The organism is Aeromonas sp. 25-AL00135 (assembly GCF_054052385.1).
Genome location: NZ_JBSTYQ010000001.1, coordinates 1 through 326,828 on the forward strand (window position 1 = coordinate 1; position 326,828 = coordinate 326,828).

General features: G+C 59.4%; 295 protein-coding genes, 13 tRNA genes, 3 pseudogenes and 1 riboswitch. Of the genes and pseudogenes, 167 read left to right on the plus strand and 144 right to left on the minus strand.

Annotated elements, in window-relative coordinates; genetic code table 11:
* Positions 1 to 205: 205 nt before the first annotated feature.
* On the minus strand, positions 206 to 2,398 hold the full coding sequence (locus ACW5XC_RS00005; RefSeq protein WP_042054768.1) for an ExeM/NucH family extracellular endonuclease: 2,193 nt from the start codon (positions 2,396 to 2,398) through the stop codon (positions 206 to 208).
* Positions 2,399 to 2,691: 293 nt separating this feature from the next.
* Positions 2,692 to 2,774, plus strand: a riboswitch (cyclic di-GMP riboswitch).
* A gap of 115 nt (positions 2,775 to 2,889) precedes the next feature.
* Here ACW5XC_RS00005 and ACW5XC_RS00010 point away from each other — a divergent pair.
* Entirely contained in the window at positions 2,890 to 5,919 is a 3,030-nt protein-coding gene (locus ACW5XC_RS00010) for a glycosyl hydrolase family 18 protein (protein ID WP_052451224.1), read from the plus strand.
* 139 nt (positions 5,920 to 6,058) lie between these two features.
* Positions 6,059 to 7,003, plus strand: coding sequence for a chemotaxis protein CheV (locus ACW5XC_RS00015; RefSeq protein WP_042054767.1), 945 nt, complete (start codon positions 6,059 to 6,061; stop codon positions 7,001 to 7,003).
* 182 nt (positions 7,004 to 7,185) lie between these two features.
* Here the strand turns inward: ACW5XC_RS00015 and ACW5XC_RS00020 are convergent, their stop codons facing one another.
* Positions 7,186 to 7,797 carry an arylesterase gene (locus tag ACW5XC_RS00020; protein WP_042054766.1) on the minus strand — a complete coding sequence of 204 codons (612 nt, stop codon included), beginning with the start codon at positions 7,795 to 7,797 and terminating at the stop codon, positions 7,186 to 7,188.
* A gap of 56 nt (positions 7,798 to 7,853) precedes the next feature.
* Between ACW5XC_RS00020 and ACW5XC_RS00025 the strand changes: the two genes are divergently transcribed.
* On the plus strand, positions 7,854 to 8,549 hold the full coding sequence (locus tag ACW5XC_RS00025) for an ABC transporter ATP-binding protein (RefSeq protein ID WP_042054765.1): 696 nt from the start codon (positions 7,854 to 7,856) through the stop codon (positions 8,547 to 8,549).
* 36 nt (positions 8,550 to 8,585) lie between these two features.
* Positions 8,586 to 11,033 carry an ABC transporter permease gene (locus ACW5XC_RS00030; protein ID WP_042054774.1) on the plus strand — a complete coding sequence of 816 codons (2,448 nt, stop codon included), beginning with the start codon at positions 8,586 to 8,588 and terminating at the stop codon, positions 11,031 to 11,033.
* A 127-nt stretch (positions 11,034 to 11,160) separates the two neighbouring features.
* Here ACW5XC_RS00030 and ACW5XC_RS00035 read toward each other — a convergent pair whose 3' ends face one another.
* The gene (locus tag ACW5XC_RS00035; RefSeq protein ID WP_042054764.1) at positions 11,161 to 12,066 is read right to left on the minus strand and encodes a TIGR01777 family oxidoreductase; all 906 of its coding nucleotides are present in this window, start codon (positions 12,064 to 12,066) and stop codon (positions 11,161 to 11,163) included.
* Positions 12,067 to 12,319: 253 nt separating this feature from the next.
* Between ACW5XC_RS00035 and ACW5XC_RS00040 the strand changes: the two genes are divergently transcribed.
* Positions 12,320 to 13,849 carry an EAL domain-containing protein gene (locus ACW5XC_RS00040; protein ID WP_042054773.1) on the plus strand — a complete coding sequence of 510 codons (1,530 nt, stop codon included), beginning with the start codon at positions 12,320 to 12,322 and terminating at the stop codon, positions 13,847 to 13,849.
* A 73-nt stretch (positions 13,850 to 13,922) separates the two neighbouring features.
* Here ACW5XC_RS00040 and ACW5XC_RS00045 read toward each other — a convergent pair whose 3' ends face one another.
* Positions 13,923 to 15,104, minus strand: a complete 1,182-nt coding sequence (locus ACW5XC_RS00045; RefSeq protein ID WP_042054762.1) for an aminotransferase-like domain-containing protein — start codon at positions 15,102 to 15,104, stop codon at positions 13,923 to 13,925.
* 349 nt (positions 15,105 to 15,453) lie between these two features.
* On the opposite strand from ACW5XC_RS00045, the gene trmB reads away from it, so the two are divergent.
* The 6 genes from trmB (at position 15,454) to ACW5XC_RS00075 (ending at position 19,898) form a co-directional block, all read left to right on the plus strand.
* Positions 15,454 to 16,167 carry a tRNA (guanosine(46)-N7)-methyltransferase TrmB gene (trmB, locus tag ACW5XC_RS00050; protein ID WP_042054761.1) on the plus strand — a complete coding sequence of 238 codons (714 nt, stop codon included), beginning with the start codon at positions 15,454 to 15,456 and terminating at the stop codon, positions 16,165 to 16,167.
* Between the two features lie 48 nt (positions 16,168 to 16,215).
* Complete coding sequence (locus ACW5XC_RS00055; RefSeq protein ID WP_005348158.1) at positions 16,216 to 16,548, plus strand: YggL family protein; 333 nt, start codon at positions 16,216 to 16,218, stop codon at positions 16,546 to 16,548.
* A gap of 122 nt (positions 16,549 to 16,670) precedes the next feature.
* Positions 16,671 to 17,591, plus strand: a complete 921-nt coding sequence (gene glsB / locus ACW5XC_RS00060; RefSeq protein ID WP_005348151.1) for a glutaminase B — start codon at positions 16,671 to 16,673, stop codon at positions 17,589 to 17,591.
* Positions 17,592 to 17,620: 29 nt separating this feature from the next.
* Positions 17,621 to 18,916: a sulfurtransferase gene (locus tag ACW5XC_RS00065; RefSeq protein WP_042054759.1), complete on the plus strand. Its 1,296-nt coding sequence runs from the start codon at positions 17,621 to 17,623 to the stop codon at positions 18,914 to 18,916.
* 203 nt (positions 18,917 to 19,119) lie between these two features.
* On the plus strand, positions 19,120 to 19,329 hold the full coding sequence (locus ACW5XC_RS00070) for a YgdI/YgdR family lipoprotein (protein WP_005335219.1): 210 nt from the start codon (positions 19,120 to 19,122) through the stop codon (positions 19,327 to 19,329).
* A gap of 167 nt (positions 19,330 to 19,496) precedes the next feature.
* Positions 19,497 to 19,898: a DUF2541 family protein gene (locus tag ACW5XC_RS00075; protein ID WP_005348146.1), complete on the plus strand. Its 402-nt coding sequence runs from the start codon at positions 19,497 to 19,499 to the stop codon at positions 19,896 to 19,898.
* A gap of 83 nt (positions 19,899 to 19,981) precedes the next feature.
* Here ACW5XC_RS00075 and mog read toward each other — a convergent pair whose 3' ends face one another.
* Positions 19,982 to 20,512 carry a molybdopterin adenylyltransferase gene (gene mog, locus ACW5XC_RS00080; protein ID WP_042054758.1) on the minus strand — a complete coding sequence of 177 codons (531 nt, stop codon included), beginning with the start codon at positions 20,510 to 20,512 and terminating at the stop codon, positions 19,982 to 19,984.
* A gap of 393 nt (positions 20,513 to 20,905) precedes the next feature.
* Between mog and ACW5XC_RS00085 the strand changes: the two genes are divergently transcribed.
* The 4 genes from ACW5XC_RS00085 (at position 20,906) to folA (ending at position 23,248) form a co-directional block, all read left to right on the plus strand.
* Positions 20,906 to 21,241, plus strand: coding sequence for a DUF3135 domain-containing protein (locus tag ACW5XC_RS00085; protein ID WP_042054757.1), 336 nt, complete (start codon positions 20,906 to 20,908; stop codon positions 21,239 to 21,241).
* 235 nt (positions 21,242 to 21,476) lie between these two features.
* Positions 21,477 to 22,274: a threonine/serine exporter family protein gene (locus ACW5XC_RS00090; protein WP_042054756.1), complete on the plus strand. Its 798-nt coding sequence runs from the start codon at positions 21,477 to 21,479 to the stop codon at positions 22,272 to 22,274.
* Complete coding sequence (locus ACW5XC_RS00095; RefSeq protein ID WP_042054755.1) at positions 22,271 to 22,738, plus strand: threonine/serine exporter family protein; 468 nt, start codon at positions 22,271 to 22,273, stop codon at positions 22,736 to 22,738. The genes ACW5XC_RS00090 and ACW5XC_RS00095 overlap by 4 nt, the downstream gene beginning before the upstream one ends.
* A gap of 18 nt (positions 22,739 to 22,756) precedes the next feature.
* A complete protein-coding gene (gene folA / locus ACW5XC_RS00100) occupies positions 22,757 to 23,248 on the plus strand; it encodes a type 3 dihydrofolate reductase (protein WP_042054753.1) in 492 nt (163 codons plus the stop codon).
* 79 nt (positions 23,249 to 23,327) lie between these two features.
* On the opposite strand, the gene ACW5XC_RS00105 is transcribed toward folA, so the two are convergent.
* From ACW5XC_RS00105 to prfB, 5 genes are all read right to left on the minus strand, one after another.
* Positions 23,328 to 24,122 (minus strand): phosphoadenylyl-sulfate reductase, encoded by a 795-nt coding sequence (locus ACW5XC_RS00105; RefSeq protein ID WP_042054752.1) that lies wholly within the window; start codon positions 24,120 to 24,122, stop codon positions 23,328 to 23,330.
* A complete protein-coding gene (gene cysI, locus ACW5XC_RS00110; RefSeq protein WP_042054751.1) occupies positions 24,112 to 25,836 on the minus strand; it encodes an assimilatory sulfite reductase (NADPH) hemoprotein subunit in 1,725 nt (574 codons plus the stop codon). Before cysI ends, ACW5XC_RS00105 begins: the two co-directional genes overlap by 11 nt.
* Complete coding sequence (locus tag ACW5XC_RS00115) at positions 25,836 to 27,629, minus strand: assimilatory sulfite reductase (NADPH) flavoprotein subunit (protein WP_042054750.1); 1,794 nt, start codon at positions 27,627 to 27,629, stop codon at positions 25,836 to 25,838. The genes cysI and ACW5XC_RS00115 overlap by 1 nt, the downstream gene beginning before the upstream one ends.
* 197 nt (positions 27,630 to 27,826) lie before the next feature.
* The gene (lysS, locus tag ACW5XC_RS00120; RefSeq protein ID WP_042054749.1) at positions 27,827 to 29,362 is read right to left on the minus strand and encodes a lysine--tRNA ligase; all 1,536 of its coding nucleotides are present in this window, start codon (positions 29,360 to 29,362) and stop codon (positions 27,827 to 27,829) included.
* 16 nt (positions 29,363 to 29,378) lie between these two features.
* Positions 29,379 to 30,477, minus strand: a protein-coding gene (gene prfB, locus ACW5XC_RS00125) for a peptide chain release factor 2 (protein WP_100645262.1) whose coding sequence is annotated in 2 segments (ribosomal slippage) — positions 29,379 to 30,401 and positions 30,403 to 30,477 — 1,098 coding nt in all. Because the reading frame shifts where the segments join, the coding sequence is not laid out codon by codon here.
* A gap of 256 nt (positions 30,478 to 30,733) precedes the next feature.
* Here prfB and ACW5XC_RS00130 point away from each other — a divergent pair.
* Positions 30,734 to 32,605: a methyl-accepting chemotaxis protein gene (locus ACW5XC_RS00130; protein ID WP_042054748.1), complete on the plus strand. Its 1,872-nt coding sequence runs from the start codon at positions 30,734 to 30,736 to the stop codon at positions 32,603 to 32,605.
* A 240-nt stretch (positions 32,606 to 32,845) separates the two neighbouring features.
* Here ACW5XC_RS00130 and gltS read toward each other — a convergent pair whose 3' ends face one another.
* A complete protein-coding gene (gene gltS / locus ACW5XC_RS00135; RefSeq protein ID WP_005348115.1) occupies positions 32,846 to 34,045 on the minus strand; it encodes a sodium/glutamate symporter in 1,200 nt (399 codons plus the stop codon).
* A 446-nt stretch (positions 34,046 to 34,491) separates the two neighbouring features.
* Between gltS and ansA the strand changes: the two genes are divergently transcribed.
* On the plus strand, positions 34,492 to 35,499 hold the full coding sequence (ansA, locus tag ACW5XC_RS00140) for an asparaginase (protein ID WP_042054747.1): 1,008 nt from the start codon (positions 34,492 to 34,494) through the stop codon (positions 35,497 to 35,499).
* 235 nt (positions 35,500 to 35,734) lie between these two features.
* Here the strand turns inward: ansA and ACW5XC_RS00145 are convergent, their stop codons facing one another.
* A complete protein-coding gene (locus ACW5XC_RS00145) occupies positions 35,735 to 36,028 on the minus strand; it encodes a YeaC family protein (RefSeq protein ID WP_011707127.1) in 294 nt (97 codons plus the stop codon).
* Positions 36,029 to 36,091: 63 nt separating this feature from the next.
* Positions 36,092 to 37,525: a glyceraldehyde-3-phosphate dehydrogenase gene (locus ACW5XC_RS00150; protein ID WP_042054745.1), complete on the minus strand. Its 1,434-nt coding sequence runs from the start codon at positions 37,523 to 37,525 to the stop codon at positions 36,092 to 36,094.
* 211 nt (positions 37,526 to 37,736) lie between these two features.
* Between ACW5XC_RS00150 and ACW5XC_RS00155 the strand changes: the two genes are divergently transcribed.
* Positions 37,737 to 38,537, plus strand: a complete 801-nt coding sequence (locus ACW5XC_RS00155) for a DUF2989 domain-containing protein (protein ID WP_042054744.1) — start codon at positions 37,737 to 37,739, stop codon at positions 38,535 to 38,537.
* A 7-nt stretch (positions 38,538 to 38,544) separates the two neighbouring features.
* Complete coding sequence (locus tag ACW5XC_RS00160) at positions 38,545 to 39,105, plus strand: NUDIX domain-containing protein (RefSeq protein WP_042054743.1); 561 nt, start codon at positions 38,545 to 38,547, stop codon at positions 39,103 to 39,105.
* Between the two features lie 107 nt (positions 39,106 to 39,212).
* Here the strand turns inward: ACW5XC_RS00160 and lipA are convergent, their stop codons facing one another.
* The 14 genes from lipA to leuS all read right to left on the minus strand — a co-directional run bounded on the left by lipA (position 39,213) and on the right by leuS (position 53,681).
* Positions 39,213 to 40,178: a lipoyl synthase gene (gene lipA / locus ACW5XC_RS00165; RefSeq protein ID WP_005335190.1), complete on the minus strand. Its 966-nt coding sequence runs from the start codon at positions 40,176 to 40,178 to the stop codon at positions 39,213 to 39,215.
* A complete protein-coding gene (gene lipB, locus ACW5XC_RS00170) occupies positions 40,175 to 40,852 on the minus strand; it encodes a lipoyl(octanoyl) transferase LipB (protein WP_040066806.1) in 678 nt (225 codons plus the stop codon). The genes lipA and lipB overlap by 4 nt, the downstream gene beginning before the upstream one ends.
* A gap of 62 nt (positions 40,853 to 40,914) precedes the next feature.
* A complete protein-coding gene (gene ybeD, locus ACW5XC_RS00175; RefSeq protein ID WP_005335178.1) occupies positions 40,915 to 41,178 on the minus strand; it encodes a DUF493 family protein YbeD in 264 nt (87 codons plus the stop codon).
* Positions 41,179 to 41,470: 292 nt separating this feature from the next.
* Positions 41,471 to 42,667: a D-alanyl-D-alanine carboxypeptidase family protein gene (locus ACW5XC_RS00180; RefSeq protein WP_005335176.1), complete on the minus strand. Its 1,197-nt coding sequence runs from the start codon at positions 42,665 to 42,667 to the stop codon at positions 41,471 to 41,473.
* A 186-nt stretch (positions 42,668 to 42,853) separates the two neighbouring features.
* On the minus strand, positions 42,854 to 43,834 hold the full coding sequence (locus ACW5XC_RS00185; RefSeq protein WP_042054742.1) for a septal ring lytic transglycosylase RlpA family protein: 981 nt from the start codon (positions 43,832 to 43,834) through the stop codon (positions 42,854 to 42,856).
* On the minus strand, positions 43,776 to 44,774 hold the full coding sequence (gene mltB, locus ACW5XC_RS00190) for a lytic murein transglycosylase B (RefSeq protein WP_042054740.1): 999 nt from the start codon (positions 44,772 to 44,774) through the stop codon (positions 43,776 to 43,778). The genes ACW5XC_RS00185 and mltB overlap by 59 nt, the downstream gene beginning before the upstream one ends.
* Positions 44,774 to 45,877, minus strand: coding sequence for a rod shape-determining protein RodA (gene rodA / locus ACW5XC_RS00195; protein ID WP_005335170.1), 1,104 nt, complete (start codon positions 45,875 to 45,877; stop codon positions 44,774 to 44,776). Before rodA ends, mltB begins: the two co-directional genes overlap by 1 nt.
* A complete protein-coding gene (mrdA, locus tag ACW5XC_RS00200) occupies positions 45,870 to 47,792 on the minus strand; it encodes a penicillin-binding protein 2 (protein WP_042054739.1) in 1,923 nt (640 codons plus the stop codon). Before mrdA ends, rodA begins: the two co-directional genes overlap by 8 nt.
* A gap of 103 nt (positions 47,793 to 47,895) precedes the next feature.
* A complete protein-coding gene (gene rlmH / locus ACW5XC_RS00205) occupies positions 47,896 to 48,363 on the minus strand; it encodes a 23S rRNA (pseudouridine(1915)-N(3))-methyltransferase RlmH (RefSeq protein WP_005335166.1) in 468 nt (155 codons plus the stop codon).
* 19 nt (positions 48,364 to 48,382) lie between these two features.
* Positions 48,383 to 48,724, minus strand: a complete 342-nt coding sequence (rsfS, locus tag ACW5XC_RS00210) for a ribosome silencing factor (RefSeq protein ID WP_005335165.1) — start codon at positions 48,722 to 48,724, stop codon at positions 48,383 to 48,385.
* Between the two features lie 103 nt (positions 48,725 to 48,827).
* A complete protein-coding gene (gene nadD, locus ACW5XC_RS00215; protein ID WP_042054738.1) occupies positions 48,828 to 49,478 on the minus strand; it encodes a nicotinate-nucleotide adenylyltransferase in 651 nt (216 codons plus the stop codon).
* Entirely contained in the window at positions 49,472 to 50,509 is a 1,038-nt protein-coding gene (holA, locus tag ACW5XC_RS00220) for a DNA polymerase III subunit delta (RefSeq protein WP_042054737.1), read from the minus strand. The genes nadD and holA overlap by 7 nt, the downstream gene beginning before the upstream one ends.
* Positions 50,509 to 50,991: an LPS-assembly lipoprotein LptE gene (locus ACW5XC_RS00225; protein WP_005335160.1), complete on the minus strand. Its 483-nt coding sequence runs from the start codon at positions 50,989 to 50,991 to the stop codon at positions 50,509 to 50,511. The genes holA and ACW5XC_RS00225 overlap by 1 nt, the downstream gene beginning before the upstream one ends.
* Before the next feature lie 113 nt (positions 50,992 to 51,104).
* Positions 51,105 to 53,681: a leucine--tRNA ligase gene (leuS, locus tag ACW5XC_RS00230; protein WP_042054736.1), complete on the minus strand. Its 2,577-nt coding sequence runs from the start codon at positions 53,679 to 53,681 to the stop codon at positions 51,105 to 51,107.
* Between the two features lie 145 nt (positions 53,682 to 53,826).
* On the opposite strand from leuS, the gene ACW5XC_RS00235 reads away from it, so the two are divergent.
* Positions 53,827 to 54,321, plus strand: coding sequence for a zinc ribbon-containing protein (locus ACW5XC_RS00235; RefSeq protein WP_005348075.1), 495 nt, complete (start codon positions 53,827 to 53,829; stop codon positions 54,319 to 54,321).
* Positions 54,322 to 54,405: 84 nt separating this feature from the next.
* On the opposite strand, the gene ACW5XC_RS00240 is transcribed toward ACW5XC_RS00235, so the two are convergent.
* From ACW5XC_RS00240 to fldB, 3 genes are all read right to left on the minus strand, one after another.
* Positions 54,406 to 55,746 carry a TldD/PmbA family protein gene (locus tag ACW5XC_RS00240; RefSeq protein WP_042054735.1) on the minus strand — a complete coding sequence of 447 codons (1,341 nt, stop codon included), beginning with the start codon at positions 55,744 to 55,746 and terminating at the stop codon, positions 54,406 to 54,408.
* The gene (locus ACW5XC_RS00245) at positions 55,746 to 57,146 is read right to left on the minus strand and encodes a TldD/PmbA family protein (RefSeq protein WP_042054733.1); all 1,401 of its coding nucleotides are present in this window, start codon (positions 57,144 to 57,146) and stop codon (positions 55,746 to 55,748) included. The genes ACW5XC_RS00240 and ACW5XC_RS00245 overlap by 1 nt, the downstream gene beginning before the upstream one ends.
* A 202-nt stretch (positions 57,147 to 57,348) precedes the next feature.
* Complete coding sequence (fldB, locus tag ACW5XC_RS00250) at positions 57,349 to 57,867, minus strand: flavodoxin FldB (RefSeq protein WP_042054732.1); 519 nt, start codon at positions 57,865 to 57,867, stop codon at positions 57,349 to 57,351.
* A gap of 250 nt (positions 57,868 to 58,117) precedes the next feature.
* On the opposite strand from fldB, the gene xerD reads away from it, so the two are divergent.
* Entirely contained in the window at positions 58,118 to 59,017 is a 900-nt protein-coding gene (gene xerD, locus ACW5XC_RS00255; RefSeq protein WP_042054771.1) for a site-specific tyrosine recombinase XerD, read from the plus strand.
* Between the two features lie 72 nt (positions 59,018 to 59,089).
* Here the strand turns inward: xerD and mscL are convergent, their stop codons facing one another.
* Entirely contained in the window at positions 59,090 to 59,500 is a 411-nt protein-coding gene (gene mscL, locus ACW5XC_RS00260; protein ID WP_042054731.1) for a large-conductance mechanosensitive channel protein MscL, read from the minus strand.
* A 316-nt stretch (positions 59,501 to 59,816) separates the two neighbouring features.
* Here mscL and ACW5XC_RS00265 point away from each other — a divergent pair, with 316 nt between their 5' ends.
* From ACW5XC_RS00265 to ACW5XC_RS00275, 3 genes are all read left to right on the plus strand, one after another.
* Positions 59,817 to 60,464, plus strand: a complete 648-nt coding sequence (locus ACW5XC_RS00265; protein ID WP_005335146.1) for a disulfide isomerase DsbC N-terminal domain-containing protein — start codon at positions 59,817 to 59,819, stop codon at positions 60,462 to 60,464.
* A complete protein-coding gene (gene recJ, locus ACW5XC_RS00270; RefSeq protein ID WP_042054730.1) occupies positions 60,430 to 62,160 on the plus strand; it encodes a single-stranded-DNA-specific exonuclease RecJ in 1,731 nt (576 codons plus the stop codon). The genes ACW5XC_RS00265 and recJ overlap by 35 nt, the downstream gene beginning before the upstream one ends.
* A gap of 157 nt (positions 62,161 to 62,317) precedes the next feature.
* Entirely contained in the window at positions 62,318 to 63,502 is a 1,185-nt protein-coding gene (locus ACW5XC_RS00275; RefSeq protein WP_042054729.1) for a MerR family transcriptional regulator, read from the plus strand.
* Positions 63,503 to 63,568: 66 nt separating this feature from the next.
* On the opposite strand, the gene lnt is transcribed toward ACW5XC_RS00275, so the two are convergent.
* The 5 genes from lnt to miaB form a co-directional block, all read right to left on the minus strand.
* The gene (lnt, locus tag ACW5XC_RS00280; RefSeq protein ID WP_042054728.1) at positions 63,569 to 65,113 is read right to left on the minus strand and encodes an apolipoprotein N-acyltransferase; all 1,545 of its coding nucleotides are present in this window, start codon (positions 65,111 to 65,113) and stop codon (positions 63,569 to 63,571) included.
* A 148-nt stretch (positions 65,114 to 65,261) separates the two neighbouring features.
* Entirely contained in the window at positions 65,262 to 66,146 is an 885-nt protein-coding gene (corC, locus tag ACW5XC_RS00285) for a CNNM family magnesium/cobalt transport protein CorC (protein WP_005354092.1), read from the minus strand.
* Between the two features lie 95 nt (positions 66,147 to 66,241).
* The gene (gene ybeY, locus ACW5XC_RS00290; protein ID WP_042054726.1) at positions 66,242 to 66,706 is read right to left on the minus strand and encodes an rRNA maturation RNase YbeY; all 465 of its coding nucleotides are present in this window, start codon (positions 66,704 to 66,706) and stop codon (positions 66,242 to 66,244) included.
* Entirely contained in the window at positions 66,703 to 67,752 is a 1,050-nt protein-coding gene (locus ACW5XC_RS00295) for a PhoH family protein (RefSeq protein ID WP_005362369.1), read from the minus strand. Before ACW5XC_RS00295 ends, ybeY begins: the two co-directional genes overlap by 4 nt.
* Positions 67,753 to 67,806: 54 nt before the next feature.
* A complete protein-coding gene (miaB, locus tag ACW5XC_RS00300; RefSeq protein ID WP_042054725.1) occupies positions 67,807 to 69,240 on the minus strand; it encodes a tRNA (N6-isopentenyl adenosine(37)-C2)-methylthiotransferase MiaB in 1,434 nt (477 codons plus the stop codon).
* Positions 69,241 to 69,505: 265 nt separating this feature from the next.
* Between miaB and ACW5XC_RS00305 the strand changes: the two genes are divergently transcribed.
* The 4 genes from ACW5XC_RS00305 to ACW5XC_RS00320 all read left to right on the plus strand — a co-directional run bounded on the left by ACW5XC_RS00305 (position 69,506) and on the right by ACW5XC_RS00320 (position 73,212).
* A complete protein-coding gene (locus tag ACW5XC_RS00305; protein WP_042054724.1) occupies positions 69,506 to 70,669 on the plus strand; it encodes an FAD-dependent oxidoreductase in 1,164 nt (387 codons plus the stop codon).
* Positions 70,670 to 70,718: 49 nt separating this feature from the next.
* Entirely contained in the window at positions 70,719 to 71,285 is a 567-nt protein-coding gene (locus ACW5XC_RS00310) for a cysteine hydrolase family protein (protein ID WP_042054723.1), read from the plus strand.
* 132 nt (positions 71,286 to 71,417) lie between these two features.
* Positions 71,418 to 72,074 (plus strand): excalibur calcium-binding domain-containing protein, encoded by a 657-nt coding sequence (locus ACW5XC_RS00315; protein WP_042054722.1) that lies wholly within the window; start codon positions 71,418 to 71,420, stop codon positions 72,072 to 72,074.
* 199 nt (positions 72,075 to 72,273) lie between these two features.
* Entirely contained in the window at positions 72,274 to 73,212 is a 939-nt protein-coding gene (locus ACW5XC_RS00320; RefSeq protein WP_042054721.1) for a sensor domain-containing diguanylate cyclase, read from the plus strand.
* 92 nt (positions 73,213 to 73,304) lie between these two features.
* Here ACW5XC_RS00320 and ACW5XC_RS00325 read toward each other — a convergent pair whose 3' ends face one another.
* A complete protein-coding gene (locus ACW5XC_RS00325) occupies positions 73,305 to 74,213 on the minus strand; it encodes a LysR family transcriptional regulator (protein ID WP_042054720.1) in 909 nt (302 codons plus the stop codon).
* 116 nt (positions 74,214 to 74,329) lie between these two features.
* Between ACW5XC_RS00325 and ACW5XC_RS00330 the strand changes: the two genes are divergently transcribed.
* Both ACW5XC_RS00330 and ACW5XC_RS00335 read left to right on the plus strand, forming a co-directional pair.
* Positions 74,330 to 74,575, plus strand: a complete 246-nt coding sequence (locus ACW5XC_RS00330) for a hypothetical protein (RefSeq protein ID WP_042054719.1) — start codon at positions 74,330 to 74,332, stop codon at positions 74,573 to 74,575.
* A gap of 8 nt (positions 74,576 to 74,583) precedes the next feature.
* Entirely contained in the window at positions 74,584 to 75,231 is a 648-nt protein-coding gene (locus ACW5XC_RS00335) for an HAD-IA family hydrolase (RefSeq protein WP_042054718.1), read from the plus strand.
* Between the two features lie 114 nt (positions 75,232 to 75,345).
* On the opposite strand, the gene ACW5XC_RS00340 is transcribed toward ACW5XC_RS00335, so the two are convergent.
* Positions 75,346 to 75,948, minus strand: coding sequence for a nitroreductase family protein (locus tag ACW5XC_RS00340; RefSeq protein ID WP_042054716.1), 603 nt, complete (start codon positions 75,946 to 75,948; stop codon positions 75,346 to 75,348).
* Positions 75,949 to 76,435: 487 nt separating this feature from the next.
* On the opposite strand from ACW5XC_RS00340, the gene ACW5XC_RS00345 reads away from it, so the two are divergent.
* The gene (locus tag ACW5XC_RS00345; protein ID WP_042054715.1) at positions 76,436 to 76,918 is read left to right on the plus strand and encodes a YMGG-like glycine zipper-containing protein; all 483 of its coding nucleotides are present in this window, start codon (positions 76,436 to 76,438) and stop codon (positions 76,916 to 76,918) included.
* 80 nt (positions 76,919 to 76,998) lie between these two features.
* Here the strand turns inward: ACW5XC_RS00345 and ACW5XC_RS00350 are convergent, their stop codons facing one another.
* From ACW5XC_RS00350 to ACW5XC_RS00370, 5 genes are all read right to left on the minus strand, one after another.
* On the minus strand, positions 76,999 to 77,955 hold the full coding sequence (locus ACW5XC_RS00350) for a D-2-hydroxyacid dehydrogenase (protein ID WP_042054714.1): 957 nt from the start codon (positions 77,953 to 77,955) through the stop codon (positions 76,999 to 77,001).
* 143 nt (positions 77,956 to 78,098) lie between these two features.
* Entirely contained in the window at positions 78,099 to 78,863 is a 765-nt protein-coding gene (locus tag ACW5XC_RS00355) for a DUF3530 family protein (protein ID WP_005335102.1), read from the minus strand.
* Between the two features lie 134 nt (positions 78,864 to 78,997).
* Positions 78,998 to 79,564 carry an elongation factor P gene (efp, locus tag ACW5XC_RS00360; RefSeq protein WP_005362323.1) on the minus strand — a complete coding sequence of 189 codons (567 nt, stop codon included), beginning with the start codon at positions 79,562 to 79,564 and terminating at the stop codon, positions 78,998 to 79,000.
* Positions 79,565 to 79,609: 45 nt separating this feature from the next.
* Positions 79,610 to 80,806, minus strand: coding sequence for an elongation factor P maturation arginine rhamnosyltransferase EarP (earP, locus tag ACW5XC_RS00365; RefSeq protein WP_042054713.1), 1,197 nt, complete (start codon positions 80,804 to 80,806; stop codon positions 79,610 to 79,612).
* Between the two features lie 96 nt (positions 80,807 to 80,902).
* On the minus strand, positions 80,903 to 81,946 hold the full coding sequence (locus ACW5XC_RS00370) for a GMP reductase (RefSeq protein WP_005348017.1): 1,044 nt from the start codon (positions 81,944 to 81,946) through the stop codon (positions 80,903 to 80,905).
* Between the two features lie 381 nt (positions 81,947 to 82,327).
* Between ACW5XC_RS00370 and rloA3 the strand changes: the two genes are divergently transcribed.
* From rloA3 to ACW5XC_RS00385, 3 genes are all read left to right on the plus strand, one after another.
* A complete protein-coding gene (rloA3, locus tag ACW5XC_RS00375; protein WP_080771400.1) occupies positions 82,328 to 82,822 on the plus strand; it encodes a retropepsin-like aspartic peptidase RloA3 in 495 nt (164 codons plus the stop codon).
* A gap of 138 nt (positions 82,823 to 82,960) precedes the next feature.
* Entirely contained in the window at positions 82,961 to 83,437 is a 477-nt protein-coding gene (locus tag ACW5XC_RS00380) for a CesT family type III secretion system chaperone (protein WP_236727581.1), read from the plus strand.
* A 33-nt stretch (positions 83,438 to 83,470) separates the two neighbouring features.
* The gene (locus ACW5XC_RS00385) at positions 83,471 to 84,763 is read left to right on the plus strand and encodes a phospholipase (protein WP_042054712.1); all 1,293 of its coding nucleotides are present in this window, start codon (positions 83,471 to 83,473) and stop codon (positions 84,761 to 84,763) included.
* Between the two features lie 95 nt (positions 84,764 to 84,858).
* Here ACW5XC_RS00385 and ACW5XC_RS00390 read toward each other — a convergent pair whose 3' ends face one another.
* From ACW5XC_RS00390 to ACW5XC_RS00420, 7 genes are all read right to left on the minus strand, one after another.
* Positions 84,859 to 86,301 carry an ATP-binding protein gene (locus ACW5XC_RS00390; protein ID WP_042054711.1) on the minus strand — a complete coding sequence of 481 codons (1,443 nt, stop codon included), beginning with the start codon at positions 86,299 to 86,301 and terminating at the stop codon, positions 84,859 to 84,861.
* Positions 86,298 to 86,984 (minus strand): response regulator, encoded by a 687-nt coding sequence (locus ACW5XC_RS00395; RefSeq protein WP_005335091.1) that lies wholly within the window; start codon positions 86,982 to 86,984, stop codon positions 86,298 to 86,300. The genes ACW5XC_RS00390 and ACW5XC_RS00395 overlap by 4 nt, the downstream gene beginning before the upstream one ends.
* Before the next feature lie 130 nt (positions 86,985 to 87,114).
* On the minus strand, positions 87,115 to 87,747 hold the full coding sequence (locus ACW5XC_RS00400) for a tetratricopeptide repeat protein (RefSeq protein ID WP_074042594.1): 633 nt from the start codon (positions 87,745 to 87,747) through the stop codon (positions 87,115 to 87,117).
* Between the two features lies 1 nt (position 87,748).
* Positions 87,749 to 88,618 carry an SDR family oxidoreductase gene (locus tag ACW5XC_RS00405; protein WP_074042595.1) on the minus strand — a complete coding sequence of 290 codons (870 nt, stop codon included), beginning with the start codon at positions 88,616 to 88,618 and terminating at the stop codon, positions 87,749 to 87,751.
* Between the two features lie 42 nt (positions 88,619 to 88,660).
* A complete protein-coding gene (locus tag ACW5XC_RS00410; RefSeq protein WP_042054598.1) occupies positions 88,661 to 89,314 on the minus strand; it encodes a TenA family transcriptional regulator in 654 nt (217 codons plus the stop codon).
* Entirely contained in the window at positions 89,311 to 90,807 is a 1,497-nt protein-coding gene (locus tag ACW5XC_RS00415; RefSeq protein ID WP_042054597.1) for an AMP-dependent synthetase/ligase, read from the minus strand. The genes ACW5XC_RS00410 and ACW5XC_RS00415 overlap by 4 nt, the downstream gene beginning before the upstream one ends.
* Positions 90,804 to 91,478 (minus strand): thermostable hemolysin, encoded by a 675-nt coding sequence (locus tag ACW5XC_RS00420; RefSeq protein ID WP_042054595.1) that lies wholly within the window; start codon positions 91,476 to 91,478, stop codon positions 90,804 to 90,806. The genes ACW5XC_RS00415 and ACW5XC_RS00420 overlap by 4 nt, the downstream gene beginning before the upstream one ends.
* Before the next feature lie 144 nt (positions 91,479 to 91,622).
* Between ACW5XC_RS00420 and ACW5XC_RS00425 the strand changes: the two genes are divergently transcribed.
* Positions 91,623 to 92,270, plus strand: a complete 648-nt coding sequence (locus tag ACW5XC_RS00425) for a class I SAM-dependent methyltransferase (protein WP_042054594.1) — start codon at positions 91,623 to 91,625, stop codon at positions 92,268 to 92,270.
* 39 nt (positions 92,271 to 92,309) lie between these two features.
* Here the strand turns inward: ACW5XC_RS00425 and ACW5XC_RS00430 are convergent, their stop codons facing one another.
* Both ACW5XC_RS00430 and ACW5XC_RS00435 read right to left on the minus strand, forming a co-directional pair.
* Complete coding sequence (locus tag ACW5XC_RS00430; protein ID WP_042054592.1) at positions 92,310 to 93,698, minus strand: NAD(P)/FAD-dependent oxidoreductase; 1,389 nt, start codon at positions 93,696 to 93,698, stop codon at positions 92,310 to 92,312.
* A gap of 28 nt (positions 93,699 to 93,726) precedes the next feature.
* Positions 93,727 to 94,650 carry an ABC transporter six-transmembrane domain-containing protein gene (locus ACW5XC_RS00435; RefSeq protein WP_042054590.1) on the minus strand — a complete coding sequence of 308 codons (924 nt, stop codon included), beginning with the start codon at positions 94,648 to 94,650 and terminating at the stop codon, positions 93,727 to 93,729.
* Between the two features lie 107 nt (positions 94,651 to 94,757).
* Here ACW5XC_RS00435 and ACW5XC_RS00440 point away from each other — a divergent pair, with 107 nt between their 5' ends.
* From ACW5XC_RS00440 to ACW5XC_RS00450, 3 genes are all read left to right on the plus strand, one after another.
* Positions 94,758 to 95,351, plus strand: coding sequence for a TetR/AcrR family transcriptional regulator (locus ACW5XC_RS00440; protein ID WP_042054589.1), 594 nt, complete (start codon positions 94,758 to 94,760; stop codon positions 95,349 to 95,351).
* A 107-nt stretch (positions 95,352 to 95,458) separates the two neighbouring features.
* Entirely contained in the window at positions 95,459 to 96,685 is a 1,227-nt protein-coding gene (locus tag ACW5XC_RS00445; RefSeq protein WP_042054588.1) for a winged helix-turn-helix domain-containing protein, read from the plus strand.
* Positions 96,686 to 96,740: 55 nt separating this feature from the next.
* Positions 96,741 to 97,526 (plus strand): substrate-binding periplasmic protein, encoded by a 786-nt coding sequence (locus ACW5XC_RS00450; protein WP_042054586.1) that lies wholly within the window; start codon positions 96,741 to 96,743, stop codon positions 97,524 to 97,526.
* 87 nt (positions 97,527 to 97,613) lie between these two features.
* Here the strand turns inward: ACW5XC_RS00450 and ACW5XC_RS00455 are convergent, their stop codons facing one another.
* The 10 genes from ACW5XC_RS00455 to mscM all read right to left on the minus strand — a co-directional run bounded on the left by ACW5XC_RS00455 (position 97,614) and on the right by mscM (position 110,035).
* Complete coding sequence (locus ACW5XC_RS00455; RefSeq protein ID WP_042054585.1) at positions 97,614 to 98,738, minus strand: M20 family metallopeptidase; 1,125 nt, start codon at positions 98,736 to 98,738, stop codon at positions 97,614 to 97,616.
* Between the two features lie 25 nt (positions 98,739 to 98,763).
* A complete protein-coding gene (locus ACW5XC_RS00460; protein ID WP_005335063.1) occupies positions 98,764 to 99,231 on the minus strand; it encodes a YjiG family protein in 468 nt (155 codons plus the stop codon).
* A complete protein-coding gene (locus ACW5XC_RS00465; protein WP_042054583.1) occupies positions 99,228 to 99,956 on the minus strand; it encodes a nucleoside recognition domain-containing protein in 729 nt (242 codons plus the stop codon). Before ACW5XC_RS00465 ends, ACW5XC_RS00460 begins: the two co-directional genes overlap by 4 nt.
* 251 nt (positions 99,957 to 100,207) lie before the next feature.
* Entirely contained in the window at positions 100,208 to 100,564 is a 357-nt protein-coding gene (gene frdD, locus ACW5XC_RS00470; protein ID WP_005335059.1) for a fumarate reductase subunit FrdD, read from the minus strand.
* Between the two features lie 10 nt (positions 100,565 to 100,574).
* Entirely contained in the window at positions 100,575 to 100,973 is a 399-nt protein-coding gene (locus ACW5XC_RS00475) for a hypothetical protein (RefSeq protein WP_005335058.1), read from the minus strand.
* 16 nt (positions 100,974 to 100,989) lie between these two features.
* Positions 100,990 to 101,724, minus strand: coding sequence for a succinate dehydrogenase/fumarate reductase iron-sulfur subunit (locus ACW5XC_RS00480; RefSeq protein ID WP_005335057.1), 735 nt, complete (start codon positions 101,722 to 101,724; stop codon positions 100,990 to 100,992).
* Entirely contained in the window at positions 101,717 to 103,501 is a 1,785-nt protein-coding gene (frdA, locus tag ACW5XC_RS00485; protein WP_005362288.1) for a fumarate reductase (quinol) flavoprotein subunit, read from the minus strand. The genes ACW5XC_RS00480 and frdA overlap by 8 nt, the downstream gene beginning before the upstream one ends.
* A 509-nt stretch (positions 103,502 to 104,010) precedes the next feature.
* Positions 104,011 to 105,888, minus strand: a complete 1,878-nt coding sequence (locus tag ACW5XC_RS00490; protein ID WP_021229777.1) for a methyl-accepting chemotaxis protein — start codon at positions 105,886 to 105,888, stop codon at positions 104,011 to 104,013.
* 157 nt (positions 105,889 to 106,045) lie between these two features.
* Entirely contained in the window at positions 106,046 to 106,729 is a 684-nt protein-coding gene (locus tag ACW5XC_RS00495) for a glycerophosphodiester phosphodiesterase (RefSeq protein ID WP_042054582.1), read from the minus strand.
* A 24-nt stretch (positions 106,730 to 106,753) separates the two neighbouring features.
* On the minus strand, positions 106,754 to 110,035 hold the full coding sequence (mscM, locus tag ACW5XC_RS00500; protein WP_042054580.1) for a miniconductance mechanosensitive channel MscM: 3,282 nt from the start codon (positions 110,033 to 110,035) through the stop codon (positions 106,754 to 106,756).
* Positions 110,036 to 110,190: 155 nt separating this feature from the next.
* Between mscM and ACW5XC_RS00505 the strand changes: the two genes are divergently transcribed.
* Positions 110,191 to 111,528, plus strand: a complete 1,338-nt coding sequence (locus ACW5XC_RS00505) for an MATE family efflux transporter (RefSeq protein ID WP_042054610.1) — start codon at positions 110,191 to 110,193, stop codon at positions 111,526 to 111,528.
* A gap of 88 nt (positions 111,529 to 111,616) precedes the next feature.
* On the opposite strand, the gene ACW5XC_RS00510 is transcribed toward ACW5XC_RS00505, so the two are convergent.
* Positions 111,617 to 112,438 (minus strand): peptidoglycan DD-metalloendopeptidase family protein, encoded by an 822-nt coding sequence (locus ACW5XC_RS00510; RefSeq protein ID WP_042054578.1) that lies wholly within the window; start codon positions 112,436 to 112,438, stop codon positions 111,617 to 111,619.
* A 302-nt stretch (positions 112,439 to 112,740) separates the two neighbouring features.
* Between ACW5XC_RS00510 and ACW5XC_RS00515 the strand changes: the two genes are divergently transcribed.
* The gene (locus tag ACW5XC_RS00515; protein WP_042054576.1) at positions 112,741 to 113,520 is read left to right on the plus strand and encodes a BPSS1780 family membrane protein; all 780 of its coding nucleotides are present in this window, start codon (positions 112,741 to 112,743) and stop codon (positions 113,518 to 113,520) included.
* Positions 113,521 to 113,586: 66 nt separating this feature from the next.
* Here the strand turns inward: ACW5XC_RS00515 and ACW5XC_RS00520 are convergent, their stop codons facing one another.
* Positions 113,587 to 114,486 carry a LysR family transcriptional regulator gene (locus tag ACW5XC_RS00520; protein ID WP_005362277.1) on the minus strand — a complete coding sequence of 300 codons (900 nt, stop codon included), beginning with the start codon at positions 114,484 to 114,486 and terminating at the stop codon, positions 113,587 to 113,589.
* A gap of 126 nt (positions 114,487 to 114,612) precedes the next feature.
* On the opposite strand from ACW5XC_RS00520, the gene ACW5XC_RS00525 reads away from it, so the two are divergent.
* The 4 genes from ACW5XC_RS00525 to oxyR all read left to right on the plus strand — a co-directional run bounded on the left by ACW5XC_RS00525 (position 114,613) and on the right by oxyR (position 119,061).
* Positions 114,613 to 115,473: a Vmh family MBL fold metallo-hydrolase gene (locus ACW5XC_RS00525; protein ID WP_042054609.1), complete on the plus strand. Its 861-nt coding sequence runs from the start codon at positions 114,613 to 114,615 to the stop codon at positions 115,471 to 115,473.
* Between the two features lie 74 nt (positions 115,474 to 115,547).
* On the plus strand, positions 115,548 to 116,192 hold the full coding sequence (locus tag ACW5XC_RS00530) for a DsbA family protein (RefSeq protein ID WP_042054574.1): 645 nt from the start codon (positions 115,548 to 115,550) through the stop codon (positions 116,190 to 116,192).
* 172 nt (positions 116,193 to 116,364) lie between these two features.
* Positions 116,365 to 118,005, plus strand: a complete 1,641-nt coding sequence (locus ACW5XC_RS00535; RefSeq protein WP_019446348.1) for a methyl-accepting chemotaxis protein — start codon at positions 116,365 to 116,367, stop codon at positions 118,003 to 118,005.
* A gap of 156 nt (positions 118,006 to 118,161) precedes the next feature.
* Entirely contained in the window at positions 118,162 to 119,061 is a 900-nt protein-coding gene (oxyR, locus tag ACW5XC_RS00540) for a DNA-binding transcriptional regulator OxyR (RefSeq protein WP_005354003.1), read from the plus strand.
* 49 nt (positions 119,062 to 119,110) lie between these two features.
* On the opposite strand, the gene ACW5XC_RS00545 is transcribed toward oxyR, so the two are convergent.
* Entirely contained in the window at positions 119,111 to 121,582 is a 2,472-nt protein-coding gene (locus ACW5XC_RS00545) for a penicillin-binding protein 1A (protein WP_042054572.1), read from the minus strand.
* Between the two features lie 300 nt (positions 121,583 to 121,882).
* Between ACW5XC_RS00545 and tapM the strand changes: the two genes are divergently transcribed.
* The 19 genes and pseudogenes from tapM (at position 121,883) to ACW5XC_RS00640 (ending at position 140,422) form a co-directional block, all read left to right on the plus strand.
* Positions 121,883 to 122,944 carry a PilM family type IVa pilus assembly protein TapM gene (tapM, locus tag ACW5XC_RS00550; RefSeq protein ID WP_040066887.1) on the plus strand — a complete coding sequence of 354 codons (1,062 nt, stop codon included), beginning with the start codon at positions 121,883 to 121,885 and terminating at the stop codon, positions 122,942 to 122,944.
* Positions 122,932 to 123,510: pseudogene (gene tapN, locus ACW5XC_RS00555) on the plus strand (PilN family type IV pilus biogenesis protein TapN). The gene tapM and the pseudogene tapN overlap by 13 nt, the downstream one beginning before the upstream one ends.
* Positions 123,507 to 124,106, plus strand: a complete 600-nt coding sequence (gene tapO / locus ACW5XC_RS00560) for a PilO family type IV pilus biogenesis protein TapO (RefSeq protein ID WP_019446350.1) — start codon at positions 123,507 to 123,509, stop codon at positions 124,104 to 124,106. Before tapN ends, tapO begins: the two are co-directional and overlap by 4 nt.
* Positions 124,103 to 124,636, plus strand: a complete 534-nt coding sequence (locus ACW5XC_RS00565; protein WP_005335020.1) for a pilus assembly protein PilP — start codon at positions 124,103 to 124,105, stop codon at positions 124,634 to 124,636. Before tapO ends, ACW5XC_RS00565 begins: the two co-directional genes overlap by 4 nt.
* A 16-nt stretch (positions 124,637 to 124,652) precedes the next feature.
* On the plus strand, positions 124,653 to 126,878 hold the full coding sequence (pilQ, locus tag ACW5XC_RS00570; protein WP_005353994.1) for a type IV pilus secretin PilQ family protein: 2,226 nt from the start codon (positions 124,653 to 124,655) through the stop codon (positions 126,876 to 126,878).
* 191 nt (positions 126,879 to 127,069) lie between these two features.
* On the plus strand, positions 127,070 to 127,588 hold the full coding sequence (aroK, locus tag ACW5XC_RS00575) for a shikimate kinase AroK (protein ID WP_005335014.1): 519 nt from the start codon (positions 127,070 to 127,072) through the stop codon (positions 127,586 to 127,588).
* 14 nt (positions 127,589 to 127,602) lie between these two features.
* Positions 127,603 to 128,685 (plus strand): 3-dehydroquinate synthase, encoded by a 1,083-nt coding sequence (aroB, locus tag ACW5XC_RS00580; protein ID WP_019446352.1) that lies wholly within the window; start codon positions 127,603 to 127,605, stop codon positions 128,683 to 128,685.
* Positions 128,675 to 130,255 carry an SPOR domain-containing protein gene (locus tag ACW5XC_RS00585; protein WP_042054566.1) on the plus strand — a complete coding sequence of 527 codons (1,581 nt, stop codon included), beginning with the start codon at positions 128,675 to 128,677 and terminating at the stop codon, positions 130,253 to 130,255. Before aroB ends, ACW5XC_RS00585 begins: the two co-directional genes overlap by 11 nt.
* A gap of 70 nt (positions 130,256 to 130,325) precedes the next feature.
* Positions 130,326 to 131,198 (plus strand): Dam family site-specific DNA-(adenine-N6)-methyltransferase, encoded by an 873-nt coding sequence (locus ACW5XC_RS00590; protein ID WP_005335008.1) that lies wholly within the window; start codon positions 130,326 to 130,328, stop codon positions 131,196 to 131,198.
* A gap of 189 nt (positions 131,199 to 131,387) precedes the next feature.
* Positions 131,388 to 132,062: a ribulose-phosphate 3-epimerase gene (gene rpe, locus ACW5XC_RS00595; RefSeq protein WP_042054564.1), complete on the plus strand. Its 675-nt coding sequence runs from the start codon at positions 131,388 to 131,390 to the stop codon at positions 132,060 to 132,062.
* On the plus strand, positions 132,049 to 132,717 hold the full coding sequence (locus ACW5XC_RS00600; protein WP_042054563.1) for a phosphoglycolate phosphatase: 669 nt from the start codon (positions 132,049 to 132,051) through the stop codon (positions 132,715 to 132,717). Before rpe ends, ACW5XC_RS00600 begins: the two co-directional genes overlap by 14 nt.
* 42 nt (positions 132,718 to 132,759) lie before the next feature.
* A complete protein-coding gene (gene trpS, locus ACW5XC_RS00605) occupies positions 132,760 to 133,764 on the plus strand; it encodes a tryptophan--tRNA ligase (protein WP_005362251.1) in 1,005 nt (334 codons plus the stop codon).
* A gap of 118 nt (positions 133,765 to 133,882) precedes the next feature.
* On the plus strand, positions 133,883 to 134,098 hold the full coding sequence (locus ACW5XC_RS00610; RefSeq protein ID WP_005334997.1) for a hypothetical protein: 216 nt from the start codon (positions 133,883 to 133,885) through the stop codon (positions 134,096 to 134,098).
* A gap of 21 nt (positions 134,099 to 134,119) precedes the next feature.
* Positions 134,120 to 134,701: an aminodeoxychorismate synthase component II gene (locus ACW5XC_RS00615; RefSeq protein WP_042054560.1), complete on the plus strand. Its 582-nt coding sequence runs from the start codon at positions 134,120 to 134,122 to the stop codon at positions 134,699 to 134,701.
* Between the two features lie 276 nt (positions 134,702 to 134,977).
* Positions 134,978 to 136,195 (plus strand): aspartate aminotransferase family protein, encoded by a 1,218-nt coding sequence (locus tag ACW5XC_RS00620; RefSeq protein WP_042054559.1) that lies wholly within the window; start codon positions 134,978 to 134,980, stop codon positions 136,193 to 136,195.
* 76 nt (positions 136,196 to 136,271) lie between these two features.
* Positions 136,272 to 137,291, plus strand: coding sequence for an arginine N-succinyltransferase (astA, locus tag ACW5XC_RS00625; RefSeq protein WP_005334994.1), 1,020 nt, complete (start codon positions 136,272 to 136,274; stop codon positions 137,289 to 137,291).
* Positions 137,292 to 137,467: 176 nt separating this feature from the next.
* On the plus strand, positions 137,468 to 138,937 hold the full coding sequence (gene astD / locus ACW5XC_RS00630; RefSeq protein WP_042054558.1) for a succinylglutamate-semialdehyde dehydrogenase: 1,470 nt from the start codon (positions 137,468 to 137,470) through the stop codon (positions 138,935 to 138,937).
* A gap of 191 nt (positions 138,938 to 139,128) precedes the next feature.
* Positions 139,129 to 139,926 (plus strand): DUF1338 domain-containing protein, encoded by a 798-nt coding sequence (locus ACW5XC_RS00635; protein WP_005347890.1) that lies wholly within the window; start codon positions 139,129 to 139,131, stop codon positions 139,924 to 139,926.
* 235 nt (positions 139,927 to 140,161) lie between these two features.
* Positions 140,162 to 140,422, plus strand: coding sequence for a hypothetical protein (locus ACW5XC_RS00640; RefSeq protein WP_005353961.1), 261 nt, complete (start codon positions 140,162 to 140,164; stop codon positions 140,420 to 140,422).
* Between the two features lie 85 nt (positions 140,423 to 140,507).
* Here the strand turns inward: ACW5XC_RS00640 and ACW5XC_RS00645 are convergent, their stop codons facing one another.
* Positions 140,508 to 141,110 (minus strand): HAD family hydrolase, encoded by a 603-nt coding sequence (locus ACW5XC_RS00645; protein WP_042054556.1) that lies wholly within the window; start codon positions 141,108 to 141,110, stop codon positions 140,508 to 140,510.
* Positions 141,111 to 141,295: 185 nt separating this feature from the next.
* Between ACW5XC_RS00645 and ACW5XC_RS00650 the strand changes: the two genes are divergently transcribed.
* Complete coding sequence (locus ACW5XC_RS00650) at positions 141,296 to 142,660, plus strand: MDR family MFS transporter (RefSeq protein WP_042054553.1); 1,365 nt, start codon at positions 141,296 to 141,298, stop codon at positions 142,658 to 142,660.
* A gap of 111 nt (positions 142,661 to 142,771) precedes the next feature.
* Here ACW5XC_RS00650 and nifJ read toward each other — a convergent pair whose 3' ends face one another.
* From nifJ to pnuC, 7 genes are all read right to left on the minus strand, one after another.
* Positions 142,772 to 146,317 carry a pyruvate:ferredoxin (flavodoxin) oxidoreductase gene (gene nifJ / locus ACW5XC_RS00655; protein WP_042054551.1) on the minus strand — a complete coding sequence of 1,182 codons (3,546 nt, stop codon included), beginning with the start codon at positions 146,315 to 146,317 and terminating at the stop codon, positions 142,772 to 142,774.
* Between the two features lie 228 nt (positions 146,318 to 146,545).
* Positions 146,546 to 148,186 carry an alpha-glucosidase gene (locus ACW5XC_RS00660; protein ID WP_042054550.1) on the minus strand — a complete coding sequence of 547 codons (1,641 nt, stop codon included), beginning with the start codon at positions 148,184 to 148,186 and terminating at the stop codon, positions 146,546 to 146,548.
* Between the two features lie 200 nt (positions 148,187 to 148,386).
* Positions 148,387 to 148,788, minus strand: a complete 402-nt coding sequence (locus ACW5XC_RS00665) for a DUF1622 domain-containing protein (RefSeq protein ID WP_042054549.1) — start codon at positions 148,786 to 148,788, stop codon at positions 148,387 to 148,389.
* 67 nt (positions 148,789 to 148,855) lie between these two features.
* Positions 148,856 to 149,179 (minus strand): N(4)-acetylcytidine aminohydrolase, encoded by a 324-nt coding sequence (gene yqfB / locus ACW5XC_RS00670; protein ID WP_042054547.1) that lies wholly within the window; start codon positions 149,177 to 149,179, stop codon positions 148,856 to 148,858.
* Positions 149,180 to 149,221: 42 nt separating this feature from the next.
* A complete protein-coding gene (locus ACW5XC_RS00675) occupies positions 149,222 to 149,893 on the minus strand; it encodes a Crp/Fnr family transcriptional regulator (RefSeq protein WP_042054546.1) in 672 nt (223 codons plus the stop codon).
* 105 nt (positions 149,894 to 149,998) lie between these two features.
* The gene (locus ACW5XC_RS00680; protein WP_042054545.1) at positions 149,999 to 150,724 is read right to left on the minus strand and encodes a nucleoside phosphorylase; all 726 of its coding nucleotides are present in this window, start codon (positions 150,722 to 150,724) and stop codon (positions 149,999 to 150,001) included.
* 3 nt (positions 150,725 to 150,727) lie between these two features.
* The gene (pnuC, locus tag ACW5XC_RS00685; protein WP_042054544.1) at positions 150,728 to 151,444 is read right to left on the minus strand and encodes a nicotinamide riboside transporter PnuC; all 717 of its coding nucleotides are present in this window, start codon (positions 151,442 to 151,444) and stop codon (positions 150,728 to 150,730) included.
* 263 nt (positions 151,445 to 151,707) lie between these two features.
* On the opposite strand from pnuC, the gene ACW5XC_RS00690 reads away from it, so the two are divergent.
* The gene (locus ACW5XC_RS00690; RefSeq protein ID WP_042054543.1) at positions 151,708 to 153,540 is read left to right on the plus strand and encodes an SLC13 family permease; all 1,833 of its coding nucleotides are present in this window, start codon (positions 151,708 to 151,710) and stop codon (positions 153,538 to 153,540) included.
* 218 nt (positions 153,541 to 153,758) lie between these two features.
* Here ACW5XC_RS00690 and ACW5XC_RS00695 read toward each other — a convergent pair.
* From ACW5XC_RS00695 to lolB, 14 genes and pseudogenes are all read right to left on the minus strand, one after another.
* Positions 153,759 to 153,842: transfer RNA gene (locus tag ACW5XC_RS00695), tRNA-Leu, on the minus strand.
* A gap of 8 nt (positions 153,843 to 153,850) precedes the next feature.
* Positions 153,851 to 153,927, minus strand: a tRNA-Met gene (locus ACW5XC_RS00700).
* Between the two features lie 39 nt (positions 153,928 to 153,966).
* Positions 153,967 to 154,041 (minus strand) — tRNA-Gln (locus ACW5XC_RS00705).
* A gap of 10 nt (positions 154,042 to 154,051) precedes the next feature.
* Positions 154,052 to 154,128 (minus strand) — tRNA-Met (locus ACW5XC_RS00710).
* A 39-nt stretch (positions 154,129 to 154,167) separates the two neighbouring features.
* Positions 154,168 to 154,242: transfer RNA gene (locus tag ACW5XC_RS00715), tRNA-Gln, on the minus strand.
* Positions 154,243 to 154,288: 46 nt separating this feature from the next.
* A tRNA-Gln gene (locus ACW5XC_RS00720) sits at positions 154,289 to 154,363 on the minus strand.
* Between the two features lie 8 nt (positions 154,364 to 154,371).
* A tRNA-Met gene (locus ACW5XC_RS00725) sits at positions 154,372 to 154,448 on the minus strand.
* A gap of 234 nt (positions 154,449 to 154,682) precedes the next feature.
* Positions 154,683 to 155,774: a redox-regulated ATPase YchF gene (gene ychF, locus ACW5XC_RS00730; RefSeq protein ID WP_005334961.1), complete on the minus strand. Its 1,092-nt coding sequence runs from the start codon at positions 155,772 to 155,774 to the stop codon at positions 154,683 to 154,685.
* A 116-nt stretch (positions 155,775 to 155,890) separates the two neighbouring features.
* Positions 155,891 to 156,487 (minus strand): aminoacyl-tRNA hydrolase, encoded by a 597-nt coding sequence (pth, locus tag ACW5XC_RS00735; protein ID WP_005334960.1) that lies wholly within the window; start codon positions 156,485 to 156,487, stop codon positions 155,891 to 155,893.
* A gap of 218 nt (positions 156,488 to 156,705) precedes the next feature.
* Positions 156,706 to 158,694 (minus strand): bifunctional metallophosphatase/5'-nucleotidase, encoded by a 1,989-nt coding sequence (locus ACW5XC_RS00740; RefSeq protein ID WP_042054541.1) that lies wholly within the window; start codon positions 158,692 to 158,694, stop codon positions 156,706 to 156,708.
* Positions 158,695 to 158,810: 116 nt separating this feature from the next.
* The gene (locus ACW5XC_RS00745) at positions 158,811 to 159,758 is read right to left on the minus strand and encodes a ribose-phosphate pyrophosphokinase (protein WP_005343846.1); all 948 of its coding nucleotides are present in this window, start codon (positions 159,756 to 159,758) and stop codon (positions 158,811 to 158,813) included.
* A 195-nt stretch (positions 159,759 to 159,953) separates the two neighbouring features.
* Positions 159,954 to 160,028 (minus strand) — tRNA-Gln (locus ACW5XC_RS00750).
* Positions 160,008 to 160,878 (minus strand): annotated as a pseudogene (ispE, locus tag ACW5XC_RS00755) (4-(cytidine 5'-diphospho)-2-C-methyl-D-erythritol kinase). Before ispE ends, ACW5XC_RS00750 begins: the two are co-directional and overlap by 21 nt.
* Positions 160,878 to 161,456: a lipoprotein insertase outer membrane protein LolB gene (lolB, locus tag ACW5XC_RS00760; protein WP_042054539.1), complete on the minus strand. Its 579-nt coding sequence runs from the start codon at positions 161,454 to 161,456 to the stop codon at positions 160,878 to 160,880. Before lolB ends, ispE begins: the two are co-directional and overlap by 1 nt.
* A gap of 126 nt (positions 161,457 to 161,582) precedes the next feature.
* Between lolB and hemA the strand changes: the two genes are divergently transcribed.
* The 6 genes from hemA (at position 161,583) to kdsA (ending at position 167,186) form a co-directional block, all read left to right on the plus strand.
* A complete protein-coding gene (gene hemA / locus ACW5XC_RS00765; protein ID WP_042054538.1) occupies positions 161,583 to 162,839 on the plus strand; it encodes a glutamyl-tRNA reductase in 1,257 nt (418 codons plus the stop codon).
* A 55-nt stretch (positions 162,840 to 162,894) separates the two neighbouring features.
* On the plus strand, positions 162,895 to 163,983 hold the full coding sequence (prfA, locus tag ACW5XC_RS00770) for a peptide chain release factor 1 (protein ID WP_042054536.1): 1,089 nt from the start codon (positions 162,895 to 162,897) through the stop codon (positions 163,981 to 163,983).
* Positions 163,984 to 164,044: 61 nt separating this feature from the next.
* Positions 164,045 to 164,896 carry a peptide chain release factor N(5)-glutamine methyltransferase gene (gene prmC, locus ACW5XC_RS00775; RefSeq protein WP_042054535.1) on the plus strand — a complete coding sequence of 284 codons (852 nt, stop codon included), beginning with the start codon at positions 164,045 to 164,047 and terminating at the stop codon, positions 164,894 to 164,896.
* Positions 164,897 to 164,952: 56 nt separating this feature from the next.
* Positions 164,953 to 165,336 (plus strand): SirB2 family protein, encoded by a 384-nt coding sequence (locus tag ACW5XC_RS00780; protein WP_005334939.1) that lies wholly within the window; start codon positions 164,953 to 164,955, stop codon positions 165,334 to 165,336.
* 12 nt (positions 165,337 to 165,348) lie between these two features.
* Positions 165,349 to 166,149, plus strand: a complete 801-nt coding sequence (locus ACW5XC_RS00785) for a SirB1 family protein (protein ID WP_005362204.1) — start codon at positions 165,349 to 165,351, stop codon at positions 166,147 to 166,149.
* Between the two features lie 182 nt (positions 166,150 to 166,331).
* Positions 166,332 to 167,186, plus strand: coding sequence for a 3-deoxy-8-phosphooctulonate synthase (kdsA, locus tag ACW5XC_RS00790; protein WP_005334937.1), 855 nt, complete (start codon positions 166,332 to 166,334; stop codon positions 167,184 to 167,186).
* A gap of 150 nt (positions 167,187 to 167,336) precedes the next feature.
* Here the strand turns inward: kdsA and grcA are convergent, their stop codons facing one another.
* Positions 167,337 to 167,717, minus strand: coding sequence for an autonomous glycyl radical cofactor GrcA (grcA, locus tag ACW5XC_RS00795; protein WP_005334936.1), 381 nt, complete (start codon positions 167,715 to 167,717; stop codon positions 167,337 to 167,339).
* 367 nt (positions 167,718 to 168,084) lie between these two features.
* Here grcA and ACW5XC_RS00800 point away from each other — a divergent pair, with 367 nt between their 5' ends.
* From ACW5XC_RS00800 to ACW5XC_RS00810, 3 genes are all read left to right on the plus strand, one after another.
* Complete coding sequence (locus ACW5XC_RS00800) at positions 168,085 to 168,825, plus strand: substrate-binding periplasmic protein (protein WP_042054533.1); 741 nt, start codon at positions 168,085 to 168,087, stop codon at positions 168,823 to 168,825.
* Between the two features lie 69 nt (positions 168,826 to 168,894).
* Positions 168,895 to 169,572: a uracil-DNA glycosylase gene (ung, locus tag ACW5XC_RS00805; RefSeq protein ID WP_005353881.1), complete on the plus strand. Its 678-nt coding sequence runs from the start codon at positions 168,895 to 168,897 to the stop codon at positions 169,570 to 169,572.
* A 70-nt stretch (positions 169,573 to 169,642) separates the two neighbouring features.
* On the plus strand, positions 169,643 to 170,194 hold the full coding sequence (locus ACW5XC_RS00810) for a hemerythrin domain-containing protein (protein ID WP_005362195.1): 552 nt from the start codon (positions 169,643 to 169,645) through the stop codon (positions 170,192 to 170,194).
* A gap of 100 nt (positions 170,195 to 170,294) precedes the next feature.
* On the opposite strand, the gene ygjK is transcribed toward ACW5XC_RS00810, so the two are convergent.
* The 4 genes from ygjK to ACW5XC_RS00830 form a co-directional block, all read right to left on the minus strand.
* Positions 170,295 to 172,775, minus strand: coding sequence for an alpha-glucosidase (gene ygjK, locus ACW5XC_RS00815; RefSeq protein ID WP_042054531.1), 2,481 nt, complete (start codon positions 172,773 to 172,775; stop codon positions 170,295 to 170,297).
* A 195-nt stretch (positions 172,776 to 172,970) separates the two neighbouring features.
* On the minus strand, positions 172,971 to 173,771 hold the full coding sequence (locus tag ACW5XC_RS00820; RefSeq protein ID WP_042054529.1) for a helix-turn-helix transcriptional regulator: 801 nt from the start codon (positions 173,769 to 173,771) through the stop codon (positions 172,971 to 172,973).
* A gap of 11 nt (positions 173,772 to 173,782) precedes the next feature.
* The gene (locus tag ACW5XC_RS00825) at positions 173,783 to 174,319 is read right to left on the minus strand and encodes a YbhB/YbcL family Raf kinase inhibitor-like protein (RefSeq protein ID WP_005347798.1); all 537 of its coding nucleotides are present in this window, start codon (positions 174,317 to 174,319) and stop codon (positions 173,783 to 173,785) included.
* A gap of 196 nt (positions 174,320 to 174,515) precedes the next feature.
* The gene (locus ACW5XC_RS00830) at positions 174,516 to 175,772 is read right to left on the minus strand and encodes an adenylosuccinate synthetase (RefSeq protein WP_005362191.1); all 1,257 of its coding nucleotides are present in this window, start codon (positions 175,770 to 175,772) and stop codon (positions 174,516 to 174,518) included.
* 170 nt (positions 175,773 to 175,942) lie between these two features.
* Between ACW5XC_RS00830 and ACW5XC_RS00835 the strand changes: the two genes are divergently transcribed.
* Entirely contained in the window at positions 175,943 to 176,857 is a 915-nt protein-coding gene (locus ACW5XC_RS00835) for a LysR family transcriptional regulator (RefSeq protein WP_005353868.1), read from the plus strand.
* 122 nt (positions 176,858 to 176,979) lie between these two features.
* Here the strand turns inward: ACW5XC_RS00835 and ACW5XC_RS00840 are convergent, their stop codons facing one another.
* Both ACW5XC_RS00840 and ACW5XC_RS00845 read right to left on the minus strand, forming a co-directional pair.
* Positions 176,980 to 178,404, minus strand: a complete 1,425-nt coding sequence (locus tag ACW5XC_RS00840; RefSeq protein ID WP_042054527.1) for a TAXI family TRAP transporter solute-binding subunit — start codon at positions 178,402 to 178,404, stop codon at positions 176,980 to 176,982.
* An 81-nt stretch (positions 178,405 to 178,485) separates the two neighbouring features.
* On the minus strand, positions 178,486 to 179,628 hold the full coding sequence (locus ACW5XC_RS00845; RefSeq protein WP_042054526.1) for a MalY/PatB family protein: 1,143 nt from the start codon (positions 179,626 to 179,628) through the stop codon (positions 178,486 to 178,488).
* A 182-nt stretch (positions 179,629 to 179,810) separates the two neighbouring features.
* On the opposite strand from ACW5XC_RS00845, the gene ACW5XC_RS00850 reads away from it, so the two are divergent.
* Positions 179,811 to 180,983: an MFS transporter gene (locus ACW5XC_RS00850; protein ID WP_042054525.1), complete on the plus strand. Its 1,173-nt coding sequence runs from the start codon at positions 179,811 to 179,813 to the stop codon at positions 180,981 to 180,983.
* A 14-nt stretch (positions 180,984 to 180,997) separates the two neighbouring features.
* Here the strand turns inward: ACW5XC_RS00850 and ACW5XC_RS00855 are convergent, their stop codons facing one another.
* Positions 180,998 to 181,912 (minus strand): LysR family transcriptional regulator, encoded by a 915-nt coding sequence (locus ACW5XC_RS00855; RefSeq protein ID WP_042054524.1) that lies wholly within the window; start codon positions 181,910 to 181,912, stop codon positions 180,998 to 181,000.
* A gap of 127 nt (positions 181,913 to 182,039) precedes the next feature.
* Complete coding sequence (locus ACW5XC_RS00860; RefSeq protein ID WP_005334909.1) at positions 182,040 to 182,795, minus strand: YciK family oxidoreductase; 756 nt, start codon at positions 182,793 to 182,795, stop codon at positions 182,040 to 182,042.
* Positions 182,796 to 183,017: 222 nt separating this feature from the next.
* Here ACW5XC_RS00860 and sohB point away from each other — a divergent pair, with 222 nt between their 5' ends.
* On the plus strand, positions 183,018 to 184,025 hold the full coding sequence (gene sohB, locus ACW5XC_RS00865) for a protease SohB (RefSeq protein WP_042054522.1): 1,008 nt from the start codon (positions 183,018 to 183,020) through the stop codon (positions 184,023 to 184,025).
* 200 nt (positions 184,026 to 184,225) lie between these two features.
* Positions 184,226 to 185,449 (plus strand): MFS transporter, encoded by a 1,224-nt coding sequence (locus ACW5XC_RS00870; RefSeq protein WP_042054521.1) that lies wholly within the window; start codon positions 184,226 to 184,228, stop codon positions 185,447 to 185,449.
* Between the two features lie 36 nt (positions 185,450 to 185,485).
* On the opposite strand, the gene ACW5XC_RS00875 is transcribed toward ACW5XC_RS00870, so the two are convergent.
* Entirely contained in the window at positions 185,486 to 185,839 is a 354-nt protein-coding gene (locus ACW5XC_RS00875) for a DsrE/DsrF/TusD sulfur relay family protein (RefSeq protein ID WP_042054520.1), read from the minus strand.
* A gap of 158 nt (positions 185,840 to 185,997) precedes the next feature.
* Here ACW5XC_RS00875 and ACW5XC_RS00880 point away from each other — a divergent pair, with 158 nt between their 5' ends.
* Complete coding sequence (locus tag ACW5XC_RS00880) at positions 185,998 to 186,390, plus strand: DUF1090 domain-containing protein (RefSeq protein WP_042054519.1); 393 nt, start codon at positions 185,998 to 186,000, stop codon at positions 186,388 to 186,390.
* A gap of 56 nt (positions 186,391 to 186,446) precedes the next feature.
* On the opposite strand, the gene ACW5XC_RS00885 is transcribed toward ACW5XC_RS00880, so the two are convergent.
* From ACW5XC_RS00885 to astB, 7 genes are all read right to left on the minus strand, one after another.
* Entirely contained in the window at positions 186,447 to 186,695 is a 249-nt protein-coding gene (locus tag ACW5XC_RS00885) for a YfhL family 4Fe-4S dicluster ferredoxin (protein WP_005334896.1), read from the minus strand.
* Position 186,696: 1 nt separating this feature from the next.
* Complete coding sequence (trhP, locus tag ACW5XC_RS00890; protein ID WP_042054518.1) at positions 186,697 to 188,061, minus strand: prephenate-dependent tRNA uridine(34) hydroxylase TrhP; 1,365 nt, start codon at positions 188,059 to 188,061, stop codon at positions 186,697 to 186,699.
* Between the two features lie 277 nt (positions 188,062 to 188,338).
* Positions 188,339 to 188,629 (minus strand): hypothetical protein, encoded by a 291-nt coding sequence (locus ACW5XC_RS00895; protein WP_042054517.1) that lies wholly within the window; start codon positions 188,627 to 188,629, stop codon positions 188,339 to 188,341.
* 142 nt (positions 188,630 to 188,771) lie between these two features.
* Positions 188,772 to 188,856 (minus strand) — tRNA-Tyr (locus tag ACW5XC_RS00900).
* Positions 188,857 to 188,900: 44 nt separating this feature from the next.
* A tRNA-Tyr gene (locus tag ACW5XC_RS00905) sits at positions 188,901 to 188,985 on the minus strand.
* 38 nt (positions 188,986 to 189,023) lie between these two features.
* A tRNA-Tyr gene (locus ACW5XC_RS00910) sits at positions 189,024 to 189,108 on the minus strand.
* Positions 189,109 to 189,349: 241 nt separating this feature from the next.
* Entirely contained in the window at positions 189,350 to 190,687 is a 1,338-nt protein-coding gene (gene astB / locus ACW5XC_RS00915) for an N-succinylarginine dihydrolase (protein ID WP_042054516.1), read from the minus strand.
* A gap of 355 nt (positions 190,688 to 191,042) precedes the next feature.
* Here astB and topA point away from each other — a divergent pair, with 355 nt between their 5' ends.
* Together topA and ACW5XC_RS00925 are read left to right on the plus strand one after the other, a co-directional pair.
* The gene (gene topA, locus ACW5XC_RS00920) at positions 191,043 to 193,664 is read left to right on the plus strand and encodes a type I DNA topoisomerase (protein ID WP_042054514.1); all 2,622 of its coding nucleotides are present in this window, start codon (positions 191,043 to 191,045) and stop codon (positions 193,662 to 193,664) included.
* A gap of 108 nt (positions 193,665 to 193,772) precedes the next feature.
* Positions 193,773 to 193,937, plus strand: coding sequence for a hypothetical protein (locus ACW5XC_RS00925; RefSeq protein ID WP_178378358.1), 165 nt, complete (start codon positions 193,773 to 193,775; stop codon positions 193,935 to 193,937).
* A gap of 16 nt (positions 193,938 to 193,953) precedes the next feature.
* On the opposite strand, the gene ACW5XC_RS00930 is transcribed toward ACW5XC_RS00925, so the two are convergent.
* The 11 genes from ACW5XC_RS00930 to ACW5XC_RS00980 form a co-directional block, all read right to left on the minus strand.
* The gene (locus ACW5XC_RS00930; RefSeq protein ID WP_042054513.1) at positions 193,954 to 194,310 is read right to left on the minus strand and encodes an MGMT family protein; all 357 of its coding nucleotides are present in this window, start codon (positions 194,308 to 194,310) and stop codon (positions 193,954 to 193,956) included.
* 66 nt (positions 194,311 to 194,376) lie between these two features.
* Positions 194,377 to 195,930, minus strand: a complete 1,554-nt coding sequence (locus ACW5XC_RS00935; RefSeq protein WP_042054510.1) for a methyl-accepting chemotaxis protein — start codon at positions 195,928 to 195,930, stop codon at positions 194,377 to 194,379.
* 212 nt (positions 195,931 to 196,142) lie between these two features.
* Entirely contained in the window at positions 196,143 to 198,008 is a 1,866-nt protein-coding gene (locus tag ACW5XC_RS00940) for a beta-N-acetylhexosaminidase (protein ID WP_042054508.1), read from the minus strand.
* Complete coding sequence (locus tag ACW5XC_RS00945; RefSeq protein WP_005347722.1) at positions 197,993 to 198,865, minus strand: BadF/BadG/BcrA/BcrD ATPase family protein; 873 nt, start codon at positions 198,863 to 198,865, stop codon at positions 197,993 to 197,995. Before ACW5XC_RS00945 ends, ACW5XC_RS00940 begins: the two co-directional genes overlap by 16 nt.
* Entirely contained in the window at positions 198,858 to 200,573 is a 1,716-nt protein-coding gene (locus tag ACW5XC_RS00950; RefSeq protein WP_042054506.1) for a glycoside hydrolase family 9 protein, read from the minus strand. The genes ACW5XC_RS00945 and ACW5XC_RS00950 overlap by 8 nt, the downstream gene beginning before the upstream one ends.
* A 114-nt stretch (positions 200,574 to 200,687) precedes the next feature.
* A complete protein-coding gene (locus ACW5XC_RS00955; protein ID WP_042054505.1) occupies positions 200,688 to 201,680 on the minus strand; it encodes an ABC transporter ATP-binding protein in 993 nt (330 codons plus the stop codon).
* An 11-nt stretch (positions 201,681 to 201,691) separates the two neighbouring features.
* The gene (locus tag ACW5XC_RS00960) at positions 201,692 to 202,711 is read right to left on the minus strand and encodes an ABC transporter ATP-binding protein (RefSeq protein WP_042054504.1); all 1,020 of its coding nucleotides are present in this window, start codon (positions 202,709 to 202,711) and stop codon (positions 201,692 to 201,694) included.
* Entirely contained in the window at positions 202,708 to 203,628 is a 921-nt protein-coding gene (locus ACW5XC_RS00965; protein WP_042054503.1) for an ABC transporter permease, read from the minus strand. Before ACW5XC_RS00965 ends, ACW5XC_RS00960 begins: the two co-directional genes overlap by 4 nt.
* Position 203,629: 1 nt before the next feature.
* Complete coding sequence (locus tag ACW5XC_RS00970; RefSeq protein WP_005334871.1) at positions 203,630 to 204,613, minus strand: ABC transporter permease; 984 nt, start codon at positions 204,611 to 204,613, stop codon at positions 203,630 to 203,632.
* A gap of 118 nt (positions 204,614 to 204,731) precedes the next feature.
* Positions 204,732 to 206,417, minus strand: coding sequence for an ABC transporter substrate-binding protein (locus ACW5XC_RS00975; RefSeq protein ID WP_005353816.1), 1,686 nt, complete (start codon positions 206,415 to 206,417; stop codon positions 204,732 to 204,734).
* A gap of 415 nt (positions 206,418 to 206,832) precedes the next feature.
* Positions 206,833 to 210,270, minus strand: coding sequence for an ATP-binding protein (locus ACW5XC_RS00980; protein ID WP_042054502.1), 3,438 nt, complete (start codon positions 210,268 to 210,270; stop codon positions 206,833 to 206,835).
* A gap of 249 nt (positions 210,271 to 210,519) precedes the next feature.
* On the opposite strand from ACW5XC_RS00980, the gene ACW5XC_RS00985 reads away from it, so the two are divergent.
* Together ACW5XC_RS00985 and ACW5XC_RS00990 are read left to right on the plus strand one after the other, a co-directional pair.
* Positions 210,520 to 210,595 (plus strand) — tRNA-Gly (locus ACW5XC_RS00985).
* A 57-nt stretch (positions 210,596 to 210,652) separates the two neighbouring features.
* A tRNA-Cys gene (locus ACW5XC_RS00990) sits at positions 210,653 to 210,726 on the plus strand.
* 48 nt (positions 210,727 to 210,774) lie between these two features.
* On the opposite strand, the gene ACW5XC_RS00995 is transcribed toward ACW5XC_RS00990, so the two are convergent.
* Complete coding sequence (locus tag ACW5XC_RS00995; protein ID WP_005347702.1) at positions 210,775 to 211,068, minus strand: hypothetical protein; 294 nt, start codon at positions 211,066 to 211,068, stop codon at positions 210,775 to 210,777.
* A gap of 212 nt (positions 211,069 to 211,280) precedes the next feature.
* Between ACW5XC_RS00995 and ACW5XC_RS01000 the strand changes: the two genes are divergently transcribed.
* From ACW5XC_RS01000 to ACW5XC_RS01040, 9 genes are all read left to right on the plus strand, one after another.
* Positions 211,281 to 211,481, plus strand: a complete 201-nt coding sequence (locus ACW5XC_RS01000) for a YbfA family protein (protein WP_005334863.1) — start codon at positions 211,281 to 211,283, stop codon at positions 211,479 to 211,481.
* Between the two features lie 434 nt (positions 211,482 to 211,915).
* On the plus strand, positions 211,916 to 212,179 hold the full coding sequence (locus ACW5XC_RS01005; RefSeq protein WP_005334862.1) for a BufA1 family periplasmic bufferin-type metallophore: 264 nt from the start codon (positions 211,916 to 211,918) through the stop codon (positions 212,177 to 212,179).
* Positions 212,180 to 212,250: 71 nt separating this feature from the next.
* The gene (gene bufB, locus ACW5XC_RS01010; protein WP_042054500.1) at positions 212,251 to 213,099 is read left to right on the plus strand and encodes an MNIO family bufferin maturase; all 849 of its coding nucleotides are present in this window, start codon (positions 212,251 to 212,253) and stop codon (positions 213,097 to 213,099) included.
* A complete protein-coding gene (locus ACW5XC_RS01015) occupies positions 213,092 to 213,844 on the plus strand; it encodes an HvfC/BufC N-terminal domain-containing protein (RefSeq protein WP_042054499.1) in 753 nt (250 codons plus the stop codon). Before bufB ends, ACW5XC_RS01015 begins: the two co-directional genes overlap by 8 nt.
* Positions 213,841 to 214,284, plus strand: coding sequence for a DoxX family protein (locus tag ACW5XC_RS01020; RefSeq protein ID WP_042054498.1), 444 nt, complete (start codon positions 213,841 to 213,843; stop codon positions 214,282 to 214,284). Before ACW5XC_RS01015 ends, ACW5XC_RS01020 begins: the two co-directional genes overlap by 4 nt.
* Before the next feature lie 97 nt (positions 214,285 to 214,381).
* On the plus strand, positions 214,382 to 214,861 hold the full coding sequence (locus tag ACW5XC_RS01025; RefSeq protein ID WP_042054497.1) for a GNAT family N-acetyltransferase: 480 nt from the start codon (positions 214,382 to 214,384) through the stop codon (positions 214,859 to 214,861).
* Between the two features lie 91 nt (positions 214,862 to 214,952).
* Complete coding sequence (locus ACW5XC_RS01030; protein WP_042054495.1) at positions 214,953 to 216,254, plus strand: methyl-accepting chemotaxis protein; 1,302 nt, start codon at positions 214,953 to 214,955, stop codon at positions 216,252 to 216,254.
* A 180-nt stretch (positions 216,255 to 216,434) separates the two neighbouring features.
* Positions 216,435 to 216,989 (plus strand): DUF3332 domain-containing protein, encoded by a 555-nt coding sequence (locus ACW5XC_RS01035; protein WP_042054494.1) that lies wholly within the window; start codon positions 216,435 to 216,437, stop codon positions 216,987 to 216,989.
* 87 nt (positions 216,990 to 217,076) lie between these two features.
* Positions 217,077 to 218,450 (plus strand): HD-GYP domain-containing protein, encoded by a 1,374-nt coding sequence (locus ACW5XC_RS01040; RefSeq protein WP_042054493.1) that lies wholly within the window; start codon positions 217,077 to 217,079, stop codon positions 218,448 to 218,450.
* Positions 218,451 to 218,527: 77 nt separating this feature from the next.
* Here ACW5XC_RS01040 and ACW5XC_RS01045 read toward each other — a convergent pair whose 3' ends face one another.
* The 6 genes from ACW5XC_RS01045 to ACW5XC_RS01070 form a co-directional block, all read right to left on the minus strand.
* Entirely contained in the window at positions 218,528 to 219,586 is a 1,059-nt protein-coding gene (locus tag ACW5XC_RS01045) for an FUSC family protein (protein WP_042054492.1), read from the minus strand.
* 62 nt (positions 219,587 to 219,648) lie between these two features.
* Positions 219,649 to 221,394: a bifunctional molybdopterin-guanine dinucleotide biosynthesis adaptor protein MobB/molybdopterin molybdotransferase MoeA gene (locus tag ACW5XC_RS01050; RefSeq protein WP_042054491.1), complete on the minus strand. Its 1,746-nt coding sequence runs from the start codon at positions 221,392 to 221,394 to the stop codon at positions 219,649 to 219,651.
* Positions 221,391 to 222,035, minus strand: coding sequence for a molybdenum cofactor guanylyltransferase MobA (mobA, locus tag ACW5XC_RS01055; protein ID WP_042054489.1), 645 nt, complete (start codon positions 222,033 to 222,035; stop codon positions 221,391 to 221,393). The genes ACW5XC_RS01050 and mobA overlap by 4 nt, the downstream gene beginning before the upstream one ends.
* Complete coding sequence (locus ACW5XC_RS01060) at positions 222,007 to 222,702, minus strand: energy-coupling factor ABC transporter ATP-binding protein (protein ID WP_005362120.1); 696 nt, start codon at positions 222,700 to 222,702, stop codon at positions 222,007 to 222,009. The genes mobA and ACW5XC_RS01060 overlap by 29 nt, the downstream gene beginning before the upstream one ends.
* A 34-nt stretch (positions 222,703 to 222,736) precedes the next feature.
* Positions 222,737 to 223,438 (minus strand): ABC transporter permease, encoded by a 702-nt coding sequence (locus ACW5XC_RS01065; RefSeq protein WP_042054488.1) that lies wholly within the window; start codon positions 223,436 to 223,438, stop codon positions 222,737 to 222,739.
* Positions 223,439 to 223,502: 64 nt separating this feature from the next.
* A complete protein-coding gene (locus tag ACW5XC_RS01070; protein ID WP_042054487.1) occupies positions 223,503 to 224,345 on the minus strand; it encodes a substrate-binding domain-containing protein in 843 nt (280 codons plus the stop codon).
* A gap of 253 nt (positions 224,346 to 224,598) precedes the next feature.
* Here ACW5XC_RS01070 and ACW5XC_RS01075 point away from each other — a divergent pair, with 253 nt between their 5' ends.
* Together ACW5XC_RS01075 and ACW5XC_RS01080 are read left to right on the plus strand one after the other, a co-directional pair.
* A complete protein-coding gene (locus tag ACW5XC_RS01075; protein WP_042054486.1) occupies positions 224,599 to 225,954 on the plus strand; it encodes a sigma-54-dependent transcriptional regulator in 1,356 nt (451 codons plus the stop codon).
* Positions 225,955 to 225,979: 25 nt separating this feature from the next.
* Complete coding sequence (locus ACW5XC_RS01080) at positions 225,980 to 228,082, plus strand: sensor histidine kinase (RefSeq protein WP_080771399.1); 2,103 nt, start codon at positions 225,980 to 225,982, stop codon at positions 228,080 to 228,082.
* Between the two features lie 80 nt (positions 228,083 to 228,162).
* On the opposite strand, the gene ACW5XC_RS01085 is transcribed toward ACW5XC_RS01080, so the two are convergent.
* From ACW5XC_RS01085 to ACW5XC_RS01095, 3 genes are all read right to left on the minus strand, one after another.
* Positions 228,163 to 229,029, minus strand: a complete 867-nt coding sequence (locus ACW5XC_RS01085; protein ID WP_013723539.1) for a helix-turn-helix transcriptional regulator — start codon at positions 229,027 to 229,029, stop codon at positions 228,163 to 228,165.
* 15 nt (positions 229,030 to 229,044) lie between these two features.
* On the minus strand, positions 229,045 to 229,902 hold the full coding sequence (locus ACW5XC_RS01090; RefSeq protein ID WP_042054485.1) for a formate dehydrogenase accessory sulfurtransferase FdhD: 858 nt from the start codon (positions 229,900 to 229,902) through the stop codon (positions 229,045 to 229,047).
* Between the two features lie 427 nt (positions 229,903 to 230,329).
* Complete coding sequence (locus tag ACW5XC_RS01095) at positions 230,330 to 230,884, minus strand: hypothetical protein (protein WP_074042598.1); 555 nt, start codon at positions 230,882 to 230,884, stop codon at positions 230,330 to 230,332.
* 504 nt (positions 230,885 to 231,388) lie between these two features.
* Between ACW5XC_RS01095 and ACW5XC_RS01100 the strand changes: the two genes are divergently transcribed.
* The 9 genes from ACW5XC_RS01100 to ACW5XC_RS01140 all read left to right on the plus strand — a co-directional run bounded on the left by ACW5XC_RS01100 (position 231,389) and on the right by ACW5XC_RS01140 (position 240,422).
* Entirely contained in the window at positions 231,389 to 231,967 is a 579-nt protein-coding gene (locus ACW5XC_RS01100) for a DUF3305 domain-containing protein (RefSeq protein ID WP_042054484.1), read from the plus strand.
* On the plus strand, positions 231,960 to 232,553 hold the full coding sequence (locus ACW5XC_RS01105) for a DUF3306 domain-containing protein (protein WP_042054483.1): 594 nt from the start codon (positions 231,960 to 231,962) through the stop codon (positions 232,551 to 232,553). Before ACW5XC_RS01100 ends, ACW5XC_RS01105 begins: the two co-directional genes overlap by 8 nt.
* Positions 232,554 to 232,656: 103 nt before the next feature.
* On the plus strand, positions 232,657 to 234,408 hold the full coding sequence (locus ACW5XC_RS01110; RefSeq protein ID WP_143182502.1) for a 4Fe-4S dicluster domain-containing protein: 1,752 nt from the start codon (positions 232,657 to 232,659) through the stop codon (positions 234,406 to 234,408).
* A 10-nt stretch (positions 234,409 to 234,418) separates the two neighbouring features.
* A complete protein-coding gene (locus ACW5XC_RS01115; protein WP_042054480.1) occupies positions 234,419 to 235,036 on the plus strand; it encodes a TorD/DmsD family molecular chaperone in 618 nt (205 codons plus the stop codon).
* A gap of 113 nt (positions 235,037 to 235,149) precedes the next feature.
* Positions 235,150 to 235,353, plus strand: coding sequence for a transcriptional initiation protein Tat (locus ACW5XC_RS01120; protein ID WP_042054479.1), 204 nt, complete (start codon positions 235,150 to 235,152; stop codon positions 235,351 to 235,353).
* Between the two features lie 23 nt (positions 235,354 to 235,376).
* The gene (locus tag ACW5XC_RS01125; protein ID WP_042054478.1) at positions 235,377 to 238,253 is read left to right on the plus strand and encodes a formate dehydrogenase subunit alpha; all 2,877 of its coding nucleotides are present in this window, start codon (positions 235,377 to 235,379) and stop codon (positions 238,251 to 238,253) included.
* A gap of 4 nt (positions 238,254 to 238,257) precedes the next feature.
* On the plus strand, positions 238,258 to 238,884 hold the full coding sequence (gene fdh3B, locus ACW5XC_RS01130) for a formate dehydrogenase FDH3 subunit beta (RefSeq protein ID WP_042054477.1): 627 nt from the start codon (positions 238,258 to 238,260) through the stop codon (positions 238,882 to 238,884).
* Positions 238,881 to 239,852 (plus strand): formate dehydrogenase subunit gamma, encoded by a 972-nt coding sequence (locus ACW5XC_RS01135; protein WP_005334792.1) that lies wholly within the window; start codon positions 238,881 to 238,883, stop codon positions 239,850 to 239,852. The genes fdh3B and ACW5XC_RS01135 overlap by 4 nt, the downstream gene beginning before the upstream one ends.
* 159 nt (positions 239,853 to 240,011) lie before the next feature.
* Positions 240,012 to 240,422 (plus strand): DNA breaking-rejoining protein, encoded by a 411-nt coding sequence (locus tag ACW5XC_RS01140; RefSeq protein ID WP_236396759.1) that lies wholly within the window; start codon positions 240,012 to 240,014, stop codon positions 240,420 to 240,422.
* Positions 240,423 to 240,509: 87 nt separating this feature from the next.
* On the opposite strand, the gene ACW5XC_RS01145 is transcribed toward ACW5XC_RS01140, so the two are convergent.
* Positions 240,510 to 241,274, minus strand: coding sequence for a substrate-binding periplasmic protein (locus ACW5XC_RS01145; RefSeq protein ID WP_042054476.1), 765 nt, complete (start codon positions 241,272 to 241,274; stop codon positions 240,510 to 240,512).
* 274 nt (positions 241,275 to 241,548) lie between these two features.
* Here ACW5XC_RS01145 and ACW5XC_RS01150 point away from each other — a divergent pair, with 274 nt between their 5' ends.
* Positions 241,549 to 243,264: an NAD-dependent malic enzyme gene (locus ACW5XC_RS01150; protein ID WP_042054475.1), complete on the plus strand. Its 1,716-nt coding sequence runs from the start codon at positions 241,549 to 241,551 to the stop codon at positions 243,262 to 243,264.
* 87 nt (positions 243,265 to 243,351) lie between these two features.
* Here the strand turns inward: ACW5XC_RS01150 and ACW5XC_RS01155 are convergent, their stop codons facing one another.
* Both ACW5XC_RS01155 and ACW5XC_RS01160 read right to left on the minus strand, forming a co-directional pair.
* Positions 243,352 to 243,693 (minus strand): RT0821/Lpp0805 family surface protein, encoded by a 342-nt coding sequence (locus tag ACW5XC_RS01155; protein WP_040065365.1) that lies wholly within the window; start codon positions 243,691 to 243,693, stop codon positions 243,352 to 243,354.
* Entirely contained in the window at positions 243,690 to 245,177 is a 1,488-nt protein-coding gene (locus ACW5XC_RS01160) for a hypothetical protein (RefSeq protein ID WP_042054474.1), read from the minus strand. The genes ACW5XC_RS01155 and ACW5XC_RS01160 overlap by 4 nt, the downstream gene beginning before the upstream one ends.
* A 305-nt stretch (positions 245,178 to 245,482) precedes the next feature.
* Here ACW5XC_RS01160 and ACW5XC_RS01165 point away from each other — a divergent pair, with 305 nt between their 5' ends.
* The 5 genes from ACW5XC_RS01165 to ACW5XC_RS01185 all read left to right on the plus strand — a co-directional run bounded on the left by ACW5XC_RS01165 (position 245,483) and on the right by ACW5XC_RS01185 (position 251,292).
* Positions 245,483 to 246,721, plus strand: a complete 1,239-nt coding sequence (locus ACW5XC_RS01165) for a uracil-xanthine permease family protein (RefSeq protein WP_005334784.1) — start codon at positions 245,483 to 245,485, stop codon at positions 246,719 to 246,721.
* A gap of 551 nt (positions 246,722 to 247,272) precedes the next feature.
* Entirely contained in the window at positions 247,273 to 248,004 is a 732-nt protein-coding gene (locus tag ACW5XC_RS01170; protein ID WP_005334783.1) for a substrate-binding periplasmic protein, read from the plus strand.
* Between the two features lie 64 nt (positions 248,005 to 248,068).
* A complete protein-coding gene (locus ACW5XC_RS01175; protein WP_042054473.1) occupies positions 248,069 to 249,595 on the plus strand; it encodes a methyl-accepting chemotaxis protein in 1,527 nt (508 codons plus the stop codon).
* Between the two features lie 376 nt (positions 249,596 to 249,971).
* Positions 249,972 to 250,763: a winged helix-turn-helix domain-containing protein gene (locus tag ACW5XC_RS01180; protein ID WP_042054472.1), complete on the plus strand. Its 792-nt coding sequence runs from the start codon at positions 249,972 to 249,974 to the stop codon at positions 250,761 to 250,763.
* 10 nt (positions 250,764 to 250,773) lie between these two features.
* Positions 250,774 to 251,292: a hypothetical protein gene (locus ACW5XC_RS01185; RefSeq protein ID WP_005353702.1), complete on the plus strand. Its 519-nt coding sequence runs from the start codon at positions 250,774 to 250,776 to the stop codon at positions 251,290 to 251,292.
* Here the strand turns inward: ACW5XC_RS01185 and ACW5XC_RS01190 are convergent.
* Positions 251,282 to 251,701: a GNAT family N-acetyltransferase gene (locus tag ACW5XC_RS01190; protein WP_040065353.1), complete on the minus strand. Its 420-nt coding sequence runs from the start codon at positions 251,699 to 251,701 to the stop codon at positions 251,282 to 251,284. The genes ACW5XC_RS01185 and ACW5XC_RS01190 overlap by 11 nt on opposite strands.
* A gap of 160 nt (positions 251,702 to 251,861) precedes the next feature.
* Here ACW5XC_RS01190 and ACW5XC_RS01195 point away from each other — a divergent pair, with 160 nt between their 5' ends.
* Positions 251,862 to 252,362, plus strand: a complete 501-nt coding sequence (locus ACW5XC_RS01195) for an SRPBCC family protein (protein ID WP_042054471.1) — start codon at positions 251,862 to 251,864, stop codon at positions 252,360 to 252,362.
* A 205-nt stretch (positions 252,363 to 252,567) separates the two neighbouring features.
* Here the strand turns inward: ACW5XC_RS01195 and glk are convergent.
* A pseudogene (gene glk / locus ACW5XC_RS01200) lies at positions 252,568 to 253,539 on the minus strand (glucokinase); the annotation flags it as partial.
* Between the two features lie 347 nt (positions 253,540 to 253,886).
* On the opposite strand from glk, the gene ACW5XC_RS01205 reads away from it, so the two are divergent.
* From ACW5XC_RS01205 to befA, 3 genes are all read left to right on the plus strand, one after another.
* Positions 253,887 to 254,741 (plus strand): MurR/RpiR family transcriptional regulator, encoded by an 855-nt coding sequence (locus tag ACW5XC_RS01205; protein ID WP_005334759.1) that lies wholly within the window; start codon positions 253,887 to 253,889, stop codon positions 254,739 to 254,741.
* A 164-nt stretch (positions 254,742 to 254,905) separates the two neighbouring features.
* Complete coding sequence (gene pyk, locus ACW5XC_RS01210) at positions 254,906 to 256,345, plus strand: pyruvate kinase (RefSeq protein WP_005362071.1); 1,440 nt, start codon at positions 254,906 to 254,908, stop codon at positions 256,343 to 256,345.
* Between the two features lie 213 nt (positions 256,346 to 256,558).
* Positions 256,559 to 257,344, plus strand: a complete 786-nt coding sequence (gene befA, locus ACW5XC_RS01215) for a beta cell expansion factor BefA (protein WP_042054469.1) — start codon at positions 256,559 to 256,561, stop codon at positions 257,342 to 257,344.
* A 91-nt stretch (positions 257,345 to 257,435) separates the two neighbouring features.
* On the opposite strand, the gene ACW5XC_RS01220 is transcribed toward befA, so the two are convergent.
* A complete protein-coding gene (locus tag ACW5XC_RS01220) occupies positions 257,436 to 259,187 on the minus strand; it encodes an amidohydrolase (RefSeq protein ID WP_042054468.1) in 1,752 nt (583 codons plus the stop codon).
* 66 nt (positions 259,188 to 259,253) lie between these two features.
* A complete protein-coding gene (locus ACW5XC_RS01225) occupies positions 259,254 to 260,165 on the minus strand; it encodes an AraC family transcriptional regulator (RefSeq protein WP_178378359.1) in 912 nt (303 codons plus the stop codon).
* 154 nt (positions 260,166 to 260,319) lie between these two features.
* On the opposite strand from ACW5XC_RS01225, the gene fliE reads away from it, so the two are divergent.
* From fliE to ACW5XC_RS01420, 39 genes are all read left to right on the plus strand, one after another.
* A complete protein-coding gene (gene fliE, locus ACW5XC_RS01230) occupies positions 260,320 to 260,637 on the plus strand; it encodes a flagellar hook-basal body complex protein FliE (RefSeq protein ID WP_005362062.1) in 318 nt (105 codons plus the stop codon).
* Positions 260,638 to 260,699: 62 nt separating this feature from the next.
* Complete coding sequence (gene fliF / locus ACW5XC_RS01235; RefSeq protein WP_042054467.1) at positions 260,700 to 262,409, plus strand: flagellar basal-body MS-ring/collar protein FliF; 1,710 nt, start codon at positions 260,700 to 260,702, stop codon at positions 262,407 to 262,409.
* The gene (gene fliG, locus ACW5XC_RS01240; RefSeq protein WP_005334749.1) at positions 262,402 to 263,463 is read left to right on the plus strand and encodes a flagellar motor switch protein FliG; all 1,062 of its coding nucleotides are present in this window, start codon (positions 262,402 to 262,404) and stop codon (positions 263,461 to 263,463) included. The genes fliF and fliG overlap by 8 nt, the downstream gene beginning before the upstream one ends.
* Before the next feature lie 68 nt (positions 263,464 to 263,531).
* A complete protein-coding gene (fliH, locus tag ACW5XC_RS01245; protein WP_042054466.1) occupies positions 263,532 to 264,356 on the plus strand; it encodes a flagellar assembly protein FliH in 825 nt (274 codons plus the stop codon).
* Between the two features lie 52 nt (positions 264,357 to 264,408).
* A complete protein-coding gene (gene fliI / locus ACW5XC_RS01250) occupies positions 264,409 to 265,740 on the plus strand; it encodes a flagellar protein export ATPase FliI (RefSeq protein WP_042054465.1) in 1,332 nt (443 codons plus the stop codon).
* Positions 265,741 to 265,767: 27 nt separating this feature from the next.
* Entirely contained in the window at positions 265,768 to 266,208 is a 441-nt protein-coding gene (fliJ, locus tag ACW5XC_RS01255) for a flagellar export protein FliJ (RefSeq protein WP_005334746.1), read from the plus strand.
* A 67-nt stretch (positions 266,209 to 266,275) separates the two neighbouring features.
* Positions 266,276 to 268,204, plus strand: coding sequence for a flagellar hook-length control protein FliK (locus tag ACW5XC_RS01260; RefSeq protein WP_042054464.1), 1,929 nt, complete (start codon positions 266,276 to 266,278; stop codon positions 268,202 to 268,204).
* 57 nt (positions 268,205 to 268,261) lie between these two features.
* A complete protein-coding gene (gene fliL, locus ACW5XC_RS01265) occupies positions 268,262 to 268,777 on the plus strand; it encodes a flagellar basal body-associated protein FliL (RefSeq protein WP_042054463.1) in 516 nt (171 codons plus the stop codon).
* Positions 268,778 to 268,784: 7 nt separating this feature from the next.
* The gene (gene fliM, locus ACW5XC_RS01270) at positions 268,785 to 269,855 is read left to right on the plus strand and encodes a flagellar motor switch protein FliM (protein ID WP_005334736.1); all 1,071 of its coding nucleotides are present in this window, start codon (positions 268,785 to 268,787) and stop codon (positions 269,853 to 269,855) included.
* Between the two features lie 49 nt (positions 269,856 to 269,904).
* Complete coding sequence (gene fliN, locus ACW5XC_RS01275) at positions 269,905 to 270,297, plus strand: flagellar motor switch protein FliN (RefSeq protein WP_005298791.1); 393 nt, start codon at positions 269,905 to 269,907, stop codon at positions 270,295 to 270,297.
* Positions 270,294 to 270,674 (plus strand): flagellar biosynthetic protein FliO, encoded by a 381-nt coding sequence (gene fliO / locus ACW5XC_RS01280; protein WP_005362049.1) that lies wholly within the window; start codon positions 270,294 to 270,296, stop codon positions 270,672 to 270,674. Before fliN ends, fliO begins: the two co-directional genes overlap by 4 nt.
* Positions 270,661 to 271,434 (plus strand): flagellar type III secretion system pore protein FliP, encoded by a 774-nt coding sequence (gene fliP / locus ACW5XC_RS01285; RefSeq protein WP_042054462.1) that lies wholly within the window; start codon positions 270,661 to 270,663, stop codon positions 271,432 to 271,434. Before fliO ends, fliP begins: the two co-directional genes overlap by 14 nt.
* A 25-nt stretch (positions 271,435 to 271,459) precedes the next feature.
* Entirely contained in the window at positions 271,460 to 271,729 is a 270-nt protein-coding gene (fliQ, locus tag ACW5XC_RS01290; RefSeq protein ID WP_005334727.1) for a flagellar biosynthesis protein FliQ, read from the plus strand.
* Positions 271,726 to 272,523, plus strand: coding sequence for a flagellar biosynthetic protein FliR (fliR, locus tag ACW5XC_RS01295; protein WP_042054461.1), 798 nt, complete (start codon positions 271,726 to 271,728; stop codon positions 272,521 to 272,523). Before fliQ ends, fliR begins: the two co-directional genes overlap by 4 nt.
* Complete coding sequence (gene flhB / locus ACW5XC_RS01300) at positions 272,516 to 273,646, plus strand: flagellar biosynthesis protein FlhB (RefSeq protein WP_019444721.1); 1,131 nt, start codon at positions 272,516 to 272,518, stop codon at positions 273,644 to 273,646. Before fliR ends, flhB begins: the two co-directional genes overlap by 8 nt.
* Positions 273,647 to 273,753: 107 nt before the next feature.
* Entirely contained in the window at positions 273,754 to 275,856 is a 2,103-nt protein-coding gene (gene flhA, locus ACW5XC_RS01305) for a flagellar biosynthesis protein FlhA (protein WP_005353675.1), read from the plus strand.
* A 16-nt stretch (positions 275,857 to 275,872) separates the two neighbouring features.
* Positions 275,873 to 277,297: a flagellar biosynthesis protein FlhF gene (gene flhF / locus ACW5XC_RS01310; RefSeq protein ID WP_042054460.1), complete on the plus strand. Its 1,425-nt coding sequence runs from the start codon at positions 275,873 to 275,875 to the stop codon at positions 277,295 to 277,297.
* Between the two features lies 1 nt (position 277,298).
* Entirely contained in the window at positions 277,299 to 278,174 is an 876-nt protein-coding gene (locus ACW5XC_RS01315) for a MinD/ParA family protein (RefSeq protein ID WP_042054459.1), read from the plus strand.
* Positions 278,167 to 278,886 carry an RNA polymerase sigma factor FliA gene (locus ACW5XC_RS01320; RefSeq protein ID WP_042054458.1) on the plus strand — a complete coding sequence of 240 codons (720 nt, stop codon included), beginning with the start codon at positions 278,167 to 278,169 and terminating at the stop codon, positions 278,884 to 278,886. The genes ACW5XC_RS01315 and ACW5XC_RS01320 overlap by 8 nt, the downstream gene beginning before the upstream one ends.
* A 123-nt stretch (positions 278,887 to 279,009) precedes the next feature.
* Positions 279,010 to 279,381, plus strand: a complete 372-nt coding sequence (cheY, locus tag ACW5XC_RS01325; protein ID WP_005334709.1) for a chemotaxis response regulator CheY — start codon at positions 279,010 to 279,012, stop codon at positions 279,379 to 279,381.
* A 12-nt stretch (positions 279,382 to 279,393) separates the two neighbouring features.
* On the plus strand, positions 279,394 to 280,134 hold the full coding sequence (locus ACW5XC_RS01330) for a protein phosphatase CheZ (protein ID WP_042054457.1): 741 nt from the start codon (positions 279,394 to 279,396) through the stop codon (positions 280,132 to 280,134).
* Positions 280,135 to 280,145: 11 nt separating this feature from the next.
* On the plus strand, positions 280,146 to 282,347 hold the full coding sequence (locus ACW5XC_RS01335) for a chemotaxis protein CheA (RefSeq protein ID WP_042054456.1): 2,202 nt from the start codon (positions 280,146 to 280,148) through the stop codon (positions 282,345 to 282,347).
* Between the two features lie 32 nt (positions 282,348 to 282,379).
* Positions 282,380 to 283,495: a protein-glutamate methylesterase/protein-glutamine glutaminase gene (locus tag ACW5XC_RS01340; protein WP_042054455.1), complete on the plus strand. Its 1,116-nt coding sequence runs from the start codon at positions 282,380 to 282,382 to the stop codon at positions 283,493 to 283,495.
* Between the two features lie 2 nt (positions 283,496 to 283,497).
* Entirely contained in the window at positions 283,498 to 284,235 is a 738-nt protein-coding gene (locus ACW5XC_RS01345; RefSeq protein WP_042054454.1) for a flagellar motor protein, read from the plus strand.
* A gap of 2 nt (positions 284,236 to 284,237) precedes the next feature.
* Positions 284,238 to 285,158: a flagellar motor protein MotB gene (locus tag ACW5XC_RS01350; protein WP_042054453.1), complete on the plus strand. Its 921-nt coding sequence runs from the start codon at positions 284,238 to 284,240 to the stop codon at positions 285,156 to 285,158.
* A gap of 4 nt (positions 285,159 to 285,162) precedes the next feature.
* Positions 285,163 to 285,957, plus strand: coding sequence for a ParA family protein (locus tag ACW5XC_RS01355; RefSeq protein ID WP_005334696.1), 795 nt, complete (start codon positions 285,163 to 285,165; stop codon positions 285,955 to 285,957).
* On the plus strand, positions 285,954 to 286,826 hold the full coding sequence (locus tag ACW5XC_RS01360; RefSeq protein ID WP_042054452.1) for a chemotaxis protein CheW: 873 nt from the start codon (positions 285,954 to 285,956) through the stop codon (positions 286,824 to 286,826). The genes ACW5XC_RS01355 and ACW5XC_RS01360 overlap by 4 nt, the downstream gene beginning before the upstream one ends.
* 69 nt (positions 286,827 to 286,895) lie before the next feature.
* Positions 286,896 to 287,384: a chemotaxis protein CheW gene (locus tag ACW5XC_RS01365; protein ID WP_005298836.1), complete on the plus strand. Its 489-nt coding sequence runs from the start codon at positions 286,896 to 286,898 to the stop codon at positions 287,382 to 287,384.
* A 28-nt stretch (positions 287,385 to 287,412) separates the two neighbouring features.
* Positions 287,413 to 287,790: a DUF2802 domain-containing protein gene (locus tag ACW5XC_RS01370; RefSeq protein ID WP_005353661.1), complete on the plus strand. Its 378-nt coding sequence runs from the start codon at positions 287,413 to 287,415 to the stop codon at positions 287,788 to 287,790.
* Positions 287,791 to 287,988: 198 nt separating this feature from the next.
* Complete coding sequence (gene ccmA / locus ACW5XC_RS01375) at positions 287,989 to 288,633, plus strand: cytochrome c biogenesis heme-transporting ATPase CcmA (protein ID WP_005362034.1); 645 nt, start codon at positions 287,989 to 287,991, stop codon at positions 288,631 to 288,633.
* A gap of 4 nt (positions 288,634 to 288,637) precedes the next feature.
* The gene (gene ccmB, locus ACW5XC_RS01380) at positions 288,638 to 289,306 is read left to right on the plus strand and encodes a heme exporter protein CcmB (protein ID WP_005353658.1); all 669 of its coding nucleotides are present in this window, start codon (positions 288,638 to 288,640) and stop codon (positions 289,304 to 289,306) included.
* Positions 289,307 to 289,476: 170 nt separating this feature from the next.
* Positions 289,477 to 290,217: a heme ABC transporter permease gene (locus ACW5XC_RS01385; RefSeq protein WP_042054451.1), complete on the plus strand. Its 741-nt coding sequence runs from the start codon at positions 289,477 to 289,479 to the stop codon at positions 290,215 to 290,217.
* 2 nt (positions 290,218 to 290,219) lie between these two features.
* Entirely contained in the window at positions 290,220 to 290,426 is a 207-nt protein-coding gene (gene ccmD / locus ACW5XC_RS01390; RefSeq protein ID WP_019444732.1) for a heme exporter protein CcmD, read from the plus strand.
* A complete protein-coding gene (gene ccmE, locus ACW5XC_RS01395) occupies positions 290,423 to 290,914 on the plus strand; it encodes a cytochrome c maturation protein CcmE (RefSeq protein ID WP_005334685.1) in 492 nt (163 codons plus the stop codon). Before ccmD ends, ccmE begins: the two co-directional genes overlap by 4 nt.
* A gap of 82 nt (positions 290,915 to 290,996) precedes the next feature.
* Entirely contained in the window at positions 290,997 to 292,952 is a 1,956-nt protein-coding gene (locus ACW5XC_RS01400) for a heme lyase CcmF/NrfE family subunit (RefSeq protein ID WP_042054450.1), read from the plus strand.
* Complete coding sequence (locus tag ACW5XC_RS01405) at positions 292,949 to 293,479, plus strand: DsbE family thiol:disulfide interchange protein (RefSeq protein WP_042054449.1); 531 nt, start codon at positions 292,949 to 292,951, stop codon at positions 293,477 to 293,479. The genes ACW5XC_RS01400 and ACW5XC_RS01405 overlap by 4 nt, the downstream gene beginning before the upstream one ends.
* An 11-nt stretch (positions 293,480 to 293,490) precedes the next feature.
* Positions 293,491 to 293,970, plus strand: coding sequence for a cytochrome c-type biogenesis protein (locus ACW5XC_RS01410; protein ID WP_042054448.1), 480 nt, complete (start codon positions 293,491 to 293,493; stop codon positions 293,968 to 293,970).
* On the plus strand, positions 293,967 to 295,235 hold the full coding sequence (gene ccmI, locus ACW5XC_RS01415) for a c-type cytochrome biogenesis protein CcmI (protein ID WP_019444735.1): 1,269 nt from the start codon (positions 293,967 to 293,969) through the stop codon (positions 295,233 to 295,235). Before ACW5XC_RS01410 ends, ccmI begins: the two co-directional genes overlap by 4 nt.
* An 85-nt stretch (positions 295,236 to 295,320) precedes the next feature.
* Complete coding sequence (locus tag ACW5XC_RS01420; RefSeq protein ID WP_042054447.1) at positions 295,321 to 296,133, plus strand: MlaA family lipoprotein; 813 nt, start codon at positions 295,321 to 295,323, stop codon at positions 296,131 to 296,133.
* Positions 296,134 to 296,245: 112 nt separating this feature from the next.
* Here the strand turns inward: ACW5XC_RS01420 and sodB are convergent, their stop codons facing one another.
* Positions 296,246 to 296,830: a superoxide dismutase [Fe] gene (gene sodB / locus ACW5XC_RS01425; RefSeq protein ID WP_005334664.1), complete on the minus strand. Its 585-nt coding sequence runs from the start codon at positions 296,828 to 296,830 to the stop codon at positions 296,246 to 296,248.
* Positions 296,831 to 297,118: 288 nt separating this feature from the next.
* Between sodB and ACW5XC_RS01430 the strand changes: the two genes are divergently transcribed.
* From ACW5XC_RS01430 to ACW5XC_RS01455, 6 genes are all read left to right on the plus strand, one after another.
* Positions 297,119 to 297,463, plus strand: a complete 345-nt coding sequence (locus tag ACW5XC_RS01430) for a Grx4 family monothiol glutaredoxin (protein ID WP_005353650.1) — start codon at positions 297,119 to 297,121, stop codon at positions 297,461 to 297,463.
* A gap of 359 nt (positions 297,464 to 297,822) precedes the next feature.
* On the plus strand, positions 297,823 to 298,827 hold the full coding sequence (tdcB, locus tag ACW5XC_RS01435; RefSeq protein WP_042054446.1) for a bifunctional threonine ammonia-lyase/L-serine ammonia-lyase TdcB: 1,005 nt from the start codon (positions 297,823 to 297,825) through the stop codon (positions 298,825 to 298,827).
* Positions 298,828 to 298,838: 11 nt separating this feature from the next.
* The gene (gene tdcC / locus ACW5XC_RS01440; protein ID WP_042054445.1) at positions 298,839 to 300,170 is read left to right on the plus strand and encodes a threonine/serine transporter TdcC; all 1,332 of its coding nucleotides are present in this window, start codon (positions 298,839 to 298,841) and stop codon (positions 300,168 to 300,170) included.
* Positions 300,171 to 300,369: 199 nt separating this feature from the next.
* Positions 300,370 to 301,578 carry a propionate kinase gene (tdcD, locus tag ACW5XC_RS01445; RefSeq protein WP_042054444.1) on the plus strand — a complete coding sequence of 403 codons (1,209 nt, stop codon included), beginning with the start codon at positions 300,370 to 300,372 and terminating at the stop codon, positions 301,576 to 301,578.
* 44 nt (positions 301,579 to 301,622) lie between these two features.
* Entirely contained in the window at positions 301,623 to 303,917 is a 2,295-nt protein-coding gene (gene pflB, locus ACW5XC_RS01450) for a formate C-acetyltransferase (protein WP_042054443.1), read from the plus strand.
* A gap of 69 nt (positions 303,918 to 303,986) precedes the next feature.
* Positions 303,987 to 304,376, plus strand: a complete 390-nt coding sequence (locus tag ACW5XC_RS01455) for a RidA family protein (RefSeq protein ID WP_033114426.1) — start codon at positions 303,987 to 303,989, stop codon at positions 304,374 to 304,376.
* Positions 304,377 to 304,482: 106 nt separating this feature from the next.
* Here ACW5XC_RS01455 and ACW5XC_RS01460 read toward each other — a convergent pair whose 3' ends face one another.
* On the minus strand, positions 304,483 to 305,694 hold the full coding sequence (locus ACW5XC_RS01460) for an RsmB/NOP family class I SAM-dependent RNA methyltransferase (RefSeq protein WP_042054441.1): 1,212 nt from the start codon (positions 305,692 to 305,694) through the stop codon (positions 304,483 to 304,485).
* 215 nt (positions 305,695 to 305,909) lie between these two features.
* On the opposite strand from ACW5XC_RS01460, the gene ACW5XC_RS01465 reads away from it, so the two are divergent.
* The 9 genes from ACW5XC_RS01465 to ACW5XC_RS01505 all read left to right on the plus strand — a co-directional run bounded on the left by ACW5XC_RS01465 (position 305,910) and on the right by ACW5XC_RS01505 (position 316,827).
* Positions 305,910 to 307,886 carry a reprolysin-like metallopeptidase gene (locus tag ACW5XC_RS01465; RefSeq protein ID WP_042054440.1) on the plus strand — a complete coding sequence of 659 codons (1,977 nt, stop codon included), beginning with the start codon at positions 305,910 to 305,912 and terminating at the stop codon, positions 307,884 to 307,886.
* Positions 307,883 to 308,212, plus strand: coding sequence for a hypothetical protein (locus ACW5XC_RS01470; RefSeq protein WP_042054439.1), 330 nt, complete (start codon positions 307,883 to 307,885; stop codon positions 308,210 to 308,212). Before ACW5XC_RS01465 ends, ACW5XC_RS01470 begins: the two co-directional genes overlap by 4 nt.
* 252 nt (positions 308,213 to 308,464) lie before the next feature.
* A complete protein-coding gene (locus ACW5XC_RS01475; RefSeq protein WP_042054438.1) occupies positions 308,465 to 310,426 on the plus strand; it encodes a reprolysin-like metallopeptidase in 1,962 nt (653 codons plus the stop codon).
* Entirely contained in the window at positions 310,405 to 310,743 is a 339-nt protein-coding gene (locus ACW5XC_RS01480; protein WP_080768659.1) for a hypothetical protein, read from the plus strand. The genes ACW5XC_RS01475 and ACW5XC_RS01480 overlap by 22 nt, the downstream gene beginning before the upstream one ends.
* A 304-nt stretch (positions 310,744 to 311,047) precedes the next feature.
* Positions 311,048 to 313,174, plus strand: coding sequence for a reprolysin-like metallopeptidase (locus ACW5XC_RS01485; RefSeq protein ID WP_052451221.1), 2,127 nt, complete (start codon positions 311,048 to 311,050; stop codon positions 313,172 to 313,174).
* 177 nt (positions 313,175 to 313,351) lie between these two features.
* On the plus strand, positions 313,352 to 313,990 hold the full coding sequence (gene pdxH / locus ACW5XC_RS01490; protein ID WP_019444749.1) for a pyridoxamine 5'-phosphate oxidase: 639 nt from the start codon (positions 313,352 to 313,354) through the stop codon (positions 313,988 to 313,990).
* Between the two features lie 36 nt (positions 313,991 to 314,026).
* Positions 314,027 to 314,641 carry a glutathione S-transferase family protein gene (locus tag ACW5XC_RS01495; RefSeq protein ID WP_042054436.1) on the plus strand — a complete coding sequence of 205 codons (615 nt, stop codon included), beginning with the start codon at positions 314,027 to 314,029 and terminating at the stop codon, positions 314,639 to 314,641.
* A complete protein-coding gene (locus tag ACW5XC_RS01500) occupies positions 314,641 to 316,281 on the plus strand; it encodes a GNAT family N-acetyltransferase (protein ID WP_042054435.1) in 1,641 nt (546 codons plus the stop codon). Before ACW5XC_RS01495 ends, ACW5XC_RS01500 begins: the two co-directional genes overlap by 1 nt.
* Before the next feature lie 6 nt (positions 316,282 to 316,287).
* Positions 316,288 to 316,827 carry a GNAT family N-acetyltransferase gene (locus tag ACW5XC_RS01505; RefSeq protein WP_042054434.1) on the plus strand — a complete coding sequence of 180 codons (540 nt, stop codon included), beginning with the start codon at positions 316,288 to 316,290 and terminating at the stop codon, positions 316,825 to 316,827.
* Positions 316,828 to 316,923: 96 nt separating this feature from the next.
* Here the strand turns inward: ACW5XC_RS01505 and ACW5XC_RS01510 are convergent, their stop codons facing one another.
* From ACW5XC_RS01510 to uhpT, 10 genes are all read right to left on the minus strand, one after another.
* Positions 316,924 to 317,337 (minus strand): hypothetical protein, encoded by a 414-nt coding sequence (locus ACW5XC_RS01510; RefSeq protein ID WP_042054433.1) that lies wholly within the window; start codon positions 317,335 to 317,337, stop codon positions 316,924 to 316,926.
* A gap of 183 nt (positions 317,338 to 317,520) precedes the next feature.
* Positions 317,521 to 318,651: a ribosomal protein uL16 3-hydroxylase gene (locus ACW5XC_RS01515; RefSeq protein WP_042054432.1), complete on the minus strand. Its 1,131-nt coding sequence runs from the start codon at positions 318,649 to 318,651 to the stop codon at positions 317,521 to 317,523.
* A gap of 165 nt (positions 318,652 to 318,816) precedes the next feature.
* Entirely contained in the window at positions 318,817 to 320,187 is a 1,371-nt protein-coding gene (purB, locus tag ACW5XC_RS01520) for an adenylosuccinate lyase (RefSeq protein WP_005334624.1), read from the minus strand.
* Positions 320,188 to 320,317: 130 nt separating this feature from the next.
* Entirely contained in the window at positions 320,318 to 320,932 is a 615-nt protein-coding gene (gene hflD, locus ACW5XC_RS01525; RefSeq protein ID WP_005334622.1) for a high frequency lysogenization protein HflD, read from the minus strand.
* Positions 320,933 to 320,955: 23 nt separating this feature from the next.
* Positions 320,956 to 322,062, minus strand: coding sequence for a tRNA 2-thiouridine(34) synthase MnmA (gene mnmA, locus ACW5XC_RS01530; protein ID WP_005353619.1), 1,107 nt, complete (start codon positions 322,060 to 322,062; stop codon positions 320,956 to 320,958).
* Positions 322,063 to 322,219: 157 nt separating this feature from the next.
* Complete coding sequence (locus ACW5XC_RS01535; protein WP_042054431.1) at positions 322,220 to 322,711, minus strand: NUDIX hydrolase; 492 nt, start codon at positions 322,709 to 322,711, stop codon at positions 322,220 to 322,222.
* Positions 322,711 to 323,634 carry a 23S rRNA pseudouridine(2457) synthase RluE gene (rluE, locus tag ACW5XC_RS01540; protein ID WP_074042602.1) on the minus strand — a complete coding sequence of 308 codons (924 nt, stop codon included), beginning with the start codon at positions 323,632 to 323,634 and terminating at the stop codon, positions 322,711 to 322,713. Before rluE ends, ACW5XC_RS01535 begins: the two co-directional genes overlap by 1 nt.
* A 104-nt stretch (positions 323,635 to 323,738) precedes the next feature.
* Complete coding sequence (locus ACW5XC_RS01545; protein WP_042053237.1) at positions 323,739 to 324,506, minus strand: PTS sugar transporter subunit IIA; 768 nt, start codon at positions 324,504 to 324,506, stop codon at positions 323,739 to 323,741.
* On the minus strand, positions 324,506 to 324,811 hold the full coding sequence (locus tag ACW5XC_RS01550) for a PTS fructose transporter subunit IIB (protein WP_005334611.1): 306 nt from the start codon (positions 324,809 to 324,811) through the stop codon (positions 324,506 to 324,508). The genes ACW5XC_RS01545 and ACW5XC_RS01550 overlap by 1 nt, the downstream gene beginning before the upstream one ends.
* A 219-nt stretch (positions 324,812 to 325,030) precedes the next feature.
* Positions 325,031 to 326,437 (minus strand): hexose-6-phosphate:phosphate antiporter, encoded by a 1,407-nt coding sequence (uhpT, locus tag ACW5XC_RS01555; protein WP_005353611.1) that lies wholly within the window; start codon positions 326,435 to 326,437, stop codon positions 325,031 to 325,033.
* Positions 326,438 to 326,828: the final 391 nt, after the last annotated feature.

Below are 326,828 nucleotides of genomic sequence, written 5' to 3' on the forward strand. Positions count from 1 at the left end.
TGAAATACAGAACCCCCGATGCGGTACATAGGGGGTTCTGAGTAGAGAAATGCTAGTTGAAAATGTGTAAACCTATTTCAGGACTAGACATCCATCATTTATTTTCTCCATACGTCCGCGCCTTTCATTTGTAAATCCAATGACCTGAATGAAAAAGCCCGCGAGAGTCGCGGGCTTTGCTTGCACTATTCAGATACGCCAGTGGTTAACGGCGACGTCGCCAAGCCAGCGGCAACAGGGCCAGCAGGCCGAGTCCCAGAGCACCACCGCCTGAGGAGGTGTCCGGTTTGGTGGCATCGCTCTCCAGTCTCAGGTCGACGATGATGGGGTCATGGTCGGAGGCACTGAAGGGGTTGTCAGACTTGAGCAATGTGCCGGTGTACTGGCTGCCGTATTCGAACAGGGAGCTCTCGAAGGAGTTGATGTGCCAGTCGGCGACACCAGCCACCTTGCTGGCCAGCGCCGGGTTGGCGAGGGCGTAGTCCAGGGTGCCCAGCTCCCCGTCGTAGCTGTAGGAGATGGCTTTCTCCTTGTTGAATTTGACGTTGAGATCGATCAGGCCGTAGCTGCGAGTCACTTCGCGACCGAGCTGTTCATAGGACTGCTCACCGATAAAAGTGTGGGAGGCCGATACGATCTTCCGCTCGCTGGTGGCCGGGTTGTAGTCGGTCAGTACCCGGATTGGATCTTCCTTGGCGTAGGAGTTGAAGTCGCCAACCAGCAGCACCTGGCCCGGCAGTTTGCTGACCGCTTCACCCAGCACCTTGGCCGCGCTCACGCGGAACTCGGTACACTTGCCCTGCAGGTCGGCCGGTTCTGTCTTGCCATCGCCATTTTCGTAGCAGCCTGACCCCTTGGATTTGAGGTGGTTGACCACCAGCGTCAGCGGCTCCTTGCTCTTGGCGAGGGTGAAGGTCTGAACCAGAGAATCGCGCTGACCAGCTGTCTTGGCTACACCACCAGTGGTGTAGCGCTGCTCCGGCAGCTTGATGACGCTGGCATCTCCGCTGGGGGTGAGCAGGGCAGGGCGGTAGATCATCGCCACCATGATGGCGTCGCCGCCGAAGAACTTGCCATCGGTAAGTGCAGTGACCGGCAGACGCACATAGGCGTAGTGTTTGCTCGCATCCTTCTGCTGTTCGTTGAGGCGGGTCACCAGATTGTGGAGGGCCGAGTTATCCTCGAAGCCGTTGTTCTCCATCTCCATCAGGCCGAGCAGATCGGCATCCATTGCGGTAATGGCATTGACGATCTTGGTGCGCTGCTTCTCGAACTCGGGCTGGCTCTTGGCTCCCCGGTTGCAACCTTTGGCGTTGTCGGCATCCGCCTGATCCTTGCACAGGATATTGAGTGCACCGCCAATGCTGGAGTGGCTGGTGAAGTAGTTGAGCACGTTGAAGCTGCCGATCCGCAGATCGCTGCCAGCGAGGCGAGCCGGCGCGTCTTGACGATCCTCTTCAGGGCTGCGCAGCAGAGCACCGGCAGTCAGGGTGACATTGCTCGGTACTACCAGACGGAAGGCATCTTTGTTATAGACGATTACCCCCTCCAGCCCGGTCAGTTGATCACCGATGCGCAGATATCCCTGATCGGCATCCCAGCTCGGGAACCAGGGCAGTACGCCATCCGGTACTTTGTTGTTATCGGACTCTACCACCAGACGGTTGCTGCCATTTTTGGTGGCCAGTGCGACAGCGTCCGCACTGTTGGCAACATGAAGTTGGGTCGGTTTGATCAGCGGGGTTTTGTGGGCCAACTCTACGTTGTTGCGATAGACCTTGTAGTCGAAGCCGTAGTTGCGGGTCAGGTGCAGGTCACTGCTGCTGTCAAGACGTACCCGCATCCCTTCGTGGCGATTGAGCGCTTGCGCCAGCGTCTCCCCTTCATTGACCTGCAGTACGCTGGTCGGCACATTCAGCCCTTGTGCGGTGACTTGCAAGTGGGCTTTTTTGGTGGCCTTGTCGACTAACGGGGTCAGCTGGGTGCCGCCGTAAAATTCTTGCACCTGTGCTTCCAGACAGACTTCGCTCCCCGGTTTGACGTCTTTATATTTGGTCGCGAAGTCCTTGTCGTTCAGATAGACAAAGATGCCATCAGAGGTGGCCGCATTGCCATCGCCCACCGGGTCGGTCAGATAGAAACCCTTGGTCAGGCTTTGGCCCAGCGTCGTCACGATACCGCGAACGTTGAAGGTGCCCGTGCTGATTTTACCGGTCACATTGCCGTTCTTGTCGGTCACGGTCTGGGTGGCCAGCGCGCTGGCGGAGCCTGTGCCCTGAATGGTCGGGATGGGGGTGAGTTGAGCCGGATCGGACGGGCAGACAAATGCCGCATGGGCGCCTGAGGATGCAAGTGCCAGCCCCACGGCCAGCGACAGCAGGGTACGAGTACCTTTCATAGGTGTTCCTTTTTTATTTTTGCCAGTGATTCCATAGCCTTGGCTCGTTGACCAAGGGCGCGCATTGTCACATTTCTGGCATGTCATACCAGTGAGCCAACGCACATTAAATGAATCTGGGAAGGTGTGGGAAAGCGTTTTTATGATCCCAATAACGATATGATTTTTTTGATAATTCAATCAATTTTAACCCTGTGATCATGACGCTTTCGTGGCAGGGGATAATTCTCTTTGAGAATAAAGATTGAGGGGATCTTGTCGCCTTCCTATACTGGGTTCGTTCCTCACGGAACCCAGGTAAAGGGCAAACCGGCAGTGATGCCGGGGCGCAATGCTTCCGGTCTCGATCGTGGATCCAGATAGCGGGGTTTCCCTGGGTGAGGGGTGGTTTTTGTGGCAGGTCCATTGCCAGTTGTCTGCGCCCATCATGCAGGTTGCGATTGTTCTTTGCCTTGGTGACCAAGCCAAGACAAAACAAGGAAGATAACAATATGCAACAGCTTTTCAGACCCAGCAGGCTTGCCATGCTGGTCGCCCTTGCGGCTGCGCCCGCCTGGGCTCAGGCCGCTTATCCCGCCTATAAATCCGGTACTGCCTACAAGGCTGGCGATATCGTCAGCAACGTCGGTGCCCTCTACGAGTGCAAAGAATTTCCCTATTCAGGCTGGTGCGGGGCATCCCCCTATCACTATGAGCCGGGGGTAGGTGTGGTTTGGGCAGATGCCTGGAAGCCCTATGGTGGCGAGGTGCCCCCTCCTGCACTCGGCGTAGCCGTCAGCTCGCCAGCTGCTGGTGCCAGTTTCAACGAAGGAGCCAGCGTGGCGCTGGCGGTGAGCCTGAGCGGCCCGGTAACGGCCTTGGCCCGGGTGGAATATCTTGTCGACGGCAAGCTGGTTGCCACGGCAAGCGCCTCGCCCTGGAGTGCCAGCTGGAGCGCCGCCGGAGTGGGGGGGCATACCCTCAAAGCTCGCGCGCTGGATAAAGATGGCAAGGTGCTGAGCGAAGCGGATTCGAGCTTCAACGTCGCCGCCGTGGTGGCGCCAGAGGCGCCCAAGGCGAGCATCAGCAGCCCGGCCAATGGCGCCAAGGTGACGCTGGGTCGCAGTGTGGCGGTGAGTGGCAACGTTACCGATGCCAACAACGATGTGGCCAAAGTCGAGCTCTATGTCGACGGCAAGAAGGTGGGCGAAGATACCACTGCCCCCTGGCAGGTGAACTGGACACCGGATGCCAAAGGCAGTGCTGCCCTCAAGCTGGTGGCCACTGACAAGACCAACCTGAGCGGCGAGTCGGCGGCGGTGACCGTCAATGTCGAGGAGGCCGCGCTGCCGCCCACCGGTGGCAACCTCTCTTGTGACATTCGCCAGATCTATCGCCCGGATGGTTACGAGTGCATGGGGGATGACCATGCCCGCCGGGTCATCGGCTACTTCACCTCCTGGCGCACCGGCAAGAACGGCCTGCCCGCCTATCTGGTGAGCGACATCCCCTGGAACAAGATCACCCACATCAACTACGCCTTCGCGGCGGTGGATGAGCAGAGCCACACCATCAAGGTGGACGATGCAGCCACCAAGATGACCTGGGATGGCGTGCCGGGTGCCGAGATGGATCCTGAATTCGCCTACAAGGGCCACTTCAACCTGCTGTCGAAGTACAAGAAGCAGTATCCGGACGTGAAGACCCTCATCTCGGTCGGGGGCTGGGCCGATACCCGCGGTTTCTACACTGCCACTACCAAGGGTGACTGCTCGGTCAATACTGCCGGTATCAACACCCTGGCTGACTCGGCGGTGAGCTTTATCCGCCAGTACGGTTTTGACGGGGTCGATATCGACTACGAATACCCCACCTCGATGAAGGATGCGGGCAATCCCAACGACTTCCCGCTCTCCAACCAGTGCCGGGCCAAGCTGTTTGCCAACTACGAGGTGCTGATGAAGACCTTGCGGGCGCGGCTCGACAACGCCGGTAACGAAGATGGCCGCAAGTATATGCTGACCATCGCCTCACCGGCCTCGGCCTATCTGCTGCGCGGGATGGAGAACTTCCAGGTCACCCGGTACCTCGACTACGTCAACCTGATGACCTATGACTTCCACGGTGCCTGGAACCACTTTGTCGGTCACAACGCGGCCCTGTTCGACAACAATGCCGACCCCGAGCTCTCCCACTGGGGCGTCTATACCCAGACCCAGTTTGGCGGTATCGGTTACCTCAACGCGGCCTGGTCTGCCCACTACTTCCGCGGTGCGCTGGCGGCTGGCAAGATCAACGTTGGCGTGCCCTATTACACCCGCGGTTGGCAGGGGGTGAGCGGTGGCAGTCATGGGTTGGGTGGCAAGGCAGCCCTGCCGAGCCAGAACGAGTGCCAGCCGGGCACAGGTGGCAGTACCATTCCGTGCGGTAACGGGGCGGTCGGCATCGACAACATCTGGCATGATCTGGACAAGAACGGCAAAGAGATCGGCGGTGGCGCCGTGCCCATGTGGCATGCCAAAAACCTGGAGCATGCAGCCAGCCTCGGCATCACCACGCTGCCGAGTTATGGCACTGCCTGGGGTCTGGATCCCAACAATCCGGCTCACGTGATGCAGGGCAAGTATGTGCGTTACTACGATGACAAGGCACACGCGCCCTGGTTGTGGAATGAAGAGAAGAAGGTGTTCCTCTCAACCGAAGATGAAGAGTCCATGGGCCACAAGCTCGACTACATCATCAAGCGCGGTCTGGGTGGCGTGATGTTCTGGGAGATGGCGGGTGATTACGCCTTCGATCCGGCCAAGAACGAGTACGGCATGGGCAGTACCCTGACCACCCTGGCTTATGAGAAGTTTGCCAAGGCAACTCCGTACAACACCAAGCAAAACGATCTGGCCGCGCCGAGCGCCCAGCTCGATATCCAGGTCAGCCTCTCCGGCTTCAAGGAAGGGGACTCCAACTACCCGATCAACCCGAAACTCAAGCTGATCAACAAGTCGACCCAGACCATTCCGGGCGGCGCGCGCATCGAGTTTCTGGTACCCACCTCCACCTCTGACACCATCACGGATCAGAGTGGCATGGGGCTGAAAGTGGTGGAGAGCGGTGGCAACGACAACTCGGAAGGCATTGCCAACGAGAAGGACTTCCACAAGGTCGCCATGAACCTGCCGGGCTGGCAGACTCTGGCGCCAGGGGCCGAGATTGAAGTCGCCATGACCTACTACCTGCCCGCCGCTGGCGTGCCAAGCGGCATGCGCATCATCAGCGGCAGCCAGACCATTGGTCTCAAGGCCGAGTTCCCGACCCTGCCGGAGGCCGTGCTGGGCTCGGGTGGCGGCGAGAACCCGGGTACCAGCTGCAGCAGCCAGAACGTCAATCCGGCGGCCTACAAGGCCTATCCGAGCTGGCCGCAGGGGGATCATGCCAATGGCGGCGATCGCATTACCCATAACAAGGTAGTGTGGCAAGCAAACTGGTGGACCAGCAGCGAGCCCAAGGCAACCGATGGCAGCTGGAAGTCTGTCTGTAGCTATTGATTTTAAAATCAATGAGATAAGTGAGGCTTCGGCCTCACTTTTTTTGTCTGGTTGGTCGCTCTGGTTGAAAATGCGCCTGCCTTTCCTGGCGGGCAGCCTCTATAATAGAGTCGATTAATAATCAGATGGATATCAGCGTATGGCGAGTATATTGGATTCCGTTGATCAACGAACTCAACTGGTGGGTGAAAACCGCCTCGAGTTGTTGATGTTTCGTCTCGGCACCCGTCAGATGTTCGCCATCAACGTCTTCAAGGTACGGGAAGTGGTCAAGTTGCCCCATCTGAGCAAGATGCCGGGCTCCCACCATAACATCAGCGGGGTGGCTAATATCCGCGGTACCTCGATCCCGGTGATCAACCTGCGCAGCGCCATCGGTATGCGCCCCATGCCCATCGATAGTGAATCCAACCTCATTATCACCGAATATAACCGTTCCATTCAGGGCTTTCTGGTGGGGCAGGTGGCCAATATTGTCAATATGACCTGGAAGGACATCCTGCCGCCGCCGCGCTCCGCTGGGCGCGCCAACTACCTCACTGCCATCACCCGCATTCCCGAAGATGGAGTGGAGCAGATCGTCGAGATTATCGATGTGGAGAAGGTGCTGGCGGAGATCATCACCTATGACATCCGCATCTCCGAGGAGGTGCTGGACCGGGAGATCCTGCCCGAGATGCATGGCCGCAAAGTGCTGATCGTCGATGACTCCAGCACCGCCCGCAATCTGGTGCGCGAGACCCTGGGTCAGCTTGGGCTCGAGGTGATCGAGTGTCAGGATGGTTTGCAGGCGCTGACCCTGCTCAAGGGATGGTGCGATGCTGGCAAGAAGGTGACCGACGAGATCCTGCTGATGATCACCGATGCCGAGATGCCGGAGATGGACGGCTACCGCCTGACCCACGAGGTGCGCAGCGATCCGCGCATGTCCGATCTCTTTATCACCCTCAACACCTCCCTGAGCGGCAACTTCAACGAAGCCATGGTCAAGAAGGTGGGGTGCGACCGCTTTATCTCCAAATTCCAGCCCGACTTGTTGGTCGGCGTGGCCCAGGAGCGGCTGCGCCAGGTGCTGGAAAGCTGAGAAGCTGTCTGCCGGTTATGCTAAATCAATAACAACACATCCCGCTTCGGCGGGATGTGTTGTTATTGGGTATTGGCGATGGATAGGTTGAAGCAAGGTGCCACGCAGAGATCGTCGACCATTCAAAACATCCGATTTTGGCGGGATATTTTGTTATGGGATATTGGTGATAGACGGCGGGCTTATTGGCTAAGCAGCGGCTCCATAAAGCGGGCGACTTTATCGCGGATTTGTGGCTGGGCCGCCGGGGTGGGATGAATACCATCGTTCATCATAAGTTCAGGGCGCAGCGCAATATCATCCATAAAGAAGGGCAGCAAGGGCAGATCGTTAGCCTGGGCCAACTCGGGAAAGATCTGTTCGAACTGGCGCAGATAGCGGGCACCGTAGTTGCGGGGCAGCTGGATTTGGGTCAACACCACAAGGGTCTGCTGCTCCTTGGCGAGCGCGATCATGCTGGCCAGATTTTGGCGGGTAATGGTCGGTGCGAAGCCGCGCAGGCCGTCGTTGCCTCCCAGTTCGATCAGCAGCCAGTCTGGCTTGTGCTCCTTCAGCAGAGCGGGCAGACGGGCCAGCGCCCCTTGGGTCGTTTCACCACTGATGCTGGCATTGAGCAGAGTGTGTTTGCCACCCTCCTCCTGCCATTTCTGGTTGAGCAGGGCGGGCCAGCTCTGCTCAACCTGCATTTGATAGCCGGCGCTCAGGCTGTCTCCCAGCACCAGCAGGGTTTGGGCCTGAGCCGACGAGAGCAGGCTGCCGAGGCCAACGAACAAGGCAAACAGAATACGCACCATCAATTCAACTCCCGCTATGGATTGTCATCAAGGGATTGGAACAAAGGATACAGAGCATGAGTTCAACCCCCATTATTGTCGTCAAGGGCCTCGGCAAATCGGTTCGCCTCGGCCAGGAAAGCCTCTCCATCCTTGAAGGGATCGATCTGCAAGTCAATAGCGGCGAGACGGTGGCACTGGTCGGCGCCTCCGGCTCCGGCAAGTCCACCCTGCTGGGGCTGCTGGCCGGGCTCGATCTGCCGAGTCAGGGGGATATCGAAATCCTCGGCAAATCCCTTGGCGAGCTGGATGAAGAGGGGAGGGCCAGATTGCGTGCCGAGCAGATCGGCTTTGTGTTCCAGTCGTTCCTGCTGCTCCCGACCATGACGGCGCTGGAGAATGTGATGCTGCCCGCCGAGCTGCGCGGCGAGCGTGATTGCGAACCAAGAGCTCGCGAGCTGTTGGCCGCGGTCGGGCTTGGCGAGCGGTTGCACCATCTGCCGCCACGGCTCTCAGGCGGTGAGCAGCAGCGGGTGGCCATCGCCCGCGCCTTTATGACCCGTCCAAGCCTGCTGCTGGCGGACGAGCCGACCGGCAACCTCGACAGCAAGACCGGCGAGAAGGTGATCGAGCTGCTGTTTGAACTCAATCGCAAGCACGGCACCACGCTGGTGGTGGTAACCCATGACCATCAGCTGGCCGAACGCTGCCAGCGGCAAGTGGTCATGACGGCGGGTCGGCTGGAGCGCGAGGTGCCCCATGATGTGGTGTAACGGGGTGAGCTGCGGGTCAGGTGGGAGATGCAAGGGATGATGCAGTGGCGATTGGGATGGCGACTGCTTCGCCGGGAAGGTTTCAGCGGCGAACTGCGCTGGTTTGTGCTGGCGCTAGCGCTTAGCGTGGCGTGCGTCTTGAGTGTGGCGCTGGTAGCGGATCGGCTCGATGCCGGACTCAAGGCGTCGGGCCGCGACTTTATCGGAGCGGATCGGGTGTTGCGCACTGCCGCTGCGCTGCCGGATGGCTGGCTGGCCCGAGCGAAACAGGATGGCTTGGCGGTGCAGACCACCGTCAGCTTCAACAGCATGCTGTTTCACGGTGATGCGTTGCAGCTTGCCTCCATTCGGGCGGTGCCCGACGGTTTCCCTTTCTACGGCAAGCTCACTCTGGAACCTGCCCGCGCCCCGGCTCCCGGCGAGATCTGGCTCTCCGCCCGGGTGATGCAGCTGCTTAAGGCTAAAACGGGGGATGAGCTGGAGGTGGGTAATACGGTGCTCAAGGTGGCAGGCCTGCTTGGCGAGGAGCCGGATCAGGGCTTCAGCCCCTTCCTGCTGGCGCCGCGGGCGCTGATCCACAGTGCCGATATCGAGGCGACCGGCGCCCTGCTTCCCGGCAGCCGCCAGCAGTGGCGCTATCTGTTCAAGGGGCCGCGAGAGTCGCTGGCCCGTTACGAGCAATGGTTGTTGCCGCAATTGCAGGCCGGACAGAAGTGGATCAAACCGGATGACAGCGAATCCCAAGTGGGCCGTTCGCTGGCCAATGCCGAACGTTTCTTCCGGCTTGCCTCGTTAAGCGGGGTGTTGCTAGGGGCGTTGGCGATGGGGATTGCGGTGCGCCACTTTGCCGAGCGCCAGACCAATATGGTGGCGCTGCTCAAGACCCTGGGGGCATCCCGTCGCTCGCTCTGGCAACTGATGGGAACCCTGCTGCTGTCGCTGACGCTGATCGGTGCGTTGCTGGGTCTGGTGGCGGGCACAGCCATGCAGTGGATCACCTTGCAACTGCTGGGGGACCTGCTGCCGCCGGATCTGCCACCCCCCTCCTGGCGACCCTTTGCGCTGGGAGTGGCGGTGGCGCTCTTTATCACCCTGCTGCTCGCTTTTGTGCCCTTCTTGCGGCTGCTGAAAGTGCCGCCGCTGCGGGTATTGCGCCGGGAGCTGGAGGCGGGGATTCCCCCCTGGCTGGCCCTGCCGGTCGGCCTGTTCGGGCTGTTTGCGCTGGTCTGGGGCTTTACCGCCGATGTACGGCTGGCGCTGGGTCTGGTGGGGGGCATGGGCTTGCTGATGGGGCTGCTGGCCCTGCTGGCGGCGCTGATGTTGCGGCTGGGAGCGAGAGTGAGCGGGCCTCATGCCTTGCGGTTGGCGCTGGCCCACCTGTCGCGCGAGCGCAGCAGTGGCCTGTTTCAGCTGGCGGGCTTTGCGTTGGCGCTGATGCTGTTTGGCTTGCTCTGGGTGGCCCGGGTCGATCTGCTGGATGAGTTTTCGGCACGTCTCCCCGTCGATGCGCCCAACCGTTTTCTGGTCAATGTGGCCGAGAACGAGCGGGAGGGGATCCTGAGCGAGCTGGCGGCAGCCGGGGCCACCACTTCCGATTTCTATCCCATGGTGCGTGGCAGGCTGACCCATATCGCCGGTGAGGCGGTGGGCGAGGGGGCCAGCAGTGGCCGCGAGGGGGTCGATCGGGAGCTCAACTTCACTACCACAACAACCCTGCCAATCGACAACAAGCTGGTGGCCGGGAAATGGCTTGCCGGACCCGGCGAGGTGTCGGTGGATAGCGAGCTGGCCAAGCGGCTCGATATCAAGCTGGGGGACATGCTCGCCTTTACCATCGAGGGGCGCAGCTTTGGCGCCAGGGTCACCAGTCTGCGCAGCATCAAGTGGGACAATATGCGTCCCAACTTCTACATGATCTTCTCCGAGGATCTGCTGGCACCCTTCTCCCGTACCTGGCTTGGTAGTTACCGATTGCCCGATGCGGGGCGCACTGCCGAGGTGGAGTTGATCCGCCGTCACCCCACGGTGAGCCTTATCGATGTGGATGACCTGATTGCGCGGCTTACTCAGGTATCGGAGCAGGTGAGCCGGGCGCTGGCGCTGATGCTGGGGCTGGTGACAGTGGCCGCGCTGCTGGTGCTGCTGACCCAGACCCAGGCCAGCATGGCCCAGCGTCGGCGCGAGCTGCTGTTGATGCGCACCTTGGGGGCCAGTAGCGAACTACTGAAAAAGATGCTGCGCTGGGAGTTGGTGGCCAGTGGTGCGCTGGCGGGGCTCTGTGCCGCCATGGTGGTGGAGCTCTGCTCCTTTGGCCTGCAGTGGTGGTGGTTCGAGGGGCAGTGGCAGTTCCACTGGGCCATCTGGCTCGGCCTGCCGACGCTGGGGGCCTTGCTGGTGACGCTGGCGGGGCAGGGGATGCAGCGCCAGCTGCTGGCTGGCACCCTGAGCGATCGGCTGCGAGGGCTGGGTCAGGGACTGTTGTAATCCCGCCAGCGCGAGCCGATGCACACAAGGTGCAATAGCGCAGCCACCATAAACAAGCAGCCCAGCCATTGGCCGGGCTGCTTGTTATGCGAGGTGCTGACGAGCAGACGCCGCGAGCGGGTGTGAGTTAGCGGGGCTCACGCAGCAGATTGGTGAGGGCGCTCGGCAGCTCGGGATAGCTGAAGTGAAAACCGGCCTGTTTCAGCCGTGCTGGTATCACCTTTTGTCCGGTCAGCAGCAGATCTGCCGCCTCCCCCATCACCAGTTGCAACAGCGGAGCCGGGACGAAGAAGAGGTGTGGACGGTGCAGCGTGGTGGCAAGGGTCTGGCTAAACTCCCGGTTGCTGACCGGATGGGGCGCAGTGCCGTTGAAAATGCCGCTGCACTCTTCGTGATCCAGCAAGAACAGCATGGCGCGCACCAGATCCTGCACATGGATCCAGCTCATCATCTGGCTGCCCGATCCCATGGGGCCGCCGAGTCCGAGTCGGTAGGGGGGGAGCATTTTGGGCAGGGCGCCGCCATCCATGCCAAGCACCAGCCCGATCCGCACGATACAGACCCGGGTTTGGCGGCTCTGGGCCTCCTGCGCCAGGGTTTCCCACTGCTGGCAGAGCTGGTGGGTAAACTCGTCGTTGGGAGAGCGGCACTGCTCATCGAGGGTTTCGGTGCCCTGTCTGCCATACCAGCCGATGGCGGAGGCGTTGATCAGCACCTTGGGCGGCGTGCTGGATAGCTTGATGAGATCCACCAGCTGCTCGGTCAACAGCCAGCGGCTATCGCAGAGCAGCTGTTTGCGCGACTCGCTCCAGCGTCCGGCGGCGATGGGTTCGCCGGCCAGATTGATCACCGCGTCCACGTCATTGAGGTCATCGAGCCGGTCGAGGTTATCCAATACCTTGATATCGTGACCGAGCAGGGAGTAGGCGCGGCTCCCCTGCCTGCTCAAGACCACGACCTCGTGATTGACCTTGAGATGGGCAACCAGCTTGCGGCCGATAAAGCCGGTTCCTCCGGTAATAAGAATCTTCATCGCTGCACGCTCCTGCTGCCGTTTGCTCTACTCTAATGGCGTCGTCCTCCTGCAACAAGTGGACGAGCTTGGCATGTGTTGTTCACTAGACTGGTTTTAACTCTATCTTTTTCTTACCAGATATTGTTCAACAATAGTTTGAATTGATTGATTTTTGTTGGGTGGAGATTTGTTGAACAATCGCTATTATGGCGACCCTTTTCGCCTGTCCAACGAGGCTGTCACCCATCATCCGAGCATCAAAGAGGCCGCTATGCCATTTCGTCGTTTGAAACTTCGTCAGCTTTACTCGAGGATTCTGCTGGCGCTGCTGATGGGGGGCGGAATCCTGCTGCTGGGGGTTATTGCCGTTATCTGGCAGACGGTGACGGAGACAGAGCGTGATGCCGATTCACGGTTGCAGCATGCCCGTGTGATGTTTGAGCGCTCCATCGGCCATGCCCAGCAGGCGGCCATCAATGTGGAGGGGATGCTTGGTCACTCCTGCAAGGAGGCGGCACAACTGCTGCGCGAACAGGTGGCCACGGTGCCTTATGTCCGTTCCGCCAATCTGGCTGTAGGCAGCCACATCTATTGCACCTCGCTCTATGGTGACTACGATGGCCCCTTCAATCCCGACCGCTATGTGGATGGCAGGTTGCAACTGCTGCCTGGCAATGAGGTCACACCGGATCGCCCCTTGATCGTGCTGCGTCATGAAACGGACAAGGGGAGTGTGCTGATCGGTGTAGATGGCTACTACCTGCGCAATACCCTGGAGATCTCCAGCAAGAACTCCCTGATGGCTCTCGTGGTGGGGCAGAGGGCTCTGTTTGGCTCAGGTCAGGTCGGGGCGGCGCCCTCTCCGACAGAAGAGGGTTATATTGCCCTCGCTTCGGCCGATTTCCCCTATCAGGTCGTCACCCGGGTCACGGTGCATGACTACTGGAGTCACGCATGGCGCTACTCCAGATATACCTTGTTCCTCTCTCCGCTGCTGGCGCTGCTGATTGGATTCGGCACCTTCAGGCTGATGGGGCGTAGCAGCTCACCAGCGGAGGAGCTCAAGCGGGCGTTGATCGAAGAGGAGTTTATCCCCTACCTGCAGCCGGTGGTCTCAGGTGAGGATGAGCAGTGGCGTGGCTGTGAGGTGCTGATGCGCTGGCAGCATCCCAAGCAGGGGATGATCTCGCCGGATCGCTTTATTCCGCTGGCGGAAGATAGCGGGCTGATCGTGCCCATGACCAGCCTGTTGATGGCGCAGGTGCGCGACCACTTCTCCCCTTATGCCCGCAAGCTGCCGGCCAAGTTCCATTTTTGCTTCAATATCAGCGCCAAGCACTTTCAGGATCTCGACCTGTTGGCTGACTGCAAGGCGTTTCTCGACGCGTTTAAGGACAATCCCGTTGATTTGGGGCTGGAGCTGACTGAGCGTGAACTGCTGGTGGCTGATGAGACAACGGCTCAGATGTTTGCCGAATTGCGCAAACTGGGCGTGTTGATCTCTATCGATGATTTTGGCACCGGTCACTCCAGTCTCACCTATCTGCAACAGTTTCAGGTCGATGCAATCAAGATTGACCGGAGCTTTGTAGAGATGATCGGCACGGATGCACTCTCCAGCCATATCGTTGAAAACGTGATTGATCTGGCGAAGCGACTTGAATTGATCCTGATCGCTGAGGGGGTCGAGAAGCAGTCGCAGGCGGACTACCTGCGGGCGCGCCACGTTGACTATCTGCAAGGGTATCGTTACAGCCGTCCCATTCCGATGAAGCAGTTTTGCAAGACCCTATTTGGCTGAACGGTTTAATGGGGAGCATAAAAAACCAGCGATCGCTCGCTGGTTTTTTGTTGATACGGTTTGGCTTGGGCGATCAGAGCATGCGCTGGAGGGCGCGGGCCAAGCGTTTGACCCCCTCTTCAATGGTCGCTTCATCGACGCAGGAGAAGCTCAGGCGCAGGGTGTTCTTGATCTCGGGGCGCACGTAGAAGGGGGCGCCGGGTACGAAGGCCACCTTCTCCTTGATCGCCTCGTCAAACAGCGCCATGGCACTGATGTGGGCTGGCAGAGTCAGCCAGAGGAACATGCCCCCTTCCGGTCGGGTGTAGCTGACGCTGGGCGGGCAGTGACGGGCCAAAGCGGCCTCCATGGCAGCGCGCTGGCGGCCATAGACCTCCTTGATCTTCTCCAAGTGAGCGTCGAGGGAGTTGTCGGTCAGGAAGCGGTGCAGCACCTGCTGGCTGAAGGCGTTGCTGTGCAGATCGGTCGCCTGCTTGGCGATGGTCACCTTCTTGCGCAGCCAGTCCGGCATCACCATCCAGCCCAGACGGAAGGCGGGCACTACGGTCTTGGAGAAGGAGCCGAGCAGCACGGTATTGTTTGGCGCCAGTTTGGCGATGGGGGGCAGATGCTCCCCTTCGAAGCGCAGCTCGCCGTAGGGATCATCTTCCACCATCAACAGCTCGTGGCGCACCAGTCGCTCGGCCAGTGCCTCGCGGTTGGCACGGCTGTAGGAGACACCGCTCGGGTTCTGGAAGTTGGGCACGCCGTAGAGCAGCTTGGCACTGGATCCGCTTGCCAGCAGCGCATCCAGCGCCGCCAGGTCCAGACCCTCTTCTTCAAGGGTGATCGGCTTGAAGGTGGGCTGGTAGACAGAAAAGGCCTGAATAGCGCCAAGGTAACCCGGCTCTTCGATGATGAGATCCTGACCCTCGTCGATCAGCACCTTGCCCAGCAGATCCAGCGCCTGCTGGGAGCCGCTGGTGATGAGGATGTTGTCCGGATTGACCTGCATGCCGTGGCGGGCCAGATAGCGGTCGGCAATATACTGGCGCAGCGGGGCGAAGCCCTCGGTCGCCGCATATTGCAGGGCAGCAGCCCCCTGTTCGCGCAGTACATCCTGACAGGCCTGGTCGATCGCCTTGACCGGAAACAGGTGAGGATTGGGCAGACCACCGGCGAAGGAGATGATCTCCGGATTGGCGGCAACTTTGAGGATTTCACGGATAAAGGAAGGCTCGACCTTCTCGAAGCGCTGGGCAAAAAACGGCTGCATAGACAATTCTCTCGGCATGTGGGCGGTCGCTCCATTCGACCGCCAGGTTATCCGTTTGTATCAGATTTCAGAAATGAGGCAATGATTGTCACAAAAATCGCCAAAAAAGGGCTGGAACGACTCTACTGCGGATTATATTGGACGGTTAGTCGGTGTGGTGATGCCAGTGAGGGAGCAGGGAAGTGGATGGCCGGAATATTTGTTGCGCGAAACACTTGCGCCTTGGGCCTATCTTGGGATAATTCGCTCCCCTGTTTTCGCGGGTCGATGAAATGATGAGCCGCGAGCGGTCCCGCTCGGGATCGGACACAAGATGTATTACCCGGATTGATGAAATAACGAGACCATTATGCCTGTGACCCAAGATGTATTTAACGAAGACGGCAAGTTCATGCGCAAGATCCGCAGCTTTGTCCGTCGCGAAGGCCGCCTGACCAAAGGGCAGGAGAAGGCCCTGGAAGAGCTCTGGCCGGTCATGGGTATCGATTTCGAGCCAAAGCCGCTCGATCTGGTCGCACTGTTTGGCCGCGAGGCACCTGTGGTGCTGGAGATCGGCTTTGGTATGGGCGCCTCTTTGGTGGAGATGGCCAAGAATGCCCCCGAGAAGAACTTCATCGGCATTGAAGTACACTCCCCGGGCGTGGGTGCCTGTCTGGGCAGCGCTCAGGAAGCGGGCGTCACCAATCTGAAGGTGATCTGCCACGATGCGGTCGAGGTGCTGGAGCACATGATCCCGAACGGCTCACTCTCCTGCCTGCAGCTCTTCTTCCCGGATCCCTGGCACAAGAGCCGTCACCACAAGCGTCGCATCGTACAGCCTGCATTTGCCCAGGACATTCGCCAGAAGCTGGCCATCGGTGGCGTGTTCCACATGGCGACCGACTGGGAAAACTATGCCGAGCACATGCTGGAAGTGATGAGCGCCGCCGAGGGTTACGAGAATACCTCTGCCACCGGCAACTGGGTGCCCCGTCCGGACTGGCGTCCGCTGACCAAATTTGAACAACGTGGCCACCGTCTTGGCCACGGGGTTTGGGATCTGATTTTCAAGCGTGTCAGCTAAGCTGGCACGTCAACACACCTAGCGTATCAACTAACTTGAGGAGCTATCATGGCCAATCGTAGCCGCCGCCTGCGCAAGAAACTGCGCGTCGATGAATTCCAGGAAATGGGTTTCGACATCAGTTTCAACTTCCCGGTCGGCACTGCCGAAGAGACCATCGATGCGGTAGTCGATGCGATGATCGATGAGGTTGTTGAACCCCGCAAACTGGCATTTGCCGGCTCCGGTCACCTGGCCTGGGAAGGGATGATCTGCACCCAGCAACTGGGCAAGTGTACCGAAGAAGACCGCGCTGCCGTCAAATCCTGGCTGGAAGGCAAGGGGATGGAAGCCGTGGTCGTTACCGAGCTGTTCGACCTCTGGTACGGTGAACCGGCCTGATACAAGGCTGCCGCATCTGGCGCCTTGTTGTGGGTAACTGAAAAATCCCGCCGCTGGCGGGATTTTTGTTAGTGGGGATGGGATCTCCACCGCTGTTTTAGTCATGGAATCGCTTATTGCTTATGGTGTTGTCATCCGAATTACTGGCCAGCATCCTTGAAGAGGTGCGCCCGTTGCTGGGACAAGGCAAGGTGGCCGACTACATTCCGGCACTGGCTCAGGTACCGGCCGATCGGCTGGGTATCGCAGTCTGTACCGTCGAGGGGGAGCTGTTCACCGCCGGTGACGCTTTTGAACCCTTCTCCATCCAGAGTATCTCCAAGGCCCTGAGCCTGACCCTGGCACTCACTCTCTATCAGGAGGAGGAGATCTGGGCCCGGGTTGGCAAGGAGCCCTCCGGCCAGCCCTTCAACTCGCTGGTGCAGCTCGAGTTCGAGCAGGGAATTCCCCGCAACCCCTTTATCAATGCCGGAGCGCTGGTGGTGAGCGACCTGCTGGAGACCCGCCTCACTGCGCCGCGGCAACGTACCCTTGAGCTGGTGCGTCGCCTTTCCGGCAATCCGGCCATCATGGCGGATCAGGTGGTCGCCCGCTCCGAATATCAGCACTCTGCCCGTAACGCCGCCATCGCCTATCTGATGAAGGCCTACGGCAACTTCGAAAACGAAGTGGACAAGGTGCTGCAAAGCTACTTCAATGCCTGTGCCATCCGCATGAGCTGCGTCGATCTGGCGCGGGCATTCATCTATCTGGCCAACCGTGGTGTGCCACTGGGCGAGAGCGTGCCGCTGCTGCCCGCCCGCACCACCAAGCAGGTCAACGCCCTGCTCGCCACCTGCGGTCTCTATGATGAGGCGGGCGATTTTGCCTATCGTGTCGGCATGCCGGGCAAATCGGGTGTCGGCGGCGGTATCATCGCCCTGATCCCAGGCGAGCTCTGCGTCTGTGTCTGGTCGCCCGAGCTCAACAAAGCCGGTAACTCGCTGGCGGGCACGGCGGCGCTGGAGCTGCTGGCCGAGCGGCTGGGTCGCTCCATTTTTTAACCTTGTTCACTATGAATCGAGAAATCACCATGAAACGACATCTTCGCTTCCTGCAGGCCGCGCTGGCGACCTTACTGCTCTGGTGTGCCCTGCCCGCCGTGGCAGGGGAGTTGCCACCGCTCTCGCTGGCCGATGCCAAGGCCAAACAGGCTGTCATCTTGGATACCCGCGCCAGCTACTTCTATCAGGGGTGGCCGATGGAAGGGGAGAAGCAGGGCGGTCATGTGGCGGGCGCCGAGAACCTCTCTGCCGAGTGGAAATACAGCGATGAAGAGTGGCCAAAGGCGCTCGAGATCAAGGGGCTGAAGGCCGATCGTCCGGTTGCCCTCTACGGTGCGTCCCGCGAAGTGGCCGAGGTGGCCCGTCTGCTGCGCAAGCAGGGGATCAAGCAGCTGTTCGAGCTGCAAGGATGGCAAGCCGCACCGCGCGAGTCGCTGGCACGCTGGCAGCAGCTGGTCTATCCGCGCTGGTTGGCGGACCTGCAAGAGGGCAAGCCGGTTGCCGCGGCGCCCAAGGGTGACTGGAAGCTGTTTGAAGTGGATTGGGGTTCACCCAAGGCCTACCTCATCAGCCACATCCCGGGGGCCGGTTATATCGATACCAACAGCCTCGAAGAGGAGCCGCTGTGGAACAAGGTCTCTGACGAAGCGCTCAAGAAGCTGCTGCTGGATAACGGCATTCGTCACGACACCACCGTCATCCTCTATGGTCGCAACACCATGGCGGCTGCCCGTGCCGCGCACCTGATGATGTATGCGGGGGTGAAAGATGTACGCCTGCTGGACGGTGGTCTGGATGCCTGGTTTATCCAGCACCTGCGTACCGAAACCGGTCTGCCCAACAAATATGAGCCGGTGAAGGAGTTTGGCGTGGCCATTCCCGCTCACCCCGAGTACTACACCACGTTAAGTCAGGCAAAAGAGCTGCTCAAGCAGCCCGATAGCGCACTGGTCAGTGTGCGTACCTGGGACGAGTTTGTCGGCAACACCTCAGGTTACAGCTACATCAAGCCGAAGGGCGATATCCCGGGGGCCAAGTGGGGTCACGGCGGGGTGGATGCCAACAGCATGAGCGACTTCCACAACCCGGACGGCACCATGAAGCCGGCCCGTGAGATCCTAGCCATGTGGGAGCAGTGGAATATCGAGCCAACCCAGCAGGCGGCGTTCTACTGCGGTACCGGCTGGCGCGCCTCCGAGGCCTTCTTCTACGCCTGGCTGATGGACTGGAAACAGATCAGCGTCTACGACGGCGGTTGGTACGAGTGGAGTTCCGATCCCAAGAACCCGACCGTGATCGGTGAGCGCCAGCCTGCCAAGTCATGATTGCGCATTTGCGCTTGAAAGAAGAGGCCGGACAGAGATGTCCGGCCTTTTTCATTGCGCTCGCCACCCGGCCAGATAACTAGGCTAAGTCGCTGATTATTGACGGCGATCCCGCTTTGCTCATCGCACCATCCCGTGCCGTGCGATTGAACTAGGCTTCAAGAAACATCCTCGTGGTGAGGATGATCGCAGAAGAGGCCGCAATGAAAAAACTGATGATGATCCTGGTGTGTGCCCTGGGGCTGGTGGCATGCAGCTCCCAATACATCATGAGCACCAAGGATGGCAAGATGATCACCACAGAGAGCAAACCCAAGCTGGACGAGAGCACCGGCATGTATCGCTATTACGATCATGAAGGGCGCGAGGTAATGATCAAGAAAGATGACGTGACCCAAATCATGGAGCGCTAAGCGCTCTCTTGCCGCAAGGGCCGCTATCTGCGGCTCTTCTCTTTTTGCCGAAAAGTCGCGCTGTTTTCTCTGTTGATCCCCGCACATTCGCAGCAAATTCAGCCGTGATACAGCTTCCGTTATGGTTTAACCCTTATCATCACACTCCATTTTTTATTGGAGGTGTTATGTCCTTGATGTCTATCTGGAATTCCCGTTTTTCTGCACGCAGCTTGCTGGGTGGTGTCTTGCTGGTGGTGGCGTCAGCCAGCCATGCCGGTGACGATCAGTTCACGCTGGGGCGGACTATTTTGCTGGGAGCCGGTGATCATGGTGCGACAATTCCTTTGGTGATTTGCCGTCAGACCAAATATATCAAGGTGAAGGCAGAGCGTGATTTGACCCTGGATCGGGTGGTGGTGACCTATGGCGGTGATCGTACCAAGACCATTCGTTTCGATCGGGAAATGAGCAGTGATAAAGAGACCGAGTGGAAATCACTGGGCTCGCGCCGTTGTGTGAAAAAAATCGAAGTTTACGGTAATTCAGAGCGCAGCAAAGCGGGTGTAAAAGTATTCGGCCGCAAATAAGTGATGCGGTTTTTCTGCGCAGACAGATGAGTTAAAAATAATGGCGAGCCGTGGCTCGCCATTATTTTTTATGGTCGGGTTCGCTATTTTTTCGGCCGAAACGGCTTGATGACGCTTTCGTCGCACTCGAGATACGGCCCTTCCATCAAATCGATGCAGTAGGGGATGGCGGGGAATACTGCATCCAGACATTCGCGGATTGATTTGGGCTTGCCCGGCAGATTGACGATCAGGGTATCGTCGCGCAGTCCGGCTGTCTGGCGCGACAGAATAGCGGTCGGCACAAACTTGAGGGATTCGGCCCGCATCAGCTCGCCAAAGCCCGGCATCATGCGATCACATACCGCTTCGGTCGCTTCCGGCGTGACATCCCGCTTGGCCGGGCCGGTGCCGCCAGTGGTGACGATGAGGCAACACTGCTCCTCATCCGCCAGCCGGATCAGGGTCGCTTCAATCTGCTCCTGCTCATCGGGGATCACCTGATAGACAGGTTCCCACTCCGAGGTCAGATAGGCGTTCAGGGTGTCGATGATGGCCTTGCCGGAGAGGTCTTCATAGATACCCGCGCTGGCGCGATCGCTGACGGTGACGATACCGATTTTTGCCTTGCTCATGGTCTGCTCTTGAATGTCCGATAAAAGTGGCAATTAAAATAACATAATCAGTGAGATATGTTAAACCGTCAGGAGATGACGCGGGTCGGTGAGGGAAGAATAAAGTGTCGAATGAAGCAAAATAAGGCCACCCGGATTTTTATTTGCAATAAAAAACAGAAAATCACAACCTAAAATGTATAAGTGTTTTATCTCGCCTGAATTAAAAACAATCGCTTGTTTCCAAACACAATTAAAATAGATAGACACCCTCGTAGTGACCATTGTCCGGTTTGGTCCCCAGTGGATGGATTGAACCCTTTTTAGCCGCGTCGTATATACAGATTTATATGGCTGGGACGTGATGGTGTGGTACCGCAGTGTGTTGCCAGCAATAGTCGCCAAGGAGGGCATATGGAGTTGCCTGATTTTGACACCCTGAAGGAGTTGGCTGCGAGTGAGCCCTCCCGGCTGGATGCGATTCTGGAGCAGCAGATCGACCAGTTGATGGCCCGAGCGAGCCCCGATCAGCAGCGCCGTCTGCGCGGGTTGCAGTTCAAGATTGATGGTCAGCGCCGTCTGGCGAAAAACAATCTTGATAGCTGTATCCGGATTACCAACATGATGCGGGAATCCTTTTATGTGATGCGCAGCGAAATGAGCCAGTTCAGAGAAGAGGGGGACCCTCCGCCTGAAAGCGATGGCAGTGGTAAAATAATCCGTCTGGCGGACTATCGACGTCGTAAATAATCTGCAATAACCCCCTTGAATGATATTTCAGCCAAATCGGTGAGGTCATAATAAAGGGAATTTCTGACGGCCTGATTGTTATGGTTTTTAATGTTAGTCGTAATGTATTTGTGATGTAATTTCTTTTCTCCTTCTTGTAATAACTTATTAGTCAGGTTGTGATAGGGGTGGATGAATAACAGTAAAAGTTAGGCTAATATGGCCGAAATTTTTATTGCTACGACTCGAAGGGATTATGAGAAGTATCACACCAAGACGGGTGTTGTCGCGGGAGCAACAGACAGAGATCACCCGCATTATCGTCAAGGTGGGTCAGATGTTGGCCCAGTTCGGGGCGGAGAGCCGGATCATCGAGCAGACCACGGTGCGGCTGGGGATGGCGCTGGGGCTGGAGAGTGTCGAGATGGCCATCTCTTCCAGTGCCATCGTGCTCACCAGTCTCTATCAGGGGGGTTGCGTCACCACTACCCGGCGGGTGCGCGAACATGGCATCAATATGCAGGTGGTGTGCGAGATCCAGCGGATCTGCATCATGGCGGAGAAAGAGCTGATCGGTGCCCGTGAAGTGCGCCAGCGGCTCGAGGCCATCGTCCCCTTTCACTATCACCCCTGGCTAGTGGTCCCCATGGTGGGGCTCTCCTGTGGCGCCTTTAGCCTGCTGTTTGGCGGTGACTGGCCCATCTTCCTGGTGACCTGCTTCTCGTCTGCCGTGGCGATGCGGGTGCGCCAGCTGATGGCCCGCCATCACCACAGCCCGCTCATCAACTTTGCCGCCACCGGCTTTATCGCCACCTTGCTCTCTTCCTGCGCCACCTTCTTCAACTGGGGTGACCAGCCCTATCTCGCCATGGCGGCCAGCGTGCTGTTGCTGGTGCCGGGCTTTCCGCTGATCAATGCGGTCTCAGACATGGTGAAGGGCTACTTCAACATGGGGCTGGCCCGCTGGGGGACCGCGACCCTGCTGACCATCAGCGCCGCCATAGGTATCATTTTGGCCATGTCGGTCACGGGGATCTGGGGGTGGAAAGTATGATGGATTTGCTCTGGCTACTGACCAAGGATGCCTTCTGGTCCTCCATTCCGGCGGTGGGGTTTGCCATGCTGTTCAACGTGCCGCCACGGATGCTGAAATATTGCGCCATGGGCGGCGCGCTGGCCCACAGCCTGCGTACCCTGCTGATCCACTATGGTATGCCCATCGAGTGGGCGACGTTGGCGGCGGCGACCACGGTCGGCTTTGTCTGCGTCTACTGGTCGCGCCGTCTGCTGGCGCCGCGTCCGGTGTTCAGCGTTGCTTCCATCATTCCGATGATCCCGGGCAGTTATGCGTTCAAGACCATGATTGCTGTGGTGGAGCTCAACATCAACGGCGTGACCATGGAGTTGATCCAGAGTGCGGTGGAGAACGGCCTCAAGGCGCTCTTTATCGTCGGTGCCCTCAGTTTCGGTTTGGCGATCCCCTCTCTGGTCGTGTACCGTAACCGCCCCATAATCTGACAGACGGTGAGAGGCCCCATGAAGATTTCCATGATTGCCGCCATGGCCCACGACAGGGTGATCGGCAAGGACAACCAGATGCCCTGGCATCTGCCTGCCGATCTGGCTCACTTCAAGCGTGTCACCCTCGGTAAACCGGTATTGATGGGGCGCAAAACCTTCGAATCCATCGGTCGACCGCTGCCCGGACGGCGCAATCTGGTGATCAGCCGCAATCCCGACTATCAGGCTGAGGGCATTGAGGTGGTGGGCTCCGTCGAGGCGGCGCTGGCGCTGTTGGCAGGCAGCTCGGTGGAGGAGTTGATGGTGATCGGTGGTGGTCATCTCTATGCCGAGATGTTGCCGAGCGCGGATTGTCTCTACCTGACCCGCATCGATCTGGCGGTGGAGGGGGATACCCGCTTCCCTGCTTTTGACGATGGCCACTGGCAACGCGTTGATTGCGAGAGCCACCCTGCCGATGAAAAGAACCCGCACCCCTATAGCTTCGAGACCTGGCAGCGCCGCTGACGGACGAATGCTAATGGGCAAAGAACAACAAGGGCATCTTCGGATGCCCTTGTTGTTCTGTTGGGTTTTCAAGACGGGATTAGATGCCTGAGCCGTCGTTCTCGCCATTTTCCTCGTGCAAACCGCACTCGCGCTTGAGGCCGAAGAAGCGGGTCTGCTCCTCGCTCATGCCCGGCTCCCACTTGGCGGTGGTGTGGACATCGCCCACCGAGAGATAACCCTGCTCCCACAGCGGGTGGTAGGGGAGGTCGAACTCCTTGAAGTAGTAGAAGACATCCTTGTTGCTCCAGTCGATCACCGGCAGGAACTTGAAGCGGCCGCGCTGGATGCCCAGCACCGGCAACTTGCCACGGCTGCCGGACTGCTCCCGGCGCAGGCCGGAGAACCAAGTCTGGGCCCCCAGCTCGCGCAGGGCGCGGTCCATCGGCTCCACCTTGTTGAGCTGGTTGTAGCGGGTGATCCCCTCCACCCCCTGCTCCCACAGGAGGCCAAATCGCGCCTCCTGCCAGGCCGGGCTGAGCTCGGCCCGATAGATCTTGAGATTTAGCGCGAGGCGCTCGGTCAGCTCGTCGATAAAGCGGTAGGTCTCCGGGAACAGATAACCGGTATCGGTCAGCACTACGGGCACGTCGGCCCGCTCGCGGCTTACCAGATGGAGCATCAGCGCCGCCTGAATGCCGAAACTGGATGAGAGCACATGCTCCCCCGGCAGATTGGCCAGGGCCCAGCGCACCCGCTCGGTGGCACTCATGGTATCCAGCTCGCGGTTGAGGGGCGCGAGTGCCTCGACTTGCTCCTCACGGCCGAGGGCCAGCAGCGCCTGCAGGTCAAGGCGGCCATCTTCAGTGACATTAAGCGGCAGATTAAGCTGCATAGAAGTCCCTCGCAGAATCGATAACGGGTGCAATCACCCCAACCCGGATCACGAAGTCGCCAAAGCATTCGCCCTGATTGCGCTCGGTGGCCCAGCGGCCGATCAGTCGATCCAGCTCGGCCAGGATCTGCGGCTCAGTGATGTTCTCGAGGTGCAGGCGCGGAATGCGGGTGCCCTCCAGGTTGCCACCCAGATGGAGGTTGTAGCGGCCGGGCGCCTTGCCCACCAGACCCACTTCCGCCAGCATGGCGCGGCCGCAGCCGTTGGGGCAACCGGTGACCCGGAAGATGATGGCGTCATCCGCCAGCCCATGTTTGGTCAGCAGCCCTTCGATATCGGTGACAAACGCCGGCAGCATGCGCTCGGCCTCGGCCATCGCCAGCGGGCAGGTGGGCAGGGCCACACAAGCCATGGACTGCTTGCGCTGCTCGCTCACGCCGTCATCCAGCAGGCCGTATTGGCGTGCCAGCCCTTCGATGCGGGCCTTCTCGCTGGCAGGCACGCCCGCGATGATCAGGTTTTGGTTGGCGGTCAGGCGAAAATCCCCCTGATGCACCTTGGCGATCTCCAACATGCCGGTTTTGAGCGGCTTGCCCGGGAAGTCAAGCAGGCGGCCATTCTCGATAAACAGGGTGAGGTGGTGCTTGCCGTCGATCCCCTCGACCCAACCGAAGCGATCGCCACGGCTGGTGAACTCATAGGGGCGCACTTCGCCAAACTGGATGCCGGCACGGCTCTCCACCTCGGCCTTGAAGGCTTCGACGCCGACGCGTTCAAGGGTGTACTTGGTCTTGGCGTTCTTGCGATTGACCCGGTTGCCCCAGTCGCGCTGGGTGCTGACTACGGCCGCCGCCACCTCCAGCACGTGGGAGAGTGGGATGAAGCCAAAGTCGCTCGCCTTGCGCGGATAGGTGCTGGTGTCGCCGTGGGTCATGGCCAGCCCGCCGCCCACCAGCACGTTGAAGCCAACCAGCTTGCCACCTTCGGCAATCGCCACGAAGTTGAGATCGTTGGCATGGATATCCACGTCGTTGTGAGGCGGGATCACCACAGTGGTCTTGAATTTGCGCGGCAGGTAGTTGGAACCCAGGATCGGCTCCTCATCCTGCCCCAATTTTTCACCGTCCAGCCAGATCTCCACGTAGGCGCGGGTCTTGGGCAGCAAGTGTTCGGATATCTTCTTGGCCCACTCGTAGGCCTCCTGATGCAGCTCGGATTCCACCGGGTTGCTGGTGCAGAGCACGTTGCGGTTCACGTCGCCGGCGGTGGCTATGCTGTCGATGCCGGTGCTGCTCAGGGTCTTATGCATCAGCTTGATGTCGCGCTTCAATACCCCGTGGAACTGGAAGGTCTGACGGGTGGTCAGGCGGATGCTGCCGTAGAGGCTGTGCTCTTCGGCGAACTTGTCGATGATCTGCCACTGGGCCGGGGTGATGATCCCACCCGGCAGGCGGGCACGCAGCATGACGTTGTGCAGCGGCTCCAGCTTCTGGGCGGCGCGCTCCGGGCGGATGTCGCGGTCATCCTGCTGGTACATGCCGTGAAAGCGGATCAGCTGGAAGTTGTCGCCGTTGAAGCCACCGGTGAGTGGATCCTGCAGATCCTGCTCAATGGTGCCGCGCAGGAAGTTGCTCTCGCGCTTGAGGCGCTCGTTGTCGGCCAGCGGCCCTTCGACCGGTCCCGCTTTTGGGTGAGAAAGAGGTTGTTTGCTCATCAATAGACATCCCTTTGATAACGTTTGGCACGACGCAATTCGCTCAAATACTCTTCTGCTTCCTCACGGCTCTTGTGACCGTGTTTGGCAATTACATCCAGCAGGGCCTCCTGTACATCCTTGGCCATCTTGTTGGCGTCGCCACACACATAGAAGTGAGCGCCTGCTTCCAGCCACTGGTAGAGCTCAAGCCCTGCCTCGCGCAGGCGGTCCTGCACATAAATCTTGTTGGCTTGATCCCGGCTGAAGGCCAGGGAGATCTTCGACAGCAGCCCAGATTTCACATAACGCTGCCACTCCACCTGATAGAGGAAATCCTGGGTAAAATGGGGGTTGCCGAAGAAGAGCCAGTTCTTGCCCTCGGCACCTTGGGCTTCCCGCTCCTGCATAAAGGCGCGGAACGGGGCGATGCCGGTGCCCGGGCCCACCATGATGACGGGGGTGTCGGGGTTTTGCGGCAGGCGGAAGTTGTCGTTGTGCTCCACAAACACCCGCACTTCGCCATCCTCAATGAGCCGATCCGCCAGATAGGAGGAGGCGGCGCCAGAGCGCACTGTGCCATCTTCCTGCGGGTAGCGCACCACGCCGACGGTCAGGTGCACCTCCTCTTCCACCTCGCTCTGGGCGGAGGCGATGGAGTAGAGGCGTGGGGTGAGGGGGCGCAGCAGGCCAACCAGCTGCTCGGCCGTGAGGGCGGTCGGGAAGCGTTTCAGCACATCTACCACCTGAGCAGAGGCCACCAGTGCATTGACCTGGGCCTTGTCACCGGCCAAGTCTTTCAGCGCCGCGTTGTTCGATATATCAGCGAGTCCTGTGATAAAGCCGCCGTGCAGCCGGGTCAGTTCGAAGTGACCGGTCAGTGCGGCGTGCAAGGTGCCGTGAGTCGTGGCTTCATCGCCAGAGAGGCCGGTCAGGGCCAGCACTTCCCCCACCAGGTCGGCGTCGTTGTCGAACCAGACCCCGAGGGCATCACCCGGTTGATAGGTGAGGCCGGAGTCGGCCAGATTGATCTCGATATGGCGGATATCCTTGGTGGAATCCCGGCCGGTGATCTTCTGATTGACCGACAGGCGGGCAGGGAAGGGGTTCTCCTTGCTGTACTGGCTGTGGCCAACCGCCTGCTGCACCGCGCTGGCTACGCTGCTGCTGGCCGCTCCGGTAGAGAGGGTCGCGGCAATGGCGTTGAGTGCCTGTTCGCCCCACGCCTTGGCGGCATCCTGATAATCCACATCGAGGCTGGCGAGTTCATAAATGCGCTCGGCCCCTGCGCTGGCGAGGAAGTTGTCAAAATCTTTGCCGGTCTGGCAGAAAAATTCGTAGGAGCTGTCACCCAGCCCCAGCACCGCGAACTTGAGGCCGTCCAGCTTGCCGATCTTGCCTTTTTTAAGCTGCTCGAACAGATCGACGGCGCTCTCCGGCGGTTCACCCTCCCCGTAAGTGCTCACTACCACCAGCAGATGGCTCTCTTTCTTGAGTTGCTTGGGTTTGTAGTCGGCCATCGACGCGAGGGTGGCCGGTAGACCACGGGCTTCGGCCTGCGCCTTGATGGCAGTAGCGACACCTTTGGCGTTGCCGGTCTGGGAGCCGTAGAGAATAGTTAGGCTACCGCTGGGAGCCACGACTTCTGCGCCTGCGGTCGCAACGGGCTGGATGCCCACCTGGGAGAGGCCGTAGAGATATCCGCTCACCCAAGCCAGTTGCTGGGTATTGAGGGTCGAGAGTACCTGACCCAGCTGACGTTGCTGCTCGTCAGAGAGGGGGGAGAGGTTGAATGGGGAATCCTTCAATTGCATCACACGCGTCTTCCATGGTCTGATTTTTGGCCAGATTAAAGGGCGTGTTGGCTAACAACAAAGAATAAAAATATCTTCTTTATTCCATTATTGAATTTTGAAAGTGATTTTGCGGTAAAGGAGATAGAAAAACGCCCCGCTGTTGCGGGGCGTTTTCAAGCTATCGCGCTCGGGATGGATCCCGGCGGGCATGAACCTTACTTCTGCGGACGCAGGGCCGGGAACAGAATGACGTCACGGATGGTGTGGCTGTTGGTAAACAGCATGACCAGACGGTCGATACCGATACCCTGACCGGCAGTCGGCGGCAGGCCGTGTTCCAGCGCGGTGACGAAGTCGGCGTCGTAGAACATGGCTTCGTCGTCGCCAGCTTCTTTCTGATCAACCTGATCCTGGAAGCGCTTGGCCTGATCTTCTGCATCGTTCAGCTCGGAGAAGCCGTTGGCCAGCTCGCGGCCACCGATGAAGAATTCGAAGCGGTCGGTTACGTCCGGGTTCACGTCGTTGCGGCGAGCCAGCGGAGAAACGGCAGCCGGGTACTCGGTGATGAAGGTCGGTTGCAGCAGCATGTGCTCCACGGTCTCTTCGAAGATCGCGGTGATCACGTGGCCCAGCTCCCATCCCTTCATCAGCTCGATGTGCAGACGCTTGGCAACGGCCTTGGCGCTCTCCAGGGTAGCCAGATCGTCCAGAGTTACGTCCGGGTTGAACTTCAGGATGGACTCGACCATGGTGAGGCGCTGGAACGGCTGACCGAAATCGATGGTCAGGCCCTCTTCGTCCTCTTTGGCGTAACGGATCTTGGTGTTGCCCAGAATGTCTTGCGCCAGGGTGCGCAGCAGCTCTTCGGTCAGGTCCATCAGATCGATGTAGTCGGCGTAGGCCATGTAGAACTCGATCATGGTGAACTCGGGGTTGTGACGAACCGAGATACCTTCGTTACGGAAGTTGCGGTTGATCTCGTAGACACGCTCGAAACCACCGACCACCAGACGCTTCAGATAGAGCTCCGGAGCGATACGCAGGTACATGTCGATGTCCAGCGCATTGTGGTGAGTGACGAACGGACGCGCGGAGGCACCACCAGGGATGACTTGCATCATCGGGGTTTCCACTTCCATGAAGCGCTTTTCGTTGAAGAACTTGCGGATACCGGCAACCACCTGGGTGCGGATCATGAAGGTCTTGCGGGACTCTTCGTTGGCGATCAGATCCAGGTAGCGCTGGCGGCAGCGAGCTTCCTGGTCGGTCAGGCCTTTGTGCTTCTCGGGCAGCGGACGCAGTGCCTTGGTCAGCAGGCGGATATCGGAAACGTGAACGGAGAGCTCACCGGTCTGGGTCTTGAACAGGGTACCTTCGACACCCACGATGTCGCCCAGATCCCACTTCTTGAACTGCTCGTTGTAGAAACCTTCCGGCAGGTCGTCACGGGTGACGTAGACCTGGATCTTGCCGGCCATGTCCTGCAGGGTGGCGAAAGAAGCCTTGCCCATGATCCGGCGGGTCATGATGCGACCGGCAATCTTCACCCGTTTACCCAGGCTCGTCAGCTCCTCGGCGCTTTTGTCGTCGAACTCTGCGTGCAGATCGCCAGAGAGGCTGTCGCGACGGAAGTCGTTGGGGAAAGGATTACCCTGGGCGCGCAGGGCGGCCAGCTTGGAACGACGCTCGGTCATCTCGTTGTTGAGTTCGAGAGTTTGGTCGACTTCCGGAGTGATGGTTTGTTCAGACATGGTGATTCCTGCTTGTTTACAGACCTGATTTCAGGCTGGCTTCGATAAACTTGTCCAAGTCACCGTCGAGCACCGATTGGGTATTACGGGTTTCGACGCCGGTGCGCAGATCCTTGATACGGGAGTCATCCAGCACATAGGAACGGATCTGGCTGCCCCAACCGATATCAGACTTGGTCTCTTCCAGGGCTTGTTTCTCAGCGTTCTGCTTCTGAATTTCCAGCTCGTAGAGCTTGGCTTTCAGCTGCTTCATACACTGGTCTTTGTTTTTGTGCTGGGAACGGTCGTTCTGGCACTGTACCACGACACCGGTCGGAACGTGGGTAATACGCACCGCGGATTCGGTCCGGTTAACGTGCTGACCACCGGCACCAGAGGCGCGGTAGACGTCGATCCGCAGATCCGCCGGATTGATCTCGATATCGATATCGTCGTCGATCTCGGGGTAGACGAACACAGAACAGAAGGAGGTGTGACGACGGCCACCGGAATCGAACGGGGACTTGCGAACCAGACGGTGCACGCCGGTTTCAGTACGCAGCCAGCCGAAGGCATATTCGCCGGTGAACTTGATGGTGGCGGACTTGATGCCGGCCACGTCGCCTTCGGAGCATTCAATCAGCTCGGGCTTGTAGCCGTGGGCGTCGCCCCAGCGCAGGTACATGCGCAGTACCATGTTGGCCCAATCCTGTGCTTCGGTACCACCGGAGCCGGATTGAATATCGATATAGCAGTCAGAGCCGTCGTGCTGGCCGGAGAACATGCGGCGGAACTCGAGGTCCACCAGCTTGGCTTCCAGTTGCTCGGATTCGGCGATAGCTTCGTTGAAGGTCTCTTCGTCTTCTCCTTCCACGGCCAGGCTCACCAGCATCTCGACGTCATCCACGCCCTGGGTCAGGGTGTCGATGGTGCCGACCACGTTTTCCAGCGCGACGCGCTCTTTGCCCAGCGCCTGTGCGCGCTCGGGTTCATTCCATACGTCCGGCTGTTCCAGCTCGGCGTTGACCTCTTCTAGACGCTCTTTCTTGGCGTCATAGTCAAAGGTACCCCCTAAGAAGCTCGGTCCGCTCAGACAGCTCCTTAAGTTTATTTAATACGGGATTAACTTCGAACATCGTGAAAACTCTCAGGGTCGATGTGATTTAAAAACGGGATATTCTAGCCAATTGTGGAAGGAATAAACAGGGTTGCCTTGGCTTGTGCGGCTCATGTCGTCAATTTCTGGTGCACTTTTCTCCACCTCGGTAGAAAATATCGCCCGCCGACCCATTTTCAGGTTCAGTTTTGGCCATTCGGGTCGCTAATGACTACGTGTAGTGTTGTGCAATTTAGGGAAAAACCCGCTCCTCACCTCAATAAGAAGAACACATGATGAAAAACCTGTCACTCAAGCAGAAGATACTGTTGTCAGTGGTGATCGCCCTTTCGTTGGTGATTTTGTTGCTCTCCTGGCAGAGCTATAGCAGCCAGAAATCCCTGTTGCTGCAAGGCAGCCAGGAGCAGTTGCAACGGTTGGGTACCCAGCAGGCCGAGCGTGTCAGCGACTGGCTCGCAGCCCGTCGCGACGTGATCCAGGCGCTCGGCAACAAGGCCGGTGCCGAACCCCTCAATGCCTTGCAACAGGCACAAGTTTCCGGCCGTTTCCAGCTCACCTATTTCGGTGAGAGCAGCGGCAAGATGAATGACTCCGATCCCTCCATCAACCGCGATGGCTACGACCCGCGCTCCCGTGGCTGGTATCAGGAGGCGATGAGCAAAGGTGGCCTGATTGTCACCAAACCCTATCTCGACGTGGCTTACAACATCATGGTGGTGACCCTGGCCCAGCCGGTTTCTGGCGGGGTAGTCGGTGGTGACCTCTCCATCGCCTCGCTGGTGGAAGACGTGACCAAGATGCAGCTGCCTGCCGACGGTTTCGCCATCATGATGCACAAGGATGGCACCATCATCGCCTACAAGGATGCTGCCAAGGCGATGAAACCGGCCAGCGAGATCGACAACGATCTGACCAACGCGCTGATCGAGCAGAGCAAGTCGAGCAAGGAGCTGGTGCCGGCCTACTTCGACAACGAAGGTCGCGACAAGCTGCTGTGGGCGGCTGATATCCCTGACACGGATTGGGAGCTGGTGCTGGTGCTGGACAAGGCCGCGCTGGAAGCGCCGCTCTCCTCTCTGCTGATGACCCAGCTGGGTATGGCGCTGCTGGTGCTGGTGGGCAGTATTCTCGCCATCTCCTGGTTGGTCAGCATGCTGCTTGGCCCGCTCAGCAAGGTCTCCCAGGCCCTGGCCCGCATAGCCGATGGTAACGGCGATCTGACCCAGCGCATCAAGATCGATGCCAACGACGAAGTGGGCCAGCTGGCCAACAGCTTCAACCGCTTCGTCGGCAGCCAGCACCAGCTGATCGCCAATATCCGCCAGCTGGCCAACGAGTTGAACGCCGATGCCGAGCGCAGTCTGGTGACCAACCAGGCCGCCGTGGACGAGCTGCAGCGTCAGCAGCAGGAGGTGACCATGGTCGCCACTGCGGTCACCGAGATGGCGAGCGCCACCATGGAGATCGCTGGCAATGCCGAGAATACCGCCGCCGCTGCCCAGCAATCTGCCCAGAGCAGTGAACAGGGCAAGATGCTGGTCAACAAGACCCGCCAGTCCATCAATGGTCTGGCTGAAGAAGTGGGACAGGCGACCGAAGTGATCGGCGAGCTGAGCCGCCACGCGCAGGCCATCACCAGCATCCTCTCCACCATTCAGGGGATTGCCGAGCAGACCAACCTGCTGGCACTGAACGCGGCCATCGAAGCGGCTCGTGCCGGTGAGCAGGGCCGTGGTTTTGCGGTGGTGGCTGACGAGGTGCGGGTGCTGTCGCGCCGTACCCAGGACTCCACCCAGCAGATCCAGTCCACCATCGAGACCCTGCAGCAGACCACCGCCCGTGCGGTGAGCCTGATGCAGACTAGTCAGAGTTTGGCAGATAACAGTGTGCAGGATGCCGATGCCGCCGCTGCCGCGCTGGAGGAGATCACCCAGGCAGTGTCGCTCATCTCCGACATGGCGGGCCAGATCGCCACCGCCGCCGAGGAGCAGACCCAGGTGACCGGCGAGATCACCCAGAACACCACCGCCATCAAGGATGTGAGTGACGAGATCACCGCATCCGCCATGCGCGACCTGGATCAGGCCCACAGCCTCAAAGGGCGTGCTGCTGACCTGAACCAGCAGGTGTCGACCTTTATCCTGTAACGTGCAACTCTCGGCCTGTTCCGGCTGAGATAAACAAGCCCCGCCCTCTGTCGAGTGCGGGGCTTTTTGTTGTTCGGGGGAGTGCGGGACGTTGGGATTCCGGGTTGTCTGGGTTGCTCGCGGGTCACCCTGGTGGCGGATACGAGCCCCGGCTCTGCCTGCGTCAGCTGGCGAGTAGAGAGCAAGCAAAGAGCCCACCGAAAGGTGGGCTCTGATCATATACGTCTGACGGAAAGGGAATTACAGGAATGGCATCGCCATAAACAGCTTGATCACCATGGCGTTGATGATGTCGATAAAGAAAGCGCCCACCATGGGCACCACCAGAAACGCCAGGTGGGAGGGACCGAAGCGCTGGGTAATGGCCTGCATGTTGGCGATGGCTGTCGGGGTGGCCCCCAGGCCAAAGCCGCAGTGACCTGCCGCCAGTACGGCCGCATCGTAATTTTTGCCCATCACCCGGAAGGTGACGAAGATGGCGTAGAGCGCCATCGCCACTGTCTGGGCGGCCAGCAGAATGAAGATGGGCAGGGCCAGGCTGGCCAGATCCCACAATTTCAGGCTCATCAGTGCCATGGCGAGGAACAGTGACAGGCTGACGTTGCCCAGCAGGGAGACTTCTCGATCGCTCACCTCATGCCAGTTCAGCAGGGTCAGGACGTTGCGCAGCAGCACGCCGACAAACAGCACGCAGACAAAGATCGGCAGCTCGAAGGCGCCCCCTTTGAGCGATGCCGAGAGCAGCTCGCCTCCCTTGAGGCTGATGGCGATCAGCGCCAGCGTCTCGATGACGCTGAAAGTGGTGAGGGGGCGCTCCATGTCGGGCATTTCGAAGCCCTGGGGGGCCTCATCCTGATTGTGCTCCTCACCGGGCACCTGCACTTTCTTTACCAGATAGCGAGCCACCGGGCCGCCAATCAGGCCGCCCAGCACCAGACCGAAGGTGGCACAGGCGATGGCGAGTTCGGCAGCGGATTGCACCCCGTACTTCTCGGAGAAGGTGGCGCTCCAGGCCGCACCGGTGCCGTGGCCGCCGGAGAGTGTGATGGAGCCGGCCAGCAGCCCCATGTGGGGATCCAGACCGAGCAGGGTCGCCAGACCGACACCCAGACTGTTCTGCACCAGCAGCAGGCCGGTGACCACCATCAGGAAGGTAACCACCGCCTTGCCGCCGCGTTTCAGGCTGGCGAGATCGGCGGAAAGACCGATGGAGGCGAAGAAGGCCAGCATCAGCGGGGTTTGCAGACTGGTATCAAATTGCAGCTCCATTTGCAGGGTGGAGCGCAGCAGCAGCAGTACCAGCGCGACCACCAGGCCGCCGGCTACCGGTTTGGGGATGTTGAAGGTACGCAGCAGCCCGACTCGGGTAACCAACACCCGGCCAAGCAGCAATACCAGAGTGGCAGCGACCAGCGTTGCGTAGGAATCAAGTTGTAACATTCAGTACTCCCATGTTGATTGGCTGTGTCTTTCATAGCAAAAGACTTACAGATTCAGCCGGGATGAAAACAGTGTGGCTTATGTGCCAGCAAAGAAGGGGAAACATCTCCCCGCCCCAGGAAAGATGGGGCTTGTGCGGGCCTGAAATGCTCAGGCATCCAGATGAGATTTTAGTAAAATCCGGCGGATTGTAGCAAAAAGCATCGTTTAATTCCATCTTTGTCGTATTAATGCTCGTTTTAGTGGTTTATTGTGACATTTAACACTATGTGGGTAGAGGGCAGAAAAGCCGAAAAGGGTGCATGGAACGGCTGTCATTTGGGGCGCCAGTCTCTATAATTCGCCGGTTTCCGCTGCACGCAGAGGCGCTGGCGGGCGTTGACATTGTGGTTCACTCCGACATGGTTCATGTTCCGGCGGTGTTCACTTCATCAAGAGGAGAGGGTGTGAAGAAGTCTATCTACATTGCCTACACAGGCGGCACCATAGGGATGCAGCGTTCCGATCACGGCTACGTGCCGATGGCGGGCTTTATGGAAGACTGTCTGGCGCGGATGCCCGAGTTCCATCGCCCCGAGATGCCGGATTACCATATCCACGAATATGCCCCTCTCATCGACTCCTCCGACATGACCCCGGCGGATTGGCAGCGCATCGCCGAAGACATTCGCGACAACTACGAGAAATACGATGGCTTCGTGATCCTGCATGGCACCGACACCATGTCGTTCACCGCCTCGGCGCTCTCTTTCATGCTGGAAGATCTGCACAAGCCGGTCATCATCACCGGTTCCCAGATCCCGCTGGCCGAGCTGCGCTCCGACGGCCAGCAGAATCTGCTCAACGCCCTCTACATCGCGGCCAACTACCCGATCCACGAGGTGACGCTGTTCTTCAACAATCAGCTCTATCGCGGTAACCGTAGCAAGAAGGTGCACGCCGACGGCTTCCACGCCTTCGACTCCCCCAACTATCCGCCGCTGCTCAACGCCGGGATCGCCATCTCGCTGGAAGCGGGTGAGCTGGGCGTGCCCTCTGCGCGGCCGCTGGTGCTGCACGATATCACCCCCCAGCCCATCGGCGTGGTGACCCTCTATCCGGGGATCTCCAGCGAGGTGATCGCCAATATCCTGCAACAGCCGGTGAAGGCGCTGATCCTGCTGTCGTTCGGGGTTGGCAATGCGCCGCAGAACCCGGCCATGCTGGCGCTGCTTTCCGAGGCTTCGGCCCGCGGCGTCATCATCGTCAACCTGAGCCAGTGCCTGCACGGCAAGGTCAATATGGGGGGCTATGCCACTGGCAATGCCCTGTCGCGGGCCGGGGTTATCTCGGGCTTTGACATGACCGCCGAAGCGGCGCTCACCAAGCTCCACTTCCTGCTGAGTCAGGACTTGCCATCCCACCGCATTCGCGAGTTGATGCAACAATCCCTGCGCGGGGAGCTGACTCCCTGAGAAACTGTCCGCGACCTTACTGCGAAGGCGTGATCAAGGCTCATGTGCTGCTCGGAATCCTCACGTATATCTATACGCTCCGGTTCCTGCGCTGCTCTTCACCTTGCTGACGTCTTCTCGCTACAGGTCGTGAACAGCTTCTGACCTCCCCACCATGGGGAGAGTGGAAAAAGAGGGGAGCCATAATGGCTCCCCTCTTTGCTGTGGCCGCCGCGAGCGGCCTGCCGAGTCAGGTTCAATGGTTAAGGTCGACCCGCACTATCTCTTCCTCGTCGCGATACTGACGCTTGAGCTCGCTCTTGCTCTTCATCACGATCTCGCCGTCACGACCTATGTTCATGTGCTCGGGGTTGTCGAGATGCATCGCCTGCCAGGCCATTACGGCTTGCAGGGAGGTGGCCTTCTGCTCGTCGGTGAGGGGCTTGCCATCGGGCCACTTGCCCAGCTCGACTGCGGTTTTGAGCCGCTCGTACACCTCTGCGGGCATCTGCCTGATTGCTTGCAAAAACTCACCCTGTTGAAACGACATCCGGCCTTCTCCTTGAACTATTGAGCCATAAACTTCGGGGTCAACCCGGCAGATCCTGACGGGCTATGCAGGTAGATCCTGGCGGACTACGCCAGCCATCTGTTCCATCACCCGCACTACCTGACAACTGTACCCGAACTCGTTGTCATACCATACGTAGAGCACACAATGATCCCCTTCGGCGATGGTCGCCTGGGAGTCGACGATGCCCGCATAACGGGAACCTACCATGTCGGAGGAGACCAGCTCGGTACTAGCGCTGAAGTCGATCTGGCGATGGAGGGCCGAGCTTAGCGCCATCTGCTGCAGATAGGCGTTGAGGCTCTCCCGATCGGTGGCCTGCTCCAGCGACAGATTGATAATCGCCAGCGAGACGTTGGGGGTCGGTACCCGGATGGCGTTGCCGGTCAGCTTGCCCTTCAGTTCCGGCAGCGCCTTGGCCACCGCCTTGGCGGCGCCGGTGCTGGTCATCACCATATTGAGGGCCGCGCTGCGACCGCGGCGCTCGCCTTTGTGGTAGTTGTCGATGAGGTTCTGATCGTTGGTGTAGGAGTGGACCGTCTCCACGTGGCCGTGGCGAATGCCGTACCGCTCCTGCATCACCTTGAGCACCGGAGTGATGGCGTTGGTGGTACAGGAGGCGGCGGAGATGATCCTGTCACCCGGGCCTATCACCTCATGGTTGACCCCGAACACCACGTTTTTCATCTCCCCCTTGCCGGGGGCGGTCAGCAGCACCTTGCCAGCACCGCGTGCTTTCAGGTGTTCGGAGAGGCCTGCCTCGTCACGCCAGACGCCGGTGTTGTCGACGATCAGCGCATCGTGAATGCCGTAGGCGGTGTAGTCGATGTCGGCCGGGCTGTTGGCGTAGATCACCTGAATGAAGGTGCCGTTGGCGATGATGGCGCTGCGCTCCACATCCACCTCGATGGAGCCGTTGAAGGGGCCGTGCACCGAGTCGCGGCGCAGCAGGCTGGCGCGTTTCTCCAGATCCCCGTCGCGACCACCGCGTACCACGATGGCGCGCAGCCGCAGCGGATTGGCGGCGCCGGTACGCTCGATCAGCAGGCGGGCCAGCAGGCGGCCGATACGGCCAAAGCCGTAGAGCACCACGTCGGTCGGCTGCGGCATCTGGTTGCGGCCAAGGGCCGGTGCCAGTCGCGCTTGCAGATAGTCCTCGATCCCCGCTTCATCCTGATGATCCTGCCAGTAGCCGACTGCCAGCTTGCCAAGGTCAACCTCGGCGGCGGTGGGTTTGAGGGCAACGATGGCCTGAAGCAGGGGGAAGCTTTGCTGGATGGGGAGGGGGGCGCCCTGGTGGCGGCGGACGACCCGGTGGGCCTTGAGGATATCGATGGTGGAGGCGTTTTGCAGCGGGCGGCCGTAGAGGGTGATCTCGACTCCTTGTTGTCGGTAGAGGCGACCAATCAAGGGCTGCATGGCTTCGGCGAGCTCCTGGCTCTCCTGCCACGCTTGCAAGTAGTGCTCGTGGGTCATTGACCAGATCCTTTATTTCACGTTGTTGGTGTAAATAGAAAATTCGTCGAATGCAGATCAGTGTAGGGGTGTATATTTCGTTATATTATTCTGCAATCGCGGCCTTATATGGCGCGCGCATTGTAATGGATATGTAACCGGTTTGCTAGCCGGAGGTGGCCCGTAAAGGCGCCAGTTGTTACCAACCCGCGTTACCAACAAGATGTGAACCATGGCCAATTTCCCCCTGCGACAGACCTTCATCATGCTTTCAGTCGGCCTTGCCGTGGCTGGCTGCAATGACGACCGGATCCACAACATCTGTGGCAATCATCCCGAGCTCTGCCAGGATCTGGTGGACGATGGCTGGTGTCGCTACGAGCGTACCGATGTGATCCGCAGTCGCTTCTATCTCAAGGAAGAGGGGACGGATCGGCGCAAGTACGAGCTGATGCGTAACCTTGAGCGCTATCTCAAATGTGCCGAGCGTTCCACGAGCATTGAATACAAGAATGCCCGCGAGCAGAAGAGTCCACGGGTCGAGGGCATGCTGGCGGCCGGGGATCAGTTGGCTCAGCTCGATGCGGCGACCCGCAATTCGCAAGATCCCTACCTGCTGCTCTGGCACTGGACCAACAACACCAACGAGCTGGCTCGTCAGCAGTTTATGGCGCTGGAAGGCACCAAGGCGCTGGATGAACCCGAGCTGCAACTGGCGCTCGGCGGTATCTACGCCAAGAGCGACCCGGAAAAGGCCATCGCCACCCTGCAGCACGGGCTATCCCTCTATCAGGAGGGGGACAAGGTGAACAGCCGCATATTCACCTCCCTCAGCACCCTCTATATGGGCCAGAAACAGTATGGGCTGGCCTATCTGTGGGGCAAGGTGAGCGAATCGTTTCAGGATAGCCCCGAGGTCTCAGCCAAGCGTTTTGGCATCTACCACACCCTGAGCAAGACAGAGCAGGATGGTTACGATGTGCGGGCTGCCGAAATTGTCGAGCAGCTCCAGCACGGCAACTACCGGCCCTGAGGCAGTGATGACGACGTTTTCTCCGGCCAGCTGCTGGCCCAATCCGTTCGATCTCTCTTTCGTTCATGGTGAGGTACGTACCGATGGCCGTACTCTGGAGCGCCTCACGGTGCGCGCCGTGGTGCCCCGTGGCGACGAGCTGCTGCTGGTCCACTCCCGGGTCAACGGCGATCTGATGTTCCCCGGGGGCGGCATTGAAGCGGGGGAGAGCCACCATGTGGCGCTCGCTCGCGAGCTGCTGGAGGAGTGTGGTGCCGAGCTGCGGGAAGTGGGGGGCCTGCTTGGCGAGACCCGTGAATATCGCGCCGCCCGCGAGCCGGGGTTCGATGCCTACTGCATCCGCTCGCTCTACTACTTGTGCCGGATTGGCGATCAGCTGGTGGCCCCGCAGCCACAGCCCTACGAGATCCGCCTTGGCTTCGTACCCGGCTGGTTTGCCCTCGACGAAGCGCTGCAGACCAACAAAACCCAGCTGGCGGGGCCCTGTCCCCAGTGGACGGCGCGAGAGACCCGGGTGCTGGCCCAGTTGCAACGCTGGCATCAGCAGGGGATCTTCGACCACGGCTGATGAGTACATCAAGCTGCAACTGTCAGTGATACCAATAAAAAGAGCGCCAATAGGCGCTCTTTTTCATTGCGAGGGTGGCGGTTATTTGGCCTCCCTGTCGTACGAGATCATTTGACCTCTTCTCCCTTGGCTTGCAGATCAGCATGGTAGGAAGAGCGAACGAAAGGACCGCAGGCGGCGTGGGTAAAGCCCAGCTCCATGGCGACATCTTTCAGCTCGTCAAACTCTGCTGGCGGCACGTAGCGCTTGACCGGCAGGTGGTGGCGGCTCGGCTGCAGATACTGACCCAGGGTCAGCATGTTGACGCCGTGGGCGCGCAGATCCTTGAGCACCTCGACGATCTCTTCGTTGGTCTCGCCAAGGCCCATCATCAGACCGGATTTGGTCGGTACGTGAGGGTGCATCTCCTTGATGCGGCGCAGCAGCTCCAGCGACCACTTGTAGTCGGCACCCGGGCGGGCGACGCGATACATGCGCGGCGCGGTTTCCAGGTTGTGGTTGAAGACGTCCGGCGGGGTCTCGCGGAACACCTCCAGCGCTTGCTCCATCCGGCCACGGAAGTCCGGAGTCAGGATCTCGATGCGGGTCTGCGGGCTGTGCTCGCGGATCTCGCGGATGCAGTCGGCGAAGTGCTGGGCACCGCCGTCGCGCAGATCGTCGCGGTCCACCGAGGTGATCACCACATACTTGAGGTTCATCTCCTTGATGGTCAGCGCCAGCTTCTTCGGCTCTTCCGGATCGAGTGCCAGCGGGCGGCCGTGGGCCACGTCGCAGAAGGGGCAGCGACGGGTGCAGATGGCGCCCATGATCATGAAGGTGGCGGTGCCGTGGTTGAAGCACTCCGCCAGATTGGGGCAGGAGGCCTCTTCACAGACCGAGTGCAGCTTGTTCTTGCGCAGGGTGCTCTTGATGTGTTCGATCTTCTGGCTGGAGGGGGGCAGCTTGATCCGCATCCAGTCCGGCTTGCGAAGGAGTTCTTCGTTGGGATCCGGCATGAATTTCACCGGGATCAGGGCCATCTTGTCGCCATCGCGCAGCTTGACGCCCGGCTCCATACGAACGGGTTTGCTCATGATTCACTCTCGGTGTTTGTTATTGTTTGATAGCCAATCAGGCGGGCCAGCTCGGCCACCAGAATGGATTGCGCCTCGGCCACGCTTTGCGGGCCGCCCAGGGCGCTGGTCTGGGTCATGGCCATGCCCGCATAGCCGCACGGATTGATGTGCAGGAAGGGGGTCATGTCCATGTTGATGTTGAGGGCCAGCCCGTGGAACGAGCACCCCTTGCGGATGCGCAGACCCAGCGAGGCCAGTTTTGCCTCCATGCCAAGGTCATTTTTCACATAGACCCCGGGGGCATCGGCCTTGGCATAGGCCTGGATATCGCTTTTGGCGAGGGTGTTGATGATGGCTGTCTCCAGCGCGGTCACCAGCTCGCGAACCGAGAATTTGCAGCGGCGGACATCCACCAGTACGTAGAGCACCAGCTGGCCCGGGCCGTGATAGGTCACCTGACCGCCGCGATCGCTCTGCACCACCGGGATATTGCCCGGATTGAGCAGGTGTTCGGCCTTGCCGGCCTGACCCTGGGTGTAGACGGGATCGTGCTCGACCACCCAGAACTCGTCCGGGGTGTCGCTGGTGCGGTTGTCGGTGAAGGCTTTCATGGCGTCCCATACCGGCTGGTAGGGGCGGCGACCCAGCTGCCTGACAATCAGGCTGGACTGGGCGGGGATCTGGGATGACATGGCGTCCTCGCGGCGTGCTGCGGCCAAAAACAGTCGCCCCGCAGAACGGGGCGAGAGAGAAATTACAGTACGTATTTCACCAGCTCGATCTTGCCAAGGGCGTGGTACATCGCTTCGATGTGCTCCTTGCTCTGGGCCGTCACGGTCACGCGGACCGAGTGGTAGTTGCCCTTGGAGCTGGGCTGGACTGTCGGGCTGTAAGTGCCGGGGGCGTGCTGCTGCAGCACTTCAACCACCATTTCCGGCAGTGCCGGGTCGGCAACGCCGAGTACCTTGAACGGGAATTTGCAGGGAAACTCCAGCAGTTCATCAAACTTGGTATTCATTTACTCACCTTTTGCGTCATCACCGGGATGACTTCATCTTGGATGGCTAGTGGCCGATGGCCCGTGGAGGCCGCCATTTCAAGTCTATATGGGCACGGCTCATAACTATATGGGCGCTGCCCGGACCGGGATCAAGGCCAGGATCGGTCAGACAAGGATGGAAGTGCTGCTTTTTACCACAAATCAGGGTAAGGCGGAACCTGCAGTTTACAGGGTTATTCACTGCTTTTGTCCGTCACAGACAGCAGCGGCGCCTGTTGGCGCCGCTGTTTGGTGAGGATTGTGCGTTGGATTACTTGAACCAGCTGGTGACCAGCAGTACCAGGTAGTCCCACAGACGGCTCATCAAGCCACCTTCCTGCACCTCTTCCAGGGCGACCAGCGGCACCTGCTTGATCTCTTTGTCGCCCTGCTTCAGGAACACGGTACCGACGCGCTGACCCTTGGCCAGCGGCGCTTTCAGCTCGCTGTCGAGCTGGAAATCAGCCTTCAGGTTGTTACCCTGACCGCGGGTGACCAGCACGGAGACATCTTTGTCGACGCCCAGTTTCACTTCCGGTTTGTCGCCCATCCAGATCTTCTGGGTGACCAGCTCGGTGCCTGCCTTGTACGGGGTCAGGCTCTGGAAGAAGCGAAAGCCATAGGTGAGCAGTTTTTTGCTCTCGGCGGCGCGGGAGGCTTCGCTGCTGGCGCCCAGTACCACGGCGATCAGGCGCATGCCTTCGTTGTTGGTGGCAGAGGAGACCAGGTTATAGCCGACCTGGCTGACGTGGCCGGTCTTGATGCCATCCACTTGCAGGGATTGATCCCATAGCAGGCGGTTGCGGTTGTGCTGGGTGATGCCGTTGAACACGAAGGATTTCTGGGAGTAGATCTTGTACTCCTCCGGCAGGTCGCGGATCAGCGCCTGACCCAGACGGGCCATGTCGTGAGCGGTACTGTAGTGACCTTCCGCATCCAGACCGTGCGGGTTCATGAAGTGGCTGTCATTCATGCCAAGCTTGGCGGCCCAGCTGTTCATCAGGCTGGCGAAGGAGTCGGTGCTGCCCGCCAGGAATTCGGCCATGGCGACACAGGCGTCGTTGCCGGACTGGATGATGATGCCCTTGTTGAGATCATCGACGGAGACCTGCTTGCCCACCTCGATAAACATCTTGGAAGAGTCGGAGTAGTTCTTGGACCAAGCGTTCTGGCTGATGGTCACCATGTCGGTGCGCTTGATGTTCCCCTTCAGCAGCTCCTGGCCGATGATGTAGGAGGTCATCATCTTGGTCAGACTGGCGGGCGGCAGACGCTCTTCGGCATTCTGCTCGGCCAGCACCTGACCGGAGTAGTAATCGATCAGAATATGGGCCTTGGCGGAGATCTCCGGCGCGGCGGGAACCACCATGGGCATGGCATTCGGGGTCGGTGTCGGCACCGGCGTATTGGCCTGGGCGGTTACGCTGATCAGTGAGGCCAGAAGAACTGAACGGGCAAATTTGGACATCTTGAAATTCCTGCGAGCCAGATGGGGATAAAATGCGGGCCTAACTATACCAGATGCGCCCGCAGGTTATAGCCCGAGATGGCGATCAGAACTGGTTTTTTATCCATCACTCCCTGTCATCACGCCATAAAACGACGTGATGACAGTGAGTAAGCGGTTAGTCACATCCGCGGCAAAAGGGGACGATCAGGGCACGATAAAGGCCTGTTCCAGCCCGCCCTGACGTACTTTTTCCAGCACACTTGCCTGCTGGTCGGCGGCGACCGGGCCAATCAGCACCCGGAAAATGGCGCCATGGGCATCGATCCGGTAGGGCACGCCGTAACGCTGGGTCATCACCTTGCCCATCGCCTCGGCCCGATCCCGGGAGCCGCTGGCCAGTACCTGGATCATCTTGCCATCACCACTGCTGGCAGGCGCTGCGGCCTTGGCTGGCGCTGGCTTGACAGGTGCCGCTTTGGCGGGCTTGGCGGCGGGTGCCTTGACGGGAGCTGGTTCGGCAGCGGGAGTGGCCATCGCCAGTGCGGTTGGTTCACCCAAGAAGCCATCTTGCGACAGCGTGTTGGAGGCCGCAGCCGGAGTGGTCGGAGTCATTTCGATGGGCTTCATTGGCTCCATGATCACCATCTGATCCGGAGTGTCGCTGATCAGCTCCAGCCGAACTCGGGCCTCACCGCTATCGACCATCTCCAGCTGCTTGGCCGCTGCGTAGGAGAGGTCGATCAGGCGCGGGCTGTTGAACGGGCCGCGGTCATTGACCCGCACTATGGTTTCCAGCCCGTTGTCCAGATTGGTGACCCGCACATAGCTCGGGATGGGCAGGTTGCGGTGGGCGGCACTGAACAGCTTGCTGTCCAGCACATCGCCGTTGGCGGTCTTCTGGCCGTCCAGATCCGGCGATAGCCAGCTGGCGGTGCCCTCTTCGCTGTAGTGTTTGATGTCGCGCCACACCTCGTGCTTCTGCTTGCCGATCCAGTAGTCCCGGTTGCCGCTGGCACTCAGGGGCTCGGGGCGCGGAATGGCGCCGGTGGCTTGCGGGATCTCGATAACGGGTGGCTTGCTGACCGGTGCTTGCGGCTCGATGGGGGCGCTCTGTTCCGGCTGGCTGCTACAGGCGGCCAGCAACAAGCTCAGGCTGAGCGGGAGGAGTTTGTGACGAAGATGCATACGCTTCCTGAATGGCTTGGCTAAGTTGATACACCGCCATCGCATAGAGTGGGCTGCGATTGTAACGGGTGATCACATAAAAGTTATGCCGTGCGACCCAGTATTCCGGTCCATCGGCTTGGGCAAACGCCAGCAACTTGACCGGCGTCTGTGGGGCCAGCGGCGTGGCGAGCTCAATCCCTGCCGCCGCCAGTTCTGACCACTGTTGTGTTAACTCGGGCTCAGGCCTGAGCAGAGGTTCGACTGCCATCAACCCGATCTGGGCCGGTTCCACCACGGATTCGCCCCAGCGCCACTGGTGGCTGGCAAAATAGTTGGCCACGCTGCCGATGGCATCGACCGGGTTGGCAAACAGATCCCGCTTGCCATCCCCGTCAAAGTCGACGGCGTAGTGGCGATAGCTGGAGGGCATGAACTGCCCCATTCCCATGGCCCCGGCATAGGAGCCCTTGAGGGTATCGAGTTGCCACCCTTCCTCTTTGGCCAGCACCACAAGCTGGGCAAACTCCTTGGCAAAGAAGTCGCTGCGCGCCGGGTAGTGGAACCCCAGGGTGTAGAGGCTATCGAGCACCGGATGACGGCCCATCTGGCGACCATAGAAGGTTTCTACCCCTATGATGGCCACGATGAGCGAGGCGGGCACCCGATAGATCTGTTCCGCGCGGGCTAGCGTCTTGGCATGTTGTTGCCAGAACTGCTGGCCGTCACGGATGCGATCCGGGGTAACGAACAGCGGCCGGTAGCGATGCCAGGGCTTGGCTTCCCACGGCTTGCTGATGGTGTCGAGCACCTCCTGCCGTAACTGGGCGCGGGCGACGGCGGTCTGCAGCTCCGCCAGCGGCACCTGCTGCTGGTCGGCGAGCAGGGCCAACCGATCCGGCGCCACGGCGGCGGTCGCCATCGTGGTGGCGAGCGAGAGCAGCAATCCAACCCGTCTCATCAGGCGAGCAGTCTTCTATGAGTCTGGATGGACATCAGGATACCAAAGCCGGCCATCAGGGTCACCATGGAGGTGCCGCCATAACTCACCAGCGGCAGGGGCACCCCTACCACCGGCAAGATGCCGCTCACCATGCCCATGTTGACGAACACATAGACGAAGAAGGTGAGGGTGATGGCGCCACCCAGCAGTCGCTCGAAGCTGTTCTGGGCCTGCATCGAGATAAACAGGCAGCGGCTGATGACGTAGAGGTAGAGCACCAGCAGCAGGGCAACCCCTACCAGACCGAACTCCTCGCTGAATACTGCGAAGATAAAGTCGGTATGGCGCTCGGGCAGGAACTCCAGCTGGGACTGGGTCCCTTGCAGCCACCCCTTGCCGAAGACGCCGCCGGAGCCGATGGCAATCTTGGACTGGATGATGTGGTAGCCGCGCCCGAGCGGGTCTTTCTCAGGATCGAGCAGCATCAGCACCCGCTGGCGCTGGTAGTCGTGCATCAGGAAGAACCAGAGCACTGGCATAAAGGCCAGCATCAGCAGGACCGCCAAGCCGATCAGCCACCAGCTGAGCCCCGCCAGGAAGATGACGAAGAAGCCGGAGGCGGCCACCAGAATGGAGGTGCCAAGGTCAGGCTGGGCGGCGATCAGCAGGGTGGGCAGCAGCACCATGATGAGGGCGATCACCACATGGCTGAACTTGGGGGGCAGCGAGTGGCGACTGAGCCAGGCGGCCACCATGATCGGCATGGAGAGCTTCATCACCTCGGAGGGCTGGAACTTCATAAAGCCCAGATCGAGCCAGCGCTGGGCCCCCTTGCCGATGTGGCCGAACACGTCCACCGCAATCAGCATCAGCACCACCACGGCGAACAGCGGCACCGACCAGCGGGCGTAGAGGGAGGGGGGCAGTTGGGCCAGGCCGATCATCAGAGCAAAGGCGAGACCGCCGCGCACCAGCTGGCGCACGATGGAGTCCATATCCTGACCGGAGGCGGAGTAGAGCACCACCATGGAGAGGGTCATCACGGCCAGCAGACCGAGCAGCAGGGGCAAGTCGATATGCAGCTTGTACCATATGCTCTGCTGGCGGGCAGAATTACTCATTGGGAGCGACCTCACTCGGTTGGGACGGCTTTTCCGGTGCCGGTGGCAGTTGCGGATCAGGGGGCAGCAGATAGGCATCCAGCATCTGGCGAGCAATGGGCGATGCAGCTCGACCACCACCACCTCCGATGGAGTTTTCCAGTACCAGAGCTACCACCGCTTTGGGTGCCTCGAAGGGGGCATAAGCAACGAACAAAGCGTTATCGCGATGCTCCGCCTTGACCGTCTTGATGTTGTAAACCTGATTTTCCTTCAAACCGACTACCTGGGCTGTGCCCGATTTACCGCCTGAGGAGTAAGGCGCCTTGGCAAACGAGTGACGGCCACTGCCTTCACTGCCATGGTTGACTCGCCACATCCCATCCTGCGCCACTTTCCAGAAGCTGTCGTTCTTGAGCTTGAGGGCGATATTGGGGTTGATGGGGGCATCGACCACCCCCGCCTGGGAGGCGGTGCTCTTGAGCAGGTGCGGGGTGACGTCGTGACCATTCTGGGTCAGGATGCTGATCGCTTTGGCCAGTTGGAGCGGGGTGGCGCTCCAGTAGCCCTGACCGATACCGACAGAGATGGTGTCACCCTGATACCAGGGCTGGCGCCAGCGGGCCATCTTCCAGTCACGGGACGGCATGACACCCTTGGTCTCTTCATAGAGATCGACCCCTGTGTACTGACCGAAGCCAAACTTGGTCATGTAGCTGTGGATCTTGTCGATGCCGACCCGATAGGCGAGATCGTAGAAATAGGTATCTGCCGAGACCTCGATGGCGCGATAGACGTCGAGCCAGCCATGACCCCAGCGGCGCCAGTCGCGAAACTTCTTGGTGGTACCGGGAATGGAGAAGCTCGGGCCGCCGAAATAGCGGTAGCCCGGGGTAATGGCCCCCTCGTTGAGACCCATGATGGACATCATGGGCTTGACGGTGGAGGCAGGGGCATAAATGCCCTGAGTGGTGCGATTCACCAGTGGCCGCGCCGGATCGTTGAGCAGCGCCGAGTAGTTGGCGCTGGAGATACCGGTCACGAACAGGTTGGGGTCATAGCTCGGGCTCGACTCCAGGGCCAGGATGGCGCCGGTTTTCGGGTCCATCATCACGATGGCGCCGCGCTGGCCGGCCAGCAGTTGCTGGGCCTTGAGCTGCATCCGGACGTCGATATTGAGGTAGATATCCTTGCCGGGAATAGGCGGCTGGAACTTGAGGGTACGGACAATCCGGCCGCGGTTGTTCACCTCGACCTCCTGATAGCCCGCCACACCGTGCAGCTCATCCTCGTAATACTTCTCCACCCCCTGCTTGCCGATATCCTTGGTGGCCGCATAGTTGGCGAGTTTTTCTTCCTTCTCGAGGCGCTCCACGTCACGGGTATTGATCTTGGCCACATAGCCCAAAGCGTGGGTGAGGGTGTCACCAAACGGGTAGTAGCGCTTGAGGTAGGCCTCGATGCTGGCGCCCGGGTAGTTGTGCTGATTGACCGAGAAGAGGGCTACCTGATATTCGGTCAGTTTCTCGTAGAGGGGGACCGGCTTGAAGCGGCGCTGGCGCTTCACTTCGGCGAGGAACTTCTCCTTGGTGCCCTCTGGCAGACCCAGCAGGGTGATCAGCTGGTCGGCGGTTTTTTCGAGATCCCTGGTCTCTTCCGGCACAATTTCCAGACTGTAGACCGGGCGGTTTTCCGCCAGCAGCACGCCGTTGGCGTCATAGATGAGGCCCCGTGGCGGCGCCACCGGCACCACGCGGATGCGGTTGGAGTTGGAGCGAGTCTGGTAGGTGTCGTAGGACTCGACCTGCAGATAATAGAGATTGCCCAGCAGCACCAGCATCAGCACGACGATGCCGATGTAGGCTACCAGGGTGCGCCGGAAGAACAGATTGCCCTCGGCACTGTGATCGCGCATTTCGATGCGTTGTTTCAGCATGCCTTTACCTCAAGACCCTTGGGGGCAATAAGAGCAGGAACTGCATTGTTCACTCTCTGTGATAGGGGTGAATATGAGAGGTGAGACTCCAGAGACGCATGGCTCACTCTCTATGATACGGATGATTGGTGGTGATGCTCCAGGCCCGATAAAGGCTCTCTGCCACCAGCACCCGTACCAGCGGATGGGGCAGGGTGAGCGGTGACAGTGACCAGCTCTGTTCAGCGGCAGCCTTGCACTCGGGGGACAAGCCTTCCGGCCCGCCTACCAGCAGGGCTACATCGCGGCCATCGAGTTTCCACGCCTCCAGCTGGGTAGCCAGCTGCTCCGTGGTCCAGGGCTTGCCCGGAATGTCGAGGGTGACGATGCGCGAACGCCCCGCAGCCGCCAGCATGGCTTCCCCTTCCTTCTGCAGGATGCGGGGAATGTCGGCATTTTTGCCCCGTTTGCCAGCGCCGATCTCGACGAGTTCAAACGGCATGTCTTTGGGGAAGCGGCGACGATACTCTTCGAAGCCATGCTCTACCCAGGCGGGCATCTTGGTGCCCACCGCAATCAACTGGATCTTCATGGTCGTTACACTTGTGCTCTTATTGCGTATTCATTTGAGCGGCACCGCTCCACAGCTTTTCCAGTTGGTAGAAGTCACGATGTTCATCCTGCATCACATGCACGATCACCGAGCCCATATCTACCAGCACCCATTCACCGCTCAGTTGTCCTTCCACGCTCAGCAGATCCAGACCCGCGTGGCGGGCCTCGCTGGCCAGATGGTGGGCAATGGCGCTGACGTGACGACTGGAGTTGCCGGAACAGATGATCATGGTGTCAGTAATGCTGGATTTGCCGCGTACATCGAGGGTGATGATGTCGCGGCCTTTCATATCATCGATCTTGTCGATGATAAAGGCATGCAATTCTTGGCCTTGCAATGAGTCTCTCCTGTATTCCGGCGCGCAGCGTTTGCGTCAGGGCGGCGGATTATATCATGGTCACTCCCGTTTCCCATCGGGTGGGGCGGGATTACGACAGGGGCTAGCGGCGGTTGGCGCGGTAGAGCCCCTGTTGATCAATATAGTGCGCAACCGACTCGGGCAAGAGGTAGCGGGTGTCTTGCCCCCCATCCAGCAAGGCCCGCAGTCGGGTGGCTGACAGTTCGATGGGCTGGTTGTCCGCCAGCCAGATATGACCGGCCAGACGCTGATGCAGCGCGTTGGCATCCGTGGTGTGATGGCGCGTCAGCAGCTGCGCGACCTCGGCCGGATAATCCGGTTGCCAGCCCGGCCGCACGCTCACCACCAGATGGGCATAGTCGAGCAGCTCCCGCCAGCGGTGCCAGCTTGGCAGGCTCAGCAGGGAATCCATCCCCATCAGAAAACAGAGCGGCGTATCGGGCAGTTCATGACGCAGCTCGATCAGGGTATCGATGGTGTAAGAGGGCTTGTCCCGTCTCAGCTCCCGCTCATCCACCACAAAGTGGTGGTTCTCTGCCGCCGCCAGTTTGACCATGGCGAGACGCTGTTCGCTGGAGCAGAACGGATTGGCACGGTGGGGCGGGATATGGTTCGGGATCAGCCGCATCTCGGCCAGCCCGAGGGCATCGCGCGCCTCGATGGCCGGGCGCAGATGGCCGATATGGATAGGATCGAACGTGCCCCCCAGCAGGCCAATGGGCGCCTTCAGCACGGGCTGCTCTCCATCACCAGCGGCAGCGGGGTGCCATCACGAAAGCCGAGGGCAATGGTCTGCAGCATCAGCCACGCCTGTTCGGTATCGAAGCGGCGCTGGGCATCGTCCAGCTGGGCCATCAGTTGCCACAGTTGCTGCAACTTGGCAAACGGCAGGCGGGTCAGTGCTTGCTGAATGAGCTGCTGGCGGCTCTGCCAGATACGCAGGCGGCTGAAGTGCTCCCCCAGCGGCTGGCCGTTTCGCATCGCCAGCGACAGCTCGGTCAGCTGCTCCAGCTCGCGGCAAAGGGTCCAGGCCAGCATCCCCGGCTCGGTGCCTTCGGCCCGCAGGGCGGCCAGAATGCGCTGGGCCCGGTTCACCTTGCCCTCCAGCAGGGTATCGACCAGCTGGAACGGGGTGAAGTGGGCGTGGCGGATAATGGTCTCTTGCAGATAGGTGACGCTGATGGGCTGGGGCGGCGAGAGCAGGGTCAGCTTCTCGATCTCCTGACTGGCGGCCAGCAGGTTGCCCTCGTAGGAGTGGCACATGAAGTTGATGGCATCCGGCAGCGCCTTGAGGCCGAAACGTGCAAAACGGGCGCTCATCCAGCGCGGGAAAAACTTGGGCTCCGGATGGTTGACCGGCACATAGGTGCCAATCTGGTAGAGCTTGTCGAACCAGGCTGCCTTCATCTGGGTCTGGTTGAGGCGACCGCCACTCAGCACCAGCAGCAGGTCGGGATGAAGCTGTTTGCCAATTTCGCTGATGCGGGCGGCCAGATCCTTGTCCACCTTGGCGGGCAGCTCCAGCTCGATGATCTGGCGGGCGGAGAAGAGGCTCATGGCCTGACAGGCATCGTAGACCTGATTCCAGTCCAGCCCCTGCTCCACCACGAAGGTGTGGCGCTCATCGAAACCCTGCTTGCGGGCGACCTGACGGATGGCATCGATGGCCTCCAGCCGCAACAGGGGCTCGTCGCCAAAAACGAGATAGCAGGGCCGAAGCCCTGCTTTGAGGTGGTCACCAAATTGTTCCGGGTAAATCCGCATCAGAAGCTGACCTGACTCAACTGCCGGATGACCTGATTGGCCGCCTGCTCCTGCATCTCGCGGTTGAGCTGCTCCTGCTCACGGGAGGAGGCGAGCGCTGCATCCGGCTTGTTGAGGAAGCTGCGGTTGAAGTTGATGGGGAATACCTGAGTCGGCTTGCCCGGCACCGAGATGGTGAACTGGGTACCAAAGCCCAGCACATATTCGGTGTCCGTCCCCAGCGCGTTGACCGAGGCGACCTGACTGGTGCTGCCTACGCCGCCCAGAGTGAGCACCGGAATGCCCTCCTTGTCGGCCAGCGTCACGCCAGAGGCCTTCAGACGGGTGGTAACCATCCGGTAGAAGTCGCTCTTGTTGTCGCCCACGACCTTCATGGTCATCAGCTCGCTCGGAATGCCGTTGCCGCGCATGTGAAAGCCGCAGCCTTGCAGCAGCAGACCAGCCAGCACGATGGCCATCCAGCGGGTGAAGATGGTGCCCATAGAAAATCCTCTTTGCATTAAGGGAAAGCGGCGGGCGCAGGGCCCGCCGTTATCATCCGTTTGCTGTTACAGATTGGCAATGATCAGTTGGTAACCAATCAGTTGGCAGCCAATTAGTTAGCGACAATATTGAGCAGCTTGCCAGGTACATAGATCACCTTGCGCACGGTCAGCCCGTCGGTGAACTTCTGTACCGAGGCATCGGCCATCGCCAGCTTCTCGACGTCGGCCTGGCTGATCTCGGCCGGAACGGTCAGCTTGCCGCGCATCTTGCCGTTGATCTGCACCACCACCAGCTTCTCGGTCTCGACCATGGCCGCTTCATCGGCCACCGGCCAGGCTGCGTGATCGATGTCGTCGCCCTTGCCCAGCATCTTCCACAGCTCGAAGCCGATGTGCGGGGTGATGGGGTAGAGCATGACTACCACAGCTTCCAGCGCTTCCTGCATCAGGGCGCGGTCCTGCTCGTCGTTGCCCAGCTTGGAGAGATTGTTCATCAGCTCCATGATGGCGGCGATGGCGGTGTTGAAGGTCTGACGGCGACCCACGTCATCGCTTACCTTGGCGATGGTCTTGTGCAGTTCACGGCGTACCGCTTTCTGCTCGTTGGTGAGAGCAGCTACATCCAGTGCGGCAACGGCGCCACCGGAAACGTGTTCGAAGGTGACGCGCCACAGGCGACGCAGGAAGCGCTGGGCACCCTCTACGCCGGAGTCGGACCACTCCAGGGTCATCTCGGCCGGAGAGGCGAACATCATGAACAGACGGACGGTATCGGCGCCGTAACGCTCGACCATCAGCTGCGGGTCGATGCCGTTGTTCTTGGACTTGGACATCTTGGTCATGCCGGAGTGCATTACCTCACGACCTTCGTTGTCGATGGCCTTGGTGATGCGACCCTTCTCGTCACGCTCTACCTTGACGTCGGTCGGGCTGACCCAGACGTTACCGCCTTTTTCGTCCTTGTAGTAGAAGGCGTCAGCCAGCACCATGCCCTGGCAGAGCAGACGCTTGAACGGCTCGTCGCTGTTGACCAGACCTGCGTCACGCAGCAGCTTGTGGAAGAAGCGGGCATAGAGCAGGTGCATACAGGCGTGCTCGATACCGCCGATGTACTGATCCACCGGCAGCCAGTGGTTGGCAGCAGCCGGATCCAGCATGCCCTTGTCGTAGTCCGGGGAGCAGTAGCGCGCGTAGTACCAGGAGGACTCCATAAAGGTGTCGAAGGTATCGGTTTCGCGGAACGCTTCCTGACCGTTGTAAGTGGTCTTGGCCCACTCGGCGTCAGCCTTGATTGGGCTCTGGATACCATCCATCACCACATCTTCCGGCAGCAGTACCGGCAGTTGATCTTCCGGCGTCGGCACTACGGTACCGTCAGCCAGGGTCAGCATCGGGATGGGGGCACCCCAGTAACGCTGACGGGAGACGCCCCAGTCACGCAGACGGTAGTTGACGGTGCGCTTGCCCTTGCCGAGCCCTTCCAGCTTGCTGGCGATGGCATCGAAGGCGCCCTGGAAGTCGAGACCGTCAAACTCGCCGGAGCTGAACAGCACGCCCTTCTCGGTATAAGCGGCGTCGCTCACGTCGACGTCGCCATCAACCGGCTTGATCACCGCCTTGATGTCGAGGCCATATTTGGTGGCGAATTCGAAGTCACGCTGGTCGTGGGCCGGAACCGCCATCACGGCGCCGGTGCCGTAGTTCATCAGCACGAAGTTGGCGACCCAGACCGGTACCTTGCGGCCATCCAGCGGGTGAATGGCGTATAGGCCGGTGGCCATGCCCTTCTTCTCCATGGTGGCCAGTTCTGCTTCGGCTACCTTGGTGTTCTTGCACTCTTCGATGAAGGCGGCCAGCTCCGGATTGTTCTGGGCTGCCTGCAGGGCCAGCGGGTGACCGGCGGCGATACCGACATAGGTGACGCCCATGAAGGTGTCCGGACGGGTGGTGTAGACCTCCAGATGTTCAGTCTGCCCCTCGATAGCGAAGCTGATGTTGACCCCTTCGGAGCGGCCAATCCAGTTGCGCTGCATGGTCTTGACCATCTCCGGCCAGCCTTCGAGGTTGTCGATGTCGTTCAGCAGCTCTTCGGCGTAGTCGGTGATCTTGATGAACCACTGGGGGATCTCTTTCTGCTCCACCGGGGTGTCACAGCGCCAGCAGCAGTTGTCGACAACCTGCTCGTTGGCCAGCACTGTCATGTCGTTCGGGCACCAGTTGACGGAGGAGGTCTTCTTGTAGACCAGACCCTTCTCGTAGAGCTTGGTGAAGAACCACTGTTCCCAGCGGTAGTAATCCGGTTTGCAAGTGGCGACTTCACGATCCCAGTCATAACCCAGACCCAGCATCTTCAGCTGGTTCTTCATGTATTCGATGTTTTCGTAGGTCCAGGGCGCCGGCGCGGTATTGTTTTTGATCGCGGCGTTCTCGGCCGGCAGACCGAATGCATCCCAACCTATGGGTTGCAGCACGTTCTTGCCATTGAGGCGTTGATAACGGGAGATCACATCACCTATGGTGTAGTTACGAACGTGCCCCATGTGTAGTCGACCAGACGGATAGGGGAACATGGACAGGCAGTAGAACTTCTCCTTGTCTACCTTCTCCACGGCCTTGAAGGTTTTCTTGGCATCCCAGTGCTTTTGCACTGCTGGTTCGATTGATTGGGGAACGTATTGCTCTTGCATTGGTGACATCCGGATCTGTGAAATGAATAGATAAATCAGCTGGGAAATCGCAATAGAATACCCATATCCTGCGGCGGCAACAACCGCCAGCGTCCCTTGGGCCTTAAGCCGGGCCAGATCAGGGTTTAGTAGAGGAGTTAGAGCCATGGACAAACGTCAAAAAGGGTACGAAGCCTTCATTGCCGAGCTGCAAAAACAGTGGCAAGAGACTGAAGAGTTCCAGGGGGAGCGCCTCAACCGGATGATTGCCAAGGTGCAGGCCTATCTGGAGGCAGCAAGTGACCTCACTCAGGACGAACTGGCGCTCATCGCCGAGTACGTGAAGCGGGATCTGGGCAACTATGACGAGGGGCGCCATGACGATAGTGCGCAGGTGGAAGAGTCTGCCTTTATGTTGGCCCTCAAAGACACCGCCTGGTCCTGGCTGGCTGATGTGACCGACCGCGCCCAGGTGGAGTGGCGCGAGCTGGCCGACGAGCTGGAGCACAAGGGGGTTTACGAAGCGGGTGACTGGGTAGGGCTCGGGGTCATGGTGTGCGACCAGTGTGGCTGGCGCCATACCGTGCTGCACCCCGAGCAGCTCGATACCTGCCCCGAGTGTGGCTGCGCCGAGTATCACCGCGAGCCGCTTTCGCCCTGAGTCATGCCATCAATGTGGACGAGATAACGAGCAAAAAGGCGCCATCAGGCGCCTTTTTCTTGCTTGCAGGTTTCGTCGGGACGTTTACTTGCCCGCGACGGAGAGGCCACCAAAACGGATAAGCGGGGCGTAGAAGCCCTTGCTGTCGTTGTGGTGCAGGGTATCGCCGACCGCTTCCAGCTCGCCCAGCAGGCGGTAGAAGTTGCCTGCTACCGTGATGCCGCGCACCGGCTGCAGTCGCACCCCATCGCGGCAGAGGAACCCTGATGCGCCAAAGGAGAAGTCGCCGCTCACCGCATCGGCACCCGAATGCAGGCCATCCAGCTTGACCAGCTCCAGATAGTCACCGCTCTGCACCTCCGCTTCACAGTGAGGGCCCGCGCCAAACACCAGGTGGCGAGTGGTCACATCGAGGGCGCTGCGGGCACCGCGAGCGGCCGAGCCGTTGCTGGCGACGCCAAAGTGGTGGGCGGTGGCGCTGTTGTGGAGCAGGGTTTTCAGCTCCCCTTCGCCAATCAGCAGCAGATCCGAGCTGGCCGCCCCCTCGCCATCAAACGCCTTGATGTTCATGCCGCCAGGCATATAGACCCGGCTCTCCAGAGTAAGCCAGCGTGACGCCACGCTCTGGCCGACCTTGCTGCGCCAGGGGTTGATCCCCTGCTGGGCCCATTTGCCCGATAGCACCCCCTGAAAGCAGCCAAACAGGCTGGCAAAGCAGTTGGTACTGAAGATGACGCTGTAGCGACCGCTCGGCACCGCTTCACCGGGCAGCAGGCCATCGGCGATGGCGTAGATCTGCTCGATCAGGGCCTGGCTATCCAGCTCGTCGAAGCGACGGCCATACTGGCCCTGCGAGTGCATCGACTGGCGGCCATCCCGTTCCACCAGCGCCGAGGTGTAGCAACCGACGCTGAACTCGCCGTGCTGGCAGAGGGTGCCCTGACTGTTGGCAAGCCAGAGCTGGCTCTCACCTTCGAAGAAGCTGTTGTAGGGAGCGCCGCTCACATCGGGCATGGCCAGCATGTCTGATTCGAGGCGCAGGGCCAGAGCGATCTTCTCCTCAACCGGCGTGGTATCGGGCTGGTTGATCTCGGCGCAATCTGTGGTGATCCGGCTATTGGCCACCGAGATGCGCTGGTCCGGATCCACCTTGGCAAAGCGGCTGGTATCGAGCGCATCCTGCAGCATGGCATCCAGCGCCAGCTCATCGAGGGATTCCGAGTAGGCGATGCCGACCCGACCCTCTTTTATCAGGCGAATACCGAGTTGCTGGCTGCTGGTGACCTTGTATTCCCCCAGCTCGCCCTTGTCTGCCTTGAGGGAGAAGGCCTTCTCCTGATTGGCGATGATGTCTGCCTCGGCGTTGAGGTCGGCCACCTTGTCGAGCAGGCGGGTGAGCAGTTGGTTCATGTCGAGCTGGCTCATCAGGCGTTCCCTCCCACCAGAATATTGTCCACTTTGAGGGCCGGCTGGCCCACCGAGGTGGGGACCGAGCCAGAGACCGAGCCGCACATGCCGGCGGCCAGTGCCAGATTGCGGCCCACCATGGAGATCTCTTTCAGCACCTGCGGGCCGGTGCCGATCAGGGTGGCTGACTTGAGCGGTTTGGTGATCTTGCCGTGCTCGATGAGGTAGGCCTCCTGCACATTGAAGTTGAACTCGCCGGTGCCGGGCTGTACAGAGCCGCCCCCCATCTTCTTGGCGTAGATGCCGTGCTCCACCGTGGCCAGCATATCGTCGAGGCTGTGGTTGCCTGGTTCGATATAGGTGTTGCGCATGCGCGAGGTGGGGGCGTACTTGTAGGATTCGCGCCGCCCGGAGCCGGTGCGGGCGTAACCGGTCTTGAGGGCGCCCATTCTGTCCACCAGAAAGCCGGTCAGTACCCCGTCCTTGATGAGCTGGGTATGCTGGGTCGCCATCCCCTCGTCATCGACGTTGATGGAGCCCCAGGCGTTGCCTTGCAGTCCCTCGTCCACCGCATTGACCACCGGATTGGCGATAAGCTGGCCCATCTTGTCGTGGAATACAGACGCCTTCTTGGCCACCGAGGTGGTCTCCAGCAGGTGGCCGCACGCCTCGTGGAAGATGACGCCGCCAAAGCCGTTCTCCATGATGACCGGCAGGGTGCCGCTCGGGCAGGGAGCCGCGCCCAGTTTCACCAGTGCCTGACGGGTGGCGGTGAGGGCCAGCTCGCGCGGGTCGATGCGATCGGCATGCTCCCACCCCATCAGGGCGCCGGGGGCCTCGTAACCGACGCTCTGCTCGCTCCCTTCCATGGCGATGGTCTGGGCCATGATGCGGTTGTAGTGGCGGCGATCGGCGACTTGCACCCCTTCGCTGTTGAAGATCTCCACCTCCTGCTCCCAGCCCAGCACGTTGCCGGAGAACTGACTCACCTTGTCGCTCTCGGCGCGGGCCACCGCATCCATGGCGTGCAGGTAGGCAATCTTCTGCTCCAGCAGCTTGTCGGCCGACAGGGGCAGCGCGACCGGGTTGCGATCGCTCAGGCGGGTGAAATCGAAGGCGGTGGCGGTCACCACGGGGTCGCGGCGGTCTTTGGCCGCCAGCAGGGTGACGATGCGCAGCAGCTCGTCGCGGCTGGCCAGATTGGTGTAGCCGTAGAGCACCTTGTGGCCGTAACAGAGGCGCACACCGATGCCGAAATCGAGGCCACCGCTGATGTTCTCTATCTGGCTGGAGAGCAGGCTGAGCTGGCTGCGGCGCTTGCGCTCGACAAACAGCTCGGCAAAATCGGCACCCAGCGCCAGCGCGTGATCGAGCACGTCACGGGCGATGGCGGGGGCCAACAGGGAGAATGGGGTCATAGAATATCCTTTTCTGGTCTGTCCGTTTGCTTCCGACATCCGGCTCTGATTGTTATGGGATGTCGAGTCCATTGTTGCAGACCAGCACAAAAAAGTCGCTATAGCGTCATGCGATGATACCGATTGAGAAAATCGGTGCGATAACTGCGCCCGGCGGCCAGGGCCAGGCGCTCAGGGTCGTTTTGCCAAAACGTGGGAAAGATCAGAGCAGGGCGTGGATTTCGCTCAGGATCTGTTCGACCCACTGTTCGATGCGCGGATCGGTCTGGTCATACTGATTGGCATCGTCCAGCGCCAGCCCAACGAAGTGACGGCCATCGTCGATCAGTGCCTTGGAGGCATCGAATTCGTACCCTTCGTTGGGCCAGTAGCCCACCAGCTTGACCCCTTTTGGCACCAGCTGATCGTGCAGCATGCCGAGGGCGTCCTGGAACCATTCGCCATAACCGAGCTGATCGCCGAGGCCAAACAGGGCGACGATGCGTCCCTCCAGATGGATGTCAGCGATATCTTCCCAGCGGGACTCCCAGTCCTCCTGCAGTTCGCCAAAATCCCAGGTGGAGATGCCGAGGATCAGGATCTCGTAATCCTCCATCCGGCGCAGGGAGACATCCTTGATATTGTGAATATCCACCAGCTCGGGGCCGATGAGGGCGCGGATCTTCTCGGCAGCCATCTCGGTGTAGCAGGTGGTGGAACCGTAAAACAGACCAATCTTCATCGCTCTTCTCTCTGTTGGCGCTTTCTCGCTTGCTTTTGGCGCGTTCTCGCATGCTCGTGTGGGCTGCGCCATGTTGGCAACACGATGGGTAACGTAAGGGGAGGGCGCCAGTCTAGCAGATTGCCATTCGACCTTCACCGCCCGGCAAGGGGTGTGGCAAACGTGCCTTATCTTTCCAATGAAAGTGCCTTGTCTTTCCAAGGAGTTGGCGCGTTACAATGGGCCATCGATCCCCTGATTGCAGCGCACCATGAGCAAGCCTGACCCACATTCCCTGATTGAACCCTTCCTCGACGCCCTCTGGCTGGAGCGGGGATTGTCTGACAACACGGTCAGCTCCTATCGCAGCGATCTGGAGAAGTTCTCCCTCTGGCTCGACGAGCAGGGGAGCTCGCTGCTGCTGGCGGGGATGGACGAGATCCAGCACTACCTCGCCTGGCGGGTCGATCACCAGTTTGCGGCCAGCAGCACCGCCCGTTTTCTGTCAGCGCTGCGCCGTTTTTACCAGTATCTCAACCGCGAGAAGCTGCGCAGCGATGATCCGACCGTGCTGCTTGAGGGGCCCAAGCTGCCGAAAAAACTCCCTTCTGATTTAAGCGAAGCGGAAGTGGAAGCACTCTTGAGCGCGCCGCTGGTGGATGACCCGCTGGAGTTGCGGGACAAGGCAATGCTGGAGCTGCTCTACGCTACCGGCTTGCGGGTTTCCGAGCTGGTGGGGCTCACTGCTGAGCATGTCAGTTTGCGTCAGGGCTTGGTGCGCGTAGTGGGCAAGGGCAACAAGGAGCGGTTGGTGCCGATGGGCGAGGAGGCGATGCACTGGCTGGAGCGTTACTACCGGGAGGCCCGCACCCTGCTGCTGGGTGGCACCAGCTCGGATGTGGTGTTTCCCTCCAAGCAGGCCCGTATGATGACCCGCCAGACCTTCTGGCATCGCATCAAGCTCTATGCCCTGCGGGCCGGGATTAACGGCGAGCTATCCCCCCATACCTTGCGCCACGCCTTCGCCACCCATCTGCTCAACCACGGCGCCGACCTGCGGGTTGTGCAGATGCTGCTGGGTCACGCAGATCTTTCCACCACCCAGATCTACACCCATGTGGCCAACGAGCGACTCAAGGCGCTGCACGGGGAGCATCACCCCAGAGCTTGAGTGGCTGGCCTCCCAAAAACAAAAAACCGCCAGCAGGCGGTTTTTTTATCTCTACACGACAGGAGATGGCGCTTATTTCCCTTGCTGGGATTTCAGCAGATCACGGATCTCGGTCAGCAGCTCCTGATCCTTGGTCGGGCCTGCCGGGGCGGCGGCTTCCTCTTCCTGCTTTTTCTTCAGGGTGTTGATGGCCTTTAGTCCCATGAAGATGGCGAAGGAGATGATCAGAAAGTCGATGATGGTCTGGATGAACTTGCCATAGGCGATGACCACGGCGGGTGTTGTACCTTCTGCGGCCTTCAGGGTGACCGCCAGGTCGCTGAAGTCCACGCCGCCCAGGATCAGGCCGATGGGCGGCATGATCACGTCACCGACAAAAGAGGAGACAATTTTGCCGAAGGCGGCACCAATGATGATACCGACCGCCATATCGATGACGTTGCCGCGGGCGGCAAAGGCTTTGAACTCTTGAATCAGACTCATTATTTCCTCCGAAATTAAACAAGATAGCGCGTTGATTACCCTTGCCAAAGGGCGAACTCTTGTCAGGAAAAACAGAGGCTAAGCCGCGTTGTTCCTGTCGTCCTGACTAGCTTGCGGGCGTTATGAGTCCTTGGCAATCGGGGGGAACCATTTTTTTGGTACAAAGTGATATTAATTTTTTGGTAAGTAGCTGGTTGAATGATGAGCTGTGCTGCTGTAGTTTGCTGGGTCGATTCATTCATACCACGTGAGTAAACAAGTGAAGTATTTACTACTGGGAATGATGCTTTTGTGCACATTTGCTGCCAGAGCGGGGATGGATACCCAAGCCTTGAAACAGACCATCACGGCCCGGCTGGGGGTCCCCGTCTATCTGGTTGAACCGACCCCGATCGCGGGGTTGTATATGCTGGGCACCTCACAGGGGGTGCTCTACAGCGATGCCAAAGGGGATTATGTGGTGCAGGGGGTCATGCTGGATATGACCCGCGACATGAAGAACCTGACCATTTCGGGTATGCGCGAGCAGCGCCGACTTGGCTTGGCACAGGTGGCCCATGCTCCCATCGTGCTCAAGGCCCGGGATGAGCGTCACCGGGTTGCGCTGTTTCTCGGCGAGCAGGACGCAAAGCGCCGTCAGCTCTCCGGCACCTTGCAACACCTGCAGGCATCTGGGGTGAGCGTGGCTCTCTATCCGGTGATTGATCACGCCGAACGGGCCGCCGACTGGTGCAGCGATCCCCTGCTGCAAAATGATCCGTTAAAAGCCTATTTGCCTCAAACGGCATGTAGTGAGACCCTTATCCAAAATATTGGCCTGAGCCAATGGTTGGGGGTCAAGGTACTGCCGGCCTGGGTCTCCTCCGACGGGGATCTGGTGCGCGGATATCAGAGCCCCGAACAGCTGCTCAAGATACTGGATCATATTGATGTCCCTGCAAATCCGTCGTCGTCCGCGAGTTGATGATTCCCATCTGCCCGCCAACCTGCATCCGCTGCTTCGCCAAATCTTCGCCAGCCGTGGCGTAGAAGATCCTGCCCTGCTGGAGCGTAGCGCCAGCCAGCTGTTGCCGCCCCAGCGCCTCTATGGCATGGAGCAGGCGGTGCCGCTGCTGGCCGACGCGCTGGCCGCCCAGAAACGGATCCTCATCGTCGGTGACTTCGACTGCGACGGCGCCACCAGCTCGGCGCTGTGCGTGCTGGCCCTGCGCGCCATGGGTGGCCGTCACATCGATTTTCTGGTGCCCAACCGCTTCGAGTTCGGATACGGCCTTACCCCCGAGATCGTCGAGCTGGCGGTGGCCCGCGGCGCCGAGTTCCTGATCACGGTGGATAACGGCATCTCCAGCATCGCCGGGGTGGCGGCAGCCAAGGCGGCTGGCATGCAGGTACTGGTTACCGATCACCATTTGCCGGGTCAGGAGTTGCCTGACGCCGATGCCATCGTCAATCCCAACCAGCATGGTTGCGACTTCCCCTCCAAGTCGCTGGCCGGGGTCGGGGTCGCCTTCTACCTGATGGCGGCGCTCAACACTCACCTCAAGCACTCCGGCTGGTATGAGCGGCTCGGCATCGTGGCTCCCAATGTGGCGGATTACCTCGATCTGGTGGCCCTCGGCACCGTAGCTGACGTGGTGGCGCTCGACGGCAACAACCGCATTCTGGTCCATCAGGGCCTGCAACGGATCCGGGCGGGCCGCTGCCGCCCCGGCATCCAGGCGCTGGTGGACGTGTCGGGTCGCGACGGTCGTCGCCTGTGCGCCGCCGATCTCGGCTTTGCGCTGGGGCCGCGCCTCAACGCGGTGGGCCGGCTCGACGACATGTCGCTCGGGGTCGCCTGCCTGCTGAGCGAGGACATCAACCTGGCACGCCAGCTCGCCTCCGAGATGGACAGCCTCAACCAAGAGCGCAAGGAGATCGAGCAGGGGATGCAGCAGGAGGCGCTCGCCACCCTGGAGCAGATCCGTTTTCGTGACGGCGAGGTACCGTCGGGTATCGTGCTGCACCGGGACGAGTGGCATCAGGGGGTGGTGGGGCTGGTGGCCTCCAAGGTGAAGGAGAAGTACTACCGCCCGGTCATCGCGTTTGCCGAGAGCAGCGAGACCGAGCTCAAGGGCTCTGGGCGCTCCATCCCGGGGGTGCACCTGCGCGATGCGCTGGAACTGCTCGACACCCGCCACCCCGGCTTGATGGGCAAGTTTGGCGGCCACGCCATGGCGGCCGGGTTGACCCTGCCCAAGGCCAATATCGAGGCCTTCGGCCGGGCCTTCGAGACGGTCATCGGCGAGCTGGTGACGCCTGAGCTGTTGACCGGGGTGCTGCTCACCGATGGTGAGCTGCTGCCCGATGAGCTGAGTCTGGAGCTGGCCGAGCTGATCCGCGCCTCCGGTCCCTGGGGTCAGGCCTTCCCCGAGCCGCTGTTCGACGGAGAATTCGTGCTGGTGCAGCAGCGGTTGGTGGGGGAGAAGCACCTCAAGATGATGCTGACCACGGATTCCGGTCACGCAGTGGATGCCATCGCCTTTGGCGTCGATCTCAAGCGCTGGCCCGATGCCTCGGTCAAGCGGGTGCGGCTTGTCTACCGGCTCGATGTCAACGAGTGGCGCGGCAACCGCAGCGTGCAGCTGCTGGTGGAACATCTGGAGGCTGCCGGTCTTTGAGTCAAGAGCATCGCAGCCCTATCGCTGACAACGGCCACCCTCGGGTGGCCGTTTTTGTTGGCGGATCTCTGGAAAAGGGCGTTGACCCGTCTATAGCTTCACAGTTTAAGCTCGTCTCTATCGGGTCACCTGATGGCCCGCACCGTGAGTGATTGCTATGAAAATATCCGAACTGGCCCGCCGCTGCGGCCTCGCCCGCTCCACCCTGCTCTATTACGAGAAGCTGGGGGTGATTGCCGGCACCCGGGCCGCCAACGGCTATCGCCACTATGACGAGGGGGATCTGCAGCGACTGCAGATGGTGCAGGCCCTGCAGGCAGGTGGTCTCAGCCTCAAGCAGTGCCTCGCCTGTCTGGCTGGCGAGATAGATCAAGCGTCATTGCAGGCCCGGGTCAGGGAGCTCGATGAGGAGCTGGCGCGGATGCAGCGCGCCCGGGATCTGTTGGCGGATCTGGCAGGGCTGCGCCCGCGCTCCGGTGAGGAATTCAAGGCCTGGCAGCTGCAACTGCAGCGCGAGGCACCGGAGGCCTACTTCGCGTGGGTGATGAAACAGGGTTTTAGCGAGAAAGATCGCTACCACTTGCAATGGTTGAGCAAAGACATGAATGAACATGAGCGTTACATCAAAAACTTTATCCAGCTGCTGGATGGCATGAGTTACTGGGGGCCGGGGGATCGCGCCTTCACCCAGCAGCAGTTTGCCGCCTTGCCCATCCGGCCGCGCCGGATCCTCGACATGGGTTGCGGGCGCGGTGCCTCGACCATGGCGCTGGCTCAGGTGACCGATGCCGACATTGTGGCCATCGATCTGGAAGAGGAGGCGCTGGCCGCCGTGGCGCACTCCGCCGGTGCAGCGGGCTTTGAGCATGTCTCCACCCTCTGCGCCAACATGGCGGCACTGCCGGACGATCTGGCCCGGGCAGACCTCATCTGGGCGGAGGGGAGTGCCTACGTGATGGGTGTTGCCAATGCGCTGAAAGCGTGGCGTCCGCTGCTTTCAAGCCCGCAGGCTTGCATCGTGCTGAGCGATGCGGTCTGGCTGACCGATAACCCGCCCGAGGAGGCGTTGGCGTTCTGGCAGCAGGATTATCCTGCCATGCAGACGCTGGCGGGCCTGCTTGAGACGGTACAAGCGGCAGGCTATCGCTGCCTGTCACACACTCCCTTGCCGATGAGCGCCTGGAACAACTATCTGGACCCTATCGAGGTCAATCTGGTGCGCTATCGAGACGAGCTGGGGGAGAGTGCTGCCTGGCAGGACTTGAGCCGGGAAGTAGCCATCCACCGCCAATATCTTGGCAGTTACGGCTATGTGATCTGCTGCCTGCAAAAAGATGCGTGATAAGTTGTCGTAAAAAATGAGGCGCCTGCGGGCGCCTCTTTGTTTATCGGGGATTGCGGGTGGTCATTACAGCTCGCGGGCCCAGGGATGAGCCTTGGGGCGCAGGGCCAGCGCCAGACCCAGCAGCAGCACGGTCAGGCCGTAGAGGGGCCAGCTGCCAAAGCGCATGTAGGGGGTCTCGCCGTGGGCGGGACGCACCTCGCTGCGCAGCACACCCGCTTCAAACTGCGGGATCTGGCCGATGATGCTGCCATCGATCTCGGTCACGATAGTGATACCGGTGTTGGTGTCCCGCAGCAGCGGACGAGCTAGCTCCAGCGCGCGCATCCGGGCGATCTCCATATGTTGCCACGGGCCGATGCTGGTGCCGAACCAGGCGTCGTTGGAGACGGTCAGCAGGAAGTCGGTATCGGCATTGACGTTGCGGCGCACCTCTTCCGGGAAGATGATCTCGTAGCAGATGGCGGCGGCAAACTTGAGCCCCTTGGCGATCAGGTTTGTCTGTACTTCGTCACCCCGGCTGAAAGAGGACATCGGCAGGTTGAAGAAGGGGGCGATGGGGCGCAACAGATCTTCAAACGGCACGAACTCGCCGATGGGCAGCAGGTGGTACTTGTTGTAGCGGTTGGAGTGGTTGTAGAAGTAGGACTCCTTGCCATCCGCATCCTGCACCCCCATGCCGAGCACTGTATTGTAGAAGCGCTGTTGCTGCTCGTCGTAGTGAATGATCCCCGCCAGCAGGCCGGTATCGTTCACCTTCATCGCCTTGTCCAGATTCTCCAGATAGGGGCCCATCGCCTTCTCGATTGCGGGGATCGCCGACTCCGGCCAGACGATGATGTCGGCATCCTGATTCTCGCGGCTCAAGTCCTGATAGGTGCGCACCGTGGGGGCCAGCGCCTCCGGATCCCATTTGAGGGATTGGGCGATATTGCCCTGCACCAGTGCCACCTTGACCGGTTCGCCACGGGTCACCCAGTTGAGCTGCATCAGACCGTGGGCACCGGCCACCAGCAGGGCGGGCACCGCCAGCCAGAGCGGGGAGCGGGACTTCCACACCAGCCAGATAGCGGAGGCGGACAGCAACAGGGCGAGGGTGATGCCCTGCACCCCGAGAATGGGGGCAAAGCCCTTGAGCGGGCCGTCGATCTGGCTGTAGCCAAACCAGAGCCAGGGGAAGCCGGTCATCACCCAGCCGCGCAGCCAGTCAGCCACCAACCACAGGGCTGGGAAGGCGAGCAGCCAGCGGCTCCAGTGACGGCCGCCAAAGAAGCGGGCAAAGACCCAGCAGGCGAGCGTCGGGTAGAGTGCCAGATAGGCGGAGAGCCCGGCCAGCAGCACAAAGGCGACCGGCAGCGGGATGCCGCCAAACTCGGTCATGCTGACGTGGATCCACCACAGCCCCGGCAAAAAGAGTCCCATGGCGTAGCCAAAACCGCGCCAGGCGGCCTGTTTCGGCGTGGCTTTGTCCAGCAGGGCGTAGAGGCCGAGCAGGGAGGGGATCACCAGCGGCCAGTAGCCGAAGGGGGAGAAGGCCAGCACGGCGATGGCACCAGAGGCCAATGCACTGAGGCTTAACAGAATTTTGGAAGTAACAGGGGATAATCTCACGGGCGATGGTGCTCGTCTTGGTGTGCAACTGGGGTCGAATGGCCGGTATCTTAACCTGTAAGCGGGGCAACGGCGAGCCTCGATGCCGGTGGCAGAGAGCACAACGCCCCGAGGTCGGGGCGTTGTTTCACACATCGAGCGAATCTGCCTATTGCGGCTCAGATTGCGCCGCCGCGTGGTGCTCGGGGATCTTCACCTGCAGTTGCTGCAGACGGCGCCGGTCGGCATGCATCACCTTGAACAGGTAGCCGTCCAGCTCGATCTCCTCGCCCTTCTTGGGCAGGTGGCTGAAGGCGTGCATTACCAGACCACCCACCGTATCCACCTCTTCATCGCTGAATTTGGTGCCGAAGAAGTCGTTGAAATCCTCGATCTCGGTCAGGGCGCTGATGGAGAAGACCCGCTTGCTGAGGCGGCGGATCTCGTCCGGCTCATCCTCGATGTCGTCAAACTCGTCGTCGATCTCGCCAACGATCAGTTCCAGTATGTCTTCGATGGTCACCAGACCGGAGACGCCACCAAATTCGTCGACCACGATGGCCATGTGGTAGCGCTCTTCACGGAACTCCTTGAGCAGACGGTCAACCCGTTTGCTTTCCGGCACGATCACCGTGGGGCGCAAGATTTTTTCGAGCTGCAGCGGCTCGCTGGCGTGATGGCCGCCAAACCCGAAGGGGAGCAGATCCTTGGCGAGCAGAATGCCCTCCACATGATCCTTGTCCTCGTTGATCACCGGGAAGCGGGAGTGGCCGGACTCGATGATCACCGGCAGGATTGCATCTACCGGTTGGGACTTCTCGATGGTCACCATCTGGGAGCGGGGGATCATGATATCGCGCACGCGAAGATCGGCGATCTCCAGCACCCCCTCGATCATGTCCTTGGTGTCCTGATCGATGAGGTCGCGCTCTTCGGCATCGGCTATCACGTCTACCAAATCATTGCGGTCTTTTGGCTCGCCCTGGAAGAGTTGGCTGAGTTTGTCGAGCCAGGTTTTCTTCGGCGAGCCGGTACTAGGGTGATCGTCGGTCATTTTCTCTCTTGGTTACTCGTATGAACACACTTGAAATAGTTCGGGTTATATAAGGATGGCCATCTGCTGTTTCAAGACGATGACCATCCGGTTCTTTACTCTTCGTCGTTCAGATAAGGATCGGCAAAACCGAGCTCCTGCATGATGTCGCGCTCAAGCGCTTCCATCTCTTCGGCTTCCTCATCCTCGATATGGTCATAACCTAGCAGATGCAGACTGCCGTGCACAACCATGTGGGCCCAGTGGGCCATGAGGGGCTTGCCCTGCTCCTCGGCCTCGCGCTCTACCACCTGACGGCAGATCACCAGATCGCCGAGCAGCGGCAGCTCCAGACCGGGTGGCGCCTCGAACGGGAAGGAGAGCACGTTGGTGGGCTTGTCCTTGCCGCGATAGGTGAGGTTGAGCTCGTTGCTCTCCGCCTCGTCGACGATACGCACCGTCACTTCAGCCTCCCGCTGGAAGCCGAGAATGGTGCCATCGAGCCAGCCTTGCAGCTGGGCTTCGGTGGGCAGGCCGTCGGTGCTGGCACTGGCCAGTTGCAGATCCAGGGTTACGCTCATTGCTCGCTCTCTTTGCTGGCGTTTGTTTGGCCGGCCACCTTCTCGGCTGCCTGTTTGGCATCGAATGCCTCGTAAGCCTGCACGATACGGGCCACCACCGGGTGGCGCACCACGTCTTTGGACTCGAAGAAGTTGAATGACAGACCATCGACCCCTGGCAGCACTTCCAGCGCGTGGCGCAGGCCGGATTTGGCGTTGCGCGGCAGGTCTACCTGGGTGATGTCACCGGTGACCACAGCCTTGGAGTTGAAGCCGATCCGGGTCAGGAACATCTTCATCTGCTCGGTGGTGGTGTTCTGGGCCTCATCGAGAATGATAAAGGCGTCATTGAGGGTTCTTCCGCGCATATAGGCGAGCGGCGCCACTTCGATGATGTTGCGCTCCATCAGCTTCTCGACCCGCTCAAAGCCCAGCATCTCGAACAGGGCGTCGTAGAGCGGGCGTAGGTAAGGATCCACCTTCTGGGAGAGATCCCCGGGCAGGAAGCCGAGCTTCTCCCCCGCTTCCACCGCCGGGCGGGTCAGCAGAATGCGGCGAATTTCCTGACGCTCCAGCGCATCCACTGCTGCCGCGACCGCCAGATAGGTCTTGCCGGTACCGGCCGGGCCTATGCCGAAGCAGATGTCGTGGCGCACGATATTGGCGATGTATTGGGCCTGATTGGGGCTGCGTGGTTTGATGAGACCGCGCTTGGTCTTGACCGTCACCTCCTTGCCATAGGGGATGCTCGGCGCCGGTTCATCATCCTGCTCCAGCACCCGCGACTCCTGAATGGCCAGATGGACCATGTCGGGGGTGATGTCGGTCACCTTGCCACCCTTGAGGGGCTGGGTTTCCACATAGAGGTGCTTGAGGATGACGGCGGCGGCATCCAGCTGGGCCGGTTTGCCCACCAACTGGAAGTGGCTGTCACGGTAGCTGATCTCGACGCCGAGGCGGCGCTCCAGCTGCTTGATGTTGTCATCGAAGGGGCCGCACAAGCTGGCAAGGCGCTGGTTGTCGGCGGGCTCCAGATGCAGATTCAGGGTCGAGATGTGTCGGCTCAAAATATCCTCGTCTCAAGGCGCTCCCCATCCGCCGGGCGAATGGGGAGGAGGGGATTAATGGGGAGTGAAGGCGGCAACGCCCAGCTCGTCCGGTACGTTATCCGGGCGACGGGCCAGGATTTCGCTCGGGGCGGTGGCGATCCGCAGGTTCATCTCGCTCTCGCCGCGGATGAACTTGCCGCGCAGGGAGTTGGGACGCACCTCGGTGATCTCCACGTCGGCAAAGCCGCCGATCAGGGTGTGCAGGCCTTCGAAGTTGACCACCCGGTTGTTCTCGGTGCGGCCACACAGCTGCATCGGGTCGAGCTTGGAGGGCCCTTCCACCAGGATGCGCTGGGTGGTGCCGAGCATGGCGCGGCCAATCTGCATCGCCTGGTTGTTGATGACGTGCTGCAGGCGGGCCAGACGGGCTTTCTTCACTTCCATATCGACATCGTCGGGCATGTCGGCGGCCGGGGTGCCCGGGCGCGGGCTGAAGATGAAGCTGAAGCTCATGTCGAAACCCACATCCTCGATCAACTTCATGGTCGCTTCAAAGTCTTCGTCCGTTTCATTCGGGAAGCCAACGATGAAGTCGGAGCTGATGGTGATGTCGGGACGGGCGGCACGCAGGCGACGGATCTTGGATTTGTACTCCAGGATGGTGTGCGGGCGCTTCATCATGGTCAGAATACGGTCGGAGCCGCTCTGCACCGGCAGGTGCAGGAAGCTGACCACTTCCGGAGTGTCTTTGTAGACTTCGATGATGTCGTCGGTGAACTCGATCGGGTGGCTGGTGGTGTAGCGAATGCGATCGATACCGTCGATGGCGGCCACCAGACGCAGCAGCTCGGCGAAGGTGCAGATACCGCCATCAAAGGTCGGACCGCGGTAGGCGTTGACGTTCTGGCCGAGCAGGTTCACTTCGCGCACGCCCTGCTGGGCGAGCTGGGCGATTTCGTAGAGCACGTCGTCCAGCGGACGGCTCACCTCTTCACCGCGGGTGTAGGGCACCACGCAGTAAGTACAGTATTTGGAGCAGCCTTCCATGATGGAGACGAACGCGGTGGCCCCTTCGGCGCGCGGTTCGGGCAGGCTGTCGAATTTTTCGATCTCGGGGAAGGCGATATCAACCTGGGCACCACGGCCCTCTTGCACTTCCTTGATCATGGCGGGCAGGCGATGCAGGGTCTGCGGGCCGAACACGATATCCACATAGGGAGCGCGCTGGCGGATGGCATCGCCCTCCTGAGAGGCAACGCAGCCACCCACGCCGATCACCAGACCGGGCTTGTTGGCCTTGAGCTTTTTCCAGCGTCCCAGCTGGTGGAACACCTTCTCCTGCGCCTTTTCGCGGATGGAGCAGGTATTCAGCAGCAAGACATCTGCCTCTTCGGGCTCTTCGGTAAGGGTGTAGCCATTGCTGGCATCCAACAGGTCGGCCATTTTGGACGAGTCATACTCGTTCATCTGGCAACCCCAGGTTTTAATGTGAAGTTTCTTGCTCATTGCTTCTCTTGACTTGTTTTGAAATCGGCATGGTCAAAGGACCGCGCATTTTACTCCGCAATCTGGATACTGCCTAGCTAATATCCAGCTGGCAATGGTGCTCACCCGATACCTGTTGCCAGCAAGCTCAATAAGCTTTCTCCTTGATTTGACGCAGCAATTCCCCGTTTGTCTCACTGTTTATCAGCCGCCCTTGCGCTATCATGCTGCCATCCGGTTCACGTCCGAGCGCTGTCGCCGGACGCACCCTTTCAGGAATAAATGTATGGAACAGTGTGATATCGCCATCGTCGGCGCCGGCATGGTGGGCGCCGCCACTGCCTGTCTGCTGGCGGCTCAGGGTCTCTCGGTGCGGGTCATCGAGACCCAACTGCCGGAGCATTACGCGCCGGAGCAGCCGCTGGATCTGCGGGTCTCCGCCATCAGTCAGGCCTCGGTGGCGCTGCTGGAGCAGGCCGGTGCCTGGCACCATCTGCAGCAGATGCGGCTCTGCCCCTACCGCCGGCTGGAGACCTGGGAGCTGGACGGTTTTGCCACCCGCTTCAATGCCGCCGATCTCGGTCTGCCCCAGCTCGGCTACATCATCGAAAACCGGCTGGTGCAGCTCGCCCTGCTCAAACGGATGGAGGATTTCCCCACCATCCAGACCCACACCCCGGCGGCGGTGACCAGCCTACGCCAGAGTGCAGATGAAGCTGTGCTGACTCTGGACGATGACACCGAGCTGGCGGCCCGCTGGGTGCTGGCCTGCGATGGCGCCGAATCCCACACCCGCAAGCTGGCGGGTATCGGCGTATCGCGCTTCGAGTACCGCCAGCACTGCATGCTGATCAATATCGACACCGACTTTGCGCAGGAAGATATCACCTGGCAGCAGTTCACCCCGAGTGGCCCGCGCGCCTTCCTGCCGCTGCCCGGTCAGCACGGCTCCCTGGTGTGGTATGACAACCCGGCCCGTATCCGGGCGCTCACTGCAATGAGCAACGAAGGGCTTGCCGCCGAAGTGCGCCGCCACTTCCCGAGTCGGCTCGGCGGGTTCACCGTCACCGGCAAGGGGAGCTTCCCACTGGTGCGCCGCCACGCCAACGACTATTACGCCGGTCGGGTGGTGTTGCTTGGCGATGCTGCCCACACCATCAACCCGCTGGCGGGGCAGGGGGTCAACCTCGGCTTCAAGGATGTGGCCTGCTGGGCTGATCTGCTGCAAGGAGCTGGCGCCGACTGGCATCAACTGGCGTTGGCCGAGCGTTACGAGCGGCGCCGTCGTCCTGACAACCTGCTGATGCAGTCGGGGATGGATCTCTTCTACGGGGTGTTCAGCAACGAGATTGGCCCCCTCAAGCTGGCCCGCAATCTGGCCCTCAATCTGGCGGACAAGGCAGGCCCATTGAAGGAGATGGCGCTGCGCTATGCACTGGGGCTGGTTTGACAGGTCGGAACCAGATAACACGGGCAGAATGCGCGAAGGAGCAAAGGTGATGAACAAGGCACTGCTGGTGATCGATTTTATCAACGACATCGCCCATCCCGACGGGCGCATTGCCGCCTCTGCAGCCCATGTGCTGGAGCAGGATGCTGTTGCGCATGCCAATCAGGCGCTGGCCCATGCCCGCGCCAACGGCTGGCTGGTGGTGCTGATCAAGGTGGGTTTTGACGGCGGCTATCAGCTGCAACCCAAGGGGTCTCCCATGTTTGGTCGCGCTCACCAGTTGGGGGCGCTCTCCTTGGCTGACAGCGGCACCGACTTTCACGCCGACCTCGATGTGCAGCCCGGCGATCTGGTGCTGACCAAGCCCAGAGTGAGCTCCTTCTATGGCACGGCGCTGGAGCCTGCGCTGCGGGCCAACCACATCGACCACCTCTATCTGTGCGGGGTGAGCACCAGCTGGGCCATTCAGGCGGCGGCGCGGGATGGTCACGATCGCGACTACGCCATCACCATTCTGGAGGATGCCTGCGCCGCCGCAGATGCCACCGAGCATCACACCTCGCTGCGCATGCTGGGTCGCATCGCCGAGATCATCAAGGTGTCCCAGCTGGCTTGATCCTTAACGCAGGCTGCGCCCGATCACCGTGTTGAGATTGACTCTGTGGCCTCCTGTCGGGCCGCAGTGCTTTTGGGCTACATGATTGTCAGGCAAGATAGTGCTCACATGGATAACAACAAGGATGGACAGATGCGTTATCAGGGACGGATCGCGAGCTGGAACGAGGCGCGCGGCTTTGGATTTATTACGCCGGAGCAAGATGGCGCCGAGCAGGCAACCAATGGATCACGCAGTGCAGGGCTGTTTGTGCATGTTACGGCGCTGCAATCAGATGGCCGAGTGCCAGAGCCGGGGGAGCGTGTCACCTATCTGATCGGCAGTGGCCAGGATGGCAAGCCAAGGGCGTTACAGGTCTTTTTCCCCGATCGCCCGCTCACGTTGGCGGATGCCGTGCCGTCGGCCGCATCATCGGCGGCGCCATCGTTTCGGGCGGCAAGTCAGCCGCCACGACCCACCTCGACCAGAGAGCGAAGTAACCCCTATCGACGTCGCAAGAGCAGCTGGAGTGGCAAACTGATCCCCCTGCTGGTGCTCGTCGGCCTCTTTTCCATCTATTCCCGTTTCTCGGCCGAGTCGATGGCGCCATTGCCGGTCTCCTCTTTCAATCAGGAGGAGGTCAGCACGCCACAGGCAACGACCTTTATTCGCCAGTGTGATGGTCGGCAGCATTGTTCCCAGATGACTTCCTGCGAGGAGGCAACCTGGTTTTTGCAACATTGCCCGAACACTAAAATGGACGGAGAGGGCGATGGCATCCCCTGCGAAAATCAGTGGTGTGGTCATTAAATGTCACTTATCAGATACATATGCTCATGATGTGCTCTTGATATCCGGAACAGGGAAACTGGCCTGAAACCTTGCCGGATGGTGTTCGATGGTGAAATTTGGTCTCAGTTGGCTAAGTGGGAACGGGGTGCTTTACTCTATCTGCTGACTTAATTGTTAATAGATGGCGGTATGCCACTTTTGCCACAGGATGGCCACCATGGCGGATGATATACAGAAGCGGCAGAGTCACTTCGCCGAGCGAGCCCATCATCTGGCTGCGCTGCTGGATTCGCTGGAAGACCAGATATCGGTGATAGATCGGGATGGCGTGATCCATTACACCAATCTCGCCTGGGATCTGTTTGCTGAGCAAAACGGCATGCCCAAGGGATATAACTGGATTGGGGTCAATTACATGGGGGCTTGTGACGCTGAATCCGAGCCCTCTGGATTGGCTGCCGTGGAGGGGATCCTCCGGGTTATCCGTCATCAGCAGGAGAAGTTCTATCTGGAATACCCCTGCCACAGCCCCGACACCCAGCGCTGGTTTATGATGCGAGTAGCGCCGGTACCCGGGCTTGACGCCGAGTTTTTTTCCATCGCCCATATCAATATCACCGAGCGCAAGCTGCTGGAGCTGGAAGTTGCCAGCCTCTCCCAACATGATCCCTTGACCGGACTGGCCAATCGGCGGCTGTTCAACAGCTTTTTGCATAACGAGTGGCGGCGCAGCATGCGTGAACATACCCCACTCTCCCTCATCATGCTGGATCTGGATAACTTCAAGGCGTGCAATGACCATCTTGGTCATCAGATGGGGGATGGCTCCCTCCAGCTGGTGGGCCATCTTCTGCAATCCTTCTGCCAGCGTCCTGCGGATCTGCCCTGCCGTTTTGGTGGTGACGAATTTGCCCTGATCCTCGGCAATACCGACCAAAATACGGCCCAGCGGATTGGAGAGGAGATCCGCCAGGCCATCAACGATCTCGACATCGTGGTGGCAAATAATATTCAGCTTAGCGCCAGCATTGGCATTGCTACCTACACGGCAGAGCAACTGCTGGAGGGGGAAGGGGCGTTGCTGGCTGCGGCCGATGCGGCGCTTTATTGCGCCAAGGGGGCGGGTAAAAACCGTAGCCACTGCGCCAGCTGTTGAACCGCATTGCCGCTTTTGTTCTGCATGCGCCCCCTTGATGGGGGCGCACTGTTTTGACGTGGCACGATGTTAGCTAACAGCGAGCGTTGATTTCAGCGCTCGGGCGTGGCCGACACCGGCAGGGGATGGCTGGCGATCACCTGCCTGACGAAGTGATCCCGGATGGGGTCGGCAAAGTCCGGATTCCATACCATGCTGACTTCCCACTCGGAGCTGGGACCAGAGAGAGGATAGAGGGTGACATCGGGTCCTGCGATAAAGCTGACGCTGCGCGGCAGGATGGCATTGCCGATGCCCGCCGCGACCAGCGCCACCAGCGTCTGGATATCTTCGGCCTCCTGAACCATGCCGGTCAGCCGATTGGCGCCGAGAAAACCGGCGATCTGCTGGCTGAGACCGGGGCAGCGGTGGCCCACCATCTGCAACAGGGGTTGACTGGTCAGTGCCTGCTGGACGTCGAATGCGGCCGGGTCTGGTTCGGTCATTCGTGTCGGCACCGCCAGCACCAGCCGGTCGATCAGCAGTCTGTGCTCCTGTAACTGCGGCACCTGAGGTCTGCGCATAAAGCCAAGCTGCAACTGGCCGGAGAGCAGCTGCTCCTGCTGGATGGCTGAGGGCATATCCTGCAGATGGACCATCACGTCCGTGACCTGCTGTTTGAAGCGGGCCACCAGCGCAGGGGCCAGTGCGAAACTCGACAGACCGAAGCCAATTTTGAGTCGACCGGCCACGCCGCTCGCCACCGCCAGCGCATGGCTTTCGAACTCCCGACCGTGCTCGACCAGCGCACTCGCCTGAGTGAGCAGCTGGGCGCCGAGCGCCGTCAGCTCGGCACCGTGGCGGCCCCGTTTGAACAGGGTGCAGCCCAGCGTCTGCTCCAGCCCCTGGATCTGCTTGGTGAGGGCCGGCTGGGTGATAAAGAGGCGGCTGGCCGCTTCCCGGTAGTTGGCGGTGTCGGCCAGCGTCACAAACGCCTGCAGTTGCCTCAAGTCGAATTTCATTCCAATTGGTTATCTAAAGTGGCGATTTATTGATTATAAATTATCTAATCGCCTTGTTCTAATGGCTCGGTAAGGGGGAAATCGCCCTCCTCTGAACCGGAACAAGGAGCCATATTATGTCCACTCAACGTTATCTTTTTTTGATCAAGGGCAAGCTGGTGCTGGCCCAGCCATTGGCGGCCCCGGAGACGGGGGAGCTGCTCGCCAGCCTGTTGCAACAGGGGTTTGTGGTCGGCCCCTTGCAAGTGTGGGCAGGCAGTACCGAGCAGGCACTCGCCTGTTATGAGCGTGCCGCCCAGCAGCAGGCCTTTACCGATGCACTCTCTGGCTCTCTGCCCGAGCTGGCTGGGGTGCCTGTATGAGTGCTGGCATGAACACGATCACCCTGTCGGTATCCGCCCTGCTGCTCGATATGGATGGCACTCTGGTCTGCTCGACCGGCGATGTGGAGAAGGTGTGGCGGCTCTGGTGTCAGCATCATCAGCTTGCCCCTGAGCCGGTACTGACTATGTGCCACGGTATGCGCTCACGTGAGGTGATCCGGGCGTTGGCCCCGCAGCTGGATGTGGAGCGGGAAGCGGCGCGGCTCGACGAGCTGGAGATGCAGCATACCGGCGGCGACGCCATCGCAGGGGCTGGCGAGTTGCTGCGCCACTTGCCGCCAGAGCTTTGGGCCATCGTGACCTCCGCCAGTGAGCAGGTTGCCCGTCACCGCCTGAGTTGTGCCGGTTTGCCGCTGCCCCATGTACTGGTGGGGGCCGAAGCTGTGATCAATGGCAAGCCCGATCCCGAGCCCTATCTGCTGGGGGCTGAACGGCTTGGCATCTCGCCCGATTGTTGTCTGGTGTTCGAGGATGCACCAGCCGGTATCGAGAGTGCCCTGCGTGCAGGTTGCACCGTGGTGCAGGTAGGAGGCGATGCGCCGCTCAATCCGGCGGTGGTGGCGGTGATCCGCGACTGGCGCGAGGTGAAGGTGGAGCCGGGGGAGGCGTCCCTGTTGGTGACGCTGCTCACCTGAGCGGTGGATAGAGCGTATTACGACCGCAGATTGCGGTATGAACCATCGCCATCAACACTGCATGCCGCAATAAAAACGCCCCCGAGATGCGGGGGCGTTTTGCTTTCTCAACGGTTATTTGAAAACGCGGAAACGGGTAGCGTCGTCGATAAAGGTTTTGTCGCCGGCCGGTTGCTTGATACTGCCAAAGGGCATCTGGGCACGCAGCAGCCAGCTGGCGGGCAGGTTCCACTCCTTGCGCACCGCCTCGTCGATCAGCGGGTTGTAGTGCTGCAGGGAGGCGCCGACTTTCTCCTGTGCCAGCGTCGTCCAGACCGCAAACTGGGCGATGCCAGTGGCATGTTCCGACCAGATGGGGAAGTTGTCTGCGTAGAGGGCGAATTTTTGCTGCAGATCCTTGATGACGTCGGTGTCTTCGAAGAACAGAACGGTACCGAAGCCTGCGCGGAAGCTGCCATCTACCTTGGCCTCACTCTGGGCGTAGGCTTCCGGCGGCACAATCTTTTTCAGCTCGGCTTTGACGATATCCCACAGCTTGTGGTGCTGGGCGCCAAACAGGATGACAGCACGGGAGCTCTGGGAGTTGAAGGAGGAGGGGCTGTGTCTGATGGCATCCTGGATCAGGGCCGTCAGCTGCTCCGGTGTATGGGAGACCTGGTCACCCAGGGCATAGATGGTACGACGTACTTTGATCTGTTCGATAAACGGACTGCTCATAACATCTCCTTTGCTTGATAGTCACCGGGCGCCAGCCTTGTGGCCAGCCATCCCCTGTTGTTCAAGCTATAGACTATACCACCCGATTATCTTCTGGGCGTTTACATGCAGTGGTGACACTTTCAACTGAGGGTTAACACCCCGCACATAGGCGATCCTGTTGCTCCCCAGTGAACGGGGTTGAGGCGCGCTGAACTGCCAGCCCAGCTGAGATTGCGCCACCCAACCCTGCGCAGGTGACAGGAGCTGTCCGATCGCCAGTAGTTGGGGTGGGGCTGCGACAGCCTCCCGCCCCTGCCGAGGGACACGCCATATCTGTGAAATAAAAAATTTCTTGTGGTTATTCAAGAGATTGAATTCTGGCTTGCCGGTGACGCCTATTGCAGGGTTTCAAGTGAAAATCTACTTGCCGCTAGTCACCCACTGGTTTGCTGCCTGCCGGTTTGTATAGTGCAGAGGAAATTAATCAGATTTGACAGGAGTACCCATGGAGATGAATTCGCGTGCTCTTCGCGCACTGGCACTGCTGGGCGCCTTGCTGGCTGGCAGCACGACCGTGCACGCCTCCGAGACCCTCAATACCATTTTGGGTGGCGGCGCAGGTGGTGTGGCGGGCACCATGATCGGCAAGGAGCTGGGTGGCGATACCGGTGCGCTGGTGGGGGCTGCATTGGGCGGTGCTGCCGGTGGGGCTGCGACGGCCAACAAGGGCAACAAGAATGAAGCGGCCCTTGGCGGCGCGGTGGGGGCGCTGGGTGGTGCCGCCATCGGCAAGAGTGTCGGTGGTGATACCGGCCAGCTGATCGGCGCTGGCGTTGGCGGGGCGAGCGGCTCGGCCATCGGTGCCAAGACTGGCGATGGCCACCAGAGTCAGGATCGCTATTACGATGATGACGACGATCATCACCATCACAAGCACCACAAGAAGTACAAAAAGCATAAAAAGCACAGATGGCACGACGACGATTGATGTGCGTGCAGTGAGTGCGGAAGATGCAAAACGGGGCCTGTTGGCCCCGTTGTGCATTGTGTGGTGACTCGATCGTGCAGTCACACCAGCCGGTGCTGGCGGCGACCGGCGGCAAAGGCGTTGATGTTGTCGATCAGTTGATCGGCGAGACGCTGCATCGACTCCTCGCTGGCCCAGGCCACATGGGGGGTCAGAATGAAGTGTGGGTATTGCAGCGCCTTCATCAAGGGGTGGTCGGGGGGCGGGGGTTCGACGCTCGCCACATCGAAACCGGCACCACCGAGGCGGCCATTGGCCAGCGCTTGCAGCAGCGCCTCCTCATCCACCAGCCCACCGCGGCCGACGTTGATCAGCAGGGCGCCCGGTTTCATCAGATCCAGCTCCCGCTTGCCAATGAGGTTGCGGGTGTAGGGGGTGAGCGGGCAGTGCAGGCTGATCACATCCGAACTTTGCAGCAACTCGTCGAGGGGTAGGCGATCCTCGTCGTGACTGGTGCCGACCTGGCTCTGGGCGTAACGCACTGTCATCCCCATCCCTTTGGCTCGCTCGCCGAGCGCCTGACCGAGTGTCCCTTTGCCGATGATGCCAAGCTGCTTGCCGTGCAGATCCATGATGTTGTGGTCGAAGAAGCAGAACTGGCCGCTCTGTTGCCAGCGCCCCTCCAGCAGCGACTGGCGCCAGCAGAAGAGGTTGCGCGACAGGGCCAGCATCAGCGCCATGGCGTGCTCCGGCACCGAGGGGCCCGAGTAGTTGCGGATATTGCACACCCCGACGTTGGCGGCGCGGCACGCTTCCAGATCCACGTTGTCGCTGCCGGTGGCGGCCAGGGCGATGAGTTTGAGCTCAGGCAGCTGGGCCAGTTCGGCGGCGCCGATCCGTACCTTGTTGATGATGGCGATGCTGGCATCTTTGAGCCGTTCCACCACCTGTTCCGGGGTAGTACTTGGATAGCTCTGCCAGTGGTGGGGGAAGTCGGGGTGATGCAGGGTGATGCCCGCATCCAGGGTATCGCTGTCGAGAAACACAATCTGCTGCATGGGCCTTCCTGCCATTGTTCAGGTTCGAGAGGCCATGATGCCAAAGAGGATGCAGTCAGGGCCAGCCTGCCGCTGTGTCATGGCTGGGCTTTATCCGGCAGATGTGAGCTTGCGCGCTTTATTGCGCCACGATAGCGGCCGGTTTAGAGCCAGCCCAGATGGTTGAGCCAGCCCTGAATGCGGGTGGGGGTCTCCTCCAGCTCCATCAGGGCGTAGGGGCGATAGTTGAGCTTGTTGCTGCGCCGGCTCTCGCTTTTGCGGGCCTCGGCGGCCAGCAGGGGCCAGCGACCGCCATCCTCCTGATAGAGGTCCAAGGTGGGGATGGCCGCCTGAGCCACCTGTTTGGCCAGGGTCTGATTGCTCTGCTGATTGGGGAAGAAGCCATCGAGCAGCACCAGCGCATCGGGGGCGGGCAACTGTTCGCTGGCGATGAGGTTGGTGGTCCAGGCGGCGCCGGTACCTTGCGCCAGGATCAGCTTGAAGCCCCCCTCCTGCAGCTTGGCATCGGCCAGCTTGCTGATCCGCTCGGCAAACTGCTTGCGAAATGCATCGCTGTTTTTCGCTTTTTTCTCGGCGGCTGGGTCCAGTTCGGTCTGCTGGGGGGAGGGCAGCAGCAGCAGGGTATCAAAGCCCAGTCGGCCGAGGGCGCGAGTCAGTTGCCACAGCTGGCCGCTGCGCTGCCAGTCGGGCAGTAAAATGGCGAGCCCCAGATAGTTTTCACTGTCGTGTTTGGCGAACAGCACCGTCTGCTTGTCGATCTGGGTGGCATCGGGTAGCCCTTTCCAGTCGCTGGCTTGCCAGTGGTCGAGGGGCATTGGCTCGGCAACGGGGGGCGCGACCTCGCTCGCCTCTGCCCCATGGCCAGCCAGCAAGGTCAATAACAGCAGTGATAAGGATAATCTGGCCATAGTGTGCTCCCCCGGTTATCTGGGTTAGCGGCGGCGGCGGGATTTTCTGAAGGCGGGCGGTGTGATGGCAACCCGGAGGCAATAAAAAAGCGAGCCGTTGGCTCGCTTTTTTGTAATCAATTCAAAGCGGTCAATTAGTTGACGCGACGCTTGAATTCACCGGTGCGGGTATCGATTTCGATCTTGTCACCGATCTCTACGAAAGCGGCAACAGCCAGCTCGTAGGTAGTGCCTTTCAGACGGGCAGGCTTGGTCACTTTACCGGAGGTGTCGCCACGGGCAGCCGGCTCGGTGTACTCAACTTCGCGCACGATGGTGGTCGGCAGTTCTACGGAGATGGCTTTCTCGTTGTAGAAAGTCACTTCGCAGATGTCTTCCATGCCGTCTACCAGGTAGTTCAGCACGTCACCCAGGTTGTCTTTCTCTACGTCGTACTGGTTGTACTCGGTGTCCATAAAGACATACAGGGGATCGGAGAAGTAGGAGTAGGTGCACTCTTTACGTTCCAGCTGAACTACGTCCAGCTTGTCGTCGGCCTTGAAGACGGTCTCGGTAGCGCTGCCGTTCAGCAGGCCCTTCAGCTTCATTTTGACCACGGCGGAGTTACGGCCGGATTTGTTGAATTCAGCCTTCTGAACCACCATCGGCTCGGTGCCGATCATGACTACGTTACCAGCGCGGATTTCCTGTGCGGTTTTCATGTAAAAAATTCCTGTTCGTGAAACGGACGGATAAAAACTGCCAGATTATATACGGCTTTCTAAAAATTTCACCAACCTCGTGACGAGATCCCCGTCCCGGAGCAACTTCTGTGACCAGCTTCGCCCATGTTGCTGCCAAATGGCGCTATATCGGGGCCATTGGGCCCAAAGTTCGCCGCAATCTTCGCCACGGTTGAGAGCCAGATTAAAGCGGCGCAGCCATTGGGCGCAATCGGCAGGCAGATCGGCAAGATAGTGGTCAAGGAACTGCTCCAGCTTGATCAGATGGGCCTCCTCCTCCTGTTGGTAGATGTGCCAGAGGAAAGGACGGGCGGCCCACTGGGCCCGCACGAAGGAGTCCTCCCCGCGCACCAGATTGAGATCGCAGCTCCACAGCAGTCGATCGTAACCGGCCTGATCGGTCATCGGCAGCAGCTTGATGGTGAGGTTGCCCGAGTGGAGCAGCTCCCCCGCCTTGGCGGTGGTGATGGCATCTTCAAGGCTTGCGCCGCGCAGCACATCGTTGAGAGAACGTCCCAGCGGCAGCAGCAGGGTGACGGGCGTGGTGCTCTGGCACCAGCTCTCGACCAGGCTTTGCAGCGCATCGCTCTCGTAGGTAAAGAGGCTGACCCGCAGCTCGTTCTCTTGTCTGGGCGGTAAACCGAGGCTGGCCCAGTAGGCGGTAAGTCCCGCATCATCTTGCTGCCACTGCTCCCGTTCGGCGATGAGGTCGTTCTCGCACAACAGGCCGCCGGTTTTAGCGGTAAAGCCCGGGAAGAAGAAGTATTTGTTGAGGCTCTGGTTGCCAACTCGCTGTGGCGAGGCGAGGCCGTGGCAATCCTCGACCCAGCTCTCCGCCGAGAGGTACTCCAGATTGATCCAGCAGGGGGGCTTGGGTTGGCTCGCCATCAGCTCTATGAAGGGGGCGGGCAGTTCGCAGGCAAAGGCCTCGATCACCACCTTGGCCGGTGTCATGACGCTCGGCAGGGTCTCATGCCAGTGCTGGATATAGATGCCATCGACCCACTGGCCATCCTGTGCCGGGTCGAGCTTGGGGCAGATGCGGGCGAAACTTGCCAGATCGTCCACCCAGAGCCGCACCTGAACCTCATTGCTAGGTGCCGCAATATTCCCCTCCCGTTTTAGCTGGCGGGCGAGTCGCCAGGTGACGCCGATGTCACCGAAGTTGTCGACGACGCAGCAGAAGATGTCCCAGTCAAACGGGGGCAGGGGAGTTGTCATGGCTCGGGATCCCAGATGCAAAAAAACCGGTGCGCAGGGTAGCACACCGGTTGACTGGCTTCTAACCGTCAGCGTGTGACGGCGGTCTGTGGCAGGTTACTCCTTGCCGTAGACGTTGTTCTCTTGCTCGCGTACCCGGATAAAGGTGGTGCGCTTGGTGAGCTCTTTCAGCTGGCTGGCACCCACGTAGGTACAGGTGGAGCGCACGCCGCCCAGAATGTCGCGCACGGCATTCTCGACCGGGCCGCGGTAGGGCAGCAGTACGGTTTTACCCTCGGAGGCACGGTACTCGGCGACGCCACCGGCGTGCTTGTCCATGGCGCTGGAGGAGCTCATGCCGTAGAACTTCATGAAGGGCTCACCGTCTACATCGACGATCTCGCCACCGCACTCTTCGTGGGCTGCCAGCATGCCGCCCAGCATCACGAAGTCGGCACCGCCGCCGAAGGCTTTGGCGACGTCGCCCGGGCAGGTACAGCCGCCGTCACCGACGATCTGGCCGCCGAGGCCGTGGGCCGCATCGGCACACTCGATGATGGCGGAGAGTTGCGGATAACCGACACCGGTCTTGACGCGAGTGGTGCAGACCGAGCCCGGGCCGATGCCGACCTTGACGATGTCGGCGCCGGAGAGGATCAGCTCTTCGACCATCTCGCCGGTCACCACGTTGCCCGCCAGAATGACGTGGTTGGGGCAGGCTTCACGAATCTTGCGTACGAACTCAACGAAGTGTTCGGAGTAGCCGTTGGCCACATCGACACAGATGAAGCGCAGCGCTTCGGACATGGCGAGGATTTGGCGGGTCTTGGCGAAATCTTCAGCCGAGGTGCCGGTGGAGACCATCACATGGCCCAGCAGCGCCGGGTCGGTCTCGTTGACGAAAGCTTGCCACTGCTCAAGGCTGTAGTGCTTGTGTACCGCGGTCATCATCTCGAAACCGGCCAGCGTGCGCGCCATGGCGAAGCTGCCGACGGTATCCATGTTGGCGGCGATGACGGGTACGCCTTGCCATTGGGTCTGAGTGTGTTTGAAGGTGAACTGACGGGTCAGGCTTACTTGGGAACGGCTCTTGAGAGTAGAGCGCTTGGGGCGGAACAGGACATCCTTGAAACCGAGCTTCAAGTCTTCTTCGATACGCATTACAAATTCCTTATTGAGCCTTGTTGAAAGTCACTTTTGCAGTGGCAAATTTTCGGCAGGCGCAAAAAAACCGGTGGTTTTCAGGCCCTCCGGTTTACAACAGTGTAGGCAAAAATCCCTTCAGAACAAGACTGATAATTTGTAAATCCTTGTGGTAGCCTTTGGCGTCACAACCTGAGGTTAACCACCAGCTTCATCCAGCACCGTTCGGTGCCTTGCTCTCCTACGATATTCCCGCCCGCTTGGGCCGCCGTTCGGCCACTCTTTGTCGTCTCTCTCCTGACCCGCCAGATATTATCCAAGTAGCTGAAATAAATCGTATTGACCCACAATGGGACTGTGGTAGATCTGGCCGCAGGATTGACAAGGCAGGGCAGTAAAATGGGCAAGATGATGGTGGGGATCACCCTGATGCTGGCACTGTGTGGCAGTGCGCTGGCTGAGACCCCGACCAGCTATGGCTGGATCGAGAAGGGACTTATTTTGCCCACCGGCGTGGCGGTAAAGATGAAACTCGACACCGGGGCGCTCACCTCTTCCCTCGATGCACGCGCCATCACCAGATTCAAACGGGGCGGCAAGCACTGGGTGCGCTTCATGCTGGTGGTGACCGATGCCGACAGCGGCAAACTGGTCAAACAACAGTTCGAACGGCGGGTCGAGCGCAGCGTGACGGTGCGTGGTGCGGGCGGCATGGAGCAGCGGCCAACGGTGACCATGTCCATCTGTCTGGGGGACAAGGTGTATGAGGAGTGGTTCACCCTGCGGGATCGCAGCAAGATGATCTATCCGGTGCTGCTGGGCCGACGTCTGCTGGCGGAGCTGGGCCCGGTGGATTCCAGTCGAACCTTTACCGTGCAGCCCGCCTGCCGTTAGGGGCAATTTCGGCGTGAATCTAAAAAACGCCGTTTCACAGCTAAATCCCCGCACCTCTGCCAGAGGTAGCATCTCCACCATACCCTGAAGCGTGCGAGCTCGTTCGCCAGCAAGGGCTTGAGCGTGGAGTGCATCATAGTGAAACCCTATCAACAAATCGTATCTGAATGGCTATTGCTCGCGGGCGAACAGCAGGGCGTAGCCTTGAGTCTGGGCAGCGATGGCCACTGTCGTGTGCCATTCGGTCTGGATGGCGAGTGCCTGGTCGAAGTGCCCGATAACGATGATCTGCAGGCATGCTACCTCTATATCCCCTTGCTGCGTCTGCCTGACGATGCGGTAAGTCAGTTGCAGCTGACCCGCTCGGCCCTTGAGCTGAACATGTTTGGTTTGACCACGGGGGGAAGCCAGATCAGTCTGGACAGTCGCAGCAACCATCTGGTGCTGACCTTTTCCTCTCTTATCGAAATGCTCGATAAAACTCTGTTTATGCAGACCTTGGGCGAATTTCTTGATCTCGGCGTCACCTTGCAGACGCAATTGCAGGCGTTGCACGCCCGGCAGGAGACAGCTGCCATTCCCTCCCCGTTATCTGGCGTCATGATCCCGTGTTGATGGATCGTCATTGGTATTAATCAGGAGTAGAAGATGTCTATTCAAAGCATTGGACAACCCCAGCGTGCTAGCGCTGTGGCCTCTCATGAGCATGGGGAGGTGCAATCCTCATCGCGCCAGCACTCGGTTCATCACAATCTGGCCTCTCACTATACCAGCCTCGGCTTCGGCTCCCGGGTTCAGCCGGGCAAGGTCTTGAACACCTCGCTCAAGTGGTTGACCCTCAGTGCCCCGGCTCGCAAGATTGGCATCGCCATCCAGGGCGGCCATGATTCCCATGCCCAGAGTGCCAAGGGCAAAGCCCGTTACTGGACGGGCGCCATCATCAAAGGGCTGGCCAATATCACCGGTGGTGTCAGCAGCGTGGCCAGCGGTGCGGTGACGGCCGGGGTGGCCGGGGTGAAAAACCTTGGCGAGTCAGCGGCGCGTCTGGTGGCCTCCTCCTCTCTGGGGTTGGCGGGTAGCGTGATGAAGGGGGCCTCCCATCTACCGCTCGGTATGTCAGAGCGGTTGCAACAGGGCTCACAGCAGGCCTTGAGTACCGCCAAGGGGATCATCAAACCGGCCTTCGTGGCGAAGGCGCAGCAGGAACCACTGACTGCCGAGGGGGCGAGAGCGGTGATGGATGCGGCCCAGCTGGCGCGGGTCAGCTGCTCCAGCAGTTATCGGGAGATGCCGGCAGGCTACAGTCACGCCACGCTGGCAGATATTCCCCCTTCGATATTGGCCCGCCGTGAAGATAGTTCCGGTGGCACCGGGAGTGCCCTGACACTTCATGTCACCCCGGGCAAGAACGAGAATGACCCCTTTATCCTGACAGGTGATGCCTGGTCTGCGCTCAAGGTCGCCGTTTACAAGCGTGGCGATACCATGGTGCTCTCGTTTGTGGGCACTCAGCCTGCCAAACGCCCCGGCACCCTGAAGAGCGATGCTGGCGCGGCCCTTGGCATCAAGGACAGCGCGTTTCAAGATGCCGACCGGCTGGTTAAGGCCTTTGCCCAGCAGTATGGCGGCAAGGTCGAGGTGCTAGGCCACTCATTGGGGGGCGGTCTGGCGCAATATGCCGGCATCAAGCACGGGCTCAAGGTCACGGCGTTCAACAGCATGGGGCTGCATGTCGGATTGCGTGATCGCCTCGCTCACAAGCTGGACGATGCCAATGTCACCCACGTCAACACCAGCGGGGATCCGCTGAGCCAGAAGGTGGAGCACGGTGTGTTCGGGCTGGATGCCTCTTCCCAGGTGGGCAAGCGTTATGTGATTGAACACTCTGGCGGGCATCGCATGGAGGCGGTGACGGCAGGTCTGGATGCACTGCTTGCCTGATCTACGGGTGATGGCGCCGCAACAAGTCGTGTAGCGTCAGTGTGCGAACTATCCATGAACAACGCCTCCCTTGGGGAGACGTTGTCATTTTCGGATCAGGGCTGGGAGTGGGTGTGGGTCGGTAGCCAGACGCTCACCTCCAGCCCCCCTTCCGGCCGGTTGTGGACATCGAGGTCGGCGCCGTGTAGCTGGGCGATACGCGAGACGATGGCCATGCCGAGACCCACGCCATCCCCCTGCTGGGGATTGACCCGAAAGAAGCGTTCATACAGCCGGGGCAAGGCGCTGGCGGGAATGCCGGGGCCGTTGTCGCTCACATCCACCCTCACCCGGTTGCCCTCTCGCAGTACCCGTACCCTGATCTCGCCCTCTGGCTGGGTGTAGCGCAGCGCATTGTCGATCAGGTTGCTGAACAGCAGCTCGAGCAGGGTGGCCTGCCCCATCACCAGCTGCGGCAATTCACATTCCAGCGACAGCTGCTGATCCTTCTTGAGCGCGATGGGTGCCAGGGTCGCCAGGGTGCCTTGCAGCAGGTGGCCTATCTCCAGCTCGGTCAGTACCAGTCCCTGCTGGTTGTCGATACGGGCCTGGGTCAGCAGTTGGCGGATCAGCCGATCGCTGCGATCGAGGGCCTGCAACATCTTGTGCAGGGATTGCTGGCGGCTGGCGTCATCATCGGCCGCAAGGGCATTTTCACTGTGGATCCGCAGCACCGCCAGCGGGGTGCGCAGCTCGTGGGCCGCCTCGTTGGTGAACTGTTTCTCCCGCTCTATGGTCTCCGCCAGCGCCTGCATCAGCCGGTTGATCTCGTTGGTGAGGGGGGTCAGCTCCTGAGCGCTTATCTTGAGGCTGAGGGGGCTCAGGTTGGCGGGGTGACGTTCGCTGATGGCCTGGGCCAGCTGGCGCAGGGGGGCCAGCCCGCGGGTGATGAGCCACCAGAGCAGGGCCAGCAGGAAGGGGAGAGTGATCAGCAGCGGCAGCATGGTGAGGGTGGCCATCTTGCTGGCCAGTTCGCTGCGCTCGTCGTCCCGCTCGGCTACCACCAGCCAGGTCTGCTCCTGCTGGTTGTAGAGAGTGAAGGTGCGCCACTGGTGATTATCTTTTTCGACCGTGTCGAAGCCGATAGCCAGGGTGACCAGCGGCTGATCCGGGGCGCTGGGGGCGCGCAGCAGCAAGCCGCCCTTTTCATCGAGCAGCTGGAAGTAGAGATTGCGTTCGAACTCGTGGCCGTAGGGGGTGATCTCCCGATCCTCGCCGGTCAGGTTGAGGCTGGGGTCTTTTTGCCACTCATCGGGATTTTGCGCCTCCCACTCCTGATAGACGGTGCCGTTGGCGGGCAGTTGCCCCTGCTGGGCCATGTAGCGAGCCAGCAGCTGATTGGTGATGCGGGCCGACTGGGCGAGGCGGGCATCAAACAGCTCCTCCATTTCGTGGCTCGCCTCCATGTAGCCGATAAAGGCGCTGATGGTAAGGCTCAGGCTCACCAGCGTCAGGATACCGGTGAGCAGAAAGCGGCGAATGGAGCGGGGACGTTTCATCGTGCGGGTGTCCGGCTTGGCTGTTCGAGCTGGGGAATGATGTAGCCGACCCCGCGAATATTGCGGATGAGGTCGCTGTAGAACTTCTTGCGCAGATGGTGGATATGCACCTCTACCGCGTTGCTCTCGGCCCCTTCATCCCAGCCGTAGAGGCTCTGTTGCAGCTGATCCTTGCTCAGCACCCGGCCGCTCTGGCTGATCAGCTCCTGCAGCAACTTGTATTCGTGGGGGGTGAGTTTGACCGCCTCCCCCTGATAGGTGACCTGCTGGGATTCGGGATAGATAAGGATATCGCCATACTCCAGCACCGCCTGAGCCTGCCCCTTGCTGCGGCGAACGAGGGCGCGCAGGCGGGCGTTGAGCTCCTGCAGGGCGAAGGGCTTGACCATGTAGTCGTCGGAGCCGGCATCAAGGCCGACCACCCGATCGTCCAGCGCATCGCGGGCGGTGAGGATCAGCACCGGCAACTGGTGGCCTTCACGCCGCAACTTGCGCAGCAGGCTGAGGCCATCGATGTCGGGCAGGTTGAGATCGAGGATCAGGGCGGCGAACTCGTCGCTCTTGAGGGCTGCCAGAGCGGGCAACCCCTGTTGCAGCCAGTCCACCGTATAGCCGCTATGGCGCAGTGCATCCTGCATACCATCCCCCAGCATCACATCATCTTCCACCAGCAGGATCCGCATTCTTTTCTCCCTGTTTGTTGGGTGTGGCGATCTGGCTCAGCGCCAGGGCGTGCCGTGGCATAAACAACCCTGCCCACCAGTATGCAAGCTGGTGGGCAGAGTTTAAATAGTTCTTTGATCCATCAGGGTTTTATAGCTTGGCCAGTCGATCGCGGATCTCCATTCTGCGCCCTTCGTCGGCCACTTCGCGACCTGGGCGGGCCGGGGCTGCCAGCGCCTTGTCGAGGTAGGTTTTGGCCTCGGCCTTGCGACCCTGATCCAGCAGGAAGTCGCCATAGAAGAAGTTGGGGTCGATGCCATCGGGATTGATGGCCAGAGCCTGCTTGAGCAGTTGCTCTGCCTTCTCGTCATCGCCAAAGCCGACCGGCCAGCCGGGCACCTGATAGTAGAGGGAGCCCAGACTGGTGTAGGCGGAGCCGTCCAGCGCCTTGGGATCCTGTTTGAGTGCCAGCTCCAGCTTGGCTTTGGCCTCTTTCACCAGACCCAGTGCCCCCAGCCCCCCTTTGGCCCCCGCCCATGTGCTCTTGACGATGGCCGACCAGATCAGCAGATCGGCGCGAAAAGGCTCCTTGGCGCTGGCCGCTTCGGCCTGGGTGCTCAGGGTTTCGAGGCAGCTCTCTTTCGCCTTGCCGGTCTGTTGATACTGGCAGACGGCCCACTGTTGCTGGATGGGGACGAGGGCATCATCCGCGGCCATGACCGAGGAGGACCCCAGCAGGATGGCGATGGCACAAGAGGTCACTGATTGACGGAAAAAGTTCATATTAATGCTCCTTCTTGGTCGGGATCGGGCGGGACAAGTCTGGTTGTGGCGCACTGTTTGCGCCGGCATCAGCCGTCCCTGGCTGAAGATGACGGGCATAACGTTTGATGATTGGCAACTGTCTGGCCAGCGCCTTGTCGACAATGCCGGGCAGCAGGGCATTGAGCCGCACGAACAGTTTTTCCGGCCAGCCGAGCCAGCTGCGGCGGGTTTCGTTGCACAGGGCGATGACCGCCTCTTCGGCCACTTCCTGCGGGCTGTCGGTCTGGGTGCCGAGCGCTGCATTCATCTCGTAAGCGGCCTCGGAGTTGAGCTTGGTGCGGGTGGCGCGGGGGGCAAAGTGCAGCACCTTGATGCCGCTCCCCTCCAGCTCTCGTCCCAGCGCTTCGCTAAAGCCGCGCAGGGCAAATTTGCTGGCGCAGTAGACGCTGTAACCGGGGTAGCCGATGCTGCCCAGGCTCGAGCCCATGTTCATGATGATCCCCGGCTTGCGCATGGTTGGCAGCAGGGCACGGGTGAGCTGGATGGGCGCCTCGATATTGAGCAGCAGCTGGCGTTCCACCTGCTCAAAGCTCTGATCTTCCAGCCATGCAAACTGGTTGCAGCCAGCGTTGTTGATCAGGATGTCGATCCCGTCCTCCAGCGCAGGGTGTTGCAACAGCTTGGCCCGCTCCTGTGCAGAGCCGAGGTCGGTGAGCACCACCTGATGGCGCTCGGGGTGGGGCAGTGACTTGCACAGCCGCTCCAGTGCGGGGCCGCGACGTCCGTGCAGCAGCAGGTGTGCCCCCTGGGCCGCCAGCTCCTGCGCCAGCTCTTCACCTATGCCACCGCTGGCGCCGGTGAGCAGCACGAGTTTCCCTTCAAGGTTCATGGTATGGATTCCCTTTTTGCTGTCTGCTGATCCGCTGCCGACTTACGGTGTGGCGGTGAGGTTGTAGAGCATCTCGCCATAAAGGCGGTAGACCACCTTGGCCCCGTGGATGATGGCGGCCTGATCCGCCGGACTCTCGACCCGATCCATCAGGGATTCAAAGAACTTGAGGTGCTCCTGATCCAGGGCGCCGTGGGAGCTCAGGTAACTCATCGCATGCGGTGGCAGGCCGAGTCCCTTTTTCAGCTGGTCGGCGACGGTGAGGGCGATGGCGACGCTGGTACCTTCCAGTACCTGCACCATGCCGAAGAAGCCCATGGGGTTGCCGCGCTGGATCTGGTCGTAGAGGAAAGCGACCATCAGCTCGATGGGCAGCCCCGGCTGGCCGTGGCGCACCGCCTCGGCATCACCGCCACAGGCGCGGATATCGCTTAAGATCCACTCCTGATGGCCATACTCCTCGTCGATGTACTCGGCAATGGCGCCGCGCACCCACTCGTACTCCTGACCCAGCTTGCCGCCGGTTGCCATCAGCAGTGGAACTGTGTGGCGCACGTGGTAGTAAGCCTGCGCCAGAAAGGCGAGATAGGTGTCACGGCTGATATCGCCACGGCGACAGGCTTCGATGATGGGGGCGTTGAACAGATGCTCACGCTCACTGGCAGTGGCTTGTTGCAGAGTCTGATAGAAGCTCATGACGATTCTCCTGTAAGGCATTGGCTGATTTGCCGGGAAAAGTGTTGGTAAATCTCGTTGCGACGTGGGCGCCCGTTGGCGGTCAGCAGGCCGGGATGTTGATCCAGCGCCACCGGCAACCAGTAGTGCAGGCGGGCGTAGTCGGGGAGACGACGATTCAATACTTCGATCTGTTGTGGCAGATCCGCCTCTTTGCCCGGCAAGGGCTGGATCAGCGCCACGTTGGCGGGCTGACCATCGCCAAACACCACGATGCGGGCGATGGCGGGGCAGAGCTGGGCCTCGGCCTCCACCCACTCGGGGGAGAAGTTGCGGCCAAAGGCGGTGATCTGGACATTCTTCTTGCGCCCGGTGATATGGAGGTAGCCTTCTTCATCGAGGTGGCCCAGATCGCCTGTGGCGATCTGCATGGCAGAAGGTTCGCCAGTGGCAATCTGTTCGGGAGTCGGTTCGTTGTTGCCGAGATAGCCCAGCATGGCACTGCCGCTCACCATAATTTCGCCGTCGCTGGCGATGGTGACCTGACAGTGGGGCAGGGGGCGGCCGACGCTGCCGGGCTTGTCAGCATCCGGGCTGTTGAGCGCCACCACGGAGCCACACTCCGAGAGGCCATAACCTTCGTATACCGGCAGTCCGAGCTGGCGGGCATGTTTGATCAGGTCGGGGGCCACCTTGCCGCCACCGACGGCAATAAAGCGCAGGCTCTTGAGCTGCTGGGCCAGCGTCGGTGTGCTGGTGCAGAGCGCCAGCAGCAGGCGCAGCAGTTCGGGCACCAGCACCAGACTGTGGGTCGACCAGCGCAGCAGCGCCTCCCCCAGCATGGCTGGATTGAGCGAACTGGATCCGGTGAAACCGAGCTCCCCGAGGGACGGAATGCGGCTGCAGGCGCCGGTCAGCAGCGGCACATAGAGGCCGGTGATGTTCTCAAGCAGGGTGGCCAGCGGCAGCAGGGTCAGGTGTTTTTCCACCTTGGCTGGCGCGACTCGCTCGGTCAGCGCATGGCTCACCGCCATCATTTGGGTCAGTGACAGGCAGACGCCCTTGGGCTGGCCTGTGGTGCCGGAGGTGTAGGTGATCTTGGCGGTGCCCTTGGGCAGCGCCTGTCGATTGGCTGGTGCGTGGCGCCAGAGCGGCAGCTCTCCGGTGATCAGCGAGAGCGGCTCGGCGGCATGCCACCCCTGATGATATGGCCCCACCAGCGCATCGGCGCCGCTGCTCTCCAGCAACCAGGCCTGCTGGGCCTGACTGAAGAAGTGGGGCACCGGAATGACCACGATACCGGCTCGGGTGCAGGCGAGATCCAGCAGCGCCCAGGGCAGGCCGTTGTCCAGTTGCAGCGCCAGACGGCTGATGTCGAGCTGTTGCAGCTGACTGGCCAGACGCTGGATCTGTTGCCACAGGGTCTGGTAATCGAGACGCTGCTGGCTGCTCAGCAGCGCAGGGGATTGCGGAGCCTCGTGGGCATGTTTGGCGATGGCGTCGAACAGGCTCATTGGGCGCACCTTTTTTGATGGGTCTGGTTATCACTGCTCTTGCCGGCATCGTCAAACAGGGTTGGCATGGGGGCCAGCAGATTGAGCAGCAGGCTGCTCTGGGCCAGCACCTCGCGCCCCTGATTGATGTCACCCACCATCACCTTGGGTTGGCAACGGTAGTACTCACCCCAGGCATCGGCGTCGGCTCCCACCTGATGGGCCTGTGCGGGGGCCAGCTCCACCGGGTTGAGTTGCAGGCGGGCAAAGCTGTTGCGCAGCTTGGCGGTGCCGGTAAAGACCACGTAGTCGAGGGCGTTTTCACACAGCAGGCGACACAGGGCCGCGAACATCAGGCGGGCATTGCCCGGTTCGCTGCAGGCCAGATTGCCCACTTCGATAATCCGATTGCGTGCCGGGTAGACCCCGAGGCGTGTGTTGATGGCGGCCTCGATGGGTTGCTCCAGATACTGTTCCAGATAGAGAGGCCCCTCACTGGCATGATTGAGACCACAGGCACCGACCAGCGTCCCGTCCGCCCGATATAGCCCCAGCAGACAGGGGAGAAAATGGGGGATGCGGGCGTTGAACTCGAGGGTGTAGGCGGCCTGGATATAGGTTTGCAGCGCCATGACCTGCTGCGGGGACTTGGCTAGCAGCAATCGGTAGGGGGCCTGGATCTCGATGGTCATGGGTGACTCCTTCTCTTGCGATGGTTTGAGAGTAAAAGGGCAAACTTAAGAAACCCTTAAGGAGCAAAAAAAGTTGTCAGCGAGGCTGCGGGCAGGCAATCTGCGCCGCTGTTATCCAACAGGAAGCCCCCAAGAGGAACCGCCATGTCATCCACCGTCAGCTGCCCCCTGTGTGCCAGCCATCGCAGTTATCCTCTGCCGGTGGCAGGCAAGCGCTATCATCGCTGCCTCGCGTGCGAGCTGGTCTGGCTGGATGAGGCGGATCATCTGGATGAGGAGGCGGAGAAGGCGGTCTATGACGGTCACGACAACCGGGTGGATGATCCCCGTTATCGCACTTTTTTGATGCGGGCTTTTGGCGAAGTGCTGGCGCGGGTGCCGCTACCTGCCAGTGGTCTCGATTTTGGCTGCGGTCCCGGCCCTGCGCTGGTGGCGATGGGACGCGAGGCAGGTTACGACATGGTTGGGTATGACAAGTTCTATGCCGACTTTCCCGAGTTGCTGACGCGTCAGTATGACTTCATCACCAGTACCGAGGTGATCGAGCATATTGCCGAGCCGCGCACGGTGCTGGCGCAGTTGTGGGATTGCCTCAAGCCTGGCGGCCTGCTGGTGCTGCAGACCCAGCGGGTGCTCAGTGACGTGCGCTTTAAAAACTGGCGCTATCGCCACGACCCGACCCACATCGTCTTCTTTGCCGAGGCATCGTTTCAGGTGCTGGCCGCCAGCTGGCAGGCCGAGCTCAGCTTCCCCCACGCCGATGTGGCGGTATTGCAAAAAGGCACGCCCTGAGGCGTGCCTTCGTCTGTTACTCGTCGGGTTCGCCCGGCGCTACTCCTTGTAGCCCTTGTCCTGCCACTGGTAGTACATCAGGGCAGATTTGACGCCGATTGACTTGAACGGCTCTGGCGGCAGCCACATCGGCAGACTCTGCTCCGCGTGGTTGAACCAGGGGTGCTCCTTGCCTTGATAGAGGCTGGCCACGATGTCGCCAAACAGGAAGGAGAGGTTGATGCCGTGGCCGTTGTAGCCGAGGGCGTAGTAGATGTTCTTGTGCTCCCCCATTACCCCCACCGCTTCGGTGCTGTCGCCGGTCATGCCGAGAACCCCGTCCCACACCTGCTCAAATTTGATCCCCTTGAGGGCCGGATAGAGGGTCACCAGCTCGGTCATCATCATCTCGCTGACCCGGTTAAGATCGCCTTTGTAGTTGAGGCCGTCGTTGAAGACGTACTCGGCATTGCCGCCACCGATGACGATACGGTTATCCGGGGTCAATACCAGATTGAACAGGATGTTGCGGGTGTCGTAGTAGGGCACCCGACTCTGCCACTGGATGGCGGCCAGCTGCTTTTTGGTGAGCGGCTCGGTGACGGCGCTCTGGGCGTGCACCGGAAAGACCCGTCCACTGAAGTAGCCAAGCTTGGAGGTGTAGCCGTTGGTTGCCAGCACTATGCTGTCGGCGGTCACCTTGTACTTGTCGGCCACATTGAGCTCGATCTGCTTGCCCTCCTTGATCCCCAGCACCGTGCTCTGCTCATAGATGGTGACGCCCGCCTGCTCCACCGCCTTGCGCAGGGCATTGACCAGTTTCATGGCGTGTACCTGACCGCCATTGGGATCGTAGACCGCCCCCACGTAGCGGTCGGTGCCGAGCTTCTCTTCGGTGGTATCGGCGTTCCAGTACTGGAGCGGGATGCCGAGGCGATTGGCGGTTTTCACATAGTCGCGGTACTCGGCGATATCCTCCTCATCGAGGATCGCCTCCACATAGCCATCGAGCTTGAGGTCGGCCTCGACGCCGGTTGAGGCGACCAACGCCTGCAGCTTGCGCATGCTGGCGACGGTGAGGTCGTAGTGGCGCTTGCTCGCCTCCCCCTCTTCGTAGAGATCCATCACCTCGGAGCCCGGCAATACCATGCCGCCGTTGCGGCCTGAGGCACCACTGCCCACCTGCTTGGCTTCGAAGATGGCGATCTTGAGCGATGGGTTGGCCTTGGCCAGATGCCAGGCGCTGGAGAGGCCGCTGTAGCCGCCGCCGACGATGGCGATATCCACCTTCATGTCTTGCGCTAGCGGGGCGCTCTCCTCTGCCGGTTTCTCCTTGAACCAGTAGCTGGTGTTGAGCTCAAAGTCGCTCATCTTGGGGCCGCAGGCGGCGAGGAAAAAACAGCTGATGCACATGGTCAACGCTCGTTGGCAAAGGGTGGTCGGATTCATCTTCTACTCCGGTTACAGATACAAAATGTCAAATCATTTCATCGGGTTGGGCGGTATTGACCCGGCGACCTATGTCTCGCAGCCGTGCCAGCTGATCGGCAAGACCGGGCCCCTCATCCAGGCTGGTGACAAAGTTCCAGAGGTAGGTCATCACAGCATAGACATGGCCTGCCGAGACCTGGGGCTGGGCCATCAGCATGGTGATGGCCAGCAGGAACAGCAGGGAGGCGCTGATGCCGACCGCCAGAAAAGCGAGTGCCTCCCGATCCGAAATCCGGATGCGGATCCAGGCCAGCGCGCGGTAGTGGCGGGCGAGGCTGGTTGACTTGGCATGGGTGACCAGTTTGACCTCGTGTTCCAGCCGATCGTTGAGCCGCTCGTGCAGCAGCTGGTTCTTGCGCGAAAAGCCGGGCAGCAGCAGGCCGAACAGCAGCAATACCCCCATGCAGGCGATGCCGACCCAGAACTCGATCACCATCAGCATCACGGCCGCCCCGACGATGGAGATCAGGCTGGTGGCCAGGATCGGGATATGTTTCTCGAAGAAGTCGACAAACTCCCGCGCCAGGGTGACCCGCGCCACTATGGTGGATTGCCCCTCCTGCTGCTGGCGCTGGGTCAGGATCACCGGCACCGCCAGTGCCGCATAGATATGGGTAAAGGTGCGGGTGTCGACCGCTCGGCGCAGGGCGCCGATGAGCCAGAACAGCAGCACGATGAGGGCGTAGCTTGAAGCCTGCCACCACTGGCCCTTGACGATGGCGTCGATGGCAAAGCCGGCAAACAGGGGATAGACCACCAGCAGGATGTTTTCGAGGGCCACCAGCGAGAAGGTGCCCGCCAGCTTGAGGGGATTGGCCCGCGCAATCGCCCCCAGCGAACGACCGGCCGAGTGTTGCAACGGCGTGGCCTGCTCGTCGCAACTGGCTGCCGAAGTGGTTGGTGTTGTCATGGGTTATCTCCTAAGATGTCGGAAACGCTAAGTTTGAGCGAGTGCTCAAAGTTTGTTTGAGCGACCGCTCAAAGTCAAGCAGATCGATTGATATCGCAGGAGGTCAGATGGCACGCCCATCAGCAGAACAGCGCAAAGAGATGATCATCGAGGCCGTACTAGCCCTGTTTCGAGAGAAGGGGATGGCGGCATCGTCAACCCGTGATATTGCCGAACGCACCGGTCTGGCGCGCAGCCACGTCTACCACTACTTCAAGGATTGGAAGGAGCTTTGCCTCTGCGCTGTGGAGCGTTTCACCTATCAGGAGATCGCCGAGCAGCGGGAGTGGCTGTTGCCGCTGCCAGCCCGCGAAGCGTTGCCGCTCTTTGTGCGGGACAACCTGCCGACCAGTCAGGATGCCTCCTGGGCCATCTATTTGGATGCCTGGAACGAGTCACTGCGCGACCCTGTGTTTGCCGAGAGCTACCGCAAAATCATTCTGGCGTGGCGCGAGGTGCTGGAGCAGATCCTGCAAAAGGGGATCGACAGCGGCGAGTTTGTGGCGGGCGATGCCCGGCGACTGGCGCGCCAGATCACCTCGCTCATCAACGGCTATGCCGATGACCTTATTCTGGAGCCGACCCCCGAGACGGTAGAGACCACTTATCAAGAGATCATGCTGGTGGTCAATCAGCTGGTCTTGCCCCCGGCTCACTCATAGCGGCGCAGGCACACAAGGGAGGGGAGGCATGTCAGCGTGGGGCCTCCCCCGGTTTTGTTGGCTATCCGCCGGGCGCGCGATAGCCAGATACCAGGGAGCGGTTGTTGATGTCGATTACCCATTTGTCACTGCAAGATGCCCGTCATCTGCAACTGGCGGCGCAGGGGCTGCTTGCCCCCCGTCGCTGCAAGGCGACCCCGGCCGATCTGTTGGCCACCATTCGCCGCATGGCGCTGCTGCAGATCGATACTATTTCGGTGGTGGCCCGCAGCCCCTATCTGGTGCTCTTTAGCCGGCTTGGCCAGTATGAACCGCGTTGGCTGGAGCAACTGCTAGCCAACGGCGAGATCTTCGAATATTGGGCCCACGAGGCCTGCTTTGTGCCCCGCGAGGATTACCGGTTGCTGCGCCACCGGATGCTCGACCCCGCCGCCATGGGGTGGAAGTTTTCGGCCAACTGGCTCGCTACCCATCAGCAGGAGATTGGCCAGCTGATCGAGCGTATTCGCCAGCATGGTCCGGTGCGGGCGGCCGACTTTGAACGCACAACCGGCAAGGGGAACGGCTGGTGGGACTGGAAACCGGAGAAACGTCATCTCGAGGTATTGTTTACCAGCGGTCAGCTGATGGTGCGGGAGCGACGCAACTTTCAACGGGTCTATGACTTGGCCGATCGGGTCATCCCCGAGTGGAGCGACCAGCGGGATCTGCCGAGCGTCGAGCAGGCGCAGCGGGATATGGTGCGCGCTAGTTGCCGGGCATTGGGGCTGGTCAAAACTGGCTGGGTCGCTGACTACTATCGGCTGCGGCGCGGCAAATATGACGCCTTGCTCCATCAGCTAGCGGACGAGGGGGAGCTGTTGCCGGTACGAGTGGAGGGGTGGCAGCACGGCGCTTTTGTGCACGCCTCGCTGGCCGATGAACTGGCAAGGGTGCAGGCGGGCACCCTCAAGGCAACCCATACCACAGCCTTGTCGCCGTTTGACCCGCTGGTGTGGGATCGCAAACGTGCCAGTGAGCTGTTCAACTTCGACTATCGCATCGAATGCTATACCCCGGCCCCCAAGCGCCAGTATGGCTACTTCGTGTTGCCCTTGCTCCATCGCGGCAAGCTGGTGGGCAGGATGGATGCCAAGGCCCATCGCCAGCAGGGGATCTTCGAGATCAAGAGTCTCTATCTGGAAGCCGGGGTGAGAGTGACCCGCACCCTTGCACAGGATCTGGCGAAAGCCCTGCAAAAGCTGGCTGACTGGCACCAGACGCCGCAGCTCCGTTATGGTGCCATTCCGGCCAATTTGCTGGCGTTGTGGCATGAAAGCGCCCCTGCAAAGTGAGCACTATCCCTTCTGGGCTAAGCTGCAAGAGGGATAAACAGTCCGGGAGCGGGAGATGAGACGAGCGGCAACATGGTGGGCGGGATGGGCGATGGCCATCTTGTCCACCGCGCTATGGGGGCAAGAGCCACCAGTTAAGATCTGTCTGGGGGAGGGCAACGAGTGGGCCCCCTTTACCTACTGGGAGCGCAAGGACGGGGTGCCCGATACCAGCCGCCTGACCGGTTCGGCGACAACGCTGGTGCTCGATGCCCTGCAACAGAGCGGGCTCTCGCACCAGACCCGCTATCTGCCCTGGGCGCGGGTGCAGCAGGAGCTGGCGGATTATCGCCAGAATGGTCTGTGCGAGCTGACCTGGGATGCCAGCTACAAGCCGGAGCGTGCCGAGTTTGCCTTCTACAGCGTGCCGCTCTACTACACCCACCTCGGTTTCTTCTATCTCAAGCGCCGCTACCCTGAACCGCCGGATCTGCAGACGGTCAATCGCTCCCGGGTGTGTGGGGTGATTGGCTACAACTACACACCCTACGGGCTTGCGCAGGAGCCACGCCGGGTCAAGCAGTTGCAGCAGGCGCTCGATATGCTGGAGCGGGATCGCTGCGACTTTCTGCCGAGCGAAATCGAACCTCTGGTGGCTGGCATCAGCCTTGGCATCTACCGCAGCGAGAGCGGGTTGCTCAATCTCGCCCTGCCCAGCCGCAAGGGATTCTATCTGCTGGTGAGCAAGGGCTCCCCCCGCGGCCACGAGCTGGTGAATATCCTCAATCAGTCGCTGGTGGCATTTCAGGAAGGGGGGCATACGGATGAGGTGATGCGCCGCTTCTTGCCGCCAATGGAGTAATAGCGAAGGGTTGCTGTCATTCTGGGGAGCAGATAAACAGCGGGCCCGCCGGGGCAACCGGGCTGGCCCTTTTTACGTGAGAGCTTGTCAGGCTGCCAGACGGGTCAGTACTTTCACCAGCAGCTCGATGCGCGGGGCAATGCTGGCCAGATCCAGATACTCCTCGTCACTGTGGAAACCGGCGCCGATGGGGCCCAGACCATCCAGAGTGGGGATACCGAGGGCGGCGGTCAGGTTGGCATCGGAGCCGCCCCCCACCTCTTGCCAGCTGATCGGCAGCCCCAGTTCGGCGCCACACTCCTCCACCAGTTGCATCAGTGCCTGGGTGCCCTCTGACGGCACCATGGCCGGTTTGTGGGCCTCGCGGGTCAGCTGGATGGTGACGCCGTCCAGATGCGGCCGCTCGGCCAGGGTCAGCAGATGATCGTCGATCTGGTGGTACTCCTGATTGTCCCAGAAACGGACGTCTACCACGGCGCTGGCATGGGCCGGCACTATGTTGGCGCCATTGCCCCCCTCGACAATGCCGATGTTGAGGGTGGTGCCGCTATCGAAGTTGGTCAGGGCGTTGATGGCCAGGATCCAGTGGCCCAGCTCGGTGATGGCGCTGCGCCCCTTCTGCGGTTCGTTGCCCGCGTGGGCTGCCTTGCCGGTGAAGTCGATGCGATAACGGGCCATCCCCTTGCGCGCCTTGACCAGCGAGCCATCGGCGCGGGCAGCTTCGGCCACCAGCACCTGTTTCGCCTGTTTGGCCACCGTTGCCAGCCAGTCGCTGGAGTGCAGGGAGCCAATCTCCTCATCCGGGTTCATGCAGACGCAGATGCTCAGGCGATCGCGCACCTCGCGGGGCACTTCACGCAGGGCATAGACGATGTTGAGCAGCCCCGATTTCATGTCGGAGACACCGGGGCCATAAGCGCGCTCACCATCGATGCTCATCGGGCGGGCGGCGGCGGTGCCGAGGGGGAAGACGGTATCCATATGGCCGATCAGCATTACATCGATCTGTGCCGCATCAGGCTGGTTGCGGATCTCCAGTCCCACCCCGGCGGCGCCACAGTCGACCCGCTTGATCTGCCAGCCGCCCATCGCCTCATATTTGGCCGCCATCAGGTCGGCCACTGCCGCAATGCCCGGTTGGTGCAGGGATCCGCAATCCAGATTGATCAGCGGGACCAGTTCGGTCAGGTATTGATCCAGAGAAAAAGTCATTGCTTGCTCCACTATCAGGTTCGGGTCAGAGAAGGATGTTCATCACCAGCATGGCGCCGAAGGCGTTGAGTACCGAGATGGCGACCATGATGGGGATATAACGCCCTTCGGTGCCGATACAGCCGAGGATGCGGCCCATGTACTGCACCTGGGAGCCCATCAGGTAGATGGCTGGCGCCAGAATGGCGATGTGGGTGCCGTTGAGGATCCCCTGATCGAACAGGGTGATGACCACACCGACCGCACCGCCCATCGACATCCAGGCGCCGATCAGCACGGCTGCCGCCTCACCGGGCAACCCGAAGATGGCCATGACAGGGGAGAAGATGGCGCCCATGGCATCCAGCGCGCCGGTGATCTGCAGCGCCTTGATGATGACGAAGGCCATCAGTACGTTGGGCACGGTGGAGGTGGTCGCGATAACCCAGCCCTTCTTGGCCCCTTCGACGAAGATATCGGTGACGATGGGTTTCTTGATGTTGGCCTGGCTCATTTGGCTTGCTCCTGAGTGTTGAGGGTCTGCTGAGTGTTGTTATCGGTCTGCTTGCCTTCGCTCATATTGAGGTAGACCCGGAACAGGTTGGCCCCGACAAATTTGAAGGCGAACATCACGATGACAGCCAGACCGATGGAGGAGCTGACCGCCGGGCTGCCATCCGCCAGCGTCAGGGTGAACAGCACGGCGCCGGAGGAGAAGAAGTTGACGATGGTGGCACCAGCGGAGAACTGGAACATGGTGAATACGTCGGTTTCACGCTTGGTGATGAGCCCTTCATCCTTGAGCTGACGAGTCATGGCGGCACCGGCATCGGTACTCTGCAGGGAGGCAATAAGGGCGAGGCCGGTGTTGCCCGGGATCCCCATCAGCGGGCGCAGCAGCGGGGTCAGCAACTTGCGGGCCGCTTCCAGCGCGCCGTAGTGTTCCAGCACATTGATCATGCCAAGGGCAAACATCACGGTGGGGATCAGGGTCAGGGCAAACAAGAAGCCATCGCGAGCACCGTTGCCCCCCTTGCCGCGCATGTCGGTCATAGCGGTCTTGATGCCGCCACCATTCTCGCTGACGCTCTGGACCATGGTACCGAACGAACCGTTCAGCGTGGTGAAATCGAATACCCCGTACCACTCGCCGGATTGCAACAGTCCGGAGAAGAAGACCACGGCGAAGGCCAGTGCCAGGTAACTGCCTATGCTCACCGAGCGTGTTTTGTCTGTCATTAGCTAGCTCCATATGAATAATTATTTAATCTGAATAATTATAATTGATATGGATGTCACTAAATTGATGGTGGTCAAAATGGTTTGCTGCAAATGACGAATGTATTGGGGTTATGTGACTGTGATCGCCATATACTTGGACGATAATCTGGTTTTTATCGAATTGTTTGAGTGAATAAAAAGCAGGGGTGGGATAGCGGGGCAAAAAAAACCGGGCACGAGGCCCGGTTTGGTCAATCAGTCAGATGTGATTACTGGAGTACCAGTACCATCAGCAGGCCGACACTAATGGCAGATACCAGGAAGGCAAAGCCATAGAACACATAGTGGTGCAGCTTGGTGGTGTGGATCCCCAGATCGTGCAGACCGTGGTAGATACGGTGCATGCCGTGCCAGACTGGCAGGGCGATGATCACCAGCAGGATGCAGGCACCCCACCAGGAGCTGGCGAACGCGTGCACGCGGTCATAGCTCATGGTTTCCACGTCCATGATGCCCATGGGCACCAGCAGACCGGTGATGAGGACAATGACCGGCAGCAGCATGGCAACGACCATGCCACCCGCACCAAACAGACCCCAGTAAATTGGTTCGTCAGAACGTCTCATTGTTTTCTCCTCAGGCCACGATGATCAGGACAAGCAGGGACACCACCGCCAGCGCCACATACTGGGCGAGAACGATCGGTTTCTCCGGTACCAGGTCTTCACCACGGAAGATACGCATGGCTTTCGGCGCCAGGGCGAACCAGGTTTTGGCATGGAACAGGCACGCCGCCAGAGCGACGACATGGAACAGGATAGCGATCGGGCTTTGCAGGGATTCCAGCCAGCCGTTGAACGCTTCCTGACCCTGAACCAGGCGCATCAGGCCCCACATCAGCACAACGGCGTAGATGGAGACGAAGATACTGGTGCCTTCACGGATCATGTAACCGGTGTAGAAGGCGTTCTTCAGCCACCAGTCTTTCTTCATTTCGCGGACGTAAGGTTTACGTTTGCTATCAGTGTTGTTCATGGTCTCAATCCTGCTCTCAATCTGGCTTGAACATGGCGATCATGTAGTCCTTGGCGCTTTCGACCTTGCCAAGCTGGATGGCCGCTGCCGGATCGACGCCCTTCGGGCACACTTCGGAGCAGTAGCCCACGAAGGTACAGCCCCAGACGCCTTCGTCCTGGCTGATGATGCGCATACGCTCTTTGGCGCCGGCATCACGGTTGTCGACGTTGTAACGATAGGCCAGAGCCAGTGCCGCCGGGCCGGTGAACTTCTTGTTGATGCCGTACTGCGGGCAGGCCGCGTAGCAGAGACCACAGTTGATGCACTGGGAGAACTGCTTGTACTGCGCCATCTGGGCCGGAGTCTGGATGTACTCGCCATCACACAGGCTGCGCGGCTCGCTCGGGATGATGTACGGCTTGATGCTCTCCAGCTTCTCGATGAAGTCGGACATGTCGACCACCAGATCGCGCTCGATCGGGAAATTGTTGAGCGGCTCGACGGTCATCTTGCCCGGCAGATAGTCGCGCAGGAACGCCTTGCAACCCAGCTTGGGCACACCGTTGACCATCATGCCGCAAGAGCCGCAGATCGCCATTCGGCAGGACCAGCGGAAGCTCAGGGTAGAGTCCAGGTGATCCTTGATGTACTGCAGGGCGTCCAGCAGAGACATCTCTCTCTGGTATGGCACCTGGAAGGTTTGCATCCAGGGCTCGTTATCCTGTTCCGGACGGTAGCGCAGGATCTCAATTTCAATCATCTCAGCCATTCTTCTTAGCCTCGTCTTGTTTCTCACCCTCGGAGCCGTACACGCGTTTTGCCGGCTGGGACTTAGTGATCTTCACATCGGAGTAATCGATGGAGGGCGTTTCGCCATTTTGGTAGAACGAGAGCGTGTGCTTGAGGAAGTTCACGTCATCGCGCTCTTCGTAACCATCCAGACGCTGGTGGGAACCGCGGGACTCTTTACGATTGATGGCGGAGTGCGCCATGGCTTCAGCCACGTCCAGCATGTAACCCAGTTCGATGGCGTACAGCAGATCGGTGTTGAAGACAGAGGACTTGTCGTTGATCTTGACCTTCTTGTAACGGGCTTTCAGCTCGTTGATCTTGTCGATGGTGCCCTGCATCAGCTCTTCGGTACGGTAGATACCGACGCCGGCTTCCATGGACATGCCCAGCTCGTTGCGGATATCAGCCGGGTTTTCGGTACCGTCTACGTCCATCAGGGAGAGGTGCTGCTTGATGAGCGCCTCGGCCTTGGCGGCCAGGGCTTCGGTGTTGCCATGCTTCTGAGTCTTGGCAAATTCACCTGCCTGCTCACCGGCCAGCTTGCCGAATACCACGATCTCGGACAGGGAGTTGGAACCCAGACGGTTGGCACCGTGCAGACCGACGGAGGCACATTCGCCCGCGGCGTAGAGGCCGGGCAGACGGGTGGCACACTTGTTGTCAGTCTCGATACCACCCATGGTGTAGTGGGCAGTCGGACGTACCGGGATAGGCTCTTTGGCCGGATCCACGTTGACGTAGGCTTTGGCCAGTTCGCAGATGAACGGCAGACGCTCTTTCAGGTACTTCTCGCCAAGGTGACGCAGGTCGAGGTGAACCACATCGCCCATCGGGCCCTGAATGACGCGACCTTTCTGCTGCTCTTGCCAGAATGCCTGGGAAACACGGTCGCGCGGACCCAGCTCCATGTATTTGCTCTTCGGCTGGCCGATCGGGGTTTCCGGGCCCAAGCCGTAGTCTTGCAGGTAGCGGTAGCCATCCTTGTTCAGCAGGACGCCACCCTCACCACGACAACCTTCGGTCATCAGGATGCCGGTGCCCGGCAGACCGGTCGGGTGATACTGGACGAATTCCATATCACGCAGCGGTACGCCGTGACGGTAGGCGAGTGCCATGCCGTCGCCGGTGACGATGCCACCGTTGGTGTTGTAGCGATAGACACGGCCAGCACCGCCGGTTGCCACGATCACGGATTTGGCCTGGATGAAGCGGGTGATACCGTTCTGGATGTCGAAGGTCAGTACGCCCTGGACACGGCCGTCGTCCACGATCAGATCAAGGCAGAAATGCTCGTCGAAGCGCTTGATGCTCGGGTATTTGACGGAGGTCTGGAACAGGGTGTGCAGAATATGGAAACCGGACTTGTCTGCGGCGAACCAGGTACGCGGAACCTTCATGCCACCAAACGGACGCACGTTGGCTTTACCATCCGGCTTGCGGCTCCAGGGGCAACCCCAGTGCTCCAGCTGGATCATCTCTTTGGTCGCGTTGTTGACGAAGTATTCCACTACGTCCTGCTCGCACAGCCAGTCACCACCGGAGACGGTGTCGTTGAAGTGGTTTTCGAGGGAGTCGTCATCACGGACGACACCGGCGGCGCCGCCTTCGGCAGCAACCGTGTGGCTGCGCATCGGGTAAACCTTGGAAATCAGGGCGATGTCCAGGTCTGGCTGTGATTCGGCTATAGCGATAGCGGCGCGTAAGCCGGTACCGCCAGCACCGATGATGGCCACATCGGTCTTGATAATATCCACATCTGCCTCCTTAGGGATAGATTTGCTGGGCACGATTTTGCTCTATGAAAAAAATTCAGGCTTGATGCAAGTCAAACTGCTAGGTTTTATTCCCTTTTTATTGGTTATTTTTCTATAAAACACCCAAATCCCTGGATGAAAATGTCGTTATTATCGTCATTTTTTGGTGTTACTGAGCAGTTGAACACCTAGCTACGAGCACTTTAACTTCTGGATTGTACGTAGTTTTCTTTCAATAAAATGCGAATCACCTCTCTTTTTAGGTACTCGCGAAAAAAATTTTAAGTTTTTTATTGTAATTTTTTAATGAGAATTATTGGCATTCATCTATTCGGATAGAAATAGGTAATCCGAAGTGCGGCGGTGACCACGGCGGTGTTCTGATAATTCCAGACGAATTACAAGGGTTTCAAGGCGGGGGATTTGGCGGGTAATGTGAGATTACTCACTGAAAATTAAGCGCTATTTAGAAAAATAAAAGGGGCCTGTACGGCCCCTTTTGCTCATGCTTAAATGCGGAACATGCCGACCTGATTGCTCAGTTCACCCGAAATATTTTTAAGTTGTTCAGAGAGATGGCGTGAGCTGTCTGCATCCACTGCCAGTTCGTCCGAGACATCTTTCACTGCCTGAATGTTGCGACTTACCTCATCGGTGACGGCCCGCTGCTCTTCAGCCGCGCTGGAGATCTGGGTCGCCATGTCGGAGATCTGGTTGATCGAGGTGGTGATCTGCTCCAGCGCATGGGTGGCGTTGTTGGCGTCATCCACGCTGTTCTGGGCCAGCAGCTGCCCTTCGTGCATGGTGCTGACCGCTCCCTGGGTATTGCGTTGCAGGGTTTCGATCATATTGCGGATCTCGACGGTGGAGCTGTGGGTACGCTGTGACAGGACGCGCACCTCGTCGGCTACCACCGCAAAGCCGCGACCCTGCTCACCGGCACGTGCCGCTTCGATGGCGGCGTTCAGTGCCAGCAGGTTGGTCTGCTCGGCGATGCCCTGAATGGTGGAGAGGATGGTGTTGATCTCCTGAGCGTTTTTCTCCAGTTCCTGAATGATGTTGGAGGCCTGTTCCACCTGGGTGGCCAGATCAGTGATGGAACGCTGGTTGCGGGCGATCACCTGCTTGCCATGCTCGCAACTGCTGGAGGAGCTGCGGGCCGCCTCGGCGGTCTGCTCGGCGTTGCTGGCGACCTCGACCGCGGTGGCCGACATCTCGTGTACCGCAGTGGCGATCTGGGAGATCTCGTTTTGCTGGCGTGCCAGCCCCTGATTGGCCTTCTCCGCCATGCTGTGGGAGGACTTGGCCTGCTGGTTGAGTTGGCCGGAGGAGTTGGAGATATCCTGCACCATCACATGGATCCGCTCGATGAAGGTGTTGACGTGTTTGGCAACCGCGCCTACTTCATCCTCACGTTCAATCTTGATCCGGCGGGTCAGATCGCCATTGCCACGGGAGAGATCTGCAATCGCTTCGCCCAAGGTTTTCAGAGGGGCCAGCGAGCCGTTGATGGCGACATAGGAGAAGCCTGCCACGATCAGTATGGTGATAAGCCCCTGAATGAGGGAGGAGGTAACCATGCGGCGTACCGACTGGTAGGCGATCTCTTCATCCACCATCATGCCGTAATACCAGTTGGTATTGGGAATGGCATTAAAGTCGTAGACCTCTTTCTTGCCGCTGATCACCAGCTCGTTGATCATGCCGTCATGGGCGACCTGATTGATGTAGGCCGCAGTCAGCTCCGGTGCCAGAGCGGTAGCGGATTTGAGGCTCAGGGAGGCATCGGGGTGCGCGATGATGGTGCCATTGCTGTCCACCAGCATGGCGTAGGTTCCCTCGGTGGTGACCGCAAGAATGTCCGAAATCAGTGAGCTGATGGAGACGTCACCGGCGATGACCCCCTGGGTATTACCGCGCTGGAACGGTTCGGCAATGGTAACAATCAGCTGGCCGGTGGAGATGTCGGCATAGGGGGCTGTGATGACCAGCTTGCCTGCTGCGGCCGCGTCCTTGTACCAGGGGCGTTGACGGGGGTCATAACCGGCGGGCAAGTCGGTTGGTTTGCTCTGGATCATCTTGCCGTCTGCGGTACCGGCATAGACCAGGTCGAAGCCACCGGCATTCATGGACTGTGCCAGATGACTGATGGGCTCATCTTCTTTGGCGAATGCTTCCTTGGTGGTGCTGACCATGCTGATCCGGGAGTCGACCCAGCGGGAGATCCCCTTGACGTTGGCCATGGAGCTTTCGTCGATGATGTTCCAGACCAGTCGCTGGGTCTCGCTGCGCAGTTGCGAGGTGTTGTACCAGACCTGCAGGCAGGTGATCACCAGAATGATGACCCCGATAGCCAGGACAAGCTTGTTTTTAATGGATAAGTTCATAGTTACATCCTTGTGAGCGTCAGTCTGAAGTGTGTGTGGAATCTAGTTATTGTTATGAGCCTCTGTTTATCGGCTGAAGTTGAACTCTTTGTATCCCGGTCAGCTATTTAAAGTTAGTGCCTAAATCAGTGGTTATCCATGCGCGTATCCCCCCCCCTTACTGCGCCAGAAAACGATCTGGTCGATTGGTGAAGATTGCATCGACCCCCATGCTAGAGAGCGTTTCATAATCTTCTGGATAATCAACGGTATAAACCAGAACTTTGAGCCCCCGGCGATGTGCATCATCGACCAGCGCGGCGTCGATGAAATCAACATCGCAATTGATGGACCAGGCCCCCAGCTCGTCGGCAAACTGCGCCAGGTTGAGCGGTAGGTTGGCGGTCAGGGCACCGAGCCGGATATCGGGCCGCAAGGCGGCAAATCGGGCCAGCTCCGGGTGATGGAAGGAGGAGACCACCCACTGGCCGGGAGTAAAGCCCAGCTCGGCCTCTGCCCGTCGGGTCAGAGTTGCCACCGCATCGGCGGTATGGGCGCCCTTGAGCTCGATATGCAGCTCGCAGCGTCCGGCGATGATCTCCATCACCTGCCACAGGGTCGGGATCACCTCTCCCTCACCGGCATCGAGCTGCTCCAGATAGGAGCGCGATTGCTCGGTCAACACCCCCTTGCCGTTGGTGCAGCGCTCCAGCCGCCTGTCATGGAAGACCCACAACTCGCCATCGGCCGCCTGCACGTCGATCTCGATGGCTGACGCTCCCAATTCTAACGCTTTGGCCATCGCCTTGAGGGTGTTTTCCGGTGCCAGACCGCTGGCGCCACGATGGGCAATAATCTGCATGTTCTGCTCCTTCTACCTCGCGGATCAGCCGCGGCTCAGGTGAATGTCGATCTGTTGATGGGGCAGGGTAAGTCCCTGCTGCTGCATCTTCTCCAGCACCAGCGAGTGAACCTCGTGGGTGATGGGCATCCGGTGATCCATGTTGTTGACGTAGAGGCGGATCTCGTAGATCAGTGCCGAGTCGGTGAATTCGATCAGGAAGACCTCTGGCGTCGGCGTCTCCAATACCAGGGTCGATGCCTGGATGGACTCTTCCAGAATGCGCTGCACCAGTTTCGGATCCCGGGTCAGGCCGATCCGGATCCGCAGTTTGACCCGGGTGATGGCATCTGAGAGCGACCAGTTGATGAACTGCTCGGTGATGAAGGCCTTGTTGGGCACGATGATCTCCTTGCGATCCCAATCCACTATGGTGGTTGCCCGGGTCTTGATCTTGGTGACGGTGCCGGTGAGATCGCGAATGGTGACGGTGTCACCGAGCCGGATCGGTTTCTCGAACAGAATGATGAGGCCGGAGACAAAGTTGGCGAAGATCTCTTGCAGACCGAAACCCAGCCCCACCGAGAGGGCGGCGACCAGCCACTGGGTCTTCGACCAGTCGATGCCCAGCATGGAGAAGCCGGTGAGGGCGCCGATCAGGATCACCAGATACTTGCTGGTGGTCGTGAGGGCAAAGCCGGTACCCGGGGAGAGGCTGAGGTGCTGCAACAGGGTCAGCTCCATCAGCCCCGGCAGGTTGCGGGCTGTCACCACGGTCAGAATGAAGACGAAGGCGGTCAGCATCAGATCCTGCAAGGTGATGGCCGAGAGCTGCTCGATGCCGCCAATCTTGCTGCTCACCTGCCACACCTCGATATTGCTGAGGAAGCTGAAGGCGGAGTTGAGATCCGACCATTGCACCACCACCAGCATGGTGAAGCCCAGCATCAGCAGGGTGCGCACCAGCCCCAGCGACTGTGCGCTGATGGTATCGAGATCCAGCTCAGTCTCTTCCACCACGTCCGGGGTCTCGGAGCTGAGCTCGTCATGCCCCTCTTCCCGGCCGCGCTGGGCCAGGATCTCGGCCCGCTTGCTCTTGGCGCGCTCGAAGGCGAGGCGGCGGCGCTGGATCAGCATCCAGCGTCTGGCCAGATAGTAGACCAGCAGGCAACCCAGCCCCATCAGCAGGCTAAGCTCCAGCTGGCGCAGCAGGGTGCGCGAGGTATAGAAGTAGCCAAACAGGGCGCCAATCACCGCCAGCAGCGGCGCCAGCATCAGGCTGTTCCAGATGAAGTGGTGCAGCAGATGGGGCTTGGTCATGTCGGTCTGGCCCCAGGTGAGTGGCAGCCGCTCCCGGTTGAGGCGGGCAAAGAAGAGCAGCAGCCAGAGTGCACCGATCATGAAGGCCATCCGGCCGAGGGAGTCGTAGAAGGCGTGTTCCTGATAGCTGTTGGCCATCCCCTGCACGAAGAAACTCGGGATCAGCACCAGCAGCAGGGTGCGAAACTGCCCCCATACCTTTTGCACCTGTTCCCGGGGCCAGCGAAAGTGGTGGATCAAAATCCCCCGCTCCAGCGTCAGGTGGCGGGCCATCACCAGTGCCAGCAGCAGAAACCAGATCTCGCCAAGGCCGCGTGCTACCGCCACCGCAAACGGGTATTGCCAGGCCCCTTCGAGCAGGCCGCGCACCATCAGCACCATGGCGGGCAAGGGGAGGGCGGCAAGCAGGGAGCGCAGCAGCAAGCGGCTGGTGAGGCTGAATTTGTCCTGGGTCACCTTGCCGATCCGCGGCGCAATATGGTCGCAATAGAGGCTCAGATGACGGGCCAGTTTGAACCAGCTCCAGGCCAGCACCAGCAGACCAATACCGGCCAGCGTGAGGCTCAGCGGGCTGTTCTCGGCGATGGCGTAGGGCAGTTGCAGCCAGTTGTCCGGGTTGAAGGCCAGGGTCAGCGCGGCAGGAATGCCGAGCATGACTTGTGGGGTAAAGGGGCGCACATCCGGCATCCAGAACAGGTGGCTTGCGCTGATCTCACGGATCTCGTCGATCTTGCTGTTCTGGCGGCTGTAGAGCAGCTTGAGACGAGTCTGCTCCTGAATGAGGGTGTCGGAGGCGTCGTTGAGCCGGGTCAGCAGTTGGCGCCGGGCCTTGAGCAGGTTGTCGAGCACCGCTTGCTGCGGCCGATCCAGCGTCACCTCCTCTTCGGCCATCAGCTTGTCGCGCAGCTGACGGGTATCCTTGAGCCCATCCTGCTCACTCTCGTACTGGTACTTGGCCATGCGGGCGCTGACGATGGCGGACTCCAGCTTGTCGAGGGGGAACTGGGGGGGCAGATCGGAGAGTTTGCTGCGCAGGTTCTCGCCGTAGGCATTACTGATCTGCAGCCACTCCAGCTGTTCGCGTACCGAGTTGACCCGCTCATTCAGTTCAAACAGATTCTTGTCGACACTGCGCTGCTCGTCCTGCACCCGCTCAATCTGATCTTCCAGTGTGCCGAGCTGGATGGAGAGCGCCTGATTCTGCTGTTGCTGCTCCAGCAGCAGCGGCATGTCGGTGGTGAGCTGTTTGCGCAGCCGCTCGCTCTCCTCCAGCGCCTGCTCGGTCTTCTCCCGCCGCAGCTGGTTCTGCTGGGTCAGCAGGCTGGCTTGCCACTCATCCTCGTCGGCGATGGCCAGATTGAGCTCCTGCAGTTTCAGCTTGCCGAGATCGTTGCGCTGCTGGGCCGAAAGCTGCTCCAGCTCCAGCATCTGGATCCGGTCGGAGAGGCTCTGCTCCTTCATTCTGGTCAGCAGCAGCTGTGCCTCCTGCTGGCGATCCGATTCGCTGCTGAAGCTCAGTCGCTCCAGCTGGCTGCGGGTCAGTTGCAGCTGTTTGCGCAGATCGTCCACCCGCAGGTGATACTCCTGCCCGGTGCTCTCCAGCTGGTTGAGGCTGTCCATCACCCCCTGCCGCTCCTTGCGCAGGTTGAGCTGGCGGTTGCTGCTCAGGCCAATGGCCTGGCGCAGCGCCTCCTCCTTAAGGCTCGCCAGCGGCGGGCGAGCGGCGGGCTGATAGTTGTGCAGGCTCTCCTTGAGGCGCGCCGACTCCTTGGGGTAATCGATAAGGATCTGCTGATAGGCTTTACTCTGCTCCCGGTAGCGCTCGGCCTCTCTGGCAAATTGCAGCGCCTGCTGGTAGCTCTCCCGCAGCTTCTGGTTTTCCGGGGTATCGCTCTTGGGCACGCTCTGCAACAGGGATTCGGCCTGGGCAATGGCATCGTCGGCGCGCACGGCTGGCGGCAACAAGATAAGGGAGAGCAGCAAGAGGGTGAGCAGGCGTTGCAACATGAGGCTCGTTTCCGTTCAGAAGAGGTGGCCCTAGCCTAAAACAGGGCAGGGAGGCGGGTAAAGCAGTCTATATTAATGATTCATAACACAAATAACAGGAAGTCGTGCTGCCGTTTCGCTATGATCCCGGCCGCTTTCTCTCCACCGAGTCGAATATGTCAGCTGTTGATCTGGGCACAGCCCCGCTATCTCGCCTTTTCTGGCGTTACGTAACCCCGACCGTTGCGGCCATGCTGATCACCGGCATCTATGTCACCATCGATGGCATCTTCGTTGGCCATGTGCTGGGTCAAGATGGGATGGCCGGTCTGATGCTGGCTTATCCCATCTGCGCCGTGCTCTATGCGGTGGGGGCGCTGATCGGCATGGGGGCCTCATCGCTGGTCTCCTTCTATCTGGGGCAGGGCAATCCGGCCAAAGCCCGCCATATCGTCGGCAATGCGCTGGTGATGGTGTTGCTTGCCTCGGCACTGCTCAGTTTTATCGGGATCCGTTATGGCGAGCCCATGCTGGCCTGGATGGGGGCGGAGGGGGAGATCTTCACCGCCGGGCTCTCCTACCTGCAGGCCTACGCCTGGCTGGGTGTCTTTGCGGTGCTGTCGATGGCGTTCAGCTCCCTGCTGCGCAACGATGGCCGCCCCGGCTTTGTCACCCTCATCATGGTAGTCGGGGGCCTGCTCAACGTGCTGCTCGACTATCTGCTGATGGTAGTGTTTCCGTTCGGACTGGCCGGGGTGGCGACGGCCACCATGCTCTCCCAGGCAGTGACGGGCCTCGCTTGCCTGTGGCAATTCTTCACACCGCGTAGCCAGTTGCGGATAAGCTGGGACACCTTGCGCCCCGATCTACGGCTGATGGGCGAGACGGTGCGCCTCGGGGTCTCCAGTTTTCTGATGTACCTCTATCTCTCGGTAGTGCTGGCGCTGCACAACAAGGCGTTGCTGGCGGTTGGCACTTCGCTGCATGTGGCGACCTACGGGGTGATCAGTTACACCGAGGCCTTCTTCTATCTGGTGTTCGAGGGGATCGCCATGGGTATCCAGCCCATCGCCAGCTTCAACGCGGGAGCCGGTCATTGGCGGCGGGTGCTGAGGATCCGCAATCTGGCACTCGGAGTGACGTTGGGGATCGCCCTGTGCGCCATGTTCCCGCTCTATCTGTGGCCGGAGGCGGCGGTCTATCTGTTTGCAGGGGACAACGCCACCTTACTGCCGGTGGCGAGCCTCGGGATCTGGCTCTACTTCTGGGGGTTGCCGATGGAGGGCTTGCTGCTGGTGGGGGCTACCTACTTCCAGGCCATCAACCGGGCCCGCATCGCCTCCCTGCTCACCGGTGGCAAGCTGGTGCTGATCGGCGGTTTCTTGTGGGGCTTCTCGACCCTGTGGGGCGTGCCCGGGGTCTGGCTGGCATTGCCAACGTGCAGCTCATTGCTGGTGTTGGTGATGTGGCGGGCGATGCGTCGGGAGTCCGGTGCCCACGCGCTGGCCGGATAGGTAATCAGGTTCGACGTGCAGATAGCAGACAGGCAGCCATGGGCTGCCTGTTTTGTTAGAGGATGTTTTGTTAACGGGCTCTGCCGATTCAGGGCTTGAAGGCGCCGATAAAGATGGCGGGATCGACCCGGGTATCGTTGAGGCTGACGTTCCAGTGCATATGGGGGCCGGTAGCGCGGCCGGTCGAACCGACTCGCCCGACGATGCCGCCACGCTGTAGGCTCTGGCCGAGCTTCACATCGATCTTTGACATGTGGCAGAACATGCTGATGAGCCCCTGACCGTGGTCGACAAAGACGGTATTGCCATTGAAGAAGTAGTTGCCGATCAGGATCACCTTGCCGGCGGCGGGGGACTTGATCGGGGTGCCGGCGCCCACTGCGAAGTCGAGGCCGGAGTGGGGATTGCGCTCCTCGCCATTGAAGAAACGACGCAGGCCAAACGGGCTGGAGAGGGGGCCGTTGACCGGCTTGTCGAACATCAGGTTGCTCGGCTGGTTGGGGCTGAAGGTCTGGTAAGCCCGGGTCTGCTCCGCCAGCTCGCGGTTGATACGGGTCATATCTTCGGCGAGCGGATTGACCTGACGGCTGTTCTTGAGCTTGATGTGCTGCTCGCGGTAGTGCTTGGGGGTGACGGTGAAGCCGAGAGTACGGCCATCACCTGTGGTCAGCTGCTGGGCCCCAAGCGGGTTTTTGAGAGAGATGCCGACGATGGCGATCCACTGGTTGTCTTCGCGCACCACCAGCACAGGTTTGTCGTGATAGCGGGCCGTGGGGGCAGTGGGTGACGCGCCAAGAGGGATCACCGCAACGCCACCCGGCACCGGATGGTTGAGCTGGCGACTGATAAAACCCTCGGCCAGGGCTGACTGGCTGGCCAGCAACAACAACAGACAACACACAACTCTCATGACGATACCACTCGATGTTAAAGCGCCCGGGATGGCGGGATGACAACCCCCTGTCCGGCATTCGTCGATCACTAAAGGATGATCACGGCACGCTGGCCACGACAGGCGCGGCTGGGGAAGGGGGCAGATTGTGCCTCGTTATGGTCGGGGCAGCCAGAGGCGGGGCGTGGCTGACGCCCCTTTTGTGCATAGCTGCGTCAGGTTTTATGTCGTGGTCGGGCCGCTTCGCCATTGAGTCGCCCCCGCCCTGGCTCTAGAATCGGCTTCCGGCACTGATGCCACCGACACTCCGAGGAGACGATATGAACGGATTACCCCCTTTGCGCACCACACCGGCCCGGTACACGACAGGTCGTGGCTGGCTCTGGGTTCGCAGCGGGTTCGATATCTTCAACAAGGGGATGGGGATCAGCGTAGCCATGGTGCTGGTCTGGTTTATGGTGGGTATGCTGCTGGAGCAACTGCCGGCGGGTGGCCTTATCTCCCAGCTGCTCTACATGGTGTGGGGCGCGGGTTGGGTGGCGGTCGCCGCTCGGGGTTATCGGGGGGAGCCGCTGCAGTTTGCCGATCTCTTCGCCGGTTTTCGCCACAAGTTGACCCCGCTGATGCTAGGCGGTCTGCTGGTGTTGCTGCTGTTCAGCCTGGTGGGCCTCGTCTGTCTCGGTCTGCTCTCCATGTGGGGGCTGCTCCCGCTGCTGACGCAGGATCCCGAGAGCATGGTGGTCTCAGCCAGCCAGTTGCAACAACTGCTGCTGGTATTGCTGGTGGGGATGCTGCTCATCATTCCCGTGCTGATGGGGGTCACCTTTGCTCCGGCGCTGATCTACCACCACGATATCGGCATCATCCAGGCGGTACGGCTGAGCTTCTTCGGCTGCTGGCGCAATATTTTTCCCTTCTTCTGGTGGGGGCTGCTCTCAGCCATTTTGTTGCTGTTTGGCGCTGTGCTGTTGCTGGTAGGTCTGCTGGTGGTGATCCCGGCGCTCAACTACTCCATCTATGTGGCTTATCGGGATATTTTCCTGGACGAGAGTGCGCAGCCGGAAGCGCCGCACTCAGAACCATTCGGATTTGAAGCCTGATCAAGGGATCAGAGTGAAGAAGGGGCCCGCAGCGGCCCCTTCGTTATGTTTGGGTGTGCGGAGTGCTTACTCCTGCCAGATGGGATCCGCCGCCATGCGGGCCAGCAGAAAATCGAGGAAGCTGCGCAGTAGCGGCGACATCTGCTTGCGGGTGGCATACACCCCGTATACGCCGAGCCGCTTGGGCTGCCAGTCGGTCAGCAGGGGCACCAGTTCCCCGCGCTCCAGATAGGGTTGTGCCGAGTAGCGGGGTTGCAGGCTGATCCCTGCGCCTTCCAGCGTTGCTTCCAGCAGCAGGTTGGAGATATTGGCGCTCAGGTTACCGCTGACCGGCACTGACTCGGGGCCGTCCGGTCCATTGAACTCCCACAGGCTCTTGCCGAAGTAGGTGTAGGTGAGGCAGTTGTGCAGCGCCAAATCCTGCACCTTGTGTGGCATCGGATGACGGGCCAGATAGGCCGGGCTGGCACAGACTACCGAGTGGCAGGTGCCGAGACGGCGCGCCACCAGATTGGGGTCGAGGTCGTTGGTGATGCGCACCGCCAGATCTATCCGCTCCTCTACCAGATTGACGGTTCTGTCGAGCAGCAGAATGTCGATGGCCGTCCCCGGGTATTGCGCCAGATAGTCGTTGGCAGCCCCGACCAGCAGCGCTTCTGACAGGGAGTAGCTGCTGGTGATCCGCAGTTGTCCTTTGGGGGCGTCATCTCCCTTCACCGCGATCTGCTCCATCTCTTCACCGAGTGCCAGCATGGCGCGGGCCCGGTTCAGCGCTTCCTCTCCCGGCCCGGTCAGGCTCAGACGACGGGTGGTGCGGTGCAGCAGGCGGGCGCCCATCCAGCTCTCCAGCTCGGCGAGATAGCGCGACACCATGGCGCGCGACATATCCAGTTTCTCTCCGGCGCCGCTCAGGCTCCCCTGTTCGACTACGCTGACAAAGACCCGCAAGGCGGTCAGTCGATCCATGTACGGCTCTCTATATGTTCGATATGTGCAACAGTGATGCGCTTTTTATGCTGTATTTGCACCTTAAGTGATCCAATACACTGTGTCCATCAAATGAACCCCCGAATACTTAATGAGGAATAGATGATGAACAACACCCTGATCCGCAACCTGACTCTGGCTACTACCCTGTTGAGTGGCGCCGTACTGGCCGCCCCCCTGAGCGTGACCGTCTACAACCCTGGCGAGAAGGCGATCTTCCCGGTCTCCTCCTCACTGGTGACCGGTGACAAAGAGGCCATCCTGATCGATGCCCAATTCGATGTGCAAAATGGTCAGGCGCTGGTCGACATGATCAAGAAGAGTGGCAAGAAGCTGACCACTGTCTATATCAGTGCCGGTGACCCCGACTTCTACTTCGGTCTGGAGCCGGTCATGGCTGCGTTCCCGGATGTCAAAGTGCTGGCCGATCAGCATGTGGTTGACCATATCAACCAGACCAAGGATGCCAAGCTGAGCTACTGGAGCCCGATCCTCGGCAAGGGCGCACCGAAGAGCCTGACCGTACCGCAAGTGATGACCGCCAGTCACCTGACGCTGGATGGCGAGAAGATTGAAATCAAAGAGATGAATACCCCGAATGCCTACCTCTGGGCCCCTTCCATCAAGACTGCTTTTGGTGGTGTGCCGGTCTACCACGGGGTGCATGTCTGGATGGCCGACAGCCAGACCAAAGCGGCTCGCAGCAACTGGGTCAAGGCGCTGGATAACCTGCTGGCCCTGAAACCCGAGCGTGTGGTACCGGGCCACTTCCTGGGGACTGCTCCCAAAGGCACTGCTGCTGTGACCTTTACCCGTGACTATGTAGAGCGTTTCGAACAGGAGCTGGCCAAGGCGAAAAACTCCGGTGAGCTGATTGAGGCTCTGAAGAAAGCCTATCCAGCACTGCCGGTTGACGATGGTCTGGCCATCGGTGCCAAGGTCAATACCGGCGAGATGAAGTGGTAAGCCACTGAGCCTGCTTTCCCTGTGTTTTTTACCGGGCCTAAGGGCCCGGTTTTTTATCCGAGATTGAAGTGAGAATGAAGATGAGCGAACAACAAACCACCCTCCATTATGTCTATGACCCGCTCTGTGGCTGGTGCTACGGTGCCGCCCCCCTGTTGCAGGCGGCAGCCACCATTGCCGGACTCAAGATCGAGCTGCATGCGGGCGGTCTCTGGATGGGTAGTCGCCGTCAGCCGATGGGCGAGGCATTGCGTGATTATGTGCGCCCCCATGATCAGCGGATCGAAGCGCTGACCGGCCAGCATTTTGGCGAACGCTACTTTAACGAACTGCTGCTGCGGGAGGGCTGTCTGCTGGACTCCGAGCCGCCGATCCGTGCGGTTTTGGCCGTCACGGCGTTGGGGGGCGATGGGCTGGTCATGTTGCACCGGATCCAGCAATCCCACTATCGGGACGGGATCTGGATTGGTGAGCCGGCATTTCTAGCCACGCTGGCGGCAGAGCAGGGGATTGCAGCCGAGGCATTCCAGCAATCCTATCTGCAGGCGCCCTTGCTGCAACATCTGGCAGATAGCCTGGGCTGGATGAAACGGCTGGGCGGTCAGGGTTATCCCACCCTTGGGTTGATGCACAACGGTAAGGTGAGTACTGTGCGAGTGGCTGACTTTTTGGGCGATCCTGCCGGGTTGCGTCAGCATCTTCTTGAGTTGATGGAATAGTTATTAGAATGTGGACGGACAAGGTCTCTTTAGAAGTGGAGTGAACGGGCCGATATTCCTGTATGCAGAAGCGATATGAAAGCCTTCGACTTTCTGCTTGCAGACTATGCTCTATGTGACCATTCCCGGCGGATGTTGCGGGAGTGCAGACTCATTTCAAGGAAGCCCCCATATGTTCAAAAACATGTCTATCGGCCAGAAACTGAGTGCCGGATTTGCCATCCTGGCACTGCTGGTACTGGGCTTGGCCTGGTTTTCCATCAGCCAGTTGGCAAAGCTCTATGGTGATACCGAAACCATCACTGACAACCTGCTGCCGTCAACCCGCTATGCCAGCCAGATGCATGTTGCCATTCTGGATGCGCGCCGCTCAGAGCTGGCCCAGGTCATCGGTGGTCTGAACAAGGATGATCAAGAGGTAAGCGATCGCACCCTGACCTTCAATAAGGCCAGGCAGGAATTTGAGCAAGCAGCCCAAAAATACGGTGCTTTAGCTTTCACTACAGGTGAAGAGAAACAGGTTTATGAGCAGGTGGTTGCGGCGGGGGCCAAGTATTTTGCGGTGCATGACCAACTGTTGAGCGCCTTCGCTGCTGGCGATCTGGAGCGAGTCAGAAGTCTGCGCAAAAACGAAACCCGGGTCGCGCTGGAGGAGGTGGGAGCAAAATCCTTCCGCCTGCGGGAAATCAATAACGAGATTGCGGCCCAGATGACAAAAGATGTGGAGGCGCTATACAGCAGTGCCAGAACCATGAGCGTCATTGTCAGTCTGGTGACGCTGGGTTTTGTTGTGGCAATTGCCTGGCTGCTGACCGGTCAGATCCGCAATCCGGTGATGGCGTTGCTGGAACAGACCCGGCGGGTCTCCTCTGGTGATCTCACCTCCCGTATCGATATGCAGCAGTTCAACAATGATGAACTGGGAACCCTTGCCAAAGGGTTTGGTGAGATGCAGACCAATCTGCGCACTCTGGTGAGTGAAGTGTCGGGCTCTGTGGTGCAACTGAGTTCCGCTGCGGAGGAGATCAGCTCTGTTGCCAGCCAGTCAGCCAACAATATGAATGCTCAGCAACATGAGCTGAACCAGCTGGCGACGGCGATGAACGAGATGCAAGCCACGGTGCAGGAGGTCTCTCGCAATACCAGCGATGCGGCCAGTGCCGCCACCTCGGCCAGTGAGACGGCCGAACTTGGTGCGCAAACGGTGAATGACTCCATTCAACGTATTGAACGGGTCGCCGGTGCCATCGAGAGTACCGCGGTGGTGATCCGCCAACTGGGCGATGACAGTCGCAATATCGGCATGGTGCTGGAGGTGATCCGCGGCATTGCCGAACAGACCAACCTGCTGGCATTGAACGCAGCCATTGAAGCGGCCCGTGCCGGTGAGCAGGGGCGGGGGTTTGCGGTGGTGGCCGATGAGGTGCGTACTCTGGCCAAGCGCACTCAGGACTCCACCTCCCAGATCAACACCATCATTGCCGAGTTGCAGCAGCGTGCCGAACAGGCGGGCAGTACTATGCAACAGAGTCAGGAGCTGATGAATACCACGGTTGCTACCGCGCGGGAAGCTGGCGAGTCCATCTCCCAGATCAGTGGCTCGGTCAGCAGCATCTCCCACATGAACATCCAGATTGCAACGGCCACGGAAGAGCAGGGCGCGGTGAGCGAGGAGCTCAACCGTAACGTGGTCAATATCAGTCATGCTTCCGAAGAGGTGGCCGCCGGTGCCACCCAGATGGCTCAGGCGTGCAACGAGTTGAACCACCTGGCTACCCAACTGCAGGATATGGTGCGCCGTTTCAGGGTGTAATCCATCGGCGAGTCAAACAGCCCGATTACCGCAAGGTGGTCGGGCTTTTCTGTTTTGGAGGGGCAGCCAGAGAGGTTCACCGCGAGCGGATGACTTGTCCCGCCGGACGATATTGTGCATGCTGATGGCCCATTTTCCAGGCAGGACTCTTGCTGTATGAATCTTCGCGATCTCGAATATCTGGTGGCGCTGGATGAGGAAAAACATTTTCGCAAAGCTGCTGAACGCTGCTTTGTCAGTCAACCCACCCTGAGCGGCCAGCTGCGCAAGCTGGAAGATGAACTCGGGGTCATTCTGATCGAACGTACCTCGCGCAAGGTGCTGTTTACTCCGGCTGGCGATGCCATGGCCCATCAGGCGCGTCGGGTGCTCAAGGAGGTGCGCGAGCTCAAGAGCATCGGTCAGCACTTCTCCGAGCCGATGTCCGGGGAGATCCATATCGGTTTTATTCCGACCGTGGGCCCCTACCTGTTGCCCCGCATTATCCAGACCCTGCGTGAGCGTTTTCCCCAGCTGGAGTTTTACCTTTATGAGGAGCAGACTCAAACCCTGCTCAAACGGCTGGAAGAGGGGGAGCTGGATTGCGTCATTCTGGCCGAGATGCCGGGGATGGAAGGGTTTGGTTCAATCCAGCTCTACCACGAGCCGATGTGGTTGGCGGTGCCTTGCCATCACCCCGAAGCACAGGCCAGACAGGTGCCGCTTGGCAATCTCAAGGGCAAGAAATTACTGATGCTGGCCGATGGTCACTGTTTGCGGGATCAGGCGATGGGCTTCTGTTTCGCCGGCGGGATAGGTGAGGATCAACGCTTCAAGGGGACCAGTCTCGAGACCCTGCGCAACATGGTGGCCGCCGGTAGCGGCATGACCCTGGTGCCAAAGTTGGCCGTACCTGCCGATCATGATGAGGGCGGGGTGAGCTATCGACCTGTGGTTGACCCTGTGCCGGGGCGTACTATCTCGCTGCTCTATCGCCACTACTCGGTGCGTCGCCCCTGCTTCAATGAGTTGGCCGCCTCGATCGCCACGCTGATGAGCAAGCAGTTGGCCCAATAAAAAAACCGGCAGCCAAGGCTGCCGGTTTTGCTTCTGCCGCGATAACGACTTAGAAGATATCGTCGGTAGAGACAGGCCCTTCTACATCGGGGTTGTCACCGCCGTAGACCTGATTGCCATCCGAGCTCGGTGCTGCGTAGCGGGTCGGTTCGGTCCCTTCCTTGAAGTATTCGTCGGTGCCGCCACTGGTCGCCAGCAGGCCGGTTTCGCTATCAATCTTCACCGTCATGATCCCCTCGGGAACCGGCATCTTGTGCTCCGGCAGCTTTTTGAGGGCGACTTTCATGAAGTCGATCCAGATAGGCTGCGCGGCGCCACCGCCAAATTCGGCACGGCCAAGACCACGCTGGTGGTTGTCAAAACCGATCCAGGAAGTAGCAACGATGTCCGGGGTGTAGCCGGAGAACCAGGCATCCCGCGATTCGTTGGTGGTACCGGTTTTACCGGAGATGTCGTGACGTTTCAGGTCGCGGGCTGCACGCCAGCCGGTACCACGCCAGCCGTTGCCACCCCAGATGGCTGTGCTCAGGGTGTCGGTGATCAGGAACGCACTCTGGGCACTGATGGTATGCGGGGCGATGGTTGGCGCGAGAGGGGTCTGCGTGCCATCTTGTGCGGCTCCATCAACAGTTGGCTCCGGCAGTGTGCTCTGCTCGGGCGCAGCCTGCTGTTCACAGGTGGTGCAAGCAATTGCAGGATTGGCCTGATAGAGGGTGTTCTCCAGACTGTCGGTCACTTTGTCGATGAAGTATGGGGTCACCAGGAAGCCACCGTTGGCCAGAACCGAGTAACCACGCACTACCTCGAGGGGGGTGAATTCGGCAGCCCCCAGTGCCAGCGACTCATGGGGAGAGATGAAGTCACGGGGGAAGCCAAAGCGGGTCAGACCGTCGATATAGGTATCCAGACCGATGGCGCGCATCAGTCGAACCGACATCACGTTCTTGGACTTGGCCAGTCCCAGACGCAGCGGGGTGGGGCCATCATAAACGGCCGGGGAGTTCTTGGGCTGCCACATGGGCCCTTTTGACGGATCCCACTGGTTGATCGGCGCATCATTGATGAGCGACGCCAGGGTATAGCCATGCTCCAGCGCGGTCGCATAGAGGAAAGGCTTGATATTGGAACCGATCTGGCGACGCGCCTGATCGACCCGGTTGAATTTGGAGAGTTCGAAGCTGAAACCACCGACCAGTGCTTCCAGTGCGCCATTTTTCGGGTTCATGGCAACCAGCGCGGCGTTGACGTCCGGGATTTGGGCCAGCAGCAACTCTTCGCCCTCTTCCCGTACCCAGATCTGAGCGCCGACTTTCAGCACATCGCGCGCCGATTTCGGGGCATAGCTCTGACGGTCGTCGGTAATAAAGGAGCGGGCCCATTTAATGCCGTTCCAGCCGAGCTCTGCTTCCTTGCCATTTTTCAGTACCAGCGTGGCGCTGCGATCACCAAGCTTGGTCACGACCGCCGCCATCAGCGGGTCGTAAGTGGGCTGTTTGCCAAGGTGAGCGACGATCTGCTCGTAATCCCAGGCTGTCTCGCCAGCCTTCCACAACTGAGCCGTCGGGCCGCGATAGCCGTGGCGCATGTCATAGGCAAAAACGCCATCCAGCAGTGCCTGTCTTGCCGCCCGCTGACGTTCGGCAGAGACGGTAGTGTAGACGTGCAGGCCCATGGTGTAGGCATCTTCACCGAACTGCTCGACCATCTTCTGGCGCACCATTTCACCGAGATAAGGGGCGTGCAGGGTCACTTCGGCGCCGTGAAAACGGGCCTTGATCGGCATTTTGGACGCTTCGTCAAACTGGGCCTGGGTTATCTTGCCGGTTTCCAGCATCCGGCCCAGCACAACGTTGCGGCGCGCAAAGGCGCGTTCGGGGGAGCGGATGGGGTTGAGCATGGAGGGAGCTTTCGGCAGACCGGCAATGATGGCGATCTCGTCCAGTCCCAGATCCTTGACCTCTTTACCAAAGTAAACCTGTGCCGCAGCACCGATCCCGAAGGAGCGATAACCGAGGGGGATCTTGTTGAGGTACAGTTCGAGGATCTCATCTTTTGAGAGATTCTGCTCGATCCGCCAGGCCAGGAAGACCTCCTTGATCTTGCGGATGATGGTCTTCTCATTGCTCAGGAAGAAGTTGCGGGCAACCTGCTGGGTGATGGTACTGGCACCCTGACGGGCATGGCCGGAGACAGCCCAGACGGATGCAGCTCGAATGATACCAATCGGGTCAATGCCCGGGTGCTCATAGAAACGTGCATCTTCGGTCGCCAGTACGGCATCGATCATGGGTTGCGGAATTTCGTCCAGACGCAGCGGAATGCGACGAATTTCGCCATATTGGGCGATCAACTCCCCATCCCGGCTGTAAACCCGCATCGGGGTTGCCAGCTTGACGTCACGCAGTGCGGTGACATCGGGCAGTTGGGGTTTGATATAGAAGTAGATACCGATGAGGCTGGCAACACCCAGCACAGCACCCAGCATCATGACAATAAACAGGCGAACGAGCCATTTCAGCATGGAAGAACTACCAATCGTCTTAAAATTAGCCAACGGGCGCAGAGTATAGCCCTTTTGCCATCGGGAATTCGAGGTTTTCCTGTGGCGAGCCACCCACCTCAAAAGGATGCGAGAGGTTAGCACTACGGGGAGCAATAACCAAGGAGGGCCACTTGCCATGAAGAAAGCGAGATGGGTCACTTTTCGGCATAAACTTTATGACATTGATAGTTAGAGCATTTAGGATGAGTGAAGCACTCCTCTGATCGGGTGTCCTACACTCTGTTCAGGAATAAAACCAAATAACGCATGGATGTGTATATGTTTGGGCTTTTTAACAAGGGATCCCTCCTCCCTCTGGTGGGCATTGATTTTGGCAGCCAGACCATCAAGGCCGTTACCCTCAGTGGCCGACCCGGCAAGCTTCATCTCGAATCTGTCGCCGATATTGCCACCCCGAAAGGGACGCTGGTTGACTATCAATTGCAGGATATCGAGCGCGTCAGCCAATCTCTCAAGACTCTCAAGCGTCTTATTCCAACTCACAGCGACTATGCCGCCACTGCGGTGACCGGCTCCAACGTGATAACCAAAGTGATCCAGATTGATGCCCGCCTCAGCGACAAGGAGCTGGAGAGTCAGGTGCAGCTGGAGGCCGAGCAGATCATTCCCTTCCCCCTCGATGAAGTGAGTCTCGATTTTGAGGTACTGAGCACCAACAACAGTGAAGATCGTCAGGATGTGCTGCTGAGCGCAGCCCGCACCGAGAGTGTCAACGGCCGGGTCAGCGCCCTTGCCGAAGCCGGTATTGCCGTCAAGGTGGTGGATGTGGGCGCCCATGCGCTGGGCCGTGCCGTGGTGGCTTGTCTGCCCGAATTGCAGGAGAGTGAACGGCCGATCGGGGTGATAGACATCGGTGCCAGTGCCATGACCTTTGCGGCCCTGGTCAAGGGAGAGGTGATCTACTCCCGCTTGCAAAACTTCGGTGGCGATCAGTACAGCCAGGCGCTCTCCTCCTTTTATGGCATGACGCTGGATGAGGCTGAGCAGGCTAAAACCAAAGGTACCTTGCCTGTGGACCATGAGCTGGATGTGCTGATGCCCCACATCAACTCGCTGCTGCAGCAAGTGCGGCGCAATATCCAGCTGTTTTGCAGTTCATCCGGTTATCGCGACATCGCAAAACTGGTGCTGACGGGGGGAGGCAGTCTGCTGCCCGGTTTGTTGGTACAGGTAAAGGAAGAGGTCAATTGCGAGGTGTTGCACCCGGATCTGTTCGCCCTGTTTGGCAAACCAAAAGGTGAGGCCGAGCTGGTACATGGTGCTAAATATATGACGGCATTCGGGTTGGCTCTGAGGAGTTTCACACCATGTCAAATATAAACCTTCTGCCCTAGCGTGAAGCCCGGGCCCAGCGCCAAAAGAAACAGTTCGGGGCTTTGCTTGGGATTTTTGTGCTGGCCACGGTCGCGCTGGGTTTTTTTGCCAACTGGCTGGTTGATCGCCAGATCGTCGCCCAGCAGCAGCGCAACCAGCGGCTGGTTCAGGAGATGACTATTCTGGATGCCCAACTTGGGGAGATCCGTCTGCTCAAAGAGCGTCGCAAGGAACTGATCGATCGGATGCAGCTCATCGAGCAGTTGCAGATGCGACGCAATGTGCCCGTCCGCCTCTTCAATCAGCTGCCTTCACTGGTGCCCAACGGGGTTTACCTGAACACCCTCTCGATGCAGAACAATATTATTGATGTAAATGGCAAGACCGAGGCCTATGGGCGGGTAGCCAGCATGATGCGACGGATTGATGGTTCCGGTTGGTTGGGTCAGGCAAAGATAAGCACTATTTTTGCGGCTGATGTTGCGCCAGTGTCATTGAGCCAGTTTTCCATGACGTTCCTGATCGCCAACAATGCTGCGGCTGCAGGGAATGTGGCCAAGGAGCAACAATGAACCTTCAGCAACTCAACGAGTTGGATATCAATGACATAGCAAGCTGGCCAAAATGGGCAAAAGGGGTCTTCATCTTTTTCTGCTGCGTGTTGACCGGCGGCGCCATCTACTACTACGTGATTGCCAACTCACTGACCAGTTTGACTCAGGAAGCGGGGAAAGAGACCGAACTGAAAGCCCAGTTTGAAAGCAAGGCGATGCTGGCTGCCAACCTGGGGGCATACAAGGCGCAAATGGTTCAGCTTGAGCAACTGGTTGATACCCAGCTCAAGCAGTTGCCCAATACCCATGAGGTCGCCGGTCTGCTGGACGATATCAGCTTTATTGCTACCGACAATGGCTTGAAATTGAACCGGATCAACTGGGAACCCGAGGTCAAGCACGAGTTTTCGACAGAGCTACCGATGCGTATCGAAGTCGTGGGCACTTACCATGAAATTGGCAAGTTTACCGCTGACATGGCTGCCTTGCCCCGTATCGTCATCCTTGACTCCTTCACTCTGGGCCAGAGCAAGGATGAAGGGGAGCTGATTTCGATGTCGATGCTGGCCAAGACCTACAAGTACAACGGTAAAACAGTGGAGCCGAAACAATGAGACGCATCTGCTGGTTGTTGCCTGCCCTCTTGCTGGCGGCGTGTGGTGGTCAGGAGGACATGGATAGCTATGTCGCCCAGACCAAAGCAAGGCCGCCCATACCTATCGAGCCCTTGCCCGAGCTGAAGCCTTTTGCCCCCATGCACTACCAGCAACGCGAGTTGCGCAGCCCCTTCATGGTTCCTCAGCCTGAGGCGACGGTCGGAAGTACAAGCACTGCCAAGGCCCAGCCGGATTGTGCTCAGACCCTGATGGATCGTGAGAAAGAGGTGCTGGAAAATTATTCGCTGGCCAGTCTGTCGATGCATGGTTCTTTGGGTAAGGCAGGTCAGTTGTGGGCCTTGATCAGCACCCCGGATGGCAAATCGATGCGGGTCGGACTCAACCAGTATATGGGGCTTGATCAGGGTCGAGTCATCAAGATCACTGACACTGCCGTGGATTTGCTGGAAACCATTCCGGATGGGAAGGGGTGCTGGGTAACAAGAGAAACCCAGTTGGCGATGGCCAATGTGCAAGAAAAACAATAATCAGGGACGAACAGCAATGAGAACAACAATAGAGAGTGTATCCAAAGTAGCTTTGCTGTTTTGCGCCAGCGCCCTCAGTCAGGCGTGGGCAGTGGCAACCCTGCAGGAGATCAAGGTCAATCCGCTGCTTGCCGATCAATTGCTGGTGGAGCTCAGTTTCAGTGAGCCGGTCACAGGCTTTACCGATCGTCTCTCTTACCAACCCAATCAGCTGTTGTTGCATGTTCCCGGTGCGGTAGGGGCGCTGAAAGTGAACCCGCTGCCGATCCAGCGCCTGGGGGTAGATAATATCAAGGTTGAGGGTAAGGGCGCAGGTCTGGATATCAAGATCGCACTCGATCAGCTGGCCCCCTATCAGGTTCAGCAACAGGGGAACAAATTACTGGTGTCATTGGGCGAGGGGGCCTCTTCCGGGCTCATCAATGGTGAGAGCGCCCTGATTGCACCCGCAACCTCGGCTACTCCTGTGCCAGCGCCCTCTGCGATGGTGGCCACACCCTCTCCTTCGGCACTGCTCAATCCTCAGGTCGTCGCCCGGTCGATGCCTGTTGCGCCCGTGACTACGCCGGTAGCAACACAGCCTGCCAGCAAGCCGGTGCTCAACAACTATCAAAGCAGTGGGGGGGGCGCCTATTTCAACTCGGTTACCGGTGTGGATTTTCGTCGTGGCAAGGATGGTCAGGGGGAGTTTCTGGTCACGCTGGATAACAGCTCGGCCGCCGTCGATGTGAGCAGCCGAGGCCAGACCGTACTGGCCAAGTTTCATGGCACTCGGGTACCGGATGGCTTGCTTAATCTGATCAACGTGCAGGATTTTGCAACGCCGGTCTCTCAGGTTGAAGTCTCCCGGCAGGGCAGTGATACCCTGTTTGAACTGTCGATCAATGGTCAGTTTGATTACCGTTACGATCAGGCGGACAAGCTCTTCATTATCGAGGTAAAAAAGCGGACGACGGCCACGGCATCCAAGCAGTATCAGGGCAAGCCGATCTCATTGAACTTCCAGGATATTCCAGTCCGTACCGTGTTGCAGCTGATCGCCGATTTCAACAACCTTAACCTGGTAACCACAGATTCGGTAGCAGGCAATATTACCTTGCGTCTGGATGGGGTGCCGTGGGAGCAGGCGCTCGACATTATTTTGAAGGTGCGGGGTCTGGATAAGCGGTTGGATAACAACATCTTGCTGGTAGCGCCTGCAGAAGAGATCGCAACACGCGAGAAGCAGCAACTTGAGAGCCGCAATCAGGTCGCTGATTTGGCGCAGCTCTATACCGAATATCTGCAGATAAACTATGCCAAGGCCTCGGAAGTGGCGGCCCTGCTCTCTTCCGAAAGTACCAAGTTGCTGTCACCCCGTGGTGCGGTGAGCGTGGACGAGCGAACCAACGTGCTGGTGGTCAAGGATACCGCCGATGTCATCAGCAGCATCAAACGGATGCTCGATATTCTCGATATTCCGGTCAAGCAGGTGGTTATCGAGGCGCGGATGGTGACCATTGATGACGGCTTTGATGAAGCGCTCGGGGTGCGGTGGGGAGTGACCAAAAACGATGGTCATGGCAACAGTACGTCCGGTTCCATAGCGGGGAATGATGGCTCTGGTAACAACAATGGTGGCTCGACAATTACCAGACCGACAGCAGACGATCGGTTGAACGTCAACCTGCCGGTGACCAATGCGGCCGGTACTTTGGCCTTCCAGGTTGCCCGTTTGGCTGATGGCACCTTGCTGGATCTCGAGTTGTCGGCGCTGGAAAAAGAGAGCAAGGCCGAGATTATCGCCAGTCCGCGGGTGACCACGGCGAACCAGAAACCGGCATTGATCGAGCAGGGTACCGAGATCCCCTATGTGGAGTCCTCTTCCAGTGGTGCTACCTCGGTTACCTTCAAGAAGGCGGTATTGAGCCTGAAGGTGACCCCGCAGATCACCCCTGACAATCGGGTGATTCTCGACCTGACCGTGACCCAGGATACCAAGGGTGAAACGGTACCGACCGGTACCGGTGATGCGGTTTCCATCAACGCCCAGTCCATCACCACTCAGGTGTTGGTGAACAATGGCGAGACCTTGGTGTTGGGCGGCATTTATCAGCAGACCATCAAGAGCGATGTGACCAAGGTGCCGCTGCTGGGTGATATTCCCGGATTGGGGGCCTTGTTCCGCAAGACCACCAGCGAGAACAAAAAGCGGGAGTTGCTGATTTTCGTGACGCCCAAGATAGTCACCGACGCCTTCTGAATGCTTTACATGTGAGGGTAAAACACATATAACCTTACGCCCCAATGAGGCTGGGGCGTAAGGGCTGCGGTTGCCAGTCCCGATATCTATTGAGATAATCCCCCTCCTGATCCATCGCAAGATAAGGTTCATAGGTACCCCGATCCAGTATTCATCGGGGTCGTACAGTTTGTAATTACTAACGAAAAGACATGGCTGAGAAACGCAATATTTTCCTGATAGGTCCCATGGGTGCGGGCAAGAGCACCATAGGTAGACATCTGGCAGAACAACTGCATATGGAGTTTTTCGACTCAGATCATGAGATTGAGCGCCGCAGTGGTGCTGATATCGGCTGGGTGTTCGATGTTGAAGGCGAAGAAGGTTTCCGGATTCGCGAAGAGAAGGTGATCGGCGAATTGTCAGAGCAGCAGGGTATCGTGTTGGCGACGGGTGGCGGTGCCATCAAGAGTCGCGAAACCCGCAACAAGTTGTCTGCTCGTGGCATCGTGGTCTACCTCGAAACCACTATCGAAAAGCAGCTGGCGCGCACACAGCGAGACAAACGCCGCCCTCTGCTACAGACCGAAGAACCGGCACGCGAAGTGCTGGAACGTCTGGCACAAGAGCGCAATGCCCTGTATGAAGAGGTTGCCGACTTTGTTGTGCACACCGATGACCAGAGCGCAAAAATCGTTGCCAATCAAATTGTAAAGCTGATCGGTATGTAATCTAGAGGACGTCCATGGAACGGTTGAAGGTCGAACTGGGTGAACGCAGCTATCCCATCGAGATAGCTGCCGGGTTGTTGCAGCGCCCCGAGGCGCTGGTATCGACCATCAAGGGCAAGCGGGTGATGATAGTGACCAACACGGTCGTTGCTCCGCTTTATCTTGAACGGGTAACCGCTCTGCTGTCGGGTTTTCAGGTTGAACACCTGATCCTGCCTGACGGTGAGGCATACAAGAACCTGGCGACCTTTGAGCAGATCATGTCTGCTCTGCTTGAAACCAACCATGGGCGCGATACAACACTGATCGCTCTGGGGGGCGGTGTGATCGGGGATGTGGTGGGCTTTGCGGCAGCAAGCTATCAACGTGGCATTCCTTTTATCCAGATCCCGACCACCCTGCTCTCCCAGGTTGACTCCTCTGTTGGCGGTAAAACCGCTGTCAACCACCCCCTCGGCAAGAACATGATTGGGGCTTTTTATCAGCCCAAACAAGTTGTTATCGATACCGAATGTCTGAGTACCTTGCCCGCCCGCGAATTTGCCGCAGGGATGGCCGAGGTGATCAAGTACGGCATCATTTGGGATGCTGATTTCTTCAGCTGGCTGGAGCAGAACATGGTGCGTCTGCAACAGCTGGAACCTGCCGCGCTGGCCTACGCCATCAAACGCTGCTGCGAGATCAAAGCCGATGTGGTCGGTCAGGATGAGACCGAGCACGGCGTCCGTGCGCTGCTCAATCTGGGTCACACCTTTGGTCATGCTATCGAGGCCGAGCAGGGGTATGGCAACTGGCTGCACGGTGAAGCAGTATCCGCCGGCACCATGCTGGCAGCCTGGACTGCGCAGGCCCGTGGCGATATGAGCGAAGAGGACGTTGCGCGAGTGCGCGCCCTGCTGCTGGCCGCCAATCTGCCCATTCATGCGCCTGCCGAGATGGATTTCGCCGCCTTTATTCGCCATATGCGCCGTGACAAGAAGGTGCTGGAAGGCAAGCTGCGTCTGGTGTTGCCGGTTGGTATCGGCCATGCGCAGGTGGTGGGGGATGTGTCCGATGCCGAGTTGCTGGCGGTGATCGAGTCTGGTCGTGACGAATAAACTGCTAAAACTTCCTTCCCAGCGGCAGCTGGTTGACCGGCTGCTGCATCTGATTGAATTCAATCACCCTTTCATTTTTCTCTCCGGTAAACCCGGTTGTGGTCGCGGTACCCTGTGCGAATCCCTGCTCGGCGTGTTGCCGGAAAAAGTGCGGGTGGTAAGCCTGATTGGTACACCTGCCATGAAGATGGTGGATGTGCGCCAGCTGTTGCTGCCACAGGTGGTGGCGCGCCCGCTGTTCAATCCACAGGATGCGCTGGCGGAGAGCTTCTTTCGCATGCTGGAGGGGAGCAAGCCAGCCACCCTGTTGCTGCTGATAGAGCGGGCCGACCAGTTGCCAGCCGAATTGCTGGGAGAGTTGTGGGCGATCATCCGTCATAACGATACCCTGGCGGCGCCCCATCAGCTGGCCATTATCGTCTCGGGCAGTGACGTCTGGTGTCGTACCCAACGGCCGCAGCTCAAAGGGCGTGCCATGCCAGCCCTTGAGCTGGAAGTGCCGCCACTGAGCCCGCCCGAGCAGCGCATCTTCTTGTATGAGAAAGCCAAAGAGCTCAAGATCCCGGCGACCCTCTTGCCCAAGCCGCAAGTGGAGGAGATCCTGAAAACGGCGAACGGACATCCGTCCACCATCATGCAGTTACTGGAGGATATCATGACCGACAGAAGGCCCAAGAAGCGTCAGGCGGAGTTGCCTGTCAAGAAGATTGCCACCGCTATCGCGCTGGTCGCTGGCGGCCTGCTGGCGCTGAGCTACCTGCTGCCTGCGCTGTTTGACAATGAAAGCAAACCGGCGCTGCAGGATCCTGCGCAGAACACTGCATTGCCGATCCCGGTAGCGGGAGGCGATCCCCTTACCGCAGGCGCTTCGAATACCGATACCGCTGCACAAGGCGCGCAAAATAGCGATGCAGCCAGCAATCCAAACGGGGTTGTGAAAGATTGGCAGCCGGAGGCGAAAGTGCTGCCCAAATCGGTGGAGAGCGAAACCGTGACCACCGAATCAACCAATTACGAAGGGCGTCGGGTGGTGATCTCCGACGAGGTCGTGCAAAAGCTGATGACCGAACCCAAGGTGAGCGGCGCTCTGCCTACTGACGTGGTGGACGAGCTGACCGGCAAGAAACCGAGTGGCACAGCCCCCAGTGGTGCAGTCGCAACCACAGCACCAGCCAGCACTAGCAAGGTACAGAACCCGGTGACAACCACAACGCCTGCTGCCACCACCAAAACCGCCAGCAACGAGCCGGTTGCCGCGCCAGCACCCAAAGTGGCCCTGACACCGGTCGCCACCTTGAACAAGAAGCCGCGCAACCACTACAGCGTTCAGCTGATGGGGGCGAGCAACACCAAGGCGGTGGATCAATTTGTTGCCGAGCATGGTTTGGCGGGTAAGGTATGGGTCTATCAGACCAAATTCCGTGGCAGCCCCTGGTATGTGGTGCTGCAAGGGGATTATGCCGGTCTGACCCAGGCCAAGAGTGCCATTCGCAAGCTTCCGCCAGCCTTGCTGAAAGGCCAGCCCTGGCCCAAGTCGTTTGCACAGGTACAAAAAGAGCTGAAGCAATAGCCTTGATACCGGATAAGGGGGTAGAATCGTCCCCCTTTTTGGGTCTTGCCTTCTTACACACCGGATTTCCATGAAAAAAACACGCGCTTTTTTAAAATGGGCCGGGGGAAAATACTCCCTGGTTGAAGAGATTGCCGAGCGCCTGCCGGCCGGGCGTGTGTTGCTGGAGCCCTTCGTCGGGGCCGGGTCAGTGTTTCTCAACACCGACTACGACGCGTATGTGCTCAACGACATCAATCCGGATCTGATCTGCCTGTACAACCATCTCAAGCTGACGCCGGACAGTTTCATTGCCGAGGCGCGCAAGCTGTTTGTGGCAGAGCACAACCACAAGGCGGCCTATTACCGGCTGCGTACCCAGTTCAATCAGACCGAGACCACCTTCGAGCGGGCACTCTTGTTCCTGTTTCTCAACCGTCACGGTTTCAACGGACTGTGCCGCTACAACAAGAAGGGCGGCTTCAACGTGCCGTTCGGGTCTTACAAGAAGCCCTATTTCCCGGAAAAAGAGCTGTGGGCCTTTGCCGAAAAGGCGCAGAAGGCGACCTTTATCTGCGAGAGCTACGCCGACGCCATCAAGCGTGCCGAAGAGGATTGGGTTATCTACTGTGATCCACCCTATGCGCCGCTCTCCACTACGGCGAGCTTCACCACCTATGCCTCCGGCGGGTTTACCCTGGATGATCAGGCGATCCTGGCGCGACTGGCCCGTCACACAGCCGCTCACAAAGGGGTGCCGGTGCTGATCAGCAACCACGATATCGAGCTGACTCGTGAGCTTTATCGCGGTGCCCGCCTCGACGAGATCCTGGTCAAACGCACCATCAGTCGCAACGGCGGCACCCGTAACAAGGTGGCCGAGTTGCTGGCGCTCTATCCGCCCGGAATCGAACCGGAGCAGGGCTACTATCCCAGCGACAGTGAACTGCTGCCGCTGACGTAACAGACCATGCGGCGCCCAGGGGCGCCGTTTTTTATGGGCGAGTCCGCGCCCGTGCTGATGTCCCAAAACCCGGGTGGCTGGGGGAGGGGAGACGATTGCCCCATTTAACCCGCATTCGAGTCGTTTTCGCCCGCCTTTTACGTTAAAATTGCGCCGCTTTTTCTCCCTGGCTGCCAATGGATGATGCTGATGAAAGACTTTCTGATTGCCCCCTCGATCCTCTCTGCCGATTTTGCCCGTCTGGGTGACGATGTAGCCAAGGTACTGGCTGCTGGTGCCGACGTGGTTCACTTCGACGTGATGGACAACCACTATGTCCCCAACCTGACCATTGGCCCCATGGTCTGTCAGGCGCTGCGTGACTACGGTATCGAGGCCCCCATCGACGTGCACCTGATGGTCAAGCCGGTGGATCGCATCATTCCTGATTTTGCCAAGGCCGGTGCTTCCCTCATCACCTTCCATCCGGAAGCGTCCGATCACGTTGATCGCTCTTTGGGCCTCATCAAGGAGATGGGCTGCCAGGCGGGTCTGGTGCTGAATCCTGCTACCTCGCTCTCCTGCCTCGAGTATGTGATGGACAAGCTGGATGTGATCCTGCTGATGTCGGTCAACCCGGGCTTCGGTGGTCAGAGCTTCATCTCCGGCACCCTCGACAAGCTGCGTCAGGTGCGTCGTCTGATCGACGAGAGCGGCCGCGATATCCGTCTCGAGATCGATGGCGGGGTGAAGGTCGACAACATTCGCGAGATCGCCGAAGCGGGAGCCGACATGTTTGTCGCCGGCTCTGCCATTTTCAGTCAGCCTGACTACAAGGCGGTGATCGACAAGATGCGTGCGGAGCTGGCTCATGTCACACGCTGAGCGCGAATTTGATTTGGTGCTGTTCGATCTGGACGGCACTCTCATTGACAGCGCCGCCCAGCTGGCGCTGGCGGTCAATCTGACGCTGACCGATCTGGGTCTGGAGCAAGCTGATGAAGCGGTGATCCGTACCTGGGTCGGCAACGGGGCTGACAAGCTGATCCAGCGGGCGCTCGCCTATCGCGAGGCCGATCCCGAGCTGTTTGCCAAGGCCAGACCGATCTTTTTCCAGCACTACAACGCCTGCCTGCTGCAAGGGCTGGCTATGTATGACGGGGTTGCCCAGAGTCTGCGTCGCCTGCAAACCCTGGGTTACAAGCAGGCGATCGTCACCAACAAGCCGAGTGATTTCGTGGCACCCATCCTCGATGCCCTTGGCATCAGCGATTGTTTCGAACTTTGGCTTGGCGGCAACTGCGTGCCAGTCAAGAAGCCGAGCCCGGAGCCATTGCTGCACGCCTGCCAGGAGTTGGGGGTGAGCCCGGCTCGCACCCTGATGGTGGGCGACTCAGAAAATGACGTGCTGGCGGCCAAGGCGGCTGGCATGAAGGTGGTGGGTCTTACATACGGCTACAACTATGGCCGTCCCATCGCCGACTCCCATCCAGACTGGGTATTCGAGCAGTTTGCCCAGCTCGATGCACTTTTGGTCTAATAGCGCAGCTGGGCTGGCTGAATAACAAGGATTAACACTCTCATGACTAAACCAATCGTATTGAGCGGAGCGCAACCCTCCGGTCAACTGACCATCGGCAACTACATGGGGGCCCTGCGTCAGTGGGTCAACATGCAGGATGAGTTCGACTGCCTCTACTGCATCGTCGATCTGCACGCCATCACCACTCGCCAGGACCCGGCTGCCCTGCGCAAGGCTTGTCTGGACGCAGCCGCCCTCTATCTGGCGGTCGGTATCGATCCCAAGAAGAGCACCGTCTTCATCCAGTCTCACGTGCCGCAGCACGCCGAGCTGGGCTGGATCCTCAACTGCTATACCCAGATGGGTGAGCTGTCGCGCATGACCCAGTTCAAGGACAAGTCCGCCCGTTTCGAGAACAACGTCAACGTCGGCCTGTTCGGTTATCCGGTGCTGATGGCCGCTGATATTCTGCTCTATCAGGCCAATCAGGTACCTGTCGGCAACGACCAGAAGCAGCATCTGGAGCTGACCCGCGACATCTGCACCCGTTTCAACAACCTCTATGGTGAGGTGTTCACCATGCCGGAGCCCTTCATTCCGACTGAAGGGGCACGGGTGATGAGCCTGCAGGATCCGACCAAGAAGATGTCCAAGTCGGATGACAACGAGGCCAACTTCATCGGCCTGCTGGAAGATCCCAAGCAGATCGTCAAGAAGATCAAGCGTGCGGTGACCGACTCCGACGAGCCGGCGGTGGTGCGTTTCGATCCGGAAAACAAACCGGGTGTCTCCAACCTGCTGACTCTGATGTCCGGTGTGACCGGCCGCTCCATCCCCGAGCTGGAGCAGCACTTCGAAGGCAAGATGTACGGTCACCTCAAGACCGAGACCGCCGAAGCCGTGGTTGCGCTGCTGGAACCAATCCAGGCCCGTTTCCACGAGTTGCGTCAGGATGAGGCCCATCTGATCGCGATTCTGGCAGAAGGCGCACAAAAGGCGCGCGAAAGAGCTGAAAAAACCCTGACCAGCGTATATGATGTAGTCGGCTTCGTTCCTCGAGCCTGACATACTGGGAAGGTGTAGTAGAAGAGAGCTGGGTATTTGCCTGGCTTTCTTTATTTTCTGCCCGGCTATTTTGTTTAATTTCTTTATTTCAACCTGGGTAATATCCCCAAGAGAAAGCATGCCTGTTCAACCAACTATTTCTGCTGAAGAGCTGAGTGACAAAGGTCACTGGCTACGTAAATTTCGCAAGGCGAAAAACCTCAATACCCTGCAGTTGATGGTCTCCAATGCCATCGACAAGCACCATAAAACCCCTGCCGTTGCTGCCGCCATCTATCTGGCCGAGTGTCAGCGTGAACGGGAAATGGAACAGGGTCGTTATCTCGATCGTTAATTCTCCGCTGTTGGTTATCTCATGCTGTTGTTGATCGATAACTACGACTCTTTTACCTGGAACCTGGTGCAATATTTCGGCGCCCTGGGACAAGAGGTTGTGGTCAAGCGCAATGATGAACTGACGCTTGATGCCATAGCGCAGCTCTCTCCCCGTTTTCTGGTGATCTCTCCCGGTCCCTGTACGCCCAATGAGGCGGGGATCTCTCTCGACGCCATCAGCCACTTCGCTGGCAAGCTGCCCATTCTCGGCGTCTGTCTCGGTCATCAGTCGCTGGCGCAGGCCTTCGGCGCCCGCGTAGTGCGTGCCCGTCAGGTAATGCACGGCAAAACCTCGCTCATCCGCCATCGTAATGAGGGGGTGTTCAAGGGGCTCAACAACCCGCTGAGGGTGACTCGTTACCATTCACTGGTGGTGGAGCGCGACACGCTGCCCGACTGCTTCGACATCACCGCCTGGAGCGAGCATGCCGATGGCTCGTTTGACGAGATCATGGGGCTGCGCCACAAGACGCTCCCCATCGAGGGTGTTCAGTTCCATCCGGAGAGTATTTTGAGCGAGCAGGGCCATCAGTTGCTGGCCAACTTTCTGGCGCGTTCATAAAAAGTTGTGATCGCCTTCTCAAGTTCGAGAGAAGGCAAAAAAAATTTCCCTGACACTTTATTCACCCCCTCTCCTGCCCAAATTATCTCTTGCCAAGCCCCCCTGAGTCGTTATGCAATGCGGTTGCCTAAAATCTCAAGAGCAATCGAACATTGTTCCTTATAGGCCGTCTTGTTACAGACTTTTTACTTTATTTCTGTGATAATCCCGTCACGTTTACACGGATTTAACTTTTGGGCGGTGGATTATTCTGTCGCCGAATCGAAGGAGAGCTATATGTCAGAGTTGTTGGCAGTGACACGTGAAGTGTTTGATGAAGTGATGGTTCCCAACTATGCGCCCGCCAAGATCATCCCGGTGCGTGGTGAAGGGTCACGTGTCTGGGATCAGGAAGGGCGCGAGTATGTCGACTTCGCCGGTGGCATCGCCGTCAACGGTTTGGGTCACTGTCATCCCAAGCTGGTCGAGGCCCTGAAAACCCAGGGCGAGAAGCTGTGGCACCTCTCCAACGTCATGACCAACGAGCCGGCCCTGCGTCTGGCCAAGAAGCTGGTTGCCGCCACCTTCGCCGACAAGGTCTACTTCTGCAACTCAGGCGCCGAAGCAAACGAGGCTGCCCTCAAGCTGGCACGCCGCTATGCCATCGAGAAGTTTGGCGAGCAGAAGACCCAGATCATCGCCTTCAATCAGGGCTTCCACGGTCGTACCTTCTTTACCGTGAGCGTCGGTGGCCAGGCAGCCTACTCCGATGGCTTCGGTCCCAAGCCCGGAGACATTACCCATGTTCCCTACAACGATCTGGCGGCGCTGGCCGAGGTGATCTCCGACAACACCTGCGCCGTGGTGATGGAGCCGCTGCAAGGGGAGGGGGGCATCATTCGTCCTACCGACGAGTTTGCCAAAGGGGTGCGCGAGCTGTGCGACAAACACAATGCCCTGCTGGTGTATGACGAAGTGCAGTCAGGGGTCGGCCGGACAGGTGATCTCTATGCCTATATGGGTCTGGGCGTCACGCCGGACATCCTCACCAGCGCCAAGGCGCTGGGTGGCGGTTTCCCCATCGGCGCCATGCTGACAACCAACGAAATCGCCTCTTACTTGAAAGTGGGCACTCACGGCTCTACCTACGGCGGCAACCCGCTGGCCTGTGCGGTCGCCGAGGCGGTGATCGATGTGATCAATACCCCAGAGGTGCTGGCTGGCATCAAGCTGCGCGAGCAGCTGTTCCGCGATGGTCTTGAAGCCATCAATGCCAAATACCACTGCTTTAGCGAGATCCGCGGCAAGGGTCTGCTGCTGGGCGCGGCCCTGAGCGATGCCTACAAGGGGCGTTCCCGTGACTTCCTGCTGGCCTCCATCGATCAGGGGCTGATGGCTCTGGTGGCCGGTACCAACGTGGTTCGTTTTGCCCCTTCACTGGTGATCCCGGAAGCGGACATCAAGGAAGGGTTGGCCCGCTTCGAGAAGGCGGTTGCCCAGGTGGTTAACGCCTGATTCCAAATTGAGGTGGGGAGCTCTCCCGGCAGGAGCCGGGACCCCACCTGTCGTCAATGAAAGGGAGTTGTCATTTATGTTGGTTATCCGTCCCATCGAGCAAAAAGATTTTGCCGGGCTCAAGACCTGCGCCATCGAGTCCGGCACCGGCATGACCTCGTTGCCCGTCAACGATGAGCTGCTGCAGCGCAAGATTGACGCCTCTACCCAGACTTTTTCCGACAAGCCCGCCGGCAAGGGGGACTGCCTCTACTTCTTCGTGGCCGAGGATCTGGAGACCGGTGAGATGGTCGGCACCTGTGCCATCGATGCTGCGGTTGGCCTCTCCCAGCCGTTTTACAACTACCACATCGGCAAGGTGGTGCACTCTTCTCCCAAGCTCGGCATCTACAACGTCGTTGAAACCCTGACCCTCTCCAACGACTACACCGGCAACTCCGAGCTCTGCACCCTGTTTTTGCGCGAATGTGCCCGCGAGGGGCTCAACGGCCGCTTGCTCTCCAAGCACCGCTTTCTGTTTATGGCCGAGCACCCCGAGCTGTTTGACGAGACCGTCTTCGCCGAGATGCGCGGCGTCTCCGATGCCAACGGCCACAGTCCCTTCTACGAGTGGCTGCAAACCCATTTCTTCTCGATGGATTTTCCCACCGTCGACTATCTGACCGGCATCGGCAAGAAGCGCTTTATCGCCGAGTTGATGCCAAAGTATCCCATCTACGTCAATTTGCTGAGCAAAGAGGCGCGCGCCGTTATCGGCCAGACCCACGAGAAGACCCGTCCCGCCATCAAGATGCTGCAGGACGAAGGCTTTGTGAACCGTGGCTACGTCGATATTTTCGATGCGGGCCCCACCGTCGAGTGCGACGTGAAGAATATCCGCAGCGTGCGCCGCAGCAAGAAGCTGCGGGTGCTGGTGGGCGAGCCCATCGGTGGCAAGACCCACCTTATCTGCAACAGCCGTTTCGAGCATTACCGCGCCTGCTACGGCAATATCCGGGTCGATCTCGACAAGCACGAAGCCATCATTCCGCCCAAGATGGCGGCGGCACTCAAGGTGCAGGATGGCGACATGGTGCGGGTGGTTGACCTCGACTGAGGCAAACAGGACAAGCAAACCGATTATCAGACAGGCAGCCGAGGCTGCCTGCCAGCGACAGGGAGTGAATGGATGAGCCAGTTAGTGCAATTTTTCTATTGTCAGTGGCATCAACCGCCAGCTGAATTCTCGGGTATATGCATTAAAAGAGTGGCCAAGTCAGGGAGTAAAATATAATGAGCCAGTTTGTACAACTGATCGACGGTCAGTGGCTTGCCGGTGAAGGCAAGCCGTTCGAGTCAACCGATCCGGCCAAGAACGAGGTGATCTGGCAGGGCGCTGCCGCCAGTGCGGCGCAAGTGGATGCCGCCGTCAAGGCCGCCCGTGCCGCCTTCTACCACTGGGCGGACATGAGCCTTGAGGATCGTCTGGCCATAGTGCGCCGTTATGCCGACCTGCTCGGCGAGCAGAAAGAGGCGCTGGCTCTGACTATCGCCCGCGAAACCGGCAAACCGCTGTGGGAGACCCGCACCGAAGTGGCCGCCATGCAGGGCAAGATTGCCATCTCCATCCGGGCGCACGAAGAGCGCACCGGCACCGTTGAAAATGCCATGCCGGGCGCCAAGGCGTTTGTCCGTCACAAGCCTCACGGTGTGGTGGCGGTGTTCGGCCCCTACAACTTCCCGGGTCATCTGCCCAACGGTCATATCGTACCGGCGCTGATTGCGGGTAACGCCGTGGTGTTCAAACCCTCCGAGCTGACCCCCATGGTGGCCGAAGCCATGGTCAAGGTGTGGCAGCAGGCCGGATTGCCCAAGGGGGTGCTCAATCTGGTGCAAGGGGAGATCGAGACTGGCAAGGCGCTGGCTGGCAACCCCGATATCGACGGCCTCTTCTTCACCGGCTCCTCCCGCACCGGTCATTTCCTCCATCAGCAGTTTGCCGGTCAGCCGGGCAAAATTCTGGCCCTCGAGATGGGCGGCAACAACCCGCTGATCGTGAAAGATGTGAGCGACATCGACGGTGCGGTGCATGCCATCATCCAGTCGGCGTTCATCACTTCCGGTCAGCGCTGCACCTGCTCCCGCCGTCTGTTTGTCGAGCGCGGCGAGCGGGGCGATGCCCTGGTCAAGCGACTGGTCGAGGTGGTCAGCCAGATCAAGGTCGGCCTCTATGACGCCGCCGAGCAGCCGTTCATGGGCTCGATGATAAGCGAGAAGGCTGCACTGGGCATGGTCGAGGCGCAAGCCAACCTGCAGCGCCTCGGTGGCGAGAGCCTGCTTACCCTCAAGCACCTGGAAGCGGGTACCGGCTTTGTCTCCCCGGGCATTATCGACGTGACCTCAGTCAGCGCGCTGCCGGATGAAGAGTACTTCGGCCCGCTGCTGCAACTCATTCGTTACGATGATTTCGATGCCGCCATCGATCAGGGCAACGCCACCCGCTACGGTCTCTCGGCCGGTCTGCTGGGGGACAAGGAGGCGGACTGGCACCACTTCTTCAAGCGGATCCGCGCCGGTATCGTCAACTGGAACAAACCCATCACCGGCGCCTCCAGTGCCGCACCGTTTGGTGGTATCGGTGCTTCCGGTAACCACAGGGCGAGCGCCTACTACGCTGCTGACTACTGTGCGTATCCGGTTGCCTCTGTCGAAGACAGCAAAGCCGCTATGCCGGATCAGCTGTCTCCTGGCTTGACGTTTTAAGAGCAAACGGGGATGTCAATGCAGCAGAGATGGCTCAACGCTACCGATTACTGTGTCATATCCCCGGTTGCCTCTGTTGAAGACAGCAAAGCCGCCATGCCGGAGCAACTGTCGCCCGGCCTGCGCTTCTAATAACGACACGGGGCATCCAGCGGTGCCCCCATCTGTACCCGCAATCAAAGGAAAGAGAGATGCAAAAGGATATCGACACCCTGTTCAGCCATCTGTGGGACAACTACATCAAGGTGACCCCGAGCGCCCTCAAGGTGCACACCCTGCTGGGTGGCGGCGAGCCCATCGTCAACGATCACGTGGCGTTTCGTACCTACAACCTGCCCAAGCTGGGGCTGGAGAAGCTGGCCGCCCACTTCTTGGCGCTCGGTTACGAGCAGAAGGGCGAGTATGTCTTCAAGGCCAAGAAGCTCTACGCCAAGCACTTCGAGCATCAGGATCCGGATGCTCCCAAGGTGTTTATCAGCGAGCTGAAGGTGGAAGAGCTCTCTCCGGCTGCCCAGGCCATCATCCACAAGCTGGCGGATCAGGTGCCCGATCATCTGACAGATACCCCGGCATTTCTCTACACCGGCGCCCCCTGGCAGGTCTCCTATGCCGATTATCAGACCCTGCTGGCTGAGAGCGAGTACGCGGCCTGGATGGCAGCCTGGGGCTATCGTGCCAACCACTTCACGGTCAATATCAACAAGTTGAAGGATTTCGACACCATCCATCAGGTCAATGCGGCGCTGAAGGCGGCTGGTTTCGTGCTCAACAGTGTGGGTGGCGAGGTGAAAGGGGACCCGCAGGTGATGCTGGAGCAATCCTCCACCATGGCGGACAAAGCCGAGGTGCCGTTCAGCGATGGGGTACGTACCATCCCGAGCTGCTTCTACGAGTTTGCCCTGCGCTACCCGCAGCCAGATGGTGTGCTCTATCCGGGCTTCGTCGAGGCCTCGGCGGACAAGATCTTCGAATCGACGAATGCCATGTAACGGGAGCCACCCTGTTTCAGTCGCAACGCCTCCTCTGTGGAGGCGTTTTGTTTGGCGCCGAGTGACGGTATCGGGTGTTGTCTGACGCCGCGTGAAGAGGGGGTTTGGATGGCGCCCAATAGGTGGAAATTTGTTGATAAAAATGTGAACTAGATCACTTGAGACGACACAGATTGACGCTGGCGGCGGAGCAAAAAGGAGTAGAATGGCGCTTTATTTTTTTCGGGGCCAATCGATGCCTAACTATCACTTTTTCAAGCAAGGTCAGGCGCTTACCTATCTAGATGCCAATGCACCCAGCTATAGCGATGAGCGTCGTCAACTGGTCGAACAGGGATTTGCCGCCATCGCCGCCCCCACCTTTGCAGATACCCCTGCCGAAGCCCTTGAGCTGCTTCGCACTCATCAGGCACTACAGGATGAGGCCAACGCCAACGCCCTTTGTCTGACGGTTGCCACCATTCCGGCTGCGATCGCAACTCTGTCCGGGCACTGACGCTGCCGCCATGCTCACCTGAATAAAAAATGGTGCCACTGTGATGGCACCATTTTATCGGTTTGCCTGCTTGCCCCTGAGCCGTTTAGCGCGGGTGCAGGTCACCTTCGATGACCAGCACGGTATCCATCCCTGCCGCCTTGCCTGCCTCAAGCCCGATGCGGGTATCTTCAAACACCAGACAGTTGGCGGGATTGGCGCCGAGCAGCTCGGCCACCCGCAAAAAGGTGTCGGGATGCGGTTTGTGGTTGGTGACATCATCGGCGCTCACCACCACAGAGATATAGGCATCGAGTCCGGTGCTTTTGAGGATGGCCTCCGCCTGATTGCGCGGTGAGCCGGTGCCAATCCCCATCTTGACCTTGCCGTGATAGTGCCTGACCAGCTCCCACATCTTGGGAAAGACGCTGACCTTGTCGATATGTTCCATATAGAGGGCAATCTTGCGACGGGTAAAGGCCTCGACATCCACCGTCAGCCCCTGCTGCTCGGCCAGCATGACGATGATCTTGCGGGTGGGAATGCCGCCGTACTGATAGAGCTGTTCCCGCTCGAAGGGGATGCCGAATTCGGCGCAGGTGAGCTCCCAGGCATCCAGATGGAGGGGCATGGAATCTACCAAAGTGCCATCCATATCGAAAATCAGGGCATCGTAGTGATCAAACCCGTACTGCTCACGCTCGCTCATGGGGGCTCCTCGAATCAAATAGGGCAGGCTAGCAGAAACGGTCGGCGTTTTGTGGGATCGGCCTCATGGTTGGGCAGATTGTGGCCGCCGTTTTTTCTATCTCTTGCTGATTTGTGAGACAATAATCCGTTCATTGCCGGATACTTTGGCATATCAGATCTGCGAGTCCGCTTATGACCTCGAAAATGTCCCCCAAAACCATCTTCTCCAGTGTGGCGCTTGTGATCGCGCTCGGTTCACTGGAAAAGAGCATAGTCACTACCCCGCTGCCCATGATTGGCGCCGAGCTGCACGCCGGTGCCGCCCTCACCTGGGTGGTCACCGCCTACCTGCTGGCTGCCACCGCCGTGTTGCCCCTCTATGGCAAGCTGAGCGATCTCTTTGGCCGGGTGCGGATGCTCAATATCGGTATCGGCCTGTTTCTGGCGGGCTCGGTGGCCTGTGCTCTCTCTCAGGATCTGCCGACCCTGCTGGCAGCACGGGTGCTGCAAGGGCTGGGGGGCGGAGGTCTGATTGCCCTCGCGTTTACCGTGATTGCCGATACCATTCCGCCACGGGAGGTGGGCAAGTATCAGGGCTACATTTCGGCGGTCTATGCGGTCTCCAGCATCGCTGGCCCCTTGCTCGGCGGTTATTTCACCGAGCAGCTCAGCTGGCGCTGGATCTTCTGGATCAATCTGCCGCTCGGGGCGCTGGCGGTCTTTCTCATCAACCGCAACCTCAAGCAGCTCAACGTGCGTCGCCATAGTCGCTTCGACTGGAAGGGGGCGGGTCTGCTGATTACTGTCACTACGCTCACCCTGTTGCTGCTCTCGCCGGAGGCGGCGTTGCCCGCAGTCTGGCTTTCGGCGGCGCTGGGCGTTGCGCTGCTGCTGCTCATTCTGATTGAGCGGCGTGCCCACGACCCCATATTGCCCGCCCATCTGGCCCGGCTGCCCGGCTATCTGGTGAGCGTGCTGCTGGTGATGCTCTCCCAGTTGCTGATGTTTGCCGTGCTGGTCTATCTGCCGTTGCAGATGCAGTGGCAGAAGGGGTTGAGCGCCAGCGAGAGCGGGATGAGCATGGTGATCTTCATGATCTGCATCACCGCCGGCGCCTTTGTCGGTGGCAAGCTGATTGGCCGTACCGGTCACTACAAGAGCTTTGTTGCGGTGGGCTTTGGCCTCGCGGCGGTGGCTCTGTGGCAGATCCACTTCGATGCCTGGGTCAGGCTGGCGCTCGGGTTTGCCGGTATTGGTCTCGGTCTGGTGCTGCCCGCCCTCTCGGTGGTGGTACAAAATGCCCTGCCGCGGCAGGATCGCGGCATCGGCATGTCGCTGTTCAACTTCGGGCGGGAGCTTGGCGGTGCCGTCGGCGTGGCTATCTGCTCCATGCTGTTCCACTTGCGCCTGCCAGCCGGCAGCGATGGCGATCTGAGCCGGCTCGCGCCCGATCTGCTGGCCCCGGGCTTCAGCGCAACCTATATCGGCATGGCACTGATCGCCACGCTGGCGCTACTCATCACACTGCTCGCTCTTAAACGCCACGAGCTGGCATCCATCAGCGCCTGATCCGGCCTGCGCCGACATAGGCTCACCATAGCTAGCATCAGGGCTCCCCGCGGGGAGCCCTGATCATTATTTGGCGGATAGAGTGGCTGCTGCCATCAAGCCATACGTGGCTTACTCCTGCGCCGGACTCTCCTTGCCTGCCAGCTGGCTCAGCCAGGCGAAGCGGCGATTGGCCTCCTGCTCCGCCTCTTCATAGATCTGGCTGGCCACCTCAGGCAGCTGGCGCTCCAGCCGCTGGAAGCGGGGCTCGTGGCGCAAGGTCTCGGCCAGCGAGGCATTGGGTGCCCGCGAGTCGAGTGCCAGCGGCAACTTGCCCTCGTCAGCGCGGCGCGGATCGAAGCGGTAGAGAGGCCAGAAGCCGGTGGCAGTCAGCTGTTTCATCTGCTCATGGCTCTCGGCCATGTCGTAGCCATGCTCCTCGCAGGGGCTGTAGGCGATGATGAGCGACGGCCCCGGGTAGGCTTCCGCCTCCTGAATCGCCTTCACTGTCTGGTTCATCTGGGCACCGAGGGAGATCTGCGCCACATAGACGTGACCATACATCATCACGCTGGCGCCGAGATCCTTGCGCCCCTTGCGCTTGCCCTGCTCGCCAAACTTGGTAATGGCACCGAGTGGCGTCGCCTTCGACTGTTGGCCGCCGGTGTTGGAGTAGCACTGGGTGTCGAGCACCAGCACATTGATGTTCTCCCCCAGACTCAGCACATGGTCGAGCCCGCCAAAGCCGATGTCATAGGCCCAGCCATCGCCACCGATGAGCCAGACTGATTTCTCCACCAGATAGTCCGCATCGCGAGCCAGCTCTTGGGCTGCCGGGATCTGGCTCTCCTGCAGCAGTGCTCGCAACTGCTGGATATGGGCCCGCTGCTCGGAAACCGGCAGGGTGGCATCGCCGAGCGCCTCGCGCAGCGCTGCCGGTATGGTGTCGCCCAGGCTCGCCAGCAGGCGGCTAACCCGCTCCCTGTGCTGATCGACGGTGAGACGGAAGCCCAGTCCGAACTCGGCGTTGTCTTCAAACAGCGAGTTGGCCCAGGCCGGCCCGCGCCCGTCGGCGTTGGTGGTGTAGGGGGTGGTAGGCAGGTTGCCGCCATAAATGGACGAGCAGCCGGTGGCGTTGGCTATCAGCAGCCGATCGCCATAGAGCTGGGTCAACAGCTTGATGTAGGGAGTCTCACCACAGCCGGAGCAGGCGCCCGAGTATTCAAACAGCGGCGAGATGAGCTGGGAGGTGCGGATGTCGATGCGCTCCAGCTGCTCGGCGCTGCGCTCTGGCAGGTCGAGGAAAAAGTCGTAGTTGGCCTTCTGCGCGTCGAGGTGATCGAGGCGTGAAGCCATATTGATCGCCTTGCGATCCGGGTTGCTGCGATCCTTGGCCGGGCACACCTCGACGCAGAGGTTGCAGCCGGTGCAATCCTCCGGTGCCACCTGCAACACGTACTGTTGGCCGCGCATGTCACGGGATTTCACATCCAGCGCATCGAGAGTGGTGGGAGCAGCGGCCAGCGCATCCGCTTCCACCACCTTGGCGCGAATGGCCGAGTGGGGACAGGCGGCGACGCAGTAGTTGCACTGGGTGCAGAGCTCCGCCTCCCAGATGGGGATCTCCTTGGCGATATTGCGCTTTTCCCAGCGGGTGGTGCCGACCGGCCAAGTGCCATCCGGCGGGAAGGCGGAGACCGGCAGGTTGTCACCCAGCCCCGCCAGCATGGCGGCGGTGACGGTCTGGACAAAGTCGGGGGCCTTGGCCGAAACCACCGGCGGGCGGGGGCGGCTGGCGGGATCCAGCTCACCCAGTGGCACCCGGGTCAGGGCAGCGCAGGTTGCCTCCAGTGCCTGCCAGTTGCGCTCGACCAGTGTCTGCCCCTTGCTGCCATAGCTGGTGGCGATGGCCAGCTTCAGCAGGCTGGTCGCCTCTGCGGGGGGAATGATGGCGCTGAGCTGGAAGAAGGCCATCTGCATCACGGTATTGATGCGGTTGCCGAGCTGGCAGTCGCGGGCAATTTTGGCGGCGTTGATGATGTAGAAGCGCGCCTCTTTCTCGCGCAGGGCATGCTGCACCTCGCTGGGGAGGCGCTGCCAGATATCCGCTTCGCTGTAGGGGGTGTTGAGCAGGAAGATGCCGCCCGCTTTCAAGCGCTCCGCCATCCGGTACTTGTCGACAAACTGCCACTGATGGCAGCCGATAAAGTCCGCCTCTTCCACCAGATAGGCCGATTGCAGCGGCCGCTCGCCCACCCGCAGGTGAGAGACGGTGAGGCCGCCCGCCTTCTTGGAGTCGTAGACGAAATAGCCCTGCGGATAGAGGTCGGTGTGGTTGCCGAGGATCTTGATGCTGTTCTTGGCCGCCGAGACGGTGCCATCGCTGCCAAGGCCGTAGAAGAGCGCCTCCAGCTTGTGTTGCTGGCTGTGAATGGGGCTTGAGGCGTCCTGCGCGGGTAACGGTAGCGAGAGACCTGTGATGTCATCGAAGATGCCGACGGTAAAGCGCGGGCGCGGGTTCTCCTGTGCCAGCTCGGCAAACACCGCCAGTGCGCAGGCGGGGCCGAACTCTTTGGAGGAGAGGCCGTAGCGGCCGCCGATCACCCGCGGCAGGCTTGCCCGCTCGCTCCGGCTGACCGCTTCGGCAAGCGCCGTCATCACGTCGAGATAGAGGGGCTCGGCCTGTGCGCCCGGCTCCTTGGTACGATCCAGCACGGCGATGGCGCGGGCACTCTCGGGAATCGCGGCCAACAGGTGCTCGGCCGAGAAGGGACGGAACAGCCGTACCTTCACCAGACCGACCTTCTCCCCTTGGGCCAGCAGGCGCTCGATCACCTCTTCACAGGTGCCAATCGCCGAGCCCATCAGCACCACAATCCGCTCCGCCTGCGGGTGGCCGACATATTCAAACGGTCGGTAGTGGCGGCCGGTCTGCTCGCCAAAAGCCTGCATCGCCTCGCTCACATGGCCATAGGCGGCGTCATACCAGGGGTTGCTCGCCTCCCGGCACTGGAAGTAGGTGTCCGGGTTGGCGGCGGTGCCGCGAATGACCGGTTTGTCGGGGGTGAGCGCCCGGTCACGATGGGCACGGATGGCATCTGCGGGCAGCAGGGCACGCAGGGTGTCGTCAGCGAGCGGCGCTATCTTGGCGATCTCGTGAGAGGTACGAAAGCCGTCGAAGAAGTGGATAAAGGGGAGGCGGCTGTTGAGGCTCGCTATCTGGGAGATCAGGGCAAAGTCCTGCGCCTCCTGCACATTGCTGGCACAGAGCATGGCACAGCCGGTCTGGCGCACAGCCATCACGTCCGAGTGATCGCCAAAAATCGATAGCGCATGGGTCGCCACGGTGCGCGCCGCCACATGCAGCACAAAGGGAATGAGCTGACCCGCGAGCTTGTAGAGGTTGGGGATCATCAGCAGCAACCCCTGCGACGAGGTAAACGAGGTCGCCAGGGCGCCGGTCTGCAGGGCGCCGTGGACTGCTGCGATGGCGCCCCCTTCCGACTGCATCTCGACAACCCGGGGCACATCCCCCCAGAGGTTCTTGCCCCGTTCGCTCGACCAGGCCGACGACTGCTCAGCCATGGCCGAGCTGGGGGTGATGGGGTAGATGGTGATGACTTCGCTGGTGCGGTACGCCACCGAGGCGACTGCGTTATTCCCGTCTGTGGTGATCATCTGTTTTCCACTTTGCTATGCCAGTTTGAAGGCCGATAGTTGCATCGGCAATGGATAGGTCGCTGGCATAGTAAGAGGGGCAATGAGAGCGTATCAAACGGGATAAATAATCAATTAATAAGTCAGTAACAGTGGTTAATTTAATCCCGCTGCGTGGGTGCATGATTTTCTGCTGACAGCCAACGGGAGGTGGCTGACGGGCCATTGGTATGGCCCGTCAGCACGGGGTTAACCCTGCTCCACTTGCAGCCAGATGGCGCACTGATAAGGGGCGAAGAGTGGCAGTGGTTCGCTCGGGTAATTGGCCAGCAGCAACCGCATCTCGTCTGTCACCTTGTCGAAGTGGGGCATCGGCAAGGGGTTCGCGGTGAGATTGGCGAGCAGCAGCAGGGTGTGCCGCTCTCCGCTGGCCGGATCCTGCCAGTGGCGGCGATAGCTGATGCGCTCGGGATCATCCCCATCCAGCAGTTCGAATTTGCCGTGACGAACGACAGGGTGAGCCTTGCGCAGGGCGATAAGCTGGCGATAGCAGTGAAACGGCGAGTCTGGACGGGCCAGCTGCTCGTCAGCATTTATCTCGACGTGGTTGGCATTGAGGGCAATCCAGGGTGTGGCCGTGCTGAAACCGGCGTGGGGGCCGCCGTCCCACTGCATCGGGGTGCGGGCGTTGTCGCGGCCGATGGCATCGAGCCGCCGACTCAGCTCGGCAGGAGCCAGCCCTGAGTGGCTGGCGCAGTAGTTGATGGCCTCCACATCGCGCAGCTCGCCCGGCTGCCAGTGGCGGTTGGTCATGGCGAGCTCCTCCCCCTGATAGATGAAGGGAGTGCCCTGCATCAGGTGCAACACCATGGCCCATAGCCTGGCGCTGGTTTCCCGCCACTCTGGTCTGTCGTCGCCAAAGCGGGAGACGGCGCGAGGCAGGTCGTGGCTGCCGAGAAACAGGCTGTTCCAGCCCTGCCCATGTAGCCCTTGCTGGTGGCGGGTCATGGCTCGCTTGAAGGCGAGGGGATCAAAGCGGGATGACCACTTGTCACTGCCCAGCCCCAGATGCTCGAAGTTGAACACCATGCTGAACTCGCTGCCATCGTGGTTCGAATAGTTCTGCATATGGGCGAGATCGGCCCCCCAGGTCTCCCCCACCGTAATGATCCCTTTGCCGCCGAAGCTCACGGCATTGAGCTCGCGGATATAGTCGTGCAGGCGCGGGCCATTGCTCATGGCCAGTCGGTCCCACTCCTTGCTCACCATGTCGATAACATCGAAGCGAAATCCCTTGATCCCTTTGCCCAGCCAGAAGTTGATCACCGCCGCCATCTCGGCGCGTACCGCCGGGTTATCCCAGTCCAGATCGGCCTGACTGGGATCGAAGTTGTGCAGGTAGTAGCGATCAAGCGCTGGCACATACTGCCAGCCGCTACCGCCAAAAATCGAGGTGATGGGGTGAGCATCGACAAAGGCTTGATCCCGGAATACGTAATAACCCTGATAACGGGGATCCCCGGCCAGTGCCTTCATAAACCACTCGTGCTCGGTGGAGGTGTGGTTGGCGACGATATCCATCATGATGCCGATGCCGTGGGCGGCCGCTTCGGCTATCAGCAGCTCCATCTCGGTCAGGGTGCCGAAGGCGGGGTCGATGGCACGGTAGTCCGCCACATCGTAGCCGTTGTCCCGTTTGGGGGAGCGATAGATGGGGGTGAGCCAGAGCATATCGACCCCGAGGGTGGCCAGATAGTCGAGGCGCTGACGGATGCCGTTGATATCGCCCATGCCGTCGCCATCGCTGTCCTGAAAACTCATGGGGTAGATCTGGTAGATGACGCAGCTATCGAGGTCGATATCGGGCGTGTGAAGGGAGTGCGTATTCATCAGCTTGGCCGGTTAGGGGAGAAGATTTTCTATCTTACGCAGATGAACGGGTACTCGACAGGGCAGGGGAAACCTTGAAAAGGGTTCCATAGTTGGCTGATTGCCAAAAGTGCGGGAAGGGTCACAAAGGTGCCATCCCGGGCCACGGCTGTGGTCGGGATGGCACGGCACTTAGCGTTGATGCTATGCAGGAATACAGGTTATTGAGCAGCCTTGGCCTGCTCGCTGCGCTGCTCCTGCTGGCGTTCTGCCTTCTCTTGTTGGCGCTCCGCTTGTGCTTCCAGCTCCTTGCCGAGGAAGTAGTTCAGGAAGGTGCGGATCACCGCAATGATGGCGAGGCGGATCAGCTCCTCCTTGCTCGGCGCGATCGTGGTGGCCAGGATGTCGGCGGCCAGCTGGAACTCCAGCGCCAGAATAAGCCAGCTGCCAAAACAGAGGCGAATGCGCGGAAAGCCGGGTTGGTGATCCCGCACTCTTGCCGCCAGCCAGAGGGTCTTGCCAAGGCCAATGACCACACAGGCGATGGAGATGGTCTCCAGCAGCAGCTGGAACAGCTCGACCCCGTGCATCATCCCCTCTTTCAGGCTCGCTATCTCAAACACTCGGGTCACCTCCCTGATTCAAAAGAGGACACTATTAACACATCGCTCGGCAAAGGCCAAATCCGGCTCAGGCAATCAGTTTGAATTCAATAACATAGAGCGGCGGCAGATCGGGGTAGATGTCGCGGATCACCTGTTTGAGCTCGGGGAGGGTCATGCTCTCCTGACGGGCGTGCTCGTCATTCAGTTCATCGAAGGCGACCGCCTTGACCGAGAGCACCTCTATGGTGCCAAAGGGCTGGTGCTCCGGGTTGGTGAACAGCGCCAGACGTTGGCCGGGCTGCCAGTTGGCCTCGCTCTCGTCGCGGATGGTGATGGTCTTGCGGCCCGCCTGAATGTCGGCGACGAAGCGGCTGAAGAAGGTGAATTCGGGATAGGGATGGGCTGACATGGTGACTCCTGACTGGGTGAATTGAAATGAGGTTAATGGAAATCAAAGATCGAGATAGGCGCGCAGCTTGGCCAGATCGGCGATGACGGGGCCGTCGCTGCTGTCGGCGACTATGCCCTGCTCGACCAGCTCCTTGAGGGCGCGGCGGTAGACCCGCTCTGTGGTGCCGAAGCGTGCTGCCTCGTGGGCCCGCTTGCGCGATCCCAGCATCGGAGTGCGCTGGCGCTCACGCCATAGCTCATAGGCGATGTTGTAGGCGATGGGGTGGAGCAGTCGGCTGGTGGTGATCTCCAGGGTATCGAGATAGTCGCTGGCAAGCGCGGCGGCAAAGAACAGGGTCAGCTCGGGTTCGGCCAGCAGCCGCTGGGCCAGCTTGTGGGCGCAGATGACCCGGGCATCCAGCTCGGTCTCGGCCACCACGTTCCACTGCACCGGGGTGGCGCTGAAGAACTCCATCTCACCGAAGATCTGGCTGTGGCACTCAATTTCGCCAAGCTGGAAGCGGCGGCCAGAGTGTACCGTACTGTTGAGGGAGACCCGGCCATGTTCGACCAGATAGAGCTGCTCGCTCTGCTCCCCCTGCCGCATGATCAATTCACCCGGCAGGTAGCGGCGCAGAAACAGGGTGCAGGCGTCGAGCGCCGCGGCAAAGCGGGGTTCCAGTTTGGCGAGTTCGGCGTGAAAACGGCCGAGGGGGTAGGGCTGTTGCTGCATGACTTGCCTGTCGCACCGGATGACGAGGGCCATGAGGCTAGCAAGAGTGCGGGCCGGATACCAGCCCGCACGGTAGCGGATGTGCCGCAGTTAACGGTTTGCGCTTTATTGCACCAACGCGTGGAGGGCAGCGGCGATGGCGTGCTGCTCACCGGCCATCATCGCCTGTTCGGCGCTGGCGTAGTCCGCCACCCCTTGTTGCACATCCTGCTCGAACAGCACCACGTTGCAGAGCACGGCGGCGACCCGCACCTTGCGCAGGCGACCCACGGTCAGCAGGGAGGCGGTCTCCATGTCAGCGCCGAGCACGCCACGGGCATGCCAGTAGCGGCACACCTCCTGCTCGTCATCTCGATAGAAGCTGTCGTGGGAGCGTACCAGCCCGTGCCAATGAGGCTGGCTGCCGGTCGCTAAATGGTTGAGCAAGGCGGCCTGCAGCCAGATATCGGCGCAGGCGGGGTACTCGGCGGGCAGATAGGCCTGTGAGGCGCCCTCATTGCGAATCGCCCCTTCCACCACGATAAGGTCGCCCAGCCCGATGTCGTGTTGCAGGGCACCGGCGGAGCCGACCCGAATGAGCGAGTGGGCACCGGCTTGCACCAGCTCCTCCAGCGCGATGATGGCCGAGGCGCCGCCGATGCCGGTGCTGCAAACCGTGATGGGCAGCCCCTGATAGCGGCCGTTGATGAGGCGAAACTCCCGGTTTTGCCCCAGCACTTCACACTGTTCGAGCTGGCTGGCGATGCGGTCGACCCGGGCCGGGTCGCCGCACAACACCACCCGCTCGGCAATCTGGTCGGGGCGGCATTGAAGATGGGGTAATAGCGGCATAGCTTACAGACCTTGTGGCTGGCGCTTGGCGGCAATCACCCAGAGGCGAGTGCCGTTGGCGGCGATAAACAGCAGGATCAGGTACTCCAGCGACATGGCGTAGACGCCCTGCGCGGCATAGACACCGATGCTGATGATGTTGATGACGACCCAGAGGATCCAGTTCTCCACGTATTTGCGGGTCATCAGGATCTGGGCGACGACCGAGAGCACCGTCATGCTGGCATCCCAGAACGGGAAGGCATCGGGGGAGGGCTCGGGGATGGCAAGGTTGGCACCAAACAGGTTGAGCAGGGAGACCGAGGTGCGCGCCAGGGTGGCGAAGACCGGGTCGATATAGCGGGTCAGCAGGGCGATGGCCAGCACGCTCATGGCGGCGGTCATTATCAGCTTGGATTTGCTGAGCCAGCGGATCTGCAGGGTATCCCCCTGATCGTTGGCCGGGCGGGTCCAGGCGTACCAGCCGTAGACGTTGGCGCAGAAGAAGAACAGCTGCAGCATCAACAGTCCGTAGAGCTGGATCTGGAAGAAGATGATGGCAAACAGGGTGACGTTGATCAGACCAAACAGGTAGTTGATGGTTTTCTCCTGACTGGCGAACCAGATACAGGCCAGACCAAACAGGGTGCCGATGGCTTCAATCCATGACATGGCATAGCCGCCACCCAGCGGTATGGTCACTAGGGTGTTATTGATGCTGAACAGCTCGAATATGCTCATTTTCTGATCCTTGGACATGAGGGTTAGTATGCGAGGGCGCCATTCTAAGGGGTGAGGGGGAGGAGGGGCAGGACTTTTGTCCGCCCCGTACTTGGCCCATATCAAAGAAATCGCCGCTGCTGCCCGGTTATTCCAGCAGTGATGGGTTATGGTGCCCCGATGGGCCGGACTTTATTGATATGTCACAAGATGATAGCGCCATGGCTGTGGTCTGATAGAGTCCACTCTCCGGGAGGAGAATCACGTGATAAAAGGAGGTTGCATTGAATTCCGAGCTTGTCTGGGTGCTCTGTCTGCTGGCTGGCGCCATCTATCTCTTCATGACCAACAAGGTGCGCATGGATGTGGTCGCCCTGTTGATCATTATCCTCTTTGTGCTGAGCGGCACCCTCACCCTGCCGGAGGCGCTGGCGGGCTTTAGCGATCCCAACGTTATCCTGATTGCCGCCCTGTTTGTGGTGGGTGAGGGGCTGGTGCGCACCGGCATCGCCTATCAGGTGGGGGATGCATTGGTGAAGGTGGCGGGTAGCAGCGAGACCAAGCTGCTGGTGTTGCTGATGGTAGCGGTGGCGAGTCTGGGTGCTGTGATGAGCAGCACCGGAGTGGTGGCCATCTTTATCCCGGTGGTGCTGAGCGTGGCGAACCGGATGGGGATCCCGGCCGGTCGCCTGATGATGCCCCTCGGTTTTGCCGGGCTGATCAGCGGCATGATGACGCTGGTGGCCACGCCCCCCAACATGGTGGTCAACAGTGAGCTGATGCGCCACGGCATTCACGGCTTCGGGTTCTTCGATTTCACCCCGATGGGCGTGCTGATCCTGGGGCTGGGCATCCTCTACATGCTGCTGGTGCGCGGCTCCATGGTGGGCGAAGGGGAAGAGGGCAAGGGCAAGCCGACCGGGCGCCGCACCCTGCGAGATCTCATTCGAGACTACCGATTGGCCGGTCGGGCCCGTCGTCTGGCGCTGCGGCCGGACTCCCCGCTGATTGGCCATACCCTGGATGAGCTGCAACTGCGTGCCCGTTATGGTGCCCACGTCATCGGGGTGGAGCGCTGGCGCAAGTTTCGCCGGGTGATGGTGCCGGTGTCCGGGATCAGTGAGTTCCAGGCCAAGGATGTGCTGCTGATCGACATGTCAGACCCCGAGGTGGATGTGCGGACGTTTTGCAGCGAAGCGCGGCTCGAACCCATGATCCTGCGCGGGGAGTACTTCTCCGATCAGGCGCGGGAGGTGGGGATGGCCGAGGTGTCGCTGATCCCTGAGTCCAAGCTGCTGGGTAAAAGCGTGCGTGAGGTGACCTTCCGCTCCAGCTATGGTCTGAGCGTGGTGGGGCTGCGCCGCGACGGTGAAGCGCTGGCAGGCAAGCTGGTGGACGAGCCGCTGCAGATGGGGGATACCCTGCTGGTGGTAGGAAACTGGAGCCACATCAGACAGTTGCAGACCCATAGCCGCGACTTTCTGCTGATGGGGTTGCCCGCTGAAGTGGACGAGATGGCCCCCGCCCGCAGCCAGGCCATTCATGCCATCTTCTGTCTTGGAGTAATGATACTGCTGATGGTGACCGATCCGGTGCCCAACGTGATTGCCGCGCTGATCGCCTGTCTGCTGATGGGCAAGTTTCGCTGCATCGATATGGAGAGTGCCTACAAGTCGATCCACTGGCCGACCCTGATCCTCATCGTCGGCATGCTCCCCTTCGCGCTGGCGCTGCAAAAAACCGGCGGGGTGGATCTGATCGTCGGTGGCCTGATCAATGCGGTAGGGGAGATGGGGCCGCGGGTCATGCTGGCCAGCCTGTTTGCCCTCTGCGCGGTGATCGGGCTCTTTATCTCCAACACGGCGACGGCGGTATTGATGGCGCCTATTGCGCTGGGCACGGCCCAGCAGATGGGGGTATCGCCCTATCCGTTTGCCATGACCATTGCCATCGCCGCCTCGGCCGCTTTTATGACGCCGGTCTCGTCACCGGTGAATACCCTGGTGCTGGGGCCGGGCAACTACAAGTTTGCCGATTTTATCCGTATCGGGGTGCCATTCACCCTGTTGGTGATGGCGGTCAGCGTGGTAGCGATCCCCTGGTTCTTCCCGTTCTGATAACCGGGATGATGAATGTGTGCACCAGCGGCCTGCGGGCCGCTTTTTTATGGCCGGGAGACAAGAGTGGCAAGGCGTGATCGGAATCAGTGAAGAGTGACGTGAACGGGAATTAACGTGGAGCTGGGTTAATAGAGGAGCGAGAGAAAAACTGGGGAGAGGCAAATTTCAGACACAAAAAAACCAGCGTGAGCTGGTCTGTTTGGTACTGCTATTAATGGTGCGGAAGGAGAGACTCGAACTCTCACGCCTAGGGCGCCAGAACCTAAATCTGGTGCGTCTACCAATTTCGCCACTTCCGCAATATTAATGGTGGCTATGACGGGATTCGAACCTGTGACCCCCGCATTATGAGTGCGATGCTCTAACCAACTGAGCTACATAGCCGTTTGTTATCGACCACTGATGTGGAAGAGAACAGAAAAATGGCTGGGGTACTAGGATTCGAACCTAGGGATGGCGAGATCAAAACCCGCTGCCTTACCGCTTGGCGATACCCCAACAGAAATAATGGTGGCTATGACGGGATTCGAACCTGTGACCCCCGCATTATGAGTGCGATGCTCTAACCAACTGAGCTACATAGCCGTTTGTTATCAACCACTGATGTGGAAGAGAACAGAGAAATGGCTGGGGTACTAGGATTCGAACCTAGGGATGGCGAGATCAAAACCCGCTGCCTTACCGCTTGGCGATACCCCAACAGCGTTCCTCAACAGTCGCGAGACTGGCAAAGAACTTTTAAAAATGGCTGGGGTACTAGGATTCGAACCTAGGGATGGCGAGATCAAAACCCGCTGCCTTACCGCTTGGCGATACCCCAACTAGAGATGGTGGCTATGACGGGATTCGAACCTGTGACCCCCGCATTATGAGTGCGATGCTCTAACCAACTGAGCTACATAGCCAACCTTGCTTCCGGTGAGTCGTTACCTCGTCACCGTGCGGGCCGAATTATGCGTATCTGGCTCTGGGGCGTCAACCCTTTTTTTGCCAGAAAAACGCAATTTGAGTGCGTTTGACCAGTTATTGGTCTCTGTTGCGCAAAAGCCCAACAATCTGGTTTTTTTTAAGACATTGCCATTATTGCCCGGGCAATGGCAGATAAAAAACAGGCCAGCAAATGCTGGCCTGTCATGGGATTAGACGTTGAACAGGAAATTCATGATATCGCCATCTTTGACGATGTAATCTTTCCCTTCAGCGCGCATCTTGCCCGCTTCCTTGGCGCCTTGCTCACCCTTATAGTTGATAAAGTCTTCAAAGGCGATGGTTTGGGCGCGAATAAAGCCTTTTTCAAAGTCAGTGTGGATCTTGCCAGCCGCTTGCGGGGCAGTGGCGCCGACCGGAATGGTCCATGCACGCACCTCTTTCACGCCAGCGGTGAAGTAGGTCTGCAGGTTGAGCAGCTGGTAGCCGGAGCGGATCACGCGGTTCAGGCCCGGCTCTTCGATACCAAGGTCAGCCATGAACTCGGCGCGATCTTCGTCGTCCAGTTCGGCAATGTCGGCTTCGATGGCACAGCAGACCACGACCACGACCGCGTTCTCGGCGGCGGCGATTTCACGCACCTTGTCCAGATAGGGGTTGTTCTCGAAGCCATCTTCCGCCACGTTGGCGATATACATGGTTGGTTTCAGGGTCAGGAAGTTGAGGTGGCTGACAGCGGCCAGCTCTTCTTTATCCAGCTTCATGCCGCGGATCATCTGGCCGTTTTCCAGTGCGACCTTGATCTTCTCCAGGGTTTCGACTTCCAGCTTGGCATCCTTGTCGCCGCCTTTGGCACGCTTGGACTGACGGTGAATGGCACGCTCGCAGGCGTCCAGATCCGACAGGGCGAGCTCGGTGTTGATCACTTCGATATCGTCAGCGGGAGAGACCTTGCCGGCAACGTGAATGATGTTTTCGTCGTCGAAGCAGCGCACTACGTGGCCGATCGCTTCGGTTTCACGGATGTTGGCCAGGAACTGGTTACCCAGACCTTCACCCTTGGAGGCACCGGCAACCAGACCGGCGATGTCGACGAATTCCATGGTGGTCGGCACAACGCGCTGCGGATTGATGATGGCAGCCAGCTGATCGAGGCGGGGATCCGGCATCGGCACCACACCAGTGTTCGGCTCGATGGTGCAGAACGGGAAGTTGGCGGCTTCGATACCGGCCTTGGTCAGCGCGTTGAACAGGGTGGATTTGCCTACATTGGGCAGGCCCACGATACCGCATTTAAAACCCATGGATTGTTACCTTACTTGATGGATGCTGTTGGGGGTCGCCCGCAGGCGGCCCATGTCATGCTTGTTCTGGTCGTTGCTCATGTACCGGCACAATGCCCGTACAGGGTCAAACCGACCTAACCCTTTTCAGCCTTGAAGCTGTGCAAGCGATTCATGGCCTTGGTCATATCTTGTTTGAACAGGATGTCGGTGGCGCGCAGGGACTCGTCCAGCGCGGCGTCGATCAGGTTCTGTTCACTGCTGGGGGCCTTGGTCAGGACGAAGCCTGCCACCTGCTCTTTGCTGCCGGGATGGCCGATCCCGAGACGCAGCCGGAAGAAGTTATTGTTGTTGCCCATCTTGGCGATGATGTCCTTGAGGCCGTTATGGCCACCATGACCACCACCCTGCTTGAACTTGGCGATGCCTGGCGGTAGATCCAGTTCGTCATGGGCCACCAGCATCGCTTCCGGCTCAATCTGATAAAAACGCGCCAGTGCGGCCACCGCCTTGCCAGAGAGGTTCATATAGGTGTTCGGGATGAGCAACCGCACATCCTGCCCCTCGACCAGGATGCGGGCAGTATGGCCGAAGAACTTGGGTTCTTCACGCAGGCTGACATTGTGCCAGCGGGCCAGTTGCTCCACATACCAGGCGCCCGCATTGTGGCGGGTCTTGGCATATTCCGGGCCGGGGTTGCCCAGTCCGACGATCAGTTTGATTTCGCTTGTCACGCTTGATGTCTTCACTCGCAGCTGCCGTGGGCACACTACCCAGGGCAATAGGACGCAATATTCTAGCCGCCGAGTGGCGATCACTCAACCAATGCGCATGTTATGGCGGGATTTGCAGCATTATTGCGGGCAATGGGTGGCTAACGGTGGGCAAACGGGCCTCTTGCAAGAGGCCCGTTTCAGTTTACCGATGGATTGTGCCCGGTTGACTACCGTCGTTATTTGGCACGCCGCAGGGTGACGGTCTCTTCATCCAGTGCGGTCAGGGTGGGACGGGCATCGCGCACATACTCCACGAAAGACGCTGCATCGGTGCCGCAATCCACGCCGCTGGCTTTGCAATCGAGGGGCTGGCCCGGGGCATAGACGGCGCTCAGCAGCTCGCCGTTTTGTACCACCTTCAGCACCGGGAAGGCGGTCAGCTTGCCATTGACGCTGGCGATATCGACCCGCTCGCTCTTCTGGCGCTGGGCATTGGCCAGTGCTTGCCAGCCATCGTTGCCGTTGGCGCTGTAGGCGTTCATCACCACCCGATAGTGCTGGCTATCCACCAGATCTTGCCACTCGCCGCTTGCGGTCTTGCGCTGCAATTGGGTCAGGGTGCCCGCCTTGCCTGCGTCGGTCTCCTGGAAGGTGTAACGCAGGTGGCCGCCATAGGGGAACTTGCCTGCATGGGCGCTGGCGGGCAGGGTGGCGGTGATGGTCTCGGTCAGCAGGGCGCGTACCTCGGCGCCAGTCAGGGTCAGCACCGAGAGCTGGTTCTTGAACGGCAGCAGGGTGAGGGCACTATCCCCCTCGCGCCATTCGCCAGCGGGCAGGTCGGCGCGCACGCCGCCCACTGCCACCAGAGCGAAGTCGACCGGGCCGCCGGTCAGGGCTTGCACTGCAGGGGTATTGGCCCAGTAGAACTCCCCTTCGGCAACCAGCGGCGCTACATCTGAGCCGTGGCTGTCGCTGCCGTTGTCACCGGGACGACGGGCATTTTGCAGCTGCTCGGGGATGGTGCCGATCACCGGGCCGTAGGCTTTCTCCAGCGCCGGTTTGTAGTGGCTGTCGATGATGCCGCGCAGGCGCGGATCTTCATCCACGGTCACCAAATTGGGCTGGTTGTCGACAAACTGGCTCGCCTCTTTGCTGCGGGCGTCGTCGAGGGGCTGCTTGCGCGCCGCATCGGCGAAGAAGTCGCGGCTGGCCAGCAGGCTGTTGTGGCCCTGGCAGTCGGTCACCTGACCCTGGCTGTCAAAGGTCACCTGTGCCAGACCGATGGCCTGGGCGTAGGAGCCTGCCTGCACCACGCAGGTTTTGCCGATGCCATCCGGATTGGTCACCAGCTTGGCGTAATCGCCGGTCTTGCCCCAGCCAATGTTGCGAAAATCGCCGAGCAGGCTGTGGGAGTGGCCACCGACTATGGCATCGAGGCCGTTTACCTTGGCGGCCAGCGCCAGATCCCGCTCGTTGCCGATGTGGGTGAGCGCCACGATCTGATGGATCCCCTTGGCTTGCAGCATGTCGACCGTGGCCTGAGCCGAGGCGACCTCCTTGCCAAAGCGCAGTTTGCCGACGTTGGGGGCGATATTGCCCATGTCTTCCAGCACCAGACCGATGACGGCGACCAGCTGTTTGCCTTGCGGCAGGTTGTCGAGATCGGTGACCGGGCTCTTCTGGTTGCCGTCAAAGGCGTAGACCACGAAGGGCTTGAGGTTGTCAGCCTTGCTGAGGGCTGGATCGGCCTTGGTGTCGAGGTTGGCGGCCAGAACCGGGAAGTTGACCCCCTCGATGAAGCGGGCCAGCTTCTGGTTATCCAGATCGAACTCGTGGTTGCCAAGGGCCATGGCATCGAGGCCGAACTGGCTCAGCAACTCGGCGTTGGCCATCCCCTCGTTGAGTTTGAAGTAGCCGCTGCCCTGCCAGGCATCGCCGCCGTGCAGCAGCAGCAAGGCGTGGTTCTGGGCCAGCGCATCGGCCTGATAGGCTTTCGCCATGGTCAGCAGGCGCGGATAACCGCCAAAGCGGGTATAGAGGGTGTCCGTCTCCCCCTGCTGGGCAAAGATCTGCCCTTTGATCTCGGCATTGACCGGATCAAACTGGGAGTGGGTGTCGTTCATGTGAGCCAGGGTCAGCACGAAGGGCGGGTTTTCTTTGACGGGCTGACAGGCGAACAGGGCGGAGGTGAGGGTCGCGAGCAGGAGGGGACGCAAGCAATTCATGGGTAAATCCTTAAGCCTGCCGGGGGCAGGGTCGTACCAGATAGCAGAAAGTTGGAAAGAGAAGGTCCAGAAAGACGAAAACCGCCTGATGGCGGTTTTCGTTATTGCTGAATCTATCAATGCTCAAACATGGCAGAGATGGACTCTTCGTTGCTGATGCGACGAATGGCTTCGGCCAGTACAGTTGACAGAGTCAGCTGCTTGACCTTGCCTACCGCTTTCATCTCCGCAGTGAGCGGGATGGAGTCGGTGATGATCAGTTCATCGATCACGGAGTTCTTGATGTTCTCGACGGCGGAACCGGAGAAGACCGGGTGGGTAGCGTAGGCGAATACACGCTTGGCACCGCGCTCTTTCAGGGCCTCTGCGGCTTTGCACAGGGTGCCGCCGGTGTCGATCATGTCATCAACGATGATGCAGTCGCGGCCTGCAACGTCACCGATCAGGTGCATGACCTGGGAGACGTTCGGGCGGGGACGGCGCTTGTCGATGATGGCGATGTCGGTGTCATCCAGCAGCTTGGCGATGGCGCGGGCACGCACGACGCCACCGATGTCCGGGGAGACAACGACAGGAGACTCGAGGTTCTTGGACTTCATGTCTTCCAGCAGCACCGGGCTACCGAACACGTTGTCTACCGGAACGTCGAAGAAACCTTGAATTTGCTCGGCATGCAGGTCAACGGTCAGCACGCGATCCACACCGACGCTGGAGAGGAAGTCAGCGACAACCTTGGCGGTGATGGGTACACGGGCGGAGCGGACACGGCGGTCCTGACGGGCATAACCAAAGTAGGGGATAACGGCAGTGATACGGCCAGCTGAAGCACGACGCAGAGCATCCACCATGACGATCAATTCCATCAAATTGTCGTTGGTCGGGGCACAGGTGGATTGAATGATGAAGATATCGCCACCACGTACATTCTCATTGATCTGTACGCTGATCTCGCCGTCGCTAAAGCGACCTACGGCAGCATTGCCGAGTTTGATAAACAGGCGATCTGCGATCTTCTGGGCTAGTTCCGGCGTTGCGTTACCAGCAAACAGCTTCATGTCAGGCACGGTTTGAAACCTCGGGGTTGCATCCAGTATGTGGGGGAGTCTGAAATCAGACCCTATCGTTTTGGGGCAAACGATTTATCAAGATAACGTACAAGGTGTCTGCTGCCCAATGAATGTGATGATACCGGTAACCCGAATCCGTGGCCGAGTGCAAAACCGGCCACGTTAATCATCATCAATACCGTTCGGTAAAATTGGCTGGGGTACTAGGATTCGAACCTAGGAATGGCGAGATCAAAACCCGCTGCCTTACCGCTTGGCGATACCCCAATCATTTGAACTGTTGCAATGTGGAGAAGAGAGGTGATATGTTCTCGCCCTTGGCGACAAACCCATCAAGTCCCTTCGGCACGCAGGCCAACACTTCCCGAGCAGTCACTTCGTCTTCAAATTGAGCAAAGACGCAGGCTCCTGTGCCCGTCATTCTTGACGGCGCGTATTCTAGCAACCAGCCGAGCGCATTGGCAACCTCGGGGTGGCGCTTTTTCACCAGTGATTCGCAATCGTTTTTCCACTCGCCTTCCAGCAGGTTGTCCAGCGCCATTTTTGGCGTGGCTCTCGGCAGGTCCGGATCCTGGAATACGGCCGCGGTCGCTACATGGCAATCGGGCTTGAGTACCAGATACCAGGCATCGGGCAGTTCGACCGGTTGCAGCCGCTCGCCCACCCCTTCGGCAAAGGCCGCCTTGCCACGGACAAACACCGGCACATCGGCCCCCAACTGGACGCCAAGTGCTGCCAGTTCATCTTCACTCAAACCCGCCTGCCAGAGGTGGTTAAGCGCCACCAGCGTGGTCGCTGCATCGGACGAACCGCCGCCAATGCCGCCGCCCATGGGTAGCACTTTCTCCAGCCGGATATGGGCACCTTGCGGGCTCGGCAGAGTTGCCTGGAGCAGCCGCGCCGCCCGAATAATTAGATTCTGCTCATCCGGCACACCGGGAATGGCCGGGCTCAGGGTGAGAGTGTCGCTATTCGGTATCACCTCGAACTCGAGCCAGTCGCTGTGGTTGAGGAAGATAAACAGGGTCTGCAGCTCGTGATAGCCATCGGGACGACGGCCATTGACGTGTAAAAACAGGTTGAGTTTGGCCGGTGCCGGCCAGCGTGTGGAAGCCATTAACGTGCAAGAGTCCATTGGTTGATCTGAAGCTTGAGGCGGCTGTTCTGGCCAGTCATGGTCAGCTGGTGCGGCAGGCGGTAGCCATCCTGATCCCGATAATCGCCATAGACGATCTGCCACCGGCCGTCGCGCACGCTGGCCAGACTGCTGTCGGGGTTGAGTTCAAACTCCGCCTGACCCGGCAGCCCCTTGATCCACTCTGGCAATCCAGCAACCGGAATATTCCAGCCGGTCAGTTGATAGATGAGTGCTTCGGCATCCTGGCTCTGGTGGCGATTGCCGTCGCTGTCGAGCAGGGTGATCTCCCCCTTGCTGCGGGAGAGCTCCAGAATGCTGGTGCCGATCAGGCTGGTGAGGTTGAGGCGATAATCCTCCCCATCCTGCTGCCAGTTGAGACGGGCGCTGCCCTTTTGCTGGGGGGTGATGATAGCCATCTTGCCGGAGAGCTGCCAATGGGTCAGCTGCTCGAGGCGGGCCCGCTCCTGGTTCCAGTTCACCTGGTCACGCTGGGGCTGGGTGGTGGCACAACCGGCCAGCAACAGCAGGCAGGTGACGGTAAAAATACGTAGCAGCAAGAGACGGCTCCAGAGAGAGGAATTTGCCACAGTATACGGGGCGGCCGTATTGCTTTTAAAGACTTACCCTTTCTCGTACAATTGGCAGCCTTTGCACCCAGCGTATGAAATGATCGTCGCCCACTCATGAGTTTGCTTGCCCTCGGAATCAACCACAACACCGCCAGTGTCGCCTTGCGGGAACGGGTCGCCTTTGGCCCGGACTGCATCGATCGCGCCTTGCGTGAGCTGGTGAGCCAACCCGGTGTCAGCGAGGCGGTGATCGTCTCCACCTGCAACCGGACCGAACTCTATTGCAATCTGGAGGAGGCGCGGCAGGAGCAAGTGCTGCGCTGGCTGCAGCAGTTCCACGGGCTGGACGCTGCCGAACTGGTCACAGCCATCTATCAGCATCACGATGAAGAGGCGGTGCGCCACCTGATGCGTGTAGCGTGCGGGCTCGACTCGCTGGTGCTGGGGGAGCCGCAGATCCTGGGGCAGATCAAGCAATCCTACGCCCATGCCCAGCAGGCGGAGTCGGTGAAGGGGGCGCTGGAGCGGCTGTTCCAGAAATCTTTCTCGGTGGCCAAACGGGTGCGTACCGATACCGAGATTGGCGCGAGCGCCGTATCGGTGGCTTTTGCTGCTGTCAGCCTTGGCCGCCGTATCTTTGCCGATCTCTCCCAGACCAAGGTATTGCTGGTCGGTGCTGGCGAAACCATCGAGCTGGTGGCCCGCCATCTGCGCGAACAGAACGTGACCCAGATGATGGTGGCCAACCGGACGCTGCAACGGGCCCAGACCCTGGCTGCCGAATTTGGCGCCCAGGTGATGACGCTCGAAGAGATCCCCGACTATCTGCACGAGGCGGATATCGTCATCAGTTCGACCGCCAGCCCCCTGCCCATCATTGGCAAGGGGATGGTGGAGCGCGCGCTGAAGGCCCGCCGCTTCAAACCCATGTTTCTGGTGGATATTGCCGTGCCGCGCGACATCGAAGCCGAAGTCGATGAGCTCTCCGATGCCTATCTCTACACGGTAGATGATTTGCAGGGGATCATTGAGCAGAACCTCGAAACCCGTAAACGGGCTGCCGCGCAGGCGGAAGTGATCGTGCAGGAAGAGCGCGACGAGTTTATGGGCTGGTATCGCGGCCAGAGCTCGGTCGACCTCATTCGCGATTACCGCCATCAGTCCCAGCAAGTGGCTGATGAAGAGTTGCAACGGGCCCTGTTGGCATTGGCGCAGGGCGAGAGTGCCGAACAGGCGCTCAAGGCGATGGCCCATCGCCTCACCAACAAGTTGATCCATGCGCCGACCCAGGCCCTGCGCCAGGCGGCCTCCCAGGGCGACGAGAGTGCGCTGTCCCGTTTGCGGCAGGCACTGGGGTTGTCACAAGAGTAATTTTTCGGGGCTACCATGCTGGTGGTCCCGTCCTCCATTTGAGATTGCAAGAGTTATGAATCCGTCACTGATCAGAAAGCTGGAAGGCCTCATCGAGCGCCACGAAGAAGTTCAGGCCATGCTCGGCGAGCCCGACGTGGTTTCGGATCAGGAGCGCTATCGCGCCCTGACCCGTGAATATGCCCAGCTGGAAGATATCGTTCACGCCTTCCAGCGTTTCCGTCAGGCGCAGGATGATCTGGAGACGACCCAGATGATGCTGGAAGAGGATGATGCCGACCTGCGCGAGATGGCGCAGGAGGAGCTGCCGCTCGCCAAGGCCAATCTGGAGGCGCTGGAGCAGGAGCTGCAAGTGATGCTGCTGCCCAAGGATCCCAAGGATGACAACAACTGCTATCTGGAGATCCGTGCCGGGGCAGGCGGTGACGAAGCTGCCATCTTCGCGGGCGACCTGTTCCGTATGTACTCCCGCTTTGCCGAGCGTCAGGGCTGGCGCGTCTCCATCGTCAGCTGCAACGACGGGGAATATGGCGGTTACAAGGAGGTCATCGCCAAGATCGACGGCGAGCGTGTCTATGGCCGTCTCAAGTTTGAATCCGGTGGTCACCGGGTACAGCGGGTGCCGGAGACCGAATCTCAGGGTCGGGTGCACACCTCCGCCTGTACCGTCGCGGTACTGCCGGAAGTGCCGGAAGCCGAGCAGATCGAGATCAACCCCTCCGATCTGAAGATCGACACCTTCCGCGCCTCCGGTGCCGGTGGTCAGCACGTCAACAAGACTGACTCGGCCATTCGCATCACCCACCTGCCGACCGGTCTGGTGGTGGAGTGTCAGGACGAGCGCTCCCAGCACAAGAACCGCGCCAAGGCGATGTCGGTGCTCTCAGCCCGACTGCAAGCGGCCGAGGATGAGCGCCACCGCGCCGCCGAGCAGAGCACCCGCCGCAATCTGGTGGGCTCCGGCGATCGCTCCGAGCGCATCCGTACCTACAACTACCCGCAGGGCCGCCTCTCCGAGCACCGCATCAACCTGACCCTCTATCGCCTCTCCGAAATTTTGGAAGGGGATCTGGACTGCGTCATCACCCCGCTGGTGCAGGAGTATCAGGCCGATCAGCTCGCCTCGCTGGCCGAGAACAACTGATGCAAATGGTGATCCGGCAAGCTCGCATTAAGTGTCGTGCCCATAAGGTGGAGTGGCACTGATGCAGATCCAGCAGGCCCGCGCCCATATCATGACTGTGTTGGCTGAGGGGGAGTCCCCCCGCGCCGACGCCGATGTACTGCTCTGCCATCTGCTCGGGTGTCGGCGCAGTTATCTGATGACCTGGCCCGAGCGTGCGCTGGATGCCGCCCAGCAGGCCACCCTGCAGGGGTGGCTGGTCCGTCGTCTCAACGGCGAACCCATCGCCCATCTCGTTGGCGAGCGGGAGTTCTGGTCGCTGCCCCTCAAGGTGAGCCCGGCGACCCTGATCCCGCGCCCCGATACCGAGGTGCTGGTCGAGCAGGCGCTGACCAGAATCCCGCAGGGGCTGTGCGCCGTGCTGGATCTGGGCACTGGCACCGGCGCCATCGCGCTGGCGCTCAAGTCCGAGCGGCCCGAAATCGATGTGTGGGCGGTGGATCGGATGGCCGATGCCGCGGCGCTGGCCCGCGAGAACAGCGCCGCGCTGGGGTTACCCATCGAGGTGCGCGACGGCAGCTGGTTCGAGCCCCTTGGCGAGCCGGATCGCGACAATACGCCACGTTTTGCGGTGATTGTTTCCAATCCCCCCTATATTGATGGCGCCGATCCCCATCTCGAGCAGGGTGACGTGCGCTTTGAACCCCGCTCGGCGCTGGTTGCCGATGACGCCGGGCTGGCCGATATCCGCCACATCGTGGCCCATGCTCCCGCTTATCTGCTGACCGATGGCTGGTTGCTGCTGGAGCATGGCTGGGATCAGGGGGAGGCGGTGCGTCAGTTGCTGCGCGATGGCGGTTACCGCGAGGTAGCCACGGTGCGCGATTACGGGGATAACGACAGGGTGACGCTGGGCCTCTGCCCGCTGCGCTGACAGCCCCTTACTGTTACACGGCGGGTTGCCTGTGCGCCCCCATGCAAGGATTGAATATGGTTTTTGTGCTCAAACACCTGCACCTCACCCTGATTGCCGGGGCTGTGCTGATGTTTATGCTCCGCTTCTACTGGGTACAGACCGCCACTGGCCGAGCCTATAGCGCGCCGGTGATGAAGGTCAGCGGCTGGCTCAACGGTCTGGTGGTACTCTCCGGCGTATTGCTCTGCATGGTGCTGGATCTCAACCCGCTCAATAACGGAACGCCCTGGCTCAGCGAGAAGCTGATGGCCATTCTGGTGCTGGTATTTCTGGCGGCGATGGCGCTGCGGCTGGCCAAAAGCAATCTGGTGCGCTGGTGCTCCTTTCTGGGGGCGCTCGGCTGGATCTACTTTATTGCCAAGTTGGCAGTGCTCAAACAGACGAGTGTGTTCGGCTAAGGCATGAAGAGAATGTTACACATAGACGAATGGACCGATTTCGAAGCCCACGACATCACCGAGCTGGCGTTGTCAGTCAGCGACGAGATTTATGGCTCGGTCGAGGAGGGGATCCGCGAGTTGAACCTGCTGGACGAGTGGCTGGACGAGCAGATCGAAGAGGGCACCTGTGACGAGGTGCGCCAGCAGTTGCTGCAAGGCTTCTACCACAGCCTCGGTTTTCATGGCGACTGGCAGGATTATTTCTCTGCCAACAACTGCGATCTCAATCAGGTGCTGGTTCAGCGCAAAGGGATCCCGGTCAGCCTCGGCATTCTCATCATCCAGCTGGGGCGCAAGCTTGGGCTCGATGTGGAGGGGATCTGCTTCCCCGGCCACTTCTTGGTGAGCTTTGCCGGTGGCGAGGGGGAGGTCTATGTCGACCCCTTTACCGGCGACGAGCTGAGCCTGGCCCGCATCGAGCTGCTGCTGCGCGGTGCGTTGGGGGACTTGGCGACCCTGACCCCCGACTACCTGCAGCCCTCCGGTCAGTGGGAGATCATCGAACGGCTGCTCAACGTCAGCAAGGGTGCCCTGCTGCGGGAAGATCGCATGCCCGAGGCACTACGCTGCAGCGAGCTGTTGCTGCGGATGAAGCCCGGCGATCCGCTGGAGACGCGGGATCGCGGCTTTATCTACGAGCAGCTCGATTGCCCGCGCCAGGCCGCCGACGATTTTGAATATTTTATTGAACAATGCCCGGACGATCCGGTGGCCGATGTGCTGAAAGTGCAGCTGGCTGCGCTGGATCTGAGCCCCAAGCCCCTCCATTAAGGGCGGCTTGAAACTAAACAGAAGAATATCAAGGCCGCTGCGTCCGGTCGCAACGGAGTAACTTGGCTTCAGGCCCCTTCATTAAGGATGTCTTGGAGTTGAAACAGAAGAATATCAAGGCCGCAGCGCTCGGCTGCAACGGAGTAACTTGGCTTCAGGCCCCTTCATTAAGGAAGTCTTAGATGGAACAGAAGAATATCAAGATCAACCAGATCGACGTTGCCAACGACAAACCGTTCGTGCTGTTTGGCGGCATGAACGTGCTGGAATCCCGCGACATGGCGATGGCGGTGTGCGAGAAGTACGTGGAAGTGACCAGCAAGCTGGGCATCCCGTTTGTCTTCAAGGCGAGCTGGGACAAGGCCAACCGCTCCTCCATCCACTCCTACCGCGGTCCGGGTCTGGAAGAGGGGATGAAGATTTTCCAGGAGCTGAAAGCGACCTTCGGCATGCCGGTCATCTCCGATCTGCACGAACCCCATCAGGCCAAGCCGGTCGCCGAGGTGGTTGACGTTATCCAGCTGCCCGCTTTCCTGGCGCGCCAGACTGATCTGGTGGAAGCCATGGCCCGCACCGGCAACGTCATTAACATCAAGAAGCCGCAGTTCCTAAGCCCAAGCCAGATGAAGAACATCACCGACAAGTTTGAGGAGTGCGGCAACGATCAGCTGATCCTCTGCGAGCGCGGTGCCAATTTCGGCTACGACAACCTGGTGGTGGACATGCTGGGCCTGGGCGTGATGAAGAAGAGCACCGGTGGCTATCCGGTGATCTTTGACGTGACCCACTCCCTGCAGTGCCGTGATCCGCTGGGTGCCGCCTCCGGTGGCCGTCGCGAGCAGGTGACCGAGCTGGCGCGCGCCGGCATGGCGGTCGGTCTGGCCGGTCTCTTTATCGAATCCCACCCGGATCCGAAGATTGCCCGTTGTGATGGCCCGAGCGCCCTGCCGCTGGAGAAGCTGGAAGGCTTCCTCAAACAGATGAAGGCCATCGATGACCTGATCAAGGGCTTCGAACCCCTCGATACCTCGGCCTGATCCCGACGCTGTCATGCCTGATGAAAATGCCCCGCAATGCGGGGCATTTTTTGATAAGGATGCGGTGACAAGCACGCATAAAAAAACGGCCAATCGGCCGTTTTTTTATGCTGATACCGCAAGTATCAGTTTTTCACTGCAGGGCGCTGATTACAGGCTCTGGGTGAAAGTACGGGTAACCACGTCACGCTGCTGTTCCGGGGTCAGGGCGTTGAAACGCACTGCGTAGCCAGATACACGGATGGTCAGCTGCGGGTACTTCTCCGGGTTTTCGATAGCATCTTCCAGAGTTTCGCGACGCAGCACGTTGACGTTCAGGTGCTGGCCACCTTCAACAGCAGGCTCAGCCTGAACCGGCAGTTCGCGGTATTCGAACTGACCCAGGTCAGCCAGTTGCACTTCTTGATCGGCAGCGAAAGCATCGCCTTTGACGCAGATGCAGCGAGCTTGTTGCTTCTCTTCGTCCAGCAGCCAGAAAGAGTTCAGCAGAGCGGTGTTGGCGGCCTGGGTGATTTGAATGCCTTTGATCATGGTATGACTCCTCAATGGGAACGCGAATCCAACTGTAAGGAAATTACCCTGATGTATTTAAGCTACCGTCGATGGCGATGACTTAAAGGGCCCTTGCCTTACACCTTTTCTTTGATGGGGTCATATATACCACGGTGGTAATATTACCAAAATTGATCTGGATCAATAAAATCAGACAAAGCGCCATTTCAATGGGATTAAATTATTGAGTTGAATCAAAAATAGGTCATTTTTCTGATTTTGTAAGATATCCAAATTATGCATCTTTTGTCTCGTTAATATAGTAATTTAACTACATCTTTTCGGCTTTTTCTGAGGTTAATTGAGGGGTTGGCTACACTCAGCAAAAAAAGCGAGGAGCGTGCTGGTGAATAATGGGTGGCGAAAGTGGGCATGGCTGGCCCTGTTCTGTTGCTGGGCAAGCAGTGTTGCGGTACGGGCCGAGACGGTGCGTATTGCTGTGGGCGAGTGGCCACCTTATATCAGTGAGGCGCTGCCCAATCAGGGCTTTCTCTGTGAGGTGGTGCGTCAGGCCTTTGCCGAAGAGGGGCTCGATGTCAGCTTTCACTTCTATTCCTGGGCCGAGGCTTACCGACTGACTCTGGAGGGGCGCTATGTGGTCACCATGCCCTGGTTTCGCTCCCGTGAGCGGGAGCAGCTTTTCTATCTCTCCGCCTCGCTCGGCCATTTCACCACTCGCCTGATGACGCTGACCGGTACGCCCGCGGTCAATCTGGGTGAGCTGAAACACGAGCCAGTCGGGGTGACCCGTGGCTACTTCTATGGCGATGGTTTTGCCGCTCGCCAAGCCGGGCTCACCCTCGAGTGGTCAGATTCCGATGAGGAGAGCATGGGCAAGCTGCTTGACGGGCGGATCCACTATCTGGTGATGGATGAGCAGGTGGCACAGACTCTGTTCCAGCAGGCGCTCGTTCGTCATCCCCAATCGCTGTCACTGACCGGTGCCGCCGACCCCATCTGGTCGCAACCGGGATACTTGCTGATGCGCAAGGCCGATCCAGAGGCGCGCCGTCTGATGCTGCTGTTCAATACCGGGCTGCGCAAGCTGGAGCGCTCGGGGCGCCTCGCCAGGCTCTGGAAAGCGTGAGCCACGGTTGCGTCTTGCGGGCTGGCCCCCTATCCTGAGCCCTTCGCCGTATCAAGTGAGGAGGCCGGGGTGCTGACCTGGAGTGATGTGATTGGCTCTGAGAAAGAGCAGGACTATTTCAAGAGTACGCTGGCAACTGTCAGAGCCGAGCGGGAAGCGGGCAAGGTGATCTACCCGCCAGCCACCGATGTGTTCAATGCCTTCAAGCTGACCGAGCTGGATCAGGTCAAGGTGGTGATCCTGGGCCAGGATCCCTATCACGGCCCCAATCAGGCGCACGGGCTCTGCTTCTCCGTTCTGCCCGGCGTGCGTACGCCCCCCTCACTGGTCAACATCTATAAAGAGATGCAGCGTGACCTGCCAGGTTTCGTCACACCCAATCACGGCTTTCTCGAATCCTGGGCCAAACAGGGTGTCTTGCTGCTCAACACTGTGCTGACGGTGCAGGCCGGTCAGGCTCATTCCCACGCCCATCTGGGATGGGAGACCTTTACCGATCGGGTCATCGAGCAGATCAATGCCAGTTGTCAGGGGGTGGTGTTCCTGCTGTGGGGGGCCCACGCCCAGAAGAAGGGACGTTTCATCGACCGCCAGCGCCACTATGTGCTGACCGCGCCGCACCCGAGCCCCCTCTCTGCCCACCGCGGTTTCATCGGTTGCGGTCACTTTAGCGAGACCAATCGCTTGCTGGAACAACAGGGCAAGAGTCCGATAGAGTGGAAATCTGTCTGCATCCCACTTGATTGAGTGCAAAGTTCGGGCGACAAATGACCGTATACTCAGGGACATAAGATTAATTCAGAGCCAAGGAGTGCCCATGTTATCCAGTCTGCACAAGGATCATCTCAACATCGCCCGACTTTTGGAGCTGCTCAAGCACAAGCTGGCAGCCATTCGTGCCGAAGAGCCCATCAGCTATTTTCTGGTGCGCGATGTCATCGACTACCTGCGGGAGGTCTCTGACAAGTACCACCATCCCAAGGAAGATCTCATCTATGACTACTACCTGAAATATCGGGTGGTGGAGGGTGAGGTCGCCAACCGCCTGCAGGAGGAGCACGTCAAGCTGCTGGAGGCCGGGGCCGATCTCAAGGAGATGGTGGAGATGATCCTGATGGATGCTGTGATCCCCCTCGATCAGTTCACCACCAAGCTGGAGCGCTTCGTGGAACTGCAAGAGGCACACATGAACTATGAAGAGGGGGTGATCTTCCCCCATCTGCGTGACTCCCTGACCGAGGATGACTGGCGTCATCTGGAGCAAAACTGGCAGAACCGCGCCATTGGCGACCCCCTGTTTGGGGCTGAGGTGAGCCAGCACTTCCAGGCACTGGCTAAACGCCTCTCTTTGCCGCTCACTAACGGCTAAGACGAGCCCGTACCTGCCGCGTGGCGGGTATTGTGTGAGTGCAACTTGAGTGAAAACAGAAAGGCCTCCATCAGGAGGCCTTTTGCATGGTGGAGCAAGCTTACGCCTGTGGTTTCAGGAAGTTGCGATAGAGCATATAGAGGTGGGCCGAGCTCCAGCTGAAGTTGCTTGCCCCCTGCATGGCGCCGGTCTCCGGATTGTAGTTTTCGCGGATGGGGCCGCTGCCCGCCAAGCCCTCTGCGTTGTTGAATAGCTTGTTGACCAGAGCCTCGGCATCGCTGCGGTAGCCGTAGTTCTCCAGCCCCTTCACCCCGAAGTAGAACTGATCGAGCCATACCCGGCCGCGCCAGTAGATATTGGGGTCGTAGGCCGGGTTGGTGAGTGCGGCTGTGCCCAGCGGAATCTTTGTGTTGAACTCCTGGGCGTTGAGCATCACCTCACGCACCCGCGCCGCTTTCTCCTTGTCTGCGACCTCTGCCCAGAGCGGGCTCCACCCTTCCGGACCACGGCCGCGAGCGGTCAGCAATTTGCCGACGCAGCCGTTGCCGTCAGCCACATCCCCCTGAGCAATCTGACGATCGTAATAGAAGCCTGACGCCTCATCGAACATGCAGCTGTTGATGTAACCAGCCAGCTGGGCCGCGCCATCGCGGTAGCGGCTCGCGTCGTCCGGCTTGCCAAGCAGGTCGGCCATGTCTGCCAGAATGCGTTTCTCCTTGGCGAGGAAGGCGTTGAGCTCCACCGACTCCTGATCGATGGAGAAGCCGATCAAATCGCCATTGTCCTGATGGTTTTCAAAGAAGGCGACGTTCCAGTCCTGACGTGCCTTGGCCAAATCTCCGTCATAGGTCTTGTCGGCATAGCGTTGCAGCTGGCCCGGTTCGATAAAGCCGAAGCGGGCGGCGTTGTCCATGCCGGACTCCCAACCGGCGCCGTGCTGGGCACCGATATCCATGTCGCTGTACCCGCCCACGTTCAACACCTGTTGATAGAGCGGCATACCGGCGCAGGCATACCAGCCATCCCCCTCACTGGTACAGCTGGAGAGATCCAGCCCGGCGGGAATACCGTTGGAGTACTGCACCTTGAAGGTGATATTGCCGTACTCGTCGTTGTGCTCCACATGCTTGGTGGCGCCATATTCGATGATGCCGTTGCGGTTGTTGTCCCGCGCGCGGTACCACCAGTCGTGGTAGGCCTGCAGCTTGGGATACATCTCGGCGATAAAGGCCTTGTCCTTGGTGGCGCTGTAGATTTCCCAGATGGCCCAGGCGGAGAGGGGCGGCTTGGTGTCGCGCTCGTTCCAGTTGCCGCCATCGCCACCGCGATCAGCCTGCTTGTTGTAGAAGACGGCGTCGATCACCATGCCCGCATCCTGTGGTCGCACCGGATCATCCGGCTGTACCTGATAGTCATACATGGCGCGCACGTTGTTCTTGGCCACCTCCGGGTTGAAGTGTGCCATGGCATAGGCGTGCTTCCAGCTGTCCCAAGCCCAGACGCCGTCGAACCAGCGGGCGGTATTGGAGGGGGTTACCCCGTCGTGGAGGATGGCGCCAGCTGGGGAGCGCCAGTTGCCATTGAGGGTCTCCATCGCCTTGACGGCGATGCGGCGCTCCGACTCGGGGATCCCCTGATTGGAGAGACCGTTGGCAAGGTAGCCCTCCCAGCGGCGGATGGAGTCGGCAAAATAGCTGGCCGGGTTGGCCAGCAGGGCTTGACGGCTCTGCTGATAGCGGCTGGCGTCATCTGCGGAGTGGAGATAGCTCTGCAGGGTGTAGATATCCTCGCTCCCCTTGGCGGCCAGGGTAATGCTGGCGTCGCTTTGGTAGCCCAGTGTCTTCTGGTCGAGGGTGGTGCGACTTGGCAGGGTGCGGTCGATTCGATAGCGGGCGCTGCCGCTCTGCATGATGTTCCAGGTGCTGCGCAGTTTACCGAACTGGAATTCGATTCCTTTGTCGCTCTCGCTGATGGTGCGTGTCCAGCCTGGATATTTGCTGGCAATCGTATCCTTGGCATCCCATTGATTGAGCAACTCGCCCTGCCAGTTGAGGTTGAGGGTGAGCGGTGCATCGGTCTGGTTGATGAGTCGGGTGCGGATAAGAGCGGTGCGGGCATCGCCATAACGCAGCTCCAGCTCCAGCGTAAAGGGCTCGAACTCGAAGCGTTGCACCAGTGCACCTGGAATGGCGTACACCTCCTGCTTGCGGGCGCTGGTGAGCGGGAACGGGCGGCCGCTCGCATCGCTGAGGGTAAGCTTGTCCAGCTCGCTGGCAAAGAAGAGGCTGTACTCCTCGGAGATGACCATGGGGCCGGTAAAGCCCCCCCACTCCTTGTCGCTGGCAGGCAGCAGGAAACCGTGCCATGCCCCCAGATCGAGCAGCGGGTTGTATTTGAGGTTGGAGTAGCTGTCAAAGTCGCGGAATTGGGTCGGAGTTCCCCGACGGTCGATCACGTCCTTGTACTGGATGGCCTGCTCCGGTTTGGCGACTGTGCTGCTCTCTGTCTGGTTATCGTTGCAGGCGGTCAGTCCGAACAGGGCGGTGCCTAGGGCTATCGAGAGTAAAGTTTTACGAAACATTTCTCGCTCCAATTCCGTTTATGTAGGTTAAAAGGAAGATTTTTTACGCTTATTTTTAGTGAAAAGGTGTTCGGTAGCCATTGTATGGCAAGGGGAAAGGGAGCGCTGGCGCGAGATCACACTCTTAAGAGGCGGCAGTGTGAGCGGGATCACCGGGTTACATCAGGTTACATAGAATGGTCTTTAAGTAATATTTTACTTTTCGTTGCTCGCCAATCTGGCAGGACAGGTGTGTAGGTATTGGTGGGGCGTCAGGCCGAACTCCTGTTTGAAGCGGGCGGCAAAGCGGCTGGGGGAGTCATAACCGCAGGCGAGGGCGACCTCCAGCGGGGTCAGGCCCTGTTGCAACAGGTTGAGCGCGTGACTCATGCGCACCTGAGCCAGCAACTGGCGAAAGCTGCGACCTTCGGCGGCCAGCTTGCGCACCATGGAGGCGCGACTCATGGAGAAGTGGGGGGCCACTGCCTCCAGGGTGTGGTCGATGCCGGGTTCCACCGCCAGGTAGCGTGCCAGCCGCTCTGCGAGGGTCATGGTGCTGGCGGGAAAGAGCAACCCGAGGGCGTTGGCGGCCCGCAGCTCGGCATAGAAGCCGCGCAGCAGTTCGGCCTGGGTCGCCTCGCTCAGTCCCCGTTCGGCCATGGTGCTGATGAGTTCAAAGCAGAAGGCGAGCCCGGGGGTGACCTTGACGGCGGGTTCCTCCAGATCGGCGTGGGAAGGGGCTGACTCGGCCAGCCATTCTGGTGGCGGTGGGGTGAGCAGCGTGATGGCGTGGGAGCGAAATTTGCCCTGCTCCGGCTGATTGACGAAGGTGAGCTGGTGGCCTGCCGGGATTAGCAGCCACCGCTCCCTGTCAAACGACAGACGTCGCTCGCGCCACCACAGTTGCTTGCTCCCCTGGGTGACCCAGATGAGGGTCGGGGCGTAGATGAGCACCCGGTGCAGGGGCTGCTGGCGGATCCCGAGATAGTGGCTCTGTTGCAGCAGGGGAGTGCTCATCCGGTTGGCTCCTAGGGGGTGACGAAGGTGGCGGTCAGGGTGGCTTTGCCGAGCGCCATGCTGTTGAGCATGTAGCCTACCATAGCGGGCGGGGTATCAGCCTTCACCTCGAGATCATGGGGCAGGGCCCAGGCGGTGAACTGATAGCGGTGCATGCCGTGACCAGCGGGCGGGCAGGGGCCGCCGTAACCCTGGTTGCCAAAGTCGGTGCGGATCTCCAATCCCTGCTTGAGCTTGCCGGAGGCATTGCTGGCAAGCTCGCTCTGGGTGGCAGGCAGGTTAACCACCAGCCAGTGCCACCAACCGCTGCCGGTAGGGGCATCGGGGTCATAGGCGGTGATGGCAACACTCTTGGTGCCTGCCGGCAGATCCTGCCAGCTAAGTTGGGGCGAGTGGTTGTCGCCGCTGCAGCCAAAGCCGTTGAAGCTGAACTGTTTGTCCATCAACTGGCCTTCGTGAATGTCCGTGCTCTTCAGGGTCATGGCAAAGGCTGGCATGGCCGTCAGGCAGAGCAGTGGCAACAGGGCACTCTGTTTGAGCAATTTCATCGGGTGACTCCTCGTGTGGTAACGGGTTCACTTTAACGAGGGCAGGGTAGAATGTTATTGCAGAACGGCTCAATGTGAGGTCAATTGGTGAGTTAATTGAGCCTTTGGGTGGTTTTATGGCAAGAAGGTAAACGGCAGCCATAAAAAAACCGGCATCAGGGATGCCGGTTTTTTGTTTGACGATGAGAGGTGCGGCTTAGCGCAGGATCATCTCGTCACGGCCCGGGCCGACGGAAACCATCGGAACCGGTACGCCGAGCAGCTCTTCGATACGCAGTACGTACTGCTGGGCTGCTTTGGGCAGCTCTTCGAAGGTGCGGCAGCCGGTGATGTCTTCGCTCCAGCTTTCCATCTGCTCGTAAACCGGCTTCAGGGCAGCGGTTTGCGGCCAAATCGGGTTCTCGGTGTGAGCACCTTCGTAGGCCACGCAGATCTTCAGATCCGGCAGACCGGTCAGGCAGTCCAGCTTGGTCAGGGCGACTTCGGTCGCAGCCTGCAGCTCGACACCGTTCTTGGTGGCGACGGCGTCGAAGTAACCGACATCACGGGGACGGCCGGTGGTGGCACCGAACTCGTTGGTGATCTTGCGGAACTCGTCCTGGTTCTCCATGGCGGTCAGCAGGGTGCCGGTACCGACAGAGGAGCTGAATGCCTTGGCTACAGCGATGACGCGCTCCGGGCGCAGACCTGGCAGACCGCCACCGATACCGGCGTAGGCGCCAGATACGTGGGAGGAGGTGACCCAGGGGTATTCGCCGTAGATCAGGTCACGGCCAGCGCCCAGCTGGGCTTCGAACAGCAGGGTCTTGCCTTCAGCCTGCAGCGCTTTGAGCGGCATGCTGACGTTGCACACGGCGTCGATCCACGGTGCAGAGACTTCCAGCAGCCAGTCAGCCATCTCCTGGGCAGTCTGGGTGAATTCGAAGGAGGGGTAGATAGCCTTCATCTGCGGCAGTTTCCAGTCCAGCATGAACTGGATGCGCTCGACCAGTACGTCCGGCTGTTTCAGCCAGCCGACCAGGATCGCTTTTTTCATCACGCGATCGCCGTAGGCAGGGGCGATGCCCTGACGGGTGGAGCCATAGGCGCCGTCACCCAGACGTTGCTCTTCCAAGGTATCTTCCAGTGCGTGCAGCGGCAGGCACAGGGTTGCGCGGTCAGAGATGGCCAGCTTCGGAGTCACGCCGGAGGCTTTGACTTCCTCGAGCTCGACGGTCAGTTTCTCGGGGCTGATCACCATGCCCGGGCCGAGGACAACCAGGCAATCCGGGTTGAATACGCCACTCGGAACCTGGTGCAGCTTGAAGGTGCCAAGGTCGTTGACCACAGTGTGGCCAGCGTTGTTGCCGCCCTGGAAGCGAATGCTGGCGCCAGCTTGACCTGCCAGATAATCCACGATGCGGCCTTTGCCTTCATCACCCCAGTTAGCACCTACGACTACGATAGACGACATGACTCTTTCTCCTAAGACGTTAGGCGTCCATCCTAGGAGCCTGATGCGGATTAGAAAAATTAATTATCTTTATAATTCCGATAAGAAAACCATATAATTATGGCCAATTAAGCGGCAAACCGTCCGATTTTGCCTGGCAAGCCCCGCACATCGCGGGTTGAGGGACTCTTATGCTGGATATTCACTGGCTGCAAACCTTTGTCACTCTGGCCCGATTGCAACATTTTGGTCAGACCGCCACCGAACTGCACATGACTCAGCCCAATGTCAGCCTGCATATCAAGCGGCTGGAGCAGGCGACCCGGGTGCGGCTGATCGAGCGCAGCCCGTTTCGCCTGACGCAGGCGGGGGAGCGGCTGCTGCAAAGCGCCGAGCGCACCATCGCCGAGTTGCAGCTCTGCCAGTCCGATCTCAATGCCCTCAATCAGCTGAGTCAGGGGACGCTGGCTATCGCCGCCAGCGACATCATCTCCCGGCTGTTGCTGATCCAGCCGTTCCAGCGCTTCAAGCGGGAGTTCCCCGGCATCGACCTCACTCTGTTCAACACCACTTCGGATCAGGCGGCCGAGCTGGTCAAGGCGGGCAAGGCGGATCTGGGTTTTGTCATGGCGCAAAAGCGCAGCGAGCCGCTCTTCTATACCGAGCTGCAACAGGTAACCTGGTGCGCGCTGGGCCACGGCCTTGCCCGCTGGCAGGCGCGGGCGGTGGCGGGAGAGAGCGATCCCCTCGACGAGCCGACCCTGATCCTGCTCGGTCACGACACCCGCACTCGGGCGCTGATCGACCCGTCCCTGCCGCTGCTGGCGCTCCCCCCTTGCCGCATCATGGAGGTGGGCAGCGTGGACGCCCAGCTCGATTGGGCCGAGGCGGGCTTTGGTGTCGCCATCGTACCGGACTTCTCCCTGCATCCGCGCCTCAACCTCACCGCGCCGGTCACCAGCCTCGGCGACTTTCCCGGTACCAGTCTGGGCTACGTGGTGCGCCAGAATCAGGTATTGTCGCGGGCCATCAAGCAGTTGCTGCACTGGGTTGAGGAGGAGATCCAGAAGCCCAACCCCTATCTGACCCGGGTGATGGAGCCGTAGCGGGGCGGCAAGGTGAGCAGGCCTATCGGGGTGACTAAGCCGCCATCAATTGTCACTATTGAACGCGCGTAAACAATCAGGGCAGCCGAAGCTGCCCTGATGCATTTGTGGGAGCTGACCATTCAGGGTTGCAGCTGTGTGGCTGCGTTGGCGGCAGGGGAGGGCAGTGTATCGGTTTTATCCTGCGGTGGGGTTTCGCCAGTCACCGCGCTGCTGGCAGGCTGGATTGCCTGTTCTTGCAGCGCAGTGGCCGCAGAGGCGCTCTGTGGCAACTGAATCGACACAGCAGCCGATGGTGATGGAACCGTTGACGCTGCGGCAGAGGGAGCCACTCTTTCCCCCTCGGTGGTCGGCGTAGCAGTGAGCTCGGGAGTGACCTCGAGCGCCTCTTCGGGCAAGGGATTAACCTCTGTGGCTTCTGTCGCCACAGCGGCACTGCTGGTGGCGGTCGCGTCAGAAGGTGCCTCAATGGGCGTTGTCGTCCCGTCGGCGGCACTCACCAGCTCTGTCGTGGGCACTGCTTCCGAGGTCGATGGTGCTGGTGTTAACGGCTCCGGCGTCAGCTGTTCCGCGGTTAACTGCTCGGGGGTCAGTGGCAAGGAGGCCGGCGGTTGATCCGACATCCCCGCATGGAGGGGCAGCTCGGTTTGCGCCTGCAACTGCTCGGGGGTCACCTTGCTCAGGGCAGGATGCAGCCGACTGAACTGTTTGACCCGGGCCAGCAGGGTATCGCGCACGGTACGGACGATGGGGTCCGGCAGGCTGGCCAGCGCCACCAGTTCGGCACTCATCCCGATGTTGTTGATGGCGGTGGTCTGCCCCGGATAGAGGTTGGCGGCGATGCGGCTGCGCTGGTAGTAGGGGTGTTGTTTGAGCAGCGTGTCGATCTGCTCCCCTTCGATGGGGATGAGGCGCACCTTGCAGCGGCTGATCAGGTCGCCGACCGCCAGACTGGGGTGACCGGCTACCACAAAAGCGGCATCCAGCGAGCCATCGCACAGCCCTTCCAGCGGTTCGCTGTCCGATTTGAGCTCATAGGCAGCAAACTGCCCGGGTTGCCATCCCATGGCTGCCATCAGGGCCTGACTGGTGATCTGCTCACCGGCGCCCTTGTTGCCCGGATAGACCCGCTTCCCTTCGATATCTGCCAGGGTGGTGATGCCGCTATTGGGGGCGGCCAGCAGGGTTAACGATTCCTGATAGAGGCGAAACAGGCTGCGCAGCTCATTGTTGGTCCCCTGCCCGCTGAAGGGGCCGGTGCCGTGCAGGGCGTGGTGCAACACATCGGATTGCACTAGCGCCAGCTGTACGTCCCCCTTGTCGAGTGCCTTGAGGTTGGCCATCGAGCCACGGGTGCTCTGCACGGTGCAGCTGTCCCCATGCAGGGCATGGCCGGCATTGAGCACCCGGCAGATGGCGCCACCGGTCGGGTAGTAGACCCCATTGAGCGGGCCTGTTCCGATAGTCAGCGCCTGGCTGCCAAAGGGGAGCAGCGCAGAGAGTGCACAGAGGGGAAGCAGAAGGTGATGCAAGATCCGTAGAGACATAATTGACCGTTGACTGAGTTGACCGCTGGCTGATGACACAGGGAAAAAGGGATGGGGCTTGCCCATCCCGTTGCTGGCTGATCAGGGTTTGTTGTTGAGGATTGCCCGCTCCATCCGCGCCAGCGCGTCGGCCAGTCGTGCCCTGGTGCAGCCGAAGTTGAGCCGCACGAACTGGCCGTCGCCAAACTGGGCGCCGGGGGAGAGACCAACCCCTGCCTGCTCGAAGAAGGCGATGGGATCGGCAAGGCCAAGTGCGCTCACATCGATCCAGGCCAGATACGTCGCCTGATGACTGGCCAGCTTGACGCCGGGCCAGCGGGCAACCGCCTGCTGGATCAGGGCCAGATTGGCTGCCAGATAGTCGAGTTGCTCGGTCAGCCACTGTTCGCCACCCTCATAGGCCGCTTCGGCGGCGACAAAGCCCAGCAGGTTGACGTCGGCGCTGATGCCGCGCATCGCCTGTTGCAGCCTGAAGCGCAGACGGGCGTTGGGGATAATGGCGAAGGAGCAACAGAGACCGGCGATATTGAAGGTCTTGCTCGGGGCCATCATCACCGCGCAGCGCTCGGCCGCTTGCGCACTGATGGCGCCGTAGGGAATGTGGCGGGCGTTTTTATCCAGCAGCAGATCGCAGTGGATTTCATCGGAGCAGATCACCAGATTGTGGCGCGCGGCGATGGCATCGATGGCCAGCAGCTCGTCACGGGTGAAGATGGTGCCGCCCGGGTTGTGGGGGTTGCAGAGCAGAAGCAGATCTGCGGCGGGAGCCTGACGCTCCAGCTCTTCAAGGTCCAGCACCCAGCGACCGGCTTCCTCAATCATCGGCACGGTGAGCAGGGGACGATCATTGAAGCCCGGCGCCTGTAGGAAGGGGTAGTAGACCGGCTTGGGGGTGATGATACCGCGGCCATGCTGGCTCCACGCCTTGCAGGCAAGGTTGAGCCCCGGCACCACGCCGGGCAGGAATACCAGCCATTCGGGCTCGATAGCCCAGCCATAGCGGGTCGCCATCCGTTCGATAATGAGTTCGATCAGGCGTGGCGAGGGGCGTGAATAGCCGAAAATGCCGTGGGCGACCCGTTTGGTCAACGCCTCGATCACGGACGGGGGGGAGACAAAGTCGGTATCGGCAACCCACATGGGCAGCACATCCTGACCCTTGTACTTGTCCCATTTCAGGCTCATGGTGCCACTGCGGTCTACTTCCTGATCAAAATCAAACATGCGAACTCCTTGTGCTGGCAGGATGGGCTTTCACTCTACGGGGTCGCGGCCTCCCTCGCAAGGCGCACACCTGCTTATGCCATCCTTGAGCCCGCTCTTGATAGTGACATAAGATAGGCGCCGAATTTTCATACGGCTGCCGCCCGTTAGCCCGTATCGTCCCTCCAACCAGTGGTAACCCTATGAGCTTGTCGATAGAGGCGGTCAAACGCCCTGACCCCGTCTCTCTTTCATTTCTTGCCGTGACCTTTATGACCGGCGTCGCGGTGGCACTGCAGGTGCCTACCTTAAGTCTGTTTCTGGCCGAAGAGGTGCAGGTGCGCCCCTTTCTGGTTGGGCTCTTCTATACCATCAACGCCGTGGTGGGCATTCTGGTCAGCCAGTGGCTGGGCCACCGCTCCGATAACAAGGGGGATCGCAAGCGACTGATCCTGCGCTGCTGTTTTGCCGGGGTGGCGCTCTCCTTGTTGTTTGCCTGGAACCGCAACTACTGGCTGTTGGCGAGTCTGGGGGTGATGCTGGCGGCGCTGGCGGCCACAGCCAGTCCCCAGCTGTTTGCGCTGGCGCGGGAGTACTCCGACAGCCGCAACCGGCGGGCGGACATGTTCAGCTCGGTGATGCGGGCCCAGTTTTCGCTGGCCTGGGTCATAGGCCCGCCCATCGCCTTCGCGCTGGCCATCGGCTACGGTTTCGAGCTGATGTATCTGGCTTCGGCACTAGCCTATCTGCTCTGTGCCCTGGTGGTGTGGCGCTGGCTCCCCTCTCTGCCTTTGCCCAAGATGGCTGAAGAGACAGAGCGGGTCAGCAGCTGGCGGGATCCGGCGGTGCGAGCGCTCTTTATCGCCTCCACCCTGATGTGGACCTGCAACAGCATGTACCTCATCAATATGCCGCTCTACATAACCCGGGAGCTCGGGATGGATGAGAAGCTTGCCGGTATCCTGATGGGCACGGCGGCGGCGCTGGAGATCCCCTTCATGCTGCTGGCGGGTTACTACACGGCGCGCTTTGGCAAGCGCCCCATGATGTTGCTGGCGGTGCTGGCTGGCGCGGCCTTTTACACCGGACTGGTGACCCTCACCGACCAATACGCCCTGATCGCCTTGCAGCTGTTCAACGCCATCTTCATCGGTATCGTGGCGGGGATCGGCATGTCTTACTTTCAGGATCTGATGCCGGGGCGAGCCGGGGTGGCGACTACCCTGTTTGCCAACAGCATCCGCACCGGCTCCATCATGGCAGGGGCCATCGCCGGTGTGGTGGCGGAGGTGTGGAGTTTCCACGGGGTCTTTATGGTGGCGTTGGGATTGGCACTGGTGGCACTGGCCGCCAGCTGGCGGGTGCCCAACGTCTGACGGGGAGCTGGCTGTTATTTGTCGTGTTGGGGCTGGACGTGCGGAAGCGGCGTTGATTCGCCCTGATATTCGTTGCGCAGGCAGCGCAGCAGCAGCTCGGTCGCAGGACCGAGAGATTCGGGGGAGAGGGTCAGCAGATAGGTGTAGAGGTGGCGCTCGTTGCCGCTCTCCAGATCCAGCTGTATGAGTGACCCTTCCGCCAGCTCCCGCTCTACCAGATGGCGCGGCAGCCAGGCATAGCCGAGGCCGAGGCGCAGCATGGCGAGCACTTCGTGGTAGTGGGTCGCCTTCCAGCCGGTGTCATCCGCATCGTTCCAATCCACCGAGCGGTGAATGGGGGGATGGAGGCTGATCTGGTTGTGGCTGGTCAATACATCGCTGCGGATGGCCCCCTTCTCCTGTGCCAGCGGATGGCTGGCGGCGCAGAGGGGCAGCAGGCACACCTCGTCCAGCAACAGGCCGGTGCGATCGCCGGGCAGGTGCTCGGAGAGCATCAGATCCCCCGGTTGCAAGGCGTTGAAGTGGCAGTGAATGCGTTCGTGCAGGTTGACCCGGCAACCCCGGCTGCGGGGATAGAAGCTGGCCAGCGCCCGATAGAGGCGATCCCTTGGTTGCAGCGCCGAGACATAGAGGTTGATCTGCGGCTCCCACTGCCGCTCCAGGTTGTTGGCCAGATTCTCCAGCTCCTCCACCTGCTGGCTCAGCTGACGGGCCCGCTTGAGGAAGATCTCGCCCGCCGGGGTCAACACCGCCTTGCGGCCGCGGACCTCCAGCAAGGGCACCCCCAGACTCTGCTGCAACTTCGCAACCGCATGATTGAGGGAGGACTGGCTCTTGTTCAGCGCCTCGGCCGCCTGGGCGTAGCCGCCGCAGTCGACCACCGCCTGAAAGATCCGCCATTGCTCAAACGTGCTCTTGGGACGAAACATAGTTCAACCTGATTGGAGATAGGATGGTCAGTGGTTCGAACAGGGAGCCTGTGCCCCCTATTCAATTTAACCCCTGCCGCACAACACTCTGGGTATTTTATTGATTTATTTGGGCTGAGCCGCCTGTTTATTTTGGCTGAGCCACAAAGGTCTGGCCGGTTTTGCCGCGGCTGTCCGACCCCATCAGGTAAAGGTAGAGCGGCATCAGGTCGGCCGGAGTCTTGAGGTTCATGGGATCTTCCGCCGGGAAGGCGCTGGCGCGCATCTTGGTACGGGTACCGCCCGGATTGAGGGTATTGACCCGCACACCGGTGTTTTCTAGCTCGTCGGCCAGCACTTCCATCATCCCCTCGATGGCGAACTTGGAGATGGCATAGGTGCCCCAGTAGGCGCGCCCCTTGCGTCCCACGCTGGAGGAGGTGTAGACGATGGAGGCATCGCCCTGCGCCTTGGCTGTCTGGCGCAGCAGCGGCAGCAGCGCCTGGGTCAGCAGGAATTCCGATTTGACGTTGACCTGCATCACCTCGTCCCACTCCTTCTCCTGAATGTGTTCAAACGGAGAGAGGGTGCCAAGCAGACCGGCGTTGAACAGCACGCCATCGAGGCGGCCAAACTGCTGGGCGAAGGTTTCGGCCATGCCGCGGTAGTGGGCGGCGGTGGCCCCTTTCAGATCCACCGGCACGATGGCGGGCAGCGGATAACCGGCCGCTTCAATCTGGTCATACACGGCTTCGAGTTTGGCGCTGGTGCGGCCGAGCAGGATCACGGTGGCACCGTGAGCGGCGTAGGTGAGGGCGGCTTCGCGGCCGATCCCGTCGCCGGCACCGGTGACCAGAATGACTTTATCCTTGAGCAGATCGCGGGGTGCCTGATAATCGAGCATGACAACTCCTGTTAACAAATTCCGGCCATAAGTGCATGGCAATCGGCGCCAAGTGTACTGATCCGCGCGCCTGTTTGACCAGCCAGCGGCAATAAAAATGTGAAGAAAATAGAGAGGTTGTGATGCTCGGGTTGGCTTTTCCGGACACTGGCTGCGATTTTTTGCGCGCATTCGCCAAACTCCCTAGAATGTGACGAAAACCGATCCATTCTGGAGTCCATCGTGACATTTCTGACCGAATATGGCCTGTTTTTGGCCAAGACAGTGACCTTCCTGCTGGCCATCGGCGCCATCATCCTGATGATCGTCAGCACTCGCCAGCCGAAAGCGCGCAAGGGTGAGCTGGTGGTGACCGATCTCTCGAGCGAGCTGGAGCAGGGGCAATTTGCGCTCAAGAGCGCGCTGGCCAGCAAGGCCGAGCGTAAGGTGATGGAAAAGCAGCAGAAAGAGGAGCAGAAAAAACGCGCCAAGGCGGGGGATGAGCGCAGTCGCCTGTTCGTGCTCGATTTCAACGGCAGCATGGATGCCAAAGAGGTGGCCTCCCTACGCGAGGAGGTGAGCGCGGTGATCGGCGTCGCCCAGCCCGGCGACGAGGTACTGCTGCGACTCGAATCCGGTGGCGGCGTGGTGCATGGCTACGGGTTGGCCGCTTCCCAGCTGCAGCGGTTGCGCGATCGTGACATCAAGCTCACCGTGGCTATCGATAAGGTGGCGGCGAGCGGCGGCTACATGATGGCTTGCGTGGCGGACAAAATCCTGGCGGCCCCCTTTGCCATCGTCGGCTCCATCGGGGTGATCGCCCAGCTGCCGAACTTCAACAAGTTGCTGAAAAAGCATGACATCGAATTCGAGATGCACACCGCAGGGCAGTACAAGCGCACCATCACCATGTTCGGCGAGAACGACGATCTGGGGCGCGAGAAGTTTCGTGAGGAGCTGGCGGCGATCCACGAGCGTTTCAAGGCCTTTGTGGCCGAACATCGCCCGCAACTCGATATCGATCAGGTCACGACCGGTGAGCACTGGCTGGCGAGTCAGGCCAAGGGGCTGGGGTTGGTGGATACCCTCTGCACCAGTGATGACTATCTGCTGGCGCAGGCCAGCCACCACAAGGTGATCGGCATCAGCTATCGCAAGCCAAAAAGTCTGACCCAGAAGCTGGGGCAGCAGGGCGTGCAGGCGCTGGAAGCCGGACTGGGGCGGCTGTGGCAGCAGAGCCCCTGGCGCTAAGCCTGGCCCTCTGGCGTTAGCCAGAGGGAAATCCCGCGATAAAAAGGCCAGCCGATGCCCACCGGCTGGCCTTTTTGCATCCGGTTGCACCTTGTCGGTGAGCGAGGGTTGTTTCCATTGAGGCCCTCTGTTACAACTGAATGCTTTCCCCGTTTATGACAGGATCTTGTGGTAAGAGCTGCGGGGCATGGAGCATAGCGATGTCATGGAGCACCTTCAGGCAATTTACCCCGCTGGTCTGGATCGTCATTCTGGGCACCTTTATGGTGCGTACCAGCTACTACATGGTGTGGCCCTTCCTCTCCATTCTGCTCTATCGGGAGTATGACCTTTCGGCCACCTTCATCGGCCTGTTGCTGGGGGGCTCAATGGCCCTCTCTACCCTGGTCAGCTTTTACGGCGGTTGGCTCTCTGATCGCTTCGGGCGGCGCAGCATACTGCTGGCCGGTTGTCTGGTGGCGATGACCTGTTTCGGCCTGCTCGGTTTTTCGCACGAGGTGTTCTGGCTCGGGGTCGGGGTGATGGGCAGCGGCCTCTCGTCGGGGCTCATCGATGCCCCCGGCAAGGCGCTGATGGCCGACAGTCTGGCCTCGGCCAAGGCGCGGGAGCTGGCACTGCACCTGCGCTATTTTCTACTCAATCTGGGGGCGGCGCTGGGGCCACTGCTCGGGGTGACCCTCGGGATCAACGCCCTGCAGGAGACCTTCCTGTTTCTGGTGGTGAGCTATCTGCTGCTGGCGCTGGCCTTTGGCTGGGGATTTCGCCGTGCTGGCAGCACAGGCAAGCCGGGGACTGCCGGGCCCGGCTTGCGGGATGCCATCAAGGTGTTGCTGGCGGATCGCGCCTTCCTGCTGCTGGTGATGGCCAATCTCCTGATGGTGCTGGTCTACTCCCAGTTTCACTCGCCGCTGGTGCAGTACCTGACCCGGGCCGGTATGCCGCAGGTGGCCGAGCTGGTTGCCCTGCTGGTGGCGACCAACGCCCTCACCGTGGTGCTGCTGCAATTTCCGCTGCTGCGGTTGTTGTCACGCTGGCCGGTGCGGGTGCGGCTTCATATCGGTATGGCGCTCTTTCTGGCGGCCCAGCTGCTCTTCGCGCTGGGGGACCCGATGGTACGCAGCCACTGGTTTGGCGCCGTGCTGCTGCTCAGCATCGGCGAGACCATCCTCTTCCCCCTGCTCAACGTGCTGATCGACCAGATGGCCCCCACCCACCTCAAGGGAAGCTATTTTGGCGCCAGCGCACTGGCCGGGTTGGGAGGGGCCGCAGGTGCCCTGCTGGGAGGCTGGATCCTCGAGCAGTGGAGCGGTCAGTGGCTCTATGTGCTGATGGCGCTGCTTTGTGTGGCGATTTTTGCGCTTTATGAAGCTGGCGCCCGACATCATGGTCGGCGAAGTGCCCGGCAGGAGTCGGTGATAGGCTAACCGGGCTGACTTCGCCGCTGGCCAGCCCCTTATGGTTCAGAAGGTCAGCACCTTGTCGGCAGCCAGGGTCCATTGGGCCAGCATCGGCAGGTTGCCGACCTCAATGCCCTCGATCAGCGGCAGGGCGGTAATGCCACGGGCATCGGTGCAGGTCTTGCACAGGCGAATGGTGACGCCCTGTGCCAGCAGGATCTCCAGCATCTGGCGCAGGTTGTACCCTTCGGCCGGAGCCTGACCGGCCAGTGCTGCACTCACCGCATCGGACATCAGGAACAGCTTGAGGCTGGCTCCACCCTGCTCCTTGAGGGCGATAGTGAGACGCAAGGCGTTGAACAGGGATTCGCTGCCATAGGGGGCACCGTTGGCAATGACCACAATTTGTTGATTCATAACAGACTCCCGATTGGAAAGAGCGCCATTGTAGAACCAACAGGGTGCCAATTGCGTGATGTTGCACAACTTCTGTCGCACCTTTTTCCCGCTTGCTTGACCCTGCTGCCGATCGAGGTTTTTATGGTCAGCTCGCAAACAAGACCGGATGAATCGAGATGTGGAAAGTATTGGGAGCCGGCTTGCTGCTGTTGGCGGGTCAGGCCTTTGGCAGTGAGGCGGTCGGTTGCAAGGCCCGTCTGCAGGCCGTCAACGACCAGCTGGTGTTTGCCAAAGAACACAAGAACGCCGGGCAGATTGCCGGGCTCGAACAGGCAGCGCGCAATATCAAGGCCAACTGTACCGATGAAGGTCTGCTTAAGGAGCAGAAAGAGCGGGTTAACAAACTGCGCGGCGAGGTGGACGAGCGCCTGCTCGAGCTGCAGGAGGCGAGAGTCAGTGGCAAACCGGAGAAGATTGCCAAGCGGCAGGCCAGGCTGGAGGAGTCCCAGACCCGGATGCTGGAGGCCCAGCGTGAGCTGGACAAACTGATCCGGCTGGTCGGCAAGTGATGGCTAGCCGCTGAACGCAGGATCAAAAAAGGCCGATTGCTCGGCCTTTTTTCGTTTTACTGCCTGTGCATCCGCACAAACTTCTCCATCAGCTGATCTTCGGTCTCCACATGAGCGGGATCCCAGATGATGCAGTCGATAGGGCAGACACTGATGCAGGTCGGCTTCTCATAGTGACCGACGCACTCGGTGCAGCGACTGGGGTCGATCTCGTAGATCTCCTCACCCAGGCTGATGGCCTGGTTGGGGCACTCGGGATCGCACATGTCACAGTTGATGCACTTGTCGGTGATGAGCAGTGCCATCTCAGGCCGCCGTGTGCGGGTTGCGGGTATCCTGGCTGTCGCCCAGATTGCGCAGCAAAATGCCGTAGTTCACATCCAGATCTTTCGGGACCGGCACATAGACTACGTGACCGTTGCCCGGCGCGGTGTCGATAAGCTCGCCCTTGCGGTTCTCCATCTGCTCCAGATTGAAACGGACGTTGCCCTGCGGGGTCATCAGCTCCAGATTATTGCCCACCAGGAACTTGTTCTTCACCTCGACCTCGACCATGTCACCTTTGCGACCGGTAATCTCGCCGACAAACTGCTGGGTGTCGGAGACGGAGTAGCCGTAGTCGTAGTTCTGGTATTCGCTGTGGTTGTGACGGCGCAGGAAGCCCTCGGTATAGCCGCGGTGGGCCAGATTTTCGAGGGTACCCATCAGGCTGCGGTCGAACGGACGACCCGCCACCGCATCGTCGATGGCCTTGCGGTAAACCTGAGCGGTACGGGCGCAGTAGTAGAAGGATTTGGTGCGCCCTTCGATTTTCAGGGAATGAACGCCCATCTTGGTAAGTCGCTCGACGTGCTCGACGGCACGCAAGTCCTTGGAGTTCATGATGTAGGTGCCGTGTTCGTCTTCGAACGCGCTCATGTACTCGCCCGGACGGTTGGACTCCTCCAGCAGCACCAGTGCATCGCTCGGCTTGCCGAGGCCCAAAGTCGGGTCAACTTTCTGCACGGCGATAGGTTCCTGACGATGGACGATCTGGCCCACTTCGTCTTCCTTGCCCTCGTGTACCTTGTACTCCCAGCGGCAGGAGTTGGTGCAGGTGCCCTGATTGGGGTCGCGCTTGTTGATGTAGCCGGAGAGCAGGCAGCGACCGGAGTAGGCCATGCACAGAGCGCCGTGGACGAACACTTCCAGCTCCATCTCCGGCACCTGCATGCGGATCTCTTCGATCTCGTCGAGCGACAGCTCGCGGGAGAGGATGACCCGGGTCAGGCCCATCTGATGCCAGAACTTCACCGTCGCCCAGTTGACCGCGTTGGCCTGCACCGAGAGGTGAATGGGCATATCAGGAAAAGCTTCGCGCATCATCATGATAAGACCGGGGTCGGACATGATCAGCGCATCCGGCTTCATCTCCACCACGGGGCGCATGTCGCGGATAAAGGTCTTGAGCTTGGAGTTGTGGGGCTGGATGTTGGCCACCACGTAGAACTGCTTGCCGAGGGCATGGGCTTCGTTGATACCAAGCTGCAGGTTCTCGTGATCGAATTCGTTGTTACGCACCCGCAGGCTGTAACGGGGCTGGCCGGCATAGACGGCATCGGCGCCATAGGCGTAGGCGTAACGCATGTTCTTGAGGGAACCTGCGGGGGAGAGCAATTCTGGTTTAAACATGTCGGACTCTTCGTATCTGATTGCAAATCAGGACGATGCCACCTGATGGCATCGTAGTGGTTGAGTTGCGGTGCAAGATGCCCTCCGAGAGGAGGCTCAATGCAGCGCGACCCGATGACGGCATATCCGGGGTTATCGAAAGAAGATGCGCCGGATATTCGGGGTGCGAGATTGTACTCGCCCCCACGTCATCATGCAATTTGGCAGGAATATCATGCGAATGGAAAATCAGTTTTTGGGTAATCTGTGGTGGTGGGTTAGCGATAGTTGTTGATGTTCAATTATCCATTGCGAGTTGAAAATCGGGAAACTGTTCACTCATAAAATTGCGGGGGCTGTGGCCATTGCCTGCGGTGGCCAGCCATTCCCAATCCAGTCTTGGCGAGCCCGCCTTGAAGCGTTGATAGGCAACGCCCTGATGAATGGTCAGAAAGAGGGTCGTGGGGAGTCCCAGCTTGTTGCTGTAGCGCACCATCAGATCGCCCTGATAGTCGTTGCTAATTCTGACTTTGAGCGCCTGCAATGTCAGACCGGTGGCGTGACCATGCTCGTCCCAGACTTCAAACATGATGTGAACACTCTGATGTCGATGATGCCACGATGAGCAAGATGGGATGCAATTGCAACTGTCAGATCTGACAAGGTCGGAAAAATGTGATGAGAATGGCAGAAAGCGAAAACCCGGCGCGAGGCCGGGTTTTCTTGAATGATGGTGGAGGGAGAAGGATTCGAACCTTCGAAGGCAGAGCCGTCAGATTTACAGTCTGATCCCTTTGGCCGCTCGGGAACCCCTCCACAGGGGCAAAGCAAATTGTATTCAGCTATTGCAATCAGGGAAATGGTGGAGGGAGAAGGATTCGAACCTTCGAAGGCAGAGCCGTCAGATTTACAGTCTGATCCCTTTGGCCGCTCGGGAACCCCTCCACGGGGTATTTCCTGATTGTCACTACTTTGCACTTGAATGGTGGAGGGAGAAGGATTCGAACCTTCGAAGGCAGAGCCGTCAGATTTACAGTCTGATCCCTTTGGCCGCTAGGGAACCCCTCCCCAAGTGCGAGGCGCATACTATCAGATCCAGAGGCTTTGTGAACCCCTTGATGAGGCATCTGGCAGTAAAAAATGACTGTTCGTCGATTTTTTGATACATCCAGCTCAAAATTCAAGCTTATCAGCAAGTTGTGCGCTGCTTTTCTGCACAAAACAGCATCCGTGCAAGTTGGCGATCGCGCTGAAGAGAAGGGAAATAGCAGAAGACCGCCAGCGTCGGCGGTCTTCTCGGGCATCACATCTAGCGCTGGAACGGGTAGACCGAACCCAGTTTCAGGATCTGGGTCAGCTCGTCCAGTGCGCTGCGGGACTCCTGCACCAGTGCCGGATCCCGCAGGTCATCGAGGGTCAGGCGGTCGCGGTAGTGGCGATCGACCCAGCCATCGAGGCGGGCAAACTGGCTGTCGTTGATAAGGCAGGCCGGATTGACCGCAGCGAGTTCCTGATCGTTCATGGCAACCCGCAGTCGCAGGCAGGCCGGGCCGCCGCCATTGCGCATGCTCTGTTTCACATCCATATAGTGGACCGCCTTGATCGGGGTCTCCTGCGTCAGCAGCTTGCCAAGATAGGCCGACACCGCCGGATTGTCGCGGCACTCGGTGGGGGCGATGATGGCCATCTCACCGCTCGGCAGGGTGAGGATCTGGGTGTTGAACAGATAGGATTTCACCGCATCCAGCACGGAAACTTCTGCAGTCGGCACCTCGATGAAGTGCAGGTCCCCTTCGCCAAACTTGGTACGTACCTCGGCCAGCGCCGACTCGGTATTGAGGAACGCCTGCTGGTGGAAGAAGAGCACGTTCTGGTTGCCCACCGCGATCACGTCGTTGTGGAATACCCCCTGATCGATCACATCCGGGTTTTGCTGAATAAACACCACGCTCTCCTCGCCAAGGCCATGGAGACGGGAGATGGCCTGGCTTGCCTCCAGAGTCTGGCGGGCCGGATAGCGCTTCGGCGCTGGGCGGGAGTAGTCAAAGGCGCTGCGGCCATAGACAAACAGCTCGACCCCCGCCTCGCCATAGGCACGGCAGAGCCGGGTGTGGTTAGCTGCCCCCTCGTCGCCGAAGTGGTCATTCTCCGGCAGATGGAGGTGGTGGCTGAAGTGGCGATCATTGTTGAACACGGCTCGCAGGATACGGCCCGTGACGTCGGGCTCCAGAGAGCGGTGAAACTTGTTGGTCAGGTTGGCGGGGGTGAAGTGAATGCGGCCATCCTGGGTATCGGCACTGGGAGAGACGGTGGCGGCATTGGCGGTCCACATGCTGGAGGCTGAATAGCAGGCAGCCAGTACGGCAGGAGCCTGCTTGGCGGCCTGCTCCAGCACCCGGGCATCGTTGCCAGTGAAGCCGAGGCGGCGCAGGGTGGCGAGATCGGGACGCTCTTGTGGCGCCAGTACCCCCTGGGTCATGCCAAGCTCGGTCAGCGCCTTCATCTTGCGCAGCCCCTGCTTGGCGGCCTCTTTCGGATTGGAAGCCTCCTGGGCATTGCTCTGGGAGGCAACGTTGCCGTAGGAGAGGCCGGCATAGTTATGAGTCGGGCCGACCAGACCGTCGAAATTTACCTCGAAGTGCTTCATTGAGTACATCCTTTCGATTTTTATGATGGGTAGCGGTTCCTTCCGCGCGCAATGCGTCGGGGTTGGGCCATTATAAAGAGATTTTATGTTTTTGTAACAAGCCGGTAACCAGCAGACGTTTTTATGTCGTTTCAGATATAAAAAGAGGGGCGGTATGGCAGAAAATTGAAAAAGCGGTTGCGTCCGGCCTGTTGCCTTCGCATTAATAAATAAAGAAGCAATAAAAGAAGCCGTGTGGTTCGGGCTGGTCAGGCAAATTTGCTCACAAGATTGCTTTTTCGCGCCAAATCTCTTATACAGCCCCACAAAACCGCACACCAACCCCGTCGGGTGCAATGAGGATAATAGTTACAGCATGGGCAAATCACTGGTCATAGTGGAGTCTCCGGCCAAGGCCAAGACGATCAACAAATATCTGGGCAAGGACTACGTGGTGAAATCCAGCGTTGGTCATGTTCGCGATCTGCCCACCAGCGGCAGCGCCAGCACCGAGCCCAAGAAACCTGTCATTCGCGGCATCAAGTTGAGCGAATCCGAGAAGGCTGCCAAGGATCGCAAGGCCCTGTTTGCCCGGATGGGTATCAATCCGACCGCTGGCTGGCAGGCTAACTACCAGATTTTGCCCGGCAAGGAGAAGGTGGTCAGCGAGTTGCAAAGTCTGGCCGAGAAAGCCGACACCATCTATCTCGCAACCGACTTGGATAGAGAAGGAGAGGCGATCGCCTGGCACCTGCGCGAGATCATCGGTGGCGACGACAGCCGCTACAAGCGCGTGGTGTTCAACGAGATCACCAAGAGCGCCATCAAGGAGGCGTTTGCCCAGCCGTCCGAACTCAATATTGACCGCGTCAATGCCCAGCAGGCCCGTCGTTTCCTCGACCGCGTGGTGGGTTACATGGTCTCCCCGCTGCTGTGGAAAAAGCTGGCCCGCGGTCTCTCCGCCGGTCGAGTGCAATCCGTTGCGGTGCGTCTCATCGTCGATAAAGAGCGCGAAATCAAGGCGTTCGTACCGGTCGAGTTCTGGGATCTCAATGCCGACCTGCTGACCGGTGACAAGAGCGATCTGCGGATGGAAGTGGTCAGCCGCAACGGGGCCGACTTCAAGCCGGTGACCCAGGCCGAGACCTTTGCCGCTGTCGCAGCCCTGGAAGGGGTCGACTACAAGGTGGTGAACCGGGAAGACAAGCCGACCGGCTCCAAGCCGTCCGCGCCGTTTATCACCTCTACCCTGCAGCAGGCGGCCTCTACCCGGCTGAGCTTTGGGGTCAAGAAGACCATGATGATGGCCCAGCGTCTCTATGAAGCGGGTTACATCACCTATATGCGTACCGACTCCACCAACCTCAGCAAAGAGGCGGTTGAGGCGGTGCGTGAATATATCGGCGAGCAGTATGGCGCGGCCTATCTGCCAGCCGAGCCGAATTTGTATGGCGCCAAGGCCAATGCCCAGGAAGCGCACGAAGCGATCCGTCCCTCCAACGTACAGGTGACTGCCGAGATGCTGGAAGGGATGGAGCCGGATGCCATGCGTCTGTACGATCTTATCTGGCGTCAGTTCGTTGCTTGCCAGATGACGCCGGCTCAGTACGACTCCTCCACCCTGACCGTCAAGGCGGGTGAGTTCGAGCTCAAGGCCCGTGGCCGTACCCTGCGCTTCGCCGGTTGGACCAAGGCACTGCCGCCGATGGGTCGCAAGGGCGAAGATAGCCAGCTGCCGGCGGTGACCGTTGGCGAGGTGCTGAAACTGGTCAAGCTGGATCCGCGCCAGCACTTCACCAAGCCGCCTGCCCGTTTCACCGAAGCCGCGCTGGTGCGCGAGCTGGAAAAACGCGGCATCGGCCGTCCCTCTACCTACGCCTCCATCATCTCCACTATCGTCGATCGCGGCTATGTGCGGGTTGAGAGCCGCCGTTTCTTCGCCGAGAAGATGGGTGAGATCGTCACCGATCGTCTGGTGGAGAACTTCGTCGAGCTGATGAACTACGAGTTCACCGCCAAGATGGAAGACAAGCTTGATGGCATCGCCGAAGGGAGCCTTGAGTGGAAGAAGGTGCTGGACGCCTTCTACGCCGAGTTTACCCAGGAGCTGGAGAAGGCCGACAAGGCGCCCGAAGAGGGCGGCATGCGTGCCAACCAGATGGTGATGACCGACATCGACTGCCCTGATTGCGGCCGCAAGATGGGTATTCGTACCGCCACCACCGGCGTGTTCCTCGGCTGCTCCGGCTATGCCCTGCCGCCGAAAGAGCGCTGCAAGAAGACCATCAACCTGGTCTCTGCCGACGAGTTTGTCTCCGCCACTGACGGCGAAGAGGCGGAAACCGAAGCGCTGCGCGCCAAGCACCGCTGCGGTGTCTGTGGTACAGCGATGGATGCCTATATCATCGACGATAGCCGCAAGCTGCACGTCTGTGGTCGCAACCCGGATTGCGATGGCTACGAAATCGAGAAGGGCCAGTTCAAGCTCAAGGGCTACGAAGGGCCGAGCATCGAGTGCGACCGTTGCGGCAGCGAGATGCAGCTCAAGAACGGCCGTTTCGGCAAGTACATGGGCTGCACCAACGAGACCTGCAAGAACACTCGCAAGATCCTGAAAAACGGTGACATCGCGCCGCCGAAGGAGGATCCGGTGCCGCTGCCGGAGCTCAAGTGCACCCAGTCCGATGCTCACTTTGTGCTGCGTGACGGGGCTGCCGGTCTGTTCCTTGCGGCCAGCAACTTCCCCAAATCCCGCGAGACCCGCGCTCCGCTGGTGGAAGAGCTCAAGCGCTTCAAGGATCGCATCTCCGCCAAGCACAAGTATCTGGCCGGTGCCCCGCTCACCGATCCGGACGGCAACCCCGCCATCGTGCGCTTCAGTCGCAAGACCAAGGAGCAGTACGTGATGAGCGAGGTCAACGGCAAGGCGACTGGTTGGACCGCTCACTACGACAACGGTACCTGGCAAGAGAGTTTGCCAAAGGCTAAAAAAGCCTGATGAAAAGAGGCCCCGACAAGGGGCCTCTTTGCTTATGGATAGCGGTATACTGAGACAGCTGCAAGGAGTGCAGCTGTCGTCAATCGCGAAGTAGACAAGGAGGTTGAGATGGAGATTAGCGAGATCCGGCCGGGCATGAGCTGCATGACCCGTGAAGGGGCGGCCTATGTGCTGGAGGTTGACCGGCAGAGCCTGCTGGTGCTGCTGCAGCGCGCGGATGAGACCATACCGGTGCAGGTGCGCAGCGACGAGATCCTGGCGCCGCTGGAGTGATCCGGCTGTGATCCCCTCAAAATGGCAGTAGAAAAAGCAGCTCGGCCAGATCGGGCTGCCATTGCCACTCCTTCATTCTGACCCGCCCACCGATCACCACGACCCCTTCTTGCTGCAGGCGTCCCGTCTGTTCGGCAAAGCCTGGCGATCCTTTCGGTAACGAGATAGTGCCCGCTGTGCCCAGCACCCGATGCCACGGCAGTACCTTGTCGGTTTCCCGCAGCACCTTGCCCACCAGTCTTGCCCGTCCGGGCAGCCCCGCCAGATCGGCCACCTGACCATAACTGACCACCCTGCCTGCCGGGATCAGGGCGATGATCGCTTCGATACGGGCAGTTTTGTTCAATGAGGATGGACTTGATTCAATGCTCATAGACCCGATTCGTCAAAAACAACAGAAGCGCCATTGTGGCGCTTCTGTCATGGGGTTGGCAATGATTCAGCCGAAGGTCTGGCTAAGGCCCTTCAGTTGCTTGGCCCGTTCCAGCAGAGCCTGGCTGGAGTGATCGACATCCAGCATCTTCTGACTATTGGCGTGGGAGTAAGCGGATATCTGGTGGATGCTGCGGCTGATCTCCTCCACGACCGCTTGTTGCTGCTCTGCAGCGGTGGCGATCTGGGTGGAGTGTTCGGTGACCAGCTCTATCTCTGTCAGCACGGTATGGAGGCTGCTGGCGCCCTGGCGGGTCATCTCGGCACATGCGCGGGTCTGCTGCAGGTTCTCCTGCATCATCCCCTTCCAACGTCCCAGCGTGTGCTGGATCTGCTTGATGCTGCCCTGGATCTGCTCGGTCGCCTTGTGGGTGCGGGTCGATAGAGTACGCACCTCGTCTGCGACCACCGCAAAACCACGGCCCTGCTCCCCGGCGCGAGCGGCTTCGATGGCTGCGTTGAGGGCCAGCAGGTTAGTCTGCTCGGCGATGCCCTGGATCTCGCCCATGACACTGCCAATCCGTTCGGATTCGCTGGCGAGCTCCACTGCCGAGTTGAACGCCAGCTCAGCCTGTTTGGCGAGCTGTTCGATCTGTTGCTCGGTCTGGTTCAACTGCTGGTTGGTTTGTTCACAACGATTGCGAGCTTCGTTGACCTGACCGTTGGAGTCTTGAATGTTGCGGGCGATCTCGTGAGCTGTGTTGGCCATTTGAGTCATAGCCGCAGCCATCTGCTGGGTCTGGGCATCTTGCTCGTTGATATCGAGACAGGCCTGATGAGAGGCCTGCTTCAGATTGATGGCCAGGGTTTGCAGAGGTGCCGTGGCATCATTGATCCTCCCCAAAACGGTTCGGATGCGGGCCTGCAGCATCTTGATATGAAAATCGGCAATGGCGCCGGGGTTGTCACCGGAGTAGACCAGCCGGGTCAGACTGTCATATTCGCGGCCCAGCTGCTGTAGATAGTGGGGCAGGGCAAAGAGCTCGCGCCAGTAGGCTCCGCCAAGAAGCAACAGGGGCAGCAGCATCAGCAGGACGGTCATGGCCCCTTGGCTGGCGAAGGCCCAGCCCATCAGGCCGAGCAGCAGCAGGGTAATGGCCGGGGTGCGCACTCTGGCAAGAGAGGGAAGGTTGCTGCTGTTGCCGCGCTCGGCCTTGAGCAGGGCTTGGTAGGTCTGAGCGGCGATGCGCTTGAATTGTGGCTCGGGTTTGCAGCGTACCGACTGGTAGCCGCTGATCCTGTTGCCTTCATAGATGGGGGTCACATAGGCATCTACCCAGTAATAACGGCCATCCTTGCAGCGATTCTTGACGATGCCGCGCCAGGGTTTGCCCTCCTTGAGGCGGGCCCAGAGATCGGCGAAGGCGGCCTTGGGCATGTCGGGGTGGCGTACCAGATTGTGGTTGTGTCCCACCAGTTCATCGACCGGGTAGCCTGCGATGTCGCAGAAGGCCGGGTTGGCGTAGGTGATCACCCCGCGCAGGTCTGTGGTGGAGACCAGTTGTACGTCGGCAGGAAACTCCACTTCGCTATCCAGGGTATGGACATCTCTGCGGGTCATAGGAATACGCTCCGATGTTCTTGTTGATAATGTTGTCGTTGTTATTGTGGCAGATCTGGAGGTGGCCGCAGGCTCGCGCCAGCAGGAGACAGACCAGCTTCATTGGGGGCTGGATTTTGCCAATAATGGCGGATGAATGGTAGGGGGAAGTTGATGTTTTGTTGGCTAATCGTAAAAAAGGCGGCCGATTGGCCGCCAAAGTAGAGACAACATTACCTCTGTGGCATCCGGTAGCGCACCTGCAACTGATCGAGGATCTGCAGCTGGCCCGGCAGGCGGGCGGCGAAGTGCTCCCAGCCCTTGTGGGCGGGATCGCTCCAGGCCACCTCGGCCGTGGCCAGCATACGCGGGAACAACATGTAGTCGAGACGATCACGGCTGGTGATCAATTCTGACCACAAGGGGCTCAGCACCCCGAGGATGTTATCGTTGGCATGGAAATCGGCTGGGGCAGGGTCGCAAGCATAAACCTGCTCCAGATTGAGGGTCCCCGCCCAGTAGAGGCCGGGTTCATGAATATCGGCGCTCCAGGCCAGATCCAGATAGAGGAACTGGGCGGGCGCCATCACCACCGGATAACCGGCTGCGGCAGCATCCAGCCCCGCCTGAAAGCTGGTCCAGGCACAGATGGCCGCTTTGCGGCTCACCTTGTCGCCATGCAGGATCTCCTCCCAGCCGATCATCTGTTTGCCTCTGGCGGCCAGATAGCGCTGGCAGTGGCGCAGCAGATGGCCCTGCAGCTCGCGGCAGTCTGCGTAGCCCTGTTCGGTCATCAGCTGCTGGCAGGCGGGGCTGTCGGTCCAGACCCCGGTCGGCACCTCGTCACCCCCCATGTGGATCTGCGGGCCGGGGAAGAGCTCGCATACCTCGTCCAGCACCGCCTCCAGGAAGCGGTAGGTGCCGGGCAGGGCGGGGTTGAGCACGTTGTCATCGAAATGCTGAACCGAGCGGTAGCGGGAGTGATCCGCCGTTTCGATCAGCAACTCGGGCAGCGCCTTGATGGCGGCGTGGCAGTGGCCCGGGATGTCGATCTCGGGAATGACGGTGATGCCGAGCTCAATGGCATAGCTCACCAGCTCCTTCACCTCGCTCTGGGTGTAGTAGCCGCCATAGGGTTCGGCGCCGCCGCTGAGCTGGGGGCCGATCGCCAGATCGTGGCCGCGCCAGGCACCCACATCGGTCAGCTCCGGGAAGGTCTTTATCTCGAGTCGCCACCCCTCGTCATCGGTCAGATGCCAGTGGAAGCGGTTGAACTTGTAGAGGCTCATCAGCTTGAGTAGACGCTTGATGGTGGCCGGAGTGTGGAAGTGGCGGGCGCAATCGAGAAAAATGCCGCGAAAGCCAAAGCGCGGGGCATCCTCCAGCGTGACGCAGGGCAGGCTCTCCCCATGTTGCAGATACCATTGGGCTAGCGTCACCAGCCCATGACGCCAGCCCGTTTCGTCGGCGGCGGCAATTACCACCTCCTGCGGCGTGATGGTGAGTTGGTAGGCTTCGGGGGCCAGTTTGGCCTCGGTCAGCCGGATTTCTGCGTCGTGATCCTGCTCCAGCGCCAGCGATGTGAGTTCGTTGAAGTGGGCCAGCAATTTCGGCACATCGCGGGGGGCGCTGACATGAGCCCGCTCTGCCAGCCGGAAGTTCCCCTCCAGCAGTACCAGATGGGCCGGTTGCGGCACTATACCGGGCAGAGGCTCGATATCCGGCAGATCGGGGCGGGCTACCGGCGGGTTCTCCAGTCCGAGATCCTGCGCCGCCAGCGTCACCGGCAGCAGCTGGGCACCCGTGGTCGCCTCCGGCAGGCTGAGAAAGAAGCCCTGCGGCATGTCGGAGAGCTTCTTGATGGGCGTCTGGCGGCAGCAAAAGCGCAGCTCGCAGCTGCCAGTTTTTGGGACAATCACCTTGTAGCTGCCGCTCTGGCGCTCCAGCTCGCCCCCTTGCAAGGAGTCGGGGTCGATATGGCGAGCCAGACAGAAGTGCAGCTTCCACTGGGTATCAGGCATGCGGGATAGGGTGAAGGTGAACCAGACATCCTCGCCGTCACGTCGGGCGACCTGGGTGTGGATCAGGGGTGTAGACATGGAAAATCCTCTGATTGGGCAAACAGGATGGCGCCATCGAGCGCATCTGCCTGGGGGGGGATCAGGTTGAGCTGGCCGAGACGGGGAGCGAGGCGGGTGCCAATCCCCCCCAGCAGGGCGATCTGTCTGGCACCGAGCTGGGTCATCCCCTCCAGCAGGATCCGCAGCTGTTCGCAGGTTTCGTCCAGCAGCTGATTGGCGAGCTCGTCGCCATCGCTGGCTGCATCGAATACCCAGGGGGCAAAGTGGCCATAGTCCGCAGGAATGGCGCGGGCGGCCCAGCGAACCACCTCGGCCTGATCTCGCTTGAAGCGATCCATCAAGCGGATGGCGAGGGTGCTGGGGGGCAGAATGCCGTCGTGGCAGAGCAGGGATTGCTGGATGGCGCGCAGCCCCAGCCAGGCGCCGCTGCCTATGTCCGAAATGGGGAAGCCGCGGCCGGAGCAGGTGCGGATCTGCCCCTCCTGATAGACCAGCCCCACCGAGCCGGTACCGGCGATCAGGATGGCCCCCTCCCGGCCACCAAAGGCGCCGAGGCAGGCACCGAAGGCATCGGAGGTGAGCCTGACGCTGGCGAAGGGGAAGGGCATCTCGAGCAGGGCGTGATAGCAGTCGGCCAGCTCGGCGGAGGCGAGCGCCAGCCCGACCCCCATCTGCTGTTCGCTCTCGATAGCGATCCCGGCGGCAAGGCGGGCGCTGGCGATGGCGGCCAGTACATTGGCGTGGGCATGGGGGATGCCCAGCTCCAGATTGGAGCCGGCCGCGCGCCCCTCTCCGAGCAGTTTGCCCGCCCGATCCCGAATGCGGGCGCGGGTGTGGGTGCCCCCGCCATCGACGCCGACCCAGAACTCAATCATGGCGACCTCCTGCGGCATTTTGCCAGCTGATGGCCAGGGCGAACCAGGCGGCGTGGGGGATCCACTGCTCGCCCCAGCGCCAGTTCTGATCCAGCCGATCCTTGTACTCCTCCGGAATAAAGGCCACCTCATTTTCGTCATCAAACCCTGAGGTGATGCCGTTGCAGATGCCCCCCTGCGCATTGGGATACCCGGCGGTATAGGTGGGGTTGTTGATGCCGTGGCCCGCCAGCATGCAGGCGTTGAAGGGGTTTTGCCCGAGGATCCAGTCGAGTTGGCGCTGGCCATAAGTGAGCAGCGGCTGGCTCTGGCGAGGGAAGTGGCGGGCGCCAGCAAAGGCCATGGCCGCCAGCGAGGCGAGGCGGGCGTTCTCCCCCTGCCACCAGTAACCGGATTCGTTGTTGTGGGGCATAAAGAAGCTGACGCGCGGCGCTTCATCCACCCCTTTCACATATTGGCGGGCGAGGGAGAAGGGGTTGCCCGCGCGGGCACAGAGCGCCAGCTCGGCGGCCAGCGCCTGCTCCACCACGGTTTGTACCCTAGCCTTGTATTCCTGATCCGGCTCTACGCCCAGATATTCCAGCAGCGCCAGCACCGGCAGGCCCGCCTCGGCGGCGTGATAGTAGGGGCGCGAGCCATCCTCGTTGGCCGACCAGTAGTGACCAAGCTCCGGATGAATGCGCTGGCGGGCACAGAGCTTGCTGGCACGGACTCTCGCTTCATTCAGCCACTCGTTGCCGAAGGTGCGGGTCAGCTCCACCGTTGCCAGCAGGGCGCAGTAGTCGTCGATGATGTTCTCGATCCCGTCATCCAGATAGGAGAGGTTGTGTTCACGCAGATGCAGGTAGCCGCGTTTGGCGGCCTCGGCGTAGCGGCTGGCATCGAAGTCGCCGCTGACGCTCTCGCGGGCGGCGCGGGCCAGCGCGGCGATGGCCATGCCGCCCCCTTGGCGAAAACCTGCCTGCCAGTTGGCGGACTTGAGCCCCTGCTGGGTGGCATAGGCGCATAGCTCGCGCTGCTCCGGGTCCTTGCTCCACTTGTCGAACAGGGTCATGTAGAAGAAGCCCGACTCATCCTGCATCCGGCAGAGGAAATCGGCGCCGTGCAGCGCCTCGTCATTGAGCCGCTTGCAGAGGTTCACCCCGTCGATATCGTGGCGCGGGGCCAGCAGTTCGCGGCACTTGAGCAGGGCCCACACCACCATGGGGGTCTGCTGGGGGTTGAGGTAGTTGGCGTAGGAGAGGTGGCTCAGGTACTTGCTCATGTCGCCGCTGGCATCGAACCAGCCGCCGTGCACATCTTTGTGCTGGTCGGTGCCAAACAGGCGGGCGCTGCGGTCGGCCCGATCAAAGGTGCCGCTGGCGCGCTGCCCCTTGAAGTAGTGAATGACATCGGAGAGACAGCGGCTGGCCAGCAGATCCTGGCCGATGGCAAAACGGGTGGAGCGGACTATGCCTTGGGCAGTGATCGCCTCCAGCCGATAGTCGCCGGGCTCCTTGAAGGCGGAGAAGTCGGCGCGCCAGTAAGCGCGGCCCTGCCAGCCGGGGACGTTGCCAGCCGGTTGCAGCGGGGTTTCAAACAGGATCTGGCCATCATCAAGGCGTTGCAGCCTGACATAGCCGCCGAGATCAGGGGCGGGGGAGGTTTGCAACAGGGCGACCTTGTGTCCGTCGCACTCGTAGCCCACCTGATTGATCAAGAGTTCCATCAAGGTATTACTCCTGTGGTTCACCGCCGGGCGGTGAGGCACATCACGGGGCTGTGGCCGCCCCGTATCGAGGCATGGCCGGACGGGGTTGTCCGGCCGGTCTAAGGCTCACCTTCACTCGTAGAGGTAGCAGCGCACGAAGTGGTTGTCGGCAAGCTTGGTGATGGGGGGCTGCGCCTCCTTGCAGCGGGGCATCGCCTGATTGCAGCGCCCGGCAAAGGGGCAACCGCAGGATTCCGGCGTCCAGAGCGGGATCTCCCCCTTGCGGCCCCCCTCCAGCTCGGCGTGGATACTCTTCTCCGGGTCGGGCACCGCCGAGATAAGCAGCTGGGTGTAGGGGTGCTGCGGGTGATGCAGGATTTCGTCCACCTCGCCCCACTCCACCATGTGACCCACATACATGACCGCCAGATCTTCCGCCACATAGCGGGCGGTGGCGATGTCGTGGGTGATGTAGAGCATGGAGACACCGAGCTCGTTCTTCATCTGCTCCATCAGGTTGAGGATGCCGATGCGAATGGAGACGTCGAGCATGGAAGTCGGCTCGTCCGCCAGCACCACTTCCGCCTCCACCGCCAGATTGCGGGCGATGTTGACCCGCTGGCGCTGGCCGCCGGAGAGCTGGTGCGGATATTTTGCCGCCGTCGCCTTGGCGGGGGTCAGGCCGACCTTTTCCAGCAGGGCGTAGACCATGTCGGGCAGCTCTTTTTTGTCGATCACCTTGCTGTGCAGTAGCAGGGGGCGGGCGATGTGATGATAGATGGTGTGGGTCGGGTTGAGCGAACCGAACGGATCTTGCCACACCATCTGCACGCTCTGGCGATAGTCCAGCAGGGCGGTGCCCTTGTTGAACTCCTCCAGATCGTGGCCGCGATAGAGAATGCGCCCGGCACTGAGCTTGTACATCTTGGCGATGATCTTGGCGATGGTGCTCTTGCCGGAGCCCGACTCCCCGACCACCGCCAGGGCGCGGCCCCGGTGCAGGTTGAAGGTGATGTCGGAGAGCGCCCGCATCTTGCCACTCTTGATGGCATTGGAGTTGATGGGGAAGTCCTTGTAGAGGTGCTGGACTTCGATGATGGGTGCATCGGTTTTGGCGATTTGCATGACAGACATCCTTAACAGCCAGCGGCCTTGTCCAGATAGATCACGGAATCTTGTTGCAGTCCCTGCTCCTCATAGAGGTGGCAGGCGGTCTGTTGCCCGGGGCGGATCTCGGCCAATCTGGTGTACTCCTGACGGCAGCGATCGTGCACCTTGCCGCAGCGGGCCTGAAAGCGGCAGCCGACCGGCACCTCCAGCAGGTTGAGCGGGGTGCCCGGGATCCCCTCCAGCACCTTCTTCGGCCCGTGCAGGGGCGGGAAGGAGTTGCCGAGCCCTCTGGTATAGGGGTGCAGCGGTGCGGTCAGGATCGCCTTGGAAGGAGCCACCTCCACCAGCTCACCGGCATACATGATGCCGATGCGATCGCAGAACTCCACCATCAGGGAGAGGTCGTGGGTGATGAACAGAATGGAGAAGTTGAACTTCTCTTTCAGGGCATAGACCTTCTGCAGGATCTCCCGCTGCACCACCACATCGAGTGCCGTGGTTGGCTCATCCATGATGAGCAGCTCGGGGTTGAGCGCCATGGCGATGGCGATCACCAAGCGCTGACGCATGCCGCCGGAGAACTGGTGCGGGTAATCCTTGAGCCGGCTCGGGTGGATATCGACGATGGTGAGCAGCTCCTGGGCGCGCTTGATCGCCTCGTAACGGGTCAGGCCGGGATTGTGGGCCAGCAGCACGTCGCAGAACTGCTCCTCCATCCGCAAAACAGGGTTCAGGGCGTTCATGGCGGACTGGAACACCACCGACACCTGTTGCCAGCGGTAGGAGCGCAACCGTTCGTCGTTGTAGTGGAGGATATTCTCCCCCTTGAACAGGATCTCGCCACCGCTGATGTAGGCGGGCGGCTTGTGCAGTCGGGCCACCGAGAAGGCGACGGTGGATTTGCCGCAGCCCGACTCACCGGCGAGACCGAAGATCTCGCCCTGTCTGATATCGAAGCTCACCGAGTTGACGGCGCGCACGTCGCCATTTTCGGTGATGTAGTCGACGCAAAGATTGCGTACTGACAGCAGGGGATGCTTGTTCATGCTGTCTTCTCCTGTGCTGTGGCAACCGGAGCGGTGACCGGGGCCGCGAGTTTCTTCCAGCGGCTCAACCCTTTGTGGGAGCGCAGCTGCGGGTTGGCGATCTCGTCGATGGCGAAGTTGAGCAGAGCCAGACCGGCACCCAGGGTGGCGATGGCAAAGCAGGGGGCCAGGATCTCCCACCAGGCGCCGACCAGAATAGCGCTGGAGGTCTGGGCGTTGTAGAGCATGATGCCCCAGCTCACCACGGTCGGGTCGCCAAGCCCCAGGAACTCCAGGGTCGCTTCGGTGACGATGGCGTAGATGATGGAGCCGATGAAGCTCACCCCGATGATGGAGATGAGGTTGGGCAGGATCTCCACCAGAATGATGCGCCAGGCCGGCTCGCCCAGCACTTCGGCGGCGATGACGAACTCCTTCTCGCGCAGGGCCAGAGTCTGGGCGCGGATGACCCGCGCGCCATAGGCCCACGAGGTCAACCCTATTATCACGGCAATCACCGCCGGTGACGCCTCCCCGATAAAGCTCGCCAGCACCAGTAGCAAGGGGAGGTTGGGGATCACCAGCACCACGTTCATCAGGAAGGTGAGGCACTCATCCACCAGACCGCCGAAGTAACCGGCGGTGATGCCGATGGCGACGGCCAGGGTGCAGACCAGCAGGCCTGCGCTGAAGCCTACCAGCAGCGAGATACGGGCGCCGTTGGTGAACTGGGCCCAGATGTCGTGGCCCATGCGGGTTGAACCCATCACGAACTCGGCACTGGGCGGCTGGTGCGGGCGAGCCACCCGTTTGGTCGGCTCGTTGCTGGCCAGAATGGGGGCAAAGAGGGCCATCAGTACGAAGGCAACCACGATGGCGAGGCCACAGGCAGCCTTCTTGTTGCCCAGCAGGATTTTGAGAATGGTCGGCATACGCATCTTATTTGCCTCCTGTACGCAGACGGGGATCCAGGAAGACGTAGAGCACGTCGGCCAGGAAGTTGAAGCTGAGCATGGTGATGGTCATGATGAGCAGCTGCCCCTGAATGAGCGGGTAGTCGCGGGCCAGAATGCCCTGATAGAGAGTCAGGCCCAGACCGGGATAGTTGAAGATCACCTCGGTGATGAGAGAGCCACCGATGACGAAACCGAGCGCCATGGAGAGGGCGGTGACGCTGGGCAGAATGGCGTTGCGGGCGCCGTAGTTGAAGATCACCCGGTTGCTGGAAAGCCCCTTGGCCTTGGCCATGGTGATGTAATCCTCGCCCAGCAGGTTGATCATGTTGTTGCGCATGGTGATGAGAAAGCCCCCCACCTGCACCACGGCCAGGGTCAGCACCGGCATGATGGCGTGGGTCATGATGCTCTTGATGTGCTCCCAGCCCCAGTCAGCCTTGATCTCCGGGCTGTAGGCGTAGCCGATGGGCAGCCATTCGAGGCTGACCCCGAACAGGAACAGGGCGAGCAGGGAGACCACCACCGGCGGAATGGCCTGCATCACCAGGGTGAGCGGGGAGAGAATGCTGTCCATCCGGCCGCCGCGATACCAGGCGGCGAAGATGCCAACGATGGAACCGAGGGAGAAGCTCAGGATGGTGGAGGTGCCGACCAGAAACAGGGTCCAGCCGATGGCACGGCCCAGCACGTCAGAGACCTGCTGCGGGTAGAAGCGCACCGAGGTGCCGAGATCCCAGGTGAAGACACTCTTCACATAGGTGAGAAACTGGGTGCCGATGGGGCCGTCGACGAAGCCGAAGGTGGCTTTGAGGGCTTCCAGGGCGGCGGGTTCCATCATGGCGCCAGCGCGGGCAAACATCACGGAGACAGGATCCCCTGGCATGGCACGGGGTAACAGGAAGTTGATGGTGGCGGCTACCAGAAAGGCAACCAGGTAGAAGGAAAAGCGTCTCAGTATGAATCCCATGATAGTACCTTTTACTGCAAGTCTGCCCCGCGTCGGGTATAGCGACCCCAACCCCGGCGGTGCCGGGCAAGAAGGGGATTAACGGGGAAGATGGCCCCCCGCAGGGGGCCGGGATTGTTTAGCTGTTTGGCTTGAGGGACAACACGTGCAGCAGACGCTCAGGGGTGTCCGGGTGGAGCTGAGGTTTGGCTACCGGGTTATCAGCACTGAACCAGCCGTTGAAGCGCTTGGTGCTGTACTCGTACCAGGTCGGGTTGTTGAAGACCGGAATGATGGTCTGGTTGGCACCAACACGATCCTGGATGGCGAACATGATCTCCTTCTGCTTGGCCGCATCGGCGGTCTGGGTGAAGTCATCGATCAGCTTGTCGAGCTCGGGATCCTTGTAACGGGGCGCGGCGAAGCGGTTGCCACGGTCGCCCATGTTGCGGGAGTGGAACGCGGTCTCGAAGTACTTGTGCGGGTTGGCACCGGCAAAGTAACCCTGCAGGGCGACATCGAAGTCACCGGTGATCAGGTTCTCGGTCCAGACGGTCGCTTCCGGGGTGGCGGTCTTGGCGTTCAGGCCCAGCGCCTGCAGCCCTTCTACACCAATCTGAACTGTGTTGACCCAGTCGGTCCAGCCGTTCGGCACCAGAACCTTGAACTCGATCTTTTTGCAGCTCGGGGTGTCGAGGAACTTGTCGCCGTCACAATCCTTGTAGCCTGCCTCTTTCAGCAGGGCCTTGGCCCCTTCCAGATCGAACTTGTTGTACTTGCCGTACTTCTTGTCCACTTCCGGGTTGTTCCAGGAATCAAAGGCTTTGCCCAGACCTGACGGATACTCGTTGACGGTGGGGTAGCCGTAGCCCGCGATATCCACCATGGACTGGCGGTCCATCGCCATGGAGAAGGCGCGGCGGAAGTTGATGTCGTTGAAGGCTTCGTTATTGCCCGGGTTCTTGGTCTGGAAGTTGACGTTGAACGCCACGGTACCGGAGGCCGGGAACCAGTATTTGTTGTTCTTCGGATCGTTGCCGACGTAGAGGCGCTCGATATCCGGCACGAAGGAGCCGAACCAGTCGATGTCACCTTTCATGACAGCAGCCAGCACCTGGTCGTTGGTGGCCATCTGCGGCATGCGGATACAGTCGATAGCGAGGTTGGCGTTATCCCAGTAGTGCGGGTTGCGGCACTGGGTGTAGAGCTGGGCGGAGAAGTTGTCCACTTCGGTGAAGGGGCCAGTACCAACCGGCTTGTCGTTGGTGAAGGCAACCGGATCTTTCACCGATTTCCACTGATGCTCCGGCACTATAGGTACCAGCACCAGATCGTTCACCACGTTGGTGTTGACCTCGGTCAGGTCGAATTTGACCTTGTTTGGGGCCAGCTTCTCAACGCTCTTGATCTGGGTCCAGATTGAGCGCTCATCCAGCGCCTTGTTGGCCTTGACCAGATTGAAGGAGAAGATGATGTCATCGGCATCAAAGGCTTCGCCGTCAGACCACTTCACGCCGTCACGCAGATCGAAGGTGACGGATTTCAGGTCATCGCTGAACGCATAGTTGGTGGCCAGACGATAGACGGGTTTGCCCCCTTGCATATCGTTGAAGATCACCAGCGGTTCATAGATGAAGTGACGGGTGGTGTGCAGCAAGCCCGCTTGCAGGAAGGGGTTGAAGTTCTTGACCCAGGCGGTTTCCTGCTGTGCGACCATGGTCAGCACGGTTTTGTTTTCTGCGGCCATGGCGTTACCGGCGGCACCGGCAAGCATCATGGTTCCCAGCATTACAGCGGTAGAGATTTTGGATACTTTGGCAAGCATATGTTTTCCTTTCTTATTTTTTGGCATTCCCGAGGGTTCGCCTTGTTTTGTGTGAGCACCGGTTTCGCATGCTGATGAAATCGGCCCTCTGTGTTGGTCAGGTGTCTAACCTTTGTCGTTCTGTTTTCCAACGCCCTAAGCAAACCAGAATTAACAGGAAAACAACAACTATTGATTTCGTTGTTTTCGTAAAAATTGACGGTATTACGTCAATCTCGTCAAAATGCTTTTTTATCTGTTTAAAATCATTGATTTGTGTTATTTGCTCTCGCGTAAAAAGTGGCTGTGAAAATGGCGTATATGACAAATTTGTGAATTGGATCTGCTCTCGGTTTCGGGGTCGGGCGGGGCTTTGTTTTGCATAAAAAGAAACCAGATTGCCAATTGTGATCCGGCGCCCGTTTAGGGCGCCGTGTCACGGCTTGCGGTTGGCGAGTTGACGCAGGGTCTGGGCGCTGTGCTGCAACTGCTGGCGCTGGTGGTCATTGAGCGGGCAGTGGCCCAGCACATACTCGGTGGTGGCCACGACCGTCTTCCAGCGTGGCGACTTGGGCAGGGTGTCCAGACTCAGGTATTTGTCGAGGGTGCGGGTCTGCGGGCTGGATCTGTCCATATAGACCCGCCACAGCTTGCTCTTCTCCGCCAGCACGATTTTGCCCTTGCCGGTTCCCTGCTGCCAGGCATCCAGGGTGAGCTGCATGGTCTCTACCAGCGCACGGCGCAGCGGCTCGTCATCCTGCTGGCGAATAAGGTCGTCGGCCAGCGAACGGAACTCGCCACCCAGGCGGCTCAGCTCGCCCAGCAGCTGTTCATCTTCGATGATGGCTTGCCGCGAGAGGTTCTTGAGGGCGTTCTCCAGCGCCATTACCCGGTTCTCATCCTGACGCAGCTCGGTACTCAGGGTGAGGGCGAAAGCAGCCTGTCCTCCGAGCGTGATAGGCAGGGCGCGGGCGTTGAGTACATCTTTTTGCCCGGCCACCAGAAATTCCAGATTGTGTTCCCGCTCGCTGGCAAGGTCGGGCCACTGCTGTTGCAGCGGGGTGGCAAGCCACTCATTGAGGGGCTGCCCCTCCATGGCTTCCGGCTCCTGCCCCAGCAGGCGCGCCAGTACCCGGGAGGCAAACAGCACAGTGCCCTGCTCGTCGATAAAGATCATGGGGTCGGCCCCTTCGCCGAGCAGGGCCAGCAGCCGCTGCTGATCCTGATGCAGTCGATCCTGCAGGGTGAGGCGATGTTCGATCTCCTGCTTCAATAGCCGGTTCTCTACCAGCGAGGCGCGTCCGGCCTTGGCCTCCAGCAGTGCCTTGACCCGGGCAAACAGCTCTTCCTTGCAGAAGGGTTTGACCAGATAGTCGTTGGCTCCGGCTCCAAAGCCCTCCTCAATATCCTTGGGTTGGTTAAGGGCGGTGAGCAGCAGCACCGGTAGCATATCTTTCGGGTGCTGCTGGCGCAGGCGGCGGCAGACGTCAAAACCGGAAAGGGTGGGCATCATCACATCGAGCAGGATGAGGTCCACCGGCTCCTCGGCCAGCTTGGCCAGCGCATCGTGACCGTCACTGCTGGGCAGGATGCGGTAGCCGCAGGGCTGCAGCAGATGGCGCAGGATGTGCAGGTTGATGGGCTCGTCATCCACCACCAGAATGAGCGGCGCATCCTCGGGGGGAGGGGGCAGATCGTCGCTCTCCCAGTCCGGCAGGATCAGCGGTTGCTGGCGCACCAGCTGATGCTCGATCTGGCGGCTGTCGAGGGTCAGATTGGCCGCTTTGCCGGTGGCAAGGGGCAGGGTAAAGGCGAAGGTAGAGCCGACGCTCGGCTCACTCTCGACGAACAGCTCGCCCCCCATCAGGTGCACCAGCTGGCGGGTGATGGAGAGGCCAAGGCCGGCCCCCTGCTTGCTTACCTCCGGGCTCATCTGCACCAGCGGCTCGAAGATATGTTCCAGATGATCGGGGGCGATGCCGATGCCGGTGTCGGTGACCTTGATGCGCAGGAAGTTGTTCTCGACGATGGCGCTGAGCACCACCTTGCCCTGCGGCGTGTACTTGATGGCGTTGCCCACCAGGTTGTAGAGCACCTGTTCGAGCCGCTGCTCATCGGCCAGCACCGGCGGCAGTTCGGCCGGGCTGATATCCACCAGAGTGAGGGGTTTGGCCTGCACCAGATGCTGGCAAAGGTCCAGCACCAGCCTGATAACCCCTTTTGATGAGACGGGTTGTGAGTGGATCTCCAGCTGGCCGTAGCGCATCTGGTGGTAGTCCAGCAGATCGTCCACCAGACGGGCCAGGCCGTCGGCGCTCTTGATGATGAGGCCGAGCTGCTTTTGTTGCCCTTCGGTCAGATCCTGCTGGCTGGCGAGCATCGATTCCGCCATCCCCTTGATACCGTGAATGGGGGTGCGCAGCTCGTGGGAGGTGTTGGCCAGCAGTTCATCCTTGAGCTTGTCCGCTTGCTGCAGGCTGAGGTTCTGCTTGTGGGTCAGCTTGACCTGCTGTTGCAGCTCCTGGGTCTGCTGTTCGATCAGTTCGATCTTGTCCTTCACCGAGCGCTGCATATGGCGAAACGCCTCGGCCAGCCGGTCGATATCATCGCCGGTGCGCTCGATGGCGATGGGGTGATCCAGCGCGCCGTCGGCCACCTGCTCGGCCGCTTCGGTGAGAGAGCGCAGCGGCGCCGTGATGGAGTGGGAGAGCCAGCGAGAGAAGAGGATCAGCAGCAGTACCGAACCCGCACCCAGCACAATCACCAGAGTTTCCAGCTGGCGGATCGGGGCATAGGCTTCCCGGGTGGAGATCTCGGCGATAAAGGCCCACTCGGTATCGAACACCTTCACCTGGGTGTAGGCGGCCAGCACCTCGTCATCCTGATAGGAGTGGAACAGCCCGACCCCCTGCTCGCCAGAGAGCGTCTTGGTGATGAGGGGCGTTTGCAGTGGACGGAAGTTGGGGCTGAAGCTGTTCTCGACGCTGAACTCCGGTGCCAGCCAGGCATCGGCGCGCATCCGCTTGTCGGGGCCGATCAGGATGGTCTCGCCGGTCTCGCCCAGCCCCTCCCGCTCCGCCATGATCTGGTTGAGCTTGTCCGGCAGCAGCTCGAAAATCACCACACCGCGCACATAGTCGTACTGCATCACGGGTGCCGCCATGTAGGCGACCACCTGCCCGGTCAGCTCGTTACGGCCAAAATCGGTGAACTCGAAGATCTGCTGCGGTTTCTGGCCGCCATCAAGGCGGCGTTTGATCTTGGCGAAGGTCTGGCCCAAGCCACTGCCCTGATAGGGGCCGGAGAGCAGATTGGTGGCAAAGTTAGGGTGCTTGGTGACCGAATAGACCACATCACCGTTGAGGTCCACCAGAAAGATGTCGCTGTAGTTGGACTTGCGCACCATGTCGGCATAGCCGCGATGAAAGCGCTGGTGCACCCGGCCATACATCTCGTCGGCGAGGATCAGCGCGGTGATGGAGGGTTCGATCTCCACCTGACTGTCCGGTTTGCGCAGTTGATCCCAAGAGCCGGGCAGATAGCGGGCCTGGGCGCGGCTGCGGGCCTCCTGCGGCGTGGTACCCAACTTCTCGAAGGCGCCGGTAAAGCCATAGAAACGGCCGATACTGTTGCCGGCAAAATCCTGCTGGGAGAAGTTGATGATCTGCTCTTTGAGGTTGTTGAAGTAATCCTCGAGCTGACTCTTCTTGATATTACGAACGGAGACCAGATGGTTGGAGGTCTGGGTGGTGAGATCCTTGCCGTGGCTGTATAGGAAGAAGAGGGTGATGACCAAAAAGGGCACCATGCCCAACATGAAAAAAGCCAGCATTAACTGCGGCCTGAGCCCACGAAGCGTGAAGATCCATTTCATCTTGTGATTTTCAATTGAGAATCCGGTTATTAAGCCGCTCAAGTCTCGAACGAAAGCGTAATCATTTCAACGACTTTATCCCAAATTCGCTTGGTGGGTCACAGCTGGCTGGAGAAAAATGCAGCAAGGCGTTTAAACCCTGAGCAAACAGTCTGCATCAGGGCTTAAATTGCGAAAAAGGGGTTGTGCTGGCGCTCGTGGTACGTATAATGCGCCTCGTTGTCAGGCAACTGGCACGAAAGCAGTAACGCGGGAATAGCTCAGTTGGTAGAGCACGACCTTGCCAAGGTCGGGGTCGCGAGTTCGAGTCTCGTTTCCCGCTCCAATTTTCCATCGCACCAACGATGGAACTCACTTTCAAGACAATCAGTCTTGTCAGCATGGCGCGTTAGCAAAGCGGTTATGCAGCGGATTGCAAATCCGTTTAGTCCGGTTCGACTCCGGAACGTGCCTCCATCTTTTCTCTGTTTATATCAATAATTACTCTTCGAGTCTGAGCATTGGTCAGTATCCTTGCTGTACCAGTAACTGTTCGCAGCCAGCCTGTTTCCACTCGCGCTCGAGATAGTGGCTCACATCCGCCATGTTTTGCCCCCGATATTGAAACTGCACCTCGGCACTGTGCTGGTTGAGATCCGCAATCCGTTGCTTCAGTGTGCCGCATTGCCACAGGCTGACGGTGGGCACGCCCCGTTCGGCCAGCACGATGGCATCTTCCCGATTCAGTTGCCACTCCTCCAGTTGTGCCCGTGTCAGGGCAACCATCAGCACCAGCAGTGCTACTTCAGGCAGTTTCATGCGTGTCTCCCTACTGCATGTTTTTCCCCTGATAACTGTGGCAAAGCGCACGATTTTCGCAAGTTTGTTAACTGTTGGTTAATGACGTAACCCGTTTTCAGTATTTCCCGTTTTTCACCATTTTTTTATAAAAAAATGCGTTGGTGATGTAGTAATCCTACATGGGGTGGGGTAATCTTTGCTCAGTGGTCTTACCAGTAAGGAGTTACATCATGTTTCATCCCTTTTCCCTGACTCAGATTATTCTTCGTCGCATTTATGTATTGCTGGTGGGCATTCTGGCTTTCCCCGTGATGCTATTTCGCAGCGATCGTGCCCGCTTCTACAGCTATCTGCACCGGATCTGGAATAAAACCAGCACCAAACCGGTGTGGCTCAAAATGAGCGAGCGTGGCGAGCGGATCTTCTACTAAACCCCATTCGCACCATGTGCAAAAAGAGACAGCTTTGGCTGTCTCTTTTTTTATCTGCTTGCCGCAACTCCTAGCTCCCAACACCACTCCGATTGTTGATTTATTGTTTCTTTAAAGTTGCATCCAGCCCTGCCTGTTGGCGGGGCTTTTTTATGTCTGACGCATCTCTTTTGATGGAAGCAGTGAAGAAGATTAACGGGATGAAAGCACCATATGGCACTTTCCTCGTTCATTAATGGGTGGTCGTCGAGAAATTTTCAATTATGAAATAGCTGTTTAAAATCAATTGATTGTGTGTTTTCCTTTGGTTTTTTTAACTCTTTTTGTGTTTTTTTTGAAAGGGAATATCCCGTTTGCCGGTTCTATTGCAGGTACCCGGTTGCGACAAATCGGGGATATCAGCAACATCCAACGACATCAAAAGGAACATGAACATGAATGTTAAAAAAAGCACTGCTATCGCCTCCGCCATGACCGGTCTGCTGGCGCTGGGCGCCCAATTTATCGCGGCGCCAGCCATGGCTGCTGATGAAAAGGAGAAGTGCTACGGCGTGGTCAAGGCCAGCAAAAATGACTGTGCGACCAAGAGCAGCTCCTGCGCCGGTACCGCCAAGGAAGATGCTCAGGGTGATGCCTTTGTGGTGATGCCCAAAGGGCTGTGCGAGAAGCTTGTCGGCGGTTCGCTGCAACCCAAGTAAGAGACATCGGGCAGGGGATGGCCAATGGGTCGCCCCTGCATCTTCTCTGATTGGCGAAAGCGAGTCTTGCGATGAACCCTTTGATTGGTATCGGATTACGCACTCCCCATTACGATGAGATCCGGCAAACCCTGCCGGCAGTCGGTTGGCTGGAGGTGCACAGTGAAAATTACTTCGAACGGCACAGTCACGGTTTTCAGGTGCTCGCCGAACTGGCGCAGCACTACCCCGTCAGTCTTCACGGCGTTGGCATGTCCCTCGGTTCTGCCGACCTGCTCGATCCACACCATCTGCAGCAGTTGTCGACACTGGCCGCGGCGATCAAACCGGTACGGATCTCCGAACATCTCAGCTGGGGCAGCATTGGTGGGCGTTACTTCAACGATCTGCTGCCGGTGCCCTATACCCGAGCCTCCCTGCGCAACATGCGCGACAAGATCCAGCAGGTACAACAGACCTTGGGTTGCCGCATGTTGATTGAAAATCCCTCTTCCTATCTGCAGCTGACCGGGGAGATGAGCGAGTGGGAATTTCTGGCCGAGCTGCAGCAGCGCAGCGGGTGCGGCATCCTGCTCGACCTCAACAATCTCTATGTCAGTGCCTTCAATCACGGTTTCTCTTGCGATGAGTATCTGGCGGCGATCGATCTCGCCACCGTCGGGGAGATCCATCTGGCCGGTTATACCGAGAAGCAGCTGCCGGAAGGCTCTCTCTATATCGACACCCACAGCGCCCCTGTGGTGGCACCGGTCTGGGAACTCTATCGCCAGATCTGCCGCAAGCAGGCCATTCCCACCCTGATTGAGTGGGACCTCGAGATCCCGCTGCTGCCGGTCTTGCTGGCAGAGGCGGCGCAGGCCAGTGCCATTCTGGATGAGGCGCGCGCCATGAGTGCGCCACGGGAGGTGGCCTATGGCTGAGCTGGCACAGCTGCAACAGCATTTTGCGGATGGTCTGCTGGGGGCGCCTGACGCCATTGCCCCTCACATCAGCTCCCGGCTCTTTTCTGCCGAATCTGTGCTGCAGGTCTATCGCAACCACTTCATCCTGAGCCTTGGCGAGGTGCTGGCGAGCAGTTATCCCGCCGTCAAGGCCATGGTCGGGGATGACTTTTTTGCAGCGGCTGCTCGTGGCTTCGTATTGGCCGAGCCCCTCAGGGAAGGGGGCGTCATGCACTATGGCGCCGGATTTGGCCAATGGTTGGCCCGCTTGCCGACTACAACCGGACTGCCCTGGCTGGAGGAGCTGGCTCAGTTCGAATGGCAGCTTGAGCGTGCCAGTCTGCTGCCGCTGGAATCACGCTGCTGGCCAGCCGAGCGTCTGGCCGCATTATCGCCGCAACAATGGGAGCGGCTGCGACTCTTGCCAGCTACGGATCTGCTGCTGGTTGCCAGCGATTATCCGGTGCTGGCCCTGTGGCAGATGGCGCTGCACGGTGGTGAAGCGGTGGAGGTGCTTGATGCCCCCGTCTGGTTGGCATTGAAGAAACAGCCGGATTGCCGGTTTGCCCCCTTGCCCCTGACGGCTGGTGAGTGGGCGCTGCTACAGGGTTGTCTCGCTGGTACGGCGCTGGGCGATCTGCTGGCGGCCGACCCTGCGGCCAGTGAACATCTCACTCGCTTGGTAACTCTTGGTCTGCTGGTGGATATGGAGGTGATGCCATGATGGCAAACAAATGGCTGGCGCTGGCCAGCTCGAGTGGTGATTTGCCGCGCTGGAGCAGCGCTGGTGTGCTGTTGCTGGCGCGGCTTTGGGTCGCCTCGGTTTTTTTCACTTCAGGCTGGCTCAAGCTCACAGCGTGGGATTCCACCCTCTATCTGTTTGAATCCGAGTATCAGGTGCCCCTGCTGCCCTGGTTGTGGGCTGCCTATCTGGGGACGGCGACCGAGTTGTTGCTGCCGCTTTTCCTGCTGGCGGGGCTTTTTACTCGCCCGGCTGCCTTGCTGCTGTTTGGCTTCAATATCATGGCGGTGATCTCCTATCCGACCCTCTGGGCGGGCGGCTTTTACGATCACCAGCTGTGGGGCTGGATGCTGCTGACTCTGATCATCTGGGGCGGCGGTGTGCTGAGCCTGGATTATTGGCTGACTCGTCGCAGCCATTGATTTATCAGTGATTTCCCCAATGACAAAGAGCGCCACAAGGCGCTCTTTGTCATAATGACGGCCGGCGAAATTTCCCATGAGAGAAAAGGAGCAGCCAATGATCATTCGTCAGGCAAGGGCCGCAGATATTCCCGCACTGGTGGCGCTGCGCATGGAGCTGTTTTGTGAGGTCGGTGAGCTGGTGACGCCGCAGGCAGACCCGGCCTTGTGGCAGGCCACCCTTGACTATTTCACCCGGGCGATAAGTGAAGAGAGTGCTTTATCCTGGCTGGCTGAGGCCGATACGCAGGAGGGCTGCAAACAGATCGTGGCAGCAGGGACGCTGGCATTGTTTGAACGGCCGCCCTATCCCGGCAATCTGGCGGGAGTGGAGGGGTACCTGCTCAACATGTATACGCGGCCGCAATGGCGCCAGCAGGGGATCGCCACGGCGCTGCTCAATGCCATTACAGCCTTCGCCAGATCGCGTCAGCTGGGCAAGGTGTGGCTCCATGCCAGCGAGCAGGGGCGCCCTCTCTATGAGCGAATCGGCTTTGTCGCCAATCCGGCCTATCTGGAGTGGGATCTGGCACCTTAATCGATGGGACCCCGTTATCCCTCTGCTTTCTCGTCTAAAGTTCATGCAGATGTGACGTAGTTGTAAACGGGTAACAGAGGGGCAGGGCAAGATGTTCAACTTCAAACTCAAAGCGGAATTACAAGCGTGTCAAATGCAGTTGGCCCAGGCCCAGGCATTTATTGATGCAGTAAAAGTCGGTGTCGCTACCATCAGTTTCACTCCAAGCGGCGAGATCCTCGAGGCGAACCCGCTGTTTCTGAGTGTGGTGGGCTATAGCGAGCAGGAGGTGATTGGTAAACACCACCGGATCTTTTGTGATGCCCACTACGCCCAGTCATCCTCCTATGCCCAGTTTTGGGAACAGTTGCGTCAGGGGCATTCCCACAGTGGCATCTACCAGCGCATTGACAAACATGGCAGGGAGTTGTGGCTGGAGGCTACTTACTTCCCGGTCAAGGTTGAGGGCAAGGTGGTCAGGGTCGTCAAGATAGCCTCCGATATCACCGAGAGTTATCAGCAGTTGAGTCGTCAGAAAGCGATCATCTCGGCACTCGATCGGGCGCTCGCCATTATCGAGTTCACCCCCAAGGGGGAGATTGTGACGGCCAATCAGAATTTCCTCTCCTGCGTCGGTTACTCCCTTTCGCAGCTCAAGGGGCAGCATCACAGGCTGTTTTGCGATGAGAGCTTCTATCGCGAGCAACCCCACTTCTGGGACGATCTGGCCCACGGCCAGCTCAAGTCGGGGCTGTTCAGTCGTCGTGACAGCCACGGCAACGAGATCTGGCTGGAGGCTACCTACAACCCCATCAAGGATGAGAGCGGCAAGGTGGTCAAGGTGATCAAGTTTGCCAGTGAGGTGACAGAGCGGATCAAGCGCTCCCAGGCAGTGAGCGAGGCGGCCAACATAGCCCAGACCATTTCGCAGGAGACCACCCGCTTTGCCGAAACCGGGTCTGAACTGCTGGCGGCATCGGTTGCCATCTCCAGCGCCATTTCCGAACAGGTGAGTCGCACTTCCGGCCTGATTGGCCAGCTCAATGAGCAGTCGAAAAGCATTGAAGCCATTGTCTCGACCATCAGCAGTATTGCCGAGCAGACCAATCTGCTGGCCCTTAACGCAGCTATCGAGGCTGCCCGGGCCGGCGATCAGGGGCGCGGCTTTGCGGTGGTGGCCGACGAGGTACGTCAGCTGGCTGCGCGCACCTCCCTCTCGACCGGCGAGATCGCCAGCGTGGTTCAGAAAAACCGCGAACTGACGGCCCAGATCACCGGCAACATCAATGAGGTGGCCACCAGTGCCCAGCGTGGCAAGGAGCAGATCGGCGAGGTGAGTGGCGTGATGTCACAGATCGAGCAGGGCGCCATCAATGTGACCGAGACAGTCTCCAATCTGGCCATCGGCTCCTGACGGTTATTGATTGTTGAATGAAGCACCGATCGGATGATAATCCCATCGGTGCTTATTTATTGCGCACTTGATATGCCAATCTGAACCCCTCCTGTATCGTCCCGCCATTGTGAATTGTCCTCTTCTGGCCCCTTGATTAGGCTTGCCGCCTCATTTATTTCCGAGCAGGAACAGAACACGATGGCATTACAACAGAAGGGGCGGGCAATGGCCCTGCTGGTTATGGTCGCGAGCATGGGTCTGGGTGGCTGTATGGGGCAGATGGGGCTTTCCGGCATGGTCACCAAGGGCAACCTGAGCGTGGTGGATAACCGCTACGCTCGTGCCGGGGTCTTTATGCTGCTCTCCCCTGTCTACGGTCTGGCCGCGACCGCTGACTTGTTTGTGTTCAATACCATCGAGTTCTGGTCTGGCAAAAACCCCATCACCGGCAAATCTCCGGCTGTGGTGGACATGAGAGCCGATCCGGTGATCAAGGTGAACCAGCATCTGGATCCGGCCCTCAAGAAGGTGCCGTTGGCCATGCTGCCACAAGGGGTGCGCGAGGTGGAGATCAGCTACCCGGACGAGCATACCGCCCAGATGGAGGTGCACTATCTGGATGGCCGCCGCAGCATGATGCGTGGCGAAAAGCGTGGCGAGTTGATGGATATCTACTTCGATGGCCGCTTTGTCTCTACCCTGAGCCGCGCAGAGCTGGAAGAGCGGGCTAATCAGGGCAAAGCTGCTGCCTAAATTCAACTGAATCCAGATCGTTCCAGCTTCAGATGGGGTATACCTAATCTGCTGGCAAAATCGCCATGATGTCTAAGGGAGTAGACTATGACGGTGAATGGATTGCGATTGGCGGAGTTGATTGGTTCCCTCAGTCATGCGCTCGATATGACTGAGGGGCAACCAAGAGGACACTGCATTCGCTGCTGCTGGATAGGTTCCCGTCTGGGGGAGCGGCTGGGACTGGATGCCCGGCTGCGCCATGATCTCTACTACACGCTCCTGCTTAAAGATCTTGGGTGCAGCAGCAATGCCGCCCGCATCTGCGAGCTCTATCTCACCGACGATCTTCACTTCAAACGCGATTTCAAACTGGTGGATGGCTCCCTCTCCGAGGTAGTCAACTTTGTGCTGGGCCACACCGGCTTGCAGGCGGACCTGCTGGGACGTTTTCGCAGCCTGTTTCATATCTTTCGCAACGGTGACCAGATTGCCAACGAACTGATCCAGACCCGTTGTCATCGGGGGGCGGATATCGCTCGCCAGCTCCGTTTCAGTGATGATGTAGCCGATGGCATCCTCTCCCTTGATGAACACTGGAATGGCAAAGGTCGGCCCCTGCAACTGGCAGGCGAGGCGATCCCGCTCTTCTCCCGCATTGCCCTGCTCTGTCAGGTGGTGGATGTATTTCACGCGGCCGCAGGTCCGGATGCGGCGCTCAAGGAGCTGCGCGAGCGCAGCGGCAGCTGGTTTGATCCGGCACTGGTTCGGGAATTTGAAGCGCTGGCCGACGAGGCGTTCTGGCAAGGGCTGGCCGATCCCCGACTGACCGAGTGGGTGCTGGTCCACCCTGCCGGACAGGGGGAGGTGGCGCTGGATGAGGATTATCTGGACGAAATCGCGGCGGCCTTCGGGCAGGTGGTGGACTCCAAAAGTCCCTACACCGCGGGCCACAGCGGCAGGGTTGCGCTCTATACCGACATTCTTGCCACCCAGATGGGGTTGTCCGAGCCGCGTCGACGCTGGCTCAAGCGGGGCGCCCTGCTCCATGATGTAGGCAAGCTCGGGGTGAGCAACGCCATTCTCGACAAGCCGGGCAAACTCGATGCGCAGGAGTGGGCGGCGGTGCAGATGCATGCCGCCTATACCGAGGAGATCCTGAGCCGTATGGGCGCCTTCGAGGAGCTGGCACAAGTGGCGGGCGCCCACCATGAGCGGCTCGATGGCAAGGGCTACCCCAAGGGGCTGAAGGGGAACGAGATTACCCTTGAGACGCGCATCATCACCACAGCCGACATCTTCGATGCCATCACCGCCAAGCGCCCCTATCGCGGCGCCATCCCTGTGCCGCAGGCGCTGGAGATGATGGCGGAGAATCTGGGCACCGCAATAGACCCCGACTGTTTTGCCGCCCTGCAGGCGGGCATTCAGGATTTCTCCCTCTACCTCACCGCCGAGCAGCCGCTGGCCAATGCCAGTTAAGAGTTGCTGAACAACGGCCCAAGCGGCCAGTCAGACAGCAAAACGCCCCCGCCACTGCGGGGCGTTTTACATTGGATCTAGTCGGGCTGCTTGCGATGGGGCGGGGTGAGGATCAGCCCCAGCAGGCGGCGCAGGTGGGTGAGCTGCTCGGTCAGCTGGACGTTGAGCCAGAGGTAGCCATTGATGGCCGCCTCTGCGTTGGGCGGCAGCGATACCTGGGTCGCCACCTCGTGCAGGCGGGCGATGGCGGCATCTGCGCCGCGACCATCGCCGGTTTGCATCATCAGGGCAAGCTGGTTGATCGCCTCCTCGGTGGCCAGATGGCAGGCTTGCAGCGCAGCCGTGCTCTGCATCAGGAAGTGGCTCTCCCGATCGTTCCAGTAGGTGTTGGCCAGCATCTCAAGAGTGCAGAGGGTGTTGCGCATGGTGACCTGCACCGCATCAAACAGGGCGACGCTGTGGCGCGTCTCCTTGGCCGCCGGGGCCAGCAGGGCCCGCAGTTTGCCGGTCTGTGCCAACAGCTGGGAGAGATTGTGCTTGAGGCGCGGGCGCTCCAGCACATTGGGGGAGAGGTGAGTGTGATAGAGCCTCCCCGACTGCTGCAGGATCTGGTGCAGTTGCAGCCGCCAGTGGCTGTAGGCCCGCTGGGGGTAGATGCTGCAAAAGAGCAGCGCCAGCAGGGAGCCCAGTATCACGTCGGCACTGCGCCACAGCGCCGTCTCTATATCCCCCGGCATGGCCCCCATGGTGACTCCCAGGGTGATGCCGATCAGCAGCCCCACATAGGGGCGCTTGCCGAGGGCCAGATAGCCGCAGAGGAACATGATGCACCCGCACCAGATCAGGGTAAGCGGTAGCGAGTAGATCTCGAGATAGAGCGCTACCACCCCGCAACTGGCGCCGAAGATGGTGCCCACCACCCGCTGCAGGGCGCGGGAGAGCACATTGCCCCAGAACGAGATGGGGCCCATCACCACCACCAGGGTGATCAGCGGCCAGGTGCTCTCCGGCAGTTTCAGCTCGCGGGTCAGCAGAAAGGTGAGCATAAAGGCGAGCGCAATGCGCAGGCCATGGACGATCCGGTAGCGGCCATAGACCAGCAGATCGAGTCGGGAGAGGGGGGCATCAAGACGCACGGTCTGCCTCCTGTCAGGTAGGGGACGGGGCGCCGTGCATCCGGCCAACGCCCCGTCGGGATTTAGGCCAGTCGTCCCTGCAGGGGGTGGATCCAGACACGTTCGCCAACGGCGATCCCGGGTTGATCCGGTACGATTTCAATCAGGCAGTTGGCCTCGGCCATGGAGCTGAGAATACCCGAGCCCTGTGGCCCTGTGGTGCGCACCCGCAACTGGCCGTTACGGTCCTGATGGAAGATGCCGCGCAGAAATTCGGTGCGCCCCGGGCGGCTCTTCATCTGCTCGTCCGCCAGTGCCGAGAGGCGCAGCGGCTGCCACCGCTTGCCTTGCAAGCGGGCGATGGCAGGCTCGACAAACTGCAGCACGCAGATCATCGCCGCTACCGGATTGCCCGGCAGGCCGAAGAAGGGGGTCTGCCCCAGCTTGCCAAAGGCGAGCGGGCGGCCCGGCCGCATCTGGATGCGCCAGAAATCGATCTGGCCGAGCTCTGCCAGCACCAGCTTGATAAAGTCGGCGTTGCCTACCGAGACCCCGCCGGAGCTCAGCACCAGATCGGCGCTGGCGGCGGCCTGCTCCAGCTGCTGGCGCAGAATGGTCTTGTCATCGGGAATGATGCCAAGGTCCATCACCTCGCAACCGGCGGCGCGGATAAGGGCCATCAGGGTGAAGCGGTTGCTGTCGAAGATATGGCCGGGGGCGAGCTGCTCGCCCGGCGCCTGCACCTCGTCGCCGGTACTGAACAGCGCCACTTTCAGCGGGGTGCGCACTGTGAGACTGGCTTGACCGAGTGATGCCGCCAGCCCCAGTTGGGGGGCACCCAGCCAGGTACCGGCCGGGATGGCGACCGCACCTTTGGCGAGATCTTCCCCGGCGAGGCGCACATTCTGCCCTGCGCGAATCGGTGCAGTGACCGTGACCCACTCACCTTCAATCAGCGTCTCTTCACGCATCACCACGGTATCGACCCCGGGGGGCAGCGGGGCACCGGTCATGATCTGCACAGCCTGACCGGCCAGCACAGGCTCGTGGCGCTGCTGGCCCGCCAGCACTTCACCCACCAGTTGCCAGCGACCGGCGGCGAGATCGTCGCTGCGAAGGCCAATGCCGTCCATCGCCGAGTTGGCGTGGGGCGGCACATTGATGGGGCTTATCAGATCGGCGGCCAGCACGGCGCCGTGGCACTGGGCCAGCGGTTTGTCGCTGCAGGCCGTGCTCGGGGTGAGGGCCGCCAGAATGGCGTTGCGGGCCGCCTCGACCGAGAGAAAGCCCTTGCCCGCCTCTGGCTCCTTGCTCTGGCAGCCGTCAAGCCAGCGGCAGACGAAGTCGGCGATAGCCGCCAGATCGTTGATATCGAGTTGCGGCAGGGTGGTCTCTGCGGGCTGATCGCTGGCTAGCGCCATGATGTCGCTGTCTTCGGGGAAGAGCAGCGGCTTGCCAATCTCGGCGCGGTGCAGCTCGATTTTCGGGAAGTGCTCGTGCTTGAACCCCTCGACCAAGAGCAGGTCGAGCTCTGTCTGATCGAAGCTGGCCAGCAGCTGGCGAAAATCGGCTTCGGCCAGCTCGGTTTCAATGATGCGAGCATGACGGCGGCGGGAAGCCACCATTATCTGCTGGGCACCCGCCTTGCGCAGGCGATAGCTGTCCTTGCCCGGCTGGTCGATATCAAAGTCGTGGTGGGCGTGCTTGAGCACCCCAATGCGCAGGCCGCGATCCACCAGCAGGGGGATCAACTGCTCCAGCAAGGTGGTCTTGCCGGTGCCGCTCCAGGCGGCGAAGCCGAGCAGGGGAAGAGTGGGGGCCGGGGTCATGAGGTGACTCCTTGTTGGGGGTCGATAGCCGAGGCAAGCAGACGGGCCTCGTAGGCGGCCAGCTCGTCCGGGCTATTGAGATTGATAAAGGCATCCGGCTGATCGGCAAAGCTCACCACCACCATGTTGTGGCGGGCAAACCAGATATCGATTTTGCGCTCACCCTCTGCCAGTGCGGCGGTGAGGGAGGGGAGCAGGGATTTGTGCAGCAGGGCCACCACGGGTTGCAGCCAGTCGCCGTCGTGGGCAACTACCAGCTCGGTATCCGGGGTCAGGGCGGCGCGAAAGCGGCTCATCAGATCCAGCGGTAGGGCGGGGCCATCGCAGGGGACAAACAGCACCCAGTCGTGACGGGCGGCGGCAAGACCTGCCTGCATGCCCGCCAGCGGGCCGAGATAGTCGTTGTTGTCATCGCTGATGACCGGGGCCAGCGCCTGATAGCGGGTCTGACTGCGGTTGGCGTTGATCAGTACCTCATCCACCTGGGGGCGCAGGCGCGCCAAAACATGGTCGATAAGAGGGCGTCCCGCCAGTGCTACCCATCCCTTGTCTTCACCCCCCATCCGGGTGGCGCGGCCTCCTGCCAGGATCACAGCTGATACGGCAACGGGATCAGAGTGGCTGTCGCTTTTTGAAGTCATGTCGCTCGATGATTTTTAAAGGGGTCGTCTCTTGCAGCTGGCCACGGGCGAGGGTCCATTGCCGCTCGCACAGGTCGGTCAGGGCGTTGCTCTGGTGGCTGATGACGACCAGGCCGCTGCCATGTTCCCGCAGATCTTGCGCCAATGCGGCCATCAGGGCAACCGAATGTGTGTCGAGATTGGCGGTGGGCTCGTCCATCAGCAGAAAGGCCGGTTGCAGCGCCCAGGCGCGCGCCATCGCCAGCCGTTGCCGTTCGCCACCGGACAAAATGCTGATGTGCTCCCGCGCCAGTCCCTCCAGCTCGACCCGGCGCAGCGCCTCGAACACCCGGATCTCGCTGCCGAGCTGTTTATCGAGCGCCCAGGCCACGTTGTCGTGCACCGTGCGATCGAACAGATAGGGGGTCTGGTGCAGATAGGTAACCCGGCCCGGCCCCAGATCCCGCTTGAGCAACCGGTTGAGCCGCTGCTGCCAGCGCCCCGGCAGATTGGTGTGGCCGCGGGTGGGGGCCAGCAGCCCCGCCAGGATCTTGAGCAAGGTGGTCTTGCCCACCCCGTTGGCTCCATGCAGCCAGATGGCATCCCCCGGTGCGATGGCGAGCCGGTCAATCTCGAACAGCTGGCGCTCGCCAAAGCGCATCGTTAGCTGGTGGGCGGTCAGGGCCATGGGGTACTCCTGTTGGTACACAGTGGGGGCATGGTCAGTTCTTCAGATAGCTGTGGCCGCGACAGGCCGTCAGCAGCAGGTTGAGCAAGAGGGCGAGGGTGAGCAGCACGATGCCGAGCGCCACCCCTTGGGTGAAGGCCCCTTTCTGGGTCTCCAGCGCGATGGCGGTGGGGATATTGCGGGTAAAGTGCAGGATATTGCCCCCCACCATCATGGAGCAGCCCACCTCGGTGACGATGCGGCTGAAGGCGCCGATGATGGCGGCCAGCAGGCCAAAGCGGCACTCGTGCATCAGGCCGATCAGCGCCTTGGGCCAGGAGACCCCCAGGGTCAGGGCGGTCTCCCAGGCGCGCCGGTCACTCTGGACAAACGCCGCGTGAGCCATGGTGGCGATCACCGGGAAGGCGATCAGCATCTGCCCCACCACCATCGCCTGCTGGGTAAAGAGCAGCTTCCAGTCGCCAAAGGGGCCGGCCCGCGACAGCAGCATATAGAGCAAGAGGCCAATCACCACGGTCGGCACCGATTGCAGGGTATTGATGCAGGAGAGCCAGAGCCAGCGGCCGGGCAGCGGCAGATAGGCCAGGGCAAAGCCCAGCAGCAAGGCGGGCAGCAACACCAGCAGCAGGGCGATGCCGGAGACGGAGAAGGAGACCCCCACCACCTGCCACAGTTCGGTGTCACCACTGAACAGCAGGGTGAGGGCCGCTAATGTCGTGTCGATCAATGTCGGCATCAGGCGCCTCCCTCAGCGAACCGGGTGAGGGCCAGCAAGGTCATCGCAGGGGTCAGGGTTGCCATTATTTCCCGTTGGCATCCGCCACAAACAACGCCTGACCGGCTACCTTGAAGTCGCCGATCAACTTCTGGCCATGCTCTGAGACCAGCCAGTTCTTCAGGGTGCGGGCCCCTTCGGTGTTGAGATCCGGGTAGCGCTTGGGGTTGACCAGGATCACCTGATAGGGGTTGAACAGGCGCTTGTCACCCTCCAGCAGTACGGCGAGATCCAGCTTGCTCTGGTAGGCGAGCCAGGTGCCGCGGTCGGTCAGGGTGTAGGCACCGAGCTCCGAGGCCATGGTCAGGGTCGGGCCCATCCCCTGGCCGATGGATTTGTAACCGGCAAACTCGGGTTTGACGTCAGCGGCCTGCCACAGGGTCTTCTCCTTGATGTGGGTGCCGGACTCGTCACCGCGGGAGATAAAGGTCTGGCCTTGCTCCTTGATGGCCTGCAGCCCCTTGGCCGCATCGTGCAGCTTACCGAGATCCGCCGGATCTTTGGCCGGGCCGACGATAACGAAGTCGTTGTACATCAGGTGCACCGGCTCGATGCCAAAGCCCGCCTCGACAAACTTCTTCTCGGCAGAGGGGGCGTGGGTCATCACCAGATCCGCGTCGCCATTCTCGCCCATCTTCAGGCTCTGGCCGGTACCGGCCGCCATCACCTGCACCGGATAACCGGTCTCCTTGGTGAACTGGGGCAGCAGCCAGCCCAGCAGACCGGACTGCTCGGTGCTGGTGGTGGTAGCGAGGCGGATCGGCGCTTTTGTGGCATTAGTATCCGCTTCGGCGTGGGCGGCCCCGGCGATCAGCAGGCTGGCCGCGAGGGAGAGGGCAAAACGTTTGAGGTTGGTTTTAATCGTCATCTTGATTCAACTTTTCATGAACGATGAGAGGAGGGCAAGAGTAAGCAAGCAAGGTGCCAAACTGTTCCTTTGTCGCTGCATTCACGGTTTGCCGTTTAAAAACAGAAGCTTATTAAAATCAATTAGGTGAGCTTGTTATCGCTTTTAATAATTGGTGTTGGTGCTTTTGATACGGTAAGGACAAAATGTCCCACAAAGGTTCCGGTTATCGGGACATTCTTCGACCTTACCTGTATTCGAGGTACTTTTTTCCATGACAGCCTCTCCCGGTCTCTGGTCTGCCCTCTCCCTGCTTATCGTTGACGATGAGCCCGGCATGCGCAGCTTTCTGGCCAAGGCGCTGGCCAAGCGTTTTGCCCAGATTGAGACTGCCGCCAGCGTGGAGGAGGCGGAAGCCCTGCGCTGCCGCCTTCACTTCGACCTTATCATCGCCGACATCCGGCTGCCGGGGCGCTCCGGCATCGAGTGGCATGAGGCCATAGACCCCGCCACCCGCCGCAGCGACATCATCTTCATGACCGGTTTTGGCGATATGGAGACCGCCCTCAAGGCGCTGCGCCTCGGCGCCAGCGACTTTATCCTCAAGCCCTTCAACCTCGATCAGATGGTGCAGGCGGTGGACAGAGTCATCGAGCGCCGCCAGATGGAGCGGGAGAACCTGCTGCTGCGCCGGGAGGTGAGCAAGCTGTTCCCGCCCACCCTGATTGGCGACAGTGCCAAGACCCGCGAGCTCAAGACGCTCATCGCCAGAGTGGCGCCCTCCAATGCCGCCGTGCTGGTGGAGGGGGAGTCCGGCACCGGCAAGGAGCTGGTGGCCCGTGCCCTGCATCAACTCTCCGGCCGGATGGGGGCCTTTGTGCCCCTCAACTGCGCCTCTATCGCGCCGGAGCTGCTGGAAAGCGAGCTGTTCGGCCACGTGCAGGGGGCCTTTACCGGCGCCCGCAAGGGGCGCGACGGCCTGTTTCGGGTCGCCCATCAGGGCACCCTGTTTCTCGACGAGATCGGTGAGATGCCGCTCGCCATGCAGGCCTCCCTGCTGCGAGCGCTGGAGCAGAAGGCCATCCGCCCGGTCGGTGCCGAGCGCGAATTGGCGGTGGATGTGCGCATCGTCGCCGCCACCAACCGCAACCTCAAGGCCGAGGTGGAGGCGGGCCGCTTTCGTGAAGATCTCTTCTATCGCCTCAACGTGGTGGCGCTGCCGGTCGCCCCGCTGCGGGAGCGGATCGACGATATCCCCGCGCTGGTACACCACTTCACCCGCCAGCTCACCGCCGAGATGGGGATGGGCTCCTTGAGCTGGACCCACGAGGATGTGGTAGCGATGCAGGCCTACCCCTGGCCCGGCAACGTGCGGGAGCTGCGCAACCTTATCGAGCGCTGCCTGCTGCTGGGCAAGCCCCCGGCGGATTACTGGCAGAGCAGCAAGCCGGCCGAACCGGGGGCGAGCGAGGAGGGTTATCCGTTGGCATGGCCGCTGGCGGAGGTAGAAAAAGCCCACATCCTGCAAGTGGTGGCCAGCCATGATGGCAACAAGTCTGCCGCCTCCCGGGTGCTCGGGGTGGCGCGCAAGACGCTGGATCGCAAGTTCAAGGAGTGGGCCATCGAATGAGGAAGGCTGACTGGATGGGGTGGCGATGAAACTGACCCTGCTCTCCCGCTGCATGCGCGCCCTGTTGCCCCGTTGCGTTCGCACCAAGGTGCGCTGGCGCCTGCTGCTGCTTACTTCGGTGCCCATCATGCTCACCCTGGTGGGCATGATCGCGCTCACCCTCTACTGGACTCTCACCTACAGCTGGCAGAACCTGCTCACCACGGTGCGCAGCGATCTCGGGGTGGCCCACCACGCCATCACGGTGCAGCAGCAGCGCCAGACCGAGCATCTCGAGCATCTGCGCGATGCCTGGGCCTTTCAGCTGCGGCTGCGGGAATCGCCGGATCAGCTGCATGACTGGGTGATGCCGCTGGCGGCCAATTATGGTCTCGATTTTCTGCGCTTGCGTAGCGGCGCCGAGCTTCAGGCTCTGACGGCGCAGGAGCTGACGACCCTGAGTGCCGGACGCAGCGTCAGTCACTTCGTGGTCTGGTCGCAGCAGGAGATGCTCGCCCTCTCCCCGCAACTGGCCAAGCGGGCTGTGTTGTGGCAGCGGGATGGCACAAGGGTGGTGGAGGGCAGGGGGCTGATCAGCCTCTCGCTGACGCCGGTGATGGGCCGCGACGGCTCCCTTTGGGCCGTGCTGGAGGGGGGCGAGCTTGTCAACGGCAGCACCCGGCTGGTGGATGAGCTCAAGGGTCAGGTGTTTGCCAAAAACACCCTGCCGGATGGCAGCGTCGGAACTGTCACCCTGTTTCTCGACGATCTGCGGGTGAGCACCAACGTACCGGTCAGCAGTAGCCGTCAGGTGGGTCGGGCGGTGGGCACCCGGGTCTCGCCGCCAGTGCGCGAGCAGGTGCTGGGGCGGGGGGAGATGTGGGTTGACCGCGCCTTCGTCCACGACGCCTGGTATGTCTCGGGCTACGAGCCGCTGTTGGGAGCCAGGGGCGAGCGGATCGGCATGCTCTATGTGGGCTTTCTCGAGTGGCCCATTATCCGCACCTACCTCACCAATCTGGTGGAGCTGGGCTCGGGCGTGGTGCTGCTGTTGCTGCTCTCCGGCCTGCTGGTCTATCGCGGCGCGCGGGATCTCTTCTCCCCCATCGAGCGGATGCACAAGGTGGTGCGGCAGGTGCAGGCCGGGGAGTCCGCTCGAATCGGCCCGCTGGCCCTCGATCCCGACCATGAGCTGGCCCAGCTCGGTCGCCAGTTCGACGCCATGCTGGACAGGCAGGAGGCGCACCAGCAGCAGATGGCCCGCAGCGCCGATGAGCTGGAGCAGAAGGTGGCCGAGCGTACCCAAAGCCTCGAGCAGAAGACTGCCGAGCTGGAAGATCATATTCATATGCTGACCGAGGCGCGCCAGCAGTTGCTGATCAGCGAGAAGCTGGCGGCCCTTGGCGAGCTCTCCGCCGGGGTGGCCCACGAGATCAACAACCCGCTGGCGGTGATCCTCGGCAATGTGGAGCTGATGAAGCTGGAGCTGGGGGAGGCGGCCGAGCCGGTCAGCGAGGAGCTGGCGCTGGTGCTGGCCCAGATTGAGCGCATTCGTGCCATCACCCGCAGCTTGCTGCAATACTCTCGCCCTGGCGATTACGAGACCGCGCCGGTGTGGCAGCACCTCAATCCCATCATCGAGGAGAGCCTGACGCTGGTGCGCTCCGCCCTGCGCCAGCAGCAGGTGGAGCTGGTGGCCGATCTCAGGGCCCAGCAGCCCATCGAGGCGGATCGCCAGCAGCTGTTGCAGGTGCTGATCAACCTGCTGGTCAACGCCAGCCACGCGCTGGGAGAGCAGGGGGAGATCCGGGTCGAGAGTCGCGACTGGGTCGATGAACTGGGTCAGCTGCGCGGGGCAGAAGTGCGGGTGATCGACAACGGCAGCGGCATCGAGGCGGCGATTATCGACAAGATCTTCGACCCCTTCTTCACCACCCGCGCTACCGGCACCGGGTTGGGGCTGGCCCTGAGCCACCGCATCATCAGTCGCTGGGGTGGGGAGCTCTTGGTGGACTCCACCCCGGGGCAGGGGAGCTGCTTTACCGTGCGGCTGCGCAGCCACGCCCTGCTGCCCAGCGGCAGCGAGCCCGCGAAACTGGAAGGGTGGCGCATCGCCCTCAATGCCGAGGGGCGTGAGACAAGCGATTGATGCTGTTATAAAAAGGCCCGTGATAAAAACAGCCCGTCAACATGGTTGACGGGCTGTTTTGTCGGTGGGTGAGTGGTTATTTACTGCGGGCTCCACACCAGCTTGCCGCTCTGGGTCAGGTCATAGCCGCCGAGGCGGGCCGCCAGCTCGCGCCCCTCGGGGGATTGCAGCCAGCCGATCAGCTGTTGCAGCAGGGTGCGAAAGAAGACCCCCTGCGGCATCACCAGATCGAAGCACTCCTGCGACAAGGGCATAAAGCCGAGGCCAAACTCGGTGGCTGTGCTCTGGGCGCCGGGCCCGACATCCGCATCGCCACGGCTGATGGCGGCGGCCAGCTCCCGCTCGCTGTTGACCTCGAGGGTGCGCTCCAGCCGGGTCAGCGACTCCCCCTGGGTTTGCAGCCACTCCTGCAGGGCGCGCTGGCTGCCAGCCCCTTCTTGGCGCATGGCCCAGCGCCAGTCGAGCGCCTCTTTCGCCTCCTTGGGTTGCAGCCCTTGCCGCAGCACCAGCCCCTGCACCCGCCTGAATCCATGAACGATCACCCATTGCCGGTGGCCCTGATACTGCTGCACCAGCGCCGGGTGGCGCAGGTGCGCCTCCTCGGCCTGCCCCCAGTGGATGGCGCAGAGATCCACATGGCCGCGCGCCAGCATCGCCAGCCCCTGACGGGTGCCGCACGGGGTGTAGCCCACCAGTGCCTGGGTGCCGAGCTGCTGTGCCAAGCGGCTGCTGGCGTAGTGGAGCAGCACATCGTCCGAGCCTGCCAGCAGCAGCCGGTCGTTCATCACCCCCTCGTGGCAACTGCCGAGCAGCCAGCGGTCGAGCAGGGAGCGGGGAAACAGCCACTTGCCGGTCGCCTTGGTGGCGGGGATACGCGCCTCGTTGGCGAGCTGGTAGACCTTCTTCTCGTTGAGATCGAGGTATTCCGCCACCTGCTTCACGTTCATAAACTCATTCATGGCTTAGTCCCGCATCCCGCGACCGGCCGGACTGGGCGCCAGCACCGGCGGCTTCTCGTCCAGCACCATATGGTCGTGACCGCTGAATACCTCGAAGTGGCGCCCCTTGGCGCGGGCAATCATGGTGATGCCGAGCTGGCGGGCGAGATCCAGCCCCATCTGGGTGACGCCGGAGCGCGACAGCAGCACCGGAATGCCCATCTGCGCCACCTTGATCACCATCTCCGAGGTGAGCCGCCCTGTGGTGTAGAAGATCTTGTCGTGGCCACTCTCGCCGCGCATCCAGAGCTCGCCCGCCAAAGTATCCACCGCATTGTGGCGCCCCACATCTTCGACAAAGGAGAGGATTTCGCTGCCGCGACAGATGGCGCAGCCATGGACGGCACCGGCCATCTTGTAGGTTTCGTTATGGGCCGACAGCGCCTTGAGCAGGGCGTAGAGGGTGCTCTGTTTAAGCTCAGGCGCCGCCAAGACCACCCCTTCGAGCTTCTTCATCACGCTGCCATACATGGTGCCCTGACCGCAGCCGGAGGTGACCGTCTTCTTCTCCAGCGATTTGTCGAGATCTTCGGCCTGCTGGCTGCTCACCACGGCGGCGGCCTCGCTCTCCCAGTCGACGATCACCGACTCGATGCCCGAGATATCCTCGATAAAGCCCTGATTTTTCAGATAACCCAGCACCAGCGCCTCGGGGCGGGCACCCAGCGTCATCAGGGTTACTATCTCCTTCCAGTTGAGGTAGACCGTCAGTGGCCGCTCACAGGCGATTTGGCGGGTGTTCATTGTGCCCTGCTCATCCATCACCTCGACGGCCATGGTGAGCTGGGCTGCTGCATTGCTTTTGATAAAGGTCGGTGTCATGGGCCCCTCGCGACCGGTTGCCGGGATCTAAGGGGAGGGACACAGCAAGTTTTGTTCCAGATTACTTTGGGCGAGATTCTCTCTATGCGGTTGAGTAGGTTCGAATAGCGGAGCGTATTCGGACTATCGCGAGATTTACGATCTTGAACAGGTGCATATATTGCCGGATCGTGACGCTATGCTTGGTTTTTCGGTTACGAAAAGGAAAAGGGGATGGCCAAGTGTCCTTATTATCCCCTTCTATCATTACGCTACATGTATGGAGGTGGCATATACCTGCTGGATGGGTGTGGACCAGATGTTTTAGGAATTTAAGTAACCGATTAATGAATTTATCGTCGATTCGTTGGAATTTCTGTCCATACCAATTTACGAACACTCGGCTACGCGATTGTCCGAATACGCTCCGCTATTCGAACCTACGCATCTATTTTAATATATCGTCGTTTGGTATTGTTTTAAACCCAATTGCTATATGTATAAGTTGTCTGAAAATGTCTCTGTTAATATCTGAGAATAAATTAGCTCTCAATGATTTGAATTTCTTTTCGTCAATATTCTTGAGTCTGCGCAATGTTAGGTCTATTCCTATTACAGAGTGCATGAGTTGAGTTCTCTTAATAAAAAAAGGGTAGCTTAGGGGGCCAAGGTTTGGTTCTGATTCGTTAGTTTTTGATAGTCTAACTTCATTATAAACATCTTCTATGTCATAGCGGTTAATTTCAATTATTTGGTCTTTTAAATTGGTGCATAACCTTGCAAAATCATCCGACAATCTATTTACTTCATTGCTAGTTGATGTTGCCTTTATCTGATATGCAATAGTCCCAATTGATAGCGCAGTTAAAATTGGACCATAAAAGCCATTAAAATAATTGGCCATGATTGCCCAGTCTTCATGTCTATCCCATAAGCCTATTCCCCATCTTATGTAATATATGACGGCAGGTAGAGAGATTAAAATTAAAATGATGACAACCATAACTATAATCTTTGTATTTCTCATTTTATTGCCACATTAAGTTGGTCATATAGACATCTTGGTTACAAACTCAATGCTATCACTTAATTCTCCTAATTGATATTGTGGTAGAAACCAACCTATCTATCTCATATGTTTGGCTAAATCGTAGGTTGGTGTTGAGCGAAGAACATCCCAACGTTTACTGCGAGATCTTGTTGATGTAGGCAATTATCTGGTTATTCGGTTATTGCCAACATTAAGCTGGATTGGGATGTGGGAGTACTGGTTTTTCTTTACATGTTGGGCTTCGCTGCGCTTAGCGCCAACCTACGCCCGCGCCAACCCATATCCCGCACGACGTCCCAACCCGCATCAAAGCCCCAATCAACCACCAAACCTGCCTTGGCCCCACTCTTGCTAAGTCTTATCCCATTGATGGCTGTGGCCGCCATAAATCTCCTGCTCTGATCTGCCCCGAACGGGGTGGTTAAAGGGGGAGGGTGGCCCGGCAGAGACCTTCTGATGGGAGCCGTGACAGTGCAAGAGACAACCAATACCTTGCCCCCGCAGCGCTGGCTGCAACTGGAGTTAAAGGCCATCGACAGCCAGGTTGGCCGCTGGCAGAGCCGCCGTTTCGAGATTGCGGCGCTCCATCCCGCCGAACCCGAGGCTGCCGGTGCCTTGCCCCTTACCCTGTTTCGCGATGAGCGGGGGGATTATCGCTTCAATCTGAGCTCCGGCTCGCCCCGCCTCTTTGTGACCGGAAGCCGCGTGGACAATGGCTTTGTGGCCGATGGTCTGACCCTGAGCCAGACCGTGGCCGCCGCCTATATGGATGGCGAGCGGCAGGTGCTCTCCTGCCCGCTGCCCGAGGCGCTGCAAGCCTGGGTGGAGGCCTTTATCGGCCGTCACGGCGAGCTGCTGGAGGCCCGTCGCAAGGGCAAAAAGGGCAAGGGACGGGCACAGGATCAGCTGGGCCTCGATACGGCTGTAGCGACATCAAGAGATACGTTAGATCAAGCCAGCTGTGGCGCCGTCAAGGCCACCGGCCCCGATGGCCGCGAGCGTGGCAGTGACAGCGGAAATCGCGCCCATGAGTGAGTTCCTCAAGCGCTGGTCGTCGCGCAAGAGTGAGGCGCGCAAGCATCAGGTATTGCAGCCGAGGGAAGAGGTTAGCCCCGAGGCGGTTGCCGCCCCCATCGAAGGCAGTGGCGAAGCTGAAACTCCAGATACTGCGCTGGATAGCCCCGTAGTCAGCACTGACAAGGGGAGCTGTGAACTTCTTGCCGTTGAGGGGGCCGGGAGTGGCGAACCGCCGCTGACAACAGCCCAGCCGAGCAAGGCCAAACTCCCCGACAAGGAGGCGCTGCGGGCCATGTTTCGCAGCCACAAGCCGGATGGGCTCGACGACTACACCCAGGATTTCAGCCAGCCCGAATTGCTGCCCGCAGCCCTGACCGCCGGGCTGCGCAACTGGTTGGTGGATCAGGTAACCGCGCCGGAGAGCGAATCGGCCAACCCGGCCAACGGATCCGCTGAAGCGCTGGCGGTTGCCAGCGAACCTGCCGCCGACGAGCTGGCTGATAACTATTCTCAAACCCACACCGACGATCGGGACATTTTGGTTTCCTCTGGTGGACAAAATGTCCCAACCAAAGGTGAGGGAATGGAACCCTCAGGATCCTGACTCCCTGTCAGTCACTTTTTTTCCGGGGGAGTTGGCTCGCCTCTTGCTCTCTCGGCTTACCAACAAGCGCCCATCCCATGAGGTGGTGCGCACAGGAGCGTATGTGAGCACTGAACAAACATTGCCAAATCTGACCCCAAATCTGGCCCCAAATCTAGCCCGCGAGGCGGGGGCTGCCGAGCATAACGCGCGCGCTCGCGCCTATGCCCTGCAGCATACGGTCAAGACCGACAACCTGATCCCGGCCACTGTCTCTTACCAGAGTCAGGGGCGCCTGCTGCTGGTCGGCCCGGAAGATCGCATTCGCCGCGCCGCCAGCCTGCTGCCCGCCGGGGTGAAGCCTACCCTGCTGGTGACCGAATCCGTTTTTGATGCCGAGGCGGCCGATCTCGAAACCATTTTCGATGCCACCGCATCCCTCGCAGCCCTGACCCTGCGCGATTCGAGCCTGACAGGGTATCTTGGCCAATTTCAGCTCACCGGCCTCAATGGGCAGGGTGAGCGGGTAAATCTGGCGGCGCTTTGCTTCCCACAACAAGCGGCTGTTGTTAGTGAACAGCCACGCGAGCCTCGCTTCGATCTGGTGGCCGATCTGGGCCGCGCCCCGCTCTTTGCGCTGGAGCGCCCGCCGGTCGGTTATCTGCATCTGGCTGATGACACAGACTTGGCTGAACGGCTCGCCGAGCTCTGTGCACTGACCGGTATTTTCGATAAACCGCGCTATTTTCGCCTCGACCCCGAGGCCTGCGCCTTTACCGCCCGCGGCGTGCCCGGTTGCAGCCGCTGTCTCGATGTCTGCCCGACCGATGCCCTCAAGCCCATCAATGGTCGCATCCAGATCGATCCCCATCTCTGTCAGGGCTTTGGCAGCTGCGCCTCTGCCTGTCCGACCGGGGCGATTGCCTATCATCAGCCCGATGCCAACACCAGCGGCGACTACCTGTTCCGATTGTTCAAGCACTACCGGGAGGCGGGCGGCGAAGCGCCTCGACTGCTGATCGCCGGTGAAAACGAGCGCGAATGGGTGGAAGCCGAACTCACCCGCCTGCCCGCCAACTGGCTGCCAGTCTGGGTGGAGGAGAGCGCAAGCTTAGGCATCGAGAGCTGGTTTGCCGCCCTCGCCTATGGCGCCAGCGCGGTGCGCATTGCGCTGTGCGATGATGCCCCCGCAAGCGTCCGTGCGCTGGTTGAGCGGGAGCTGGCGAGCGCCGCTGTGCTGTTGGCGGGCGCCGGTCTCGCTGCCGATCGCATTGCTCTGTTTGACATAGATGCTGGTGAGCCTGTTTCCGGCCAGCCAGCCGTAGCCCTGCTGGAGAAGCCGCTCAAAGGGGACAAACGGAAGAACCTGTTTGCCGCCTTCGACGCCCTCTGGCAGGCCAACGAAGGGAGCCGCGAGCCGCTGGCGGTGCCTCATGGTGCCCCATACGGCAGCGTGGAGCTGAAAGACGCTGACTGCACCCTCTGCATGGGCTGCGTGGCGGTCTGCCCGAGCCGCGCCCTGCATGCGGTGGGCCATGCGCCGGGCCTCAACTTTATTGAGCAGGATTGCATCCAGTGCGGCATGTGCGAAAAGGCGTGCCCCGAGCAGGCCATCGTGCTCACGCCCCGCCTGCAGCCGGTGCCCGAGGCGCGCCGCGCCGTCCAGAGCCTGAAAGCTGAAGAGGCTGCCTGCTGCATTCGCTGCGGCAAGCCGTTCGCGCCCGCCTCGATGATCCGCCGCATCCAGCAAAAACTGGCCGGTCACTCCCACTTCCAGAACGAGGCCGCCCAGCGGCTGCTGATGTGCGAGGAGTGTCGGGTCAAGGATGTATTTGCAGCGCTGGCGGCGGATCCCGTCTCCCAGCTCAAGGTGTGAGGGGCCAGTGATGAGTGAACAACATAACGAAGAGGCTGGCGAACTGACCATGACCGAACTGGAACAGAGCAGCGCCGATCTCTACGCCCTGCTGGCAAGCCTCTGGCGCGCCGCCCCCCGTGGTGAACAGCTCGCCTGGCTGCAAGGGTTGCAGGCCATGCCCGGCCCCTTTGCCAGAGGGCTGGGACTGGTGCAGCTGGCGGCCAGCAGCCACCACGAAAACGAGCTTGCCGAGGAGTATCAGGATCTCTTTATCGGGCTGGGGCGCGGAGAGATTGTGCCGTTTGCTTCCTGGTATCTCACCGGCTCTTTGATGGAGCTGCCGCTGGCGGTGCTGCGTGCAGATCTGCAGTCCCTCGGTTTTGAGCGCCAGAGCGGAGTGTGCGAGCCGGAAGATCATCTCGCCGCCCTCTGTGAGGTGATGGCGGTACTGATTGGCGAGCAGCATCCGGAGCGCAACCGCTTCTATGAGCGCCACCTTGCCCCCTGGGTACTCGCCTGCAGCCGCGATCAGCAACAGGCGAAAGGGGGGAGCTTCTACCGGGCGGTCGGCGCCCTTGCCGAAGATTTCTTCAAGCTGGAAAACGAATTGCGCCTGCCGTTTGGCGCCTGCGTGGTGCCGGGCTGAACGCCCCTATCTGCGCATAACAAGAGCTGCGCATAAACGAGCAGACGAGATATCCCATTGGACGCGAAGCTGGCGCGCAGGCGCCGGACATTACAAAAACAGAGGTCACAAGAATGAGCGATGAACAGCTGAAAGACCCGTCCCGCCGCAATCTGATCAAGGGAGTTGGCGTGGTCGCCACCATAGGCGTACTGGCCGGTGCCACCGGTCGGGTGGTGGGCAAAGAGGTGCTGACCCACGACACCAAGCCTGACAAGGGCTATCGGGAGACCCCCCATGTTCACGACTTTTATCGCACCCTGCGCGGCACCGACTGAGCCGGATCAGTGAAGGAGAACTCATGAAACTGACAAAACGTGCCGAGCAGCCCCAGGCGGGCGAGCAGGGCAATGAGGCCATTCGCGGTCAGGGGCTGACCCGCCGCGCCTTTATGGTCAATTCCGGTCTGGTGGCCGGTGGCGCCGTGGCCGCCGGTTGGCTGGCGCCAGCCATGATGCAGCGGGCCGAGGCCAAAACCGTGGCGGCCGAGGTGCCGGTCGAGGTGAAGCGCACCATCTGTTCCCACTGCTCGGTGGGCTGCGGCGTTTATGCCGAGGTGCAAAACGGCGTCTGGACCGGCCAGGAGCCGGCATTTGATCACCCCTTCAACCTTGGCGGTCACTGTGCCAAAGGGGCGGCCCTGCGCGAGCACGGCCACGGTGAGCGTCGCCTCAAGTACCCGATGAAGCTGGTGGGCGGCAAGTGGCAGCGCATCAGTTGGGATCAGGCTATCGAAGAGGTGGGCAACGAGGTGCTGCGCCTTCGCAAGGAGTCCGGCCCCGACAGCGTCTACTGGCTCGGCTCCGCCAAGCACTCCAACGAGCAGGCCTACCTGTTTCGCAAGATGGCGTCTCTGTGGGGCACCAACAACGTGGATCACCAGGCGCGGATCTGCCACTCCACCACGGTCGCTGGCGTAGCCAACACCTGGGGCTACGGCGCCATGACCAACAGCCTGAACGACATGCACAACAGCAAGTCGATCATGTTCATCGGCTCCAACCCGGCGGAAGCCCACCCGGTCGCCATGCAGCACATCCTGCTGGCCAAAGAGCGCAACGGCTGCAAGATCCTGGTGGTCGACCCGCGTCGCACCCGTACCGCCGCCAAGGCGGACATGTACCTCTCCCTGCGCCCGGGCACCGACGTCGCCTTTATCTGGGGCATGCTCTGGCACATCTTCAAGAACGGCTGGGAAGACAAGGAGTTCATCCGCACCCGCGTCTACGGCATGGACGAGGTGCAAAAAGAGGTGGCGCGCTGGACTCCGGCCGAAGTGGAGCGGGTGACCGGCCTCAACGAACAGCAGGTCTATGGCGCGGCCAAACTGCTGGCCGACAACCGCCCCGGCTGCGTGGTCTGGTGCATGGGCGGTACCCAGCACACCACCGGCAACAACAATACCCGCGCTTACTGCATCCTCGAACTGGCCCTCGGCAACGTGGGCAAGAGCGGGGCGGGCACCAACATCTTCCGCGGTCACGACAACGTGCAGGGCGCCACCGACTTTGGCGTCACCTCCGACTCTCTGCCCGGCTACTACGGGCTGGAAGAGGGCTCCTGGAAGCACTGGGCCCGGGTGTGGGATGTCGATTACGAGTGGATCAAGGCCCGCTTCGACAACAAGGCCTACAACGGCAAGTTGCCGATGAACAACAACGGCATTCCGGTCTCCCGCTGGGTGGACGGGGTGCTGGAGAACGCTGATCTCATCGAGCAGGGCTCCAACATCCGCGCCATGTTCTACTGGGGTCATGCGGTCAACTCCCAGACCCGCGGCCCCGAGATGAAGAAGGCGATGCAAAAGCTCGACATGATGGTGATTGTCGACCCTTACCCCACAGTCGCTGCCGTCATGAACGATCGTACCGACGGCGTCTACCTGCTGCCGGCCACCACCCAGTTCGAGACCTATGGTTCCGTCACCGCCACCAACCGCTCCATGCAGTGGCGCGACAAGGTGATTGAGCCCCTGTTCGAATCCAAGGTCGACCATGAGATCATGTATCTCCTGAGCAAGAAGCTCGGCTTTGCCGACCAGCTGTTCAAACACATCAAGGTGGAGAACAACCAGCCACTGCTGGAAGACATCACCCGTGAATACAACCGCGGCATGTGGAGCGTGGGCTACACCGGCCAGAGCCCGGAGCGGCTCAAGGCGCACCAGCAGAACTGGCACACCTTCCACAAGACCAACCTCAAGGCCGAAGGCGGCCCGGTCAGCGGCGAAGTGTATGGTCTGCCGTGGCCCTGCTGGGGCACCCCTGAGATGAAGCACCCCGGCAGCCACATCCTCTACGACACCAGCATTCCGGTTTCGGAAGGGGGCGGCGGTTTCCGCGCCCGCTTCGGCATCGAGTATCAGGGCGTCTCGCTGCTCGCCGAAGACTCCTGGCCGAAGGGGAGCGAGGTGGAAGACGGCTATCCCGAGATCACCGCCGACCTGATGAAGCAGCTCGGCTGGTGGGATGAGCTGACCGAGGCCGAGAAGAAGGAAGCCGAGGGCAAGAACTGGAAAACCGACCTCTCCGGCGGTATCCAGCGGGTCGCCATCAAGCACGGCTTCGTCCCTTACGGTAACGCCAAGGCGCGCTGCGTGGTGTGGACCTTCCCGGATCAGGTGCCCAAGCACCGCGAGCCGCTCTACACCCCGCGCCGGGATCTCTTGGCCGACTACGCCACCTGGCCCGATGCCAAGAGCCTGTGGCGCCTGCCGACCCAGTATGCCTCGGTGCAGGAGAAGGACGTCAGCAAGGAGTTCCCGATCATCCTCACCTCCGGCCGTTTGGTGGAGTACGAGGGGGGCGGCGACGAGACCCGCTCCAACCCCTGGCTGGCTGAATTGCAGCAGGAGATGTTCGTCGAGATGAACCCGGCTGATGCCAACGACGTCGGCGTGCGCGACGGTCAGGATGTGTGGGTCGAGGGGCCGGAAGGGGGCAGGGTCAAGGTGAAGGCGCTGGTGACCCCGCGGGTCAAGCCGGGGCTCGCCTTTATGCCGTTCCACTTCGGCGGCCACTTCGAGGGCAAGGATCTGCGATCCAAATATCCGGAAGGGTCTGATCCCTATGTGCTGGGGGAGTCGGTCAACATAGTCACCACCTATGGCTATGACCCGGTTACCCAGATGCAGGAGACCAAGGTCACCCTGTGCCGTTTTCGTAAAGTAGGAGCCTGATCCCATGGCCAGAATGAAATTCATGTGTGACACCAAGCGCTGCATCGAGTGCAACGGCTGTGTGACGGCGTGCAAGAACGAGAACGACGATGCCCTGGAGTGGGGCATCCAGCGCCGCCGGGTGGTGACCCTTAACGACGGCCTGCCGGGGGAGACCTCCATCTCGGTCGCCTGCATGCACTGCACCGACGCTCCCTGCATGGCGGTCTGCCCGGCCGACTGCTTCTATCACACCGACGACGGCATAGTGCTGCACAACAAGGATCTCTGCATCGGTTGCGGCTACTGCCTGTTTGCCTGCCCGTTCGGGGCTCCCCAGTTCCCTAAGACCGCCGCTTTTGGCGATCGGGGCAAGATGGACAAGTGCACCTTCTGTGCCGGTGGCCCGGAAGAGGATCACAGCGAGGCGGAGCGCCAGAAGTACGGAGCCAACCGCATCGCCGAGGGCAAGCTGCCCATGTGTGCCGAGCTCTGCTCCACCAAGGCGCTGCTGGCGGGGGATGCGCAGGTTATCTCCGATATCTTCCGCGAGCGGGTTGCCTATCGCGGCGCCAAGGATGCGGCCTGGGGTAATGGCGATGAGCTGTTTCACGACGCCAGCAAGCTGAACAAGCAGGGAGGGTCGGCATGAAAACCTGGCTAATGGCCCTGTTTGCTGCCCTGCTGCTGGTGAGTACCGCAAGTTTCGCCGACGCCGAGAAAGAGGCGGTCGGCTTTGCCGGCGCCGATTACTGGCGGGCGGTGAAGGATGGGCAGGAGGGGGTGACCACCTCCCGCTCGCCGGAGCACGGGGTGCTGATCTCGGTGCCGGGCCAGCTCTGGTTCGAGGTGAAGACCAAGTGGGTGTCGCCGCTCGGCGCCATCGCTATCTTTGGGTCGCTCGCCATGTGCGGCCTGATGTATCTGGTGGTGGGGCAGACCAAGCTCTCCAAGCCGCGCACCGGGCGCAAGCTCAAGCGCTGGAGCCGGCTGGATCGGGCGCTGCACTGGACCACGGCGGCCATGTTTCTGACCCTGTCCGGGTCGGGGCTGGCCATCATCTACGGCAAGTACTTCATCAAGCCGGTGGTGAGCCTCGGGGTGTGGGAGAACTGGATCTGGTTTGCCAAGGTGTTCCACAACTATGTGGGGCCGCTCTTCTTCCTCTGCCTGATGGGGGTGCTCATCAAGTGGTTCCGCCACAACATCGTCAACATGGTGGATGTGCAGTGGTTCATGAAGTTTGGCGGCATGCTCGGCAAGCACAAGGGAAGCCATCCTTCGGCGGGCTTCTCCAACGGCGGCGAGAAGGCGATCTTCTGGCTGCTGATCTGGTTTGGCGGCATTGTGGTGGCGACCGGGCTGTTCCTCGACTTCCCCATCTTCGGCCAGCTGCGCCGCCAGATGGAGTGGGCCAGTTTCATCCATATCGTAGGCGCCTTGATCCTTATCTGCGGCTTTATCTTCCATATCTACATGGGCCTGTTCCAGCTGGAAGGGGCGCTGGAGGGGATGGTGACCGGCGAGGTGGACGAGACTTGGGCCAAGGAGCACCACGACCTCTGGTATGAAGAGGTGAAGCATACCCTTGATGAGCCCAAGGCGGGCAAATCAAGCTGATGGTCGACAAAGAATAAAGAGAAGGGGCGCTGCGGCGCCCCTTTTGATGGCGGGTCGATCGTGATGGCAAATTGATTGAGCGATGCCGCAAACGGCGATGGTTTTTTGGGCCACCTTGAGCAACAGTAACAGGGGTTCCATTCACACAAGGGATGACAAATGATGAGAAAAGCATGGCTGGCAGCGGTATGTGCATCTGCGCTATTCGGTGGTATTGCGGGCGTGGCGCAGGCGGCTGACGGGATCAAGACCCAGCAGGTGCAGTTCAAGAAGGGGGAGTCAGGGGCAACCATCAACGGCACCATTCAGGGTAGCCAGACCCTCGATTACAAGCTGACGGCCAACAAGGGGCAGAGCATGGTGGTGATCCTGACCGGCAAGCCCTACTTCAATATTTTGCCGCCGGGCAGCAAGGGGGAAGCGATTTTTGTTGGCTCTCGTGACGGGAACAACTTTGAGGCGACCCTGCCCGCCAAGGGCACTTATACCATTCGGGTCTACCAGATGGGGGCTGCCGAGAGCAGCAAGGCCAAGACGTCGTTCAAGCTGGAGGTGGGCATCAGCGGCTAATGCCGACCGCTGACAAGCATCACAGAGGTGGTGGCCACAAAGGGCCGCCACCGTTGTTTTATCCCCTCTGTTTTTGCCTCGCCAAGGTCAATATTCCCCCCGGGCCAGCCGCTCGAAGTAGCGCTGATAACGTCCGCTGGCGATGGCCTGCTGCAACTGCTGATTGAACTGATCCCGCAGTTTGGCTGAATCCGGCATCTTGCGCGGGAACATCACGAAGCTGTCGTTGCGCAGAAAAGGGGTATGACTGTGGGTGATGAGTGCCGCGCTGGCGGGGTCGAGCTGGCTCTGCAACTCGGCCAGACCGACTCGCAGCTCTTGCGGATAGAGGTCAATCCGCCCGCGCAGCAGCTTGCCGAAATTCTGTTTCACGTCGGTGACTTTCTGTTGGGTTACCTCGCCATCAGCCACCATCTTGTCCAGCTCGGGCCCGTAGCTATAGGCGATATCGCCCCCCAACCGCATGCCGATGATCTGCTCAAGGCGCTCGGCTTGCAGCTGCCGTGATTTGAGGGAGAAGAAGACAAACTGCTCCTGCAGCACCGCTTCGCTGAACAGAAAATCCTGCTCCCGCTCCGGTTTGTGCATCCAGACGGCGGTGGCGTCGTAGAGCTGGCTGTTGGCCGCCAGCGAATAGACCCGACCCCAGGGGGCGAAGTGGAACTTCACCTCATAGCCCGCCTCCTTGAACAGATCGCTGATGAGGTGGGCCACTGGACCGTGCTGTTTTGATTGCTCGGAGACGAAAGGAGGCCATTCACCCACGATGATGTTGAGCACCCGGCCCGGTGCGGCGAGAGCCGACTGGCAGGTCAGAAATAGCCATAGAGCAAGCAGCGGGATCAGGCGCATGGCAGAAAGAAGGGGACGCAGGCTGGCAGAGGCGAGGGCATCAGGTCACTCCCGGCTGTGATGCGGTGAAAGGGGCTGGGTTGCCCGCAATGCTAACATGAGTCTCATTCCTTGCCGTGGATATTTGTCTCGTCGGGGCCGCCGGGCGCCTATTTTGGCCGCAGGGTATGCCCAAGCTCACAAAACCGATCGAGTAAACGTCATATGATTGATTTCATTATGAGTCTTGCTCTCCTGCCGAACGGCAATTTCACGTAAATCAAAGAGAATGACTATGGCTACCGGACAATATCTGCTGTGGAAAGATGCACAGGGACAGGATTTTCGCCCCGTTGCACTGACCGGCACTGATCTGCTTAACAATCGATACCTCAACAAGGGCACGGCCTTTACCGAACAGGAGCGGGCCGATTTTGATCTCGATGGTTTGCTGCCTCCTCAGGTGCAAACTTTTGAAGCCCAGCTCGAGCGAGTGTATGAGGGGTTCAAGAGCGCTTGCAGCGATATCGAGAAGTACCAGAACCTGCGTGCCCTGCAGGATCGCAACGAGACTCTCTTCTATGCCCTGTTGTCACGCCATGTAGAGGAGATGACTCCCTACATCTATACCCCGACCGTGGGCAAGGCGTGCCAGGAGTTCAGCCACCGCTTCCAGAAGCCGCGCGGCCTCTACATCACCCCGGACAACGTGGATGACATGGGCAGTCAGGCCCGTCACTTCGATGCCAAATCGATCCGCATCATAGTCGTCACCGACAGCCAGGGCATTCTGGGGATCGGCGACCAGGGTGTTGGCGGCATGGGGATCCCTATCGGCAAGCTGGCGCTCTATACCCTGGGGGCCGGTATTCACCCCGCCTGCTGCATGCCCATCGCGCTGGATGTGGGCACCGACAATCAGAAACTGCTCGATGATCCCATGTATCTGGGCCGCCCGCACAAGCGTATTCGCGGCAAGGAGTATGAAGAGTTCATCGACAAGTTCGTGCAGGGGGTCAAGCGCCACTTCCCCAACGCCGTGCTGCAGTGGGAAGACTTCAGCAAATCCAATGCCTTCAACAATCTGGCCCGCTACCAGCAGGCACTGCCGTCATTCAACGATGACATTCAGGGCACCGGTGCCGTGGTGCTGGCCGGTATTATCGGCGCGGTCAAGGTCAAGGGGGAGACCCTGGGCCAGCAGAACTATCTGGTCTATGGCGCTGGCGCCGGCGGGGTTGGGGTCGCGGATCAGATCTGCGCGGGGATGATCCGCGAGGGGATGGATCCGCAGGCGGCCCGCGATCGCATCTACATCCTGGATACCCAGGGGCTGGTGTGCGACAACCGGGATGGGCTCGACGAGTACAAGCGCCGCTATGCCAAGCCGGGGCTGCTGCTGGCGGGCTGGGATACCGAGGTGCCCGGCAAGGCCAATCTGGCCGATGTGCTGCGTCATGTGCCCATTACCGTGTTGCTGGGTACCAGCGGCTCGGGCGGCGCCTTCCTGGAAGAGCATATCCAGCTGATGCTGCAGCATTGCGAGCGCCCCATGGTGTTCCCGCTCTCCAACCCGACCGCCAACTGTGAAGCGCTGCCGGAGGATATCTACCGCTGGAGCAAGGGCAAGGCGATCGTTGCGACCGGTAGTCCGTTCAAGGATGTGAGCTACGAGGGGCAGGAGTTCAGGGTCGGGCAGGGCAATAACGTCTTTATCTTCCCCGGTGTAGGTCTGGCGGCCATCGTCAGCCAGATCCGCGAGATCACACCCGATGTCTTCACTACCGCCGCCTTTGCACTGGCTGAGTGCGTGAGTGAGGTTGACTTGGCGAAAGGGGCCGTTTATCCCCGCATTCGCGAGCTGCGCAGCATCTCGGTGCATGTGGCCACCGCCGTGCTCAAGGATATCGTGCGCCGGGATCCGTCCCACCCGCTGATCGGGCAGGATCTGCAGCAGCATATCCTCAACCACATGTGGGAGCCGGTTTACCTGCCCTATCGTCGGGTATAACCGCATATTCACCGCCCGGATAACGGGTCGGTAAAGATGACAAGGGGGTAGCGCTGCTACCCCCTTTCGTTTACCCCGTGGCATTCACTAAGTTCGCAATGGCCGCCAGCGCCCTTGCTGATTGCGACAGGCGGTATCCTGCCACTGCTGGCTCGCCTTGCCGATATAGAGTTGCTCGCGATAGTCGCGACACCACTCCCCGCTGGTATGGCGGAAGGTGCGCAGCGGGGTGACGCTACCCGAGTGACGGTTAGCTGGATTGAACCAGGTGAGGCTTTGGCCTTTGGTACGGGTTTCCAGCGCCTTGGCGAGAGCCTGATTGGCCAGTTGAACATCTGCCTTATCCATTTGATGGTAAAGCGGCGGAGTGTCGACCGTGGCGCAGCCAGCGAGGCCGAGCAGGAGGAGTGTTAGCAGATAACGCATCATGGTTGCCCCTGTTGGCGAAAGCCGTTGTTGAGCAGCGCCCGCTCCTGCTCATCGGTAAGTACTTGCTGGCGATCATCGACCGTGCCATCACCTCTTAGTTTGTTGCCGTTGGCATCGACGGCATCCACGCCGTTGTCATCGATGGTTCCATCACCCCTGAGCTTGTTGCCGTTGGCATCAACGGCATCCACGCCGTTGTCATCGACCGTGCCATCGCCCCTGAGTTTGTTGCCATTGGCATCGACGGCATCCATACCGTTGTCATCGATGGTGCCATCACCCCTGAGCTTGTTGCCGTTGGCATCTACGGCATCCACGCCGTTGTCATCGACCGTGCCGTCACCTCTGAGCTTGTTCCCGTTGGCATCGACGGCATCCACACCGTTGTCATCAACGCCATTGCCAAATCCGCGGCCACCCCCATGGCGTTCTCCCCCTGCATGTTTTTCTCCACCAGCATGCCGTTCACCTCCACCATGCTGCTCTCCGCCGGCATGCTCGCCTTGGCCGCCACTGTCATCGCTGCCCCCATCGCTGTCGCTGCCCCCATCGCTGTCGCTGCCACCGCCGCTGTCGCTGCCTCCGCCGCTGTCGCTGCCACCACCGCTGTTGCTGCCCCCACCGCTGTTGCTGCCACCGCCGCTGTTGCTGCCACCGCCGCTGTTGCTGCCACCGCCGCTGTTGCTGCCGCCGCCGCTGTTGCTGCCTCCGCCGCTGTTGCTGCCACCACCGCTGTTGCTGCCACCACCGCTGTTGCTGCCACCGCCGCTGTTGCTGCCACCACCGCTGTTGCTGCCTCCGTCGCTGTCGCTGCCACCGCCGCTGTCGCTGCCTCCACCGCTGTCGCCACCACCACTGCTGCTACCACCGCCATCTTTGTTGTGAACGATCAGTTCATTGGCGATGTAGCTGTGGCTGCCATCGAGCAGCAGATTGAAGAGTGCGGTAGTGGGAGACGCCTCGATCCAGCAAAGTGACTCAACCAGCAGTAATTCCGGCTGGGGTTGCAGGGCCAGATTGCCCGCCACCATGACAGGTGCCGGGCGACACATTATCTGCATGCCGGTAAATAGCGGCAGCACCGCCAGTTGCGGGTTTTCGGTTCGGGTCATGGCCGGTGAGATGGCCGCCCAGCCCCGCGTGGTCAGCAGAGGGTGCTCTGCGGTAAAGAACGGGGGCAGATCATTGATCCCGTAGAGTCTGCGCTTGCCCAGTATGACCCGTTCGACCGCCAGGATCCGGTTACTGCCGCCGTGCTGATCCAGCACCCGTTCACCGACCCGAAGCGTCTCTATGAGACGGGTGGAACCATCGGCCATCGTGATGCGAGTGCCGGCGATAAAGCAGGACTTGGCATAGGCCTGATTCATTTGCCACTCATTGTGGGCAAAATCATAACTGAACGGGTTCGCAAACAGGGCGAGTGCGATGGCCGAGCCAATAAGCAATCTGCGCTGGCTGGCCTTGAATGGGGGCTGTGACATGGGGACTCCTTGTCCATCTTGATTCACAGGATCCAGTATAGAGCGCCCCCAAGCGGCGGCATTTTTGACTATGAACACAATAAACATGATGGAAAAACGATTGGCGTTCGTCACAATAATGCGTAAAATCGCATACTCGATGCTTGTAGCAACGAATCCCGCCTAAAAAGCCAGTTTCATGCCCTTCCCAAGCAGTAAAAGGCAACAAGTGACGTATTTGTGTTCATTTTGTGCCTTGGAAAAGTCTTGTGATAACTGAAAAGTGATAAATATCCCCATCAGTTATCAAAAAATTAAGGACATCCATGTTTTCCTTAGTCAAGCAAAGTGTCGCCGGGCTGCAAATCCTGTTTGTCGCCTTCGGTGCCATGGTTCTGGTGCCCCTGCTCACCGGATTGAACCCCTCCATGGCCCTGCTTGGCGCCGGTGTGGGCACCCTGTTGTTCCAGCTCTGCACCCGCCGCCAGGTCCCGATTTTCCTCGGTTCCAGCTTTGCCTTCATCGCCCCCATCATCTACGCCACCCAGACCTGGGGATTGCCATCCACCATGTTTGGCCTGTTTGCCGCCGGTTTCATGTATTTCATTCTGGCTGCGCTGATCCGGGCAAAAGGGATGGGGTTTGTGCACAAATTGTTGCCCCCGGTGGTGATTGGCCCGGTGATCATGGTGATCGGTCTTTCTGTGGCGCAGGTTGCCTGCAACATGGCGATGGGCCGCGCCGGTAGTGAGCAGGTAGTCCCTGCGGGGACTGCGCTGACGCTGGCCGGTATCTCGCTGGCGGTCACCCTGATTGCAGCTGTGTTCTGCAAGGGGTGGATCAAGCTGATCCCCATCCTGTGCGGTGTGATTGCCGGTTATGTCTCGGCGGTATTCATGGGCCAGGTGAGTTTCGATGGTATGGTGAACGCCCCCTGGCTGGCGCTGCCCCACTTCGAAACCCCGGAGATCAACTGGGCTGCTGCGTTGTTCATGTTGCCGGTAGCCATCGCCCCCTGTATCGAGCATATCGGTGGCGTGTTGGCGATTGGTGGCGTGACTGGCAAGGATTACACCAAGGATCCGGGTTTGCACCGTACGCTGGCCGGTGACGGTATCGGCGTCTGCTTCGCCGGTTTCATCGGTGGCCCACCCGTGACCACCTACGCCGAAGTGACAGGTGCCGTGATGATCACTCGCAACTTCAATCCGGTCACCATGACCTGGGCTGCGGTGTTTGCCATCATTCTGGCCTTCTTTGGCAAGTTCAATGCGCTGCTCACCTCCATCCCGATGCCGGTGATGGGCGGTATCATGCTGCTGCTGTTCGGATCCATCGCTGCCATCGGTCTCAAGACGCTGGTGGAATCCAAGGTGGATCTGGGACTGTCACGCAATATCGCCATCGTCGCCGTGACTCTGACCGTCGGTGTCGGTGCGCTTGAGATGAAGATTGGCGACTTCGCGCTAGCCGGTGTTGGCCTGGCCTCTGTTGCCGCCATCCTGCTCAACCTGATCCTGCCTGCGCACTCCGAAGAAGGTGTGATGGACGCGGCCAAGGACTGAGTTTCACCAGACGTTCATTGTTGATTTGGAGAAGGCCACCTCGCGGTGGCCTTCTGTTTTTCGGGTATCTAGCGCCACTTTGTGGCTCGACGGAGCTCATCTGGAATCTAATTTGGAAGCAGATGAGGGGGTTAGCATTCTCATTTGACGTATCTCTTTTCGTGACCTTAGCTAAAGGACAGGTTTGGCTCTGAGGTCTCCTCGAGCAGTATGGGAAAATGGATGTTGGCGTTTTCTATCATTTCTCTCCCAGACCCCTGTCATAAAACGATGCGCTTTTTCTTTGCCACGGCGCTGTTGTATGGCAGAGGCTTATCCGCCCCACTCCGCACTCCCCTTATGCTGCCCTGGCATGTATCCACCTCGATTTGTTGTGAGCCTCCCTCGCCGGTTGCGTTTCGTTGCGCACAGGCAAAATCCGGATCTGTTTGCTGCTGCACATGGGTGGGCGGCGAGCCGTGAAAGCCGGCATGACCCCAGCGGGTCAGACGTGCACCGCCATCGATAATGGCGGATGTTCAGGGATGAATGGCAAGCAAAGCGAGGTTGCAATGAACTATCAACTGCTGTGGAAAAGTGCAATTTTTTCAGTCTCTTCCATGATGGCGATAAGCGCTGTTCAGGCTGCGCCACTGAACGTGATGACCGAGGATTACCCGCCATTCAACATGCAGGGGGAGGGGGGCAAAATTGTCGGGCTGTCGACCGAGGTGGTCGAAGAGCTGTTCAAGCGTGCCGGGGTCGAATACAAGCTGACCCTGATGCCCTGGAAGCGGGCGTACGAAGATACCCTCGGTACTCCCAATACCGCCCTCTACTCCACGACCCGCACTCCTGAGCGGGAAGCACTGTTCAAGTGGGTCGGGCCGCTGGTCAATAACAACTGGGTGTTTTTCTCCAGCTCGACCGCCAATATCACGGTCAAGTCGCTGGAAGATGCCAAGCAGTATTCGGTGGGTGGCTATAACGGCGATGCGGCCGCCGAGTATCTCAAAGCCCAGGGATTTGCCAAGTTGCAGCTGGCGGCCAACGACACCGCCAACGTGAAGAAACTGGAGGCGGGCCGCATCGATCTCTGGGCTACCGGCCAGTATCTGGCCCCCTATCTGGCCAGCAAGGAGAAGGTGGCCTCACCCAAGCCGGTCTTCGTGTTCAAGGAAACCCAGATGAGCTTGGCGTTTAACAAGGACACGCCCGATGAGCTCATCACCAAGCTTAACGAGATCCTCGCTGCCATGAAGGCGGATGGCACCATCGACAAGATCAATGCCAAGTACCAGTAACAGTACCAATAGCAAGTGCCGCTCAATGGCACTGCGCCGGCTGCCGTAAAACCGGGAGGAAACCATGGATTGGAAAAGTCTGACGTTCAGGATTGCCGTGTTGACCTCCCTGTCGGTGAGTCTGCTACTGGTGTTGTTTGGCGCTTACAACTACAACGCGGTCAGGGCGGAGAGCTACAGCAAACAGAGTGCGCTGGTCGAACAGGCCATCGGCCGGCTGCAGCTTTCCCTGCCCGGCCCGCTGTGGAATTATGAATCGGCCTTCATCGAGGCATCGCTCAAGTCCGAGCTGGCGGCCGATATCCTGAGTGCTTTGCTGGTGGTCAACAAGGACAAGCTGGTGGCCGGGTTTGCCCGTGACACGGCGGGGAGCATTGCCCCCGTGACAGCCATGCCTGCCGATACTGCTGCCTATGGGGGATATGATCTGGTCTATGACGACAGCGGCCAGAAAAACACCGTGGCTCGATTACTGGTGCAAACCAGTGATGCCGCCATTCAGGCCCAATTGCGGCAGCAATTGATCACCACCGTCTGGCAGATCCTGGTGCTCGATCTCTGCATCATCGCCCTGTTGATGGTGCTGATTCATCGCAATGTGCTCAGGCCGCTTCACCAGATGAATCAGGCGGTGTTCGATCTGGCCAAAGGAGAGGGGGATCTGACCCGGCGTCTGAAGATCAGCCGTCAGGATGAGATGGGCGCGCTGGCCACCAACATCAACCACTTTATTGCCAAGTTGCAGGAGATGGTGGCGGAGATCAACGAGCTCTCTGCCGGTGTGTTGCAAACCGCCGAACTCTGTGACTCCCTCTCGGCAGATACCCGGGTAGGCAGTGACGCCCAGCAATCCGAGCTGGATCAGGTCGCTACTGCCATTACCGAAATGAGTCAGGCAGTGCAGGAAGTGGCTGGTAACGCGGTGAAAACCTCTGGCGCTACCGATGAGGCCAACCTCTATGTGGAGCAGGGTTACAATCTGGCGGGCCATGCCAATGAGGCCATCCATCAACTGGTGGGGGAGGTGGAGCGGGTCGCCACCCTGATGCGCACCCTTTCGACCGAGAGCAGCAGCATTGGCACCATCATCGAGGTGATCAACGGCATTGCCGAGCAGACCAATTTGCTTGCCCTCAATGCGGCCATCGAGGCGGCGCGGGCGGGTGATCAGGGGCGCGGTTTTGCGGTGGTGGCGGATGAGGTGCGCACCTTGTCGGGCCGTACTCGCCAGTCGACGGAGGAGATCAGCGCCAGTATCAAGCGGTTGCAGCAAGCGACCCAAAATGTCGGTGCCGGCATGCAACAGAGTCAGGAGAAGGCATCCCGCGCCGGCATCGAGGCGGCAGATGTGCAGATATCGGTGGAGAAAATTAAAAATCAGGTCAGCCTGATCCGCGAGATGAACATGTATATCGCCCAGGCATCGGAAGAACAACACTCGGTGGCGGAAGCGGTCAGCCACAGCGTCAACCGGATTGCGACCCTCAACAGCGAGAGTGCGGCCAGAGTGGCAAAGGTTGCCGAGGCCAGCAGCGATCTGCGGCAGCTGTCGGCCCAACTCGACACCCTGCTCAAGCAGTTTCGGGTCTAGTCAGTTCACTTCGCCCCGTTGGATCATCCTGCGGGGCAGGCCGGTTCCCATTATTTTGAGGCGCGGCGAGATGTAGTGAGGGGCAAGGGGCCTTGTCCTGCAGCGCTTTTCGTCATGCCCATGTCACTGTTCAGCTGAGATTGGCGTGATCGTGATACGCGAAACTCGCAGCATCATGCTCTGCCCGATACGCAGTCCGACAGCGCTGGACGCATATTTTCATTTTCCCCGCTCATGCCTGCCTGCATCTATTGTGCCGCTGATCTCGACCCTTTAGAATTTCGTTTAATTACAGCGAGTCCTGAGCCGCCATCTGGCTTTATCAGGTGTGGAATCCCATCTTCTTCATGATGAATGCAAATAACAGGTGGTTGGTATGACGGGGGTTGCGCCAGGCAATAACATATCAGCCTATCACTTCGGTGATTATGTCTTTGATGTCAAAAGGCGAGAGCTGATCTTCTGTGCCGACAAGGACAACTTGCAAAGCGCCCGGGTGGTGCGTTTGTCATCGGCAGAGAGCCTCATTTTCAGCTATCTGCTCGATCACCATGACGAGGTGTGCGACAAGGATCTGTTGCTCGAAATCGGCTGGTTGGGTCGCCCCATCAGCCCCAACTCCCTGAACGTGGCCATCGCCAATATTCGTCGCCACTTCGCTTCATTCCCCCAGACGCTGGATATCAGAAGTACCCCGAAAAAAGGGTACTCCCTGCATCTTAACTGCAAGATGAAGAGCTATTACGGCAAGGCACTGCCAACAGAGAGTGAGCCCTTGCCCGAGCCGATGAGCGAGCCCACGCCTGCAGCGGCTGCGCAGCCACCGTCGACATCACCAAGCTCCGACCACGAGGTCATCAAAGAGCCTGCAGCTCCCCGTTCTTTTGGTGAGCGCGCCAAACTTGCCTTTCTCAGCGGTATCGGGCGGCCAATGCTGGCAAGGGGCCTGATGTACGTCAATCTGCTACTGGCTGTGCTGGTGGCGTTTGTCGCCAGCTATCTCCATTTCGAGTGGCTCCATGTGCACTGCACCGACTCGCCGACCGGCGTTGTTTGCCAGATGGAGGCACGGAGCGATGTGCCACCAGTCAAACCAGCATCGCTGGTGCTGGTCTCCGGCCACCAGGTTCGCGTGCTCTCCTATAAAGAGCTCGAAAAAACGCTGTAAGGGATCTCTGATGAAACGAACGCTGAAAAATACCTTGCTGCTGTTGCCACTGCTTGTCGTGCTGCTGTTTGTGGTCGGGATGTTTATCAACAGTCTGGGCTGCCATTACGACCTGAAAATGTCGGCCAATGGAGTCAACTATCACGGGGTGTGCCGCTGGGGCAAAATCACTGTGATCGAAGAGGAGGAGGCGACCAGGGAGAAGTGGCGAGTGACCGGTTTTCAACTGACCTTCTTCAACCAGCTTGTTTACCTCATCGACAGTCGTACCCAACTGCACGAATCGGGTAACGATGATTCCTATCTCAATGAGTACAACCTGATCCAGTCGCAATATGCGCTGGTCAACTATGCCTGGGTGCCGCTGACTGAAAACAAGGTGGCGATCTTCCAGCGCGATCCGGTGCACGAGGTCGTGATTGCCCAGCGAGATGGCTGGTTCGATCTCTACCGCTGGTTCTTCCCCCCAGCACCGCTGGTGCCTGTTCAGCCGCAAAGCGCAGGTGCTGGGCGTCCCGCTAGTTTCTAAGCAATTTGCACCAGGGGCCGGTGACCTCGCAGTGGCCTGTCTCATCACTGTTTTGCCAGCCCAGCCGATGGTAGAAGGCTACTGCCGCCGTGTTGCGGGTCGCAACCTTGAGCGAGCCGTGCGGCGAATCAGCGAGGCCCCGCTCCAGCAGGGCGCGCCCTATCCCCTGACCGTGCCAGTCGCTTGACACATAGAGGTGATGGACGAAGTGATCGGGCTGCCAGATGGCGATAAAGCCGCAGATATTGCCCCCCTGTTCGGCTACCCACACCTGTTCACCTTTGGTCTGTTCCTCGAAATCCTCGAGTTGGAAACGGGCGGGATCGACCCAGTGAAAGGTGTGGCGGCGGCTCTTTAAAAACAGCCGGGCCAGTTGGGGAATGTCGTGTTCTTCCATGAGCCGGATCATGATGCCCTCTCGGATCAAGCCAATGTTCATTGAGGCAGTTGCACAGAGGCAGGTTAATCGATGCAAATGACAAGGGTGTGATTAAGCACTGTCCATTGTATTTGCCATGGGGCTATACTGCCGGAGTCCCTTGTATGGATGGCTTGAGGATCGCTGATTTATGGACAATAAACTGATTGAAGGCAACATTTTTGTTCCGGCGCACATAGACGATGTCTGGCACGCCTGGACTACCGAAAGCGGTCTGCGCAGTTTTCTGGCTCCCGAATGTTTGATGGTGGCCGAACCGAATGGTCCTTTCGAGATCTACTTCAGGCCTGATGCCCCGCTGGGTGAACGTGGCAGCGAAGGGTGCCGGGTCATGGCCGTCATGCCCTATGACTTGCTCAGTTTCAGCTGGAATTTCCCGCCCAGCCTGCCCCATATCCGCCAGCAAAAGACCCAGGTTTGCCTGCGCTTTGTGCCGGAAGGGCAGGGTACTCGCCTCTACTTCCTCCAGAGCGGTTGGGCCAATGATCCGGATTGGGATCAGGGTTATGCCTATTTTCGGGAAGAGTGGCTGGAGACCAGCCTGCCACGGTTGCAGTACCGTTTTACCCACGGCCCCATCGACTGGAACAATCCTCCCGACAAGGTGCAGCTGAAGGCGCTGGCCCAGTAATCCCGGATGTCAGACATAAAAAAAACCGGCCAAAAGGCCGGTTGAAACAGTTCAGGCTTGTCAGGTGACAAACGTATCCAGCGGATGAGAGTCGCTTTCCACTCCTTGTGAAGTACAACACTCTTGGTTACGTGCGGCTACTTTATGCCATTCACACTGAATCGAGGCTGAACCATGGATGATCCCGCTTCGTTCCCCTCTTCAATCAGATAGTGATCCCCATTGACTGGCGCAAGTAAGCGCCCGCACCGAGCAGCCCCGGCCCTTCATGGGTGATCAGAAACACCGGGATCTCCTTGAGGTAGGACTTGAAGCGCCCCTTGTCTTCAAAGGCGACCCGGAAACCGGAACCGGTAAAGAACTCCTGGAAGCGCGGCACTATGCCACCTGCGATATAGACGCCGCCAAAGGTACCCATATTGAGGGCCAGATTGCCGGCAAAGCGGCCCATCAGCACGCAGAACAGGCTCAGGGTGCGACGGCAATCGAGGCACTCACCCGCCAGTGCGCGCTCGGTAATGTCTTTGGGGGCGAACGGCTCTGGCTCACGACCATCGGATTTCACCAGCCCGCGATAGAGATTGACCAGACCCGGGCCGGAGAGGAAACGCTCTGCCGAGACATGGCCCAATTCGCCTCGCATTACTTGCAGTACCGCATCTTCCTCTTCGGTGTTGGCAGCAAAATCCACATGACCACCTTCACCCGGCAGGCTCAGCCACTGCTCACCCGCCTTGACCAGATGGGCGACCCCAAGGCCGGTGCCCGCACCATAGATGGCGATGGGCTTGCCCGCTACCGGCGCGGCGCCGCCAAGCTGGATGCGATCCGATTCAGCCAACACCGGAACCGCCATCGAGACCGCAGTAAAGTCGTTGATCACTTGCAGGCGTGCCAGCCCGAGATTGCTCTGCATCTCGCTGATGGAGAACTCCCAGCTGTGGTTGGTCATAGCGACCCAGTCACCGTTGATGGGGCAGGCGATGGCGATGCAGGCTTCAGCCACCTGAACCTTGTGTTCCTCCAGATAGAGGCGTACCACGGCTTCAAGGCTGGGATGGGCCAGACCTGAGTAGGTCTTTGCCTGAGAGATAGTACCGGTGGCCAGCTCACACAGGGCCAGACGCGCATTGGTGCCGCCGACATCGCCGACCAGCGCATGGGTATGCTGCATAACAACTCCTTCGTTACAGGATGGGGACGACTCTGGTGTCCCGAGATTATTGTTGGATTATGACGGCTCATTCTATCCGAGCTCAGGCTTGCTCACCCGCCGGATCGATACAAACGTGCGCCTGCTCACAGTGTTGTTGCTTTGCAACATTTGTAAGCGCTTTCATGGCTAGGTGACGTTTTGTAACGAAAAGTACGAAATAATTAGAGATGAGTCATACTTTGTATGGCAGGCGTTAGTTGCGATAACCGCTTGTCTTGTATAGTCCTTAGCTTGAATGGAAACTTGCTTAGCCGTAGATTGAGTGCAAAGACACTGAAGCTAAATTACAAAAACGCCTGGTGGTGATGATGAATACCCTTGATAAAATTACGAACAACTTGGAAAGTTTCAGTAAATCAGAACGCAAGGTTGCCGAGGTGATCCTGGCGTCTCCCCAGACCGCCATCCACTCCAGCATCGCCGCTCTGGCCAAGATGGCCGATGTCAGTGAACCGACCGTCAACCGCTTTTGCCGCCGTCTCGATACCAAGGGCTTTCCTGATTTCAAACTCCATCTGGCCCAGAGCCTGGCCAATGGCACCCCTTACGTAAATCGTCATGTGGAAGCGGAAGATGGACCGGATACCTACACCGCCAAGATCTTCGAATCCACCATGGCTTGTCTGGATGCCGCCAAAAACAGCCTGGATATCTCTGCCATCAACCGCTGCGTCGATATCCTGACCCAGTCCAAGAAGATCAGCTTCTTCGGCCTTGGCGCCTCCTCCGCCGTTGCCCGCGATGCCCAGAACAAATTCTTTCGCTTCAACATTCCGGTAGTGAGCTTTGACGATATCGTCATGATGCGCATGAGCTGCATCAACAGCAGCGAAGGGGATGTGGTGGTGCTGATCTCCCACACCGGCCGCACCAAGGCGCTGGTCGAAATCGCCGCGCTGGCCCGCGAAAACGACGCCACCGTGATCGGCATGACCGCCAAGGACTCCCCGCTGGCCCGCGAGTGCAATCTGGTGCTATCCATGGATGTGCCGGAAGATACCGATGTCTATATGCCGATGGCATCCCGCATCGCCCAGCTGGCGCTGGTGGATGTGCTGGCGACCGGTTTTACCCTGCGCCGGGGGATGAAATTTCGCGAAAATCTGAAGAAAGTAAAAGAGGGATTGCGCGAATCCCGCTTCGAAACCCCGCACTCTTCCTGAACCGTCGGGGGCTCAGGCCCCCGACTGTCTATGCCACCCGCCTTGGTGTAGTATTGTAATTTAATAACAAAAACCACCCAGATGGTTTGTAAACGGGTGCATCGAGCCATGGGCTTGATGGGGGCAGAATCTCAAGTCATATCAACTTCATATTGGAGTCTTTCATGCCTAGACGTACAAAGATTGTAACCACACTCGGTCCGGCTACCGACCGCGAAGGGATCCTCGAAGGGATCATCCGCGCCGGGGCCGACATGGTGCGGATGAACTTCTCTCACGGCACTGCTGAAGACCATATCCTGCGCGCCAATCAGGTGCGTGACATTGCTGCCAAGCTCGGTCGTCACGTCGCCATCATGGGTGATCTGCAAGGCCCGAAAATCCGTGTTTCCACTTTCAAGGATGGCAAAATCTATCTGGCCATCGGTGACAAGTTCATTCTCGACGCGGCACTCGGCAAGGGTGAAGGTTGTCAGGAGCAGGTCGGTATCGATTACAAGAGCCTGCCAGACGATGTGGTACAGGGCGACATCCTGCTGCTGGACGATGGCCGTGTGCAGCTGAAGGTCGAGCAGGTTGAAGGCACCCGCATTCACACCACGGTGACCGTGGCCGGGCCGCTCTCCAACAACAAGGGCATCAACAAGAAAGGGGGCGGTCTCTCCGCTCCGGCCCTGACCGAGAAAGACAAGGAAGACATCAAGACCGCTGCCCGCATGAATGTGGACTATCTGGCGGTATCTTTCCCTCGCTGTGGCGATGATCTGCGCTACGCCCGCGAGCTGGCCCGCGAAGCCGGTTCCAATGCCAAGATCGTGGCCAAGGTTGAGCGCGCCGAAACCGTCGCCACTGATGAGGCGATGGAAGACATCATCCTCGGTTCCGATGCTGTGATGGTCGCCCGTGGCGATCTGGGTGTCGAGATCGGTGACCCCGAGCTGGTTGGCGTACAGAAGAAGCTGATCCGCCACTCCCGTCGCCTGAACCGCGTGGTGATCACCGCTACCCAGATGATGGAGTCGATGATCAATGCGCCGCTGCCGACTCGTGCAGAGGTCATGGACGTGGCCAACGCCGTGCTGGATGGTACCGATGCGGTGATGCTCTCCGCCGAGACTGCTGCCGGTCAGTTCCCCATCGAGACCGTGACCTCCATGGCGAGCGTCTGTGTCGGTGCCGAGAAGCACCCGAGCCTGAACGTCTCCAACCACCGCATGAGCTACACCTTCACCTCGGTAGAAGAGGCGGTGGCCATGTCCACCATGTATGCGGCCAACCACCTGGAAGGGGTCAAGGCGATCGTGGCGTTGACCGAGTCCGGCACCACTCCGCTGCTGATGTCCCGTATCAGCTCCGGTCTGCCGATCTTCGCCATGTCTCCCCACAACAAGACCCTGGCCTGGACCAACCTCTACCGTGGCGTCACTCCGGTGATGTTTGACGGTGACGAGACCAAACCGGTCTACGAAGTGTGCCGCGACGCGCTGGCCGTGCTCAAGGAGAAGGGGCTGCTGCAGAGTGGTGACATGGTGCTGCTGACTCACGGTGACAAGATGGAAACCGTGGGTAGTACCAACACCTGCAAGGTGATGATGGTCGAATAAGCCCGTTCGGTTTTACTGTGCTTAAAAAGGCTGCTCCTCTTTGATGAGCAGCCTTTTTGTTAACCGCTGTCGGGCTGTGGCGGGATAAACAGGACTCAATGATTGCTTAACCGGATTCCCCTTCCGATAATGCGGGAGTGATTTTCACCGGGTAGCCCGTTGTAGGGGATCGCACCGGGTAACCCAGACACTCGACAATACGGGAGTGAAAAAATGAACAAGCGTAACTGGTTGCTGGCCCTGTCACTGACGTTGGTGGTGTCACCCAGCCATGCCGACTGGGAGAAACTGAAGGCTGCCGCCGCCGATCTCGGCACCGCCGTGAGTGAGACTAGCAAGGAGGTGTGGCAGGATGTCAGCGATTTTTCCAAAAAGAGCTGGGCTTCCATCTCGGCCTGGGGGGAGGATGCCTTCAATTCCGCCGGGGTCTGGACCGACAAGAGCATCGCCACCGGCAAGGAGTGGCTGAAGGCGGCCGACAAGGAGCTCAACGAGATGCTCAACCCCAAGACGGCGAAAGAGGCGAGGATTGCGCTCAATACTATGGCCGACACTGCGTTGATCCGGTTGTTCAACGAGCAGCCATCAGCCAAGTTGTTGTTTGACAAGGCTTATGGCTATGCAGTGTTCGATTCGCGCAAGTTCTCCCTGATGCTGCATACCAATCAGGGGGCCGGGGTGGCGGTCAATCGCAAAACCGGCAAGCACACCTATATGAAGATGTTTGGCGCAGGTCTGGCGGCCGGGATTGGTGGCAAGTTTTATCAGCAGGTGATCCTGTTTGAAGACAAGGCCAGATTCGATGCCTTCGTGACCAAGGGGTGGGAAGCCACCTCCGAAGTGGGCGTGGTGGCCGGCAAGGAGAGCGCCGAGCTTACCGCCAAATACAATGGCGGCATGGCCATCTACCAGATTGGTGAGAAGGGCTTGCTGCTCGATGCCAATATCTCCGGCTCCAAGTACTGGATTGACAAGGACTTGACTGAAACGAGCCGCTAATCCCGCCGTTATCGGTTGCTCACTGCACGCCATGCGCTTGTCGTGATCTTGCCAACAGGCCCGCAGTGCGGGCCTGTTTGTTCTCTCGGTGTCAGTGGGCTGAATAGACCTGCTTGCCCTTGAACATGGTCCAGAGCACCTTGGTCTCCTTGAGCTCTTCGCTTGCAACCTGTTCCAGATTGCGATCCAGCAAGATCAGGTCAGCACTCTTGCCCGCGCTGATGGAGCCAATCTCCTTCTCCCGTCCAATTACCTTGGCGGCGTTGAGGGTATAGGCCTGCAAGATGGCCTGACGGCTGATCTGCTCGCTGGCGGGGGGCAGCAAGCCAAGCTCCCCTTGACGGGTGATCGCGGTATACATGGCGAGGAAAGGGTTGGGGCTGGAGACCGGCCAGTCACTGGCACCGGCGATAATTGCGCCGCTTTGCAGCAAGCTGCCTGCCGGATAGAGGCGGGCTAGCAGTGCCGGAGGCACTTTTCCTTCAAGCAGCAGGGTGGTCGCCACGTTTTTCCCGGCCCACAACAGTTGCATCGATGCGGCCACATTGAGCGGTTTGAAACGGGCAATGCTGGCCGGGCTCACCACCTCCAGATGGGTGATGCTGTGCAGCAAGCGGTGATCCCGATTGTGGGCCCGGGCATAGGCGATGGCATCGAGGGATTCACGGACGGCCCGATCGCCGATGGCATGAAAGTGAGCGATAAGTTGATGGGCATCCGCGGTGCGGATCAGCTCGTTGAAACGCTGCTTGTCCAGATCGTCCTTGCCGCTGTAACCGGGACGGTTGAGGTAGGATTCGCTCAACTTGGCGGTCTGGGATGGATACTCGATGACACCATCCTGCAGGATCTTGATCCCCACCAGTTTCACGTCCGGGGCATCTTGAAACTGTTGTTGCAGCGCCAATACGTCATCAATGATGGCGGGTGATGCGTGGATTCCCACCAGTGCCAGTGCGGATACATGTCCGGTCAGCTTGCCTTCCCGGGAGAGCATGCTGTACGCCGGCAGCAGGCCGGTATCTCGGCGATCCGGCTCGGCGTTGAAGATGGGGGCGAGGGGGCGAATGTTGCTGATAGGGTCCATCCAGGCGGTAATGCCCACCTGATTGAGCTGTTTGGCGGCAGTCATGATGGCACTGGCAATCGTCTCGTCGCTGACGGGGGGCAGCGCCTTGAGGATGGCATCCCAGCCGCCTTCCGAGGCAAAGCCATTGAGCTTGCCGGATGGGGTGAGGCCAAAATTGCCTTTCAGCGGAGCATAACGACCGGCAAGGGTGTCGGCATCAATGCCAGCCTTGCGCAGCATGGCCTGATTGGCCCAACCGGTGTGGGCATCCGAACCTGCCAGCACTACCGGGATCTGCCGGTATTGCGGGCCATTGAACACCTGATCGAGCAGGGGAAGCTGATGCCAATAGTCGAGGGAGACATTGCTGTATAGCTCTACATCGCCCAGTGTCAGGCGGGGATCATCCTTGCTGCGGGTCAGAAATTGCTGCACCTGCTCAACCTCACTCATGGCGTCAGGAAAGTTAACCGTCATCCCCTGAAAACCGGCAAATGCCGCATGAACATGGCTGTCGATGAGCCCCGGCATCAGGTACTTTCCTTTCAGATCAAGACGCTTGGCATGGTTGCCTAGACGGGCGCTGACCTCCTGATAGCTGCCGACTGCCACTATCTTTTTACCTTCAATGCCGACCGCTTCCGGGTGAGGGTTCGCCGGATCACCACTGTAGATGGTGCCGCCAAAGATCAGTGTCTGGCTCTGTGACTGGGCATTGGTGGCAGCGGGAAGCGTTACCAGCAGGCTGGCGAGAAACAGCGTTTTGATATTCATGGGCATGACTCCGTCGCTTCGGTGCCCGAAGGCACCGAAGTGGGTAAATGGAAATGAGGTATCGGCTTATCGGTTGATCAGCGGGATACAGATATCAAACACGTAATGATCCCGGTCGGGGTCCGTGCCTGCGTGGTATTGCTCGTAACACGGGCGATCGTCGCAGTTCAGCCCTTGGCCCACTACCCAGCGAAATGCCGTCTCCCAGCAGGCGACCAGTTGATCGCCGCGAGCGATAAAGTGACATACCGCATAGGGGCCCTCGGCGATGGTCTGGGTGGTTAACTGGCGCCCTGCGGGGATCTCTGGCCCCAGCTCGATGCAGACGTCAGTACGACAACGGGTCTCATCGGTGATATCGGGGATATCCCAATAGAGACTCAGGGTACCAGCCGGTGTCATCGCCTCGTCTGAGGCGAACAGCGCGAGCAAATCCCGATGAGCTTGCTCGCAGGTCTCTTTGCCATAGGGGCCCAGGCGGCGCATGTACGCCACGCGCCGGGCGGGCATCTGCCTGACGCTTGCCCCCTGCAACAGACCCGGGTGTTCGGTGACCGGGTGCATGACCAGGCCATCATAGGTGTCAAAGGGAAGGGGATCGTTTCCAATCTTGCTTTTCCAGTTTCCCCCCTGCTGCTGGCGGTATTCCGAGGGGCTCATGGCGAAGTGCAGGCGAAAGGCCTTGGCGAAATTCTGCGAGCTGGAGAACCCGGCGGCCAGTGCGAGGGTGGTGATATCGCTCTGGGGGGAGGCGAGCAAGCGACGAGCAGCGCGTTCCATACGCAGGCGCCGGGTAAATCCGGCAATGGTCTCGCCGACCATCGTCTTGAAAATACGGTGGAAGTGGAAGGTGGAGATGGCTGCCGCTGCTGCGACCTCATCCAGGCCCGGATTGTCATCCAGATGGTGGCTGATGTAGTCCATCGCCTTGAACACGGGTTTGCGATAATCCAGAGCGGACTCCTTGCCAGCCAGCAAAAGTGGGCGTCAGAGTCGGATTTAATCAGAGCCACCTGCCGTTGTCGAACCCGTCCGGCCTGGTCTGGCCACTCATCCTCGTCGCGTTTTTAACGCATTGGCACTCTAATTGCTTATTGCATGCCAGCGTCAATGATTTGTCTGGGGATGGAAAATGGAAATTAGTGCAAGCAGCCTGATGCAAGAGATGCAGGCGCTCAAGATCGAAGCAGGCGCAACGCCGCTGGCACAACCCGGTCGTCAGGTAACCTCCGACTTTGGTCAGCTGCTGCAACAGGCGCTTGGCAACGTCAACGAGCTGCAAGGGGCCGCCAATGATCTGCGTACCCGTTTCGATATGGGCGACAAGTCGGTGGATCTGGCCGAGGTGATGATCGCGGGCCAAAAATCCTCCATCGCCTTTGAAGCCACGGTACAGGTGCGCAACAAGATGGTCGATGCCTACAAGACCATCATGAACATGCCGGTATAAGCGACGCCAATAAACCATGACGACTGAACATCATGAACATGTCAGCAATAAGGACATAAATCGTGGCTACTGACCAAAACGGCGATCTGCTGATAAACGATGAGGGCACCGCCGCCCTCGATGAAAATGAGCAGAAGAGTTCGGCGCTGGGCTTCCTGTCCAACACCGATGTGCTGCGGCAAATCACCCTGATCCTGGGGCTTGCCATCTGTCTGGCCATTGCGGTGTTTATCCTGCTGTGGGGCAAGGAGCCGGACATGCGTCCCCTCGGCACCTACACCACCCAGGAGCTGGTGAAGACTCTCGATTTCCTCGATCAGCAGAAGATCCCCTACGAGGTGGATGGTAAGAGCGTGCTGGTCAACGCCGAAAGCTACCCCACTATCCAGCTGGCCCTGACCCGTGCCGGTCTTGCCAATGCCACCGATAGCAGCATCGGTGGTGAAGATATCCTGCTCAAAGATTCCAGTTTCGGCGTCAGCCAGCGAATGGAGAGCGAACGTCTGAAGCTGAGCCGCGAGCGCCAGCTGGCGAGCGCCATCGAGCAGTTCCAGAATGTGGCCAAGGCCCAGGTGCTGCTGGCCATTCCGAAAGACAACGTGTTTGCCCGCAACGAACGCAAACCCAGTGCCACCGTGGTGCTCAACCTGAAAGGGGCGGCGCTGGGGCAGGGGGAGGTGGACTCCATCGTCGATATGGTTGCCTCCGCCGTACATGGCCTTGAGCCGACCCGCGTCACCGTCACCGACCAGAATGGCCGCCTGCTCAACTCCGGCTCGCAAGACCCGATCTCGGCCCAGACTCGCAAAGAGTTTGCCATGCAGCAGAAGCAGGAGCTGGAGTACAAACAAAAAATTGACGCCATCCTGATCCCGGTGCTGGGGGCCGACAACTATACGGCGGAAGTGGATCTCTCCCTCGACTTCTCCCAGCAGGAGCAGACCCGCAAGACTTACAACCCGGACCTGCCTGCTGTGCGCTCCGAAATGACCATGGAAGAGAACAGCGCCAGCGGCAGCAATGGTGGGGTGCCCGGCGCGCTCTCCAACCAGCCCCCTGCCGCCTCCAATATTCCCGAGGAGGCGACCGGTGGTGATGGTGCCAGCGCTGCCGCTTCTGGCCGTTCCCGCAAAGAGGCAACCCGCAACTTCGAGCTGGATACCACCGTCAGCCATACCCGTCGCCAGATGGGAGGCATTCGCCGCATGACCGTCTCGGTTGCCGTGGATTACAAAGCGGTGCCCGGTGCCGACGGGGCCGTGACTCGTGAGGCGCGCACCCAGGCAGAACTCGATACATTGCGTCGTTTGTTGAGCGGTGGCCTTGGCTTTGATGTGACCCGGGGTGATACCCTTGAGGTGGTCGCGATTCCGTTCAATCGCCCAGAGCTGGATACCGTGGCCGAAGTGCCGCTCTACGATCAGCCCTGGTTCTGGCGTGCGGTGCGGATTGCCGCCTCGGTACTGGTGATCATCGTCTTGATCGTCACCGTGGTTCGCCCCATGCTCAAGCGACTGCTCTATCCGGATGCCAAACCGGAAGGGGAAGTGGATTTCGACAACCACACCGTACTGGGTGGCGACGACGAGTTGAGTCTGCTGTCAGCACAAGTCGAGAACGATCAGGTATTTGGTGTCCGCGATGGCCAGCTGAAACTGCCGGATCTGCACCGTGACGAAGACTTGCTCAAGGCGGTACGTGCGCTGGTGGCGAACGAGCCGGATCTGGCCGCTCAGGTCATTAAAGAATGGGTAACGAACAAAGATGCCTGAAGAAAAGAAGAGTCAAGTCACCGGCAATGACATCACCGACAGTCAGCGCCAGATCCTCGACCAGATGTCGGGGATGGAGATGGCTGCGGTGCTGATGCTGAGCCTCAATGAAGAGGATGCCGCCCAGATCTTCCGTCATCTCGAGCCCAAGCAGGTGCAGCGGCTCGGTATGTCGATGGCCTCCATGTCCGACTTCAGTCACGATCGGGTGGCGGCGGTGCACCGTCAATTCATCGACGATATCCAGAAGTACACCAACATCGGTATCGGCAGCGAAGACTTCGTGCGTAAGGCGTTGGTGGCGGCCCTTGGCGAGGACAAGGCGAGCAACCTGGTGGACCAGATCATTCTCGGTTCCGGCGCCCGCGGCCTCGATTCGCTCAAGTGGATGGATGCCCGTCAGGTGGCCAGCATCATCCAGAACGAACACCCGCAGATCCAGACTATCGTGCTCTCCTATCTGGAGCCGGAGCAATCCGCCGAGATCCTGAGCCAGTTCCCGGAGCAGGTGCGCCTCGATCTGGTGATGCGTATCGCCAACCTCGAAGAGGTACAACCGGCGGCACTGCAAGAGTTGAACGACATCATGGAGAAACAGTTCGCCGGTGCGGCCGGTGCCCAGGCAGCCAAGATGGGCGGCCTGAAGGCAGCCGCCAACATCATGAACTATCTGGATACCAATATCGAAGGCCAGTTGATGGACTCCATCCGCGAGTCGGACGAAGAGATGAGCCAGCAGATCCAGGATTTGATGTTCGTGTTCGAAAACCTCATCGATGTGGACGATCGCGGCATCCAGACCATGCTGCGGGAAGTGCCGGGGGATCTGCTGCAACGCGCCCTCAAGGGCTCCGACGATCAGATGCGCGAGAAGATCTTCAAGAACATGTCCAAACGGGCGGCCGAAATGTTGGCGGACGATCTGGAGGCCATGGGGCCAATCCGGGTCTCCGAAGTGGAAGCTGCCCAGAAAGAGATCCTCTCCATCGCCCGTCGTCTGGCGGATGCTGGCGAAATCATGTTGGGTGCCGGTGGCGGCGAGGAGTTCCTCTAAGCCATGGCCCATAAACAGAACCGCGATGCCAAGCCCGCATCAGGCAGTGGTGAGGAGCCGCGCAAAGCATGAACAACAAACTGCGTGGTTATGTGCGCCCCGAGGGCGATGATGCCCGGGTTGAGACCTGGGGCTGGCCCGAGATGGAGGTCGAGGTAGAGGCGGGAGCGCCTACCAATGCTCTTGGCCTGGCCCCTGACTGGTATCAGCAGGAAGAGGAGGTGGTGGAGCCGGAGCCCGAACAGGAGCCGACCCCCAGCATCACCGCCGAAGAGCTTGAAGCGATCCGTCAGGCCGCCTGGGAAGAGGGGATGGCCGAGGGGCGCGAGTCCGGTTATGCCAAGGGTATGGAAGAGGGCAAGCTGGAAGGATTGCAACAGGGTCATTCCGCTGGTCTCGAACAGGGGCGCGAGGAGGGGCTGGCTATGGGGCGCGAGCTGGTGGAGCAGGAGATCGCCCACTGGCAGGGGCTCGCCGCCCGCCTTGCCAATCCGCTTAACGAGCTGGATCAGGCGGTGGAGCAGCAGTTGGTCTCGCTGGTGATGCAACTGGCCCGCGCGCTTATTCGTCACGAAGCGGAGACCTCCCCCCGCATTCTGCTGGAGGCGCTTAAAGAGGGGCTGGCCTTGCTGCCTGCCGCCGAACAGGGGGTGACTCTGATGTTGCATCCCGACGATATCGCGCGAATCGAGCAGGCATTTGGCGCCGAAGAGTGCGCCAAGCGCCACTGGCGATTGCAAAGCGATCCCACCCTCTCCCCCGGCGATCTGCAACTGGCTACCGAGCTCTCCAGCATCGATCTGACCCTCTCCGGGCGCATCGATCAGTTGCTGCGCAACTTCTTGCGGGACAATGCGTCGCAGAAACCGGCTTCGCAGGATCCACGCCCATAACCGATGCCGGACGTTGCTGTCCGGCTGCACTTTTTAGCTCTCAGGAGGCCAGATGAGCGGCTCGCTACTGAACCGGTTGCAAGGGTACAAGGTACGCGACAGCGCCCCCAAACCGCCGGTCGCCGGCAAATTGACCCGGGTGGTGGGGCTGACCCTCGAAGCCATCGGCTGCCGCGCAGCCATTGGTGCCCTCTGTCGCATCGATACTCTTGATGGGACGCTGGAGGCTGAAGTGGTCGGTTTTTCTGGCGATCGCCTCTATCTGATGCCGAGCGAGCAGCTCAAAGGGGTGATCCCCGGTGCCCGGGTAGTGCCCATCACCGAAGAGCACGGCATTCCGGTCGGCATGAACCTGCTAGGTCGAGTCATCGACGGCATCGGTCAGCCACTCGATGGCCTCGGCCCCATTCTCTCCTCCCAGACCGTGCAGTTTGCCCAGCACCGCATCAACCCGCTCTCTCGCCGCCCGATCCATCAGCCGATGGACGTGGGGGTACGCGCCATCAATGCCGTGCTGACGGTGGGGCAGGGCCAGCGGATGGGGCTGTTTGCCGGTTCCGGTGTCGGTAAATCGGTGCTGCTGGGCATGATGACCCGCGGCTCGGTGGCGGATGTTGTAGTGGTCGGCCTCATCGGTGAACGGGGCCGTGAGGTGAAAGAGTTTATCGAAGACATTTTGGGAGAGGAGGGGCGAGCCCGCTCCGTGGTGGTAGCGGCTCCCGCCGATGCCTCGCCGCTGATGCGGCTAAAGGGGTGTGAAACGGCGCTGGCCATTGCCGAGTATTTTCGCGATCAGGGGCTCAACGTGTTGCTCTTGATGGACTCTCTTACCCGTTATGCCCAGGCCCAGCGTGAGATCGCGCTGGCGGTGGGCGAGCCGCCAGCGACCAAGGGCTATCCACCGTCGGTATTTGCCAAATTACCGGCGCTGGTGGAGCGGGCGGGTAACGGCAGTGACGGCCAGGGCTCCATCACCGCCTTCTTCACCGTACTGACCGAGGGGGATGACCTGCAAGATCCCATTGCCGATGCGGCGCGGGCGATCCTCGATGGCCATATAGTGTTGTCGCGTGAGCTGGCCGATGCGGGCCACTATCCGGCTATCGATATCGAGAAGTCCATCAGCCGGGTTATGCCTATGGTCACCTCGCCGGAACATATGGATCTGGCGCGCACCCTCAAGCAGTTCTACTCCCTCTATCAGCAGAACCGGGATCTCATCACCATCGGCGCCTACAGTCAGGGGGCCGATCCGCGTATTGACCGCGCCATCATTCAAAAACCCTATCTGGATCAGTTCTTGCAGCAGGGGATGCGCGAGGTCATTCACTACGATGATGGCCTGCAAGCCTTGCAGATGGTGGCGATGCCATTGATGCGCTGATGATGGTCGGTAACAGAGAGGTCGACGATGAGTAAAGGGTTGGTATTGTTGGCCGATCGGCTGGTGGAAGCGGAGCAGCAGTGTGCGCTGGCACTGGTGAAGGCGCAGCAGGATCTCAAGCTGTTCATGGATCAGCAAAATGCCCTCAACCAGTACCGCCAGATCTATCACCAGCAGTGGACCGATCGCGGCCTGCAGGGGATTTCACCCCAGCAAAACACCCAGTATCACGCCTTTATCAACAAGCTCGAACAGGCAGCGACCCAGCAGTACGAAGGGGTGTTGCAGGTGCGTCAGGCGCTGGAACAGCGCCGTGAAGAGTGGCTGGCTGCCCAGCAGCGGCGCAAGGCGGTGGAGCTGTTGCTGGAGAAGCAGGCGAGCCGCGAGCAGCAGAAAGCCCAGCGTCAGGAGCAGAAGATGCTGGATGAGTACGCCATGTTGCGACGCTTTCATCAATCTGGCCTGTAACTTGCTTTGATATGGACATTGTCGGCGGCCATATCTTTGGGGGCCACCAGAATTCAGGGATCCCATCATGATGCAGACACTGTTGACACAAACGCCTTCGGCTCCGGCCAACGGGTTGGACAAAGCGCCTCTGAGCGGTTCCGTAGAGAGCAAAAGCATCGATGGGGGAACCGGCAGCGACAGCAAGGGTGATTTCGCCACCCTGATTGCCAAAGCCCGGAACGGCGAACAGGGCGCCGCTGAGGCCACTCAGGGCGGTAACCATGTCCGATCAGCCAAATCTTTGGCGACCGAAAGCGTCTCTCCCAAAGAGGAGACCAGCAAGGAGCAGGATCCTGACGCCGACAACAAGGTGGAGGAGGTCCCTGCCACCGACTTTCTGCTGCGCCTGCAAGACTCCCTCAAGCTCGATACCTCGCTAGTGACTCCCCAGCTGGCGGTGGCGGCCCAACAGAGCGCCACTGCGGTAGACGGCAATCCGTTGCCGCAAGAGGGTGAGTTGGAGGGGATTGCGCTTGATGAAGGCGAGCAGACTCCTGCCGCTGCCAGGATTGCCAGCCAGCTTGCCGGTCAGACCGGGGCGCAGTCGCCGCTGGCGACGACCGCCAATTCGGCTTCAGAAACCACCGTATCCTCCTCAGCGGCGCGAGTGGTGGCGAAGGGTGATGCCTCTGCTGCCGTTCTCTCCTCTGAAGGTGAAGATGCCGCCACCACTGCGGATGGGCAGACCGGGGAGAAAGCCTCTGCCAAGGGCGAAACCCTCGGAGCAGATGGCAAGCAGACCAAGCCCCTCACGGGGGCCGAGCGAATGGCCCAGCTGGCCAAGGTGCTGCCGGTCGATGAGTCGGCAAGCACCGCCAAATCCGCTGAGTCTCTCGCTGCAAAAGAGGCTGGCGACAGCAAATCCGATCTCGCCGCCAGTAATGCTTTGACTAACAAGGGGCAGGCGACGCAAGCCGTGACTCAGGGGGCTGCGCTCAAGGTCTTCAGCGAGGGGCTCAAGCAGCCTGAAGCGGGCGCTGCAACCACTTCAGCAACTGCGGATGGAAGTGGGGTAGCTGGCAAGGGGACAGAAAAGGGTGCCGCCGAAGGCAGCCAGCAACCAGCCACCGCCGCCAATCAAGGTTCGGCGCCCGTGACGACGGCGCAAAGTGCCGTAGCAAGTGCCGCAGCCCAGGGCAGCGTGACGGCAAATGCGACGGCTCAGACCGATAGTGCTGCCGCCCCAGTGATGGTGGCGCCGCAGCAGGTGTTGGCGCAGGCCGAATCTCAGGGGCCGCAAGCGCCGTTGTCGACCATTTCAGCCGGCATCAAACAGATGGAAGTGACGGGCACCGACGAGGTGCGAAAAGCGGTTTCGCTTGAGGTAAAGCCGAAGGCCGGTGAGGCGGAGAAGAGCCTGGTTGCGACGACATCTAGCGGCGAGATCAGCCCGAGCCAGACCGTTCAGCATGGCCAGAACAGCCAGACTCAGCCACAGGTAGCCGATAGCCGGGCGCCCGCCGCTGAGACGACGCTGCGCCGTGAGCCGCAGAATTTACCCCATTTGAAACTGGCCAGTCAGGAAGCGCCTGCCGAATTGCACCAGAAGGTCAATGTGATGCTGGCCGAAAAACTGCAACAGGCGGAAATTCAGCTCGACCCACTCGGCCTTGGCAAGATGAAGATCCAGATCCAGATGGGAGCTGACAGCCAGGCCAACGTCCATTTTGTGGTACAACATGGACAGACCCGCGAGATGCTGGAGCAGGCGATGCCCCGGCTGCGTGACATGCTGGCAGGGCAGGGGATCCAGCTTGGTCAGACGCAGGTGCAGCAGCAGTCGCAACAACAGCAGCAACAGGGCCAGCCCACCTTTAACGGGCAGGGGCAGCAAGGTCAGAGTAGTGGTCAGCAGCGGTCCGGTAACGGGCTGGTTGAAGGGGAACTCACCACTTCCAACCCCAGTTTGCTGGTGGAATCGACAAACGGTTCCGGAATTGATTTCTATGCTTGATGCAATCCCGAGTAAGTTTATGATATCGAACAAGTTTGAGACTAGGGTGGACAAGGGATGGCTGACGATAACGAGTTGACGCTAAAAGACCCGGCTGCGGGCAAGAAAAAGAAGCTGATCATTATCATTGCCCTGGCGGTAATTTTGCTGGGCGGTGGTGGTGTTGGCGCCTTCCTGATGCTCTCCGGCTCCGATAAACCGCCCGCTGAAGCGGCGGAAGGTGCCGAGGCCGCACCCAAGGAGGAAGCGCCTAAACCTTCCCTCTATGTCGGTATGCCGCGCCCCTTTGTCTTCAACGTCGCAGGTGCCCAGCGAGATCGACTGGTGCAGATCAAGATCCAGCTGATGGTGCGCGGTACCGCCGACGAGACGCTGGCCAAACAGAATATCCCCCTGATTGAAGGCACCTTGCTGCGGGTATTCAGCGCAGCCAGTGCCGAACAGCTGATGACCTTTGAAGGCAAGGAGAAGCTGCGCAAGGATTCACTGGAAGAGTGCCGTCGGGTGCTCAAGGACCTGGTCTCTTCCCCCGTTATCGAACAAGTGCTGTTTACCGGCTTTGTAATGCAGTAGGTGAAGCGTGAGCGATCTGTTAAGTCAGGACGAAATTGATGCCCTCTTGCACGGTGTCGATGATGTCGAAGAGGAAGAGATAGGCGGCGCTGGAGACCCCGGCGTAGCCCAGTTTGACTTCTCCTCCCAGGACCGCATCGTCCGTGGTCGCATGCCGACGCTGGAGCTGGTGAATGAGCGTTTCGCCCGCCATATGCGGATCAGTCTGTTCAACATGATGCGTCGTACCGCCGAGGTCTCCATCAACGGCGTGCAGATGCTCAAGTTTGGCGAGTATGTTCATACCCTGTTTGTGCCGACCAGTCTCAACATGGTGCGCTTCCGCCCGCTCAAGGGGACGGCGCTCATCACCATGGAGGCCCGACTGGTCTTCATCCTGGTAGAGAACTTCTTCGGTGGCGATGGCCGTTATCACGCCAAGATTGAAGGGCGCGAGTTCACGCCGACCGAACGGCGCATTATCCAGATGCTGCTCAAACTGGTGTTTGAGGATTACAAGGATGCCTGGGCGCCAGTGATGGATGTGGGGTTCGAGTATCTTGACTCCGAAGTGAACCCGGCGATGGCCAACATCGTCAGCCCGACCGAAGTGATCGTGGTCAGCTCGTTCCACATCGAGCTCGATGGTGGCGGCGGCGACTTCCACGTGGCGATGCCTTATTCCATGCTGGAACCGATCCGCGAGCTGCTGGATGCCGGTGTGCAGAGTGACAAGGGGGATACCGACGTACGTTGGAGCAAGGCGCTGCGTGACGAGATCATGGACGTCAAGGTGGAGCTGCGGGCCAAGCTGCTGGAGACCGAACTCACCCTGCGTGAACTGATGGAGCTGCGACCTGGCGATATCATTCCGGTCGATATGCCGGAAAATCTGCTGGTTTTTGTGGAGGACTTGCCCACTTTCCACGCCAAGATGGGCCGCACCAAGGATAATGTGGCGCTCAAGATCACCGACAAGCTCAAACGTCCGGAAGGGGTCAAGACGGAGATGCATCTGGTGACCCGGGGCGGGGTACGAATTGATGGCGAGGCCGAGCTGGAAGAGCTCGAGCGCAGTATCGAAGATCAACAGCGATAATTGACGGTTTATTACGGTAAACGGTCACGAAGTAGCATAAGGAAACAAGATGAGCGGAACTGAGGAAGAGGATCTGATGGCTGATGCCTGGGCTGCGGCTCTGGAGGAGCAGGTGACGGCGGAAGCCAAGCCAGCCCCGCTGGAAGAGTTGAAAGATGATGCCCCCATCAGTGCCGAGGAGCGTCGCAAGCTCGACACCATTCTTGATATTCCGGTCACTATCGCCATGGAGGTGGGCCGGAGCCAGATCAGCATCCGCAACCTGTTGCAGCTGAACCAGGGCTCGGTGGTGGAGCTGGATCGTGTTGCAGGCGAGCCGCTGGATGTATTGGTCAACGGTACCCTGATCGCTCACGGCGAGGTGGTGGTGGTGAACGACAAGTTCGGTATCCGCCTGACTGACGTCATCAGCCAGATTGAACGGATCAAGAAGCTCAAATGATGCGCCTCCTGTTGTTATTGCTGCCTGTTCCGGCCTTTGCCGAGACAGCGGCATCTGCCAACGTGCCTAGTCTGAGCTCCTGGTTGCTCTCCAGTCTGATGGTGATTGGTCTCATTCTGGTGCTGGGCTTTCTGCTCAAGAAGAGCAAGCTGGCGACCGCCATGGGTGGCGGCCAGATGCGGGTCATCGCCTCGTTGCCGGTGGGTTACAAAGAGAAGCTGCTGGTGGTCAAGGTGGGCGAACAGCAGTTGCTGGTCGGCGTAACACCGCAGCAGGTCAACTTTCTCTACCGGCTGGAGGAGCCGCTGGATGAAAACCAGCCACAGGCGTTTTCCCAGCAGCTTGGCAAATTGATGGGCAAGCATGAAAAAAGCTAACGGCTTATGGCTGAAAAAGGGGCTGCTGGTCAGCCTGCTGATACCACTGTTTTGCTCCTGGCCAGCGCTGGCACAGGACGCCATGTCGGCGGTGACCGTCAAGACCATGGGGGATGGCTCTCAGGAGTACAGCCTGACCCTGCAAGTGCTGGCGCTGATGACCGCGCTCTCCTTCTTGCCAGCCATGGTGATCATGATGACCTCGTTTACCCGCATCATAGTGGTGCTGGGTATCTTGCGCCAGGCGATCGGTCTGCAACAGAGCCCCTCCAACCAGGTGTTGATCGGCATAGCCCTGTTTATGTCGTTCTTCATCATGTCGCCGGTGCTGGATCGCATCAATGATGAGGCGCTGCAGCCCTATCTGGCCGAAACCATTCAGGCAAAAGAGGCGCTGGAGCGGGCTGAGTTGCCCATCCACCAGTTCATGCTGGCCCAGACCCGGATCAAGGATCTCAATACTTTTATGGAGATTGCCAACGTGCAGGTGGAGAAACCTGCCGATGTGCCGCTACGGGTGCTGATCCCGGCGTTTGTCACCAGCGAGCTGAAAACCGCCTTCCAGATTGGTTTTATGCTGTTCTTACCGTTCCTGGTCATCGATCTGGTGGTCGCCAGTATTCTGATGGCGATGGGGATGATGATGCTCTCGCCGATGATTGTCTCGCTGCCCTTCAAGCTGATGCTGTTCGTGATGGTGGATGGCTGGAACCTCATTTTGGGGTCATTGGCCAACAGTTTCGGACTGGGTGCCGGTTAGCCGGTCGAGCGCAAGGAGCCCGAACATGAGTCCTGAAACCTTTGTCGACGTCTTTCGCGAGGCGCTCTGGCTGGTCAATATCATGGTCAGCGCCGTGATCCTGCCCAGCCTCGCTATCGGGCTGGTGGTAGCCATTTTTCAGGCGGCCACCTCCATCAACGAACAGACCCTGAGTTTTCTGCCCCGTCTTATCGTGACCCTGCTAGCCCTGGGAATTGGTGCTCACTGGGGAATGCAGAGTCTGATGGACTTCTTCATACTGATGGTCAATCAAATCCCTGAGGTGGTGGGATGACCTACACAACCGCTCTGATCATGGAGTGGTTGTCTTCCATCCTCTGGCCGCTGGCGCGGGTGAGCAGCCTGCTGATGGTGATGGCGGTATTCGGCAGCCGCCTCGCTCCTGCGCGGGTACGGATGGGGCTGGCTTTGGCCATCACCTTTCTGATTGCCCCGCTGCTTCCGAAAATGCCCTCTATCGAGCTCTTCTCTGCCGGCAGTTTTCTGGTATTGGGCCAGCAGTTGCTGATCGGTATTGCCCTCGGCCTGATGACCCAGTTTCTGATGGAGAGCTTCGTGATGGCCGGTCAGGTCATCGCTATGCAGACCAGTCTGGGTTTTGCCACCCTGGTGGACCCGATGAATGGCCAGTCTGCCCCCGTGGTGGGGCAGTTTTATCTGATGCTGGCGACCCTGGTGTTTCTGGCACTGGATGGTCATCTGGTGATGCTGCGGCTGGTCATTCTTAGTTTCGAGACACTGCCTGTCTCCGAGCTCGGCCTCTCGGTTTCATCCATGAAAACCCTGAGTGCGTTTCTGGGTGTGATGTATCAGGCTGCTTTGGTGATGTCGCTCTCAGCCATCGTCGCCTTGCTCTTAATCAATTTCGCCTTTGGTGTCATGACCCGGGCGGCGCCGCAGCTCAACATTTTCAGTATCGGTTTTGCGGTCAGCATGATGTCGGGTCTGCTGATCCTCTGGCTCACTATCGGCGGGTTCCTCGGTCACTTCGACATCATGTGGGAGCGGGTGCAGGAGGTCAGCTGCGAGCTGATCAACACCCAGTGCTTCGGGGGCGCTCATGGCTGATACCGACCAGGAACGTACCGAACAACCCACGGGCAAACGACTGCAACAGGCCCGTGAAAAAGGGCAGATTGCACGTTCAAAAGAGCTGGGGACCGCTAGCGTTCTGCTCTCGGCGGTCTTTGGCCTGTTGATGCTCAAGGGCTCGCTGGCGACCGCCATGGTCAAGGTTGTCACCATGGGCTTTACCCTGGACAGGGAGCAGGCTTTCGATCCCAATGCCATGATCGCCATGGTGCCAGCGCTGCTGGGGGAACTGGTGCTTCCGCTGGGGCTGTTGTTTGCACTGGTGGCGATTGCCGCTTTTATCGGCAACACCCTGATGGGGGGGATGAACTTCTCCACCGAAGCTATGATGCCCAAGATGAGCAAGCTGAGTCCGCTCAGTGGCCTCAAGCGAATGTTCGGGGTGCAGTCACTGATTGAGCTGGTCAAATCCATCGCCAAGGTGGTGTTCATCACCCTGTTTGCCTGGTGGATGCTGTCCAGTCAGTTCAATCACCTGCTCAACCTCTCAATGGAGGGATTTCCCGGCGGCATTATCGATGCGCTGGAGCTGTTTCTCTGGATGTTGATCATCCTCTGCTGTGCCCTGCTTCCCATCGTTGCCATCGACGTGCCGTTCCAGCAGTGGAACCACATGCGTCAGCTCAAGATGACCAAACAGGAGGTCAAGGACGAGTTCAAGGACAGCGAAGGCAAGCCAGAGGTAAAGGGCAAGATCCGTCAGTTGCAGATGCAGATGGCGATGCGCCGGATGATGGGGGATGTACCCAAGGCTGATGTGGTGATCACTAACCCGACCCACTACTCGGTAGCGCTCAAGTATGATGCGGGCAAACCCGGTGCCGCGCCCAAGGTCGTGGCCAAAGGAACAGATGAAATTGCAATGAAGATCAGGGAGATCGCCAGAGAGTACGAGATTCCCATCATGCCGTCACCAGCTTTGACCCGGGCTATTTACCACTCAACCGAGCTGGGCCACGAGATCCCGGAAGGGCTGTTTGCGGCGGTTGCCCAGGTGCTCGCCTATGTCTTCCAGCTCAAGAAATTCCGTCGTGGTCAGGGGCGCCGTCCCCAGCCGCTGGCTAAAGATCTGCCCATTCCGACCGAATATCGCAAATGACAAAGTTCTGACGTAGTCAAAATAAATTCATTGCATTTCAACGGCTTGCATTGTTGGCTTGATGTTTGCTTTAATCTGGCACCAGCAGGTTGAAATTGAGAAGCGCGATGGAATTCAAGGCAGTATTGGGCCAGTTCAAAGAGTACCGGGGAGTATTGGGCAAAGGCCTTGGTACCCCTCTGCTGGTATTAGCCGCGCTCGGTATGGTGGTGTTACCCATCCCGCCGCTGATGCTGGACGTGCTCTTCTCCTTCAACATTGCTCTCTCCATCGTGGTGCTGCTGGTATCCGTCTATACCCGCCGCCCCCTCGAATTTGCTGCCTTCCCGACCGTACTGCTGCTCGCTACCTTGCTGCGGTTGGCGTTGAACGTCGCATCGACCCGGGTGGTGTTGCTGGAAGGTCATAATGGTAGTGCGGCGGCCGGTCATGTGATCGAGGCGTTCGGTAACGTGGTGATCGGCGGCAACTATGCGGTCGGCATCATCGTGTTCACCATCCTGATGATCATCAACTTTGTGGTGATCACCAAGGGTGCCGGGCGGATCGCGGAAGTGAGTGCCCGTTTTACCCTTGATGCGATGCCGGGCAAACAGATGGCCATAGATGCCGATTTGAACGCCGGTCTCATCAATCAGGAAGAGGCGAAGAAGCGTCGTCAGGATGTAACCCAGGAAGCTGACTTCTACGGCTCCATGGATGGTGCCTCCAAGTTTGTCAAAGGGGATGCCATTGCGGGCATCATGATCCTCTTTATCAACATCATCGGCGGCTTCATCATCGGGATGATGCAGCACCAGCTGACCTTCAGCGAATCTGCCGAGATCTATACCCTGTTGGCCATCGGTGACGGTCTGGTGGCGCAGATCCCCTCCCTGCTGCTCTCCATCGCTGCGGCCATCATAGTGACCCGTCAGAATACCGATCAGGACATGGGGACCGCAGTACTGGGCCAGCTGTTTGACAATCCCAAGGCGCTGATCATCTCGGCCGGGATTCTGCTGATGATGGGGCTGGTGCCGGGGATGCCGCATTTCGCCTTCCTGAGTCTGGGGGCTCTTGCCGCCGCTGGCGCCTGGTGGTTGCTGCGCCGCGAGAAACTGGCGGCCGCCAAAGCGGCCAAGGGCGAGCTGCTGCCTGCCACAGCCGAACAACCCCATGAGCAGAAAGAGCTGAGCTGGGACGATGTGATGCCGGTGGACATCATCGGGCTGGAAGTGGGTTATCAGCTGATCCCGCTGGTGGATCGCAATCAGGGTGGCGAACTGCTCAACCGGATCAAAGGGGTGCGCAAGAAACTCTCGCAAGAGCTGGGCTTTCTGGTCCCGGCCGTCCACATTCGCGACAACCTGGATCTGGCGCCAAACCAATACCGCATCACCTTGATGGGGGTCAGTACCGGCGAGGCCAATGTCTACCATGATAAGGAGATGGCCATCAATCCGGGGCAGGTGTTCGGCCAGATCCAGGGGATAGCGACCCGGGATCCCGCCTTCGGACTGGAAGCGGTCTGGGTTGCCAAGGAGATGGTCTCTCAGGCACAGACGCTGGGGTATACGGTGGTGGATACCGCGACCGTGGTGGCTACCCATCTGAGCCAGATCCTGACCAACCATGCGGCTCTGCTGCTGGGCCATGACGAAGTACAACAGCTGCTCGACATGATTGGCAAACATCAGAGCAAGCTGGTCGAAGGGTTGGTGCCGGAAGTGATCAGCATGGGTAACCTTGTGAAGGTATTGCAGAACTTGCTCAATGAAGGCGTGCCAATCCGCGATATGCGCACTATCCTGCAGACCCTGGTTGAATACGCGCCGCGCAGTCCGGATCCGGAAGTGCTAACGGCCGCTTGCCGGATTGCCCTGCGTCGCCTGATTGTGCAGGAGATTGCAGGCCCCGATCCCGAGCTGCCGGTGATTACCTTGGCGCCGGAATTGGAACGTATATTGCATCAATCCCTGCAGGCAGGTGGCGGTGATGGTGCCGGTATTGAACCGGGCTTGGCGGAGCGGATGCAGCGTTCGCTGGTGGAAGCCACTCAACGACAAGAATTGGAAGGCCAACCGGCCGTGCTTCTGACATCGGGGATCTTGCGCAATACCCTGGCAAAATTTGTCAAGAATGCCATTCCTGGATTGCGCGTTCTGTCTTATCAGGAAGTGCCCGACGACAAGCAGATCCGCATCGTCAGTGCGGTAGGGCAGAACTAGTTAGCGGAGACGACGGGTGAAGATTAAGCGGTTTTTTGCCAAGGATATGCGAACGGCTCTGGCCGAGGTCAAGGAGACTCTCGGGCCTGACGCCGTCATCATGTCCAACAAGAAGGTCACCGGAGGGGTAGAGATAGTCGCCGCAGTCGATTATCAATCCCAGGTCCCGGGGCCCAAAGATGCGCCGGTTCGCCGTCAGCTGAACGATGAGAGCGTCAATATTTCGTCTGCTGCACGGCAGATGATCCGCCCCGAGCCGACGCCGGCGAAGGAGCAGAACGAACATTATGCCGATACCTTGGCCGCCTTGCTGGCGCGCCAGCAGAAGCTCAAGCCGGGCAATGGGGCGCCAATGGGCAATACCCAATCGGCCGGGCTGGCCGCTGCCAATGCAGCGCCCAGAACATTGGCCGAGCAGGGGCAGTGGGGCGCAGCCCCGGAACCTGCCAAGCCCAAGGCCCGGGTTGCGTCCGGCCAGCGTGCTCCTCAACCTACCCAGCGGGATCAGGAGATGGAGGGGATGCGCAAGGAGATGGCCAGCATCCGCAAATTGCTGGAGCACCAGATCTCCGGGCTGATGTGGCAAGAGGTGGAGCGTCGCGAACCGATGCGGGCTCTGCTGATCAAGGAGCTCAAGAAACTCGGCTTTGATGATGCGTTTGCCGATCAACTGGCGGGACTGATCCCCGAAGATATGTCCATCCATCAGGCGATGGCCCAGTTGGCCGAGGTGCTGACGGCCCAGCTCAAGATCAGTGAGGACGAGATCATGCGTCAGGGCGGCGCGGTTGCGCTGCTTGGTCCGACCGGGGTGGGCAAAACCACTACCATCGCCAAGCTGGCTGCCCGTTTCGCCATGAAGTATGGCGCCGAGCAGGTGGCGCTGATAACCACCGACAACTACCGGATTGGTGCCCATGAACAGCTGCAGACCTATGGCCGCATCATGGGTTGCCCGGTACGGCAGGTGCGTGATGCCGAAGAGTTGGCCAATGCCCTTTATCAGTTCCGCCACCGTCGGCTGGTACTTATCGATACGGCCGGGGTGGGCCAACGGGATATCCGGTTGACCGAGCAGCTCGATACCCTGGTCAAGAATGCCAAGGTGCGGATCCGCAGTTATCTGGTGATGTCGGCAACTTCCCAGCGTCGGGTGATGCAGGAAGCGGTTGACCATTTCCGGCGTATTCCATTAAGCGGCTGCATACTTACCAAATTGGATGAAAGTCTGAATCTTGGCGAAGTGATTAACGTGTGTATCCAGAATTCATTGCCCATCAGCTATATCACTGACGGACAAAGGGTTCCGGAAGATATTCAGGTTGCCAATGCGGCGCAGCTCGTCGGGGCTGCCATGGGCTCGCTGGAGCGAGAAACAGAGGAGCCCTATTTCTGGGGCGCAGGCTTTGGCGAGGCCGAAGATTCGGAGTTTTATGAGTAACATGTATATGGATCAGGCGAGTGGTCTGCGCAAAATGCGTCAAAACAATCGAGTAAAAGTAATCGCCGTTTCCGGTGGTAAAGGTGGCGTGGGCAAGACCAACGTGACCCTGAACGTGGCCGGAGCCATGGCCGCCCAAGGCAAGCGGGTGATGGTGCTGGATGCCGACCTGGGTCTGGCCAACGTCGACGTCATGCTTGGGCTGCGGGTTCATCGCAACCTCTCTCATGTCCTGGCGGGTGAATGCACCATCGACGATATCATTGTCGAAGGCCCTTACGGCATGATGATCGTGCCTGCGACCTCGGGCACCCAGTCCATGGTCGAGCTTTCTCCGGTGCAGCATGCCGAGCTTATCCGTGCCTTCAGCGAGATGAAGACCCAGGTCGACATCCTGCTGGTGGATACGGCTGCGGGTATCTCCGACATGGTGCTGAGCTTCACCCGAGCAGCTCAAGACATCATGGTGGTGGTCTGCGATGAGCCTACCTCCATCACCGATGCCTACGCCCTCATCAAGATCCTCTCCAAGGAGCACGGCGTGTTTCGTTTCAAGGTAGTGGCCAATATGGTACGCAGTCTGCGCGAAGGGCAGGAGCTCTTTGCCAAACTGACCCGGGTCACGGATCGTTTCCTCGACACCTCGCTGGAACTGGTCGCCTGTGTACCCTATGACACCAATCTGCGTGCCGCCGTGCGCAAGCAGAAGCTGATTGTCGAGGCGTTTCCCAAGTCGCCGGCCGCACTGGCGTTCCGGGCCCTTGCCAACAAGGCGGCGAGCTGGCCGGTTCCCAACCAGCCGGGCGGCCATCTGGAGTTTTTCCTGGAAAATTTGTTGCAGAAACCGGCCACAACACAGGAAGGTTCCCGTGAATAAAGCCCAAGCGTACTTGCGTTATCAGGATTCCTATGTGCTGGTGGAGCGTCACGCTCCCCTGGTCAAGCGAATTGCCCAGCATTTGTTGGCTCGACTGCCCAGCAGTGTCTTGCTGGATGACCTGATCCAGGCAGGTATGATTGGGCTGCTTGAAGCCTCCCGCAACTTTGACGGTAGCAAGGGAGCAAGCTTCGAGACGTATGCCGGGATCCGCATCCGCGGCGCCATGCTGGATGAGATCCGGCGTGGTGACTGGGTGCCCCGTTCAGTGCATCGCAACAGTCGCGCTATTGCAGAAGCGATCGAGAATGTCGAGCAGACTCACGGGCGTGACGCGCGAGATACCGAGGTTGCTGCCGAGATGGGGGTCTCCATCGCTGATTACCATGCGATGCTGCAAGACGTCTCTTGCGGCAAAATTATCGGCATTGAAGATTTGGGGGTCAGCGAGGATGTGATCGGTAACCCCGATGATGCCCCTTCAGGTTCGGGATTCGATGAATTGGCTGCCGAGCGATTTCAGATTCAATTATCCGAGCAAATTGGTCGTCTACCAGAGAGAGAAGCTTTGGTTCTCTCTCTTTACTACGATGAAGAGCTGAATTTGCGCGAAATTGGCGAGGTTTTGAATGTCAGCGAGTCGCGTGTGAGCCAGATCCACAGTCAGGCAATGCACAGATTACGTGCTCGTTTGAGAGATTGGCATCTATAAGTGTTTGTACTGGCTACACTGAGATGAAACTCTAAGGCATAATCCGCACGACACAACCCGTTTTTAGCATCATGTAAGTGAGCCACTCTGGTGGCTATTTAGGAGGGAATTTTGGACAAGAACATGAAAATCCTCATTGTTGACGATTTTTCAACGATGCGCCGGATTATCAAGAACTTGCTGCGCGACTTGGGATTCAACAATACCCATGAGGCGGATGACGGCAATACAGCGCTGCCGATGCTGAAAAATGGTGATTTTCAGTTTGTAGTTACCGACTGGAACATGCCTGGCATGCAAGGTATTGACCTGCTTAAAGCCATCCGTGTCGATGAGAAGCTCAAGCATCTGCCGGTACTGATGGTAACCGCTGAAGCCAAACGTGAGCAGATCATTGAAGCCGCACAAGCTGGCGTCAACGGTTACATCGTCAAGCCCTTCACCGCAGCAACGCTCAAAGAAAAACTCGACAAAATTTTCGAACGAATTGGCTAAGGAGCTGCAGGGATGATGGCCAAAACGAGAGCAATGATTTCGCTCGACCAGGCAAGGATGCTTGTTGATCATCTGGAGCAAGGCGAATTTGAGCTGGCCGATGAACTGCTTGCCGAAGTGTGTGCCCCCAACGCAGCCGATCTGTTTGAAAAAGTAGGTCAGCTGACCCGACAACTGCATGATTCACTTCAAGAATTTCGCCTCGACCCCCGTATTCCCGATTTGGCTACTCATGATATTCCCGATGCTCGGGAGCGCTTGAGCTACGTTATCGATATGACCGACAAAGCGGCCAATCGCACAATGGATGCGGTGGAAGCCAGTTTGCCGATAGCGGATCGCCTGAATGACAATATCCAGCTGGTGATGCCGAACTGGAATGCCCTCATGTCTCGTGACATGAGCGTGGGACAGTTCAAATCCTTATGTCACCAACTTGATGATTTTATTAAGGCTTCAGAGTCTGATGCCGATAAATTACGGCAACTGCTGACAGAAATCCTGATGGCACAAGATTTTCAGGATTTGACAGGTCAGATGATCCGCAAGGTCATCAAGCTTGTTCAGGAAGTTGAAACAAAATTAATAGAAATGCTGACCATGTTTGGTGAGGCTTCTGCTGAGCATTCAACTCGTAGTATTCCTGTCAACGGGATTGAAGCAGAGGGCCCTATCATGAACCCCGAGGCTCGTGCCGATGTGGTCAATGGTCAGGATGATGTGGACGATCTGCTGTCTAGCTTGGGATTCTAATGGAGTGACGCATGGCCTTCGAAGTTGATGAAGACATACTGCAAGACTTTCTGGTCGAAGCATCTGAAATATTGGAACAGTTGTCTGAACAACTGGTCGACTTGGAAAAGCGGCCCGATGACAAGAACCTGTTGAATGCCATCTTTCGCGGTTTCCATACCGTGAAAGGGGGGGCAGGTTTTCTGTCGCTCGGTGAACTGGTTGATGTATGCCACGGTGCGGAAAACGTGTTCGATATCTTGCGTAATGGCAAGCGAACCGTTACTGCGGAGCTGATGGATGTGATCCTGCAAGCGCTGGATGCCATCAATGTCATGTTCGCCCAGGTTCAAAATCGCGAAGCACCCAGCCCTGCGTCAGATGATTTGCTTCATGACCTCCATGAGTTGTGCAAGCCAGAAGGGGAAGAGCAACTGCGCACGGCTACCAGTGCGGCTGCGGCTGTAGAATCTGAACCTGCAGCACCGGTAGTTGTTGAAGAAGTTGCTCCAGAAGTTGTTGAACCCGCAGCCATCAGCAGCGAGCCTGCTCCTGTCAATGGCGGCGGCTCGATCGATGAAATTTCTGCAGACGAATTTGAACGTTTGCTGGACGAGCTCCACGGCGTGGGTGGGGCTCCGACCAAGACGGCTGCAGCAACCCCGATAGCGGGTGGCTCTGGCGATATCACCGATGATGAGTTTGAGGCCTTGCTGGACCAGCTCCATGGCCAGGGACAGCACATGGGGGCGCCAGAGGTGAATCCTCTGAAGTCGGTGCAAAAAGAGGTGGACGAGCTTATCGATGATGATGAGTTTGAGCGTCTACTTGATGAATTGCATGGCCGTGGCCAAGGGCCTCAGAGTACTCTGGCAACTGCCGCAACTGCCGCAACTGCCGCAACTGCCGTAACTGCCGCAACTGCTGCGGTGACTCCGCCCAAACCGGCCACTCCTGTAGCCAAACCAGCACCGGCTGCCCCCGCAAAACCTGCCGAAGCAGCCAAGACACCAGCGCCTGCCGCCAAGGCGGCACCTGCGCCAGCAGAAAACAGTGCCGTGCAAAGCGATACGACGGTGCGGGTGGATACCAAGACCCTCGATGTCATCATGAACATGGTAGGTGAGTTGGTACTGGTCCGTAACCGTCTGGTGAGCTTGGGTATTGCCAGCAATGATGAAGAGATGTCAAAGGCGGTTGCCAATCTGGATGTGGTAACGGCTGACCTGCAAGGTGCGGTGATGAAAACCCGCATGCAGCCAATCAAGAAGGTGTTTGGTCGTTTCCCGCGCGTTGTGCGTGATCTGGCCCGAACCCTTAAGAAAGAGATTGAGCTGGTGATGGTGGGCGAAGAGACAGATCTGGATAAAAACCTGGTGGAGGCGCTCGCCGATCCTCTGGTTCACCTCGTTCGCAACTCATGCGATCACGGGGTCGAAATGCCTGATGTTCGTGAGAAAGCGGGCAAACCGCGGCAAGGGACGATCACCCTTAGCGCCTCCCAGCAAGGCGATCATATCCTGCTTTGCATCGAGGATGATGGGGCTGGGATGGATCCGGAGAAACTCAAGTCCATCGCAATCAGTCGCGGTGTTCTGGATGCAGATACTGCCGCTCGCATGAGCGACAACGATGCCTATAACCTGATCTTTGCCCCGGGCTTTTCAACCAAGGCCGAGATCTCCGATATATCTGGCCGTGGTGTCGGAATGGACGTGGTTAAAACCAGCATTGTCAGCCTCAATGGGTCAGTGCACATCGATTCCACTTGGGGGAAAGGTACCCGTCTCGAAATCAAGGTTCCGTTGACGCTAGCCATTCTGCCGACTCTGATGGTGGAAGTGGGTGAGCAGACCTTCGCGCTTCCCCTTGGCTGTGTGAACGAGATTTTCCATCTGGATCTGAAAAAGGCCAACATGGTTGATGGCCAGCTCACCATCATTGTGCGCGAGAAGGCGATACCGCTCTTCTATCTGCACAAGTGGTTGATTCGTGGCGCCAATAAACGTTCACGTCAGGATACCGGACATGTGGTGATCGTGCAGATTGGCACTCAGCAAATCGGGTTTGTGGTAGACAGCCTGATTGGTCAGGAAGAGGTGGTGATCAAGCCACTCGATAACCTGCTGCAAGGTACGCCGGGTATGGCTGGGGCGACGATTACCAGTGATGGCGGAATTGCTCTTATTTTGGATGTGCCGAGTCTGCTCAAAGCATATGCGCGTAGACATTAATAGCTCAGGCCCAAGGAGTTAGAAAAACAACAATGGCAGTCAAGGTATTAGTTGTCGACGATTCGAGCTTCTTTCGCCGTCGGGTGAGCGAGATCATCAATCAGGATCCCATGCTGACGGTGATTGATACGGCCCAGAATGGACGTGAGGCGGTGGACAAGGCGATGTCGCTGCGCCCTGATGTGATCACCATGGACATCGAGATGCCCGTGATGGATGGCATAAGTGCGGTGCGGGAGATCATGGCCAAGTGCCCAACCCCCATTCTGATGTTCTCCTCCCTGACCCATGAAGGAGCCAAGGCTACGCTGGATGCGCTGGACGCCGGAGCCCTTGACTTCTTGCCCAAGAAGTTTGAGGACATTGCCAGAGACAAAGATGAAGCGGTCAGACTGTTGCAACAGCGGGTAAAGGAGATCTCCCGCAAGCGCTTCCTGATGACATCCGCTGCTCGCCCCAAAGCACCTGAACCGGTTGCTCGTGCTCCGCTGGGTAGCACTGCGCTCAGAACTTCAGATCGTCAGCCTGACCTGCAACGTATTGTGCCAAGTGCCTCATTCAAGCGCAGTGGCAAGAGTTATCAGTTGGTGGCGATCGGGACTTCTACCGGCGGACCTGTTGCTTTGCAAAATGTGCTGACCAAGTTGCCGGGAGATTTTCCCCATCCCATTCTGCTTATACAGCATATGCCAGCCACTTTTACCGCCGCGTTTGCTGCCCGTCTCAACGGGTTATGTCAGATTGGCGTCAAGGAAGCGGAAGATGGCGATGTGCTTAAACCAGGACATGCCTACCTTGCTCCCGGTGGCAAACAGATGCTGCTGGAAGGTCGTGGTGCAGGAGCCCGCATTCGCATTGTTGATGGCAACGACAAGGTAAATTACAAGCCTTGTGTGGACATCACCTTTGCCTCTGCGGCCAAGACCTATGCCGACAAGGTATTGGCGATTGTGCTGACCGGTATGGGCGCAGATGGCCGTGATGGCGCCAGACTGCTGAAAGAGCAGGGATCAACCATCTGGGCTCAGGATGAGGCTTCCTGCGTGGTATATGGTATGCCCCAAGCAGTAGCCAAAGCGGGGATTGCCAGCGAATCACTCCCTCTGGACAAGGTGGCCCAGCGTATTCTGGTTGAGTTGGGGCGCTAATCATGGGCTTGCTCGGTCTGCTCCTGGCATTGGGGGCTATTGCCATTGCCCAACTGTGGCATGGCGGCTCCCTGTTGACGCTGGTGGACGGCCCCGCTTTTTTGATCGTGCTGGGTGGTACCGTCGGCGCCGTCACGTTGCAGACTCCAGCCAAGTACATCTTGCTGGCGTTGCGCCAGCTGTTATGGATTTTTACCCCTCCCCGCCAAGATCTCGCGACCCAGGCCGAACGGTTGCAGTCATGGGCCGTCTTTGCGCGCCAGCAAGGGCTGCTGGCCCTTGAAAATCAGGCCGAGCAGGAGGAAGACAACTTTACTCGCCAAGGGCTTGGCATGATTGTCGATGGGGTCTCCACGGAGGATATTCGCATGTTGCTCGAAGCCGATATCGATATCGAGCAGGAGCGCAATGAACATGCCGCCAGGGTATTTGAAGCCATGGGGGGGTACAGTCCGACCATCGGGATCATCGGTGCCGTGCTGGGCCTGATCCAGGCCATGTTTCATCTCGAAGACCCGTCAACGCTGGGGGCGGGTATCGCAGTGGCATTTGTAGCGACCATCTATGGAGTGGGGTTTGCCAATCTCATCTACCTGCCTATCGCCAATCGACTACGCGCATTTCACTACCACTATGCACTCTTTCAGGAGATGACCCTGGAAGGGCTGCTGGCTATCGCTCATGGTGAAAACGGCTTGCAGGTTGAACGCCGGCTCAGGGCCTATTTGAAAGGAGAGTAGCCATGCGCAAGCGCTATCGGTTGCACTTGCAGGGTCGCGAGCATCTTGACCGCTGGCTGGTCTCCTATGCCGATTATATGACGCTGATCTTTGCCTTGTTCGTGGTGCTCTACTCTGTTGCGCTGGTGAACAAGGACAAGTATCGCGCGGTGATTGATGGTATGAGCCAGGCGTTCAGTGTCATGCAGTCTGGCGGAAATGGCTTGCTTGAAGGGCAGGGTAATTCCCTGCTGGATAACGCGGTATCTGCCTCTTCATCGTTGCTGGAAAGCCCTGCATCCCCCTCTCCTTCACTTGCTCCTATTTCTGGTGTGCCAGTGCTGCAAGATGGCGCGACACTTGCAAAACTCGATATGCAGTTGCAACAGAGCATGGGCTCGCTGGTGGATGCCGGTATCGTCAAACTGACGCAGGATGAGAACTGGCTGACGGTTGAACTCAGTTCAGGCTTGTTGTTTGGCAGCGGCAGTGCCTTTTTGGGACCAAACGCTGCACCGGTCATTAATACTCTTTCAAGTATTCTCAAACCGGTCGATAACTATGTAAGGGTTCGGGGTTATACCGATAACCAACAGATAAATAATGAAATTTATCGTTCTAACTGGGCGCTTTCTGCTGCTCGGGCCGAAGCGGTACTCAATGGCTTGATTGCTGATGGGATCGCCCCCCAGCGTCTGGCGTTCGAGGCATATGGCGAGTTTTCCCCCTTTGCTGACAACGGCAGCGAGCAGGGCAGACTGCAGAATCGCAAGGTTGTGGTCGCTATCTCCAAGTTTGCCTGGGTGCCGCCGGCACCTGTGGTTGCAACACCGAAGGTAGTTGCTGAACCGGTTCCTGCTGTACAACAGGCGGTGGATGCAGGAGAGATAAAGGTGATCACCTTGCCCGGTGGTGGCATACGCATAACGACAAGGCAGGATTGATACAGTGATTGTTTGGACGGTTGCCAACCAGAAAGGTGGTGTGGGTAAAACCACCACAGTGGTCTCGCTTGCGGGGATCCTGGCCCAGCGTGGCCAGCGGGTGCTGTTGATTGATACCGACCCCCATGCTTCGCTGACTGCATATCTTGATTTTGATTCAGATCGCCTGGATGGAACCCTCTATGAGTTGTTTCAAGCTGTCAAACCGACAGCCGAGCTTGTCAATAAACTGACGCTCAAGACCAAGTTCGAAAATATCAACTTACTGCCAGCATCTATTACCTTGGCGACCCTTGATCGGGTGATGGGCAATCGTGAGGGGATGGGACTGGTACTGAAGCGGGCACTGCTGCGCATTCAGGATCAATATGATTACGTGCTGATCGATTGCCCGCCAGTACTGGGGGTGATGATGGTCAACGCGCTGGCTGCCTGCGATCGCATTCTGGTGCCTGTCCAGACAGAATTTCTGGCCCTCAAGGGGTTGGAGCGGATGATGAAAACATTCGAGATCATGCAGCGTTCCAAGCGTGACAAGTTCCGTTATACCGTGATCCCGACCATGTTCGACAAGCGCACCCGTGCCTCTCTGATGACCTTGAAGTCGATCAAGGATCAATATGGAGATTCAGTGTGGAATGCGGTGATCCCTATTGATACCAAGTTTCGGGATGCCAGCTTGCTGCATATTCCCCCGTCTATCTATTCTCCCGGGAGTCGTGGAACCTATGCATATGAAACGCTGCTCAACCATCTTGATGCCCTTGAGCGGCAACGGGTTCATGAGGTGACGGCATGAGAGATACCATTCAAGTTCGGGCGATGGATGACTATTTCCACTCCCTGTTGCTCGATGAGCCACTGGTGCTGGATGAAGTGGAAGAGGTTCAATCTGCCCCTGTTTTACAGTTGCAACGTCAGCCCCAAAGCGTCCCCGAGGTAGTCGCCGCACCATACCTCGAAAGCGATCCACGGCTTGCCCAGCTCGGTGAGCTATTGGCTCAGGTGGGACAAGTCCAGTTCGAAAATGATGCCTTCACCCAGGAGATAACACTCACCGCACCGCTGGAGATTGTGGCGGAGGAGTCACTGTTGCCGGTGGAGCCTGAGTGGCCTGCGGAGGTTCTGCTTCCCGAGGTTGCGGAACCCCATACTACTATCCTGACCGAAACGGCGCTGGAGGTTGCTCCGGTAGAGGCCAGTGAACCGGTCGCCTGGGAAAATATCGATACCGGTAAAGAGTTTCAGGCCCTTTTCTTTGAAGTCGCGGGCGTGACGTTTGCGGTGCCGTTGACCGAGCTGGGTGGTATTCATCAACTGGGCGAGATCACCTCCCTGTTTGGCCAGCCTGGCTGGTACAAGGGGATCATGACCTCTCGCGAGCAGAAGATGAATGTGGTCGATACTGCCCAGTGGGTCATGCCGGGTCAGCATCTCGAGATGGATGATTACAAGTATCTGATTATGCTTGGTGAATCGCCGTGGGGATTAGCCTGCCATCATCTCAAAGGGACTGAATTGTTACACCGTGACCAGGTGAAATGGCGCCATCAGGAGGGCAAGCGCCCCTGGTTGGCGGGCATGGTCAAAGAAAAAATGTGTGCCCTGTTACATGTCCGCGAACTGCTCCTGTTGCTGGAGCGTGGGGTTAACATAGAAGGTCGCTGATAACTTCTGCAATCGAGCTGTTTTATTGCTAGTTTTAGCAGTAGACGTTTTCATAAAAGGAATAAAAACATGACAGAAAAGCGCAATATTGCACAGAATCTGGCCGAAGATGAAGTGCTGCAATGGGTAACCTTCCAACTGGAAAACGAAACCTACGGCATCAATGTGATGCAGGTTCAGGAGGTGTTGCGCTACACCGAAATTGCACCGGTGCCGGGTGCGCCTGAGTACGTACTGGGGATCATCAACCTGCGTGGCAATGTGGTGACTGTCATCGATACCCGTTCCCGTTTCGGTCTGCCTTCCGGTGATGTGAGTGAAAACTCCAGGATCGTGATCATCGAGGCCGAGAAGCAGGTGATCGGCATCATGGTCGACAGCGTGGCGGAAGTGGTTTATCTGCGCTCTTCCGAAATCGATGCGGCACCTGCGGTCGGTACTGAAGAGAGCGCCAAGTTTATTCAGGGGGTGAGCAACCGCGATGGGCAACTGCTGATCCTGGTTGACTTGAACAAGCTGCTCTCCGATGAAGAGTGGGAAGATATCGGTTCCCTCTGATAAGTAAGGTGATGTTTTGATAATCGAGATGGTTGCCTTGGGGGTGTCCCTGATTGCCTTGGCGTTTGCCTCTTATATCTGGTTCAAGAGCAAGCGCAGCAAGCAGGAGTCCGAGGCCAGTGTGGCAACCCTGCAAGGTCAGTTGGAAAGCTTGCGCAAGCAGATGATGGAACTCCATACCGGCGCCATTGGCATGGGGCAGCGTCTGCAGTCGGTGGAAGGGGCTATGCAGCAGGTCAACGAGCGCCAGCAAGAGCTGACCATGCAGGATCCCGAACGCAGGCTCTACAGCCGAGCGGCAAAGATGGTCGAACTGGGCGCCGATCTTGATGAAGTCATGAGTGAGTGCGAGTTGCCAAAGGCAGAGGCCGAGCTCTTGATATCGTTGCGAAAAGGTCGCTCTTGATGATTCAGGAAGGCAATTGCCTTCCTGAATTTTATGGCGTGCAGCCGCTTGTCCCCCAGCTGCGTTGAGCAGGCGGTTTCTACCGTATTTTCTTTGTGATCCCGGTCGCCAGTCAGTTCAATTGTTGCATCTTTGAAAAGACGTATTCCAATACTGTGTTAAGATGCAGACCGCTTCATTTTCTCTGAAAAAATCCCCATGCTGCTTCAAGTTAACAATCTGAGCTGCGTGCGCGAAGATCGCACTCTGTTTGAACACCTCTCTTTCTCTGTTGCGCCCGGCGATCTTGTGCAAATTGAAGGGCCCAACGGGGTCGGCAAGACCAGCCTGTTGCGATTGTTGACCGGGCTGTCGCAGCCGTTTGCCGGTGAAGTGTGCTGGAATGGGGAGAATATTCGTCACTGTCGCGATGAGTATCATGCCAATCTGCTCTATCTCGGTCACCAGCCCGGTGTCAAAGCGGCGCTGACCCCTTTTGAAAACCTGAAGTTCTACCAGCAGTTGCATCACCCGCAGCAAACAGAGATCGACTTGTGGCAGATATTGGCCCGGGTAGGGCTGGCCGGGTTTGAAGAGAACCCGACCGGGCAACTCTCTGCCGGCCAGCAACGCCGGGTGGCTCTGGCCAGACTCTGGCTGTCACAGAAACCGGCACTCTGGATCCTCGATGAACCCTTTACCGCCATCGACAAGCAAGGGGTCAAGGTGCTCGAGCAGCTCTTTCTGGCCCACGCCGAGCGGGGCGGCATGGTGATCCTCACCACTCATCAGGATCTGACCCTGATGCAGGGACGGCTGAAGACTATCTCGTTGACCCCCTTCGCATCGACATTGCAGGAGTAACGCCATGTTGCGCGCTGTTATGCACCTTATTCACCGTGAACTGCTGATGGCTCTGCGCCAGCGTTCCGATATTCTCAATCCGCTCTGGTTTTTCCTCATCGTCATCACCCTGTTTCCGTTAGGCATTGGCCCGGAGCCCAAACTGCTGGCCCGTATTGCCCCGGGGATCATCTGGGTGGCGGCGCTATTGGCGGCCATGCTGTCGCTGGAGCGACTGTTTCGCGACGACTTTGCCGATGGCGCGCTGGAGCAGATGATGCTGATGCCGCACCCGCTGGGCTTGCTGGCGCTGGCGAAAGTGGTCGCTCACTGGCTGCTGACCGGCTTGCCGCTGCTGCTGATCTCTCCCTTGCTGGCGATTTTGCTGTCGCTGGATATGAACACTTATCTGGCTGTCGTCGCGACGCTGGCACTGGGCACTCCTGTATTGAGTCTGCTCGGCGCGGTCGGGGTTGCGTTGACGGTGGGATTGCGCAAAGGCGGGGTTCTGCTCAGTCTGCTGATCCTGCCGCTCTATATTCCGGTACTGATTTTTGCCACCTCAGCCATCGATGCCGCGGGGATGAGCTTGCCCTATGGCGGGCAGCTTGCCATTCTGGCCGCCATGCTGGTGGGGGCTTTGACACTGACGCCGCTGGCTGTGTCGGCGGCGTTGCGGGTCAGCCTCAACTGATGGCCGTGAGCTGAACCGGATTTGGCTCCGAACGGAGTCTTTTTGCAAAAAATAATGTTGCGATGGATCAAGGAGAGTGCCGCTTATTGCTTTCGGGGTATTTGATGCTGCCCTGCGGTCGGTATGGTAGGCCTCGCCAAACGATTAATAACAAAAAGGTTTTGTGAGCTATGTGGAAATGGTTGCACCCTTATGCCAAACCGGAGCGTGCCTATCAGCTGGCAGGCACGCTGTTGCCCTGGTTTGCGGTGATTAGTCTGCTCTCGTTTGTGATCGGTACTGTCTGGGGCCTCGCATTTGCTCCGGCAGATTACCAGCAGGGAGATTCGTTCCGGATCATCTATATCCACGTGCCTTCCGCCATTCTCTCCATGGGGGCCTACTCCACCATGGCGGTAGCCGCCTTTATCGGCCTGGTGTGGCAATTGCGGATGGCGGACATGACGGTTGCAGCCATTGCGCCGGTCGGCGCCGTATTTACCTTTATTGCCCTCTTTACCGGTGCCGCCTGGGGCAAGCCGATGTGGGGAACCTGGTGGGTGTGGGATGCGCGACTCACCTCTGAACTGATCCTGCTGTTTCTCTACCTCGGCGTGATAGCCCTCTACAACGCCTTCAGTGACAAGGTGGTCGCTGGCCGTGCCGCCGGCATTCTTGCACTGGTCGGGGTGATCAACCTGCCCATCATTCACTACTCGGTGGAGTGGTGGAACACCCTGCATCAGGGGGCCACCATCACCAAATTTGACAAACCCTCCATTTCACCCGAGATGCTCTGGCCGCTGCTGATCATGATCCTGGCATTTGCCTCGTTTCTCGGTGCCCTGACCCTGATGCGTTTTCGCAATGAACTCCTGATGCGGGAGTGGCATCGCCCCTGGGTCAAAGAGATTGCAGAGCAGGAGAAGTAAGCATGCACTTTGCCTCTTTCAGTGATTTTATGGCGATGGGCGGTTACGCCTTCTATGTCTGGCTCTCTTTTGGCCTGACGTTGGTGTGTCTGGTCGGCATCATCATTTCTACCCGCATGAAAACCCGCAGCCTGCTCGGTGAGTTGCGCAGCAAGCAGGCGCGTGAGGCCCGTCGCAAGGCGGCCCAGCAGATGGAGAACACCCTATGAATCCGAGACGCAAAAAACGCCTCACCATCATTCTCGCCATTACCCTGGGTCTGGCGACAGTCAGCGGGCTGGTGCTCTACGCCCTCAGTCAGAATATCGACCTCTTCTACACCCCGAGCGAGCTGGTGGAGGGGAAGGGGCCGGACAAGATCAAGCCGGAAGAGGGGCAGCGCCTGCGCATCGGTGGATTGGTCGTGCCGGGATCGGTACAGCGGGATCCCCAGAGCCTCAAGGTTGCCTTCAAGCTGGTGGATAACGGCGGTCATCTGGTGAAGGTTGAGTTTGACGGCATCCTGCCGGATCTGTTCCGTGAAGGGCAGGGGATTGTTGCCCAGGGCACCCTCAAGGATGCCACGACCGTAGAGGCGTTCGAGGTGCTGGCCAAGCACGATGAGAACTACATGCCGCCGGAAGTGGCCGATGCCACCAACGGTATGCACTTCAAGCCGGAGTATACCGAGGCGCAGTTGAAGGGAGCCAAGCAGTGATCCCTGTGGTGTTTGCCTTTTCCGCTTTGCCTGCCGTGCGTGGTGCGGCTGTTGTCACCGTTCAATTGAAAGGAATGCCTTCATGATCCCGGAATTAGGTCAGTTTGCGCTGATCCTGGCCTTTGCCACCGCCCTGCTGCTGGGGAGCTACCCGCTGCTGGGCGCCAGTTGGGGGCGTCTTGGCATGATGTCGGCTGCCCGTCCGCTCGCTTATGCCCAGTTCTTGCTGCTGCTGCTGTCGTTTCTCTGCCTGACCTGGGCCTTTATCGACAACGATTTCACCGTGCAGTATGTGGCCACTAACTCCAATAGCCTGCTGCCGCTGGCCTATCGCATCTCGGCTGTGTGGGGCGCCCACGAAGGTTCCCTGCTGCTGTGGGTTCTGACCTTAGGGGGCTGGACTGCAGCGGTAGCCATGTTCAGCCGCCGTCTGCCGCTTGATGCTGTCGCGCGGGTACTCGGCGTGCTGGGGCTGATCTCGGTCGGCTTCACCGCGTTCGTGCTGTTCACCTCCGATCCCTTCACCCGCACCTTGCCCTATTTCCCGGTAGATGGTCGTGACCTCAATCCGCTGCTGCAGGATCCGGGTCTTATCTTCCATCCGCCGATGCTCTACATGGGTTATGTGGGCTTCTCGGTGGCGTTTGCCTTTGCCATTGCTTCGCTGATGACCGGCCGTCTCGATGCAACCTGGGCCCGCTGGTCGCGCCCCTGGACCATGGCGGCCTGGGTATTCCTGACCCTTGGCATCGTGCTCGGCTCCTGGTGGGCTTACTACGAGCTTGGTTGGGGCGGCTGGTGGTTCTGGGATCCGGTAGAAAACGCCTCGTTTATGCCTTGGCTGGCGGGTACTGCTCTACTGCACTCGCTGGCGGTGAGCGAGAAGCGCGCCACCTTCAAGGCGTGGACCGTGCTGCTGGCCCTCTCTGCCTTCTCGCTGAGCCTGCTGGGTACCTTCCTGGTACGCTCCGGCGTGTTGGTGTCGGTTCATGCGTTTGCCTCCGATCCGACCCGCGGCCTGTTTATTCTCGGCTTCCTGCTGGCGGTGATCGGCTCATCCTTGCTGCTGTTTGCCTTCAAAGGCTCGCAGGTGAAGAGCCACGGCAAACACGAGCTGTGGAGCCGCGAGACCCTGCTGCTTTGCAACAACATCATGCTGGTTGCAGGTCTGCTGACCGTGCTGCTCGGTACCTTGCTGCCGCTGGTGCACAAGGAGCTGGGGCTGGGGAGCATTTCCATCGGTACTCCCTTCTTCAACCACATCTACAGCTGGCTGATCATCCCGTTTGCCCTGCTGCTGGGGGTTGGCCCGCTGTTTCGCTGGCGTCGTCAGGAGCTGGGGGAACTCAAAAGCAAGGTGATCGTGGCACTGGTGCTGAGTCTGGCCGCAGCCTTGCTGTTGCCGCTGCTCTTTGCCGAAACCTTCAAGCCGTGGGCGGCGGTAGGGATTGGTCTGGGGGCTTGGATCATCGTCACCAGCGTGCAGGAGACCTGGGCGCGAGCGACCCACAAGCACAGCTTTGCAGTCGGTGTGCGCAAGCTTGGCAACAGCCACTGGGCCATGATCCTCGGCCATGTGGGGCTGGCAGTCAGCATCATAGGTATCGCCTGCACCCAGAATTACAGCATCGAGAAGGATCTGCGGATGCAGGCGGGTGATCGGGTGCACTTTGCCGATTACGAGTTCGTCTTTGCCGGGATAAAAGAGAAGAACGGCCCCAACTACGATGGCTTCAAGGGCGTGCTGGAAGTGCACAAAAATGGCAAGCAGGTCGCCCTGCTCAAGCCCGAGAAGCGGATGTACAAGGTGAGCCGGATGCCGATGACCGAAGCGGCCATCGATGCCGGCATCACCCGCGATCTCTATGCGGCGCTTGGGGAACAGCTCGACAACGGTGCCTGGGCGGTGCGGATCTACTACAAGCCGTTCGTGCGCTGGATCTGGTTCGGCGGCGTCTTTATGGCTATTGGTGGCGTGCTGGCGATGCTGGACAAGCGTTACCGTTTCGGCCGTCGTGAGGAGGAGGCCAAGGCATGAACAAAAAGACCTGGTTGTTTTTAATCCCCTTTATCGTCTTTTTGCTGGGGGCGGTGTTCCTGTTCAAAGGGCTCTACTCCGATCCCACCAAGCTTGAGTCCGTGATGGTGGGCAAAGAGGTGCCGGTGTTCATCCTGCAGGACATTTACGATCTGAACAAGCAGCACGATCGCAGTATCCTGACCGGTCGCCCCATGCTGCTCAACGTCTGGGCTACCTGGTGTCCGACCTGCTATGGCGAGCACACCTACCTCAAACAGCTGGCAGGGCAGGGCATTCCCATCATCGGCATGAACTACAAGGATGAGCGTGACAAGGCGATCAAATGGCTGGCGGAGCTGGGCAACCCCTATCAGGTCAACCTCTATGATCCGGACGGCATGCTGGGGCTGGATCTCGGGGTATATGGCGCGCCGGAGACCTTCTTTATCGACAGCAAGGGGATCATCCGGTATCGCCACGTGGGGGATATCAACCCCGAGAACTGGGCGTCGACCCTCAAACCCATCTTTGATGCCATGAAGTGAGGGGAGTCTTGATGAGAGTATTTATTGCTTCCCTGCTGCTGTTGCTGGGATGGGTGGTGCAAGCACCCGCCATGGCCGCTATCGATGTCTACACCTTCGACAACGACAATCAGGAGCAGGTCTTTCGCGAACTGACCAAGGAGCTGCGCTGCCCCAAGTGTCAGAACCAGGATATCGCTGACTCCAATGCAGGGCTGGCCAAGGATCTGCGCGACAAGACCTACCAGATGGTGCGTGAGGGCAAGGATAAAGAGGAGATCGTGGATTACATGGTGGCCCGCTACGGCAACTTTATCCTCTATAACCCGCCCCTGATGGCCTCCACCCTGATCCTCTGGCTCGGCCCGCTGTTGGTGATCCTGATCGGTGGTGCCGTGGTCGTGATGCGCAGCCGCCGGCCCCCTGCGGTGAAAAAACAACTGGATAACGCCTTGAGCGAGGAGGAGCTGCGCCGACTGGCCGAGCTGCTCAAAGAGGAAGAGAAACAATGACCGCTTTTTGGATAGTTATTGCGGGCTTGCTGGTGCTGGTGAGTCTGGCGCTCGTCGTGCCGCTGTGGCGTGGTGAAGGCAAACAGAGCATCAGTCGCTCGGCGCTCAACAAACAGCTCTATCGCCAGCGGCTGCTGGAAATTGGCGAAGAGCGCGAGCAGGGTGTCCTGGCTGAGGAGTCCGACTCGCTGGTCGAGCTGCAACGAAGTCTCTTGGATGATATCCCTGATGTGGAGCAGACTGCCCGCAGTGGCAAGAGTCTGATCTGGATCCCGGGTGTGCTGGTGCTGTTGGTGGTGAGTCTGGGGCTCTACTACAAGTTGGGCTCCTGGCAAGAGGTGAGTCGCTGGCAAGATGCCAGCAGCCGTCTTGGCGAGTTGAGCAACCGCATTCTGGTGGAACGCGATGCCCAGGTGACCGAGCAGGATCTGCTGGATTTCACGCTGGCACTGCGTACCCGCCTCAAGGATGAACCGAACGACTACCGCGGCTGGCTGCTGCTGGGACGCTTGGCGCTGGATGGCAATGATCCCGAGATGGCCAGCGAGGCCCTGGAGCGGGCCTACACGCTTGCCCCCCAGAAATCGCTGGTGGCGGTGCCCTATGCGCAGGCGCTGATGATGACGGGGGATGAGGCGCAAGCGGATGCCCTGTTGCAGGCTGCTATCGCGCAGGATCCGGACAATATCGAGGCGCGTTCCGTCTATGCCTTTATGGCGCTGCAAAAAGAGGACTTCCAGACCGCGCTGGCTCGCTGGCAGGCGATGTTGCCACTGATGGAGAAAGGTACCCCCCGTTACGTGATGGTCGAGCGCTCCATGGAGTATGCCCGCGCGCAGCTCAAGCAGCGCGGCATCGAGGTGACGAATTCAGGCGCAGCCAAAGCGGGCGCAGTTGAGGGACAACCGCTAGCGGTGAAGGAGGGGGAATTCCCCATCCACGTCACGTTGGCGGCGGGCATTCAGATGCCGGAAGATGCCCATCTCTTCGTCTTTGCCGTGGTGCCCAACGGGCCGCCCATGCCCATCGCTGTGAAGCGTATCGCAGGGCCAACCCTGCCAGTTACCCTGTCACTCGGGGATGGCGATGCCATGATGGAAGGCAGCAAGCTGGCGGCCTATCCGGAGCTGCAGTTCAAGGCGCGTCTCTCACGCGGTGGCAATGTGATGAACAAGGAAGGAGCCTTCGAAGGAGTATCCGTGCCGGTCAAGACGGCCGAGATCCCTGCTGCTCCGATTGACATCCGCATCGATCACGCCCTCTAATATGCCTTTGGATAACCCGGCCCCTGGATAGGGGCCGGGTTATCTATACTTCTGATAAATCAAAATAAAACGTCAGGACAATCATATGTATCTTCGTTCAGGGGCCATACTGGCAGCCCTCTTGCTGGCTGGCTGTGCCGGTGGCCCACCCAAGCCTGGCCCAGAGAGTCTGGATCTCAATCCCGGCATGAATAATCCGGGTGCCACCAGTACGGCGGCCGATCCGCGCGATCCCTTCCAGGGGGCCAACCGGGCCATGTGGGCGGTCAACTATGATGTGCTGGAGCCCTATGTGGCACGTCCTGTGGTACATGCCTATGCCCGCTACATTCCGGTAGGGGTGAAGGATGGCATTGCCAACTTTGTTGCCAACTTTGATGAGCCAAGCAGCATGGTGAACCATCTGATCACCGGTGATTTGAAAGGGGCAGGCACCAACCTGGGGCGCTTTACCCTCAACACCACGGTCGGTCTGCTGGGTATCTTCGATGTGGCCAAACATGCCGGCCTCGAGCGCAACAAGCTGGAGATGGATACCGTGCTGGGCAGGGCCGATATCGGTAATGGTGCCTACATCATGGTGCCTGTCTACGGCCCGACTACCACCCGGGAGCTGGTTGGTGATGCGATTGACAGCTTCTACTTCCCCTATGCCCTGTTAACCTTCCCGATGAAGGTTGCACACTGGGCACTGGATGGCTTGGGCACACGTGCCAAGCTGATCGATCAGGAGCGGATCATCGACAACTCCCTCGATCCTTATGCGCTGACCAAGGACTTCTACCTGCAATATAACCAGGGCAAGGTGACGGGCAAGCAGACCGAGCTGAAAGCGTCTCGGCAAGAGCAGGCTGACGACGCCAATCTAGATGAATACATGGACGAGCTGGACCAGTAAACGGGCTATCTCGATATGTAAAAGGCGCCTGCGGGCGCCTTATTCATTTACGCAGCCATCTCGAGACAAAAAAACGCCCCGCAGTGCGGGGCGTTTTGGCAAGCGAGGCTGATTAGGCAGCCAGATTCTTGGCCACGAATTCCCAGTTAACCAGAGCCCAGAAGGTTTCCATGTACTTCGGACGCAGGTTGCGGAAGTCGATGTAGTAGGCGTGCTCCCACAGGTCAACGGTCAGCAGCGGGGTGGTACCGGCTTCAGTCAGCGGGCAACCGGCGTTGGAGGTGTTGACGATAGCCAGAGAGCCGTCAGCTTTCTTCACCAGCCAAGTCCAGCTGGAACCGAAGTTGCCGATGGCTGATTTGGTGAAGGCATCTTTGAACTCGGCGAAGGAGCCGAATGCCTTGTTGATGGCATCAGCCAGGGCGCCAGTCGGCTCGCCACCGCCATTCGGGGAGAGGCAGTGCCAGTAGAAGGTGTGGTTCCAGATCTGGGCGGCGTTGTTAAAGATGCCGCCGTTGGAGGTCTTGATGATCTCTTCCAGAGACTTGCCTTCAAACTCGGTACCCGGCACCAGATTGTTCAGGTTGACCACGTAGGTGTTGTGGTGCTTGCCGTGGTGGTATTCCAGAGTTTCCTGGGAGATGTGCGGTTCCAGAGCGTTGATTGCATAGGGCAGAGCGGGAAGTTCGAATGCCATTTTCTACTCTCCATTGGCTGGACCGTGCGAAGGCGACGGTTGCAAGACATTGCGTACTCTTTTCTATATGTGAAAAGAGTTGTTTTTAAAATGATGGGGCTGGGTAGCCCAAAGCCAAGGGATTGTAGCAGTATCAAAGATGGCCTAACAACTCTTGATTGGCGCCATGATCGTGATCAATCCTGTGTGGGTTCTTTGCGCAATTCGAGCCGGGTCACCCCTTTGTCAGTTTGTGCTCGGGCAAGATTGCAGTAGAATGGCCGCCGAAATCGCTCTAGTGAGGCACCTATGGAAACTATTGAAAAGATTAAGCAGCAGCTGGCTGACAACCCCATCATCATCTACATGAAGGGCTCCCCCAAGCTACCCAGCTGTGGCTTCTCTGCCCAGGCCTCCCAGGCTCTGATGTCCTGCGGCGAGCCGTTTGCCTACGTTGATATCCTGCAAAATCCGGATATCCGCGCCGAATTGCCAAAATTCGCCAACTGGCCGACCTTCCCCCAACTGTGGGTTGAAGGTGAGCTGATCGGTGGCTGTGACATCATGATCGAGATGTTCCAGGCTGGCGAGTTGCAGGCTCTGATCAAAGAGACTGCTGCCAAGTACAAGAAAGATGATGCTGCAGCCGAGTAATCGGTTCTGCGTTGTCGAGAGGGAGCCTTATAGGCTCCCTTTTTTATTGTCCCGGTTCTGGCAGGCAAGCAACTGATTGCCGGTTGCAAAAAGCAACGCAATTGCCCTGAAAAATCTAATCTTTGCGGCTTTGTTTTGGAGTTGTTAATTATATTCTTTTCCAATATTTGATTACTTTTTTTAATCCATTTGGATTCAAGTGTTGCTGCCATCACATTTTTTGATAATTTCACCGTAATGCAGTCTCTTTGTAGATTTTTTTGTGTTTATGCTCACATTAATTGCAAGTGATAGAACCTAGTATCGCTTCGCCCTGTGAAATAAAACCCTACAAATTAATAAATAAAAAGAGATTTGCGATGAAGATGTATAGCAATCTGCCCATTGGTCTTCATGATATTACTGAAGCCAAAAAAAGACTGACCAATCATATATACAAGACCGCGCAACTACCCTCTAACTACATCAGCGAACGTTGCCATGGCGAGGTTTACCTCAAGCTTGAAAACATGCAACGTACAGGCTCTTTTAAAATTCGTGGCGCCTTCAACAAGCTCAGTTCATTAAGTCTGGAAGACCGACAAAAAGGTGTTGTCGCCTGCTCGGCGGGTAATCATGCCCAAGGTGTATCACTCTCCAGTGCTATGCTGGGAATTGATGCCAAGGTGGTCATGCCTTGCTGTGCCCCCAAATCAAAAATTGCTGCAACCAGTGACTATTCAGCCAAAGTGATCCTCCATGGAAATAGCTTCAATGACACCATTGCCAAAGTCAGCGAAATCGTGGAGATGGAAGGCCGCGTATTTATCCCCCCCTTCGACGATGCAAAAGTAATTTCCGGCCAGGGCACCATTGGCCTGGAAATTATCGAAGATTTGTATGATGTCGATAACATCATAGTGCCGATCGGTGGCGGTGGTTTGATTGCTGGTGTTGCAATGGCTATCAAATCTATTAATCCGACCATCAAGGTGATTGGTGTGCAATCCGAGAATGTGCACGGTATGGCGGCCTCTTTCTATGCCGGTACCATGACCAATCACAGAACCAGCAGCACGCTGGCCGATGGCTGTGATGTGGCAAGACCCGGTTCACTGACCTTCGAAATCGTCAAACAATTGGTGGATGATATTGTACTGGTCACCGAGGATGATATTCGTCATAGCATGGTTGACCTTATTCAGCGCAACAAGGTGATTACCGAAGGGGCGGGAGCTCTGGCCTCGGCAGCGCTGCTCAGTGGCAAGCTGAAACATTATGTCGAAGGTAAAAAGACCGTCAGCATTATTTCGGGTGGCAATATTGATCTGACCCGGATCGCCGAAATTATCGAACAGAACAATATTCGTCAATTTAGCCTGTAAGGAATGCAGTCATGATATTAGACAGTGTTGTCACCGGCAGTAAAGAGAATACGCGTGCATGGCGTAAATCGGATACCACATGGGGATTAGGTCTGTTCGGTACTGCTATCGGGGCGGGGGTCTTGTTCTTTCCAATCCGGGCCGGATATGGTGGCCTGATCCCAATATTAATCATGCTGGTGCTGGCTTACCCCATTGCATTTTATTGCCACAGGGCGTTGGCCAGATTATGTCTTTCTGGCAGTAATCAATCGGCAAATATTACCGAGACCGTTGAGGAGCATTTTGGCAAGATGGGTGGAGTAGTAATTACCTTCCTCTATTTCTTTGCCATCTGCCCACTGCTGTGGATATATGGTGTGACGATCACCAATACCTTTATGGCATTTTGGGAGCATCAACTACAGTTGGTTCCGCTTAATCGAGGTGTGGTTGCACTGGCATTGTTGATGTTGATGGCATTCGTGATCTACTTCGGTAAAGATCTGATGGTCAAGGTGATGAGCTATCTGGTCTTTCCCTTTATTGCCAGTCTGATCGTTATATCTCTCTCCCTCGTCCCGTACTGGAACAGTGCCGTCTTTGATCAGGTCAATCTGAGCGAGATATCGATGTTTGGTCACGATGGTATTCTGGTTACCGTCTGGCTGGGGATCTCCATCATGGTCTTCTCCTTCAACTTCTCGCCGATTGTCTCCTCTTTCATCGTCTCCAAACGGGAAGAGTATGAGCAGGAGTTCGGTCGTGATTTTACCGAGAAGCGCTGCTCGAAGATTATCTCCGGTGCCAGCATGCTGATGGTGGCCGTGGTGATGTTCTTTGCCTTCAGCTGCCTCTTTACCCTGTCACCGCAAAATATGGCGGAAGCCAAAGCCCAGAACATTCCGGTGCTCTCCTATCTGGCCAACCACTTCTCCTCAATGACGGGCAGCAAGTCTGCGTTTGCCACCACTTTGGAGTATGCGGCGTCCATCATTGCGCTGGTTGCCATCTTCAAATCCTTCTTTGGCCACTATCTGGGGACGCTGGAAGGGTTGAACGGCCTTATCCTCCGCTTTGGCTACCAGGGCGACAAGAGCAAGGTTTCCAGTAAAAAACTCAACATGGTCAGTATGTTGTTCATCATGGGTTCGACCTGGCTGGTCGCTTATGTGAACCCCAACATCCTCGACCTGATTGAGGCAATGGGGGCGCCAATCATCGCATCCCTGCTCTGTCTGCTGCCGATGTATGCGGTGAGCAAGACACCGGCACTTGCAAAATATAAAGGTCAGGCCAGCAACCTGTTTGTCACTATCATCGGTGTGCTGACCATCCTGAATATAGTTTCCAAGCTGTTCTGAAAACCTTTTCTGCAAGTCATCAACCATTCAGGCCCCCCTGGCGGGGTCTGGATGGTGCAGTCAGACATGAGCAATAACCGGTTCTTCGTTGGCCGCAATTATGTGGGCCCTGGGTAAGGCTTGCCGTTTTTTGACTTTCTGTTTATGGCGAAATGCCCTGACTGCAGTGACTTGACACTATTAATCTCGAGGCGATGTAATGAAGTTTGATTCGTTGGTTCTGGTTATCAATTGCGGCTCCTCATCGGTCAAATTCTCGGTACTGGAGAGTCAATCCTGTGAGGTGGTGATATCCGGTATGGCGGATGGTATTGAGACGGCCCATCCCCAATTGCAAGTGGGTAAAGAGCCCGCTATGTCATTACCTGAAAATAACCACACCTGTGCATTGGCTGCCATCGCGGCGGAATTGAAAAAAAGGGATCTGCTGGATGCCATTGCACTGGTGGGTCATCGAATTGCTCATGGTGGTAGTGAATTTAGCGAAGCCGTGATCATTGATGAACATGTATTGGCCAAAATAAAGCAGGTGTCCCCCTTGGCTCCCCTGCACAATCACGCCAATTTGAGCGGCGTGATGGCTGCTCGTCAGCTATTTCCCACACAACCCCAAATTGCGGTATTTGATACCGGTTTTCACCAGACCCTGAAGCCGGAAGCCTATATCTATGGGCTGCCTTACCAATATTTGCAGGATTACGGCGTGCGCCGTTATGGCTTCCATGGCACCTCCCATCGCTATGTTGCCGAGCAGGCTTGCGTATTTATGGGGCTGGATGAGCAACATGCCGGTCTGGTCATCGCTCATCTGGGCAATGGCGCCTCTATTTGCGCGGTGCAGGATGGCAAGAGCGTCGATACCTCGATGGGGATGACGCCGCTGGAGGGGCTGATCATGGGCAGCCGCAGCGGCGATATCGATTTTGGCGCGCTGGCCTATATTGCCAGCAAGACGGGGCAATCCATCGAGGATATCGAGCGGGTATTGAACAAGCACTCCGGCCTGTTGGGTATTTCGGGGCTCTCCTCCGATATGCGGGTATTGGAAGCTGCCTATCACGAAGGACATCCCGGGGCAAAATTGGCCATTCACGCTTTTGTCCATCGTATTGCCCGCCATATCGGCGGCCATGCCACCTCATTGTGCCGACTGGATGCCGTTATTTTCACCGGCGGGATCGGCGAGAACTCGGCCTTTATCAGAAAGCTGGTATGCGAACGACTTCAGGTATTTGGCGTAGCGATCAGCGAGCCGTTTAACCAGCGTCCCAATAGCGAGGGCTGCCGGGTAATTTCGGCGGCAGAATCCATGGTACTGGCGGCGGTTATTCCCACCAATGAAGAGAAAATGATCGCGCTGGATGCCATTCGTCTGGGGCAGCTGGTTCGTCAGGCCGAGTGCGTCTGACATCTTCCACTCTTGTGTCATGAGTAGTGAATGAGGTTTATTTGATGAAAGTTGATATGCAATTGGATCAGGATAAATTCCGTCAGGCATGGCAAGGGTTTGCCGGTGAAAACTGGAAGCACGAGATCAACGTCCGTGATTTTATCCAGCAGAACTACACCCCCTATGAAGGTGACGAACAGTTTTTAGCAGATGCGACCGAAGCGACCACCACCTTGTGGAACAAGGTGATGGAGGGGATCCGTATCGAGAATGCCACCCACGCACCGGTCGATTTTGATGCGAATATTGCCACGACCATTACTGCCCATGGGCCTGGTTATATCGAACAGGGGCTGGAAAAGATTGTTGGCCTGCAAACCGACAAGCCCCTTAAAAGAGCGCTGCACCCGTTTGGCGGCGTAAATATGATCCGCAGCTCTTTTGAAGCATATGGCCGGGAGATGGATCCCGAATTTGAATATACCTTCAGCGAATTGCGCAAAACCCATAACCAGGGGGTGTTCGACGTCTACTCTCCCGAGATGTTGCGCTGCCGAAAATCGGGAATTTTGACCGGTTTGCCGGATGGTTACGGCCGTGGTCGCATTATCGGAGATTATCGTCGGGTCGCGCTCTATGGCATAGATTATCTAATCCATGAGCGGGAGCTGCAGTTTGCCGATCTGCAACCGGCCCTCGAGCGTGGCGAGAATCTCGAGCAGGTGATCCGTCAGCGCGAGGAGCTGGCCGAGCACAAGCGGGCACTGGTGCAGATCAAGCAGATGGCGGCCAGCTATGGCTTTGACATCTCCGGGCCGGCGCGCACGGCGCAGCAGGCACTCCAGTGGCTCTACTTTGCCTATCTGGCGGCGGTGAAGTCGCAAAATGGCGGGGCCATGTCCCTCGGTCGTACCGCCACCTTCCTCGACATCTATATCGAACGGGATCTGAAAGCGGGGCTTATCAGCGAACAGGATGCCCAGGAGCTGGTCGATCACTTCATCATGAAGATCCGCATGGTACGCTTCTTGCGTACCCCCGAGTTTGACTCCCTCTTCTCCGGCGATCCCATCTGGGCGACCGAGGTGATTGGTGGCATGGGGCTGGATGGTCGTACTCTGGTGACCAAGAACTCCTTCCGCTACCTCCACACCCTCAAGACCATGGGGCCGGCGCCCGAGCCCAACCTCACCATCCTTTGGGCGGAAGGATTGCCGCGGGCCTTCAAGACCTATGCGGCCCGCGTCTCCATCGATACCTCATCCCTGCAGTATGAAAACGATGACCTGATGCGCAACGACTTCGAGAGCGATGACTACGCCATCGCCTGCTGCGTGAGCCCCATGGTGATCGGCAAGCAGATGCAGTTCTTTGGGGCCCGTGCCAATCTGGCCAAGACCCTGCTCTACTGCATCAACGGCGGGGTGGACGAGAAGCTGAAGATCCAGGTTGGTCCGAAAGTGGCGCCCATCATGGACGAGGTGCTGGATTACGCCACTGTCATGGCGAGCCTCGACAGCTTTATGGACTGGCTGGCGGTGCAGTACATCAGCGCGCTCAACCTTATTCACTACATGCACGACAAGTACAGCTACGAGGCTTCCCTGATGGCGCTGCACGATCGCGACGTCTATCGCACCATGGCCTGCGGCATTGCCGGTCTGTCGGTAGCGGTCGATTCGCTGGCGGCCATCAAGTACGCCCGGGTCAAGCCGGTGCGTGATGCTGACGGGCTGGCGGTCGATTTCGTGATTGAGGGGGAGTATCCCCAGTACGGCAACAATGACGAGCGGGCCGACTCTATCGCCTGCGATCTGGTCGAGCGCTTCATGAAGAAGATCCAGGCGCTGCCGACCTACCGCAATGCGGTGCCGACCCAGTCGATCCTGACCATCACCTCCAACGTGGTCTATGGCCAGAAGACCGGCAACACCCCGGATGGCCGCCGCGCCGGTGCGCCGTTTGCACCGGGGGCAAACCCGATGCACGGTCGGGATCGCAAGGGGGCGGTCGCTTCGCTCGCCTCGGTAGCCAAGCTGCCGTTCAAATATGCCAAGGACGGGATCTCCTACACCTTCTCCATCGTGCCGGGAGCGCTCGGCAAGGAACCCGCCAATCGCGAGAACAATCTGGTGGGGCTGATGGATGGCTACTTCCATCATGAGCGGGATGTGGAAGGAGGCCAGCACCTCAACGTCAACGTAATGAACCGCGAGATGCTGCTGGATGCCATCGAGAATCCGGACAAGTACCCCAGCCTGACCATCCGGGTCTCCGGCTATGCGGTGCGCTTCAACGCCCTGACCCGCGAGCAGCAGCAGGACGTCATCTCCAGAACCTTCACCAACATGATGTAACTCTCATGCCCGGGGTGAGCAGGCTTGCTCCGGGCCTACTTTTTGTTTGTCAGCACGAGGAAGTAACAGATGCGACAGGTTATCACTACCAAAGCGGCGCCAGGCGCCATCGGCCCCTATGTGCAGGCCACCCGGATTGGCAACATCCTCTACACCTCCGGCCAGATCCCGCTGGACCCGGTGAGCGGTGACATTGCAGAGGGTATCGAAGCGCAAACCCTGCGCTCCCTGCAAAACGTCAAGGCGATTGTCGAGGCGGCAGGCGGTGAGGTGCGCAATATCTTCAAGACCACTGTGTTCGTCTCGGATTTGAACGACTTTGCTGCGGTCAACCGGGTCTACAACGACTTCTTCACCGAGCACGATGCCATGTATCCGGCTCGCTCCTGCGTGGAAGTGGCCCGCTTGCCGAAGGATGTGAAGATCGAGATAGAGGCGATTGCTGCGCTGGAGTCCTGACGCGGCGATCCTTATCAATAAAAAGAGCGGCAGCCCGAGGGCTTCCGCTCTTTTTTTATCGAACCCGCCGTGCGCGATAAGGGCGCAAGGAGCAGGTCATTCTGGATCAGGCGATCCGTTCGATACGAGCCATGTAGAAGCCGTCGAAGCCGGTCTCGGACGGGCTCACGGTGTGATCGTCACGCAGACGGAAGTGCTCGTTGGCGGCGAGGAACTTGTCCACCTGCTGGCGGTTCTCCTCGGGCAGGATGGAGCAGGTTGCATAGACCAGCAGGCCGCGGACTTTCACCATCTGGCTGTAACGCTGCAGGATCTCTTCTTGCAGCGCGACCAGCACCGGCAGACGCTCGACGGTATCACGCCACTTGGCATCCGGATTGCGCTTGAGTACGCCAAGACCTGAGCAGGGCACGTCCAGCAGTACACGGTCGGCGCTCTCTTTGAGGCGCTTGACGGTCTTGCTGCTGGTGATGACCCGGGTCTCCACGTTGTGGGCTCCGGCGCGACGAGCGCGTTGCTTGAGGTTCTCCAGCTTCCACTCTTCCACATCCATTGCCAGCAGACGGCCTTTGCCCTGCATCATGGCGGCGATGTGCAGGGTCTTGCCACCGGCACCTGCGCAGGCGTCGATAACGCGCATGCCTGGGGCAACTTCCAAAGCGGCAGCAACCAGCTGGGAGCCAGCGTCCTGCTGTTCGAAGCAACCATCGGCAAAGGCCTTGGTACGGAACAGGGCTGCATCAGAGGTGACCTGCAGGGCAGTCTCCACACCTTCAACCGGAATGGTGGTGACATGCTCTTTGGCCAGCATGGCTTGCAGCTCATCACGGGTGCACTTGAGGGTGTTGACCCGCAGGTAGCGCTTGGGCATCCAGGCCAGGGCTGCACGCTCGGCAGGCCAGGCTTCACCCAGTTGCTCGCTGCCCAGTTTCTCCAGCCAGCTCGGGCAACCATCCATCAATACCGGGTTCTTCTTCGCCTCGGTCAGACGGCGGCGGAATGCTTCTTCATTGAAGCGATCCAGGGTCGGGTGGTTGGGCTGGGCAATTTTGTGGAATGCGTGCCAGCTGTGCAGCAGCGGCCAGACATTCTTTTCGGCCTGACGCACCTGAATACCGGTGAGGAAACAATAGAGGCTGAGACGGCGCAGCAGGTCGCCGGTGACCAGGGCAATCCTTGCCTGTTCTTGCGGTTTGAGTTCGATGCCGGAGAAGTGACGGGCATAGGCGCGGTCGAGGGTAAGACCCTGACCGAGCACATCGTCAACAATGGCAACGACCAGATCCCCGAAACGGGGCAACAGTGGGGATTTGAGCATGAGATTAACCTTGGCCAGATAAAGATGAACCGCACCTTTGTGAAGAGGGGCAGTTCTAAAATTGACAAATCCGCGCAATGATAGGGGTTAGACGGGGTTGGCGCAACACTCCCCATGGGTGAGTGGCTGAAACAGTGGCGCCGGGCTTTTTGATTCGGCGGGATAATGATGCCGGTAATGGTTCAAAAAAGTGCATGACTACAAGGATGACAAAGATGCATGTGACCAGTAAGTGTTCGTTGGCCCTGTTGGTGGCCAGTTTGTTGGGGTCAACCAGCCTGATGGCCAGCGAGTGGAGCACGGTAGCCGCCAGAGCGACTGCGGAGCAAGGTTATGAGGTGCGGGCCAATCAGTTTCGGGTGGCCAAGGTGCCGCTCGACTATTTTGCCGGGCTGCAAGCTGGGGCGAGTGAGCTGACCCTGCCGTTGCCCGATGGGGGGGAGGTCACCTTTGCTCTGGAAGCCTACGACTTGCTGCCTGCAGATCTCGCCGCCAAGTATCCGCAGATCCGCACCTTCAAGGGTCACAACCCGGCGCATCCGATAGAGACAGGGCGCTTCGATCTGGGGCCGCAAGGTTTCCACGCCATGTTCAGCCATCAGGGCAGGATGGTGTTTGTCGATCCGCTGCGCAATGCCGAAGGCTACGCCGTCTATTACCAGCAGGATGCCCATAGTCGATTGGAAGAAGCGGCAGATGAGGTGATAGGGCCCAAGCTCAGCAAACTGGTGCGCAAGGTGCAAGTGGATGGCAATGTTCGCAAGCGCTACGTCATTGCCATTTCGGCGACAGGAGAATTTACTCAATACCACGGTGGCTCCAGAGCGCTTACCATGGCGGCGATTGCGACCTTGCTCAACCGCGTCAATCAGGTCTATCAACGGGATGTGGGCGCCGAATTCGTGCTGGCCAGTGGCAATGACAACTTGATCTTTACCGATCCGGCCAGCGACTTGTTTGCCAATGATAATTCGGATGCGCAGACCAATATCGGGGTACAGGCTTATTACTTTACCAATATGCAGCTCGGTAATTTTGATATCGGCCATGTACTCAATACCGGTAGCGGTGGTCTGGCCGGTTTGGCAGTGCTCTGCACCAATCAGAAGTCTGGCGGGATGTCGGGTTCACCCACACCGGTGGGAGACGCCTTCTTCGTTGACTATGTGGCTCATGAAATTGGCCACCAGTTTGGTGCCGATCATACCTTCAACGGCACTACCGGGAGTTGCGGTGCTGGTACCCGGGTTGCGAATAAAGCCTATGAGCCAGGTAGTGGCAGCTCCATCATGGCCTATGCCGGTATTTGTGGTGATGAGAATATCCAGACTCACAGCGACCCCTATTTTCATAGCAAGTCCATCGAGCAGATGCGTGCGCACATGGCGACCGTATCGACTTGTGGAACCACACTCGCGTTGAGCAATAATGCCCCGCAGGCAGCTGCAGGGGGGGGCTATGTGATCCCAGCCAATACGGCCTTTATGTTAAAAGGGGCTGGTGGAGATCTGGATAATGATTCTCTGCTCTACAACTGGGAGCAGATCGATCTGGGTACTGAATCGAGCAGTGCCGCTACCATGATTGACGATGGCTCCCGGCCGCTGTTTCGTTTTGTCTCTCCCACTGCATCGCCGGAGCGGATCCTGCCGAGTTTGCCATCCCTGCTCTCCGGCACGCTTGCCAAAGGAGAGGCCTGGCCGACTACCAACCGGGATCTCAATTTCAGACTGACGGTGCGTGATGGTCAGGGTGGCGTTGCCAGTGATGACATGAAAGTGCAAGTGATCAATACCGGCGCGGCATTTCGCATCACCAATCCGTTTTACGGGGTGACTCTCACTCCGGGGGCCAGTCAGGCCGTAGCATGGGATGTGGCGGGCACAACTGTGGCGCCGATCAGTTGCAGCAAGGTGGACATCTCGGTGACTCAGGATGAGGGCGTAAGCTGGACAATGCTTGCCGCCGGACAACCCAATAACGGCGCAGCAACGGTAACGTTGCCTGCCGATCTCACCAGCAGCGTCAGGCTGAAAGTGGCATGCAGCGACAATATCTTCTTTGCCATCAGTCCCCTCAAATTGCCTCTGGTGCAAGGTGGCTCGACTTCAGGTGGCGGCGGTGGTGGCGGGGCGCTCGGATTGTGGACGCTGGCTCTGGCACTGCTCGGCTGGCAACGGAGGCGTACATGAAGGGAGTCCCTCTGTTGCTGCTTGTCATGCTCGGCGGTTGTCAGGCCGATGCCAGCACGCTGGAACAGGAGCTGAGTGCAAACCTCGCCAGGCAGGATTACCGCCTGATAGTGATAGCAGGGCGGGGAGAGTTCGCCCCCGGTATTGCAGCCGAACAGCAGGCAGAGGCCAAGGGGCGCTGTGGCAAGCGCTATCTGGATGGATTGGGCGATGTGATAAGGCCCGGTCAGCAAGAGATACATGCCAAGTTGAGCGCTTACGCCAGCGAGTATAACCAGCGTATGGTGATTCATTGCCCAATAGCATCGGGCGCTGGCAAGCAGTAATAAACCAACGAACCAATCCAAATGGAGGGGATATTCATCCCCCTATCTATCCGTGAAGGCGCCAATGGCGCCTTCACTTTTTCCGTTGTTGAATGGGGCCAGTCTGTATTGCCTGAGATGGGGAGCGCGGGTGTAGCACGATTTTTCAGCGTGACAGAAGTTTTGTGCGAATTTTCTTTTCTGTCTGTCACGCAGATCGTCAATTGACGCTGCACCATACTTGTTGTCACCAAGGTAGGGCAAGGAGGCTCTATGAAGCATGGCATTGCGGTGATTATCACCAGTTTGTCTGTTCAGGTTGCAGCAGAACCACAGTGGACCTTCATGGATGAAAACTTGGAAAGGGGAGGGGTCTATGATGTGCGAGCTGAAAAGGTCAGAGTGGTGGTTCCTGACAAGCCTTTTGAACCCGGGCATCTCGCCAGTGTATTGACCTTGCCATTGCCGGATGGCACTACGGTGCAGTTTGATGTTCATCCCAATGCCTTGCTCCCGGAGTCTTTGGCCCAGCGCTACCCTTCTATCAATACTTACAGTGGGAAGGCTATCGATCGGGCAGCGGATACAGGCCGATTTGATGTCACCATACATGGTTTTCACGGTATGTTTACCCATCAGGGGCGTACCTTTTATGTCGATCCGCTTCAGGACGGTTTCTCTTATGCCGTTTATGAACAGCAAGATGCCTGGCGGCGACAGGATGTGGATCAGGTGATTGATCCTCATGGTATCGAGCGTGAGCGAGCTGTGCTGGTCGATGGCAATTTGCGCAAGCGCTACACTATCGCCATCTCGGCAACCGGGGAATATACCCAGTATCACGGTGGTACCAAGGTTGCAGCACTCTCGGCCATTGCAACACTGCTTAATCGGGTCAATGAAGTCTATCGCCGTGATTTGGGGGCCGAGTTTCAGCTTGCAGCTGATACGGATAATGTGATTTTCACCGATCCTGCGACGGATCCTTTCACCAACTCGACCCAGGATATCGCAATCAACCAGACCCAACAGGGGGTGTTGCTCAATCCTTCTTTTGATCTGGGCCATCTGCTGGCGACATCAGGCGGCGGGGTGGCGACCCTGAGATCTTTATGCAACCCTTTCAGCCGTTCACGGGGCATGACCGGAGGCTCACAGCCTATCGGTGATGCGTTCTTTATTGATTATGTGGCTCACGAATTGGGGCACCAGCTGGGGGCCGAGCACTCCTTCAATGGCATGGCCGAAAGTTGTGCAACAGGTCGCAAGGCTAGCTCAGCCTGGGAACCGGGCAGTGGCTCGACCATCATGGCCTATGCCGGGATCTGTGGTGAGGAGAATCTGCAGGTTAACAGCACACCTTTCTTTCACAGCAAGTCGATCGAGCAGATGCGGGCTCTGATGGCCTCTCTGCCCTCCTGCGGCACCGACCTGGCGCTTGCCAATAACGCGCCGGTTGTGGATGCGGGGGGCGATAGGGTGATCCCCGCCAATACGCCTTTCACTCTTGTCGGTAGTGCACTGGATCTGGATGGTCATCCCCTCAGTTACACCTGGGAGCAGGTTGATCTTGGCAATGCATCCTACAGCGTGGCAACCATGGTGGATGATGGAACCCGCCCGCTGTTTCGCTTTGTTTCACCAACATCGGATCCCCGTAGAACATTGCCCGCCATGAGCTCTCTGATATCGGGTGTCTTGGCCAAAGGAGAGGCGTGGCCTGCGACCAATCGCAATCTCCAGTTCCGCCTTACCGTACGTGATGGTCAGGGGGCGGTGAGCAGTGATGAAATGGTGGTTCAGGTGATCAATACCGGCGCGGCATTTGCCATCACAGCTCCGCAGATCGGCGCCATGGTGGCGGGTAGCACTCAGCTAGTGACATGGAATGTTGCCGGGACCGATCAGCCTCCTATCAATTGTCCCAGCGTGGATTTGGCTCTGACACAGAATGGTGGTTCTACTTGGACTACGCTGGCAAGCGGGCTTGCAAATAACGGTTCGGCCAGTGTGGTGTTGCCTGCACCGTTGACCAGCACGGCCAGGCTGAAGCTGGCATGCAGCAATAATATTTTTTTCTCTATCAATGGGATAAGAGGTAATGCGTCTGCCACTACGGAAAGTGCAACTGTCATTACCGACAACAATGCGGGTGGCGGCGGTGGTGGTGCAGTGAATCTTATCGTGATCCTCCTGATGGGAGGGGCAGCCGGATGGCGCAGGTATTACGGTTAGCCGTCAGTCTGCTGTTTCTATATATCTGCGCAGCGCCTGTTGTGGCCGCATCACTGACCGAAGCAATAGATGAAAGTCTTGCTGCTCAGGATTATCGGCTCATCGTGCGTGGCGGGCGCGGCGGTATGGCTCCGGGGGTTGTGGAGTCATTGCAAGCAGAAGCGAGAACCCGGTGCGGAGTCCGTTATCTGAAAGGGTTCGGTGATGTCATTGAGATGGGCAAGGAATCGGAGTTTGAGCAGCGGATTGACTATGCCACCCGATATAACCGACAGATGCTGGAAAGGTGCATGCCGGAGGCGATTTCAAGGCCGTAGTGGCTGTTCAACAACGGCGTGTAAATCGGCATGATTGGAGTTATAACTCTAATATTCCAAACATAGTGATAGCCTCATGGGAATGATTCGATGACTCACATATGAGCCTCCATATAATTTTTTTGGAGTTTTAACTCTATTAAAAGAACGGCTTAAAATGCTAACAAAATGAGCTGTTTATAAACTTTAACTCACTAACCTTATGATTTTAAATGAAATAAAATTCATTTAATTTTTATTGAAAAAGTTGAATTGTGATTTGTATCACGTTATTCTCGCCGGCTGTTCAGTCAGGTGATTAATAATGATGAAGTTCACAATAAATGCAATCTCAGTTGTCATCGCAATGTCAGCCAATATCGCGCTGGCATCCCCATGGCATATGATCGAAAAACGCAGCAAGCAGGCCGATGAACCTGTAAGGGCTCGCGCATACAATATCTTTGAGGTAGAACCAGATTTTTTAGAAAATCTGCGCTTGGGCCAAACCGTGATTGCGCTACCATTGCCTGATGGCAAGATGGTGCAATATGAATTGGAAGCCTATTCCGTATTACCGCCTGCGCTGGCAGCAAAATACCCAGATATCATGACTTATAAAGGACATGAAGTGGGCACCGCCAGCAATACCGGTCGCTTTAATATTTCTCCACGCGGTTTTAACGGCATGTTTATGCATGCTGGAGAGCAGGTGTTTGTCGATATTCAGCGCAACGGTACCTACGCTGTCTATTACAAAAAAGATGCACATTCAATGAGTGGCAAGAATGTCAATGAGATCATTGACAAGTCCGAGCTGAAAAAAAATCTAGAAAATAATACTGAAGCGGCTCGTAACGAGGCTAGTTATAGCAAGGCAGCGCTTACCCAGTACAGCATTGCATTCTCTACCACTGGTGCATATACCAAGTTCTTTGGCGGCAAGGCGCAAGCCTTGGATTCACTGGCTGTATTGGTTAACCGTTTAAATGAGGTGTATGAAAGGGACTTGGGTGTTCGTTTCGTATTGGCAGAGGGAAATCACAATATTATATTCGAAAATCTTGCTGACGATCCTTTTGTGAATGGTAGATATCCAGGTGAAACAAGAGATACCCTTATAAATGCTAGAGTTCAGAGAGAGAAACTGATTAGTAGAGAGATTGGTTATTTCGACCTTGGCCATGTATTGACCGCGGGTAAAGATGCAGGTTCGGCGAGAGTTGGGTCATTATGTGATGACATAGGATATTTTTATTCATCTAGGTCTCAAGCTGTTACAGGAAATATAAATCCTGTTGGTGATGCATTTTTTATTGACTTCGTTGCGCATGAAATTGGCCATCAATTTGGCGCCAATCATACCTACAATGCAAATGGGACACAAAGAGAGCCCTCTATGGCATGGGAGCCAGGCAGTGGTAGTTCCATAATGGGTTATGCGGGTTTGATGGGGGAGCAAAACGTACATCTCAACAGCGAGGCTTATTTTCATAGCAAGTCGATTGAGCAGATGCTGCAGCATATCATCGCGAGAGAAGCCAAAGCGCAGAAAGGGGAGATCGAAATCAAGGACGCCGCGATTCTTGCGCCGATTATCGCATCGCGTTGTGGCGCCTCTATTCCGAGACAGAATGGAGACAATTTGGAGCCGGAAATTACCGAAGTGCCGCCAGTGCATGTGATCCCTAAAGGTGTGGCATTTAGCCTGAGTGGTAAGGGCAGTGACCCTGATGGTGATGCACTTGTTTACACTTGGGAGCAGGTTGACCTGAGTGATGATGCAACGACGAGTGGCCATCAATTGAGCTCCGGGTTCCTTGCTACCGGTCCCCTTTATCGTTACGCCGCGCCGACAACTTCCCCGGTTCGTCACTTTCCTTCGCTGGCTACCCAGTTAAAAGGGGAAGCTGAGAAAGGTGATGTCTGGGTCAATGTACCGCGCACCCTTAATTTCCGTCTGGTCGCCCGTGATGGCAAAGGCGGTGGTGCCTATGGTGAGACCTCGGTCGAGGTGGTCGATACTGGTTCACAAACCTTCAAGATATTGCCAGCCCCTGACCAGCGTATGCTGGTTGGTAGCCCGACCACAGTGAATTGGCAAGTAGCTGGCACGGACCGTCATCCTGTCAACTGTCAGCGGGTCGATATCAGTTATAGCAACGATGAAGGCAAGAGCTGGCAGCCGCTGGTCAATGGCGTGAGCAACAATGGCGCTCATGAGGTAACCATTCCGGCCAATGCTGGCAGCGCTGTTCGCCTCAAGCTGGCCTGTAGCGACAATATCTTCTATGCCATTACGCCAAAACTGGCGACCAAGAGCAGCGATACACCGGCTCCCCAGCCTGAAAGCAATGGCGGCGGCGGTGGCGGCGGTTCGACCGGTCTGTTCGCGCTGCTGGGCCTTGGTATCGCTGCGCTACTGCGTCGTCGTGAGATCATGAGCTACTAAACCAAGATAACCCAAGGGTGAGATTACCCATCTTTGGTAAATTGATAAACCAAGCGAAGAGGCGTGAGCCTCTTCGCTTTTTTTGTATGGTTTACAAGGTCGCTTTATCGAGCGCACAATGCCTGCGTCACTCTCTTGATGGTCGTGGAACCATTATTTATTTGAAGGAAAATCAAGATGATGGATGTTGCTGATCTGCGCCGTGAGTATACCCGTGGCGGGCTGCACCGGGCCGATCTGCCGGCCGAGCCGCTGGCGCTGTTCGAGAAGTGGTTGGCGCAGGCTTGTGAGGCCAAACTGACCGATCCCACCGCCATGGTGGTAGCGACGGTGGATGCCGATGGTCAGCCCTGGCAGCGCACCGTGCTGCTCAAGCACTACGATGCCCAGGGGATGGTCTTTTACACCAACATGGGCAGCCGCAAGGCGCAGCAGCTGGAAGGCAATCCACGTATCAGCCTGCTCTTCCCCTGGCACACGCTTGACAGACAGGTGCATGTGACTGGCCGGGTGGAGAAGATGAGCACCTTCGAGGTGATGAAGTATTTCCACAGCCGCCCCAAGGATAGCCAGATCGCTGCCTGGGTCTCCAAGCAGTCGACCCGCATCTCGGCCCGCGGCGTGCTGGAGGCCAAGTTCCTCGAGCTCAAGCAGAAGTTTGCCAATGGCGAAGTGCCGCTGCCGAGCTTCTGGGGCGGATTCCGGGTGGTGATCGAGACGGTGGAGTTCTGGCAGGGGGGCGAGCACCGGCTGCACGACCGCTTCTACTACACCCGCGACGGGGATGGCTGGCATATCGAGCGTCTGGCACCCTGAGCGCGCTGTTCAATTCTGTTTTCACAAGGAGTGTGTATGCGTCTGTATGGTGATCTGCGTTCCGGCAACTGCTACAAGGTGTGGCTGCTGGCCCGCTGGCTGGATCTGCCCCTTGAGTGGGTAGAGGTGGATATTCAGGCGGGGGATACCCGTACCCCCGCATTTCTGGCCATGAACCCCAACGGCAAGATCCCGGTGCTGGAGATTGGCCAAGGCGACATGCTGGCGGAATCCAATGCCATCCTCTTCTATCTGGCGCAAGGTAGCACCTTGTGGCCAACCGATCCGCGCCAGCAGGCCGAGGTGCTCAAATGGATGTTCTTCGAGCAGTACAGCCATGAGCCCTACATCGCGGTGGCCCGCTTTATCGTTCACTATCTCGGCCGACCTGAGTCCCAAGAGGCGCGGCTCGACGGGCTGAAAGCCGGTGGCGAGAAGGCGCTGGCGGTAATGGAGCAGCAGCTGAAACAGAGCCCCTATCTGTGCGGTGATGCGCCTACCATCGCCGATATCGCCCTTTATTCCTACACCCACGTGGCAGAGGAGGGGATCTTCTCCCTGCAGGGGTGGCCTGCTATCCGTAGCTGGATCGCCCGTATCGAAGCCCATCCCCGCCATCTGACGCTGCCAGTGGCCTGTCAGGCCAGCTGATGGAATTGCTGATCGAGGCGACTCTGTGGCTACCGCAGTGGACTACTCTGTTGCAGGTCTGGCAGCAGCAGGGTCATCGCTGGCAGCTGCTACTGGGCAAAGAGGCGGCCGCCGTCCTCGATCAAACCGATGCTCCCTGGGCGAGCAGTCCTCCTGACGGGGTGCTCTGCCCGGGGGCCCTGCTGGCCGCCTGGCTCGATGGGGATCTGCTGGCGGATTTTCATGTTGATCCCAGCCGCCAGATCCTGATCAGCGCCTCCACCTCGCTACTGACCCTCGCCAGAGAGCAGGGGCTGCTTACCCTTGGTCCTGTGGGGGCCGACCTGCCGCTTACCCCCGAGGCCGATTTGGGCGCCGTGCTCAATCGCCTGCTGGCGCGCCGCGTGACGGTGCCGACCCTGGCTGAGGGGCATTCGCTATCAGGTGTCGTATTGCGACCACTGCAGGCCGCCGATGAGCGCGAGATAGTGCGCTACTGCAGCGACGAGGCGCTGGCCCGTTACACCCTCAATATTCCTCACCCCTATCCGCCGGAGGGAGCCCGCGACTGGCTGGCGCTCAGCTGGCGCAAGGCAGCGCTTGGCCTTGGTTGGAGCTGGGCCATCACCTTGCCAGAGGAGCAAGGTGCGGCGTTGCTTGGGGTGATCTCCCTGCACTGGAATGGCGAACTGGCCTGGTGGGTGGGCGTGCCCTGGCAGAATCGCGGTCTGGCGACCCGGGCCGCCAGCTTGGTCAAGGAGTTTGCCTTTGATCAACTGCAACTGCCTGCGCTGACGGCTCGCCATATGCCAGAAAATTTAGCCTCCGGCCGGGTGATGGCAAAACTGGGCATGCACTATCGTGGGCGGCGCCATATCAGCGGTCGCCAGCCGTGCGAGGTGAGCTACTGGCGACTGGATCGCGCTCCCTCCTTACCCAATCCCTTGCCCGAGGAGATTGCCCGCTGGCTTGCTGATGAGCGGATTGCTGTGGTGATCCTGTGTGATCCCGCAACGACCAATCGGCAGAGTGCCAATGGCAAGCTGGCCATCTCGCTCTTTGTGGATGAGAGGGGCGAGGGGGAGAAGCCCTGTTTTCTGCACTGCCCGCCGCATCTTGAGAGGTTGCTGGCGCTGCACTGTTATCCCGTCGAACTGCTGGAGCAGGCCGAACCGGAGCAGTTGTCCCATCTTGGCGGCGTCTTGCTGAAAGACAGGGATGAACAGGGGCTGGCATGGCTACTGCAACTGGCCGCGCTGCAGCGTCAAGGGCCCGACCTGCTCAGCCGCGAGGAGCGTGCATCACGGCTCCACTGGTTCAACCAATTGATGGCGCAGGCGCTGGGCGATCAGGGCGACTCTTCGCAGATACGCTATCAGCAGTTACGGCTGCTGGTGGAGCTGCCGGAGCTGGTCGATGAGCTGGATGGCTGTTGGCATCAAACGCCCGAACTGACCTTTGATCGGTTGGCGCGGGAGGCTCCCGCCCTCTGGCTGGCCTACCGCGAGGCGATGAACAGGGTCACCCCGGCTACGCTAACCGTCTTGCAGCAGCAGTTTGCCGCTCGTTTTCCTGAGTGCACCCTCCCATTTTTGGACAAAGGTACTCAGAATGACCAGCCGTTGTGTGGAATAATGCCCGCTCTGCTGTACGAGGAGTAATACCTGATGTTGAGAACCGAGCGCCCCGGTGACATGCTGCCGGTTTATGAGCTGCTGAGTGCCGCCTTCGGTCGTTCTGATGAGGCCGAACTGGTCAACCGCCTGCGCGAATGTGGTGCTGCCGTAGTGACCATGGTCGAAGAGGAAGAGTACGAGTTCATGGGGCACCTGATGCTAAGCCCGATCACCATTAACGGCATGGAAGGGCCCTGGCTCGGTCTGGCGCCGGTAGCGGTTCATCCCGACTGGCAAGGTCAGGGGATTGGCTCTGATCTCATCCGTGAAGGGCTTGATACGGCGCTTGAGATGGACTGGAAAGGGGTGGTAGTACTCGGGGATCCGGCCTATTACAGCCGTTTCGGTTTCCGCCCGGCTAGCGAGTTTGGCCTGCACTGCATCTATGAGGTGCCTGCCGACTGCTTTATGGCGATGGAGCTGCAGGAGCGCGGTTTTGCGGGTGTGCAGGGTGAGGTGCTCTATCACCCCCTGTTTGATGAACTTCCCGACGAGCTGCCGGACGCGCAGGCAGAAGAGTCCCATTTCTAGCGAGACGTCGCAGCGACAAGCTATAACGAAAAAGCCCTCATCGAGGGCTTTTTCAGTTTATATCAGTCCCTGCCGGGCTTATTCGAGCAAATTGGCTCAGGCAATGATATCGAGCTGGGTGCCCTTGCGATTATCTTCGCCCACCATGTCACCCATCTGCTGGGCGAGCGGGCTCTGCTGGAATTGCATGTAGTCGCTCAGATTCTGCTGGCGCTGGTAGCGATTCGCAGCCTGATACATATCAGCCGTGCTCGGGCCCGACTTGCTGTCGCTCTCCTGACCGCTGGCCTCCAGGTAGCGCTCCACCACGGCTTTATCTTGCTGGTTAGCCGTATAAGAGACCGCCATGGTTCTGCGAGCCGTTGCTTTCTCTTCGCTCTGTGCCTGCAATTCATCCTTCTTGGTCAGTGCTTCGTTACGGGCCTGACTGACCTGCTCGGGTGTGGCAGCCGGAGAGGAGGGGTATTTGCCGTAATCAGGCAGCGGCATGGGCCGGGAGGTGATTTGCATGGTGGCGCTTCTCTTTTGAACAGGGACGGACGCATGATACCCATCGATCTTAGTTCAATAAATCACCACTTGTCGGTTCATCAAGAGTAGGTTCAGCTTCGCGCATCGATTGTTAATTGAACTGCCTCTGAGTGACAAAAAAGGCGCCATAAGGCGCCTTTTTATCCTTCGGTTACCGCCGGATCAGTTGAAGAACCAGTAACCACGGTTGACCAGACGGGTCAGCAGTTGCAGGAAGCCAGCTTGATCGGCCAGCTCCACCATATCGGCCTGAGTTATGATGTCCTTGTCACACAAGAGCGAAATGGCTGCCGCGTCTTCACTCTGCAGGGTCCAGGCTTCGCCATCGATGAAGCACTGCTGGCTCTCGCCGCTAAACCAGACGGTGCGCAGACCCGGCACCTTGATGGCAGGTTCGCCCTGGGTCAGCAGGTCGGCTACCTCCTCGGCGCTGTAGTCCGGCTCGACCGGATTGACGTCGAGATCGTGCTTGGCCTCGGAGATCATGGTGCCGAACCACTCCTTGAACAGAGTCTCGTCATCGAGGGCCTGCTGCATCAGCGCGCGCAGACGGTGCAGCTCGTGGGGCTGGATCTCGCCGTGACGGGCGCGGGGCTTGAGATCGGCATCGCCGTAACGCTCGGTACGCACCTCGTTGTCGATCAGGTGATCGGCAAAGGAGGAGATAAGCGCCTTGGCATCCGGTGCGCGGAAACCCACCGAGAAGTTCATGGAGGGCTCGATGGCGTAGCCTTCGTGGGGGAATCCGGGCGGAATGTAGAGGATGTCGCCCGGCTCCATGATGACGTCGATGATCGCCTCGAACGGCTCGCAGTGCAGCAGGGCGGCGTGGGCGGCGAACTCGTTGAGGGGCTTGGCATCGCCGACTCGCCAGTGGCGTTTGCCCAGACCCTGGGTGATGAAGACGTCGTAGTTGTCGATGTGAGGGCCGACACCCGCATGGGGGGTGGAGAAGCTCACCATCACATCGTCAAAGCGCCAGCCCGGAATGAACTGGAACGGTACCGCCAGCTCGTTTACTTCGGGAGCCCAGTGGTTGCAAGCCTGTACCAGAATGGTCCAGTTCTCTTCGCCCAGATGGTCGTAGGATTCGAAGGGGCCGTGGGCAGCATCCCACTTGCCGTCGAAACGGGTGACGAGGCGAGACTCTACCACATCTTCCATGGCCAGACCCGCCAGCTCGTCCGGGCTGATGGGATCCTGAAAGTCCTTGAAGCCCCCCTTGATAAGGAGCGGGCGCTTCTGCCAGTAGTGCTCAAGGAAGTGAGCGATATCCAGATTGAGTTCGTACATAGATCTTCTCGTCAAAGGGTTCGACAAAGGTCAGGAGAGGTCTTGCCAGAGGCGGCTGCCGGCCTCGGGCAAGCCCTCTTGCAAACCGTGTATAGGGTGCCACATAAAATAACCGGGGCCCTGTTGCAGATCATGCACAGGGCCCCGGTGGTCTCATTTATCCGCTTATTTCAGCAGATCAACCAGACGCTGGGCGTCACCGATATAGTTGGCCGGGGTCAGCTTCTTCAGCTCAACCTTGACCGCTTCCGGCAACTCCAGGGTGTCGATAAAGGTACGCATCCCTTCGGCATCGACGCGGCGACCACGGGTCAGCTCCTTGAGCTTCTCGTAGGGCTTCTCGATACCGTAGCGGCGCATCACGGTCTGGATCGGCTCGGCCAGCACTTCCCAGTTGGCATCCAGATCGGCGGCCATGGCGGCGTCGTTGGCTTCCAGCTTGGAGATACCCTTCAGGGTCGCCTGATAGGCAATCAGGGAGTAACCCACCGCCACACCCAGGTTGCGCAGTACGGTAGAGTCGGTCAGGTCACGCTGCCAGCGGGAGATGGGCAGCTTGCTCGCCAGATGCTGGAACACGGCGTTGGCCAGACCCAGATTGCCTTCGGAGTTCTCGAAGTCGATGGGGTTGACCTTGTGCGGCATGGTGGAGGAGCCGATCTCGCCCGCGATGGTGCGCTGCTTGAAGTGACCCAGGGAGATGTAACCCCACACATCGCGGTCGAAGTCGATCAGGATGGTGTTGAAGCGAGCCATGGCGTCGAACAGCTCGGCGATGTAGTCGTGCGGCTCGATCTGGGTGGTGTAGGGGTTCCAGGTCAGGCCTAGGGAGGTAACAAACTCCTCGGAGAACTGGTGCCAGTCCACATCCGGGTAGGCGCTGAGGTGGGCGTTGTAGTTGCCGACCGCACCGTTGATCTTGCCGAGGATCTCCACCGCCATGATCTGCTTGAACTGGCGCTCCAGACGGTAGGCGACGTTGGCCATCTCCTTGCCCATGGTGCTCGGGGTCGCCGGCTGGCCGTGGGTACGGGAGAGCAGCGGCATGTCACGGTACTCGTGGGCCAGACGCTTGAGCTCGCTGATCAGCTTTTCGCAATAAGGCTTGATGACCTCTTCGCGGGCGGTTTTCAGCATCAGACCGTGGGAGTTGTTGTTGATGTCTTCCGAGGTGCAGGCGAAGTGGATGAACTCGCTGACAGCCGCCAGCTCCGGGTTCACTTCGACTTTCTCTTTGAGGAAGTACTCCACCGCTTTCACATCATGGTTGGTGGTGCGCTCGATCTGTTTGATACGGGCGGCGTCACTCTCGTTGAAGTTGCTGACGATGCCGTCGAGCAGGGCGTTGGCGGCCGCGCTCAGGGCAGGGACTTCCGGGATCCCGGCGTGGCTGGCCAGTTTTTGCAACCAGCGCACCTCGACTTCGACGCGAAAACGCAGCAGGCCGAATTCGGAGAAGATAGGGCGCAGGGCATCGGCCTTGTCGCCATAACGACCGTCAATCGGGGAAACAGCAGTCAGCGCGGACAGCTCCATGGGGTGAACTCCTGATGATTTGTGTGGGGGATCCGTATCCACTCGCGCGTGGGGCTGAGTCGTCGTCAGGGCGGATGTGCGGCTGTTCACCCTGATGTCGACCTCGGCTGGCCCGCGCGCGAGCCGATGATTAGTAACGTTTGGCCAGCTCCACCATCTTCTTGCGAGCGAAGATGATCTGGGTGCGGCTGCCACCGAGCTGACGCCACAGCACGCAGGCACGAATGCCCGCCAGCAGCAGGGCGCGCACCTTGTGCTGCACCAGCGGTTGCTGCAGGAACAGCGGGGTACCCGCCACCTGGATGCGCGGCCCGATGGGGCTGATAAGATCGCTGTAGATGCTCGCCATGTTGGCCAAAATCTGCTCGTCGAGCAGATCGAAGTGCTGTTGCTGGCGGCCAATCTGGCTGATCCGCTCACCCAGCATATTGAGAATGTCCTTGCGCTTGGCCAGCTTGCGCTCCAGTGCAATCAGGCTTACCACGTAGCGGGTCAGCTCGGCATTCTTCTGGCTGCCGTCGGCACCCAGCTGCTCGACCAGCGCACGGTAGCCGTCGCGAATGGCCAGATGGGTGTTGTTGAACACCTCGAGCGGCTGGCTCGGGTTGGTCACCAGAATGCTGGAGAGGCTCTCGCGCAGGGCGGCCTCGTCACAGCTGCCGTCTCGGGCCACCTTCTGCACCAGATACGCGGCCTGGCAGATGCCGGCAAAGGCCATGGTTCTGTCTTGGAATTTATCGCTCACGTCTGCTGCCTTCTGTTAAGGATTCAAACCGGATGGCTGAAACGTTGTTCGATGATGCCGCCGCCCAGACACACTTCCCCGTCGTAGAAGACGGCGGATTGGCCCGGGGTCACCGCAGCCTGTTTCTCGTCGAAGATGACCCGGATGGTCTCGTCGTCGATGGGCTGGATCAGGCAGGGGATATCCTGCTGGCGGTAGCGGGTCTTGACGGTGCAGCGACGCGGCTCGCGAATGGGAGTGCGATCCACCCAGTGCAGCTGGCTGGCGATGAGGCCGTCGGAGTAGAGGCGGGGATGTTCGCCCTGCGCCACCACCAGCACGTTGCGCTCGACCTCTTTGTCGACCACATACCAGGCCTCTTCGGTGGCATCTTTGCGACCACCGATACCGAGCCCCTTGCGCTGACCCAGGGTGTGATACATCAGACCCTGATGCTCGCCGATCACCTTGCCATCCACGGTCTCGATTTTACCTGGCTGGGCGGGCAGGAACTTGGCCAGGAAGTCCTTGAACTTGCGCTCACCGATAAAGCAGATGCCGGTGGAGTCTTTCTTCTTGGCGGTGATGAGATCCAGCTGCTCGGCGATGCGGCGCACCTCCGGCTTCTCCAGATCGCCAACCGGGAACAGGCTCTGACCCACTTGCTTCTCGCTCAGGGTATAGAGGAAGTAGCTCTGATCCTTGTTGGTATCGAGACCGCGCAGCAGGCGCGGGCGGCCGGTGCTGTCGTCACGGCGCACATAGTGGCCGGTGGCGATGTAGGTGGCACCCAGCTCTTCGGCGGCAAATTCGAGGAACGCCTTGAACTTGATCTCCTTGTTGCACAGGATATCCGGGTTCGGCGTGCGGCCAGCCTTGTACTCTTCGAGGAAGTGCTCGAACACGTTGTCCCAGTACTCGGCCGCGAAGTTGATAGTGTGGAGTTTCATCCCCAGCTTGTCGCAGACGGCCTTGGCATCAGCCAAATCCTGGGCGGCAGAGCAGTACTCGTCCGTGTCGTCTTCTTCCCAGTTCTTCATGAACAAGCCTTCGACCTGATAGCCCTGCTGCTGGAGCAGGTAGGCCGAGACGGAAGAATCCACGCCGCCGGACATGCCGACGATCACCTTGATTTGGCTGTTGTCTGTCATTAGTCGAAGTTACCAGTTCGTTTAAACGGGGCGTATTCTACCAGAGTTTTGCGCCCCCGGTCACATATCCATGCCGCAGTTCCCATCAGGAGCCTGATAGCAGGAAATCGTTTTTCTGTTGTTGGCCTTTGTCGCCGAAAAAGAGTGCCAAATGGCCTTAGATAAAGGCCTTGAGTGCCGACAGTGGCAGCCGTGTCCCCGCCAGATAATCCTGAATGCACTGCCATACCAGGGGGCTGCGCAGGGCCGGTTTGCATTCAGCTATTTCTTCAAGAGTGAGCCAGTGGCAAGCCAGCACATCACCGTCAGGATCCTCTGGATGGTGCTGACCCGGCGCTTTTTCAAGGTCGAAGATGATGGCGGTGCGCACATAGGTGGCCTCGCTGTCGGCCGGTTTGAACAGATAGGTACCAAGCCAGGCTGTCGGCGTGGCGGTCAGACCCGTCTCTTCTTTCAGCTCGCGGCACGCCGCTTCAAGCAGGTTTTCCCCCGGCTCCACATGGCCGGCGGGTTGGTTGAAACGGCGCTGGCCTTTTATCTCCTCTTCCACCACCAGAAAGCGCCCTTGCCACTGCACCAGGGCGGCGACCGTCAGGCGCGCCTCCATACGGGCGTGGCTGGTGGTCGAGTGCTCTGCCTGATTGCTCATCATGACTCCTTGTCGTTGCTATCGGGATTGCCCGCACGGGCGGGTCTGCGTGCCGTTCCTCGCCCGCTGCTGCGGGGTTTGCCGCCTGTCGGGTTTGAAGTTGAACGCTCGGTTGGGTGAGTGGTGCGGGGACGCTCGTCCCGTCTCGGCTGGCTGGCCCGCCGTGGTGCCTCCCCTGCCGGTTTGGCCGGTTTGGCGGTATGAGCGCCTGAACGGGATGAGGAGGGACGCGGGCGGCTGCTGGAGCTCGGCACCAGCTCGGGGACGGGCAGGCTGCGGCTCTCGCCGGGGGCCAGACCATCTAACGTCCAGTCGCCGATGGCGTAGCGAATAAGGCGCAAGGTGGGGTGGCCGATATGGGCGGTCATCCGCCGTACCTGGCGGTTGCGCCCCTCCACTATCTTGATCTCCAGCCAGCTGGTGGGGATCTCCTTGCGCTCGCGGATCGGCGGATTGCGCGGCCACACCGCAGGTTCATCCATGATACGCGCCCCGGCGGGCAGGGTCATGCCGTCATTGAGCTCCACACCGGCGCGCAGGGCGGCCAGTTTCTCTTCGCTGGGGATGCCTTCCACCTGCACCCAGTAGGTCTTGGGGGTCTTTTCCCCAGGCTGGGTGAGGCGCGCCTGCAGCTTGCCATCGTTGGTGAGCAGCAGCAGCCCCTCGCTGTCGCGATCGAGCCGCCCTGCGGCGTAGATGCCGGGCTCTTTGATGTAATCCTTGAGAGTCTCGCGGCCCGCCTCGTCGGTGAACTGGCAGAGCACCATATAGGGCTTGTTCAGCAGGAGCAATTTGCGATCCTCTGGGGCCAGCTCCGGTTTGCGGGGGGATGCATGGCGGGGGGCGGCGGGTTTGGCCGCCGTGCGCGGGGCGTTATCGCGCGGCGCGCGGCTGACAGAGAGACGGGAGCGGGGAGATTTCATCGGATACACACTTCAGACAGACGATGGCAGCGAGTGTACCACAGGGTGCTGAGGGCAGGATGAATGGCTGGCGTTACAGCAAGCAGCGCCCGGAGCCAATTCGCCTAGCTCAGCAGGCTCTCGATCACGATAGCCTGACGGGCGGGGGGCGAGCCCGCCAACAGCAGGGCGTGGCTGACCACATCGTCGATCATCGCCTGCGCCAGTCGGGTGAGGGGGCGCAGGGTCTCCCGTCCGCTACCAACCGGCACCGCCAGCAGAATAATGGTCTGCACCGGCCCGATTTGAGAGCCCCACTCGATGGGCTCCTTGCAATTGAGCAGGGTCAGCGCTGGCTGGCTGATCCCTTCGCTCAATACATGGGGCATGGCAAGGCCGGGGCGGATGATGGTGGCTGAGACCTGCTCGCGCCGTTCCACCGCGGCGGTCAGTGTGGCGCGGTCGGTGATCAGCTCGGCGGGCAGCAGATCGATCAGATGCTCGAGGGCCTCGGCCTTGCTCAGCGGTTCGGGGCTGTGGGCCAGCTGGCGCAGGGCAAACTGGTAGTCGGGCAGGGCGTTGGCCAGTCGCAACTCCGCCAGTGCGGCGGTGTGCGGGCGCACCAGCGGTTGACCCAGCTCCCCGCACCAGCAGGTGAAGGCCATGTGGGCGAGCTCGGCATCGCACCCTTCGATCTGCAACTGGCAGAGATCGCCGGGTTGGGTGGCGAGGGTCAACAGGGAGAGCTGGTTGCTGGCGGCAACGGTCTGGCGCCGGGTGAGGTTGGCGCAGTGGATGGTGGATTTGAACATCCCCGCCAGCCGGTTCAACTGCTTGGCCTGGGTGATGCTCAACCCCTGCTGGCAGTAGAAGGTAATTTCGCGGGTCAGCATCAGGCCGGGATCGGCAGGGCCTTGAGTACGGCGTTGGCATCCAGCAGCACGGTTTCCAGTCTCACCTGATGGATGGTGCAGCCGAGGAAGCGCTCTTTCTGCTCAATCTCGATATCGGAGGCAATCAGCACCAGGTCGGCGCTGGCAATATCGCGGGCGGTCAGCATGTTCTCCATGCCCATGGCGCCCTGAGTTTCGACCTTGATCTTGAGTCCCAGCCCAGTGGCGGCTTTTTGCAGGGCATCGGCAGCCATATAGGTATGGGCAATACCGGTCGGGCAAGCGGTGACGGCGACGATCTTCATCTGCTCTCTGTGATGCTGACAAGGGGGAGCAACAAGATAGCGCCAGCGGGGGGCTTTTACCAAAAGTCCATATGAAAAGTGGGATCTTGATGGGGATATGCCCGTCCCTTGAACGGTAGTGCAGGCTCATGCCGGGCCAGTCGGGTGTCTGGTTGCTCCAAACAACAAGGGCCACCCCTGTGGGTGGCCCTGAACAATCTGCGTCTGTTGTTATGGCTATCAGGCGGTCTGGGCGGCCAGTTCGGCGGCTTTCAGTTCGCGCTTGATGCGGCGGATCTTGCGCTCTTCGGCGACCGCGACACAACCCATCAGTACCAGACAGGCGGCGGCTGCGATATCCAGCGCCGCGAAGGTGCCGGTCCAGCCGGTCAGACCGAAGATGGGGGTGCCATCGGCGATCATGCCCAGACCCAGTTTGGCGAAGCTATCACCGATGAGGTAGGCAAAGGTGCCCTTGACGCCATCGGCCACGCTGATGCCCTGCTTGGGTACGAAGCCCACGGCGGCGACGCCGATCAGCAGTTGCGGACCAAACACCAGGAAGCCCAGGGTGAACAGGGAGCCCAGGAACATAAACTGGGTGGTCGCATGCTGGTAGAGACCCAGGGTGGCGATGATCAGCGCCAGTGCCACGCAAGCCACCAGACCACGACGACCGTTGGCCAGATCGGAGAGGTAACCCCACATCAGGGTGCCGACCAGTGCGCCCACTTCGAAGAAGGTAAAGCCCTGAATGGCCACGTCTTTGGAGAAGCCCAGCTCCTGGTGGGCATAGACGGTAGACCACTGGTCGATACCGATACGCACCACGTAGAGGAAGATGTTGGCAAAGCAGAGCAGCCAGATCACCTTGTTGAGCAACACGTACTTCACGAAGATCTGCCACTTGGTCAGCTGCTGCTCCTCGGTGGCGATATCTTCTTCGCTCGCTACTTCGTCAAACAGCTCTTCCACCTTGCCAAGGCCGTAGGCTTCCGGCGAATCGCTACCAAAGCGCAGGCCGATAAAGCCGACGATCAGCGCGATGATGGAGGGGAAGATAAACATGCCGAGCACGTTGCCATCAAACAGGTAGTTGGCACCGAACAGCGCCACACCGGCCGCACCGGCACCGCCCACGTTGTGGGAGAGGTTCCACATACCCAGATAGGTGCCGCGCTTGTTGCGGGGCGTCCACTTGGTGATGGTGGAGTAGCTGCACGAACCGCCACAGCTCTGGAAGAAACCGCTCAGGGCGTAGAAGAAGATCATGAAGTAGAGGCTGAAACCGGTGCCGCCCATGCTGGCACTGAAGCCCAGCATGCAGAGCGCGGAGAGGATCAGCATCAGCGGCAGGAACTGCTTGGTGTTCTTGCCGTCGGCATAGTAGGAGACGATGGTCTTGCCCACCCCGTAGGTGATGGAGAAGCCAAGACCGATCATGCCGAGCTCGGTCATGGAGAGACCGTACTCCTGGATCATGTCATTTTGCGCAATGTTGAAGTTCTTGCGGATCAGATACATGGTCAAATAGCCAATAAATACAACCAGATAAGATTGCATAAACGGCTTGAACCAGAGCTTGCGCCGGGCTTCGACCGGCAGGTCGAGGGTGGGGACCCGGACCTGTTGGAGCAATTTCAACATCTTCGTTCATCCTCTGCGAGATAGACGGTATTTCCGCCGCGCCCCTCATTTGTAGATAGGTTGTTCGAGGTCACGCCACGGAAGGGAGAACGGAACGTCGGGGCTGTCAGCCGTTGCTGCGCTCGACGCTCCATCCATATAAACCCGGGCCCGGCACGGGATGACGGGGCACATTGCCCATCGCGGTGCGGGTCACGACATCAGGTGAGGTGACTCTAATAAGAGGGGCAAAAAATGGCTTGAGAGCCATCCCTAGTGGGGCTAGGAAATTTTCCTAGTTTTTGCGCTTTCGCGGACAAAGCGTGAGAAACATCACACCGCTGATGCCGGATTGCTGCCATTTCAGCCAGTTTGGCGCTTTGTGCGAGTGCTGGGCTGGGCTGGGCTGGGC

Excerpts from the sequence above, each read along its gene's own strand:
- fliR (WP_042054461.1), top strand. The coding sequence starts at position 271,726 with ATGACCTACACAACCGCTCTGATCATGGAGTGGTTGTCTTCCATCCTC.
- ACW5XC_RS00940 (WP_042054508.1), bottom strand. The coding sequence starts at position 198,008 with ATGTCTACACCCCTGATCCACACCCAGGTCGCCCGACGTGACGGCGAG.
- ACW5XC_RS00340 (WP_042054716.1), bottom strand. The coding sequence starts at position 75,948 with ATGAGCAGTCCGTTTATCGAACAGATCAAAGTACGTCGTACCATCTAT.
- ACW5XC_RS01060 (WP_005362120.1), bottom strand. The coding sequence starts at position 222,702 with ATGGCCCTGACCGCCCACCAGCTAACGATGCGCTTTGGCGAGCGCCAG.
- ACW5XC_RS00965 (WP_042054503.1), bottom strand. The coding sequence starts at position 203,628 with ATGCGTATGCCGACCATTCTCAAAATCCTGCTGGGCAACAAGAAGGCT.
- pflB (WP_042054443.1), top strand. The coding sequence starts at position 301,623 with ATGAAAGTTGATATGCAATTGGATCAGGATAAATTCCGTCAGGCATGG.
- tdcD (WP_042054444.1), top strand. The coding sequence starts at position 300,370 with ATGAAGTTTGATTCGTTGGTTCTGGTTATCAATTGCGGCTCCTCATCG.
- ACW5XC_RS01330 (WP_042054457.1), top strand. The coding sequence starts at position 279,394 with ATGATGGCCAAAACGAGAGCAATGATTTCGCTCGACCAGGCAAGGATG.
- purB (WP_005334624.1), bottom strand. The coding sequence starts at position 320,187 with ATGGAGCTGTCCGCGCTGACTGCTGTTTCCCCGATTGACGGTCGTTAT.
- ACW5XC_RS00660 (WP_042054550.1), bottom strand. The coding sequence starts at position 148,186 with ATGAATACGCACTCCCTTCACACGCCCGATATCGACCTCGATAGCTGC.
- ACW5XC_RS01205 (WP_005334759.1), top strand. The coding sequence starts at position 253,887 with ATGAATACCCTTGATAAAATTACGAACAACTTGGAAAGTTTCAGTAAA.
- pnuC (WP_042054544.1), bottom strand. The coding sequence starts at position 151,444 with ATGAGCATATTCGAGCTGTTCAGCATCAATAACACCCTAGTGACCATA.
- ACW5XC_RS00090 (WP_042054756.1), top strand. The coding sequence starts at position 21,477 with ATGAGAAGTATCACACCAAGACGGGTGTTGTCGCGGGAGCAACAGACA.
- ACW5XC_RS01370 (WP_005353661.1), top strand. The coding sequence starts at position 287,413 with ATGGTTGCCTTGGGGGTGTCCCTGATTGCCTTGGCGTTTGCCTCTTAT.
- ACW5XC_RS01510 (WP_042054433.1), bottom strand. The coding sequence starts at position 317,337 with ATGCAAATCACCTCCCGGCCCATGCCGCTGCCTGATTACGGCAAATAC.
- ACW5XC_RS00590 (WP_005335008.1), top strand. The coding sequence starts at position 130,326 with ATGAAAAAAACACGCGCTTTTTTAAAATGGGCCGGGGGAAAATACTCC.
- ACW5XC_RS00045 (WP_042054762.1), bottom strand. The coding sequence starts at position 15,104 with ATGCAGCCGTTTTTTGCCCAGCGCTTCGAGAAGGTCGAGCCTTCCTTT.
- fliO (WP_005362049.1), top strand. The coding sequence starts at position 270,294 with ATGATGCGCCTCCTGTTGTTATTGCTGCCTGTTCCGGCCTTTGCCGAG.
- ACW5XC_RS01040 (WP_042054493.1), top strand. The coding sequence starts at position 217,077 with ATGACGGTGAATGGATTGCGATTGGCGGAGTTGATTGGTTCCCTCAGT.
- fliJ (WP_005334746.1), top strand. The coding sequence starts at position 265,768 with ATGAGTAAAGGGTTGGTATTGTTGGCCGATCGGCTGGTGGAAGCGGAG.
- ACW5XC_RS01260 (WP_042054464.1), top strand. The coding sequence starts at position 266,276 with ATGATGCAGACACTGTTGACACAAACGCCTTCGGCTCCGGCCAACGGG.
- aroB (WP_019446352.1), top strand. The coding sequence starts at position 127,603 with ATGGAACGGTTGAAGGTCGAACTGGGTGAACGCAGCTATCCCATCGAG.
- flhB (WP_019444721.1), top strand. The coding sequence starts at position 272,516 with ATGGCTGATACCGACCAGGAACGTACCGAACAACCCACGGGCAAACGA.
- ACW5XC_RS00015 (WP_042054767.1), top strand. The coding sequence starts at position 6,059 with ATGGCGAGTATATTGGATTCCGTTGATCAACGAACTCAACTGGTGGGT.
- ACW5XC_RS00925 (WP_178378358.1), top strand. The coding sequence starts at position 193,773 with ATGGAGATTAGCGAGATCCGGCCGGGCATGAGCTGCATGACCCGTGAA.
- ACW5XC_RS00330 (WP_042054719.1), top strand. The coding sequence starts at position 74,330 with ATGTCCACTCAACGTTATCTTTTTTTGATCAAGGGCAAGCTGGTGCTG.
- ACW5XC_RS00545 (WP_042054572.1), bottom strand. The coding sequence starts at position 121,582 with ATGCTGAAATGGCTCGTTCGCCTGTTTATTGTCATGATGCTGGGTGCT.
- tapM (WP_040066887.1), top strand. The coding sequence starts at position 121,883 with ATGTTTGGGCTTTTTAACAAGGGATCCCTCCTCCCTCTGGTGGGCATT.
- ACW5XC_RS01050 (WP_042054491.1), bottom strand. The coding sequence starts at position 221,394 with ATGACCCCGGCCCCCACTCTTCCCCTGCTCGGCTTCGCCGCCTGGAGC.
- ACW5XC_RS00075 (WP_005348146.1), top strand. The coding sequence starts at position 19,497 with ATGTCCTTGATGTCTATCTGGAATTCCCGTTTTTCTGCACGCAGCTTG.
- ACW5XC_RS01480 (WP_080768659.1), top strand. The coding sequence starts at position 310,405 with ATGGCGCAGGTATTACGGTTAGCCGTCAGTCTGCTGTTTCTATATATC.
- ACW5XC_RS01090 (WP_042054485.1), bottom strand. The coding sequence starts at position 229,902 with ATGACACCGACCTTTATCAAAAGCAATGCAGCAGCCCAGCTCACCATG.
- astA (WP_005334994.1), top strand. The coding sequence starts at position 136,272 with ATGTTGGTTATCCGTCCCATCGAGCAAAAAGATTTTGCCGGGCTCAAG.
- ACW5XC_RS00640 (WP_005353961.1), top strand. The coding sequence starts at position 140,162 with ATGCCTAACTATCACTTTTTCAAGCAAGGTCAGGCGCTTACCTATCTA.
- trhP (WP_042054518.1), bottom strand. The coding sequence starts at position 188,061 with ATGTTTAAACCAGAATTGCTCTCCCCCGCAGGTTCCCTCAAGAACATG.
- ACW5XC_RS00355 (WP_005335102.1), bottom strand. The coding sequence starts at position 78,863 with ATGGCCAGATTATCCTTATCACTGCTGTTATTGACCTTGCTGGCTGGC.
- ACW5XC_RS00115 (WP_042054750.1), bottom strand. The coding sequence starts at position 27,629 with ATGCAATTGAAGGATTCCCCATTCAACCTCTCCCCCCTCTCTGACGAG.
- ACW5XC_RS01035 (WP_042054494.1), top strand. The coding sequence starts at position 216,435 with ATGGCATTACAACAGAAGGGGCGGGCAATGGCCCTGCTGGTTATGGTC.
- ACW5XC_RS00840 (WP_042054527.1), bottom strand. The coding sequence starts at position 178,404 with ATGTCTCTACGGATCTTGCATCACCTTCTGCTTCCCCTCTGTGCACTC.
- ACW5XC_RS01465 (WP_042054440.1), top strand. The coding sequence starts at position 305,910 with ATGCATGTGACCAGTAAGTGTTCGTTGGCCCTGTTGGTGGCCAGTTTG.
- ACW5XC_RS00185 (WP_042054742.1), bottom strand. The coding sequence starts at position 43,834 with ATGCATCTTCGTCACAAACTCCTCCCGCTCAGCCTGAGCTTGTTGCTG.
- ACW5XC_RS00350 (WP_042054714.1), bottom strand. The coding sequence starts at position 77,955 with ATGCAGCAGATTGTGTTTCTCGACAGCGATACCCTGGATGCGGGCATC.
- ACW5XC_RS00480 (WP_005335057.1), bottom strand. The coding sequence starts at position 101,724 with ATGGCTGAGATGATTGAAATTGAGATCCTGCGCTACCGTCCGGAACAG.
- ACW5XC_RS00400 (WP_074042594.1), bottom strand. The coding sequence starts at position 87,747 with ATGAACTTTTTCCGTCAATCAGTGACCTCTTGTGCCATCGCCATCCTG.
- ACW5XC_RS00345 (WP_042054715.1), top strand. The coding sequence starts at position 76,436 with ATGGAGATGAATTCGCGTGCTCTTCGCGCACTGGCACTGCTGGGCGCC.
- pilQ (WP_005353994.1), top strand. The coding sequence starts at position 124,653 with ATGAGAACAACAATAGAGAGTGTATCCAAAGTAGCTTTGCTGTTTTGC.
- lipB (WP_040066806.1), bottom strand. The coding sequence starts at position 40,852 with ATGTCATCCCAGATCCCCGCCCAGTCCAGCCTGATTGTCAGGCAGCTG.
- ACW5XC_RS01070 (WP_042054487.1), bottom strand. The coding sequence starts at position 224,345 with ATGACGATTAAAACCAACCTCAAACGTTTTGCCCTCTCCCTCGCGGCC.
- ACW5XC_RS01015 (WP_042054499.1), top strand. The coding sequence starts at position 213,092 with ATGGCTGAGCTGGCACAGCTGCAACAGCATTTTGCGGATGGTCTGCTG.
- ACW5XC_RS01085 (WP_013723539.1), bottom strand. The coding sequence starts at position 229,029 with ATGAACGTGAAGCAGGTGGCGGAATACCTCGATCTCAACGAGAAGAAG.
- ACW5XC_RS00780 (WP_005334939.1), top strand. The coding sequence starts at position 164,953 with ATGGTTTTTGTGCTCAAACACCTGCACCTCACCCTGATTGCCGGGGCT.
- ACW5XC_RS01125 (WP_042054478.1), top strand. The coding sequence starts at position 235,377 with ATGAAACTGACAAAACGTGCCGAGCAGCCCCAGGCGGGCGAGCAGGGC.
- ACW5XC_RS00495 (WP_042054582.1), bottom strand. The coding sequence starts at position 106,729 with ATGCAGATTATTGCCCATCGTGGCGCCAGCGGTCTGGCACCGGAAAAC.
- cheY (WP_005334709.1), top strand. The coding sequence starts at position 279,010 with ATGAAAATCCTCATTGTTGACGATTTTTCAACGATGCGCCGGATTATC.
- ACW5XC_RS01430 (WP_005353650.1), top strand. The coding sequence starts at position 297,119 with ATGGAAACTATTGAAAAGATTAAGCAGCAGCTGGCTGACAACCCCATC.
- ACW5XC_RS01500 (WP_042054435.1), top strand. The coding sequence starts at position 314,641 with ATGGAATTGCTGATCGAGGCGACTCTGTGGCTACCGCAGTGGACTACT.
- ACW5XC_RS01180 (WP_042054472.1), top strand. The coding sequence starts at position 249,972 with ATGACGGGGGTTGCGCCAGGCAATAACATATCAGCCTATCACTTCGGT.
- trpS (WP_005362251.1), top strand. The coding sequence starts at position 132,760 with ATGACTAAACCAATCGTATTGAGCGGAGCGCAACCCTCCGGTCAACTG.
- recJ (WP_042054730.1), top strand. The coding sequence starts at position 60,430 with ATGTCCCTGCAAATCCGTCGTCGTCCGCGAGTTGATGATTCCCATCTG.
- ACW5XC_RS01460 (WP_042054441.1), bottom strand. The coding sequence starts at position 305,694 with ATGCTCAAATCCCCACTGTTGCCCCGTTTCGGGGATCTGGTCGTTGCC.
- ACW5XC_RS01030 (WP_042054495.1), top strand. The coding sequence starts at position 214,953 with ATGTTCAACTTCAAACTCAAAGCGGAATTACAAGCGTGTCAAATGCAG.
- ACW5XC_RS01345 (WP_042054454.1), top strand. The coding sequence starts at position 283,498 with ATGGGCTTGCTCGGTCTGCTCCTGGCATTGGGGGCTATTGCCATTGCC.
- ACW5XC_RS01195 (WP_042054471.1), top strand. The coding sequence starts at position 251,862 with ATGGACAATAAACTGATTGAAGGCAACATTTTTGTTCCGGCGCACATA.
- kdsA (WP_005334937.1), top strand. The coding sequence starts at position 166,332 with ATGGAACAGAAGAATATCAAGATCAACCAGATCGACGTTGCCAACGAC.
- ACW5XC_RS00455 (WP_042054585.1), bottom strand. The coding sequence starts at position 98,738 with ATGACTTTTTCTCTGGATCAATACCTGACCGAACTGGTCCCGCTGATC.
- mog (WP_042054758.1), bottom strand. The coding sequence starts at position 20,512 with ATGAGCAAGGCAAAAATCGGTATCGTCACCGTCAGCGATCGCGCCAGC.
- ACW5XC_RS00440 (WP_042054589.1), top strand. The coding sequence starts at position 94,758 with ATGGCACGCCCATCAGCAGAACAGCGCAAAGAGATGATCATCGAGGCC.
- uhpT (WP_005353611.1), bottom strand. The coding sequence starts at position 326,437 with ATGTTGAAATTGCTCCAACAGGTCCGGGTCCCCACCCTCGACCTGCCG.
- ACW5XC_RS00650 (WP_042054553.1), top strand. The coding sequence starts at position 141,296 with ATGTCCCCCAAAACCATCTTCTCCAGTGTGGCGCTTGTGATCGCGCTC.
- ACW5XC_RS00155 (WP_042054744.1), top strand. The coding sequence starts at position 37,737 with ATGGCCAATTTCCCCCTGCGACAGACCTTCATCATGCTTTCAGTCGGC.
- ACW5XC_RS00150 (WP_042054745.1), bottom strand. The coding sequence starts at position 37,525 with ATGACCCACGAGCACTACTTGCAAGCGTGGCAGGAGAGCCAGGAGCTC.
- ACW5XC_RS00085 (WP_042054757.1), top strand. The coding sequence starts at position 20,906 with ATGGAGTTGCCTGATTTTGACACCCTGAAGGAGTTGGCTGCGAGTGAG.
- ACW5XC_RS01190 (WP_040065353.1), bottom strand. The coding sequence starts at position 251,701 with ATGATCCGGCTCATGGAAGAACACGACATTCCCCAACTGGCCCGGCTG.
- ACW5XC_RS00895 (WP_042054517.1), bottom strand. The coding sequence starts at position 188,629 with ATGTTTGAAGTCTGGGACGAGCATGGTCACGCCACCGGTCTGACATTG.
- ACW5XC_RS00145 (WP_011707127.1), bottom strand. The coding sequence starts at position 36,028 with ATGTCGTTTCAACAGGGTGAGTTTTTGCAAGCAATCAGGCAGATGCCC.
- ACW5XC_RS00530 (WP_042054574.1), top strand. The coding sequence starts at position 115,548 with ATGAAGATGAGCGAACAACAAACCACCCTCCATTATGTCTATGACCCG.
- ACW5XC_RS00105 (WP_042054752.1), bottom strand. The coding sequence starts at position 24,122 with ATGCAGCTTAATCTGCCGCTTAATGTCACTGAAGATGGCCGCCTTGAC.
- ACW5XC_RS00410 (WP_042054598.1), bottom strand. The coding sequence starts at position 89,314 with ATGAGCTTCTATCAGACTCTGCAACAAGCCACTGCCAGTGAGCGTGAG.
- ACW5XC_RS01020 (WP_042054498.1), top strand. The coding sequence starts at position 213,841 with ATGATGGCAAACAAATGGCTGGCGCTGGCCAGCTCGAGTGGTGATTTG.
- ACW5XC_RS00315 (WP_042054722.1), top strand. The coding sequence starts at position 71,418 with ATGCGTTATCAGGGACGGATCGCGAGCTGGAACGAGGCGCGCGGCTTT.
- ACW5XC_RS00430 (WP_042054592.1), bottom strand. The coding sequence starts at position 93,698 with ATGAATCCGACCACCCTTTGCCAACGAGCGTTGACCATGTGCATCAGC.
- gltS (WP_005348115.1), bottom strand. The coding sequence starts at position 34,045 with ATGTTACAACTTGATTCCTACGCAACGCTGGTCGCTGCCACTCTGGTA.
- efp (WP_005362323.1), bottom strand. The coding sequence starts at position 79,564 with ATGAAAACCGCACAGGAAATCCGCGCTGGTAACGTAGTCATGATCGGC.
- ACW5XC_RS00385 (WP_042054712.1), top strand. The coding sequence starts at position 83,471 with ATGTCTATTCAAAGCATTGGACAACCCCAGCGTGCTAGCGCTGTGGCC.
- ACW5XC_RS01385 (WP_042054451.1), top strand. The coding sequence starts at position 289,477 with ATGTGGAAATGGTTGCACCCTTATGCCAAACCGGAGCGTGCCTATCAG.
- tdcC (WP_042054445.1), top strand. The coding sequence starts at position 298,839 with ATGATATTAGACAGTGTTGTCACCGGCAGTAAAGAGAATACGCGTGCA.
- yqfB (WP_042054547.1), bottom strand. The coding sequence starts at position 149,179 with ATGTCAGCCCATCCCTATCCCGAATTCACCTTCTTCAGCCGCTTCGTC.
- ACW5XC_RS00620 (WP_042054559.1), top strand. The coding sequence starts at position 134,978 with ATGTCAGAGTTGTTGGCAGTGACACGTGAAGTGTTTGATGAAGTGATG.
- ACW5XC_RS00395 (WP_005335091.1), bottom strand. The coding sequence starts at position 86,984 with ATGCGGATCCTGCTGGTGGAAGATGATGTGATGCTGGGGGATGGTATG.
- fldB (WP_042054732.1), bottom strand. The coding sequence starts at position 57,867 with ATGAAGATTGGTCTGTTTTACGGTTCCACCACCTGCTACACCGAGATG.
- rlmH (WP_005335166.1), bottom strand. The coding sequence starts at position 48,363 with ATGAAGATCCAGTTGATTGCGGTGGGCACCAAGATGCCCGCCTGGGTA.
- mscL (WP_042054731.1), bottom strand. The coding sequence starts at position 59,500 with ATGAGTCTGATTCAAGAGTTCAAAGCCTTTGCCGCCCGCGGCAACGTC.
- ACW5XC_RS00245 (WP_042054733.1), bottom strand. The coding sequence starts at position 57,146 with ATGACCCCATTCTCCCTGTTGGCCCCCGCCATCGCCCGTGACGTGCTC.
- ACW5XC_RS00680 (WP_042054545.1), bottom strand. The coding sequence starts at position 150,724 with ATGCCGCTATTACCCCATCTTCAATGCCGCCCCGACCAGATTGCCGAG.
- mobA (WP_042054489.1), bottom strand. The coding sequence starts at position 222,035 with ATGACTTCAAAAAGCGACAGCCACTCTGATCCCGTTGCCGTATCAGCT.
- ACW5XC_RS00005 (WP_042054768.1), bottom strand. The coding sequence starts at position 2,398 with ATGAAAGGTACTCGTACCCTGCTGTCGCTGGCCGTGGGGCTGGCACTT.
- mscM (WP_042054580.1), bottom strand. The coding sequence starts at position 110,035 with ATGTTGCAACGCCTGCTCACCCTCTTGCTGCTCTCCCTTATCTTGTTG.
- earP (WP_042054713.1), bottom strand. The coding sequence starts at position 80,806 with ATGACAACTCCCCTGCCCCCGTTTGACTGGGACATCTTCTGCTGCGTC.
- fliI (WP_042054465.1), top strand. The coding sequence starts at position 264,409 with ATGAGCGGCTCGCTACTGAACCGGTTGCAAGGGTACAAGGTACGCGAC.
- miaB (WP_042054725.1), bottom strand. The coding sequence starts at position 69,240 with ATGAGCAAGAAACTTCACATTAAAACCTGGGGTTGCCAGATGAACGAG.
- ACW5XC_RS00235 (WP_005348075.1), top strand. The coding sequence starts at position 53,827 with ATGGACAAACGTCAAAAAGGGTACGAAGCCTTCATTGCCGAGCTGCAA.
- ACW5XC_RS00935 (WP_042054510.1), bottom strand. The coding sequence starts at position 195,930 with ATGACCCGCAGAGATGTCCATACCCTGGATAGCGAAGTGGAGTTTCCT.
- ACW5XC_RS01120 (WP_042054479.1), top strand. The coding sequence starts at position 235,150 with ATGAGCGATGAACAGCTGAAAGACCCGTCCCGCCGCAATCTGATCAAG.
- ACW5XC_RS01495 (WP_042054436.1), top strand. The coding sequence starts at position 314,027 with ATGCGTCTGTATGGTGATCTGCGTTCCGGCAACTGCTACAAGGTGTGG.
- ACW5XC_RS00055 (WP_005348158.1), top strand. The coding sequence starts at position 16,216 with ATGGCCAATCGTAGCCGCCGCCTGCGCAAGAAACTGCGCGTCGATGAA.
- ACW5XC_RS00160 (WP_042054743.1), top strand. The coding sequence starts at position 38,545 with ATGACGACGTTTTCTCCGGCCAGCTGCTGGCCCAATCCGTTCGATCTC.
- cysI (WP_042054751.1), bottom strand. The coding sequence starts at position 25,836 with ATGAGCAAACAACCTCTTTCTCACCCAAAAGCGGGACCGGTCGAAGGG.
- pdxH (WP_019444749.1), top strand. The coding sequence starts at position 313,352 with ATGATGGATGTTGCTGATCTGCGCCGTGAGTATACCCGTGGCGGGCTG.
- ccmI (WP_019444735.1), top strand. The coding sequence starts at position 293,967 with ATGACCGCTTTTTGGATAGTTATTGCGGGCTTGCTGGTGCTGGTGAGT.
- ACW5XC_RS00070 (WP_005335219.1), top strand. The coding sequence starts at position 19,120 with ATGAAAAAACTGATGATGATCCTGGTGTGTGCCCTGGGGCTGGTGGCA.
- corC (WP_005354092.1), bottom strand. The coding sequence starts at position 66,146 with ATGACCGACGATCACCCTAGTACCGGCTCGCCGAAGAAAACCTGGCTC.
- ACW5XC_RS00855 (WP_042054524.1), bottom strand. The coding sequence starts at position 181,912 with ATGTTTCGTCCCAAGAGCACGTTTGAGCAATGGCGGATCTTTCAGGCG.
- ACW5XC_RS00870 (WP_042054521.1), top strand. The coding sequence starts at position 184,226 with ATGTCATGGAGCACCTTCAGGCAATTTACCCCGCTGGTCTGGATCGTC.
- ACW5XC_RS01455 (WP_033114426.1), top strand. The coding sequence starts at position 303,987 with ATGCGACAGGTTATCACTACCAAAGCGGCGCCAGGCGCCATCGGCCCC.
- ACW5XC_RS00615 (WP_042054560.1), top strand. The coding sequence starts at position 134,120 with ATGCTGTTGTTGATCGATAACTACGACTCTTTTACCTGGAACCTGGTG.
- ACW5XC_RS00030 (WP_042054774.1), top strand. The coding sequence starts at position 8,586 with ATGATGCAGTGGCGATTGGGATGGCGACTGCTTCGCCGGGAAGGTTTC.
- ACW5XC_RS00515 (WP_042054576.1), top strand. The coding sequence starts at position 112,741 with ATGAACGGATTACCCCCTTTGCGCACCACACCGGCCCGGTACACGACA.
- ACW5XC_RS01405 (WP_042054449.1), top strand. The coding sequence starts at position 292,949 with ATGAACAAAAAGACCTGGTTGTTTTTAATCCCCTTTATCGTCTTTTTG.
- nifJ (WP_042054551.1), bottom strand. The coding sequence starts at position 146,317 with ATGATCACCACAGACGGGAATAACGCAGTCGCCTCGGTGGCGTACCGC.
- lipA (WP_005335190.1), bottom strand. The coding sequence starts at position 40,178 with ATGAGCAAACCCGTTCGTATGGAGCCGGGCGTCAAGCTGCGCGATGGC.
- ACW5XC_RS01135 (WP_005334792.1), top strand. The coding sequence starts at position 238,881 with ATGAAAACCTGGCTAATGGCCCTGTTTGCTGCCCTGCTGCTGGTGAGT.
- ACW5XC_RS00845 (WP_042054526.1), bottom strand. The coding sequence starts at position 179,628 with ATGTTTGATTTTGATCAGGAAGTAGACCGCAGTGGCACCATGAGCCTG.
- folA (WP_042054753.1), top strand. The coding sequence starts at position 22,757 with ATGAAGATTTCCATGATTGCCGCCATGGCCCACGACAGGGTGATCGGC.
- ACW5XC_RS01100 (WP_042054484.1), top strand. The coding sequence starts at position 231,389 with ATGGGAGCCGTGACAGTGCAAGAGACAACCAATACCTTGCCCCCGCAG.
- grcA (WP_005334936.1), bottom strand. The coding sequence starts at position 167,717 with ATGATCAAAGGCATTCAAATCACCCAGGCCGCCAACACCGCTCTGCTG.
- ACW5XC_RS00950 (WP_042054506.1), bottom strand. The coding sequence starts at position 200,573 with ATGGAACTCTTGATCAATCAGGTGGGCTACGAGTGCGACGGACACAAG.
- ACW5XC_RS00505 (WP_042054610.1), top strand. The coding sequence starts at position 110,191 with ATGTCAGCTGTTGATCTGGGCACAGCCCCGCTATCTCGCCTTTTCTGG.
- ychF (WP_005334961.1), bottom strand. The coding sequence starts at position 155,774 with ATGGGTTTTAAATGCGGTATCGTGGGCCTGCCCAATGTAGGCAAATCC.
- ACW5XC_RS00850 (WP_042054525.1), top strand. The coding sequence starts at position 179,811 with ATGAGCTTGTCGATAGAGGCGGTCAAACGCCCTGACCCCGTCTCTCTT.
- ACW5XC_RS00945 (WP_005347722.1), bottom strand. The coding sequence starts at position 198,865 with ATGATTGAGTTCTGGGTCGGCGTCGATGGCGGGGGCACCCACACCCGC.
- ACW5XC_RS01095 (WP_074042598.1), bottom strand. The coding sequence starts at position 230,884 with ATGGTTGTCATCATTTTAATTTTAATCTCTCTACCTGCCGTCATATAT.
- ACW5XC_RS01420 (WP_042054447.1), top strand. The coding sequence starts at position 295,321 with ATGTATCTTCGTTCAGGGGCCATACTGGCAGCCCTCTTGCTGGCTGGC.
- ACW5XC_RS01340 (WP_042054455.1), top strand. The coding sequence starts at position 282,380 with ATGGCAGTCAAGGTATTAGTTGTCGACGATTCGAGCTTCTTTCGCCGT.
- ACW5XC_RS01150 (WP_042054475.1), top strand. The coding sequence starts at position 241,549 with ATGGCTACCGGACAATATCTGCTGTGGAAAGATGCACAGGGACAGGAT.
- rpe (WP_042054564.1), top strand. The coding sequence starts at position 131,388 with ATGAAAGACTTTCTGATTGCCCCCTCGATCCTCTCTGCCGATTTTGCC.
- ACW5XC_RS00225 (WP_005335160.1), bottom strand. The coding sequence starts at position 50,991 with ATGGGCACCATCTTCACCCGCTGGATGGCCATCGTGCTGGCTGGTCTG.
- ACW5XC_RS00885 (WP_005334896.1), bottom strand. The coding sequence starts at position 186,695 with ATGGCACTGCTCATCACCGACAAGTGCATCAACTGTGACATGTGCGAT.
- ybeD (WP_005335178.1), bottom strand. The coding sequence starts at position 41,178 with ATGAATACCAAGTTTGATGAACTGCTGGAGTTTCCCTGCAAATTCCCG.
- ACW5XC_RS01505 (WP_042054434.1), top strand. The coding sequence starts at position 316,288 with ATGTTGAGAACCGAGCGCCCCGGTGACATGCTGCCGGTTTATGAGCTG.
- fliL (WP_042054463.1), top strand. The coding sequence starts at position 268,262 with ATGGCTGACGATAACGAGTTGACGCTAAAAGACCCGGCTGCGGGCAAG.
- ACW5XC_RS01065 (WP_042054488.1), bottom strand. The coding sequence starts at position 223,438 with ATGCCGACATTGATCGACACGACATTAGCGGCCCTCACCCTGCTGTTC.
- ACW5XC_RS00445 (WP_042054588.1), top strand. The coding sequence starts at position 95,459 with ATGTCGATTACCCATTTGTCACTGCAAGATGCCCGTCATCTGCAACTG.
- ACW5XC_RS00035 (WP_042054764.1), bottom strand. The coding sequence starts at position 12,066 with ATGAAGATTCTTATTACCGGAGGAACCGGCTTTATCGGCCGCAAGCTG.
- ACW5XC_RS00825 (WP_005347798.1), bottom strand. The coding sequence starts at position 174,319 with ATGAAATTGCTCAAACAGAGTGCCCTGTTGCCACTGCTCTGCCTGACG.
- rodA (WP_005335170.1), bottom strand. The coding sequence starts at position 45,877 with ATGAGTAATTCTGCCCGCCAGCAGAGCATATGGTACAAGCTGCATATC.
- astD (WP_042054558.1), top strand. The coding sequence starts at position 137,468 with ATGAGCCAGTTTGTACAACTGATCGACGGTCAGTGGCTTGCCGGTGAA.
- ccmA (WP_005362034.1), top strand. The coding sequence starts at position 287,989 with ATGCTGCTTCAAGTTAACAATCTGAGCTGCGTGCGCGAAGATCGCACT.
- ACW5XC_RS00020 (WP_042054766.1), bottom strand. The coding sequence starts at position 7,797 with ATGGTGCGTATTCTGTTTGCCTTGTTCGTTGGCCTCGGCAGCCTGCTC.
- ACW5XC_RS00520 (WP_005362277.1), bottom strand. The coding sequence starts at position 114,486 with ATGGATCGACTGACCGCCTTGCGGGTCTTTGTCAGCGTAGTCGAACAG.
- fliQ (WP_005334727.1), top strand. The coding sequence starts at position 271,460 with ATGAGTCCTGAAACCTTTGTCGACGTCTTTCGCGAGGCGCTCTGGCTG.
- rloA3 (WP_080771400.1), top strand. The coding sequence starts at position 82,328 with ATGGGCAAGATGATGGTGGGGATCACCCTGATGCTGGCACTGTGTGGC.
- ACW5XC_RS01485 (WP_052451221.1), top strand. The coding sequence starts at position 311,048 with ATGATGAAGTTCACAATAAATGCAATCTCAGTTGTCATCGCAATGTCA.
- befA (WP_042054469.1), top strand. The coding sequence starts at position 256,559 with ATGAACAAGCGTAACTGGTTGCTGGCCCTGTCACTGACGTTGGTGGTG.
- ACW5XC_RS00370 (WP_005348017.1), bottom strand. The coding sequence starts at position 81,946 with ATGCGTATCGAAGAAGACTTGAAGCTCGGTTTCAAGGATGTCCTGTTC.
- ACW5XC_RS00425 (WP_042054594.1), top strand. The coding sequence starts at position 91,623 with ATGTCATCCACCGTCAGCTGCCCCCTGTGTGCCAGCCATCGCAGTTAT.
- ACW5XC_RS00420 (WP_042054595.1), bottom strand. The coding sequence starts at position 91,478 with ATGACCATCGAGATCCAGGCCCCCTACCGATTGCTGCTAGCCAAGTCC.
- ACW5XC_RS00065 (WP_042054759.1), top strand. The coding sequence starts at position 17,621 with ATGAAACGACATCTTCGCTTCCTGCAGGCCGCGCTGGCGACCTTACTG.
- ACW5XC_RS01515 (WP_042054432.1), bottom strand. The coding sequence starts at position 318,651 with ATGTACGAACTCAATCTGGATATCGCTCACTTCCTTGAGCACTACTGG.
- ACW5XC_RS00955 (WP_042054505.1), bottom strand. The coding sequence starts at position 201,680 with ATGCAAATCGCCAAAACCGATGCACCCATCATCGAAGTCCAGCACCTC.
- ACW5XC_RS01410 (WP_042054448.1), top strand. The coding sequence starts at position 293,491 with ATGAGAGTATTTATTGCTTCCCTGCTGCTGTTGCTGGGATGGGTGGTG.
- ACW5XC_RS00600 (WP_042054563.1), top strand. The coding sequence starts at position 132,049 with ATGTCACACGCTGAGCGCGAATTTGATTTGGTGCTGTTCGATCTGGAC.
- ACW5XC_RS00785 (WP_005362204.1), top strand. The coding sequence starts at position 165,349 with ATGTTACACATAGACGAATGGACCGATTTCGAAGCCCACGACATCACC.
- mltB (WP_042054740.1), bottom strand. The coding sequence starts at position 44,774 with ATGAGACGGGTTGGATTGCTGCTCTCGCTCGCCACCACGATGGCGACC.
- ACW5XC_RS00335 (WP_042054718.1), top strand. The coding sequence starts at position 74,584 with ATGAACACGATCACCCTGTCGGTATCCGCCCTGCTGCTCGATATGGAT.
- tdcB (WP_042054446.1), top strand. The coding sequence starts at position 297,823 with ATGAAGATGTATAGCAATCTGCCCATTGGTCTTCATGATATTACTGAA.
- ACW5XC_RS00635 (WP_005347890.1), top strand. The coding sequence starts at position 139,129 with ATGCAAAAGGATATCGACACCCTGTTCAGCCATCTGTGGGACAACTAC.
- ACW5XC_RS00565 (WP_005335020.1), top strand. The coding sequence starts at position 124,103 with ATGAGACGCATCTGCTGGTTGTTGCCTGCCCTCTTGCTGGCGGCGTGT.
- holA (WP_042054737.1), bottom strand. The coding sequence starts at position 50,509 with ATGCGGATTTACCCGGAACAATTTGGTGACCACCTCAAAGCAGGGCTT.
- ACW5XC_RS01550 (WP_005334611.1), bottom strand. The coding sequence starts at position 324,811 with ATGAAGATCGTCGCCGTCACCGCTTGCCCGACCGGTATTGCCCATACC.
- ACW5XC_RS00320 (WP_042054721.1), top strand. The coding sequence starts at position 72,274 with ATGGCGGATGATATACAGAAGCGGCAGAGTCACTTCGCCGAGCGAGCC.
- ACW5XC_RS01160 (WP_042054474.1), bottom strand. The coding sequence starts at position 245,177 with ATGTCACAGCCCCCATTCAAGGCCAGCCAGCGCAGATTGCTTATTGGC.
- ygjK (WP_042054531.1), bottom strand. The coding sequence starts at position 172,775 with ATGTTTCGTAAAACTTTACTCTCGATAGCCCTAGGCACCGCCCTGTTC.
- ACW5XC_RS00010 (WP_052451224.1), top strand. The coding sequence starts at position 2,890 with ATGCAACAGCTTTTCAGACCCAGCAGGCTTGCCATGCTGGTCGCCCTT.
- ACW5XC_RS00240 (WP_042054735.1), bottom strand. The coding sequence starts at position 55,746 with ATGAGCCAGCTCGACATGAACCAACTGCTCACCCGCCTGCTCGACAAG.
- ACW5XC_RS00535 (WP_019446348.1), top strand. The coding sequence starts at position 116,365 with ATGTTCAAAAACATGTCTATCGGCCAGAAACTGAGTGCCGGATTTGCC.
- bufB (WP_042054500.1), top strand. The coding sequence starts at position 212,251 with ATGAACCCTTTGATTGGTATCGGATTACGCACTCCCCATTACGATGAG.
- ACW5XC_RS00405 (WP_074042595.1), bottom strand. The coding sequence starts at position 88,618 with ATGAACCTTGAAGGGAAACTCGTGCTGCTCACCGGCGCCAGCGGTGGC.
- ACW5XC_RS00810 (WP_005362195.1), top strand. The coding sequence starts at position 169,643 with ATGTTATCCAGTCTGCACAAGGATCATCTCAACATCGCCCGACTTTTG.
- frdD (WP_005335059.1), bottom strand. The coding sequence starts at position 100,564 with ATGAGACGTTCTGACGAACCAATTTACTGGGGTCTGTTTGGTGCGGGT.
- ccmD (WP_019444732.1), top strand. The coding sequence starts at position 290,220 with ATGCACTTTGCCTCTTTCAGTGATTTTATGGCGATGGGCGGTTACGCC.
- ACW5XC_RS01005 (WP_005334862.1), top strand. The coding sequence starts at position 211,916 with ATGAATGTTAAAAAAAGCACTGCTATCGCCTCCGCCATGACCGGTCTG.
- ACW5XC_RS00265 (WP_005335146.1), top strand. The coding sequence starts at position 59,817 with ATGGATACCCAAGCCTTGAAACAGACCATCACGGCCCGGCTGGGGGTC.
- ACW5XC_RS01170 (WP_005334783.1), top strand. The coding sequence starts at position 247,273 with ATGAACTATCAACTGCTGTGGAAAAGTGCAATTTTTTCAGTCTCTTCC.
- oxyR (WP_005354003.1), top strand. The coding sequence starts at position 118,162 with ATGAATCTTCGCGATCTCGAATATCTGGTGGCGCTGGATGAGGAAAAA.
- rluE (WP_074042602.1), bottom strand. The coding sequence starts at position 323,634 with ATGAAATCTCCCCGCTCCCGTCTCTCTGTCAGCCGCGCGCCGCGCGAT.
- ACW5XC_RS01185 (WP_005353702.1), top strand. The coding sequence starts at position 250,774 with ATGAAACGAACGCTGAAAAATACCTTGCTGCTGTTGCCACTGCTTGTC.
- tapO (WP_019446350.1), top strand. The coding sequence starts at position 123,507 with ATGAACCTTCAGCAACTCAACGAGTTGGATATCAATGACATAGCAAGC.
- fdh3B (WP_042054477.1), top strand. The coding sequence starts at position 238,258 with ATGGCCAGAATGAAATTCATGTGTGACACCAAGCGCTGCATCGAGTGC.
- ACW5XC_RS00995 (WP_005347702.1), bottom strand. The coding sequence starts at position 211,068 with ATGAAACTGCCTGAAGTAGCACTGCTGGTGCTGATGGTTGCCCTGACA.
- ACW5XC_RS00835 (WP_005353868.1), top strand. The coding sequence starts at position 175,943 with ATGCTGGATATTCACTGGCTGCAAACCTTTGTCACTCTGGCCCGATTG.
- ACW5XC_RS01220 (WP_042054468.1), bottom strand. The coding sequence starts at position 259,187 with ATGAATATCAAAACGCTGTTTCTCGCCAGCCTGCTGGTAACGCTTCCC.
- ACW5XC_RS01080 (WP_080771399.1), top strand. The coding sequence starts at position 225,980 with ATGAAACTGACCCTGCTCTCCCGCTGCATGCGCGCCCTGTTGCCCCGT.
- ACW5XC_RS00040 (WP_042054773.1), top strand. The coding sequence starts at position 12,320 with ATGCCATTTCGTCGTTTGAAACTTCGTCAGCTTTACTCGAGGATTCTG.
- ACW5XC_RS01315 (WP_042054459.1), top strand. The coding sequence starts at position 277,299 with ATGTATATGGATCAGGCGAGTGGTCTGCGCAAAATGCGTCAAAACAAT.
- ACW5XC_RS00740 (WP_042054541.1), bottom strand. The coding sequence starts at position 158,694 with ATGAATTGCTTGCGTCCCCTCCTGCTCGCGACCCTCACCTCCGCCCTG.
- ACW5XC_RS00960 (WP_042054504.1), bottom strand. The coding sequence starts at position 202,711 with ATGAACAAGCATCCCCTGCTGTCAGTACGCAATCTTTGCGTCGACTAC.
- ACW5XC_RS00975 (WP_005353816.1), bottom strand. The coding sequence starts at position 206,417 with ATGCTTGCCAAAGTATCCAAAATCTCTACCGCTGTAATGCTGGGAACC.
- fliP (WP_042054462.1), top strand. The coding sequence starts at position 270,661 with ATGAAAAAAGCTAACGGCTTATGGCTGAAAAAGGGGCTGCTGGTCAGC.
- ccmB (WP_005353658.1), top strand. The coding sequence starts at position 288,638 with ATGTTGCGCGCTGTTATGCACCTTATTCACCGTGAACTGCTGATGGCT.
- ACW5XC_RS01470 (WP_042054439.1), top strand. The coding sequence starts at position 307,883 with ATGAAGGGAGTCCCTCTGTTGCTGCTTGTCATGCTCGGCGGTTGTCAG.
- ACW5XC_RS00525 (WP_042054609.1), top strand. The coding sequence starts at position 114,613 with ATGAACAACACCCTGATCCGCAACCTGACTCTGGCTACTACCCTGTTG.
- ACW5XC_RS01115 (WP_042054480.1), top strand. The coding sequence starts at position 234,419 with ATGAGTGAACAACATAACGAAGAGGCTGGCGAACTGACCATGACCGAA.
- ybeY (WP_042054726.1), bottom strand. The coding sequence starts at position 66,706 with ATGAGCGTAACCCTGGATCTGCAACTGGCCAGTGCCAGCACCGACGGC.
- ACW5XC_RS00305 (WP_042054724.1), top strand. The coding sequence starts at position 69,506 with ATGGAACAGTGTGATATCGCCATCGTCGGCGCCGGCATGGTGGGCGCC.
- ACW5XC_RS00310 (WP_042054723.1), top strand. The coding sequence starts at position 70,719 with ATGAACAAGGCACTGCTGGTGATCGATTTTATCAACGACATCGCCCAT.
- ACW5XC_RS00980 (WP_042054502.1), bottom strand. The coding sequence starts at position 210,270 with ATGAAATGGATCTTCACGCTTCGTGGGCTCAGGCCGCAGTTAATGCTG.
- fliN (WP_005298791.1), top strand. The coding sequence starts at position 269,905 with ATGAGCGGAACTGAGGAAGAGGATCTGATGGCTGATGCCTGGGCTGCG.
- flhA (WP_005353675.1), top strand. The coding sequence starts at position 273,754 with ATGGAATTCAAGGCAGTATTGGGCCAGTTCAAAGAGTACCGGGGAGTA.
- ACW5XC_RS00875 (WP_042054520.1), bottom strand. The coding sequence starts at position 185,839 with ATGAATCAACAAATTGTGGTCATTGCCAACGGTGCCCCCTATGGCAGC.
- ACW5XC_RS01140 (WP_236396759.1), top strand. The coding sequence starts at position 240,012 with ATGATGAGAAAAGCATGGCTGGCAGCGGTATGTGCATCTGCGCTATTC.
- sodB (WP_005334664.1), bottom strand. The coding sequence starts at position 296,830 with ATGGCATTCGAACTTCCCGCTCTGCCCTATGCAATCAACGCTCTGGAA.
- ACW5XC_RS00325 (WP_042054720.1), bottom strand. The coding sequence starts at position 74,213 with ATGAAATTCGACTTGAGGCAACTGCAGGCGTTTGTGACGCTGGCCGAC.
- fliH (WP_042054466.1), top strand. The coding sequence starts at position 263,532 with ATGAACAACAAACTGCGTGGTTATGTGCGCCCCGAGGGCGATGATGCC.
- ACW5XC_RS00970 (WP_005334871.1), bottom strand. The coding sequence starts at position 204,613 with ATGGGATTCATACTGAGACGCTTTTCCTTCTACCTGGTTGCCTTTCTG.
- ACW5XC_RS00095 (WP_042054755.1), top strand. The coding sequence starts at position 22,271 with ATGATGGATTTGCTCTGGCTACTGACCAAGGATGCCTTCTGGTCCTCC.
- ACW5XC_RS01350 (WP_042054453.1), top strand. The coding sequence starts at position 284,238 with ATGCGCAAGCGCTATCGGTTGCACTTGCAGGGTCGCGAGCATCTTGAC.
- prfA (WP_042054536.1), top strand. The coding sequence starts at position 162,895 with ATGAATCCGTCACTGATCAGAAAGCTGGAAGGCCTCATCGAGCGCCAC.
- ACW5XC_RS00510 (WP_042054578.1), bottom strand. The coding sequence starts at position 112,438 with ATGAGAGTTGTGTGTTGTCTGTTGTTGTTGCTGGCCAGCCAGTCAGCC.
- ACW5XC_RS00460 (WP_005335063.1), bottom strand. The coding sequence starts at position 99,231 with ATGAGCCAGGCCAACATCAAGAAACCCATCGTCACCGATATCTTCGTC.
- ACW5XC_RS00490 (WP_021229777.1), bottom strand. The coding sequence starts at position 105,888 with ATGAACTTATCCATTAAAAACAAGCTTGTCCTGGCTATCGGGGTCATC.
- astB (WP_042054516.1), bottom strand. The coding sequence starts at position 190,687 with ATGAAGCACTTCGAGGTAAATTTCGACGGTCTGGTCGGCCCGACTCAT.
- ACW5XC_RS01335 (WP_042054456.1), top strand. The coding sequence starts at position 280,146 with ATGGCCTTCGAAGTTGATGAAGACATACTGCAAGACTTTCTGGTCGAA.
- ACW5XC_RS01365 (WP_005298836.1), top strand. The coding sequence starts at position 286,896 with ATGACAGAAAAGCGCAATATTGCACAGAATCTGGCCGAAGATGAAGTG.
- ACW5XC_RS00465 (WP_042054583.1), bottom strand. The coding sequence starts at position 99,956 with ATGACAGACAAAACACGCTCGGTGAGCATAGGCAGTTACCTGGCACTG.
- ACW5XC_RS01535 (WP_042054431.1), bottom strand. The coding sequence starts at position 322,711 with ATGAGCAATCAGGCAGAGCACTCGACCACCAGCCACGCCCGTATGGAG.
- glsB (WP_005348151.1), top strand. The coding sequence starts at position 16,671 with ATGGTGTTGTCATCCGAATTACTGGCCAGCATCCTTGAAGAGGTGCGC.
- mnmA (WP_005353619.1), bottom strand. The coding sequence starts at position 322,062 with ATGACAGACAACAGCCAAATCAAGGTGATCGTCGGCATGTCCGGCGGC.
- ACW5XC_RS01475 (WP_042054438.1), top strand. The coding sequence starts at position 308,465 with ATGAAGCATGGCATTGCGGTGATTATCACCAGTTTGTCTGTTCAGGTT.
- hemA (WP_042054538.1), top strand. The coding sequence starts at position 161,583 with ATGAGTTTGCTTGCCCTCGGAATCAACCACAACACCGCCAGTGTCGCC.
- ACW5XC_RS00435 (WP_042054590.1), bottom strand. The coding sequence starts at position 94,650 with ATGACAACACCAACCACTTCGGCAGCCAGTTGCGACGAGCAGGCCACG.
- mrdA (WP_042054739.1), bottom strand. The coding sequence starts at position 47,792 with ATGCTGAAACAACGCATCGAAATGCGCGATCACAGTGCCGAGGGCAAT.
- ACW5XC_RS01025 (WP_042054497.1), top strand. The coding sequence starts at position 214,382 with ATGATCATTCGTCAGGCAAGGGCCGCAGATATTCCCGCACTGGTGGCG.
- ACW5XC_RS01000 (WP_005334863.1), top strand. The coding sequence starts at position 211,281 with ATGTTTCATCCCTTTTCCCTGACTCAGATTATTCTTCGTCGCATTTAT.
- ACW5XC_RS01360 (WP_042054452.1), top strand. The coding sequence starts at position 285,954 with ATGAGAGATACCATTCAAGTTCGGGCGATGGATGACTATTTCCACTCC.
- ACW5XC_RS00390 (WP_042054711.1), bottom strand. The coding sequence starts at position 86,301 with ATGAAACGTCCCCGCTCCATTCGCCGCTTTCTGCTCACCGGTATCCTG.
- ACW5XC_RS01105 (WP_042054483.1), top strand. The coding sequence starts at position 231,960 with ATGAGTGAGTTCCTCAAGCGCTGGTCGTCGCGCAAGAGTGAGGCGCGC.
- ACW5XC_RS01145 (WP_042054476.1), bottom strand. The coding sequence starts at position 241,274 with ATGCGCCTGATCCCGCTGCTTGCTCTATGGCTATTTCTGACCTGCCAG.
- topA (WP_042054514.1), top strand. The coding sequence starts at position 191,043 with ATGGGCAAATCACTGGTCATAGTGGAGTCTCCGGCCAAGGCCAAGACG.
- ACW5XC_RS00645 (WP_042054556.1), bottom strand. The coding sequence starts at position 141,110 with ATGAGCGAGCGTGAGCAGTACGGGTTTGATCACTACGATGCCCTGATT.
- fliE (WP_005362062.1), top strand. The coding sequence starts at position 260,320 with ATGGAAATTAGTGCAAGCAGCCTGATGCAAGAGATGCAGGCGCTCAAG.
- ACW5XC_RS00880 (WP_042054519.1), top strand. The coding sequence starts at position 185,998 with ATGTGGAAAGTATTGGGAGCCGGCTTGCTGCTGTTGGCGGGTCAGGCC.
- prmC (WP_042054535.1), top strand. The coding sequence starts at position 164,045 with ATGCAGATCCAGCAGGCCCGCGCCCATATCATGACTGTGTTGGCTGAG.
- aroK (WP_005335014.1), top strand. The coding sequence starts at position 127,070 with ATGGCTGAGAAACGCAATATTTTCCTGATAGGTCCCATGGGTGCGGGC.
- ACW5XC_RS00930 (WP_042054513.1), bottom strand. The coding sequence starts at position 194,310 with ATGAGCATTGAATCAAGTCCATCCTCATTGAACAAAACTGCCCGTATC.
- leuS (WP_042054736.1), bottom strand. The coding sequence starts at position 53,681 with ATGCAAGAGCAATACGTTCCCCAATCAATCGAACCAGCAGTGCAAAAG.
- ACW5XC_RS00860 (WP_005334909.1), bottom strand. The coding sequence starts at position 182,795 with ATGCTCGATTATCAGGCACCCCGCGATCTGCTCAAGGATAAAGTCATT.
- ACW5XC_RS00830 (WP_005362191.1), bottom strand. The coding sequence starts at position 175,772 with ATGTCGTCTATCGTAGTCGTAGGTGCTAACTGGGGTGATGAAGGCAAA.
- ACW5XC_RS01165 (WP_005334784.1), top strand. The coding sequence starts at position 245,483 with ATGTTTTCCTTAGTCAAGCAAAGTGTCGCCGGGCTGCAAATCCTGTTT.
- ACW5XC_RS01400 (WP_042054450.1), top strand. The coding sequence starts at position 290,997 with ATGATCCCGGAATTAGGTCAGTTTGCGCTGATCCTGGCCTTTGCCACC.
- trmB (WP_042054761.1), top strand. The coding sequence starts at position 15,454 with ATGCCTGTGACCCAAGATGTATTTAACGAAGACGGCAAGTTCATGCGC.
- xerD (WP_042054771.1), top strand. The coding sequence starts at position 58,118 with ATGAGCAAGCCTGACCCACATTCCCTGATTGAACCCTTCCTCGACGCC.
- ACW5XC_RS01175 (WP_042054473.1), top strand. The coding sequence starts at position 248,069 with ATGGATTGGAAAAGTCTGACGTTCAGGATTGCCGTGTTGACCTCCCTG.
- ACW5XC_RS00675 (WP_042054546.1), bottom strand. The coding sequence starts at position 149,893 with ATGCAGCAACAGCCCTACCCCCTCGGCCGTTTTCACGCCGAACTCGCC.
- ACW5XC_RS00130 (WP_042054748.1), top strand. The coding sequence starts at position 30,734 with ATGAAAAACCTGTCACTCAAGCAGAAGATACTGTTGTCAGTGGTGATC.
- ACW5XC_RS00180 (WP_005335176.1), bottom strand. The coding sequence starts at position 42,667 with ATGTCCAAATTTGCCCGTTCAGTTCTTCTGGCCTCACTGATCAGCGTA.
- ACW5XC_RS00820 (WP_042054529.1), bottom strand. The coding sequence starts at position 173,771 with ATGAGCACTCCCCTGCTGCAACAGAGCCACTATCTCGGGATCCGCCAG.
- ACW5XC_RS01545 (WP_042053237.1), bottom strand. The coding sequence starts at position 324,506 with ATGCTGACCCGCGAAATTACCTTCTACTGCCAGCAGGGGTTGAGCATC.
- ACW5XC_RS01075 (WP_042054486.1), top strand. The coding sequence starts at position 224,599 with ATGACAGCCTCTCCCGGTCTCTGGTCTGCCCTCTCCCTGCTTATCGTT.
- fliG (WP_005334749.1), top strand. The coding sequence starts at position 262,402 with ATGCCTGAAGAAAAGAAGAGTCAAGTCACCGGCAATGACATCACCGAC.
- pyk (WP_005362071.1), top strand. The coding sequence starts at position 254,906 with ATGCCTAGACGTACAAAGATTGTAACCACACTCGGTCCGGCTACCGAC.
- ACW5XC_RS00415 (WP_042054597.1), bottom strand. The coding sequence starts at position 90,807 with ATGAGCCTGTTCGACGCCATCGCCAAACATGCCCACGAGGCTCCGCAA.
- ccmE (WP_005334685.1), top strand. The coding sequence starts at position 290,423 with ATGAATCCGAGACGCAAAAAACGCCTCACCATCATTCTCGCCATTACC.
- ACW5XC_RS00475 (WP_005335058.1), bottom strand. The coding sequence starts at position 100,973 with ATGAACAACACTGATAGCAAACGTAAACCTTACGTCCGCGAAATGAAG.
- ACW5XC_RS00610 (WP_005334997.1), top strand. The coding sequence starts at position 133,883 with ATGCCTGTTCAACCAACTATTTCTGCTGAAGAGCTGAGTGACAAAGGT.
- ACW5XC_RS00275 (WP_042054729.1), top strand. The coding sequence starts at position 62,318 with ATGAAAATATCCGAACTGGCCCGCCGCTGCGGCCTCGCCCGCTCCACC.
- ACW5XC_RS01155 (WP_040065365.1), bottom strand. The coding sequence starts at position 243,693 with ATGATGCGTTATCTGCTAACACTCCTCCTGCTCGGCCTCGCTGGCTGC.
- ACW5XC_RS00450 (WP_042054586.1), top strand. The coding sequence starts at position 96,741 with ATGAGACGAGCGGCAACATGGTGGGCGGGATGGGCGATGGCCATCTTG.
- ACW5XC_RS00025 (WP_042054765.1), top strand. The coding sequence starts at position 7,854 with ATGAGTTCAACCCCCATTATTGTCGTCAAGGGCCTCGGCAAATCGGTT.
- lysS (WP_042054749.1), bottom strand. The coding sequence starts at position 29,362 with ATGTCTGAACAAACCATCACTCCGGAAGTCGACCAAACTCTCGAACTC.